Origin of the sequence: Nocardia sp. NPDC003269 (assembly GCF_042888005.1) — a bacterium.
Lineage (GTDB): Bacteria > Actinomycetota > Actinomycetes > Mycobacteriales > Mycobacteriaceae > Nocardia.
In genome coordinates this window covers 1344847-1799541 of the sequence record NZ_JBIAPA010000002.1, presented here as the reverse complement: position 1 = coordinate 1799541, position 454695 = coordinate 1344847, and the positions used below count along the sequence as shown (strand labels likewise).

Sequence of the window (454695 nt, the reverse complement as noted above, 5' to 3'; positions counted from 1 at the left end):
AGTGCCAACGATACCCGGACCGGAGGTGACCGTGACACAGCGTTCCACCAACCACCCGCCGCCGATCGGTATGCTCGGCGGCATGCGGTCCCGGGCAGTGCTGATGGCGTACGCGGTGCTCGCGTGCGTGCTGCCCGCGTTCGTGCTGCTGACGACGCCCGGCGGCGACACCGCCCGCATGCTGGCCTTCGGCGCGGTCGCCGCGGCCATGGTGTGCGCGCTGGTCGCGATCACCACGCACCGGCAGCTGCCGGTCCGGGTCGCCACCGCCGGTCCACCCCGCTCGGCCGAGCGCCGCCTGCGGGGTTCCTTTCTGCGCCAGAGCAATCCGGACGCCGCGGGCCGCCCACGTCCGCGAGCACCGGGGATCGATCACCACTGACGGGTAGCGCCGTGCGCGCCACCGGTCGGCTGCCGTGATCCCACCCCCTCTCGTGCGCGCTCGCGCACGCTGTCCGGACAGGTCGTTCCGTCATGCTCGATTTCGTGTACTTCCCGGTGTCCGCCGTGCTCTGGTGCTGGCACCGGCTCCTCGCCGTCCCCCTCGGTCCCGCCGACGGCCTCGCCTGGCTGCTGGCCGTGGTCGCCCTCGTCGTCACCGTCCGCGCGCTGCTGGTCGTCCCGGCACTGCGGCAGGCCCGCTCCCAGGCCGTGCAGCGGTCCCTGCGACCTCAGCTCGACAAGATCCGTGCCCAGCACCCCGGTGACCAGCGCGCGCAGGCCGAGAAGACCCGGGCGCTGCACCGCGACCACGGGGTGCGCCTGTTCGGCGGGTTCGTCCAGATGATCGCCCAGGCCCTGGTGTTCCTCGGCCTGTTCCATGTCCTGCGCTCGTTCGACCGCACCGGCGCCTACGCGGTCGGCCCGTTCGCCTCGACCGATGCCCCGCTGCCGCCCGCGGTGAACAGCGCGACGCCGAACTATCTGTTCGGGGTGCGCGAGGTGAACGCCTTCCTCGACGCCAGGGTCTTCGGCGCTCCGCTGTCGGCGACCCTGACCGGGGCGGGCGAGGTGTTCGTCTCGGTCGCCGCGCTCGCGATTCCGCTGGTGCTGATCACCGCGCTCGCCACCCACCTCACCGCCCGGCTGACCCCGCCCGCGACCGACGCCACGTCCGCGATCCTGCGCCGGTTGTCGCTGTGGGTGTTCCCCGTGGGCGCGCTGGTCAGCGGCGCGATCCTGCCCGTCGCCGTGCTCACCTACTTCGCCACGAACGCGGTGTGGACGTGTGGGCAGCAGTATCTGATCCGCCGCAGGCTCGACGCCGAGGCCGCCGCCGCGGCGGCGCTGTCGGCCGCGCGCGCGAAGGCGGCCGCACCGCGACCGGGGGTGAAGCCGACACGGCAGCGCCGCTGAGGCGCGTTACCCTCGGGCGGTGTCTGCGCATCCGGAGTCGGAACTGCTCGCCGTGTACGACGCCGCCGGTGCGGTGATCGGCGCGGCCGAGCGGGGCACGGTCTATCGCGAGGGGCTCTGGCACGCCAGCGCGGGCGTGCTGGTGCGCTCCACCGACGGCCACCGGATCTATGTCCACCGGCGCACCGACAGCAAACTCGTCTTCGCCGGCCTGCACGACTGCCTGGCCGGGGGCGTCGTCGACGCGGGCGAGGATCCGGCCGACACCGCCCGGCGCGAACTCCGCGAGGAACTCGGCATCACGCCGGGTGCCGACACGCCGATCACCTTGCGCGCCACCGCGTCCTGGGACGGCAGCTGGGCGGGCAGGCCGCTGCGCTGCCACCTGTTCGGCTACGAGATCCGCTCCGACGGCCCGGTCCGCCACCAGCCGTCCGAGATCGCGGACGGCTGGTGGTGGACCGACGCCGAACTCCGGGCCCACCTGGCCGATCCGGCCTGGCCGTTCGTCCCCGACACCCGGATCCTGCTCGGCGAGCTGCTGGCTCAGTAGACGATCACCTGCCAGGTCTGCATGCTGAACGGCAGGTCACAGGCGGTTTCCGAGTGGAAGCCGCCGAACGCGGGCTGCCCGTAGCGCTCGTAGCTGCTGAACCAGCTCCACCAGGCCCAGCAGGTGACCCGAACCTGGTGCCAGACCGGGTCGCCACACTGGGAGAAGGCGCCGGTGCCGGCGATGGGGTTCACCGAGCAGTGCCCCGGTGGTTGTGCCTGGACGGGCCCGGCGAGCAGAGTCGAGGCGCCGATGAGACCGGCGGCCGTGGCTCCCACAGCGATCTTGCGTAGAGACTTCATGACAACCTCCCACCGCGTGGAGTTCCCGCTGTCGAACCCGCCGGCATCCACGTTCGGTTCGATATCCGCCTCGGGACACCGCGTCCCGATGATGTGATCTACATCACTCGAACCGCGGTCGCCGTTACGCCCTCGTCCGAAGAGTTATCGCCGGGCAAGCCACGATCAGTCGAGCGACCGCAGCGATTCCTCGTCGCGGGCCACCACCGCGCCACCGTCGGCGGTGAGCACGATCGGACGCTGGATCAGCTTGGGGTGCTCGGCGAGTGCGGCCAGCCACCGGTCGACATCGGCGTCGGTCCGACCCCAGCCCGCCATGCCGAGATCCTTGGCGATCTGCTCACCGGTGCGGGTGATGTCCCACGGCCGCGCGCCGAGCCGGGCCAGCACCGCGCGCAGTTCCTCGACCGTCGGCGGATCGTCGAGGTAGCGCCGCACCGTGTACTCGACTCCGGCGGCGTCCAGGTGCGCGGTGGCGTTGCGACTCTTCGTGCAGCGGGGGTTGTGCCAGATCTCGGTCATACCCGCAGCGTAGTGGGCGGGCACGGACGCGAACTGCGGGCGCGGGCGCACCGGCCGATACTGGAGGGATGAGCGACACCGCGCCCTCCGAAAACCCGTACGGCACACCGACAACCACCGGTCCCGAACCGATCCGCCCCTCCCAGGGCCGGGTCAACGCCATCGTCCGCGGCCTGCTGAAGGTGCCGGTGCTGTCCGGCATCGTCGGCAAGCGGCTGGCGACCCTGCACGTCACCGGCCGCAAGTCCGGCACGGTCTACGACGTCCCGGTCGCCTACACCGTCCACGACGGCACGCTGCTGATCGGCACCGCCCTGCGCCCGTGGGTCAAGAACCTGCGCGGCGGCGCCGAGGTGCGCCTCTCGCGCGGCCGATCCCCCGAATCCTTCACCGCCACCGTGCATTCCGACGAGCAGGCGGTGCTGGACCTGTACACGGTGATCGCCCGCGACAACAAGCAGAACGCCAAGTTCAACGGCATCGGCTTCACCGCCGACGGCGAGCCGTCCAAGGCCGACATCTACCAGACCTGGCAGCAGGGCGGCGTGGTCGTCGAGCTGACCCCGCGCTGACCGCACGACGACGGCCCGGCGGACCCAACCGCCGGGCCGTCGTCGGGCCGGCCTACTTGCCGCCTTCGGTGGGCGTGACCTGGGTGGGCTGGAATCCGGCCCCGGTCACATCGACGCCGGCGGCCCGCAGCTGATCGAGGGCCTTGGTGACGTACTCGGTGGTGTAGGCGTCGGGGCCGGGATCCTTGGTCAGCACCGTCGCGCCCTCGGCGTTCCTGGTCTCCTTGGCGATGGTGACCGTGCGGTCCCAGGCCGCCTTGTCGACGGTGCCGATCCCGGCGGGCGAGGGCCAGATCAGCTTGTTCACCTCGTTGATCTGCCACTGCTGGTGCCCGGCGCCCAGCGTCGCGCCCGCGGCGACGGTGATGTCACGGCACTTGTCGAGGTTGTCCCGGCAGAACGCCCAGCCCTTCAGCGAGGCGACCAGGAACTTCACCGTCTGCTCCTGGTACTTCGGATCCTTCAGCTTCTCGGTGTTGGCCCACAGCGCGTCCTGCAACATCGCCACACCTTCGGCATTCCAGTCGATGGTGGTGAAATCCTCGGCGGTGTAGAGCTTTCCGGTGGCCGGGTTCTTCGTCTCGAGCAGCTGGGCGTACTCGTTGTAGGACATGGCCTGGGCGGCGGCGATGTCCTTGGCGAGGAACGCGTTCATGTCGAACTGCTGCTGGACCAGTTTCACGTCCTTGGCCGGGTCGATGCCCGCCTTGGTCATGCCGGCGAAGAGCTCGAATTCGTTGCCGTAGCCCCAGTTCCCGACGGTCTTGCCGCGCAGGGCGGCCGGTCCGGTGATGTTGTCGGCCTTGAACGAGACCTGCTTGGTGCCCGAACGCTGGAACACCTGCGCGATCTCGGTGATGCCGGCACCCGCCTCCCGCGAGGCCAGCGCCTTGGGCACCCAGGCCACCGCGTAGTCGGCCTGCCCCTGGGCGAGCACGGTCTGCGGGACGATGTCGGTGCCGCCGTCGAGGATCTCCACCGACAGCCCCTGCTCCCGGTAGAACCCCTGGTCGACGGCGGCCAGGTACCCGGCGAACTGGCCCTGTTTGAACCACTGCAACTGCAGTTTCACCTTGGTGAGACCGTCGGCGGTGGTCTCCGAGGCGGTGTCGGTGGTGCTGCAGCCGGTCAGCGCGGCGGCGGCGAGCGCGGCCAGCGCCAGACAACTGCGCAGCCGGAGTGCGGTCTTGCTCATGGATGGATCTCCCTCATCGGATCGTGGACAGCAGTGGGGTGCGGGGTCGGCGGGTGAGCTGTTCGAGGAGCAGGACGGCGGCGAGGAAGACCAGGCCGACGGCCATCGCGCCGACCACGTACGCCCAGGCCCGCGGATAGGCGGTATTGGCGGCGGCGGAGGTGATCCGGCTGCCGAGCCCGTTCTGCAGGCCGCCGAAGTATTCGGCGATGACGGCCGCGATGACCGCGCCGGGCGCGGCGATCCGCAGTCCGGTGAACAGGTGCGGCAGCGCGGCGGGCAGCCGCACGGTGCGGGTGATCTGCCAGTCGGTGGCGGCGTAGGAGGTCATCAGGTCGGCCTGCACCTTCGGCACCTGCCGCAGGCCGCGCGCGGTACTGACGAACACCGGGAAGAACACGACGATGGTGACGACGATCCGGCGGGGTGTCTCCGTGGTGGTCGAGTACATCGTGTTCAGCAGCGGCGCGAGCGCCACGATGGGCACGGCGGCCGCGGCGGCGGCCAGCGGGGTGAGCAGCCCGTCGACGATCCGGAACCGCACCGCGAGCACGGCCGCGGCGATCCCGAGCACCGTCCCGACCACGAACCCGACCAGCGCGTTGGCCCCGGTGGCCAGCGCGGCGTCCAGGATCCGGCCCGCGTTGTCGACGAACTGCTCGGCGATCGCGCTCGGCGCCGGCAGCAGGAACGACGGCACCCCCGCCGCGACGGTGAGCACCTGCCACAGCGCCAGCACGACGACACCCACCACGATCGGCGGCAGCCAGGTCCTCATGGCAGGTCCCGTCCGGCCACGGCCTGCTCCGTGTGCTCCCCGCGCAGCGCGGCACGCACGGCGGCCACCGCGGCGAAGAACTCCGCCGAGGACCGCACGTCGGCGTCGGTGTCGCGCCCCCACCCGCCGGTGGGCACGATGTCGCTGATCCGGCCGGGCCGCGCGGAGAGCACCACCACCCGGTCCGACAGGTACACCGCTTCGGGGATCGAGTGCGTCACGAACACCACCGCGGCGCCGGTCTCCCCCGCGATCCGCAGCAGCTCGCCCTGCATCCGCTCCCTGGTCATCTCGTCGAGCGCGCCGAACGGCTCGTCCATCAGCAGCAGCGCCGGAGTCCGGGCCAGGGCCCGCGCGATCGCGACGCGCTGCTGCATGCCGCCGGACAGCTCGGCCGGGTAGCGATCGGCGAACTCGGTGAGCCCCGCCATGGCGAGCAGTTCGGCGCTGCGGGCCCGGCGCTGCGCCTTGGGGACCCGGTGCAGTTCCAGCGGCAGTTCGACATTGGCGGCGACGGTGCGCCAGTCCAGCAGGCCCGCCTGCTGGAAGGCGATGCCGTAGTCCTGGTCGATCCTGGCCTGCCGGGCGGTCTTGCCGTGCACGGTCACGGTGCCGCCGGTCGGCGTCTCCAGATCGGCGATGATCCGCAGCAGGGTGGACTTGCCGCAGCCGGAAGGCCCGATGAGGGAGACGAATTCGCCCGGGGCGACGGTGAGGGAGACATCGGCGAGCGCGGTCACGGCACCGGCGGCGAAGGTCTTGCCGAGGTGGGTGAGTTCGACCGCCGGTGGCGGCGGGGCGCCGACTGCTGACGAGGTCATGCGATGCGTACTTCTTCCTGGACAACGAGAACTACGAGGAGGGATCGCCGGTGCCCGGCGGATGGTTGTAGCGGCGCACGGCCAGCTCGACGAGGCCGACCAGCCCCGTCAGCACCACCCCGAGCAGCGCCGCGGCGATGACCGCCGCGTAGAGCCGGGCGGCGTCGCCGGTGGCCTGCTGGGAGAACACGATGATCTGGCGGCCGATCCCGCCCGCGGTGCCGGTGGAGATCTCGGCGACGACCGCGCCGATCACGGCCGCGGCGGCGGCCAGCCGCAACGCGGGCATCAGCGACGGCACGGCGGCGGGAAAACGCAAGCGGGTCAGGGTCGCCCACCATCCCGCCGAACAGCTGCGCATCAGCTCCACCGAGGCCGCCGACGGCGCGTGCAGGCCGCGCAGCATGCCGATCGCGACCGGGAAGAACGCCAGGTAGGCGGCGATCACCACGATGCTCATCCACGGCCGCCACGGCTGCCCGCCGATGGCGAGCTTGCCGCCCCACGCGGCCACCAGCGGGGCCAGCGCGATCAGCGGAACGGTTTGCGAGAGCACGACATACGGCAGGATGCCGCGTTCGAGCGGGCCGAACCGCTGCATCGCGACCGCGAGCGCGATGCCGATCACCGTGCCGAGCAGCAGCGCGAGCAGGGCGAGCGTCAGGGTGAATCCGGCGGTGCGCAGCAGCGTCGTGCCGACGGTGCCGGTGCCGTCGGCCTCGCCGAGCACGGTCACCACCGACCACACGTGCGGCAGCGCGGCGTCGCCGGTGCGCGGCAGCACCCGCACTCCGCCGATGCGCACGCCGTCGGCCGGGACGAGCAGCTTCACCAGTTCCCAGATCACCGCGACCGACACGAACGCGGCGACCGCGTAGCCGATGCGCGCCGCGCGGGCCCGGTGCGCCGAGCGGGGCCGCAGCGGCGCGGGCGCGAGCACCGTCACCGGCGGTTCCGGCGCCACCGCGGTCATCCGGCGTCCCTGGTGGCTGTGACCGGCAGGTGCAGCCGGGGCAGCACCTGCTCGCCGTAGGCCTCGAGGGTGGCCGTCTTGGCGTCGTGCTGCAGGTAGACGGCGAACTGGTCGACGCCGAGCCGCTCCAGCTCCCACAGCCGTTCCAGCTGCTCGTCGGGCGTGCCGAGCAGGCAGAACCGGTCGACGATCTCGTCGGGCACGAACTCCGCGTGCGTATTGCCCGCCCGTCCGTGCTCGTTGTAGTCGTAGCCCTGCCTGCCCGCGATGTAGTCGGTGAGCGCGGCCGGGATATCGCCGCCCGCACCGTATCTCGCGACGATGTCGGCGACGTGGTTGCCGACCATGCCGCCGAACCAGCGACACTGCTCCCTGGCGTGGTCGAGCCCGGCCGGGGTCCCGTCGGTGACGTAGGCGGGTGCGGCGACGCAGATCGTGACCGAGCGGGGATCGCGGCCGGCGGCCTCGGCGGCGGCGCGCACCTTGGCGATGGTCCACGCGGTGATGTCGGGGTCGGCGAGCTGCAGGATGAAGCCGTCGGCCACCTGACCGGTCAATTCGAGGGCTTTGGGCCCGTACCCTGCCACCCACACCTCCAGCCGGGAGTCCGCGGCCCACGGGAACCGCACCTCGGTGTCGCCGACCCGGGCGGTGCGCCCGTTGGCGAGTTCGCGGATCACCTCTACCGAATTCCGCAGCGTCGCCAGGGTGGTCGGCTTGCCGCCGAGGGTGCGCACCGCCGAATCACCGCGCCCGATGCCGCAGATGGTGCGGTTGCCGAACATCTCGTTGAGCGTGGCGAAGGTCGACGCGGTGACCGTCTGGTCCCTGGTCGCCGGGTTGGTGACCATGGGACCGACGATCACCTTGCGGGTGGCGGCCAGGATCTGGCTGTAGATCACGTACGGCTCCTGCCACAGCAGGTGCGAGTCGAACGTCCAGACATGCGAGAACCCGTGTGTCTCGGCCACTCTGGCCAGCTCGATCACCCGCGACGCGGGTGGGGTGCACTGCAGGACGACACCGATGTCCATGGCACTCTCCGTTCGGATAGGGGTTCTTACAGGAGGTTCTGCGACAGCCCGCGCCGCACGAAACGGCCGTGCCCGGCGCGGCCGTGATAGGCGCCGCCGTCGACGATCACCCGGCCACGGGACAGGACGGTGTCGACGTGGCCGTCGATCTCGAAGCCCTCCCAGGCCGAGTGGTCCATGTTCATGTGATGGGTCTTGCCCAGGCCGATGCTGGTGTGCCCGTTCGGGTCGTAGATCACCACGTCGGCGTCGGCGCCCGGACTGATCACCCCCTTGCGCGGGTACATCCCGAACATCCGGGCCGGCGCGGTGCAGCAGACCTCCAGCCAGCGTTCCAGCGAGATCCGCCCGTCCTTGACGCCCTGGAACAGCAGGTCCATCCGATGCTCGACGCCACCGATCCCGTTGGGGATCTTGCTGAAATCGCCGACGCCGAGTTCCTTCTGGTCCTTCATGCAGAACGGGCAGTGGTCGGTGCTGACCGCGGTGACGTCACCGGTGCGGATGTAGCGCCACAGTTCGTCCTGATGGCCCTCGGCCCGCGACCGCAGCGGGGTCGAGCAGACCCACTTGGCGCCCTCGAAACCCGGTGCGCCCAGCTGTTCTTCGAGCGAGAGGTACAGGTACTGCGGACAGGTCTCGGCGAAGACGTTGCGGCCCGCGTCGCGCGCGGCGACGATCTGTTCCATCGCCTGCTTGGCCGAGACGTGCACCACGTACAGCGGCGCGCCGGTCAGCTGCGCCAGCATGATCGCCCGGTGGGTCGCCTCCTCCTCCATCTCCCACGGCCTGCTGGTCCCGTGGAAGTACGGCGCGGTGTCGCCGCGGGCCAGCGCCTGCTCCACCAGCACGTCGATGGCGATGCCGTTCTCGGCGTGCATCATCAGCAACGCGCCGAGGTCACCCGCGGTCTGCATGGCCCGCAGGATCTGCCCGTCGGTGGAGTAGAAGACGCCCGGATAGGCCATGAACAGCTTGAAGCTGGTGACGCCCTCGGCGACGAGTTCGCTCATCCCCTTGAGGGATTCGTCGTTGACGTCACCGATGATCTGGTGGAAGCCGTAGTCCACGGCGCAGTTGCCCGCCGCCTTCTCGTGCCATTCGGCCAGGGTGTCCTGCACCCGCTGCCCCGGCTTCTGCACCGCGAAATCGACGATGGTGGTGGTGCCGCCCCAGGCCGCGGCCCTCGTGCCGGTCTCGAAGGTGTCGCTGGCCTCGGTGCCGCCGAACGGCAGCTGCATATGGGTGTGGCCGTCGACGCCGCCGGGGATCACGTACTTGCCGGTCGCGTCGATGACGGTGGCGGCGGTGGCGGCCAGATCGGACCCGAGCGCGGTCGAGCCCGGATGCAGCACCGCGACGATGGTCTCGTCCTCGATCAGCACGTCGAGCAGCTGGGACCCGGTGGCGCTCACCACCGTCCCGCCGTGGATGAAGGTGCGCATCACGGCTCCACCAGCGATCCGTAGGCGTCGGGTCTGCGGTCGCGATAGAAGGCCCACCGATCGCGCACCACCTTGATCAGGTCCATGTCGAGATCACGGACGACCAATTCCGGCGCGGTGTCGGAGGCGACCTCGCCGACGAATTTCCCCTCGGGGTCGACGAAATAGCTCGTGCCGTAGAAATCGTCGTCGCCGTATTCGGCTTCGATCCCGACCCGGTTGATCGCGCCGATGTAATACTCGTTGGCCACCGCGGAGGCCGGCTGTTCGAGCTTCCACAGATAACTCGACAGTCCGCGCGAGGTCGCCGACGGGTTGAACACGATTTCCGCGCCCGCGAGTCCGAGCGCCCGCCACCCCTCCGGGAAATGGCGGTCGTAACAGATGTAGACCCCCACCTTGCCGACCGCGGTGTCGAACACCGGCCAGCCCAGATTGCCCGGCCGGAAGTAGAACTTCTCCCAGAATCCGCGCACCTGCGGAATGTGGTGTTTGCGGTATTTGCCCAGGTAACTACCGTCGGCGTCGATCACCGCCGCGGTGTTGTACAGCACGCCCGGCTGCTCTTGCTCGTACACCGGCAGCACCATCACCAGATTCAGTTCGGCGGCCAGGGCGGCGAACCGCTCGGTCGTCGGGCCGGGCACCGATTCGGCGTAGTCGTAGAACTTCGGGTCCTGCTGCTGGCAGAAATACGGTCCGTAGAACAACTCCTGGAAGCAGATCACCTGCGCGCCCTGCGCCGCCGCCTGCCGGGCGTAGTCCTCGTGGGCCTTGATCATGGATTCTTTGTCGCCGGTCCAGGTGGTCTGGACCAGGGCCGCTCTGACGATTCCCATGCTTTGTTATATTGCCCCCTCCGACGATCGCATTGTGTTACATCTGCGCGGAAACAGTTTCGTTGTCGTAAAACCTGGCGGTGTACCGGGGATAGGGTTTGTTACGGCCGCAGAATGGGGCCATGACCGACGTCTCGCCGACCGTGCTGCCCGCGGACTTCGCCGGGGACCTCGACGAGCGCAGCGCCGCCGGGATCGCCGCCGCCGTCGGCCGCCGGATCCGTTCCGGCGCACTGGCTCCCGGGACCCGGCTGCCGACCGTGCGCGAGGTCGCGCGGGAGCTGCGGGTCTCCCCCGCCACCGTCAATCAGGCGTGGCGAGCGCTGGCGGCCACCGGCGCGATCATCGCCAGGGGGCGGGCGGGCACCTTCGTCGGAGAGCTGCCCGCGGAGCCCGCCGGGCGCTACCAGCGGCTGCATTCGCCCTCCGACAACGCCTTTCGCGTCGATCTGTCCCGCGGCACCCCCGATCCGGCGCTGCTGCCCGACCTGGCCGCCGCGCTGCACGCCCTGTCCCGCGACACCGCGCCGGGCGATCTGTCGGCGCACTATCTCGGTGAGGCGGTGCTGCCCGCCCTCGCCGCGACGCTGCGGGCCGACTGGCCGTGGCCCTGCGAGCGGCTGGCCGTACTCGACGGCGCGCTCGACGCGGTCGACCGGCTGCTCGCCGCGCATGTCCGCTTCGGCGACCCGGTCATCGTGGAAGACCCCTGCTTTCCGCCGTTCCTCGATCTGCTGACCCGCCTCGGCGCCCGGCCGATCGCCGTGCGCCTCGACGAATCCGGTTTCCGCCCCGAGGAATTCGCGCGCGCCTTCGACGGCCCCGCGCCCAGGGCGGTGATCCTGCAACCACGCGCGCACAACCCCACCGGCGCCTCGCTCGACGCCGCCCGGGTCCGCGCGCTCGCGGCGCTGCTGGCCCCGCACCCCGCCCTGATCATCGAGGACGACCACTCCGCCGGCATCGCGACCAGTCCGCTGCGCTCGCTCGCCGCCCGCTTCCCCGACCGCGGCGTCTACATCCGCTCGTACTCCAAATCCCATGGCGCCGACCTGCGCCTCGCCGTGGCGGGCGGCCCCGCGGCGCTGCTTGACCCGGTGGTCGAGCGCCGCATGCTCGGCCCCGGTTGGTCCAGCCGCCTGCTCCAGCGCGTGCTGCTCACCATGCTGCACGACGCGGACGCCCGCGCCACCGTCACCCGCGCCCGCCGCGAGTACCGGCGCCGCGCCACCGCCCTGCGCCGCGCCCTGGCCGCCCACGGCGTCACCGTCACGCCCGGCGACGGCATCAACCTCTGGCTCCCCGTCCACGACGAGAACGCCGCCATGATCAGCCTCGCCGCCGCCGGCATCAAAGCCGCGCCCGGCGGCCCCTTCGAGGTCACCGCCCGCCCACCCACCGACCACCTCCGCCTCACCCTCGGCGCCCTGTCGTCCGCCGCCGATCTCCCCTGGCTGGCCGCCGAACTCGCCGCCGCCTCCACGGCCACCCCCACCTACCGCCGCATCCGCCGACCCTGACCACCCGACCGCGCCGAGCGAGTTCGGTGGTCCGCTCCCACAGCACGGCCGCGACTGGCAGGATGCGCGGTACATCGTCCGGCAGCACCCCATTCCGAGGAGACACCGTCCAGGTGAGCAGTCATTCGCAGGACCGTTCCGTCGTCGGCACCACCCGGCGAGCCGCCTTCGGCCTCGGCGCCGTCGTGGCAGCAGTGGTGGCGATCGCCCCCGTCGCCCAGGCCGTGCCCGCCCATCAGGGTTTCGTCCCCGGCTGCGCCCTGCTGGCCGCGCCCGGCGCGCCGAACGGCAAACAGTGGACCGCCGAACCCGCCCTCACGATCGACCCGGCGGCCGCCTACACCGCGACGCTCGACACCACCTGCGGCACCATCTCGATCGCACTCGACGCCGCCGCGGCGCCGCGCACGGTGAACTCCTTCGCGTTCCTGGCGAACGAGGGCTACTTCGACCACACCCGCTGTCACCGGCTGACCACCCAGGGCATCTACGTCCTGCAGTGCGGCGATCCCACCGCGACCGGCATGGGCGGCCCCGGCTACAAGTTCGGCGACGAGAACCTGGCCGGCGCGGTCTACCCGGCGGGCACCGTGGCCATGGCCAACGCGGGGCCCGGCACCAACGGCAGCCAGTTCTTCCTGGTCTACCGCGACACCCAGCTGCCGCCGAACTACACCCCGTTCGGCCGGATCACCGCGGGGATGGACGCGCTGAACACCATCGCGAACGCCGGCGTCGCCGGTGGCGGGGCCGACGGCACCCCGGTGGCCGATGTGGTGTTCAACGCGGTGACCACCGCACAGGGCTGATCAACGACCGAGGGCCGCGTCTCCGGGAGTGGGAGACGCGGCCCTCGTCGGACGGCTGTGATCAGCCGGCGCTGATCGAGCTGAACAGGTTCTGAATGGTCTGCAGGATGATCTCGGTCAGCAGATCAGCGGCGGAACCGGCCATGACAACACTCCTCGTTTACGGGTCCTCATCAGGTGTAACGAACATCTGAAGCGTGCCCTATCCACTCTGTGTCGCGTGGCGTTTTCGTGAAAAAAACTCACACTGTCCCGGTACGCGGGAAGGCCGCGCTCCCGAGGGAACGCGGCCTTCCGCTGATCGGCCCTACAGGTACTGACCGGTGTTCGACTCGGTGTCGATCGCGCGGCTGGCCGAGGCGTTCTTGCCGGTGACCAGCGTACGGATGTAGACGATCCGCTCGCCCTTCTTGCCCGAGATCCGAGCCCAGTCGTCCGGGTTGGTCGTGTTGGGCAGGTCCTCGTTCTCGGCGAACTCGTCGACGATCGAGTCGAAGAGGTGCTGAATCCGCAGACCCGGGTTGCCGGTGTCGAGCACGGCCTTGATCGCGTACTTCTTCGCCCGGTCGACGATGTTCTGGATCATCGCGCCCGAGTTGAAGTCCTTGAAGTACAGGACCTCCTTGTCACCGTTGGCGTAGGTGACCTCCAGGAACCGGTTGTCGTCGCTCTCGGCGTACATCCGCTCGACGACCTTCTCGATCATCGCCTCCACGCACGCGGCCTTGTCGCCGTCGAACTCGCGCAGATCGCTCTCGTGCAGCGGCAGCGTCTCGGTGAGGTACTTGGAGAAGATGTCCTGCGCCGACTCCGCGTCCGGCCGCTCGATCTTGATCTTCACGTCCAGGCGGCCCGGCCGCAGGATCGCGGGGTCGATCATGTCCTCGCGGTTGGACGCGCCGATCACGATGACGTTCTCGAGACCCTCGACACCGTCGATCTCCGAGAGCAGCTGCGGCACCACGGTGGTCTCCACATCGGAGGAGACACCCGAACCACGGGTCCGGAAGATCGAGTCCATCTCGTCGAAGAACACGATCACCGGGGTGCCCTCGGAGGCCTTCTCCCGCGCCCGCTGGAAGATGATCCGGATGTGGCGCTCGGTCTCACCGACGAACTTGTTGAGCAGCTCGGGGCCCTTGATGTTGAGGAAGAAGGACTTGGCCTCCTTGGCGTCCTCACCACGGGCTTCGGCGATCTTCTTGGCGAGCGAGTTGGCAACGGCCTTGGCGATCAACGTCTTACCGCACCCGGGCGGACCGTAGAGCAGCACACCCTTGGGCGGGCGCAGCGCGTACTCACGGAACAGATCCTTGTGCAGGAAGGGCAGTTCCACCGCGTCGCGGATCTGCTCGATCTGCCTGCCGAGGCCACCGATGTCGGTGTAGTCGACGTCGGGAACCTCTTCCAGCACAAGGTCTTCGACCTCGGCTTTGGGCACCCGCTCGAAGGCGAAGCCGGCCTTGGTGTCGACCAGCAGCGAATCACCGGGGCGCAGTTTGCGAATCGGGGAATCCGGGTCGTCGACGTCGTCGTACTCGGCGATCTTGGACAGCGGGCCGGACAGCCAGACCACGCGCTCCTCGTCGGCGTGGCCGACCACCAGGGCCCGCCTGCCGTCGTCGAGAATCTCGCGCAGCGTGCCGATTTCGCCGATGGCGTCGAAGTTCCCGGCCTCCACGACCGTGAGCGCTTCGTTGAGGCGCACGGTCTGGCCGTATTCGAGCGTCGCGACGTCGATGTTGGGCGAGCAGGTGAGGCGCATCTTGCGACCGGAGGTGAAGACGTCGACCGTCTGATCCTCGTAGGTGTGGATGACGATGCCGTAGCCGCTCGGCGGCTGACCCAGGCGATCGACTTCCTCACGCAGGGCGATCAGTTGCTGGCGCGCTTCCTTGAGCGTGTCCATCAACTTGCCGTTGCGGATGGTCAGCGAATCGATCCGTGCTTCCAATTCGCGTGCGCGATCCGGCGAGTCGGCGAGTTGTCTGCGAAGAGCAGCCGCCTCGGCGCGTACCGCCTCGAGCTCTCGCCAGGCCGCCGAATCCGAATTCTCGTTGGGGCTCATGATGCTGCTCCTCCCAGTCCCGGTCTTTCAACGCTACCGGGCGCGGTCCGTTCTCGCTTTCCGACATGGTTTCGTCGTGATCACATCTTGTACGGCAGGTACGACATCGGCCGCCGAATTCTGCGTGTTAGGCTCCCCTAACACTCCGATCCCGGGCAGCAGGCGAGTGCCCTCGCCCATCGAGCCGAAAGGTTGCCGAGCATGCTCCTTCCTACCCGCACGATCCGTGTCACCGTCGCTACCGCCGCTGCGGCGCTCGCCGTCACCGTCGGACTGACCGGTTGCGGCGGCTCCGACGATTCCTCGACGAAGGCCACCAGCAGCAGTACCAGTATCGCGGCCGCTCCGTCCAGCATTTCGGCAACTCCGTCCGGTGACAACGCCGCCGCCCCCACCGCCGATTCCCTGAAGGCGACGCTGATCAAGTTCTCGGATCCGGCGCTGTCCACCGACGAGAAGGCGAAGCTGATCGTCAACGGCGACGCGCGCAAGTCCAACATCGACCAGATGAACGGCATGCTCGCCGGCTACACCCTCACCTTCGCCGTCGACAACGTCGTGACCAGCGGAAACACCGCGACCGCCGATGTGACCATCACCTCGCCGCACGGCACGGCCCCGGCCTTCCCGGTCACCTGGGAGCAGGTCGACGGCACCTGGAAGATCTCCGACGCCAGCGGCTGCCTGCTGCTCGGCTTCGCCCAGGCCCCCTGCACGCCCGCCTGACGCCCGTCACGGCCCCGCGCTGTCCGGGTATCCAGCCGGGGCCGTTCGCTCGCTGTGAACTGCACAGAGAACCCGCGGTAGCCGGTTCCCGGTGACCTCCGTCCCTAGCGTGTCGCGAGACATGACCGTGTGGGCGAAGGGCTGGATGCGATGCCGGGTACGCGAGAGAAGCTGGAACGACTGCGGGAGTCGCTGGCGCAGGCCGCCGAACCCGCGGGCGCGGGCGGGGTCGCCAAGCGCGCCGCCAAGGGCATCCCGAGCGTCCGCGAACGGGTGCGTTCGCTGCTGGACCCCGGCAGCTTCCTCGAGATCGGCGCGCTGGCCCGCCAGCCGGGCAACCCGAACGCCCTCTACGGCGACGGGGTGGTCACCGGGCGCGGCCTGATCGACGGCAGGCCGGTGGTGGTCGTCGCCCACGATCAGACCGTGTACGGCGGCACGGCGGGCGAGGTGTTCGGCCGCAAGGTCGAGAACGCGCTGCGGTTCGCCTTCGACAAGGCCTGCCCGGTGGTCGCGATCAACGACTCCGGCGGCGCGCGGATCCAGGACGCGGTCGCCTCGCTGGCCTGGTTCGCCAAGATGAGCAGGCGCCAGGAGCGGCTGTCGGGGTTCGTGCCGCAGGTGTCGATCATGCTCGGCAAGTGCGCGGCGGGCGCGGTCTACGGGCCGGTCAACACCGATGTGCTCGTCGCCACCGAGAACTCCTACATGTTCGTCACCGGGCCCGAGGTGATCAAGGCGGTCACCGGCGAGGACGTCAGCATGGAGGAGCTCGGCGGCGCGCACAACCAGGTCCGCAACGGCACGATCCATCACGTCAGCGCCACCGAGCAGGAGGCCTTCGCCTGGGCCAGAGCGTATTTGAGCTTCCTGCCGTCGAGCTGCCTGGAGCAGCCGCCGATCGTCAATCCCGGGCTGGAGCCCGAGACCACCGTCAGCGACCGGGAACTCGACGCGATCATCCCCGACTCGGATCGCGAAGGCTACGACATGCACGAGATCCTGCTGCGGATCTTCGACGACGGCGACTTCCACGAGATCCGTTCGGGCACCGCCCAGAACCTGATCACCGGCTTCGCCAGGGTCGACGGCAGGCCGATCGGGGTCGTCGCCAATCAGCCGCTCGTCCTCGGCGGGGCGATCGACGCCAGATGCTCCGACAAGGCGACCCATTTCATCCGCCTGTGCAACGCGTTCGGGCTACCGTTGGTGTTCGTCGCCGACACGCCCGGCGTGCTGCCCGGCGTCGAGGAGGAACGCAACGGGGTGATCGTGCGTGGCGGGCGGGTCTTCCGCGCCATCATCGAGGCGACGGTGCCGATCGTCAATCTCGTCGTGCGCAAATCCTATGGCGGCGCCTACGGATTCATGGCCTGCAAGCAGATCGGCGCCGATGTCAGCTTCGCCTGGCCGACCGCGCGCATCGCGGTGATCGGCGCCGAGAGCGCGGTCGACCTGATCGGCCGCAAGCAACTCCAGCAGGTCCCCGAGGAGCAGCGCGCGACCGTCCGCGACGCCATGATCGACCACTACAACGCCACCGTCGCCACCCCGTGGGTGGCTGCCGAACGGGGCTATATCGACGCGGTCATCGAGCCGTCGCAGACCCGCCTCGAGATCCGGCACGCGCTGCGTCTGCTCCGGGAGAAGGAGCAGTCCGCGGAACCGAATCCGCGCAAGCACAGCCTGTTCCCGGTCTGAACCGCTCAGTCCGGCAGCCGCCGGACGTAGAGCTGCTGCGCGGCGCGGGCGACGAGGGTGCCGTTCGCGTCGACGATCTCGGCACTGTGCTCGGTGATCGATTTCGCGCCCGCCGCGGTCGCCTCGCGGATCTCGGCGACCTGGTCGCGCGAGAGCCCCATGGTGGCGGTGACGGTGCCGCGGCCGGGACGGAGGAATTCGATGGACCCGGTGATGTTCCAGATCCGGTAGCCGCGCCCGAGCTGGCCGTAGGCCATGATCGCGAAGAACGGGTCGGTCATCGAGTACAGGGTGCCGCCGAACGCGGCCCGGTTCGGGCTGTTGCGGTTCCACGGCCGGACCCGATAGTCGACGCGGACCGACGTCCAGTCGGCGGCAATGTGTTTCACCCGCACCCCGCCGAACAGGTAGGGCGGGAAGACGTTGAACACCGCGCGATACAGACGCGGGGAATCGCCGGGATACAGCATCCCGGCGGACGGGTCCTTCGTCGCGTACGGTTCGGTACTCGGCATGGGTTCCCTCCCTGACCCGGCCGCCGGGCCGGGTTCCGTGCCGCTCCCCGGGGAGCGGCTCACGATGTGGGCACGCGCGCGCCCACCTCGAAAGCTGCCCCGGATCCGGGGAGCCGAAACCTCGTCAGCCCTTCGACGGCCGCCGCTGCGGCTTGGGGGTGACCGTACCCTCGGCGAGGCGGCGCGCGCTCACCAGGAAGGCGGTGTGCCCCTGCATGCGGTGCTCGGGCCGCACGGCCAGTCCGACGACGTGCCAGCCACGCACCATCGACTCCCACGAGCGCGGTTCGGTCCAGCACTCCTGCTCGCGCAGCGCCTCGACGACCTTCGACAGCTGGGTCACCGTGGCGACGTAGACGACCAGCACACCGCCGGGGACCAGCGCCTTGGACACCGCGGGCAGCGCGTCCCAGGGGGCGAGCATGTCCAGGACCACCCGGTCGACCTGCTCACCTTCGTACTGGGCGACGTCGGCGACGGTCAGCGACCAGTTCGCCGGGCGCTCGCCGAAGAAGGTCTCGACATTGCGGATGGCGTGCTCGGCGTGATCGTCGCGGATCTCGTAGGAGATCACCTCGCCCTCGGGGCCGACCGCGCGCAGCAGCGAGCAGGTCAGCGCGCCGGAGCCGGCCCCCGCCTCGAGCACCCGCGCGCCGGGGAACACATCGCCCTCGTGGACGATCTGCGCCGCGTCCTTCGGGTAGATGACGGCCGCGCCGCGCGGCATCGACAGCACGTAGTCGACCAGCAGGGGGCGCAACGCCAGGTAGGGGGTGCCGTTGGTGGACTTCACGACGGTGCCCTCGTCGGTCCCGATGAGGTCGTCGTGCTTGATGCCGCCGCGGTGGGTGTGGAACTCCTTCCCCTCCTCCAGCACCACCGTGTAGAGGCGCCCCTTGGCATCGGTCAGCTGCACCCGGTCCCCGATGGTGAATGGACCGGTCCGTCTGGCCGTCATGTATCTCCGTTCTTCGAGTGAAGCCTCCAGCCTGCCAGGTCGGCGCGATCACCCACCGAACGGGGTGACACCGGGCGCTACTTCGCGGCCGCCAGCACCCGCTGCTGGTCACGGGCACCGGTGTGCGCGGCGTCCTGGGTCTTCGCCCAGACCTCGGCGACGTGGCGTCCGCTGGTCACCAGACAGACCCAGGCATCGGCGTGCTCCCCGCCGTCGGTCAGACGGTGCTGCCCTTGGTGGCCAGCGCGCCGACTCCCACCGTGCGGTACAGCGTCACCGCGGCCTGCTGGTCCTCGGCGAACAGCAGCGCGGCATGCTGCCGGTAGGCCCCGCGGCCGCTGCCGCTGTCACCGATCGACAACGCGAAGATCCCGTCCGGGTCGTACGGCAGCCGGGCGAGCTCGGCCTCGGGTGTCGCGGTGAACGAATCCAGCAGTGGCCGTTGCCGTTCCAGCGCCCGCGTGATGGTCGCCGCGTGCTCGGGCTGCGCACCGCCCATCACCCTGGTGAAAGCGCAGGACACCGTGGACGGGCCACTCACTGTCGGTCAGGGTGTTGCCACCGTTGGATCGCTCGCTGACGAAGCCCGCCAGCAACCCGTTGTCGTCGGCGACCTCGGCGATCGCATTGTGGTGCCCGGCGGAGATCTTCAACCGCGCCGAGGTGAGGACGTCGGAGCTACCGTGGCGCAGGTAGCGCGGGTCGATGTCGGTGGGTGCCGATACCCTGCGAAGTATGTCAGTGCCCGTGTCCGCGTCCCTCGCCGACGACACCGCCGACGGTCCGGCCCAGCGGTCGCGGCCGGCGCTGTCGCCTTCGCGGGCAAGCGATTTCAAGCAGTGCCCGCTCAAGTACCGGTTGCGGGCGATCGATCGGGTGCCGGAGCCGCCGACCCGGGCCGCGGTGCGGGGCACGGTGGTGCACGCGGTGCTCGAGGATTTGTTCGGGCTGCCCGCCGCCGAGCGGCACCCGGAGCGCGCGGCCGAGCTGGTGCCCGGCGCCTGGGATCGGGTGCGGGCCGACCGGGACGGGATCGACGAACTGGTCGCCGAGGGCGGACCCGAGGCGCTGTTCGCGGAGGTGCGGCGGCTGGTCGAGAGCTACTACGAGCTCGAGGATCCGACCCGGTTCGAGCCGGACTCGCGGGAGGAGCGGGTGGAGGTCGAGCTGGCCGGTGACATTCCGCTGCGCGGGTTCGTCGACCGGATCGACATCGCGCCCAACGGCCTGCTGCGGGTGGTCGACTACAAGACCGGGCGCGCCCCCGGCCCGCTGCACGAGGCCAGGGCGCTGTTCCAGCTCAAGTTCTACGCGCTGATGATCCTGCGCACCCGCGATATCGTGCCCGCCCAGCTGCGGCTGATCTACCTGGCCGACAAGGTGCTGCTCACCTACTCCCCCGACCGCGACGAGCTGGACCGCTTCGAACGGATCCTGACCGCGCTGTGGCAGGCGATCCTGGAGGCGGGCCGCACCGGCGATTTCCCGCCCAGCCGCTCCGCGATGTGCCGGTTCTGCGACTTCCAGCACCTCTGCCCGGAGTTCGGTGGCACCCCGCCGCCGTATCCGGGCTGGCCGCGGCAAGCGCCGGTCGAGCTGGGACTGCCCGACGCGCGCCCCGCCGAGGACGTCTGAGCCGTCGCCAGTCCGGCGACGGCCCGCGTCACCCTCACACCGCGAAGTCGCGGAACAGCAGCACCGACAGTCCGAGCCCGACCGCCAGGTTCACCACGACCGCCGAGCCGAAGACCGCGATCGGCCGCCAGCCCGCCTCGCGCAGTCCGCGCAGCGAGAACTCCAGGCCGATGGAGACGAAGGCGAGGATCAGGAACCAGGTGCGCAGGTCGTTGATGATCGCGATGTGCGCCGCACCGGTCTTCTTGTCGACCGACTGCAGGTACAGGGTGCCGATGATCGAGGCGGCGAGGAAGCCGAGCACGAACTTCGGGAACCTGGACCAGAATTCGCCGATGCTCGGCCGGGCCGCGCCCGGCGTGCGGTCGACCCGGAACGCGAACCAGGCGGTCAGCGCAATGGCGACGAGGCCGATCAGCGCGTTCTGCGTGGTCTTGACGATCGTGGCGATCTTCAGCGCGTCCTCCCCGGCGAGCGCGCCCGCCGCGGCCACCGCGGCGGTGGTGTCGATATTGCCGCCGATCCAGGCGCCCGCCACCGCGTCCGACAGGCCGAAGGCGTCGGCCAGCCAGGGCAGCAGGAAGATCGAGGGCAGCGCGAAGATGATCACCAGCGAGGCCGCGTAGGCGATCTGCTCGCGCCGCGCCTGCACCGCCCCGGCCGCCGCGATCGCGGCGCTCACCCCGCAGATCGACACCGCCGAGGACAGCAGCGCCCGCAGCTTGTCGTCGAGGCCGAGCTTGCCGCCGAACCACCAGGTGAAGCCGAACACGATGGTGATCAGCGCCAGCGCCTGGACGATCGACGGCGCGGCCGCCGTCACCAGGATCTTCAGGTTGATCGACGCGCCGAGCAGCACCACACCGGTCTTGATGAAGAACTCGGTCCGGAACCCGGCCGAAAGCCGTTCCCGCAGGCCGAGTTTGCCCAGCACCACATTGCCGAGCAGACCGATCGCGATCGCGTACACCGGGTATTCGACCGACTTGGCGATCCGCGTGAACGGCGTGTCGGCCGCCCACTGCGGCACCTGGGTGTCGAAGAACCGGGTCAGCGCGCCGAGCGCGAGCACGAGCAGGATCCCGGCCGCGATGTCGGTGCTCGTGGGACGCGGGTTGGCCTGCAGCGCGGCGGTCTCCGTCGTGGTCTTCGGCTCGCTCGTCACGGCACCAGCCACGCGGGGATCGCCCCGGCCAGGACGAGACCGATCAGAGCGAGACCGACGACCGTGGCCAGCCAGTCCTCGTTCCACCTGAATGCGCTACCCGGCCGCGGCTCGGGTTGTGTCTGGGACACGGTGACTCCTTGTGTTCCTCATCGAGAAACCGCAAGGTAGCAACGCCCGCCCCCGGCACACACCGATTGCGCTCACCCTGAACCGATCTCGCGCCGCGCCGCACGCACGGCCGGAGACGCGAAACGGCCCGGCGAACTGAGTACGCTCGCCGGGCCGTTCGGGACGAATCGGTCAGAACGCGCGGCAGGACCGGATGTCGGTGGCGAGGATGGCCTTGGCGCCGAGATCGGCGAGGCGGTCCATCAGGTCGTTGCCCTGCTTGCGCGGGACCAGGGCGCGCACCGCGACCCAGTCGGGGTCGGTGAGCGGGGAGACCGTCGGCGACTCCAGGCCCGGGGTGATGGCGACGGCCTCGTCGAGCAGCGACTTGGGGCAGTCGTAGTCCAGCATCAGGTACTGCTGGGCGAACACCACACCCTGGATGCGCGCGATGAGCTGGTTGCGGGCCCGGTCGTCCTGGTCGGAGCCGGTGCGCTCGATCAGCACGCCCTCGGAATCGCAGAGCGAGTCACCGAAGGCGACCAGGTTGTGCTGACGCAGGGTGCGGCCGGAGCCGACGACATCGGCGATCGCGTCGGCCACACCCAGCTGGATCGAGATCTCGACGGCGCCGTCGAGGCGGATGACCTCGGCCTCGATGCCGAAGCGGGCCAGGTCGGCGCGGACCAGGTTCGGGTACGAGGTGGCGATGCGCTTGCCCGCCAGATCCTCGACCTTCCAGTCCTCACCGGCCGGCGCGGCGTAGCGGAACGAGGAACGGCCGAAGCCGAGCGAGAGCCGCTCGCTGACCGGCGACCCGGAATCCAGGGCCAGGTCGCGGCCGGTGATGCCGAGGTCGAGCTCACCGGAGCCGACGTAGATGGCGATGTCCTTGGGCCGCAGGAAGAAGAATTCGACCTGGTTGGCGGGGTCGAGGACGGTCAGCTCACGGGAGTCGGTGCGTTTGCGGTAACCGGCCTCGCTCAGGATCGAGACGGCGGATTCCGACAGCGAGCCCTTGTTGGGAACTGCGACGCGCAACATGGGAAGGGGTCCTTTCGGGGAGCGGAAGTGGAGGTGTCGACCGGGACGGTTCAGCCGTCACAGATGTCGGTACACGTCCTCGAGCTTCAGCCCGCGACCCACCATCATCACCTGGACCCAGTACAGCAGCTGGGAGATCTCCTCGGCGAGCGCTTCGTCGCTCTCGTGCTCGGCGGCCAGCCAGATCTCACCGGCTTCCTCGAGCACCTTCTTACCCTGGAAATGAACGCCTGCGTCCAGCGCGGCCACGGTGCCCGACCCCTCGGGACGGGTCTGGGCACGATCCTGCAGCTCGGCGAACAGGGATTCGAAGTTCTTCACGATGAGTGATTGTTTCACACCGTGTACACCGGTTTTCCCGCGCACCGTGGCCACCGGCGGCCACGGTGCGCGGGTCACCGTCAGGACGGGTCGGCCAGCAGTTCGCGCAGGTCGGCGACCGCGGTGCGCAGGTGGTCGGCGAAGGCGTACATCTGGTCGGCCACCGACTTGGGGGTGGCCAGGTAGATGTTCCAGCGGTCCGGCAGCAGCACGTAGGCGATGCCGATGCAGGTGGGGCTGGTGGAGCCGAAACCGAAGTAGCGGATGTGCACCGACGGTGCCGAGCTGGTGCTCAGGTAGTCGTCGCGCATGATCGTCCAGCCGGGGCTGTCGAACAGCGCGATCCGCTCGTCGGCGACACCCAGCTCCGCGCCGCGGCGGCGCTGGATCCACTGCAGCTCCCACAGGTGCTGCTCGGGCGCCTGACCGGCCTGGCACTCCTTGGCCCGGCCGACGTGCGCGGACGCCGCCGTGCGGGCCGCGGCCAGCTTGTCCGCGCGGTCGGCGGAGTCGTCGACCATCGCGTCGACGAAGGCCACCATCTCCGGGGTCACCACGCGCATGGCCTCGGTGCGGCCGTTGCGGAACTGCCGGGTCGCGATGGACTCGTAGGTGGCGCCGGTCAGGCCCTTGCTGCGCCGGTGGGCGAGCTGGTAGGCCAGCTGGGCGAACGCGTCGGGCGAGATGCCGAGTTGCTTGGCCGCGCCGGTGCCGAAGTCGTCGAACGAGACCAGCGCGGTCGCGGTGTCGGCGGCGAAGCGGGCGAAGTCGGCGCCCGCCGCCGCGATGTCGGCGCGGGCGGCCGAATCGAGGACGAACTCGATCGGCTCGACCTGGGGCAGCCCCTGGGCCCGCGCGCCGCTGGTGGCGGCGTGGTCGGACGCGGTCCGTTCGAGCAGCGCGTCGACGAACGACAGCACGGTGGTGCCGTCGAGACCGCAGTGCTCGATGTTGATGCCGGCCTGGCCGTCGGCGAAGACGATGAACGACACCGACTTGTCGAAGTACCGGTTGGCGCTGTCACCGTGCAGCAGCTGATCGCAGGCGTGCAGTTCGTCGCGGGGCGTGAAGTCCTCCAGGCAGACCGCGAACAGCGCCGTCTCGACCTCGTCGAACGCCGCGACATTGGCCGCCTCGGCGCGCAGGGTGGCCCGGCTGCGCGCCCACTCCGCCCTGGCCTTGGTGGTCAGGTGCCCGATCGAGGTGTCGGTGGCCGCGGGCTTGGTGCCGCCCTTGATGACCGCGCGCAGCCCGTCGACCACGTCCTCGAACGCGTACGGCGCGCCGTCGGCACCGATCACGTCCATCCGGAAGATGTTGCCGCGGTAGAAGACCACGATGTGGCGCGCGTCCGAGGGACCCGGCCATTCCGGGCTGTAGGGCTTGCGCACGGTGTCCTGCTCCTCGCCCGGGATCCGGGTCTCGGAGAACAGGTACTCGTTCTGCCACATCGACAGCTGCTGCCCGCGCTGGGTGACCGGCGGGATCCGCTCGGCGTCCAGCGCCAGCTTGTAGTCCACGGCGGCGCCGATGATCGCGGCGGCCCGCTCGGCCTGGCCCGCCACGGTGGAGGCGGCCAGCGGCGTGTCGTCGCGGAACAGGAAGACGAAGTTGGCGTTCAGCGCGATCCGGTCGCGGCGGCCCAGGTACCGCGAGGGCCAGAACTCGTCGAGCCAGCTGCCGACCCCCGGTGTGGCGTCGTACTCGGCGAGCGCGGCGTGCAGGGTCCGCCCTGCCCCACCGGGCCGCAGCAGTTCGGCGACTGCGGCCTCGGTGGTGGCGAGTTCCTCGGCGCCGAGCAGCGGCTGACACCACTGCAGGAACCGCGCGCAACTGTCGTCCAGTGTCGGCAGCGGAACCCGGGGCAGGCTGTCTTCGGCGGCGAACGTCGGTTGGTTCAATCCAGATCCTCAGGTCTCGATGGGATGCGGGCGGGACACGAACAGGTTGGCGTAGAGCCAGCCTTCGGCTTCGTGGTCGGTGGTGTCGATTCCCTTGGCCGCCAACGCTTCCAGCACCTGTGCACGTTCCTGGGCCGAAGCGAAGCGCCGCTGCTGGAACATACCGGGACGCTGCTCGCTGCGATAGCCGAGCGCGGCGAGTTCCGCGGCGATGGGGCCGAAATCGAACATCCGCAACACGAAATGCGCCATCCACGGCCGCTTGCGGGGATCCGCCTGGGCGACCCTGGAGAGGGTTTTCTCGGTGATGTAGCCGACGCATCCGGTGGAGATCACCAGATCGGCGGAGGCGAGCACACGCCGCTGGGCCTCGGTCGGCTCGGTGGCCTCGAGGTCGGCGTGCACGTAGTCGTGCAGGAATCCGGCGGCGTGGGCGTAGGTCAGCGCCGGGCGTGCGGCGTCCATCCCGACGAAGCGTACGTCGGGCATCAGGTCGGCGCGTAACCGCTCCCGGTCCGCCGCGATCAGCCCGACCTTGTCGGTCTCGGCGTGGTCGCGATAGTGCCCGGCCAGCTCCTCGACCGTCGTGCCGGTCCGCAGCAGCGCCGCGTTCACCCCGTAGGAGCAGCCCAGGTCGAGCACCGTCGGGATCCGGTCCGGCCGCGCCGCCCGCAGCTGGCGCAACTGCTCCTGGAAATGCGGCTTGGCCAGCTCCGGGATCCGGTAGTCCAGCTCGTTCATCCGCGCGAAGTAAGCACGCGGATCGGGACTTTCGTAGATGTCGTCGAAGGATGCTTTGCCGGTGGTGTGCAACGGAACGGACATGGGCGGTTCCTCTCAGTCGAGCAGTCGGTCACCTCGGACGGCGTCGGCCGCGGCGGCCACATGGTCGGGCAGGACACGGCCGAACAGCTGCCTGGTGCGTTCGACAGTGCCGATCACCCCGGGCCGGTCCGTGTAGGCGAAGATCGCCGAATGTCGTTGTCCCGCACCGGCCACCTCGGTGACCCGGTGGAGCGAGAAGCGGCCCTTGAACAGCTGCAGATCGCCGGGGCGCAGTTCCAGGGCGCGGATGAACCGTTCGCCCTCGCCGGTGAGTACGGCGCGCACGTCGTCGAGATGCTCGGCGTGCGGATCGCGGATATTGGGGCAGTACTCGAAGACACCGCCGGCTTCGGGGCGGCGGGTCAGCATGCTGACGGTGAACTCGTTGGTGTCGAAATGCCAGGGGTGCGACATGCCCGGCTCGACCACGTTCAGGCACAGACCGGCCAGCGGGTCGGCGAATTCGTGCAGTTCGTCGAGTTCGAAACAGTCGGCGACGAAACGCTGGAAGATCGGGTCGGTGTAGAGGCGCTGGATCAGCGCGTCGGCGGGAATGCGGTCGCGGGCGACGAAGGCGTTGCCGCGGTCGAGCACGATCCGGGCGGGGTGGTCGGCGGGCAGATCGGTGTCGAGCGGGATGTTGTAGGCGTTGACCCGCTCCACCTTGTAGTGGGCGTGCGGGGCGATCCGCTCCCCCTCCGCGCGCAGCGTGTCCCACAGCTCCGGGCGGAGGAACTCGCGCAGGACGGTACAGCCGTCCTGCGCCAGTTCCGCGCGGGCGGCCTCGACCGCGGCGCGCCGGCCCGGACCACCGAGATCGGTGAGCGGATACCGTGCGATGTCGACGATTTCGTCAAGCCCCCGCGTCCCTGTCATGACTTCAGTTTGCGGTAACTTTCGCCGACACGCCCAGGGTTTCGGCAAATCCGGCCTATCCCGGGCAGATCACAGCGTCATGAAATCAACTGTGCGACAACAGTTTTCGAACAATCTCTGTCGATACCGGAATTATCACGGTAGGCTATTCGCCCTATCTCGCTGCGCTGCCGAAATGTTCGTCGCGCACCGCGAGCGCGGCCCCCAGATCAGCGGCCGACAAACCCACCAGTGACTCCCGGAATACCCGCCCCGGCGCCTCGGGAACCGCGATTTCGCACGGGATCACGATCAGGCCGCACCCGGCGCCCTGTGCCGCGAGTGCGCCGGTGGGCGAATCCTCGATCGCCACGCAGTCGGCCGGGTCGAGTCCGAGCAGGTCGGCGGCCTTGCGATAGATGGCCGGATCGGGTTTGCCGTGCGCCACCTCGTCACCGCAGACCGAGGTGTCGAAGAAGTCGCGGCCCAGCGTGTCGAGACCGTATTCGGTGAGCGAGCGCTTGGTGTTGGTCACCAGCGCGCAGCGCAGTCCCGCCGCGCGCACCATGGCGAGCGCGTCCTTGGCACCGGGCCGCCACGGGATCGGCCCGAGCATCAGCTCGGTGACCCGCCGTTCGAGGAACTCCCCCGCCTCGGCGAGGACCCGCGGCGTCGCCTCGACGCCGATGCCGTCGAACAGCATGCGCAGCGCGTTCGGGCCGGAGGCGCCGATCAGCGCGTGGCGGATCTCGTCGGTGAGCTCACGGCCGTGTTCGCGAGCCAGTTCGCGCACCGCGATGTCCCACAGCTTCTCCGAGTCGAGCAGCGTGCCGTCCATGTCCCACAGCACCGCGGCCGGTCGCGCGCTCACCTGTTTCTCGCCTCGTTCTCTTCCGCGTCGGATCGGGCCGGCGGACGCCGGGCCGCGTTCAGGGTAGCCGGTGCGGATCAGACACCGGATCCGGCGATCTGCAGGCTGTTGCCGGTGCCGCTCACCTGGATCCAGCGATTCTCCGATGTCACAGTGCCGTTGGTGAGGTGGTAGGTGAGCGAGACGACCGCCCGGTTCTCCCCGTTCGGCGTGATCGAGCCGACAGTCACCGACCGCACCGTCGACCAGAACGAGGAGTACTGGCCGTACCCACCGGTCTGTGCCTGATAGCCGGGGGCCAGCTGCGCCCAGGCGCCGCCGATATTGCCGGGCAGCATGCCGTAGTACCCGGCGATGAACTGGCCGATGCGGTCCGGGCTCGGCGGGCCGAACGGGGTGGTGGTGATCGTGGTGCTGGTCGGGCTCGGCGTGACGGTCGGCTTGCCCGAGGTGCTCGTGCCCGACGGAGCGGACGTGGCGCCGGGGGTCGTCGGACCCGTCTGGGCCGGGCCCGGCGGCGCGGACACGGTGACCGTCTCCTGCTCGGGGACGATGACGACGGTGCTGACCTTGCCGTCGACCACCGTGGTGACGGTGACCGGGTCCAGCGCCTGCTGCGTGGGGTCCGCGCCCCGGTCCCGTGTCACTACGAGCACGACCAGCATCACCGTGAACGCGGCGACGGCGGCGGCGAGCAGCAGGATGGCCCGGCTGTTGTTCGGCCCGTCGGTGCGCGCGGGCGGGGTCGGGCCGACCGGCGGCGGTCCGGACGGGGTCCCGGCCCGTTCGGTGCCGGTGCCCGGCGTGGCGTCCTGTGGCCGGTCCTGTCGCGCGCCTGCCGCCGCTGCCCCACTGTCCGGTCCTGACGGCGCCGCAGGCGAAACGCCCGCCGCTCCCCCCGTTCCCGTGGCGGGCGATCCGCCGGTGATCGCGGACTTCGCCGCCTTCGCCAGCGCCAGTCCGCCGCCGAGCAGACCCGCGGCGCCGGACTTCGCCGTCGTCGGCGTGGCAGGCTGGGGCAGCAACGTCGTGGCCGACTCGCTCAGCGGCAGCACCTTGGTCGCCGTGGCGGGCAGCGCCGGAACCCGGCCCGCCGCGACGTCTTCGAGCGCCTTGCGCGCCTGCGCCATGGTCGGCCGGTCCTCGGCCGACGCGGTCAGCAGCCACATCAGTACCGGACCGAGCGATCCCGCTCGCTTCGGTTCCGGCACCACGCCCCTGGCGACGGCGTGCAGCACCGCGAGCGGGTTGTCGCCCTCGCCGAACGGCGGGGCGCCCTCCACGGCGGCGTACAGGGTCGACCCCAGCGCGAACACGTCGGCGGCGGGCTTCGGGTCGTCGCCGCGGGCGATCTCGGGCGCCAGGTAGGCGGGCGTGCCGGCCAGGAAGCCGGTGGCGGTGACGGTGACGTCGCCGGTGGCGTGCGAGATCCCGAAGTCGGTGAGCTTGACGGTGCCGTCGTCGCCGACGAGCAGGTTGGCCGGCTTCACGTCGCGGTGCATGATCCCGGCGTCGTGCGCCGCCGACAGCGCGGCCGCGGCCTGGGCGCCGATCCCGGCCACCTCGAGCGGCGGCAGCGTCGCCCCGCCCGCCAGCTTCACCGCGAGGCTGGGCGCGTTCATGTACTCCATGACCAGCCAGGGCTGGCCGTCTTCCTCGGCGACGTCGAAGACGGTGATGGCGTTGGGGTGGTGCAGGCGGGCGGCGATGCGGCCCTCACGCATGGCGCGCAGCTTCGCTTCCAGCGCTTGCGATCCGGTGAGTCCCGGTGCGAGCAGCAACTGCTTCACCGCGACGGTGCGGCGCAGCCGGACGTCGGTGGCGCGCCACACGACCCCCATCGCGCCGGTGCCGATCGGGTCGGTGAGTCGATAGCGTCCCGCGATCAACCGATCCGATGTCATAACGTGTGCCCCTCCTGCAATACCGCCGAGTCGTCCAGCCCTCCGCGCCACAGCGGGATGAAACTTCCGAAAATCCTACGTGCTGAACTGCTTTGCCCTCGTCCCCGACGGCCCCGGTCCATGGACTCCCGGCCGCTTCGTGACCAGACTCACAACCGGCACAACGGCATCGGACCGGCCCCGCGGGGACCGGTCCGATCTGCCGTCGCCTGTCAGTGTCTCAGGCGTTGAAGTATTTCGCCTCCGGATGCAGCAGGACGAACGCGTCGGTCGACTGTTCCGGGTGCAGCTGCAGCTCCTCCGACAGCGTCACCCCGACCCGGCCCGCGTCGAGCAGGTCGACCAGCTTGGCCCGGTCTTCGAGCTCCGGGCAGGCGCCGTAGCCGAAGGAGTACCGCGCGCCGCGGTAACCGAGCTTGAAGTAGTCGAGGATGTCGGCCGGATCGTCGTCGGCGACCGACTGGCCCTCCAGCGTCAGTTCCTCGCGCACCCGGCGATGCCAGTACTCGGCCAGCGCCTCGGTGAGCTGCACGCCGATGCCGTGCACCTCGAGGTAGTCGCGGTAGTTGTCGGCCGCGAACAGCGCGTTGGCGAAGTCGGCGATCGGCTGGCCCATGGTGACCAGCTGGAACGGCAGCACGTCGACCTGGCCGGTCTCGCGCGCCCGCTCGCGGGAGCGGATGAAGTCGGCGATGCACAGGAAGCGGTCGCGCTGCTGGCGCGGGAAGGTGAACCGGTACCGCTCGGGCGCGTCGGCGTCGGGCTCGGTGAGCACGATGACGTCGTCGCCCTCCGACACCGCCGGGAAGTACCCGTACACCACCGCGGCGTGCTGCAACACGCCCTCGGTCGCCAGCCGGTCGAGCCAGGCCCGCAGCCGCGGGCGGCCCTCGGTCTCCACCAGTTCCTCGTAGGACGGCCCGTCGCCGCTGCGCTGACCGCGCAGGCCCCACTGGCCCAGGAACAGCGCCCGCTCGTCGAGCAGGCCCGAATACTCCTGCAGCGGCAGGCCCTTCACCACCCGGGTGCCCCAGAACGGCGGGGTCGGCACGGGCAGGTCGGCCGCGACGTCGGACCGCTCCGGGACCTCGATCGGCACCTCGGCGGCCTTGCGCTCGGCGGCGATCCGCTTGGAGCGCTCGTGGCGGGCCTTGCGCTCGGCGGCCTTCTCTTTGGCCGCGATCGCCTCGGGGCTGTCGGGATCGAGGCCACCGCCGCGCTTGACGGTCATGATCTCGTCCATCAGCCGCAGGCCCTCGAACGCGTCGCGGGCGTAGTGCACATCGCCCTCGTAGACGGCGGTGAGGTCGTTCTCCACGTAGGCGCGGGTCAGCGCGGCGCCGCCGAGCAGCACCGGGAACTGTTCGGCGACGCCCTTGGCGTTGAGCTCCTCGAGGTTCTCCTTCATCACCACGGTCGACTTCACCAGCAGCCCGGACATGCCGATCACGTCGGCCTTCTTGTCCTGCGCGGCGTCGAGGATGGTGGCGATCGGCTGCTTGATGCCGAGGTTGACCACCTCGTAGCCGTTGTTGGACAGGATGATGTCGACCAGGTTCTTGCCGATGTCGTGCACGTCGCCTTTGACGGTGGCGAGCACGATCCGGCCCTTGCCGGAGTCGTCGGTGGCCTCCATGTGCGGTTCCAGGTGCGCCACCGCGGTTTTCATCACCTCGGCCGACTGCAGCACGAACGGCAGCTGCATCTGGCCGGAACCGAACAGCTCACCGACGGTCTTCATGCCCGAGAGCAGGGTCTCGTTGATGATCTGCAACGGCGGCACCGTCTGCATCGCCTCGTCCAGGTCGACGTCGAGGCCGTTGCGCTCGCCGTCGACGATGCGCCGCTCGAGCCGGTCGAACAGCGGCAGCGCGGCCAGTTCCTCGGCCCGCGAGGCCTTCGACGACGCGGTCGAGACGCCCTCGAACAGCGCCATCAGCTTCTGCAGCGGGTCGTAGTCCTCGGTGCGGCGGTCGTAGATCAGATCCAGCGCGGTCTGGCGCTGCTCGTCGGGGATCCGGCTCATCGGCAGGATCTTGGACGCGTGCACGATCGCGGAATCCAGTCCGGCTTCGACACATTCGTGCATGAACACCGAGTTCAGCACCTGCCGGGCGGCGGGGTTCAGCCCGAAGGAGATGTTGGACAGACCGAGGGTGGTCTGCACTTCCGGGTGCTTGCGCTTGAGCTCACGGATGGCCTTGATGGTCTCCTCGCCGTCCTTGCGCGACTCCTCCTGGCCGGTGCCGAGGGTGAAGGTCAGCGTGTCGACGATGATGTCGGACTCCAGCAGACCCCAGTTGGTCGTGATGTCGTCGATCAGCCGCTCGGCGATCGCGACCTTGGTCTCGGCGGTGCGGGCCTGGCCCTCCTCGTCGATGGTCAGCGCGACCACCGCGGCGCCGTGCTCGGACACCAGCCGCATGATCTGCTGGAAGCGCGAATCCGGGCCCGCGCCGTCCTCGTAGTTCACCGAGTTCACCGCGCAGCGGCCGCCCAGGTGCTGCAGACCGGCCTGGAGCACCGGCGGCTCGGTGGAGTCGAGCATGATCGGCAGGGTCGAGGACGTGGCCAGGCGCGAGGCCAGCTCGTTCATGTCCTCGGTGCCGTCGCGGCCGACGTAGTCGACGCACAGGTCGAGCATGTGCGCGCCGTCGCGGGTCTGGTCCTTGGCGATCTCGAGGCAGCGCTGCCAGTCCTCGGCCAGCATCGCGTCGCGGAATGCCTTGGAGCCGTTGGCGTTCGTGCGCTCGCCGATCATCAGGATCGAGGCGTCCTGCTCGAACGGGACCGCGGTGTACATGCTCGACACGGCGGGCTCGTGCGCGGGCGTGCGGCGCTGCTCGATCGGCGGCAGCGTGGTCTCGACCGCGCGCACGGCCTCGGCGACCTGGCGGATGTGCTCGGGGGTGGTGCCACAGCAGCCACCCACCAGCGACAGGCCGAATTCGGAGACGAAGCCGCTCATCGCGACGGCCAGCTCCTCCGGGGTCAGCGGGTACTCCGCGCCGTTCGCGCCGAGCACCGGCAGGCCCGCGTTCGGCATCACCGAGACGGGGATCTGCGCGTGCCGCGACAGGTGCCGCAGGTGCTCGCTCATCTCGTCGGGGCCGGTCGCGCAGTTCAGGCCGATCATGTCGATGCCGAGCGGTTCCAGCGCGGTCAGCGCCGCGCCGATCTCGCTGCCGACCAGCATGGTGCCGGTGGTCTCCACGGTGACGTGGGTGATGATCGGGATCCGGCGGCCCGCGGCGAGCATGGCCCGCCTGCTGCCGGTGATCGCCGCCTTGACCTGCAGCAGGTCCTGGCAGGTCTCGATCAGGATGGCGTCGGCGCCGCCGTCGAGCATGCCGAGGGCGGCCTCGGTGTAGGCGTCGCGCAGCGAGACGAACGGGGCGTGGCCCAGCGTCGGCAGCTTGGTGCCCGGCCCCATCGAGCCGAGGACGTAGCGCGGGGTGCCGTCGGCGGACGGGCCCATCTCGTCGGCGACCTCGCGGGCCAGGCGCGTGCCGCGCTCGGACAGATCGCGGATCCGGTCGGCGATGTCGTAGTCGGCCAGGTTGGGCAGATTGCAGCCGAAGGTGTTGGTCTCCACCGCATCCGCGCCCGCTTCGAAGTACGCGCGGTGGATCGCGCGCAGCACGTCGGGACGGGTGTCGTTGAGGATCTCGTTGCATCCCTCGAGGCCGCGGAAATCGTCGAGCGTCAGATCCGCGGCCTGCAACATCGTGCCCATCGCACCGTCGCCGATGACGACACGCCGTCGGAGCGTGTCGAGGAGCGTGGTATCGAACCCGGTGGGCAAGGACGCAGACATGATTCAAGACTAATGGGCGCCCCCGACGCACAAGACCACTGCGGGTGATTCGAGTGGCGCCGGACACAGCCCGCACGGGAAACACGCAACAGCGCCGGTCACCGCAAAACAATTCGCCGAAGACACTAGGCTGACCGGGTGGATGCCAGTGAAACCCCCGAGACGGAACTGCCGACGTTGCGCAATCCCGTGCTGGTCGCGGCCTTCGAGGGCTGGAACGACGCCGGTGACGCCGCCAGTGGCGCGGTCGAACATCTGGAGTTGATCTGGGACGCCGAGCCGCTCGCCGAACTCGATTCCGAGGACTACTACGACTACCAGGTGAACCGCCCGACGGTGCGCCAGGTGGACGGGGTGACCAGGGAGATCCAGTGGCCCTCGACCATGCTGTCGGTGTGCTCGCCCCCCGGCAGCGACCGCGACGTCGTCCTGCTGCGCGGGATCGAGCCCAACATGCGCTGGCGCAGCTTCTGCAACGACCTGCTGGAGTTCATCGAGCAGCTCGGGGTGGAGACAGTGGTCATCCTCGGCGCGTTGCTGGCCGACACGCCGCACACGCGCCCGGTGCCGGTGACCGGTTCGGCCTACAGTCCCGAGGCCGCCGAGCGGTTCAGCCTGGAGCAGACCCGCTACGAGGGCCCGACCGGGATCACCGGGGTGCTGCAGGACCAGTGCGTCAAGGCCGGGGTGCCCGCGGTGTCGTTCTGGGCGGCGGTGCCGCACTATGTGTCGCAGCCGCCGAACCCGAAGGCCACGATCGCCCTGCTGCACCGGGTCGAGGACGTCCTCGACATCGAGGTTCCGCTCGGTGAGCTGCCCAAACAGGCCGAGGAATGGGAGGCCGCGGTCAACGAGATGACCGTCGGCGACGAGGAGATCAACGAGTACGTGCGCTCGCTCGAGGAGCGCGGCGACGCGGCGATCGACCTCAACGAGACGATGGCCAAGATCGACGGTGACGCCATCGCCGCGGAGTTCGAGAAATACCTGCGCAGGCGGGGCCCGGGCAGTTTCGGGCTCTGACCCGCGTTCACCGGGAATTCGCCACGCGAGCACCTCCCGGAAATCGGCGGCACGCCACCTAGACTTTTTCGCGTGCCGAACCACCCGATCGTCGCTCATCTCCGGGGATTCGACGACCGGATCGCGGTGCTCCACCGGCACCCGACGGCGCCCGCCGACACCCTGTGCCGGGTCACCTATGCCCAGCTCGCCGACCGCGTCGCGGCGTTCTCGGCGCGGCTCGGCCCGGCGCGCCGGCTCGTCGCGCTGACCGCGGGCAACGACCTCGACTCTCTCGTCGCCTACCTGGGCGCGCTCGACGCGGGCTGCGTGGTGCTGCTGACCGGCGAGCTCTCCGGTGAACTCGCCGGGATCTACGATCCGGACGTCGTCGTCGACCACGGCCGGATCGTCACCGAGCGCGCGGAACCGGCACACGAGCTGCATCCGGAGCTCGCTTTGCTGTTGAGCACGTCCGGGTCGACCGGCTCGCCGAAGCTGGTCCGGCTCTCGGCGGCGAACCTGCTCGCCAATGCCGACTCGATCGCCCGCTATCTCGAGATCGGGCCGCACGATCGCGCGGCGACCACGCTGCCGCTGTTCTACTGCTACGGGCTCTCGGTGGTGCACAGCCATCTGCTGCGCGGCGCGAGCCTGCTGCTCACCGAGCGGTCGGTCCTCGACCCCGAGTTCTGGGCGGAGTTCCGCGCGCACCGGGCGACCTCGTTCGCGGCGGTCCCGTACACGGTGGACCTGCTGGACCGGATCGGCTTCGCCGAGCTGTCGCTGCCCGATCTGCGGTACGTGACGCAGGCGGGCGGCAAGCTCGAACCCGCGCGGGTGCGGGCCTACGCGCGGCTCGGCGCGGCCGCGGGCTGGCGGTTCTTCGTGATGTACGGCCAGACCGAGGCGACCGCCCGGATGGCGTATCTGCCCCCTGACCTGGTGGCCGAGCACCCCGAATGCATCGGGATACCGGTGCCCGGTGGACATTTCACGCTCGAACCGGTCGACGACGGCGCCGCCGAGGAACTGGTCTATCACGGCCCGAACGTCATGCTCGGCTACGCGACCCACCCGGCCGAGCTCGCGCTGGGCCGCACCGTCACCGCCCTGCGCACCGGTGATCTGGCCCGGCGCACCGCCGACGGCCTGTACCAGGTGATCGGCAGACGCAGCCGCTTCGCCAAGCTGTTCGGTCTGCGGATCGATCTCGGCCGGATCGAATCCGAGCTGGCCGCCGCCGGTTTCGGCGCGGCCTGTACCGACGACGGCGCCCGGCTCATCGCGGCGGTGACCGGCCGGGGCCGGGACGATCCCACCGCGCTGATCGCGCGCGTCGCGGGTCTGCCCGCGGCGGCGGTGGCCGTGACGGCCGTCGACGAGCTGCCCCGGCTGGCCAACGGCAAGATCGACTACCCGGCGATTCGGGCGCTGCTCCCGGCCGAGCAGGACCCCGGCGACGATGTGCGGTCGATCTACGCCGACGCGCTGGCCCTGCCCGTCGAGCAGGTTTCGCGCGAGCAGAGCTTCGTGGAGCTGGGCGGCAATTCGCTCAGCTATGTCACCACCGCCGCGCGGCTGGAACGGGTCATCGGCAGGCTGCCCGCCGACTGGCCGCAGCAGTCGATCGACCGGCTCGAGCGAACACCGCGGGCGCGCGGTGGTCTCGGGCGGGCGCTGGACACCTCGACCGCGTTGCGCGCCATCGGCATCGTGCTGGTCCTCGGCTCGCACATCCAGCTGTTCGAGGTGTGGGGCGCGGCGCATGTGCTGCTCGCGGTGGCCGGCTACAACTTCGCGCGCTTCTCGGTGAGCTCGGCTCCCCCGGCGCGGCGGTTGCGGCACACCGCGCGGACCGTGGCGATGATCGCGGTGCCGACGGCGCTGTGGGTGCTGATCACGATGGTGTGGCAGCCCGGCTATTACAGCTGGCAGAATGTGTTGCTGCTCAACAAGATCCTCGGCCCGCGCAACGACACGGCGGGGCATCTGTGGTTCCTGGAGGTGCTGGTCTACTGCACGGTCGCGGCCGCGCTGCTGCTGCGGATCCCGTGGCTGGACCGCTGGGAGCGGCGGGGGCCGTTCTGGTTCGCCCTGGCCCTGCTCGGGCTCACGCTGGTACTGCGCTGGCACTCGTTCGGCCTCTACCCCGAGCGCGACATCCCGTTGTCACCGCTGGCCTGTTGGTACTTCGTTCTCGGCTGGGCCGGAGCGAAGGCGACGGCAGTCTGGCAGCGGCTGATCGTCAGCGCCGTGCTGCTGGCAAGTGTGCCCGGGTATTTCGGCGTCACCGATCGGGAACGCCTGGTGATGGCGGGCATCCTGCTGCTCGTGTGGTTGCCCGCGCTGCGCGTGCCCGCCGTCGTCGCCGTGGTGGCGGTGGCGGTGGCCGACAGCTCCCTGTTCGCGTACCTGCTGCACTGGCAGGTGTACCCGGCGTTCGGCGACCAGCGACTGCTCGCGTTGTTCGCCTCGCTCGCGGCCGGTGCGGCCGCTACCAGGATGGTGGTTCTGTGCCGGCGGAACCGGACACGGCTAGCGCTCCAGGGTCAATACCTGGGCGGCCGCCTCGTGCGCCAGCTTCGCGATCAGCAGGTCACGCGGAATCGTCTGGCCGGCAAGGTGATCGAGTGACGGAACCACCACGTGGTGGGCGTCGGCCCGCTTCAATTCCTGAGTGAGCTCGGCGAACGCCGCACCGTCACCCGCGGTCGATTCATGGAACGTCGCGGCGAAACACATCCCCGCGGTGCGCGCGAGGCTGCGTAGCGCATCCTCCAATTGGTCGCCCCGGCCCTCGGCCAGGTCGTCCCGCAAGTATCCATAGATCAACGCTTCCACCCGAACCTCCGTTGGATTGGGATCGCTGTTCTGTTGTCGGATCCCCCCGCGCGACGCCGTGCGCCGCGCGGGGGTACTGCGTTGCCCTGCAAGCTCTCCTGCAAAGCGGGTGTCCGGTCTGCGGGCCGAGCACCTACTTACAGCATGCGTATTCACGGCCCGGCGCAGCAGATGTCAAGCCGATGACATCTACATGCCCTATTCGGGACGCCGAACGTTAACTGGTGGGATACTACCGCCGTGACCGCAACTGATGATCGACCCGTCTGGGCTGTTCGGATGCGTTCGGAACGTGACGCGAGGGGTTGGTCGCAAGCCGATGCCGTCCGCGCGATGCGTGCCAAGTCCTCCCACAACCTGCCGACGGACAGTACCCTGCTGCGCAACTGGCGGCGCTGGGAGTCCGGGGAATCGCGCCCCGACGAGTTCTACGCGCCGATCATCGCGGCCGCGTTCGACACCGTCCCCGCCGCGTTCTTCCCCAAGTCCCGGCCCAACCGGGATGACGAGCTGTTATCGGCGACGGGTATGGACACCCTGGAGTTCATCGGCAGGCTCCGGATGTCCGACGTCAACAGCGCCACCCTGGACGCGGTGCGGATCACCGCCGAACGGCTCTGCTGCGAGTACGCCTACGCCGACCCACACGCGCTGCACGCCGAGGGCACGGCGTGGCTGCGCCGGATCACCTCGCTGCTCGACGGCAGGCTCACCCTGAGCCAGCATCGGGAGATCCTCGTGCTGGCGGGCTGGGTGGCGTTGCTGGTCGGTTGCGTCGATTACGACCTCGGCCGCCGGGCCGGCGCCGAGGCCACCCGGCGGGCCGCGGATTCGCTGGGCCGGGAGGCGGGCAACGTCGAGATCGCCGCGTGGGCGGCCGAGATGTCGGCCTGGTTCGCGCTCACCCAGGGCAATTTCCGGGGCGCGATCGACGTCTCGGAGAAGGCCATGCCGGGCACCGTGTCGATGAGTGTCGGGGTGCAGCTGGCCGCGCAGCGGGCCAAGGGCTGGGCTCGTCTCGGTGATCGCCGGGCCGTGCAGACCGCGCTCGACGAGGGCAGGGCGATCCTGTCGCGGATGGGTCATCCGGCCGATCTGGACAACCACTTCGTCGTCGACGCGACGAAGTTCGACTTCTACGCCATGGACTGCTGCCGCGTCGCGGGCCAGGACCGGCTGGCCGAGCGCTACGCCCAGCAGGTGATCAGCGACTCGACCCGGCCCGACGGCTCGGTCCGCAATCCGATGCGGGTCTCCGAGGCCCGGCTGACGCTGGCCGTGGTCGCCGTCCGCGACCGCGATCTCGAGCGCGCGGTGGAGGAGGGTGTCGCGGCGTTCACGGCGGGCAGGCGCTCGCTGCCGTCGCTGGCCTGGATCGCCGGCGAGGCGGCCAGGGAGATCATCGAGCGCTATCCCGGAGACCCGCGCACGCAGTCGTTCCTCGAGCAGCTGCGCTCGCTCAACGTCGGGTGAGCGGGGCCTACCAGACGGCGGGGGCACGCCGATCCGGGACGGGTCCCCCGGTGGCGGGAGCGGCCACCACTACCCTTTCTACGGTGACCGACCTCGCCGACGGCCTGCCCAGCGCCGTACCCGCCCTGTGGGACGAGCGGCTGCGGTTGTTCTCGTTCGCGACCGCGGAGAAGCGCGCCGACTACCTGCGGGTGCTGCGTGCCTTCGACAGCGCCAGGGCCGCCTACGTGGTGCTGCTGCACGCCGACGACGTCGCCGAGTGGATCGCCAGGGCCGAGACCGGCGCCAACGCCGGGCCCGCCGGGGTGCCGCTGCCCGCCGTCGAGATCGGCCCGCTGCTCGAACAGCTGCACCGCTGGGGCGTGCTGGAACGCAGCTACGACGGCACCCGCGCGGCCACTCTCGCGGAGTACCGCAACCGGCACTACGTCTACCAGTTCGCGCAGGCGGGCTTCCAGGCGTACCGGGCGGTGGCCGGCGTGCTGACGGCCAGGATGGACGACGCGTCGCTGTCGCGGCTGGTGCTGCCCGAGCTGCTCACCGACCTGCGCACCCTCGCGGCGGCCAATCGCGACGGCGACGCCGAGCGGGTCTACACCACGCTGCGCAGGCTCGACGCCGCGCTCACCGACATGGCCGCGCGCGCGGCGCACTTCTACCTGTCGCTGGGCGACCTGGTGCGCACCACCGAGATCACCCCGGAATCCTTTCTCGCGCACAAGGACGCACTGCTGGCGCACATGCGCGAGTTCAGCATGGACCTGGCCCGGTTCGCGCCCCGGCTGGCCGCGGCGATCGGCGAGGTGGAGGACACCGGCGTCGAGCAGCTGATCGGCCGCGCGGCGAGTTGCGACGAGCGGGTGCTGCTCAGCCCGGCCGAACGCGAGGCCGACTGGCGGTCGCGCTGGGACGGCCTGCGCACCTGGTTCGTGGCCGCGGGCAGCGGGGAGACGAACGAGTCGTGTGAGGCCGACCGGCTGCGCGAGGCGACGATGAGTGCGATCGCGGCGGTGCTGTCGCTGCTGCGCCGGGTCACCGAGACCCGCCGCGGCGGGGTGAGCCGGGAATCGGCGCTGCGGCATCTGGCCGCCTGGTTCGTCGACACCCCCACCACCGGCAGCGCGCACGCGCTCTACGACGCGGTGTTCGGCCTGGGCAGGCCCCGGCACCTGGCGCTGGAGCATCCCGACGCCGAGGTGATCCCGGCGGGCCGGTCCTGGTGGGAGGCACCGCCGCTGGAGATCTCGCGGACCCTCGCCGAGACCGGCCGCGCGCCCACCGCGGGCGCGCCCGCCCGGATCGCCCGCAACGACGCCGGCATCCGCAGGCTGCGCGAGGCCCAGCTGGCGGCCCAGCGCGAGCGGGCGGCAGCCGCAGCCTCGCTGGCCACCGGCGCCGTCCACGAGCGGGTACTGGACCAGCGCGAGACCGAGGTGCTGCTGCGCCTGCTCGACGCCGCGTCGACGGCGTGGGTGCCGGTCAGCGGACGGGTCGACGGCACAACGGGTTCCGACAACGGCGTGACCCTGACCGTGCGACCGTGCGACGGATCGACGGTCATCCGGACCGCCGTCGGCCTGCTGCACCTGAACAACCGCCGCCTCGAGGTCACCGCGACGACGCGACGGGGGACGCGAGGATGAGACAGCAGCGCCGCATCGACGCCCTCGCCCTGGACAGCTATCAGCGCGCCGCCCGCGTGATGCTCGCCAACCACCTGGTCACCCGGGTCTATCCCGACCGGATCGCGCTGCCGCTGATCCGGCGCTGGGCCACCGAACTGCGCGAGGACCTCGCCGAGCTGTTCGGCTACCGGCTCGAGGTCACCGAGACCACGGCCCGGCTCTATCCGGTACACGACCGGCTCGACGACACCCTGCCCGCGCGCAGCGTCAACGACCGGGTCTTCGATCGGCGGCGCTACGCCTATCTCGCCCTGGCCCTGGCGGCGCTCGGCCGGGCGGGCGATCAGATCACCCTGTCCGAATTGGCCGAGCACGTGGCCGATTACGCGAGCCGGATCGACGGCCTCGAGCTCTCCACCGACCGGGCCGCCGATCGGGACGCGTTCGTCGACGCGGTCGGCTGGCTCGGCGCGAGGGGCGCGCTGACCCTGGCCGACGGCGACGCGGGCGGCTGGGCCAGCGACCCGGAGGCGGGCGAGGCCCTCTACGACATCGACCGGCCGGTGGTGTTCGCGCTGTTCCGGCCGCCGCGCGCGCTCCAGCATCTGCACAGCGTGCGCGGCCTGCTGGCCGAGGACACCGAGCACGCGCCCGCCGAACAGGCCCGCCGGGTGCGTCGCGCCCTGGTGGAGCGTCCGGTCGTGTACCTCGAGGACCTCTCGCCCGCCGAGCGGGCCCTGCTCGGTCAGGACCGCGTGGTCGACGAGGTCGAGTACTGCACCGGCCTGCGGGCCGAGCGCCGCGCCGAAGGGGTCGCGCTCATCGACACCTCGGGCCGGCTCTCCGATACCCGCTTCCCCGGCACCGGCACGCTCGCCCAGGTGGCCCTGCTGCTCATCGGCGAGATCGCCGACGTGGTCCTCGACATCGACAATCCCGTCCCCGCGCGCCCGGCCCCGGCCGACGAGGACGCGCTGCTCGACCAGCTCGACGCGGCCATCCCCGCGGCTGGGGTGTTCGCCCCGCTGGCCGAGGACGCCGAAACACCGGACGCCCCAGCGGATTCCGGCGACGACGAGCTCGCCGAGACCGAACCGGTGACCTATCCGTTCCTCGACGACGCCTGGGTGCGCACCACGGTCACCGCGCTGACCGACCGTTACGGCGCGACCTTCGCCGCGCAGTGGCAGGCCGATGTCGGCGGGCTCACCACCGAGGTCGTCGCCCTGCTCGCCAAGCTGCGGCTGGTCCGGCCGGTCGAGGGCGGGCTGCTGATCCTGCCCGCGCTGGCCAGGTACCGGGGCGCGGTGGTCACCGTGCGGGTCCGCCAGGCCGAGGAATTGTTCGTCACCGCCGCCGACACCGACGGCAGCAGCACCGGAACGGGAGGGAACTGAGGAGATGTCGCTCATTCACGGCGGAGTGCGTTTCGTCCCGACCCGCGCGGGCATCGTCAATCTCTGGGACTACCGCGACCAGGAGTTCTGCTTCGCCGACGGCCGGCTCGTGCTGCGCGGGCCGAACGGATCGGGCAAGACCAAGGCACTCGAGGTGCTGTTCCCGTTCGTGCTCGACGGGCGGATCGAGCCGCGCAGGCTCAATCCCTTCGCCGGTGAAGAGCGCACCATGAAGTCGAATCTGCTGTATCGCAAGCAGGAATCGGCCTACTCGTACGTGTGGATGGAGTTCGCGCGCGGCAGCTGGGCGGACCCGGAGGTCGTCACCGTCGGAATCGGCATGCGCGCCACCCGGTCCTCGGACAAGGTGACGCGCTGGTACTTCGTCGCCGACGGGCGCGCCGGCGTCGACTTCTCCCTGATCGGTCCCGACGACCGGCCGCTGACCCGCAAGCAGCTCGCCGAGCAGATCGGCAGCGACGCCATCGTCGACCGGCCGGTGGAGTACCGGGCCGCGATCGACGCCCGGATGTTCGGGCTCGGCGTGCAGCGCTACGACCAGCTGATCAATCTGATCCTCACGCTGCGCAGGCCGCAGCTGGCCAAGAACCTCGATCCGCGCGGTCTCTCGCAGGCGCTCACCGACGGTCTGCGCCCGCTCGACGAGCAGCTGATCCTGGACGCGGCCCGGTCCTTCAGCGATATGGAGGAGGTCGGGCGCACCCTCGACGGGCTCGTCCAGGCCGACACCGCGACGCGCCGCTTCGTCGATGTGTACCGCAAATACCTTGCCGTGCAGGCGAAGACCGATGCCGACCAGGTCCGCACCCGCCTCGACGCGGTCACCAACGCCTCGACCGCCCTGTTCGCCGCCACCGCGCTGCGCACGCGGCGCGAGGCCGACCGCACCGAGGCCGAGACCAGGGCCGAAGAGGCCGACCGCGCCTACGAGCAGGCCATCGCCGACCGCGAGAACCTGCAACGCTCCAGCGCCTACGAGGGCAAACAGCAGCTCGACGACCTCGCCGACGCGGTCCGCAGGCTGGAGACCTCCGCCGCCGTGCACCGCGACAAGGCCGCCGAGGCGGGCCAGACCCTGCAGCGCCGCGCCGAGGAGGCCGAGCGGGCCGCCGAGGCGGTGCGCACCGCCGCCGCCGCGCTGGTCCGCGGCGAGGACGCCCTGCGCGCCGCCGCCGAGGAAGCGGGCATCGAGTGGACCGCGCCGGGCGCCGACGGCCGCGGCGATCAGATCACCGCCGCCGTCCGCGGGCACGCCGAGGAACGCGACGCCGACGTCCGCGCCGTGCGAAAAGCATTGAGCCGCTGGGAATCCCTGGCCGCCGACCGCACCCGCGCCCAGCGCCTGGCCGAACGCGCCGTGGAACTGCGCGACGCGGCGGCCGCCGAGGTGGCCCACGCCGAAGCCGCCGTCGCGCTGGCGCGCACCGAATCCGCTGCCGCCCTGCGTACCTGGTGGCAGGCCAATGCGGCCGTGCTCGCACCGATCGCCGCGGGCATGCCGACCGGGCCTCTCACCGACCCGAACGGCCAGTCGGTCGACGCCGACCTCCTCTCCGGCCGCGGCTCCGAAGACGTACCACGCATCGCTGATTCGGAGCGTCCCGGGCTGTTCGACGCCCTGGCATCGGCCGTCGCCGCGGCGGGCACCGAGGACGTCCCGTCCGTGCACGAGGTGCTGGCCGAGTACTGCGAGCCCCGGCAGGAACAGATCCGCACCCGCCGTCAGGAAGCCAAGGCGCGAGCGGCGGCAGCGACCGCACGCCGGGACACGCTGGTCGCCGAGCGCGCCGAGGTGGCCGCCGAACGGGACGACGCGCCTCCGCTGCACCCGACCGACGCCCGCGAGCCGAAAGACCTTCCCGGTGTGCCCTTCTGGCGCGCGGTGCGCTTCGCGGATGCGGTGACACCGGCCGAAGCCGCCGGCATCGAGGCCGCCCTCCAGGCCGCCGGCCTGCTCGATGCCTGGATCTGCGACCCGGCACTCGTCCCCGAAGTCGACGGGGTCCGCTATCTGCTCCCGCTGCCCGCCGCCGATCGCCCGGTGGGTCGCTCCCTCGCCGACATCCTCGTCGTCGAGGACGACTCCGACGATCTGGCTGTCCCGACGGGCATCGTTGCCGATGTGCTGGCCTCGATCGCACTCGCCGACGCACCGGCATCGGGACCGGCACCCACCTCGGCATCAGCGGCATCGGCCGCGGCTTCCGCTGGCACCGCGGCCGCCACCGACGCGACGGTGGGAGACCCCGCGACAACCGAGTCGCGATCCGGCCGGCTCCACCCGCTGGTCTCGGTGGCCCACGCGGCCCCCGTCACCATCGGCACCTCCGGCGCCTATCGTCACGGCCTCCAGGCCGGACGCCACACCAAGCCCGAAGCCGAATTCCTCGGCGCGACCGCTCGCGCCCGCCGCCGGGAACTGCGCCAGGCCGAACTCGACGCGGCGATCGAGGCCGCCACGGCCGAGGCCGACGCGGCGAAGGCCGAAGAAGCCACGGCCACGGCCGAATTGGCGAGTATCAGCGCGGCCGTCAAAGCCCTCCCCCGCCCGTCCGCCATCACCGCCGCCCTGCGCGCGGTCGCGGAAACAGCCGGTCTCATGCGGTCCCGCTCCGAGGCCGTCACCCAGACCGAGCGCGATCTGGACCAGGCGGTCGGCGAGGCCACCGCGATGGAGAAGAAGCTACGGGCCACCGCGCAGGCGCATCGCACCCCGACCGAGGCCCGCGAGCTCGACGCCCTCGCCGCCGCGATCCGGCACTTCGAGAACACCGGCACCGGCCTGCTGCGCCTGCGCGCCGAGCACGAGCGCGAACACGAGCGCGAACGCGAGGGCGCCGACCGGCACGACGAGGCGCGGGCGCTGGCCGAGGCCTTCGCCGAGGAAGCCGAGGCCGCCCGGCTCGGGTTCACCGAACAGCAGCGCAAGCTCGAGACACTGCGGGAAGCGCTGGGCGCCAGTGCGGCCGACATCGATCGGGAACTCGACGCCGCGCGCGCCGCCATCGAAGCGGCCAAGGCCGAGCAGCGGGCCGCGCGCAAGGCCGCCAATGCCGCGATCGAGGCGGTCGGCGACGCCGAGGCCGCCTACCGCACCGCCAACGAGGCGCTGGCCACCGCGCTCACCGAGGTGCTGGCGGAGGTGCGGTCGCTGGCGCCGTACGCCCGGCCCGACCTGCTGAGCCTGCTCGGCGCCTCCGTCGAGCACCGCTGGCCGAGCACCGATGCCGCGTGGTCGACCCCGGAGCAGTTGCAGTACCGGATCGTCGCGGCCGGACCGGAAACCGACCCGGTCGTCCTGCCCGACGAGGTCGCGGCCCTGTTCGCCGACCTGGACACCGCCACCACCCAGGTGCGGGCCACCGAGGCCGGGCGCAAGTCCACACGATCGGCGGTGACCAGCGCGCTGCAGGAGTTCGACGCCGCGCTCACCGCCTCGGGGCGCGACTACCGCCTGCACTGGGATGCCGCCGACGGGCTCACCGTGGTGGCCGTGCACGACGAGAACGGCCAGGCCGCGCTCGCCGACTTCGCCGCGCGCATCGACGCCGCGCGCCGCGATCAGGAACTGCTGCTCACCGACGCCGAACGCCGCATCCTGGAAGACGCGCTGCTGACCGGCCTGGCCCAGCAGATCCACGAACGCACCAGCGACGCACGCGAACTCATCACCCGGATGGGCGCGGAGATGAAGCAGCGCCGGATGTCCTCGGGCAACACCATCGGCGTGCACTGGATCCTGGCCGACGGCCTGTCCGAGGCCGCCCGCGCCATGTGCAAACTGCTCGACCGCGACACCGCCGCGCTGAGCCCGGAGGATCTGGGCGCGGTCCGTGCCCACTTCGCCGCCGAGATCCGGGCGGCCCGCACCGCCCATCCGGAGCGCTCCTATCCCGAGATCCTCGGCGCCACCCTCGATTACCGCACCTGGCGGGTGTTCTCGTTCACCCTGATCAACGGTGACGGCAGCGAGGACAAGCTGACCGTGGCCCGGCACAGCGCGCTCTCCGGCGGCGAGCAGTCGGTCTCGCTGCACCTGCCGCTGTTCGCGGCCGCGCACGTGATGCTCGACTCCGCCGACCCGCAGGCCCCGCGCCTGCTCGCGCTGGACGAGGCGTTCGCCGGTGTCGACGACAACGGCCGCAGCGAATTGCTCGGTCTCAGTGTGCAATTCGACCTCGACCTGTTCATGACCGGCTACGACCTGTGGATCACCTACGGTCACGTCCCCGGCTGCGCGCACTACGACCTGGCGCACTCCACCGCCGAGAACACCGTCAGCGCCACCCTGCTGGTGTGGGACAGCGGCGAACTGCTCGCCGAACACGACGGCGGTGACCTGACCACCGCACTCGGCTCCCCCAACCGCCGCCGGGTCCCCAACACCATCGAGGGCGGACTCACCCTCGAGGGCATGCCGGGCGAACCGGCGCCGGTGGGCTGACAGCCCGCCGCGCCAACCGGTCTTGACGCCACCACGCCGCACCGGCGGCGTGGTGGCCAGGCAATTGCCGGAAGTCCTAGACCGACCAGTTTTCTTACTCGGAATTAACCGAATCGAATTTCGCGGATTCGGTTGCTCGAAATCATCGGTGCTGCCAGGATTTTGCTCGTGACGGCGCAGGCCCCGGCCGGGTCGTCACGATCACGGTGCGGTCGATGCCGCACGTCGTCAGCAAGTCTTCAGGGGATCGTCGTGCGATATCGACAGAATCAACACCTCCCACCGGGGTCATACCGGCAGTTTTCCGGCAGCACCCAGGGCCGGGATGCCGTGCCCGGCGGCCCATCGCGGCCGCCGCGCGCGACGATGCGCTGAGTTCGCCGGAACTCGGCCGACCCAGCCCGATGAAGGTGCCGGACATATTCGCCGGAAATGGTCTGCGGCCATTGCTGGCTCGCCTGCGCCGGGGTCGCCGTTCCACCGATCCGGCGCCGACCTTCCCCTGCCCACCGCGGGATGTGACCACCATGCAGCTCCCCGTCCCCCTGCGGGACACCACCCGTCCACTCGCGGCCGCGCTCACCGATGCCGACGCGAGCCGGTTCACCGGCATCCTGCGTGTCACCGGCGAACCGGGCGGCGACATCCGCCTCGTCGACGGCCGGATCGTGGCCGTGAGTACCGGTGGCGCACCGGGTTTCGACGAGCTCGACCGTCGCGACGAGGAACAGCCGCTCGGCGCTGCCCGCACCCGGCTGCTGCGGATGACGGCGACCGTCGACGGGACGTTCGCGATCGCGGCGGGCTGGATCGATCGCTGCCACTGGATCGACGCGCACCCCCAGGTCTTCGCCGGCGACGATCCCGGCTACGACGCCGAGTGGCTGCTCGGCGAGACCGAGCGCAGGCTGGCCGCGCTCGCGCACGTCGGCTTCTCCCCGTACCGGAATCTGCTGGCGCTCACCGACTTCGGCCGCTCGATGCGCGCGGAGGGCGCCGAGCTGCTGCGCCTGGTCGACGGCACGCGGAGCTGCCGCGACCTGGCCTTCCTGCTCGGCCGTCCGCTCTATCCGGTGACCGTCGAGGTCGCGCGCCTGCTCGGCGGCGGCCAGCTGACGGTGCCGGCCCGGCACGCCGTCGACCAGCCACCCGCCACCGTCGGGGCGGGCATGGTCGATCCGGCCCTGCCGCGCCGCCGCCGCGGCGCCAGCGGCATCAACGACACCCTGCGGCCGCGTCCACCGCAGGCCGCTCCCCCGTCCACGACCGCCGTGGACGTACCCGACTCTTCGCCACGGCGGAGAACCGAGAGGATCCCATGAACACCAACGGCACCCCCGCCAGCATGAGCGAACGGCTGGCCGGCATGGTCAAGTCGCTGCGTGGCGAAGTTCCCGACTGCGTCGCGGCGGGCGTCATCGACATGTCGACCGGCATGCTGCTGTCGGTGGAGACCGTCGACAACCACCCGCCGGAGGTGCTCGACCTGCTCGCGGCCGCCACGCTGGACCTGTTCCAGGGCCGCAATGTGGTGATGATCGAGGACATCTGGAAGGAACGTCGCGGTATCCGCAGCGACGACCACTACTTCCAGGAGATCCTGGTCAACTCCAACAATCTCACCCACCTGTTCCTGCGCGCGGAGAGCCGCGACGATCTGGTGGTCGTCGTGGTGTGCCGCAAGACCGTCAATGTGGGCATGCTCTTCGCCCAGTCCCGCCGGGTGCTCAAGGACACCGGCCGGCTCTGAGCTCAGTCGAGCGCGTGCGCGAGCCGGGACGCGCAGCCGCGCAACCCCGCGCGCAATTCCGGTGATCCGTGTACCCGGAACGGCACGCCGAGGGTGATCAGCTGCGCGGCGAGCCATTCCGGATCGTCGTCGCGGGTCTCGGTGAACCGGCATCCGGTGGCGCCGTCGGCGACGATGCTGCCCGGCGCCGCGCCGAGCCTGCCCTCGACTCGGTGCGGTGGCGCCTCGATCGTCACGTCGACCTCGTAACTCGGTGTGGCCCAGTCGGTTCGGCGACCCGCGACGTACTCGGCGGCGTCGGCGGCGGGCAGCGCCCTGGCGACGACGCGGGCACCCGTCGGTTGCGGTCCCTCGATGCGGTCGGCGCGGAAGCTGCGCCAGGCGTCCCGGTCGAGGTCGTAGGCCACCAGGTACCAGCGTCGGCCCGCCGCCGCGACGCCGATCGGTTCGACGTGCCGCCGCGTCTCGGCGCCCGCCGCGTCCCGATAGCGCAGGCGCAGCCGTTCCCGGTTGCTCACCGCGGCGGCGAGCGTGGTGAGCACGTCCGGGTCGACCGTGGGGCCGCTGCCGGCGCCGACCGTCACCGCCGCGCCGACCACCCGCACCCGCCTGCGGAGTTTCGTCGGCAGCACCTGCTCGAGTTTGGTCAGCGCGCGCACCGACGCGTCCTCGATCCCGGTGACGGCCTGTCCGGCCGCGACCCGCAGGCCCACCGCGACGGCCACCGCTTCGTCCTCGTCGAGCACCAGCGGCGGCAACGCCGACCCGGCGGTGAGCCGGTAGCCGCCGGTCGCGCCCAGCGCCGCCACGACGGGATAGCCCAGCTCACGCAGCCGGTCGACATCGCGGCGGACCGTGCGGTCGGTGACGCCGAGCCGGTCGGCGAGTTCGCTGCCCGGCCACTCCCGGGGCAGCTGGAGCAGGGAGAGCAAACGGAGCAGCCGCGCGGCGGTATCGGTCATGTCCACATTCTGCCGCGCATCTAGGACCGAAACTGTCCTAGATGACTTCTAGCGTGGTGTGTACACCGACCGAGGAGATCAGATGACGACCATTCGCCCCTTCCACCTCGACATCCCGCAGACCGACCTCGACGACCTGCGGGAGCGCCTGCGCCGCACCCGCTGGGCCGCGCCGCTGCCGGGCGCGGGCTGGGAACGCGGCGTGCCGACCGACTACCTGCGCGAGCTGGCGCGGTACTGGGCCGAGGATTTCGATTGGCGCGCACAGGAATCCGCGCTCAACGAGTTCCCGCAGTTCGTCACCGAGATCGACGGCCTCGACGTGCATTTCCTGCACGTGCGCTCCCCCGAGCCGGACGCGGTGCCGCTGGTGCTCACCCACGGCTGGCCGAATTCGTTCGTCGAGTTCACCCGGACCATCGGCCCGCTGACCGATCCGCGGGCGCACCGCCTCGATCCGGCCCTGGCCTTCCATGTCGTGGTGCCGTCGGTGCCCGGGTTCGCCTTCTCGGCGGCACCGCGCGAGACCGGGATGAGCACGGCGCGGGTGGCCCGGATGTGGGCGACGCTGATGGACCGGCTCGGCTACGACCGCTACGGCGCCCAGGGCGGTGATCTCGGCGCCTATGTCGCGCCGGAGCTGGCGCTGGCCGCGCCGGAGCACGTGATCGGCGTCCACCTCGACGGCGGCATCGGCATGCCGACCGAGGCCGACGTGCCGAGCATGGCGCCGGAGGACCTGAGCCAGTGGGCGGAGATGCAGCAGTGGATGACCGGCGGCGTCGATCACCACACGCTGCTGCGCGCGGCGCCGCAGACCTTCGCGCTGGGCTGGAACGATTCCCCGGTGGCGCTGCTGGCCTGGCTGATGCAGAAGTTCCAGGAGTTCACCCCGATGGCCGACCTCGCCGAGGACGTCATCGACCGCGACCACCTGCTCACCAATGCCGCGATCTACTGGTTCACCCAGACCGCGGGCACCTCCTCGTGGCCGATGTACGACGGCCTGCGCGACGGCGGCTTCGGCTGGCCCCCCGGCCAGAACCTGGTGCCGACCGGCGTCTACGGCGGCGGTTCACCGCTGATGCGCAAACTGGCCGACCGCGACCACAAGATCACCCACTGGCCCTCGGGCAACCCGGGCAATCACTTCGTCGCCATGGAGGAACCGCTGGCCCACGTCACCGACATCCGGACCTTCTTCACCGACCTGCGCTGAACCGGGCCCGGCCGTTCGTCTCGTGGGCTACCGCATGCTGGCGTCCGGGACCCGGGGCGGGCACGCGGCGCCCGGCGCGGTGACCAGCTCGAAATGCCACCATTCGTTGTCGAAGGTGCGGCACAGGCCCCAGCGGTTGCCGTTGGCCTCGAGCCACTGTGCGCCCTGCTGCGGGCCGACGTCGACCGCGTGGCCGGAGACATGGGTCGACTCGGCGGGCGGCAGCACCCAGCGGCGCGCCTCGTCGGGGGTGCCGTAGGTGGCCAGGCCGTCCTGCCACAGCATTTCCTGCTGCTCGTGGGTGCGGTAGCCGGAGGTGATCGACAGCGGGACACCCTCGGCGTGCGCCTGCTGCTCGGCGAGGGTGTAGGCCAGGGCCAGCGCCGGGTCCAGGCCCTCGGTCCCGGCGGCCGACTGGAACTGTTCACGCTGGTCGGTCGGCTGGGCGCCGGCGATGCCGAGGCCGACGGCGGTCACGGCCGCGGCGGCTGTCATCGTCACCAGCATCCGGTCGGCCACCCGGCCGAGCACAGTAGTCATGCCGGGAGTCTATCGACCGGCCCGGGCCCGAGCCGACCGCCGGGGTCGGCCCCGGCCCGGGACTCGGGTTCATTTCCGCAGGTCGAACGATCTTCTCACGGTGTTCGAGTCAGCTCGTCGGCGGACTCCCGAGCCGACCGGATCGGCCACCGTCCCGGCGCCGCGGTGTAGGCGGGCAGCGCGTCGGACTGCCGGTGCCTGCCCGGGCCCGGCCGGATCACCCGATGCACCGCGAGCGCGGTCAGCAGGCCGATCAGCGTCAGCCCGACCCACACCAGCCGGTCGGCGCCTGCCGCGCGGGCGACGTCGAGGACCGCGCCGGTGCCCAGGTTGCCCGCCAGGATGGCCACCCCGACGATGGTGTTGTAGAACCCGTAGTGGGTCGCCACCAGCCTGTTGTCGCTCAGCGAGACCACGGTGTCCATCTCGAACGGGAAGACCGCCGCCGTCCCGACCGCCAGCACCGCCGCCGACAGCAGCAGGGCCCCGGCCGCGGCGGCCGTCCCGAACGACGCCACGCCGGGGACCAGCGCGAGCGGGACGAAGGCCGCGGCCAGCACCCCGACCCCGAGGACGAGACCGCGCCCGATCCCCCACCGCGCGCGCAACCACGCGGTGATCCGCACCTGCCCCGCGACGGCGACCACCCCGGACACCACGAACACCAGCGCGGTCAGCTCCTGCCCGCCCGCACCCGAGACGGTGCCCGCGTGCAGCGGCAATGCCAGATACACCTGGAACGACAGCACATACGTGCCGCCCATCGCCACCGCGAACGCCACGAAGCGCCGGTTGCCTGCGATGGCGCGCCAGTCGCTCCACACCGACGCCGTGGTGCTCACCCCGGAGCGCTGCGGCAGCGCGCACAGCTGCGCCACCGAGAGCACCGCGAACACGGTCGCCGCCGCGGCGGCGGTCCAGCGGAAATCCACACCGAGCAGGGCGATCCCGACGAGCGGGCCCGCCAGGATGCCCGCCTGGTAGAACACGTTGAACACCGCGAACGCCTCGACCCGACGCTCACCGGCCTCGGCGGCCAGGTAGGCGCGCACGGCCGGATTGAACAGGGCACCAGCGAATCCCGTGGCGGCGGAGGCGAGCAGCAGCATCGGCAGCGAGGTGGCGAAGATCAGCGCGGCGAATCCCGCGGTGCGCAGCACACATCCGGCCACGATGAGCGGTTTGTAGCCGAGCCGGTCGGCCAGCGTGCCGCCGATCAGGAACATCCCCTGCTGGGAGAAGTTCCGGACGCCGAGCACCAGCCCGACCGCCCACGCGGCCAGGCCGAGCGGGCCGGACAGGTACCCGGCCAGGTACGGCATCAGCATGTAGAAGCCGAGATTGATGCCGAACTGGTTGATCATGAGCAGTCGCGCCGGGGTGTCGAAACCGGCGAAGGTCCGCAGCGTCGTCATGCGCGCACCGGTCCCGGCCCGGCGGCGAGCGCGCCGGGATCGAGGACTGTCGTGCAGCGCGTCCAGGACTCGACCACCCGCTCGGCCGGGTGCGCGATCGTGGCGGGATCGGTGGCGGGCGGCCCCGTCAGCAGGCCGTGCTCGCGGCAGTAGCCGTCGTTGTAGACCGTGTCGAAGTAGCGATGCGGCCCGTCGGGGAAGACGGCGACGATCCTGGTCTCCGCGTCGGCGGTGCGGGCGGCCCAGCCCGCGACGAGGGCGACCGCGCCCACGCTCCACCCGCCGGTGGCGTAGTGCGTCGCGGCCAGGGTCCGGCACGCCCACACCGCTTCCGCCGGTGCGACCCAATGGATCTCGTCGAAGGCGCGGTAGTCGACATTGGCCGGGTGGATGTTCGAGCCGAGGCCACGCATCAGCCGCGGCCCGGCCGGCTGGCCGAAGATCGTGGAGGCCACCGTGTCGACGCCGATCAGGCGCAGTCCGGGGTATCGGCGGCGCAGTTCCCTGGCCACGCCCGCGGAATGCCCGCCCGTGCCCACCGCGCAGACCAGCACGTCGACCCGCCCGACCTGGTCGATGAGCTCGTGCGCGAGCCCGGCGTAGCCGTCGGCGGCATCGGGATTGCTGTACTGGTCCGGGCACCACGCGGTGGGCTCGGCGGCGAGCAGTTCGGCGACCCGGTCCCGGCGCGCCTGCTGCCAGCCGCCGGTGGGGTGGGCGCGGTCGACCAGGTCGACCTCGGCGCCGAAGGCGGTGAGCATGCGCGCGACGATCGGTTCCAGCCCGGGATCGGTGACCACGGTGACCGGGTGACCGTGCACCAGCCCGGCCAGCGCGAGCCCGAGTCCGAGCGTGCCGCTGCTGGATTCGACGATCCGCGCGCCGGGGACGAGATCACCGCGCTGCTCGGCCCTGCGCACCATGTGCAGGGCCGGGCGGTCCTTCATCCCGCCCGGGTTGAACCCTTCCAGCTTGGCCCAGAACCCCCGGTCGGCGGTGGCCAGCGGCGCCCCCACCCACATCACCGGGGTATTGCCGACGAGGCCCTGTGGGCGCTCGGCGATCGCGGCAACGGTCCGGTCGAGCACGTATTCCTGCATGTCTGTCGCTTCCTGTGTCGGCCGCCGGGGACGACGGCGCGGACGAGAACGGGCACGCGAACACCGGCCCTGCCATGGGTGTGGCGGGCCTGGCGCTGACCGATCAGCGTCGACAGATGCAGAACTGGGTGAGGATGTCGCGGCCCTGGCGGTACCGCAGGGGCGCGCGCGGCGGGGCGCGCGGGGCCGCGGCCGGATGACCGAGGCTCGCGAGGAGAACGACGACCAGCGCGCCGAGCAGACCGAGCAGCGGGAGCACGAGGCCGGTGTCGGGCGCCGCGGTACCGACCAGGCAGTGGTCGGGCAGCGGATGACCGGGAACGGCGAGCCCCGCCCCGTCGACGACCGCGGCGGCGACCACGTCGAGCGGCGCGTCCACGCGGTGGTGGTCGTCGTGATGCACCGTGGTGCAGTCGATCACGAGCGCGCACACGGCGGCCACGATCATGACGAACGCGCACAGCGCCCCCGCCCGGCGCGGCGAGCGACGGTCCGTCGGACGACCCACCGCGCCTCCTTCCGCTCGTCGCCGGTGACCTCCGCCGACCAAGCTACTACGTCATTGCGTAGACACAGGTCAGCGCCATGGAGCCAGGCGATTCGGTCGCGGTGGCGGCTACCGGTCCGCCCGCCAGCGGGCGATCGCGCGGCCGATCTCGGTGGCGGGCGGCTCGCCGTAGAGCCATTCGCGGGCCAGCCGATGCCAGTTGGCGCGCACCCGCAACTGGCCGAGGGTGGCGAAGGTGAACAGGTCGGCGCGGCGGGAGAAGACGTGTTCGGGCGGGAGCAGTTGCCTGCGCATGCCCTGGAATTCGACCGAGCGGGGGTCGACGGCGAGCAGGACGGCGCTGGTGGCCAGTTCGGGCGTGATGGTCACCTCCTCGTCGAGCAGGTGCCACCCGCAGGCCGCCCACACGTAGGCCAGGCACTCCTCGACGGTGACGCCGGCGTCCGGGTCGATGATGCCGCGCCCGACCCAGGCCGCGTACAGGTCCTCGGGCCGGTCCTCGGCGGCGGCCCGCAGGCAGGAGCGCTCGAAATCGACGTGCTCGGGGTCCATCCGGTTGTAGAGCCCGAAATCGACGAAGGCGAGCCTGCCGTCCTCGGCGAGCAGCACATTGCCCGGATGCGGATCGCCGCAGAACTCGTTGTCGGCGAACAGGGTGCCGAGGTAGAAGCGGTAGATCAGTTCGCCGTAGTGGTCCCGCTGGGCCGACGGCAGCGTCTGCAGGTGCGAGAACCCGTGGCCCGCCACGTATTCGGTCACCAGCACGTTGTGCGAGCAATACTCCTCGATCGCGTCGGGCACGGTGATGTAGGGATGGCCGCGGTAGCGCTGGGCGACCAGGTGCTGGGTCCTGGCCTCGCGCAGATAGTCCAGTTCGCTGCGCAGATTGGCGGCGATCTCCTCCAGCACCCCGGTGTCGGCCATGCTCGGCAGCACGGATCTGGCCATCTTGCTGAGGAACTCGAGGTTGCCGATATCGGCGTGCACGGCGCGCTCCACGCCGGGGTACTTCACCTTGACCGCGACCACGCGCCCGTCGCGCAGGGTCGCCCGGTGTACCTGGCCGATCGAGGCCGCGGCGATCGCGGTCTCGTCGAAGTCGGCGAAGATCCCCGACAGCGGGCCGAGGTCCTCCTCGATCACCGTGCGCATGGTGGGGAACGCGACGGCGGGCGCGCGATCACGCAGCGCCGCGAGCTGGCGGGTGAACTGCGCGCGGTGCGATTCGGGAACGAAGTCGAGGTCGAGCACCGACAGCATCTGCCCGAGCTTCATCGCCGAGCCCTTCATGCTGCCGAGCACCGCGACGATCTGCTGCGCGGTCTTCATCGCCGACCGCTCGGCCAGGACCTGCCTGGCCTCCTCGGTGCGCCCGATCATCGACAGCCGCGTCCCGACCCCGCGGACGGTCTGCTCGGCCGCCAGCCTGCCCAGCTTCCCGCCGCGCGCCACGCGTCCGGAGGGAACTCCGGAGGTCGCCATATCCACCCCCGTCGAGCCGGTCCAGCGCATGTCGCGTCACACTACACCGCACCGCGAGCGCGCAGGGCCGGACGAACGAAGACCCCGGATCGCACCGTGGCGAGGCCGGGGTCTTCGGGATCCGCGACCGCTTACACGCGTTCCTTGGAGCGGGTGCGCACGCGCAGGGCGATCGGCTTGGAGGTCTCGGCGAAGAAGTCGTTGCCCTTGTCGTCGACGACGATGAAGGCGGGGAAGTCCTCGACGTCGATCTTCCAGACGGCTTCCATGCCGAGCTCGGGGTACTCGAGCACCTCGACGTTCTTGATGCAGTCCAGGGCGAGGCGCGCGGCCGGGCCACCGATGGAGCCCAGGTAGAAGCCGCCGTGCTCGTTGCAGGCCTTGGTCACCTGGGCCGAGCGGTTGCCCTTGGCCAGCATCACCATGGAGCCGCCCGCGGCCTGGAACTGGTCGACGTAGGAGTCCATCCGGCCCGCGGTGGTGGGGCCGAAGGAGCCGGAGGCGTAGCCCTCGGGGGTCTTGGCCGGACCGGCGTAGTAGACCGCCATGTCCCTGAGGTACTGCGGCATCGGTTCGCCCGCGTCGAGGCGTTCCTTGATCTTGGCGTGCGCGATGTCGCGGGCCACGACCAGCGGACCGGTCAGCGAGAGCCGGGTCTTCACCGGGTACTTCGACAGCTCGGCGCGGATCTCGTCCATCGGGCGGTTGAGGTCGATCTTCACCACGTCGCCGCCGAGGATGTCCTCGGTCTGCTCCGGGAGGTACTGGGCCGGTTCGGTTTCCAGCTGCTCGAGGAAGATGCCGTCCTTGGTGATCTTGGCCAGCGCCTGGCGGTCGGCCGAGCAGGACACCGCGATGGCGACCGGGCAGGAGGCGCCGTGCCGGGGCAGGCGGACCACGCGCACGTCGTGGCAGAAGTACTTGCCGCCGAACTGCGCGCCGATGCCGAACTCGCGGGTGAGCTGGAAGACCTCTTCCTCGAGCTCGAGATCACGGAACGCGTGGCCGGTGATCGAACCCTCGGTGGGCAAGTTGTCCAGGTAGTGCGCGGAGGCGTACTTCGCTGTCTTCAAGGCGAATTCGGCGCTGGTGCCGCCGATGACCACGGCGAGGTGGTAGGGCGGGCAGGCCGCGGTGCCGAGCGAGCGGATCTTCTCGTCGAGGAACTCGAGCATGCGCTCGGGGTTCAGGACAGCCTTGGTCTCCTGGTACAGGAACGACTTGTTGGCCGAGCCGCCGCCCTTGGCCATGAACAGGAACTTGTAGACCGGGTTGTCGGGGGTGCCCTCGGTCGAGTACAGCTCGATCTGCGCGGGCAGGTTGGAGCCGGTGTTCTTCTCGTCCCACATGGTGATCGGGGCGAGCTGGGAGTAGCGCAGGTTCAGCCTGGAGTAGGCGTCGAACACGCCGCGGCTGATCCACTCCGCGTCGTCGACGCCGGTCAGCACGCCCTCGCTCTTCTTGCCCATCACGATCGCGGTGCCGGTGTCCTGACACATCGGCAGCACGCCGCCCGCGGAGATGTTGAGGTTCTTGAGCAGATCCAGCGCGACGAAGCGGTCGTTCCCCGAGGACTCGGGATCGTCGATGATCTTGCGCAGCTGGCGCAGGTGCGCGGGGCGCAGGTAGTGGCTGATGTCGTGGATCGCCGTCTCGGTGAGCAGCCGCAGCGCTTCGGGCTCGACCTGCAGGAAGGTGCGCCCGTTGTGCTCGACGGTGCTGACCCCCTCGGTGGTGAGCAAGCGGTACGGCGTGTCGTCGGCGCCGATCGGCAGCAGATCGGAATAGCGGAACTCCGGCGCGGTCACGAATCGCACTCCTCGGGTGGCTGGTCACAAAGCACTCGGAAGCCTATCGACCACCCGCGCCCACCTGCTGGTTAGGCAACCCTATGTGACGTAAGGCAAACGCCTGAACCAAGATCGAGGTTGCACGTTCAACCCAAACGGTGCTACCCATTCACCCGAACGGTGGCGGGGCGTGCACCGTTCCAATCCGAAGCCTGCACCGGAGAATCTGGAGCTCGATCGTGACCGATCCACAGTGGCTCGATGATGTCGAAATGCGCGCCTGGCTGGGCTACGTGCGGACCCGCGACCTGATCGCCGCGGCGATCGGACGTGACGCGGGCCGGGCGGCCGACCTCAGCTGGGTCGAGTACTCGGTGCTCGTGTACCTGGCCGACGCGCCGGGACAGCGCCTGACCTTCGCCGATCTGGCGGGCGCGCTGGAATGGTCGCAGAGCAGGCTCTCGCACCAGATCACCCGCATGCAGAAGCGCGGGCTGGTGATCAGGGAGACGATGCCGCACGACCAGCGCCGCACCGTCGCCCGGCTGACGACCGCGGGTGGGCAACTGCTCACCACGGCCGCGCCTGCGCACGTGCGCAGCGTGCGACGGCACATGATCGACGTGCTCGACCGCGGCCAGCTGGCCGCGCTGGCCGAGATCTACGACGTGCTGATCAACCACCATCGCAGCGCGGCAGGCGGATTCGATCCGACCGGACGGGGCAGCGCCGCCACCAGGGCCGCCGAGCCCGCCCCTGACCCGGCCTGAGCGCTACGACCCGGAGCTGCCGCCGGAGTCGGGACGGCTGGTGCCGAGTCCGCCGCGCTGGACCGTGCCGCCCGCCTCCGGCACGCCACGGTCGTAGACGCCGCTGCCGGACGGCCGGAGGAAGCTGCCCGCGGCGAGCGCCACGGCGGCCCCGATCGCGGGGTAGACCAGCGTATCGGTGTGCTGGTACCAGAAATTGGCGTAGCGGCTGTCGGTGGTGTCGCACTGCCCGTCGGCCACCCGGGTCGAGGAGGTGGTGTCCACGCAGATGCCCACCGCGGTCGGCTGCGCGGAGACGCTGGTGGTGGGCCGAGCCGAGGTCGTCGTGCTCGGCCGCGCGGTTGTGGTCGGCCGGACCGTGCTGGTCACCGGCGGTTTCACCGAGGTGGTCGCCGCGCGGTGCGCGGGCGCGTCGGTGCCGCAGCCCGCCGACACCAGCGCCATCGCGACCACGGCGGGCAGCGTGCAGGACACGCTGCGCGACTTCATGATTCGGGCACGCCGACCCTCGCCCGGTACTCCCCCACGCACGAATTCCCCCTCGATTCCGACGACTCGGCCGATCCTAACGGCGTACCGGGAACCCCGTCCCGTGAACGACAGCGGCGGCGGACCTCGCCGATCGCCGAGGTCCGCCGCCGGTGGTGCTCGCTACTGCTGGACGAGATCCGCTGTGGTGAGCGGTCGTTCGAGGTCGGCGGGCACGCCGAGGGCCCGTTCGAACCCGGCGGGCACGATGATGTCGCCGCGGTCGAGCTCGGCGATCGAGGTCTTGCGCAGGCCGAGCAGCGCCGAATCGATACCGCCGCGCAGGATGTCGAGCACGTTCTCCACGCCCGCCTGGCCGTTGGCGGCCAGGCCCCACAGGTAGGCGCGGCCGATCAGCACCGCGCGGGCGCCGAGGGCCACGGCCTTGACCACATCGCTGCCGCGGCGGATGCCACCGTCGAGGACGACCTCGATCTGGTCGCCGACCGCGTCCGCGAGCACCGGCAGCGCCCGGATGGCGGCCGGGGTGCCGTCGAGGTTGTTGCCGCCGTGGTTGGACACCGAGATGCCCGCCACACCCGCGTCGACCGCGCGCAGCGCGTCGTCGACCCGCATGACGCCCTTGAGCAGCACCGGGCCGTCCCAGTTCGCGCAGATCCAGGCGACGTCGTCCCAGTCGGGCGCCGGGGTCTGCATCCATTCGCCGTAGGCGCCGAAGAAGCCCGGCGCGGCGCCGCCACCGACGGCCATGTTGGGCGCGGTGAGGTCGGGAATCGAGCCGGAGCGCAGGTAGGTGGCGAGCCAGCGCGGGCGCGCCAGGGTCTGCGGCGCGAACTTCATCATCGTGCGCAGGTTCAGCGACTCCGGGATCACCGGGCTGCCCCAGTCGCGACCGTGCGAGAACGACCAGTCCAGGGTCAGGATGAGCCCGACCGCGCCGGCCGCCTTCGCCCTGGCCATCCGCTCCAGGATCTGGTCCTTGTTGCCACACCAGTACAGCTGGAACAGCGTCGACGGGTTGGCCGCGACCACCTCTTCGATCGGCTTGCTCGCGAACGAGCTCAGGCCCATGGCGATGCCGCGCGCGGCCGCCGCCCTGGCCACGGCGACCTCACCGTCGGGGTGCACCGCCTGCACGCCGGTGGGCGAGATCAGCACCGGCATCGAGACCTGCTGGCCGAGCACGGTGGTCGACTGGTCGCGCTCGCCGATCGGGCCCGCGCAATGCGGGGCGAAGCCGAGTTCGGTGAACGCGGTCTGGTTGTCCTCGATGGTCTGGCCGCGTTCGGAGCCCGCGATCAGCGCCCCGTACACCGATTTCGGCAGGCGCTTGCGGGCGCGGCGCTGCGCCTCGGCGACGGTCTCGAACCAGGGATTCATCGACGTGATCCTTCCTCAGGAACCTGGGGCCACCAGCGGCCCAGGTCTGCCAGCAGTGCGGTGGTTGCCGCGTTCAGCAGCGCGGCGCCTTCGCCTGCGCTCGACCCGGTGGGGTCACCGAGAATTCCGTTGGGGCTCACCGCCCGCACACCGCCGGCGCGCAGCAGCGGCAGCAGCTCGGCCAGCGGGCGCCGGTCCCCCGGTTCGGCCAGCTCGGCGCGCACCAGGTCGGGCGCCAGCGCGAGCTGGATCGAGGTCTCGGCGCGGCCCGCGTGCGGGTCGCCGCCGTACCCGGGCGAGAACAGGCGCACATCGCGCGACTCCGCGCGCAGCAGGGTGACCGCGCGCCGCAGCGCCTCGACATTGCCGCCGTGCCCGTTGACCAGCACGATCCGGTCGAAGGTGTCGGTGGCCGACCGGCACAGCTCCACGACGAGCAGTTCCAGCGCGGCTTGCCCGATCGACAGGGTGCCCGCGAAGCCCGCGTGCTCGCCGCTGGCGCCGTAGGGCACCGCCGGGGCGACCAGCACGTCGGACCGCTCGGCGGCCACCCGCGCGCAGACGGCGGCGGCGATGTCGGTATCGGTGGACAGGGGCAGGTGGGGGCCGTGTTGCTCGGTGGCACCGAGCGGGATGACCAGGATCACCCCCGCGGCGGCACATGTGCCCGCCTCGGGCCATGTGAGGTGGGCCACGAACATGATCCCGAGATTAACGACAGTCACTGACATAATCAAGAGCCCGGGATTCCCTACTCTGTATCCATGTCCGCCCCGTCTCCGCGCGCTCATCGCGGTCGCCCGCCGCGCACCACGCGCCGCGAACTCGAAGTCATCGCGATGAAGTTGTTCGCCGAGCACGGCTTCGACGACATCACCGTCGAGCGCATCGCGGCCGAGGCCGGCGTCAGCGAACGCACGTTCTTCCGGTATTTCCCCAGCAAGGGCGAGGTGCTCTGGCACCAGTTCGACAACGAGGTCGCCGACCTGCGCGACGCGTTCGCCGCGGTCCCCGACGACGAGCCGATGATGGCGGCGGTACGCCGAATTGTGGTGGCGGCCAACAGATATCGCGCCGAGGACATCCCCGAGCTGCGCACCAGGATGCGTCTGGTCTCCGGGGTGCCCGCGCTCTCGGCGGGCGCGGGCGCGCACTACGACGCCTGGGAACGCGCGGTCGGCGAGTTCGCCGCCCGCCGCCTCGGCACCACCGCCGGTGACCTGGTCCCGCTGGCCGTCGGCCGCACCACCCTCGCGGCCGCGCGGGCCGCGTTCGACGCCTGGCTCGAACGCGGCGACACCGATCTGACGAGCTATCTGGACCGCGCGCTGCGGGCGCTGGAACGAGGGTTCGCCCCGGAGTAGCCAGCGCCCGCCGAGCAACCCACACGTTTGGGCGGCATCCGGGATGGGGTATGAGTAGGCTCGAGCCAAGCGCGCGGTGCGCACCAGAGAAAGCCCGTCGAAAGGGGCAGGAGTTTCCATGTCCGAGGTGTCCATGAGTCTTTCGGCGGATTCGCTGCCGGCGCGCCCGGTAGACAACTTGCTGCCGCAACTGGTCGAGCACCTCCGGCAGAACCGCACCGGACTGCGCGAAGAGTGGGCACGCCGCATCACCGAGGCCGAGCTGCTGACGGCCATGACCCCGGAGGAGATCTTCTCCGAGGCCACGTCGATGTACGACAACTACGTCGAGGTGCTCGTCACCGGTAGCGTCGAGGCCCTGCAGGCCTACGCGCGCGACCTGTCCGAGCGCATCATTCCGCGAGGCGTCGAGACCGACGAGGTCCTCGGCATCGTGCTGCTGCTGCGCGACGTGCTGGCCCGCTCGCTGTTCGAGAAGTACCAGGCCGATTTCGACCTGCTCAACCAGGTCCTCGACGCCTACGAACCGGCCGCCAACCGCATCGCCAGCACCGTGGCCATCTCGTTCGTGCAGGAGCGCGAGCGCGTCATCCGCCAGCAGCAGGAAGCCATCCGCGAGCTGTCCACCCCGGTGCTCCAGGTGCGCGAGCAGCTGCTCATCCTGCCGATCATCGGTGTGCTCGACTCCCAGCGCGCCCGTCAGCTCACCGAGCAGCTGCTGCGCGCCATCCGCGCCAACCGCGCCAAGGTCGTCGTCATCGACATCACCGGTGTGCCCGCGATCGACTCCGTGGTGGCCAACCACCTCGTGCAGACCGTCGACGCCTCGGGCCTGATGGGCGCCAACGTCATCATCACCGGCCTGTCCTCGGAGATCGCGCTCACGCTGGTGACCATCGGCCTCGACCTGTCGAAGATGAACGCGGTCGGCGACCTGCAGGGCGGTATCGAAGAGGCCGAGCGCCTGCTCGGGTACGAGGTCTCCCGGGTCACCGAGCGCCTGAGCGAACGAGACGGACGCTGAGCTAGCCACCATGCCGGTACCCATTCTCAAACAGGGCACGTTCCTGATCGCTTCGGTGCAGTCGGCCCTGACCGACAGCGACACCGAGCGGCTCCAGGACGACCTCATGAAGCAGGTCAGCCGCTATCGGGCTACCGGCATCGTCGTCGACGTCACCGCGATCGACGTGATGGACTCCTTCGCCGCGCGCTCGCTGCGCACCATCGCGCACATGACCCAGCTGCGCGGGGCCGAAACCGTCATCGTCGGGCTCCAGCCCGAAGTCGCGTTCGCGATGGTCCAGCTGGGCCTGACCTTCGAGGACATGCACACCGCGCTGGACCTGGAGGAAGGCCTGGCCTGGCTGAACCGTCTGCCGAGCAGGCGACGAGACGGTCGTGACAGTGGCCGCTGAGCAGGTGGCCATCGCGGTCAAAGTCTCCGAAGACATCGTCACCGCACGCCAGGCCGGACACGAGCTGGCCGCGGCCCTGGGTTTCACCCTCACCGACCGGACCATGATCTCCACCGCGATCTCGGAGATCGCGCGCAACATCACCAGCTACGCGGGCAGCGGCGAGATCCGGTTGCTCGTCGACCTGCGCGACGGCCGACGTTCCCTCGTCGTACAGGCGGAAGACCAGGGACCGGGCATCCGCGATATCGCGCGCGCCCTGGAGGACGGCTATTCCACCGGCCGCGGACTCGGGCTCGGCCTGCCCGGCGCGCGCAGGCTGATGGACGGCCTCACCATCGATTCCGCCCCCGGCCGCGGGACGTTGATCGAGATGTGGAAGTGGGTACCCGACGGTGCATGAAGACGGGATCATCGGCCGCACGGAATGGTCGACGGCCGGTCGGGCACTGCCCGGGCAGGACGTCTCCGGCGATCGCGCGGTCATCCTCGACACCGGTGACGGCGGGGCGCTGTTCGGTGTCCTCGACGGCCTCGGGCACGGCGCGGCCGCGGCCGACGCGGCCGATCGCGCGATGGTCATCCTGTCCGAGAACCGCGGCGAACCGCTGGACGTGCTGATGGTGCTGTGTCATCGCGCGATGGTCGAAACCCGCGGCGCCGCGGTCTCGCTGGCACTGATGGGTCCGGGCGAGACCCTGCAGTGGCTCGGGGTCGGCAATGTCGAGTCGCGCCTGCTGACCCTCGGCCCGGCCGGTCCGGAGCTACGCGCGACGATGCTGCTCACCGGCGGCATCGTCGGCTACCGGCTGCCCTCGCACCTGCAACCCCAGACCCTGCCGATCCGGCCGGGTGACCTGCTGCTGATGGCCACCGACGGGATCGTCGCGGTGGGCCCGGAGTCGATCGATCTGGCCCGTCCGGCCACCCAGATCGCGGGCGACCTGCTCGCGCGCGACGCCAAGGACACCGACGACGCCCTGGTCCTCGCGGCCCGTTTCCGTGGAGCCTGTCCATGAGAGGTTGCCGATGAGCGCTGTCCTGGCCGCATTTCTCGACGACTACTCGGCTGCCCTGCGCCGTCACGTCGCCGCGCCCGGCCAGGCGGGCCTCACCGAGGGCTACGACCTCGGCAGGCGGGCCCTCGTCGAGGGCATCAGCCTGCTCGACCTCACCGAGAACCACTTCCGCGCGGTCGCCGCGTTCACCGACGAGGCGGCGGATTCGCGCAGCGCCGAGGTGGCGCTGGAGTTCCTGCTGCAGACGATGGCAGCGCTCGACATCGCCACCCGCGGCTATCTCGACGGCACCCGCCGCTACGAGCAACAGCGTTCGCGCGCCGAGGATCTCGCCGGCCGCGACGCGTTCCGCACCGCGCTGGTCGAGTCGCTGCAGGACGGGTTCTTCGTCGCCGACGACCACGGCACCATCGTCGAGGTGAACTCCGCCTTCGGCGTGCTCACCGGGTACGGCGCGGACGCGGTCCCCTACCCGGTGCCGCACCCGTGGGCCCTGCCGGATCGGGCGGGCTACCCCCAGATCGGTACGGAGGCATCCCGTTTCGTGATGCCGGTGCGGCATCGCGACGGTCGGGAACGCTGGCTGGCGGTGAGCGCGAGCTCGCTGGTGAAGCAGGAGGACAACGAGGAGATCTTCGTCGGCACCGTGCGCGACGTGACCGCCGAACACGACGCGCAGGCCCGTGATCAGGCGGCCTCGCGGCTGGCGACCGCCGTCGGCGCGGCCACCAGCATGGTGGAGGTGCTCGAGGTCGGGCTCGACGAGTTGCGCCGGACGATGGGCGCGCGGACCGCGCTGGTTGCGGTCTGGCCGAGCCGGACCGGGCAGCCGGACGTGTACTCCTGTGGCGAACCGCCCGCAGGCGCGCCGGAAAGCAGCGCGGGCGCACCGCAGTTCGTCGCCGCGCCGGTCGCGGGACCGACCGGCCGGGTCGTCCTCGACGAGGAGGTCCGCGCCCTGGTCGATCGGGCCCGCAGGCAGCCGGCCCGTGGCCTGTCCGCCATCACCGGCGAGGACGGCGGCGTGGACGCCGTGGTCGCGCCGCTCGGCGAGACCGGCGACGCGGCCCTGTGGGTGCGTTTCGGGGCGCCGCGCGCGATCAGCGCCGCGGACTGGGCACTGTATTCGCTGCTGGTCGGGCATCTCAGCGTCGCGCTGCAGCGCGCCCGCAACTTCGATCAGGCCCGCGCGACCTCGCTCACCCTGCAACGCGCGATGCTCGGCCCGATCGAGCTGCCGCCGCGGTTCTCGGTGCACTACGAGCCGGCGCTGCCACCGCTCGAGATCGGCGGCGACTGGTACGACGTGGTGCCGCTGCGCGACGGCACCATCGGCGTCGTGGTCGGCGACTGTGTCGGCCGTGGCCTCTCGGCCGCCGTCGTGATGGGCCAATTGCGCACGGCCGCACGGGCGTTGCTGCTGCGCGGCGCGGGCCCGGCGCAGCTGCTGGCCGAGCTCGACGCCGTCGCCGCCCGGATTCCCGGCGCCATGTGCACCACGGTGTGCGCGGCGGTGCTCGATCCCGAGCGCGGCATGGTCCGCTACTCCAACGCCGGTCACATGCCGCCCATCCTGGCGCCGCCCGGGGGCACCGGCCGGGTGCTCGACGGCGGAAGGGCGGTGCCGCTGGCCACTTTCGACACCCCGCGCAGGCCCGAGGCCACCACGGCGCTGCCGCCGGGCGCGACGCTGGTGCTGTTCACCGACGGCCTGGTCGAACAGCGCGGGTACGACATCGAAGAGGGCTTCGTCAAGATCGCCGGGGTGCTGAGCGAGACCGGCGCCGCGCTGCCCCGTGACGTCGCCGACGCCGTGCTGTCGCGGCTGTGTCCGCCCGCCGGCTACGACGACGACGTCGCCATGGTCGTCTACCGCCAGCCGCCGGAACCGCTGCACCTCGACATCCCCGCCGCCGCAGCGGAATTGACCGGGCTGCGGCGCAACCTCTACCGCTGGTTCGCCACCGCCGCGGTCCCGCACGATCTGGCCGCCGACCTCGTCGCCGCCGCCAACGAGGCGTGCAGCAACAGCGTCGAGCACGCCTACCGCGATGCCGAGCCCGGCCGGGTCACGCTCACCGCCACCTGTGAGGGCGACCGGGTGGTCATCGAGGTCACCGATTCGGGCCGCTGGATTCCCACCCCGACCGACCCCGGCTTCCGCGGGCGCGGTGTGGAGATGATGCGCGTGCTCACCGAGGACCTGGAATTCGGCCACGACGAGAAGGGCACCCGCGTGCGCATGTGGGTCACGCTCCCGTCGATCACCTTTCCCACCGCGAATCCGCTGCGTGGATCGACGCGACCAGCGGGGCAGCCGACCAACAATACATTCCGATAACGGCCCGCAGACGCGCCGCGTCGGAAGCTGTCGCGGTCACCCGGGCAATGACGGAGAACGACGGGGCCGACCGTTTTCCCCGACCCCGCCGAACCGTCCCGAATACCGGCCGTGACCTGCTGGTTCGAAACCCCTATAACGATTCTTCAGTGGGCCGATAAATCCTTGTCCACGCAAATCCCGGTTTGCTACGGTGTGGATGCATTTCCACACCGCGCCTGGTGTGATCCCGGATATTCCAGCGATCTTCCCGCAGTCCGGAGTACGGGCTCAGCGCCCATTCTGCACAACATCGATGAAGCCGCGCTCTGCGCCGCTTTGTGTTCTCCTGCGGGCCGATCATCCGACGGAAGGGAGAGATTCATGTTTTCCGGTTTTCTCGGTGACCTCCTCGACATCTTCATCACGCTGATCGAGACGCTGTCGGGCTAGCACAGCAGTGATCCCGGGACGCCCCCAACCTCGTCCCGGGATCAGCTGTGCGCCGCGAGTCCTACGTCCGCGCGGTCGTGTCGTAGGCCTCGACATCGAAGGTCTTCAGCATCCGCTCGAAGCGGAAGCTGAAGTCCGGCCAGAGCCGGGAGTGCCGCCCGAGCTCGTCGACGAACCAGCTGGTGCAGTCCCCCGCGTTCCACACGGTGCCGGCGAATTTCGTCTGTAGCTCCCGGTTGTACTCGGTCTGTGCCTGCGCGCGCACCTCCACCGTGCGCAGCCCCCGCGCGTCCATCGTCGTGATCGCGTCGACGATGTAGTTGATCTGCGATTCGATGGTGAACACCGCCGAGGTGTAGCTCAGTGCCGCGTTCGGGCCGATCATCAGGAACATGTTCGGGAAGTTCGCGATGGTGGTGCCCTTGTACACGCTGAGCCCGTCCGCGCCGAACACCTCCGCCAGCGTGCGCCCGTCCCGGCCGGTGATCAGGTCGTAGGTCGGCGAATCGGTGATCTCGAAACCGGTCGCCAGCACGATCGCGTCGACCTCGCGTTCGGTGCCGTCGTTCGCGACGATCGACTGCTCCCTGATCTCCTTGATCCCGTCGGTGACCACGTCGACGTTCGGGCGCGCCAAGGCCGGGTAGTACTCGTTGGAGATCAGCATCCGCTTGCAGCCGAGCCGGTAGTTCGGCGTCACCTTGCGGCGCAACGCCGCGTCCCGGATCACCCACCACAGCTTCAGCCGGGCACCGGCAGAAAAGATGTCGGCCAGCGGCGGGTACTTCGACTGCCAGAGCACGAACGACTCACGCAGCCAGTACACCCCGGCGCGGGCCAGCCGCTGCGACCCCGGAACGTGGCGGTACCAGAGGCGTTCGGGCAACGTGTAGCGATGACCGAGGCGCGGGAGCACCCACGGCGCGCTGCGCTGGTACACCTCGAGCCGGCCCACCCGCTCCGCGATCGACGGCACGATCTGGATGGCCGAGGCGCCGGTCCCGACGACCGCCACCCGCTTGCCGGTCAGGTCGACGTCGTGATCCCAGCGCGCGGAGTGGAACATCGCGCCGCGAAACGTGGTGATGCCCTTGATGTCGGGCGGCTTCGGCGCGCTGAGCGGACCCGCCGCCGACACCATGATGTCGGCGGTGAACGCGCCCAGGGCGGTCTGGATGTCCCAGCGCGCCGCCGCCGGGTTCCAGCGCGCGTCGGTCACCTCGCAGTCGAGCAGGATCGCCTCGCGCACCCCTTCCTGGTCGACCGTGTCCTGGACGTACCGCTGGATCTGCGGCTGGGTCGAGAACGAGTGCGTCCAGTCCGGATTCGGCGCGAACGAGTACGAATACAGCTGCGACGGCACGTCACAACCCGCGCCGGGATAGGTGTTGTCCCGCCAGGTGCCGCCGATGTCGCCCGCGCGCTCGAAGACGACGAAGTCGGTGATCCCGAGCCGGCGCAGCCGCATGGCCACGCCGAGCCCGGCGAACCCGGCCCCGATGATCGCCACCCGCACGTGGCGCCGAGGCGTGTCGGTCACCGCGTCGACGCCGTGGTGTCGTAGGCCTCGATGTCGAAGTGGCGCACCAGCTTCCGGTACCGGAAGCTGAAGTCCGGCCACAGCGCGGAGTTGTTGCCGTGCTTGTCGAGGAACCAGCTGGTGCAGCCACCGTTGACCCACACGGTGCGGGCCATCTTCGGCTCGAGCGCCTTGTTGTAGGCGCGCTGGGTGTCCACCTTCACCTCGAACGACTGCAGACCGCGCGCCCGCATGGTGGTGATCGCGTCGACGATGTAGTTGATCTGCGACTCGATGATGTAGATCAGCGAGGTGTAGTTCAGCCCGGAGTTGGCGCCGAGCATGAAGAACATGTTCGGGAAGTTGGCGACCGTGGTGCCCTTGTACATCTGGTAGCCCTCGGCGTCGGCCGCCTCCGACACCGTCCGGCCGTCGCGACCGGTGTACAGGTTGAACGTCGGCGAATCCGCCACGTGGAACCCGGTGGCCAGGACGATGGCGTCGACCTCGCGTTCGGTGCCGTCCTCGGTGACGATCGAGCGCGCACGCACCTCGGCGATGCCGTCGGTGACGAGATCCACGTTGTCGCGGTCGAGCGCGCCGTAGAACTTGTTCGAGACCAGCATCCGTTTGCAGCCGATGCGGTGCGTGGGCAGCACCTTGCGCCGCTTCTCCGGGTCGCGGATCTCGAGCCGCATCTTGACCCGCCCGACGGCCTCGAGCAGCAGGCCGGTCCACGGGTACTTCACCTGGGTGATCACGAACAGTTCGCGCGTGGTGTAGATCAGCGCGCGGATCAGCCGTTGCAGGCCGGGCACGTGCTTGAAGGCGAAGCGTTCCGGCGCCAGGTAGGGCCGGTTCAGCTGCGGCATCACCCAGGTCGCGGTGCGCTGGTACACATCCAGCCGTTCCACCTCGGGCGCGATCGACGGGACGATCTGCACCGCGGAGGACCCGGTGCCGATGACGGCGACCTTCTTGCCCGCCAGGCTCGCGTCGTGGTTCCACCGCGCCGAGTGGAAGATCTCGCCCTCGAAGCTCGAGATCCCCTTGATGTCGGGCAGATTCGGCTCGGCGAGCACACCCGCAGCCGACACGACGAAGTCGGCGGTGAAGCCGCCGTCGCTGGTGTCGACCTCCCACCGGCCGTCAGCGTCGATCCAGCGCGCCGCGGTCATCGCGCAGTCGAACTTGTGCTTGTCGCGCACCCCGTACCGGTCGGCCACCTCGCGCAGGTACCGCTCGATCTCAGCCTGCGGCGAGAACGACCGGGACCAGCCCGGATTCAACGCGAACGAGTACGAGTACAGGTGCGAGGGCACATCGCAGCCCGCGCCCGGATAGGTGTTGTCGCGCCAGGTGCCGCCCACATCGGGGCCGCGCTCGATGACCAGGTAGTCGGTCACCCCGTGCTGGCTGAGCCGGATCGCCGTGCCGAGCCCGGACAGGCCGCTCCCGACGATGAGGACCTGCACGTGCCTGCGGGTGGTGTCGCCGGCGGGCCGGTCGTACACGGTCGTGGAAGTGTCGTTACTGCTCATGGGGCGACCTCAGCGGGATTCGTAGATGCGTTTGTGGCCGGAGACGGCGGCGAGCCGGTACGGAAGGCGGGTCTCCTCCGGCATGGCGTGGTAGGCGCCGTCGCTGGGCGAGGTGGCCTCGTGCAGCTCGCGGTAGTGCTCGTAGCCGATCAGTTCGCGCGAGTCGATCGCGGCGCGGTTCGCCTCGGTGCGCAGGTGCTCGCGGTAGCCGGGTTGCACGGTGCCGCTGAAGAATTCGGCGACGCTGCCCGAGCCGTAGCTGATCATGGCCAGTGGCCGTCCGGTCAGGTCGTCGGCGTAGTCGAGCAGCGCGGCCAGGCCCAGGTAGAGCGAGGCGGTGTAGCTGTTGCCGACCGTGCGGTTGTAGCGGGTGGTGTCGCCGATGGCGGCCTCGATGTCGGCGGCGTCGGCGGTGTGGCCCTGGCTCTCCAGCAGGTGGCGGTGCGCCTTGTAGGCCATCTTGGTGAAGGGCTGGTGGTAGCAGAACGCGGCGAACTCCGACAGCTCGCGGCCGCCCTGGCGCCGGTAGTCGGTCCAGGCTTCCTGCGCGGCCTTCTGGTAGGCGTTGACCGAGGTCTTGCCGTCCACGATGGCGGCGCTGCGGTAGTTCGGGCGCCAGAAGTCCATGATGTCGGCGCTGTAGAGCCCGGAATGCGGATCCAGTTGCAGGATGGCCGGATTCGCGGTGATCAGCATCGCCACCGCGGCCGCGCCCTGGGTCGGCTCGCCCGGGGAGTCCAGGTCGTACTTGGCGATGTCGGCGGCGATGACCAGCACCCGCTGGGCCGGATCACGCGCGATCAGGCCCGCGGCGAACTGCAGGCCCGCGGTGCCGCCGTAGCAGGCCTGCTTGAGCTCGACCACGCGCGCGGCGTTGGGCAACCCGATCAGCGAATGCAGGTACAGCGCGGCGGCTTTGGACTGGTCGACACCGGTCTCGGTGGCCAGCAGCACGGTGCGGATGTTGTCGGTGCCGTGCCGCTCGAGGATGGGCTTGGCCGCGGCCGCGGCGATGGTGACGATGTCCTCGTCGGCCGCGGCGACACTCATCTTCTCCTGGCCGATGCCCAGGTAGAACTTGTCACGGTCGACGCCGAGCCGCTCGGCGAGCACGGCGTGGTCGAGGGCATAGTGGGTGGTCGCGAAGGACAGGTCGTGGATGCCGACCGAGGATGTGTTCATCGTTGTGTTCCGTTGCTCGTGGTGGACCGCTCGAATTGGGTGTGGGCGCGCATCAATTCACCGCGATTGGTCTGCGCGGCCATCAGCGACAGCTCGCCGCACAGCACGGTCGCCGCCGCGATGACGGCGAGTCTGCGGGCGTTCTCGCCGGGCTCCCGGTCTTCCCGGCAGCCCAGACGTTCGAGGTTCTCGTCCACGAAGCTCGCGTGCTTGCCGTTGCCGACGGTGCCGACGATGAGGTTGGGCAGCGTGCACGAGAAGTACAGGTCACCGTCGCGGTCCTCGGCGTGGGTGACGCCCTGGGAGCCCTCGACGATGTTCGCGGCGTCCTGCCCGGTGGCCAGGTAGAACGCCAGCAGCATGTTCGCGTAATGCGCGTTGGCGGACCGGATTCCACCCGCGAGCAGGGTGCCGATCAGGTTCTTGCGGATATTGAGTTCCACCACCTGCCGCGCGGTGGTGTGCAGGCGCTGCTGCACCACCTCGCGCGGGATCAGCAGTTCGGTCACCACGTTCTTGCCGCGGCCGAGGATGCCGTTGACCGCGGTGGCCTTCTTGTCGGTGCAGAAGTTGCCCGAGATGGAGCCGTAGCGCACGCCGGCGACCGTGGTCAGGATGTGGTCCATCAGGTGGTCGCTGGCCAGGGTGGCCATGTTGTGGCCCGACGCGTCGCCGGTGCTGAACTCGAACCGCAGGAACAGCAGGTTGCCGTTGATCTGGTGGTGCAGGTCGATCAGGCGGGCGAAGCGGCTGCTGCCGGTGACGACCTCCTGCAGCTCGGCGAAGCGGTCCTTCAGCTGCCGGACCGCGGTGAGCGCGGTGTAGGCGTCGTCGGCCTCGAGCAGGATCGAGCGGGTCATCCGCTCGTCGACGAGCGTGGAGACGATGCCGCGCTCGGTGAGGGTGGAGATCCGCGCGCCACGACCGACCGAGGGCCACAGAGGCGTTTCGTAGGTGGCCAGGGGCACGTCGACGGCATCGTCGACGACATTGCCCGTGATGCGCAAGGGCCCCACCCACTGCAGCGGGACCGCTGCGTACGACATGTCATTCATCGATGACTCCTCCTCGATCTTTCGATTCGCGCCACCAGTGACTCCGGTGGGCAAGGGACGCCGCGTCGATGCCGCGCAGTGCGCAGAACGCCGCCACGTCCCCGGTGATCAGCAGGTCGCAGCCGGCCAGGTCGGCCGGGGTGCGGGCGCCGAGCACGGTCAGGATCTGGCGCAACTGGTCGAGCCAGGTACGGATCTGCTCGACGAGCGCGTCGGTGTCCTGACGCACGACGGTGTCCAGGAAGGCGCCGGCGACCCCGGTCGCTGCGGCGCCGAGCGCGAGCGCCCTGGCGATGTCGAGCGGGGACCGGATACCACCGGACGCGGCGATATCGATGCCGTCGATCCCGGCGCAGTCGAGCAGGCAGGTGGGGGTGGACTGCCCCCAGCTCTCGATGAAGGCGAAGTCGGCGGCGGGGCGCCGCTCGTTCTCGATGCGGGCGAAGTTGGTGCCGCCCCGGCCGCCGACATCGGCCACCGAGACACCGGCATCGCGCAGCCAGGCCACGGTTTGCCTGCTGAGCCCGAAGCCCACCTCTTTCACGATCACCGGGACCGGGACGTGGGCGGTGATGTGCTCGATCTGCCGGGGCCACGCGCCGAAGGACCGATCGCCCTCGGGCATCACGACTTCCTGGACGGTGTTGAGGTGGATCTGCAGCGCGTCGGCCTCGAGCAGGTCGATCGCGCGACGCACCTGATCCAGCGAGGCGGTCGCGTTGACGTTGGCCATCACGAAGCCGTGCGGATTCTCCTCGCGCAGCACGCGATAGGTGCCCGCGACCTCGGGATCGCGGAAGTAGGCGCTCATCGACCCGGTGGCGATGGGCAGGCCGGTCTCGCGGGCGGCGATGGCCAGCTTGCGGTTGATCTCGCCGGTGTTGACGCTGCCGCCGGTCATCGCGTTGACGTAGAGCGGTGTGTCCCACTGCTTTCCGGCGATGTCGACGGCCAGCGAGACGTCCTGGCTGTCGATCCCGGCCAGCGCGTGATGGACGAAGGTGACCTCGTCGAAGTCGTTGGCGCCGGTGTCGGCGCGGCGCTGGTTCACCGCGTGGCGAACGTGGTCGTCCTTGCGATCGGCGATCATGCGGTCTCCCCTTCGAACGGGTGGGTCCGCAACGGCAGCGGCCGGATGCCGGCGGCGACCCAACGGTCGGTCAGTTCGGTGCTCGCGGCCGGGCGGGCGCGGTCGACCAGTGCGATCCCGCAGTCGCCGCCGCCCGCGCCGGACGGTTTGGCGGCCGCGCCGACGGCGGCGCCCGCCGCGCACAGCGCGCGCAGGCGCGGCGTCATGATGCCCAGCCCGGCGCTCGCGTCGAGGTCGAGCAGGAGTTCCCTGGCGTGGTCGATCTCGACGCCGACGCCGGCCGAGTCGTCGGCTTCGATCGCGGTGCGCAGGCGGGTCACGCACTCGTTGCTGCGCGCGTTGAAGACGGTGCGGTCGTTCTTCGCCCGGCTCGCCGCACCGACCAATGCCGGTGTGGAGGCGGGGTTTCCGGTCCAGCCGACCCGCAGATCGAGTCCGGTCGGGGTCGGCAGCGGGCGGATCGACAGGCCGGGCCAGGTGGCGCGCAGGGCGGCGTCGATGCCGTCGGCGGCGGCCGTCGCGGCGACCACCGCGCGGTCGGGCGAACCGTAGGCCAGCCAACCACCCCACGTGCTCACGGCGACATCGCCGCAGGACGCGCGGGGGTTGACCGCGATCGTGGCGAGCACGGCCAGCCGGTACCGGTCCATCGCGGTGAGTTCGAGCCCGTGGAAGCGGCCGAGGGCGGCGACGGTCGCGACCGTCACGGCCGCGCTCGACCCGAGGCCGTACTTGCGACCGTCGGCGTCACCGAGATCGGCGGACACCGTCAATGTGTAAGCGCTGGAATCGATTCCACGTTCGGCGCGGAGCCGGTCGAGGACCGACACCGCCGCGAAGACGTACGCGAACGCGGCGGGCACGGTGGCATCGGCCGTCGCCGGGACCAGACGGTCACCGTCGCGGCCGAGGGTGAGCGAGACACCGCCGTCCAGGTCCGAGTGCAGCGTCGTGGCCGTCCCGGCGGACACCCCGGTCACCGTGGCGGTCGCGTAGCGGTCGACGGCCGTGAGCACCGCGAGATGCCCCGGCTCGACGACGGCGTACTCCCCCGCGATGAAGAGTTTGCCCGGAGCGCGACAACTGATCACCGGTCGTCGCCCCCGATCAGCCGAGCGCCCGGACCGATGTGCGCGGTCCGGGTGGTGACGAAGTCACCGAGTCCCTCGAGGGTGGCCGCGACGACGGGCGCGTCGGCGCGGGTGCAGAGCACCTTCACATTCGGGCCCGCGTCGATCGTCGCGTAGGCGGTGATGCCGTCGGCGCGCAGCGCGAGCACCGCGTCCAGGATGGCCACCGAATGCGGTGACAGATAGCGGATCCCGGGTCGCGCGGTGAGCATGGTGGCGTGCATGCCGAGGGCATTGCGCTCGGCGATCTCCCCGATCGCCGGGAGATCCCGGCGCGCCACCGCGTCGCGCATCTGGGCGAGATCGAGGACCGAGGACTCGGCCCACGGGCGGTAGAACGGCGAGGTCTCGGTGGTCTGCCGCATGGCCACCCGGCTCGACACCGCCTTGGCGCCCGCCTCGACGACGCCGACGACCAGCGCCGGGTCGAGGTCGTCGCCGCCGATCGGCTCGGCGAAGGAGCTCAGATCGCCGGCCTCGCCGTCGCCCTCGCCCGCGTGCCACACGACGAAGCCGCCGAAGATCGAGCGCGAGGCCGATCCGGAACCGCGGCGGGCCAGCCGGGACAGGGCGCGACCGTCCAGGTCGAGGCCGTAGGCGGCGGCCGCGGCGGTGGCCAGCGCGGCGAACCCACTCGCCGAGGAGGCCAGGCCGGCGCCGGTGGGGCCGGCGTTGCCGGTCACCACCGCGGCGCGCTCGTCGCGGCCCGCCAGCGCGCGGACCAGGTCGAGGAAGGTCTCGACGCGGGTCAGGGCGGTGCCGGTGGCGGCGGCCTCGTTGAGCTCGACCGTGTCGGCCGGACCGTCGATCAGCCGCACCGAGGTGGTCGTCGGGAAGATGTCCAGCGTCATCGACAGGCTCCCCGTGACGGGGAGGAACAGCGTCTCGTCGCGCTTGCCCCAGTACTTGACCAGGGCGATGTTCGGGTACGCGACCGCGACGGCCTCGCCCTCACGGACGTGCTCGACCGGACCTGTGGCGGCGACGGGGACTGCGGAAGTGGGTGTCATCGGTGGGTTTCGCGTTCCGGTCTCGAGGCGGATAGGGACAGGGCGTCCGAGCGCAGGCTCGCGGTGGGGACCGTCCAGGTCCGCACCGCGCCCGCCCGGCGCAGCGCGGTGCCGACCGCGGGCGCGAGGTCGGTCGCGGTGAGGGCGAGGACGCAGCCGCCGAGGCCGGCGCCGGTGAGTTTGGCGCCGTACGCGCCCGCGTCCAGCGCCGCGGTCACCAGGGTGTCGATATGCGGTGTGCTGACCCCGAGTTCGGTGAGCAGACGCTGGAACGCGAGCATCGTCGTGCCCAGCGCGGCGGCGTGTCCGGCCGACAGGTCGGTCGCGGCCGCGGTGATCAGGTCCGTGGCTTCGGCCAGCAGCCGATCGGCCGCCGCACGGTCCCGGTCCAGGACCCGGCGCACGCCCGCGACGGCGTGCTGGGTCGACCCCGGCACCCCGGTGTCGGCGATCACCAGCGCGGCGTCCAGTCCGACCGTCATCGGCCGGGCCGTGCCCTCGTGGAACCAGATCGGCCCGCTCGCCAGCACGGCACTGGCGTCGATGCCGCTGGCCCGGCCGTGCGCGACCTGCTCGCCACACTGCACCAGCTCGTAGAGCGTGCCGGGAGCGACCGCGCGGCCGTACAGGTCGGCGACCGCGCGCACCGCGGCGCCCGCGCACGCGGCACTGGATCCCAGGCCGCGGGCGAGCGGAATGTCGCACTCGACAACGACATCGACGATGTCGTCGGCGAGTCCCCAGCGGCGCAGCGCTTCCTCCACCGCGACGCGCGGTCCGGACGCGGTCCCCGCGTCACCGGTGCGGAAACGGAAGTGGCCCGCGGCGAGAACATCGGCTTCGGTACCCGCGAACGCGGGCCGGGCGACGGCGCGCACCGGCAGCGCGGGCAGCGGGAACGCGATGGCGGGAGTGCCGTGGACGACGGTGTGCTCGCCGAGCAGGATCGCCTTGGCGTAGGAGTGGCCGACGCCGGCGACGGAACCCGGGTCGGTGGAGTTGTGTCTGATGCGCTCTCGAACAGGATGACCGTTCACGTCGATTCCTCTCCCGAACTCGGGCCGGACTCGCCCAGCACGTCACCCCGAGGGGAAACGCGCTGGGCGGCCTGCCGTTACGGCTGCCGAGTCGATCGGCCGAAGATGCGGAGCACGGACGGGAAGAACGCGGGGACCTGCGCGGCGTAGGCGCGGTAGGACGCACCGAAGCGCGCGATCAGATCGCGTTCCTCCAGGTAGGTGCCCAGCAGGATGTAGCAGGTCAGCCCGAGTGCCCACACCAGGTGCCCGACGGTGAACGTGCTCGCGAACCAGAACGAGATCAGCAGACCGGTCATCAGCGGATGGCGGACGAGCTTGTAGACCCCGTTCACCTGCAACCGGTCGACGGTCGCGTCCGGCACCTGGATGACGTACTCGCGGTAGGCCTGGCTGATGCCGAGCAGATGGAAGTGGTTCAGCAGCAACGTCGCCGCGTAGACGAGCACGAAACCGAGCCAGAACCCGGCGTCGAGCACCAGGCCCACCGTGCCATCGGCCGACCAGAGCTCGGCCGGGATCGGCTGCCACGCCAGCATGATCACCCACATGACCAGGCACACCATGACGATGTAGACCGAGCGTTCGAGGGCTTCGGGCACCCAGCGGGTGATGAACGCCTTGAACGCGGGCCGGGCCATGCCCGAGTGCTGCAGGCCGAACAGGGCCAGCAGCGCCACATCGATGACGAGCGCCGGGACGGTCGACAGGTGCGGGCCCTTGTCGATCGTCTTCGGCAGGAACCAGCCGCCGGCGAAGAGCAGCATCAGCGGCACGGTGATGCCGGCGACGCCGTAGACGGCGAAGGAGAAGAGGAACGGGACGAGCCGCGAACGGCTCGTCAGCACGTCCCGTGCCTGGGTGGGCGTCGGGGTGATCAGATCCATGCGAACCACGGCAGGTACCGATTACGCACGGTCCCCTCTTCGATGCGCCGCTCCAGCCGGGCCTTCCACTTGGTGCCGTAGCCCTCGTTGAGGAAGCCACCCGGCCAGAACAGCCGCCACCCCGACTGCGCGACCATCCAATACGGCACGATGACGCCGGGGTTGACATCACGCATGTAGTCGAGCTTGTCCGGGATCTGGCTCCAGTGGATACCGGGGTAACGGTGATGCACGCTGTGGTAGCCCTGGTTGAAGATCAGGAAGTTGAGGATGTTGCCCGCGTTGTTCAGCGAGGTGCTCGGGTCGTCCTCGAAGCCCTTGGCGGGCGCGTGGCTCAGCCAGGCGAAGTAGCCCGCGTTGACCTGGGTGATGAGGAACGGCACCCAGTAGAACAGGACGAACTTCTCCATGCCCGCGGCGTACCAGACGCCGCCGATCACGAGCGCGTACACCGCGATGTCGAACAGGAACTGGTGGCGGGTGCGGCGGCGGCGCGGCGCCGGATCGGCGGCGAAGATCATCCGCATGGTGTGGATCTTGACGATCACGCCGTAGCGGACCCAGTACCAGATGGCACCGATGCCCTTCTCCATGCCGGTGGTCGCGGTGACGTCGCCGGGGCCGTCGTTGAACCGGTGATGGTTGAGGACGTGCACCTCACGCATCTCGGCCGCGGTCAGATTGCCCGGCAGGCAGCACAGGATGTCGACGACCCGGTTCGGGAGCGACGATACGAACAGCGGCCGGTGGGTGTGCATGTGCATGACGCCGATGGTCAGCGACAGGTTCAGCAGCGCCAGCACGATGATCAGCGGCACGGCCACGTACCAGTTCGAGGCGAACGGCACGAACAGGCCGAAGGCCGTCATGCCCATCCACAGCGCGATGTGGACGAGCGGGCCGACATTGGAAGCGTGCTCGAGCTTGAGCACCCGTTTGCTGAACGGGGCCTGTTCGGGCGCGACGGGAGTTCCGGTGCTCATAGTCGAGCTCCTTCGCTAGTGGTGTCCAGGACGGTGAGCGCGGGTCTGGTGCGGATGCTCATGGGCGGCTCCCTTGGGTGCTGGTGTCGAGGGCAGCGAGTTGGAGTCTCGTGGCGAGCGCTTGCAGCGCTTCGGGTTCGTGCGGTGGCACCCGCTCCATCGCGCCGAAGGCGAGATGGTCGGCGATCATCATCGTGCGCACCTCGGCGTCGGGCAGTTCGCCGGTCAGCGGGGCTTCCGGCAGGGTCTGCACCAGCGCGAAGGTGGTGTCGACGATCAGCGGGACCAGCGAGGTCGGCATCGTGGCCGGATCACCGGCGCCGAGCACTTCGCGGGTGCCGCTGGCGCCCTCGGCGAAATCCGGTGAGGCGTCGAGCATCCGGTGGATCGCCAGGTCGGCGGTGTGCCGGACGCGGTCGATCATCCTGGTCCAGTACCGCGACGAGGACGCGGCCAGCAGCGCGGCGCCGACCTTGCGCCGGTACGGCGACGGCGCGTCGACGACCGAGCACAGGAACGCGGAGGTGGTGATGGTCATGTACGCCATCGCCGCGCGCGCACCGCGACTGGGCGTGCCGGGGCCCAGCCGCGCCAGCAGGGCGAACCCACCGAGCGCGGGTGCCAGCAGTTGCAGCATCACCATCCGCTTCAGTTCTTCGCGGTCGGCGACGCCGTAGATCTCGAACTCGTTGTCGCGCAGGTCGTTCGCCGATTGGGCGATCACCGCGACGCAGCCGGTCAGTTCGCGCAGATCCGCTTCCGAGAGCACATCCTCGGCGACCAGGGCGCACGCGTAGTGGGTGACCCGGCCGAGCACGCCCTCGCTGTAGGCCACGCGCGAGAGCGGTCCGTCGATATTGCGGGCCATCACCCCGGCGACGTCGGTGATCACCTCACCGACCCGCTTCTGGCCTTCGGCCGACAGCGCCGACAGCAGCGCCCTGATGTCACCGATGCGCTCGGCCAGCAGCCGGTCGACGGCCTCGCTGTCGCGGGCCTCGGCGGGCACCGTCGGCAGGGCGGGTGGCGGCGTGTCGGAGGTGCTGTTGAGGTAGTCGGCCGCGGCCAGCACGGCGCCGCTGGCGACCGCGCGGTCGCTGAGATCCTCGAAGGCGTCGAGCACGCGACACGCGAGCAGCGCGGCCGTCGCCTCCGCGCGCAGGTGCGCGGGCAGGAAACTCACCGAGATGCCGAGGTTGCGGCCCGCGGGGATCAGGGCCAGCCGGGCCAGTTCGTCCGGTGTGGCCGCGGCCCGCAGCGCGGCCATGTCGGGCGCGCGCCGCAGATGCCGCAGCCCGTAGGCCAGGGAGCCGATTCTGGTCTGTCTCATCGGTTGATCACCTGCTGCAAGAGTTCGCGGAGGTCGTCGCGGGCCGGCGACGACGGGAAGATGTCCAAGGCCGCGCTCGCGGTCTCGGTGGCCTGCAGCGCGACGGCACGCGCGGCCTGGGTGGCGCCGCTGTCGACCAGGTCGGCCTGCAGGGTCGCGCTGGCGGTCTCGGTCGACAGCCACATCTCCCTGGCGCCGGGACGCACCGCGAGCCACTCGATCACCGGCCAGGTCGGCACCCGCCGGTCCAGGTCGCCGCAGGCGTCCTTGCCCAGTTCGGGGCCGCCCTCGATGTCGCGGACGTCGTCCATGATCTGGAAGGCGAGCGCGAGCTGGTCGGCGTACTGCATCAGGGCTTGCAGGCGATCGTGATCGGCACCGCCCGCCGTGCCGCCGTAGGAGCACGAGAGCCGGAACAGCGTGCCGGTCTTCGCGCCGGCCACGAGTTCGTAGTGCCTGCGCAGCGCGGTCGCGTCCACCGCGGGCGGCAGGGTTTCGATGAGCTGGCCGAAGGACAGGTCGGAGAGCCGGTCGGCGTAGGTGACGCCCGGCGCCTCGCCGATGCCGCCGAACACGTTCTGATTCTCGGCCAGAACCTGGGCGACCACCTGCATGGCGGTGCCCGCCATGTGGAAGCCGGCCCTGGCGGCGATGCGCACCCCGAACGCGGCGGGCACCGAGGGCGCGCCGCGGCGCAACAGGGACCCGTCACAGATGTCGTCGTGCAGCAGCGAGGACTCGTGCAGCATCTCCATGGCGCAGGCCAGGTCGATCGCGGCGGGTCGCGGAGCGGCCGCGCCGTCGGGCAGCAGTCGCGCGCACGCGAGCACGAGGCGGGCCCGCACGCGTTTGCCGGGTGCGGCCAGAACGTGCCGGTAGATGTCGTCGAAATCGCCACCGGTGATGAGGATTTCCCGCAATCGGTCGGTGACCAGCGGAAGCAGCTCGACCGGGCCCACGGTCCTGACGTCGTCGGCGACGGTGGACGGCGTGCTGACCGACGGTCTGGGCAGGACCGCCACCTGATCACCCGAGTGCTCCGGGTGCACTGCCGGATGAGCATCCTGACGGTGCGCTGAGGGTAGCGCGGGATTGTCCATAGCGCTGAACTCCTTTGGTGATGGTCACGGTGGCGGTGAGGTTCACCCCGACTGGTGCACAGGGGTTCACGGGGGTTCAGGCGGTGGCATCGTCGGCGGTGACTTGTCACAACTACCGGGCCCGAGCTTCCCGATCGTCGGCTACCGACGGGTAGTTTTGTAGAGACCCCGCCGAATTGTCAAGCACTACAACAAGTTCCAGTTCGATATGTCGGAATCGATAGTGCCGCAAAGTAACTCGTGCGCATGAGCGCACCGAAGACGGTGGACGACCCCCGCTCGTCCGATCGGACTTGCGTCGTAAGCGTCAGTGCCCCAACAGATTTCGTGACCCTAGCCCATGCATGGCCGGGAACGTGTTGCGTGAACGTAAAAATCGTGGGCTGACGCGACGCTGCGGCAGAGATGATTCGGCGTGACGGCCCCCTTGTAGGGTCACGCCGACTACGAGACCGGTCCCTGGGATGCCGGGAACGGCCTGACCGGACCGTTCGCCGAGGACATCATCGTCCGGCGAGCGGCCACCGAGGGAGCACGCGAACACTGCTCGTGCGACGACTCTACGACCACACCGTCGATGCCGCGAATCGGGTCGAGCGCTTGGTGAGATCTCGCCGACTCGGAAGTCGAACTTTTGGGGCTTTTCCCAAACCACTCCATGCCCGGCTCGAGATATACAGGCGCACTTGACAATTCATCACCGAATGTCAAAGAGGAACATCCCCGATTTTCGGATCGATGCGGCCGTCGAGCCCGGGGTAGGATCGAAATCCCTGCTCACACAGGCGCCGTCGGCGCACACCAGGAACGGGGCAGCATGACCGGAGATCAGGTCGACACCGCCGACGACGACTGGCGCCGCGATCGCGCGGGGACGGCGGCCGCGGGGACGAATCCGACGGCACTGTGCCGTCTCACGACCGGATGGGCCGTGATCGGCGACACCCAGCACCTGCCCGGGTACTGCGTCCTGATCTACGACGGCGCGGCCGATCAGCTCACCGATCTGCCACGGCCGGAACGGATCGCGTTCATGGCCGACCTCGTCGTCCTGGGCGAGGCGGTCGAACGGGCTTGCCGCGCAGCCGATCCCGCGTTCCGGCGGATCAACTACGAGGTGCTCGGCAACACCTGGACGCACCTGCACGGGCACGTGCACGCGCGGTACGAGTGGGAGCCGGCCGACCTCCGCGCCGGACTGGTGTACCTGTACGGCGCCGAACGCACGGCGCCCGAGCATGCGCTCGACGCCCGGCACGACGACTTGCGCGCGGCGATCACCGCCGCCCTCGGCGAGATACTCGCCGAGGGGTGATCAGCGGGCGGCGGTACTGCTGCCGAGAACGAGCAGTTCCGGCAGCGGGTGGTCGACGATCGGGGCGGGCGGGCGGACCGCGGGGCCCCGGCGCAGCACCGAGCAGCGTCGGGCCAGAACGGCGCCGCAGGACAGGATCGTGGTGGTGATCAGATCCTCCGCCAGGGGCAGATCGTCCTCGCGGCAGGCGAAGACCGAGAAGCGCACGGCGCGTGGATCGTGGCGCGGATCCGACTGCAGGACCACCTCGGCCGGGCAGCTCGCCAGCAGCATGATCGCGGCGGCGAAGTCGGCGTACGGGTCCGCGGCGCCGATCTCCGCGCCGGCGGCGACCGCGGCGAACAGCGCGGGCAGGCTCGGCCGCTCGGGAACTTCCCGCGTGGCCTCGATGCGCGACCACCGGCGCACCGCAGGCTGATCGGCGATATCGGTGCGGGTGCGCCAGCGCCGGCGCCCGCACTCGAGCAGTCGCGTCGCGGCCGCCTGCCAGACGACGGCGTCGTCGATCCGGGCGACGATGCGCAAGCGGCGGCACTCCTCGACGACGTCCGGGGTACTGATCGGTTCGATCGCGGGGACGACAGCGCCCGCGGTGGGTCGGTACGTCTGCATGGCGATCTCCTACCGCGCTAAGGAACCCAACGAAGGCCGACCGGCCGGACCGCGTCGCCACGCCTGCCGGAACGCCCAGCACGCGGCGAGCACCGCGACCGCGACCACGCCGGCGAGCACCGCCAGCACCACCACCCCCGACCGCCCGACCCCGGCGTAGCGGGCGATCATCGCCGACGCGAGGATCGGCCCCGCGGTGGCGAGAACCGGGATCAACAAGATCAACCCGACCGTCACCAGCGTCGACGGCGACAGCGTGGATTTCACTGCGGAAAAGCTCTGCCGGGCACTCACCCTGTGCGGCCCCGACTGCCGCGCGACTGTAGCCATTTCCGCCCTCCGTTACCCGAATGGAACCCAGCGAGCCATGGGCCACTAAACGTACAGCCCGAATCCGGCATGTCGCGTAGTTCGTCACGAAACAGTGATAACCCGAAACCGGCCCTCACCCATCTATTGCGGAGATAGCCTGGTCAAGCCCATCTTTGCGATTAGCGGAAGATTTGCTATCGCTCCAGGATATTCAGATCGCATAACAATTCCGGGGACCACCGCGGGGCGAGTCACATCTTTCACTGGACAGTGCGCACACTGCGGAGAATGGCGTGGCGAGTTACCCGCCTGAGCCGAGACCTCTTATTCGGCGTCATTCGCCGCGGAACCGAAGCTGCCCTCCAGCCGGTTGCGTGATCCGGGGTGGATCAACCGGGCCGCACTGACCAGCCCGCCCGAGGACCAGGTGCGGCGGCGAATCAGCAGACACGGCTCGTCGCGATCGATGTCGAGCAGCGCGCACTCCTCGCGACTGGCCCGCACCGCCTCCACGACATGCTCGCCGCGGATCAGCGGAGCCACCTCACTGAGGTAGGTGTTCGGCGTGACGGTGGTGAAGTCCTGCGCCAGATAGTCGGGCGCCTGCGCCGGGTTGACGTAGCGGTCCTCCACCTGGATCGGGATGTCGTCCTCGCGGTGCACCAGCAGCGAGTGGAACACCCTGCCGCTCATGGCGTTCCCGAGCACCGGATGCCGGTCGCCCGCCTCCTCCGCGCGCACGAACACCACCTCGGTGCGATGCCGGTGACCGCGCCGGGTGATCTCGTCGGCGATATTCCTGACCTCGAACAGCGGCGAGGCGGCCTTGGTCGGCGCGACGAAGGTGCCCACGCCCATCACCCGGTTGAGCGCGCCGTCGGCGGTGAGGTCGCGCAGGGCGCGGTTGATCGTCATCCGGGACAGGCCCAGCGCGTTGACCAGCTGATTCTCCGAGGGGATCTGCTCACCCTCGGTCCAGCGCCCACCCTTGATCTGCGCCATGATCAGCTGCTTGACGCGTTCGTACGCCGCGAACTCGGTGCCCAGTTCGCCGTACAGCGCGGCCAGGTCCGCATCGACCACTTCGATCGCCACCACGGTATCCGTTCCCTCAGTTTGCCCAGAGAATACGTTGCGCCCGAACGACACAGCACGCTTGACAGCTACTTGTATATACAGGACTATACCACTAGTCTGGATTTCAGTGACCCAGGACACAGCCGTCATTTCCGAGGAGTGAACCGATGACCGACGCCGCCACCCAGCCCGAACCCGGCCCCCGGCCCGTGTCCGCCCCGCGCGGATCGCAGCTGCACACGCTGGGCTGGCAGCAGGAGGGCGCCCTGCGGATGCTGATGAACAACCTCGATCCCGAGGTCGCCGAGCGTCCCGACGACCTCGTCGTCTACGGCGGCACCGGCCGCGCGGTACGCAGCTGGGCGGCCTTCGACGCGATCGTGCGAACCCTCGAGACCCTCGCCGACGACGAGACGCTGCTGGTGCAGTCCGGCAAGCCGGTCGGCGTGTTCCGCACGAACGAGTGGGCGCCGCGCGTGCTGCTCGCCAACTCCAACCTGGTCGGCGACTGGGCGAACTGGGCGGACTTCCGCAAGCTCGAGCAGCTCGGCCTGATGATGTACGGCCAGATGACGGCCGGTTCGTGGATCTACATCGGCAGCCAGGGCATCCTCCAGGGCACCTACGAGACCTTCGGCGCGGTGGCGCGCAAGCGGTTCGGCGGCACCCTGGCAGGCACCATCACCCTCACCGCGGGCGTCGGCGGCATGGGTGGCGCGCAGCCGCTGGCGGTGACGATGAACGAGGGCGTCGCGCTCTGCGTCGACTGCGATCCGGCCCGCATCGATCGGCGCATCGCGCACGGGTACCTCGACACCAAGGCCGAGACCCTCCAGGATGCGCTCGCACTCGCGATCGCGGCCCGTGACGAGCGGCGCGCGCTGTCGATCGGCCTGGTCGGCAATGCGGCCGAGGTGTTCCCGCGGCTGCTGGCGATGGACGCGCCGATCGACATCGTGACCGACCAGACCTCGGCCCACGATCCGCTGTCGTACCTGCCGATCGGTGTCGCGCTCGAGGACTGGCACACCCTCGCGGCGAAGGACCCGGAGTGGTTCACCACCGAGGCACAGGCGTCGATGGCCAAGCACGTCGAGGCGATGGTCGGGTTCCTGGACAAGGGCGCCGAGGTGTTCGACTACGGCAACTCGATTCGCGACGAGGCCCGCAAGGGCGGCTACGACCGGGCCTTCGCGTTCCCCGGCTTCGTGCCCGCCTACATCCGGCCGCTGTTCGAAGAAGGCCTTGGTCCGTTCCGCTGGGCCGCGCTGTCGGGCGATCCGAAGGACATCGCCGCCACCGATCGCGCCATCATGGAGCTGTTCCCCGAGAACGAGCACCTGAAGCGCTGGATCACCATGGCCGGAGAGAAGGTGCAGTTCGAGGGCCTGCCCGCGCGGATCTGCTGGCTCGGCTACGGCGAGCGCCACCGCGCGGGCCTGAAGTTCAACGAGATGGTCGCCTCCGGTGAGCTGTCCGCGCCGCTGGCCATCGGCCGCGACCACCTCGACTCCGGCTCGGTGGCCTCCCCCTATCGCGAAACCGAGGCCATGGCCGACGGTTCCGACGCCGTCGCCGACTGGCCGCTGCTCAACGCCCTGCTCAACACCGCCTCCGGCGCCTCCTGGGTCTCGATCCACCACGGCGGCGGCGTCGGCATGGGCCGTTCGATCCACGCCGGCCAGGTGTGCATCGCTGACGGCACGCCCCTGGCCGCCCAGAAGCTCGAGCGGGTGCTCACCAACGACCCGGGCATGGGCGTCATCCGCCACGTCGACGCCGGCTACGAACACGCCGCCGACGTCGCCCGCGAGCGCGGGGTGCGTATTCCGATGCGGGAGAGCTGATCCGGCACACCGCCGCCCGCACCGTTCCCGGTGCGGCGGCGGTGTCGGCTCACTCCGGCTGCGTCGCCCGGAACTTCGCTTCCATCTCCGCGGCGAGGTCCGGCTGGTCGGCCTCCATCTTCTGGACGTAGGCAACCGCGTCGCCGACGGTCTTCAGGCTCGCCAGGTCTTCGTCGGGGATCTTGACGTTGTACTTGTCCTCGAGTTGGACCGCGATCTCGACCAGTGAGAGCGAGTCGATCTCCAGTTCTTCGACGAAGGACTTCTCCGGTGTCACCTCCTCGGCGTCGATACCGGTCACCTCCTCGACGATCTCGGCGATGCCTGCGACGATCTCTTCCTGCGTGGTAGCCACGAATCTCCTTGTCCGGTGGGTGATACCGGTACGGTAAAAGCTCCACCGGGGTGGAGGTTCAAGGGATTGTGACGGACGACACAGGCTTGCTGATCAGCATCGGGGAACTGGCTCGCAGCACCGGATTCCCGGTGCGCACGATCCGGTTCTATTGCGACGAGGGCATTCTCGAAGCTCGGCGCAGCCCGGGCGGACACCGGCTGTTCGAGGCCGACGGCGCGACCGAGCGGTTGCTGCTGATCCGGCGACTGCGCGCGTTCGGGCTCGGGTTGGAGTCGATCACCGGGGTGCTGCGCGGGGAACGATCGATCGACGAGGCCGTCGCCGCCGAAAGTGCGCGGGTCGAGCGCGAATTCCGGTCGGTGGCGTGGCGGCGGGCCTCCCTGCGGGCGGTCGGGTCGGCCGACCCCGCGCAGCGAGCCGACCGGCTGGCCCTCTTGGCCGCCGCCCAGGACGGCGGTGCCCTCCACGACGATCTCGTGCGGTTCTGGCGGCGGATCCTCGCCCCGATCGACCGGCACGAGGTCGACCGCTATGTGGGCTGGAATGTCCCCGAGCCGCCCGCCGACCCCACAGTCGACGAGGTTGTCGCCTATGCCGAACTGGCCGCCCTCGTGGCCGATCGCACGATGACCGGCGCAGTGCGACAATACCTCTGGTGGCACCAGCCGGACCTGATCCGCGACCCTCAGGGCCTGTACGCCGACGTGGCGGACGCCTTGACGGACGTGGTGGCCCGGGTCGCGAACAACGTCCGGCCACGACGCGGCAGCGAACTCGACCGTTTCGTCGAGGCCCACGCCGATGCCCGAGGACTCCGCGATTCCCCGGCCTTCCGCGAACATCTGCTGGCCGACACCCCCGACCACCGCATCGACCGCTACTGGACACTGACCGCCCAGCTCGTCGGCGACCGGGTCACCGTCGGCCGCGCGATCGACTGGGTGCGTGGCGCGCTGGTCGACTCGACGGGTGCGGCGGCCTGCTAGGCGTCGAGGGTGATCGGTTCGGCGGGTGGGCCTTTCAGCAGGAGGTCGGCCAGGCGGGTGGGTAGGTCACCGGGGACGACGCGGTCGGGGTTGGCGGCGAGGTCAGTCAGGGTCCACCAGCGGTGGCCGGTGACGGTGGCGCGTTCGACCTCGGTGAAACCGGAGGTGTCGATGTCGAAGGCGGGGACGCGGGCGAGGAAGTAGCGTTCGCGGCAGTCGTAAGTGGTGCCGCCCCAGGTGGCGTAGGCGCGGCGGCGCCAGACTTCGGGACCGACGACGAGGTCGGTGAGGCCGGTTTCCTCGTGTGCCTCTCGGGCCGCGGTCTGCTGCGGTGTCTCGCCGTCTTCGGTACCGCCGCCGATCGGATACCAGAAGGTGTGGCCGTCGGCTTCGTCGGTGCCGGAGAACAGCAGGAGCCGGTCGTGCTCGTCGAGCAGGACCAGCCGGATGGAGTGCCGGACAGTCGGTTCGCGGCGATCGGTCGTCGGAGGCACGGTGATTCCTGTTCTGTCGACGAGCGGGATCACCTCCAGCATGCCCGATCGCGAGCGAGCTATCGGCTCGCGGCGATCGGGGTGAGGTTCAGGGTCCAGTGCTGGCCGAGGACGTCGTGGCCGAAGCCGGGGTGGGGGTCTTCGGTGGTCAGGGTGAAGCCGGCGGATTCGTAGATGCGGCGGGCCGCGGACTGGGCGTCGGTGGTCCACAGGGTGATTCGCCGGTAGCCGGAGTCGGTCGCGAAGGCGATGACCGTGTGCACCAGGTCGGAGCCGAGGCCGAGGCCGCGGGCCGCGGGGGTGACCAGGAGGGTGCGTAGTTTCGCCACGCCGGGTTCGGTGCCGCGCACGCAGAAGACGCAGCCGGCGCGGCGGCCCGCTCGCGACCGCCATCGGGTCCAGTCCCCGGGTCCTGATGTTCCTGTTCGGCAACAAGGACGGCCTGGTCCGGGCCTTGCTCGCCCGGGCAAGGGCCGACGAACTGACCCTCCTCGACGCCCTGACCAGCCACCCCACTCCCCCGGACCTCGCCGCCGCGGTCGACCAGGTCTGGCGCTGGCTGTCCGCGCCCGCCCACCACCCGCTCCTGCGCCTGTGGACCGAGGCCTACGCCCGCTCCCTGGTCGACCCCGACGGCCCCTGGACCGGCTTCGCCCGCACCACCGTCGACGACTGGCTCGACCTCCTCGCCCGCTTCCAACCCCCGGCCCACCGGGACACCCCCACCGCCCGCACCACCCGCACCCTCGCCCTGTCAGTCCTGCGCGGCGCCCTCCTCGACCTCCTCGCCACCGGCGACGAACCTCGCGCGAGCGCCGCCGTCCAGCACCACATCACCACGCTCCGCAGCACCCCCGACTAGCGGTCTCACGGGCCAGTTCGGCGGCACCGCGCCCCGGCGAGGAGACGGCCGCGAGAAACGTCACGCTCGGTACCGCGCGGCGCCCTCGCCCACCGACCCGATCCGTCACAGTCACGTCGAGCCCGTTCCCGGCGAACGGGTTCGACGTCGCGGGCACGAATCACTGCGCACCGGAACAGCACTGGGGCCCTGCGAACCCGCAGGGCCCCAGTTCGTGAGCGGGTTCAGCCCAGGGGGCCGGTGACGGATTCGGCGGCGGTGAGGAGGGTGCCGGAGGTGGCGAGGTGGTAGGCGGCGTCGATTTCGGGGGCGAGGTAGCGGTCGGGGCCGGGGCCGGGGACCTGGGTGCGGAGGGCGTCGCGGACGGCGGCGGTGGCGGGGGCCGGGGTGAGGGGGGCGCGCAGGTCCAGGGCACGGGCGGCGGTGAGGGCCTCGATGGCGAGGACGCGGGTGAGGCCGTCGATGGCGCGGCGGAGTTTGCGGGCGGCCGACCAGCCCATGGAGACGTGGTCCTCCTGCATGGCCGAGGACGGGATCGAGTCGACCGAGGCGGGGGCCGCCAGGCGCTTGAGTTCGGAGACGATGGCGGCCTGGGTGTACTGGGCGATCATGTGACCGCTGTCGACGCCGGGATCATCGGCAAGGAACGGGGGCAGGCCGTGGTTGCGGGCCTTGTCCAGGAAGCGGTCGGTGCGGCGTTCGCTGATGCTGGCGACATCGGCCACGACGATCGCCAGGAAGTCCAGGACGTAGGCGACGGGGGCGCCGTGGAAGTTGCCGTTGGATTCGACGCGGCCGTCGAGGGTGACGACGGGATTGTCCACGGCACTGGCCAATTCGTAGCCGGCGACGCGTTCGGCGTGGGCCAGGGTGTCGCGCGCGCCACCGGCCACCTGCGGGGCGCAGCGCAGCGAGTAGGCGTCCTGGACCACCGTGCAGTCGGGGGTCGCGTGGCTGGCGACGATCGCCGAATCGGCCAGCAGGCGGGTCATATTGGCGGCGGCGACGGCCTGTCCTGGCTGGGGCCGCAGCGCTTGCAGATCGGCGGCGAAGACCTTGTCGGTGCCGAGCAGACCCTCCACGCTCATGGCCGCGGTGACATCGGCCAGGCGCAGCAGCTGGCGCAGGTCGTGGCAGGCGAGCACCAGCATGCCGAGCATGCCGTCGGTGCCGTTGATCAGCGCCAGCCCCTCCTTCTCCTCCAGCTCGACCGGCTCGATGCCCGCGGCGGCCAATGCCTCGGCGGCGGGGAGCAATTCGCCGTCGGCGTCGCGCACCGTGCCCTCGCCGAGGACGGCCAGTGCCACGTGCGCCAGCGGCGCGAGGTCGCCGGAACAGCCGAGGCTGCCGTACTCGTAGACCACCGGGGTGATCCCCGCCGACAGCAGCGCGGCGTAAGTCTCGGCGACCACCGGACGCACGCCGGTCCGGCCGGTGGCCAATGTCGACAGCCGCAGCAGCATCAGCGCGCGCACCACCTCCCGCTCCACCTCGGCACCCGACCCGGCCGCGTGCGAGCGAACCAGGCTGCGCTGCAACTGTTTACGCAGCTCCAGCGGGATGTGCCTGACGGCGAGGGCACCGAAGCCGGTGGACACGCCGTAGACCGGCTTGGGGTCGGCCGCCAGCGCCTCGATCCGCCTGCGGCTCGTGCCGATCGCGGCGAGTGCCTCCGCCGACAGCCGCACCGCGGCGCCGTCCCTGGCGACCCGCACCACGTCCAGGGGCGCCGCCGGCCCCGTGCCGACGACGACCGGTTCCACCGCGACCGGTGCGGTCCGGCCCGAGTCGATGCTCACTATGTTTTCTCCATTCCGAACGATGTGCGGGACCAGGTTTCTCAGGCGATGTCGGCGACGGGATCCGGCGCCGCGACCGGTTCGGGCGCCTCCGGCGCCGGGGCCGGACGGACCCAGAGCCGGTAGGCCACCCACAGCAGGACCAGCCAGACCGCGCCGACGACCAGCGCCACCCGGCTGTCGGCGTCGAAGGCGATCACCGCGATCACGAACACCAGGAAACCGATGGTGATCAGCTGGCCGTAGGGCCACAGCGGGACCGGGAACTTCAGCGCGGCGACCTCGGCGGCCGACATCCGCTGCCGCGAGCGGTACTGCGAGAACAGGATCATCAACCAGACGAAGATGGTCGCGAAGGTGGCGATCGAGGCGATCACCAGGAACACCTTGTCCGGGATCAGGTAGTTGAGCAGCACGCCGACCAGCAGGGTGACGGTCATGATGACCACCGTCATCCACGGCACGCCGTTGCGCGAGACCCGCCGCATGACCGCGGGCGCCTGACCGCGCTGGGCCATGCCGTACATCATCCGGCCCGCGCCGAAGATGTCGCTGTTGATGGCCGAGAGGGCCGCGGTGATCACCACGACGTTCAGCACGGCGGCCGCGGGGCCGAGGCCCAGGCTCTGGAAGATCTGCACGAACGGGCTGCCCTCGTCGCCGATGGTCTGCCACGGATTGATCGCCATGATCACCGCGAGGGTGAGGACGTAGAACAGGATGATCCGGACCGGCACCGTGTTGATCGCGCGCGGGATGGTGCGCTGCGGGTCCTCGGCCTCGCCCGCGGTGATGCCGATGATCTCGGTACCGCCGAAGGCGAACATGACGATCGCGAAGCAGGCGACGAAGCCGCCGAAGCCGGTCGGGAAGAAGCCGCCGTCGGCCCACAGGTTCTGCACGCCGCCGCTGGTGTCGTGGATGCCGAAGCCGAAGATCAGGATGGCGATGCCGCCGGCGATCATGGCCACGATGGCGACGATCTTGACCAGGCTGAACCAGAACTCGACCTCGCCGAACACCTTCACGCTGAGCAGGTTGATCGCGCCGATGAAGAAGATGATCGACAGCACCCAGATCCACCGGGGCACGTCGGGGAACCAGAAGCCCATGTAGACACCGAACGCGGTGACGTCGGCCAGACAGACGATGAGCATCTCGAAGGTGTAGGTCCAGCCGGTCACGAAGCCGGCCAGCGGGCCGAGGTGCTTGCTGGCGTACTCGCCGAACGAACCGGAGACCGGGTTGCTCACCGCCATCTCGCCGAGGGCGCGCAGCACGATGTAGATCGCGGCGCCGCCGATCAGGTAGGCGAGCAGCACCGACGGGCCCGCCCGGTGGATGGCCTCCGCCGAGCCGTAGAACAGGCCGGTGCCGATGGCCGAGCCGAGCGCGATGAAACGGATGTGACGCGCGGTGAGTCCGCGCGTCAGCACAGCAACGGGCTTGTTCAAACCATTCTCCCGGGATCGGAAAGGCGCACGGATCGGGTGATACCCGGCGGATTCGCCTGTGGGGCCGGTCACAACGACCGCTACATGTATAAACCTGTATATACAGCTCTGTCAACGCACGGCCGGTCGCCGGGCAGCCTAGCGCTTGACGTACCTGTCTATACAGGCATATACATATCGGACGTGATCCAGCGCACACGCGCCGGTCCCACGCTCGACGGCGTCACCGCAGAAAGACAGGCCGCTATGACCAGCTCCGGCAGTTCCGAGGACCTCCTCACCCCCGAACGCCGCACCATCGACGTCGTCCCCGACAGCGAACGGCACGGCACGCCGCGCAGTCAGTTCACCCTCTGGTTCGGGGCGAACATGCAGATCACGGCGGTCGTCGACGGCGCGCTGGCGGTGGTGTTCGGCGCCGACGCGCTGTGGGCGATCGTCGGGCTGCTGCTCGGCAACGTCTTCGGCGGCGTGGTGATGGCGCTGCACTCCGCGCAGGGCCCGCGGATGGGGTTGCCGCAGATGATCTCGAGCCGGGCGCAGTTCGGGGTCAAGGGCGCGGTCGTGCCGCTGGTGCTGGTGATCCTGATGTACCTGGGCTTCGCGGCGACCGGCACCGTGCTGGCCGGGCAGGCGGTGAACAACATGCTGCACGTGGACAACCCCGTGATCGGCATCGTGATCTTCGGCGCGCTGACGGCGTTCGTCGCGGTCACCGGATATCGGCTGATCCACGTCGTCGGGCGGATCGCGACCGTGATCGGGATCGTCGGCTTCACCTATCTGACGGTGCGGCTGTTCGCCGAGTACCCGGTCGGCGACTTCGTCGGGGTGATCGGCTTCGACATCGTCACCTTCCTGCTCGCCATCTCGCTCGGCGCGGGCTGGCAGCTGACCTTCGGCCCGTACGTCGCCGACTACTCCCGCTACCTGCCGCGCAGCACCAGCGAGCGCACCACCTTCTGGTCGACGTTCCTCGGCAGTGTGCTCGGCTCGCAGTGGGCGATGACCTTCGGCGCGCTGGTGGCCGCGGTCGCGGGCAAGGCCTTCCTCGCCGACCAGGTCGGGTTCCTCGGGCACCTGGCCGGGCCCGCCGTGCTCGCGTTCTGCGTGTACCTGGTGATCGTGGTGGGCAAGCTGACGGTCAACGTGCTCAACGCCTACGGCGGGTTCATGTCCATCCTGACCACCGTCACCGCGTTCGACGGGCGCTCGCAGATCTCCACCCGTGCCCGCACGCTCTACATCGTCGGGTTCGTCGGAGTGTCGATGGTGATCGCGATCGCCGCCAGCGCGGACTTCCTGAACAATTTCAAGAACTTCGTGCTCGTGCTGCTGATGGTGTTCACGCCGTGGAGCGCGATCAACCTGATCGACTACTACCTGATCTCGAAGGAACGGGTCGACCTGCCCGCGCTCTACGACCCGCACGGCCGCTACGGCGCCTGGAACGTGCCCGCGCTGGCCTGCTACGGCCTCGGCGTGGTGGCCCAGATCCCGTTCCTGGCGCAGAAGCTCTACACCGGTCCGATCACGGATCTGCTCGGCGGCGCCGACATCTCCTGGATCGTCGGCATCGTGTTCACCGCGGCGATCTACTACCCGGTCGCGCGCCGCACCGCCCACCCGCCCGCGCGGATGATCTACCCCGCGCACACCGACATGATCGACACCCGCACCTAGGAGGACTCCCCCAGTGCCCACCACCGCACTGACCGGCATCGGCGCCCTGGTCACCAACGACCCCGCCCTGGGTGACGGCCCGCTCGGCCTGCGCCGCGACGCCGCCGTCGTCTTCGACGACGCGACGGTGGTGTGGGTCGGCGACAGCGCCGCCGCGCCCGCCGCCGACACCGGCGTCGACCTCGGCGGGCGCGCCGTGCTGCCCGGCTTCGTCGAGACCCATTCCCACCTGGTGTTCGCGGGCGACCGAGCCGAGGAGTTCGCGGCCAGGATGGCCGGGCGCCCGTACGGCGCCGGCGGCATCCGCACCACCATCGCGGCCACCCGCGCGGCGACCGACGAGCAGCTCGCCGCGAACGTGGCGCGGCTGATGGACGAGTCGCTGCGCGCGGGCAGCACCACGGTCGAATGCAAGAGCGGCTACGGCCAGACCGTGGCCGACGAACTGCGCAGCGTGCGGATCGCGGGCCGGTTCACCGACGAGGTGACCCTGCTCGCCGCGCACGTGCCGCCGCCGGAGTACGCCGGCCTCGCCGACGACTACGTCGCGATGGTGTGCGCCGAGATGATCCCGGCATGCGCGCCGCACGCCCGGTGGATCGATGTGTTCTGCGAGCAGGGCGCGTTCGACCGCGACCAGGCGCACGCCGTGCTCTCGGCGGGCATCGCGCACGGCCTGGTGCCGCGGGTGCACGGCAACCAGCTGCACCAGGGTCCCGGGGTGCGGCTGGCGGTGGAACTCGGTGCCGCGTCGGTGGATCACGTGACGCATGTGACCGCCGCCGATATCGACGCCCTGGCGGGCAGCGAGACCGTGGCCACGCTGCTGCCGGGCGCCGACTTCTGCACCCGCAACAGCTATCCCGACGCGCGGGCCCTGCTCGACGCCGGCGTCACCGTGGCGCTGGGCGCGGACTGCAATCCCGGCACGAGCTACACGACGAGCCTGCCGTTCTGTATCGCGCTGGCCGTGCGTGACCTGCACATGACGCCCGACGAAGCCGTCTGGGCGGCGACCGCGGGCGGCGCGCGGGCGTTGCGCCGCACCGATGTCGGCGCGCTGACGCCCGGTGCGCGCGCCGACGCGATCGCGCTGGACGCGCCCTCCCACCTGCACCTGGCCTACCGCCCCGGTGTCCCGCTGATCGACCGGGTGTGGCGCGCGGGCGCGCTCGCCGCGACGAAATGAGGTCTGCCCGATGACATCCGCATGGACCGGCCGGATCGACGGCACCACGCCCGAGCACCTGCGCTGGCATCAGGCCGTGGCACCCTACGCGCCGGGCACCGACCCCGGTGCGTGCGTGTTCGTCGGCTTCGCCAGTGACGAAGGGGTGCGGCGCAACAAGGGCAGGACGGGCGCGGCCCGGGGCCCGGAGGCATTGCGCCGCGCGCTGTCGCCGATGGCCCTCGGCGCACCGCTGCGCGCCTACGACGCGGGCACCGTCGCGGTCACCGACGGCCGGCTCGAAGACGGCCAGCGCCTGCTCGGCGCGACGGTGTCGGACCTGCTGGACGCGGGCGCTTTCCCGGTCGTGCTCGGCGGCGGGCACGAGGTCGCCTACGGCACCTATCTCGGGGTGGCCGGCGCGGCGCGGCGCACACCCGGCACCGTCGTCGGAATCCTCAACCTGGACGCGCATTTCGACCTGCGCCCCGATCCCGTGCCCAGCTCGGGGACGCCGTTCCGGCAGATCCTCGACCAGGATCCCGACGTGCGGTACGCGGTGCTCGGGATCAGCCAGCCCAGCAACACCACGATCCTGTTCGACACCGCCGATCGGTTCGGTGTGCGGTACCTGCTCGACGACGACTGCGCGCCGGACCGCGCCGCCGCGTTCGTGGCGGAGTTCCTGGCGGGGATCGATCTGCTCTACCTGACCATCGATCTCGACGTCCTGCCCGCCGCGGTCGCACCGGGCGTCAGCGCGCCCGCCGCGTTCGGCGTGCCGCTGCCGACGATCCAGGCCGTCTGCGACCAGGTCACCGCCAGTGGCAAACTCGCCGTCGCCGATGTCGCCGAACTCAATCCGGACCTCGATATCGACCAGCGCACCGCGCGGACCGCGGCCCGGCTGCTGCACCGTCTGGTCACCCGGCACGTCCGCGGCTGAGATCGACGATCTTGCGCAATAAGGCTTGCCTACCCTAAAGTCTGCCGCGATCCGGTTCGCAACCTTCGCATCTCGGCGGTGGTGACGACCGCGCCGTCGTCCCGCACCCGCCCGCCGACCGATCCGCATGCACCACAGCGTCTTCCGCCTGCCCGACGGCCAGGTGCGCTCGGTCGTGCGCGATGAGGAATGCCCACCGTGTCCACTCCCGCTCTGCGCAGTCCGGCGCTGCGCAATCTCGCGCTCGTCGCGCTCGGTGCCGCCGCGCTGGCGCTGTGCGTCGTGCTGAGCCTCGCGCTCGGCTCGCGGTCGGTGCCCGTCGGCACCGTCGTCGACGCCATCCTCGGCCACGGCACCGATCGCGACGCGGCGGTGGTCACCGGAATGCGGTGGCCGCGCACGGTGGTCGGACTGGTGGTCGGGGCGGCGCTGGGGCTGGCGGGCGCCATCGTGCAGGGGGTCAGCCGCAACCCGCTGGCCGCGCCGACGACGCTCGGCATCAACGCGGGCGCGGCGCTCGCGGTGGTCACCGCCATCTACGCGCTGGGCCTGAGCCAGCCGGGACAGTACGTCTGGTTCGCCTTCGCCGGTGCCGCCGTCGCGGCGGCGACCACCCTCGCGCTCGGCCGCCGGGCCGGTGACCTGGACCCGATCCGGCTGGTGCTGGGCGGCACCGTCGTGCAGCTGGTGCTGGCCTCGTGGACCTCGGCGGTCCTGCTCTTCAGCGAGCGCACCCTCGACGAGGCCCGGTTCTGGCTGGTCGGTTCGATCGCGGGACGCGAACTGTCGGTGCTGGTTCCGCTGCTGCCGCTGTTCGCGGTCGGCGCCGTCGTCGGGCTGGCGATCACCGCCGGGCTCAACGCGCTGGCCCTCGGCGACGAGGCGGCCGAGGCGCTGGGCGTGCCGGTCACCCGGATCCGGGTCGCGGGCATGGTGGCCGTCGTCCTGCTCGCCGGGGCCGCGGTGGCCGTGGCGGGGCCGATCGCGTTCATCGGGCTCGCGGCGCCGCATCTGGTGCGCCTGGTCGCGGGCACCGACCACCGGGTGCTGGTGCCCGGCTGCCTGCTCGCCGGGCCGCTGTTGCTGCTGAGCGCCGACATCGTCGGCCGGATGATCATGCGCCCGACCGAGGTGGAAGTCGGCATCGTCACGGCATTCCTCGGCGCCCCGCTGCTGGCGGTCCTCGCGACGCGGAAGGTACGCCGATGACCACCCTGACGACCTCGACGACCACGCGGGTCCGGCTGCTCGCCGTGGTCCTGGCCGTCGCGCTGCTCGCGCTCGTGACCATCGCGCTGGCCACCGGCGAGGTGCCGATGGACGCGATCACCGCGCTGCGGGCCGCGGTCGGCCTCGGCGATCGCGGTGACGTGTACGTGGTGCAGGAGTTCCGGGCGCCCCGGATCGCGGCCGGGGTCGTCGCGGGCGCGGGCCTGGCCGTCGCGGGCGGCGTGCTGCAACGGCTGTTCCGCAATCCGCTCGCCTCCCCCGACGTGATCGGTGTGACCGGCGGCGCCTCGCTCGGCGCGGTGGTCGTGCTGGCCGCGGGCGCGAGTCAGTTCTCGATTCCGCTCGCCGCGCTGGCGGGCGGCATGGTGGCCGCGGTCGCCCTCGGCGCGATCGGCTGGCGCTCGCAGCTGTCCACGGCCCGGCTCGTGCTGGTCGGCCTGGCGATCCAAGCCGGGCTCGCCGCCGCGGTGAATCTGGTGATCGTGCGCTTCCCCCGGGAACTGGCCGGCTCGGCGATGCACTGGACCGCCGGGTCGCTCTACGGCCGGACCTGGCCGGAGGTCACCGGCGCGGCCCTCGGCTCCGTCGTCGTGCTGGTGGCGCTGGTCGTGCAGTACCGCACCCTGGCGGTGCTCGATCTCGGGGACGACTCGGCGGGCGGACTCGGGGTCGGCGTCTCCGGCGCGCGGCTGCGGCTGCTGTGCACCGCCGTGGCGCTGGCCGCGCTGGCGGTGGCCATCTCCGGGCCGATCGTGTTCGTCGCGCTGGCGGTGCCGCAGCTGGTGCGGCTGCTGTGCGGGCCGCCGACGGCGGCGACCCTCGCCGTCACCGGACTGGCGGGCGCGACCCTGCTCACCGCCGCCGACTTCGTCGCGCAGAACCTGCTGCCGGTGCGGGGACTGCCGGTCGGCGTCGTCACCACGACCGTCGGCGCACCGTGGCTGCTGTGGCTGCTCGTGCGCGACAGCAACCCGGCGAACCGGAGGAACGCATGACCGAGCGACCGAGCAACGAACTCGCCACCCGCGCACTGGCGCTGCGCTACGGCGAGCGCACCGTGATCGACGGGCTCGACCTGGTGCTGCCCGGGCACGCCGTCACCGCGATCGTCGGCCCCAACGCCTGCGGCAAGTCGACGCTGCTGCGCGGCCTGACCCGGTTGCTGCGTCCGGCGGGCGGCACCGTCACCCTCGACGGCGCCGACATCCACCGGATGTCGGCGCGCACCCTGGCCCTGCGGCTGGGCCTGCTCCCCCAGCAGCCGATCACCCCCGAGGCGATCACCGTCGAAGCGCTGGTGCGCCTGGGCCGCTACCCGCACCAGAAGGTGCTGCGGCCGTGGTCGGCGAGTGATCAGGCGGCGGTCGAGGAGGCCATGGCGCGCACCGGCACCACGGCGCTGCGCGACCTGCCCGTCGACCAGCTCTCCGGCGGCCAGCGCCAGCGTGCCTGGATCGCCCTGGCACTCGCCCAGGACACCGATCTGCTGCTGCTCGACGAGCCGACCACCTTCCTGGATCTGCGTCATCAACTCGACGTGCTCGATCTGGTCGCCGACCTCAACGCCGACGCGGGCCGCACGGTGATCATGGTGCTGCACGATCTCGGCCAGGCCGCCCGCTACGCCGACCACCTGGTGGTCCTGCGCGACGGCGCGCTGGCCGCGGCCGGGCCGCCCGCCGAGGTCCTCGACGCCGACCTCGTGCGCACCGTCTTCGACGTCGAGTGCCGGGTGATCCCCGATCCGGAAACCGGGACCCCCCTGGTGGTTCCGCTGGGCCGCGCCGCCCGCGCCCGCGTCTGACCTCCCGCCCCGGCGACCCCGTTCCGGGTCGCCCTGTCCCCCACCAGAAATGAGGACCGTCATGTCCCTTCGACGTCTCCGCGCCCGCGGAGTCCGCCGGGCAGGCACCGTGGCCGCGGGCGCGCTGCTCGCGCTCGGCACGCTCGTCGGCTGCGGCACCGACACCGCCCCCACCGGCGGCGCGAACACCGCCGCCGACGCCGCGAGCTTCCCGCGCACCCTCGACACCGTCATGGGCCAGGTGACCATCCCGCGGGTCCCGCAGCGCGTGGTCGTCCTCGACACCGCCGAACTCGACTCGACCACCCTGCTCGGGGTGACGCCGGTCGGCGCGGTCATCCCGCACACCAAGACCGCGGGCGGCTTCCCCGACTACCTGAAGGCGGGCCTGGACGGCGTCACCGATGTCGGCCCGCTGCTGGAGCCGAACCTCGAGCGCATCGCCTCGCTGAAGCCCGATCTGATCCTGTCCTCGAAGATCCGGCACGAGAAGATCTACGACAAGCTCAGCGGCATCGCGCCGACCGTGTTCACCGAGACCACCGGTGGCCCGTGGAAGGCCAACCTGGCCGTGCACGGCAAGGCCCTCGGCCTGGACCAGCCCGCCGCCGACGCGCTGCGCAAGTACGAGGCCCGCGCGCGGGCGCTGGGTGCGGCGATCACGGCGAAGAACAACGGGACCGCGCCGTCTGCCTCGGTGGTCCGCTTCCTGGCCGGCCCGACCCGGCTGTACCTGACGCAGTCGTTCAGCGGTGTCGTGCTGACCGATGTCGGCCTGAACCGCCCGGACAACCAGGTCTCGACCGACGCCAAGAAGACCATGCTCGAGGTGAGCCCGGAACAGATCGACGGCGCCGACGCCGACCTGATCTTCGTCGCCACCATCGACGACCCGGGCAAGACGCCGAAGAACGCCGTCACCAGCGGCCCGGTGTGGCGCGATCTGGCCGCGGTGAAGAACGGCAAGGTGTTCGAGGTGCCGGACGAGACCTGGATGTCGGGTATCGGCGTGCAGGCGGCCCAGCGGATGCTGGCCGACATCGCCCAGGCCACCGGCGTGCCGCTGCCCGCCGAGTGAGCGCGCGGGATCAGAAGTAGCGCACCCAGACGTAGATCCAGGCCATCGTCGTGCTGAGCAGGGTGACCAGGATGCCGTATCGGGTGAACTGCCAGAAGGAGATGCGCTGGCCTGCGCGGGCGGCGATGCCGAGGGCGACGACGTTCGCGCTGGCCGCGACGGCGGTGCCGTTGCCGCCGAAGTCGGCGCCGAGGGCGAAGGCCCACCACAGCGATCGCCCGGTCTCGGGGTCGGGGGCACCGGCGACGATGTCCTCGACCACCGGCGCCATGGTGGCGGTGTAGGGGATGTTGTCGACGAAAGCCCCGAGCAGCGCGGACCCGAAGACCAGGGCGGTGGCGGCCAGGAAATAGTCGTCACCGACCAGGTCGATGGCGGCGGCGCCGATCGCCGCGATCACGCCGGTGTGCACGAGCCCGGCGACCATGACGAACAGGCCCATGAAGAACACCAGCGTCGGCCATTCCACCTCGTGCAGGATCTCGCCGATGTCCAGGCCCGAGACCAGCACCATGGTGCCCGCGCCGACCAGCGCGATCACCGAGGGCGCGACGTGCACGACGCTGTGCAGGCAGAATCCGACGATCACCCCTGCCAGCACGATCAGCGATCGGACCAGCAGTTTCGGGTCGCGGATCGCGCGGCGTTCCCGCAGGGCCATCACCGCGTCGACCGAACCGGGATCGGTGCGCAGCGCGGAGCGGAACAGCAGCCGGGTGAGCGCGACGAACACCACGAAGGTGAGCACGACGATCGGCGCCATGTGCACCAGGAAGTCGTTGAAGCTCAGCCCGGCCCGGCTGGCGATGATGATGTTGGGCGGGTCGCCGATCAGTGTCGCCGCGCCACCGATGTTGGCGGCCAGGACCTCGGCGATGAGGAACGGCTGCGCGGCGATGCCGAGCCTGCGGCACACCACCAGCGTCACCGGCGCCACCAGCATGATGATGGTGACGTTGTCGAGGAACGGCGAGGCCACCGCGGTGATCAGCATGAGCATGACCATCAGCCGATACGGGTTGCCGCGCGAGCGCTTGGCCGACCAGATCGCCAGGTAGTCGAACAGCCCGGTCTGCTTGACCACCCCGACGATGATCATCATCCCGAGCAGCAGGAAGATGACGTTCCAGTCGATGCCCTCGTGCGGCGAGAAGAACACCTCCTCGCCGGGGATCAACCCGAACACCGCCATCAGCCCCGCCGCGATGAGCACGGTCTTGACCTTGTCGGCCTTCTCCGTGGCGATGAAGAAGAAGGCGACCACGAAGATCAGGACGGCGAGGGCGGCGGCCATGGGTCGCGCCTCAGTCGCCGGGGCCGACGACGGCCAGGCTGGTCAGCAGCCGCTCCAGCGTGATCGCCCCGCACAGGGTGCGCGAGCGGTCGACCACGGCCAGCAGCGGACTGTGCTTGCGCGCCATCAGGATCGCGATCTCGAGCAGGGTCGCGTCCGGGGTGACGGTCGCCGGGGTCACCGCGCCGTCGGGCAGGCAGTCACCGACGGTGAGGCTGCCGGGTTCCTGCCAGAACAGGTCGGCGTGCACCTCGTCGATCGTGCGGACCAGCGACGGATCGCTCTGGTACGAGCCGGGGATCACCAGGCGCAGCACCTGGGTGCCGGGCAGCACGGCGACGGGCCGATCGGCCGCGTCGACGACGATCAGACCGGGCAGCCGGTTGACCACCATCAGCCGCACCGCCCGCGCGACCGGGTCGCTGGGCCGCACGGTCGGCAGGTTCATCGCGATGTCCCTGGCACGCACGACGGATCAGTCCCGGTCCGTGCTCAGGTGGTCGAGGCGCCGTTCGAGCCGGGCGAGCCGGTCGCGGACCGAACTGCTGTGCAGCAGTTCGGCGACCTGGTCGGCCTCGTCGGGCGCCAGCGCGATATCGGCGGCGGGCTCGTCGCTGCCGGGGGCGTAGGTGAGCAGGTGCCGGGTGCCGGTCGGTTCCGTCAGCAACGCGAAGCGGGTGCCGCGCCGGGTGCGGAAGCTGTGCAGCACGCCGGTGCCGGGGATCGTCGTGCGATCGGTGTCCATCGGCGAGCGGGTCCTTCCTGACCTGGTGGAATACGTCCACCACCGAGTCTCGGGCGCCGGGCGGGCCGCCACCATCGGCCGTGACACCCATTTCCCGGCGCCGCGGTATCGACCAGCCGGGCCGGGAATGGGTGCCGGACCCCATGGACAACAGAGGAGGCGCGCCAGCATGCTGGGTCGTATGAGCCGTTCAGCAGCCCGAACTCCGGTGACGGCCCTGTTCTGGCGGGTGTGCCTGCTCAACGGGGTCGTCTTCACCCTCGGCACGCTGGTCCTGGCGTTCTCCCCCGCCACCGTGTCGGCGCGGGTCCGGCTCACCGAGATCCCGGTGCTGCTGATCGGGCTGGCGGTGATCCTCACCGCCAACGCCATCGCGCTGCGCCGGAGCTTCGCCCCGCTCGACGAACTCGTCGCCTCGATGCGCCGGGTCGATCCGCCGCACCGCAGCGACCGGCTGGACCGGCACGCGAGCGGCGACTTCCACCACCTGATCGAGACGTTCAACGCCATGCTCGACCGGCTCGAGGCCGAGCGTTCAGTCGCCGGGGCCACCGCGCTGGCCGCCCAGGAGGGCGAGCGTCAGCGCATCGCCCGTGAGCTGCACGACGAGATCGGGCAGAGCCTGACCGTGGCGCTGCTGCGGCTCAAACGGGTGCTCGACCGGGCGCCCGCGCAGCTGCGCGAGGAGGTCGAGGAGGCGCAGGAGACGGTGCGCGGGTGCCTGGACGAGGTCCGCGGGATCGCCTCGCGGCTGCGCCCCGACGTGCTAGAGGATCTGGGACTGCACAGCGCGATCAACGCGTTGTGTCACGAATTCACCCGCACCGCGGCCATTCCCGTGCACCGGCAGCTGGACCCGGACATCTCCCGGCTGGACCCGAACGTCGAGCTGGTCTGCTACCGGATCGCCCAGGAGAGCCTGACCAATGTGCTGCGGCACGCGGGCGCCGACGAGGTCCATCTGCGGCTGACCCCGCGCGCTGGCACCGTGCTGCTGAGGGTCTCCGACAACGGGCGCGGCGGCGTCGTCCAGGACGGGGCGGGCATCCGCGGCATGCGCGAGCGCGCCATGCTGATCGACGCGACGCTGACCATCACCTCCCCGGTCGCCGGGGGCACCGCGGTCGAACTCGCCATCCCCGTGCGGCGGAACGGAGCACCGACATGAGCGCGCCGACCAGGATCCTGCTCGCCGACGACCACGCCCTGGTCCGCAGCGGCCTGCGGATGATCCTGGACAACGAACCGGACCTGCGCGTGGTCGCGGAGGCGGCCAACGGGTTCGACGCGGTGACCGCGCTCGCGCAGGACGGGATCGACCTGGTGATCCTCGACATCGCCATGCCACGGATGACCGGCATCCAGGCCGCCCGCGAGATCGCCCGCACCCGGCCGGGCGTGCGGATCCTGATGCTGTCGATGTACGACAACGAGCAGTACTTCTTCGAATCGCTGAAGGCGGGCGCCTCCGGCTACGTGCTCAAGTCGGTGGCCGACCGCGACCTGATCGAGGCGTGCCGGGCCACCATGCGCGGCGAGTCCTTCCTCTACCCGGGCGCGGTCACCGCCCTGGTGCGCGACTATCTCCAGCTGGCCCGGCAGGGCGCGACGCTGCCGGACGCGATCCTGACCCCGCGCGAGGAGGAGGTGCTCAAGCTCATCGCCGAGGGGCACTCGGCCCGCGACATCGCGGCCACCCTGGTGATCAGCGCGAAGACCGTCGACCGGCACCGGGCCAACATCCTGCAGAAACTGGGGCTGCGCGACCGGCTCGAGCTCACCCGATACGCGATCCGGGCCGGGCTGATCGAGCCGTGAGAACGCCGACGGCCCCCGCGCCGGACAGACGCGAGGGCCGACGACAGCGCTCACTCGGTGACCGGGTCCGCCCGCAGCGTCTGCTTGCGCGAGACGGTGACCCGCATGACCGGCTCCACGATGCGCGCCGCGATCGGGCCGATGATCGCCATCAGCAGCACGTAGGTCGTCGCCAGCGCGGCGAACTCGTCGGGCACCGCGCCCGCGGCCACGGCCAGACCGGCGATGACGATCGAGAACTCACCGCGCGCGACCAGCGCGGTACCGGCCCGCGCCCGGCCCAGCTGCGAGGCGCCCGCGCGTTTGGCCGCCCACCAGCCGGTGGCGATCTTGGTCGCGGTCGTCACCACGGCCAGCAGCACCGCCCACCCGAGCACCGGCGGAATCGTCCGCGGATCGGTGCTCAGACCGAACAGCACGAAGAACATGGCCGCGAACAGATCGCGCAGCGGCTCGAGGATCTTGGTGGCGTCGTGCGCCGTGGAATCGGAGATCGCGATACCGAGCAGGAACGCCCCGACCGCCGCCGACACCTGCACCGCCGAGGCCACCCCGGCCACCAGCAGCGCCGAACCGAGCAACTTGAGCAGGAAGATCTCCCGATCCTCGCTGGCCACGATCGCCGAGACGTACTTGCCGTAGCGCAGCGCGACGACGAGCACCACCGTCACCGCGACCAGCGCGATCCCCACCGTGGTCAGGCCGGCCACGAACCCGACGCCGGCCAGCACCGCGGTCAGCACCGGCAGGTAGATCGCCATCGCCAGGTCCTCGAACACCAGGATCGACAGGATCGTCGGCGTCTCGCGGTTGCCCAGCCTGCCCAGGTCGTTGAGCACCTTGGCGACGATGCCGGACGAGGAGATGTAGGTGACGCCCGCCATCGCGATCGCCCCGGTCGGACCCAATCCGAGCATGAGCGCGACGATCACCCCCGGCGTCGCGTTGAGCACCAGATCGAGCAGACCCGCCGTCCACGATTTGCGCATGCCGGTGACGAGTTCACCGGCGGTGTACTCCAAACCGAGCAGCAGAAGCAGCAGGACGACACCGATCTCGCTGGCGAGGTGGATGAAGTCCTCCACCTCGTGCAACTCGATCAGGCCGCCGGTGCCGAAGACCAGACCACCGAGCAGATAGAGCGGAATCGGCGAGAGGCCGACCTTCGCCGCGATCCGCCCGAGTACCCCCAACCCGAAGAACACCGCCCCCAACTGGATCAATGCCAGCGCGGTTCCCGTGAGCTGCACCGCGCTCAGCCGTCGGAGAGAATCGCGGCGGCGGCGTCGAGCCCGGCGTTGGTGCCGACCACGACGACCATGTCCCCACCGACGAACCCGAACTCGGGTCCGGGCGAGGCGTGTACCTGACCCGCCCGCAGGACCGCGACGATCGAGGCGAGGGTCCTGGTCCGCATCTCGGTCTCGCCCAGTCGCCGTCCGGCGTAGGGCGAGTTCGGCGGCACCGGCAGCGACCGGGTGCTCACGCCGTCGAGTTCGCGGTGCTCCTCGCGCAGTTGCGCCACCAACTGGGGCGCACCGAGCAGGCTCGCCAGCGTGCGCGCCTCGGTCTCGGACAGGGGCACCTGCACGGTCGTGTCCGGGTCGCCGACCTTGGTGAAGATCAGGTCGGTTCCGCCGTCCCGGTGGTCGACGACACCGATCCGGCGGTCCACCTTCGTCAGCGAAAACTCTTTCCGGACACCGATTCCCGGCAGGGAAGTCACATCTACATTCATTGGATCACCTAACCTCAGCTAGGCAATACCTTACCTTCTCTTTACCATTCGCACGGGGGCTCAGCCCTGGTCGAGCAACCTTCCAGCGGCGTCGAGGCCCTCGTCGGTGCCGACCACGACCACCAGATCACCGGCGATGAAGGTGAAATCCGTTCCGGGCGAGGGGGTCACGTCACCGGCGCGCACCACCGCGACGACCGAGGCCTTCGTGCGGGTGCGCATCGCGGTGTCGCGCAACGGACGACCGTCGAACGGGCTGCCCCGGTCGATCGCGAACTGCCTGGTCGAGAGCTCACCGACGACAGGGACATCCCGGCTCTTCTGCACCACCTGCGGCGCCCCGAGCAGCCCGGCCAGGACACCGATCTCGGTGCCGGACAGCGGAATCGAGGTGGTGGTGTCGTAGTCACCCGGCCGCGAGACCACCAGGTCGACCGAACCGTCGCGGTGCTCGATCACGCCGATCCGCCGGCGCGCCTCGACCAGCGGAAAGTCCTTGCACACGCCGATCCCCGGGAGAGGCGTCACATCGATGTTCACGCCCTCACAGTACGACGACTTCCGAATAACACCAGCCCTACCCCGTTACCCGGCGTTCACCCCGTGAGCCAGTCGATGGCGATGGCCACCACGGCCGCGTTGAAGAAGAAGCTGAGCACGCTGTGCGCGGTGACCCGCCTGCGCATCGAGCGGTTCACCACGGTCACGTCCGACACCGCGAACGAGGTGCCGATGGTGAAGGAGAAATAGACGAACTCGGCCAGCTCCGGCACCGCGCACTCGGGGAAGTCCAGTCCGCCGCCCGGGAAGTACGCGCGGGCGTAGATCTGGGCGAACGCGCTGTGCAGCAGCAGCCACGACGTGAGCACCGTGGCCGCCGACACCGCCTGCCGCACCGGCTGGTCGTCGCCCGCGATCAGGATCATGCCCGCGGTCAGGCCGGACCCGCTGGCCACCAGCGCCATCGTCGTCGCGTACCAGCGCGGACCGATCCACCCGGTGGTGAGATCGTCGGCGGGCGAGTCGGGCAGCTGCCTGCTCAGCAGTAGCCAGCCGGCCGCGACGTAGGCCAGCGCCAGCACGTTCCACACCACCAGGACGCCGATCCCCGACCCGCTCCAGGACAGCAGGAGCAGCCAGATCAGCCCGAGCACGGTCACGCTCAGTTCCAGTACCCACAGCAGCGTGCGACTCATGCCTGCCAGCTCTACCACGCGCCACCGGTTCCCGGCGGCGACACGGCCGACCCGCACCGTGAGAGAATTCGGTCCGTTGACCGAATTCAAGGAGTCGAGATGGTGTATGTCGAGGCGTCGGTCCGGCGCACCCAGCTGGTGAGCGCGGCCCGCAGCGCCCTGGAGCGCCACGGTGTGGCCGGGACGTCGCTGCGCGCGGTCGCCACCGAGGCCGAGGTGCCGCTCGGCACCCTGCAGTACGTGTTCCCGTCGAAGGAGCAGCTGCTGCGCGCGGTGATCGAGGACGTCGTCGACGAGATCGCGGCGGTGCTGGCCGAGACCACCGATCTGGAGCACGGCCTGGCGCACGCGATCCGGTCCGGCTTCACCCAGTTCTGGGAGCGCCTGGTGGTCGACCGGTCGGGCCTGCAGCTCATGCAGTACGAACTGGTCACCTACGCCCTGCGCACACCCGGCCAGGAAGCCCTCGCGCGCTGGCAGTACGAGCGCTACGGCAGCGTCGTGGCCGACTGGTGCCAGCAGGCCGCCCACCGCGCGGGCGAGACCTGCGCCGTGCCGTTCGCCCGGCTCGCCAGGGTCATGCTGGCGACCGTGGACGGGCTGATCGTGCAGTACGTGGCCGACCCCCATCAGGCCAGGGCCAGGGCCGACCTCGACGTCGCCATCGACATGTTCATCGCGCTGACCGGCGCGCGGGAGAGCACCACGCCCATCGATTGAAATTTTCCGGTCGCTTGTATGAATTGGGGGTTGCATGCCCCTCTGCCCGGCAGTAACCTCTGTCACAACAGTCATACAACCGACCGACTTTTAATCGAGGGCAGAGAAATGCAGCAGGTCGATGTCGCCGTGATCGGCGCCGGACTCGCGGGCTTGAGCGCGGCGCGCACGCTGGTCGCCGCGGGCAAGACCGTCGCCGTGCTGGAGGCACGCGATCGCGTGGGCGGACGGACCATGGGCGGTGCGCTGCGCAACGGGGTTCCGGTGGAACTGGGCGGTCAGTGGATCGGCCCGACCCAGGACGTCGTCGCCGAACTGGTCGCCGAGCTGGGCCTGTCGACCTTCGCGACCTTCGACGAGGGCGCGGGGCTGACCGTCGTCGACGGCGCCGTCATCCGGTACACCGACGAGACGTTCGGCCTCCCGGACGAGACGGCCGCCGAAGTGGGCCGGTTGTGGGTGGAGCTGGAGACCCTCGCCGCCTCGATCACCACCGACACGCCGTGGGAGACCGACGGCGCCGACGAATTCGACCGGCAGACGCTCGACACCTGGCTGTGCGCGAACACCGAGGACACCCTCGCCCGGCGCTTCTTCCGGCTGCTGGTACCTGCGCTGTTCTCGGCGGAGTCGCCCGAGATGTCGCTGCTGCACTTCCTGTTCTACCTCCGGTCGGGCACCAGCCTCGCCACCCTGGTCGCGACCACCGGCGGCGCGCAGGAACGCCGGGTGACCGGCGGCACCCACCTGATCAGCGAGCGGATCGCCGCCGAGCTGGGCGACGCGGTCCGGCTCGGCACGGTCGTGCGGACGATCCGGCAGGACGCCGACGGCGTCGTCGTCGAGTACGAGGGCGGCAGCGTCACGGCCGATCGGGTGATCGTCGCGGTGCCGCCGACGCTGGCGGGCCGGCTGCGCTACGTGCCGCCGCTGCCCGCCCTGCGCGACGGGCTCACCCAGCAGATGCCCGCCGGTTCGGTGATCAAGTTCCAGGTCGGCTACGAGACGCCGTTCTGGCGGGCCGACGGGCTCAACGGGTTCGCGCTCAGCGTCGACGACGCGTTCGGGCTCGTGCTGGACAACTCGCCGCAGGACGGTTCCTGTGGCGTGCTGGTCGGCTTCATCGAGGGCGCGCACGCTCGCACCGCCGCGCTGCTGACCGCCGAAGAACGGCGCGCACTCGTCGTCTCGGCGCTGGTGAAGTACTTCGGCCCGCGGGCCGCCGAACCGTTCGACCTGGTCGAACAGGATTGGAACGCCGAGGAATTCACCCGCGGCTGTTACGGCGGCCGCCTCGGCGCCGGCGTCTGGACCCAGTACGGCAGGGCCCTGGCCGCACCGATCGACCGGATCCACTGGGCCGGCGCGGAGACCGCCACGGTCTGGAACGGCTACATGGACGGCGCCGTCCGCTCCGGCTATCGCGCGGCCGACGAAGTGCTCACCGCCCACTCCCGAAGCGAGGATCGCAGCGCATGACGAACGACAACAGCACCGCCGCGTCGACCGGCATCGACGAGATCGTCCGCAGGCTCGGTGCGGGCGAGAAGACCTGGGCCGCGCTCCCCCTGGTGGCGCGCCGCGACCTGCTCCTGGAGGTCGGTGAGGCCGCGGCGGCGCAGGCCGCGGAGTGGGTCCGCGTCGCCGCCGCCGTCAAGCAGCTCGACCCGTCCTCGCCGCTGGTCGGCGAGGAATGGATCAGCGGACCGTACGCCCTGATCGGCTACACCCAGGCCCTCCAGGAGACCCTGCGCCGGCTGGCCGAGGGCTCGGACGTCCTGGCGGGCTACCGCCTCGGGACCGCGCCCGGCGATCGGCGCACCGTCCGCGTGCTGCCGGGCGGCCTCGCCGACCAGCTGCTGCTCAACGGCTACCAGGCGGAGGTGTGGACCACGCCCGGCACCACCGAAACGCAGCTGCGCGCGGGCATCGGACTCGGGCAGCGCACGCCGGAAGCCACCGACGGGGTGGCCCTGGTACTGGGCGCGGGCAACATCTTCTCGATCGCGCCCCTGGACGTGCTGCACCAGCTCTTCGCCGAGAACCGCACCGCCGTCCTGAAACTCAATCCGACGACCGACGCGCTGGCGCCGGTGTTCCGGGCGATCTTCGCCCCGCTGATCGAGCGCGACCTGGTGGAGATCGTCACCGGCGGACCCGAGGTCGGTGCCGCCCTGGCGTATCACCCCGGCATCACCGCCGTGCACATGACCGGCAGCGAGGCGACCCACGACGCCGTCGTCTGGGGCACCGGCGCGGCCGGGGCGGCGGCGAAGGCCGCGGGCACCCCGATCCTCGACAAGCCGATGACCAGCGAACTCGGCGGTGTCGCCCCCATCATCGTCGTGCCGGGCGAATGGTCGGCGGCCGATCTGCGCTTCCAGGCCGAACACGTGGCCACCCAGCGCCTGCACAACAGCGGCAGCAACTGCATCGCCGGGCAGATCGTCCTGCTCAGCGCGGACTGGGCGCAGAAGGACGAATTCCTCGCCGCCCTGCGCCGGGCACTGGCGACCGCGCCCGCCCGGCCCGCCTGGTACCCGGGCAGCGCCGACCGGGTGCGCTCCGCGCGGGAGCTGCACCCCACCGCCGAAAAAGTCGGCGGCACACCGGAACGCACCCTGCTGACCGGGCTCGACCTCGGCGATCCCGACGAATCCGCCTTCACCGCCGAGTATTTCGGCCCGGTACTCGGGGTGGCGGAGCTGCCGGGGACCGGCGCCGCGTTCCTCGACGCCGCGGTCGCCGCCGCCAACCACCGGCTGCACGGCACCCTGGGCGCCAACATCATCGCGCACCCCGGCACCATCAGGGCCCTCGGCGACCGGCTGCACCGGGCGGTGGCCGCCCTGCGCTACGGCACCATCGGCATCAACGCGTGGACCGGCGTCGGCTATCTGACCCCGCGCGCCACCTGGGGCGCCTTCCCCGGGCACACCCTCGACGACGTGCGCAGCGGCATCGGGGTGGTCCACAACGCCCTGCTCCTCGGCGGCGCCGAACGCACCGTCGTGACCGGGCCGTTCCGCCCGGCGCCGCGCTCGCTGCTGCACGGGGAGCTGTCGCTGTCGCCGGTGCCGCCGTGGTTCGTCACGAACCGGACCGCCGCGACCACCGGCCGCCTGCTCACCGGCTTCGTCGCCCGGCCGCGGTGGCGCAAGCTGCCCGCGCTGTTCGCCTCGGCCCTGCGCGGGTGAACCGGCTAGCGCTGGTCGAACCGCCAGCGGGTGGCGCCGTGCGGATCGGTCAGCGCGACGCCCACCGCGGCGTGGGTGGTGAACCGGTACAGGTACCACGGCGCCGGGCCTGCGCTCTGGGCGCTGAACGGCGCGGTGATCGCGTCGCCGTCGCGTTCGGCGGGCCAGCCGGTGTCGCGGTAGGCGGCGGTGACCCGATCGATCTCGGCGTGGTCGACGGTGCGCGCCGCGGTGCCCTCGACGACGAGGTCGACGTCGTCGGGGAACCGGAACGACAGGGTGCACGCGGGATTCGCGGCCAGGTACCGCGACTTGTGCGTGCCGGGGCCACTGGTGAAGTAGAAGTACTCGCCGACCAGCGTCGCGCCGATCCCCGCCGAATGCGGCCTGCCGTCGGGGCCGACGGTGCCGAGGAACTGGGCGGTCTCGAGGGCGGCGAGACCCTGCTCGATGGCGGTGGCCACCCGGCTCCACGGCAATTGGTCGTTGCCGTAGATGTTCAGATCGGTGGCGTCGACGGGATCGGGCAGCATCGGCACTCCTTCGTCGTGGCCCGCCGGGGCCCGTGGAGGACACGCAACTGGTGCCCGAGTATAGGCGCGAGCCCGGTCACGCAGGTCCGCCCGAACACGAACGGCTTGCGTATTCGGGCGAAGTTGTGTGTTGTTGAGTCGTGACCAACTCATCCGGAGACGCGTATCCACTCACGGACACGATGACCACCACGACGGCGGTACAGGACGGCGTCACGGTGCTCACGGTGACCGGCGAGGTCGATCTGGCGACGGCGCCCGCGCTGGACGCCGCGATCGAGGCGATCCTGGCCGACCGCCCGGCGGCGCTGGTGATCGACCTGACCGCGGTCGGGTTCCTCGCGTCGGCGGGCATGGCGACCCTGGTCGCCGCGCACCAGCGGGCCGGGGAGAACACCTCGATCGCGGTCGTCGCCGACGGGCCCGCCACCAGTCGTCAGCTCAAGATGACGAGCCTGGATCAGGTGTTCGCCATGCACACCACGCTGGCCGCCGCCCTGGCGTCGTTCACGTCCTGACCACACGACAAACGCGCCGCCGCCCGGAGAATCCCTCCGGGCGGCGGCGCGTTTCGTCGTCTACGCGGTCAGCAGAGGCCGCGCAGCTGCTCGATCAGCTTGATCCGGCCCGCGGCGTCCTCGGCCAGCGGCGTGACATTGAGCGTGGTGACGCCCGCCGCCGCCATGGCCGCGATGCGCTCCTTGACGAAGCTCTCCGGCCCGATCAGCGACACGTCGCGGACGAGGTCGTCCGGCACGGCCTGCGCGGCGGCCTGCTTGTCACCGGCCAGGTACAGCTCCTGGATGCGGTCGGCGGCGGCGCCGTAGCCGTACTTGGTGGCCAGCGTGTGATAGAAGTTCTTGCCCTTGGCGCCCATGCCGCCGATGTAGAGCGCCAGGTGCGGCTTGATGAACTCCAGCAGCGGGGTGACGTTCTCCCCGATCGCCAGCGGCGGACCCGCGAAGATCTCCAGGTCGCCCAGCGCCGGGTCGCGCTTGGCCTTGCCCGCGGCCAGCGCGTCGCCCCAGACGTCCTGCGCCTTCTCCGGCAGGAAGAAGATCGGCTGCCAGCCCTCGGCGACCTCGGCGGCCAGCTCCACGTTCTTCGGGCCCAGCGCGGCCAGCAGCACCGGAATGCGCTCGCGCACCGGACGATTGATCAGCTTGAGCTCTTTGCCCAGGCCGGTGCCGCGGTCGGCGGGCAGCGGGATCTGGTAGTACTTGCCCTGGTAGTTGAGCTTCTCGCGGCGCCAGACCTGGCGGCAGATCTCGACGAGTTCGCGGGTGCGGCCGATGGGGGCGTCGTAGGGCACACCGTGGAAGCCCTCGATGACCTGCGGGCCGGACGCGCCGATGCCCAGGATGAAGCGCCCGTCGGAGACGAAGTCCAGGCCGGCCGCGGTCATCGCGGTGAGGCTGGGGGTCCGGGTGTAGAGCTGCAGGATGCCCGAGGCCAGCTGCACGCGCTCGGTGCGGGCCGCCAGGAAACCCAGGGCGCTGACCGCGTCGAACGAGTACGCCTCCGGCACGAAGACGATGTCGAGTCCGGCGCGCTCCAGGTCGGCGACCTCGGCCGCGACCTCCTTGAACCCGCCCGAGTAGTTGATGCTCAATCCGATCCGCATGCCACCCAACATAGCCCCGCCGTCCCCGGCCACCCCGACCGGTCGGTCTGTCGTCGCAGGTGCTGGTCGGGCGGGGTAGGCGGGCGGGCACCCGGTAGCGTTGACAACGATTCCCACGCAGTTCTCGCCGCATCGAAAGGCCACCTCGTCGTGTCGCAGCCCACCGCCTCGCCGCAGCAGCTCGCCCCCTCCTTCGGTGCGGTGACCCTGGAGCACTATCTGTCGGAGCTGGGCGCGAAGGTCCCCGCACCGGGTGGCGGCGCCGTCGCCGCGCTGCACGCCGCCCAGGCCGCGGCGCTGGTCGCGATGGTCGCGCGCTACACCACCCGGGCCAAGGACGCCGTGCACCAGCCGATCGTCGAGCGGATCATCGAGGCCGCCGACGCCGCGCGCGCCAGGTCGCTGGCGCTGGCCGACGCCGACGCCGCCGCCTTCACCGCGGTCGGCGCCGCCTACAAGCTGCCCAAGGACACCGACGCCGAGGTCGCCGCTCGTACCGAAGCGATCAACGCCGCGCTGGTCGAGGCGGCCCGGGTGCCCGCCGCCGTGGTCGACGAGGCCGACGAGATCCTCTCGCTGGCCGCCGAACTGCTGCCGATCGGCAACCCCAATGTGGTCACCGACATCGGCGCCGCCGCCGACGCGGCCCGCGCCGCGGCGATGAGCTCGCAGCTCAATATCGAGATCAATGTCGGCTCGCTGCCCGCCGCCCTTGGCGACGGCTTCGCCGCGGCGCTGCTGCGCGTCGACACGATCGCCGCGCGCGCCGACGCCCTGCACGCCGACGTGCTGCACGCCGTGCGCGGCTGACTCAGGCCGCGGTGAGCACGATCTTGCCGCGGACTCCACCGGCCTCGCCGAGCCGATGCGCGGCGGCGAGTTCGGTGAGCGGCAGGACCGTCGCGATGCGCACGTCGAGCTCGGCCCGGTCGACGGCGGCGGCCAGCTCGGTCAGCGCGGCCGTCGTCGGGTCGACGTGGAACCGGCTGACCCGCGAATCCGGGTGTGTCCGCGGGCCTTCCGCCGCGATCACCCGGCCACCGGGGCCGAGCACGCGCAGTGACCGGTCGGTGGTGTCGCCCCCGACCAGATCGAGCACCAGATCGACGGCCCCGACCGCGGTGGTGAAATCCGTCGTGCGGTAATCGATCGGCTCGTCGACGCCGAGTTCACGCAGGTACTCGTGATTGGCGGCCCGCGCGGTGCCAACGACCCGCGCACCGCGGCGCGCGGCGAGCTGCACCGCCAGATGCCCGACGCCACCGGCGGCCGCGTGCACCAGAACCCGCTCCCCCGGCCGCACCGAGGCCAGCGCCTGCCAGGCGGTGAGCCCGGCGACCGGCAGGGCCGCGGCGCGCACCGGATCGAGCGAGGACGGCACCGCCGCCAGCCGATCCTGGTGCGCCACCACGTATTCGGCGTTCGCCCCGCCGAACACCATGCCGAACACAGTGTCGCCCGGCACGAATCGCGTCGCGTCGTCGCCGCGCTCGACGACGACACCGGCGACGTCGAGACCGAGCACCAGCGGCGGCTCCCCGAGGGCGCGGATCAGGCCGCCGCGCAGCTTCCAGTCCGCGGCGTTCACGCTCGTGGCCACCACCCGGACCAGCACCTCCCCCGGCCCCGGCGCGGGGCGCGGCACCTCCACCCGTTCGAATACGTCCGGTCCACCGAAGCTGCGCTGCGTCATCTGCCACATGCGGGCAAGTCTGCGCCGAGTGGTATCTCCGCGGTAGTAGGCACCTTTCGGATACCGTGGTACCTCATGGATACCACCCGGGCGGCCGACGACCACGCGAGCTCGGTCGAGGCGTTCCTGCGCGACTGCCCGGCACGGCAGCTGCTGGCCGTCCTGGCCGACAAATGGGTACTGCTGGTGCTGGGCACCCTGCGCGCGGCGGACGGCCCGGTACGGTTCAACGAGCTGCGCCGACGCCTCGACGGCATCACCCAGAAGATGCTCACCAAAACCCTGCGCGACCTGGAACGCGACGGTCTGGTGCGGCGCGCGGTCTACCCGACGGTGCCGCCCCGGGTGGAGTACACGATCACCGCGCTCGGGGCCGACCTGGGCCGGATCAGTCACGCCATGGGCACCTGGGTGGTCGAGCACCAGCACGAGATCACCGCCGCCAGAGCCGAATTCGACGCCGCCCAGGCGATCGAGCCCGCGCCGCTACCGCGCCTCGGCACTGTCCACTGAACCGGTATCGATGTGGGATCGATTCCCCGGGGCGCTCACCTGCGCGAACACAAGCCGACACTCCGGCAGGCCCGTCGGCCGTTACCACTTCGATAGGTCTAGTTGATCATGGCGGCCTAGACTTGGAATCCGCCTACGAGTGACCGAAGGGGTGGCGTTTATGAAGAACGCACTTCGTTTCCTGTTCGTCGCGACCATGGCGGCACTGCTCGCCGCGTTCTGGTCCGGAGCCGCGTCCGCGGCCCTGATCGGAGGATCTCCGACCGCGACGGTCACCGCGATCTCCCCGGCGAACGGACAGGTCGTCGGCGTCGCCGCGCCGGTCACGTTCACCTTCGCGGCCCCGGTCACCGACCGGGCCGGCGCCGAACGCGCCGCCGCGATCCGCGCCACCGACGCGCTGCCCGGCACGTTCAGCTGGGTGGACAGCACCCACCTGCAATGGACACCGAGTACGCACCTGCCGACGAACTCACCGATCTCGGTCCGGTTCGGCGACCAGCGCACCGAGTTCCAGACCAACGGCGGCGTCTACGCCGAGGCGAATCTCTCGGCGCACACGTTCACCGTCAGCATCGGCGGACAGGTCGTCCGGAACATGCCCGCGTCCATGGGCAAGCCGGGCTTCGAGACCCCCACCGGCAACTTCACGGTGCTGGAGAAGTTCCGCTCGGTGGTGTTCGACTCGCGCACCATCGGCATCCCGCTCGACGACCCCGAGGGCTACATCATCGACGGCGAATGGGCCGAACGCCTCACCTGGGGTGGCGTGTTCGTGCACTCGGCGCCGTGGTCGGTGGACTCGCAGGGGTACGCCAACGTCAGCCACGGCTGCATCAACCTCTCCCCCGACGACGCGGCCTGGTACTACGAAAACGTCGGCATCGGTGACCCGGTCTACATTCACTGGTGAGTAATTCCCTCGTGGCATTCGGCGTTCCCACCGTCAGCGCAGTATCGTGCCCGTAACGAAATCGTTGCGAGACGAACCTGACGGCGACAGCCTGATGAAGGTGGGGCGATGGATCGACCGGATGCACACAGACCGACCGGGGCTCGGCAGCACGACCCGGGGTCGGCTGGTGATCCGTTCACCCCGCCCCCGCGGTGGCGGCCCCATCGCGATCCGAGTGCGCCGCGCCCCCGCCGGCTGACCGAGGACGCGGATCCGCAGCCCCGCACCGGAGCCCGGCATCGCGTCGAGGGCGGTCCGACGACACCGGCCGGTATCCCGGTCATCTCGCTGTCGGCTGCGCACGCCGCACCCGACCGGTCGTCCGGGCGCGTCGTACCGACCGACAGCTACGCCACCGACCGGCTACCCATCGTCGGCGGACCGTTCGATCCCGGTGCGCGCCATGCCCTTCCGGACGTGCCGTTCACCCCGCCGGAGCCCGACAACGGCCCGGCGACCGACCGGCTGCCGATCATCACCCCCGACACCCCGGCTCCCGACGGCGTCGACGCCCAGCCCGAATGGGTCACCGCCGCACCGGTTTCGCTACCACCGCGCCCGACGCCCGACTACGGCGGCGACGACGAGGTGTTCGCGCGGATGATCGATCGATCCCGGCGCAAGCGCGTGCCGCGCTGGGTCGGACCGCTCGCGGCCTCGGTGGCCGGTGCCGTGCTGATCGGCGGCGGCTACCTCCAGTTGCGCGGTCCCGTCCCGGAATCCGCGGCGGCCAGCAGCCCGATCGAGCCCGCGCCCGCCGGTGCGGTCCCGGTCGCCGGGACCTGCCCCGCCGAGCTCGTCGGCAGCAAGATCCAGGGCAACGGCCCCGGCGGCACCGACAGCGGCGTCGCGGCGATCCTGGCGTTCCAGCACGCGTATTACGTCGCGCGGTCCGGCGATCAGGCGCGGACCCTGGTGTCCGGCGACGCCGCACTCCCCTCCGGCGCCGACATCCAGGCGGGCATCGACACGATCCCGGTGGGCACCACGCACTGCCTGAGCATCACGCCCGCGGCGTTCGCAGGCCAGTACTTCGTGGTGATCACCGAATTCCGGCCGGACGCGGTGCCGATCATCTACAACCCGCAGCTGGTCGGCACCGCCAAGATCGGCACCAAGTACCTGATCACCTCGATCGGGCCGGTCCGCTAGACCCGATCGAGGACGCGAAAGCCGGTCAGGCGCGGGCCTTCTCGGCCGCCACGACCACGTGGCGCATCAGCAGCGCGGTGGTCACCGGGCCGACGCCGCCGGGGACCGGGCTCAGCCCCGCCGCCTTGCCGTCGACCGTGGCCGCGTCGACGTCGCCGACGATGCCGCCGTCGGCGGATTCGTTGGTGCCCACGTCGATCACCACGGCGCCGTCGCCGATGTGCTTGCCGGTGACCAGCCCGATCCGGCCCGCGGCAGCGACCACGATGTCGGCGGGGGTGGTGACCGCGGCCAGGTCGGCGGTGCGCGAGTGCGCGACGGTGACGGTGGCGTTCTCGGCCAGCAGCAGCTGCGCCAGCGGCTTGCCGACGATGTTGGACCGGCCGACGACCGTCACCACGCGGCCCTGCAGCGCGATGCCGTGATGCTTCAGCAGCTCGACCACGGCCTCGGAGGTCGCGGGGACGAAACCGTCCAGGCCGGAGGCGAGCAGGCCCAGCGACAGCGGGCTGACGCCGTCGACGTCCTTGCTCGCGGCGATCGAGGAGCTCACGTCGTCGAGGCTGACCCCGGCGGGCAGCGGGGTCTGCAGCATGATCGCGTCGGTGGCCGGATCGGCGCTGCGCGCGGCCAGCTCGGCGCGGATCGTCTCCGCGCTCGCGTCGGCACCGAGATCGATGCGCTCGCAGGCGATCCCGAGGCGCTCGGCGGCCTTGCGCAGGGAGTTCACGTACCAGGCGCTGGCCGGGTCGTCGTTGGCCACGATCAGCGCCAACGTCGGCGCGGTGCCCGCGGCGGTGAGCGCGGCGGCGCGCTCCTTCGTGTCGGCGTTGATGGCGGCGGCGAGTTCCTTGCCGGTCAGCGAAGCGGTATCCACGGTGCATCAGCTTATCCGCCGCTACCCGCGACCCCGACCACCGGGCGGCGACGCGCGGAACATCGTCGGGATCCGTGGTGGGCGCCGCACCCGGCCGTAGGGTGTCCGCAGCTCTGCCACAGCTCTGCCAGCACGTGCCGAACCGTTCGCGGGAAGGGTGTCGACTGTCGTGAAGATCTCGAGGCATTGGAAACAGCTGGCTGCCGCCGTCGCCGCGGCCGCCGCGATCACGAGCGCCGCCGTTCCCCCGGCCGGCGCCGAGGCCGACGTGACCGCGCTCTACAACTCCGCGCAGCGGCATTTCACCGACGGTGACGACAACGCGGGCCGCGCCGACCTGCGCGCGCTCATCGCCGCCGACCCGAACGACGTCGAGGCGCTGGCCCTGCAGGCGATCTGGTCGCACTACGCCGGTGACCACGCCGCGGTCGGCGAGGCGATGGCCCGCCTCGGCGCGATCGACGGCGGCATGGCGGCGGGCACCGGCAACGTGCTGCGCGCGGTGAGCGCGGCGGCCGCGACCCTGCCGAATCCGCTGCCCGCGCTGGTCGGCCCGCAGACCGGCATCGTCGTGCTCGGCTACGGCCTGCTGCCCGACGGCGCGCTGCGGCCCGAGCTGGAGAACCGGCTCACCGCGGCCTGGCTGCAGGCGGTCGCCGCGCCGTTCTCGCCGGTGGTCGTCACCGGCGGCAATCCGCAGAACGGGATCTCCGAGGCCGAGGCGATGCGCCGCTGGCTGGTGGGCCGAGGCCTGCCGAACGAGCGGATCCACGTCGAGGACCGGGCCGGGTCGACGGTGCAGAACGCGCTGTTCAGCACCCGCCTGCTGCGCGATCTCGGCGCGACCAGCGCCGTGGTGGTGACCTCGCCGAACCACATCCGCCGCGCGGTCGCCGATTTCCTGGTGGCGGGCACCAATGTCGTCGGCGCGATGACCTCGCTCGAACAGCTCGTCTCGCAGCTGCCGCCGCCGGCGCGGGCCGCGCAGCGCGGGATCTACCTGGACGCGACCCGCACGTTCGAGCTCGACAGCGCGCGCTGATCCGGGGGCGCGGAAAACCGGTTGTCGGGCACGCGACAATCGCTGCATGACTGTTTCCCCCCTCGACGACATCGTCGTCGTGCTGCGCTCGGCGGGCTGCGTGTTCGCCGAGGACGAGGCCGCGCTGCTGCTCGAGGCCGCCGACGGTGACGCCCGCCGCCTCGACGATCTCGTGGCGCGGCGGGTCGCGGGGACACCGCTCGAATACCTGCTGGGCTGGGTGGCCTTCCGCGGCCTGCGGGTCGGCGTGCGGCCGGGGGTCTTCGTGCCGCGCCGGCGCACCGCGTTCCTGGTCGAGCGGGCGGTCGCCGGGGTCGCGCCGGACGCGACGCGGGCGTGCGTGGTCGACCTGTGTTGCGGCTGTGGGGCGCTCGGGCTGTCCGCGGCCACCGAGCTCACCGCGCGCGGCTGCGAGGTCGAGCTCGTCGCCGCCGATATCGATCCGGTCGCGGTGGCCTGCGCCAGGGAGAATCTCGCGCCGCTGAGCGCGCCGGTGTTCGGCGGGGATCTGTTCGACGCGCTGCCCGCCGATCTGCGGGGACGCGTCGACGTACTGCTGGCGAACACGCCGTACGTGCCGACCGAGCGGGTGGCGGACATGCCGCCGGAGGCGCGTGAGCACGAACCGCTCGTCGCCCTGGACGGCGGGGCGGACGGGCTCGACGTCTTCCGCCGGGTCGCCGAGGGGGCCGCGAACTGGCTCGCGCCGGGCGGCACCGTGCTGGTGGAAACCTCGACGGGACAGGTCGATACCGCGTGCGCGGTGCTGACCGCGCACGGTCTAACCCCGCGCGTCGAGCACTCCGAGGAGTACTACGCCACAGTCGTTCTCGGCACCAGCGCGGCCTGACGGAGCACCCCGGCACCGCGCGGTATCTGCAGTCGATGCAATGAGGCGCACCGTGCACCGGAACGGTGATGCCCCCGCCCGACACTCGCGTCGGACGGGGGCATCGCGGTCCGACGGCTACTTGCGGCCGGTGAACTGATCCATCGAGTGGTACACGCCGACGGCGTTGAGGTAGAAGTCGCGCACCTTGATCGGCAGCAGGCCGGTCAGCGCGCGGTTCATCCGCGAGGTCCACGGCAGCACCACCAAGGCCCCACCGTTCTTCATCTCCCGCCACGAGGTCTCGACGACGTCGTTCTGCTCGAGCATCGGCGTGAACAGGATGCCCTTGGCGCCGTCGAACATGCCGGTGTTGATGTAGGTCGGGCAGACCGTGGTGACCTTCACGTGGTCGTGGCCCGCCTGCTCGAGCTCCAGGCGCACCGAGTCCGACCAGCCCAGCGCCGCCCACTTCGACGCCGCGTAGACAGCCATGCGCGGGTTGGCCACCAGACCGGCCGAGGACGCGATGTTGAGGATGCGCGCCTGCCCGGCACCGGCGACCATGCCCGGCAGGAACTCGAGGGTGACGTACATCGGGGCCAGCGAGTTGATCGCCATGGTCTTGTCGATGTCGGCGCGGTTCTCGGTTTCCCAGAAGTAGGTGTTGCCCCGCACGATCCCGGCGTTGTTGACCAGGATGTCGATCCCGCCGATCTCCTTGCGCACCGCCTCGGCGGCCTCGCGGATCGAATCCTGCGAGGACACGTCGACGACGTGCTGGTGCACCTTGCCGCCCAGGGCGGTCAGCTGCGCCGCGGTCTCGCGCAGCGTCAGCTCGTTGACGTCCCACAGCACGACCGCGTCGGCGCCCTCGCGGACCGCCGTCTCGGCGAACAGCCTGCCCAGGCCCATGGCGGCGCCGGTGACCAGCACCCGCTTGCCCGCGACCGAATCGAGTTTCATGAAATGCCTACCCCTGCTTCGTTTTCCGTACGCGTCACTTCTGGCGAAGTGTCTTCATGACGCCGAAGACCAGCGTCATGGTCTTGGCCCACATCTGCTCGGACATGCCCGGCAGCGGCGCGATCGGCAGCACCCGCTGGACCGCGATGGTCTGGGTGTCGACGTACTTCAGCAGTCCCTCGGGACCGTGGCGACGGCCCTGACCGGAGATGCCGAGACCACCGGACGGCGCGTCGACGCTGCCCCAGGCCGCGATGAAACCTTCGTTGACGTTCACCGAGCCGGCGTTGATCCGGGCGGCGACGGCCTTGCCGCGCTCGGCATCCTTGCTCCACACGCTGGCGTTGAGGCCGTAGGCGGTGTCGTTGGCGGCCTCGATGGCGGCCTCGTCGGAGTCGACCTTGTACACCGACACGACCGGACCGAAGGTCTCCTCGCGGTAGACCGTCATGCCGGGCGCCACATCGGCGAGCACGGTGGGCTCGTAGAAGTACGGACCCAGGTCGGGACGGGCACGGCCACCGGCGAGCACCTTGGCGCCCTTGGCGACGGCGTCGTCGACGTGCGCGGTGACGGTGTCGAGCTGACGCTGGAAGGTCAGCGAGCCCATGTCGCGGCTGTAGTCGAGCTCGCCGCCGAGGGACATGTTCTTGACGTTGCCGACGAACTCGGCGACGAACTGGTCGTAGACCGCGGCGTCGACGTAGATGCGCTCCATCGACTCGCACAGCTGGCCCGCCGAGGAGAAGCAGGCGCGCACGGCCAGCTTGGCCGCCTTGGAGACGTCGGCGTCGGCGAGCACGAGCAGCGGGTTCTTGCCGCCGAGCTCGAGCGAGTAGCCGATCAGGCGCTCACCGGCCTGCTGGGCGATGGTGCGGCCGGTGGCGCTGGAACCGGTGTAGTCGACGTAGTCGGCGCGGGCGATCACGTCGCCACCGATCTCGCGGCCACGGCCGAGGACGGCCTGCCAGAGCCCGCGCGGCAGGCCGGCGCGCTCGGCGGCGTCGATGGCCCACAGCGCCGACAGCGCGGTCTGGTTGTCCGGCCGGGCGATCACGGCGTTACCCGCGACCAGGGCGGGCAGGGCGTCGGAGGCCGACAGCGCGAGCGGGTAGTTCCACGGCGAGATCACCGCGACGACGCCCTTGGGCCGGTTGCGCACCTCGACCGAGGTGAGCACCGGCAGCACGCCGCGCGGCTTGCGGTCGGCGAGCAGCTTCGGCGCGACGGCGGCGTAGTAGCGCGAGTTCAGCGCGACATCGCCGACCTCGTCGAACGCGTGCGGGCGCGACTTGCCGGTCTCGGTCTGCACGATGTCGAGAATGGTGTCCTGCTCGGCCAGGACGATGTCGTGGAAGCGGCGCAGGATCTCCACCCGCTGCTTGACCGGCACCTTGGCCCAGTCGCGCTGCGCGTGGCGGGCCACGGCGAAGGCGCGGTCGATGTCCTCGATCGAGGACTGCGGCAGGTCACCGATCTTGTGTCCGGTGGCGGGAGCGAAGATCGGCACCGACGGCGCGCCACCCGCGACACCACGGTCGAACAGGGGCTTGACCAGCGCGGTCGGCAGCGCGGTTGGTTCGGCGGTCAGCTCGGGGGCTGTCGTCATTGTCGGCCCTTCTCCTCAACAGATGGGTCGCGCGGAGCGATCGCGCAGGTTCGGCTATTTGCTGAACACTAGTGTTAGATTAATGGTTCGAGCCGGTGCCGTGTCAAGCTTTCCGTGGACGTCTCGCGGTTGTGAGGAGGTGCGATGTCCGGTGATTCCGCCACGGTGCGCCGTGGGCGTCCACCGCAGACCCGGGAGCAGGCCGACGAGGTCCGCGCCCGGATCGTCGAGGCGACGGCCGCCGTGTTCGCCCGCAACGGGTCGCGCGGGCTCAGCGTCGCCCAGATCATCGAGCAGGCCGGGCTGGCCAGGCCGACCTTCTACCGCTACTTCGGCAATGCCGCCGAGCCGCTGCACGTGGTCCTCACCGCGTCCAACGACGGCCTGGTCGGCGCGATCCGCGACGCGCTGTCGGGCACCGACGAGCCGGTCCAGCTGGGCATCCGGCTGATCGACGCCTTCATCGACTGGGCGCGCGGCCACGGCCCGATGCTGCGGCCGCTCTTCGCCGAGCTGCACGACCCCGCCTCCCTGGTGTCGGCCTACCGCGAACGCGCCCTCGACGACATCCGCGCCCTGGTCCGCAAGACCTTCGTCGAGCTGGGCCGCCCGGTGCCCACGCCCCTGGACATGGACACGGCGCTGCACGTGTGCGAATACGTCGTCTATCGCCTCACGATGGGCACCGAGCCCGGCAGCGACCCCGATCCCGTGCTGGATTCCGAAGCGCGGATCACGATGATCCGCGTCCTGCTGGTCACCCTCGGCACCCGCGACGACCTCGCCTACGCCATGGAACTGCCCGGCCTGTTCCCCGAGCCCTGAGGCTCGTCCCGGCGGCCTCGCGCCCCGACCGACCTGCTCTCGGCCCCTGGGCTATCCGGCGGAAGCCGATTGCTCGCGCTCGGCGGTGGTAGCCGTCAGAACCAGCGCGAGCGCGAGCAGGGCCGCGCCGGTCCAGGCGACGGGTGTGAGTCGTTCGCCGAGGAGGACGACGGCGAGCAGGGTGGCGGTCAGGGGCTCGAGCAGGGTGAGGACCGCGGCGGTGGCGGCGCCCGCGGCGGGCAGGCCGTGGAAGAACAGGGCGTAGGCGACGGCGGTGGGTGCCAGACCGAGGACGGTGACGGCCAGCAGGTTCGCCGGGGTCGGGGTGATGGCGAGGCCGGTCGACGCGGCCGGGACGGCGAGAAGCGCCGCGCCGCCGAGGAATCCGTAACCGGTCGCGGTCACCGCGTCGAGACCGGGGACGGGGTGGGCGGTGACGAGGGTGACCGCGGCGAAGGCGGTGGCGGCGACCAGGGCCAGCACGACGCCCGCGACCATGCCCGACGCGTCCTCGGCCGGAACGCCGACCAGGATCGTCAGGCCGGTGATCGCCAGCGCGAGGATCGCGCCTCGCCCGCGGTCGAGCCGACGGCGGCCGGTCACGTGGTCGGCCAGCGTGACGACGACGGGGGCCGCGCCGATGGTGACCAGGGTCGCCAGCACGACCGAGGACGCGGCGATCGCGGCGAAATAGCAGGCCTGGAATATCGCGGCCAGCGCGCCGACGGCGCCGATCCGCCGCAAGGCCGCCCGCCCCCGCGGGACGCCACGGCACCCGAGCAGCGAGACGACGACCAGGATCGCGCCGCCGACGCCGAGCCGATAGGTGGCGACCGCGATCGGGGCGAGGCCGGTGCGCTGCTGGACGAGGGTGCCGAGCAGGCCGCCGGTACCCCACAGCACACCGGCGGCGACGAGCGGGAACAATCCACGCCGGGCGGGCGCGGACACGGAAAAGGAAACAGACATCAGGGAATTCGCTCCTGCGACAGAGGGATGAGGTCGCGGAAACGAGGTGCGAACAGCGGCCGTGCGGGCACACGCCATCGACGCCCGAGCGGTGAACGGCGCCGCGCCTACCCGGCGGGTGGCACGCGCCCTCGGGGCACCTCGCTCAGGAGGCGGGCGGCGGCGTGGAGCGGAAACGCTGATGCACGTGGTCATCGTACCCGGCGCGCTGCACACAGAATCTCCACATTTGACGACGCAACCCTCCACACCCGCTCGCTAGGGTCTGTCCATGGACATCAGTGGGGGCGGGACCGGAGCGCCCGCGCGGCGCATCCTCGTCGTGGACGACGAGGTGACGATCGCCGAGTCGGTCGCGGCGCGATTACGCGCGGAGGGCTTCACCGTGGAGGTGGCCCACGACGGTCCGGGCGCGGTGGCCGCGGCCGCCGCCGGGGAACCGGACCTGGTGGTGCTCGATGTGATGCTGCCCGGTTTCGACGGGCTCGAGGTGTGCCGGCGCATCCAGGCCGACCGGCACGTCCCGGTGCTCATGCTCACCGCCCGCACCGACGAGACCGACCAGCTCGTCGGCCTCGGGGTCGGCGCCGACGACTACCTGACCAAGCCGTTCTCGATGCGGGTGCTGGCCGCCCGCGTGCACGCCCTGCTGCGGCGGGTCGACCGGGCCGCCGAGCGCGGCGAGAGCGCCATCGTCGTCGGCGATCTGCGGATCGACCTCGACGAGCGGCGGGTCTGGCGGGGCGCGACCGAGGCCAAGCTGACCCCGCTGGAATTCGACCTGCTGGCCCGTCTCGCCCAGCGCCCACGCGCGGTCCTGGCCAGGGAGCGGCTGCTCGAGGACATCTGGGACTGGTCGGACGCCTCGGGCACCCGCGCGGTCGACAGCCACATCAAGGCCCTGCGCCGCAAGCTCGGCGCCGATCTGATCCGCACCGTGCACGGTGTCGGCTACGCCCTGGACGCGCGATGAGCGAGCTGTCCGCGGACGCCCCGCGCACCTTCCTCGACCGGGTGGCCGACCGGATGCCCCGGCCGCTGGATCCGCTGCGCTCGATCAAGATGAAGCTGGCCGTGCTCATGGTCTGTTCGGGCGCGGTCGCGTTCGCCTACTTCTGGTTGCGGATCGGCTGGCTGCCGACGTTCACCACGCTCACCGCCATGATCATCGCGCTGGTCACCTCGCAGTTCCTCGCGCACGGCATCACCCGTCCGCTGCGCGAGATGACCGCGGCCGCGCGGCGGATGGCGCACGGCGACTACAGCTTCCGGGTCAGGGCCAGTTCCCGCGACGAGGTGGGTCAGCTCGCGACCGCGTTCAATCAGATGGCGGCCGACCTGGCCGCGGCCGATCGCCAGCGCCGCGACCTGATCGCCAATGTCTCGCACGAACTGCGCACGCCGGTGACGGCCTTGCACGCCGTGCTGGAGAACATCGTCGACGGGGTGAGCGAACCCGATCCGGCGACGCTGCGGACCGCGCTGGCCCAGACCGAGCGCCTCGGCCTGCTCGTCTCCGAGCTGCTCGACCTGTCCAGCATCGAGGCGGGCGCGTTCACCCTCGATCGCGAAAACCTGCCGCTGGCACCGCTGCTGGCGGAGGTGATCGCCGAGGCCGAGGTGATGACGGCCGCGCTCGGCCGCGGTGTCCGCTTCACCACCTCGATCGTGCCCGCCGAGGCGACCGTGCGCGCCGACCGGGCCCGTCTGCACCAGGTGCTGTTCAACCTGCTCGACAACGCGGCCAGGCACGGGCCGGCGGGCGGCGAGGTCCGCGTGTCCGCGCGAGCCGTGCCCGGCGCGACCGTGCTCGAGATCCAGGACGACGGTCCCGGCATCCCGGAAGCCGACCGCGCCACCGTCTTCGACCGTTTCACCCGCGGCGGGCGCACCGACGGCGGCGGCACCGGCCTCGGCCTGGCCATCGCCCGCTGGGTGATCGACCTGCACGGCGGCACCATCGCCGTCGCCGACCCCGGCTCCCGAATCCGCGTCGTCCTGCCCACGGACTGACCCGACCACATCCCGACCCACCATCCCGGACACCACGTCCCGGGACGATCCCGCACACCCATCGGAGGGGACATGACCGACGAATCCGCCACCCCGCGAACACCGGACCAGCTCATGGCAGGCGCCACGGCGACCAAGACCGAACCCGCGGCCGGCGCCACGGCGACGAAGACCGAACCCGCGCCGGGTCCCGGCGCCTCGGCGCCACCGAAGGGCGACCCGCCGCCGTGGACCGAGGGCTGGCAGGCGGCGGCCGTCATGCCGCCGATGCCGAAAGCTCCCGCGCTGCCACCGCCCCCACTGCCGGTCTACCGGCGCCGGTTCCACGTCACCCGGCCGGCCGGCGTCCTACCCGCCGCCGCCGTCGCCGGAATCGTCGGCGCGACAGTCATTCCCCTCGACCGCCCCGGCCTCGGCTGGGTCCTCGCCGGTGGCGTCATCGCCGGCGCGCTGGGCATCGTCGACCACCGTGCCCGCACCCGCACCTCGACCGCGCCGAGCCCGGCCCCCGATACCGCGACACCGAACGATTCGGCCGCCGCACCGGCCCGCACTGCCGCACCGGACACAGCACCGAATTCGCCTGCCTCCATGGCGAATTCCCCGAGCAATCCAGCCCCGGCGAACGCGGACACCACCCCCGCGGTCTCGGAGTCGTCCCCGGCCGCTCCCGCACAGTCGGGCCCGCCCGATCCGGCGAACGGCGAATCCGCGCCGACCGCCACCGGCACCCCCGCGCCGGGTGACACGTCCGCCGCCCCGACAGCAACCGGTCGGTCGGCCATCGAGACCACACCGGGAGTGCCGACCTCGGGCCGCACCGGCACGCCGCCGACCCCGGCCGATGCCACTCCCGCACCGGACACGACATCGCCGCAGACCGTCCCCGACCGGTCCGCGACCGCTGCGAAGACCATCGAGCCCGGGTCGGGCACGTCAGCCGACAAGCCCGCCGCAACACCGGAGGGCGCAGCTGTCGCCACAGCAGAGACGCCCGGCCCTGCACAGCCGGGCCTGCCCGCTCCGGCGAACGGTGAATCCGCTCCGACCGCGACCGGCACCCCCGCGCCGGGTGACCAGTCCGCCGCCCCGGCAGCACCCGGTCGGTCTGCCACCGAGGCCATACCGGGAGTGCCGACCTCGGGCCGCACGGGCACGCAGGCGACCCCGGCCGACCTGGAGCCAGCTGGCACGACGCCGATCCCGACAGGTCACCCGGAGGCATCCGGTGCGACCCCGACCGCGACAGACCACCCGGAGCTATCCGATGCGACCCCGACCGCGACAGACCACTCGGACCCATCCGATGCCACCCCGACCGCGAACGTCGATTCCGCGGTAGCGGCCGGGCAGGCGGCGGGTGAGCCGTCGTCGAGTGCGCCGACATCGCCGAGCACGAGCTCCTCGGAGCCGGTCGACGCGACCAAGCCCTCGGCGGGTCCCCCGGAAGCGCCCCGTGCGGCTCCGATCGCCGCGACGGTGGCGCCGGCCGGGAGCTCTTCGGCGTTCGAACCCGTGATCGCCCGGCATCGGCTGTGGTGGACTGCCGCGGCGCTCGTGCTGCTCGGGGTCGGGACGTTCCGGGCGGCGGGATGGTTGTTCGTGCTGTGTGTGCTGGCGGCGGGTGTCGCGGGCTCGCTGGCGGTGCTGGGGCGCAGGACCGGTCGCGGGATCGCGCACGACATGGTGGCGGTGCCGCTGGCCTCGTTCGAGGCGGTGCCGTGGGCGTTCTCGGGGTTGCGGGACACGCGGCCGGCGGAGCTGTCGAATCTGCGGCGCTACGGTGCCTCGGTCGCGGTGACGGCCGCGCTGCTGGTGGTGTTCGTGCCGCTGCTCGGCGGCGCGGACGCGACCTTCGCCGAATTGCTCAGCGGGCTGGTGCCGTCGATCGACGCGGCCACGGCGTGGCAGTGGATCGTGCTGTTCGCGGTGATCGGGATGGGCGCGCTCGGCGGGTTGTATCTCCTCGCCGGACCGCTCGCGGCGGGCACCGAGACGCGCCCGATCCGGTTGTGGTCGCGCAGTGAATGGGTGCTTCCGGTCGGCGCGCTGACCGTGCTGTTCGCCGCGTTCCTCGGCGCCCAGTTCGTCGCCCTGTTCGGTGGTGACGACTACGTGCAGCGCACCGCCGGTCTCACCTACGCCGAGTACGCGCGCAGCGGCTTCTGGCAGCTCTCGGCGGTGAGCATCCTGACCCTGGCGGTGATCCTGGCGGTCCTGCACTGGGCGTCGCAGGAGACGGCCGCCGACCGGCGCTGGCTCCGGATCCTGCTCAGCGCGGTGAGCGTGCTGGCGCTGGTGATCGTCGGCTCGGCGCTCGCGCGGATGTGGACCTACCAGCAGGCCTACGGCTTCACGGTGCTGCGCCTGCTGGTGGAGGTGTGTGAGCTGTGGGTCGGCCTGGTCTATGTGCTCGTGCTGGTCGCGATCGCCCGGTTGCGCTGGCGCTGGGTGCCGCGCGCGGCGGTCGGCACCGCGCTGGCCACCCTCATCGCGCTCGCCGTGCTCGACCCGGAACAGTTTGTCGCCGAACGCAATATCGCCCGCTGGGAGGACGGAAAGCGGCTCGACTCCGAGTACCTGAGCACCCTGTCCCCGGACATCCTGCCCGCGCTGACCGAGCTGCCCGCCGGGCTCCGCGCCGACATCGAGGACCCGATCCGCGCCGATCTCGACGACGACCACTGGTGGTCGTGGAACCTGTCCCGCAGCTCGGCGCGCTGACGCTACGGCTGGGTGCTCCGGGACAGTCCGCTGGCCCGGAGCACCCGTCGTCCGATGGCGGCGCGAATGGATTCCTCGGTGCCGATGATCCGCACATGGGTGCGGGCGCGGGTGATCGCGGTGTAGAGCAGTTCCCTGGTGAGCAGCGTGGATTCCGGTTCGGGCAGGACGACCGAGACGGTGTCGTACTGGCTGCCCTGACTGCGGTGGATCGTCATCGCGAACACCGTGACCACGGCCGGGAACTGGGTCGGATGGACGAGATAGGGCTCGCTGCCGCGCTGCAGCGCCGCCCGCAGCGACCCGTCGGGCCGCCGGACGATGACACCGGTGTCACCGTTGTAGATGCGGGCCTCGTGATCGTTCGCGGTGACCAGCAGCGGCTGCCCGGGATACCAGACCGCCTGCGGCCCTTCGGGTCCCGCACCCCCAGCCGCGGCCCACTCCGCGGCCATCCGATCCCACCGCTCCACCCCGAACGGCCCCTGCCGGTGCGCGCAGAGCAGCCGATGCGATTCCAGTGCGGTCAGCGCGCCCACCGCGTCGCCGGCGTTCGCGGCCGCGGTGACGGCCAGTGCCGCACTGGTCACGTCGGCCCGCACCGCCGCGGTCTCGTCGGGCGCGCACAGCGACACGTCCGCGCCGCCCGCCCGCAGGATCGCCAGCGCGGCATCCGCGTCCCCCGCGCGCACCGCGACGGCCAGGTCCGCGATCCGGCCGCCGAAGCGCCGACCGCGCGTCAACCGCACGATGCCGCCTCGCAAACGGCGCTGTTCCAGCGTGCTCAGCGACTCCGGATCCGGTTGCGCCCCAGCATGATCGGCGACCTCCGTCGCATCCTCTCCCCCGGGGGCCGAATCGGATCGCAGCAGCTCCGGCAGCGCGGGGTTCGGCGCACCGCTGATCGGCCCCGCGACCAGATCCGCCAGCACCGCACCGGCATCGACGGAGGCGAGCTGGTCCGGGTCGCCGACCAGGACGAGACGGGTGTCGGGGCGCAGGGCCGAGAACAGGTGGCTCATCATCGTCAGGGAGACCATCGACGTCTCGTCGACGACGACCACGTCGTAGGGCAGCCGGTTGTGTTCGTGGTGGCGGAATCGCGTGGTGCGGCCGCGCTGCCAGCCGAGGAGGCGGTGCAGGGTGGCGGCGGTCAGTTCGGGAAGTCCCAGTTCGGCGGCTTGTTCGCGCACCGCTTCCTGCAGGCGCGCGGCGGCCTTGCCGGTCGGCGCGGCGAGCGCGATCCGCAGGGCGGGGAGTTTCGGGGTGGCGCGGCGGTGGGCGGTGAGCAGCGCGAGGATGCGGGCGATGGTGTGGGTCTTGCCCGTGCCGGGGCCGCCCGCGACGACCGTGGTCCAGTGGGTGGCGGCGAGCGCGGCGGCCAGCCGCTGCCGGTCGGGCCCGGCGCCGAGGGGGTCGGCGAACAGGCGGTCCAGTTCGGCGCGTACGAGGACGGAGTCGATCTCCGGGTGGTCGGCGCTGCGTTCGGTGAGTACCCGCCGCAGCGTCTGTTCCTGCTGGTAGTACCGGTCGAGGTAGAGCAGCGCGCCGCCCTCGGCGTCGGCTTCGACCAGACGCAACGGGCGCAGCGGTCCGGCCTGCCCACCGCGGATGAGCGGACTGCGGCGCAGCGCGGCGAGCACCCGATCGGTGTCGGGCCAGGGCAGCGTCGCCGGATCGACTCCCGCTGCGGTGTCCCGGCTTTCGTCGGCGTCGATGCCGATCTCGCGCATGCGGGCCAGTTCCAGGCACACCGAACCCGACCGCACCGCGCGCACGGCCAGCGCCGCCGCGAACAGCACGTCCTCGCTGTCCTCCCGGCCCATCCGCCCCAGCCGGACCGCGACATGCACATCGGCGGCGGACAGCACCCCCGCTTCGTTGAACACCCGCAGCAAGCCGGTGCCCCGCTGCGCCACCTGAATCGACGTCATCGACCGACCTCCCCCGAGCACACCCGGTCCACGGGTGGTGTCGCCCGTCGCCGAGCCGGCGACACAGCGACCGGACGACGCTGGCACCGCCCGCGGGCCCTCATCGTGGTCCCCCCGCGAGCAGATCCGACAGCGCGACAACCAGTTCCGCGGGCGGATGCCAGTCGAACACACCGTGGCCGGCCGGGGTGGCGGCACCGATCATGCCGCGCACGAACAGATACCGCGCGCCACCGAGATGCCGGGCCGGGTCGTAGCCGGGCAGCCGCCAGCGCAGGTAGCGGTGCAGCGCCACCGCGTACAGCAGGGCCTGGAGCGGGTAGTGCGAGCGGATCATCTCCGTGACCATGTGCTCGCGCCGGTAGTGCTCGACGGTGAGATCACCGGTGCCGAGCCGGTTCGTCTTGTAGTCGACGATCAGGTAGCGGTGCCCGCCCGCGTCGTCGGGTACGCGCAGCACGGCGTCGATGCTGCCGGTAAGGTAGCCGCGCAGCACCGTGTCGGGCAGCGCCGACAGATGGTCGGCGTACCCGGCCAGCACGTCGTCTCCGGGCAGGTGGAGCCGCAGCAGGACAGCGATGCCGTGCATCCCCGCCGATCGCGCCCCCGGGGTGTCGCCCCCACCGAGTGGCAGTTCGAATTCCAGCTCGCACAGGCGATCCCGGGTCGCGACGGCGGCGAGCGAGCCGAAATCGGCGGGGGTGCGCAGAACTTCGAGCAGCGCGGTGGCCAGCAGGTCGACGTCGAGTTCGGCCATGGTGTGCTCGACCGCCTCCGCGCAGCGGACGGCGACCTCGGCGGCGAGATCCGGCGCCGAGGTGTCGACGGCTTCCAGGATGCCGTGCACGAGGGTGCCGAACTCCGCGCCGTAGGGCAGCGCGTTCATCAGTGACGGCGCGCCGGTGCCGCCGGCGGGGGCGTCGAGCGGCGCCTCGGCCGGTTCGTCGTCGGGTCCCGGCCCGTCCTCGGGTTCCTCCTCGCCGACCCCCGCGAGATCGTGCGCGCCCGCGGTGAGCGCGGAATACGAGGTCCGCCGCCACTGCTGGTCGAGGACCCGGGTGAATCCCGCGACGGCCAGCTCACCGCTCGGCAGCTCGGTCCTGACCCGGCGCGGCTCGACATCGTCGGGCCGGTTCACCGCGGTCACCGAGATCACCTCGGCCGCGGGCGCCGCCCACTCCGTGAGGCGTTGCACCGCCGCGGTATCCGCCGGGATGTCGGCGCGGCGGGGCACCTGGGCCGAACCCGGGCGCCGCCCCAGGATCATCCGGTGCAGCGGCGCGGCCGCGGTGGTGACGGCGGGCGCCCACCAGACGACCACCTGGCACATGGCCCGGGTCAGCGCGACATAGAGCAGCCGCAGCTCCTCCCCCGATTCCTCGGCCTCGCAGCGCAATTGGCGCTCGCCGTAGCCCGGCGCCTCCTTGCCGCCGATATCGAGCACCCTGGTGCCGTTGTCGTCGTGGAACAGCAGCGTCGCCGGATACGGGTTCTTGGCGCTGTCCCACGCGAAAGGCAGGTACACGAGCGGGAATTCGAGCCCCTTGCTGGCGTGCACGGTGGCGATCTGCACGGCCGCGGCGTCCCGGTCGAGCCGCCTGCTGCGGCCGCTGACGCTGCCCGCCTCCGGATCCCGGACCCGATCGGCCAGCCAGCGGGTCAGCGCGGTCAGCCCGAGCCCTTCGGCGAGGGCCACCTCGTCGAGCAGTTGCGCGAGGTGACGCAGATCGGTGAGTTCGCGTTCGCCGTTCTCCACCGCGAGCAGTCGCGGCGCGAGATCGGTCTCGGTGGCGAGCTTGTCGAAGACGGCCGCGAACCCCGCGCGGGCGAACAGCCGCGCCGCCTCCCGCAGCTGGGTGGACACCCGGCCGACGAGATCGGCTCCTCCCGCGTCGATCTCGGCCACGGTGACGCCCAGGATCGGCGTGCAGGCGGCCAGCCGGACCCGGTCGCCGCGATGCGGTTGCTCCAGCGCGCGCAGCACCCACAGCCAGTCGGTGGCGGCCACGGTGGCGAAGACGCTGGTGCCGCCGGCCAGCACGGACGCGACCCCGACCCGGTCCAGCGCGGCCCGCACCACATCGATCTGGGTCCGGGTGCGCACCAGCACCGCGATGTCACCGGGCCCGATCGGCCTGCGCACCCGGCCGTCGCCGACCTCGGTGAGCGAATGATCCACGCCCCGTTCCGGTTTGGCCTCGATGGTGGCACCGGACTCGAGCAGTGTGACGATGTCGGCGGCCAGGTCGTCGGCCACCTTCGCCCGCTGCCTGCCGACCGAGGGGAACCCCGACCGGTTGCGCGGACCGGCACCGGTCCGCGGCAACACCCGCAGCCGCAGCGGGGTGATCACCGCCGGGTCGCCGTGCAGGCGGGTCGCCGGGCGGGTCGGTGTCACCGGGTAGACGCTGATCTCCGGGTGCCCCAGCTCCGCACCGCCGCACAGGTGGTCGAGCGCGCGCAGCAGTCCGGCGTCGCTGCGCCAGTTGCGGGTCAGTTCGCTGCGCCGTTCGGCCAGCGCGACCGCGTCCAGGTAGCTGAGCACCTCCGCGCCGCGGAAGGCGTAGATGGCCTGCTTCGGGTCGCCGACCAGGACCAGGGTGGCGTGTTCGTGGAAGGCCAGGCGCAGGATGTCCCATTGCAGCGGGTCGGTGTCCTGGAACTCGTCGACCAGCGCCACCCGATAGCGCTGCCGGATCCGCGCGCAGGCTCGTGGCCCGTGCTCCGGATCGGCGAGCACCTCGTGCAGCAGGACCAGCAGATCGTCGAAATCACGCAGTCCCGCACGGCGTTTGCGGCGCTCGGTCTCCGCGCGCACCGCCGTCGCGAAGGCCACCCGCTCGCCCGCGGCACCGTCGGTGCGCGGTGCGAGGTCGGCGTGGCGGTCGTGCACGGCGGCCAGCGCGAGGGTGTGCGCCTCGCGCAGCGTGAACGGCGCGCGGTCGCGGGCGTAGCGGGCCAGGTAGAGGTCGTCGGCGACGGTGGCGACCAGGTCGTCGACCGATTCCACCAGCCGCGCGCCCGGATCGTGTTCGCCCGCCAGCCCCAGCTCGTCGAGCATCCGCTGGCAGAACGAGTGGGTGGTGGCGATGGTGCCCGCGTCGAAATCGGCCAGGGCGGTGAGCAATCGGTGCCTGCGCAACCGCAGCGTCGCCGGATCGGTGTCGGCCAGCCCGCGCACCAGCTCGTCGGGGTGGGCGCGCGCGACGCCCGGATCGGCGAGCGCGGCCGCGACCGTCACGAAACGGTCCCTGGTGCGTTCCCGCAGTTCCTGGGTGGCGGCGCGGCTGAAGGTCACCAGCAGCAGCTCGGTGATGCCGACGCCCGCCTCGGCGACGTAGCGCACCGCGAGACCGACGATGGCGTGCGTCTTCCCGGTCCCCGCGCTCGCCTCGAGCACCGTGGTCCCCACCGGCAACGGCCCGGCCGCGTCGAAGGCGGCGGGCGCCGACATCGTCCCCGTCACGGTTGCCCCTGACTCTCGGCCGCCAGCAGCGGCGCCCACCAGCGACGCGCGATCGCGCCGAACCGCGTGCTCTCGGGCTCGCCCGCCCGGGCGGGGGCGGCGGCGAAGCGGTCGAAGCGCGGCGCGCGGCCCCACACGTAGCGCAGGTAGCGGTCGGTGTGGTCGCCGAACTTGTCGGGTCCGTTGGGGCCGCCGTCGAAGGCGTGCTCGGCGGCGAGCAGGGCGTCGGCGACACCGTCGCCCCGGAATCGGCGTTCGGCGTAGGCGGCGGTGGCGGCGGGCGCGACCGGGAGCGGTTCGCACAGCCCCTCGTCGCGCAGCCGGACCAGGTCGCGCAGGACCGCCAGCGCGGCGGGGGCCTCGGGCGCCACGATCACCGACCGGGCGACCGGCCTGCTGCGGAACTGACCGCGGCCGGTGCTGATCGCGCGCCACGACCGGTCCTCGGTCGCGGCAAGCGCCAGCAGCGAAACCCACGCGGCCAGGCGATGTTTCGGCGCCAGCCGGGAGTAGGTGGTGCGCACCAGGGTCTCGCCGCGGACCTCGGGCACGGTGCCGGCCAGGGTACGGCCGTTGCCGAGGTCGAGGGCGATGTCGACCGCGCGCGGGCTCGCCTCGTAGTCGGGCTGGGCGGTGCGCACGAGGGTGTCGACGGTGCCCTCCACCTCGTCGAGGACCGCGCCGCCGAACGCGAAGGGCGGCAGCGTGCCGCGCCGCCACTCGGCCGCGCGCAGGCCGGCGGGGTCGGCGCCGGTGAGCCGGGCCGACAGCATCCGCTCGCCCAGATCCCATTTCGCCAGGCCGTCGAGTTCGATGGGCAGCTGCTCGGCGATGTCCTCGGCTTCCTCGGGCACCCGCAGCCCGAGCCGCTGCCACAGGAACGCGCGCACCGGATGCTCGGCGAACGCGATCAGCTCCGCGAGCGCCACATCGGCCTGCGGGACCGGCGGCAGGGGCTCGGTCAGCAGTGGCGGACGCGGCCGCGCGGGCCGGGCGGCGGCGCGGGCGCCCGCCAGCGCGACGGTGTCGAAACTGCGCGGCCGCTCGGGCGCGAAATTGCGGCGATCGAAGGCTTGCAGGGGATGCCGGACGTGCACCGCGTCCAGCGCGTCCGGACCGACGTGCGCGGCGAGGACGTCGAGCAGCTCGGCCACCGGCACCGCGGGCGGGCGCGCGGCGCCGGTCACCGGGTCGGCGCCGGTGTGCAGGACGAGCAGCCGCTCGCCCGCCGCCATGATCGCGTCGAGCAGCAGCTGGCGGTCCTCACTGCGGGCATCGCGTTCGCCGACGAGCGGGTCGCGGGCCAGCAGGTCGTCCCCGTCGACGGTGCCGGGGCGCGGGAAGACGTCGTCGTCGAGGCCGAGCAGGATCACCACCCGGTGCGGCACCGACCGCATCGGGACCAGCGTGCACACCGTGAGCTCACCGGTGCGGAAGTTCGCCCGGCCGGGCCCACCCGCCAGGCGACCGGTCAGCAGCACCGCGACATCGGCCAGCCGCAGCGGCGTCTCGCCCGCGTGCTCGGTGGCGGCGACGATCTCGCGGCGCGCCTCGGTGCGGATCCAGGAGTGCGCGTCGGGTACGTCGGTGAGCAGGTCGACCGCGCGCAGCAGCACCGTCGTCCACTCGGCGGCAGGCCGGGGGCCGCGCAGATCGCGCAGGCAGACGGCGAGCCGGTCGACGAACTCGGCGAAGCGACCCGCCAGGTCGACGTCGTTGGAGTCGACGTCGTCGAGCGGCAGGGCCAGATCCAGCCAGTCGTCGCCGGACTCGTCGGCGGTGACCCCGAGCAGGATCCGGTCGACCGCGGCGTTCAGGGTGTTCTGCGCGAAGTCGGCCAGGCCGAACGCCTCGCGCTGGCGCTGCCCGATCCCCCACCGGGCACCGGACTCGGCGGCCCACTCGCGCAGCCGTTCGATGTCGTCGTCGTCGAAACCACAGCGCCTGCGGACGGTCTCGCTCGCCGCCAGGTCCAGCACCTGCGTCACCGTGACGCGACCGTCGGCGAGGTCGAGCAGCTCGATGACCACCGCGAGCATCGGGTTGGTGACCGCCCGGCCGCGGTCGGCCAGACGCACCCGCAGCTGGTGAGCCGGGTGCTCGCCCTCGACGGGCAGGTCGACGGCGCCGGCGCCGCGATGGCCGAAGGCCGCGCGGACCAGCGGCGCGTAGGCCTCCACATCCGGGCACATGATCAGCACGTCGCGCGGTTGCAGGTCGGGGTCGGCGGCGAAGGCGGTGAGCAGCAGATCCCGCAGCACCTCGACCTGACGGGCGGGGCCGTGACAGGCGTGCAGCTCGACGGTGCCATCGGCTGTCGCGCCCGGTGCGGGGACCCGGTCGGCGCGGATCGCGGCCTGCACGGTGCCGAGCAGGGTGGTGTCGGCGGGTTCGCCGGGGAGGTGGATCGTGCTGTGCAGCACCGGGTTCAGCCGCTGCTGGAGTTCCCGGACGTCCCTGGCCAGGCCCGACAGGAGCGGGTGGTGGACGAGATCGGCCGTGTCGTCGGCCGCGCGCGGAAGCACCGGCGCGCCCGCGCCACCCGCCGACAGCGCCGTCCACATCGCTGGACTCGGATGGGCCAGCCAGAGGTGGACGTCGCGGTGCTCGGCCAGCGCGATCAGTACCGCGAGTTGGTCGGCGGGCAACCGGGTGAGGCCGAAGACCGAGATCCGCTCCGGCAGGTCGACCGAATCCGGTTCGGCTCGCAGTCGCGCGCACGCCGCGGCGAGCCGTTCGGCCGGACTCGGCGAGCCGACGGCCGCGCGCAGTGCCCGCCACAGCAGCGGTTGCCAGGTGAGGTCGTCGGGGACCGGGCCACCGGCGCCGTCGGTGTCGGCGCCCGCGGCCCAGTCGAGGATCAGCTGCGGGCGTTGCGCGGCGTAGGAGTCGAACAGGGCGGCCAGGTGCGCCGCGGTGGCGTAGCGCCTGCCCACCCGATGCCCCGCGCCGGGCAGGCCGAGGTGCCGGGCGAGCACCGCCGCCCACGGCTCGCCTGCGACCTCGTCGATCACGCCGAGCAGAGTCCACACCAGCCGCTGCCCCACCCACGGATCGTCGGCGGGGGCGACCCCGCTCGCCGCGGACAGCACCTCCGCCACCAGCGCCGTCGGCGCGGGGAAGGCGATATTGGCGGCCACGCCGTCCCCGGCGCCCGCCACACCGAGCACGCCGGAGAGCCGCTGGGCCAGCCAGCGCTCCACCCCCTTCGCCGGGACCGCGACCACCTCGGTGGTGAACGGGTCGGCCGGCACGTCACCGAGCACCCGCCCCAGTCCGTCGGCCAGCGCGTCGGCGCGTTCGGCGCGATGGAGGTGCAACGGCATCCGTCGTTTATACGCCCAGCGACCGACCCGCAATCGTGCGGCCCCGCCGTCACCACCGCGCAGGGCAAGTGAAATAGGCCACACCGCAACGCGTTCCCGGCCGCGCCTGCGCCACCCTGGTTACCCGCCGTGGGATCGTCGACCTTCGGGTGGGACAGTTCGGCCGCAGGCGAAAGGCTGGTCCGGTTCATGATCGCGCAGGTGATTCCCCTGGTTCCCGGTGGCGGTTTCATCGTCCGTCGTGCGGGCGACCGCTGGGAGCTGATCAATTCCCGGCGCTACGGGCCGGATCAGGTGCTGCACACCTGGCCGCTGAATCAGCACGGCGAAGCGTTCGAGCACTGCCATCGGCTCAACGGCTGCACCATCGCGACCCCGCACGCCGCGCATCACTGAGCGGAAAACCGAAGCGGCGCAACGGCGCTGTAACACACTCGGGTGCGCACCTCAAGTAGTGCACAACGGCGCCAGGTGTGCGAATGTGGTCCCTCGTGCGTGACCGTTCCCCCGCCACCCGCGTCGTTCCCCGGGTCGCAGCAACCGCCTGTCTCCTCGCCGCCGCGGCCGTCCTCACTCCGGGCGTCCCCGTGCTGGCCCCGTCGGCCCATGCCGTGCCGCCTGCGCTCACGCAGGTGTCGCAGCCCGGCTTCGACAGCGATATGAGTTCGCGGATCGCGCGGGTGAACGCCTATCTAGCCGGGCGTCCCGGCGTCACCGGGTACGTGCTGCGCGACCGCCAGACCGGCGGCGTCTACGCCAACGAGCACGCCGAGAACCAGGTGTGGACCGCCTCGACGATCAAGCTGGCCATCGCCGCCGACCTGCTCAACCGGGCCAGGGTCGGTGCCATCGGCCTGTCCCCCGAGGACCGGACCAACATGGAGTCCATGCTGGCCACCTCCAACGATCACGCCGCCGACGTGCTGTGGAACAAGTACATCGGCTTCGACCGGATGGCCTACAACAACGCGTTCCGCGCCTACGGCATGGTCAGCCTGATCCCACAGCCGACCGCGTCGGCGATGTTCCCCGACTGGTCGTTCCAGAAGTGCACCGCCGCCGACCTGGACCGGCTGATGAACACCATCCTCGACACCATGCACCCCGACGACCTCGCCTACCTGCTGGACCGGATGCGCTCGGTCGACTCCAACCAGCACTGGGGCGTGTGGGGCGCGGGCGCGCGGATGCGGCCCGGTCTCAAGAACGGCTGGTCGGCCGAGGCCGACGGCTGGGTGGTCAACTCGGTAGGCGTCGCGGGCAACGGTGAGCGCTACACCCTGGCCATCATGAACGCCCTCGGCAGCGACGGCGGATACACCGAGGGCTCGGAGACCGACACCAAGGTCGCCGAACTCCTGCTTGCCGGTCGCTGACCTTCCCGGTCCCGTATTCTCGATCTTGTCCGACCGGTCCGCGTGCCACGGTGTCGCTCACCGCGGCACGCGGCTCCCGGTGAGCGAACGCACCACAGCAAGATCGGAACCGGGATCTCGTGGCGACGCTGCCTCCGGAGCCGACTACGGTTAACCCTGTCACCACCATTGCGGGGCCCACCCCAGTCTGTCGAGGAGCAGGACGATGAGCACTCAGTCTGTCGGGAACCAGCGGCACCGTGTGGTGGTGATCGGTTCCGGATTCGGCGGCTTGTTCGGCACCAGGCACCTGCGCAAGGCCGATGTCGACATCACCCTGATCTCCAAGACCTCCACCCACCTGTTCCAGCCGCTGCTGTACCAGGTGGCCACCGGCATCCTCTCGACCGGCGAGATCGCGCCCGCCACCCGGCTGGTGCTGCGCAAGCAGAAGAACGCGCAGGTGCTGCTCGGCGACGTCCACGACATCGACCTGGTCAACAACACGGTCACCTCGCGACTACTCAACCGCGACACCGTCACCCCCTTCGACAGCCTCATCGTCGCCACCGGCGCGCAGCAGTCGTACTTCGGCAACGACCACTTCGCCACCTTCGCGCCCGGCATGAAGACCATCGACGACGCGCTCGAGCTGCGCGCCCGCATCCTGGGCGCCTTCGAGCAGGCCGAGCTCGCGACCACGCAGGAGGAGCGCGACCGGCTGCTCACCTTCATCGTCGTCGGCGCGGGTCCGACCGGCGTGGAGCTGGCGGGCCAGATCGCCGAGCTCGCCGACCGCACGCTCGACGGCACCTTCCGCACCATCGACCCGCGCGACGCGCGCGTCATCCTGCTCGAGGGCGCGGGCGCGGTGCTCGGCCCGATGGGTCCCAAGCTGGGCGCCAAGGCGGCCAAGCGGCTCGAGAAGATGGGCGTGGAGATCCAGCTCAACGCCATGGTGACCGATGTCGACGCGCACGGCGTCGTCGTCAAGGACGCCGACGGCAGCACCCGCCGGATCGAATCCGCCTGCAAGGTGTGGTCGGCCGGTGTGCAGGCCAGCCCGCTGGGCAAGATGATCGCCGAGCGCTCCGAGGGCACCGAGGTCGACCGGGCCGGGCGCGTCATCGTGGAGCCGGACCTCACGGTCAAGGGCCACCCGAACATCTTCGTGGTCGGCGACCTCATGTCGGTGCCCGGCGTGCCCGGTCAGGCCCAGGGCGCGATCCAGGGCTCGACCTACGCCGCCAAGGCGATCAAGGCCGGGCTCAAGGGGCAGGCCCCCGAGGAGCGCGCGCCGTTCAAGTACTTCAACAAGGGCTCGATGGCGACGATCTCGCGTTTCGACGCCGTCTGCCAGATCGGCAAGATCGAGTTCAGCGGCTTCCTCGCCTGGCTGGCCTGGCTGGCGCTGCACCTGTACTACCTGGTCGGCTACCGCAGCCGGATCGTCACGGTGATCGGCTGGTTCGTCTCCTTCCTCGGCCGCAACCGCGGCCAGATGGCCGCCACCGAGCAGTGGGTCTTCGCGCGGTTGGCGATCGAGGAGGTCAAGTCCGACCGGGCCGACGCCAACGAGCTCGCGGCCGCGCTGGGCGCGCCGCCGGTCGGCAACAGCAAGCCCGCACAGGTGCGCGAGCAGCGCGAAGTCGGCTAGGTCCGTTCGTTCCGAAGGCCGGGTGGTGTCCGCACCGCCCGGCCTTCGGCGTATTCCGGGTTGCCATCGTTTCGGACCCATCCGTCGCCGAGCCGGGTCCGAATGCCGGACGTCATATGTGTGACCAATCCCCCGGACGAAAGGTGATCTATGGCGACGGGGAAACACAGGGCGCCGAGCCCGCAGCGACAGAAGGTGGGTTCGGTCGTCGCGGCTGGAGCGGTCCCCCTGGTCATGGCCCTGATCGGCACGGGCACCGCGAACGCCGATCCCGCGCAGACGGCGGTGACCCAGACCGAACATCCGGCCGGGCCGGAGTTCGACGCGGTGGCGCCCAACGCCACCCCGTACGTGGGCCAGCAGATGCCGGAGAACACGCGCAGTTCGCTGGCGTGGTCGCGGTCGGGCCCGGAGACCGACTACCTGTCCCCGGTGGGCACGCTGCACGCGCCGACCGCGGTCGCGCCGGTGCCGCCGATCCTGCCGCCGCCGGGACAGTTCCGCTTCGGTGACCAGCTGGTCCCGGTGCCGGACTTCGTCCCGGTCGACACGTCGATCCAGATCAACGACGCGGCGGCCAACACCGAGGCCAACCTCGCGACCTTCCTCGACTCGGTCGGCCTCGAGCGCAGCCGCTCGGACCGGATCGCCTCGGAGACCCTGGGCTCCGCCGCCCGTGGCGCGGCGGTCGGGTCGATGGTGGCCACCCCGTTCGCCATGATGGCGAGCACGGGCGGTGCGGTGGCCGGGCTCGTCGCCGGTATCCCGTTCGTCCCGATCGGTCTGGTCGCCGGTCCGATCCTCGGCGGGATGGCCGCCTACATGGCGGTGTCGGTGCCGTTCACGGTCGTCGGCGCCGGTGTCGGCGCGGCGGTGGGCGCGGCGGGCGGTTTCCTCGCGCCGCCGCGCGCGGCCGCGCCGGAAGCGATCGCCGACGACGCGGTGCTGGTCAGCGCCTGATCGTCGCTCGGTGTGCGAGGGGAGCCGGGTTCGCCCCGGCTCCCCTCGTCGTTCTAGACCGAGACCGGGTGCTCCGCGCCGACCGGACTGCCCGCGCGCAGGCGGGCGCCGGTCCGGGTCGCCAGCGATCCCCCCGCGGCCAGCGGCAACCGGACGGCGTCGAGACCGCCGGACCAGGCGGGCCGGTCGTCCGGGTAGCGCAGTTCACTGTCGAGCGCGCGCGCCGCGCTCAACCGGTCGTCGGTGGCCGTGCCCGCGCCGAGCGCGAGGCGATGCCGGATCAGCGGGAGGTCGTCGAGATCGGCGATCAGATCACCGCGCCACTCGCCGTCGTCCTCGCCGCTGCGTCCCAGCTGCACTCGCTCGCGCAGCCGCAGCCGCGCGTCGGCGGCCACCCGCACGGTCGTCGTCGTGTGATGGCGGGCGCCACCGGCGACGATCGTCGGTTCCGGATCGAAGTCCAGTTCCGCGCCGGCGCCGACCTCGAAGCTCCAGTGCCCCACCGACATCGGCGTGCGCGCGCTCGGCAGCGCGATCGTCGCCGCCACCGACCGGACGATCAACCGCGCGCCCGGCAGCACGACGATGCGGATATCGAGCTCGTCGCCACCGAGCGGGGTCGCGGCGGTGCCGATCAGGTGCACGGTGTCCGCGCCGGTGTACCGCCCGGCCAGTCCGCCGACCGCGTCGATGCGGGGCAGCCTGCCCGGGGCGGCGACGATGCTCAGCTCAGTGCGCAACGCCGGTGGCCGTGTCCTGTTCGGCGGCCGCGCGCAGCTGCTCGCGCACCCACGCCAGCACCGGCGTGGCGGCCGGATCGTCGGTCAGCGACACCAGGGCGGTGGGGCGACCCTCGCGCACCTTGGCGGCGTCGCGTTCCATCACGCCCAGATCGGCGCCGACCAGCGGAGCCAGGTCGGTCTTGTTCACCACCAGCAGGTCGGAGAAGGTGACGCCGGGGCCACCCTTGCGCGGCACCTTGTCGCCGCCCGCCACGTCGACGACGAAGATCTGCGCGTCGATCAGGCCGGAGGAGAACGTCGCGGTGAGGTTGTCGCCGCCGGATTCCACCAGGATCAGGTCCAGCGGCGGATTGGCCGCGACCAGGTCGTCGATGGCGTCGAGGTTGGCGGTGATGTCGTCGCGGATGGCGGTGTGCGGGCAGCCGCCGGTCTGCACGGCGGTGATCCGCTCGTCGGGCAGCACCGCGTGGCGGCGCAGGAAGTCGGCGTCCTCGGTGGTGTAGATGTCGTTGGTCAGCACCGCGAGCGACAGTTCGTCACGCAGCTGCCTGCACAGCGCCGCGACCAGCGCGGTCTTGCCGGAGCCGACGGGGCCGCCGATGCCGATCCGCACCGCCTCGCCCGGCGCGCGGTGCCGCTTGGGGCGGTCGTGGCTGTGATCGTGCGGTTCGCCGTCGATCAGATGGGGCGGCATGGGAACTCCTTCTCGGGGGACGGGGGTGTCGGGCGGCTACGAAGCGAACAGCGGCATATCGCGATCCAGGTGACGTTCGGCCAGCGCGTCCTGGAGCGGGTCGGACAGCGCGGCCGGGCCGGTGGCCGCCTCGGCGGCGATCCGGTCGCAGAGCGGGGCCAGCCGCATCGTGCCCGCGGCGATGGCGGCGGGATCGAGGGCCAGCAGGCGCTGCGCGGCGGTGGCCGCGCCGGTGAGCGTGGTGTAGACGACGACGCCGGCGAGTTGTTCGGGGCTCGCGCCGCAGGCGGCGCCGACCATCCCGAACACCGTCGACAGATGCGGCCGCACCCCGGCCCTGGCCCAGTCCTGTTCCGGCCACAGCTGTTTGGCCAGCCGCAACAGGCCACGCCCCTGCGCCCGCGAGGCCGCCCGCGCGGCGGGCGACGGCGTCCTGGCGTCGGCCTCCAGCTCGGCGCGTTCGGGAGTCAGCGTCGCCCCGCAGACGGCGGCCGCGAGCGAGGCGGCGACGAGCCCGGACGTGGCGATCCGCCTGCGCAGGTACAGCTCGACACTCGCGTTGTCGCGCAACAGCCCTGACGACACCGCCTCCTCGACGCCGCCGGAGTGCACGTGCCCGCCGATCGGCAGGCGCGAGTCGGCCAGGGCGAGCAATGTCGCCAGGCCCGCCGCACCCTCGTTTCGCATCCGCCGATCCTATGCAACAGACCTGGACATCCGCCCGGTGAGGGCGACCAGTGTCGCCGGTCACCCCGGCGGCCGGTCGTCGGTCAGCGGGCGGCGCGCGCCGAACGCCAGGCCAGCGCCGCCATCGCGATCAGCAGCAGCGCGCCGCCCGCGGTCGCGACATGCATGCCGCTGACGAAGGATTCGCGCGCCGCGTCGATCAGGCCCGCGTCGCCGTGCGCCTGGGCGATGGTCTCGCCGAGGGTGTCGCCGAAGTCGCCCCCCGACCGGAAGACCAGAGCGGCGACCGAACCGAGCAGGGCCAGGCCGAGCGCGTTGCCGAGCTCGAAGCTGGTCTCGGAGATGCCGACCGCCGACCCCGCCCGCTCGGCGGGCACGGCCGAGACCGCCACATCCGAGACCAGCGTGAACGAGATGCCGTAGCCGATACCGGCGATCACCGAACCGAGGACGTACCAGGGCAGTCCGCCGTCGACACCCACGCCGAGCAGCATCAGGTTGCCGACCGCCGACATCGCCAGCGCCAGGGTGAAGGTCGCCCGGACACCGAGCGCGCGCCCGACCCGGGCGCCGCTCATCGAGAACACGAACACCGCGATCGCCATCGGAATGCCGAGCAGCGCCGCCTGCAGCGGGTCCCGCCCGGTGACCGATTGCAGGTAGATGCTGGTCAGGTAGCTCATCGCGGCCAGCGACATCATGCCGACCAGGCTCGCGCCGATCGCGACCCGGAACAGCGGCCGGGTGAACAGGCTCAGGTCGAGCAGCGGCTCGCTCAGCCTGCGCTGCCTGCGGACGAAGGCCACCAGGACCAGCACGCCGAGCACCGCGATCCCCAGCGACGCGAGATCGAAGCCCTCGGCGGCGAGGTGCTTGATCCCGTAGACGACCGGCAGGATGCCACCGATCGAGAGCACCACGCTGGGCAGATCGAGCGGACCGAGCGCGGTCGAGCGGTGTTCGGGCAGCAGCATCGGCCCGAACACCAGCAGGATCGCCAGCACCGGGATGTTGATCAGGAAGACCGAGCCCCACCAGAAGTGGTGCAGCAGCAGCCCGCCGATGATCGGACCGACGGCCGAGCCGCCGGCGAAGAACGCCGTCCAGACACCGATCGCGGTCGCGCGCTGCCTGGCGTCGGGGAACAGGCTGGAGATCAGCGCGAGGCTCGACGGCAGCAGGGTCGCGCCGCCGATGCCCATCAGCACGCGCGCGGCGATGAGGACGGGGGCGCTGGGCGCGAACGCGGCGAGCACCGAGGCGAGACCGAAGATGGTGGCGCCGACGAGCAGGATGTTGCGGCGGCCGATCCGGTCGCCGAGGTTGCCCATCGTGATGAGCAGACCGGCCAGCATGAACCCGTAGATGTCGAGGATCCAGAGTTGCTGGGAGGCACTGGGATCCAGGTCGGCGGTGAGTGTCGGCATGGCGAGGAACAGCACCGAGATGTCCATCGACACCAGCAGCACCGGCAGCAGCAGCACGCCCAAGCCGAGCCATGCGCGGCGTCCACCGGCGACCGCGGTGGGCACCGCCGGGTCCAGCTTCGTCATTCCGACATCCTTCCAGGGGTTTGCGTACACCGTACGCGGGGAACGGGTACAGTGTACGCACCGAAAAGGAAAACGGAAAGCGAGTCATGGGATGACTGACGCGAAGCTCACACGCACCGCGATCGTCGACGCCGCGATCACCCTCGCCGACGCCGACGGACTCGACGCGGTGTCGATGCGCCGCATCGCCGATCGGCTCGACGTCGGCACCATGTCGCTGTATCGCCACGTGGCGAACAAGGACGAACTGATCGCGGCCATGACCGACGAGATCGCGGCCCGCCACCCCTACCCGGACCCGACCGGCCGGGGCTGGACCTGGCGCGACCGGGTGCGCATCGCCGCCGAGATCGATTGGCAGCTCTACCAGCAGCATCCGTGGGTCCTGCTGACCTTCGCGGTCCCCCGATACAGCTTCGGCCCGCAGGGCCTGACCAGCCTCGCCTGGCTGGTCGAGGGCCTGCGCGCGCTCGACGTCTCGGCCCGCGAGGCCACCACCATGGCGTTCACCGTCTGGAACTACATCTCCGGTGCGAGCCTGCCGGTGGTCGGCGGCGCGCTGCTGGCGGAGAAACGCACCGCCACCGACGACGCGAACGGCCTGCGCGACCTCCTCGACGGCACCCCGTCGTTCCCCGTGCCCCCCGCGCTCGCCGAACTGAACGGTGCCGGCGTGAGCGACCTGACCTCCGAGGACCTGCTGTTCCTCGGCCTCGACGCCCTCTGTGACGGTTTCGCCGCCCGCGTCGACCGCCGCGCCGCCGCGGACAGCTGACTAGCGCGCGAACCGATACGTCCCGATCGTCAGCTCCGCGCCGACGGTCCGGACCTCGGCCAAGCGCAGGGTTTTCGGCGCGCCGGTCGCGCCGAACAGCCGCTCACCCGCGCCGAGTACGCACGGAAAGGTCGTGAGGCGCAGCTCGTCGACGAGGTCGTGGTCGATCAGCGTGTGCACGAGCAGGCGGCTCGCGTACACCACGATGTCCCCGTCGACGGTCTCCCGCAGCCGCGCCACCGCGCGGACCGGATCGCCGTGCAATCGGGTCGCGACACCCCAGCCGAGGTCGTCGACGGTCGACCCGACGACGTACTTCGGCAACGCGCGCAGCCGGTCCGCCCAGTCGCCGGGCCTGCTCGCCCAGCGCCGCGCGAACCACTCGTAGCTGCGCCGCCCGAGCAGCAGCGCGGACGCGCTCCGCGCTTCCTCGTCTTCGATCTCCGCCCATGCTCTTCTGGTCGCGTCGTCCATCCGCTCGAACCAGCCGCCGCGCGCGAAGCCCTCCTCGCCGGTGGGGTCCCGCACGACGCCGTCGAGGGAGAGATTCTCGCTGACCACGATGTGTCCCATGACGTTCTCCTGTGTTGTCGGCTACCACTGAGGCAGACGCCACGAGAGCGCGGAACGGGGCGCGCCCCGTTCCGGCGGGCGCCGACGTCGGTACAGGATGATCACCACACGAGAGGCGGGACCGGTGCAGGCAGATCTGCTCGCGCGGGCACGGACGGGCGACGGCGCGGCGTTCCGCGCGCTGACCGAACCGCACCGCCGCGAACTGCTCGTGCACTGCTATCGCATGCTCGGCTCGTACCAGGACGCCGAGGACGCCCTCCAGGACATCCTGCTCGCGGCCTGGCGTGGACTCGGCGGCTTCGACGGTCGCGCCTCGCTGCGCACCTGGCTCTACCGCATCGCCACCAACCGCTGCCTGAGCGTGCTCCGTACGGCCGCCCGGCGCGGGGCGAAGGAGTGGGACATTCCCGGTGTCCGGCCGCCGGCACCGACCCGGCGCGGCGAGGTCGTCTGGCTCGAGCCGTTCCCGGACGCGCTCTGCGACACCGCGCCGCCGCCGGGTCCCGAGGTCCGCGTCGAGCAGGCCGAGTCGATGTCACTGGCGTTCGTGACCGCGCTGCAGGTCCTGCCGCCGCGTCAGCTGGCCGTGCTGGTGCTGCGCGATGTGCTCGGTTTCCCGGCGCGGGAGGTCGCCGACCTGCTCGACACCACGGTCGAGGCGGTCAAGAGCGCGCTCAAACGGGCGCGTGCGGGCGTGCCACGCCGACCGGACACCCCGGTCGCGGGCTCGCCGGCCGAGAACGCGGTGGTCGCGCGGTTCGTCCGCGCCTACGAGGCCGCCGATATCGATGCGGTGGTCGCGCTGCTCACCGACGACGTGTTCCTGTCGATGCCGCCGCTGCCGTTCGAGTACGAGGGTGCCGAGGCGGCCGGAGAGTTCCTCGGCGCGCTGTTCGGCGCGGGCCGCCGCTATGACCTGGTCCCGACCCGGGCGAACGGCCAGCCCGCCTTCGGCGCCTATCTGCGGTCGCCGTCGGGCCACAGTCAGGCCACCGGCCTGTACGTCCTCGGCCTCGCCGGTGACCGGATCAGCGCGCTGACCCGCTTCGAGAACACCGTCCTGCCCTGGTTCGGCCTGCCGCGCACCGTACCGGAACGCTGACTTGACCTCGAGCGCTGTTCAGGTTGAACAGTGGTGGCATGCACGCAATCCGATTGCACGAATTCGGTCCGGCCACCAACCTCCGCTACGAGTCCGTCCCCGATCCGGAGCCGGCGCCCGGTCAGGTGCGCATCGCGGTGGCGGCGAGCGGTGTCCACCTGGTCGACACCGCGCTGCGCCGCGGTGAACCCGGCCCGTTCCCGGTCCCGGCGCTGCCGACGGTGCCGGGTCGCGAGGTCGCGGGCACCGTCGACCGGGTCGGTGCCGGTGTCGACCCGGGCCTGCTCGGCACGCCCGTGGTCGCCCATCTGGGCGCCGCCCCCGGTGGCTACGCGGAGTTCGCGACGGCCGACGCCGACCGCCTGCTGACGATCCCCGACGGCGTCGATCCCAGTACGGCGGTGGCGATGCTCGGGACCGGTCGCACGACGCTGGGCATCCTGCTGTTCACCGAACTGGACGCCGAGAGCGTGGCGGTGATCCCCGCCGCGGCCGGCGGCATCGGCACCCTGCTCGTGCAGTACGCCGCGGCGGCGGGCGCGACCGTGGTCGGCCTGGCGGGCGGCCCGGACAAGGTGCGTGACGTCGCGGCGAACGGCGCCGATATCGCGGTCGACTACACGACCGCGGACTGGCAGGCGAAGGTGCGGGCCCAGCTGGGTGGCCGGACCGCGACCGACGTGTTCGACGGCGTCGGTGGTGACATCGGTACCGCCGCCGTCGAACTGCTGGGCCCCGGCGGCAGGCACCTGATCTTCGGCTGGTCCAGCGGCGCGCCGAGCGCCGTCGATCCGGACGCACTGGCCGCCCGGGGCATCACCTCCCGATCGGTGCTCGGTCCGGCGATGCTGGAACGCGCGGGCGGTGACCTGCTGCCGCTGTCCCAGCGGGCGCTGACCGCCGCGGCCGACGGGCTGTTCCGGCCCGCGATCACCGAGTTCCCCCTCGCGGCGGCCGCCAGGGCGCACGAATCCCTCGAAAACCGGTCGACCACAGGAAAAGTCGTGCTGATTCCCTGATTCACCGAATCCTTTCCCGGGGCTCGCCGAATGTCGTGCGGCGGTCTCGCGCGCGGTGGTGGAGACTGGAACCATGACCGACGCGCAGCCGTCCGCCGACCGTCGTCTCGCCGCCCAGGCGCTGGCGGCCGACGATCCGACCGGCTGGTTCGAACCGCTCTACGCCGAGGCCGCGGCGGGGACCTCGGTCGTTCCGTGGGACCGCGACGAACCCAATCCACTGCTGGTCGACTGGGTCACCACCACCTCGACGCCCCTGGGCGGCCGCGCCCTCGTCATCGGCTGCGGATACGGCGTCGACGCCGAATTCGTTGCCGCCCAGGGCATCCGGACCACCGCGTTCGACATCTCCCCTACCGCGATCCGCGGCGCCCGCACCCGCTTCCCGCAGTCCCCGGTCACCTACAAGGTCGCCGACCTGCTGCACCCGCCCGCCGCCTGGCTCGCCGCCTTCGACCTGGTGATCGAGTCGATCACCATCCAATCCCTGCCCCCCGCCGTCCGGGAAGCCTCGATCGCCGCCATCCGCGGCTTCCTCGCCCCCGGCGCCACCCTGCTGGTCATCGCCGACATCGCCACCGCCCCGGCCCCCGGCCCACCCTGGCCCCTGACCCCCGCCGACATGAACGCGATAGCGACCGCCGACCTCACCCCGATCCGCGTCGAACGCCTCCCCCGCCCCGACACCCCCGGCCGCCACCGCTGGCGGGCCGAATTCCATCGCCCGGCCGCCACGGACCACGGCACCCCGTGAATCACCCGACCTGCGCCGCAGGCGTTTCGGCGGGCCGACGCCACGCCGGGATCGTCAGGTAGGTCGCCGCGCGCAGCACCCATTCGACCGGACCGTAGGGGTGCCCCCGCAGCCACCACGCGCTCAGTACCAGCTGGGCGGCGAAGGTGAGCAGGCCGAGGCCGACGACGCCCAGCGGCGGGATGTCGTCGGCGAGGGCGAAGCCGTAACCGGTGTAGACGACCATGAGCACAATCGACTGGCCGATGTAGTTCGACGCCGCCATCCGGCCCGCCGGAGCCAGGAAACCGGCGAAGCGACCGGTGCGGGCCGACTGGGCGAGCCGCACCACGACGGCGACGTAGGCGAAGGTCATGGCGGGGCCGACGAGATATTGCAGGCCGTGGATCAGCGCGGGGGCGTTCCACCAGCCCATGACGTCGGCGAAGGTCAGCGCCGAGATCGGCAGGCCGAGGCCGAACCCGATCACCAGCGCGCGGCCCGACCAGCGGCGCAGCGTGTCCGGGTCCTCGAACAGGTTCCGCTTGCCCGCCGCCATCCCGAGCAGGAACATGGCCAGGCTCGGGACGCCCTGGGCGAACCAGATCAGCAGCAGGAACACCGGCGCGAGCGCGGTCTGCGCCGCGAACGTGCTCGCGAAGCTGCCGGTGTAGTCGGCGGCGAGTTTCGGCAGGTCGAAGAACTCGCCGAGGGCGAGAATGCTCGTCTCGCCGGGCAGGAAGCTCCACACCGACCACACCGTGTAGAGCACCACCCCGGTGATGACGGCGGTCCGCGGCCGCAGTTTCCGCAGCAGGATCAGATGCAGGCACAGGAACGCGTACAGGGTGAGGATGTCGCCGATCCACAGCAGGTACACGTGGACGAGCCCGATCGCCATGAGCGCGGCGCACCGGCGCAGCAATCGCCGGGCCGGGGCGGCGCCCGCGCGTTCGGCGGCCGCGATCTGCAGGGTGAACGAGTACCCGAACAGGAACGCGAACAGCAGATAGAACCGGCCGGTGAACAGCGCGTCGACGGTGGCGCGCACCAGCTGGTCGGCGGTGCCGTCGAACAGCGACACGGGCTTGTCGCGTGGCCCGGTCGCCGACCACAGCGTGGTCGCCACGATCAGATTGGTGATCAGGATGCCGAACAGGGCGAACCCGCGCAGGATGTCGACCTCGGCGATCCGCCGACCGGAAGATACTGCGGGCGAACGCGTTCCGAGTGCCTCAGCCATGGGGTGAGCGTAGGCGTCCGGGCGGGTCGGCCTCGTCCACCGAGCGGGCTATTTCCGCACGCGACCGGCGCCGCACCCGATCCACCCTGCGGCGTATTGACTTCCCGCACCGGACATGTCACACGGCCCACCTAGACTGCGGGCGTGTCGCACCCCACCCCGGCCGGCCCCGAACTGGCGGCCGCCGTCGAAGCCCTGCACGCCGACCTCGCCCGCTGGCTGGGCAGCGCCGCCCCGGTCGAGGTCTTCGACCGTTTCGCGGCCGCCCAGCACCCGGATTTCACCATGGTCACCACCACGGGCGCGGTGCTCGCCAGGGACGACCTGCTCACCGGCCTGCGCGGGGCCCGCGACGCGCAGCCCGGCCTGCGGATCGCGATCACCGAGCTCGAATGCCTGCTCGACGACGGCCACACGGTGGTGATCCGCTTCCTCGAACGCCACCTGCTCGGCGACGCCGCCATCGCCCGCCGAGTCACGGCGGTCCTGACCACCGGCGACCCGACCGGGCAGCCGCGCTGGCTGACCGTCCACGAGACGCCGCTGGCCTGAGCGGCTCGCCGCGACCGCGGTGCCACAATGGGACACGACCAGGCTCGTGCAGGGACTCGCAACCACCACGGAGGCGGACATGCAGGCAGTTGTGATCGACCGGTTCGGCGACCCGAAGGACGTGCTCACCGCGCAGGAGGTACCGCCACCGGAGCCGGGACCGGGCGAGGCGCGGATCGCGATGACGCTGTCCCCGATCCACAACCACGACCTGGCCATCATCCGCGGTGTCTACGGCTACCGGCCGCCGCTGCCCGCGATCCCCGGCACCGAGGCGGTCGGCGTCGTCGACGCGGTGGGTCCCGGCGCGGGTGGGGTGGCGGTGGGCACGCGGGTCGCCGTCGCGGGTGCTCGCGCGGCCTGGGCCGATTTCGTCGTCGTCCGGGCCGACCAGGTCGTCCCGATCCCGCCCGAGGTCCCCGACGAGACCGCCTGCCAGCTGCTGGCCATGCCGCTGAGCGCGCTGATGCTGCTCGACGATCTGCACGTGCAACCCGGCCAGTGGATCACCGTCAACGCCGCCAACGGCGCGGTCGGCCGCCTGCTCAACCTGTTCGCCCAGCAGCGCGGCGTGCGGGTGCTCAGCCTGGTGCGCGGACCGGACTCGGTGCGGGCGCTGGAGCAGTTCGGCTACGGCCCGGTGATCGACACCGAGACCGAGGGCTGGGCGGCCCGCGCGGCCGAGGTCACCAACGGCGAACCGATCGTGCGGGCGGTGGACCAGGTCAGCGGACCGGCCGCGGGCGCACTGATGTCGCTGCTGGCACCGCGCGGTGAGCTGATCTCCTTCGGCGCGCTGTCGGGTCAGCCGCTGATCATCGACACCGGCGCGGTCATCTTCAAACAGGCCGTGGTGAAAGGCTTCTGGGGCCAGCAGCGCGGCAGCGAGATCGATCGCGCCGACTACGTTCGCCTGATCACCGAACTCGTCGGCTTGGCCGCCGCGGGCACCCTGCGGCTGGACGTGCAGGCCGAGTTCCCGCTCGACCGGGCGGGCGAGGCGGCGGTCGAGTCCGAGACCCCCGGCCGCAACGGCAAGGTGGTGCTGCGCGCGGGCGCCCGCTGACCCCGCTATCCGCAAGTCCGATCCCACGATCGAAGCCCACGGCGCCACCAGCCCGTGGGCTTCGCCCGTTGTTACGGTCCGACTATGACGCGAGAAGACACCTCGCCGCGGAAGAAGACGATCAGCAACCCCTACATCCATCGCTTGCAGCGCAGGCACTTCCTGCTCTTCGATGTCGCGCCGATCGTGGGCACCGTTGCCGCGCTCGGCTTCCTGTTCGTGCGCCCGTTCGGCGGCATGGAACTCGCGCTGCTGTTCGGGATGTGGCTGCTGACCGGACTCGGCATCACCGTCGGCTATCACCGCCTGTTCACCCACCGCACCTTCCGCACCACGCCCACGGTCGCGGCCGTGCTGGCGGTGTTCGGATCGATGGCCGGTCAGGGTCCGGTGGTGTCGTGGGTCGCGCTGCACCGGCGCCACCACGAGTACAGCGACCGCGAGGGAGATCCGCACTCCCCCAACCTCTCCGGTGACGGCCTGCGTGGCGTGCTGCGCGGGCTGGCGCACTCGCACTTCCTGTGGATGCGCCGCCACGAGTACCCGAACATCGTCCACTACGCGCCCGACCTGATCAAGGACCGGTCGCTGGTGCGGGTGGCACGGCTCTACTACTGGTGGGTGGGGCTGGGCCTGCTGCTACCCACCGTGCTGGGTGGACTGCTCACGCTGAGCTGGACCGGTGCCGTCAGCGGTCTGCTGTGGGGCGGTTTCGTGCGGATCTTCCTGCTCGAGCACATCGTCTGGGCGATCAACTCGATCCTGCACATGGTCGGCACCCGGCCGTACCGGTCCAGGGAGAACAGCCGCAACGGCGGGGTGTTCGCGCTGATCACCCTCGGCGAGTCCTGGCACAACAATCATCACGCCTTCCCCGAGTCACCCTCGTTCGGATTGCACTGGTACCGGCTCGATCCCGGCTACTGGCTGATCTGGACGCTCGAAACCTTCGGTCTGGCCTGGGATCTGAAGATCCCGACTGCGGACCGCCTGGCCGCCAAACGCGCATGAGGAGCCGTCGTGGACACCAGTAGAGAAGCCATCGTCACGTGGTGCCAGGAGTATCTCGCGCAGCTGCTCGAGGTCCCGGCCGCCACCATCGACCCGCTCGCCGACTTCGACCGGCTCGGTGTCGATTCCGCGCTGGCGGTCGCCCTGCTCATCGAGGTGGAGGAGAAGTTCGGCGTGGACCTGTCGCCCGACGACCTCTACGAGAACCCGACCCTGGACGCGGTCGCCGGCCACCTGCACGAGCAGCTGACCGCGAACGCGGGCCGCCCGTGACCGAGGTGGCCGACGCCGCGCGCGCCGACGCGGCGGCCGCGGCCATCCGGCACCACTACGACATCGGCAACGCCTTCTACCGCCTGTGGCTCGACGAGTCGCTCAGTTACTCGTGCGCGATGCCCGAATCCCCCGGCGACACGCTCGAATCCGCGCAGGACCGTAAGCTCCACCACCACCTGAGCGCGGTCGGCGCCGACCAGGCGGAGTCGGTGCTCGACATCGGCTGCGGCTGGGGCGCGGTCCTCGCGCGCGGCAGCCGCACCCACGGTGTTCCCCGGCTGGTCGGGCTGACACTCAGCGACGAACAGGCCGAGCACGTCCGGTCGCTGGCCCTGCCCGGTGTCGAGGTGCGCACCGAGAGCTGGGTGCACTACCGGCCGGAGTCGACCTTCGACGGCATCATCTCGATCGGCGCGTTCGAGCATTTCGCGCGCCCCGACGACACGCCCGCCGCGAAGATCGCGGTGTACCGGGAGTTCTTCACCCGCTGCCGGGACTGGCTCACCGCCGACGGCACCCTGTCGCTACAGACGATCGCCTACGGCAACATGCGCCGCGAGCAGGCCAGCACGTTCATGCAGCAGGAGATCTTCCCCGACGCCGACCTGCCGACCCTCGCCGAGATCACCGCGGCCGCCGACGGGATCTTCGAGATCGCCACCCTCACCGACGATCGGCTCGACTACGCCTGGACCTGCGAGCAGTGGGCACGGCGCCTGCGCGAGCACCGGGCCGAGGCCGTCGCGCTGGTCGGCGCCGAGACGGTCGCCCGGTACGAGCGGTATCTGAAGCTGTCGGCGCTGGGCTTCCGGATGGGCAAGCTGGGCCTGCTGCGCATCGTCGCCCGTCCCTACCCCGACACCTTCTTCCAGCGCCGGAGCCGAGGATGACACTGTCCGCGGCCCGCCCGGCGATCCGGTTCAACCCGTTCAGCACCGAGTTCCGGCGCGATCCGTATCCGGTGTACCGGGCGCTGCGGGAAGCGCGGCCGGTGCACAAGACGCTCGGGATGTGGGTGCTGACCCGCCACGCCGACGCGCGCACCGTCCTGCACGACAAGTCGTTCAGCGCGGGCCTGATCCCCCGGCTGGTGACCGAGCAGGCCCGCAGGCTCGGTCAGCCGGAGGTCGCGCGGATCGAACGGCTCGGCCGGACCTCCCTGGTGTTCACCGACAATCCCGAGCACGCCCGGCTGCGCGGCCTGGTGAACAAGGTGTTCACCGCGCGCACCGTCGCGACCCTGGAACCCCTGGTGGCCGGGATCGCCGACCGGCTGCTGCGCCCGGCGGTCGCCGCGGGCGGGGCCGACGTGATCGCCGGGCTGGCCGGACCGCTCCCGGTCGCGGTGCTGTGCGAGTGGATGGCGTTGCCGCCCGCCCTGCACGCCTGGGTGGGTGGCTGGACGCACGACATCCGCTTTCTGCTCGAGCCCGGTCTGATGAAAGCCGAGGACCTGACCCGGGTGCGCACGGTCGTCGAGTTGTTCGCCGACGCGCTGGCCGAGGTGCTCGCCGAACGTCGCGCCGCGCCCGGTGACGACCTGATCAGCCGCTTGCTCGCGGCGCGCACCGCCAACGGTGACCACCTGACCGACGAGGAGCTGATCTTCGTCTGCATCATGTGTTTCGTCGCGGGCACCGAGACCACCAAGTCGCTCATCGGCACCGCCACCCTGGCCCTGCTGCGCCACCCCGACCAGGCCGCGATGGTGCGCCGGTCGCCCGACCGGCTGGGCGCCGCGGTCGCGGAGGCGCTGCGCTACGACGCGCCGTTGCAGCTGACCAAGCGGCTGGCGACCCGGGACGTGGCGATCGGCGGGGAGACGATCCGCGCCGGCGATCACGTCCTGGTGTGCCTGGGCGCGGCGAACCGGGACCCCGAGATCTTCCCGCGCCCCGACGAATTCGACATCACCCGCACGCCCGGCGATCACCTGGCCTTCGGGCACGGCATGCACGGCTGCCTCGGCGGCGCACTCGCCGAGCTCCAGACCAGGATCGCCCTGGACGCGCTGCTGCGCAGGCACCCGCGCCTGTCCGCACCGGAGGGCGACTTCGCCTGGCAGGAACACAGTTTCCTGCTCCGCGGACTCGACAGCCTGCCCGTGTCGTTCGGAGCGCGCGGATGAGCACGCCCCTGCTGCCCGAGGTCCTGCGCGAGCGCGCGCACGCCACCCCGGACCGCGTCGCCTACCGCTTCCTCGACGACACCGGCGCCGAGGCCGACCACCTCACCTACGCCGAGTTGCACGCCAGGGCCATGACGGTCGCCGCCCGGCTGCGCGCGGCGTGCGCGCCGGGCGAGCGGGCTCTGCTGGTCTTCCCGCCCGGACTCGACTTCCTCGCCGCCTATTTCGGCTGCCTGTACGCGCGGGTGATCGCGGTCCCGGTGAATCCGCCGCGCCGCGCGCACGTCCAGCACGCGACCGGCTCCATCGTGCGGGACTGCGCGCCCGCCGCCGTCCTCACCGTCACCGGAGCGCTCGAGCCGCTGCGCACCGCGCTGACCCCGCTGCTGCCGCAGGCGTACTGGCTGACCGTCGACACCATGGCGCGCGCCGAGTTCCCCGCCGAGCCGATCGAGCCCGGTGCGGTGGCGTTCCTGCAGTACACCTCCGGCTCCACCTCGGCGCCCAAGGGCGTCATGGTCTCGCACCGCAATCTGGCCGCCAACCAGGAGATGATCAAGCACGCCTTCGGGCACGACAGCGGATCGACGGTGGTCGGCTGGGCGCCGCTGTTCCACGACCAGGGGCTGATCGGCAATGTGCTGCAACCACTCTGGGTGGGCGCGACCAGCGTGCTGATGTCGCCTGCCGCCTTCGTCCGCAGGCCACTGCTGTGGCTGACGGCGATCAGCGAGTACCGCGCGCATTCCAGCGGCGGCCCGAACTTCGCCTTCGACGCGTGCGTCGCCAGGGCGGCGGCCGAGCCGCTGCCCGAGCTCGATCTCACCAGCTGGCAGGTCGCGTTCAACGGCGCCGAACCGATCCGGCCGACCACGCTGGCCCGCTTCGCCGAGACCTTCGCCCCGCACGGCTTCCGGGCCACCTCGCTCTACCCGTGCTACGGCCTGGCCGAGGCGACCCTGCTGGTCAGCGGCAGCGACAAGGGCCGCGGCCCGCGCACGCTGACCGTGGACACCGAGGCGCTCGGCGCGGGCCGCTACCAGCCCGCCCGGCCGGGCAAGGCGCGCACGCTGGTCAGTTCCGGCCGGGTCCTGCCCGGGGAACGCGTCCGCATCGTCGACACCACCACGCTGCGACCGTGCCCGGCCGGCCGGACCGGGGAGATCTGGGTGGCCGGTGACCATGTGGCGCAGGGCTATTGGCAGCGACCCGAGGCGACCGAGGAGCTGTTGCGGGCGCGCGCCGCCGACGATCCGCGCACCGGCTGGCTGCGCACCGGCGATGTCGGGCTGATGGTGGACGGCGAACTGTACGTCGTCGGCCGGACCAAGGACATGGTGATCATCCGGGGCCGCAACCACTATCCGCACGACATCGAGGACACCGTGCAGTCCGCGCACCCCGCGCTGCGGCACGGCGGATCGGCGGCCTTCGCCTACCCCGGTGCCGCGGGCGAGCGGCTGGTGGTCGTGCAGGAGCTGCGCCGCGACCGGCTCGACGCCGATCCCGCCGAGGTCATCGGGGCGATCCGCGCTGCGGTGATCCGGGAGCACGAACTCGCCGTCGGCGATCTGGTGCTGACGCTGCCGGACCAGCTGGCCAAGACGAGCAGTGGCAAGATCATGCGCACGGCGGCCCGTGCGCGGTACGCGGCAGCGGGATTCGAGGCGTGGCCGCACACCCCCGAGCAGAGGAGCCCGACCCGATGACGACCCAGGCCCCGAACCCCGATTTCGCCCAGCTGGTCCCCGCCGCGGTGCTGTCCATGCCCGCCGCCGCCCACCTGGGTTTCCATTTCGGGCGGATCGAACCCGGCGAAGTGGAGATCGTGCAGCCGCACCGTCGCGAACTCACCCAGCACGACGGCTATTTCCAGGGTGGCGTGCTCGGCTCGCTCGCCGATTTCGCGGCGGGGTCGGCGGCGGGCACGCTGCTGCCGGTCGGCTGGATCAATATGACCGTCGACTACACGGTGAAGATCCTCGCCCCGGCCAAGGGCGCGACGGTGATCGCGCGCGGCCGGGTGATCAAGCCCGGGGCGCTGCTCACGATCGCCGCGGCCGAGGTGTTCTCCGTCGAGGACACCGGCGAAACCCTGTGCGCGACAGCGCTGGTCACGATGCGCAACGTGCGCGTCGCCACACCATGACCGAGAGGCCGTGATCCCGATGCCCCTGGTCGACGTCGACGGTGTTTCCCTCGCCTACACCGACACCGGCACCCCGGCAGGCAGGCCCGGCGCGCCCACGGTCGTCTTCGGCCACGGATTGCTTTTCGGCGGCTGGATGTTCCGCGCCCAGCTGGAAGCGCTGCAACGCGACTACCGCTGCGTCACCCTCGACTGGCGCGGCCAGGGCAGCACGCCGCCCACCGCCGGCGGCTACGACATGGACACCCTCACCGCCGACGCCGTCGGCCTGCTCGGCGCCCTCGACACCGGCCCGGTGCACTGGGTCGGCCTGTCCATGGGCGGGTTCGTCGGCCTCCGCCTCGCCGCCCGCCACCCCGATCTCCTGCGCTCGCTCACCCTGCTCGACACCAGCGCCGACGCCGAAGATCCCACGAAGATCGCCGAATACCACCGCCTGGCCTGGGCCCTGCGCTGGTTCGGCCACCGCCCCGTCCTCGGCCGCGTCGCCCCGCACCTGTTCGGCCCCGCCTTCCTCGCCTCCCCCACCGGACAGGCCACCGTCCGCGAATGGTCGCGCCGCCTGGCCGCCACCCATCGCGTCGCCCTCCGCGCAGCCGTCCACGGCGTCACCGCCCGCCCCGCGATCGCCCCCGAACTCCCCTCGATCACCACCCCCACCCTGATCCTGGTCGGCGCCGACGACACCGCCACCCCACCCGCCTGCTCCGACCGCATCGCCGCCCTGATCCCGCACGCCTATCACCACGTCCTCCCCGCCTGCGGCCACTCCAGCTCCCTCGAACAACCGGATCTGGTCACCGATCACCTCCGCCGGTTCCTCACCGACGTCGACGCCCCGGCCGTGCCCTGACAACAATCACGAGCCGCCACACCACGATGCGACCCCGGCGAGGACCACGCCGGTGCTGCGGCCGAGGCAGCGGTTCGGCTCATCCGCTCGTCACCGACCCGCACACCGGCGACGAATTGTTCTCGGGCGAAGGATGTTTCACGGTCGGGGTCGGCTTGTCGGGGAGCTGACCCGCCACGATGGCGGCCAGCGCGAGACCGAAGCCGACGAGCTGGATCGGGCCCAGCCACTGGCCGAGCAGGACGGCCCCGAGAACGGCCGCGACCAACGGCGAGAGCAGCAGCAGGACCGCGACCGAGGTGACCGGCAGCGTGCCCAGGCCACGGAACCACACGGCGTAGGCAAGCAGTCCGCCGCACAGGCCCAGCCACAGGTAGCCGAGGGCCGCGGGCCCGTCGATCGCGGGTGGGGCGCCTTCGACCAGGGCTGTCACCGGGAGCAGGATCAGTCCGCCCGCCGTGAGCTGCCACCCGGCGAAGGCGGTGGGGCCGACGCCGGGTGGCCTGCCCCAGCGCGTGGCCAGCGTGAGCCCCAGCGCCATCGCGGCCGCGCTCGCCAATCCGGCCGCGACCCCGGCGACGTCCAGCGCCGCCTGCGGTCCGAGCACCACCAGCCCCACCCCGGCGACCCCGAGCACCCCCCACCCCAGCCGCCGCACCGACGGTCGCTCCCCCAGTACCGGCAGCGCCAGCACCGCGACGAGCAGCGGTTGCGCCGCCGCCAGGGTCGCCGCGACGCCACCGGGCAGGTGCTCGGCGGCCAGGAACAGCAGCGGGAACGGCACCCCGATGAGGAGCACCCCGAGCACCGCGACCTTCGCCCACCACGCGCCGTGCGGCAGGGTCCGGGTGAGCGCGAGCGCGATCAGCCCGGCGGGCAGGGCCCGCAGCACCCCGGCGAAGAGTGGGTGACCGGGCGGCAGGAGTTCGGTGGTCACCACATAGGTCGTGCCCCAGGCCGCGGGCGCGAGCGCGGTGATCGCGGTGCGCGACACCCGTCCCGTCCCGAGGCCGCCGGAATTCCGCTGAGCCACCGAATCTTTCACGGACTCCATCGAACCGCGCGACGATCAATGAATCCAATACATGTTTGTCACCGCACCGATCGTGATTCACGATAGCTGCATGGAGCTCCAGCAACTGCGCTACGTCCTCGCCGTGGCCGAGACCAACAGCTTCACCCGGGCCGCCGAGCAGTGCCTGGTCGTGCAATCGGCGCTGAGCCACCAGATCGCCCGGCTGGAGCGCGAAGTGGGCGCCAAGCTGTTCGAACGGACCAGCCGCCGGGTCCGGCTGACCCAGGCGGGCGCGGCCTTCCTGCCCGCGGCCCGCCAGTGTCTCGACGCCGCCGAGCGGGCGGCGGCCGAGGTGGCGGCGGCGGTCGGCGAGGTGCGGGGCAGGCTCGCGGTGGGGCTGATCCCGACCGTCGCCGCGGTCGACCTGCCCGCCGCGCTGGGCGAGTTCCGGGCCGCGTACCCGCACGTGCGGATCAGCCTGCGGGTCGGCGCCAGCGAGGATCTGGCCGCGCAGGTCGAGCAGGGCGTCCTCGACATCGCCTTCCTCGGCCTGCCGACCACGAGCAGGCCGCGCGGGGTCGCGGTCCACGAACTCGCGCGCGGCAAGCTGGTCGCGGTGGTCGCGCCGGGGCACCCGCTCGCCGGCGGACCGGCCGTCGACCTGCGCAGGCTCGCGACCGAGGTGTTCGTCGACCTGCCCGCGGGCACGGCGGGCCGGAACCAATCGGATCTGGCGTTCGCGGCGGCGGGCCTGACCCGCGACGTCGCCTTCGAGGTGACCACCGCGGACTACATCGCGCGCCTGGTCGGCGCGGATCTGTGCGTGGCGATGATGCCCGCCGCGCACGCCCCGCAGCTCACCGGCGTGTGCGTCGTCGAGGTCACCGACGCGCCGTCCCGCGTCGAGTACGTCGTGTGGAACCGGACCGGTCGCAGCCCGGCGGCGACGGCTTTCCTCGCGGCACTGGACATCCCGACGGCACAGCCCTGACGGATCACCGCCCCGCCGGACGGACCGGCGGGGCGGTGACCGGGCGGTGGATCAGGCCGGGGTGACCGCGACCGTCAGCGATTCCAGACCGCGGATGACGACGTTCGGCTTGAACGGCGGGTTCTCCGACCGCAATTCGAGCGTCCGGACCTTGCGCAGCAGCACGTCGAGCAGGATCTCCATCTCGAGCAGCGCCAGCGGGGCACCGAGGCAGTAGTGGATGCCCAGGCTGAACCCGAGATGCTTCTTGGCCGGGTTCATCGGGTCGGAGAAGCGGGTCATGTCGACCCGGTCGGGGTCAGCGTAGGCGGCCGGATCGTGGTTGGCCGAATTGATCAGCACCACCACGCCTTCGCCCTGCTCGAACTCGTGGCCCGCGACGGTGATCGGGCGGGTCGCGGCGCGCGTGGTGATCTGCACCGACGGGTCGAGGCGCAGCAGTTCGTCGGGGGCGACGGGCAGCAGTTCGGGCCGGTCACGCAGCAGCTGGATCTGATCGGGGTTGCGCAGCAGGCGCAGCATGCCGGTACCGATCAGATTGGCGGTGGTCTCGTGCCCGGCGACGAAGGTGGTGATGCAGGTGGCCAGCAGCTCCTGCTCGGTGAGCACGTCACCGCGGTCCTCGACCTGCGACAGCACGCTGAGCAGGTCGTCGCGCGGGTCGGCGCGGCGCTCGTTGAGCAGCTCCCGGAAATAGCCCATGAACCCGCGCGAAGCGGCGCTGCGGGCGGTCAGGCATTCCTCGGGCAGCGTGTAGTCGTGGTCGAAGCCGCGCGCCAGATCCTGCGACCACCGGTGCACCTGGTCGTAGGCCTCCTCGGGCACCCCGATCAGCTCGCAGGCGATGACCAGCGGCAGCGGGTAGGCGATCTTCTCGACGAGGTCGAATTCGCCCGCGGCCAGGGCGTCGTCGACGAGCTGCTCGCACAGCTGCTCGATCCGCGGCCGCAGCCGGGTCACCATGCGCGGGGTGAAGCCCTTGGTGACCAGGTTGCGCAGGCGGGTGTGGTCCGGCGGCTCCATCCACAGGAACGAGGTGGGCAATTCCTCGGCGGCGTTCTCCGGCGACACCGTCGGGTGCATCATCGCCGCTTCCTCGGCGTGGCTCCACGCGGTGGTGGACAGCACGGCCGCGCAGTCCTCGTAGCGGGTCAGCACGTGGTGGCCGAGCGGGGTCTGGTGGAGGGGGCCCGCCTCCCGCAGGACGCGGGCGGGGGCGTACGGATCGGCACGGCCGTCCGGCCCGAACAGCTGGACCAGCGCGGTCTGGACCGCCTGGGCGTCGATCGGGGAAGTCGTGGAGGTCATGGGTGGGTCTCCTGGTTCTCCGGTGGGTGGTCAGGGAAGGAGGATGCGGCGCAGCGTGCCCGGCGCGGTGAGCGCGGCGGGCGGGTCGACCAGGTGGGCGACCCGCAGGAAGGTCCTGGCCACGCGCGGATCGTGGTGCGCGACGTGCTGCACCCGGCTGACGAAGACATTGGTGAGCCGGGTCCGGACCGTGCGCCTGCCCTCGACGCCGGGATGCCGCAGATCCGAGCCGGCGGCCAGCTGCCAGGCCACCTCGACCGAACCAGCGGCGGCCGCGTAGTACCGCGCGGGCAGGTCGGCCTCACCGGCGGCGAGGCACTCGCGCAGCGCCTCGGCCTGCAGCGCGGCGACCGTCATGCCCTGGGCGTAGAGGGGATTGAAGGCGCACAGCGCGTCGCCGAGCACGAGCAACCCGTCGGGCGGGGCGCTCTGGCGGTCGAAGCGGCGTCGCACGGCGGTCCGGAACCGGTAGGGCACCGCCTCGCCGAGCGGCTCGGAGCCGAGGACGATGGTGTGGATGTCGGGGGCCGACAGCGAGGCCGCGTACTCACGGAACCCCGCGTCGTCGACGGGCGGGTGGTCACCGAGCATCCCGGCCAGGGTGACGTGCCACCGATCGCCCTCCACCCGGACCGCGCCGCCGCCGCGCCCGTTGGCGCCGGTCGAGACGATGACCGAGGCCTGTCCGCCGAGCTGACCGGGCCGGTGCCGGAAGAAGCGCGACGCGTAGCCGAGGTCGACGTCGAGCCGTTCCTCCTCGGGCGTCTCGGCACCGATCGCGGTGAGCCACTGCGTGATCCGCGATCCGCGACCGCCCGCGTCGACGACCAGGTCCGCGGCCAGGGTCTGCTCCCCCGCCGGTCCGAGGACGGTCACCGCGCGCACCCGCCGGGCATCGCCGACCAGGCCCTGCACCGTGGTACGGGTCAGCAGTTCGATGCCGCGCAGCCGCAGTGTCCGCCTGCGCAGCACGGTCTCGAGCAGGGAGCGGGTCGCGATCACCGAGGTGAGTCCGGTCGAGCCCGCCGCGAGCCGGGCACCGCCGACATACCACCGGGTGCCGACCAGCACCTCGGCGACGGTCGCGCCGTCCGAGACCGCCTGTTCGGTGAAGCCGGGGTAGAGCTCCTCCATGACGCGCCGGCCGCGGTCGAGCAGCCCGTGCAGGTGCCAGGCCTGCGGAACACCGCGGCGCACGGTCGCTTTCGCGTCCAGCTCGTCGCGTTCGACCAGGGTGACCCGCTCGTAGGTGTCGGCCAGCACACGCGCCGCCAGGAGCCCGGCGACCCCGGCGCCGATGACGATCGCGTGCCCGCGGCGCGCGGTCACAGCGTCACCGGGAGGTGCAGGATGCCGCGGTGGATCAGGCTGGGGCGGTACACGATCGGCGCGTCGGCCAGGGCCAGCTCGGGCGCGCGGTCCAGCAGGGTGAGGATCGCGGCTTCGGCCTCGAGCCGGGCCAGCGGCGCGCCGACACAGTAGTGGATGCCCAGGCTGAAGCCGAGGTGCTTGCGCGGCGGCCGGTTTCCGGTGAACCGGGTGATGTCGAAGGTGTCGGCGTCGCGGTAGACCCGCTCGTCGCGGTTGGCCGAGCCGGTGAGCACGACGACACCGTCGCCGCGGCGGAAGGTGTGCCCGCCCACCTCGGTGTCGTCGAGCGCGACCCGGATCGTGAACTGGGTCGGCGCGTCGTAGCGCAGCATCTCGTCGATCGCGGGACCGATCAGCTCGGGGTGCGCGCGCAGCAGCGCCAGCTGGCCGGGGTGGCGCAGCAGGGCGAGCAGGCCGTTGCCGATCAGGTTGATCGAGGTCTCCATGCCCGCGACGAGCAGCAGCAGCGACATCCCGATCACCTCGGGCTCGGTGGGGAAACCGCCGTCCTGGCTCGCCGTGACCAGTTCGCTGAGCAGGTCGGGGCCCGGCTGCTGCTTCTTCTCGGCGATGAGCCGCGCGAAGTGCCCCATGCAGGCGATCGCGGCGTCGGTGCGGGCGCTGATGTCGTCGGGGCCGAGCAGCGCGTCGGGGTCGCTGCCCCGCGCGATCGCCAGCTGCCAGGCGCGGAAGCTGGGTCCGTCGGCGGCGTCGGCGCCGAGCAGGCGCACCGCGACCATGGCCACGGCCAGCGGCACCGCCAGATCGTCGAGCACGTCGAGCTCACCGCGGTCGAGCGCGGCGTCGACCAGCCCGTCGACCACGCGGCCCGCCAGCGGTGCCAGCTCGCCGATCGTCGCGGGGGTGAACGCCTTCGCCACGAGCTTGCGGTAGCGGCCGTGCTCGGGCGGGTCCATCCGGACGAACGAGCCGGGGATGGCGGCGGCGGTGTCGCGGAACGGGCTGATCCCGGCCGCGTAGCCGTGGCCCCAGTCGGTGCCGGTGAGCACCTCGGCGCATTCCTCGTAGCGGGTCACCAGCGTCAGCGGGACATCGCCGAGGGCGAAGGGGAACAGCGGGGTCGCCTCCCGCACGCGGTGGTAGGCGGAGTACGGATCGGCGCGGTGCTCGGGGGCGAACGCGTCGAAGGTGAGGTCGGCGGGGACAGCGGTACTCATCGGCCCTCCAGGCTGATTCGCAGTTCGGACATGCCGCGCACGACCACGTTCGGGCGGTACGGCGGTTCGGCCAGCAGACGCATCCGCTCGACCCGGGTGGACACGGCGCGCAGCACGGCCTGCATCTCCAGGCGGGCCAGCGGCGCGCCGAGGCAGTAGTGCAGCCCGAGACCGAACGAGAGATGACGCTCGGGCCGCTGACCGGGCCGGTAGCGGCCGACATCGAACCGGTCGGCGTCCGGGAAGGCCTCGGGATCGCGCGCCGCCGACCCGATCAGCACGATCACCGCGTCACCGGGCGCGAAAGTCCTTCCGGCGAGCTCGATCTCGTGCCGCGCGGTCCGGGTGGTCAGGTGCACGGGCGGGTCGTAGCGCAGGACCTCGTCGACCGCGGGCCCGCACAGCGCCGGGTCCGCGCGCAGCCGCTGGAACTGGTCGGGGTGGCGGATCAGGGCGAGCAGGCCGTTGCCGATCAGGTTCACGGTGGTCTCGTGCCCGGCCACCACGAGGATCAGCAGGGTGCCGATCAGTTCGGTGCGGGTCAGCCGCACCCCGGCGTCCTCGGCCTGCACGAGGGCGGTGATCAGGTCGTCGCGCGGGTCGCGGCGGCGCTGGGCGATCAGGTCGCCGAAGAAGTCGGTGAACGCGTGCACGGCGGAGGTGCGGGCGGCCAGTTCGGCCGGGCTGAGCAGGGTGTCCGGGTCGAGGCCGCGGGCGATGTGCGCGGAGATCTCGCGGATGTGGGCGTGCGATTCGGCGGGGACACCGAGCAATTCGCAGATCAGCGTCAACGGCACCGGGTAGGCCAGCGCTTCCAGGGCGTCGGTCTCGCCCTCGGCCAGCATCGCGGTCAGCAGTCCGTCGACCAGGCGCTCGGCCCGCTCGTGCAGCCCCGCCACGGTGCGCGCGGTGAACGCCTTGCCGACCAGGCCGCGCAGCCGGGTGTGGTCCGGCGGCTCCATCCACAGGAAGGAGCCGGGCAGTTCCACCTCGCTGTCACCGTGCAGCAGCTGCGGCTCCTCCGCGTGACTCCAGCGCGGGTCGCTCAGGATGGCCTGGGCCTCCGCGTGCCGGGGCACGAAGTGGACCTCGTGCGGACCGGGGACGAACGGACCCGCGGCCCGCAGCGTCGTATAACTGCGATACGGGTTGTCACGGCAGTGCGGGGCGACGCTCTCCAGCACCGCGATCTGCACCGGGGTCGGGTCGTCGACCGCGACATGATCGGAAGTCACCGGCAGCTCCTACGGCGTCTGTGATGCGGGGATTTCGCCGCTCATCGTCACCGCCGGGGCGCCGTGAATTCGTGCGCTATTGCCTGCTCCGATCGGGCGATAGCCGAATATCTTTATCGGGCAGCGCAATTGGCCGATCGACGGTGATTATCGGCGCGCGTATTTCGGTATTCGTTCAACGCGATTTCATATGGCACTGTTGTCGTTTCCGGCATGAATTCCTCGCGTTCGGGCGAAACGCTCACCACGCTGCTGGCCGGCGTCGCCGCCGCGCATCCGCGGGTGCCCGCGACATTCTGGTCGGTGTCGGAACGGGTCGACTACGCCGAGCTGTCGCTGCGCGCGCAGACCGCGGCGACGGCACTGGTCCGGCGCGGGATCGGGCACGGCGAGCCGGTCGGCGTGCTGTGCCCCAACGCCCCGGAATTCCTGGTCTCGCTCTTCGGCATCGCCGCGGCGGGTGGGGCGGCCACGCCGCTGCCGCTGCCCGCCGGCGCCCGCGCCACGGCCGCCTACCCGGCCAAGCTCGCGGCGATCACCGCGGCCGCCGGGATGCGCACCGTGCTGGTGTCGCCGCGGTTCGCCTCGATGATCCCGCTGATCGGCGACATCGGCGTCGAGTTCGTCGACACCACCGACCTGGTCACCGACGTCCTCGCCGACCCGGACGCGCTGCCCGACCACGGCCCCGACGACCTGGCGATCGTGCAGTTCACCTCCGGCAGTACCGCGCTGCCCAAGGGCGTGCGGCTCACCCACGCCAATGTGGTGAGCGGGCTGGCCGCGATCCGCACCGGCATCGACCTCGGCCTCGCCGACCAGGGTGGCTTCTGGCTGCCGCTGTTCCACGACATGGGCCTGTTCGGCACCTTGTCGGCGGTGCTGCGCGGTATTCCCGCCCACGTCTGGTCGCCGCTGGCGTTCGTGAAGGACCCGGCGCGCTGGCTGAGCGAGTTCGCGGCGACCGGAACCACGATCACCGCCATGCCGAACTTCGGCTACGAGGCACTGCTCGGCGCCATCGCCCCCGAGCAGGTCGCCGACTACGACCTGAGCCACTGGCGGATCGCGTTCAACGGCGCCGAACCGATCGCGGAATCGGTGGTCACCGCGTTCTGCGAGCGGTTCGCGCCCGCCGGCTTCGCGCCGTCGACGATGTTCGGGGTGTACGGCATGGCCGAGGCCACCCTCGCCGTCGCCTTCCCGCCGCTGCTGCGCGCACCGCGCTTCGAGTGGGTCGACCGCGCCCGGCTCGCCGATGCCGCTGTCGCCGCACCGGTCTCGCGCACCGAGGACGGCGCGCGGGCGGTGGCCTCGGTCGGCTCCGCGGTCGCGGGGATCGCGATCCGGATCGTCGATCTCGGCACCGGCGCCGACCTGCCCGACGGCCGGGTCGGCGAGATCCTGATCCAGGGCGCGCCGGTCACCGGCGGCTACCTCACCGTCGACCCCGACGCGGTCGCCGACCGCTTCACCGACGGCTGGTTGCGCACCGGCGATCTCGGCTACCGCCGCGACGGCGAACTGTTCGTCACCGGACGCTGCAAGGACATGATCACCGTGCGCGGCGTGAACTACTACGCCCAGGACGTCGAGGCCGCGGTGCGCGATCTCGACGGCATCCACAAGGGCCGCTGCACCGCGGCCGTCGACCCCGACGGTGACGACGTGATCGCCCTGATCGCCGAGACCGAACGCACCGGCGCCGAGGCCGACGCGCTCGCCACGGCCATCGCCGCCGCCGTCACCGCCCAGCTCGGGCTCTCCGCCGTGCAGGTGCATCTCGTCGCGCCGCGCAGCATCCCCCGGACCAGCAGCGGCAAGCTCCAGCGGCTGGCCGCCCGCGACCTGATCGGCCGCCGATGACGCCGCGCCGCTCACCCCTGCGATCGAATGGGAGTGCCTAGTGCACAGCTTCGACATCTTCCGCCACTACGAACGTCTGCACTGGAAACTGAGCGACCTCGACCTGGCCGCCGTCGACCCGACCCTGGTCCGCCCGGAGTACATCACCCTCGCCAAGAGCGCGGCGATGGGCGAGTCCAACGTCATCGCGGCCGTGCACGGTTTCCTGAACGAGTTCGTCGACGACTACGACTTCTCCACCTTCGCGGTGGTGTGGGGCTACCAGGAAGTGCAGCACCACTACGCCTTCCGCTCCTGGCTGGGCGCCATCGGCGAGGACGTCGAGGACCGCGCGGTCGACGCGATGCGTGAGCCGTACGCGCCGGGCAGCACGCCCTCGGCGACGCTGGCCACCAACATCATCTCCGAGCTCACCGTCAACCACGTGTACCGCGCGGTGTCGAGCTGGGTGGCCGAGCCGGTGCTGAAGACGTTGCTGCTCAACGCCAGTCGCGACGAGGCCGGGCACGCGCGCGAGTTCATCCACTACACCACCGAGCGGCTGAAGAAGCGGCCCGAAGAGCTGCCCTCGGTGCTAGAGACGCTCTACGTCTACAGCTCCGAGGCCAAGATCAAGCACCCGGTGAGCACCTTCAAGGCGGGGATCGCCGAGCTCGGCGACCACGAGACCATCGACACCGGTTTCGAGCTGTTCCTCGAACAGGTCGCCGCCGAGGGCGAACTGGAGGTGCTGCACGACAAGGTGCGCCGCACCTTCGCCGGCATCACCGGCCTCGACCTGTCCAGCAACGCGAAGGTGCGCCGCGCCCTCGCCGACGCCATCGCCTGATGACCGGCGGCGAGCGGCCCGGCGCGGTCGAGGTGCCGTGGTCGGTGATCCCCGACTACCACTGCTTCGGCTGTTCCCCGCACAACGCGACCGGGTTGCGCCTGACCTTCGTCCCGCGCGCGGACGGCGCGCTGGTGGCCACGTTCCGGCTCGGGCGCGCGTTCGAGTCCTATCCCGGGGTGGTGCACGGCGGCCTGATCGGCGTCGTGTGCGACGAGGTGATGGGCAATCTGATCGTGCTGGCCCGCCACGTCCCCGCCTTCACCGTCTCCCAGCGCACCCGTTTCCTCACGCCCCTGCTGATCGACCGCGAATACCGCTGTGTGGCGACGCTGCCACCCGAGCGGGCCGCCGGGCCGATCCCCGCGCACGCCGAGATCCTCGACGCGAACGACGCGGTGTGCGCGACGTCGACGGCCACCTACCAGCCGTTCGACCTGCACGCCGTCCGCGACCAGCTCACCCTCGACGACGACGAAGTCACCCTGCTCGACCACGCCCTGTCCACGTCGAACACCCTCTCCCCGAACGGAGCCCGGCCATGACCACCACCTCTGCCGACACCATCCTGCGCACGGTCACCGAGATCGCGATCGCCGAGACCGGCCTGAGCGCCGCCGACCTCACCCCCGACGCCGACCTGCGCGCCATGGCGGGCGTGGACTCGGTGCGGGTGCTGCGGATGATCGCCCGCATCGAGCGCACCTTCGACATCGAGCTCGAGGACGCCGACGTCTTCGGGATGTCGACCCTGGCCGAGGTGACCGCGGTCGTCGAGCGGTCGGTGGCCGAGGCGTCCGCATGACTGTCGTCGCCGATACCAATCAGCACTACGATCTCGACCCCGACATCTTTGGGCAGTTCCTCGATCCGCTGCGCAAGTACAGCTCGGCGCTCTACGCATCCGACAGCGACACACTGGAACTGGCGCAGCGCAACAAGTTGCGTTTCGTCGCCGAGCGGCTCGGGCTGCGCGGCGGTGAGCAGCTGCTCGATGTGGGTTGCGGCTGGGGTTCGCTGATCCTGTACATGGCGAGCGAGCTGGGCTGCCGGACGCTCGGGATCAGCCCGGCGCCGCGTCAGCACGACTACATCGCCGAGCAGGCGGCGGCGCGCGGCGTCGCCGATCTGGTGAGCACCCGGGTCGGGCACTTCGAACAGCTGGACCTGCCCGCGCGCGGCTTCGACGCCGTGACGCTGCTGGGATCCATCGTGCACATGCCCGACCCCGACGAGGTGTTCCGCCGGGCGCGGGGCGTGCTGCGGCGCGGCGGCACGCTGTATGTGTCGGAGAGCTGCTTCCGTAACACCGCCACCCGCAGCGCTTTCGACGATCGCGACGGCACCGGCTTCGTCCGCGAGGACATCTTCGGCTTCGGCGAGCTGCGGCCGCTGTCGGAGCTGATCGCCGCCGCCGAGAACGCCGGCTTCTCGGTGATCTCGGTCGACGATCTGACCGACCAGTACCGGCGCACCATCGAGGACTGGATCGGCAATGTCGACGCCGCCGCCGAGCGCATCGACGCGCACGGCCCCGGCCTGGCCGCCAAGCTGCGCCACTATCTCGAGATCGCCAACGCGGGCTGGGGTTACACCACCAAGCACTACGCGCTGGTCTGCCGGAATGCCAGGTAGGACATGAGCACCACACCGGGGCTGTTGCCCGTGCGGGACCTGGTCGCCGCGGTGGACGGCTTTCTGGCCGCCTCCCCGGCGACCCGGGCCTGGGATGTGGAGACCGCCTTCGACTGGGCCGCCGCCGACGCGGGCAGGCTCACCGAGGGACAGCGCTCCGCGGTCCAGTTCGTCACCCTGATCGAGGACCACCTGCCCGGCTACTTCGACGTCTATCACCGGCACTTCCCGGTCGACGACACCGTGGATCTGCCGACCTTCGAACACAATCGGGAGCTGTACCACTTCACGGTGCGCTGGGCGCTCGAGGAGGACACCCACGCCAGGGCGCTGGCCCGCTACCAGCAGGCGGCGGGCATCGCCGACCGCGACACCCTGCGGTCGGACCTGGCGATCGAGGGCCACAAGCCGTTCGATCTGCCCTACGACCATCCGGTCCAGTTCTTCGCCTACGCCCTGGTGCAGGAGAAGGCGACGCAGATGTACTACCAGCAGCTGCGCGACGTGGTCACCGACCCGGTGCTGGCCGCGGTGCTGACCCGCTTGGCGCGCGACGAGGCGCGGCATTTCAGCTTCATGGCCGACGTGGTGACCCGGTATCTACGCCACGACGGCGACGCGGTGGTGGCGCCGATCCGCGATGTCGTCGCGAATTTCCGGATGCCGCTGTCGGATACGCTGCGCGGCTACTGGCGGTGGGCGCTGCGGATCGCCGATGTCGCCGACTACGACCACACCGCCGCCTACGAACACCTGGTGAAGGTGATCGACCGCGCGGTCGACGCCCGCACCGAACCGGTCGACGAGCTCATCGCGTTCGTCGAGGGCTGCCGCACCCTCGCCTGACCCGCGACGACACCGGCCCCCGCTCCCGATTGCCACGGAGCGGGGGCCGGTGTCGTCGGCTCAGTTGCCCTGGGCCAGCACCAGAATCGTGGTGGTGCCGTGGGCGATCAGCTTGCCCGCCGCGTCGGTGATGCGGCCTTCGGCGGTCGCGGTGCGCCTGCCGACGTGCACGGCGGTGGCGTCGCAGGTGAGCCTGCTGCCGTCGAGGGTCACCGCGCGGATGAAGTTCACCTTCAGCTCGAGCGTGGTGTAGGCGACGCCGTCACCGAGTTCGGTGAACACCGCGCTGCCCATGGCGGTGTCCATCAGCGTGGCCAGCACGCCGCCGTGCACCGTGAACATCGCGTTGATGGTCGCCGGATTCGGGTCCAGGTAGTACCGGGTACGGCCCTTCGACGCGCTCTCCAGCCGAATTCCCAGCGAATCGCCGACGCCCAGTTTCTCCTGCAGCCCGCGCTCGAATACCGCGGTCAATTCGGCGACCCGCCGTTCGGCGGTCGCGTCGATTTCGGTGGTGGTCATGGTTTTCCTCCCTGCGGACGATTCCTCCGCCATTCGATCAGCGCCCGGTGAATTCCGTCTTGCCACACGACATTCCATTTCGAGCTCCGATCGGCTGATCGGGATCACGCGCGGCCGATGCGCCGTCGCCCGGCCGCGCGTACCGTCGGGCAGATGGCCGACACCACCGCTGCCGCCCGCGTCGAGTCCATCGAGGCCGACTTCTTCGCCGACCCGCACGCGTACTACCGGCGCTGGCGCGCCGACGGCCCGGTCCATCGGGTCCGCTTCCCCGACGACGTCGTGCGCTGGGTGGTGATCGGCTACGCCGAGGCCCGGGTGGCCCTGGCCGATCCGCGGTTGCGCAAGGACATCGCCCGGATCGACACGATCGTGCACGCCAAGCGCGGATCGACCCCGAGTGATCCGAATGTGGTCGCGCTGCTGAGCCACATGCTGAGCACCGATCCGCCCGCGCACACCCGGCTGCGCAAACTGGTCAACAAGGCGTTCACCGCCAAGCGGGTCGCCGCGCTACGGCCGCGGATCGAGCAGATCACCGCCTCGCTGCTGGACGCGATGGCCGAGCGCGACCAGGTCGATCTGATGGACGAGTTCGCCAATCCGCTGCCGGTCACGGTGATCTGCGAGCTGCTCGGTGTCCCCTACGCCGACCGCGACGACTTCCAGACCTGGACCAGGGCGCTGGTCACCGTCGCAGGCGAAGGCGAGGACGACGAACGCCCGGCGGCCTCGGCGGCGATGGTCGCCTACCTGGCGAACCTGGTGCGCGCCAAGCAGACCGACCCTGCCGACGACCTGCTCTCGCAGCTGGTCCTGGCCGACGACGACGGCGACCGCCTCACCGATCGCGAACTGGTGTCGATGGCGTTCCTGCTGCTGGTCGCCGGACACGAGACCACCGTCAACCTCATCGGCAACGGCGTCAACGCACTGCTGCGCCGCCCCGAGCAGTGGCGGGCCCTGTGCGCCGACCCGGCGGGGGTGCCCGCCGCGATCGAGGAGTTCCTGCGCTTCGACGGCCCGGTCGACATGGCCACCGTCCGCTACACCGCCGAACCGATCACCTTGGGCAGCACCGAGATTCCGGCCGGTGAACTCGTCTACGTGGCACTGGCCGCCGCCAACCGCGACCCCGCCCGCTTCGCCGACGCCGACACCCTCGCCGTCGACGGCCAACCCACCGGCCACCTGGCCTTCGGCCACGGCATCCACTTCTGCGTCGGCGCGCCCCTGGCCCGCCTCGAAGCCGAGATCGCCTACACCGCCCTGCTGCGCCGTTTCCCCGACCTGCGCTTGGCCGATGCCGCGAACACCGGCCACTGGCAGACCAGCACCCTCATCCGCGGCCTCCTCGAACTCCCCGTCCGCGTGCGCTGAACCACCGCCCGGTCAGAACAGGCTGGTCTGGGCCGGTGCGGTCACGGCGGTGATGGTGGGGTCGAGTTCGATGCGGCGGCCGATGAGCCGGGAGTCGTTGACCAGGACCAGCTCACCGTCGCCCGCGTCGTCGGCGCAGGCGATGGTGTGGCCGTGGGCGGTGACGGCGTCGAGGACGTATTCGCCCGAGTCCTCGGTGAACTCGACGGCGTCCGCGTAGCGGCCGCGCGCGAGGATCGTGGCGTAGAAGTCCCGGCCGCCGGACCACGCGGTGTCGGTACGGGTGATGTCGTCGGGCAGGGTGCTCGCCGCGTGCGCGGCCGCGTCGGCGACGGCGGCTTCCAGCGCCGACCACGGGCGCAGCGGTTTGGTGAGGATGCGGGTCTTGGTGACGCCGGCGACCGCCTGTCGCAGCCCCGCCCGCTCCGAGACGACCCGCTCCAGCTCGCGCACGTGCAGCCCGTCCGGGGAGTCGGTGATGAAGCGGGCCATCAGCGCGCCCTGCTCGAACAGCCGCCGCTGGCGCCGCACCGCCGACGCGGTCCCGACCTTGGTCATCCCGTCACCGAAGTAGGCGATGTAGAGGTGATGGGGCTGCGCGACGTATCCGCGCACCTGCTCGGGCAGCGCCGTGAGCGGCCCCCGATGACTGTGCACCACCGACCAGCCCTCGGTGATCCGGCACTGCGCACACTGCTTGCCGCTCTCCACCCGAGCCCGGCTCGGGCACGCCTGCCGCCCCCGGCGCCCGGCGCCGAACCCGTGATATCCGAGACAGAACCGACCGCCGCCGGTGAGCCGGAAGGCCAACCGGGTCCCGATCCCCGGCAGTAGCTCGGTGCTGCCGTCCTCGCGGATCAGCTCGTAGAACCACCGGCCCTGCTCGTCCCAGTGCGTCCCGCAGTACAGGGCGGTAGAGGTCGCGGTCATCGGTCGAATCTACTGAACGCGCACAGCGTTCCGCCGACCGGACGACCAACGCGCGCCAATTCGGGATCGGCCGAGGACGGGAACTCAGAGGTCGAGGACCAGCACGTCGGAGGCGGCACGGGAGACGCACAGCATCATCGTCTTGCCGCTCTCGCGTTCTTCGGCCGTGAGCAGGGAGTCGCGGTGCTCCACCGCGCCGTCGAGGACGGGGGTCTCGCAGCTGCCGCAGGTTCCTTCGCGGCAGGAGGTGATGACCGCGACGCCCGCCGATTCCAGAACGTCGACGATGGAGCGGTCGGCGGCGACCCGCAGCGTCCGCCCGGATTGCGCCAGCTGGATCTCGAAGGCCCGGTCGGCACCGGTCGACTCGAGCTGCCGGGGGACGAAGCGTTCCGTCCGTACCGTGACGCTCTGCCGCTGTCCCTCCGCCTCGACCGCCGCGAGCAGCGGCTCCGGACCGCAGCAGTACACGGTCGCGCCGGGCCGCTCGGCCACGATGTCGGCTACCGGCAGCAGGCCGGACTCGTCCTGGGGCAGCAGCCGCACCGCCGGATACCGCGCGGTGAGCGCCTCGGCGAAGGCCATGTGGGTGCGCGAGCGCGCGCCGTAGTGCAGCGTCCAGCGCGCACCTGCGCGCTCGGCGGCGGCGATCATCGGCAGGATCGGGGTGATCCCGATGCCACCGGCGACGAAGGTGTACTCGGTGGACTCGGCCAGCTCGAAGTTGTTGCGGGGCACCGAGACCGACAGGGTCGTGCCGGGCAGCGCCGTCCGGAACAGATGCGCCGAACCGCCGCGGCCGTTCGGTTCGTGCAGGATCGCGATCCGCCACCGGTCCCGCTCGGCCGGGTCGCCGCACAGCGAGTACTGGCGGACACCGGCCGCCCCCGCCGCCACGTCGATGTGCGCGCCCGGCGCCCACGCGGGCAGTTCCCCGCCGTCGACCGCGGCCAGCACCAGGGCGAATACCGCGTCGGCTTCGTCGGTGCGCTCGATCACCCGCACGCTCACGTCGGTCATGGCCATCCCCTCGCCCGCATGGTTGTCGAGTCTCACCGTGCGCGAGATCCGGCACGGTCGCCCGAGCGGCGCGGCGAGTCGATTGGACCGATCGACATTCACTATCGCCCCGCCGCCGCACCGGTGGGCCGCCCGACACTGACGGCATGACTCCAGTGGCGGAACTGGTCGCCAAGACCAGGCAGTTCGTGCAAGACCACGTCATCCCGGTGGAACGCGAGGTCGTCGTCGGTGGCCGGGTCACCGACGACGCCCTGCGCCTCGACCTGCAGAAGAAGGCCAAGGAGGCCGGTGTCTTCGGCCCGCTCTCCGATCCCGCCTACGGCGGCCTCGGCCTGGACACCAGGGCCCAGGCCGAGGTGCTCGAGGCGGCGGGCGCCAGCCTGCTCGGCCCGCTCGCGGTCAACGCCTGGGCGCCCGACGACGGCAACATCCACCTGCTCGCCGAGGTCGCGAACCCCGAACAGCGCGAACGGTATCTGGCCCCGCTGGCCTCCGGCGAGGTCCGCTCCGCGATCGCCATGACCGAACCCGCGCCCGGCGCCGGCTCGGACCCACGCATGCTGGCCACCGTCGCCGAGGAGACCGATTCCGGCTGGGTCATCAACGGCCGCAAGCACTTCACCACCGGCGCGCAGGGCGCGGCGTTCACCATCTGTGTCGCTTCCACCACCGACGGCCCGACCATGTTCCTGGTCGACCAGGACAACCCCGGCCTGAAGGTCGGCCGCCGGATGCCGACGCTGGACCACACCAGCGCGCCCGGCGGGCACTGCGAGATCGAGTTCGCCGACTGTGAGGTCCCCGAGTCCGCGATCCTGGGCGCGGTGGGCCGCGGCCTGGACCTGGCCGCGGTCCGGCTGGCGCCCTCGCGGCTGGTGTTCTGCATGAACTGGCTCGGCCTGGCCGTGCGCGCCCAGCAGCTCACCGCCGAGCACATCAGCGGCCGGTACTCGTTCGGGGTGCCGATCGCCGACCACGGTCTGGCCCAGGGCCTCATCGCCGACAACGAGATCGACATCGCCGCCTCGCGCAGCCTGATCCGGTCCACCGCCGCCACTATCGACGAGCACGGCGCCGCCTCCGCGCAGGCCCGGCACGAGGCCTCGATCACCAAGACCTTCGTCTCCGAGGCGGTCTGGCGGGTGCTCGACCGCGCGGTGCAGCTGCACGGCGGTCTCGGTGTCTGCGAGGACCACCTGGTGGCCCGATTCCTGGTGGAAGCCAGGGCCTTCCGCATCTACGAGGGTCCGTCGGAGGTGCTGCGCTGGTCGATCGCGCGGCGCGTCCTGCGCGGACCGCGCTGAGAGGACATCCCCATGACCACCCGCAGCATCGCCGGATTCGGCGCCGCCTACCCCGCCCTCGACTTCGACGCCGTCGACTACGACTACCTGCGCGACGCCTCGCAGGCCCTGGTGCCGTTCGGCGCGCACGTCGGCACCAGGATCACCGAGATCTCCCCCGCCCGTTCGGTCGTCGAGATCCCGGCCGAACCGGTGATGTGCAACCACATGGGCACCGTGCACGCAGGCGCGCTGTTCACCGCCGCCGACATCGCGGGCGCCGCGGCCTTCGTCGGCGCGGCGGCGCACCGGCTGTTCACCGTCGACCGGCTGGTCCTGCGCGGCGGCACCGCCGCCTACCGCAAGCCCGCCCGTGGCCGCATCCGCGCCGTCGCCACCGTCGACGCCGACGGCCTGGCCGCCGTCCTGGCCGCGACCGAGTCCACCCGGTTCGAGCTGTCCGGCCGCGCCGAGCTGCTCGACGACAACGACGTGCTCACCGCCGAATTCACCTTCGACTACGTGTGCGATGTGCGCATCGCCGGAACGGACGCGTCATGACGACGACCACGCCCGACGCCACCACGATCGAGACCGCCGACGGTGTCCGCTTCACCGTGCGCTGGCTGGCCGCCGACGACCCCACCGCCCCGGTGGTGCTGATCCTGCCCGCCATGGCGATGAAGGCGCGCAACTACCAGTCGCTGGCCAAGGCACTGCACGCCACCGGCCTCTCGGTGGCGACCTGCGATCTGCGCGCGCACGGCGAGGCCGAGCCCGCGCTCGGTGAGCACACCGACTTCGGCTACCGCGAGATGCTCGAAATCGACCTGCCCGCCATCGTTTCCGCGGTCAACGGACGGTTCCCGCAGGCGCCGCTGCACCTGTTCGGGCACAGCCTGGGCGGTCAGCTCGCGCTGCTGTTCGCCGCCGCCGAACCCGAGCGCGTCGCCGGGGTCACCGTGATCGGCACCGGCACCGTGTTCTGGTGGGCGTTCGGCCCGCGCCGCTGGTTCGAGGCGCTGAGCCAGATCCAGTGGATCGGCCTGGTCTCGCGGGTCAAGGGGCACTGGCCCGGTGGCGTGCTGATCCCGGCGCCGATGCCGGGCGGGGTGATGGTCGACTGGTCGATCCACTCGCTCACCAGCTACTACCGCCCCAGCGGCAGCAAGCGCCGCTACAACACGCTGCTGGCGAACATGACCCTGCCGGTGCTGGCGATCTCGCTGTCGCAGGACGTGCTCGGCCCCAAGTCCAATGTCGACTTCCTGGTCTCGCGGATGCCGTCGGCCGCGGTCACCCAGTGGCACCTCGACGAGAACTCCACGGTCGCGCACCTGGACCACTTCACCTGGCTCAAGGACGCGCCCGCGATCGCGGCAGGCGTGTCGCAGTGGATCACCGCCGGCACCGCGCCGGCCTGAAGGAGAGACGTGGCACGACTGCAGATCGATGCGGTGTCGAAGAAGTTCGACACCGACTACGCGGTGCGCGAGGTGAGCCTCGACATCGCCGACGGTGAATTCATGGTCCTGCTCGGCCCCAGCGGCTGCGGCAAGTCCACCCTGCTGCGGATGATCGCCGGGCTGGAGGAGCCGAGCGAGGGCCGGATCCTGGTCGGCGGCAACGATGTCACCGACGCGGCGCCGCAGCGTCGCGACCTGGCGATGGTGTTCCAGAGCTACGCGCTCTACCCGCACCTGTCGGTGGCGAGGAACATCGGCTTCCCGCTGCGGGCCCGGCGCACGCCGCGCGCCGAGATCGCCCAGCGGGTCGCCGAGGTGTCTGCCACCCTGGAGCTGTCCGCGCTGCTCGACCGCAAGCCGGTCGCGCTCTCCGGCGGGCAACGCCAGCGCGTGGCGCTGGCCCGCGCCATGGTGCGCGACCCCGGCGCGTTCCTGATGGACGAGCCGCTGTCGAACCTGGACGCCAAGCTGCGCAGCGCGACCCGCGCCGAACTCATCGCCCTGCACCAGCGACTGGGCGCGACGTTCCTCTACGTCACCCACGACCAGGTCGAGGCGATGACGATGGCCTCGCGCATCGCGCTGCTCAACGAGGGCCGGGTCGAACAGTGCGGCACCCCCGCCGAGCTCTACGACCAGCCCCGCTCCACCTTCGTCGCCGGGTTCCTCGGATCACCGCCGATGAACCTGTTCCCCGCGGTCGTCCAGTCGCGCGGCGGTGCCCTGCGGGTGACGGCCGACGGTGTCGACGCCGCGCTCGACATCACCGACGAACTCGACACCGCCACCGCCGTGATCGCCGGCATCCGCCCCGAGCGCCTGCGCATCGACGCCACGGCGGGCGCCGTGCGCGGCCGGGTGCGCATGGTCGAGAACCTCGGCAGCGAGGAGCTGGTGCACCTCGACGCGGGCACGACCAGCCTGTGCGTGCGCGCGCCGCGCCCGGCCGGGGTGCACGTCGGCGAGGACATCGCCGTGCGGGTCGACCCCGCCGACATCCACCTGTTCGATCCCGACACCGGCCTGCGCCTGACCTGGCGAGCGCCGCAACCGGAGTCGACCCCCAGCCTGGACGCGGCTGCCGTGCCCGTCCCCTGAGTCACCGCACGAACCGTTGATGAGGAGAACCACCATGAAACGCACCCTGCCCATCCTGGGCGTGGTGTTCACCACCGCCGTCGCCCTGAGCGGCTGCGGTCTGGGCGGCACCGTGTCCTCGGACACCACGACGACCGCGCAGATTCCGGAGCTGACGCCCGACCAGCAGGTCTCGATCGTGTTCGAGTCCTACAACTACGGGCTCGCCGGCGCCTGGACCGACACGTTCAACGCGCTGATCGCCGACTTCGGCAAGAAGTACCCCAACATCAAGGTCACCGCGCAGAAGCCGCAGGGCAACAGCCCGAACCCGGCCACCGACACCATCTCCAGCATCCAGAACCAGATGGTCGCGGGCACCCCGCCCGACGTGGCCCAGCTCGGCTTCTCCGACCTGGACTTCACCGTGCACCAGCTGCAGGCCAAGCCGCTCGACACCCTGGTCGGCAAGCAGGAGGTGGCCCGCAACTTCGACGGCAAGCACGCCTACGCCCCGCGCGCCCGCGTCCTCGACGACTGGGACGGCCACACCTACGGCGTGCCCTTCGTCTTCTCCACCCCCGTGCTGTACCTGAACGCGTCGCTGTTCACCGAGGCCGGGCTGGATCCGGCCAAGCCGCCCGCCACCTGGGCCGACGTCGCGACCGCGTCGAAGCAGATCGTCGACCGCACCGGCAAGGGCGGCGTGTACATCGACTGCCTCACCAAGACCGCCAAGGACTGGTGCTTCCAGTCGCTGGTGCGGTCCAACGGCGGCCGGGTCATCTCCGAGGATCGCCGCACCCTCACCTACGCGGCCGCCCCGGTCGTCGAGGTGACCAAGATGGCGCAGGACCTGGTGACCACGGGCAGCATGCCCAAGCTGAACCAGAAGCAGGGCTACGAGGCCTTCGCGCGCGGCGAGATCGGCATGATCCTCGAGACCAGCGCCATCCAGGGCACCTTCGTCACCGGCGCCAAGGACAAGTGGGACCTGCAGTCGGCGCCGATGCCGTCCTTCGCGGGCAAGCCCACCGTGCCCACGAATTCCGGTGCGGGCCTGCACATCCTGTCCAACGATCCGGCCAAGCAGCGCGCCTCCTGGGAGCTGATCAAGTTCCTCACCAGCGAGGAGTCCTACATCAAGATCTCGCAGAACATCGGCTACCTGCCGCTGCGCACCGGACTGCTCGACCAGCCCGACGGCCTGAAGGACTGGGCCGCCAAGAACCCGCTGCTGAAGCCGAACGTCGCCCAGCTGGGTGCCATGGAGCCCTGGGTCTCCATGCCCGGCAACAACTACCTGCAGATGCGCGACGGCATGATGGACGCCGTCGAGGCCGTCGTGTTCCAGGGCAAGGACCCCCAGTCCACGCTGACCGCTGCGCAGGCAGAGGGCACCAAACTCCTGCCGGTCGCATGAGCGATCTGACCATCGTCCAGCTCACCGATACCCACCTGCGCCCGGCCGGTGAGCTCGTCCACGGTGTCGTCGACACCGACGCGAACCTCTCCCGGGTGCTCACCCACCTGCGCGAGGCCGGGCAGCACGTCGACGCCCTGGTGCTCTCGGGTGACCTGTCCGACAACGGGTCACCCGAGGCGTACCGGCGGCTGCGGGCGGCCGTCGAACCGGTCGCGGCCGAGATCGGCGCCGAGATCGTGTACGTCATGGGCAATCACGACGAACGCGCCGCCTTCGGCGAGGAGCTGCTGGATCTGGCTCCCGGCTCGGTGGACACCTCGCTGCCGCACGATCGCACCGTCGAGGTCGCCGGCCTGCGCATCATCGCGCTGGACAGCACCACGCCGATGCGGCACGAGGGCAGGCTCGAACTCGAGCAGCTGGCCTGGCTGAGTGTGCAGCTGCGCACGCCCGCCCCGCGGGGCACCGTGCTGGTGCTGCACCATCCGCCGCTGCCCTCCCCCGTCGCCACCGCCGACTTCCTCAAGCTCGAGGACGCCGACCGGCTGGCGGAGGTGCTCGAGGGGTCCGATGTCCGGATGATCCTGTGCGGGCACAACCATCTGACGGCCGCCGCGTCGGTCGCGGGCATCCCGGTGTGGATCGGGCCCGCGCTGTCGTACCGGATCGATCCGATGCCCCCGGCGGGCAGGCACCGCGGGTTCACCGGATTCGGCTACAGCCGGATCGATGTGGTCGGCTCGACGGTGCTGGCCACCGCGATCGAGGCGACCCCGGCCACCGCGGTCTACGACCGGCCGGAGGCCGAGGTGCTCGAGCAGCTCGCGGCGATCGCCGCGCGGACGCGGTGACATGTTCGTCATCGACGACAGGCAGGACCCGGCGCAGGCGGCGATCATCGCCCCTGCGGCGGGTCCGCGCCGGTTCACCCGGCGCAAGGCGCTGCGCCTGATCGCGCCCTACCTCTATCTGGCGCCCGCGGTGGTGCTGCTGGTGGTGTTCACCTACCAGCCGCTGGTGCAGGCGGTGCAGCTGTCCACGGTGTCGTGGAACCTGCTGCCGACCGCCCCGATGAAGGCGGTCGGCACCGCCAATTACTCCCGGCTGCTGGATCTTCCGGCGTTCTGGGGCTCGCTGGGCCGGACCGCGACGCTGATCCTTGGCCTGCTGCCGTTCACGGTGGTGCTGCCGGTGCTGATCGCGCTGGCCAGCCGGAAGGTGCAGGGCCGGGCCCGCACCGTCTATCAGGCGCTGGTCTTCGCGCCGTTCCTCGTCGCGCCGGTCGCGGCGGCGGCGGTGTGGCGCTGGCTGCTGCATCCCGGGTCCGGATTCGTCGACCAGCTGGTCGATTCCGGCCGCAACTGGGTCTACGACGCGTCCACAGCGCAGGCGGTGATCGTGCTGATCACCGGCTGGCAGCTGCTCGGTTTCGCGGTGCTGGTGGTGTGGGCCGGTCTGGCGGGCATCAGTGGCGACTACAGCGAGGCCGCGCAGGTCGACGGCGCGACGCCGGGACAGATCCGGCGCTGGATCACCCTGCCACTGCTGTCGCCGACGCTGCTGTTCCTGGTGCTCACGACCGTGCTGCTCAGCCCGACGCTGTCGTTCCCGCTCATCGACTCGATGACCCAGGGCGGGCCGTCGCAGGCCACGACCAACATCTACTACCTGCTCTGGGACTACGCGTTCCACAGCTTCGACGCCGGCCTGAGCGCGGCGGCGGGTGTGCTGTTGTTCGTCGGGTTCGGCGCACTGGCGGCCGTGCTGGTCTGGATCTCGGAAAAGGTTGCCGTTCATGATGATTGATCGTCTCCGTCAGGCGGGCAGCCACCTGCTGCTCGCCGGGACGGCGCTGGTGTGCGTGTTCCCCATCTACTGGTTGTTCGCCACCGCGCTGCGCAGGCCGCAGGACGTCACCTCGCTGTCGCCGCTGCCGTGGCCGCTGTCGATCGACAACTACCTCGACGCGGCGCACAAGGTCGATGTCACCGGACTGATCGTCAACACGTTCGTGGTGGCGATCCTGTCCGCGGCGGGCCAGCTGCTGATCGCGCTGCTGGCGTCGTACGCGTTCGCGATGTACACCTTCCCGCTGCAGCGGCTGATGTATCTGGCGTTCGTCGGCGTCTGGCTGGTGCCGTTCCAGGTCACCATGCTGCCCAACTACATCCTGCTCAACCGGTTGGGGCTGATCAACACGTTGATCGGCTGCGTGCTACCGACGCTGTGCTCGGCGCTGGCGGTCCTGCTGCTGCGTCAGCACATGAACGCGTTCCCGAAGGAGCTCGTCGCCGCCGCCAAGATCGACGGCCGGTCCTCCTGGGCGATCCTGTGGACGGTGGTGGTGCCGAACCTGCGTCCGGCCCTCGCCGCGCTGGGCATCCTGCTGTTCATCAACGCCTGGAACGAGTACTTCTGGCCCGCGGTCGTGCTGCGTCAGTCCAACGATGTGCTCCAGCTCGGTCTGCGCAGTTTCATGGGCACCGAGGGCGACCAGTGGGGGCCGATGATGGCGCTGGCGAGCCTGGCGTGCCTGCCGGTTCTGCTGCTGTACCTGGTGTTGCAGCGCCACATCGTCAACGCCTTCGTCCGGTCGGGTCTCAAGTGAGGCGGCGGAAGGGCGCGATCAGCTGGTCGAGGTAGCCGACCGGATAGTCGGGATGCGCTGCCATGCCGAGCTGTTCGGAGCTGAACCGGCGCTGCGGATCGTAGCTGTAGGTGCGCAGCAGGTGGTCCCAGAGCAGGGTGAACAGGCCGAAGTTGACGTCGCCGACCCCGGCCCATTTGAGGTGATGGAAGCGGTGTCCCTCGTTGAGGGCGAGCACGTATTTCAGCGGACCGACGCGGTAGTCGGCGTTGGAGTGCTGGAGCAGTAGCTGGACGGCCACGGCCAGGGCCAGCGCGGCGGCGACGTCGACCGGCAGGCCGAGCAGGATCAGCGGGGCCACACCGGCGGCCATCTCGGCGGTCTGGTGCAGCGGGTGCTTCATCAGGCCGTTGAGTCCGTAGAACCGGGTGACGCTGTGGTGCACGGCGTGGAAGCGCCACAGCACCCCGATCTTGTGACTGGCCAGGTGCACCAGGGTGATGCCCGCGTCCGCGATCAGGACGGCGAGGACCACCTGGAGCACGAACGGCCAACCACCCGGCCACACGCCCGGCGCGGGCACGATCGCGGCGAGCAGCGGGATCACCGCGACGCTCACCAGGATCAGCGTCTCGTTCACCACCGCGTGCACCCGGTCGCGGACGCTGTCGGCCTTGGTCCCGTTCCACTCCGGTTCGTATGGGATCACCCGTTCGACCGCGAACGAGGTCGCGATCGCCACTGCGAGCACGAGCAGCAACCAGGGTTTCGGGGCATGGGCGGCGGCGAGCGCGATGCCGATCCCGTTGACCCCCAACAGCATCAGCGGGACGTACCCGTAGCGGGCGAGGCGGCGTACAGCGAGGTTCATGCCCCTCAGCCTGGGCGCCGGTCCCCGGTCGGCGCTTGAACGATTCGGCTGCCGCCGGTGTCCCGGACCAGCGCGCCGGTCAGGGCCGACGGCGGCAGGCCGAAGATCTCCCGGCAGGTGCGGGTGAGGTGCGCGCTGTCGGCGAAACCGGTCGCGTGCGCGATCGTGGTCAGATCCCGCCCGGCCCGCGCGAGCTCGGCGGCGTTCATCAGCCGCAGCCACAGGATGTAGCGGCGCAGCGGCAGCCCGACCTGGGCGGTGAACAGGTGGGTGAGCCGGCTCGCCGACAGGCCGACGACGGCGGCGACCTCCCCGGTGCGCACCGGTCCGCGCGCCACCATCGCGGGCAGCGCGGCCACCGCGGCCACGACCGCCGGATGCCGCGGGCGGGCGGCGCCACCGCTCGCCGCAGCGAAGGTGGTCAGCAGGTCGTCGACGAAGGCCGCCGTCGAGGCGATCCGCCGGGCGGGGTCGCGCAGGGCGGGGCCGCCGCACCAGCCCGAGGTCGCGACCCGCAGCACCGCCCCGCGACCGGCCGGGGAATCGGGGTCGAGGAACACGACGATCCCGGTCGCACCGCCGGTGTCGATGCGGTGCTCGGTGTCGGGCGGGATCACGATCTCGGCCCCGGTGTGGGCCCGGCCGTCGCCGTCGACCACGGTCACCAGCCCGTCGGCCACGACGATCTGCACGGCGTGATGGGCGTGGCTCCGGGTCCCGCCGATCGTGCCGGTGAAGGCGAGTACGCCGGGACGGAGCACGGCCCCGGAACCGTGCCAGGCCACCTCGCTCGCGCCGCCGGGCACCCGTGGTGTCACTGCCGGTAGGTCGCCAGGAAGCGGCCGATGCGCTCGATGATGGCCTCGAGCTCGTCGGCGTGCGGCAGGGTGACGATGCGGAAGTGGTCGGGGCGCGGCCAGTTGAAACCGGTGCCCTGGACGATGTGCAGCTTCTCCTGCAGCAGCAGATCGAGGACGAACTTCTCGTCGTCGTGGATGCGGTACATGTCCAGGTCGATGCGCGGGAACGCGTAGAGCGCGCCCTTCGGCTTCACGCACGAGACACCGGGGATGGCGTTGAGGGCTTCCCAGGCGCGGTCGCGCTGCTCGCGCAGGCGGCCGCCGGGCAGGGTGAGGTCGTAGATGCTCTGATGCCCGCCGAGCGCGGCCTGGATCGCCTGCTGCGCCGGCACATTCGCGCACAGCCGCAGTCCGGCGAGCATGGTCAGGCCCTCGAGATAGCTCGCGGCGTGCTGGGTGGGCCCGGAGACCACCAGCCAGCCCGAACGCAGGCCGGCGGCGCGGTAGTTCTTCGACAGGCCCGAGAAGGTCAGGCACAGCAGGTCGGGGGCGAGCGAGGCGACGGCGGTGTGCTCGAGATCGTCGTAGTAGATCTTGTCGTAGATCTCGTCGGCGAACACGACCAGGTTGTGCCTGCGGGCGATCTCGAGGATCTCGCGCAGTACCTCCGGCGGATACACCGCGCCGGTGGGGTTGTTCGGGTTGATCAGCACGATGGCGCGGGTGCGGTCGGTGATCTTGGCGGTGATGTCGGCCAGGTCGGGGTACCAGTCGGCGCCCTCGTCGCACAGGTAGTGCACCGGGGTGCCGCCGTTGAGGGCGGTCGCGGCGGTCCACAGCGGGAAGTCCGGGGCGGGGACCAGGACCTCGTCGCCGTTCTCGAGCAGCGCGGTCATCGCCATCATGATCAGCTCGGAGACACCGTTGCCGAGGAAGACCTCCTCGACGCTCACGTCGTCGACGCCCAGGGTCTGGTAGTACTGCACCACCGCGCGCCGGGCCGAGAGCAGGCCCTTCGACGAGCTGTAGCCGGTGGAGGTGGGCAGCGTCCGGACCATGTCCTGCAACAGGTCCGGGGGCGCGTCGAAGCCGAAGAGCAGCGGGTTGCCGGTGTTGAGCTTGACGACGTGATGCCCCTCGGCCTCGAGCCGAGCCGCCTCCTCGGCGACCGGGCCGCGGATCTCGTACGACACTCCCGACAGCTTGCTGGACTGTTTGACCTGCATGAACATCCCTCCGAGGCGTGGTTGCCGCACACACTACTTGGTATTTCCAAGATTTCACTTGGTTTTTCCAAGCCCATGGTTAAGGTAGTACATGTGCCACGCCGAAGCTACGCCCACTACTGTTCGGTCAGCCGCGCCCTGGATCTCGTCGGCGACCGCTGGACCCTGCTCGTGGTCCGCGAACTGACCGCGGGCCCGCGCCGCTACAGCGATCTGCTCGCCGATCTCCCCGGGATCAGCACCGACATGCTGGCCACCCGGCTCAAGGACCTGGAGCGCGACGGCATCCTCGTCCATCATCGCAACGGGATGCGGTCCAGCTACGAGCTGACCGACTCGGGCCGCGCCCTGCGCCCGGTCCTCGACGCACTGTCCGCCTGGGGCGCTCCCCTGCTCGGCGATCGCGCCCCGACCGATGCCGTGCGCGCGCACTGGCTGGCGCTGCCGCTGGGCCACGCCGTCGCCGAGCTGGTCCCCGCGGGCACGGTCACCGTGCACATCGGCGAGACCGTGCTGCACTACGTGATCACCGCCGACGGCGTCACCCACCACGACGGTCCCGCGTCGGCCCCGGACCGCGAACTGCGGCTGGAGCTGGCCGAGGCCACCGAGATCGCCACCGGCGCCCGCTCGCTGACCGGCTGACGACGGTTCCGGTCAGTCGCCGGCGACCGAGAGTTCGGCGCAGGTCGCCGCATCCGGTGCGGTCTCGGCCAGGAAGACGGTCTGCGCGGTCATCCGGAAGCCGGACATCCGCTCCCGGAAGACCTCGATGGACTCCTCCGGGTGCACCGAGTCGATCACCGCGTGCGGCCCGAAGGCGTTGAACTGGTGGCTCACTCCGCGCGGGATCTGCATGTCCACAAACGAGCACGGCGGCACGACGAGGTTGTAGCGGGTCCGGTGCTGCCCCGGCGGCAGGTCGGGCAGGTCGTCGGTGAACTGGTCGGGCCGGAACGGGGTCACGCCCTCGACGTGGGTGACCTCGAACGGGGACAGGCTGCTGACCCGGATGTGGGTGCCGGGTCCGGTCATCATCCGCACGAAGCGCAGGCCGGTGTGCAGGTGCATCCGCGAGCAGATCCCCCGCTCGGTGACGTCGTAGAAGTCCATCAGGTACCGGTCGGCGAAGAAGCCGTCGAAGGGCTTCTCGATCATGTAGACGTCGCCCTCCTCGAAGGTCTGCGCGCGGACGATGCCGTCGGCGTCCGGCGTGGTCGCGGCGTGGACGGTCTTGGCCGTGCGGACGATCTCGGCGAAGGTCCGCACCACCACCAGCGCGACCTCGGCGGGCAGACTCGCCACCGGGGTCACCGTGTTGCGACCCGCGTCGGCGAAGTTCGCCACGTCGTGGATCTCGTTCTCGTCGTCCGCGGCGTGCTTGATCCTCGGTGCGGCCATACGGTGGTGACTCCTCGCGCTCAGGTGACCTCGAAGGCACGCAACCACAGTTCCAGCGACAGCACCAACCACAATTTGCCGCCCTGCCGGGGCAGCAGCGCGCCGTCGCCACGCAACCAGGCGCGGATGGTGTCCTCGCGGAAGAGCCCGCGCGCCCGGGCGGACCGGCCGAGCAGCAGCTCGTGCCCGAGATCGCGCAGCGGACCGGCCAGCCACTGCTGCACCGGTACCCGCATGCCGCTCTTGGGCCGGTCGACGATGGTGGCGGGCAGCAGGTCCCGGACGGCTTCCTTGAGAATCCATTTCTCGGTGGCGCCGGCGAGTTTGAGCCGCGGCGGCACCCGGAAGGCATGGTCGATGACGGCGCGGTCGAACAGCGGCGCCCTGCCCTCGACTCCCGCCGCGGCGGTGAGCCGTTCGACCTTGGTGAGGATGTGGTGGGCGCCCTTGGTGCGCAGGTTCGTGTGCAGCAGCTGGTTGAGCAGGCTCGTCATCGGCCCCGGGGTGAGCAGGGGCGTGAGCAGGTCGGTGAGCGGCGGGGCGCCGTCGAGTGCGGCGAGCGCGTCACTGCTGAGCAGGACCGGCAGGTCACCGAGACATTTGCGGTAGCTGTCGAGGTAGGCGGCGGCGCGGGCCACCGGGTCCGGATCGTCGCGGGTGAGTTCGAAGATCAGCATCGGCAGGTTCTTGGGGCCGCCGAAGACCGGGTCACCGCCCTCGCCGTTGAGGACCACGCGCGCGCCGTCGGCCGCGGCGGCCTCGGCCAGCAGCAGATTGGGAACGGTCAGCGGATCGCCGACGGGACAGTCGAGCAGGGCCACGGTGTCGGCGAGGCGGGCCGCGACGGTCTCTCCCGGCACGGTCAGCACCCGGTGCTCGGTGTGACAGTGCGCGGCGACCAGGCCGGAGTAGGCGAGTTCGTTGGGCGTGGTCCCGGTGAAGGCGATGGAGTAGGTCCGGACCGGGTGGTCGTGGCGCTTGGCGGCCAGCGCGGTGACCAGGCTGCTGTCGATTCCGCCGGAGAGCAGCACGCCGACCGGCTCACCCGCGGGCAGCCGCCGTGCGGTCGCGTCGTCGAGCAGGGCGCGCAGGGTCAGCGCGTGCTCGGCGGCGGGCAGGTCGTCGACGGATTCGGCGGGCTCCCAGTAGGCTTCCTCGACCGAGGTGCCGTCGGGGCGTAACCGGAGGCAGCGGCCGGGCAGCGCCTCGTGCACGTCGCGGAAGAAGGTGTCGCGGCCGGGCAGGTAGGCGAAGGTGAGGAAGGAGCGCACGGCGGGCAGGTGCAGTCCGGTGCGCAACGCCGGCCAGTTCGCCACCGCGCGAACAGATCCCGAGGCGGCCCACGCGTCGCCGGCGCGGGCGTAGAACAGGGTGCGGGTGCCCACGTGGTCGCGGACCAGGACCAGCTCGGGGCCGTCGGTGATCGCCAGCGCGAACATGCCGTCCGCCCTGGCGATGCCCGCGGTGCCGAACGTTGCGTACAGGCGCAGCAGCAGGTCGCCGTCGGCGCAGTCCGGTGGCGGCGCGTCGGCGCCGAGCGCGGTGCGCAGCGCCCGCGCGTTGAACAGGGTGACCGCGCCGACAGCCTGGTACTCCCCCGCGGTGAAATACCCTGCCGCCGCGCCGGATCCGGCGAGCAGGCCGAGGGCGCTGCCGGCGCTCACCGCGACCGGGTCGCCGCCGACGGCGCGGACGGCACCGGCCGGATCGGCGGGGGTCAGGAAGGCGCACCAGCGCGACATCAGTACTCCCTCATCCGAAGTCGCCGCCGTCGTCGCCGGAGTCGTCGCTCCAGGTGCCGTAGTCGTCGGAACCGCCGCCGCCGGAATCGCTCGACGAGGACGCCGCCGCCTGCCTGCGCAGTTCCTCTTCCTCGGCCGGGGAGAGGAACTCGGGCGGCATCACCAGCGCCCCGAGCAGCGCGCCACCGGCGACCGCGGCGAGGATGGTGCCGACCCGGCCGCCGAAGGAGGAGCGGTTCACGGTGAGGACGCCGTCGCCCCACAGGGTGCGGCCGTAGCCGGATTCCCGGCCGTAGAGCACCCGGCCGTCGGCGTAGGTCCGCTTCACCAGGGTGCGCCCCAGCGGTTCGTCGCGGCCGGAGCCGCCGCGGTCGTCCCGCCACGAGACAAAACCCGCTCCGCGCGTGCGCCATTCGCGGTGGCCGTCGGAGTAGTGCCGGTGCACGGTGCCGTCGGCGAGGAGTTCATCGGTGTAGGTGACGTGCTGTCGCACCGACATGGTCCGGTCCTTTCATGCGGTGGGCCAGGTGAGGAAGCCGGTGGTGCGCAGGCGATTCCACTGCGTGGCGGTGTCGCGGATCCGCACCTCGCGGACCAGCCGGTGCACGGTGCGCAGCAGGGCGGCGGGTCGCACGGCCGCGAGCTCGACGCCGCGGCCGTGGCGCAGCCAGTCCTGTTCCCACGGATCGACGACGGCGTCGATGGTGCGGGGCGCGGGTGCCGACCGGTGGGTGGCGTGCAGGGTGCCCGCCTGCCGGGGACGCAATCCCAGGGGAACCACCCGGACGCCGTCCGGGATCGGTGTCAGCACGCGCACGCGATCGGGAAAGGTCAGTCCGTGCGGGGTCGCGTCGTGGAGCAGGAACACCGCCGACCGCTCGACCAGCGTCAGCATGCCCGCCACGCGCGGGTCCAGCGGCAGTTCGCCGGCGCCGACCACCGGGCAGGCGGATTCCATCGGAATGCCGTTGGCGCGCAGCATCTGGGCGATCTCGGTGGATTCGCACACCAGCAGCCGGGGCAGGCCGTAGTCGAACAGGTCCGGTTCGGTGGTGTGCCGACCGGCGGGCCGAGCCCGGGGCGGTTCGGGGACGAGCAGGCCGGGTACCGGACCGTGCGCGGCCAGCGCGGCGCGAAAGTCCGGGTAGCGCACGGGAGCCGGGACGGTGAAGGTGGGGCGGCGGAGCCCGCGCGGCAGCGGCAGCAGGACGCGGCAGACCTCGTAGTAGAGCTGGCGCTCGGTGAATCGCACGTCGCCGGGCGCACCGGCCCGTCGCACCGCGATCCGCACCGCCCGGCGCAGGACCGCCGAGGTCACCGGGTCGGCCACGTCAGGAACCCCACCGCCGCGGCGCGCCGCCGATCCGGATCCAGCGCCCGCTCGACCCGATCCACCGCGCTGCCCAGCGCCGCGAGGAGGGCGGCGGGTGGCACCGACGCCAGGGGCGTCTGCCAGCCGTCGGCCAGCCAGGCGCGTTCCGCCGCCGTCAGTCGCTCGCCGCCGATCCGGGCCAGGTCGTCGGCGGTGGGCCTGCCCTCGCGCAACCGTATGGCCTTCGCCTTGCCGAGCACCGCGCGCGGCGCGAGCCCGACCGGGACCACCCGGGCGCCGAGGGCGGCGCGCGCGGCGGCGACGTAGGTGATGCCGGGGACGCTGGCGTCGTGCAGGACCAGCACGGGGACACCCGGCGGCAGCTGATCGATCCGGCCGACCGGCGCCATACCCCAGAGTCCGGCGACATTGTTGGCCGAAAGACAGGTCAGCACAGTGCTGTCCGGGCACAGCACCGCGAACCGCGGGCGGGCGGGCAAGGGCGGCAGCGGGGTCCGGCCATCGACCGAACCCGCGGGCGGCGCGCCGTAGACCTGGACCCACCGGGCGACCACGAACTGCTCGAATCGGGCGTAGGTGACCGGCATCGGCACCAGGGTGGTCGCCAGATACCGGGGCCGCAGCGCGGTCAGCAGGACGTTCACCCCCACCAGTGCGGCCACGCCCGCGCCGAGCGCGAGGGCCCAGTAGACGAGCCCGGTGACGGCCAGCGCGAAGATCACGATGCCGAGCGCGATCGAGACTCCCATCCGAATGCCGAAGAACGTCTCCCCCGGGTCGCGGAGGCGTCCCCGCGCCGCGGCGTACCAGAGTTGCGGCAGCGTGTAGCGCAGATTCCGGCCGTCCCCGAGCCGGTCGATCAGCCTGCGCATCCGGAGGTCGTGCAGCCGGAACGGGCTCTCCTTCGGTTCGAGCGCGAACAGCCGCCCGCATTTCGCGCAGGTACGCTTTCCGCGTTCGCGGTGCAGCACGTTCTTGCCGCAGTGCGGGCAGATCATCGCGCGTCGACCTGTCCGCCGCCTGGCCGCGCGGCCCGCTCGATCCTCACAGGTACGGCATACCGGATCCACCGGAATTCCGCGACCGCACCACACGAACCGCCGGTGACGTCCGGGCCAATTCGGGCGATGCCGCCGAAGGCCTACGTTCCCCGGCCGGATCGGTCCGGCCGTGCTCGCAGGGTTTCAGGCGGGCTCGAGCACCGGCCCGGCCTCGGTGGCGGTGGCCGCCGGTGCGTGGCCGGGGAGCCCGGTGGCGACGAGGGCGCCGAGCCCGAGCACCGCGACCACCAGGACCCACACGGCGGCGGCCGAGACGTGCGCCGCGAGCACGCCCGCCGCCAGCGCGCCGACACTGCCGCAGATCCGCAGGGCGAGCGACTGGACCGACAGGACGGTGGCGCGTTCCCCGGCCGTCGCGGCGCGATGGGTCAGCGTGTCCAGCAATGGTTCCGGCGCCCCGAGCGCGAGGTAGACGCCCACATAGCCGACGGCGACCACCAGCAGCATCGGGGTGCCCAGCGCGGCGACGGCGACCGCGGTCAGCACCAGCGCGAGGACCACCGTGCGCCGGACGGACCCGAGCAGCCGCGTCAGCGTGGGCGAGGCCGCCGCTCCGGCCGCCATCGCGAAGCCGCCGAGCGCGGTGAAGACCGCGAAGGCGCCGACGGCCCGGCCGTCCCCGCCGAGGCTCGCCGCGATCTGCAACGGCGCGAGCAGTTCGACCGCCGCCAGCACGACACCGATGACCCCGCACAGCACGGTGATGCGGCGCAGCACACCGACGCGGGCGCAGGTGCCGATGCCGACCCGCACCGTGCGCGGGATATCGGCGAGCACGGCCCGGAGATCGGCGCGCGGACGGCGGACGGTCTCCCCGACCCAGGCCAGCTGGACCACGATCCGGACCACGATGACGCCCGCGGCCGCGAGATAGGGCAGCGAGAGCGCGAGCACCGGCCCAGCCGACGGCAGCGGGACCAACGCCGCCAGCGCGCCACCGGCCAGCGCACCGACGGCGAGGGCGATCGACCCGGCGGTGCGGCCGTGCGCGAACGCGGAGGTGAGATCCGCGTCCTCGTCCACGGTGTGCACGGCGTCGACGTACCAGGCCTGTAGCGGCCCGGAGTCCAGCGCCCGGCCCGCGGCCTCGAGCAGGATCCCGGCCCCGAGGACGAGCACACCGGTGCCGATCCCGAGCGAGATCGTCGACACCAGGAACAGCAGGGAGGCGGCGATCAGCACCGGGCGCCTGCCGACGACGTCGGCGAGGCCGCCGGTCGGCAGTTCGAGGGCGGCGGCGGTCAGACCGTAGGCCGCGAGCAGGGCGCCCATCGTCGCCATGTCGATCCCGCGCGCGGCCAGCAGCAGGATGAGCACCGGCGCGCAGAGCCCGGTCGGCAGCCAGCCGAGGACGTTCAGCACCACGTAGCGACGGGTGAGGGTCGGGATGGTCGCGGTCACGCGATGGCCTCCGGGCGGGAGTCGAGGACGGTGGTCGGGAGCGCGCCGGGGCGCTTGCTGAAGCGGTTGCGGTGCCAGCGCACGTCGGTGACGGGGACGGCGAGCCGCAGTTCGGACAGGCGCGGGAGCAGGACCCCGAGGAGGACCTGCGCCTGCTTGCGGGCCAGGGTGGCGCCGGGGCAGTAGTGCGGGCCGTGTCCGAAGGCCAGATGCTTGGTGTCGGCGCGGGCCGGATCGAGGCGATCGGGATGGTCGAAGCGGTCCGGGTCGCGATTGGCGGCGACCAGATCCACCACGACGGCGCTGCCCGCCGGGATGACGACGTCACCGATCGGCACGTCGTCCAGGGCGAACCTGGTCCAGGTGCCCTGGGTGGGGGTGAGGTAGCGGAACAGCTCCTCGACGGCCGCCGGCAGCGATTCCGGCCGCCGGGCCAGCGCGCACTGGAGCCGGGGCGCCATCAGGAGGGTGAAGACGGACATGCTGACGAAGCTGACCGTCGTCTCGTAGCCGGCGACGATCATCAGCGCGGCCGTGCCGACGGCTTCGGCGTCCGAGAGCTTGCCCGCGGCTCTGGACGCGGCGAGCTCACTGCTCAGATCATCGGTGGGCTGCTCGGCCTTGGTGGCCAGCAGCGCGGCCAGGTAGGTGTCCAGGGCGGCGGTGCCCGGCTCGCTGACCTCGGGATCGGGCATGGTCGACGCCTCGGCCCACCCGAGCACTCGGTCACGGTCGTCGTCCGGGACCCCGAGCAGGTCGCAGATCACGGAGAACACCAGCGGAAGCACGAACTCGGCGACCTGGTCGCCGCCGCCGCGCGCGAGCAGCGCGTCGAGCAGGCCGGTGGCCCGCCCCCGCATGCGCTCGACGGGGTCGTCGTAGCGGCGCGGCGTGAGCGTGGGCGCCACCGCGCGCCGGAGCCGGGTGTGCCGCGCCCCGTCGCACATCTGCATGCTCGTGCTGTGGCGCTGCGTCGCCGCGGGCTGCGCGGCGATATCCGCGTGCCGGTCCGCGCCGTTGGCCGGATCATTCGACATCCGCCGGTCCGCGAGCAGCTGGAGCGCGGCGTCGTATCCCGTGACGAGATATCGGTTGTCCGCCAGCGCGCGGACAGATTCGATATGTCTGACGCTCAAAGGAATTCCTGCCTTCACGGTCTGGGGGCGAAGCCGAGTGCCTCGCCCCCGGCGACGGCCGAACGGACGATCAGTACCGGTAGGCGTAGATGTGAGAGGACCGATCGGCATCGTCAGCGGGGAGCGCGAAGAGTGCCTCGAGCGCGTCCAGCTCGCGAGCGATTTCGGTGTCGAGGAGTTCGATGGTGGTGTGCATTTCTTTGTTCCCTTTCTTCGTTTCCGTCGCCGTGTGCGTCGGTACATAAAGTCTCGGGAATTACCGCGCCTCCGAATAGAAACCCTGGGGTGCGGAATTCATCACCCCGCTCCTGACCTCGGAATTGCGGAATGCGTTAACCCGGCGGCGACCGGCCACGATCGCGCCGGTGGCCGCGCTGGTACCGACGCCCTACGATCGGAATCCGGAACAGGAAGGCCACGAATCAGCATGTCCGCTCCGCAGTCGACTGGCCCCGGTGATCGGCCCGAAACGGCCGTCGTCGCGCCCGCTCCCCCATCTCCCCGTCGCCCCGGTCCGGCCCTGCTCGTCGCCGGTGCGGTCACACTGGTGGTCGTTCTCGTTCTCGGGGTGGCGATCGGCGTGGTCATCGGCCGGAACAGCGCCCCGGCGGCCGTTCCGGTGGCGGCACCGCCGGAAGCCGCGAGCTACTCGACGGACACCGTGCGCGATGCGTGCGCGCTGGTGGACACCGCGCCGTTGATCCGGTGGGCGTCCGCGCCACGGCGCGCGCCCACCCACGAGGAGGTCGACAAGCCCGAGGGTCAGGGCTACGACACGCTGGATTGCCGTGTCTACTACGGGCATTCGATCGGCGCCGCGTCGCCCACGAACACCGCGGACCTCTGGATCAGAATCGAAACGACCGACGGCACCACCGCCGACGACCTGGCCGCCAGGAAGGTCGTCGGCGCCCGCCTGCTGGGCGAGTCCGAGTTGGCGGATCTGACGTCCGGGGAGTCCACAGGGATCGGCACCCACAGCTACTGGCGGCACGCCGCCGACAAATATGGTCCCAGCATCGACGACGAATACCTTTTCGACGTACTCGACGGAAATCTCTCGGTGCTGGTCGTACTCAGCCGTACCGGGCCACCGGAATCGCGCGTCGACAGAGCGGAATTCGACGCTGTCGCCCGGGCCCAGGTTCAGCGGATTCTCGACAATCTGCGGCGGAAATAGCGGCGAAATGCTCCGCCCCCGACGCTCCCGTGCGGCTCGCCGGGGGGCGGCATCGACCGCCCCGCTTGTCAGCGGGCGCCTGCGGTGGCCGGGGCCGTGAAGGTGCCGATGAGGGCGGTGTCGTGGGTGGCGGCGCGGAAGCGGGGGTGGTCGAGGATGTCGTGCAGGAAGTCGGTGGTGGTGGCGACACCGGTACCGGTGATGGTGGTCTCGGCGAGGGCGCGCCGCATCCGGGCGATGGCGGCGGGGCGGTCGGGCGCCCAGACGACGACCTTGGCGAGCAGCGAATCGTAGTGCGGGGGAATCGCATAGCCCGGCCGGACATGGGTGTCGACCCGCACGAACTGACCGCCGGGCAGCGCGCACTCGACGAGAGTGCCCGCCGCCGGGGCGAATTCGCGTTCCGGGTCCTCGGCGTTGATCCGGCACTCGATCGAGACCCCGCGCGGGCGCAGGTCGGCGGGCAGGGCCAGCGGTTCGCCCGCCGCGATGCGCAGCTGCTCGGCGACCAGGTCGACGCCGGTGACCATCTCGGTGACCGGATGCTCCACCTGCAACCGGCAGTTGACCTCCATGAAGTAGAACTGCTCGTCGGGGCCGAGCAGGAACTCCACGGTGCCGGCGCCGACGTAGCCCGCCGCCGCGCAGCCGCGCACGGCCGCGGCGCCGATCCGCTCGGCGAGCTCGGCGGACAGGCCGGGGGCCGGGGATTCCTCCACCAGTTTCTGGTGCCTGCGCTGCAGCGAGCAGTCGCGCAGGCCCAGGTGCGCGACGGTGCCGTGGGTGTCGGCGAGGATCTGCACCTCGACGTGCCTGGCCGATTCCAGATAGCGCTCCAGGTAGAGCCTGCCGTCGCCGAAGACCGCGGCGGCCGAGGCCCTGGTGTGCTGCCAGGCGGCGCCGAAATCGTCGCCGTCGCGCACCACCCGCATGCCGCGGCCACCGCCACCGGCGACGGCCTTGATGATCACCGGGTAGCCGATCTCCTCGGCCAGCGCCCTGGCCGCGTCGGCGTCGTCGATCGGATCGCGGCTGCCGGGCAGCAGCGGCAGACCCGCGTCGGCCATCAGCGCCCTGGCCGTGGACTTGTCGCCCAGCCGCGCCATGACGGCGGGCGGCGCGCCGATGAAGACGAAGCCCTCCGCCTCGCACACCTCGGCGAAATCCGGGTCCTCGGAGAGGAATCCGTAGCCGGGGTGGATGGCGTCGGCGCCGGTGGCGCGGGCCGCCTCGATGATCGCGGGGATCGACAGGTAGCTGCGTTTGGCCGGGGCCGGGCCGATCTGCACGCGCTCGTCGGCCAGTCGCACCGCCGCCGAATCCCGGTCGGCGGCCGAGTGCACCGCGACGGTCGCGATGCCGAGTTCCCGGCAGGTGCGGATCACCCGGACCGCGATCTCGCCGCGATTGGCGATCAGCACCTTGCGCAGCGCGCGGGTCATCGCAGCGCCTCGAACACGATCAGCGGCTGGCCGTGCTCCACGGCGTCACCGTTGTCGACAAGCAGTTCGACGACCACGCCCTCCTTGGTCGCGGTGACCGGGATCATCAGCTTCATCGCCTCGATGATGCCGACCTGCTGACCGGCCCGGACCGGGTCACCGGCCGAAACGAACGGCGCCGCACCGGGTTCCGGCGACCGGTAGAACACGCCGACGGTCTCGGCGGTCAGGGTGAAGGTGTTCGCGGCCGCGGCGGCATCGGCCCGCGCGGCCGGGGCGGGGGCGGGTGCCGCGGCGACCGGGGTCACGAGCGCGAGGCGGCCCGCGGTATCGGTGCCGCTGTCGTGGCCTGCGGCGGGCGCCGAGGCCGGGCGGTCGTCCCAGGTGATGCGCAACAGCACGGGGCCGTTGGCGACGGTCACCGAGGTCGGGGCCGACGCGGTGGCGCGCACGGACATCGCGTGCCGGGTGAGCACCGCGAGGCTGTGATCGGCGTCGGTGGCGCTCACCGCGCGCTGGGTGGATTCGCTGGTCGCGGACTCGGACATCGGGTCTCCTGGCTCTCGGTGCGGGCGAGTCGAAGGGTCGGGCCGGTCGGTGCCGACCGGGAAATGCAGGCCGTGCCGCAGCACCGACAGCGGGTTGCGGATCAGGAAGTCGGCCATCGGTTCTCCGAGCTCTCGGGCCGGGCCAGTCCGTAGGCCCGGAACCGGCTGTGGCGCTGGGCCAGCAGGTCGGCGGTCGGCCAGGCGCGCAGTTCGTGCACGGCCTGGCGCACCGCGCGCCGCAGCAGCGCGGCGGCGCCGACGGGATCGCGGTCGGCCCCGCCCTGCGGCTCGGGAACGACCGCGTCGGCGATGCCCAGTTCCAGCAGCGCGGCCGCCTCCACGCGCAGGGCCGCGGCCGCGCGGGGTGCGGCGGCCGGGTCCTTCCACAGGATGGCGGCGCAGCCTTCGGGGCTGATCACCGAGTAGACCGCGTTCTCGCACACCAGCACCCGGTCGGCCAGCGCGAGCGCGAGCGCTCCCCCGCTGCCGCCCTCGCCGGTGATCACGGTGACCACCGGAACGGGCAGGCCCGCCAGCAGTTTCAGCGATTCGGCGATGGCGACGGCCTGGCCCTGCTCCTCGGCCTCGATGCCGGGATAGGCGCCCGCGGTGTCGACCAGCGCGACGACCGGACGGCCGAGCTTGGCGGCCAGCCGCAGCACCCGGGCGGCCTTGCGGTACCCCGCCGGCGTCGGCATGCCGTAGTTGCGTTCGGTCAGTTCGGCGCCGGTGTGGCCCTTCTGGGTCCCGAGCACCACGACGGGCAGGCCGTCGAGCCGGGCCAGGCCCGCGATCATGGCCGGGCAGTCGGCCGACATCCGGTCGCCGTGCAGTTCGACGAAATCGTCGAAGGCCGACGCCAGGTAGTCCAGGGTGGTCGGCCTGCCGAGCTGGCGGGCCGCGCGCACGCAGTCCCAGGATCCGCGCGCGGCGAGCACGGCCGGGTCGGTGATGACGGCGTCGTCGTCTCCGGGTTCGGTGCGGCGCAGCGGGCGGGTGGTCATCGCGACCAGGCGCGACAGCCGGGCACGCAAGGCCGAACGGTGGCAGATCATGTCCACGATGCCGTGCTCGAGCAGGAACTCGGCGGTCTGGAAGCCCGCGGGCAGGGTCTGGCCGATGGTCTGCTGGATCACCCGCGGGCCCGCGAAGCCGAGGCGCGCACCGGGTTCGGCGATGATGATGTCGGTGGAGGTGGCGAAGGAGGCGGCCACGCCGCCGTAGGTCGGGTCGGTGATGATCGAGACGGTCAGCACGCCCGCGTCGTCGAGGCGGCGCAGCGCGCGGCTGGTCTTGGCCATCTGCATGAGCGCGAGAATGCCCTCCTGCATCCGCGCGCCACCGGAGGCGGTGACGATCACCAGCGGCGCGCGGTCGGCCAGCGCCGCCTCGGCGGCGGCGGTGACCGCCTCGCCGACCGCGCTGCCGAGACTGCCACCGAGGAAGCGGAAGTCCATGACCGCCAGCACGATCGGCGTCCCGTCGACGGTGCCGCGCACACAGCGGATCGCCTCGGGCAGACCGGTCGCCCGGCGCGCCTGCTCGGCCCGCTCCGGGTAGGGCTTGGTGTCGACGAAGCCGAGCGGGTCGGTGACGGTCGCCGCGGTGGCGATCGGCCGGGCCGAGTCCTCGTCCACGAGCTGGTCGATGCGCTGATCGGCGGTGAGCATGCCGTGGTCGTCGCATTCGGGGCAGACCCGTTCGGCGCGGTCGTAGCGTTTGACGTAGATCACCGCCTGGCACGCCGGGCACAGCATCCAGGCGGTGCCGGTGGTGGCGGTTCCGGTCTCGACGATGGTCATCGGTCCTCCAGCGGGCGTGGGACGTAGCGGGCACTGGCGGCGGGCAGCCGGACACCCGCGGTCCGCAGCTGGGCGACGCGGGTCAGGTAGGCGGCGCCGTACATGAGCTGGCCCGCGATATCGGCGACGGCGCGGTTCTCCGGCGCGGCCAGGTAGGTGCCCGCCGCCCAGGTGTTGAAGGCGCCCATCGCGGGTCCGCACCAGATCTGGTAGTCGGCGACCCGGTCGGCCTCGCCGCGGATGCTCCAGCCCGAGGACAGGCCGAGGTACCAGCGGAACACCAGCGCCATCTTCGCCTTCGGGTCCTGTTCGGCGCCGGCGAGCTGGGCCGGGTCGCGTTCGGTGAAGTACCGCACGCACTCCTGCCACACCTCGTCGAGCGGCCTGCGGAACAGCGTGGACTCGAGCTCGGCGCGCAGCGTCGCGGGCAGGGCGTCGAGGCCGTCGTAGGCGCGGTAGGTGTCGTAGAGCCGCTGGGCTCTGGCGGCGAACATGGTGCCGCGCCGCAGCACCTGGACCTGGACGCCGAGCTCGAACATGTCCGAGGACGGCGACATGGCGCAGTCGGCGAATTCGGCCCGCGCCAGCAGGGTCTTGGTGGCGCCGCACTGCGCCGCCTCGACGGCCGACTGGTTGACCGAGCCGGTCACCACGTAGGCCGCGCCGAGCCCGAAGGCCGCCGCGACGGCGTCGGGGGTGCCGATGCCGCCCGCGGCGCCGATGCGCACCCGGTCGGCCCCGACGACGGTGGCGGCCAGGCGATCCCGGGCCGCGATCAGTTCCGGCAGCAGGACCGTGAGCGGCCTGCGATCGGTGTGGCCGCCGGAATCGGCCTCGGCGGTGATGTCGTCGGCCATCGGCACCCGCTCGGCCAGGCGGGCCTGTTCGGCGGTGATCCGGCCCGCCGCGACGAGTTCGCGCAGCAGCCGGGCGGGCGCGGGCCGCAGGAACAGCTCGGCCACCTCGACCCGGGACACCTTGGCGATCACCCGGTGCCCGATCACGATGCCGCCCTGCCGGTCGACCGCGAGCCCGGCGGCGCGGTAGCGCACCACCTCGGCGGTGAGATCCATGAAGGCCGAGGCCTCCACGCAGCGCACGCCGTGGCGCAGGCAGGCGTCGATGATGGCGCGTTCCAGCGCGGGTTCGCTGGGACTGTGGATGAGGTTGCAGGCGAACGGCGCTCCACCCAGGTCCCCGGCCAGCTCGCCCAGCGCCGCGTCGACCGCGGCGGGCGGGACACCCGCCGCGCCGTAGGCGGCCAGATAGCCGTTGCGCGCCATGGCCTTCACCAGGGCGGGCGAGGCGATGCCGTTGGCCATCGCGCCCGCGGCGTAGGCCGCGCGGACACCGTGGGCCGCGCGGAACGCGCTGTCGCCGAGGCGTTCCGGCGGCAGCGGGGCGACGGCGGCGAGCACCTGGGCCCCGGCCGCCACGGCCTGGTCGGCGGTGGCGCCGACCCGGCCGTCGGCGCGGACGATCCAGACGGGGGCGTCCAGATCGAGCAGCAGCGCGGTGATCTCCGCGGCGGTGCTCGCCACCGCGGCGGTGCGCATCGTGGTCATCACGCTCCCCGATCGACGAGTTCGACGGCCAGATCGGTGACTTCGTAGATCCGCAGGCCCGGCTTCCACAGCGAGCCCTCGACCACCGCGGTCACGCCGTGCGGACCGCGGCGCAGCTCCTTGATGTGCGCTTCGAGTTCGACGGTGCCGTCGGTGGGCAGGAACTGGCCGCGGTAGCGCCAGCTGAACGCGATGTCGGCCGGGATGCGGAACACCGGGTCGGTCATGCCCGCGGTGTGGCCGGCGTCGACGAGCCATTCCTGGACGGCGTGGATCACCGACTCCACCCCGAGCGAGCCGGGGATGACCGGGTCGAGGTGGAAGTGGCGGGCGAAGAACCAGTCGTCGGGATCGATGGCGCGCAGCGAATGCAGGTATCCCGCACCGTGTTTGCCACCACCGTCGACGACCTCGACGCGGTCGATCAGGGTCAGGGCGCGACGCGAGCACAGCGGCGCGGACGGGTCGGCGCGGCGGGCGGCCACGTCGATCGTGCGGACCTGAGCCCCCGGGTTCTCGGCCAGCCAGGACGGGGCGGGACGGCCCGCGTCCAGGCCGGTCTGGTTGGCCAGGGCCTCGTCGCTGAAGTAGCCGAACATGGTCTCGCCGGCGTAGAACGGCTCGCCGTCGACGCTGAGCGTGTAATCGAAGGTCTGCAGCGAGGATCCGGGCAGGATCGTCGTCGACAGCATCCGCGAGGACTGCTCGATCGTGCGGTCGCGCAGGTCGACCTGCCGCAGCACGGTGGCCGTGCCGCCGAGATTGCGCAGGCTCAGGGTCACGCCCGGCTGGGTCAGGGTGGGCCCGGCGTAGTAGCCCATGAGCAGCGCGGCCTGGAGCGAGGTCTCCATGTAGACGAAGTGCGGCATGGAGTCGTTGGCCGTGTCGGCGTAGTACCAGGAGTCGGCGGGCGAGTCGTACTCGGTGGTGTAGGACGCGGCGTCGAGAGTGCCACGGGCACCGTCGAAATCGCGGACCCGGTCGACCAGGAGCAGGCCGCCGGTGGGCAGGCGGGTCGCGCGCACGCCGGTGTACTCCGCGAACTCCGGGCCCATCGCGATCGCCTGGTCACCGCGGGCCAGGTGCGTCATGTGGAACTCGTTGAGCAGCAGGCTCGGGACCGCCTGCCCGGGGCCGACGCCCGCACCCGCGGGCTCGGCCACGGTGACCTGCACGGCCACGCTCGGCTCGCCGCCGGCGAAGCTCGCGGTGGCGGCGACATGCGGGCGGGGCACGAGATCCAGGCCGGTGACGACGAGCTCCACCGTGCCCCGGTTCGCACCGGACACGGCCGGGGTCGCCCCGGTCAGCGTGCTGCCCGACAGGCCAAGGTGCATGCCGGTGAACAGGGCGAACACCTCGGCCGCCTGGCGCGCGGCCGCGCCGGGCGGCCCGTCGTAGCGGGCGACGACACGTCCGTCGCCGGTCCCGCCGTAGAGCTCGATCGACGCGATCTCGGTCAGTACCAGTGGTTCTCCGGCGGCCAGTCGTACCGCCTGCACGACGCCGTCACGCTGATGGCCGGGCCCGAAGACCTCGGCGACCGCACCCCGCGCCAGCAATTCCAGTGCCGCGCGGTCGAGCTGGGTCCGCCCAGTGCGCGCCAACGGCTTGAACGCGCCCTCCCTGGCGACGATCCCGGCGACAGCCGAGGTCATCGGCAGGTGGTCGCCGGCCGCTGCCTGCCCGTTGCCAGGGAACCGAGCCGGCTCGGCCGCCGAGCCGCTGGTGAGGGCGAGCTGCCGATCACCGACCGCGGTGTCGGCGGCCGTCCCCGTGGCGCGCTCCCACAGCGCCCGCTGGAGCGCGACCTGCGCGCCGAGCGCGGCGCGGTGGGCGGCGACGAGGCCGGTGCGCAGCTCGCCGATCGGGCCGAGGCCCGAATCGGTGACCGGCGCAGCGGAGTACCGCACGATCTCGGAGGTGGGCGCGGGCGGCGCTGCCTGCGCGGTGGGCGTCGGGGCCTGCGGGACCGGGCGGGCGTCTACCGCGCCGACCGGATCGAAGGCGATGCCGTCGAAATCGAGGACTGTCATCGGGTCCACTCCCTCACCGAGGTCTGGAACTTCTCCGTCAGATCGGGCGTCGTGAGGACGGTGACGTCCGAGAACCGCTGCAGCACTGTGCCGTCGGTGGCCAGCGCGGTCGCGTCGATGCGGGCTTCGAGCCGCCCGGCGCGCGGGTTGTCGACCACCAGGACGAACGGTTCGGTGGTCGGCAGCGGGTGGTGATAGTCGATCCGGCCGACACCCAGCGGCAGGCAGGCCGCGCCGAGCAGGCGGTGGCCGAGCACCGGCGGGCCCTGCAGGATCAGGTCGGCGGCGACCGGATCGTGCAGGCGACCCGCGTAGGCGCCGTCGGCGACCGGGCCGGTGGGCAGGAAGCACTCCAGCACGATCGCGGTGTCGCTCTCGGACCGGAGGGCGCGCAGGCCCTGCAACGCCGGTGCGTGGAACTGCACGGCGTCGGTGTAGATCCGCTGGGCATCGGCGCCGGGACCGGCCACGATCGCCTGGTTGCCCGCCGCCTCCGGTTCCGCCGCGAGCAGCAGGGTCGCCCGGAAGTGGGCGGCCTTGTCACCGAAGACGGTGGCGCGCACCGCGGTACGGCCGTCGACATCGGCGACCGGTTCGAGCTCGAGCTCCAGCGCGGTGACCGGATGATCGAATACCAGGCCCTTGAGCACCTGGTAGTCGCGGACCCCGATCACGGTGCGGCCCGGCCTGGTCCGCTCCGCGAGATTGATCATCGCGCCGAGCCCGAAGGTCGCGGGCAGCACGATGTGCTCCCCGATCCGGTGCGCGGCGATCACGGGTTCGTCGACCAGCCCGGTGACGTCGCGGCGGGCCCGCACCGGCACCGCCGGGCGTTCGCCCGTCGACAGCGCGGTGGCCGCGCCGACCAGCAGGACCGGTTCGGGCCTGCGCGCCGTGGTGAACTGCGTGGTGAACGCGGCGGCGCCGGCGGCGGGGGCCAGCAGCGGGATCCCACGCGCGCGGAAGTACTCGCGCAGGTCGTCGGTCACCATGCCGCCGTCCCAGGCGCCCCAGTCCAGCGCGGTGACGCGATGGCCGGGATGCCTGCGCCGCCAGCTCACCGCGAAGCGGCACAGCGCCTCGTTCGCGGCGGCGTAGTCGGCTTGCCCGGTGTTGCCGAACAGCCCGGCCACCGAGGTGAACAGCACCAGGTCCTTCGGCTCCCCTACCGCGGCCAGGACAGCGGCGAGGCCGCCGATCTTGGGGCGCAGTACCCGGCCGATCGACTCCGCCGTCTTGTCCGGGATCAAGGAGTCGGCCAGCACACCGGCCCCGTGCACGACGCCGGTGACGGTGTCGCGCCACGGCGCGAGCGCTGCGGCGAGCGCGTCCGCGTCGGTGGCATCGACGGCCAGGTATTCGGCGCGATCACCGAGCGTGTCCAGGGTGGACCGGATTTCGCGGATCGCGCGGATCTCCCCGCACGCCCGATCGATGTCCTTCGGCTTCACCCCGGTGCCCGCCAGCGCGCGCACCGCGGCGGGCTTGAGGTCGCCGTCGGCGATCCCCGTGGCCCAGGCCGGCTCGTCGGTGAGCTGGGTGCGGCCGAGCAGGACGAACCGCGCGGCGCTGTGCTCGGCGAGGGCGAGCACGCAGGTGGCGGTGACGCCCCTGGCCCCGCCGGTGACCAGCAGGACGTCGTCGGCGGTCAGCACCGACGGCGCGAACTCCGCCGCGGCGCTCACGATCTCGGTGGTGGTGGCGGCCCGGTGCCCGCTCGGCACCGGGGTGCGGCGGCGGCCGGAGCCGTCGACGCCCACCTCGACGGTGTCGATCGCCGCGTCGCACAGTTCCTCGAGCACGATCTGCGCCACCCGTCCCGGCGTCGCCGCGGGGGCGATGTCGAGCGCCCGGCAGAACACGCCGGGTTCCTCGGCGGCCAGGGTCTTCACCAGACCGCCGAGGCCGCCGAGCAGCGCGGGCACCGGCTCGGCGTCACCGAGCAGACCCAGGTGCCCGTCGAGCCGGGTGACGGTGACATAGCCCGCCCTGGCCGTCGCCCCGCGCAGCGCGGGCAGCACCCGGCCGCTGACCAGGATCGCCTCGGTCAGGATGCGTTCGGCCTGCGCCCATTCCGACGCCACGCCTGCCACGATCACGCACACGTCCGCCGGACCGGTCACGGCGTCGGCCGCGCCGACCCGCTGGACGGTCCAGCTGCGTTCGCGCAGTGCCTCTTCGATCGCCTCGCCGTCGGTTTCGGCGGAGTCGTCCAGGCAGACCACCAGTGCGCGACCCGCCGGGCGATACGGGTCGACCGCGAGATCGACCGGCGCCAGCTCGACGAGTTCGACGACGTGCCGCGGCGTTTCGGCCGCGGCCTCAGCTTTTGGGTGGACATCACCCCCGGCCAGCTCGGCCACGATCTGATCCAGTGAACGGAGGGTGCCGAGTTGCTCGGGTCCGAGGCTGGGCAGGTTCGGAAACCGTTCCTGCAGTGCGCCGATCACCTGGACCCGCTTGATCGAGTCCACGCCCAGATCCGCTTCCAGGTCCATGGTCGGATCGACCATCTCGACCGGGTAACCGGTTTTGTCGGCGACGACTTCCCGCAGCGCCTGCCGCAGGGTGTCGGCGGTGGCGGCACCGTCGGCCGGGGCGGCCTCGGCGCCGGCGGGCGCGGCGGTGGCGGGCGCGGCGGTGGCGGGCGCAGCGGTGGGGGCGCTGTCCGCGGTGGCGAGCAGGTCCGCGATCTGATCCAGCGTGCGCAGGGTGCCCAGCTGCTCGGGGCCGAGGCTGGGTAGCGACGGGAAGCGCTCCTGCAGCGCGCCGATCACCTGCACGCGCTTGATCGAGTCGACGCCGAGGTCTGCCTCGAGATCCATGGTGGGGTCGACCATCTCGACCGGGTAGCCGGTCTTGTCGGCCACGACCTCGCGCAGCGCGGCGCGCACGGCGTCACCGGTGATCGCACCGGCGGGCGCGGCGGCCTGCGGCGCGACCGCGGCGGGCTGGGCGGCCACCGCGGCGGGCTGGGGCGCGGCGGCCGGAACCGGCTGGGCAGCACCACCATTCGTCGCCGGAGCGGCCGGGGCGGCGTGCCCGTTGGTCGGCGCGGGAGCCGGAGCCGCGATCGCGGGCACGGCGGGCGCGGCGGTGATCGCCCGCGGGGCCGGGCGGGTGGCGGCCACGGTGCGGGTGCCGGAGACCGGCGCGCCGCCCTCGAGCTCGGCCAGCTGGGCGAGCACGTCGCTGGCCCGCGAGTGGCTTTCGCTGATGGCGATGCCGTGGTCCTTCACCGCCTCGATGGCGCGCAGGGTGTTCTCGTCGAGCGTGCCGTTGCTCAGCGCGCCCGCGAGGCCGCGGGCCAGGTCGAGCTGCCCGTCCAGGTACTGCCGGTGCGTGTCGAGGTGCTGCACCAGGGCGGTGTCGAGCGTGTCGGCCGTCCGGTACTCGGTCGGGCCGGGGGCGGGGATGGTCACGAGCTGTTCCTCCACGATCGGTGGCACCACAGGCTGGTGCGGGGACGCGGGCACCTCGAGGTGCACGCGGTAGCCGTCGGACAGGGCCGCGGCGTAGGCCTCGCGACGGCTGTCGGGCACGTATTCGGGGGCCGACAGGGTGACGGTCATGCGATTGCCCGCGGCGGCGGGCCGCTGGTCCTCGGTCGCGGCATAGCGGTTGATGCCGGTGATCTCGACGCCGAGGACGGCCAGGCGCACCGCGGCGCGCTTGAGGGCGACGTCGCCGTTACCGATGGGGCCGGTGTCGGTGGCGAAGGCGATCACGTCGTCGCCGAGGGTGCGGCGCACCAGCGAGGTGAGCACCTGCTTGGGGCCGCATTCGACGAAGACGGTGCAGCCGTCGGCGCGCATGGCGCGCAGCGCGTCGACGAACTCGACCGGCTGGCTGAGCTGGGCGGTGAGCGTCGCCCGGTTGGCGGCCACGTCGGCGCCGTAGGACGCGCCCGCGGTGTCGGCGTAGACCGGAGCGTCGGGCTCGGTGATGTCGACCTCGGCCACGGCGGCACCGAATTCGGTGACCGCGTGCGCGACGTAGGGCGTGTGGAACGCGGCGGCCACCGGCAGATCCCGGGTGGCCCAGCCCTTCTCGGCGCTGCGCGCGGTGAAGGCGGCGATCCCCGCGGGCCCACCGCCGACCACGATCTGGTCGGGGGCGTTGTGGTTGCAGATCCACACGTCGTCGAGATCGGCCAGCACCGCGGCGACGTCCTCGCGCGGTGCGTTGACGGCCACCATGGTGCCCGCCTCGGCGTCGTCGGCGACGGTCATCGCCTCGCCCCTGGCTCGGGCCAGGGCGAAGAAGTCCTCGGTGCTCAGCGCGCCCGAGGCCCACAGCGCGGTCAGTTCGCCGAAGCTGTGGCCGAGGTAGCCGTGCGCCCGCAGACCGAACTCGGTCAGCACGCGGAACTGGCCCGCGGCGAGCGCGCCGATCGCGGGCTGCGCGAATTCGGTACGGCGCAGGGCGGTTTCCTGGTCGGCGCGCGCCTGCTCGGTGAACGCGGGCGGCGGGAAGACCACCGCGCCGACGCGGCGCGCTGCACCGGCGAAGGCGGCGTTGGCGGCATCGAAGGCCGCGCCGACGGGCGGGTTGTTGAGCGCGGTGTCCAGGCCCATGTCCACGTACTGGCTGCCCTGGCCCGCGAACAGCACGCCGACCTTCGGTGCGGGCAGCGCGGCGGCGCGGAAGTAGACGCCCTCGGGGTGATCCCAGTGCGCCGCTTCGGGATTGCGCACCATCTCGTCGACGGCCAGCGCGCGCAGATCGGCGGCGGTGTCGGCGTCGACGGAGACGAAACCGATCCGGGCGTGGCCGGCGGGGATGTCGCCGCCGTCGGTGCCGGGGGTACTGCGCACCACGTCGATCAGGCCCGCCACGTCCGGCGCGTGCCACAGGTGGGCCCGCGGCACGCGGTGCAGCACCGGGCCGCGCTCGCCGTCGGCCTCCTCGAGCACGAGGTGGAAGTTGGTGCCGCCGAAGCCCATCGCCGAGGCGGCCGCCCGGCGCACCGGACGCTGCGGGTCACGCACCCACGGCCGGGTCCTGGTGTTGACGTAGAACGGGGTCGCCGTCGCGTCGACCTCGCTGTTGGGCGCGTCGACATTGATCGTCGAGGGCAGGACCTTCTGGTGCAGGGCGAGCGCGAGTTTCATCACGCCCGCGGTGCCCGCGGCGCCCTTGGTGTGCCCGATCTGCGACTTCACGCTGCCCAGCGCGGCGAACCCGGTCTCCGAACTGGCATCGGCGAGCAGGCCTTTGAGCGCGGTCAGCTCGGTCTTGTCGCCGACCGCGGTGCCGGTGGCGTGCGCCTCGATCAGCTCCACGTCGGCGGGCGAACACTCGGCGTCGGCGTAGGCGCGCTCCAGCGCCACCCGCTGACCGGCGGCGACCGGGGCGTAGATGCTCTTGGCCCGGCCGTCGCTGGAGGACCCGAGACCGCGGATCACCGCGTAGATCCGGTTGCCGTCACGGCGGGCGTCGGCGAGCCTGCGCAGCGCCAGCATGGTGATGCCCTCACCCAGCAGGGTGCCGTCGGCCTCGGCGGAGAACGGGCTGATCCGGCCGCTCGGCGACAGCGCGCCGACCTTGCTGAAGCACAGGTAGATGAAGATCGAGTTCTCGGTGTCGACGCCGCCGGTGATCATCATGTCGGCGCGACCGTCCTGCAGCTCGGCGATCGCGGTGCGGATGGCGGCCAGCGAGGCCGCGCACGCCGCGTCGACGGTGCAGTTGATGCCGCCCAGGCCGAGCCGGTTGGCCACCCGGCCCGCCACCACATTGGCGAGCAGACCGGGGAAGGAGTTCTCCTCCCACGGCGCGAAGGCGGCCACGAACCGGCGCGAGATCTCCGAGACGTCGCTGTCGGACAGGCCGACCGAACGGGCCGCCTCCTCGAGCACGGGGGTGGACAGGCGCGCGGCCAGCGGATGCATCAGCGGCACCGGGCCGGTGGTGCCGAGCACCACGCCGGTGCGCGCCGGGTCGTACCACTGCGAGCCGGTCGCGCCCGCGTCGACGAGCAGATCCCGCGCGACCCCCAGGCTCAGGGTCTGCATGGTGCTGGTGACCTCGAGCTGGTTCGGCGGCATGCCGAACTCCAGCGGGTCGAACTCCACGTCGGGCAGGAACGCGCCACGGCGCGAATAGGTCTTGTCCGGCACCGAGCGATCGGCGTCGTAGTAGTCGTCCAGGCTCCAGCGCGACGCGGGCACCTCGGAGGTGCAGTCGACGCCGTCGATGATGTTCTGCCAGTACTCGCGGTGGGTATGTGCCTTGGGCAGCAGACCCGACATCCCGACGATGGCGATCGGGTCGCGGGCCAGACGTCGTTCGTCCGTCACGTAATTTCCTCTCGAAAACGGGCAGTCGCGAAACTCAAGCGGCGACAGTGGTGGCGGTGGTCGACGAGATCAGTTCGGCCGCGGTGGCGGCGAAGAGGCGGTGACCCGCCGGACTGGGGTGCAGACCGTCGGCGGTCCACACCTCCGGCCGGGCCCAGTCGGGGTGCGCCGCGATATCCAGCAGCAGGGTGCCCGTGTCGGCGGTGACGCGGGCGAGTACCTCGTTGGCGACGGCGAACCGCTCGCGCAGCAGCGCGCGGAAGCCGTCGGGGACGGGCAGCCGGGCGGGGATGTCGGGGTAGGTCGCCGTGAACACGGTGGCCTTACCCGCCCGCAGGGTGGTGAAGATGGTGTGCAGGTTGTCGGCGAAACGGGCCTCGTCGTATGCGCTGACCAGGTCGTTCACACCGACAACCACACCGTAGAGGCCGGCCCGGGCGCTCGTCGCCGCCGCCAGCTGACCCGCGACGACATCACCGGTGGTGGCGCCGTGGGTGCCGAAGTTGCGAATCGTGGCGGGGCGCAGGCCGAGCTGGCCGCCCAGCCGCGACACCCAGCCCCGGTAGCCGCCCGCCGCGGCCGGGTCGCCCCGGCCTTCCACGAAGCTGTCGCCGAGCGCCGTCAGGCCGGCCGCGATCATGCCGAGACTCCGGTATTCACCACATGCCGGTCGGCGACGGGGAAGTTCACCTCTTCGTACAGCGCGGCCAGCTCCTCCTCGCCGAAGAACTTGTCCGGCGGGTACAGCCCGGCGATCAGACCGAAGAACTTCTTCGAGTAGTGCTCGCTGCGGCTCGCCGCGCGGAACACCGAGTCGTAGTACGGCGTCAGCGTGAGGTCGGAGATCGACTGGGTCAGCTCGTAGGTGCTGGCGCTCTGCGCGTCGCGCTCACGCTGGTACTCCGGCATGGTCTCCTCGAACGGACGTGCGCCCGAGAGGCTTTCGTGCACCAGGTCGGCCAGCAGCTGGCTGTACTTGAAGGCGTCGGTGATGCCCCAGCCGGTGAACGGGTCCTTGTGGTAGCCGGCGTCGCCGACCAGGGCCCAGCCGGGACCGAAGGACTGGCGCCGGTAGTTGTCCGGGTACAGCATCGGCCGGAACGGCTCGACCCGCTTGCCGGTGTCGCGCAGGCGCGCGCCGATCTCGGGGTCGACCTGGTCGACGATCTCCTGCAGGCCGGCGTCGGGATCGGTGCGGAAGTCGCGGAAGCGGTCGCGCTTGCGCATCACCGCGACCAGGGCCAGGCCGTCGTTGGTCGGCCAGGAGGCGAACTGCTGCTCACCGAAACCGGTGCGGTGGTGCATGCCCCAGTCGACGCCCTCGTAGTACGAGTAGTAGACGAAGCAGGCGGCGGGCGAGCCCTCGTAGGTGGCCGCGCCGACCTCCTTGGCGACGATCGAGTTCGAACCGTCCGCGCCGACAACCAGTTTCGCGCGGAACTCCTGCTCGGGGCCCTCGCCGACCCGGCCGCGGATGCCGGCGACCCGGTCACCGTCACGCAGCAGCCCGGTGACGGTGAAGCCCTCGATCAGCTCGGCGCCGGACTCCCCCGCCGCGTCGACCAGGATCTTGTCGAGCACGGTGCGGCGCGGGCAGTACACGGCGTCGATGCCGTCGGCCGCCGGGTCGGCCATGCCCGGGATCTCGATGTCGGTGTAGGTGAAGTTGAGGTGGCGGATCGGCGGGCAGCCGGTGGCCACGACGGTGTCGAGCAGACCCCAGGACTTCAGAAAGCCGAGGCCGGCCTGGTGGATGTAGTGCGTGGACGGGGTGTCGCTGGGAAAGGTCGCGCGATCCACGGCGAGCACCCGGTAACCCTGACGGGCCAGCAGCATGGCCAGGGGCGAGCCCGCGACCCGGGTTCCGACGACGATGACGTCATACATGATGTGATCACTTTCGGTGGTCGAATTCCGATTTCGAGTCTGTCGCCGGTGTATTGCGGAAACCACTGCGGGCCACCGCAATTCATCGGCCGATCGGTCCCGGCTATCGTCGGCGGGACGGCGGGGGGAATTTCGCGTCGCGTTACCCGCGCGACACGTACAGCTGATTTATGTCCGCGGAATAGGTGTCGGCGATCGCGGCTCTGCGCAATTTCAGCGACGAGGTGAGCAGGCCGGCGTCGACGGTGAAATCGCCGTCGACGACGCGGAATGCGCGAATGGATTCCGCGCGCGACACCAGGGAATTGGCGTCGTCGACGGCGGCCTGGATCTCGGTGGCGGGGTCGGTGTCGGGGTGGTCGATCTGCCACTTGGCGGCGCGGTCGGCGTCGAGGGTGACCAGCGCGGTCACGAACGGACGGCCGTCGCCGACGACCATGCAGTTGCTGACCAGCGGGTGCAGCCGGATCCGGTCCTCGAGCAGGGTCGGGGCGACGTTCTTGCCGCCCGAGGTCACCAGGATCTCCTTCTTGCGCCCGGTGATCCGCAGGTGACCGTCGTCGAGTTCGCCGATGTCGCCGGTGTGCAGCCAGCCCTCGTCGTCGACGGGCCGCTGATCGGCGGCCGCGCCCCAGTACCCCGGCGAGACGTGCGGGCCGCGGACCAGCACCTCACCGTCGTCACCGATGCCGACCTCGGTCCCGGGAATCGGGCGCCCGACGGTGCCGAGCCGGTTGGTCTCCGGCGCGCTGACGGTGACCGCGGTGGCCGCCTCGGTCAGGCCGTAGCAGTTCAGGATCACCACGCCGACCCCGGCGTAGAAGCCCGCGGTGGTGTCGTCGAGGGACGCGCCGCCGGAGATCACATGGCGCAACTGCCCACCGAAGGCGGCCGCCACGGCGTCGTCGGCCGGGGTCGGCGCCGACCCCTCGGCCAGCACCGCGAGTCCGCGTTCGACCGCCGCCGCCTCCTGCTCCTCGGTGAGCAGGGCGCGGGTGTGCTTGCGGATCTTCTCCAGCGCGTAGGGCACCAGCGCCAGGAAGGTGGGGCGCAGCCGGGACAGGGCGGGCACCAGGTCGGGCACGCCGGGCAGCAGGTGGGTGCGGCTGCCGCCGTAGAGGCAGGCGAACAGGATGGTCTGGCCGAACACGTGCGAGAGCGGCAGCGCCAGCGCGGTCGTACCGTCGAACAGCGTGCCGGTCTGGCGGGCGGTGTTCGCCGCGGTGACGTACATGTTGCGGTGGCTGATCATGCAGCCCTTGGCCAGGCCGGTGGTGCCGCTGGTGTAGACGATCATCGCCAGGTCACCTGCGCCGACCGCGGCGAGCCGCGCGTCGAGCTCGGGGTGCTCGGCGCCCAGGGTGGACCACGCGCCGAGTTCGTCGAAGGACCAGACCTCGCCGTCGGCGCCCGCCGAGGTCAGCCGGACCGCGTCGTCGGCGGTCTCGGCCGCGAAGAAGCGGCTGCCGCTGTCGCGCAGGATGTGTTCGATCTGGGCCGGCGAGGAGGTCGGGTACACCGGCACGATCACCGCGCCGATCGCGACGGCGGCGCAGTCGAGCAGCGCCCACTCCAGGCTCGTGCGGCCGAGCACGGCCACGCGGTCGCCCGCGGCCACCGCTCGGTCGAGCAGGGCCGAGGCGAGCGCGCGGACGCGGGTGTCGAGGTCGCCGGTGGTCAGCTGGGTTCCGTCGACGGCACACAGGGAATGGCGCGCGGGGTCACGCCGTGCCGCTTCGGAAACAATCTCATACAGACTGGAACTATCGGATGGAACGAATCCGTTCGCGGTGACAGACACTGTGTTCACGAATTGAATTCTTCACGGCGGCAACCATTCCCGTCGCCGCCGCCATCGCTGTTCCTACCGTGCGAGAGTCATGTCCTATCGACGGGTTCACGCCGACAATGCCCGGACATCATCTATCTGTGCCGATTCGATGCATTCCAGGAACAGCGACACGGCGGGGTTCGGCTCGTCGGCACGCCACACCGCGTGCAAATCCAGCGTCGGCACCGGATCGAACAATTTCACCGCCACCGAACTGCTGCCCGCCACACCCATTCCCATCGAAATCGCCCGCGGTAGCGAGGCGAACCCGACCAGTGGACGGACCGAGACCATGTGCGCGGTCGCGCCGGGGTCGTCGGCCGAATGCGTGACATTGAGCGAGATCCTGGTCTCGGCGGCCGAGCGCAGGATCGTGTCGTACATCGCGGGACACTGCTCGCGCGCGAACAGCACACAGTCCTGACTCTGTAATTCGGCGAACGGCACTCCCGGCCGGTCCGCCCACCGATGTCGGCGGCCGACGACGGCCACCAGTGGAACCCGGTGCAGCAGACGGCGATACCGGAAGTCCGCGGTACTGGGATGACCGTAGACCAGGGCCAGATCGAGTGATCCGTCGGCGAGGCCGGCCAGCTGGGGCCCGGTCCGCTTCTCCCACAGCGACACCACGATGTCGGGGTGTCGTTCGGTCATCCTGGTCAGCGCCTCCGGCAGCACGTGTCTGCTGGCGGGCAGGTTGTAGCCGATATTGAGACTGCCCGCGCGACCTTCGGCGGTCGCCTTGGCCGCCTGGGCGGCACGGTCGAGCTGGGCGACGATCTGGCGGGCCTGGAGTTCGAACTCCCGTCCCGCCGGGGTCAGCCGCACCTCATGGGAGTTGCGGGCGACCAGTTGGACGCCGAGCGATTTCTCCAGCTTCTGCAGCTGGGCACTGAGACTTGGTTGGGTCAGATGGAGGCGCTGCGCTGCGCGACCGAAATGCAACTCTTCGGCGATGGTGATGAACGAAACGAGGTGTCGGAATTCCATGACGCCGGGCTCCTTCCGAGTACCACCACGCTATCGAGGCCGGATAACCCGTGATGAATACCGATCGCCCAGAAGTCGCCGTGCGCGTTGCCGGTGGGTGAACCCGCCCCGGACACGGCGTGGCCGACCCGGCGCGCCGCGGACCGGCACCGAAACACCAGGCGCGCCAAGGCCTGCCACGGAACCGCTCACTCTACCGCGCCGCGGCGGCCTTGCGGAAGGTGCGCACCCGGCCCGCGCAGCGCTCAGGACTCCGGCCCGTTGACGACCGCGTAGGCGAAGCCGTCCCAGCCCTTCGAGCCGACCGTCTGCAGCACCGTCGCGTCCAGGCTCGGCTCGGCGGCGAGCAGTTCGACCAGCTCGCGGCTGGCGCGCACGTTGGGATCCTCGGACTGCTCGTCGGCCAGCCCGCCGCGGCGCACCACATTGTCGACGATGATCACCGAGCCGGGCCGGGTCAGCCGCAGCGCCCACTGCACGTAGTTGGCGTTGTTGATCTTGTCCGCGTCGATGAACACCAGGTCGAACGGCTCGGTCACGTCCTCGGCGACCTCGGGCAGCGTGTCCAGCGCGGCACCGACCCGGATGTCCACCCTGGCCCCGACCCCGGCCCGGTCCAGATTCTCCCGCGCGACCTTGGCGTGGCGCGGTTCGAACTCGAGGGTGACCACGGTGCCGTCGTCGCCGACCGCCCTGGCCAGCCATTCGGTGCTGTACCCGCCGAGGGTGCCGATCTCGAGGATCCGGCGCGCGCCCGCCGACCGGGCCAGCAGGTGCAGGAACTTGCCCTGCGGAGGCGAGACGTCGATCGCGGGCAGTCCGGCCTCGGCGTTCGCGGCGAGGGCGGGCGCGCCGTCGTCGCCCACCAGCGTGTCCACGATATAGCGATCGACACCGGCCCAGTCGTTGTCCGTCATGGGCGCCAGTGTGCCACCATCGGCAGCCCCCGGCGCGGACTCGAGCCCGCGGTGCGCCGGATGTCCCACTCCCGCAGGCCCGCTCGGCGACCGGACCGAATCACCGTCCACCGCTCGGCGCGCCGCCCGCCGTTGGGCCGACCCGGGGTTCCCGGCGTGCGGTAACAGTGTTACCGTTCGGTCGGCCGCTGCGACGTGACGTGCGTCATGATCTACCCCCGCCGCGGCTCAGGACACAGCCGCAGCGGTGCGGCGGTGGCATCGATGGGAGTGGTATGCAGCAAGCACGATCGCTGGCGCGCCGGGCGGCGGTGACCGCACTGGCCTGCCTGGCCGCGGTGGCGGGATCCGGGGTGGTCGGCACGCAGGTGGCGGCGGAGCCGGTCAGCGCGTTCTACGTGCCGCCCGCGGAGATCCCGCAGACCCCGGGCGCGATCGTGAAGACCCAGCCGATGACAATCCTGGCGACCCCGCCGACCGCGGCGGGCTGGCCGACCCAGGCCCAGCACGTGATGTACACCAGCCGGTTGCAGGACGGCTCCCCCGTCGCCGTCTCCGGCACCTACATCGAGCCGAAGAACCCGTGGCAGGGCGCGGGCCCGCGGCCGACCGTGGTCATCGGCCCCGGCACCTCCGGCCAGGGCGACCGGTGCGCGATGTCGGTGGCGTTCTCGACCGGCGTCTCGGTGACCGCCGACCCGCTGGGGCTCTCGGCGAACCAGGAGCTGCCGTCCTCGGCGGTGTGGAGCGCGCTCGGCGCGCGGGTGCTGATCACCGACTACATCGGCCTCGGCACCCCCGGCATCCACACCTACGCCAACCGGTTCGAAAGCGGCCACGCGATCCTCGACGGCGCCCGCGCCGCCAACGCGCTCGCCGGGGTCGGCCCCGAGACTCCGCTGGTGCTGTGGGGCTACTCGCAGGGCGGCGGTGCCACCGCCGCGGCCGCGGAGATGGCGCCCAGCTACGCGCCGGAGCTGAATCTCAAGGGGACCTGGGCCGGTGGACCGGTCGCCGACCTCTCGGCCATCCTGACCCGCATCGACGGCGCCCTGATCGGCGGCGCGATCGGCTTCGCGGTCAACGGCATGCTCGCCCGCTACCCCGAACTCCAGCAGGCCGTCGATCGGGTGACCAGCCCGCAGGGCCGGGCGAAGCTCGCGACCCTGAGCGACTCGTGCGTCGCCGACCTGATCACCTATCACCCGTTCATGAAGACGAATTCACTGACCGTGGACGGGCGTTCGCTCACCGAGCACCTCGCCGAGCTGCCCGAGGCCGCACCGGTGCTCGCGGAACTGCGCATCGGCAGCACCGCGCCCACCACTCCGGTGCTGATCACCAGCGGCCGCAACGACGACACCGTCCCCTACGGCCAGGCCCGCCGCCTCGCCGAGGACTGGTGCGGCCAGGGCGCCACGGTCACCTTCCGCACCAACGAACTGCCGCCGATCCTGCCCGGCACGACCATCCCGAACCACTTCGGTCCGGAACTGATCGACGGCTTCGGTCCCGACAACGCGGTGACCTACCTGCTCGACCGGCTTGCCGACAAGCCGGTCGGCGGCTGCTCGTTCGACTGAGCGCCGCACGGCACCGGGGGCCCGCAACGGCGCGGGCCCCCGGTGTCGTCTCCGGACTCAGAACAGGAAGTAGCGCTGGGCCATCGGCAGTTCGGTGGCCGGTTCCTCGGTCCACACCTCGCCGTCGACGCGGACGGTGAAGGTGTCGGGGTCGACCTCGATCCGCGGCATGGCGTCGTTGCGCGGCATGTCGGCCTTGGTGACCCGGCGGACGTTCTTGACCGGCGCCAGCTTCCGGCGCACGTCGAGCCGGTTCGCCAGGCCGTCGTCGATGGCCTGCTCGGAGACGAAGTGCAGCGAGGTGGCCGCCGCGGCGGGGGCCGCGGCACCGAACATCGGGCGTGGCAGCACCGGCTGCGGGGTGGGGATGGAGGCGTTGGCGTCGCCCATCGCGGCCCAGGCGATCATGCCGCCCTTGAGGACCGCGTGCGGGCGCACCCCGAAGAACGCGGGCTCCCACAGCACCAGATCAGCCAGCTTGCCGACCTCCACCGAGCCGATCTCGTCGTCGAGCCCGTGCGCGACCGCCGGGCAGATGGTGTATTTCGCGATGTAGCGCTGCACGCGGGCGTTGTCGGCCGCGCCGTCGCCGGACAGGGCGCCGCGGCGGCGTTTCATCACGTGCGCGGTCTGCCAGGTACGCATGACCACCTCGCCGATGCGGCCCATGGCCTGGGAGTCCGAGCCGATCATCGAGATGGCGCCCAGGTCGTGCAGCAGGTCCTCGGCGGCGATGGTGGACGGGCGGATCCGCGATTCGGCGAAGGCCAGGTCCTCGGGGATCGACGGGCTCAGGTGGTGACAGACCATGAGCATGTCGAGGTGCTCGTCGAGGGTGTTGACGGTGTGCGGCCGGGTCGGGTTGGTGGAACTGGGCAACACGTTGAGATACGAAGCGACGGTGATGATGTCGGGCGCGTGCCCGCCGCCCGCGCCCTCGGTGTGGTACGCGTGGATGCCACGCCCGGCGATGGCGGCCAGGGTGTCCTCGACGAATCCGGCTTCGTTCAGGGTGTCCGAGTGCAGCGCCACCTGCACGCCCGCCGCGTCGGCGACGGTGAGGCAGGCATCGATGGCGGCGGGCGTGGAGCCCCAGTCCTCGTGCAGCTTGAAACCCGAAGCGCCGGCGCGCAACTGCTCCCACATGGATTCCTGGCTGACCGTGTTGCCCTTGCCGAGCAGCACGATGTTCATCGGCCAGTGGTCCAGTGCCTCCAGCATCCGGGCCAGGTGCCAGGAGCCGGGGGTGACGGTGGTGGCCTTGGATCCCTCGGCCGGGCCGGTGCCGCCACCGATGAGCGTGGTGATGCCGCCGCCGAGCGCCTCGTCCAGCAGCTGCGGACAGATGAAGTGCACGTGACAGTCGATGGCGCCCGCGGTGAGGATGCGGCCGTTGCCCGCGATGATCTCCGTCGACGGGCCCACGACCAGGTCCGGGTGCACACCCGACATGGTGTCGGGGTTGCCCGCCTTGCCGATACCGCAGACGCGGCCGTCGCGGATGCCGACGTCGGCCTTGATGATGCCCCAGTGATCGATGATCACCACGCCGGTGATGACGGTGTCGGGAGCGCCGTCGGCGCGGGTGGCGCGGGACTGGCCCATCGATTCGCGCAGCACCTTGCCGCCGCCGAAGACGGCTTCCTCACCGGCGAGACCCGGTCCGCCGCTGCGGTCCTCGGTGATCTCGATGATCAGGTCGGTGTCGGCCAGCCGGATGCGGTCGCCGGTGGTCGGCCCGAACAGTTCGGCGTAGCGGGCGCGGCTCAGTTCGGTCATCGGTTCTCTCCCGAAGAGGTCGTGGACTCACGCATCGAGGCGGCCCGGCGGGTTCGCGCTGATCCCGTACACCTCGCGGGTGCCGGCGATCGGCACCAGCGAAACGCGTTGCGGCAGACCGGGTTCGAAGCGGACCGCGGTGCCTGCGGGGATGTCGAGGCGGTGGCCGTGCGCGGCCGCGCGGTCGAAGTCGAGGGCGGCGTTGGCCTGCGGGAAGTGCACGTGGCTGCCGACCTGGACGGGGCGGTCGCCGGTGTTGACGACGTCGAGTTCGACGCGCACGGCGCCGGCGTTGAGTTCGATCGTGCCCTCGGCACAGAGGTATTCACCGGGAATCATGGGCGTCGCCTATCCGATCGGGTGGTGCACGGTGACGAGTTTGGTGCCGTCGGGGAAGGTCGCCTCGACCTGCACGTCGTGGATCATCTCCGGAACGCCGACCATGACGTCGTCACGAGTGAGCACCGAGCGCCCCGAGGACATCAGCTCGGCCACGGTCCGCCCGTCCCTGGCGCCTTCGAGCACGTGATCGGTGATCAGCGCGACCGCCTCGGGGTGGTTGAGCTTGAGTCCCCGCGCCTGCCTGCGGCGGGCCAGTTCGGCCGCGTAGCTCAGCAGCAGCCGTTCCTGCTCGTGCGGCGACAGGCGCATCGGGTCTCCTCACGGATCGTGGTCAGGTGTCCGACATTCTGACACGCCCGACGCGCCCCTGCCCGTCCACCCGACACGATTCCCGACCACCCGGTCTCCTCCACGCGCGAACCCGCCGAGCCGGGCGGCAGCCCCGGCATTCATGCCTACGGGGGTCAGGCGGCGAGGTTCTGCAGGCGGACCTGACCGCGGGCGACGGTGCGGCCCTCGGCGTCGGTGATCACCACGACCCAGAGCTGCTGGCTGCGGCCCCGGTGGATGGGGGTGGCCTCGCCGGTGAGCACGCCCTCGCGGACCGCGCGCAGGAAGTCGGTGTTGTTGTTGACGCCGACGACCGAACCGCGCTCGCCGAACCAGACACCGGCGCCCACACTGGCCAGGGTCTCGATGACGGTGCAGTAGACGCCGCCGTTCTGGATGCCCGCGGGCTGGTGCAGCTGCGGACGCACCTCCCATTCGCCGCACACCCGGTCGGGGCCCACCTCCGTGTAGCGCAACCCGATCAGATCGGTGAAGGTGCCTTCGCTGGCCTTGGTCATCAGCTCCGGGGTGATCGCGGCCAGGGACAGGGTGTTGTCGGTCATACGCTCCGGTCTACACCATCGGATTCCGCGGCCGACACCCCGGGAGACGAAGCGGCGGACCCCGTCACAGGGACGGAGCCCGCCGCGGCAGGAATGAGGGGGTCGACCGCAGCCCTCGGGACCACCGGCTCATCCATACGCCGAGATGAGCATAGGTCAGGCTTACCTAAGTGGTCAAGCGCCTCGCCGATCCGTCTCATTCGTCTCACAAATCGTCTCATAATTTACTATTTTAGATACCGATACACCGTCGCGCGCGAGACGCCGAGCACGGCGGCAATCTCGGTGGCGCTGCGCTGCTCGACCTCGCTCATCCGGCGCGCGGCCGCGATGCGCTCCGCGTCGAGCGCGGCGGGCCGTCCGCGCGGCGCGACCGCCGGACGCACGGCCTCGGGATAGAGCAATTCGACCCCGGCCAGCACTTCCGCCCGCAGGTCGGCGGGCGATTCCTCGGCGAACAACACCACCGGGTCGCTGAGCGCGCCCAGCGCCTGCGCCGCCCGCACCCGCTCGGCCAGCTCCGGGCTCGGGCCCGCGACGAGCCGGTTCGCCGCCAGCATCGTGGTGCGGAACCGCTCGAAGATCGCGCCGGGCGCGGCGAGCGCCAGGTCGTTCACATTGAGCCGCAACAGATACCGGTACTCGAGGAACACCTCGAGCAGCCCTTCCAGGACCTGCCGCCTGGCCGTGCGCGGATCGGGATGGGCAGCGTCGGCGACCGCCCCGGCCATCGCGACGAGCAGCGGCTCGGCGAGCCCGGCGAGGATGTCGTACTTGCTCGGGAAGTGGTAGAGCACACCGGCTTTGGAGATGTTCAGCTGATCGGCGATCGCGCGGACCGTGGTGCGGTGGTACCCGTGCGCGCCGAACAGCTCCATGGCGACGGCCAGGATGCGCTCGCGGGTGCCCGGCGTCTGCTCGTCCGTCATCGGGACATCCTAGCGCCTTGACTGACCGGAGGTCAGGAATCTACCGTGAGGACTGACCACAGGTCAGTTCCCACGAGGAGAGTCGCCATGCCGACCAGTCCACGCATTCTCGTTTCCGGTGCCGGTATCGCCGGTCCCACCCTCGCCTGGTGGCTCGCCCGGCACGGCGTCACGCCCACCGTCGTCGAGCTCGCCCCCGCGCCGCGTCCCGGCGGCAACGGTGTCGACCTGCGCGGTGCCGCCGTGCGCATCGCCGACGCCATGGGCGTGCTGCCCGCGGTGCGCGAGCTCGCCACCGACATCCGGCAGCTCACCTTCGTCGACGCCGACGGCAGGCGGGTCGCGGGCATGCCGACCAGCACGTTCAACGGCCCCGACGACCTCGAGGTGATGCGCGGCGACCTCGCCCGCGTCCTCTACGAGGCCACCGCCGACGACGCCGACTACCGGTTCGGCGACGCCGTCGCCTCGATCACCCAGGACGAGGCGTCCGTCCAGGTCGAGTTCACGAACGGGACCAGCGCGAAGTTCGACCTGGTCATCGGCGCGGACGGACTGCACTCGCGGGTGCGCGAGCTCGCGGTGCGCCCGGAATCGGAGGCCGCCTATCCCCTGGGCCTGTGCTTCGCCACCGCCGCCGTCGACCCGGACTTCGGCACCGCGCGGGAGGTGACGCTGCACAACGCACCGGGCCGGGTCGCCGGGGTCTACCGGTCCGGCAGGCACGCGAGCGCCCAGGCGTTCTTCGCCTTCCGCGCCCCGCGCGAGCTCGCCGTGCCCCGGGACCAGCAGGCGCAGAAGGAGCTGTTGCGCAGCCACTTCGACACCGATGCCTGGCGGGTCGGCGCCCTGGTCGACGCGGCGACCGCCGATCCGGGCTTCTACCTCGACGCGATCACCCAGATCCGGATGCCCGGCTGGTCGCGCGGGCGGGTCGGCCTGGTCGGCGACGCCGGCTACTGCGCGACGCTGCTGTCCGGCGCGGGCGCGTCACTGGCCGTCGAGGGCGCGCACCGGCTGGCCACCGAGCTCGCCGTCGGCGACGGGCATCGGGCCGCGTTCGCCCGCTACGAGCGGGGCTTGCGGGCCACCGTGCGCGCCCGTCAGCGGTCGGTCGGGGCGAGTCGCGCGATGCTGATCCCCGGCTCGCGCACCGGCGTCCGGCTGCGCGATCAGTTCACCCGGCTGATGGTGTTGCCGCCGTTGGCCGCCCGGGTGTTCCGGCCGGAGCGCGCGCGGGCCGCGTGACGGCGCGCCGGAGACGGCCGCCTGGGCTTGCTCAACACGATCGCAATACTCCATGATCACACGTACCTCTATGTTTCCGAGGCTTGTGTCGATGTTGAAAGCTCATGTTCTGGGCGCACGACGGCCAGGGGTGGGCGCGGCGAGAGAGGCAAGATTTCGTGAGTAGTAGTCGTATCCCCCGCTGGGCCGCGCAGGCGGCCCTGTGCGCGGCCGTCGCCGGAGCCGCCGTCGCGGCGCCGGTGCAGGCCGAGCCGCTGTGGCCCGGCGGTCCCGATGTCCCCGGTGTTCCGGCGATCATTCCCGCGCCGCCGCCGGAGCCGGTGGTCGCGCCGTGCAGCGAGAAGGCGCGCGCCTGCCTGCAGCTGTCCACCAACAACGCCTGGCTGATGGACAACGGCAAGGTGACCTTCGGGCCGAGCCCGATGTCGCACGGCCGTCCCGGCTACGAGACCCCGCCCGGGGTCTTCAAGGTGGCGTTCAAGAAGCCGTTCCACTGGAGCACCCTGCACAACGCGCCGATGGAGTACGCGGTCTTCTTCAACGGCGACATCGCCTATCACATCGGGCCCACCGAGGAGCAGTCGCACGGCTGCATCCGGCTGACGCCCGAAGGCGCGAAGGCGCACTACGAGTGGCTGGAACCGGGCGACATCGTCGAAGTGGTTCCCTGAGCCGTCGTGACCCGAAGGGGAGGCCGGATCATCGGCCTCCCCTTTGTCATGCCATGGCGACGGTGAGCGCGTCGAAGAGCCAGAGGTGGGCCGCGCCGGAGGTCACCGTGTCGCCGGCGAGGGTGGCGGTGAGCTGCCAGTACCGGCGGACGTCGGCGGTGTCGGCGGTGTCGGCCAGCAGCCGGCGCCGGAAGGCCGGGGTGTCGGCCAGGCCGCGCGCGCCCGCGTGGATGTCGACGTAGTGATCGAGTTCGGCGCCGGGCGCGGGCGCGCGGCCCGCGGCGACCGCCGGTGCCGCGGTCAGGCAGGCGTCGGCCACGTCGAGGAGCAGGCGGCGCTCGTCGCGGACGCCCGGGGTGCCGCGATGGCGGATGGTGTCCGACATCGCCGCCGACAATGCCGGATTCGTCACGAGCGCAACGAGTTCCGCGTAGGCGAGCAGGTGCTCGGGTGGGGCGGCGGGAGTGGGTTCGGGGACGTTCATGTCGAGGAAGTCCTCGATCAGCGGGCGCGGCAGCGGTGCCAGCTGACGGCGCCAGAAGGTGCCGAGGGCAGTCCGTGCCGCCGTCGGATCCGCCACGGCTGCAAGCAGATCCAGCGCCGCGGGGGCGGCGTGCTCGACGGCGGCGAGAAGCGCGCGACGGTGGCTCAACGCCGCGAACTCGGCGTCGACGGCGGCACGTTCGGTGGCGATCACCTCCGCGATCGACCGGGTGCCCGAGAGAACGTCGGCGATGGCGGTCAGCCCGATGCCGAAGGTGCGCAACCGGCGCAGCAGTCGCAGGCGATCGACCGCGGCCCGGTCGAACACCCGATGCCCGGCCGCGGTGCGGCGCACCTCGAGCAGGCCCTCGTCGCAGTAGAACCGGATCGTGCGGACCGCGACGCCGGTCCGGGTCGCGAGTTCGCCGATCGTCATCGGTGTGCTGTCGGTCACAGTCACTGGCACCTCCACCTCGGTGGAGTTCCTACGGTACCGACGACACCCCAGCGAAGGAGGACCCATGACCACCCGAACTTCCCGTACCGACGACGCGATCTGGGCGGCGGTCGCCGTCGAACGCGCCACCCTCGCCGACCTGCTGGCCGACCTGCCCGAATCCGCATGGGACACCCCCTCGTTGTGCACGGGCTGGCGGATCCGAGATGTGGTGGCGCACCTCGTGCTGACCACCCGGGTGACGATCGGCTCGCTCGTGGTGAACCTGATCCGGGCCCGCGGGAATCTCGACCGGCTCATCCACGACACCGCCGTCCGCCTCGCCGACCGGATGTCGACCGCCGAACTGCTCGACGCGCTGCGGGCCACCGTCGACTCCCGGGTCACCCCGATCGGGACGACACCGACCGACCGGCTGATGGATCTGCTGGTGCACGGGCAGGACATCGCGGTCCCCCTCGGCGTCGACCGCGTGATGCCGACCGCGGCGGCACAGTGGTCCCTGGAACGCGTGTGGGCGATGGGCACCCCGTTCCACGCGCGCACCCGCCTGGCCGGATACGCCCTCACCGCAACGGATACCGGGTGGCACACGGGCACCGGCACACCGGTCACCGGGACTGCCGCCGAGCTGCTGATGATCGTCACCGGCCGGACATCACCGGATCACTGACGACGCGGCGATCCGCGGTACCGAACTACTCGGCACCGCGGATCGTTGGGTGTGGTGGCATGGTGGGCCGACGGTCGGCTCGACCACGAACGGGCCCGGCTACACCGCCACCACGTCCCGGTTGCTCGCGGCAGGATCATCCTCCACCGCACCAGAATCCGGCACGGACGTGGCACCTGCCGGGATCCGCCGCAGCAGCGCGACGGCCAGGACCGCACCGGCGGCAGATAACACGGCCGCGGTCCACGCGGCGGCGTTGAGGCCGTGGGTGAACGCCTCGCGCGCGGCGGCGACGACCGACTCGGCGACATCGGCGGGCAGGGAGTCGGCCGAACTCAGTGCCCCGGGCAGGGTTTCCGCGGCCTCACCCGTCGACTCCGACATCCCGGCGCGGTACACCGCGGCACCGACACTGCCGAGCAGTGCCACACCGAGCGCGACGCCCAGGTCGCTGGCCGTGCTGTTCACCGCCGAGGCGGCACCCGCCTTCTCCGCCGGGGCGGCGCCGATGACCAGGCCGGGGATCAGCGCCATGGCCGGGGCGATACCCGGGTACAGGACGTAGAAGCCGACGATGAGCAACGGCAGACCGGCGACGCTCTCGACCTGGGTCAGCACCAGGTAGCCGACCGTCGACACCGCCAGACCCGCGGCGATCAGGAACGCGGGCCGGACCCGACGGGCGAGCGCGGGAGTGACCGTGGAGACGATCACCAGGCCGATCGCGGCGGGCAGGATCCACAGCCCGGCCGCCAGCGGCGACTGGGCGGCGACCAGCTGCAGATACTGCGTGAACAGCAGGTACACCCCACCCAGGGCGATGGCCGCGAGCATGTACACGCCCAGCGATCCGCTGAAGGTCCGGTCGGCGAACAGCCGCACGTCGAGCAGCGGGTCGTCCAGGCGCAGCTGCCTGCGGACGAAGACCACCGCGAACAGCACCCCGGCGAGCAGGGTCGGCACCGACGTGACGGTGGGTCCGGCCTCGGCGAGCTTCTTCACGCCGTAGACGAACGGCAGCAGCGCGGCCAGCGACAGCGCGACGCTGATCGGATCGAGCCTGCCCGCCGCGGGCGCCCGGTACTCGGGCACCAGCACCGGCACCGCGAGCACGACCAGCAGCATCACCGGCACGCCGATCAGCATGGACGCGCCCCACCACAGCGAGGCCAGCATCAGTCCGCCGAGCAGCGGGCCGAGCGCCACCCCGGCCGACACCGACGCCGCCCACAGACCGATGGCGGTGGCGCGCTGGCGATCGTCGCGGAACATGGTGGTGATCAGCGACAGGGTCGCGGGCATGACGGCGGCCGCGCCCAGCCCCATCAGCGCCCGCGACGCGATGAGCAGTTCGGGACCGGGCGCGAAGGCCGCGAGCACCGAGGCGACGCCGAACAGCGCGGCGCCGGCCAGCAGCAGCCTGCGGCGGCCGAGCCGGTCACCCAGCGTGCCCATGGTGACCAGGAACCCGGCCATCACGAAGCCGTAGATGTCGTTGATCCACAACAGCTGTCCGCTGCTCGGTGCCAGATCGGCGGCGATATAGGGGGTGGCCAGGAACAGGACGGTCATGGTGAGGAACAGCAGCACCGTCGGCAGGAGCAGGACCGCAAGTCCCAGCCACTGGCGGGTGCCTGCCCGCTCGGGGATTTCGGTGAACGCGGACATCAGGAGGATTCCCTTCGAGGAGGAGGCGAACGAGACCCACCGTGCCGAGCGGCCCTTCGGGAACCCTTCGGATCGACTCCGGATCGCCTCGAGGACGCCGCGTCCGCCCCGCCGTTTAGGGTGGGTGACATGCGTTTCGGGGTGCTCGGGCCGGTGACGGTGTGGACCGACGACGGGCAGCCGGTCCGGGTGCCCGAGCTCAAAGTGCGGGTCCTGCTGGCCGCACTGCTGGTGGAGCCGGGCCGGATCGTGCCCGCCGACCGGCTCGTCGAGGACCTGTGGGGCGGCGCGGCACTGCCCACCCATCCGGCGGGGTCGTTGCAGACCCGCGCGTCCCAGCTGCGGCGGGTGCTCGGCGACGCCGAGGACGGCGGCCGCGACCTGCTGGTCTCGCGCTCCCCCGGCTATCTCCTCGACGTTCCCCCCGGCGCGGTCGACGCGCAGGTGTTCCAGGACCTGCTGCGCCGGGCGCGCGCCGCCGACGACGCCACCCGCGCGACCCTGCTGGCCGAGGCGCTGGCGCTGTGGCGCGGCCCCGCCCTGGCCGACCTCGCCGACCACGACTTCGCCCGGATCCCGGTGCTACGCCTCGAGGAACAGCGCCTGACCGCGACCGAGGACTACGCGCGAGCCAGGATCGCGCTCGGTGAGCACGAGCAGGTGGCCGACGAACTGGGCGCGCTCACCGAGGAACATCCGCTGCGGGAACGGCTGCGGGCCGCGCACATGCTCGCGCTGTACCGCTCGGGCCGCCACGGCGAGGCCCTGGACTCGTACCGGCGCCTGCGCGAGCACCTCGCCGAGGACCTCGGCCTGGATCCCAGTCCCGAGCTCACCGCGCTGCATCGTGCTGTGCTGGAACAGGATCCGGCGCTCGGCGCGCCGACCCGGCCGCCGCGGGCGACCCCGGTCACGCCCCGGCCCACGCTGCCGGTTCCCGCCACCGCGTTGATCGGGCGTGCGGACGATCGCGCCGGGATCGAGGCCCTGCTCCGGGCCGAACGACTCGTGACGCTCACCGGTCCGGGCGGCGTCGGCAAGACCCGCCTGGCGCTGGCGGTCGGCGCCGATCATCCGGCCCGCGACGGCGTGCTGTTCGTCGAGCTGGCCGGGCTGTGCCTCGGCGCCGAGCCGGACAGCGCGCTGACCGCCCTCACCGAGGTGGTCGCCGCGGCCTTCGAGGTGCGCGACGACTCCGCCGGGACCAGCCCGTTCCCGGTGCCCGACAACGGAACCCAGCTCGCCCGGCTCGCCGAGGCGGTGCGGGCCAAGCGGGCACTGCTGGTGCTGGACAACGGCGAGCACGTCGCCGACGCCGCCGCGGCACTGGTCGCGCGGCTGCTCGGCGCGGCCCCCGACCTGCGGGTGCTGGTGACCAGTCAGGTCCCGCTGAACATCGCGGGCGAGCACCTGTGGCCGGTCGCGCCGCTGCCGGTGCCCGCCGCGGAGGGAACCACGGTTGAGATCGAGAAGTCGCCTGCTGTCAGGCTTTTCACCGATCGGGCCCGCGCCACCACCCCCGGTTTCGCTGTCACCGACGCCAATGCCGCCGCGGTCGCGACCATCGTCGGCCATCTCGACGGCCTGCCGCTGGCGCTGGAGCTGGCGGCGACCCGGGTCCGCGCGCTGGGCGTGCACACCCTGGCCGAGCGGCTCGAGGACCGGTTCACGCTGCTCTCCGCCGGGTACCGGGATGCCCCCGATCGGCAGCGCACGCTGCGCGCGGTGATCGACTGGAGCTGGGAACTGCTCGACGAGCCCGAACGCGCGGTGCTGCGCAGGCTCGCGGCCCACGCCGACGGCGCCACCCTGGAATCGGCCGAGACCGTCTGCGCGGGTGGCGATGTCGACGGCGTCGACGTCGCGGAACTGCTCGCCCGCCTGGTCGACCGCTCGCTGGTCATCGCGCCCGCCGCCGACGCCAGGCCCCGCTACCGGCTGCTGAAGTCGGTCGCCGCCTACGGCGTCGACCGCCTGCGCGACAGCGGCGAGGAGACCGAGACCCGCCTGCGTCATCTCGCCTACTACCGCGCGCTGGCCGAACGCGCCGACGCGCACCTGCGCACCGGCGACCAGCGGCGGTGGCTGGCCCGGCTCGACGCCGAATCGGCCGACCTGCGCCGCGCGCTCGAGACCGCCAGGGCCGCAGGCAGATCCGACGACGCGCTCGGTCTGGTGAACGCGCTGGCCTGGTATTGGGTGCTGCGCGGGCGGCTCGCGGAGGGCATCCGGTCGATCGGCATCGCGCTGGCGATGCCGGGCGAACCCGGTTCGGCCGCACGGCGGATCGCGCTGCTGTGGCGCGGCGCGCTCGAGCTCGGGCGCGGCCGCACCGTCGAGACGCTGCCCGCCCTTGGCGAGCGGCCCGCGCCCGCGGAACTGCGGGCCCGCTGGTATCTCGCGCACGTGCACACCGGGTTCGCCGCGCACCACGACATGGACAGCGCCGCCGCGCTGCGCACCGCCTTCGCCGACGCCGGTCAGGACTGGGGTGTCGCGGCGGCCTCGGCGTCGCTGGCCAGGGACGCGTTCGCTCGCGGTGAGCTGACCGAGATGCGCGCGCACGCCGAACGCAGCCGGGATCTGTTCACGCGGGTCGGCGACCGCTGGGGCCAGGGCATCGCGGGCTTCCTGCTCGGCAATCACGCCGAGGTCGTCGGCGATCTCGACACCGCGCGCACCGAGCACCGGGCCGCGCTGACGACCGCCGAGGAGCTCGGGCTGTGGACCGAGGTGGGCGAGCGGCTCACCTCCCTGGGCCGGATCGCGCTGCTGCGCGGGGACTTCGAGCACAGTGCCGAACTGCACGAACGTGCGCGCCGGCTCGCCGTCGACCAGGGGCATCTGGTCGGGGAGGAATCCGCGGAACTCGGACTCGGCCTGGTCGCGCGGCGCCGCGGCGATCTCGCCGCCGCCCGCACGCACCTCGGCGCCTGGCTGGATTGGCATCTGCGCGCGGGCTCCCAGTTCGGCGCGGCACTGATCCTCGCCGAACTGGGCTTCACCGCCGAACTCGCGGGCGACGCCGCCGAGGCCGAACAGCTGCACCGGCGCGGCCTGGACGCGGCGCTGCGCACCGGCGATCCCCGCGCCCACGCGCTCGCTCTGGAGGGACTGGCCGGCGCCCGCGCGCTGGCGGGCGACGCCGAGCAGGCCGCTCAGCTACTCGGCGCGGCCGACGCCCTGCGCCGCGCCACCGGAGCGCCCCTGCCCGAGGCCGAACGGGGCGATGTCGACCGGATCGCGGCGCGCGTCCGCGCCGAGCTGGGCGCCGACGGACTGGCGGCCGCGGTCGCCCACGGCCGGACCGCCGACCCGGCGACCCTCGTCGAGGGAGCGACCTCGAGCCGATCCTGAGTCCGTCCGAAGTCCGCCCGGCCACGGTGGACCCATGAGTACCAACAGTCGCACCAGGTCGACAGTCCAGAGCTTCGCCGATATCAAGGCCGATTTCGACGCCATCGTCGGCTCGATCAACTACGCCACGATGACCACCGTCGACGCCGCCGGGCGCCCCCGGTCCCGGGTGCTGATCCCGGTCTGGGAAACCGGCGGCGAGGTGCCGACCGGGTGGCTCGGGACCTATCGCACGCCGGTGAAAGCCGCGCATATCGCGGGGAATCCGCATGTGACGTTCTCGTATTGGAGTCCGGCGCAGAACACCGTCGCCGTGGATACCGTCGCCGGCTGGACCGACGATCCGGACGAGCGCGCGCACGTGTGGGACCTGTACCGGCACGGGAGCCCGCCCGGCGTCGGCTATGACCCCGGCCAGTTCTGGCAGGGCCCGGACGACCCGGCGTTCCAGGTGCTCCGCCTGTCGCCGTGGCGGATTCAGGTGCTGCGTGGCCGCGATCTGGTCAGCGGGATTCCGGCCCGCATCTGGCGCGGTCCGCTCCAGGGGGATTGACGGCACCGACGGCGAACGCGGCCGTTCGCCGTCGGATCTGACGGGACTGGACGTCGGTACAGGTCACGGCGCGATCCGTTGTGACGGACACCAACACTCCCCGGTAGTTCCACCAGGAAGGATGTGGGGTCGAATTTCGCGAATCGGGCGATTTCCTTGCCGAGGGAAATGAGCGGGGCTACGTTAACCCACATCACAGCAGAGGAGATCTGATTGTGATCCACATCCCGGCCGACGGGTCCTCCATTTTCCGGCGGGATGCTCATCAATCATGCAAGGAGATTCACCATGGGTTCGCTGACCGAGATAATGATGGCCGCCATTGCGGGATTGGGTTCCATGGTCGAGGGTGATGGGCTCCTGGCGGTCTTCCTCGGCTCCGTCGAGGCATTCTTCCCGTAAAACGACCTCGCCCCGACACCCCCGTCCGGCTCACTGACGAGTCCGGCATCCATTTCACCGAAGGAAAATACACATGGGATCTCTCTACGAATTGATGCAGACCGGCGCGGGCAGCCTGAGCGACGCTGTTCTGCCTTTCATCCAGGCCCTGATCACCGTCAGCGGCGGCACGCCGACACCGGGTAAGTAACACTCGACTCGACAGCGCGGGGGCGGACCGTTCACGGTCCGCCCCCGCGACTCATATATAGCGAAACAGAATGATCGACCATCACTGTGCGGTGCGAAATAGGAGGACTCCCAGACCTGGCCGAACCCCCGAAAAGTGGGGTCTGGCGAACAAGGCGACGCGCGCGGACACCGCACAGCAGCCCACCTCCTCCGCCATGAACACCTCGCAGCCATCGACCCCCAGACGGCGGGCACCGTCACCCCGAGCGACATCGCCATCCGCCCAAGCCTCGGCACAGTCGCAGATCAGATGCATCAGATACGCGAATCCATCCCCCTTGACGGACTCGTCGCGAACAGTTGCGTTCGCGACAATTCCGGCCGTCGCTGTACCAGACACTCGCCGTAACCACAGGTCACAGGTACACCCGGCAGCTCTCGCGGCAATCGCCGAGCAGCTTCCAGAAGGAAAGAAAAAAATGAACGAATCAGAGTGAGTGAAACATCGGGTTGCCACACTTCTGACGCAGCGCTACGTTACCGGCATCATATCGACCACCGATCGTGATGACCGCCCGCGGAGAGGGGACCACCCTATTTCCGGGGGCATGACAACAGCGCAAGGAGATACTTCATGGGCTCGTTCGATGAGCTGCTACTCGGCGTACTGGGCGGAATGGCGTCCGCGAACCAGGGCGACCTTCTGCTCGAGACCTTCCTGGGCTCCGTCGAAGCGTTCTTCCCGTAATCCGATATCACCCGCAGGAGTAAGACATGGGTTCCCTCTACGAAATGTTCGCCACCGGCATGGCCAGTCTCGGCGACACCACCCTGCCCCTCGTCCAGGCGCTGATCTCCCTGAGCGGTGGCACGCCCATCGGCGGCTGACCCACCCCTGACCTCAGGTTTCTCGACAATCAAGCAAGGAGTTCGACCATGGGTTCGCTGACAGAGCTGATGATGGCCGCCATCGCGGGCTTGGGTTCCGCGGCCGAGGGCGACGGCCTGCTCGCCGTCTTCCTCGGTTCGGTAGAAGCCTTCTTCCCGTAGCCCGATCAACCGCCGCACCAGCGGGGGCCGGCCGTCGTCCGGCCCCCGCACCGCCCGAGAAGTCAGCAGGCCCGCATCACCATGAACAACGACATGCTCCGCGCCCTCCTGTCGGCCGCCTGTGTCGTGGCGCTCGCCGCGACACCCGTGTTCGCCGACACCGGGCAGGCCGCGGCCACCACCGGCGCCCGCCTGGTGAGCCGGACCCAGTCCGGCCAGGTCGCCGACATCAGCGTCTACTCCCCCGCCATGGACCGCACGATCGCGCTGCGCGTGCTGCGACCGGCCGACACCGCGACCCCGGCGCCGACGTTGTACCTGCTCAACGGCGCGGGCGGCGGCGAGGATTCGGCCAACTGGCCGGGGCAGACCGACGCGGGCGGGTTCTTCGCCGACAAGCACGTCAACGTCGTCATCCCGATGGAGGGCGCGTTCAGCTACTACACCGACTGGCTGCGCCCCGACGAGAAGCTCGGGAAGAACCTCGAGAACAACGGCCGCAACATGTGGACGACGTTCCTCACCCAGGAGCTGCCGCCCGTCGTCGACGCGACCTTCGGCACCACCGGCGTCAACTCGCTGGCGGGCATCTCGATGGCGGGCACCTCGGTCCTCGACCTCGCCATCCAGGCCCCCGACCTGTACCGCAGCGTGTCCGCCTACAGCGGCTGCGCGATGACCAGCGACCCGATCGGCCGTGGCTTCGTCTCGCTGGTGGTGCGGATGGGCGGCGGCGACGTGGAGAACATGTGGGGCCCGATCACCGACGCCGCCTGGCGCGAACACGACCCCTTCGTCCAGGCCCACCGCCTACCGGATATCCCGATGTACATTTCCGCCGGAACGGGTTTGCCCGGAATTCACGACACGCTGCAGAATCCGCGTGTTCATATCAACGGAAAGAATCCGACCTCCATTCTGACGAATCAAATGCTCGTCGGCGGCGGCATCGAAGCGGCGACCATGTATTGCACGGCGAATTTGGCCCAGCGCACCCAGCAGCTCGGCCGCACGAATATCACCTACAACCTCCGGCCGACCGGAACTCATTCGTGGGGCTATTGGGAAGACGACCTGCACGCGTCGTGGCCGATGATGGCGACGGCGCTGGGCCTGTGAGCGCCGAACTCCGGGTCGGCACCGAGCAGCTGCGCCCGCGCGACGCGGTGTTCGTCTACGACGAGACCGACCGGCACCTGTCGAACGTCGTCGGGGTGTACCTCGCCGACTCCGCGGGCCGGGCACCGCTGACCATCGGCGAGGTCCTGGACTGGGTGCGCGCGAGCATCGGGCACGCGGCGCTGTTCCACCGACGGCTGCACCGCGTGCCGATGGACCTGGATCTGCCGTACTGGGTGCCCGATCCGGCCCTGTCGGTGCGCGACCACGTCTCGCTGGAGCGGCCGGGGACCTGGGACGACGCGCGTGCCCGGATCGCCGAGATCACCGCCACGCGGATGGATCTGACGCGGCCACCGTGGCGCATCCATGTGCTCGACCGCGTCGACGGGGTCCCGGCGATGCCGGGCCCGACCACGATCGTGGTGCTCGCGTTCCATCACAGTGCCGGCGACGGCGTCGCCACCCGCGCGCTCGAGCAGCGGCTGTTCGGCGCCGACCCGGCGCCGGCGATCCGGCTCGACGAGCCGCGCCCACTGGTCCGGGCGATCCGCACGAGCGCCGCGCTCCCGCTGCGGCCCGCGCAGTTCGTCGGCGGATTGCGGCGCGCCCGCGCGGCGCAGGACGAACTCCGCGCGCTGGTCGACGCGGGCGCGGTGCACGAACCGGTGGCCGAACGCCCCGCGACCCGGTTCAACCGGGATATCCACGCGGAGATCACCTTTCACCTGATCGCGCTGCCGATGCCGGAGGTGCTCGCCGCGAAAGCCGCGGCGCCGCAGCGGGTCACGATCAACGACCTGATGCTGACGACGATCGCCGGCGCGCTGGCCGCCTATCTCGCCGAGCACGACGAGACGCCCGACGGCTCACTCGCCGCGATGGTGCCGATGTCGATGCGCGGTGTGGCCGGCTGGGATTCGGCGAACCAGCTCAGCCAGATGATCGTCGACCTGCACACCGACCTCGCCGATCCGCTGGCCCGGCTGGCCGCGGTGCGGCGGTCGGCGGGCTTGGCCAAGCAGCGGACCACCGACCCGGTGGTGCGGCGCGGTGACCGCCGGGTGGAGACCGCGCCCGCGCTGCTGCTGCGCGCGGCCGGATGGGCCAGGGCGCAACGGCGTTTCGACGACGCGGCGACGGTGCCGCTGTGCAACACCACCATCAGCAATGTGCCGCCGGTGACCGACAGCCTGGTCTTCTGCGGGCGGCCGATCCGCCGGGTGGTCGGCGCGCTGCCGATCCTCGACGGTGACGGCCTGCGGCACCTGATCACCTCGCAGGGTGACGACATCGTCATCGCGGTCACCACGAATCCGGCGATGATGCCGGACCCGGAGCACTACGGCGAACTCGTGCTGCGGTCGTTCCGTGAACTCGCCGCGGCGGTGCGCGCCGCGACCGGCCCCTAGCGTTGCAGGCAGCTGGTCCGGCGCACCGGCAGACCCCGGTCCTCGAGCGCGCCGAGCAGCAGCTGGCCGCGCCGGGCGCCCGCGGTGGCGTCGGTGCGGGCCAGGTCGGGCACGTAGGTCGCCGCGCCGATGACGGATTCGCCGACCAGCGACCAGAACCGGCGCGCGGGCAGGCCGGAGCAGCGGGTGAGCACGGACTGCAGCGGAATCAGCGAGGACGCGCACCGCTGGGCCAGCCAGACCGCCATCGCCGCCTCGCAGGGCAGGGCGACGGCGTCGCGCTCGTCGACTTCGGGGTCACCGGCGACGACGCGAATCGTGGTGTCGGACAATCCCGCCCAGTCGATGCCACCATCGTTGTCATGATGGATCCAGAGATTGTCCCGGCCGGGATCCCAGGCCCGGCCCGCCATCACGAACAGCGCCGTCACCCGGCCGACAACGGCGTGGATGAGCGCGGTCGCGACCACCTCGGCGGCGATGTCGTCGTTGATCATCTCGGCGGCGTGCCTGCGGTACATCAGCTCGACGCGGCCCTCGGACAGTCCGTTCGGCACATGCCACCAGCGGCGCTTTCCCTGACCGGCCATCGCCGCCACGGCATAGACCCGCGGATGTTCGGGTTGCAGCGATTGCAACCGGGCACACGCGCGATCGAACGCGGCGGTGCTGCGGGACGTGGCGGTGGTGACGGGCTCGGGCATCGAACCTCCTCGAACAGTGGGTTCCCGTGACGATGATGTCTCGGAACATAGGTTAGGCTTACCAGACTTCACAAGTCGTGTCCGGATTCGAGTCAGGAGAAGTTCGTCGCCGTGATCCACCCTGGCACCGTCAGACGTCGTCGTCTGACCGGGCTTCTTCTGCTCGTCTTGCTGCTCACCGTCGCGGTGGTGGCGAGCATCGCCATCGGTACCCGCTCGCTCGCACCGGCCACGGTGTTCGACGCCGTCACACACGCTCTCGGCTGCGACGGCGGCCCGTTCCGATGCCCGGCCCGCTCCACCGCCGAGGAAATCGTGCGTGAGCTACGTCTGCCGCGCACCGCGTTGGCCCTGGTCGCCGGGATGGCGCTGGGCATCGCGGGCGCGCTCATCCAGGGGTATACCCGGAATCCGCTCGCTGATGCCGGTTTGTTGGGACTGAATGCCGGCGCGGGATTCCTGGCCGCGCTCAGCATCTATCTGTTCGGCTTCACCGCGCCGAGCCAGTACATCTGGTTCGCCTTCGCCGGGTCCGCGATCGCGGGCATCATCGTGTTCGGGGTGTCCTCGATCGGCGGCGGCAAGGCGAGTCCGCTGAGCCTGGTGCTCGCGGGCGCGGCGGTCACCGCGTTCCTGCAGGCGATGACCAATGCCGTGATCGTGCTCGACAACGCCGCGCTCGACACCTACCGGTTCTGGGTGGTCGGCACGGTGAACGGGCGCGAAGGCGGAGTGTTCTGGCAGGTGCTGCCGTTTCTCGTGGTCGGGATGGCGATGGCGGTCGCGGCGGCGCCCAGCCTGAACCTGCTCGGCCTCGGGGACGACGTCGCCCGCGGGCTCGGCGTCGATGTCGGCCGGGCGCGGGCGTTCGGCCTGTTCGCGGTGGTGCTGCTCAGCGGCGCCGCCACCGCGGCCATCGGGCCGATCGCCTTCCTCGGGCTGGTGGTGCCGCATATCGCCCGCACGATCACCGGGCCCGACAACCGCTGGCTGATCCCCTATTCGGGACTCATCGGCGGATTGCTGCTGCTGGTCGCCGACATCGCGGGCCGGGTGGTCGCCCGGCCGGGCGAACTCCAGGTCGGCGTGATGCTCGCCGCGATCGGCGCGCCGTTCTTCATCGCGCTGGTGCGCCGCAAGAAGTTGGTGACGCTGTGAGCACACTCGAGACGGACACGCCCACCGACGCGGGCGCCGCGCTGCGCAAGGTGCGGCCCGCGCTGCGGATCGGGCCGGTGTCGCTGGTGTGGCGACCGGTGCTGCTCGGTGCCGTGCTGGCCCTCGCGGCGCTGGTCTTCGCGCTGTTCTGCCTGGATATCGCCGTCGGCGAGACCAACATCCCGCTGAGCCGGGTCCTCGACGTCCTCGGCGGCGGTGGCACCCGATCGCAGCGGTTCATCATCATCGAGTCGCGGCTGCCGCGGGCGCTGACGGCCGTGGTGGTCGGCGCTGCGCTCGGCCTGTCCGGCGCGCTCATGCAGTCGATCCTGCACAACCCGCTGGCCGGGCCCGATGTCCTCGGGATCACCACCGGTGCCAGTGTCGGCGCCGTCGCGGTGCTGGTCGGCAGCGGCGGCGCGACCACCGGACTGATCGCCACGGTCGGCGCGCCGCTGGCCGCGCTCACCGGCGGCCTGCTCACCGCGATCGTGATCTATCTGCTCGCCTGGGGTCGCGGCCGGGCCGGGGAACGCGGGGTCACCGGCTTCCGCCTGGTCCTCATCGGCATCGGCGTCAACGCGGTGCTGATGTCGGTGATCAGCTGGCTGCTCACCCGGGCCAGCCTCACCGACGCCGCGCGGGCCCAGCTGTGGCTCACCGGTTCGCTCAACGCCGCGGACCTGGCCAGGGTCGTGCCCGCGGTGCTCGCGCTGGCCGTGGTGACCGTGATCGCGCTGGTCTCGGCTCGGACGCTGGCCGCGCTGCGCCTCGGCGAGGAGTCGACCCGGGTGCTCGGCGTGCGGATCCAGGCCCAGCAGGCGCTGCTCATCGGCGCCGCGGTGGTCGCGGCGTCGGTGGCCACGGCGGCCGTCGGACCGGTCGGCTTCGTCGCGCTCGCGGCGCCGCAGATCGCCAGGATGGCACTGCGCACGCCGGGTGAACCGCTCATCGCCTCGGCGCTGACCGGCGCCGGGCTGGTCGCCGCGGCCGATATCATCTCGCGCACACTGCTTCCCGTCGAACTGCCCGTCGGCATCGTGACCGCCGCGCTCGGCGGGCCGTTCCTGCTCTACCTGCTCGTCCGCATGAACCGGAAGGCCACGCTCTGATGACCAGCCCCGCCCATCGCCTCGCCGCCGACGGCGTCTCCCTCGGCTACGGCGAGCGGGTGATCGTCGACGAGCTGAGCCTCGACATCGCGCCCGGCGTGGTCACCACGGTCATCGGGCCCAACGGCTGCGGCAAGTCGACGCTGCTCAAGTCGCTGGGCAGGCTGCTGCGCCCCCGCGACGGGCAGGTCGTGCTCGACGGCAAGGCCATCTCGACGATGAAGACCAAGGACGTCGCCCGGGTGATCGGCATGCTGCCGCAGACCCCGGTCGCCCCCGAGGGCCTCACCGTCGCGGATCTGGTCGCCCGCGGCAGGCACCCGCACCAGTCCTGGCTGCGGCAGTGGTCGGCCGACGACGAGACCGAGGTCGCCGCCGCGCTGGCCCAGACCGGCATCGCCGACCTGGCCGAGCGCACCCTCGACGAGCTCTCCGGCGGCCAGCGCCAGCGCGCCTGGATCTCGATGGCCCTGGCCCAGGGCACCGACATCCTGCTGCTCGACGAGCCGACCACCTACCTCGACCTCGCGCACTCGCTCGAGGTGCTCGATCTCGTCGACCGGCTGCACGCCGAGTACGGGCGCACCGTGGTCATGGTGCTGCACGATCTCAACCTCGCCATCCGCTACAGCGACGAGCTCGTGGTGATGTCGGCGGGGCGCATCGTGGCGCGGGGCAAGCCCGCCGACATCGTCACCGCCGAGCTGCTCGCCGAGGTGTTCGGGCTCGAGGCCACCGTCCTCACCGATCCCGTCTCCGGGCGGCCGATGATCGTCCCGATCGGCACCCGGCACGTGCACGGCGCCGACGGGTATGACGAATGACACACCAGCAAATCCCCCGTTACGACAATCTGTAGTACGCATCTTTGTCGTTGAGTCCGTAAAATTGTGGGATGGCAGGACTCGGCGAACTCGAAAAAGCGGTCATGGACCAGTTGTGGTCGGCCGACGAACCGCAGACGGTGCGGCAGGTCCACGAAGCACTGGCCGCACGGCGCGAGCTCGCGTACACGACAGTGATGACCGTGCTGCAGCGGCTGGCGAAGAAGGATCTGGTGGTGCAGCGGCGCGATGATCGCGCCCACCGATACGCACCGGTACACAGCCGCGACGAGCTCGTCGCGAGCCTGATGGTCGACGCGTTGCAGCAGGCCGACGCGGCGGGCAGCCGCGCCGCCGCGCTGGTGCACTTCGTGGAACAGGTGGGCAAGGACGAGGCCGATGCCCTCAGGGAGGCGCTCGCCAAGCTCGAATCCGACGAGAAGAGCAGCTAGACTCCCTGGCGGCTCTCACAACGACGTGAGCGCCCCTGGTCCCACAACGCAGTGAGCAGAGTCGATGAACGCAACCGCGGCAGTCTTCGCCGGTCTCGCCTTGCTTCTCGCAGGGCCGGTACCAGCGCTGCTCAGTCGCGCTACCTGGGTGCATCGATCGCCGCGCGCGGCCCTGGTGCTGTGGCAGGCCATCGCGCTGGCCGCCGTGCTCAGCGCCTTCGGTTCCGGGCTGGCCATCGCCAGCCTGCTGCTCGTCCCCGGCCCCGACGGTAGGCCGACCACCTCCCCCACCAAGGAGATCGACGCGCTCGGTCTGCCCCTGTGGACGATCTACGTGCTGGTCTTCGCGCTGACGCTGATGATCGGCGCCCGGCTCATCTTCTCCATCGTGCGCGTCGGCGTGCACACCCGTCGCCGCAGGTCCCGGCATCGCATGCTGGTCGATCTGCTGGATCAGAGCGGGCCGGTCCGTCGCGCCGCCGATATCCGCGTGCTCGCCGCGACCGAACCCATCGCCTACTGCCTGCCCGGCCTGCGGCAGCGCGTGGTGCTCAGCGAAGGCACGCTGACCAGCCTCGACGACGCCGAGGTCACCGCGATCGTCAGCCACGAACGCTCGCATCTGCGGGCCCGCCACGACCTGGTGCTCGAGGCGTTCACCGCGGTCCACGAGGCGTTCCCCCGGGTGGTCCGCAGCAAGGCCGCGCTCGGCTCGGTGAAACTGCTGATCGAACTGCTCGCCGACGACTCCGCGGTCAAGGTCACCGGCCCCAAGCCGCTGGCCCGCGCGCTGGTCGCGTGTGCGAAGTCGACCGCGCCGCAGGGCGCGCTGGCCGCGGGCGGACCGACCACGCTGATCCGCATCCAGCGGCTCGCGGGCCGCACCGGCGACGTGAGAGTCGCCACCGCCGCGTACCTCGGGTCGGCGGCCATCCTGGTCGTGCCGACGCTCGCCGTCGCGGTGCCGTGGTTGCAGGAGCTGAACCGGCTCTTCCGCGGCTGACCTGGCGATTCGCCGCTCTTTTCCGCGCCGGGACGGCTTCGGTCCCGGCCACCCGGGCGCCCGCCGGACCCCCTCGCACAATCATCGCTACAAACGGTCGTCTGACCAGCGCGTTTACCCACGTGCCACCGATCCCGCCTATCCTGGGAGATCGGTCCTTCCTGCTGGGCCGCACCCCGTGCACGCCGTCGGCGTATCCGGGTCATCGGCGCCGGTCATCTTCCAGCGCGATGCGCAGCCCAACGAAAGGCCATTTTGTCTTCCTCTTCGCGTCCCGACGCCACCTTCGCCGACCTCGGTCTGCCCGTCGCACTGGTGCAGACCCTGCGCAACGCGGGCATCGAGAAGCCCTTCCCCATCCAGGCCGCCACCATCGGCGACGCGCTCGCCGGCCGTGACGTGCTCGGCCGCGGCCCGACCGGCTCGGGCAAGACCCTCGCCTTCGGCCTGCCGATGCTGGCCCGTCTCACCGGCGCGTCCGCCAAGCCGGGCCGCCCGCGCGGCCTGGTGCTGGTCCCGACCCGCGAACTCGCCTCGCAGATCGAGCGCGCGCTCGACGAGGCCGCCCTCTCGCTCGGCCTGCGCGTGGCCTCCGTCGTCGGCGGTGCGCCGATCAAGCGCCAGGCCGACCGGCTCGCGCGCGGCGTCGACCTGCTCATCGCCACCCCCGGCCGCCTCGACGACCTGATCAAGCAGCGCGCCGCCGACCTGTCCGACGTGACGATCACCGCGCTCGACGAGGCCGACCACATGGCCGACATGGGCTTCCTGCCCCAGGTCACCCGGCTGCTCGACCGCACGCCGAAAGACGGTCAGCGCCTGCTGTTCTCGGCCACCCTCGACGGTGACGTGGACAAGCTGGTCAAGCGGTACATGCACCAGCCGGTCACCCATTCCACCGCGCCGCCGGAGGCGTCGGTGACCACCATGTCGCACCACCTGCTCTACGTGCGCGACAAGAACGTCAAGCGCTCGGTCGCCACCGAGATCGCCGCCCGCGAGGGCCTGACCATCATGTTCGTGCGCACCAAGCACGGCGCGGACCGGCTGGCCAAGCAGCTGCGCGGTGCCGGGGTCGCGGCGGGCTCGCTGCACGGCGGCAAGGCGCAGAACAACCGCACCCGCACGCTGGCGGCCTTCGCCGACGGCTCGGTGCCGGTACTGGTCACCACCGATGTCGCCGCGCGCGGCATCCACATCGACGGCGTCTCGCTGGTCGTGCACTTCGACCCGCCCGCCGAGCACAAGGCCTACCTGCACCGGGCCGGGCGCACCGCGCGCGCCGGTGAGGAGGGCGTCGTGGTCACCCTCGTCACCGACGAGGAGCGCAAGGACGTCGCCGCGATGACCCGCAAGGCCGGCGTGCAGACCGACGGCGTCGAGGTCCGCCCCGGCGACCGGAAGCTGGTGGAGATCACCGGCGCCCGCAAGCCCAGCGGCATCGCGCTGGCCGCGCCCGCCGCACCGGCCCAGGCCGCCGCGCCGAAGTCGGCGACCGGTGGCCGCTCGCGCCGTCCCCGCTCCGGTGGCGCACCGGCGGGCGAGGCAGCGCAGGGCCACAGCCGCGGCGCGGGCGCGCCGCGCCGGGAGCGTCCGGCGGGCGAGTCGCGCAGCCGCAAGCCCGCGGGCACCGGCGGACACGCCCGCAGCGGCGACACGCCGACGAATTCGCGTCGTCGAGCCGCGCGTCCGGCGGCTCCGGCCACCCGCCGCAACCGCACGGCAAACTGAATCACCGCGTGGCCGAACCGATTACGGTTCGGCCACGCTGCTGTTCGGGGCGCGCCGTTCCGGCGGCCTCGTCGACCCGGTGATCGGCACCGACGGCGTGTTCACACCGTCGTCCCGAGGGCGACTCGGCACGCGGCTGATCGACTCGGCCCGCGGTCACGCGGCTGATCGACGGCCTGTCGGTGCGGTCGTCGGGCCGGGCGCCTCCCGGCCTCACCGCGGTCCGGCTGCCACACTGACCTGGTGACGAACCGTTCGATCGCCGCGATCGTGTGCGCCGTCGTCGCCGCGATGCTGTTCGCGGTGTCGTCGGTGGCGCAGCAGCGGGCGGCGGCCGCCGTCCCCGGCGACGCGTCGCTGGTGGGCTCGCTGCTGCGGAACAAGCGGTGGTGGGCGGCGATCGTCGGCGATATCGGCGGGTACGGCATGCAGGTGCTCGCGCTCGCCTTCGGCGCGGTGCTGGTGGTCCAGCCGATCCTGGTCAGCTCGCTGGTCTTCGCGCTGCCGCTGTCCGCGCGCTTGAACCATCAGCGGATCACCGGGCGGGCCGCCGCGACGGCGCTGGTCCTGGTGACCGCGCTCGTCCTGTTCCTCGTCATCGGCGATCCGACCGCGGGCGAGCAGACCGCGCCGCTGCGAGAGTGGCTGGTGCCCTTGGCGATTCTGCTGGGCATCGTCGCGGTCGCGACGCTGGCGGGGTTCCTGGTGCGCAGGCCGGCCGAGCGGGCGCTGGCCCTCGGGCTCGCCGGCGGCGCGCTGTTCGGCCTGGCCGCCGCGCTCACCGACCGCGTGGTCACCCTGTTCGGTGACGGTCCGGGCAGCGTGCTCACCGGCTGGCAGACCTGGGCACTGGTCGGGGCCGGGCTGCTCGGCTTCTATCTCCAGCAGCGGGCCTACCAGGCCGGACCGCTGTCCGCCTCGCTCCCCGCGGCGGCGGTGGCCGAACCGCTGGCCGCCGCGTTCCTCGGCCTGACCGCCCTGAACGAGCAGCTGCGCACCGACGGCCTCGGCCTGGTGGCCGTCGTGACCTGCGTCGTCGTGATGTGCGTGGCCACCGTCGTGCTGTGCCGGTCGCAGGCGGCGCCGCTCGCGGGAGCGGCCGACACCGCGCACTGAGGTGCCGCCCACGACACACCTCACACGGCTATCATCGAACGAGTGCGATTTCTTCCGGGACCCCAGCCGCCGTACGACCTGACCTACGACGACATCTTCCTCGTCCCGAACCGGACGGATGTCGCGTCCCGGTTCGATGTGGACCTGGCCAGCGTCGACGGGTCCGGCACCACCATCCCCCTCGTGGTCGCGAACATGACCGCCGTCGCGGGCAAGCGGATGGCCGAGACCGTCGCCCGCCGAGGCGGACTCGTCGTGCTCCCCCAGGATCTGCCGATCCCCGCGGCCGCCGACACCATCGCGTTCGTGAAGAGCCGCTCACTCACCGCCGACACCCCCGTCACCCTCGACCCCGACCACTCGGTGTCCGACGCGGTGGCGCTGATGCACAAGCGCGCGCACGGCGCGGTCGTGATCGTCGAGGACGGCAAGCCGGTCGGGGTGGTCACCGAGGCCGCCTGCGCCGATGTCGACCGGTTCGCGCGGCTGCGCGAGGTGGCGTTCACCGATTTCGTGCAGGCCCCCGTCGACGAGTCGCCGCGCGAGATCTTCGACCGCCTCGCCGAGGCGCACGCCCAGCTCGCGGTGCTCACCCACACCGACGGCACGCTGGCCGGCGTGATGACCCGCACCGGCGCGATCCGGGCGGGCATCTACACCCCCGCGGTCGACGCGAACGGCAAGCTGCGGGTCGCCGCCGCAGTCGGCATCAACGGTGACGTGGCCGCCAAGGCGAAGGCGCTGGCCGAGGCGGGCGCGGACGTGCTCGTCATCGACACCGCGCACGGCCACCAGGCCAAGATGCTCGAATCGCTGCGCGCCGTCGCCGATCTCGGGCTCGGCGTGCCGCTGGCGGCGGGCAATGTCGTGTCCGCCGAGGGCACCCGCGACCTGGCCGCGGCGGGCGCGAACATCATCAAGGTCGGCGTCGGCCCCGGCGCCATGTGCACCACCCGCATGATGACCGGCGTCGGCCGCCCGCAGTTCTCCGCGGTGGCCGAATGCGCCGCGGCGGCCGCGGAACTCGGCGTGCACGTGTGGGCCGACGGTGGCGTGCGGCACCCGCGCGACGTCGCCCTGGCGCTGGCCGCGGGCGCGTCCAACGTGATGATCGGCTCCTGGTTCGCCGGCACCTACGAATCCCCCGGCGACCTGCGCGTCGACCGCGACGGCAATGCCTACAAGGAGAGCTTCGGCATGGCCTCCAAGCGGGCCGTGGCCGCCCGCACCGCCGCCGACAGCGGCTTCGACCGGGCCCGCAAGGCGCTGTTCGAGGAGGGCATCTCCAGCTCGCGGATGCGCCTTGACCCCGAGCGGCCCGGCGTCGAGGACCTCATCGACCACATCTGCTCGGGAGTGCGCAGCTCCTGCACCTACGCGGGCGCCCGCTCGCTGCCGGAGTTCCACGAGCGCGCCGTGCTCGGTGTGCAGTCCGCGGCCGGATTCGCGGAGGGACGCCCGCTGCCCAGCGGCTGGTGACCACCGACCGACAGCGGCCGATCGGGACTCCGGTTCCGGTCGGCCGCCGTCGCTTCGCCCCGCGCCGCTGACACATCATCGATGCGGACCGATTACTATGGAGTTGCCGATCTCGGCAGCGCTTTCTTCCCCACCCCGAAAGGATCCAGTTGTCACCCGCGTCCAAGGGCGCCACACAGGAGGGTTCCTCTACGGAGCCGGGTGACCAACCCGGCGTCCTCCTTTCCGCAGCGTCCGTTCGATCTCTCGATCTCCCCACGGCATCACCCGGGTGGTGCTGAGGATGTCCATCGTTCTGACCGTGCTCAGCCTGCTCGGCTTCATCGCTCTCACCCTCGGCACCGCGCTCTTCGTCGCCGCCGAGTTCTCCCTCACCGCACTGGAACGCAGCACCGTCGAGGCCGCGGCCCGCGAAGGTGACGTCCGCTCCCGGCTGGTCAAGCAGGCCCACCACACCCTGTCCTTCCAGCTCTCCGGCGCGCAGCTCGGCATCACCATCACCACCCTGATCACCGGCTTCATCGCCGAGCCCGTGCTGGCCCGGCTGCTCGATCCGCTGCTGGACGCGGCGGGCCTGAGCCCGAACGCCGCGCACGGCGTCGCCCTGGTGGTGGCGCTGGTCCTGGCGACCTCGCTGTCGATGATCTACGGCGAACTCGTGCCGAAGAACATCGCCATCGCCAAGCCGATGGCCACCGCCCGGCTCACGGCGGGCCCGATGATCTGGTTCTCGGCCATGTTCAAGTGGCTGATCCGGTTCCTCAACGGCGCCGCCAACTGGATCGTGCGCAGGCTGGGCATCGAACCCGCCGAAGAACTGCGCTCGGCTCGCTCACCGCAGGAACTCGGTTCGCTGGTGCGCACCTCCGCGCTGCGCGGCGCCCTGGATCAGCGCACCGCGCAGGTCATGGACCGTTCGCTGGAATTCGGTGAGCGCAGCGCCGAAGACCTGATGACACCCCGGGTGAAGGTCGAATCGCTCAACCGCGACGACACCATCGCCGACCTCATCGCCGCCTCCGCCCGCACCGGCTACTCCCGGTTCCCGGTCATCGACGGCGATCTGGACAACGCGCTCGGTGTCGTGCACGTCAAACAGGCGTTCACCCATCCGGCGCATCTGCGCAAGCAGATCCCGTTGAGCAAGCTGGCCGTCGCCGTGCCGATCGTGCCCGCGAGTCTCGACGGCGACGACGTGATGGAACGGGTCCGTGCCGACGGCATGCAGGTCGCGCTGGTCGTCGACGAGTACGGCGGCACCGCGGGCATGGTGACCATGGAGGACCTCATCGAGGAGATCCTCGGCGACGTGCGCGACGAGCACGACGAGGAGGAACGCGATGTCCGCCGGGTCTCCGACGGCTGGGACTGCTCGGGTCTGATGCGCATCGACGAGGTGTCGCGCGCGACCGGATACGAAGCGCCGGAAGGCGAATACGAAACGCTGGGCGGTCTGGTGCTGACCCAGCTCGGCCGGATCCCGGCCACCGGCGACGAGGTGGTGCTGCCCGAATCCCGCGGTTCCGGCGGCGGCTGGATCGCCCGGGTGGAACGGATGGACGGGCGGCGCATCGACCGGGTGCGCTTGATCCCGGTCGACGCGGCGCACCTGGCGGCACGGGAGCACAACCATGGGTGACCTGTTCGGAATCGTGCTCACCGTGGTCCTGCTGGCGGCCAACGCGTTCTTCGTCGCCGCCGAGTTCGCGCTCATCTCCGCACGCCGCGACCGGCTGGAAGCGCTTGTCGCGCAAGGCAAGAAGAACGCGAAGACGGTCATCGAGGCCGGTGAGAACCTGTCGATCATGCTGGCCGCGGCCCAGCTCGGCATCACCATCTGCTCGATCCTGCTCGGCCGGGTCGGCGAACCCGCGGTGGCGCATCTGCTCGAGGGCCCGTTCGAGTTGCTCGGGATGCCCGATCAGCTGCTGCACCCGATCTCGTTCACGCTCGCGCTGTCGCTGGTGGTGATCCTGCACATCCTGCTGGGCGAGATGGTGCCGAAGAACATCGCGCTGGCCGGGCCGGAACGCTCGGCCCTGCTGCTGGTGCCGATCCACCTGGTGTGGTTGCGGATCGCGCGCCCGCTCATCGCGCTGTACAACTACCTCGCCAACCTCTCGCTGCGCATGCTGCGGGTGGAACCGAAGGACGAGCTCGACGCGACGGTCTCCACGGTGGAGCTGGCCGAGATGATCGGCGAGTCCCGCTCGGAGGGGCTGCTCGACGAGGAGGAGCACCGCAGGCTCACCCAGGCGCTGGGGACCTCGGAGCGGATCGTCGGCGATGTGATGGTGCCGCTGGCGCAGGCGCGCTCGGTGCCGTTGCGCGGCAACGGCACCACCCTCGGCGACATCGAGGCCGCGGTCGGCGAGACCGGGTTCTCGCGCTATCCGGTGCGCGCCACCGACGGGTCGCTGGTCGGCTATCTGCACGTCAAGGACGTGCTGGACAAGGTCGCCGACGACACCGCCGGACCGGAGACGCAGATCCCGCGGACCGATATCCGCCCGCTGCCCACGGTCAGCTCCGGCACCACGCTGTACGAGGCGCTGGCCCGCCTGCGCCGCACCAACAGCCACCTGGGCCGGGTGGTGGACAGCCGGGGCAACACCGTCGGCGTCGTCGCGCTCGAGGATCTGATCGAGGAGTTCGTCGGCACCGTGCGCGACGGTACCCACCGCCTCGCCGAATGAGTTCCGTGACAACGGATCTCGCGCACAAGTAAATCAATCGGGACACGGCTCGACCACTCGGTCGGGCCGTGTCCCGTCTCACCACCGGACCTCGTACCCGCGCGTACCCTTGACTAATTGGTAACCCATGGGTTACCAATTAGGAGTGGATGTGTTCGAGGCTCTGGCCGACCCGGTACGCCGCGACCTGCTCGTGCGGCTCGCCGATTCCCCGGCGCGCGTCGTCGACCTCGCCGCGGACCACCCCATCAGCAGGCCCGCGATCAGCAAGCACCTGCGTGCCCTGACCGAGGCGGGCCTGGTCGAGGCCGAACCACACGGCCGCGAACGTCACTACCGCCTGGCCCCGGCGGGACTCAGCCCGCTGTGGACCTACCTGGAACAGCTGCGCCCGGCCCGCCCGCCGATCCCGGAGCACGCGCTCGACGGCCTGGACCTCGAGGTCCGCCGCACCACCCGCGAGCGCAGGGCCACCCCCGGCGCCGCTATCGACAAGGAGCAGACAGCATGACCATTCCCACCGCGACCGGCCACCGCCGCGACTACGCCGACGGCACCTACTGCGAATGGACGCGCACCTTCCGCGCCCCGATCGAGGACGTCTGGGCGGCCGTCACCGAACCGGAGCGCCTTGCGCGCTGGCTCGGCACCTGGACCGGCGACCCGGCCGACGGCGAGGTGAAGTTCCAGATGCTCTTCGAGGGCGAGATGCCCGCCGAACGCTTCCACATCGACGAATGCGACGCCCCGCGCCGACTGCGGATCACCACCTCCATGCCCTACGACGCCGAGAACCCCGAACACTGGCAACTGCGCCTCGACCTCACCGAGGAGGGCGGCGTCACCACCCTCACCTTCGCCCAGAACGTCCCCGACCCCACCATGGCCGAGGGCGTCGGTCCCGGCTGGGACTACTACCTCGACCGCCTGGTCGCCGCCGAGACCGACCGCGACCCGGCCACCGTCCTTTTCGACGACTATTTCCCGGCCCTGTCCGAGCACTACCGCAAGGAATTCGGCCTCACCGCCTGATCACCGGCTCCCGGGTCGCCGGCGTCTCCTGTCCGATCGCCGGGCAGGAGGCGGGCCAGCGCCGACGCCACGACGCGGTAGACGAACACCGCGGGCACGACGACCAGAAGCACCACCCGGAGCCCTACGGCGAGGGCGGCGAGGACCACGAAGCCCGGGCCGAGCCCGTCGGGTGAGCCGAAGCCCTGTCGCGCGGACAGGGCTGTCACCACTCCGTGCAGGGCGAGGTAGGCCACGAGCAGGACGGCCGCGATGCCGAGCAGCCGCAGGTCGGCGCGTCGCCTCATCGGGCCAGCTCCGGTCCGGAGGTGAGAAAGGCGAGCAGCAGGGCGTTGCCGATCACGCCGCCGGTCGCGAAGCGCGAACGGGTGCCGCTGTGCACGGGCAGACCGAAGAGGTCGGTGGTGCGATAGAGGCGGGTGAACAGGTCGCGGTGGCCGAAGGCCCGGGCCGGAGCGAGGGCGAAACCGGTGGCGGCCACCGACATGCCGAAGACCAGCGGACCGCTGTCCATGTCTCCCGAGCCGCTGTAGCCGTCACCGTATTCGTCGATGGCGCCGAAGCCGAGGACGCCGCGCTCCTGACGGAACGGTCCGCTCGCCAGTTCCGCGGCGAGCGCGCGGTCCGCGAATCCGGCGAAGTACGCCGCGAGTCCGGTTCCCGACGCGCGCGGGGCGTCGTGGGCTCGCCCGTCGACGCCCATGCGCTGGATCACCAGTCCGGTGGCCCGATCGAGCTGGACCGCGCGGACCCGCTCGGCCCAGTGCGCGATGACCGCGGTGTGGTCGGCGCCGGTCACCCGACCGTGGACGGCGATCGCGGCGGCGACAGCGGCCACATCGGTCGGGTAGGCCTCGCCGGGAAAGGTGTCGAGCAGCCCGGTCGGCGAGGCGAGCAGCCGCCGTTCGAGCGCGGCGATCACCGCGTCGTGCTGGACCGCGAGGTCGGCGGGAAACGCCGGATCGATCAGCCGGGCCAAGCCGAGCGCGAGGGCTGGATAGGACAGGTAGGCGTGGCCGTCGGCGCTGTAGCTCGGCCAGCCCGTCACGGCCGTGCCAGCCCGAGGTGAACTCCGCCCGCATCTGGGGCATACGAGCCGCCACCTCGAAAATGCTGACCGACCTGGCAACCAACAATCACTTACAGCTTCCAGCCAGCGCAGAGACCTTGGGCCTCGCCCTGTTCAGCCTGGTCCTCGGCCTTGGAATGCAACGGGCGGCCAATCCCTCGATTTCCACCGAAGTCGTCGCGGTCATCTTCGAGATACTGACCACCGGGCAAGCAGCAGGCACAGACCGGGCCGATTGAACACCGGGCTCGATCATGTACATTTCGCGGACTGCCGAGACCACACCGCACACAGATCTCGCTGCTGGTGACGGAGATACAGAACGAGCCGACCAGGCTCCGACATCCTGAAGCTGTCATGAAGTCGGCGAAGTACCACCAACACCGCGATCTCCTGGACCACCGGGCAATAACGGGCTCACCACCGAGCAATACGCCGCGCCGGGCAACGCATCGACGACGAGGTCCTGGCCGTCATCTCTCCCGCGCACAGCGCCAACATCAACTTCTTCGGCGCGATCGAGGTTGACGTCGATGCCGAACCGGCTCAGCTCGGGCACACCGGCTAGCGACCGCTCCGGGCGCGCGACACACTGGGTGCGCGACACACTGTTCGGAGCGAGTCGACCACACCAGAGTTCCCAGCCTGCCTGCGCCCTGAGCGAGGCCGGTGGAAACTCCCGCCGGCGAACGGGACACCCGACGAACGGCGAAATTGGAGGACCGGCGCCTCTCGCGGAATCACAGGGACAGTCCGAACGCCCTGGCCAGTTCAGGCACTGATTCCAGATCGCCCGCAACGGTCAGCGTGCCAGCGCAAAGGGCTGCTGCCAGCGACAACGTGCCCGCGTTGATGGCAACCAGGGTCGGTGCATCGGTAGCGATCGATGCCCGGGGCGCCGTGGCCGAGCCGGTATGGATGCTCATCTCCGTCCCCCGGATCTCGACGCGGTAGGCATGGTCGTCGATCCGCAGTTCGTAGACACCTGCTACTGCCTCAGAGGCCGCGGCGTCGAACCGAGCCTGCAGGCCGAGCGCCAGCAGATCGGGGGAGATGAATTGCTGTTCGGTGGGATCGCCGAGTCGAGCCAGTCCCCAGCGTGAAAGCTCGACGAGGACCGGTCGTAGCGCCTCGCCGTCGGAGGTGAGCTGGTACACCGTCGAGCCGGCGGGCGGGGGAAGCGTGGCTTTCTTGATCACCCCAGCCCCCTCGAGCTGCTTGAGCCGATCCGCGAGCAGCGCGGTTGCGATACCCGGTAAGCCGTCGACGAGGTCTTTGAAGCGCTGCGGACCGAGCATCAGGTTGCGCAGCACCAAAAGCGACCACCGCTCGCCGAGCAGGTCGAGAGCAACCGCAAGGCCGCAGTACTGGTTGTACGAACGTTTCGTCACACCAAGACTCTATCAAAACTAGACCTTGTACTTCATAATTCGACTGTGTTAACTTCTGAATTGATAGCGTGATCGGCTCGTCTGCGAGTCGGCCCAGCCACCTCCCACCTCGCTGTCTGGAGCGCTCGATGACAACCGCAACAGCAGGATCGTTTCCCGATGGCGCCACTTTCGCCGCGACCGCCGAACGCATCACCAACCACGCGTTGCTAGAGGAAGCGGTCACCCTCTTCCGCGAGGACGCGGTCGCCGAGTGGATCTTCGACGGCGCCTACGAACGTCACGAGGGAATCAGGGCAATCCGGTCGGCGCTGACCGTGATGACCTCGGTGTGGCGTCGAGAGCGCCTGCGCGTCCGCAAGACCGTCGAATGCGTCGGCCCCGACACGATCGTGCTGTCGTGGCGCGGCGGATTCCGCGGCGGCCAGCGCCAGTTCGGAACCGAGATCTGGACCCTGCGCGACGGCTTGGTCGCACACCACCAGATGTATGGCTACCTCGATGTCCGGCCCCGCACCTCGATACGGGCTGCGCTACGGCTGTGCGTGATTGCCCCGCGGATTGCACTTTCGACCGCGCGCAGCCAGTTCTGCCAGGCCACCCAACCGACACCGGGCCGCCCATGAACCCAGCAGATCCAGCCAACGCGGCCACCAAATCGCTCGATCGGTATGCCCGAACCAGTCCACCAACGAGGAGCCTCAGATGAACCACACCGATCACCACCACAGCGCCAACCTGGGAACGCCGCACCAGGTCGCACTCACTCCTGGCGCGATACGCTATTTCGACACCGGCGACGGGCCGCCGGTGGTGTTCGTGCACGGGTTCATGACCAACGCCAACACGTGGCGCAACATCGTGCCCGCGATCGCCGCCGCCGGGCACCGCTGCCTCGCTCCCGATCTTCCGCTCGGCGCCCACCGCATTCCCGTTCCCGACGCCGACCTCACACCGGTCGGCGTCGCCGACCTGCTCGCCGAGTTCCTCGACCGGCTCGACCTCACCGATGTCACCGTGGTCGCCAACGACTCCGGCGGAGTCATCACCCAGATCCTGCTCGTCCGTAATCCCGCTCGGGTCGCCCGGGTGGTCCTGGCCTCCGTGGATTGCTACGAGGCTTTCCCACCCGCCCGCTACCGCTGGTTGACCACGGCGATCAAGATCCCGGGAGCGACCCGCGCGGTCACCTCGATCCTGCGATGGCGACGCCTGCAGCGACTGCCCTTCACCTTCGGCCCGGCCACCAAACGACCAATCCCGCCTGAGGTTATGGACAGTTTCCTTCTTCCCAGCCGCCAGAGCGCAGCGATCCGCGCCGACCTGGCGCGATTCATCGTCCACGGCGTCAGCAACAGGTTCACCCTCGACGCTGCCGGCAAATTCGCCTCCGTCACCGCACCAGTCCTGATCGCCTGGGCCCGCGAAGACCAGCTTGTGCCGGCCGAGTACGCCGAACGCCTCGCCGACGATCTACCCAACTCGACCCTGAAATTCATCGACGACGCGCACATGCTCGTGCAGGAAGACCAACCGCAGGTACTCGCCGAGATGATCATCGAATTCACCCGGCATCACACCGCGCTGAAACAACGACGGGCCGGCGACTGACCCTCTTGACAACTGGCCATATACACCCGGACAGCACGTCGAGTTGTTATAAGAACTCAGTTACGAGGACTTCACGGTCCTCGATCAATCGCTCCATGCCAGACGAGGTTCCGCATCGAAAGGGGCGGCCCGAAGGAGCGACGGGAACCAACCGATAGACCAATTCCGCGACGAGGTCGGCGCATCGTTTTGTGATTGTTTTGAGGGAGATGAGCCTGTATCCAGGGTGATCTCCGGTGACGACAGCGGCCCCGCGCCGGATTCGCCGGAGGCGGGGCCGCAAGCGAAAAGTACTGCTATGAGCTACTTTTCACACATTCGACGGCACTACAGCTTCGCGCTATCAGACCCGGGCGGACGGGCCGGGGCCGATGCGTTACCCGGACGACCCCGCTGGAATCGTCACGAATGGACCTCGGGGTTAGGCAGCGTGGTGACCTCGATACCGGGAATCGTAGTGAGGAAGTCGGCACCGAAGGCTTGGGAGGGGGCCAGGGCACCGGTCGGTACGCCGCCGGCGAGCATGCGGCGCACAGCATGCAACATGCTGTGCGCGGTGAAGTCGTATGTGTTCGGCACACGAATCGCTGTCGACACCTGACGCCCATTATCATCACGCAGCTCGGCCCAGAGGTCACTGCGGGTTCGGGCGCGACGTCGCTCTGACGGTCCGGTCAGGAACTTGGCGATCGCCTGGTCGGTCGTACGGTAGATCCACCCGGTGCTCAGAGCTCGCTTGGTGATCGGAGCGAAGCGGGCGGCGACTCGGCCTGCGGGGATGTTGGTGAAGTTGATGATGTTCGGGATTCCGGTGGCACGGTAGCCGCTGCTCACGTCGCCGAGCGGGACGCTGATCACGGTTTGTGACCTTGCGTCGAGGCGCAGAGTTCGGACCTCATGGCCCACTCGGGCGGCGGCCAGTCGACCGTTCGTGCGGACCTGCCCACCGGCCCGCATGCCTTCGACCACGGAGCGGATTGTTCCGCCGCTGAAGCCGCCACGACTGATCAGAGCCGCCTCAGCGTGGGTGGCAGTCGGCAGCTCCGCATGAAGCCGCGCCAGAAGGTAGTCCGTCGGCACGACATCGAACCCGACCCCGGGAACAAGTGTGACGCCGGATGCCTTCGCCGCCTCGTGCTGGTCATACACTGCTTCGAACACGTCGATCTCGCCGGTCAGGTCGAGGTAGTGAACGCCGCGACGCAGGCAACCGGCAACCATCGGGGCAGAGGTACGGGAGAAGGGGCCCGCGCAGTGCGCGACTACGTCGACGTCTTGCAGCCCCGCGTCGATGGCGGCGGGGTCGTCGAGATCGAAAGCCCGGTACTCGAGGCCCAGATCGTTCGCCAGGCTTTCGACGGCCGCCCGGTTTCGTCCTGCCAGGATCGGTCGCTCTGCTGACGCGACCGCCAATCGGGCGACCAGCTCGCCGGTGTAGCCGTTGGCGCCGTAGATCAGCCAGCTCATGCCGTCACCGCCGGACGGTGAGCCTCGCGAACTCCGGCGAAGACGCCTCGTTCCACCGCGCCGAAGCCAGAACCTCGTAGCAGCGCACGCTCCACATCCCTCGTGATCGTCTCGGTGTGGCGCGCGGCGCGTTTGCCGACGGGTTTATCCGTTACCTTGCGACTCATGTAATGCAGACTATGCTCGCTATTGATCATGAGTCAATAGCTATTGAGCAGGGTTCAGTAGCCGCTACCACGGTGAGTGCCACAGAAGCCTCACCGACCTCACACCCACCGGCGACTCGCCACTGCGCGCTCCCCCGGATCGCCGGCAGGCAATGACCGCCCACCGGACACCGAGGAGATGCTCGCGAATCGGTAGCCGATCATCACCACCGTGACCGGCACCAACGCCGTCGAGGTGCGATCGCCGTGCAGCCCCAGGTCGTGGAACGGCGCTGCAGGCGTGGAGGCGCGACATGTCGCAGGGTCGCGGGTGGGCGTCGACCGCGATTCAGCCCCGGTCCGCACGCCGATGCAGGCGGCGGGAGGTAACGCGCGATTCGCGGTCCCGACTTGCCCCCGGAGGCGACCCCTCCGTTGCGATCTCCACGCAGTAGCGTTCCACTATGCCGGGCTCGGCGATACAACACAGGCCTGGAACGTGTTCTAATTTCGCTCGGTGAACAACAACAAACCGGTCGAGGAAGGGGCTCAGCGTGGGACGTGTATCGGGCAAGGTAGCGGTGATCAGCGGCGGGGCGCGCGGGATGGGCGCGGCGCACGCACGTGCTCTGGTATCGGAAGGCGCTGCGGTTGTGATTGCCGACCTGCTCGAAGACGAAGGCATCCAGCTCGCCGAGGATCTCGGCGATCGCGCAGCGTTTATGCGACTGGACGTGACCGATCCGGCCAACTGGCGTGAGGTTATCGAACAGAGCCAAACGAGATTCGGCCCGGTGACTGTGCTGGTCAACAACGCCGGCATCGTGAACGGCAACACCCTGACTGCGTTCGAACTGGTGGAGTGGCAACGGATCCTCGACATCAACCTCACCGGGACGTTCCTCGGGATGCAGGCGGCAGCGCAGTCAATGATCGATGCAGGCGGTGGATCGATGATCAACATCTCGTCGGTCGAGGGACTGCGCGGCAGCCCTGGGCTGCACGGCTACACGGCGACGAAGTTCGCAGTCCGAGGGCTGACGAAGTCGGTCGCGTTGGAGTTGGCGCCCCACCGGATCCGCGTCAACTCGGTGCATCCCGGCCTTATTCGGACCCCGATGACCGCGGGAATTCCGGAAGACTTTCTGCAGATCCCGCTGGGCCGAGGAGCAGATCCCGAAGAGGTGTCGGCCCTGATTCTCTTCCTCGCCAGCGACGAATCGTCGTACTCGACCGGCGCCGAGTTCGTCATCGACGGCGGCCTCACGACCGGCATACCGCACAAGACCTTTTCGTGAAACCCACCGAGCGTGAAACTCACGCTCGGTCGACTCGGTCAGGTCCTTTTTCAGATAATCGCATCGATCCATCGCTCTGCTCACCAGGGATTCTGTACCGGCTGAGCGCCGCGGAGCTGCGCGGTCCACGCGCCTTCCACGATCACGGGATCGGGCGCGCTACGGCGTCGGCACGTCGTCGATGCGCTGTGCTCAGGTGTCGTCGTGCGCGGCGGAGCGCCTGGGCAACACCGTGTAGGTCCGGGGGCAGGCTACCGCGACAAGGAACCATCCGCGCCGACCATCTGGGCGAGTTATCCGCCCAGGGTCTGCTTCGACGAGAAGCGCTGCGGGTCCGGGGCCGCCGGATTCACGATCGTTGAGGTTGCTTCAGGCTCGTACGGGCGGGCCGAAGGGGACGTGTCCGATTGCGCGCCCTGTGTCGTCGAGCAGTCTGCCGAGCCGTTTGCGGGTCCGGACAACGATCGTGCGGTCCTCGATTCGGGCTGCCGGCGACTGTGCGGCGAGTGCGGTCTCGAAATCGTGGAGACCGTCCAGTCCGGCGCATACGACCTTGACCATCAGGTTGGCGCCGCCGGTGATCGACGTGCACAAGCAGACGTCGGCTCGTTCGGCCAGGCGGCGACTGGCATGGTCGAGTTCGGCGTGTGGAATGACCAGCCGGTATATCGCGAGGGTCGACAGTCCGGCTGGGGCATAGGCGAAGTCACCACGCAGCATGACCACACCGCTGCGGATCAATCGCTGCAAGCGGCGCCGCGCCGCGTACTCGCTGGTTCCCGTTGCCGTGCCGAGCGCAATGTAGCTCATACGCGCGTCCGGTCCGAGCGCGTCGACCAACGTCTGGTCCTGCGGGGAGGGGCGATTCGCCGTGTGCGTACTGTAGGTCATCGAGACTGCGGGTTGCAGCGGTGTCAGTGCCGCGCTCTGTGCTGCGGACAGCACACCGACTCGCCAGCCTGCGCCCTTGCGGTAGCAGCGGGTCCCGACTCGGATCCGGGTGGAGTGCACTCCGTCGAGCCCGGCGACGAGGACCCGCAACCAGCGCGCGAGCGCGGGCAAGTCGGCCGACGCTACCGAGATGAGCAGGTCGTACTCGCCGGCAGTCTCGTCAACGGTGAAGACCCACGGTTCGGCAGAAACTGCGGACCCGATACGTTCGATGGCAGATGGGTGGCAGCGCAGCTCGACGAACGCCACGGTAGCGGCGGCGCCGGACTCGTAGGCGGTCACCCATACCAGACCGGCGTCACACAAGGCGGTCCATCGTCGGGCAGCAGTCGTCGGGTCCAGCCCGACAACTGGACCGATCCGCGACCACGGCGCGCGCGGTGCGCATTGAATCGCGTCGATCAACGCCAGATCGGTCTCACCGATGCCGGATTCCGGACCAGGATGTGTCATCCTGCCGCTTTCCTGCGATCTTCCGGATCCTGCCTGCACTAGCGAAACGATACCCATCGGCGCGCACAGCCCGCGCCGGATCTCCTACGCCGACCTGCCAGGAAGGACCATCGTGACATTTGCGCGGCCGCGGTCGACCCGACGACTCGTCGTCATCCTCGCGATCTCGACACTGTTGGCAGTCGCGCCGACGCCGATCGCCGACGCCGAAACGAACCCGACCATGTTGCCGGAATCGGTCGGCCACGCGGGGCGCTGGCTGATCGACGAGTCCGGTCGCGTATTGATTCCTCGTGGCATGAACCTGATCGACGTCGCACCTCCTTACGACCCGCTCGTGCGCGGTTTCGGCGACGCCGACGCGCAATTGATGGCCGACGCCGGATTCACCACGATGCGGATCGGACCACAGTGGGTCGCTGCCGAGCCAGAACCCGGCCGCTATGACGAGACCTATCTGGCCGGTTTCGTTGATCTCGTACACCTGCTGAACCGGCACGGGATGACTCCGCTGATCGACTTCCACCAGGACAACTACGGCCCCGCCGCGGGCGGTGAGGACGGCGCACCAGCGTGGGCCACGCTGACCGACGGGTTGTCGAAGTGCCTCGACCCTCTCGGCATCGTGCCGTGTCAGACGACCGCGGCCTGGGATCACTTCTGGGCCAACGCCCTGGGCCCCGGCGGGATCGGTCTGCAGGACCGCTACGCCGCCTACGTCGCTCATGTGGTGCGCACGCTGAACCAGGCCGATGTGCGGGTCCTCGGCTACGACATGATGAACGAGCCGCAGGCCGGCAGCCGACAGCGCAGCTGTCTGTCGCCTGCGGGATGCCCAGATCTCGACCGCACCCAGCTCGCGCCCATGTACCGGCGGGTGATCACAGCTGTACGCGCGGTCGATCCGACATCGATGCTGTTCTACGAGCCGCTCGCGTTGTCGAGTGCCGCGATCGAGTACGACATCCCCGACCTCGGCGACGATCACCTCGGGCTGTCCTTTCACACCTACTGCCCCACCTTCGCGGTCGGGCACGTGGTCGGCACGACGGTTCCCGGCCAACCGATCTGCCTACCGTTCGAAGACCGTGTCTTCGACAACGCCGAAAACCAGGCCCGACGAACCGGCGATGCCCTGCTGATGACCGAGTTCGGATCGTCGACCGAGCTCGCCCGGCAGACCAACATCGTCGAACTCGCCGACGAACGAATGGTCGGCTGGATGGAATGGACGTACTGGAACCCCATCAACCCGCGCGGCTACATGCTGGTCGGCAACCTCGGCGAACCCCGAACCGGCGACAACCTCGACCACGCCAAACTCGACGTGCTGACCCGTCCCTACCCACGCGCTGTCGCGGGAACACCGACGAGCTACCGCTACGACGTGTCGACCGGCATCTTCACCCTGTCATACACCACCACCCGCGCAGACGGCACCGGGCGGTTCTCCACTGGTACCGCCACCGAAATCGCCACGCCCGCAGGGCGATACCCCCACGGATACGACGTCACCATCACCGGCGGGACCATCGACTCCGCACCTGACGCCGGCGTCCTCCGGATCGCGACGGAGGCCGGAGCAACGGCAGTCGAGGTCACCGTGCGCCCCAAGCGTTGACCTGACCCCTGATCTGCGGGCAGCGCTGAAGGCCTGGCGAACTTGTCGGGACCCGCTGGGGGCGTCTCGACTCAACCGACCGGCAGTGGCACCGCACCGAACGAGTCGAGCATCATCGACATGACGCCGATCTCCTGGCGCTGCTCCTGCGCCATGGATCTCGCGGTTTCCTTGACCGGACCGGAGACCAGCAGTGCGTCGACAGCCTGCGCCATGGCGATGCCTCCTTGATGATGACGAATCATCAACTGCAGGAACAGCACTTCGGCGGCGCGCCCGCGTGCCTCCGCGAGCGTGCCCAGCTCGTCCCAGCTCGCCATACCTGGCATCAGGGCGGCACGGTCGGCCGCTGCAGTGCTGTGATGGCCGGTGTGGGAGCCGGCGTCGGAAGTCATCCAGGCCATCGGCTCTGTGCTGGTCGGCGCGGCACCGGCGAGTTGGAGCCAGCCCAGCATGGTCCCGATTTCGATGCGCTGTGCCGAGTCGATCTGCGCGGCCAGCCGCCGCACGACCGGGTCGACACCGGAGTCGAGCCGCTGGACGAGGAACAATGCCTGCTGATGGTGCTGATTCATGTCCTGGGCGAATCCGATCTCGGTGCCCGACAACGAGATTCCAGACGGCGCCGGATCGTCGACGAGCAGTGGGCGCAGTGCGGCGCCGACGACGAGCAGCAGCAACACCGAGACCGCGATCGTGGCCGCGTGAATACCGTGGCGGACCGAGCTGCGCATGGTCAGCCCTGGCCGATCGTGGAGTCCTGGTCGGCCGGTGGGGTGTAGACGTCGTTGTCGAGCTGCAGGGCCATGAACCCGTTGTCCGCGCAGGTGGTCCACAGTTGGGTCCCGCGCCATTCCGGCGGGGAGAAGCACCAGTCCGAGGACAGGTCACCGAAGGCCACCTGCAGGGTCCTGGGGTTGAGCAGAGCGGTGGGGTCGAACTGGCCTTCGAGGACGGACCGGGCAGCGGGAACGCCGGACGTTCCGGGGACGCCGATCAGCGAGGCGAGCGCGTGGGGCGAGTTGGTCAGTGCCAGGTTGCGCGCGGTTTGGGCGGGCGGGTTGTAGTAGGCGATCTCGCGGATGTTCGCGCGGTCGCGTACGTCGAAGACCCGGATGCCCGAAGAGACCCACGAGCAGGCCAGGGCGGTCGGGTTGTCGGGGCGGTCGGCGGCGCAGTAGTGCGATTCGTAGGCGAAGACCGATCCGCCCATCGAGGAGCCGACGGCGGTGTCGATGTTCTGAGGCAGGTTGATCTCGAGTTTGATCTTGGCGACGACGTCGGGCAACGCCTCGTCGGACATGTCGATCAGTTTCACCCCGCCGGAGCCGGCTTCATCGGTCGTGAACAGGTAGGGCCTCCCGTCGTAGGTGACCGGGATGCTGTGCTGGGTGGCCTGTCCGTCGGTCCAGAACAGGCGGCTCAGGTGGGGGACCTGCGGGTTGGGGTCGCGTCGCTGGATGGCGCTGATGTCGAGCACGGTGAAGCCACCGATCGTGGACAGATACAGGCGGTTGCCGTCGGGTCTGATGCCGAATCCATGCCCTACCAGGCCCGTCATGCCTTGCCAGATCACGCGGGGATTGGCCGGATCGGCGACGTCGACCGCGCTGAGCAGCCCGGGGCCGAAGCCGGAGGACCAGTAGGTGTTGCCGTCCGGGGAGAATCCGCCCTCGTGGGTCGTGATCGGCAGCGGCATCGCCAAGTTCGTGCCCGGCCCAGGGTTCAGCAGCCGCGGGTGCGCGCAGTCGGAGATGTCGTAGAGCGATAGGTAGGCCGCGCCCGTGATGAACGGAACTGCCGTCGCGGCGAGCAGTTTGCGCTCCCGGTTGACCTTCAGGCTCTCCCACGTCCCACCGAGCATCGCCGGTTCGGCCAAGGTGACCGTGGGGCGCGGGTTGGCAGGGTCGGAGACGTCGAGCACCTGCACGCCGCCGTCGCCGCCGAGCAGGTTGCCCGGAAAGAACGAACCGGTGTAGGAGCAGTGCTCGAAGGTGACCGAGGTGACCCCACCGCCACGACCGGCATAGCCACCGATCAGCGAGACATTGCAGCGATAACCCTGACGGCTGCGGCCGTTGTTGCGGTCGTCGACCGGAACGTCGCCCTGCAAGCCGGTCTCCGGGAGCGAACCGGGCCCGCACGTTGCGCGTGGCGGCGCTTCCCGACCGACGTCCAGAAACTCATGCAAGCCGTGCACGAGATCGGATTGGAGGTCCGCCGAAGCGGTCGCGCCCGGCAATGTCACGACCGCACACAGACTCGCGACCATAACCCCTGCTGGTTTCCACCACCGCCGACCAACCGACTTCGACATGCGACCGTGCCTCCCAGAAACCAAACCAGAACTCCAGCGTTCCCAACTGCGGCGCAAATGTAGCCTCGCTCACATTGCATAGCAAGTATGGGGTCAGTCACAGTCCGGGCGTGGCGGTGAACAGCGCCAGCGCCGCCGCGGTCAGGACCGGCGCCAACGCCGGTAGCGACGCCGCGCCCGGCCCGAGCAGACAGGCCCGGATTCGATCGTCGATGCCGCCGATCAGGACATCGAAGATCTCGTCCGGAGGCTCGGCGGCGACGACGCCTTCTGCGATCGCCCATCGGCACGCCGCGCGCATCCGCGAAGCGAAAATCGACTGCATCCGGGCGCGTTGCTCGGCGACCGCAGGGCCCGCGGCCAGGGTCTCCACGTGCAGCGCCCGCGCGGCGACCGGTTCGTCGGCGAGGATGGTCAGGTAGGCCTGCAAGGAGGTCCGCACCAAAGCGTGACTGTCGCGGACCTCGACGTCGGCGACAGCTGAAGCCATCCGGGACGCGACGATGTTCACCGCGATCTCGAACCCTTCGGCGAAGCACTCGTCCTTGGTGGCGTACATCGTGTAAAAGGTGCGTCGGGCGACCCGGGCGCGCGAGACGATGTCGCCGATGGTGGTCGGCCCATACCCCACTTCGCCGACCGCACTCACCGCAGCCAGCGCGAGTCGACCACGTTGGGATTTCGACACCTCCTCGCGAGAGAGCCCGCCCTGGCCGGCGGGCCCAGGCCGCAGGCGACCCGCACTGATGTCCGAACCCAGGATCATGGCTCCAACGTAATCCGTCCATTCCGAGCCAACCCGGAAGATGCCGGAATCACTGCGCCCGGACGCCTGCTCTCCTCGTGAAACCGACAATCTCGTTCACCGATCCCTGCCGACACCCGAGGGTGCCGCGATGAACCCGGTACACCACCAACGGAGCGCCGAACGACGGCCTTACGACCCCCGGCCTTCGCGCCGCACAACTGCAGTGTCTTGATTAACACTTCCCACACTCCATGGGCTGAATCACAAAAGCCATCTTGCTCTGGCAGCCAATTTGCATTCGTGGTTAACTCTTGGCAGTCGATAAATTCTTGATTCGACTCAGAATTCGGGCAAACATCGACGTACACCCGGACGGTTATTTCAACAGCACAACTCAGCTCATCAATTGAGCACTTCTCACCGAACCCGACACGCGCAGTTATTCCCGTATGCACGGGGTCTGCAGCTCGGAAGGAAACCCAGATGCGCGGAAAGTTATACTGGTGTTGCGCGGCAACAGTGGCAATCGCCACCTTTGCTGGAGGAACGGCGAATGCGGAGATTGCAGATCTGGCGCCGGGTAGCTCAGCAGCAGGATCTGGCAGCGCCGAGTTCGGCAACGGGAGTTCCTCGGCCGGCACCCTTGCCGGACTGCTTGGCACCGGCAGCGGGACAGTCGGAAATCTGGGAATAATTGTTCCAATGGTCGGCCCATATCTAGCACTGCTCGGCACCGGAAGTGCAGCAGCAGGTTCGGCCGCAAACTTCGGAGGCAACGCCGCAAAATATCTGGGAATACTCGCCGACTTCGGTGGCAGCGGAAGCTCTGGCACGGTAAGCGCGCCAATTCCTGGAACTAGCTAACTGCGATAACATGGCGAAAACAATAGTCAGCAACCTCCACAGTGCCGCTGCCGCTCGGCTGTGGCCACGCACCTCCAGCGCCTGGCCGGTTCGGTAGGCGGGCTATTGCGGTCCGCCTGCATCCGGATCAGCGGGCCTGCCCGGACGCGCACGTACCTCGCGTGTGGGGCGGTCCCTGTCCGCCGATCCACACCGACTTCGAGTACTACCGCGTCTTGCCGACCGGTCTCTGAGAAGGCCGAGTTGCGCGCTGGGGTCTTGTGAGCGGCGGCTAGTTCGGTGATGAAATCCCGTGGAAGGCTCAGCTCGTGGGTGTGATGCGCCATGACCCACTTCAGGGCAACCTTGCGGCGTCCTTCAGCGCTGCCGGCCGAGCGGAATTGCTCCGCCGCCGCCAATGCGGTCGCAAGCTCCGCCAGCCGTTCCTCAAGTTCGTCTACGAGGTCGATGCGATGTTGGTTGAGCAGACCTTGAGCCGCTCAACAACTCCGCCGAGTTTCCGGTGATCCACCCTCGAGAGTCGGTGCAAGAACGGGTAGCGAACCGGCCGCTGCCTGTCGATCTCTTCCAGACCATCGGCGAACGCAGCATCTTGGCTCGCCCTACGAACACCTGTCCTGGCCACGCCGAGAAGACCTGCTCACTGCGGATCGTTCATTCCCGACGACCTCGCTCGGCTGCGCGCGAACCTGGATCGGTGAGCGCGTGCCGCTGATGTGAGGTCCCCGGTCGAGGACCGGCCGGTTCGGCGACGCGGCCAGGTTTCTCATCCTTTTCGGGCGAGGCGGGATCTGGACGCGGCCGCCACGCTCGGAAGGACTGGTGCCCTGGCCCGCCGTGGCCGCCGCATGTCGACTCGAAGGAGTGCTCGATGGCCCCCGACTACACCGACCGGACCGATTTCGACAACGCTGATCGCGGGTGGATCGCGTCGCTGGATCCGTGCGTCATCACCGCCGACGACGGCCGGGTCGTGTGGGACATGGCCTCCTACGGATTCCTCGACGGCGAGTGTCCCGACACCGCCAACCGCAGTCTGTGGCGGCAGGGCCAGCTCTGTGCGCGCCACGGCCTCTACCAGGTCACCGACCGGGTGTATCAGATCCGCGGGTTCGACCTGTCGAACATGACCCTGATCGAAGGCGACACCGGGGTTATCGTGGTCGACCCGCTGGTGTCGGTGGAGGTCGCCGCGGCCGGGTTGAAGCTCTACCGCGAACATCGCGGCGACAAGCCGGTCACCGGCGTGATCTACACCCACAGCCACGTCGATCACTTCGGCGGTGTCGAAGGCGTTGTCTCGGTCGAGGACGTGACTTCCGGGTCGGTGCCGGTCATCGCCCCGCACGGGTTCCTCGAGCACGCGGTCTCGGAGAACGTCTACGCCGGCAACGCCATGAGCCGCCGCGGCGCCTACCACACCGGAGTGAACCTCGACCACGGCCCGACCGGGCAGATCGGCGACGGGCTGGGCATGACCAACTCCACCGGGCGGGTCTCGCTGATCCCCCCGACCCTCGATATCACCGAATCCGGGCAGGTCGAAACCGTCGACGGGGTGCGCATCGAGTTCCAGCTCACCCCCGGCACCGAAGCCCCCGCGGAGATGAACTTCCTGTTCCCGGACCTGCGCGCGTTGTGTCTGGCGGAGAACGCCACCCACAACCTGCACAACCTGATCACCCTGCGCGGTGCCCAGGTTCGTGACGCGCGCGCCTGGTCGCGCTACCTCGGTGAAGCCCTTCGCTTGTTCGGGTCGCGGTGTGATGTCGTGTTCGCCTCCCACCATTGGCCGACCTGGGACCGCGACAACATCACCACGTTCCTGACCGAACAGCGCGACCTCTACGGCTACCTGCACGATCAGAGCCTGCGGTTGATGAACCAGGGCCTGACCGGGGTCGAGATCGCCGAAGAGATCCAGATGCCCCCGGCCCTGGACGACGCCTTCCACACCCATGGCTACTACGGCACCGTCAGCCACAACGTCAAAGCCGTCTACCAGCGCTACCTGGGCTGGTTCGACGGTAACCCCGCCCGCCTGTGGCAGCACCCGCCCCAGGCCGCCTCCGAGCGCTATGTCGAGTGCATGGGCGGGGTCGACGCGGTGGTGGAGAAGGCCCGCCGGTATGCCGCCGACGGAGACCTGCGCTTCGCCGCCGAACTGCTCGACCGCGCGGTGTTCGCCGACCCCACCAGCACCCCAGCGAAGGAAGCCCTCGCCGACGTGCTCGAGAAGCTGGGGTTCGGCGCCGAGTGCGGCACCTGGCGCAACTTCTTCCTGACCGGCGCGATGGAACTGCGCCACGGGATCAAACCGCTACCGATCGATATCGGCGCCGGGATGGCGATGGCGCTGACCGTCGAACAACTCCTGGACTCGATCGCCGCACGCATCGACGGCCCCAAAGCCTGGAACACCACCTCACGCATCGACTGGAAGATCACCGACATCGGTGAACACCACCGCAGCGAACTGTCCAACGGCACCCTCATCCACTTCACCGACCCCACCGACGCCGACGGCGAAGCGGACCTCACCCTGACCCTGACCAAACCCCAGCTGCTCGGTCTGCTGGGCGGTCAGGGCCTCGACGGGATCGACCACACCGGCGACCTGCAACAGCTACAGGCACTGACCTCGGTGCTGGTCACCTACGACACCGAATTCCCCATCGTCACCCCCTGATCTGCACGCTTCGCGCCGGGCCCCGCAGCCGCTGCCGGGCCCGGCGCGAAGCGTGCGCCTAGTACGGGTGTCCCGCTGCGATGAATCGACAGCACCACAACATGTTCGGCACGTAGCGATGTAGGCAATGCGTTCTGATCATCACGCAGGCCACGAGGCCTCTTCGGCGATCCAGGTACATGGTTGAGCACAGCTGAACTCATCGCCCGCCTGAAGATCCCGGCGAAGACGCTCGCCAACTGGGCCTCCTCGGGCTTGGGGCCGCGATTCGCCCGGATGGGCCGCCACCGCCGGTATCGCCTCGGTGACGTCCGCGAGTGGGAAGACCGACGCCTGATCACCCGCCGCGACAGTCGCTGACCTCGCGTGCTCACCTCCGTATGCCGCTTCGATGGCGATGCCTTCACGGTCGACCATCCCCCGCCAGAGCAGATTCGACGTGCCGATGTCGGCATCTGCAGCGGGCCGCCGCACCGTCCTGTGCCAACCGACCTGGCTTACTCGCTGTTCCCCGCCTGCGGTCATCCAGCGCGAACTGATTCACAGCCGACTCGGGAGTTCTCATGCCGAATCCACCGCTCGCTATCGGTACGTACGTCGCGATCGCCGCAAAGCGACAACCCAACCGGCGCTGGCGAGCAAGTACACGCTACCGCGACGAGGACGGTGTTACGCGACCCGTCCAAGCGGGCGGCCCGACAAAGCCCAGCGCAATCTCGTCATTGAAACAGCGGTTGAAACAACGCAGCCAGCAAGGCAACCGAGGGCCTGACCTGAGCCCGGACACCAAACTGTCCGACCTGGCCGAGCTCTGGCTCGCCGAGCTCAGGTTCGAACGCCGGACTGCGCCCCAGACGATCGAGCAGTACAGCAGCCATATCTATCCGGCGATGAAGCGCACTCGGGACGGCACCGTCAAGATCGCCCTTCTCTGGGTGGCCTACGCATTCGTGAGGCCACAACCACCCGCCTGGACAACTATCTCAAGCAGGTGGCGCTGACCTCGCTGACAAAGGCCAGGGCCCACAAGGTCGTTCTGTCGGGGATGATGGGGCTGGTGGTTCGGCGCGATGTACTGCGCCACAACCCCGTAGACAACGTCGCCCGAATCCCGCGTACGGTCCAACGCCCACGAGCGGCTGACCTGCCAGCACTGCGCGCGCTTCGAGGGCAGCGATTCCCGGCACGCCGGCCCATGAACGCGGCCCTCGAAGATCCCGCATCGTGCTCGATGTCCCAGACGTTCTCCTGGGCACGGGAGTTCGGGTCGGCGAAGTCCTCGCGATTCGATGGCAGGATCTGGACCTCGACGCACAGCCGCCCCGGGTGACCATCTGCGGGACGCTGGTCCGAGTTACCCACGACGACGGGAAGCTGAGACCCATCCGTCAGGAGTGGACCAAGTCCCGCGCCGGCCACCGGTCCATCGTGCTGCCTCGATTCGTCGTGGAGACCTTGCGCCGCCGGGCAGAAGAAACGGTGGCGCTGGACCCGCGAGACCTGGTTTTCACCAGCCGCGGGGGCGGAATCTACGATCCTCACAACTTCCGTCGCAGCTGGCGCTCCGCCCGAGGCAGCCTGTTCGCCTGGGTCACCCCCCGAACCTTCAGAAAGTCGGTCGCGACGCTCATCGTGAACGAGCTCGGAGCCGGCCACGCCGCACGCCAGCTGGGCCACGCAGACCACGGCATCATCGCGCAACGCCACTACATCGATGCACCGAGCGAGGTCGATGACTACACAGACCTTCTCGACGACCACTGAGTTGAACTCGTGTCGAACTCGTGTCGAAAGTCGATTCTCGGCATTCCGTTACCGGCTGGGCGAGGTGCCTCACGGACCCACAGCGGGGTGGATCGATGGCTATTCAGCAGTGCGAGACAATGACTACGTGAGCACGCACGACGACCTCGACTACGCGCTCGACCTGCGGGTATTGCCGCGGGTCGAGTGGCAGTCAGCCGCGCGGGCACATGAGGAACGCCTCGACCGGCTGGTCGGACCCTACCTCGAACGGCGTGCGGCGGGCACCACGCATCCGGTCATCGATTTTCTGTTCACGTACTACGGCAACAAGCCCGCGCAGTTGCGGCGCTGGCATCCGGGCTTCGGCATCGCGCTGAGCGACGCGCGCGATTACGCGGGGGCCCGGGGCTATCACCAGGTCGGCGTCGATACCTATACCGCCGATCCGGCGTATCTGGCGAAACGACGCGACACGATCGCGTTCGTCGACCGGCTGCTGGGCGCGACCGCGCAGCGCCCCACGCACCTGTCGTGCTTCGGACTGCACGAGTGGGCGATGGTCTACCGCACCGACGACGTCCGCCATCAGCAGGTGCCGCTGCGTCTGGGGCACACGGGTACCGACGCGGTGGTCGAGTCGATGTCGTTGCGGTGCACCCACTTCGACGCGTTCCGCTTCTTCACCCCCGACGCCGTCGGCCGCAACGCCGAACCCCTCACCCGCGCCGACCAGGTGCAGCGGGAACAACCCGGCTGCCTGCACGCCAACATGGACCTCTACAAATGGAGCTTCAAGCTCGCTCCGCTGATTCCCTCCGATCTCCTGCTGGACTGCTTCGAACTCGCCTGCACCGCACGCGAACTCGATATGCGCGCCAGCCCGTACGATCTGCGCGCGTTCGGCTACGAGCCGGTGCGCATCGAAACACCCAGCGGCCGCGCCGACTATGTGCGGGCGCAGGCCGCCGTGGCCGAAGCGGCCGACCTCCTGCGCACCCGGCTGCGGCGCGCCTGCGCCGAGCTGTCGACCGCGCTGGAGACGCGCACGCCGCACTGATCGCCGCCGCCGCGTGGTCGGCGGCCGTCGCGCGCAATGCCGGTGTACTACATTCTTTCTCGGTCGCGGCGTGGCGTGGCGGGGACGGCGATCGAAGGAGTGGGACGTGCCGTTGGCAGCGGGGGCGGTATTCGCCGGATACACCATCGAGCGCATGCTGGGCGCGGGCGGCATGGGCGTCGTGTACCTGGCGCGGCATCCCCGGCTCGACCGCCGGGTCGCATTGAAGGTCATCAACGACTCGTTCGCCGCCGACCCGCACGCCAGAGCCGCCTTCGATCGCGAGGCCGCCGTGGCGGCGGGCCTCGATCACCCGAACATCGTGACGGTGCACGACCGCAGCGCCCCGGACGATGCCGCGCTGTGGCTGGCCATCCGCTATGTCGACGGTGGCGACGTGGCCGCGGTGATCGACGCCGCGCCGGGCGGCATCGCTGTCGACCGGGCGGTGCGGCTGCTCACCGACGCCGCCCACGCCCTCGATTTCGCGCACCGCAGCGGGGTGCTGCACCGCGACGTCAAACCGGCGAACCTGCTGGTCGAACACGATCCTCGGCATGGGGAACGCGCCCTGCTCACCGATTTCGGCATCGCCAGGTCGTTGGACGGCACCCAGACCCGATCGGGAGTGTCGGCGACCCTCGCCTATGTCGCACCGGAACGGTTCTCCGCCGAGCCGACCGACCATCGCGCCGACATCTACTCGCTCGGCTGCACCCTCTACGAGCTCCTCACCGGGAAGAAGCCGTTCGACGGCCGCGACGACTACGCGCTCATCGGGGCACATCTCAACGAGCAGCCCACGCCACCCCGCGACCGTCGCGGCGACCTCCCGGCCGGGTTGGACGCCGTCCTGACCACGGCATTGGCGAAGCGGCCCGCCGATCGATTCCCGACGTGCCTCGCCTTCGCGGACGCGGTGGCGCGGGCGGTGGCTCCGGCGGCGCCGACCGTGGTCCGTGGCGAGGCCCCGCCCACACCGCGGCCACCGGCCCGCACCGCGCGGCGCGGCACGGCGAGCACCGCCCGACCGGTCGCGACCACCCGGACGGCGCCCATCGTCGTCGCCCGGCCACGCCCCGGGCTCAGCGCTCCGGTGAACGCGGTCGCGTTCAGCCCCGACAGCGCCGTGCTCGCCACCACCGCCGACGGTCCGGACGGCGACGGTCACCTCCAGCTCTCCGACACCCGCACCGGTGCGCCGATCGGTGCGCTGCTGCGCGACACCGACATCCCGATCCAGGCACTGGCTTTCAGCCCGCAGGGCACGCTGCTCGCCGCCGGCGGCGACGGTGTTCAGCTGTGGGATCCGCGCGCCGGGCACGTCGTGCAGCGCCCGGTGCTGCACCGTCCCGACCTGGTCACCGCACTCGCGTTCGGACCCGACGACACCGTGCTCGCGATCGGAACCTGCCGTGGGCGCGTCGAGCTGTGGAACACCCGAACGGCGAGCCCGATCGGGCCGCCGATCACCGGGCGGATCACCGAAGTGAACTCCGTGGCGTTCGGTCCCGATGCCGCGCTGCTCGCGATCGGGGGCACCTCCCCGGTGTGGAAACGCAGGCCCGTGCAGGTGTGGCGACCGGCGATCGGCGAACCGGACAGCCGGGCCCTGCCCGGGCTCCCGTCGAAGGTCACCTCGGTGGCCTTCAGCCCCGACGGAGCGCTGCTCGCCGTCGGCGGCGGCGACGGCACCGTCTGCCTCCTCCACCTCGACCCCTCGGCCCGCGCAATCCAGCAGACCTGGATCCACTCGCACACCGACACGGTGCAGTCGGTGGCCTTCAGCCCGGACGGCGCGCTGCTGGCGGTCGGCGGCGACGACGCGCTGGTCCGGCTCTGGGACGTCCGGACGGTGCAGCCGTACCGCGCTCCCCTGCTGTGCCCGGCCGACACGCTCGCCTTCAGCCCCGACGGCACCCTCCTCGCGACCGGTGGCGCCGGGCCGACCCACCTGTGGCAGGTCGGCAACCTGCCGGACTGATCGGGTCAGCGCGCGGCCACGCCGCCCTGCTCGTCGTCCTCGGTGGGCTCGGTGACCAGGGCGAAGTCGCCGTCATGCTGTTCGGTGCCCTTGTCCACAGCGATCTCGACGAGTTCGATGCCACGGTCGGCGCGGACGATCAGCGGGTCTTCGCGCAGGTCCTTGTAGAGCGAGACGCACATCGCGGCCATCACCACCAGGAACGGCAGCGAGACCACGGTGGTGAGCGCTTGGAGACCGGTGAGCGCACCCCCGAGGTCGTCGGAATCAGCGATGACCAGCATGATCGCGGCGACGGCACCGGTCGCGGCGCCCCAGAAGATGACGATCGGGCGGGACGGTTCGATGCTGCCGCGTTCGGACAGGGTGCCCATCACGATCGAGGCCGCGTCGGCGCCGGAGACGAAGAAGATGCCAACGAGGATCATCACGACCACCGTGGTGACCGAGGTGAGCGGGTACTGGTCCAGCAGGTGGAACAGCGCGAAGTCCGAATCGACGGTGCCGTTGGGTTCGGTGAGATCGCCGTGCTCGGCCTGTTCGGCGATGCCGGCGCCGCCGAAGATCGCGAACCACAGCAGGCTGACCGCGCTCGGCACCAGCAGCACGCCGGTGACGAACTGGCGGATGGTGCGGCCGCGGCTGATCCGCGCGATGAACATGCCGACGAACGGGGTCCACGAGATCCACCAGGCCCAGTAGAAGATCGTCCAGCTCGACAGCCACTGCTGCATCGCCTCGTCACCGGCGCCGGTGCGCGAGGCCATCGTCGGCAGCATTTCCACGTAGTCGCCGATCGAGGTCGGCACCATGTTCAGGACGAACAGGGTCGGCCCGGCGACGAAGACGAACGCCGCGATCGCCAGCGCCAGCACCATATTGATGTTGGACAGCCACTGGATGCCGCGTTCCACCCCCGAGACCGCCGACAGCACGAACGCGACGGTCAGGCCGGAGATGATGGCGACCAGGCCGACCTTGCCGATGCCGTCGATCCAGCCGTTGAACTCCATGCCCGCACCGATCTGCAGGGCGCCGAGACCGAGCGAGGCCGCCGACCCGAACAGGGTCGCGAAGATCGCCATCATGTCGATGGCGCGCCCGCCGATCCCGTCGGCGTGGCGGCCGAGCAGCGGCCGGAACACCGCGGAGATCAACTGCGAGCGGCCTTTCCGGAAGGTGCCGTAGGCGATGGCCAGGCCCGCCACCGCGTAGATCGCCCACGGGTGCAGCGTCCAGTGGAACAGCGTGGTGGCCATGGCGACCTCGGCGGCCGCCGGGGAACCGGGTTCTGCGGTGTGCGGTGGCGGAGTCACGAAGTGCGACAACGGTTCCGCCACGCCCCAGAACATCAGGCCGATGCCCATGCCCGCGCTGAACATCATCGCGATCCAGGAGACGGTGCGGAATTCGGGCTTCTCGTCGTCGGCGCCGAGCGGGATCCGGCCGTAGCGGCTGACCGCCAGCCAGATCACGAAGACGACGAAGGTCGTGGCTACCAGGACGAACAACCAGCCGGTATTGGTGATGACCCATTTCTGCGCGGTGCCCGCCGCCGAGGCCAGGCTCTCGTCGTCGAGCACGCCCCAGGCGACGAAGGCGAGGGCGCCGATCGCGGTGGCGCAGAAGACGAACAGATCGATCCGGGACTTCCCCGGCGATCGACCGGCTATCGGGCTCCCGTCCGCGTCCACGTCACCGGACCTGCCTACGACATCGTTCGACATGGAATCCGAGTCCTTTCCGGTCGCGGAAGACGGCCCTGACAGACACGCAGTCGTAACGCAGGCAACCGTACAGCGTTCCTCCGCCCGGGTGGGGGACCCGACTCGCCGGTCGAGCGGCCGTTCGTCGAAATCGCCCCCGCGGTGGGGTCGCCCGACTTACCATCCAAAGCAGCGGACTGCTGTCTGAGTCAGTTCGGGTCGCGGGGCATGATCGGGAGGCAAGGATGCGCGCACGGTCGGGACGGTCGGTCCTGCGATTCACGGCGTCGGCCGCGGTCGCGGTGCTGGTGGCGATGGGGGTGCCCGCGGGTTCGGCGGACCCGTTCGCGGATCTCACCGGTGCGGTGCAGGAATTCCTCGATGTCGGACGAATATCGGTGCCGCGCGCCGACTGCGGGCCGGGCTCGCTGCCCGAGACGGGGATGCAGGGCGACGTGCCCGCCGGTGACCGAGACAGTGGGCGCAGCACGCAGGGGTACCGCTGCAATATGTCGATGGTCGGCAACTATCAGGGGCGCGGCGCGGGCATCACCTCGACCAGTTTCGAGCACTGCGCCTATATGGGCACGTTCTTCCCCGGCAACATGCTCAGCGAGCAGCAGGGCGTGCAGGTGCTCGACGTCTCCGATCCGGCGAATCCGCGGCGCACCGCGACGCTCACCGAACCCGCCATGCTGGCCGGGACCTGGGAGACGTTGAAGGTCAACACCACTCGCAAGTTGCTGGTCGGTACCGGCGTCCCGGTCGCGATCGGCGCGGGCTATCTGTCGGTCTACGACATCTCCGACTGCGCGCATCCGCGCCTGCTCAATCCGGGCACCGGCTCGAATCTGCTGATGCCACTACCGATCACGACGCACGAGGGCGGCTTCTCCCCCGACGGGCGCACCTACTGGGCCTCCGGGATCGCGCCGGGATTCCTCAGTGCGATCGACCTCACCGATCCCTCGCAGCCGCGGGTGGTCTGGCAGGGGCTGACCGGCATCGAGGCGCACGGCCTCGGCGTGAGCCCGGACGGGAACCGGCTCTACATCTCCGCGCTCGGAGGATTCACCGTGCTCGATGTGAGCGCGGTGCAGCGGCGCGACCCGAATCCGCAGGTGCCCCACCTGGGCCGGACGTTCTGGACCGACGGGTGGGCCACCCAGCACAGCGTGCCGGTGACCTACGACGGCGTCCCGCACGTCTTCACCGTCGACGAAGGGGGTTCCGGCGGCGTGAAGCTCATCGACGTATCCGTCGACGGCGACCCCAACATCAGGGCGAAGATCAAGCTGGAGATCAACCTCCCGCACAACATCGACGCCAATGTCGGGTCGTCCATGGGCGGTTCGGCGTTCTCCTACGAATCGCACTACTGCGCGGCCGATCGGCCCGACGATCCGACAGCGCTCGCGTGCGGGTGGATCTCCTCGGGAATCCGGGTGTTCGACGTGCGCGATCCGGACGCGATCCGCGAGATCGCGTATTTCAATCCACCCGCCAGGACCGGCCGCAACCTGGAGGTCTGGAACTCGCCGCACGCGCTGGCCTCGATCGTCGGCGTTCCGGTGATGAGCGCGCCCGCGGCGCTGCGGGCGATGGCCGAGGGGCTGTTCGATCCCGCGCAGGTGCTGACCTCGCGCGCGGGCGACATCGCCTTCGGTGACATGTCGAGCGACTGGTGCTTCTCGCCTCCGGAGTGGCGGGGCGATCAGCTCTATGTCGCCTGCTCCGACAACGGGTTCATGGTGTTGCAGCTCGACAACGCGGTGTATTCGCCGCCGGCGGATCAGCAGTCCACCGTGGGGTCGTGAGATGGGTCGCGCGCTGCGGGTCGCCGCGCTCGGCTCGGCCGCGGTGTTCCTGCTGGTGCTCGGCGCGGCCCTGCGGCCGCTGCTGATCGCCGAGAGCGCCACGCCCGCACCGGTGCTCGACGCGGTCGAGCTGGGTTTCGTCCAGGACATGACCGCCCACCATCAGCAGGCGCTGATCCTGGTCGAACGGCTCGACCCCGCCGCCGATCCGTCCGTGCGCAAGATGGCCGACCAGATCGCCGACGTCCAGCGGGTGGAGATCGGCACCCTGCTCGGCTGGACCCAGCTCGCCGACGCGGCACCGACCTCCGCGCGACCGATGGCCTGGATGGCGAATTCCGGCGGGCACCACCATGATTCGACGGCGCCGATGCCGGGGATGGCCACCACCGCCGACCTCGACGCCCTGTCCGCCGCGCGCGGCGCCGACGCCGAGACCCTGTTCCTGCAACTGATGTATCGCCACCACTCCGGGGGCGTCACCATGGCCCGCGCCGCCGACGCCCTGCTCACCTCCGGTCCGGTGAAACAGGCGGCCCGCGCCATGGCGCAGTCCCAGAGCCAGGAGATGGGCTACCTCGGGATGCTCCTGGACGCCCGGGGAGTCCGCCCCTGAACCACCCGGCGCCGTCGGCGTCGCGTCGCTACGATGCGCTCGGGCCCGGCCGCGGAACGCCCGGGTCGATGGCGGTCCGTCCGGCGGTGATGTGTCCGAATCCGCACGAGCGTGGCCCGGACCGGGTGAGCACAACGTCATCGTGGGGCAACTGCCCAGAAAATCGCAGGCAATGGCTGATGCGGACGATGTGTCGGATTGCCGGTGAATTGTGGGCGGAGGCTGGACGTGGTGGTGAGCGCGCGAGCGGGCGTGGTTGTTCCGGCCGTGGGATGTGGGCTGGCCGAGGTGCGGGCCCGGATCGCCGCGCGCCTGCTGCCGATCGGCGTGCGCGAGCTACCCGTGGCCGACGCGATCGGCGCCACCCTGGCCACCGCGCTGACGACCGGCGGCCCGCTCCCCCGGGTCGACAGCGCGGCGATGGACGGCTACGCCGTCGCGGGCCCTGGGCCGTGGTGGAGCCTCCACCAGCAGGTCAGGTACGCCGGACGCAGCTGCTCGGTGGTGCTCGCGCCCGGTGAGGCGGTGCGCATCGCCACCGGCGCCGCCACCCCGCTCGGCACCACCGCCACCCTGCGCGACGAACACGTGGTGACGACCACCGTCTCCGGCAAGCCGGTGGTCATGCGCGCGCCCGGCGCCCCCGTCCGCGACGACACCCGCCGCCAGGGCGAACACTGGAACAGCGGGGTCCAGCTGGCGAGCGCGGGCACGCGGGTCTCGGCCGCGCTGGCCTCCGCGGCGCTGAGCGCCGAAGCCGAGACCGTCACGGTGCGTGGTCCGCTGCGCGCCGACGTGGTGATGACCGGCGACGAGATCCGCGCGGTCGGCCCGCTCGGCGCGCACGAGACCAGGGACTCGCTCGGCCCGGTGCTGCCCCAGTTCCTGCGCTGCTGCGATATCGAGAGCACCGGGCTGTGGCATCTCGCCGACGGCGAAGACCTGCTGCGCTCCTGGCTGACCCTGAAATCCCACGCCGACCTCGTGGTGATGGTCGGGGCGACCGGGCGCGGCGCCGCCGACCACCTGCGCGCCCTGCTGGCCGACCTGGGCGCCCGGATCGTGGTCGAGCGCGCCGCCATCCGGCCGGGCGGCTCCACCCTGGTGGCCCAGCTCCCCGACGGCAGGGTGCTGCTCGGCCTGCCCGGCAACCCGTTCGCCGCGATCGCGGCCCTGCTCGCCATCGGCCCCGCCGTCGTCGACGCCCTCACCCAGCGCACCCCCGGACCCACCATGTGGGGCAGGCTCTCGGACGCGGGCGTACTCGAGGGCGCCTCGACCCGGCTGGTCCCCATCCAGCAGCAGACCGGCGGCGTGTGGCGCAGTACCGGTCCCGCGCACACCCCCCACCTGGCCGGGCTCATCGGCTGCCAGGCGCTCGCCGTCCTCCCGCCCGGCACCGGCCGGGGCACGCTGGTCGAACTGCTGCCGCTCCCCTACTGATTCCTAGTGCCAGCGGCCGTACCGGGGAAAGACCGCCCGCGCGGCCTCGTCGGCGACCTCGACGAGAATCCGCGCCAACCGGCTCGTCCCGGGCGCGCGCGCCCCACCGAGCCGGCCCGACAGGGACAGCGCGGCGACCGCGCCGGGCACCCGGCCCCGGATCGGCACCGCCACGCACGCCACCCCGACGACCGACTCCTCGCGATCGACGGCGACCCCCTGATGAGTCCGGACGCGATCGAGTTCCCGATGCAACTCGGCACGGGTGCCGATCGTGCGCGGTGTCCGCTGCGGCAGCCGCTCCCGGAAGGCCAGTTCCACGACGCTCGGGTCCAGCGTCGCGAGCAGCGCCTTCCCAACGGCGGTGCAGTGCGCGGGCATCCGGCCGCCGAGCCGGGTGGGGATGCTGTCGCAGGACCGGCCCGCCGCCTTGTCCAGGTAGAGCACTTCGGGCCCGTCGAGCACGCCGAGGTGCCCGACCATCCCGGTCCGCTGACACACCTCGTGCAGCAGCGGGCTCACCGCGTCCCTGATCTCGTTGTGCTCGACAGCGAGCCCGCCGACCTCGAGCGCCCGCGTCCCGAGCCGGTACCCGCCCGGCGCGTGCGCGAGCCAGCGCAGCCGGACCATCTGATCGATGATGCGGTGCACGCTCGAGCGCGGCAGTCCGGTCCGGTCGGACACGTCGAGCAGCGTGCGGACCGGATCCGGCCCGTCGAACGCGTCCAGGATCAAGGTCATCCGATCGATCATGGAGGACGGCGGCGGACCGCTCTGCTGCGCGGACCGGGGCTGGACGAGCACGTCGACCGTCATGGGTCACCTCATTTACCTAGCGATGGTGTCCCCCATCACAGTGCCGTCCCGGCGACGCGCGGGAATCGCGGAAACTACGGAGATCTCCCGTCGACTACGGATGTTTCCGGGCTCGCCGGGATCCGGTCCCACTCAGTGGCCTGCCGGGGCCGCCCAGCGGGATGGTCCGTCCCCGGTCACCGCGGAGATGCCACCGTCAGAGGGTGTTCCGGCTGACCCAGGCGGCGACCTGGGTGCGCGAGGTGAAGCCGAGTTTGGTGAGGATGTGGTCGACGTGGCTCTCGGCGGTACGGATCGAGATCACCAGCTCCTGCGCGATCCGGCGATTGCCGTAGCCCTTCGCGATCAGGCGCGCGACATCGCGTTCCCGCCGGGTCAGCACGTCGAGCCCGCCGGGCGCGGCCGCCGGGACCGGGGGCGGCGCGGTGTCCATCGCGTAGTCCACGGCGTCGTCGAGGCTCAGCGCGGCGCCCGCGTCGAAGCACGCGGCGAACTCCTGTTCCCCCAGCGCGGCGAGGACCTGATCGCGCACCCGCTGCCCGATGAGCTGGGTCATCGCGTGCGCCAGCCGTTGCGAACTGCCCTGGCGGACAGTCGATGCCGCCCCCATCAGGCGGGCGGCGCGCACCGGGTCGCCGTCGGCGGCGGCCGCCCAGGCCAGACCGTCCACGCTGGTGGCGAGCCACGCGCACCGATCGAAGAGCCGGAACAACTCGATCGACCGGCGCAGCGACGCGACGGCGCCGCGCTGGTCACCGTCGCGCCACTGCTGGGTGCCGACCGCCCAGTACGCGAGACCACCGAGCAGGTGCGAGCCGTGTTCGGTGGTCAGCGCCAGCAGCCGCTCGGCCATGGCACCGGCGAGTGGGTCGTCCAGGGCCAGCGCGCAGACGGCGGCGAACGCCAGGCTCTCCATCTCCACCCGGGGGTGCACGCACTCGTGCGCGCTCACCGACGCCGCCACCGAGATGTCGAGCGCGTCGCGCAGCTCGCCCGCGCCGAAGGCCAGGACCGCCCCCGCCATCGCGGCCTCGGCCCGCACGTCGGCCGACCCGGATTCGGCCGCGATCTCGGTCCCGGCCCTGGCGAACTCCGCCGCCGTCTCGGTGTCGGACAGCATCGCCGCCATCACCGAGCTCACGGTCAGTGCCCTGGCCCGGTCGACCGTGCGCTCGGTGTCCTTGGCCAGCGCCTCGGACAGCCAGCGATACCCCTCCAGGAGGAAATGACAGTGCTCCCAGAACGGCCACAGCTCGGTCGCGATCTCCAGCGCGCGCCGGGCACCGGCCGGATCGCCGAGTGAGAATTGCAGTGCCGCACGGAGATTCGCGTGCTCCCGGCTGAGGTCGCGGAACCAGTCGACGTCGGTGCCGCTCCAGTAGTCGGTGCGCCCGCGGCACGCGAGCCGGTAGTAGTACTCGCGGTGACCGACCCGGACCGCGTATTCGGCACCCCGGGCCCGCAACCGGTCACCGGCGAACTGCCGCAACGGCTCGAGCATCGAATACCGCCCCGCCCCGTCGACGCCGGGACCGTAGGCCAGCACCGACTTCTCCACCAGCCCGGTCAGCGCGGCCAGCAGCGCGTGCGGCGCGTCGAGCAGGCAGACCGCCTCGGCGGCGTCGAGGTCGAAGCCGCCGGCGAAGACCGACAGCTGCTCCCACAGCAGCTGCTCGTCGGGCGTGCACAGGTCATAGCTCCAGCGGATCGCCGAGGCCAGGGTCTGCTGGCGGTGCGGCGCGGTCCGCAATCCGGTGGTGAGCAGGCCCATCGCGTCGTCGAGGCGGGTGAGGACCTGCTCGGGGGTGAACATCCGCATCCGCAGCGCCGCCAGTTCCAGCGCGAGCGGGATGCCGTCGAGCCGCAGGCAGATGGCGGCGAGGGTCGCCGCGTTGGCCGGGGTCCGCCGGAAGGCCGGGTCCGCCGCGGTCGCGCGGTCGACGAGCAGCCGGGCCGCGGGACTGTCGAGGTCGCCGGAGGCGGGATCGGGCACCGACAGCGGCGCGACCGGCAGGACCTGTTCGCCCGGCACACCGAGCGGCTCACGGCTGGTGGCGAGGATGCGCAGTCCGGTCGTCGCGGGAATGATCCGGTCCGCGAGCGCCGCGCACGCGCCGATCACGTGCTCGCAGTTGTCGAGGATCAGCAGCAGGTCCCGGTCGGCCAGGAAATCGGTGAGGACGGCCAGCGGCGCGCTGGTGTCGTCGCGCAGGCCGAGCTCCCGTGCCACGGTCGAGGCGACCAGGTTCTGATCGCTGACGTGGGCCAGTTCGACCAGCCACACCCCGTCGGGGAAGGCGCGCTGCACGGTCTCGCCGACCCGCCTGCTCAGCCGGGTCTTGCCGACCCCACCCACCCCGGTCAGCGTGAGTAATCGGGTACCGGCGAGCAACTGCTTGGCCGCCGCGACATCGTCATCGCGGCCGACGAAGCTGGTCACTTCCGCCGGGAGGTTCCCGGACACACGCCTGCCCACGCCCGCTACTTTCGCACGCGCGCCGAGCCCGGTGGCGGCTTTCGGCACACTCGCGGGCAGGCGGTCCCCGACCTCAGCTGTGCTGCGGCGGCTGCCAGGGGCGACCGTACGGATCGTCCGGGCGCGGCGCGGGCGGCTGCTGCTGGGGTACGTTCGGCGGCGGGGTCGGCAGCGACGGGGGTTCTACCGGCGCAACGGTTTTCGGCCGCGGCGGCTCGAAACCCTCGACGGGGGTGCGGGCCGTGGCCTCCGCGGCGCGCACGGCCTGCTCGATCTTCGGGTCCGACGCCGTCTCGAACCAGTCGGCGACATCGGAGTCGTCCTCGATCTTGACCGGCGGATGCTCCTCGGCGGACGGCTCGTAGCGGAACACCCCGTCCTCGCCCTTGGTGGCGAAGTTCTGGGCGAAGCCCTCGAGCGCCTTGCCGAAATCGCTGGGCACCAGCCACACCTTGTTGGCGTCGCCGCGCGCCACCATCGGCAGCGTCTGCATGTACTGGTAGGCCAGCAGCTCCGGCGTCGGCTTGCCGTTCTTGATGGCCGCGAACACCTTCTCGATGGCCTTGGCCTGACCCTGCGCCTGCAGGTACGAGGCGGCCCGTTCACCCTGTGCGCGCAGGATGCGGCTCTGCCGCTCACCCTCGGCCGACAGGATCGCCGACTGCTTGCCGCCCTCGGCGGCCAGGATCTGGGCCTGCTTGGCGCCCTCGGCCGTCTTGATCTGCGATTCGCGGGTGCCCTCCGCGGTGAGGATCATCGCCCGCTTCTCGCGGTCGGCCTTCATCTGCTTCTCCATCGATTCCTGGATCGACGGCGGCGGATCGATGGACTTGAGCTCGACCCGGGCCACGCGCAGGCCCCAGCGGCCGGTCGCTTCGTCGAGGACGCCGCGCAGCTGGTTGTTGATCTGGTCGCGGGAGGTCAGCGTCTCCTCCAGTGTCATGCCGCCGACCACGTTGCGCAGCGTGGTGACGGTGAGCTGCTCGACCGCGGCGATGTAGTTGCTGATCTCGTAGACGGCCGCCTGCGGGCTGGTGACCTGGAAATACACCACCGAGTCGATCTGCAGGGTGAGGTTGTCCTGGGTGATCACCGGCTGCGGCGGGAAGGACACGACCCGCTCCCGCAGGTCCACCTTGGCGCGGACGCGGTCGGCGAACGGGACGAGGAAGGTGAGCTGACCGGACACGGTGCGCGAATAGCGCCCGAGCCGTTCGATCACCGCCGCCTCGGCCTGCGGTACGAGAGCGATCGATTTGAAGACCACCACCACGACCAGCAGGACGAGGACAGCGGCCACGATCAAGGCAACCATTACTAGGGACCCTTCCAGACGACGGCGGTCGCGCCGTCGATCTTCATCACGTAGACGGTCACGCCGGCGTCGTACACTTCGCTGGGATCCAGCGGGCGGGCGGTCCAGACCTCACCGCCGAGCTTCACCTGACCCGAATGCGCCGCGACCTGTTCGAGGACGAGCGCCGACTTTCCCGGCAGCGCATCGACATTCGTCGGAATCGGGGGCGGGGAACCGAACTTGCGCCGCAGCACCGGGCGCACCCCGAGGAACAGCACGCCCGCGACCGCGCCGAACACCAGCGCGTCGCCCCACAGGGGTAGGTCGGCCGCGGCGCTGACGCCGGCGGTACCCAGCGCGGCGACACCGAGCATGAGCAGCGTGAGATCCCCGGTGAGCATTTCCGCCGCCGCGAGGACGATGCCCGCGATCAGCCAGACTATTGCGGCCACCATCCCAGACTAGCCGCGATCACGGCTTTCCGGGCGGGCTCGCCGACCCTGGGCGCGATCATGGGGTTCAATCGCTTTCGCGCGCCGCTGCCGCCGTCACGGGGCCCGCGCCTCTAAGCTCGGCCGGGTGAGTGGGCGTGACATGTACGGCGGCGATATCTATTCCGGGCACCAGCGAACCAGGAAGACACCGGTGCCGAAGGTGAGCGCCGACCGCGATCTGGTCGTGGAGGACGCGGCGAGCGGATTCTGCGGCGCCGTAGTCGGTTTCGACCGCAGCTACGACGGCGACTTCGTGAAACTCGAGGACGGGCGCGGCGCCGTCCGGCTGTTCGCGCTGCGCGAGGCGGCGTTCCTGATCGACGGCAAACCGGTCACGCTGGTGCGGCCCACGGCGACCGCGCCTACGCAGCCGACCCGGTCGGCCTCCGGGTCGACGCGGGTCGAGGGACTGCGCGCCCGGGTGGCTCGGACCAGCCGGATCTGGGTGGAGGGCGTGCACGACGCGGCCCTCGTCGAGCGCGTGTGGGGCCACGACCTGCGGGTGGAGGGCGTCGTCGTCGAGCATCTGGAGGGCCTCGACAATCTCGGCGCGAAACTGACCGAGTTCGCGCCCGGCCCCGGCGCCCGGGTGGGCGTGCTCGTCGACCACCTCGTGACCGGCTCCAAGGAGACCCAGCTGACCACCGGGCTCGGCCCGCACGTGCTGGTGACCGGGCATCCGTTCATCGATGTGTGGCAGGCGGTGCGGCCCGCCGCGGTCGGGATCGAGGCCTGGCCGACGGTGCCACGCGGCGAGGACTGGAAGACCGGGATCTGCGCGCGCCTGGGCTGGGGAACACCGCAGGAGGGCTGGCGCCGCGTCTACGACGCGGTCGGCTCGTTCCGCGATCTGGAGGCGCCGCTGATCGGCGCCGTCGAACGGCTCATCGACTTCGTCACCGAGCCCGAGTAAGTCCACCCGCAGGTCAGACAGGCCCTCAGTGCCCGCACACGATTCCGGGCAAACCTTTATGCTCGATGATTATGTGCTCTCCCAGTGCCACGCTGACGCTGTGGGCCGGCTCCTGGCTGGCCGGTACCAGCGCGCCCGACGACCTCCTGGAGGCACTGCACGCCTGGGCGGCACGGCACACGCTGGCCGCGGGCGACCCGGTCACCGGCGGCCGCACGGACCTGCCGTGGACCTCGCGTGGCGAGGCCGCCGGCACCGGAGTCATGCCGCTGCTCAAGGTGATCCGCGAAGCGATGGCGCCCGAGGGCGCGCAGCTGCGCCTGGTGCTGCCCGCCCCCGGTGACGTGCGCGGCCTGCCGGTCGGCACCGCCTTCGCCGCCGACGCGATCGACGCCGAGGAGGGCCTGCTGCTCGGCGTGCCCGGCGAACAGGGCACCGGCCTGATCCCGCAGTGGGACGACGACGAGACGCTCCAGTGGACCGTGTACAGCGTCGACGTCCCGCACGTCAGCGGGCCCGACATGTCGCTCGGGGAAGCCGAATACACGATGCGCGAGGCCGTCCGCGACGCCGCCGACGCGCTGATGCAGCTGCACACCACCGCCGTCGGCACCGGCGACGCCGACCCGCGCGAACAGATCGAAGCGCAGCTGGCGGCGTACTCCCGGCACGCCTACCCCGACTCGATCCCGTTGCGCGCCAAGCGCATTCTCGACACCGCCGACCATGTGGCGGCGATCCTCACCGTCGCCCAGCACGAACCAGCCTCCGCGCCGACCTCGGCCAGCGCGATCGGCGCGCACGAGTCGCTGCTGCGGCCGCTGTGGAACACGATCAGGGAGGCCCGGCTGGTGGCGGTGCACGCCGCCGCCGGTCCGCCGCGCTAACCGCCGGTCAGCGCCGGTAGGGCTGCTGGTACTGCGGCTGGCCCTGGTAGGGCGCGTACTGCTGCGGATACGGCATCGGCTGCTGGGCCGGATACGGCTGCGGGTACTGCGCCTGCGGGTACTGCGGTGGATACGGCTGCGGGTATCCGTGCGGCTGCTGGTACTGCTGCTGCGGATACGGCTGGGGCGGGTACGGCTGCTGGTACTGCTGAGGCGGCAGTTGCTGCGGCGCACCGGCATTCGAGCCGCTGCTGAGCTTGCGGATCACCACGATCGCGACGATCACTACGACGATGATCAGGATCGTGATCCACAACCAATCGGGCAGGCCGATGCCGACGCTCGTTCCCCCGCCGCCGCGGCGGGCCAGCACCGCGTCCGGCGCGGACGCGAGCGTTGGTGTGGTCGCCGGCATTGCGGCATGAATCATCGGGCCTCCCCGTCTCGAACACCACCTTCCCTCGAAGGTCTGCGCGCAGATGCTAGCGCAGCGGCAGGCCGAAGTGGCAAGCGCCGGTTCGGAATCCGCGCGCCCCGTGCTCAGCGGCAATCGTGGGCGGGCGGGACGGCTCCGGGCGGGAAGAAATCGATCCGGTTGGCATCCGAGCGCGGCAGCAGGAAGGCCACCCCACCGTCCCGATTCCAGGACTCCGGGAGCAGCAGGTACTGATTCCCCGACTGCAGAACGAGTTTGAGACCGTCGTAGCGGAAGGGATAGGCGGCGTCGGACGCCGGGCACGTGAGTTCGGTGACGCCGGGCGCCGCCAGGCCGAGGCGTTTGTCCGCGTACACCGAGACACTCGGCTGATGCGCGAACTGCTCGACCTGCTCGATCGCCCGGCCGGTGCCGACCGCCGCCGAATAGTCGGCCACCGCCCAGAACAAGCCGACCCCCACCAGCACGAACACCGCGCCCCACTCCCCCGCCGTGAGCACATCGGCGGCCGGTTCGCCACCACCCTGATCATTGCGCCGCACCCGCACCGCGGCGACGACCAGCACGACACCGCCGACCAGACACAGCCCCGGCGCGCCGACGATCGACCGCAACGGCGACGAGACGACGATGCTGACCAGTCCGGCGACCACCAGCACGCTCCCGACGACCAGGGTCGCGAGCACCAGCAGCCGACGCTGCGCCGCGCTCATCCGCGGCACCACGAACTCCTGGAACACCCTGCGGCCCAGCAGATACACCAGGAACAGGCACGCCCCGGCCGCGAGCGGAATGAACAGCGAATCCTGACTTCGCATCAGATAGTCCTGCGTCGTCAGCCCGATCGTCGTCGAGTTCACCCCGAAGTAGTCGAAGAACCAGTAGGCGTGCGACCACCCGAAGAAGAACAGCAGTGCGGTCACCAGCGTGGTCGGCGCGGCGAAGTTCCGGATCATGGGCCCGAGACGGGACAGACCGGTCTCGCCGGGAGGCGCGGCGGGTGGGGTGCCCGGTGCCGGGGCGGCGGGTGGCGTGTCCGATCCCGGCGCGGTCGCTGCCGTCGCGGCGGTCAGTGCGTCCGATCCCGACCTGGTCGCCTGCGCCGTGGCGGTCGGTGCCGCCGCGGCCGGGGTGGGTCGCGGCGTGCCGTTGTGTGGATGGGTGGCGCCGGAACCGGTGGAGCCGGTGTTTGTGCTCATGTCGTCGTCCTTCGTCTCACCGGTCAACCGCCGGATGTTCCCGGCGGGGCATCGGTGCCGCTGGTGTCCGCGCCGCCGTTCGTGGTGTTGCCGTCGGAGCCGGTGTTTCCGGCGGTCCCGCCGCCGCCGGACGGTCCCGTCCGCGCTCCGCCCGTCGTTCCCTGACCGGGAACCGCTGTCTCGCTACCGGTCGAACCGTCACCGCCCCCGCTGCTTCCGCCCGTGGTCCCGCCGCTGCCCGAGGTTCCTTCGCCACCGGTCTCGCCGCCCGCGCCGCCGCCGGTCGTTCCGCTGCCGCCGGGTGTGCCCTCGCCACCCGTACCTCCACCCACGCCGCCGCCGGTCGTTCCGCTGCCGCCGGGTGTGCCCTCGCCACCCGTACCTCCACCCGCGCCGCCGGTCGTTCCGCCGCCGGGCGTGCCTTCGCCACCCGCGCCACTGCCGGTCGCGCCGCCGCTGCCTGCGGTGCCTCCAGCACCTGTGCCACCGCCGCCGGTCCCGGTGCCGCCGTTGTCGTCGGTGGTGGGGCACGGCTCGGTGCCGGACAGGTTCACCGTGAGTGTGGTGCCGGGCTCGGCGGTTCCGCCGGAGGGCGAGAGGCCGCTGAAGGTGCAGACGCGCTCGTCCGGCGTGGTCAGGGCGAAGGAGAGGGTGAGGCAGTTCGCGTCGTTTCCGGCGTCCTGGCAGGCTGCCGCCGACGCGGCTTCGATGCGCCCCTTCAGCTCCGGGGTGAACGGGCTGCCGATCTCGGTGAAGGACGGGATCTTGACCGGGGAGCCCTTGGCCTGGTTCCCGCTTCCGGGCTTCTTGGCGGGTGCCGGGCCGCCGCCCGCGGGCGGTCGCGCACCGGGGCCGACCGGGCCGCCCGGCGCGCTCCCGCCGCCACCGGCCTCGCCGATCGGTCCGCCCGGTGCCGCGCCGCTGTCGGGTCTGTTCCCCGGTGCCGCACCGGAATCGGGGCTGCCACCCGGCGCCGTCCCGGCAGAACCACCGTCGGATCCTGACCGGTCTCCCGGCTCCGTGGCCGACTGCTGATCGGCGGTCGCCGAGACACCGGGGTCCGCGGGCGCCGGTGCGAGCGAATCGGCGGCGGGACGCACGCAGCCCGCCGACAGGATCGCGACCGCCGCCACCGCGGCGAGTGCGAGCATCCGGTGGGTGCGCACAGCGGTCCGACGGGTGCCGGTCCGGTGGCCGCCGGGCGCCGGATCAGGTCGAACGGGATCGCATCGCATCGTCCTCTCCTGTCGTGCAGGTGGGACGAGGATGCGCCGGAGAGGCACGGGGCCACGCGCGTACCCGACTACGCGACTACGCGAGAGCGGTGTACGTGCGACGCGGCGTGGCGCAGGGCCGTGGTCGCGGTTCAGAAACCGCCGAGGGCTGCCTTCAGGTCGGGAACGTCGAGGACGACCAGCGTGTCGTCACGGACGACGGGACAGGTCTCGGTGGTGACGGTGTCGACGATGTGACGATTCCAGGAGATCGCGGCGTTCGCGACGGTGTCCTGCACCGTCCACAGTTTCATCGCGCCGGTGAACGCCACCCGGGCGACCTGGGGGCCCAGCGCCTTCCAGGTGCCCTTCTGGCCGTCGAGAATGCCACAGAGTTCGTCCACCGAGTCCTGGGCGATGGTGGGTTCGGTGGGAACCGGGCCCGCGTCCTCGTAACTGGAGTCGTTCCCGCAGCCGCTGAGGCCGGACGCGGTCACGGCCAAGAGGAGCAGGGCGACGGCGGGCCGTCCGCGGCGGGGCAGAGTCGAACGCATCGGAAGTCCTCCGATCAGTCGAGCACAACTCCGCAAAGCCTACTCCCCGGACCCGGTCGACCCGGCGAATGTTTATCCGGTTGTGTTCAGGGCCTGGCCGGGCGCGCCGCCGGGGCGCAGCAGCCGGGCGCGCACAGGGCGCCGTCGACGGTGCAGCCGTAGCCGGGCACCTCGCCGAGTTCACGCACCGGCCCCCCGGCGATCCGCTCCTGGACCAGTTCGACGACCATGCGCGAGAACCGCGGGTCGGTCCCCGGTGTCGCGGCGCGGGCGAAGGCCATGCCGAGCTCGGCCGCCTTCTGCGCGGCCTCGTTGTCGAGATCCCAGATCACCTCGAGGTGATCGGAGACGAAGCCGACCGGGCAGACCACGACGGCGTCGATCCCCTTGCCGTGCAGCACCTCCAGGTGATCGACGATGTCGGGTTCCAGCCACGGCACCTGCGGCGGGCCGGAGCGCGACTGCCACACCAGGTCGAAGTCGGCGAAACCGGTGGCGGCCGCGCACAATCGGGCCGCCTCGGCGACCTGCCTGCTGTAGAGGCGGCCGCCGTCGGCGGGTGGGCCCGCGGCGATATCGGCCGAGACCGGGATGGAGTGCGCGGTGAACACCAGGCGCGCACCGTCGCGGCGATCGGCCGGAATCCGGGCGAGGGCGGCGGTGATCGCGTCGGCGAACGCGGCGATCAGCAGCGGATGGTCGAAGTACTGGCGCAGCTTCACCAGTTCGGGCGCACCGTCGCCGACCGCGGCGCGGGCGCGGGCGATGTCCTCGTCGTACTGGCGGCACCCCGAGTAGCCACCCCACGCCGAGGTCGGGAAGACCAGGGCCGAGCGGACACCGTCGGCGGTCATCCGCGCGACGGTGTCCTCCACCTGCGGGTGCCAGTTGCGGTTGCCGAAATACACCGGCAGCTCGATCCCGGCGTCGGCGAGATCGGTTTCCACCGCGGCGATGATGTTGCGGTTGAGCGCGTTGATCGGCGAGACGCCACCGAAATGCAGGTAGTGCTGGGCGACTTCGTCGAGCCGCGCGCGCGGTACCCCGCGGCCCCGAGTGACGTTCTCCAGAAACGGGATCACGTCCTCGGGGCCCTCGGGGCCACCGAAGGACAGCAGCAGGAGGCCGTCGGTCATCAGTTGGCGGTGAAGCCCTCGGGGAACCACATGTTGTGGCTGGCGCCGCCGTCGACGTAGATGATCGAGCCGGTGGTGGCGGGCAGCCAGTCCGAGAGCAGCGCGACGATCGACTTGCCGACCGCGCGCGCGTCGGCGCCGTCCCAGCCGATCGGCGACGCGCCGTCCCAGTACTCGTCCAGCTGACGCAGCTGCTTGGCGTCGTCGGTGGCGGTACCGGCGATGGCCTTCGCCGCGAGGGTCTTCACCGGACCGGCGGCGATCAGGTTGGAGCGGATCTTCTTGGCGTAGCCCACTTCCCGGGCCACGTACCGGTTCACCGACTCCAGCGCGGCCTTGGAGACGCCCATCCAGTTGTAGTACGGCATCGCCACGCGCGGGTCGAAGTCCATACCGACGATGGAGCCGCCCTCGTTCATCACCGGCAGCACGGCGCGGGCCAGCGAGGCGTAGCTCCAGGCGGAGATCTCGAAGGACTTCGCCACGTCGGGGCCGGGGCCCTCCAGGAACGGCACCGCGTCCGGACCCATCAGGGTCTTGGGCGCGAAGGCGATCGAGTGCAGGACACCGTCGATGCCCTCGGGAGCCAGCTCGCGCAGGGCGTCGGCCAGCGCGCCCAGGTTCTCCTCGTTGGTGACGTCCAGCGGGATGGCGGGCGGCACCTCCTGCGGCAGGCGCTTGGCGATGCGGTCGATCAGCCGCAGCCGTTCCGGGATGCCGGTGATGATCACCTTCGCGCCCTGCTCCTGCGCGACCGCCGCCGCGCTGAACGCGATCGACGAATCGGTGATGATGCCGGTGACCAGGATGGTCTTGCCTTCGAGCAGTCCGCCCATGAGTTTTCGGTTCTCCTGAAATCTGGTGGTCGTTTCGTGCGCCACCGGATTGTCGGCGGCGCGGTGCGATCCGTTAGCGGGTCAGTGACCCATGCCCATGCCGCCGTCGACCGGGATGACGGCACCGGAGACGTAGCGGGAATCCTCGGAGGCGAGGAAGCTGACCACCGCGGCGATGTCCTCGGGCTGGCCGAGGCGCTGCAGCGGGATGAACTTCTTCGCCATCTCCTTCAGGTCGTCGGGCAGCTCTGCGGTCATGTCGGTCTCGATGAAACCGGGCGCGACCACGTTGGCGGTGATCGAACGCGAACCCAGCTCACGGGTCACCGAACGCGCCAGACCGATGACACCGGCCTTGGACGATGCGTAGTTGATCTGACCGGCCTGGCCGCTCATGCCGACGACCGAACCCAGGAAGATCATCCGGCCCCAGCGGCCACGCAGCATCGCGCGGTTGGCGCGCTTGGCACAGCGGAACGCGCCGGTCAGGTTGGCGTCGATGACCTTGGTGAACTGCTCTTCGGTCATGCGCATCAGCAGGGTGTCGTCGGTGATGCCCGCATTGGCCACCAGCACCTCGACCGGACCCTGGTGCTCCTCGACCTCGGTGAACGCCCGGTCGACCGACTCACTGTCGGTGACATCGCACTTCACTCCGAACAGACCTTCCGGCACCCCCGATCCGCGGTGCGTGACGGCGACCTTGTGGCCGTCGGCGAGCAGGCGCTGGGCGACCGCGAGACCGATTCCGCGGTTACCACCGGTCACCAGGACCGAGCGGGATGTGACGTTCGACATAGGGTCCAACCTATCTGTTCCGGTTCGTGTGCCCCGCGTCAGGGTCGCGGCACTGCGACGGCTCACAACGCGGGGCGAGGCGTGCTAGGGCAGGCGTTGACGATAGAGCAAACTGACCACGACGCCGGCGGCGACGAACAACATACCGAGCAGCAGCCACGGCCTGCTCGCGTCGCCACGGGTGGTCTCGTAGCCGATCTGTTCCTCGAGGGTGTCGTAGACGGCGCGCAGTTCGGCCAGAGAGGACGCGGTGTAGAACTCCCCGCCGGACAGCTTGGCGATCTCCTGGAGCGAGGCGTTGTCCACGGGCACCTTCACCCGCTGCGAGCCCTTGCCGTCGGAATCCGGGATCTCGACGGTGCCCCATTCGGTGCCGAAGGAGATCGTGGAGACCGGGATGTTCTTGTTCTTGGCCAGCCGGGCCGCGGTGAAGCCGTGCCGCGGGTTGTCGACGTCCTTGTCGTCGGGCACGGTCTGCTTGCCGTCCGACATCAGCACGATGCGGGCGGGCGGCGGGGTCTCGGCGCCGCCGAGGACGGCGGCCAGGGTGTCGATCGACTGCAGTGCGGTCAGGATGCCCTCGCCCGTCGCGGTGCGCTCGGCCAGCTTGATGTTGTCGATCGAATGCTTGACGGCCTCGCGGTTGGTCGTGGGCGACACCATCACCGACGCGGTACCGGCGAAAGTGACGAAACCGAGGTTGATGCCCGGCGTCAGGCCGTCGACGAATTCCTTACCGGCCTTCTGCGCGACCTGCAGCCGGTTCGGCTCCACGTCGGTCGCCTCCATCGACAGCGACACGTCCATCACCAGCACGACGGTCGCGCGGTTGCGCGGCACCTTCTGCACGGCGGTGGGTCCGGCGGCGGCGACGGTCAGCAGCACCAGGCCGGCGAGGATCAGCGCGATCGGCACGTGCCGCATCGGGCTGGGCCGCGACGGGGCGACCCGCTCGAGCACGGACATGTTGCCGAACTGCAGCATCCGCTTGTGCCGGGCCCGCTGGACCAGCACATAGCCGAGCACCAGCAGGGCGACGACGACCAGGAAACCGAGCCAGACGACGGCCGTGAAATGCGAAATACTCACTGGCGAGGCACCCGCCCGCTCGGGGCGCCGAGGCTGTGGCGCCGGGTGGACACGAACCGGACCACATCGGCGATCCAGTCCCGATCGGTCTGCAGCGACAGCACCGGCGCGCCGCAGCTGCGCAGCGCCTGCTGCACCTGCGCGCGCTGGGCCTGCGCGGCGGCCGCGAAATCGGCACGCAGCGTGGGGGTGACGCTGAACTCGCGGGTGCGACCCGATTCCGGATCGTGCAGCACCACGTCGCCACCGTCGGGCAGCGCGACATCGAGGGGGTCGAGCACCTCCACCGCGAGCAGATCGTGGCGCGCGGAGATCGCGCGCAGCGAGCGCTGCCAGTCGACATCGCCGAGGAAGTCGCTGATCACCACGGCCAGACCGCGTTTGCGCTGCGGACGGCGCAGCGACTCGATGCCGGCCTTGAGATCACCGCGCACACCGTCGCGGGCGTGCGGGGTGGTCGCGATGCCGCGCAGCATGGTCTGGGCGTGCAGGCGACCGCTACGCGCGGGGATGCGCACCAGGTCCTGGCCCGTGGCGACGACGGCGCCGATGCGATTGCCGCCGCCGGAGGTGAGATGCGTGATCGCCGCGGCCGCCGCGATCGCGAGATCGCGCTTCTGCACCCGGCCGGTGCCGAAGTCCAGACTCGACGACAGGTCGACGACGAGCCAGGTCTCGAGCTCGCGGTCGGCGATCATCTGCCGCACGTGCGGATGGGTGGTGCGGGCGGTGACCGACCAATCCATCTGCCGCACATCGTCACCCGGCTGGTACAGGCGCGCCTCGCCCGGTTCCGAGCCGGGACCGGGGATGAGGCCCTGGTGGTCGCCGTGCAGCACACCGTCGAGGCGGCGCCGCACCGTCAGTTCGAGCGTCTTGAGCGCGGCGGACAGCTTCGGGTCGGTCAGTTCACCGGCTCGGAACGACGGCGGCGCGTGGGACGACATGGGCACGCGGACAACGGGTTCCGGCGCACTCACTGGGGCGCGACGTGGCCGGCGGGCTGGGACTGCTGCCCGTTCACCGGCTGCGGCACGGGCTGTTGCTGGGCGGGCGGCTGGGGCACCGCGGGCTGCTGCGGCGCGGCCTGGCCACCGACGGCCTGGGGCGCGACCTGCGGCAGGCCGACTGTCTGCAGCACGCGCTTGATCACGTCTTCGGGGGTGACCTCGTCGGCGAGCGCGTCGTAGGACAGCACCAGACGGTGCCGCAGCACGTCCGGGATCACCTCGACGACGTCCTGCGGAACGACATAGTCCCGGCCGCGGATCAGGGCGACGGCGCGCGCGGCGGCGATGATGCCGAGGCTGGCACGCGGCGAGGCGCCGTAGGAGATCCAGCTGGCGACATCGGGCATGCCGAACTCGGCGGGGGTGCGGGTCGCGGTGATCACCCGGACCACGTAGTCGACCAGCGCGTGGTGCACGAAGACGTTGGCGGCCAGCTTCTGCAGCCGGATGATGTCCTCGGGCGCGAGGACCTGCTTGGGCTCCGGCGGGGTCACGCCCATCCGGTAGATGATCTCGCGCTCTTCCTCGACCGAGGGGTAGTCGACGACGACCTTGAACAGGAATCGGTCGCGCTGGGCCTCGGGCAGCGGGTACACGCCCTCGCTCTCGATCGGGTTCTGGGTCGCCATGACCAGGAACGGATCGGGCATCGGGTAGGTCTTGCCGCCGATCGACAGCTTGCGCTCGGCCATCACCTCGAGCAGCGCGGACTGCACCTTGGCCGGGGCGCGGTTGATCTCGTCGGCGAGGACGAAGTTCGCGACGACCGGGCCGAGCTCGGTGTCGAACTCCTCGCGGCCCTGGCGGTAGATGCGGGTACCGATGAGGTCGGTGGGCACCAGGTCGGGCGTGAACTGCACGCGCGAGAACGAGCCGCCGACGACCTTGGCGAAGGTTTCCACGGCGAGCGTCTTCGCGACACCGGGCACACCCTCGAGCAACACGTGGCCGCGCGACAGCACGCCGACGAGCAGCCGCTCGACCAGGCGATCCTGGCCGACGATGACCCGCTTGACCTCGTAGATCGCCTTCTCGAGAGTCTGGACGTCACGCTCCAGGGTGCTCGGCGTTGCCGTACCGGCGTCCTTCGCCAGCTTCGGCCCGCTCACACCTTCCGTCGAAGTCACCAACATCCCCGCTTTCGCTTTGGTCCTGTGCGTGCCGCCCCAACTATTCCAGGTAATCGCCCGGTATGCCGCAACCGGCCGGGAGTAGACCGGAATTCGTCATGACGGTGACGGGGCTCACGCGCGTCGGCCGATCGCGAGCCCGGGCGGCCTCACCGGCCGCTACCAGCGACGATACCTGCTCATTCGGTGACGATGCGGACCGCGTAGGGCATGATGCCGTCCTCGCGGACCGGCGAAATCTTCACGACGTCACCGGATTCGGGGGCCTCGATCATCTTGCCGTTGCCCAGGTAGAGCGCGACGTGCGCGCTGCCGCCCGGTCCCCAGAACAGCATGTCACCGCGTTCGCGGTCCTCGACGTCGACGCGGGTGCCCGCGTTGTACTGATAACCGCTGTAGTGCGGCAGGGAGACGCCGATACCGGCGAAGGCGTAGAGCATCAGGCCCGAGCAGTCGAAGCCGACCTTGTTGTAGTCGCCGTGCGCGTCGGCGGTGCCGCCGTCGCGGATGCCGAGGGTGGGTCCGTCCTCGTCCCCGCCACCCCAGGCGTAGGTGACGCCGAGTTGCGACATCGCCCGGTCGATCACCGTCTCGATCGCAGCCGACCCGGTGACCTGCGGTTTCGTCGGTTTGGGTTGGGTCTTGCGCGGCGCGGCCGGGGTCGATTCGAGCTCGGTGTGCGGGCGCTGGCCCTCGCCGAGTTTGGCGGCGCGGTCGCGGGCCGCCTGGTCGGCGGCCGCGCGCTGGGCGGCGGCGTTGGCGGCGGCGAGCAGCGCGGTCACCTCGGCCTTGCGCTGGTCGTCCCAGGCCAGGAACACCTCGCGCTGGCTCTGCAGGCCCGCGACGGTCTGCCGGGCGACGTCGAGCGCGGACTGCGCGGCGGCGCGATCGCGCTGGAGGTTGTCGCGGGTGACGGCCTGGCTGTCGTATTCGGATTTGGCGACGGCCACCGCGTTCTGGGCGACGTTCTTCTGCTGTTCGGCGGCATCGGCGGCGCTGTCGGCGTCGGCCTTGGCCTGCCGGGCGGCGGCGTTCTGGTTGGCCTGCGCGATCTGGGTGCGGCGGAGCTCGTCGAGGACCTGACGCTGGTTCTTCGAGACCATGCTCAGCACCTGCGCGCGATCCATCGCGGCGTCCGGCGTGGCGGAGGCCAGATAGGTGACGACCGAGCTGTTCACCGGCCGCACATAGGCCTGGGTCGCGAGCTGATCGAAATCCTGGCGGGCCACACCGACTTTCGCGCCCGCGTCGGCCAGCAGCGCCTGGGAATCGGTGACCGCGGCCGCGGCCGCGTCGGCGGCGTCGCGCGCGGTCTGCAGGTCGACCAGCGCCTGGTTGACCGCCTCGCGCTTGGCGGCGAGCACATCGTCGAGGGCCCGCAACTGCTGGTCGGCCGCGGCGACGCGATTGATCAGCCCGCCGATCTCGCCGACCCGCGCGTCGACCTGGGCGCCCGCGCCCGCGATCTCACCGTCGGAGGGATTCGGTGGCGGCGGTGGCACCGCCGCGACCGGTCCCGCACTCGCGAGGACGGCCAGCGCCATCAGCAATCCTGCCGCTACCCGTAATAGACCTGGTTCGTCCTGCCTGCCCGCACCGCGCACGGCACCTCCGAGTGACTCGACTCGACCTACGCCACCGGCGCATCAGCCCACCCATCGACCACAGGAGTCGACCAATGCCCCCTGTACCACTGCTTTCACGATCGCGATCACCGCAACCGTACGACACATAGTTCACAAAGGAAACATCAGCCACAGGATGACAGGGGTGTAATTTGCCGATTGCCCGGAGTTAGCCTCATCGGCGACAGGATTGCACGCCAAAAACAGACCAGAGGTCTGGAAATGTGACGAAAGGGAAACCTGTTACTCGGGGGATCCCGCACCGCGGGGCGCCGAGGCGACCGAATCCCGCGGGTCGGCATCGGGACCGCGACGGACCTTCACGAGGTACAAGCCGGCGATCACCAGTGCGGTGAGCACCAGCAGCACGGCCGTGATCAGCCCCCAGGACACGCCCTCGGGCTCCTCGAGCCGTCCGACGAAGGCCTGCAGGGCCTCCTCGGGGTGGTTGCCCTTGTACTTGGCGGCGTCCTCGGCCCACTCCAGCCGCACCCGGCTGATGCCGTCGCTGTAGGTGCCGACCCAGTCGTCGCTGAAGACCGCGACGGTGCCCTGCGTGCTTTTACCCACCTCGGTGGCCAGGTCACGTAGGCTCGAGTCGTGGCCGGGGTTACCGGGAACGACGACGACGCTCAGCGGGATCCCCTCGGATCGCGCCTCGGCGACGATCGCCGCCAGTTTCTCCTGGTTCACACCCTTGGGAGCGGCGACGTGATTGTCGGCGAGATCGGACCGGACACTGCTCAGCACGGTATTCGGCGGCAGTTCCGCGGCCATCGGCGCAAAGGTGTGCAAGACGGTCATCTTCCATCCGGTCTGTCGAGCCTCGGCCGCCTACGTCGCGACGGGCATCCAACACTGCAGGGTGAGCGTCAACGCGTCATTCCCCGACTCGCTCGACTGGCACAGTAGCCGACGGTGCGCGCGGACATGCTCGCACGGCACGCCCAACCGCCCCCGCGTATTTCATAGGACAAGCGTACTGTTAGGCTCGTACGGCGAGGAAACCGGCATCTCACGGCGCCGGAACCCCCTCCGAAGACGCGAGTCGCCGGCACAGCCCCGCCGGCGGCACACCCTCACACATGAGTGGAGCTGACGTGACGAAGATTGATACCTTCGGCGCCAAGGGCACGCTCGAGGTCGGAAGCAACTCCTACGAGATCTTCCGTCTCTCGGCTGTTCCCGGCACCGAGAAGCTGCCCTACGCCCTGAAGGTGCTGGCGGAGAACCTGCTGCGCACCGAGGACGGCGCCAACATCACCGCCGATCACATCCGCGCGATCGCGAACTGGGACCCCTCGGCGCAGCCGAGCGTCGAGATCCAGTTCACCCCCGCGCGCGTGATCATGCAGGACTTCACCGGCGTGCCCTGCATCGTCGACCTCGCCACCATGCGTGAGGCCGTCACCACCCTCGGCGGCGACCCGAGCAAGGTCAACCCGCTCTCCCCCGCCGACATGGTCATCGACCACTCGGTGATCCTGGACGTCTTCGGTCGCGCCGACGCGCTGGAGCGCAACGTCGAGCTCGAGTACGAGCGCAACGGCGAGCGCTACCAGTTCCTGCGCTGGGGCCAGGGCGCCTTCGACGACTTCAAGGTCGTCCCCCCGGGCATGGGCATCGTCCACCAGGTCAACATCGAGTACCTGGCCCCCACCGTCATGGTCCGCAACGGCCAGGCCTACCCCGACACCTGTGTGGGCACCGACTCGCACACCACCATGGTCAACGGCCTGGGCGTGCTGGGCTGGGGCGTGGGTGGCATCGAGGCCGAGGCCGCGATGCTGGGCCAGCCGGTCTCCATGCTGATCCCGCGCGTCGTCGGCTTCAAGCTGACCGGTGAGATCAAGCCGGGCGTCACCGCCACCGACGTGGTGCTCACCGTCACCGACATGCTGCGCAAGCACGGCGTCGTCGGCAAGTTCGTCGAGTTCTACGGTGCGGGCGTGTCCGAGGTGCCGCTGGCCAACCGCGCCACCCTGGGCAACATGAGCCCCGAGTTCGGCTCCACCGCGGCGATCTTCCCGATCGACGAGGAGACCATCAACTACCTGCGCCTGACCGGCCGCACCGACGAGCAGCTCGCGCTCGTCGAGGCGTACGCCAAGGAACAGGGCATGTGGCACAACGCCGACAACGAGCCCGCGTACTCGGAGTACCTGGAGCTGGACCTGGGCACCGTCGTGCCGTCCATCGCCGGTCCGAAGCGCCCGCAGGACCGCATCCTGCTCAGCGACTCCAAGGCCGCCTTCCGCTCCGACATCGTCAACTACGTCGGCGAGGGCGAGCTCACCGCGCTGGACGAGGCCGGCGAGGAGTCCTTCCCGGCGTCGGATTCGGTCGCCGTGTCCGCGAACGCCGCCGACGACACCTACACCCCGGCCCACTCGGCCGCCAAGGGTGCCAACGGCCGTCCGTCCAAGCCGGTCGAGGTGCGCTCCGAGGAGCGCGGTGACTTCGTCCTCGATCACGGCGCCGTCGTGGTCGCGGGTATCACCTCCTGCACCAACACCTCCAACCCGTCGGTCATGCTGGGCGCCGCCCTGCTCGCCCGCAACGCGGTGGAGAAGGGCCTGTCGACCAAGCCGTGGGTGAAGACCAACATGGCGCCGGGCTCGCAGGTCGTCTCCGACTACTACGAGAAGGCCGGCCTGTGGCCCTACCTGGAGAAGCTGGGCTTCTTCGTCGGTGGCTACGGCTGCACCACCTGCATCGGTAACACCGGCCCGCTGCCCGAGGAGATCTCGGCCGCGATCAACGACAACGACCTCTCGGTCACCGCCGTGCTGTCGGGTAACCGCAACTTCGAGGGTCGCATCTCCCCCGACGTGAAGATGAACTACCTGGCCTCCCCGCCGCTGGTCATCGCGTACGCGCTCGCGGGCACCATGGACTTCGACTTCGAGACCGACGCCCTCGGCCAGGACACCGACGGCAACGACGTCTTCCTGAAGGACATCTGGCCCTCGGCCCAGGAGATCGACGACACCATCAAGGCGTCGATCAGCCAGGACATGTTCCGCAACTCCTACGCCACCGTCTTCGACGGCGACGCCCGCTGGCAGGGCCTGGCCACCCCGGAGGGCGACACCTTCGCGTGGGACGAGAAGTCGACCTACGTCCGCAAGGCGCCGTACTTCGACGGCATGTCGATGGAGCCGAGCCCGGTCACCGACATCAAGGGCGCCCGCGTCCTGGCACTGCTGGGCGACTCGGTCACCACCGACCACATCTCCCCGGCCGGCCCCATCAAGCCCGGCACCCCCGCCGCGCAGTACCTCGACGCCAACGGTGTGGCCCGCAAGGACTACAACTCGCTGGGCTCGCGTCGTGGTAACCACGAGGTGATGATCCGCGGCACCTTCGCCAACATCCGGCTGCGCAACCAGCTGCTCGACGACGTCTCGGGTGGCTACACCCGCGACTTCACCCTCGAGGGCGGCCCGCAGGCGTTCATCTACGACGCCTCGCAGAACTACCAGGCCGCCGGCATCCCGCTGGTCGTGCTCGGTGGCAAGGAGTACGGTTCGGGCTCCTCGCGTGACTGGGCCGCCAAGGGCACCAGCCTGCTGGGCGTGAAGGCCGTCATCACCGAGTCGTTCGAGCGCATCCACCGCTCCAACCTCATCGGCATGGGCGTTGTGCCGCTGCAGTTCCCGGCCGGCCAGTCGGCCGCGTCGCTGGGCCTGACCGGCACCGAGACCTTCGACATCGAGGGCATCACCGCTCTCAACGAGGGTGTCACCCCGAAGACCGTCAAGGTCACCGCCACCGCGGAAGACGGCAAGGTCACCACGTTCGACGCGGTCGTCCGCATCGACACCCCCGGTGAGGCCGACTACTACCGCAACGGCGGCATCCTGCAGTACGTCCTGCGCAACATGATCCGCGGCTAACACCTCGGTGTCCGGTGGTGCAGTATCGAATGATGCTGCACCACACGGGCATCCGGTCACGGATGCCCTGTTCGCGACAGCCCCCGTCTCGGAATTCCGGGGCGGGGGTCCGTGTATTCCCCGTTGGAGGACTCATGCCCAAGGTCAGCGACGACCACCTCGCCGCCCGCCGCAGCCAGATCCTCGACGGCGCACGGCGCTGCTTCGCCGAATACGGCTACGACGGCGCCACGGTGCGCCGTCTGGAAGAGGCCATCGGCCTCTCGCGCGGCGCCATCTTCCACCACTTCCGCGACAAGGACGCGCTGTTCTTCGCCCTCGCCAAGGACGACGCCGAGCGCATGGCCGAGGTCGCGGCCAACCAGGGCATCGTGCAGGTCATGCGCGACATGCTCGCCCGCCCCGAGGAATTCAACTGGCTGGGCACCCGGCTCGAGATCGCCCGCCGGGTCCGCACCGACCCCGAATTCCGCGCGGGCTGGACCCAGCGCTCGGCCGAGCTCACCGCGGCCACCCTGGCCCGCCTGGAACGCCGCAAGGCCGCGGGCGCGCTGCGTGACGACGTCCCCACCGACGTCCTGCTCGGCTACCTCGACCTCGTGCTGGACGGCTTGATCGCCCGGATCGCCTCCGGCCACACCGACGACAACCTCTCCGCCGTCCTCGACCTCGTCGAAGCCTCCGTCCGCCGCCGCGACTGAGGCACGAAACCGACACCGGCACAGCAGCTTTCGAACCTCGCCATCCCCGATTGCGGCGCGCGGGAAACAGGGCGGCGACGGTTGCGCCACCCGGGATCGGCTAGTCGCCGAGGCTTCTCAGCATGATGCGGGCGATGCGATCCAGCGATTCCCGATCGGCGGGGTCGAGCACGGACAGCATGCGTGTCTCGTTCTCGGTGTGCGCGGCGACCACGACGTCGACGAGCGCGCGCCCCTCCTCGGTGAGCGCGACCCGCACCGCCCTGCGGTCGGCCCGATCGGCGATCCGGCGGACCAGCCCGGCCGCTTCCAGCCGGTCGATCCGCCCGGTCATTCCGGCGCGCGAGAGCATCAGGGTATCGGCGAGCACCGAGGGGTTGAGCTCGCACGGCGCGCCCGAACGACGTAGCGCCGCAAGCACGTCGAACTCGCCACGCTGCAGGCCGTGCGCGGTGAAGACGGCCTCGATGCGCGCCGTCGCCACGACCATCAGCCTGCCGAGCCGTCCGAAGACGGCCATCGCGGCCAGGTCGAGGTCGGGGCGTTCGCGGCGCCACTGGGCGGCGATGGCGTCGACGGCATCCGGATCATCCATGGACACGATTCTATTCGCTGCGATATAGTTTGGCAGCGAACTATCAACCAGCGAATGGAATGGCCATGACGAACGCTCGCGACATCGCCCTCTGCCTGCCCGAGGACGCGGAGACCCTCGGCACCGACGCCGTGCGAATGCGCCTGCTCACCGACGCCGACGCCAGCGACGGCACCGTCAGCACGCTGGAGGTCACCATGGTCCAGGGCGCCGACGGCGCGGCACCGCACTTCCACACCCGCTCCGACGAGCTGTTCTACGTCGCCGACGGCGAACTCCAGGTCCTCGCGGGCGACCGTATCCTCACCGTCGGCGCCGGCGGCTCCCTGGTGGTCCCCCGGCACATGCCGCACGCCTTCGGCGCCACTCCCGACAGCGGCGCCCGCATCCTCATCGCGCTGATGCCCGGCGTGCAGCGATTCGAGTACTTCCGCCTGCTCGACCGCCTGATCCGCGGCGAGGCGACACACGACGAATTCCTCGCCGCCCAGGACGAATTCGACAACCACTTCGTCGACGCCCCCGCCTGGCGGGCCGAACGCGCCGCGCAGCGCCGCTGACCGAACGGCCATACCGAACCTGCCGGTCTGTGTCACAGATTGCAGGCGTGGCGGGAACAATCGCGGCGAAGCCGCCGGTTATACGCCGTATGACATTCTCCGTACCGGTCCTCGTCCGCGGCTACGAGCTCGATACCCAGGGTCATCTCAACCACGCCGTCTACCACCAGTACGGCGAGCACGCCCGCTGGGAACTGATGCGGGCGGCGGGCATCCCGCAGGACAAGTTCCTCGCCACCGGGATCGGCGCGGTCGTGCTCGAGTCGACGATCAAGTACCGGCGCGAGCTGCGCGGCGGCGACGAGGTGACCGTGACGGCCGCCTGCGAGTGGGACGGCGGCAAGGTCTTCCGCTTCCAGCACCAGATCATCAAACTCGACGGCACCGTGTCCGCCGAGATCACCGTGGTGGCGGGCGCGATGGATCTGACCGCGCGCAAGCTGGTCCCCAACCCGGCCGAGCACTTCCGCGGGCTGGCCGAGTGCCCGGAGCTCCTCGGCCTCTGACACCTCCCGACACGGCCCGGATCGCCGGCAATCTCGCGGCGATGCGGGCCGTCGCCGTCTCCACCATCGTTTGCTGATCGATTGCCGGTGCGACGGGGCGATCCCCGGCTGTGTTGTCCGAAATTCTCTCCCCGCTAGGCGATCACGCGCCGCTCGGCGGTTTGCCCGGGGCTCCGCAAATCTCGCGAACCGGCTCGGCGCGACGCGCTCGCGCGCTATGATCCGTAGCACCTTCGGGGGTTCTGGCAAATCGCGAGCAGACGAGAAGATCGGAGTGAGTGCCCATGACCGACGCCATCCACCTCCCCGCTACCGCGTCGTCCCGAGATCGGGGCCCCGCCTTGCGCGGATTGCTGGTGGCCGAGTCCGATCGCGACATCTCGGTCCGGGTCGACGGTGGGACGTGGACCTTCGACCGGCGTGATGTCGTACGGCTCACCGAGGACCGCGCCGCCGCCGGGGAACGGCAGGTGCGGGTCGACATCCGGCCCGGCGCGACCGCCGATTTCACCCGCCGGATGCGGGTGGAGCTGGTCGACCGCCCGATCACGCTGGCGCCCGATCCGTCCGAGGCACTCGGTGACGATCTGCTGGCCCAGGCCACCCGCACCTGGGCGACCAAGCTGCGGATCGCGGAGCGCGGCGGCGTCACCGGCGCCACGTTCACCTTCCGCGACGGCCTCAACTGCGACAGCCTCGACTGAACGGCCCACGGTCATGGAACGCGCGACCGACGCGGTGCTCATCGTCTCCGAAACAGACGACCTGCACGCCGATGCGCTGGCCGCCACGTTGCGAGAACACCACGGGCTCGACCCGATCCGGCTCGATCTGCGCGACTTCCCCAGGGAGACAGGCAGTTTCCGGCTCGACAAGGCGGGCACCAACCGCGCGCTCGCCCATGTCCACGGGCTCGACGACGTGCGCGCGGTCTGGTGGCGCAGGCCGCATCCGTGCCAGGTGCCGCACGGCGTGCGCGCCGCCGACGACGAGTTCCGCCAGGCCGAGTGCGACGGGTTCCTGCAGGGCATGCTGTGGTCGATCCCGGCGTACTGGGTCAACGATCCGGCCGCCGAGCGCACCGCCAGCCGCAAGATCGTCCAGCTCGAGACCGCGCAGCGCGCCGGGTTCACCATCCCGGAGACGCTGATCACCAACGACCCGGACGAGGCCCGCAGTTTCGTCGAATCCCGTTCCGGCCCAGTGGTGTACAAGCGCACCGGCACCGGGCGCGGCGAGTTCTCCGAGACCAGGATCATCACCAGGCCGGAGCTGAGCAGGCTCGGCACGATCCGGTCGACCCCGACCACGTTCCAGGACTATGTCGAGGCCAGCTGCGATCTGCGGGTGGTGTGGGTCGACGGCATCGAGTGGTCGGTGCGCATCGATTCGCAGGCCGGCGTCGGCCGGGTCGATTCCCGGCTCGACACCTCGGTCGGCTTCGCCCGCGACCGGCTGCCCGCCCCGGTCAGCAAGTCGCTGGCCACCCTGATGGGCGCCCTCGGGCTGAGCTTCGGCGTCGTGGACCTGCGGCTGGGCACCGACGGGGAGTACTACTTCCTCGAGGTCAATCCGCAGGGGCAGTTCGCCTATCTCGAGATCAAGACGGGCCTGCCGCTGTTCGCCAGCCTGGCGAACCTGCTGGTGCGCGGGGACGGTGCCGTCCCCGGCTGGTGAGCGCGCCTCAGTCGGCCGGATTCTTGCGCCGGTTGGCGCCGCCGCGGCCGCGCAACTCGACGTGCGATTCGACCAGCACATTGTGAATGAAGCCGTACGAGCGGCCGGTGGCCCTGGCCAGTGAGCGGATGCTCGCACCCGCCTCGTACTGCTTCTTCAGCTGGGTCTGCAGCCGGTCGCGGGACTTGCCCGTGACCCGGGTGCCCTTTCCCAGCGCGGCCTTGCCGATCGTCGTCTTGCCCTTGGCCGACCTAGCGGCCTGTCTCGCACTGTCGCTCATGGCTTCCTCCGAGTCGCCGAGCAGCTGATTCCAGGCTAGACACTCCGGACTCGGTGATCAACGAAAACAGTGATGAAACTCACGCGAGTGCCGCGAGTTCCCTCCCGACACAGCGTTTCACGCGCGACACACCGCCGTCACGGCCTCGGCGCGACCGCCGCACGCCGCCGACGGCTCAGGCGAGGTCGATCAGCTCGGCGTATTCCTTCGACCAGTGGTCCTCGGTGCCGTCCGGCAGCAGGATGACGCGTTCGGGGTTGAGCGCCTCGGCCGCGCCCGGGTCGTGGGTCACCAGGACGACGGCACCCGCGTAGGTGCGCAGCGCCTCGAGCACCTGCTCGCGCGAGATCGGGTCGAGGTTGTTGGTCGGCTCGTCGAGCAGCAGCACGTTGGCCGCCGAGGACACCAGCCCGGCCAGCGCCAGCCGGGTCTTCTCACCGCCCGACAGCGTGCCCGCGGGCTGCTCGAGCTGCGGGCCGGTGAACATGAAGGCACCGAGCAGGCTGCGCAGCTCCTGCTCGCCCGCGTCCGGGGACGCGTGCCGGATGTTCTCCCACACCGTCGCCTGATCGTCGAGGGTGTCGTGCTCCTGGGCGAAGTAGCCGACCTTGAGGCCACGGCCCTGCTCGACACCGCCGGAGGTCGGCGTCTCGACGCCGGCCAGCAGCTTGAGCATGGTCGTCTTACCCGCGCCGTTGAGGCCGAGCACCACGACGCGGCTGCCCTTGTCGACGGCGAAGTTGACGCCGGTGAAGATCTCCAGCGACCCGTAGAGCTTGGTCAGGTTGTTCACCATGAGCGGGGTCTTGCTGCACGGCGCGGGCTCGGGGAAGCGGATGCGGGCGACCTTGTCGGCCACGCGCACGTCGTCGAGCTCGGCCATCAGCCGCTCGGCCCGGCGCACCATCTGGTGTGCCGCAGCAGCTTTGGTGGCCTTGGCGCCGAGCTTGGCGGCCTGCTGCCGCAGCGCGCTCGCCTTCTTCTCGGCGTTGGCGCGCTCGCGGACGCGTCGCTGTTCGTCGGTGGCGCGGGCGTCGAGGTACTTCTTCCAGCCCATGTTGTAGACGTCGGGCTCGCCGCGCACCGCGTCGAGGAACCACACCTTGTTGACCACGGCCTCGAGCAATTCGACATCGTGGCTGATCACGATGAGGCCGCCGTCGTGGTTCTGCAGGAACCCGCGCAGCCAGGTGATGGAGTCGGCGTCGAGGTGGTTGGTCGGCTCGTCGAGCAGCAGGATGCGATCGGAGCGACCGCCCGAACCGTCGGAGGCCGAGAACAGGATGCGGGCCAGCTCGATGCGGCGGCGCTGACCACCGGAGAGGGTGCGCAGCTGCTGGCCGAGGACCCGGTCGGGCAGGCCGAGGCTGTTGCAGATGCGGGCGGCCTCGCTCTCGGCGACGTACCCGCCGAGCGAGGAGAACTGATCCTCGAGGCGGCCGTACTTGCGGATCGCCTTCTCGCGTTCCTTCTCGTCGACCACCTCGGCCATCAGCGCCTGCTGCTTCTCCATGTCCCGGATCAGCGTGTCCAGGCCGCGCGCGGAGAGCACCCGGTCGCGGGCGATCACGTCGAGATCGCCTTCCTTGGGGTCCTGCGGCAGGTAGCCGATCTCGGTGGAGCGCGTGATCTTGCCCGCGTACGGCTCACCCTCCCCCGCGAGGATGCGCAGGGTGGTGGTCTTGCCGGCGCCGTTGCGGCCGACCAGTCCGATCCGGTCGCCGGACTGCACCCGCAGCGCCGGCCCGGGGGCCGCGAGCAGGGTGCGGACTCCGGCCCGGACCTCCAGGTCGGTCGCCGTGATCACAGGGCTTCTCCTCGTGTCGCACAGAATGGTGACGCCGAACCGACCCATCGTGCACCGTCGGCCTCGGCAAGAACCACCCATTTTACCGTCCGCCGACGCGGCGGCCGAACCGGCGCCGCCGGGTGTGAGCGTGGTTACTCTCGTCGCATGACTACCGATCTACTTGGCAGGACCGCCCTCGTCACCGGAGCGAGCCGCGGCATCGGCCTCGCCACCGCCGCCGAACTCCTGCGCCGGGGGGCCAACGTGCTGATCACCGCGCGCAAGCCCGAGCCGCTCGAGGCCGCGGCGACCGAGCTGCGCGCACTCGGGCACAAGGGGCAGGTGAGCGCGCTCGCGGGCAACGCGGGCGACGCCGATTCCCGCGCCGAGGCCGTGGCCAGGGCGGTCGCGGAGTTCGGTTCGCTGGACATCCTGGTCAACAACACCGGTATCAACCCGGTCTACGGCGCGCTGATGGACGCCGACCTGGGCGCGGTCGGCAAGATCTTCGACGTCAATGTGGTGGCCTCGCTCGGCTACGTCCAGCAGGCCTACCGGGCGTGGATGGCCGAGCACGGCGGCGCGATCGTCAATGTGGCCAGCGTGGCCGGGATCCGGTCCTCGGGCGTCATCTCCGCCTACGGCGCCTCCAAGTCGGCGCTGATCCGGCTCACCGAGGAGCTGGCCTGGCAGCTGGGCCCGAACATCCGCGTCAACGCGGTGGCGCCGGGCGTGGTGAAGACCAAGTTCGCCGACGCCCTGTACTCCGCCGACGAGGACCGCGCCGCCAGCGTGTATCCGCTCAAGCGCCTCGGCGTCCCGGAGGACGTGGCGAGGCTGATCGCGTTCCTGGTCTCCGACGAGGCCGCCTGGATCACCGGCGACTGCGTCCGGGTAGACGGCGGTCTGCTCGCCACCGGCGGTATCTGAACCACCCCCGCACACGCCGAGGGCGGCATCGGTGTCGCACGGATACCGATGCCGCCCAGCGGAACTACGACGCGGGGGTCAGTCCGTGGACTCCCGTCCGGCGGCGGCGAGGCCCTCCTCGGCGCGGGCCGCTTCGGCGCGCGCGAGCGGATCGTTGACCAGTGGTTCGGCCTCGGCCACCGGCCTGCCGGTGGTGACGCCCAGCGGATCACGCACGGGGACATCGTGACTCAGCGACCGGCCTGCGCCGCCCTCGTCCAGGCCCCACCGATCGTGCAGGCGGCGCAGGAATTCCGGCGCGTACCAGTTGGCGTCGCCGAGCACCTTCATCGCGGCGGGCAGCAGGAACCCGCGCACCAGGGTGGCGTCGACGATGACCGCCAGCGGCAGACCGATGCCGAAGGCCTTCATGAAGGTGATGTCGGAGGCCAGGAAGCCGAGGAACACCACCGAGATCAGGACCGCGGCGGCGGAGACGATGCGGCCGACCCGTTCCAGGCCGAGCGCGACGGCGGTGTCGTTCTTGCCGGTCCGGTCGTACTCCTCGCGGATGCGCGAGAGCAGGAACACCTGGTAGTCCATCGCCAGGCCGAACGCCGCGGCGAACAGCATCACCGGCACCGTCGCGGCCAGATCGCCGGTGACGGTGAAACCGAGCAGCCCGGACAGGTGCCCGTCCTGGAAGATCCACACCAGCGCGCCGAAGGTCGCGGTGAGACTCAGCGCGCTCAGCACCACCGCGAGCACCGGCAGCACCACGCTGCCGGTGAGCGCGAACAGCACGATCAGCATCACGATCACCACGAAGCCGAGCGCCCAGGGCAGCGCGTCCTCGATGGCACCGATGGAGTCGACATTCGCGGCGGGCACGCCGCCGACCAGCAGCTCGCTCGGAGTCTCGATGGCCCGCACCTGCCCGACCAGGTCCGCCAGCGCCGCGCTCTCGGTGGTGGCGGGCACGATCGACAGGTAGACGGCCCGATCCGCCCGGAACCGGGCGTTGGCCGCGGTGGGACCGGCGAGCAGACCGCCCTGGGCGTAGCTGCCGGTCGCGGTGTCGACCCGGCGCACGTGCGCCAGATCCGACATCTGCCGGGCGATGGCGTCCACGCCTGCCGCGCTGTACGCGCTCTCGGGCAGTACGGCGACGAGGGGGCTCTGATCGCTCTCGCCGAAGTCGGCCTGCACGATCTCGGTGACCTGGCGCGACGGCATCGACGCGGGCAGGCTCCGCTCGTCGGGGAAGCCGAGCTGCACGCCGAGGAACGGCGCGCCCAGAATCAACAGCAGCGCGGTCACGGCCAGGCCGATCGGGATCGGCCTGCGCATCACCGCGGTGGCCAGCTTGTGCCAGGCGCCCTCGCCGGGGGCCGGGCGCGGCGCCCGCAGGAACCACCAGCCCATCTGGCCCTTGTCGATGCGGGTGCCGAGCAGCAGCAGGGTGGCGGGCAGCACGGTCAGCGAGACCGTCGCGGCCAGCGCCGCGACGACGATGCCCGCGTACCCCATCGACCGGATGGCGAGCAGCGGGAAGAACAGCAGGCCCGCGAGCGCGACGGCGACGGTCAGCGCCGAGAACGCGACGGTGCGGCCCGCGGTGCGCAGGGTGGTCGCCACCGCACCGGCCGGCGTGCGGCCCTCGGACAGTTCGTCGCGATAGCGGTTGACGATCAGCAGGCTGTAGTCGATGGCGAGACCGAGACCGAGCAGCGTGGCCACATTGGTCGCGCTGACCGAGAGCGGGGTGAACAGGGTGAGCACCCACAGCGCGCCCATGGTCGTCACCACGGTGAGGAACGCGACCAGCAGCGGCAGGCTCGCGGCGACCAGCCCGCCGAAGACGAACAGCAGCGCGATCAGCGTGAGCGGGAAGGCGATCGCCTCACCCTTGGCGATGTCGGCCTTGCCCTGTTCGACGGTCTCGTGCATGAGCATGGCGAAGCCGCCCGCCCTGACCTGCAGCGTCCCGTGGGTGCCGCTGAGTTCGTCGGCGATCGCGGCGACGCGGTCGTCGATCTCGCGTTCGGTGCCGAGCACGCTGGCCACGATGAGGCCCTGCTTGCCGTCGACGCTGCGCAGCGCCGGCTGGTGGGTGGTCCAGTAGGAGGCCACGTCGGTGACGCCGGGCCGTTCCTGCAGGTTGGCCACCAGGGCCGTGGCGGCCGCGGTGGATTCGGGGTCCTCCACCGAGGACTCGGTCTCCACGAGCAGCAGCAGATTCGGCGGTGACTGCCCGAACTCGTCGCGCAGTACCGTCAGCGCCCGGCTGGATTCGCTGTCCGGGTCGGTGTATCCGCCGCCCTCCACCCGCTCGAACAGCGTGGCGCCGAGTGCGCCGAGCACCACCGCGAGCACCGCGAACACGCCGAGCACCCAGCGGCTGCGCCGCTTGGTGAATTCGAACACCGATATTCCCCTAACTAGTCACGCAACTGGGCGGCACGCACGTCGACGCGCGGGGCTGGGGGAACTCCCGGCCGGTCCGCCTCGTCGGCCCGAATCTGTTGGCGGGTCGGCGCGTTCGCTCGGCGATGGTAGCAACTTCGTGGCGGCGCCGCCGGGCCTCGGGCCGACCCCGCGGACGCTAGGCGGTTGCTCGTCCGCCGACTCCGGCCACCGAGGTCGCGAGCGTGCGGCGCAGACGCGGTGGGAGCGCGGCGAACAGCCCCCGCATCGCCGCCGCGGTACCGCGCAGATCGGCGTTCCCGGACAGGTACGCGCGCTGCATCGGGGCGGGGAGCGCGAAGAACGCCTCGAAGAAGATCGGCAGGTCGCGGGGCGGGAGCGCGAGCAGCGCGCGCAGCCCGGCCCGGCGCAGGACGGCGACGGCCCGCGCCTGTGCCGTCCAGGGCGTGCCGCCCATCGCGACGGTGTCGGCGGCGCGCAGCGCGGCCGCCACGCTGTAGCCGGTGGCGGGGTGGGTCATCCCGCCCGCCGCCCCGATCCGGCCCCGGCCGGGCGTACCGCCCTGCACCGGAAAACGCACCCGCTCGACCGGTTCCGTCCCGGCGAACGGGATGCCGCGGGCGCACAGCCGACGTTCCAGCCGCTCCCGCAGGACCGCGGGATCGAGCGCGGGTCTGCCCGCGAGGCAGGTCTCCTCGACCAGGATCGTGTCCGGGCCGAGCGGGACCGCGTAGAGGAACGACGGCGGATCGTCAGGGCCGGTGCCGTTGTCGCGGCGCCAGTCCATGAACAGCGTCGGCTGATCGGGGGCGAGGGTGTCGCGGCGCAGGATCATCCCGTAGGCGGTCTGTTCGGCCCGGCGCGGCGATCGGGCCAGGCCGCGCGCGTCGAGCACCCGGCCGGTCAGTGTCCGTCCGGCGGCCGTGCGCACGGTGCGCGCGTCCAGGTCGACGACCCGGTCGGCGATCACCCGCGCGCCGTCGAGGGTCAGCGAGCGCTGCAACGCCGCGGTGTCGAACACCTGGTACGCACGCTCGAGCCGGTGCTCCCCCACCGCCCAGGCCGTCGGCCGGTCGACGGTCGCGGCGACGACGGCCGGGTCCAGCCAGTCCGGGAGTTCGTCGGCCCAGGCCGCGTAGGTCGGCGTCCAGCCGCGCTCGGGGTGCGGGTCGATCACCGTCACCGACAGGCCGTGGGCCAGGGCGCGATGGGCCACCGCCCGGCCCGCCGGGCCGAGTCCGCAGATGATCACCTCGGCGTGCACCCGTCGATTGGATCAGACGCCACGATTTCAAGCACCGCCGCGTCACGGCCGGGCACCGGTTCGGCGGCGTCGGCTCGCCCCCGCGCGATCTATCGGCCATCATGGGGAAATGAGATCGATCTGGAAGGGCTCGATCGCATTCGGGCTGGTCAATGTCCCGGTCAAGGTCTACACCGCGACCGAGGACCACGATATTCGGTTCCATCAGGTCCACGCCAAGGACGGCGGCCGGATCAAATACGACCGTGTCTGCCAGGTGTGCGGCAATTCCGTCCAGTATTCCGACATCGACAAGGCCTACGTCTCCGCCGACGGCGACCAGGTCGTGCTCACCGACGCCGATTTCGCGAAACTCCCGGCGGCGGAGAAACACGAGATCCCGGTGCTGGAATTCGTGCCCTCCGAGCAGATCGATCCGGTGCTGTTCGACAAGAGTTACTACCTCGAACCGGATTCGGCCACGCCCAAGGCCTATCAGTTGCTGGCCGCCACGCTCGAACGCATCGACAAGACCGCGCTGGTGCACTTCACGCTGCGGCAGAAGACCAGGCTGGCGGCGCTGCGGGTGCGCGACGGCGTGCTCGTGCTGCAAACCCTGCTGTGGCCCGACGAGGTGCGCGCCGTCGACTTCCCCGCCCTCGACGACGCCCCCGCGCCGCGCCCGCAGGAATTGAAGATGGCCGAAACCCTGGTCGAGTCGATGTCGGGCGATTTCGATCCCACCGAATACACCGACGAATACCAGATCGAATTGCAGAAACTGCTCGACGAGGCGATCGCCAGCGGATCCGGCAAGGTCGAGACCGCCGCCTCGGCCGAACCCGCCGAACAACCCGATGCCGAGGTCGTCGATCTGGTCGCGGCGCTCCAGCGCAGCCTCGAGGCCAGCGGTCGCCGCGACGCCGACGCGGCACCCGCACCCGCGAAGAAGGCGGCGAAGAAAGCGCCGGCCAAGAAAGCCGCCCCACGCAAAGCCGCGGCGAAGAAATCCACGGACAGCAAGACCGCGGCGCGCAAGGGCGCATAGGGCAGACTGGCCCGCATGGACTCCTCGATCGCTGTCGTGCCGATGGGGCTGGGACATCTGCGGCAAGTCCTCGACCTCGGCCACCAGGTGTTCGACACGACCACCAAGCCCTACACCTCGTGGTCGCTCACGGCGGTCGCCGAGCATCTGGACAGCCCCGACAACGCCTGCTGGGTCGCCCTGGACTCCGATCGGGTCGTCGGCTTCGTGCTCGGCTCGATGGAATTCGAGCACCGCGACGACTGGGCCTATCTGGAATGGATCGCGGTCGCCCCCGACATGCAGGGGCACGGCATCGCCCGGCGGCTGGTGAACGTGTGCTCGGAAGCGCTGTTCGCGCGCGGCGCCCGCCACATCGTCACCGATGTCGAGGACCGCAACAGCGCCTCGGCCGCGCTGATGACCAGCACCGGCTTCGTGCCCGCCGCGACCGTCACCCTGCTCGTGCGCCCGAACCCCGACGAGGCGGGCGGCGAGCAGCCGCTGCCGCCGATGTCGGCCACCACCCGCCACGATCTCATCCGGCGCGGCCGGTTGTCGGTGGAGCACCCACGCCGCTGAGCGGAGCGCCGCCGCTAGGACGGATCGGCGGGCACCACGCCCGCCGCGAGCGCGTCGCTGACCATCCGGGCGACGATGCGCGCGAGTTCCGGTGCGCGCGCGGGATCCTCGTCGAGCACGACGATCCACGCGAACAGCGGACCGAGCAGTAGCGCCTGGGTGATCGCCGGATCGGGGCGCCGGGTCAGGTCGCCGCGGGCGATGGCGCGGTCGAGCAGCTCACCGATGACGGAGCGTTCCACCGCCAGGTAGGTGGTGGTGAAACGTTCCGTCAGCGTGGCATCGGCTCGGATATCGGCGAGCAGCCCCGTCATCACGTCGGAGCCGGAGCGACGGAGTTGCTCGCCGATCCGCTCGATCAGCGCGCCCAGGTCGCCCTCGAGGGTGCCGGTGTCGGTGGGCGGGGCCTCGTCCAGGTCGTGCAACACGACCGCGAACGTCATCTCCTGCTTGGTGGCGAAGCGGCGGTAGATCGTCGCCTTGCTCACCCCGGCCCGCGCCGCCACCGCGTCGACGGTGAGCGCCGCGTACCCGGACTCCGCCAGTACCCCGGTCACCGCCGCCGCGATCGCGGTATCGACCCGGCTCTCGCGGGGGCGTCCGCCCGCTGATTTCGACGTCCTCATGCTCGCAGCATACGAAACTCCGATTCTCGTATGCGGCGATCCCTCATCGCGGAACCTCGCCTCCAGCTCACGCAGCGTCGCCTGCGGATCGGCCGGGTCGTCGGTCCCGAGGATCCCGGCCGCGGACGGCGCAGAACTCGCATCGTCCGCAAAGTAGTCGCACGTCCAGGAGTTGCCGAGGGTTTCGCTCGAGGCAACGCAAACCGTTGTTTCGGCGTACGAACGGCGGCTTGGATGACCGGGTTCATCCTCAGCGAGCAATTCGGGAGCATCAAGTGAAATTCCGGCGGGTACTGGCGATCCCGGTCCTGGTAGCAACCGCGGCCCTCACCCTCACGGCGTGCGGTTCGGACGACGCGGACTCCGGCACCGTGGTGCGCATCGGCACCACCGACAGGGACAAGGCCTGGGACGTCTTCGAGCAGAAGGCCAAGGAGCAGGGCATCACCCTGAAGGTCACCAGCTTCTCCGACTACAAGCAGCCCAATGCCGCGTTGTCGCAGAAGCAGATCGACGTCAACCTGTTCCAGCACCTGCAGTTCCTCGGGCAGTACAACGTGGCGAGCTCGGACACGCTGACCCCGATCGGCGCGACCTACATCGTGCCGCTGGGCCTGTACTCCAAGAAGCACAAGGCGCTGGCCGACATCCCGGCCGGCGGTCAGATCGCGATCCCCAACGATCCGACCAACCAGGCCCGCGCGCTGTTCGTGCTGCAGGCCGCCGGGCTGCTGAAGCTGACCGGCACCTCCGCGCAGCCGACTCCCGCCGACATCGACAAGGGCGCCTCCAAGGTGACGGTGACCCCGGTCGACGCCGCGCAGACGGCGCTGTCGCTGGCCTCGGTCGACGGCTCGGTGATCAACAACACCTTCCTGGACCGCGCCGGGATCGATCCGCATTCGGCGCTCTACAAGGACGATCCGAAGAACCCGGCCGCCGAGCCGTACATCAACGTGATCGTGACGCGGGCCGAGGACAAGACCGACCCGACCTACCTGAAGCTGGTCGAGATCTGGAAGGACCCGGCCGTGGCCGCCGCGCACGCGGAGGTCACCAAGAACACCGCGGTCGCCGTGACCCGTCCGGGCCCCGAGCTCGAGCAGATCCTCGACCGGGTGCAGCAGGGCATCCGCGCGAACAAGTGAGCGCACCCGACGCCGCGGTCGAATTCCGTTCGGTCAGCAAGGTCTTCGGCAGCGGCGCCGAGCGGCACGTCGCGCTCGACGACATCGATCTGCGGATCGAGGCGGGCGAGATCTTCGGGGTGATCGGCTACTCCGGGGCGGGCAAGTCGACCCTGGTCCGGCTGATCAATGCCCTGGAGAAGCCCACCTCGGGCACGATCACCATCTCCGGCGCCCCGATCACCGGGGTGCCGGAGTCGGCGGTGCGCACCCTGCGCCGCGATATCGGCATGGTGTTCCAGCAGTTCAATCTGTTCCGCTCGCGCACGGCCGCGGGCAATATCGAATATCCGCTCAAGGTGGCGGGCTGGAAGCGCGCCGAACGCAAGGCGCGCGTCGCCGAGCTGCTCGACTTCGTCGGTCTCACCGAGAAGGCGCGCGCCTACCCCGATCAGCTCTCCGGCGGGCAGAAGCAGCGCGTCGGCATCGCCAGGGCGCTGGCGACCTCGCCGTCGCTGCTGCTCGCCGACGAGGCGACCTCGGCGCTGGACCCGGAGACCACCGCCGAGGTGCTGCGGCTGCTGAAGAAGATCAACGCCGAGCTCGGGGTGACCATCGTGGTGATCACCCACGAGATGGACGTGATCCGCGCGGTCGCCGACCGGGTGGCGGTGCTGGCCGAGGGCCGGATCGTCGAATTGTCGCCCACCTTCGACGTCTTCGCGGCGCCGCGGGCCGCGCCGACCCGGTCGTTCGTGGCCACCGTGCTGCACAACCGGCCCGACGCGGCCGAACTCGCGCGCCTGCGGGAGCTGCACGGCGGCAGGCTGGTCACCGTCGACGTCGACGACGACAGCGGGATCGGCGCCGCGCTGGCCGCCGCGACCGCCGCCGACGTGCGCTTCGAGATCGTCTACGGCGGGGTGAGCACGTTGCAGGACAAGACGTTCGGCAGCATCACGCTGGCGCTGCACGGCCCCGACGACGCGCTCGACCGCGTGGTCGCCGACCTGGAGCGGAAGGCGAGCTGATGGAGACCAACTGGGAGAAGCTGCGGCCCACGCTGTTCGAGGCGATCGGGACCACCGTCTATCTGGTCGGCGTGACCTTCGTCGTGGCCGGGGTGATCGGGCTGGCGCTGGGCACCGCGCTCTACACCACCCGCCGGGGCGGGCTGCTGGCGAACGCGCCGGTCTATCTGGTGCTCAATGTGCTGGTGAACGTGGTGCGCCCGATTCCGTTCATCATCCTGCTGGCGGCGCTGGGTCCGGTCACCCTCGAGGTCGTCGGCACCACGATCGGAACCGAGGCCGCGCTGTTCGTGATGATCGTCGCGGCGTCGTTCGGCATCGCCCGGATCGTGGAACAGAATCTGGTGACGGTCGATCCGGGCGTGATCGAGGCGGCGCGCGCGGTCGGCGCCGGTCCGCTGCGGATCATTCTCACGCTGCTGATTCCGGAAGCGCTCGGGCCGCTGATCCTCGGCTATACCTTCGTGGTCATCTCGATCGTGGACATCTCCGCCATGGCGGGCACGGTCGGCGGCGGCGGACTCGGCGATTTCGCGCTGGTCTACGGCTATCAGCAATTCGATTGGGAAGTCACGATCGTGGCGACGCTGATCATCATCGCCGGCGTGCAGGGTGTGCAGTTCTTCGGCAATTGGCTGGCCCGGAAGGTATTGCGGCGCTGAGAATACCGGTGGGGAAAGAGAACGGGGTGCGGACCGATTCGGTCCGCACCCCGTTGTCTGGATTCGTCAGACGTTCGCCGTGCAGGCGGACAGGATGACGCTCGCCGCGCGCGGCGAGGCCGAACCCGGGTCGGGGAACGGCGGCGCGCTGATTCCCAGCACGTCGACCGCCGAGCGCTCGGCCGCGGCCAGGGAGTGGTCCCAGGACCAGCCGAAGCGGTAGTCGGCGCCCTGCGCGACGGCACCGCAGGCATTGCGGAACTCGACGACGATCTGGCAGTCCCAGACGCCGCACTCGGCCAGCGCGGCCTGGCTCGCGGCCGCCCAGCTGCCGTAGTTGACCGCCGAGGCGACCACGGCCTCCTTCGACGACAACGCCAGCGCGCCGTAGAGATCACCGGCGGCGGCCTGGAAGCCACCGTCGCGCGAGACGGCGGTGTAGCCGGGCGCCTCGGCGATCGCCACGCCGCTCTCGGCCGCGGCGGCCGAGCCGGCGTTCACGACGGTGAACGCGGCCACCGCGGACATGGCGGCCACACCCAGGGCATATTTGCCCACAACAGACATCAGTGAATCTCCCCATCGAAAAATCGGCTTCGCGGTCGAAGCCGAACCAATCATGAACCGCCACACGGGTCATCGAGAAATAGCTTTCCCGAATTGCCCGCCCGGCCGGGTTCCGCGAATTCCGCCGCGCGCCGGCATGAGCACGACGCCAACCGAATTCGCCTACCGTGACGCCCGAATCCTCCCGGTCCGTCCGTCCGCCACAGACTAACAACCCCCACCGACAACCGGGGATCGCCGGCGGCTAGCCCGCCGCGGCGAGCACCTCGCGAGCGCGCATCAGGGCGAAACCGAGCAGGTTCAGCCCGCGCCAGCGCGCCGGGTCGGTGGTGCGCGCGTCGTCGGCGGCCAGGCCGATCCCCCAGATCCGGTCCACCGGGCTGGCTTCGACGAGAACGCGCGCGCCGGTGCCGAGCAGGTAGGCGCGCAGGGCGTCGTCCTGGCCGAACTTGGCCACGCTGCCCGCGACGACGATCTCGAATCGCGCACGCTCCCAGACGGTGTCGTCGAAGGCGCGGATCTGCCTGCCCAGCTTCTTGGCCACGCTCGGATGGTTCGCGTCGAGCACGCGAGCCGCCGTGCGCTCGTCGTCGAACAGCAGCGCCTTGCGCCACATCATGTAGTGCTCCGCGCTGCGGAACGCGGTGCCGTCGACGACGAATTCCGCGGGCCACCACTGGCTCAGGCAGCTCGCGCCTACGGTGCCGTCGGCGCGCGGGGTATGGCCCCAGAACGCCAGGTATTTCGGTGCCGCGCCCTGCTCGATCGCGTGACACAGCTGCTCGATGGTCTCGACGGTCATATCCCCTCCCGGGTTTTGGTCCACTGAACCATATACCGGAGAGGGGACACCGCGCCAACGGTTTCGGATCAGGCCAGGCGGGCTTCCACCGTCGGCCCGGAGTGGAAGCTGCGGGCGATCATGGCCGAGCGCAGCTGCCACAGCCCCGAGCCCTGGGCCGGATCCAGACCGGTGAGCTGCGCGATGCGGCGCAGGCGGTAGTCGACGGTGTTGGTGTGGATGTGCAGCAGGCGGGCCGTGCGCCTGCGGTTCATATTGTTGGCGATGTGCACCCGCAAGGTCTCGAAGAGCTCGGGGTGGCTGTCCAGCGGCGCGAGCAGCTCGCCGAGGCGGGCGCGGCCGGGGCCGGGACGGGTGAGCTGGTACTCCAGGGCCAGATCGCCGAAGCGGTACAGGCCGGGCTCGCAGTCGAGCCGTTCGACCATGTCCAGCAGCTCGTGCGCGCGCTCGGCGGCCGAGGGGATCTCCGCGGTGGCCGCCGGGACCAGCGCGCCGGTCACGTCGACATCGGCCGCGCGCGACAGCGCCGCGATCAGGGCGTCCAGGGCGCTGGAGTCCATCAGCTCGGCCGGGATGAGCAGGGTCCCACCGTCCACCGACAGCAGCGACAGCACCTGGTCGCCGCCGTGGTGCGCGAGCGCGGCCTGCACCCGGCGCAGCGCGCGCCGGGCCACCACCGCCCGGTTCACCCGCGGATCGGCGGCCTCGGAACGACGCCGGATCGACAGCGCCAGCACCGAATACGCCTCGGCGACGGCGATTCCGCACTCGCGCGCCATGGTGACCGTCGGCTGCCCGGCCAGCAGCGCCGAGGTGAGCGTGTGCACGGCCGTGTGATGCTCGCCCGCGACGTCGCGGTGCTCGCGGATGTAGGCGCGGGTCACGGTGGTGCACAGCTGATCCGAGATCGCCACCGCCCGGCGGAAGCCGTCGAGCAGGCTCGCCCGGTCGTCGTCGGCGACCGCGTCGAAGACGGCGTCGAAGCTGATCCGCACACCCTCGTGGAAGGCGTGGAGGATGGCGTCGATCGGCACGCCCTCGCGCGCCCAGCCCGCCGCGGCGACCGAGAGCCGGTTCAGCCGCTCGGTCTCGTCGCGGCCGTCGAGCATCCCGCCGACGATCTCCAGGCACAGGCGGGTGACCGCGGTGACGTCACCGGAGATCGCGTCGCCGGGTAGCGTCCGGCAGGTGGCCACGGTGTCGACGAAGTGGCTCACCAGCGTGCCCGTCAGCGTCCGGACATCGCGCAGCGGCTGCCACATCGGGGCTCCATCCACGGGGATCGTCATCATCGTCGACTCCTTCCACACCGCGTCGGCGCGGCCGGCGGTGGTTCAGCTGCCGTAGTGCGCGGCCCCGGTGATGGCCTACACTCCGGTTTCTCCATGATCATGACTCTAGGATGAGCAACTGCTCATCTTCTACTCCTCTTTCGACCGAGGTCTCCGAATGCCACCGCACGCCGACAAGCAGCGCAAACGCCCCAAGCAGGACCGGGCGAAGGAGACGCGCGCCCGCATTCTCGCGGTGTCCGCTCATCTTTTCGGCAGCCGCGGAATCGGCAACACCTCGACCAATCGGATCGCCGCCGAGGCGGGCATGAGCATCGGCACCCTGTACCGGTACTTCACCGACCGCGACGAGATCGTCAAGGAACTCACCGACAGCCTGTTCCTGCAGGTCGAGGACCGCTACAGCCGCCTGCTCACGGGCTCCGCCGACAAGACCCCGCGCGACGCCGTCGCCGAGGTGATCCGGATCGCGGTCGAGATCCTGATCGCCAACGGGCCGCTGGTGCGCGCCCTCGTCGCCGATCTGCACTTCTACGGCAGCGGCATCCCGGAATTCGAGCCGCGGCTGCGGATGATCATGAAGCTGTACCTGATCCAGATGCTCGGCCCGACCGAGAACCTCGACATCGACACCATGGCCTTCGTCGTCCTCAACGCCGGCTTCGCCACGGCGCTGCGCTCGGTCGAGATGGAGAACGACGGCCTCGATCGCGAGGTCGTCATCGACCACACCGCCGACATGATCGGCGCCTGGATCGCCTCGCTCACCCAGCCGGAGCCCGCCTAGGCCCACAGACCCCGAAGGGCCCGGATCCGTGTGGATCCGGGCCCTTCGGCGTGCGGTGATCAGCGGGCGTTGGCCGTGCAGATCGTCTCGACCACGTGGGCCCCGCTGAGCGCTGCCGAACCCGTGTTCGCGAGCAGCGCCTTCGGCTCCAGCTCGCCCAGGCTGGCGTAGGCCTCGGTCTCCGCCTCACGGCTGGTGGCACCCGTGCCGATGCCGATCGCGCCCCCGTCGCCCTCGACGATGACACCGCACCCGTTGGCCCAGGCGGCCCAGATGTGGCAGTCGGCGGCGTCGCAGAGGGCGAGCGCCTCGTCGGCGGCGGCCTCGGCCGTCGGCTTGTTCACGCTGTAGGCGAAGGCCCAGTCCGCGTCGCTGAACGAGATGGCGGCGTGCAGGCTCTCCGCGTTCGCCGCACCGGCGCCGAGGACCGAACCGGCCGCAAGGCCGAGCGCCGCGACGGCGAGACCGGCCTTACCCAAGAAACTCATCGAACAATTCTCCTCTGGAATCTGTCCCGGAAGTCCGGAACCTCCGGATTATTGCCGAACAACGGCGTACATCCAATAGCAGGGAGGAAAATCACAGCGCGACAAAGGAACACATCACCACGGCCCGACGAGGAATTCCAGCAGCGCCAGCCCGACGGCGCCCAGAAACGCGACGAACAATCCGGCCGCGCCGGCGATCAGATAATTGCGCCCGGTCGGTGCCGGATTCCCCCACGTCATGAGCAGACCACCCAGCGCACCGGCCACCGCGAGCACCACCGCGCCGCCGAGCACCAGGTAGAAGATGCTGCCGACCGCCGCCGTCGGGGCGCCGCCTATTCCGCTGGTATAGCCGACGAGCGGCACCGGAAATCGATAGACGGCGGCCGTCGTCGCGGCCGCCACCGGCGCGAGAACGACCGCGGCGAGACCGCCGACGAGCGCGTGCCTGCCGCGTTCGGCGGCACTGCTCCTGCTCGACTCGGCCATTCCTCCATAATCCTCGTCGCGGCCGCACCCGCAACCGGATATCGGTGCCCGGCGGCGAATCCGGCGGGGCCGCGGGAACCGGAAAGGCCCGGATTCCCAAGGAATCCGGGCCTTGTCGCGCAATTTCTAGACCGTGAAGCCGAGGGCGCGCAGCTGTTCGCGACCGTCCTCGGTGATCTTGTCCGGGCCCCACGGGGGCATCCAGACCCAGTTGATCTTCAGGTCCTCGACCAGGCCGCTGCGCACCAGGGCGTTGCGGGACTGGTCCTCGATGACGTCGGTCAGCGGACAGGCCGCCGAGGTCAGCGTCATATCGAGGGTGGCGATGTTGTCGTCGTCGACGGACATGCCGTAGACCAGGCCGAGGTCGACGACATTGATGCCCAGCTCGGGGTCGACGACGTCGCGCATGGCCTCCTCGAGATTCTCGAGGTGCTCGACCTGTTCGGGCGTCAGCTCCACCTCGGGAGCGGCGGCCTCGGTGGCTTCGACAGCCGGTGTCTCACTCATCACGCTTCCCCATTTCCCATGGCAGGCTTGACTTCTTCGGCCGAGGCGATCCGCACGACGGCGTCCTTGAACGCCATCCACCCCAGCAGTGCGCACTTCACCCGCGCCGGGTACTTGGCGACGCCGGCCAGGGCGATGCCGTCGCCGATCACGTCCTCGTCGCCCTCGACGGTGCCGCGACTGGAGATCATCTCGCTGTAGGACTCGACCACCTTCAGCGCCTGCTGCACCGGCAGCCCGATCACCTGATCGGTGAGGATCGAGGTGGCGGCCTGGCTGATCGAGCAGCCCTGCCCGTCGTAGGACACGTCGGCGACCTCGCCCGCGTCGTCGATGTGCACGCGCAGGGTCACCTCGTCACCGCAGGTCGGGTTCACGTGGTGCACTTCGGCACCGAACGGCTCCCGCAGCCCGCGGTGGTGCGGGTGCTTGTAGTGGTCCAGGATCACTTCCTGGTACATCTGCTCCATGCGCATGACTTATGCAACTCCGAAGAAGCTTTGAGCCTTCCGCACGGCCTGCACCAGCGCGTCCACCTCGTCGAGGGTGTTGTACACGGCGAACGACGCGCGCGCCGTCGCCGCGACACCGAACTTGCGGTGCAGCGGCCAGGCGCAGTGGTGCCCGACCCGGATGGCGACACCCTGGTCGTCGAGGATCTGGCCCACGTCGTGGGCGTGGATGCCGTCGACCACGAACGCCACCGCGCCACCGCGGTCCACGTTCTCGGTCGGCCCGATGATCCGCACGCCCTCGATCCCGCGCAGGCCGTCGAGCGCGGCGCCGGTGAGCGCGTGCTCGTGGGCCGCGATCGCGTCCATGCCGAGGTCTTCCAGGTAGCGGACCGCGGCGGCCAGCCCGACGACCTGCGAGGTCATCGGCGTGCCCGCCTCGAAGCGCTGCGGCGGCGGCGCGTAGGTGGTCTGCTCCATGGTGACGGTCTCGATCATCGACCCACCGGTGATGTACGGCGGGGTCTCCTCGAGCAGCGACCGCCGGCCGTACAGTCCGCCCACGCCCATCGGGCCCAGCATCTTGTGGCCGGAGAACGCGGCGAAGTCCACGCCGAGCTCACGGAAGTTCACCGCCATGTGCGGCACCGACTGGCAGGCATCGAGCACGACGAGCGCGCCGACTTCCTTGGCCCGGCGCACCAATTCGGCCACCGGGGCGACCGCGCCGGTCACATTGGACTGGTGGGTGAACGCGAGCACCTTGGTCGCGGGCGACAGTTCGAGCGAATCCAGGTCGATCCGGCCGTCGTCGGTGATGCCGTACCACTTGAGCGTGGCACCGGTGCGACGCGCGAGTTCCTGCCACGGCACGAGATTCGCGTGGTGCTCGAGTTCGGTGATCACGATCTCGTCGCCGGGACCCACCCGGTGGGGGAACCGGTCGTCGCCGAAAGCGTTGGCCACCAGGTTCAGCGACTCGGTCGCGTTCTTGGTGAACACGATCTCCCCGGCGTCGGCGCCGACGAAACGGGCGATGGCGACGCGGGCGTCCTCGTAGGAGTCGGTCGCCTCCTCCGCCAGCTGGTGCGCGCCGCGGTGCACGGCCGAGTTACGGGTGAGCAGGAAGTCGCGCTCGGCGTCCAGCACCTGCAGCGGACGCTGCGAGGTCGCCCCGGAATCCAAGTACACCAACGGTTTCCCGTCCCGGACCGTGCGGTTCAGGATCGGGAAGTCGGCCCGGATCCGGGCCACGTCGAGGGCCGGCACCGTCGCGGTCATCTCAGGCTCCAGCGGTCGCGGAGGTGAAGCGCACGTAGCCGTTCGCGTCGAGTTCCTCGGCCAGCTCGGAGCCACCCTCGGCGACGATCTTGCCGTTGACGAACACGTGCACGAAGTCGGGCTGGATGTAGCGCAGGATGCGGGTGTAGTGCGTGATCAGCAGCACGCCGCCGTTCTCGCGCTCCTTGTAGCGGTTGACGCCCTCGGAGACGATGCGCAGCGCGTCGACGTCGAGGCCGGAGTCGGTCTCGTCGAGGATCGCGATCTTCGGCTTGAGCAGGCCCAGCTGCAGGACCTCGTGGCGCTTCTTCTCGCCACCGGAGAAGCCCTCGTTGACGCTGCGGTCGGCGAAGGCGGCGTCGATCTCGAGCTCCTTCATCGACTCCTTCACCTCCTTGACCCAGGTACGCAGCTTGGGGGCCTCGCCACGCACGGCGGTGGCGGCGGTGCGCAGGAAGTTCGACATCGAGACACCGGGGACCTCGACCGGGTACTGCATGGCCAGGAACAGGCCGGCGCGAGCGCGCTCGTCGACCGACATCTCCAGCACGTCCTCACCGTCGAGGGTGATGGTGCCCTGGGTGACGGTGTACTTCGGGTGACCCGCGATCACGTAGGACAGCGTCGACTTGCCCGAGCCGTTGGGGCCCATGATGGCGTGCGTCTCGCCCGAGCGCACGGTCAGGTTCACCCCGTTGAGGATCTTCTTGGACTCACCCTCGGGGGTGGTGATCTCGGCGTGCAGGTCCTTGATTTCCAAGGTGGTCATCGAATTCGAATTCCTTCGTGGGAGGTAAGAGTGGGTCAGATACCGACAGTGGCGAGCTCGGCCTCGATGGCCGCCTCCAGCCGCTCCCGGACCTCGGGGACCGCGATCTTCTGGATGATCTCGTGGAAGAAGCCGCGCACCACCAGGCGGCGGGCGACGTCCTCCGGAATGCCGCGAGCGCGCAGGTAGAACAGCTGCTCGTCGTCGAAACGGCCGGTGGCACTGGCGTGTCCGGCACCGGCGATCTCGCCGGTCTCGATCTCCAGGTTCGGCACCGAGTCGGCGCGCGCGCCGTCGGTGAGCACCAGGTTGCGGTTGGCCTCGTAGGTGTCGGTGCCCTCGGCGGCCGCGCGGATCAGCACGTCGCCGACCCACACGGTGCGGGCATCGCCCTTGGCCGAGGCCGGATCACCCTGCAGCGCACCCTTGTACAGCACGTTGGACTTGCAGTTGGGCTCGGAGTGATCGACCAGCAGCCGCTGCTCGAAGTGCTCACCCGCGTCGGCGAAGTACAGGCCGAACAGCTCGGCCTCGCCACCGGGACCGGCGTAGCGCACGGTGCCGGTGAGCCGGACCAGGTCGCCGCCGAGGGTGGCCGCGAAGTGGCGCACGGTGGCGTCGCGACCCAGCTTCAGGTGATGCGCGGTGGCGTGCACGGCGTCTTCGTTCCATTCCTGGACGGCGACGACGGTCAGCTTGGCGCTGTCACCGAGCACGAATTCGACGTTCTCGGCGTAGGTTCCGCTGCCCCGCTGGTCCAGGACCACGGTGGCGACGGCGAAGTTGTCCAGGCGGATCTGCAGGTGACCGTAGGCGGTCTTGCCCTCGCCCGGACCGGTGACGGTCACGGTGACCGGCTCGGCCACTTCGGTTTCCGCGCCGATCGACACCACGGTCGCCGACTCGAAGCCCGAGTAGGCCTGGGCGGCGACGCGGTCGGCGGGGGTACCTGCCTGGCCGAGGCGGGCGTCGGTGCGGTCGACGGTCTCGACCGTGACCCCGGCGACCGGGGTGACCTCGACCGTGGCCTGTCCGTCGCGCACCGCAGTGCCGTCGTGCAGGCCGCGCAGCCGGCGCAGCGGGGTGAACCGCCACGCCTCGTCACGGCCCGACGGCACCTCGAACTGGTCCACGTCGAACGAGGTGAAGACCTCGCCCTTGTTGACCGCGGCGCCCGCGCCCGGATTCTGGGTCGGCGTCTCGAGCGACGACATCAGCCAACGGCCCCTTCCATCTGCAGCTCGATGAGCCGGTTCAGTTCCAACGCGTATTCCATCGGCAGTTCCTTGGCGATGGGCTCGACGAAGCCGCGCACCACCATCGCCATCGCCTCGTCCTCGGTCAGACCGCGGCTCATCAGGTAGAACAGCTGGTCCTCGGAGACCTTGGAGACGGTCGCCTCGTGGCCCATGGTCACGTCGTCCTCGCGGATGTCGACGTAGGGGTAGGTGTCGGACCGGCTGATCGTGTCGACCAGCAGCGCGTCACACTTCACGGTCGACTTGGAACCGTGGGCGCCCTTGTTGATCTGGACCAGGCCGCGGTACGACGCGCGACCACCGCCGCGCGCCACCGACTTCGACACGATGGTCGAGGAGGTGTGCGGGGCCAGGTGCAGCATCTTGGCACCGGTGTCCTGGTGCTGGCCGACACCGGCGAACGCGACCGAGAGCACCTCGCCGTGGGCGTGCTCGCCGGTCATCCAGACCGCCGGGTACTTCATGGTGACCTTGGAGCCGATGTTGCCGTCGACCCACTCCATGGTGGCGCCCGCCTCGGCCTTGGCCCGCTTGGTGACCAGGTTGTAGACGTTGTTGGACCAGTTCTGGATGGTCGTGTAGCGGCAGCGGCCGCCCTTCTTCACGATGATCTCGACGACCGCGGAGTGCAGCGAGTCGGACTTGTAGATCGGGGCGGTGCAACCCTCGACGTAGTGGACGTAGGCGTCCTCGTCGACGATGATCAGCGTCCGCTCGAACTGGCCCATGTTCTCGGTGTTGATCCGGAAGTAGGCCTGCAGCGGGATGTCGACGTGCACGCCCGGCGGCACGTAGATGAACGAGCCACCCGACCAGACGGCGGTGTTGAGCGCGGAGAACTTGTTGTCACCGGCGGGGATCACCGAGCCGAAGTACTCCTGGAAGATCTCCGGGTGCTCCTTGAGCGCGGTGTCGGTGTCGAGGAAGATGACGCCCTGCTTCTCCAGGTCCTCGCGGATGGAGTGGTAGACGACCTCGGACTCGTACTGCGCGGCGACACCGGAGACCAGCCGCTGCTTCTCCGCCTCGGGGATGCCCAGCTTGTCGTAGGTGTTCTTGATGTCCTCGGGCAGGTCTTCCCAGCTCTCGGCCTGCTTCTCCGACGAACGCACGAAGTACTTGATGTTGTCGAAGTCGATGCCGTCGAGGTTGGAACCCCAGTTCGGCATGGGCTTGCGATCGAAGATGCGCAGCGCCTTGAGGCGGATGTCGAGCATCCACTCCGGCTCGCTCTTCTTGGCCGAGATGTCGCGAACGACAGCCTCCGACAGGCCGCGTTGCGCACTGGCACCGGCCACATCCGAATCGGCCCAGCCGTAACCGTAGTTGCCCAGCGAGGCGATGGTCTCGTCCTGGGTCAGCGGTTGCACCTGGTCGGTGGTCGTCGTCATTCGGCACTCCTTCCGGAGTCGTTCGTTCGTCCCGCCGCGGGCTGTGCGGCGGATGGGGTGGAAGCTGTTTTCGGGAGCGCGACCAGCGGTACGTGGGTGGTGCAGGCGCAATCGCCGTTGGCGATGGTCGCAAGTCGCTGAACGTGGGTCCCCAGCAGGTCCCGGAAAGCGTCCAGTTCGGCGTCGCACAACTGCGGGAACTCCTCGGCCACGTGGGCCACCGGGCAGTGGTGCTGGCAGATCTGCACACCGGCGCCGACCTGGCGGGTGGTGGCGGCGAAACCGGCGTCGGCGAACGCTTCCGCGATCTCCTCGACCTTGGCCTCGATGACGGGCGCCGTGTGCTCGGCGACCGGCTCGATGCCGTCGACGATGACCCGAACCCGCTTGCGCGCGAACTCGGCGATGGCCGCCTCGCCGCCGATCTCGCCGAGCTGGCGGATCGCCGCGCCGGCCAGATCGTCGTAGGCGTGGCCGAGATTGCCCCGCCCCGCCGCCGTCAGCTGGTACTGCTTGGCCGGGCGGCCGCGGCCCTTCTGCTGCCACGGCGCCGACCGGCTCGCCCGCGCCTGGCCGGCGTCGATGAGCGCGTCCAGATGCCTGCGCACGCCCGCGGGCGCGAGCCCGAGCGCGGTGCCGATCGCGGTCGCGGTGATCGGGCCGTCCTCGAGCAGCAACTGGACGATCGCCGCCCTGGTGTGCCCTTCGTGCGCGGTCGCCGCTGGACCGGCGGACGACCGGGCGCCGGTCGTCTTACGACCGGTCCCGTCCACGTCTGTCCGCAAACCCACGGTTTTCACAACACCAGTGTGGCGGAATTACTTCCCTAAATCTAATAAGGGTCCCCTGACAAAGGGTGCCCTGACCTGCGAAGAAGATCGTCGGACACCGCGACCGCCCGGCAAAACCCCAGGTGCGGACGCCGCGGCCGCGTCGGCGGCCGCCGCCGGGGTGACCCATCGCACACGACCGGGGCCGCTGTCCGGCCCGCGGAATTACGCAACACCGATGTTGCGGCCCCGGTGGACGTCGCCGCGCGGTCGGCCCGCCCCGGCCCACGGGCCGTGGCACGATGACGAGGTGTCCAACCCGCCCGCACCGACGTGTGTCCGCCATCCCGACCGCCCCACCGGCCTCGCGTGCACCCGGTGCGGCAGGCCGGCCTGCCCCGAGTGCCTGCGGCCCGCCGCCGTCGGCCAGCACTGCGTGGATTGCGTGCGCCAGGGTCAGAGCGAGGTGCGCCAGGTGCGCACCGTCGGCGGCGCGACCGCGGGCGCGGCCGCCGTTCCGTACGTGACCTACGCGTTGATCGCGGTCAACGTCCTGGTCTATCTCGTCACGGCCGCCCAGGCGGGCAGCGCGATGGACAACTACCGCGGCTCGGCGCTGTTCCGGGAGTTCGTGCTGGTCCCGCTGCTGGTCGCCGACGGCGAGTGGTGGCGGCTGATCGGCTCGGGCTTCCTGCATTACGGCGCGATCCATCTGCTGGTCAACATGTTCGCGCTCTACGTCGTCGGCCGGGATCTGGAGCGGGTGCTCGGCCGGGTGCGGTTCGCGTGCGTGTACCTGATCTCGCTGCTCGGCGGTTCCGCCGCGGTGATGGCACTGTCCGATACCGTCGTCGCCACCGCGGGCGCCTCCGGCGCGGTGTACGGCCTGTTCGGCGCGGTCACCGTGACGCTGATCCGGCTGCGGCAGAGCCCGACGCCGATGCTGGTCGTCATCGGCGTCAACGTGCTGATCAGCTTCTCGCTGCCCGGCATCTCGCTGTGGGGTCACCTCGGCGGGCTGGCCGCCGGCACGCTCGCGGCGCTGGGCATCCTGTTCGTCCCGGAATGGCTGTCGGCCCGCACGCCCGAGGCCGCGCGCCGGATCGGCTGGGCGTCGCTGGGCGCGGTCGCGGTGGCGTGCCTGGCCGTCATCGTCGGGGCCACGCTGATGGTGCGCGCCGACATCCCTGGCCCACCGCCCCAGGTGTCGGCCCCCACCGCCGTGGCGCCGCAACCGCGCTAGCCGCCGTGATCGGCGCTGGTCGACGACGCGGCACCGACCGGAGCACCACCGGTCGCGGCGCGCCGCACTAGGCTCGCTCTCCGTGGCGGTACTGGAGGGCGCGGCGCGCAAGACACTGGCGTTCGGGAGGCGAGCTCTCGGGCTCGACGTGCCGACCCCTGATCACACCGTCGCGGTGCTGCACCGCGACGAGAACGAGGTCCCCGGCCTCGACCGGCGCGAGCGCGCGCAGCTGGACCGCATCCGGCTGATGGGCGCGACCGGCGCGGTCCTGATGGCGATCGCGGCGCTGGGCATCGGCGCGCAGCCGGTCCACCAGAACCCCGTCTCGGGCATGCGGGTCCTCGGCATCTTCGCCAGGGCGCACACCGGTTCGCTGGCGATGTGCATGTTCGGCACCGTGCTGGTGATCGGCGCGTGGCTGCTGCTCGGCCGGTTCGCGGTCGGCGGGCTGGCCGGGTCGCCGGTGCACCGGCTGACCCGGTCGCAGCTGGACCGCACGCTGCTGCTGTGGATCATCCCGCTCAGCGTGGCACCGCCGATGTTCAGCAACGACGTCTATTCCTATCTGGCGCAGAGCGAGATCGCCGCGCGCGGCATCGACCCGTATCTGGAGGGTCCGGTCGCCGGGCTCGGCATCGACAATGTCCTCACCAACAACGTGCCGACCATCTGGCGCGACACCCCCGCGCCGTACGGCCCGCTGTTCCTCTGGATCGGCCGCGGCATCGCGGAGCTGACCGGGGACAACATCATCGCCGGGGTGTGGGTGCACCGGTTGCTCGCGCTCGCGGGCGTGGCGCTGATCGTGTGGGCGCTGCCGCGGCTGTCGGTGCGCTGCGGTGTCGCGCCGGTGAGCGCGCTGTGGCTCGGCGCGGCCAACCCGCTGGTGCTGTTCCACCTGGTCGGCGGCGTGCACAACGACGCGCTGATGCTCGGCCTGATGCTCGCGGGCGTGGAGCTGATGCTGCGGGCGATCTACGGCAACGGCGGCACCCCCGATCGACTGAACGGCACCGGTCTCGCGCCCTTCGACGCGCGCGCCTATGGGCTGCTGATCGGTGGCGCGGTGGTGATCACCCTGTCGTCGTCGATCAAGTTCACCTCGATCATCGCGCTCGGCTTCGTCGGAATGGCGCTGGCCCGTCGCTGGGGCGGCGACCTGAAGGCGGTGGTCAAGGCCGCGCTGCTGCTCGGCGTGATCGCCGGGGTGACAACGCTGTTCGTGAGCTCGGTGAGCGGTCTGGGCTTCGGCTGGATCTTCACGCTCAACACCGCCAGCGCCGTGCGCAGCTGGATGTCGTTGCCGACCGTCATCGGCATCATCACCGGATTCGGCGGTGTCCTGCTCGGGCTCGGCGACCACACGACCGCGCTGCTGTCGATCACCCGGCCGATCGCGGCGGCGGTCGCGGCCTACATCACCGTGCGCATGCTGGTCGCCACCGGCACCGGCCGGCTGCATCCGGTCGGCGCCCTGGGCGTCGCGCTCGGTGCGATCGTGCTGCTGTTCCCGGTGGTCCAGCCCTGGTACCTGCTGTGGGCGATCGTGCCGCTGGCCGCCTGGGCCACCCAGCCGGTGTTCCGCGTGCCCGCCGTCGCGTTCTCCGCGGTCGTCTCGATGCTGGTGATGCCACGGGGGGCGGAGTTCCAGGTCTTCCAGATCATCGGCGCCGCACTGGCCGCCGCGGTCTGCTTCGCGTTGTTCTTCGCGCTCACCCGTCACTCCCTGCCCTGGCGGGCTCAGCCGGGGGTGTCGGCTCCGTCACAGGAGGGCACGGCTTACCGTGTGACATCGTGAGAAGTCGCTCCGGACCCGCTGTTGGCGTCGACGGCGTGGTCAAGCGCTACGGCGAGACCACCGCGGTCGACGGCCTGCGGTTCGAGGTCGAGCAGGCCCAGGTGTTCGCGCTGCTCGGCCCCAACGGCGCGGGCAAGACCACCACGGTGGAGATGTGCGAGGGCTTCGTGCGCCCCGACGCGGGCACGGTCCGCGTCCTCGGCCTCGACCCGATCGCCGATTCCGAGCAGCTGCGTCCCCGCATCGGCGTGATGCTCCAGGGCGGCGGCGCCTATCCGGGCGCGCGGGCCGGTGAGATGCTCGATCTGGTCGCCGCCTATTCGGCCGACCCGATCGATCCCGACTGGCTGCTGTCCACCCTCGGCCTGCAGGACAACCGCAGGACGCCGTATCGCCGCCTGTCCGGCGGCCAGCAGCAGCGGCTCGCGCTGGCCTGCGCGCTGGTCGGCAGGCCGGAGATCGTGTTCCTCGACGAGCCGACCGCCGGGCTCGACGCCCAGGCGCGCCTGATCGTGTGGGAGCTGATCGACGCCCTGCGCCGCGACGGCGTGAGCGTGGTGCTGACCACGCACATGATGGACGAGGCCGAGCAGCTCGCCGACCAGCTGGTGATCATCGACCACGGCGAGATCGTCGCGCAGGGCACGCCCGCCGAGGTCACCGCGCACGGCGCCGCGGGCCAGCTGCGCTTCTGCGCCCCGCCGAAGCTCGATATCGCGCTGCTGAAATCGGCACTGCCGGAAGGTTTCTCGCCACGGGAGACGACGCCGGGCACCTACCTGGTGGAGGGCGAGATCAACCCGCAGGTGCTGGCGACCGTCACCGCCTGGTGCGCCAGGATGGACGTGCTCGCCACCGACATCCGCATCGATCAGCGCCGCCTCGAGGACGTCTTCCTCGAACTGACCGGACGGGACCTGCGCGGATGACCGAGACCACCAGCCGGTTCCTGCCCGGCACCTTCGCTCCCGACCCGCGCCCCGCCACCCGGCGGACGATGCTGATCGCGCAGACCGGCCTCGAACTGAAGCTGCTGCTGCGCAACGGCGAACAGCTGCTGCTCACCATGTTCATCCCGATCACCCTGCTGATCGGCCTGACCCTGCTGCCGTTCGGCGAGCTCGGCGAGCACCGGGTGGACAAGGTGGTGCCGATGGTCATGATGACCGCGGTGATGTCGACCGCGTTCACCGGCCAGGCCATCGCCGTCGGCTTCGACCGCCGCTACGGCGCGCTCAAGCGGCTCGGCGCGACCCCGCTGCCCCGCTGGGGCGTGATCGCGGGCAAGTGCGCGGCGGTGCTGATCGTGGTCGTGCTGCAGGCGATCCTGCTCGGCGCGATCGGCGCCGCCCTGGGCTGGCGGCCCGGGATCGGCGGCCTCGCGCTCGGCGCGCTGGTGATCGCCCTCGGTACCGCGACGTTCGCGGCGATGGGCCTGCTGCTGGGCGGGACGCTCAAGGCCGAGGTCGTGCTGGCGCTGGCCAATATCCTCTGGTTCATCATGCTCGGCGTCGCCAGCCTGGTGCTCGTCGGCGACTCACTGCCCGATGCGCTCACCGTGCTGGTTCGGCTGGTGCCCTCCGGCGCGCTGGCGTTCGCCCTGGAATCGGCGCTGACGGGCGCGGTCGACTGGTTCGCGGTCGCGGTGCTCGCGGTGTGGGGCGTGCTGTGCGGCTGGCTCGCGACCCGCCTGTTCCGGTTCAGCTGAGTGATCAACGACGCACTGTAGTAGCCCTGGTATCGGTCGGGATTTCGCGGCCAGTACCATCGTGACGTGCTGTATCGCGCCTTCGTTGGCCTCGTCGACCGGCTGCCGCTCCCCTCGCTGCGGGTGCAGCGGCTCATCGCGCTCGCGGTGATCCTCAGCCAGGCCGGAATCTCGGTGACCGGCGCCGTCGTGCGCGTCACCGCGTCGGGCCTGGGCTGCCCGACCTGGCCGCAGTGCTTCCCCGGCAGCTTCACCCCGGTGGGTGTCTCGGAGGTGCCGGTCCTGCATCAGACCGTCGAGTTCGGCAACCGGATGCTCACCTTCGCGGTGACGCTGTGCGCCGCGCTGATCGTGCTCGCCGTGGTCCGGGCCCGGCGCCGGCGCGAGGTCCTCGTCTACGCGTGGCTGATGCCCGGCGGCACCGTCGTGCAGGCGATCATCGGCGGGATCACCGTGCGGACCGGCCTGCTGTGGTGGACGGTGGCCGTGCACCTGCTGGCCTCGATGGTGATGGTGTGGCTGGCGGTCGTGCTGTACGCCAAGATCGGCCAGCCCGACGACGGCATCGACACCGTCCAGGTGCCCGCTCCCCTGCGCTGGCTCACCGCGCTCAGCGGCGTCGCGCTGGCCGGGGTGCTGATCGCGGGCACGCTGGTCACCGCCGCGGGCCCGCACGCGGGCGACAAGAGCATCGACCGGCCGGTGGCCCGGCTCGAGGTCGAGATCGTCACGCTGGTGCACCTGCACTCGCAGCTGCTGGTGGGCTATCTGGCGCTGCTGATCGGCCTGGCCTTCGGCCTGTTCGCCGTCGGCATCACCCCCGCGATCCGGGTCCGCCTGTACGTGCTGCTCGGGCTGGTGCTGTCACAGTCGCTCGTCGGCATCGTCCAGTACTTCACCGATGTCCCCGCCGCGCTGGTCGCCATCCATGTCGGTGGCGCGGCCGCGTGCACGGCGGCCACCGCCGCGCTGTGGGCCTCGCTGCGGGTCCGCGAGCAGGTGTGCGCGCCAGCGCCGGTGTCGTCGGCCGCCGCGCACTGACCTTCCGCAACGACGACAGCCCGCGATCCGAGGATCGCGGGCTGTCGGGCGTTCGGGCCGGGATCAGGCGCCGGCGAAGAGCTTCCAGTTGCGCGCCTTCGGGAACTTGGTCTGGTGGGCGACCCAGCCAGCCATCTTCTTCCAGTGCGCCTTGGTCGGCGTGACGACGGAGACCAGCTCGCGGTTCCACTCGTCGGCCTCGGTCAGCCCGTCGACCCGCTCGACCAGGGCCTTCGCGGTCGCCAGGTCGGCCACCACGCGGTCGCCGAGAATGCCGTCGGCACCGACCAGCGTGATGCGCACACCCTGCTCGCCGATGTACTGCAGCACGGCCGTGCCCGAACCGCCGTGCTCGGCGACGAACTTGGCGACGGACTTCTCGACCTCGGCAGGCACCTTCACGGCGACGGGGGCGGCGGTGGTAGCACTCATGGGCCAGAGTTTACCGGCCGGTAGTCGCGAGTCCACCCCCGAGTGGCGTCGAACACGGGGTGTACAAAGGAGACTCATGCGCGCCATTCAGGTTTCCGAGCACGGTGGTCCCGAGGTCCTGCGGTACGTCGAGGTGGCCGATCCGCAGATCGGGCCCGGTCAGCTGCTGGTCGACACCCAGGGCGTCGGCGTCAACTACATCGATATCTACTTCCGCACCGGCCAGTACCCGCAGGCGACTCCGTACATTCCGGGCTCCGAGGGCACCGGTGTCGTCGCGGCGGTCGGCGCCGAGGTCACCGAGTTCGCCGTGGGCGACCGGGTCGCCTGGGCAGCGGCGCCGGGCAGCTACGCGGACAGGGTCGCCGTGGACGCGGCGGTGGCGGTGAGGGTGCCCGATGCCGTCGACCCCACCGTGGCGGCCGCCGCCCTGCTCCAGGGCATGACCGCGCACTACCTGATCGAATCGGTGTTCCGGCCCGAGCCGGGCGACCCGGTGCTGATCCACGCGGGCGCCGGCGGCGTCGGCCTGCTGCTCACCCAGATGGCCGCCGCCAAGGGCGCGCGGGTGATCACCACCGTCTCCACCGACGACAAGGAGAAGCTGTCCCGCGAGGCGGGCGCGGCGGAGGTCCTGCGCTACGGCGACGACCTGGCCGCGCGGGTCCGCGAGCTCACCGACGGCGACGGTGTCGCGGTGGTCTACGACGGTGTCGGCGCGAGCACGTTCGAAGCGAGCCTGGCCGCGCTGCGCGTGCGCGGCACTCTCGCCCTGTTCGGCGCCGCCAGCGGTGCGGTCCCGCCGTTCGACCCGCAGCGCCTCAACCCCGCCGGGTCGCTCTGGCTGACCCGCCCGTCCTTGGTCGCCTACACCCGCACCCGCACCGAATTCCTGTGGCGCGCGACGGATGTGTTCGACGCCATCGCGGCGGGCACGCTGACCTTCCGGATCGGCGCGACCTACCCGCTCGCGGACGCGGCCCAGGCCCACCGGGATCTCGCCGCGCGCAAGACCACCGGCTCCCTCGTCCTGCTGCCCTAGGGACGTCGGCTCACCTCGGGCTCCCGGCGGATCCATGCCCACTGCCGCATCCGCCGGGGACCCGCACACCCCGGCGGGGCGCGAGGTCAGTAGTCGCGACCGGTGAGCCCCCGGTAGACGAAGCGCGTGATCGACTCGATCGCCTCCTCGTCACCGATCGTCACCGAGCCGTCCGCCACCATCCGCAGCATCCCGTCGACCGCCGCGAACATCATCGCCAGACTGGCGTCCACGGTCCCCGGCAGCCGGAGCCCGCGCTCGGGGAAGTCGGCGATATGGTCGGCGATGTCGGCACGCTGCGCCGCCCCGAATCCCGCGATGACGCGGGCGAATTCGGGGCTCACCTGCGCCGCCTGCTCGATCGCCCGCAGCACCGCGGCGTGCTCGCGCGCGAAGGTCCAGTAGCCGCGCACGTGATAGCGGATCGCCGCCGGATCGGTGAAGTCCCCGTTGTGCTCGGGATCGGCCGCGCGCTCGTCGCCCGCCGCCGCGATATCGGCCAGCAGCGCCTGCAGCAGTTCCTCTTTGCTCGCGAAGTGGTTGTAGAACGACCCGGCCGCCCGGCCCGCGGTGGCGGTGATGTCGGTGATCTTCGCGTTGAGGTAGCCATGTTCGGCGAACACCTGCCGGGCCGCGTCCTTGAGCGCCTGCTCGGTCTCCGCGGATTTCTCGCGCCTGCCTGCCATCCGAGGCCACCTCCTTGACAAGCACCGTACCAACGCTGAAACTGAATTCATATTCACTGAATGTGAATTCAGTTCTTGTCGCAGGAGGCAGTTCGCATGACCGACCAGGTACTCGTCGCCGGTGCGGGCCCGACCGGGCTCACCCTCGCCATCGATCTCGCGCGGCGCGGCGTCGCCGTCCGGGTCGTCGACCGGGCGGCGTCGGCCTTCCAGGGCTCGCGCGGTGACGGCATCCAGCCGCGCACGCTCGAGGTGTTCGACGATCTCGGCGTCCTCGACGCGGTGCTGGCCGCCGGGCGCGACCTCCCGGTGATGCGCGCCTACTTCGGGGGCGAGTTCGCCGGTGAGCGACGGATGGCCGAGCCGGTCGCGCCGACCCCCGACGTGCCGTACCCGAACGCGTGGGTGCTCGGCCAGTCCGACACCGAGGCGATCCTGCGGGACCGGCTGGCCGAGCTGGGTGGCCAGATCGAATTCGGCACGGCGCTGGTCGAATTCACGCAGGACGCCACCGGCGTGACGGTGATCCTGGAACGCGACGGCCGCCGGGAGACGGTGCGCACGCGCTATCTGGTGGGTGCCGACGGCGGGGCGAGCACGGTCCGCAAGCGCCTGGGTATCGCGTTCGAGGGCAGCACCGACGATTCGATCAGGATGCTGCTCGGCGATGTCCGCGTCGACGCCCTCGACCACGAGTTCGGCTACTGGTTCGCCGCGGCGGCCGACCAGCCGATGACCGGATTCGCCCTGTCACCCCTGCCCGGCGGGCGCCGCTTCCAGTTCGCCGCCCCGCTCTCGCAGGACCAAGCCGCCGACCTGGCCACCCTCCAGGAGCTCGCCGACCGGCACGCGCCCGCGCTGGACCTGACCCTGACCGATCTGTCCTGGGTCACGGTGTGGCGCCCCAACATTCGCCTCGCCGCGCGGTTCCGGGACGGCCGGGTGCTGCTCGCGGGCGACGCCGCACACGTCCACCCGCCGACCGGCGGCCAGGGCCTCAATACCGGCGTCCAGGACGCCTACAACCTCGGTTGGAAGCTGGCCGCGGCCCTCGCGGGCGACCCGGCCCCGCTCGACACCTACGAACCGGAACGCCGCACCGTCGCCGCCCAGGTCCTCGGCCTGAGCACCGCGCTCCTCGACAAGCTCGTCGACGGCGACGAGGACGCGATGCGCCGCGGCCCCGAGACCCGCCAGCTCGGCATCTCCTACCGCTCCCCCGCCGAGCGGGGTCCGCTCGTCGCGGGCGACCGCGCGCCGGACGCCCCGCTCGTGGACGCCACCGGTCGTCGTATCCGGCTCTTCGATCTCTTCCGCGGCCCGCACGCCACCCTGCTGCGTTTCGCACCGGCCGACGCCGCGCCGCACCCCAGCACACCCGACACCGACCTCGCGCTGACCGCACTCCCGGCGAACGACGCGTCCGTCGGCGCTCCCCCGATGCGCACGGTCGAGATCCACCGCGCCGACGGCCCGCATCACCCCGCGGTCACCGAGCTCGCCTCCACCACCCTGGTCGACACGGACGGACACGCCTTCACCGCCTACGCGGCCACCCCCGGCACCCAGATCCTGATCCGCCCGGACGGCCATCTGGCCCGCCGCTGGTGAACGGAACCGATGCCGGACACAACGGCGGCCGGGCAGTGTCTGCCCGGCCGCCGTTCGTGTGCGGGATCTACAGCCCGATGAAGGAGCCCACCGTGTTCCAGCCGAGCACCGAGTCCACGGCCAGCCCGCAGAACACCACGGCCAGGTAGTTGTTCGACTGCAGGAACAGCCGCAGCGGCTTCACCGACTCACCGCGCCGCACGCCGGCGTAGAGCTGGTGGGCCATCAGCAGGAACCAGGCGCCCGCGACCAGCGCGACCGCGGTGTAGATGACACCGGTCGCCGGGACCAGGGCGAGCGTGGCCAGCACGGTCAGCCAGGTGTAGATGACGATCTGCTTGGTGACGACCTGCTCGGTCGCGACCACCGGCAGCATCGGCACGCCGGCCGCGCGGTAGTCCTCCTTGTAGCGCATCGCCAGCGCCCAGGTGTGCGGCGGCGTCCAGAAGAAGATGACGGCGAACAGCACGATCGCGGGCCAGCCGATGGTGCCGGTGACCGCGGACCAGCCGACCAGGGCGGGCATGCAGCCCGCGGCGCCGCCCCAGACCACGTTCTGCGAGGTCCGGCGCTTGAGGCCCTTGGTGTAGACGAAGACGTAGAACAGGATCGTCGCGACGACCAGCACGCCGCTGAGCAGGTTGGCCTGCCACCACAGCCACGCGAACGAGATCGCGCCGAGGGCGACACCGAAGACCAGCGCGTGCCTGGTCGGCACGGCGTCGCGGGCCAGCGGGCGCCGCGCGGTCCGTTTCATCACCTTGTCGATGTCGGCGTCGGCGACACAGTTGAGGGTGTTGGCGCTGGCCGCGCCCATCCAGCCACCGAACAGGGTGACCAGGATCAGCCGGATGTCGACGGTGCCACGATCGGCGAGCAGCATGGTCGGGATGGTGGCGACCAGCAACAGCTCGATGACGCGCGGCTTGGTGAGCGCGATGTAGGCGAGCGGCTTGCGCAGTACCTTGGAGACCAGGCCGTCGCCGGAGAGGCGATCGGCGAGCGCCGTCGAGGAATTGTGCGCACCGCTACTACCCGGCTGGGGATCGATCCGCACTGTTTCTCCTCGCACGCTGTGCTTCGCATCCGGCATTGGAACGAGCAGCGCGCGGCTGCGGCGCGGCCACTACTACAGACGATGGTAGACCCACGCCGATGCCGCTCCGCGCCAGGCCCCTGCCACCGTGGGCGCGGTCACCGCGCCGCTCGCGGCCCTCGCCCGGCCGCACGCGGTGGTGAACCGGCATCGACATGCAGGTGAACGGCACCGCGGACACGCCACCGTCCGGCGCGCCGATCGATGCCGCCCACACCGGGAGACGACGCCCGGGTCGGCACTAGACTCACAACCAGGGTTCGCGCCGGTCCCACCGAGCACCACCACTAGGGTATGGATGTACATCGGTACGCACCCCCGGCCGCGTGCGATCCGCATCAGACACCCATCGCCGCTGCCATGTATCGCCGTCGACGAAACCTAGGTCAGGAGAACCACGGTCGTGTCAGTCACAGACGACATTCGCGCCCTCACTCAGCGGAACTACCCCAGCGACTGGACGGACCTCGACACCAAGGCCGTCGATACCGCCCGCGTGCTCGCCGCCGACGCCGTGCAGAAGGCGGGCAACGGGCACCCCGGCACCGCGATGAGTCTCGCGCCGGTCGCCTACACCCTCTTCCAGCGCACCATGCGCCACGACCCGGCGGAGCCGCGCTGGGTCGGCCGCGACCGGTTCGTGCTCTCCTGTGGGCATTCCAGCCTCACCCTGTACGTGCAGCTGTACCTGGCCGGTTTCGGCCTGGAGCTGACCGACCTCGAGGACCTGCGCCAGTGGGGCTCGCTGACCCCGGGCCACCCCGAGTTCCGGCACACCGACGGCGTCGAGATCACCACCGGCCCGCTGGGCCAGGGCCTGGCCTCCGCGGTCGGCATGGCGATGGCCGCCCGCCGGGAGCGCGGCCTGTTCGATCCCGAGGCCGCGCCGGGCACCAGCCCGTTCGACCACTTCATCTACACCATCGCCTCCGACGGCGACCTGCAGGAGGGCGTCACCGCCGAGGCCTCCTCGATCGCGGGCACCCAGCAGCTGGGCAACCTCGTGGTGATCTACGACGACAACGAGATCTCCATCGAGGACGACACCGACATCGCCTTCACCGAGGACGTCGCCAAGCGCTACGAGGCCTACGGCTGGCACGTGCAGATCGTCGAGGGCGGCGAGGACGTCGTGGCGATCGAGGCGGCCATCGAGGCGGCCAAGGCCGAGACCGGCAAGCCGTCGATCATCATCCTGCGCACCATCATCGGCTTCCCCGCGCCGAACAAGATGAACACCGGCGGCGTGCACGGCGCGGCGCTGGGCGCCGACGAGGTCGCCGCGGTGAAGAAGGCGCTGGGCTTCGACCCGGAGAAGTCCTTCGACGTCGACCCGGCCGTCATCGAGCACACCCGCGGGGCGCTCGGCCGCGGTGCCGAGGCGAAGGCGAAGTGGCAGCAGGGTTTCGACGCGTGGGCCGAGGCCAACCCGTCGAACAAGGCGCTGTTCGACCGCCTGCAGACCCGCACCCTGCCCAAGGGCTGGGTCGAGGCGCTGCCGGCCTTCGAGACCGATCCCAAGGGCATGGCCACCCGCAAGGCGTCGGGCAAGTTCCTGGCCGCGGTCGCCGACGAGCTGCCGGAGCTGTGGGGCGGTTCGGCCGACCTGGCCGAGTCCAACAACACCACGATGCCCAACCAGCCGAGCTTCGGCCCGGAGTCGATCTCCACCGGCATGTGGAAGGCGCAGCCCTACGGCCGCACCCTGCACTTCGGCATCCGTGAGCACGCGATGGGCTCGATCCTCAACGGCATCGCGCTGCACGGCCCGACCCGTCCGTACGGCGGCACCTTCCTGGTGTTCTCCGACTACATGCGCCCGGCCGTACGCCTGGCCGCGCTGATGCGGGTGCCCGCCATCTACGTCTGGACCCACGACTCCATCGGTCTCGGCGAGGACGGCCCGACCCACCAGCCGATCGAGCACCTGGCCGCGCTGCGCGCGATCCCCGGCCTCAACGTGGTCCGCCCCGGCGACGCCAACGAGACCGTGCACGCCTGGCGCACCATCCTCGAGCGCGACTCCGACGAGCACACCTCGCATTTCCACACCTACGACGCCCCGCACCAGGACGGCCCGTCCGCGCTGGCGCTGACCCGCCAGGACATCCCGACGCTCGACGGCACCAGCTACGAGGGTGTCAAGAAGGGTGGCTACATCCTGGCCGAGGCCTCCACCGGCACTCCGCAGGTCATCCTCATTGGCACCGGTTCCGAGCTCCAGCTCGCCGTCGCCGCGCGCACTACGCTGGAGGAGCAGGGCATCCCGACCCGCGTGGTCTCGATGCCGTGCGTGGAATGGTTCGACGCGCAGGAGCAGGGTTACCGCGACGAGGTGCTGCCGCCTTCGGTGCGTGCCCGGGTGGCCGTCGAGGCCGGTATCGCGATGCCGTGGCACCGGTTCGTCGGTGACGCGGGTGAGGTCGTCGGGATCGAGCACTTCGGCGCCTCGGCCAACTTCAAGAAGCTGTACTCCGAGTTCGGTATCACCGCCGATGCCGTCGTCGCCGCCGCGCTGCGTTCGACCGACAAGGTGAAGGGGTAAAACCAATGGCACAGAACGAGAATCTCGCCGCGCTCTCGGCCGCGGGCGTCTCGGTGTGGCTCGACGACCTGTCCCGTGAGCGGATCGAGTCCGGCAATCTCGCCGACCTGATCGCGACCAGGAGCATCGTCGGCGTCACCACGAATCCGAGCATCTTCCAGGCGGCGCTGAGCCAGGGCCACGAGTACGACGGTCAGCTGAAGGAACTCGCGGCCCAGGGCGCCGACGCCGACGCCGCGATCCGCACCATGACCACCGACGACGTGCGCGCCGCCTGCGACGTGCTCGCCCCGGTGTTCGAGGCCAGCAACGGCGTCGACGGCCGGGTGTCGATCGAGGTCGACCCGCGCTTCGCCTTCGACGCGGACAAGACCGTCGCCCAGGCCATCGAGCTGTGGAAGATCGTCGACCGCAAGAACCTGTTCATCAAGATCCCGGCCACCGAGGCGGGCCTGCCCGCCATCACCTCGGTGATCGGCGAGGGCATCAGCGTCAACGTGACGCTGATCTTCTCGGTGCCGCGCTACCGCGCGGTGATGGGCGCCTACCTCGACGGTCTGCGCAACGCCAAGATCGGCGGCCACGACCTGGCCAAGATCCATTCCGTCGCTTCGTTCTTCGTCTCCCGCGTGGACACCGAGATCGACAAGCGGCTGGAGGCGATCGGCACCCCCGAGGCGCTCGCGCTGCGCGGCAAGGCCGGCGTCGCGAACGCCCGGCTCGCCTACGCCGAGTACCAGGACGTGTTCGACGGTGGGGCGCACACCTCCACCTACAACCACCTGGCCGCGCAGGGCGCCAACCGGCAGCGGCCGCTGTGGGCCTCGACCGGCGTGAAGAACCCGGACTACCCGGACACCCTCTACGTCACCGAGCTCGTCGGCCCGAACACCGTGAACACGTTGCCGGAGAAGACGTTGCAGGCCTTCGCCGATCACGGCGAGGTGCGCGGCGACACGCTCAGCGGGCTGGGTGTCGAGGCCGCGCAGGTCTTCGCCGACCTGAGCGCGGTCGGCATCGACTTGGACGACGTGTTCGACCTGCTCGAGCGCGAGGGCGTCGACAAGTTCGAACAGGCGTGGAACGAACTGCTGGAAGCCACCACCGGCGAACTGAACTCCGCGGCGGCGGGGGGCAACTGACCCGATGGCCGGCACAGCATCGAGCGATCGGGCGGCGGGGCTGTGGCACAACCCGCTGCGCGACGAACGAGATAAACGGGTTCCCTTCATCGCGGGACCCTGCTGCATGGTGATCTTCGGTGTCACCGGAGATCTGTCCCGCAAGAAGCTGATGCCGGCCATCTACGACCTCGCGAACCAGGGCCTGTTGCCGCCCGGGTTCGCACTGGTCGGCTTCGCCCGGCGCGACTACGCCCACGAGGACTTCGCCGCCGTCGTCCTCGACGCCGTGAAACAGCACGCGCGCACCCCCTTCCGCCAGGAGGTCTGGGACCACCTGGCGGAGGGCGTGCGTTTCGTCCAGGGCAGTTTCGACGACGACGCCGCCTTCGCGACGCTCGCCGACACCCTGCGGACCCTGGATGCGACCCGCGGCACGGGCGGCAACTACGCCTTCTACCTGTCGATTCCGCCGAATATGTTCCCGGTGGTGCTCGACCAGCTCTCCGAGCACAAGCTCGCCCAGCCCACCGGGACCGACGCCGACGGCTACCTGCCGTGGCGCCGGGTGGTGATCGAGAAGCCCTTCGGGCACGACCTGGCCAGCGCCAAGGAACTCAACGCGCTGGTCAATCGGGTGTTCCCGGAGGAGCAGGTCTTCCGCATCGATCACTATCTCGGCAAGGAGACGGTGCAGAACATCCTGGCGCTGCGCTTCGCCAACGAGCTGTTCGAGCCGATCTGGAACGCCAACTACGTCGACAGCGTGCAGATCACCATGGCCGAGGACATCGGTCTCGGCGGGCGCGCCGGGTACTACGACGGCATCGGCGCCGCCCGCGACGTCATCCAGAACCATCTGCTGCAGCTGCTGGCGCTCACCGCGATGGAGGAACCCACCTCCTTCGAGCCCCAGCAGCTGACCACCGAGAAGATCAAGGCGCTCTCGGCCACGAAACTCGTCGAGCCACTGGACGAGACGACCGCGCGCGGTCAGTACACCGAGGGCTGGCAGGGCAGCGAGCACGTGGTGGGCCTGCACGAGGAAGAGGGCTTCGACCCGCAGTCGCGCACGGAGACCTACGCCGCGATCACCGCGCACGTGGAGAACCGCCGCTGGGCGGGCGTCCCGTTCTACCTGCGCACCGGCAAGCGCCTCGGCCGCCGGGTCACCGAGATCGCGGTGATCTTCAAGCGCGCGCCGCACCTGCCCTTCGACCAGACGATGACCGAGGAGCTCGGCCAGAACGCGCTGGTCATCCGGGTGCAGCCGGACGAGGGCATCACCCTGCGCTTCGGTTCCAAGGTGCCGGGCTCCGGCATGGAAGTGCGCGACGTGAACATGGACTTCAGCTACGGCGAGGCGTTCACCGAGTCCTCGCCCGAGGCCTACGAGCGGCTGATCCTGGACGTGCTGCTCGGCGTGCCCTCGCTGTTCCCGGTGAACGCGGAGGTCGAATTGTCCTGGCGCATCCTCGATCCGGTGCTGGCGCACTGGGCCGCCGACGGCAAGCCCGAACCCTACGAGGCGGGCACCTGGGGTCCGGCCTCGGCCGACGAGATGCTCGCGCGCAGCGGGCGGGAGTGGCGGCGCCCGTGATCGTCGACATGCCCGACACCACCACGGTCGACGTGGCCAAGAAGATGGTGCAGCTGCGCGAGACCAACGGCGTCATCACCCAGGGCCGGGTGCTCACCCTGGTGGTCTGCACCCTGGACTCCTCCGAGGCCGAGGACGCGATCGACGCCGCCAACGACGCCAGCCGCGAACACCCCTGCCGGGTGATCGTGCTGGCCCGCGGTGACCGCGACGCCGACACCCGCCTCGACGCCCAGATCCGGGTCGGCGGCGACGCGGGCGCGGCCGAGGTGATCGTGCTGCGGTTGCAGGGTCCGCTGGTGAACCACGAGAGCAGCGTCGTCACCCCGTTCCTGCTGCCCGACACCCCCGTGGTGGCGTGGTGGCCGCGGGGCGCGCCGGAGTTCCCGTCGATGGACTCCGTGGGCAAGCTGGCCAAGCGCCGGATCACCGACGCCACCTTCGCGCCCGATCCGCAGGCCGCGATCAAGAAGCGGCGCTACTCCTACGCGGTGGGCGACACCGATCTCGCGTGGAGCCGGATCACCTACTGGCGGGCGCTGCTGGCGGCCGCGCTGGACGAGCCGCCGTTCGAGCCGGTCACCTCGGTGACCGTGTCGGGCCTGGCCAGTGAGCCCGCGCTGGACACCCTGGCGGGCTGGCTGGCCGCGCGGCTGAACTGTCCCGTCGTCCGCCGGACGGGCGAGCTGAAGGTGGAGCTGCACCGCCGCACGGATTCGATCGCCATCAGCAGGCCGCAACTGGGAAGAACCGCAACGCTGACCCGCACCGGCGAACCCGACCAGCGCATCGCGCTGGCGCGCCGGGAAACTCGCGACTGCCTCGCCGAGGAACTGCGCCGGCTCGACGCCGACGAGATCTACGCCGAGGCACTCGCCGGAATCGAGAAGGTGACCTATGAGTGAGCACATCGACGTGCACGACGAACTCGGCGCCGAATTCCCCGCCAACACCGTCGAAGTCCACGACGATCCCGACGGTCTCGCCGATGCCGCGGCCGAACGCTTCGTCGAGGTGATCGTAGCCGCGCAGGCCGAGCGCGGTACCGCCTCGGTGGTGCTCACGGGCGGCAGCGACGGCATCCGGCTGCTGGAGCGGGTCCGGCGCGACCCGGGCGACATCGACTGGTCGACCCTCTACGTCTACTGGGGCGACGAGCGTTTCGTGCCCGACGGCGACCCGGACCGCAACGAGCTGCAAGCCAGGCAGGCGCTGCTCGATTTCGTTCCGCTGAACCCCGCGCACGTGTTCCCGATCGCGCCGTCCGACGGCACCTACGGCTCCCCGGAGGCCGCGGCCGCCGCGTACGCGCAGATCGTGCACACCGAGCTCGACGAGCGCGGCGAGTTCGACCTGACCGTGCTCGGCATGGGGCCCGAGGGGCATATCAACTCGCTGTTCCCGCATTCCCCGGCGATCCGGGAGACCACGGATTACGTTGTCGCGGTTCATGACTGCCCGAAGCCGCCGCCCACCCGGGTGTCGCTGACGCTGCCCGCCGTGCACCGTTCCCGCCACGTCATGCTGGTGGTCAGCGGCGTCGGCAAGGCCGCCGCGGTCACCGCTGCCGTCAACGGGGCCTCCCCCGACGACGTGCCCTCCGCCGGCGCGGTCGGCATCGAATCGACCACCTGGGTCGTCGACGAGGCCGCCGCCGCGGACCTGCTCCTCGACGAGGAGTAATCGCGTCACCGAAGGGCCGGGTCCTACTGGGCCCGGCCCTTTCGTGTGGACACCCTGTCGGCCTGCGGTGCCGCATCGATATCGTCGGAGGTGTTCGACCGGCCGAAAGGGTGACCACCAGCATGATCCAGACCGAGACGGTGACGATTCCGGCCCATGTGCACGGCTATCCGCAGGTGGCGTTCGGCGGGTACGTCGCGGGCCTGCTGGCGCGCCGCTCCGGCGCCGACACGGTGTGCGTCGATTTCCGCCGCGCGGTCCCGATCGAGACCCCGATCGCGCTGCCCGCGGGCGCACCGGGTCACGCGACCCTGACCGACGCGGACGGCACCGTCCTCGCCACCGCCGCGCCCGCCGACCTCGGCATCACCGCACCGCCCGGCCCGTCCTGGTCCGCCGCCAAGCGGGCAGCCGACGCCGCGCTCGCCAGCCCGCACCGCCCGGTGACGGACTGCTTCGGCTGCGGTGTCGAGTGCTCCCCCGGCCACGGCCTGCGCCTGTTCCCCTGGCCGGTGCCGGACCGGCCGATGGTCGCCGCCGCCTGGACCCCCGATCTGAGCCTGGCCGACGCCACCGGCGAACTCCCACCGGAGATCGTCTGGTCCGCCCTCGACTGCCCCGGCGGCATCGCCGCGTGGACGTTCCAGAAGATGGCCCGCGGCGCCGTCACCGCGGCGCTCACCGCCACCCGCTTCCGTCCGGTCCCGGCCGGCGCGGAGTACATCGCCCACGCCTGGCCGATCCACGCCGAGGGTCGCAAATACACGGTGGGTGTCGCCCTCTCCACCCGCGACGGCGACCTCTGCGCGCTCGCGGAGGCGCTCTGGGTCGTCCCCCGCGAGCAGACACCACCGGCCGAGTAGCGCCCGCCGAGCAGGCACGCGCGCCGACCGGGCGGGCATCGCGGTCGCGGGGCCGATCGCGACATCCACCGAGTGTCCGGGCCCGAACGGCCGAGTTCGGCGGCCGGAGCGCCTAGCATCGGAGTCCTGGCAACGCCGGCGAACGGACGTCGACTCGACTCGAGCGAGGAGTGGTGACGATGCGCGATCTGCGAGGAGTGGGTGCGGCCGACGGAGCGCGGCCATGAGCGGGGCGGTCGATCTCGACGCGGCCTTCCGGACGGCGCTCACGGAGCTGACGGTCCCGCCACGCACCGACGGGCCACCCGCGATCGACGCGGCCGTCGGGCTGGAGATCTTCGAATCCCAGGTGACCAGCAGGCATCTCGATCTGACCGCCCGGCGGCTCGGCGCGGCACGGCAGGGGTACTACAGCATCGGGTCCTCGGGGCACGAGGGAAACGCGGCGGTGGCGGCGGCCCTGCGGGTCGACGATCCGGCCCTGCTGCACTACCGGTCCGGGGCCTTCTTCGTGCAGCGCTGCCGTCGGGTGACCGGCCTCGACCCGATCCGGGACGTGCTGCTCGGCGTCGTCGCGGCGGCCGCCGATCCCATCTCCGGCGGCAGGCACAAGGTGTTCGGCAGCAAGCAGGCCGCGATCATCCCGCAGACCTCGACCATCGCCTCGCACCTGCCCCGCGCGGTCGGCCTGGCCTTCGCCCTGGATCGGGCCGCCCGCCAGGGGATTCCGTGCCCGTGGCCCGCCGACGCGGTGGTGGTGTGCAGTTTCGGCGACGCCTCGGCCAACCACTCGACCGCGGCGGGGGCGATCAACGCCGCAGTGCACGCCTCACACCAGGGCGTGCCGATGCCGATCGTGTTCGTCTGCGAGGACAACGGGCTCGGCATCAGCGTACCGACGCCGCCGGACTGGATCGAGCGCGACTACGGGCCGCGGCCGGGCCTGACCTACCTCGCCACCGACGGCTGCGATCTGCCCGATGTCCTCGGCGCCGCGGACGACGCGGTGCATCTCGCCCGGACCTGGCGGGTGCCGGTCTTTCTGCACGTGCGCACGGTGCGGCTCGGTGGGCACGCGGGCTCCGATGTCGAGGGCGCCTATCGCGGCCCGGCCGAGATCGCCGCCGATCTGGCCCGCGATCCGCTGCTCGGCACCGCCCGCTACCTGCTGTCGGCGGGGATCGCCGACACCGCCGACCTGCTCGCCCGCTACGACCGGATCGGCGGCGCGGTACGCGACACGGCGGAGAAGGTGGTGCGCGAGCCCCGGCTGAGCTCGGCGGGCGCCGTCACCGCCCCGCTCGCGCCCGCCACCCCGGACGCGGTCCGTGCCGATGTCCTGCGCGACCACGTCGACACCACCGACCAGCCCCCGATGACCGTCGCCCAGGCGATCAACCACACCCTGGGCGACCTGCTCGCCCGCGACCGCGACGTGCTGGTCTTCGGCGAGGACGTGGGCCGCAAGGGCGGGGTCTACGGCGTCACCAAGGGGCTGCGCAAGCGGTTCGGCGCGCGCCGGGTCTTCGACACCCTGCTCGACGAACAGAGCATCCTCGGTACCGCGCTGGGCACCGCGCTCGCCGGGTTCGTGCCGATTCCGGAGATCCAGTACCTGGCGTATGTGCACAATGCCGCCGATCAGATCCGCGGCGAGGCGGCGACGCTGTCGTTCTTCTCCAACGGGCAGTACCGCAATCCGATGGTGGTGCGGATCGCCGGACTCGCGTATCAGAAGGGCTTCGGCGGTCACTTCCACAACGACGATTCCCTGGCGGCGCTACGGGACATCCCGGGGGTCGTGCTGGCCGTGCCCGCCCGCGCCGACGACGCGGCGGCCATGCTGCGGACGTGTGTGTCCGCCGCCAGGGTCGACGGCCGCGTGTGCCTGTTCGTGGAACCGATCGCCCTGTACCACACCAGGGATCTGCATCCGGGCGACGAATCCTGGCTCGCCACACCGACCTCCGACCACGTGCCGATCGGGCGCGCCCGCGTCTACGGCGAGGGCACCGACCTCACCCTGGTCACCTTCGGCAACGGGGTACCGATGAGCCTGCGCACCGCCGACCGGCTCGCCACCCAGAACATCCGGGTCCGCGTCGTCGACCTGCGCTGGCTCAACCCGCTCCCGATCGCCGACCTGCTGCACCACGCCGAGGCGAGCGGGCGGGTGCTCGTCGCCGACGAGACCCGCCGCGCGGGCGGGGTGTCGGAGTCGGTGTTCGCGGCACTCGTCGACGCGGGGTTCCAGGGCACGCTCGCCCGCGTCACCAGTGCGGACAGCTTCGTGCCCCTCGGCCCGGCGGCCGACACGGTGCTGCTCGGCGAGGAGGCCATCGAGGCGGCCGCGCAGCGGGTGGTGTGGTCGGTGGTCTAGCGACCTCGGCACAACTCAGGCGAACTTGATCTCCAGGCCGATGCCGAGGATCGCGATCAGCCAGACGAGGCCGACGAAGATGGTGATGCGGTCGAGGTTCTTCTCGACCACGGTGGAGCCGGACAGGCTCGACTGGACGCCGCCACCGAACAGGCTGGACAAGCCGCCACCCTTGGCGCGGTGCAGCAGCACCAGCAGCACCAACAGGACGCTGGTGATCACAAGGAGGATATCGAGGAACAGCGACATGGCGCCCATCCTATGGGGTCGACGGGCGGCAGGTCTAACCAGGCTCGACCGCGACCAGGTGGGACACCGTTTCCGCCCCGGCCGACCAGCCCGCGACCATCAGCTCGATCTCCTGATCGCGAGCGGTCAACCGGACCTGATGCTGGTGCATGTGCTCGGCCCAGGACCGCACCACGAACGCTTCGACGAACCGGTCGACGGTGCCGACGTCGCGGTAGAGCCGCCACTCCATCGCCCCGGTCCGCTGCCGGGACCGTCCGACCAGCGCCATCGACTCGGTGAACACCGCTACGTCCTCGGGCGGCACGTCGTAGCCGCGCATCACCAGGACCGGGCCGTCCTCCGGGTCGGGCTCGACGACGAGCTGCGGTTCCGGCCAGAACGCCGCCGGGGAGAGATCGATGTCCTCCACGTTGTGCCGGATCGGCCACCACACCGTGCTCACCGCGCAGCAGGCCAGCAGGACCGCCGCGATCAGCAGTGCCGTCACCGCGCCGTACGCGCCCGCGACCAGGCCCCACAGCAGCGAGCCGATGGCCTGCCCGCCCATGAAGACCAGCATGTACACCGACAGCCCGCGTGCCCGCACCCACGCGGGCAGCAGCAGCTGCATCGTCGAGTTCAACGTCGACATCGCCAGCAACCAGGCGAGACCGGCCCCGACCAGCAGGATCAGCACCAGCGGCACGTTCGGCACCAGCGCGGTCGCCACCGCGCCGAGCCCGAACAGCACCGCCGCCAAGGCGAGTCGCTGGGTCGGGGTGAACAGCACCCGCAACCGGGACAGGCCGAGCGCGCCGCACACCGCACCCAACCCGAGCGCGCCGAGCAGCAGGCCGTAGCCGTCGGAGGCCAGGCCGAGCCGGTCGTGCGCGATCACCGGCAGCAGCGACCACACCGCGCTCGCCGGCGCGATGAACAGGATCGCGCGGAACAGCACCCGCCGGATCGCGGGCGCCGCGCGGATGAACCGGGTGCCCGCCTGGAGCGCCGCGAGCGGGCGTTCGCTCGGCAGGGTGCGCGGCCGGGTCGGCCACTTGGACACCAGCAGCACCGCGACGATCCCGACGAACGACAGGGTGTTGAACCCGAAGACCACCGTCGGCCCGGCGATCGACACGATCACACCCGCGACCGCGGGCCCCACCGCGCGACCGATATTGATGCTCATACTGCCCAGCGCGGCCGCGGAGGTGATCTGGTCGCGCGGCACCAGCTCGGGCTGGATCGCCTGCCACGCGGGCGCGGTGAGCGCCTGTCCGCAGCCGAGCAGGAACAGCAGGGTCAGCAGGACCGCGGGCGTCGTGTGCCCGGTCGCGGTGAACACGGTGAGGGTGAGCGAGGCCAGTGCCATTCCGGTCTGCGCGCCGATCAGCAATCTGCGCCGGTCGACCAGGTCGGCGAGCACCCCGGACGGGATGGACAGCAGCATCACCGGCAGGGCCAGCGCGGTCTGCACGAACGACACCAGCGCCGCCGCGTTCGGCGCGTCGACCAGGATCCACTGCGCGCCGACGGTCTGCATCCAGGTGCCCAGATTCGACACCAGCTGCGCGATCCACAGCGCCCGGTACACCGGCGACCGCAACGGCGCCCACGTCGACACCGGTTCCGCCGTCACGCTGCTCACCCGCCGAGCATATCCCTGGCGAACGGCCGGGGACGGGCGCGCAACGGCGCGCGACCCGGTGTACTCGGGCAACGGATTCGCCGCACCGCGAGCCGTACGATGGGCGACATGTCGGCAACACTGATCCGTCTCGCCGCGCTCTGTGTGCTCGCCACCGCCGCGGCCACGGCCTGCTCCTCCTCGGAAGAACCGAAGGCCCCCGACGACTCGGCGACCCCGATGGGCCACACCTACATCTCCACCGAGGTCGACGGCGACAGCATCCCCGGCGGCGGTCCGATGACGCTGACCTTCGCCGACGGCCGGATCTCGGCGAACTCGGGCTGCAACACCAGCAGCGGCACCGTCGACCTGAGCAACCACATCCTGCACACCTCCCCGCTGGCGGGCACCCTGATGGCGTGCACCGGTGACCGGGGCCGCGCGGACGCCTGGCAGAACACCTTCCTGGAGTCCGACCCCACCTGGCGCCTCGACGGCGACAAGCTGACGCTGACCGGCAAGACGGTCACCGTCCACCTCACCGACAAGAAGATCGTCACCCCGGACAAGCCGCTGCTCGGCACCACCTGGGTGGTCACCACCCTGCTCACCCCACAGGGACAGGTCCGCTCCACCACCCTCGACGAGGTGAGCCCGAACCTGACGATCGGCGAGGGCGGCACGGTCACCGGGATGGCCGGCTGCAACCGGATGACCGGCACGGCGGGCATCGGCCCCGGCGACGCGGTGAACTTCGCCGTCGCCACCACCAAGATGATGTGTGCGCCGGAGGTCATGGAGGTCGAGAGCAGCGTGCTGACCGCCCTGGACGGCCGCACCACGGCCACCGTCGACGGCGACACCCTCACCCTGCGCAACGACAACGGCAGCGGCCTGGTCCTGCACGCGCAGTAGCGCCGAACGCCGAAAGGGCCGGAAACCAGTGCGGTTTCCGGCCCCTCGTCGCTGTCTACCCGATCAGGGCAGCGGTCCACCCGCGGCGATCGCCGACAGGGTGGCGAACTCGTCCGCCTTGAGCGAAGCACCGCCGACCAGGGCGCCGTCGATGTCGGGCTGACCGACCAGCTCGCCGACGTTCTTGGCGTTGACCGAACCGCCGTAGAGCACGCGGACACCCGCGGCGACCTCCGGCGAGGCCAGCTCGGCCAGCTCGGCCCGGATCGCGCCACAGACTTCCTGCGCGTCCGCCGCCGAGGCGACCTTGCCCGTGCCGATCGCCCAGACCGGCTCGTAGGCGATGACGACCTGCGAGATCTGCTCGGCCGTCAGGCCCTTCAGCGAACCACGCAGCTGCTCGAGGTTGTACTCGACGTGCGTGCCCGCCTCGCGGACGCCCAGACCCTCACCGATGCAGACGATCGGGGTGATCTCGTTCTTCAGCGCCTGCTTGGTCTTGGCCAGCACGGTGGCGTCGTCCTCGTTGTGGTACTGACGACGCTCCGAGTGCCCGACCACCGCGAAGGTGCAGCCCAGCTTGGCCAGCATCGACCCGCTGATCTCGCCGGTGTAGGCACCGGAATCGTGCACCGACACGTCCTGCGCGCCGTAGGTGAGCAGGAGCTTGTCGCCCTCGACCACCGACTGCACGCTGCGCAGGTCGGTGAACGGCGGGATCACCGACACGTCGACCTTGGCGAAGTACTTCTCCGGCAGCGCGAAGGCCACCTTCTGCACCAGTGCGATGGCCTCGAGGTGATTGAGGTTCATCTTCCAGTTGCCCGCGATGAGCGGTTTCCGTGCCATCGCTCAGCCCTCCAGCACCGAAATACCGGGCAGCTCTTTGCCTTCCAGGTATTCCAGGGACGCGCCACCACCGGTGGAGATGTGCGAGAAACCGTCGTCGGGCAGGCCGAGGGTGCGCACGGCGGCCGCCGAGTCGCCGCCGCCGACCACGGTGAACGCGCCCTTGCCGGTCGCGGTCACGATGGCCTCGGCCACCCCGCGGGTGCCCGCGGCGAACTTCTCGAACTCGAACACGCCCATCGGGCCGTTCCAGAACACCGTCTTCGCCTCGGTCAGCAGCGCGGCGAACCGGGCCACCGACTCGGGGCCGATGTCCAGGCCCATCCAGCCGTCGGGGATCTCGGTCGAGGCGACCGTCTTCGCGTCGGCGTCGGCGGCGAACTTGTCGGCCGCGACGATGTCGACCGGCAGGTGCAGCACGTCGCCGAAGCGCTCGAGCAGATCCTTGCAGGTGTCGATCATCTCTTCCTGCAGCAGCGAGGTGCCCACCGAAAGGCCCTGTGCGGCAAGGAAGGTGAAGCACATGCCGCCGCCGATCACCAGGGTGTCGACCTTGGGGGCCAGCGCCTCGATGACCGCGAGCTTGTCGGAGACCTTGGAGCCGCCGAGCACCACCGCGTACGGGCGGGCCGGGTCCTGGGTGAGCTTCTGGAGCACCTCGACCTCGGCTGCCACCAGCGTGCCCGCGTAGTGCGGCAGCTGCTGGGCGACGTCGTAGACCGAGGCCTGCTTGCGGTGCACCACGCCGAAACCGTCGGAGACGAATGCGCCGTCGTCACCGACCAGCTCGACGTAGGCCGCCGCCAGCTTCGCCCGCTCGGCGTCGTCCTTGCTGGTCTCGCGCGCGTCGAAACGCACGTTCTCCAGCAGCAGCACGTCGCCGTCGGTGAGGCCTTCGGACCGCGAGAGGGCGTCGTAGCCCACCACGTCACCGGCCAGCTGGACATTGCGGCCCAGCAGCTCGGCCAGCTTCACGGCCACCGGCGCCAGCGAGTACTTGGCGTCCGGCTCGCCCTTGGGACGGCCCAGGTGCGCCATCACGACCACCTTGGCGCCGGCCTCGACCAGCGCCTGGATGGTCGGCACCGAGGCGATGATGCGGCCCGGGTCGGTGATCTGACCGTTGTCGTCGAGGGGGACGTTCAGGTCGGAGCGCACGAGCACGCCCCGGCCTTCGACGCCCTCGGCCAGGAGATCCTGCAGTGTCTGAACAGTCATCGCGGTCAGAGCGACTTGCCGACGAGGCCGATGAGGTCGGCGAGGCGGTTGGAGTAGCCCCACTCGTTGTCGTACCAGGACACGACCTTGACCTCGTTGCCGATGACCTTGGTCAGCGGGGCGTCGTAGATCGAGGAGTGCGGGTCGGTGACGATGTCGCTCGACACGATCGGGTCCACGTTGTACTTGAGGATGCCCTGCAGCGGGCCCTCGGCGGCGGCCTTCATCGCGGCGTTGATCTCGTCGATGGTGGCCGGCTTGGCCAGGGTCGCGGTGAGGTCGGTGACCGAGCCCGTCGGGACCGGAACGCGCAGCGCGTAGCCGTCCAGCTTGCCCTGCAGCTCGGGGAGCACCAGGCCGATGGCCTTGGCGGCGCCGGTGCCGGTGGGCACGATGTTCAGGGCCGCGGCGCGGGCGCGACGCAGGTCCTTGTGCGGCGCGTCCTGCAGGTTCTGGTCCTGGGTGTACGCGTGGATGGTGGTCATCAGGCCCTGAACGATGCCGAACTCGTCGTTGAGGACCTTGGCGATCGGGCCGAGGCAGTTGGTGGTGCACGAGGCGTTGGAGATGATGTTCTGGCTGCCGTCGTACTTGTCGTCGTTGACGCCCATCACGATGGTGATGTCCTCGCCGGAGGCCGGCGCGGAGATGATGACCTTCTTGGCGCCCGCGGACAGGTGGCCCTTGGCCTTGGCGGCGTCGGTGAAGATGCCGGTGGACTCCACGACGATGTCGACGCCCAGGTCGCCCCACGGCAGCGCCGACGGGCCTTCCTTGATCGCCAGCGCCTTGATGCGCTGCTCGCCCACGACGATGACGTCACCGTCGACGGAGACCTCCTGCGGCAGCCGACCCAGGATCGAGTCGTACTTCAGCAGGGTCGCCAGGGTGTTGATGTCGGTGAGGTCGTTGACCGCGACGATCTCGATATCGGTCTTGCCGACAGCCTTCAGCGCCTCCACCGCACGGAAGAAGTTACGTCCGATACGACCGAAGCCGTTGATACCTACCCGGACAGTCACGTTATCGCTCCTCAGCTTTCAAGCGGATTCATTCCGACGGGAACCACAGTAGTAGCCGTCACCTGCTTCACGACAGCCACCTGTGATTTGTGAGGTTCCCGGCCCCCTGCCTGCGGGAACCACAGAATAAAGGGCAGAGCGATCATGCATGACCGCTCTGCCCTAAACGTCGGATTCGCCACAGCGCGCGGCGAATGCCGCGCTACGCGTCGTCGAGCAGCTCCGCCGTCACCGCCGACTCGGTGTCGGGAATGCCCAGGTCCTTGGCCCGCCGGTCGGCCATCGACAGCAGGCGCCGGATCCGGCCCGCCACCGCGTCTTTCGTCATCGGCGGCTCGGCCAGCTGACCCAGCTCCTCGAGCGAGGCCTGCCGGTGCTGGACCCGCAGCCTGCCCGCGGCGGCCAGATGGTCGGGCACGTCGTCGGCGAGGATCTCCAGCGCCCGCTCCACGCGCGCGGCCGCGGCCACGGCCGCCCTGGCCGAACGCCGCAGGTTGGCGTCGTCGAAATTGGCGAGCCGGTTCGCGGTGGCCCGCACCTCGCGGCGCATCCGGCGCTCTTCCCAGGTGAGCCGGGTGTCCTGCGCGCCCATCCGGGTGAGCAGGGCACCGATCGCCTCGCCGTCGCGCACCACGACCCGGTCGGTGCCACGCACCTCACGGGCCTTGGCGGTGATCCCGAGCCGCCGGGCGGCACCGACCAGCGCCAGCGCGGCCTCCGGCCCGGGGCAGCTCACCTCGAGCGCCGAGGACCGCCCCGGCTCGGTCAGCGAACCGTGCGCGAGAAACGCTCCACGCCAGGCCGCTTCGGCGTCGCCGATGCTGCCGCCGACCACCTGGGCGGGCAGGCCGCGGACCGGGCGTCCACGCACGTCGAGCAAACCGGTCTGGCGGGCCAGCGCCTCGCCCTCCTTCGACACCCGCACCACGTAGCGGGAGGTCTTGCGCAACCCACCCGCACCGAGCACGTGCACGTCGGAGCCGTACCCGTAGAGCTCGAAGATCTCCCGGCGCAGTCGTCGCGCGATGGACCCCATGTCCACCTCGGCCTCGACGATCACCCGGCCCCCGACGATGTGCAGACCACCCGCAAACCGCAGCAGGGCCGACAATTCCGCCTTGCGCGAGCTGACCTGCGACACCACGAGCCTGCTCAGCTCGTCCTTCACCTCGGCTGTCATCGCCACGAGACGCGCTCCTTTCCCACCGACCCGGAACGCACATCCGATCCCGTGTGCCGTCCCTCGACTCGAAGCCCTGCCAGTTGCGGCCGCGGCGCCCGGATCAGCTGATCCAGTGCGGCGGCAAGTTTTCCGGGATGATGCCGATCCGTTCCCGGTTCGGCGACATCGCTGAACGTTACCCGTGCACGCAACTGTTCGGCGGCTCTTGCCACATGTTCCCGCTGCCGCCCTTCGGGCACCGACGCCGAGTCGACGAGCACCTCGTCGACCGCGAAATCCGGTGCGTGCTGGGACAATACATGCAGGTGACGTTCGGCGGAAAAGCCGGCCGTCTCCCCCGGCTCCGCGGCCAGATTCAACACGAGCACCTTGCGCGCCCTGGTGTGCACCAGCGCGTCGTGCAGTTGCGGCACCAGCACATGCGGGATGACGCTGGTGAACCACGAACCCGGGCCCAGCACAACGACATCCGCGTGCTCGATGGCCGAGGTGGCCTCGGGGCTGGCAGGCGGATCGGACGGAATCAGCCGCACCCGCCGGACCTTACCCGGCGTGGTCGCCACCGCAACCTGACCGCGCACACTGCGCCCGATCCGCGGATCCGACTCCAGGCCCGACACTTCGGCCTCGATGTCGAGCGGGACCGGCGACATCGGCAACACCCGGCCGGTGATCCGCAGCAGTCTGCCCACCTCGTCGAGCGCGGCCACCGGATCACCGAGGACATCGGTGAGGCCGGCCAGGATCAGATTGCCCACCGAGTGACCGGCCAGCGCCCCGGTGCCACCGAAGCGGTGCTGCACCGTCGTGGTCCACACGCCGTCGGCGTCCTCCGACAGCGCGGCCAGCGCCATCCGCAGGTCACCCGGCGGCAGCATGCCCAGCTCACCGCGCAACCGGCCCGAGGACCCACCGTCGTCGGCGACCGTCACGACCGCGGTGATCCGCCTGGTCAGCCTGCGTACCGCCGTCAGGGTCGCGTAGAGCCCGTGTCCGCCGCCCAGCGCGACGACGGCTGGGTCGGCTTCCCATCCACTCATTCGCGCCCCAGATCCCGGTGCACGACGCGGACGACGTCCACGGCCGCGTGCCCGGTATCGGCGCCGATGCGCTCACCGAGCGCCTCGGCGATCGCGACGCTGCGATGTTTGCCGCCGGTGCACCCCACTGCCACCGTCATGTATCGCTTCCCCTCTTGCCGGTATCCGGTCGTGGTCAGGTCGACGAGATGGTGGCAGGTCTGCAGGTAGTCCTGCGCGCCGGGCCTCGACAACACGTAGTCGCTGACCACCGATTCCTGCCCCGTGTGTTCCCGCAGCTCGGGAATCCAGTGCGGGTTGGGCAGGAATCGAACATCCAACACCATGTCGGCGTCGAGTGGAACACCGTACTTGAACCCGAACGACTGCACGGTCAGTTGCAGCGCGGCGGGCGCGCCAGCGCCGTAGACCTCCTCCAGCTTGCGGTGCAGCTGGTGGATCGACAGCTCGGTGGTGTCGATGACGACATCGGCGGCCGCCTTCACCGCCGCGAGCCGGACCCGCTCGGCGGTCAGGCCCGCCGAGAGCGTGCCGTCGGGGCTGTCGCTCTGCAGCGGGTGCCTGCGGCGGGCGAAACCGAAGCGCCGGATCAGCACGTCGTCGGAGGCCTCGAGGAACAGCACTCTTGTCCGGATGCCCGCCGAGCGCAGCTGCTCGGTGACGCCGGAGAGGTCACCGGTGAAGAAGCGGCTGCGCACGTCCATGACCAGTGCCAGGCGCCGGACCGGTGGTTCGGCCGCGGCGCCGAGCTCGATCATCCGCCCGATCAGTTCGGGCGGCAGGTTGTCGGTGACGTACCAGCCGAGATCCTCCAATACGCGCGCGGCGGTGCCGCGGCCCGCGCCGGACAAGCCGGTCACGATGACCACTTCTACTGGTTGCTGTGGATCGGGGACCGCCCCGGCCTGTCCGGGTACCGCCCCCGCATTGTTGTTCGATTCGACGCGTGTCATGTCCTACCGGATCCGTTTCTGGGTGCCTTTCGATCATCCCGCACCGGTTCGGGTATCGGGCGCAGACACACAACGTACGGCACTCGCAATGTTGCGTCCTGCGATCCGCCCGTCCCGCGCTACGGGCTGTTCAGTGCTTCCAGCACTGCTTTCGCCGTGGAGACGCCGATGCCGGGCACCGATGTGATCTCGTCGACAGTCGCGTCCTTTATCCGGGCCACCGAGCCGAAGTGGGTGACCAGCGCGGTGCGCCTCGCCTCGCCGAGCCCCTTCACCGAGTCCAGCGCCGATGCCGTCATCCGGCGCGAGCGCTTGCTGCGGTGGAAGGTGATCGCGAAGCGGTGCGCCTCGTCTCGCACGCGTTGCAGCAGGTAGAGCGCTTCGCTGTTGCGCGGCATGATCACCGGGTCGGGCTCGCCAGGCACCCACACCTCCTCGAGCCGCTTGGCCAGGCCGATCACCGCGACATCGGTGATGCCGAGTTCGTCGAGCACCTCGGCGGCCGCGGCGACCTGCGGCGCGCCGCCGTCGACGACGTAGAGGTTGGGCGGGTAGGCGAAGCGGCGCGGCTTGCCGGTGGTCGGGTCCACCCCGGGACGCGAGGTCGGCTCGTCGGCCTCGTCGGGCTCGACGTCGACGACCTGCTGCCGGTCGCGGGCCAGGCGCGCGAAGCGACGGCGCGTCACCTCGGCGATACTGCCGACGTCGTCGGAGCGGCCGTCACCGGCCGCCTCCTTGATCGCGTAGTGCCGGTAGTCGGACTTGCGGGCCAAGCCGTCCTCGAAGACCACCAGCGAGGCGACCACATCGGTGCCCTGGACATGGCTGATGTCGACGCACTCGATCCGCAGCGGCGCGCTGTCGAGATCGAGGAAGTCCTGGATGTCCTGCAGGGCTTGGGATCTGGAGGTCAGATCGCCGGCGCGCTTGAGTTTGTGCTGGGCCAGGGCCTCGCCCGCGTTGCGCTGCACGGTCTCGGCCAGCGCCTTCTTGTCGCCGCGCTGCGGGATGCGCAGCGAGACCGCCGAGCCGCGCAGCCTGCTCAGCCAGTCCTGGATCTCGGTGGCGTCGGCGGGCAGTTCGGGGACCAGCACCTCGCGCGGGACGACCACCACGTCACGGTCGGCGTTCTGCTCGGCCATGGCGGCCTGCTCGCCGTAGAACTGGGTGAGGAACTGCTCGACCAGCGCCGCGAGTTCGGTGCCGGATTCGGCGACGTCGAGCGCGTCACCGGACTTGTCGACCACCCAGCCGCGCTGGCCGCGCACCCGCCCGTCGCGGACGTGGAAGATCTGGACGGCGGCTTCGAGTTCGTCGGTGGCGAAGGCGATCACGTCGGCGTCGGTGCCGCTGCCGAGCACGACCGCCTGCTTCTCCAGCGCCCGGCGCAGTGCCTGGACGTCGTCGCGCAGGCGGGCGGCGGTCTCGAAGTCGAGATCGTCGGCGGCCTCGTGCATGCGCCGTTCCAGCGCGCGCACCATCTTGTCGGTCCGGCCGGAGAGGAAGTCGCAGAAGTCGTCGACGATCTGGCGGTGCTCGTCCGCGGTGACCCGGCCGACGCACGGCGCCGAGCACTTGTCGATGTAGCCGAGCAGGCAGGGCCGCCCGATCTGGTTGTGCCGCTTGAAGACTCCGTTGGAGCAGGTGCGCGCGGGGAACACCCGCAGCAGCAGGTCGAGGGTCTCGCGGATCGCCCAGGCGTGCGCGTAGGGACCGAAGTAGCGGACGCCCTTCTTGCGCGCGCCGCGGTAGACGAACAGCCGCGGGTACTCCTCGTTCAGCGTCACCGCCAGCACCGGGTAGGTCTTGTCGTCGCGGTAGCGGACGTTGAACCGCGGATCGAATTCCTTGATCCAGTTGTATTCGAGCTGCAGCGCCTCGACCTCGGTGGACACCACGGTCCACTCGACGCTCGCGGCCGTGGTCACCATCTGCCTGGTCCGCGGGTGCAGCGAGTACACGTCGGCGAAGTACGAGTTCAACCGGCTGCGCAGGCTCTTGGCCTTGCCGACGTAGACGACCCGCCCGTGCGCGTCCCGGAACTTGTACACACCGGGTTCGACGGGAATGGTGCCCGGCGCCGGCCGGTACGTCGCGGGATCTGCCACCCATCCAGCCTAGCGAGCGCGTCCGACAGACCCACACCGCCGACCGGGTGCCACGGCGGTGCGCCGAGCCGGGAAACCCACCTGTGTAGCGTGGTCGGCGTGACGAACGCGCCCACCGCCCCCGCCCCCGCCGACGACGACCTGTTCGACGAGGCGACGCCGGCGGGCGTGATGCCGGGCAGCGTGCGCGGTGCCCGGTTGATCGCCGCCGTCGCGGCGCTGGTCGGCGTCGTGCTGATCGTGATCACCGTCGCGCTCGGGACGAACGGCTCGCTCGCCACCCTGCTGGCGGGCTACCTGCCGACCTTCGCGCTGGTGCCGCTGATCGTGCTGTTCGGGCGGGGCGGCGAGCTGATCAGGAAGGCCGCGGTCGGCGTCGCCGGAATCGCCGGCCTGGTCTCGTGCACCGGGATCCTCACCGGACTGCCCCCCGGCGCGGTCGGCATCGTCGCCAACGGGGCGATCGTCGCCCTGCTGCTGCGCCCCACCGCTCTCGCCTGGTTCACCCGCGAGCGCTGAGCCCGCTCCGCGTCGTTCAGGCGTCGAGCCGGACGCCGTGCGCGGCGAGCGCCTCGATCAGGGCGCGTGGGCGCTCGGCCGTCGGCAGCGGCTCGACGAGGGCGAACCGGGCGCCGAGCGCGGCGGCGCCGCCGTCGGCCTCGGCACTGTCGCCGATCATCAGCACCCGTTCCGGCTCGACGCCGAGGCGGTCGGTGGCATCGCGGAAGATCGCGGCGTCCGGCTTGACGGCGCCGATCTCGTAGGACAGGGTCATCGCGCCGACCAGGCCGTCCCAGCCGTGTTTCGCGAAGGCGGGGCGGATGTCGAAGGCGATATTGCTGACGATGCCGATCGGAATGCCCTGGGCGGACAGGGCTTCCAGCACGGTGCCGGTGTCGGGGTACGGGGTCCAGGCCAGCGGGTCGATGAGGCGGTCGTAGAGGCGCGCGGCGTGGGTGCCGGGGACGCCGGTGCCGCGCAGCACCTCGAGGTAGGCGTGCCGGTGCAGGGCCGGGTCGAGATCGCGGTGGTCCCAGGCGTGCTGGCCCGCGGCGTCGAAGGTCATGAACTGTTCGACGGGGGCCGTCATCCGGCGCAGCACTTCGGCTTTCGCCGCGACGTCGAACGGGGTGCCGTCGTCGCCGACCAGTTCGTCGGCCCAGGTCCGGTCGTCTTCCAGCCGGAAGACCGTGCCGGAGAAGTCGAACAGCACCGCGTCGATATCCATGTCGCCAGGGTAGCGAGGCCGCGGCCGGTCGCCGGGGGAAAACTGGTTCGTCTACCGAACATTCGCGCGGCCGTCACCGAGAAATAATCGGCGGGGCCGGGCCGCGCGGGGTTACGCTGCCAGGATGACGCCAAGGCGACAGACGTGGATCGGGGCCGCGGCGGCCGGAGTCCTCACGGTGGGTCTGCTGACGGGCTGCTCGTCCGGCGACACCGCGGCGGCCGAGTGCACGAGCACGCCGAACGGCACGCCCGTCTCGGCCGCTCCGGCGACGAACGCCCCGACCTCGCAGAACCTCAGCACCAACCCGGAGATCGCGTCGGGCTACCGCGCCGACATGACCGCGGTGCGCACCCGCACCTACGCGGTCTCCACCGCGAACCCGCTGGCCACCGAGGCCGCGTGCCGGGTGCTCCGGGCCGGCGGCACGGCCGCCGACGCGCTGGTCACCGCGCAGGCGGTGCTCGGGCTGGTCGAGCCGCAGGCCTCCGGCATCGGCGGCGGCGCCTTCCTGGTGCACTACGACGCGAAGTCACGCACCGTCGAGACCTACGACGGCCGCGAGACCGCGCCCGCCGCGGCGACCGAGAACTACCTGCGCTGGGTCAGCGACACCGACCGCACCGAACCCGCTCCGAACACCCGCGCCAGCGGTCGCTCCATCGGGGTGCCCGGCGTGCTGCGGCTGCTCGAACTCGCCCATCGCGAGCACGGGCTGACCGCGTGGAAGGAACTGTTCGATCCCGCGATCGGCCTGGCCGACAGCGGCTTCGAGATCAGTCCCCGGCTGGCGGGCCAGATCGCCGAGTCGGCCAAGGATCTGGCGGCCGACGAGGGTGCCCGCGGGTACTTCCTCGAAGCCGACGGCTCCCCCAAGAAGTCCGGCACCGTGCTGACCAATCCGGCCCTGTCCAAGACGCTGTCGGCGATCGCGGGCGACGGCGCGCAGGCGTTCTACAGCGGCGCCATCGCCCAGGACATCGTCGAGGCGGCGGGCAGCACCGCGGGCGGGCGCACGCCCAGCCTGCTGACCACCAGCGATCTGGCCGGCTACCAGGCCAAGAAGCGCACCGCGCTGTGCACCGGCTACCGCAAGTTCGAGCTGTGCGGCATGCCGGCGCCGTCCTCGGGCGGCAGCACGGTGGCCGCGACGCTCGGCATCCTGGCGAACTTCGACATCCCGTCGCTGCGTCCGCAGGACCTCGACGCCAACGGCGGGCGGCCCGACGCCCAGGCCGTGCACCTGATCTCCGAGGCCGAGCGGCTCGCCTACGCCGATCGCAACAAGTACGTCGCCGACCCGGATTTCGTTCCGCTGCCCGGCAATTCGGTGCTGTCGCTGGTGCACCCGCAGTACCTGAAGCAGCGGTCGACGCTGATCGACCCGCAGCGCAGCATGGGCACCGCCAAGCCGGGCGATCTCGGTCCGGTCCCGCTGGGCAACGGCCCGCAGCCGCCCGAGCACGGCACCAGCCACATCTCCGTCGTCGACAAGTACGGCAACGCCGCCGCCATGACCACCACGGTCGAGTCGGCCTTCGGGTCGTTCCACTTCGTCGACGGCTTCGTGCTCAACAACCAGCTCACCGACTTCGCCGCCGACCCGCTCGACCCGGACGGCACGCCGGTCGCCAATCGCCTGCAGCCGGGCAAGCGCCCGCGCAGCTCCATGGCACCCACCCTGGTCTTCGACCGCGACGACGCGGGCAACCGCGGCGACCTCGCCCTCGTCACCGGCTCCCCCGGCGGCTCGGTGATCATCCAGTTCGTGGTGAAGACCCTGATCAACACCCTGGACTGGGGCCTGGACCCGCAGCAGGCGGTCTCCGGCGTCTCCTTCGGCGCAGGCAACACCCCCGTCACCGGCGTCGGCGGCGAACACCCCGACATCGACGCCACCGACAACGGCGACCACGATCCCCTCGTCCAACGCCTGCGCCAGATGGGCCACCAGGTCTCGGTGGCCCCGCAATCGAGCGGCCTGAGCGCCCTGCAACGCGACGGCAAGGACGGCTGGATCGGCGGCGCCGACCCCCGCCGCGAAGGCGCCGTCCTCGGCGACACCCGCTAGCGTTCCAGTCCCATCGGATACAGCTCGACCTCGGCCACCCGCAGCGGTTCGGTCACCCGGAATCCGAACCGCTGGTAGATCGGCACGTTCGAGGCCCGGGTCGCGACCAGGAACGCGGGCGCGGTGACGGTGTCGAGTCGCCGCCGGATCAGGTCGGCCGCGTGCCCGCGGCCCTGTCGGTCCGGGCGGGTGCCGATGGTCGCGAGATACAGGTGTGGCTCGTGCGGCCGGGTGCCGTCGATGCCCCGCAGCGCGGGCAGCGCCTTTGGCAGGCTCCGGCCGAGGGCGCGCAGCAAGGTGATCCGCTTGGCGAGCGCCGACTCGACGCCGGGTGTCTCCCACATGGCGACGGCCGCAACAGACCCGTCCTCGTCGTGGGCGAGGTCGACCGCGCCCTGCCGCTGCCGAGAGGCCAGCCGCGATTCCCACAGCAGCGGCAACGCCTTCCGGCGCCGTGCCGGGTCCGGCCAGACGTAGCTCATCAACGGATCGTCGGCGAAGGCGGCGGCCAGGACCTGCGCGGGCGTCATGCCCGCGAGACTACCGAGACCGGTCAGTCCGGGGTGGACGTGTACTTGGCGCCGAGGTCGCGGAGGCGTTCGATGGCGTCGGCGGCGTGGGCCTTGTCGTTGGAGCGGATCGCCAGCATGGGGACGTAGTCGTCGTCGGCGAGTTCGAGGCGGGCCCAGGACTTGCGGTCGGGGAAGGACGCGCCGCGGATATAGGACCAGGGGTACTCGTGGTCGCCGAGGATGTTGCGGACCGAGACGCCCGCGGTGCCCGCGCGCACCCGGGGGCGGGTGAGCAGCAGGACCGCGCCCGCGCCGAGGACGCCGATCAGGATCATCGCGATTTGGTCGGCGAACCGGAAGTTCACGCCGGTCGAGCCGGTGCGCAGCAGCAGGCCGCCGAAGGTGAAGAACACCAGGATGACGATCGCGACGACCACCGCGGTCCGGATCGCCCGGCGCGGACGCACCTCGAACTCCCAGGCTTGCCCGGGCTCGGGGGCGCCGGCGCCGCGTCGCCAGGTCCGCACCACCGGCACGGTCACGCCGATCGCAGCGCGCGCAGCGTGAGCGCGGCGTCGAGGGCGGCGGCGCAGGCCTGCTCGCCCTTGTCCTCCGCCGAGCCGGGCAGCCCGGCGCGGTCGCGCGCCTGCTCCTCGTCGTTCGTGGTGAGCACACCGTTGGTGACGGGGGTGGCCGCGTCCAGCGAGACCCTGGTCAGACCGGCGGTCACCGCATCACAGACGTACTCGAAATGCGGTGTGCCACCGCGGATCACGACACCGAGCGCGACGACGGCGTCGTGCGTGCGGGCCAGTTCCTGGGCCACCACCGGCAGTTCCATCGCGCCGGCGCAGCGCACCACGGTCACCTGCTCGACGCCGGCTTCCTTCGCGACCCGCTGCGCGTTGGCGACGAGGGTGTCGCAGATCTCGGTGTGCCAGCGCGAGGCGACGATGCCGAGTTTGACGTCTTTGGCCTGGGCCAGCGCGAAGGACGGGACACCCGTGCCGCTCATCGTTGCCGCCTTTCGGGAGTGTGCGTGGTGATCACTGCGCGGTCTCGCCCAGATCCAGGTCGTCCAGGCCGATCAGATCGTGGCCCATCCGGTCCCGCTTGGTCCGCAGGTAGTGCAGGTTCTCGGCGTTGGCCCGCAGCGGCATCGGCACCCGCTCGGTGATCCGCAGGCCGTAGCCGTCGAGCCCGACGCGCTTGGCCGGGTTGTTGGTGAGCAGGCGCATCGACCGGATGCCCAGGTCGACCAGGATCTGCGCGCCGGTGCCGTAGTCGCGCGCGTCGGCGGGCAGGCCGAGGTCGAGGTTGGCGTCGACGGTGTCGCGGCCGGTGTCCTGCAGCTGGTAGGCCTGCAGCTTGTGCATCAGGCCGATGCCGCGACCCTCGTGCCCGCGCATGTAGAGGACCACGCCGCGACCCTCGGCGTCGACCATCTCGAGCGCGGCGTCCAGCTGCGGACCGCAGTCGCAGCGCAGCGAGCCGAAGACGTCGCCGGTCAGGCACTCGGAGTGCACTCGCACCAGCACGTCCTCGCCGTCGCCGATGTCGCCGCGCACCAGCGCGACGTGCTCGGCGTCGTCGAAGATGCTCTGGTAGCCGACCGCCTTGAAGTCACCGTGCGCGGTCGGGATCCGGGCCTCGGCCACCCGCACGACGTGCTTCTCGTGCTTGCGCCGCCAGGCGATCATGTCGGCGATCGAGATCATCGCCAGGTCGTGCTCGTCGGCGAAGACCCGCAGCTCGTCGGTGCGGGCCATGTGGCCGTCGTCCTTCTGGCTGACAATCTCGCAGATCACGCCCGCCGGGCGCAGACCGGCCATCCGGGCCAGGTCGACCGCGGCCTCGGTGTGGCCGGGGCGGCGCAGCACGCCGCCGTCCTTGGCGCGCAGCGGCACCACGTGACCGGGCCGGGTGAACTCGTCGGCCTTGGCCTGGGCGCTGGCCAGCAGGCGCATGGTGACCGCGCGGTCGGCGCCGGAGATGCCGGTGGTGATGCCCTCGCGCGCGTCGACCGAGACGGTGTAGGCGGTGCCGTGCTTGTCCTGGTTCATCGCGTAGGCGGGCGGCAGGCCGAGCCGGTCGCAGTCGTCGCCGGTCAGCGGCACGCAGATGTAGCCGGAGGTGTAGCGGATCATGAACGCGACCAGCTCCGGGGTGGCCTTCTCGGCCGCGAAGATGAGATCGCCCTCGTTCTCACGGTCCTCGTCGTCCACGACGACGACAGCCTTACCGGCCGCGATATCGGCGACCGCGCGCTCGATGCTGTCCAACCTGGTCACGTCTGCTTGCTCCGTAATCTTGGCGGCCGGGGCCGCGTGTTCCTCGGCCGCACGGCCTCGATTCGCATCGGATACCACAGTACGGCGTGCGATCGGGGGTTCCGATGACCGCATGCCGCCTGGTGGTCATCCGCGTTGGGCGAGTCGCTCCACGTACTTGGCGATCACGTCGACCTCGAGATTCACCGTGGTGCCGACCGGGGCGGTGCCCAGCACGGTCAGCGCCAACGTGGTCGGGATCAGCGACACCTCGAACCAGTCGCGCGTGCCGTCGGCGGCGGGCTCGTCGGCGATGCCGAGGCCGGAGACCGTGAGGGAGACGCCGTCCACGGTGATGGAGCCCTTCTCCACCACATAGCGCGCGATCGCGTCGGGCAGCGAGATCCGCACGACCTCCCAGTTCTCCGACGGGGTCCGCGAGAGCACAGTGCCGGTGCCGTCGACGTGGCCCTGCACGAGGTGACCGCCGAGGCGGCTGTTGAGCGCCGCGGCCCGCTCGAGGTTGACCCGGGAGCCGGTGACCAGGGCACCGATGCTCGACCGGTTCAGCGTCTCCGCCATGACGTCCACGGTGAAGCTGTCGCCGTCGACCACGTCGACCACGGTCAGGCAGACGCCGTTGACGGCGATCGAATCGCCGTGACCGGCATCGGAAGTCACCAGCTTGCCGCGGATCGTCAACCGGGCGGCGTCGGCCAGCTGTTCGGTGGCGACGATCTCGCCCAGCTCTTCGACGATCCCTGTGAACATGCCTGCACTCCCTTGTCGCGTCATCCGTACCCGTTGGGCCCAACAGCAGGTGCGTGGCCGCTATTCCCGGCGGTACCCGCTCGCGCACAGCCTAGTGGCGGGGCGAGTGAGCCCCGACGGGTCGGGGTCGAATCGGACCGCGAGCATGATCGAACCGACGGAAACGAGCGCCGCCGCATCGAACGGTCGGCAAACAGACATCGACATGACGCAACCCCACCGTTAATCATTCCGGTGGTAATCGTTCAATCGAATTTTCGGCGAACCGGTCGCGCCCATTCACTCGACGGCTCTAACCTGGCTTTACCCCGGAATTCCGAACTCGAAACACGGTGATTCGAATGCTTGCGCCGATGATGCCATTGACGCAATATTGTTACGTCACCGATTCTCGCCGTTCAACTGATGATCATGGGCAGGTCGGTGGCGCATCCGACCTGCGGCGAGGCCGTGGGGAGTTCGACCCAGGGATAGTCCACCACTCCAGGAAGTCAGACAACACTGTGGGTCACAACAGGTTCGAAAGATGTGGGGGTGCCGCGTGAGCACATTGGTCGATTCCACGCTGGAAATTCGGTGCGTCCGTTATCGGCGCGAACTCCATCTGCCCGCGACGATCGATCCGGATTCCCGTCGCATTCTGCTCCAGATCGGCGCGCATTACGGCGCGGTCACCATGCCGGGTGATCTCGGCGAGCGCGTGCAGGCCCGGTTGCGTGGCGCCGCGATCGCGGGCCCGGTCGTCGACCATCCGCGGGCCAGGCGCTGGACGTTCCTGACCGGCCCGTGCCGCCCCGACACCCTCACCACCACCGCGTCCGCCGAGTTGTTCCGCCTCTACGCGACGGTCGCGTGCAGCGGCAGCCAGATCGTGCTGCCCTCGCCCGACGACGAGCGCACCGGCTACCGCACCTGGGTGCAGGCACCGGAGGCCGCCGACAACCGGCCCCCGCTGCACGCCGTGATCGACGCCGCGCGCGCCCTCGGCACGCGCAAACTCCGCTCCCTGTAACCGAATTCGCGTCCTACAGCCAGGCCGACGTCGCCATGCTGCGCAGTGTCTGCACGGCGGCGCCGGGATCGGCGGTGTTGTAGACGGCCGAGCCGGCGACGAAACAATCGATGCCAGCCGCGGCGGCCTGTTCGATGGTGTCGGTATTGATGCCGCCGTCGATTTCCACGACGAGCCGCAACTCGCCCGCGTCGACGAGATTACGGACGATCCGCGCCTTCTCCAGGACGCTCGGGATGAACGACTGCCCGCCGAAGCCGGGTTCCACGCTCATCACGAGCAGGGTGTCGAATTCCTTCAGGATTTCCAGGTACGGCTCGATCGGGGTGTTCGGCTTCACCGAGAGCCCGGCCTTGGCGCCGGCGGCACGGATATCGCGGGCCACCGCGATCGGATCGTCGGTCGCCTCGGCGTGGAAGGTGACGTTGTAGGCGCCCGCCTCGGCGTAGCCCGGCGCCCAGCGACCCGGGTCGTCGATCATCAGGTGGCAGTCGAACGGGATGTCGGTCGCCTTGAGCAGGCTCTGCACGACCGGCAGGCCGAGTGTGAGGTTCGGCACGAAATGGCCGTCCATCACGTCGACGTGGAGCCAGTCGGATCCTTCGACAGCGGCGGCCTCGGCGGCCAAATTCGCGAAGTCCGCAGACAGGATGGACGGGGCGATCATCGGCACGGCCGGGCGGGTGAACGTCGGTGTGGACACAGCGCGCAAGTGTAGCGACCAAATGGTGATTGCCCTGCCGGGATGTGGGTAGCCTCCATAGGGTGACCAATTTTTCGGCGGAACAAGGGCTGTTCAGCGCCCCGGTGGAGATTCGCGTAGCAGCATCGCTGACCCAGCTGCCGATCCTGCGCGGGCTGGCCGAAACCCTGGTCCTACTCAGCGATTTCACCCTCGACGAGGTCGCCGACGTGCGCCTGGCCGTGGACGAGGTCTGCTCGACCCTCATCGCGATCGCCGCGCCCGATTCGGCGCTCACCTGCGAATTCGTCGTCGGTGACACCGAACTGCTGGTGCGCGTCGACGGTGTGGCCGCGGCCGAGGGCATGCCCGACCAGCGCAGTTTCGGCTGGCACGTGCTGCGCACGCTCAGCGACGAGGTGAGCGCCGACCAGCAGGGCTTCGACGCGGCCGTGTCCGGCTATCCGACGACGGTCCGATTCCGTCGGGTCCGGGGGAAGGCGTAGTGCACGGCGAGGACACCACCGAAGACCACAAGCCCGACCAGGAAACCCGCGCCGACACCACCACCGAACCGGAGAACCCCGCCGAGGACACCGTCGACGACACCGAGACCGAGGAGCCGGTCTCGGGCTACGACGACGTCAGCGCCCTGTTCGAGCGGCTCGCGGCGACCGCGCCCGGCAGCGTCGAGCACGCCGTGGCGCGCGACGCGCTGATCAACCGCTGCATCCCGCTGGCCGATCACATCGCCAGGAAATTCAGCGGCCGCGGCGAACCGTTCGACGATCTGTCGCAGGTGGCGCGGGTCGGCCTGGTGCACGCGGTGGACCGGTTCGACCTGAGCCGTGGCTCGAACTTCCTGTCGTTCGCGGTGCCGACGATCATGGGCGAGGTCCGGCGCTACTTCCGTGACAACACCTGGGCGATGCGAGTTCCGCGGCGGGTCAAGGAGACTCACCTACGCATCGGGGCCGCGGTCGACCAGCTCTCGCAACGGCTGGGCCGCTCCCCCACCGCGAAGGAGATCGCGGCCGAGCTCGATGTCGACCCCGACGAGGTCACCCAGGCCGTCATCGCGGGCAACGCGTATCAGCCCACCTCGATCGATGCCGCCTCGGTCGGTCGCGACAGCGACGCGTCCCTGCTCGACACCCTGGGCGAGGAGGAGTCGCAGTTTGACCGGGTCGAGGAGTACATCGCGGTGCGCCCGCTGCTGGCCGGGCTGCCCGAACGCGAACGCCGCATCCTGACGATGCGCTTCTTCGAGTCGATGACCCAGACCCAGATCGCCGCCCAGCTGGGGATCTCCCAGATGCACGTCTCGCGTATCCTCGCGAAAACCCTTGCCCGCCTGCGCGAACTGTCCGAACGGGACTGAGTTCCCCGTCGCGCCGGGACAACGACGTCCCCTACGCGCCCTGCCGCTCGCGCCGCATCCGGGCCGGCGCCCGCAACCACCAGGCACTGTCGATGAGTTCTGCGAGCTGTTCGGGATCGACCGCAGTGAGGTCGATCAGGATGAACGGATGCCCGTCGTAGTGCGGTGTCGTGTAGAACACCGGGTCACCGGAGGCCAGCAGCGCTTCCTTCTCGGCCGGTTCGCACAGCAGCGCCAGGCCGCCCTCGGCCTCGACCCGCAGGCGCGCGAAGCCCTTGCCTCCGACTTTCAGTCCCGGCGTGCGCCACCAGGTGCCTTCCTCCACACCCGGTAGCTCCGTCGCCACCGCCACCACTTGTTCCCACGTCATCGCCATGCACCGATTCTGCGCCCGATGCGGGGCGCGGCGATTGGACGAATGTCGCGTGTCGTCGACGGCCGAACCCACACGCAGGACCCTCCGTGGCCGGCGTCGCTGTCGCCGGCCACGGAGGGGGTCAGCCGAGCGGCTTGCGCAGGGCCGCGAGGAACATGGCGTCGGTGCCGTGGCGGTGCGGCCACAGCTGCGCCGACGGTCCGTCGCCGAGATCGCTGACACCGGGGAGGTACGCGCGGGTGTCCAGTTGCTCAGCACCGGAGCGGCGCACGAAATCGCCGACGACGCCGACGGTTTCGGACAGGTGCGGCGAGCAGGTGGAGTACACGACCACACCGCCGGGACGCAGCAGGTCCCAGGCGGCGGCGAGCAATTCGCGCTGCAGGGTCACCAGTTCCGGCACGTCGGCGGGGGTGCGCCGCCAGCGGGCCTCCGGGCGGCGGCGCAGTGCGCCGAGACCGGTGCACGGCGCGTCGACGAGGATGCGGTCGTACCCGGGGGTCAGACCGCTGTCGCGACCGTCGGCCACGTGCACCGTGACCGGCAGGCCGCGGGTCGACTTGCGGACCAGTTCGGCCCGGTGCTCGGCCGGTTCGACGGCGTCGACGGTGAACAGGTCGATCGCGGCCAGCGCGCCGAGCAGGGCCGCCTTGCCGCCCGGGCCCGCGCACAGGTCGAGCCAGCGCCCCTGATCGGGACCGTCCAGGGGTGCCCTGGTCAGGGCGAGGGCGACCAGCTGACTGCCCTCGTCCTGCACGGCCGCGATGCCGTCGCGGACCGGTTCCAGCTGACCGGGGTCGCCGCCGTCGAGGTACACCGCGTACGGCGACCAGCGACCCTCCTCACCGCCGGTGACCAGCGCGAGCTCCTCGGCGGTGATCTCCCCCGGCCGCGCGACCAGGTGCACGACCGGGCGCTCGTCGTCGGCGGCCAGCAGCGCGGCCAGCTCGCCCGCCTGCGCGCCGAGCGCGTCGGCGAAGGACTGGGCGATCCAGGTGGGATGGGCGTATTCGAAGGCGAGTCCGCCGACCGGATCGGCGGGCGCCAGCTCGGCCACCCACTCCTCGGCCGTCTTCTCCCCCGCCCGGCGCAGCACCGCGTTGACGAAACCGGCACGGCCCTGGCCGAATTCGGCACGGGCGAGGTCGACGGAGGTGTCGACGGCGGCATGCGCGCCCGTGCGGGTGCGCAGCAGCTGGTAGACGCCCAGGCGCAGGATGTCGAGGATCGGTCCGTCGATCTCGGCGACCGGACGGCCCGCACACGCCGCGATCACCGCGTCGAGCTGCCCCTGCGACCGGCTCGCGCCATAGGTGAGTTCGGTCGCGAACGCGGCATCGCGCCCGCTGATCTTGCGCTCGCGCAGCAGCTTCGGCAGCACCAGGTTGGCGTAGGCGTCCCGATCGCGCACCGCCCGCAGCACATCGAGGGCCACTTCGCGCGCCGGATCGACGGGTTCGCCGCGCCGCTTGCGCGGGCTCGGCACACTGGGATCCGGCCGATCCTCGCGCCTGCGCTCCGCACCGCGCCCGGCCTGGCTACCACCGCGCTCACTCGCCGGCCGTTTGCCACCGCGGCCGGAATCGCCCGACCGCGAACCACCGTCGCGCCCCGCTCCACCACGCGAATCCCCCGAGCCACCACGTGAATCTCCGACGCGGGCACCGCGATCCGCGGCAGGTCGGCCACCGGCCGCACCACCCCGACTCTGCGGACCGCCCGACCGCTCGTCACGCCCGCGCCGATCGCCGGCAGTGCCGCCACCGACCCGCGCACCCGAGCCACCACGCTCACCAGCGTCGGTGCGTCGGTCGTCGCCACGACTCCGACCGCCGAAGCCACCACCACGCGAATCGCTCGGCCCACGACCACGGTCGTCCCGCCGCCAGTCGCTCGTGCCACCACCCGCGCGCCGGTCACCGGTGGTGCCGCGGTCGTCCGAACGGTCCGAGCGTTGCGAGCTTCCGCCGCCGGCGCGGACGGTGCCGCCGCCCTTGGCCGCGCGGGCCGCCCAGCCGCCGTCGACGTCCTTGCCCGTGACCTTCTTCTCGTCACGTGGCGTCGTGCCGCGTGCGTCGGCTTCGCGGCGACGCCGGCGATCGGAGGCGCTCATCCGATCACCTGGCCCGGTGCCAGGCGCGCGCCGCGGGCCCAGTCGAGAGCGTTCATCATCTTCTTGCCGGGTGGCTGGACCTGACCGAGCCGGACCGCTGTGGTCGACGTGCCGACGAAGACGCCGGACTTGCGCACCTCGATCTCGTTCTCGGGCAAGGCTTCCTCCACCATCTCGACCGGGCCGAGCTTGAGGCGCAGTCCGTTCATCTCGGTCCACGCGCCGGGCGCCGGGGTGACGGCGCGAATCCGGCGGTGGATGGCCAGTGCGGGCTCGTCGAACCGGATCCGGCCCGCCTCCACGGTCACCTTCGGCGCGTACGACACACCGTCGGCGGATTGCGGAATCGCTTGCAGCGTCCCGTCTTCCACGCCGTCCATGGTCTTCTCCAGCAGGACGGCACCCGCCTCGGCCAGCCGGCCGAGCAGTTCGCCCGCGGTATCGGTGACGTTGATCTTCTCGGTCATCAGGCCGTACACCGGGCCGGTGTCGAGTCCGGCCTCGATGAGGAAGGTCGAGGCGCCGGTCATGTCGTCACCGGCGTCGATCGCCGCCTGCACCGGCGCGGCGCCACGCCAGGCGGGCAGCAGCGAGAAGTGCAGGTTGATCCAGCCGTGCGCGGGAATGTCGAGCACCTGCTGGGGCAGCAGCGCACCGTAGGCGACCACCGGGCAGCAGTCCGGCGCGAGCTCGGTCAGCGCCGCGACGAACTCCGGCTCGGATGGCTTGCGTGGCGTGAGCACCAGGATGCCGTGCTCGTCGGCGAGCTGACCCACCGGCGAGCGCAGCAGCTTGCGGCCGCGACCCGCGACGGCGTCGGGCCGGGTGACCACGGCGACCACCTCGTGCCGTTCGCTCTCGATCAGCCGCCGCAGCGACGGCACGGCGGGTTCGGGGGTGCCGGCGAAGACGACGCGCATCAGCGGCCACCGCCGACACCGCTGGACTCGCGCACGGTCACCCCGTTGCGGAACCAGTCGGATTCGCGGATGGTGCGCATCGCGTCCTTGCGGTCGGCGGGCTCGAGCTTGCTGACGAACAGCACGCCGTCGAGATGGTCGGTCTCGTGCTGCACACAGCGCGCGAGCAGTCCCTCGGCCTCGAATTCCACCGGCGCACCGGCACTGTCGACACCGGAGACCGCGACCCGCAGGGCCCGGCGCACGTCGTAGCGCACGCCGGGAATCGACAGGCAGCCCTCCGGCCCGACCTGCTCGTCGTCACCGATCGCCGACCACACCGGGTTCACCACGTGGCCCGCGGCGTCGCCGGTGTCGTAGACGAACACCCGCAGCCCGACGCCGATCTGCGGCGCCGCCATCCCGACCCCGCCGTCGTCGTGCATGGTCTCGGTGAGATCGGCGATGAGCTGACCGAGTTCGGCACCGAACTCGGTGACCACATCCGCACGGGAACGCAGAATCGGATCGCCGAACAGGCGAACGGGCTGAATGGTCACGCGGCGGCTCCCGGCTGGACGAAGTGCGGTCGTCCTATTCTAGTGACCGCCGCCGGTGCTCCCGTCCGGCGTGGTCGTCAGGAGTTCCCGGCGATGATCACCTGCGGGATGCCGGTGCCGAACGCGACCGGTGCGCACACCGGAGCGGGCGCGTGCGCCGGATCGAGCACCTGGAGCAGCAGTTGCTGCACGAACGGGTCGTAGACCATGTGGAAGTGACCGGTCAGGTCGTCGGCGCACAGATCCTGCAGGACGAGATTCTCCGCGCCCGCGCCGTGCAGCGCGATGTTGTCGAAGGGCTGGATCATCTCGTCCACGCGGCTGCCGACGGTGACGTAGCGGACCCCGGGCACGGTGTCGCCGCCCGCGTTGAGTTCGACCATGAGCGGTTCGCCCTGAGCCTGCTGGACCGCCGCCGTCGAGGTGACCTTGGCGAAGACGTCCATCATGCCGGGCACCGCCTGTCCCACCGGGACCAGGCCGTACATCACGCCGCCGTAGCTGGGCGAGGCGAGGCCGACCCAGGTGCCGACCTTCGCCGCGCCACCGAGCTTGTTGACATAGAAGCGGCTGACCGTGGCGCCCTGGGAGAAGCCGACCAGGTCGACCTTCGTCGCCCCGGTCGCGGCCAGCACGTCGTCGACGAACGCCCCCACCTGCGCGAAGCTGACCCGCATGTCCTCGGTGCCGTAGGTGTCGGCGCCCGGAGCGCCGCCGTAGTTCAGGGCGAACACGCACATGCCCGCGTCGACGAGCTGCGGACCGATACCCGCCCAATCGGAGTACGCGCTCGAGTCGGTACCGTGCACGAGGACCACCGGACGCGGATGCCCGGCGGTCGGCTTACAGCCGAAGTCGTTGAGCCCCTGCGGAACAGCGGACGGGTGGTCGTCGATGTAGCGTGCGGCGGCGAGGTGATCGCTCTGCCGCGGCCCCGGTTCGGTCGGGACGACGGCGGGCCGGTAGCCCGCGGGCTCCGCGGCGGCGAGCGGCGCCGCCCATCCGCCCAGCGCGGCGGCCAGGACCAGGCCTAGCGCGCCCGCGCGTCGTTTTTGTGCAGTTCCCCAAACCCACAACCGATTCCGCTGTTCCATATCCCAAACAAGTACTCCACTCGTTCGGGTTTCGCATCCTCAGAACCGGGTAATCTTTGCCCCTAATTTTTGGGGACACCGCGGCGTCACTTCTCGTCGGTGACGTCGCCCGCGGGCGCGATGTCGTCCTCGGCGAGGATGCGGTACAGCGCCCGCCGGGTCTCGGTGAGCACCTCGGCCGCCTTGGCCGCCTGCTCCGCCGTCCCGACCTGGGCGACCTGACCGACCGCGCCCATGACCTGTCCGACCAGGCCGCGCAGATCCAGCGCCTGGGCGCCGACATCCTGCTTGACCTCGGCCCACGGGTCACCGAGTTCCTCGGTATTGGCCTCGACGTAGGCCTTGCCCTCACCGGTGAGCTGGGCGGTCTTGCGACCGGCCACCTTCTCGATGAGCACCAGTCCCTCGTCCTCGAGCTGGGCCAGGGCCGGGTAGATGGACCCCGGGCTCGGACGCCAGATGTCGTCGCTGCGCTCGCGGATCTGCTGGATCAGCTCGTAGCCGTGCATGGGCCGCTCGGCGAGCAGCAGCAGCACCGCGGCACGCACGTCACCGCGCCTGCCCCGGCCGCCGCGGCCGCGTCCACGACCGAAGCCGGGTCCGAAACCCGGACCGAACCCGGGACCGAAGCCCGGTCCGAAATCGGGACCGTGCCCGTGTCGCCCACCCCGGCGGAACTGCCGCCGATCGGGACCGAATTCCGCGTGGCCGGGTCCACGACCGCGACCGAAGTGTCCGAATTCTCGATTCTCTGCGTTGTGCATGACAGCCTCCTCAGGCTCTCTCGTTGTTCTTGACACTATCGACGATATATCGGCAATGCATCGAATGCAAGGGGTATTCTGAATTCACCATGACGGAGCCGCGCCGGCCGATGCGCCTGGCCGAACTGGTCGCCTCGCTGTCGCTGGCCACCGACCTCGGTCTGGGCCAGCCACAGGAGCACGTCCTGCGCCAGACCGTGCTGGCCACCCGGCTCGCCGCGGCCGCGGGCCTGTCCGACGCCGATCGCGCTGCCGCGTACTACATTTCGCTGCTGGCCTGGGTCGGCTGCGTCGCCGATTCCCCCGAGATGGCGCGCTGGTTCGGCGACGACCTACGGATCAGGGCCGACAGCTACCAGATCGACAAGACCGGGCTGCCGATGCTCACCTTCCTGCTCGGCCACCTCGCCACGACCGGCTCCCCGCTCCACCGGATCTCGGTGACCAGCCGCTTCCTCGCCGGCGGCGTGCGCGACAGCATGGACTCCCTGCTCACCCACTGCCGGACCGCCGCCGACATCGCCGAGCGCCTGGACCTGCCCGCTGCGGTGCGCACCGCGCTGCCGCAGGCCTTCGAACGCTGGGACGGCCACGGCGTGCCCGCCGGCCTGCGCGGCGACGGGATCATCCCGGTGATGCGGGTGGTGCACATCGCCGACGACGCCGAGGTGCACGCCCGGATGGGCGGCGTCGAGGCCGCCGTGCGGATGTTGCGCTCGCGCAGCGGCACCGAGTTCGATCCGGAGCTGGTCGAGCTGTGCGTTCGCGACGACGGCGCGCTGCTCGACGGACTGGACCGGGTCGACGCCTGGCAACACGTCATCGACGGCTGCGCCGCGCTCGACCGCCCCGTTCCCGAGGCCGAACTCACCGAGGTGCTCACGGTGTTCGCCGACTACGCCGACGCGAAAGCCACCTGGTTCCTCGGCCATTCACGCGCCGTGGCCGAGCTGGCCGCGGCGGCGGCCCGCGAATACGGCCTGCCCGCCGAGCAGGCGACGACGCTGCGCCGGGCCGGGCTGGTGTGTCGGCTCGGCACCATCGGCGTCTCCACCGGCATCTGGAACAAACCGGGCCCGCTGACCCCGAGCGAACGCGAACGCGTGCGGATGGTGCCCTACCTCACCGAACGCATCCTGGCCCGCAGCCCGCACCTCGCGCAGCTCGCGGGACCGGCATCGATGGTCTACGAGCGGATGGACGGTTCCGGCTATCCGCGCGGGCTCACCGGCTCGATGCTGCCTCCGTCCGCGCGTCTGCTGGCCGCCGCGCAGATGGCGCGCGCCCTCGCCGAGGACCGCCCGCATCGCCCGGCCACCCACCCCGACGACCGGGCGCGCGTCCTGCGCGCCGAGGTGACCGCGGGCCGGCTCGACGGCGACGCCGTGGCGGCGGTGCTGGCCGCCGCCGACGGTCGCAGGCCGCGCAAGCGCGCCCAGGTCGCCGGGCTCACCGCGCGCGAACTCGATGTCCTCGCGCTGCTGGTGCGCGGCCGGTCCACCCGCGAGATCGCGCAGGTCCTCGGCATCAGCCCGCGCACCGCGGGCAGCCACGTCGAGCACATCTACACCAAGATCGGGGTGCACAGCCGGGGGTCGGCGGCGGTGTTCGCGATGCGCCACGGCCTGCTGCCGGACGAGGATCAGCCCGCGAAGATCGGGTGATCACCCGATGTCCGGCCGCCGCGCGCGGGGCGACACTTCCGGTATGACTACCTCCACCGCTCCCCGGCAGACGACCGACTCCCCGGTCGCCGACGCGTTTCTCGCCGCGCTCATCCGGCGCGACTTCACCGCCATGACCGCCTGCCTCGCCCCCGAGGTGCACCTGCGCGGGCTCATCCCACCCGGCCCGTTCGACGCAGTGGGCGCGGGCCCGACCATGGACCGGTTCCGCGGCTGGTTCGGCGGCCCGGACGACTTCACCGTCGTCGACGCCGGCCACGAACGGCGCGGTGACAAGCTCGCCCTGCACTGGCTGGTCCGGATGCGACCCACGCACGCTCCCGGCGCGGCCCGGATCGCCGAGCAACGCGTCTTCCTGACGACCGAGCGGGACCGGATCACCACGATCGATCTGCTGTGCTCGGGATGGCAGCCCGCCGGGTGAGTTCAGCCCTGCCCGGCCAGCCCGTCGATCCAGCGGGTCAGCCGCGCACCCTCGGTCACCATCAGGTCGGGGTCGCGGAAGGTGTTGGCGAGCAGGGAGATGCCCTGATACGACGCGACGAAGGCGATGGCGAGTTCGGCGGCGTCGGGCCGGCCCAGTTCGGTGAACTGGGCCCGCGCCCAGTCGATGAGCAGGCTCATCAGCCGCGCCGGTTCGCCGCCGAAGGCGTCGGGCCGCTTGTCCAGTTCGGCGGCCAGCGAACCGGTCGGGCAGCCGTAGCGCGCGGCGAGGTCGCGCTGGTCCACCCAGCTCGCGATCATCGCCTTGAGCCGTTCGGCGGGCCCGGGCAGCGGCTCGATCCGGGCGACGATCTCGGCCAGCACGCTCGCGTGGGTATCGATCACGGCGTGGACGAACTGATCCTTGGTCTTGAAGTAGTAGTAGACGTTGCCGACCGGCACGTCCGCCGCGGTGGCGATGTCGGCGATGGTCGTCTTCTCGACACCCTGCTCGTAGAAGACCCGCGCGGCCGCCTCGACGAGCCGCTCCCGCTTGCCGATCTTCGGCCGCACTCCCGCCACTGAGTCAGTCATGCAACTAACTATAGACAACCTCCGTCGAGCATTGCTACGGTGAGTTAGTCAGCCAACTAACTCAGGAGTTTTCATGATCGTCGTCACCGGAGCCACCGGCAATATCGGCCGCCAGCTGGTCGGACTGCTCGCCGAGGCGGGCGAGCGGGTCAGGGCCGTCTCCCGCGGCACCACCCCGGTCGACCTGCCCGCGGGCGTGGAACACGTCGTCGCCGACCTGGGCGACCTCGACAGCCTCTCCCCCGCACTCCAGGGCGCGGACGCCCTGTTCCTGCTGATCACCGGCGAGCAGCTGATGACCGGCCCCGAACCGGCCGACCTGCTGAAGGCCGCAGCCGCCGCCGGTATCCGCCGGGTGGTGTTCGTGTCCTCGCAGGGCGCGGTGACCCGGCCCGACTCCGCGGGATACGCGCGGACCATCGCGTTCGAGCTGGCGCTGGCCGAGTCCGACCTGGCCTGGACCGCGCTGCGCCCTGGCGCGTTCTTCTCCAACACCTACGCCTGGATCGAGCCGGTACGCACCGCGCGGACCGTCGCCGCGCCGTTCGGGGATGTCGGTCTGCCCGCGGTCGACCCGGGGGACATCGCGGCGGTCGCGGCCGTGGCCCTGCGCGAAGACGGGCACGCCGGGCGCGCCTACACCCTCACCGGCCCGGCCGTGGTGACTCCGCGCGACCAGGCGGCCGCGCTCGCCGTGGCCATCGACGATCCGATCGACTTCGTCGAACTCACCGCCGAGCAGGCGAAGGAGAACATGCTGCGGTTCATGCCGGCGGCGGTCGCCGACCACACGCTGACCATCCTCGGCACGCCGACCGTGGCGGAGCAGCAGGTCAGCGGTGATATCGAGCGGGTGCTCGGCCGTCCGGCGACCGCCTACGCGGAGTGGGCGCTGGGGCAGCGGGCGATGTTCCGCTGAGCGGAGTCCGCGGTACCGGGCTCAGCTCATGTCCGGTCGGCCAGACGATCCAGTACCGTCGGCAGACCGGGGCCCGCGAGCGCGTCGGCACCGGCGGCGCGGCCCGCCATCACCATGACCAGCGCGATCGTCGGACCGCTGACCAGCGGACCGGTGCCCGTGGCGAAGGGCCCGTCCGTTGCTTCCAGGCGCAGGCCCGCGATGGTGGTCTTGCTCGGCACGGTGAAATCGCGGCTCGCGTAGAAGTCGGCGACGGCCGTGGCGGCCGCCGTCGACGGGGTGGTGGACAGCCCGAGTGGTCGCCGGATGTCCTGGCCGTGCACGACGACCTCGCCGAGCCAGGCGGCGGTGTGCCCGGACGCCGCCGTCGTGCTGGTGACGACCGCCCGGAACCGGGCGAGGGTTTCGGCGGGGGTGGCTCCGCGATGCTCGGCGAGCCGCCGGGCATTGTGCAGATCGAAGTCGAAGCGGGCCCCGAGCACGCTGGCCAGCCAGCGCAGTCGCCCGATACTCGCCGCCGCGGTGAGGTGGGCGACGACCTGCTCGACCGTCCAGTCCCCGCACAGGGATGGCCGGGCCCACTGGTCGTCGTCCAAGAGCGCGAGGTCATCGGCGAGGGCCGCGCGTTCGGTGTGGGTCATCGCCCACAGTTCGTCGCGAGAGAAGGTTGTCGCCACGGGACCTCCAGGACGCGGTTCGGGGGACGCGCGGGCGCGCGCCGTCGTCAGTGCAGACGACGGCGACCGCGCGAATTCATCGGGCCCGGTGTCAGCCCTCGGCGGTCGCCGGCATCGGTTCACCACGGTGGGCGGGGACCGACCGGCGCCGGTCGTTGGCCACGGCGGTGATCACGCAGGTACCGAGCGGGCCTTCGCGGTCGTACATGGTGGCGGTGCTCACCGCGACCCCGGCGTTCCCGACGTGGTCGAGGGCCTGCATGCCGAGTTCCGGGCCCACCGGCAGCCGGGACAGGGTGAGGGTCATGTCGGCATTGATGTAGCCGACGCCGCGCGAACCCCAGTGGCAGACCAGGTTGGTGAGGTCACCGGTGGCGGCGGCCCGCTGGAACGGGGTGAACGGCTGCCCGGCCACCAGCGGGGGCAGGTTCTGCCAGGTGACCTTGCGCTCGGCGTCACGCGCCGCGCCGAAGTCGGCGATCCAGTCGGCGTCGCCGGACTTGAACAGCGGCAGAGCGCCCTGCGGATCGTCGCGGCGTTCCGTGGGGGCGGGCAGGGTCCGGGGCGGCTGCCAGACCGTTCCCGGCGGATCCTCGGTGGCGGCCAGGAAGGTCACCGTCGCCCTGGCTCGGGTCTGGTCCCGCTGGACGAGCCAGGAATCGACGACCTTGATGCGGTTACCGGCCCGCACCACCGCGCTGTGCAGCGTGATCGGGTCCCGGGTGACCTGCTGGAACAGGTCGACCGAGAGCCGCGCGGGGACGAAACCCGCACCCGGGCTGTGTTTCTCGGCCTCCAGCGCGAGCAGGCCGCACACCGCGACGCCGTGCAGCTGGTTCGGCGACCAGCGGCTGACCGCCAGATCGTTCGCCACGTAGGTCCCGTCGCGCGTCGTGAAGAATTCCACCACGATCCTCTCTGCTCGCCCGAGGCCATGGTAGGGCAGGGTGCGGCGGCGTCTGATCCGACAGGTGTCCGCGGGGTCGCGCCCGGCGATCCGGGCGCGCCGATCAGCCGATGTCGACCGGGTCGACCTGCACCCGCAGCGGGTCGTCGGATCGATGGGAGCTGCGGACCGCCTGCGCGGCGGTCAGGGCGCGGGCCAGGGGCGCCCCCGCGGTTCGGCCGACCCGCAGCAGCATGCGCTCGACCTCGGCGGGCGAGTCGCCGCCGGAGAACGGCTTGCGCGCGGTCGGCGGCAGCGGGACCGGGCCGAGCACCTCGGTGCCGTCGGGCAGCGCCGCCGCGTCGAGGAACTCCGCGATCGAGGCGGACGTCCCGTCGACGGCGGCCAGCCGCACCGCGGGCGGGAACCCCACCTCGGCGCGCGCCTCGAGTTCGGCCGCGGCGTGATGGACCGGATCCCAGCGGACCAGCGCCTGGACGGTGGGCAGGGCTGGTTCGGCCATCACGATGACCTGCCCGCGCGGGCGGACCAGGGCGGCGGCGCCCATCCACCGCCGCAGCGTGTCCTCGCTCGCGCGCAGGTCGGCCCGGCCGAGCAGGGCCCAGCCGTCGAGTAGCAGCGCCACCCCGTAGCCGCCGCGCACCAGCGGTTCGGCACCGACCGTGGCGACGACCACCTGGGCGCCGGGCTCGACGGTGTCGATGACTTCCCCGCCGCCCGAGCCCCGGATCGGCACGCCGGGAAACGCCCGGCCGAGTTCCTCGGCGGTGCGCGCCGCACCGATCACCATCGCCCGCAGCGCCCGCGCGCCGCAGGCCTGACAGCGGAAGGCCGCCTCGGTGATCCCGCACCACTTGCACTGCGGGCTCGCCGCCTGACCGTCGGTGGAGTGCGGCAGGGACAGCGGCCCGTTGCAGTGCCGACAGCGGGCGGGAGTCCGGCATTTCGCACAGGCCAGCGAGGGAACGTAGCCGCGCCGGGGCACCTGGACCAGGACAGCGGCGTTCTCCTTGATCGCCGCGCGGGCGGCCGCGAAGGCGACGCCGGGCATCCGGACCGCCCGTGCCAGCGCATCGCGTTCGAGAGCGAAATCGGTGTCGCCGGGCGCGCTGATCCGCGGCATCACCTCCCGCAGCACCTGACGTTCGGCGAGCAGGTCACGGGCCCAACCGGATTCGACAACTGCTTGGATCTCGGCGGTGCGGGCGAACCCGGCGGCGACGAACGCCGCACCCGTCTCGTGGGCGCGCAGCATGGCGACTTCCCGCGCGTGCGGGTACGGGGCGCGTGGCTCGGCGTAGGTGTCGTCGCCGTCGTCCCAGATCGCGATCAGCCCGAGATCACGCGCGGGCGCGAACACCGCGGCCCGCGTGCCTACCACAATCCGCGCCTGGCCACGCAGCACCGCCAGCCAGCGCCGGTAGCGCGCCGCGGGCCCCAGTCCGGCCGACAGTCCGACCGCCGAATCCCCCACCAGCCGAACGCATTCGGCGAGCAGCCGGTCCAGATCGCGCTGATCCGGCACCATCAGCACCGCACTGCGCCCACTCGCCACCACCGTCGCGGCGAGTTCGGCCAAGCGGGCCGCCCAGTCCTCCCCGGGCAGCGCCTGCCACGCGGCCCGCGCACCCCGGCGCTGCCGCAACGCGCCGACGAACGCCGCGCCGTGCACATAGCGGCTCCACGCCGAGGTATCGACGCTCGGTTCGGGCACCGCGTCGGCAACTCCACCGTCGGGACCGATCGCGGTCCGCCGCCACGCGGACTCGGCCCCCGCACCGGACGCGGAATCGACCACGGCCGTCCGCTGCACCGCCTCGGCCTGCGCACCGGACGCTGCACCCTCCGAACCGGCCACGGCCGTCCGCTGTACCGCCTCGGCCTGCGTGCCGGACGCTGCACCCTCCGAACCGGCCACGGCCGTCCGCTGTACCGCCTCGGCCTGCGTGCCGGACGCTGCACCCCCGGAACCGATCGCCGTCGGCAGCTGTTTCGCCTCGGCCTGCGCTGCCGACGCGGCATCGCCGGACGCGTGTGCGGCGTCCGCGGGTTCTGTTGCGGCAGTGGACTTCTTGGTGCCGCCGGCCTCGGTGCGGGCATGGCGGGGCGGGATGGCCAGGCGCAGGACGTCGGCGCGGGTGCCCGCGTAGCGGGCGGCGACCGCGGTGGCCAGGCGCAGGACCTCCGGGGTGAGGACGCGCTCCGGGGAGACGACGCGTTCGAGCTTCACCATCTTGCCGGTGTGCTCGCTGCGCGGGAGACGTTCAAGCAGGTATCCGTCGACGAGCCGCCCCGCGAAGCGGACCCGCACCCGCACGCCCGGCTGCGCGCTCTCGTCCAGTTCCGGGGGGACCAGATAGTCGAAGTCACGGTCCAGGTGCGCAGGCGACAGCAGCGGGAGCACCCGAGCGATCGGGTGTCCCGCTGCTGTCGTCGTCTCGTCCGCTGCCACGCGGGCGGTGGGTCTTACAGGCCGACGGCCGCGCGCAGCTTGTCGGCGCGGTCCGTGTGCTCCCAGGGCAGATCGACATCGGTACGACCGAAGTGTCCGTAGGCCGCGGTCGGCGCGTAGATCGGGCGCAGCAGGTCCAGGTCGCGGATGATCGCGCCCGGACGCAGGTCGAAGACCTCGGAGATGGCCGCCGAGATGCGGGCCGGGTCGACCTTCTCGGTGCCGAAGGTCTCGACGAACAGGCCGACCGGGGCCGACTTGCCGATCGCGTACGCGACCTGCACCTCGACGCGCTCGGCGAGCTCGGCGGCCACGACGTTCTTGGCGACCCAGCGCATGGCGTAGGCGGCCGAGCGGTCGACCTTCGACGGGTCCTTGCCGGAGAACGCGCCGCCACCGTGGCGGGCCATGCCGCCGTAGGTGTCGACGATGATCTTGCGGCCGGTCAGGCCCGCGTCGCCCATCGGGCCACCGAGCACGAACTTGCCGGTCGGGTTGACCAGCAGGCGGATGTCGGAGGTGTCCAGGGTCGGCAGGTTCAGATCGCCGATGACGGCGTCGACGACCTTCGTCCGGATATCGGGGGCCAGCAGGTTGTCCAGGTCGATATCGGCCGCGTGCTGGGTCGAGATGACCACGGTGTCGAGCCGGACCGGCTTGTCACCGTCGTATTCGATGGTGACCTGGGTCTTGCCGTCGGGACGCAGGTACGGCAGCACGCCGGACTTGCGGACCTCGGTGAGCTTGCGCGAGAGCCGGTGCGCGAGCGCGATCGGCAGCGGCATCAGCTCGGGGGTGTCGGTGGTGGCGTAGCCGAACATCAGGCCCTGGTCACCGGCGCCCTGACGCTCGATCTCGTCGTCGGACCCGCCGACGCGCGCCTCGTGCGAGGTGTCGACGCCCTGCGCGATATCGGGCGACTGGGCACCGATCGCGATGTTCACACCGCAGGAGTTGCCGTCGAAACCCTTTGCGGAGGAGTCGTATCCGATCTCGAGGACCTTTTCCCGGACGATCCGCGGGATGTCGGCGTAGGCGGAGGTGGTGACCTCGCCCGCGACATGGACCTGACCAGTGGTCACCAGAGTCTCCACCGCGACCCGGCTGCGCGGGTCAGCCGCGAGCAGCGCGTCGAGGATGGAATCGCTGATCGCGTCACAGATCTTGTCCGGATGCCCCTCCGTCACGGACTCACTGGTGAATAGCCGACTACCTGTCGTACGCACAGTTATTCCCTCTCCCTCAACGGGTTACTCGTGTCGGCTTGTGACGGTAACTTCTCGGTGCTACCGCACAACCCTTCTTCTCAGACTATTCCAAACCACCGACGAGGTGGCGCAGTGCACACAGACTGTCCCGGACTGTTCACCGAAGCGGCGAAGGCGCCCACGGACGGTGTCCGTACGCAGTACACTGCGCGACGATCATTGCAGCGCAACAGATCTCGCGAAGCTTTCGGCGACCGTACCCGGTCAGCGCAGCAGCGGGACGAGCGCGTCGAGCACCCGGCTGGCCAGCAACGCCTTGGAGCCGTGATCGAGGGCCTGTTCGGTGCCGTCGGCACCGAGCAACCAGCCGTCGTTGGTGTCGACCTCGAACGCCTTGCCCTCCCCGACCGCGTTGACCACGAGCAGATCGCAGCCCTTCCTGGCCAGTTTGGCGCGCGCGTGGGTGAGCACGTCACCGTTGTCGTCTCCGGTCTCGGCGGCGAAGCCGACGATCGCGGTGCCGGCGAGCCTGCCGTCGGTGCGGGCGTCGACCAAGCCGGCGAGGATGTCCTCGTTCTTGGTCAGCGGGATCACGTCGGGCTCGTCAGCGCCCTTCTTGATCTTCGCAGCGGCGACATGGGTCGGACGGAAATCGGCCACCGCGGCCGCCATGATCACCGCGTCCGCGCCGAGCGCGTGCTTGTCGACCGCGGTCTTGAGCTGGTCGGCGGTGGTGATGTGGACCAGGTCCACGGCGGCGGGCGGCGCGAGCTCGATGGTGTTGCCCGCGATCAGCGTCACCTGGGCACCGCGCTGGGCGGCGACCCTGGCCAGGGCGTAGCCCTGCTTGCCCGAGCTGCGGTTGCCGAGGAAACGCACCGGATCGAGCGGTTCCCTGGTGCCACCGGCGGTGATCACCACGCGGCGACCGGTGAGGTCGCGGGGCAGCGCGTCGGGACGTTCGAGCAGCAGCGAGGCCAGGCCGAAGATCTCCTCCGGCTCGGGCAGCCTGCCCGGACCGGTGTCGGTGCCGGTGAGCCGGCCCGACGCGGGTTCCATGACATTGGCGCCGTGCGCTCGCAGCGTCGCGACATTGGCCACCGTCGCCGGATGCTCCCACATCTCGGTGTGCATCGCGGGCGCGAACAGCACCGGACATCGAGCCGTCAGCAGGGTGGCGGTGAGCAGATCGTCGGCGCGGCCCTGAGCGGCGCGCGCCATCAGGTCCGCGGTGGCGGGGGCGATGACGACGAGATCGGCCTCCTGGCCGATCCGGACATGCGGCACCTCGGGCACATCGGCGAACACGCCGGTGTGCACCGGCTGGCCGGACAGTGCCTCGAAGGTCGCCTTACCGACGAACTGCAGGGCCGACTCGGTGGGGATGACCCGCACCTGATGGCCGGTCTCGGTGAACCGGCGAACGAGGGCACACGCCTTGTAGGCGGCGATGCCCCCGCCGACCCCGACGACGATCCGCATGGTCTCTACGCCTCCGGAAAAGAGATTGTCACTCGCCCTCGGTGTGCTCGAGCAGGTCCGAGTGGATTTCACGCATGGCGACCGACAGCGGCTTCTCCTGCAGGCCGGGCTCGACCAGCGGGCCGACGTACTCGAGGATGCCGTCACCGAGCTGGTTGTAGTAATCGTTGATCTGACGCGCGCGCTTGGCGGCGTAGATCACCAGGGCGTACTTGGACGACGTGCGCTCGAGCAGCTCGTCGATCGGCGGGTTGGTGAGGCCGATCGGGGTGTCGTACGCGGGCGCGGCTGCGATGTCCGTACTCACTAGGGGAGGCTCCTGCGGGGTTAGTGGGTCAAGAACTCGAATTTGTGCTAACGAATAACGATACCAACTGCTCGCAGGCGGTCGTCACCTCGCTGTTCACGATGACCGTGTCGAACTCGTCACAGGCCGCCAATTCGACCCGGGCGGTCTCGAGTCTGCGCTCGATCACCTCGGGCGTCTCGGTGCCGCGGGACCGCAGGCGCGAGACCAGTTCTTCCCAGCTCGGCGGCGCGAGAAACACCAGCAGCGCTTCCGGCATCGCCTGCCGGACCGAGCGCGCACCGGCCAGATCGACCTCGAGCAGAACGTGATGTCCGGCCGCCAGTGCTTCCCGCACCGGGGCCGCGGGGGTGCCCGATCGCTGCAACCCCCCGTGGATGTCCGCCCATTCGAGCAGTTCGTCCGCCGCGATCATGGCGTCGAACTCGGCTCGGGAAACGAAACGGTAGTCCCGGCCGTCGACCTCCCCGGGCCGGGGGGCCCGGGTCGTCGCCGACACGCTGAATACCAGTTCGGGCAGGCGTTCCCGCACGCACCGCACGACCGTGGACTTACCCACGGCCGAGGGGCCGACCAGTACAACCAGCCGACCCTTCCGCGTGTGTTCGACCACCTGAATCAGGCGTCGAAGTCGAAGCGAGCCAGCAGCGCCTTGCGCTGACGGTCGCCCAGGCCACGGAGCCGCCGGGTGGGGGCGATCTCCAGCTCGGTCATGATCTCGGCAGCCTTGACCTTGCCCACCTTCGGCAGAGCCTCGAGCAGCGCAGAGACCTTCATCTTGCCGAGAATCTCATCGGATTCGGCGTCGGTGAGGACCTGCTTCAGGTTGGTACCGCCACGCTTCAGGCGCTCCTTGAGCTCCGCCCGAGCACGGCGAGCGGCAGCCGCCTTCTCCAAAGCAGCGGCGCGCTGCTCGTCAGTCAGCTGGGGAAGGGCCACGGTTCCTCCGTCTCATCGTTCATTGCTAGATCTACCGCCGGTTACCCGGACGGTCTGTGCGACCGTACCCACGACGCCCGCCGATTGCGAACCCGACCCCCAGGTCAGGGCCGGATTACGGATGCCGTATGGGGCGCGCGGGCCCGATGCGGTGACCGGCGATTCTTCCGCCCCGATCGTACCGCCGAATTCAGAAAATGCACCCCCACCTGCGGTTATGCCGATTTGGGCGGTGTTAGCCATTCGGTTGCGCCCGCAGCGATCACGGGCCCCGCAAACCCGGTGGCGCGCGACCAGCGGGTTTCCGGAAAATCCCCGCGTGTCGCTGGATTTCACACCGCGTGTCGTCAAGATCGGGAACGAAATCGATCCAGAACGGCCCCCGTCGCGGTCGCGGTGACCTCGTCGACCCACCCCGGAATCGGCGCCGCCCGCGCGATGTAGTCGCGCACCAGACCGTACGGAATCGCCTTCACCGCGGCCTCCGCGACGGCGGTGGTCTCGGGGTCGGCGGCACCGAATTCGGTGACCACCGCGGCCAGCAGGGCGGCGTTCATGGCGTCGTTGACCGTGGCGATCTCGCGCTGGAGTTCTTCGGGACCGACTGCGAGCAGTTCGTCGCGATGGAACATCTTCATCGCCCTGGCCTCAGTCGGATGATCGCGGCAGTAGCGCACCAGGTAGGTCGCCGCGGCCAGCAGCGGCGACGGCCCGGCCAGCGCGTCGAGCAGCCCCTCATGGAAGCGTCGGATCGAGCGCAGCCAGAGCCGGGCGAGCAGTTCGTCACGTGAGGCGAATCGCACATAGATCGACCCCGTGTGCACGCCTGCGGCCCGACCGATCGCGGTGATCGCGGGCCGGGTGATCGCCGGATCGGCCAGCAGATCGCGGGCCGCGTCGAGCACCTGGTCGTCGGTGAAGAGCCGGGGTCTTGCCACCGCGTCAGCCTAGTGGCACAGTTTATGAATATGAATTCAAGAACTAGATTCCCCCTGGCCGGGGCGGCCTTGGTGTTCATCGCGACCGTGCACACGATCATGGGCGTCGCGCTGCTCGCGGCCGGCGATCAGGACGCCGAGCTGTCGTTCTGGTTCACCCTGTTCGGGGTGCTCGGCATCGGGCTCGGACTGGCCATGATCGAGCTGGAGCGCACTCGTGGTTTCGTCCCGGGGCCGGTGCTGCTCACGCTCGCCGTGACGACCGTTTCCGGGGTGGTGTACATGCCGCTGTCGGGCTTCCTCACCCTGCTGGTTCCGCTCGGTGTCGGCGCGCTGGGGTGGTGGCGCTCGCGCGCGGCTGTGTCCGAGCCCGCGGGGGCGTGACCGGGGCACGGCGGACGCGGGCAACCCGCCGCGTTCTCACTGCGGCCACCACCGATCCCGCACCGATTCCGCGCACGACAACGGAGCCGGAGTGATCGATCACCACTCCGGCTCCGGCACTTCGCGTTTCATGCCTGCAGGAAGGCGAACTCCTCCTGCAACCGGGCCGTCTTGTCGCACAGCGCCGTGACCGACGGGCCGGCGCTCAGTACCTCGCGCGACACGTTGGGTACCACCGCGGCCAGGTTCGCCGCGGGGACCAGGGCGCGGATGGAGTCCGCTCCTCCGCCCTGCGCGCCGACGCCGGGCATCAGGATGGGTCCGTTGAGGGCCGAGAGGTCCGGCGCCTCGGTGAGCGTCGCGCCGACGACCACGCCGACCGAGCCGAAACCGTGGCCCGCGTTGCGCGCCGCCGCCTCGTCGACCATGGTCTGGGCGATCGTGCGGCCGTCCGCGGCGGTGATCCGCTGCAGTTGCGCCCCTTCGGGATTCGACGTCGCCGCGAGGACGAACACGCCGCGGTGATTGTCGTGCGCCAGGCTCAGCGCCGGGTCGAGGGACCCGAAACCGAGGTACGGCGAGACCGTCACGGCGTCGGAGCCCAGCGGGCCGTCACCGAGCCAGGCGTGCGCGTAGGCGTCCATGGTGGAGCCGATGTCGCCGCGCTTGGCGTCGGCCAGCACCAGGGTGCCCGAGGCCCGCAGCACCTCGATGGTGCGCTCGAGCACCGCGAGACCGCCCGAACCGTAGGTCTCGAAGAACGCGACCTGCGGCTTCACCAGGGCGACGCGACCGTCGAAGGCCTCGACGCAGATCTCGGCGAAGGCCTCGAGCCCGTCGACGTCCTCGGTGAGCCCCCACGCCCGGAGCAGCCCGGGGTGGGGGTCGATGCCGACGCACAGCGGGCCGAATTCCCGCATGGCGTGCTGCAACCGGTGACCGAAGCTGTGCATGTCAGCCCCGCAGCACCGAGTGCAGCTGCTGCAGCGAGCGCACGCCGATGCCGCCGTTGATGCTCGCCTCGATGCCCTGTACCGCCGCCGCCGCGCCCTGCACGGTGGTGATGCACGGGATGTTCGCGCCCACCGCGGCGGTGCGGATCTCGTAGCCGTCCACGCGGGGGCCCGAGTTGCCGTACGGGGTGTTGAACACGATGTCGATCTCGCCGTCGCGGATCTGCTCGACGATCGAGGCCTCCGGCATGCCGGTCGCCGGGTCGGTGGCTTCCGGGTCGGAGTGCTTGCGCACCTGCTCGCACGGAATGCCGTTGCGGCGCAGGGTTTCCGCGGTGCCCTCGGTGGCGAGGATGCGGAAGCCCAGGTCGTGCAGGCGCTTGATCGGGAACACCATGGCGCGCTTGTCGCGGTTGGCGACGGAGACGAACACGGTGCCCTCGGTCGGCAGCGAGCCGTAGGCGGCGGCCTGGCTCTTGGCGAAAGCGGTGCCGAAGTCGGCGTCGATGCCCATGACCTCGCCGGTGGACTTCATCTCCGGGGAGAGCAGCGAGTCCACGCCGGAGCCGTCGGCGCGACGGAACCGGTGGAAGGGCAGCACGGCTTCCTTCACCGCGACCGGCGCGTCCAGCGGCACGTGGCCGCCGTCGCCCTCGGGCGGCAGCATGCCTTCCTTGCGCAGGTCGGCGATGGAGGCGCCGAGCATCACGCGTGCGCAGGCCTTGGCCAGCGGCACCGCGGTCGCCTTGGAGACGAACGGCACCGTGCGGCTCGCGCGCGGGTTGGCCTCGAGCACGTAGAGGATGTCGTCCTTGAGCGCGTACTGCACGTTGAGCAGGCCCTTGACGCCGATGCCCTTGGCCAGCGCGATGGTGGAGCGGCGCACGGCCTCGATGTCGCTGCGGCCCAGGGTGATCGGGGGCAGCGCGCAGGCGGAGTCACCGGAGTGGATACCGGCTTCCTCGATGTGCTCCATGACGCCGCCGAGGTAGACCTCCTCGCCGTCGCACAGGGCGTCGACGTCGATCTCGATGGCGTCTTCCAGGAAGCGGTCGACCAGCACCGGGTGCTCGGGGTTGAGCTCGGTGGCGCGGGAGATGTAGCCCTCGAGCGAGGTCTCGTCGTAGACGATCTCCATGCCGCGACCGCCGAGCACGTAGGACGGGCGCACCAGCACCGGGTAGCCGATCTCGGCGGCGATCTTCTTCGCCTGCTCGACCGTGGTCGCGGTGCCGTACTTGGGCGCGGGCAGGCCGGCGGCGACGAGCACGTCACCGAACTCGCCGCGGTCTTCGGCCAGGTCGATCGCGGCCGCGGAGGTACCGACGACCGGCACGCCGGCATCGGTGAGCCGCTGCGCCAGGCTCAGCGGGGTCTGGCCGCCGAGCTGCACGATCACACCGGCGACGGTGCCCGACTCGGTTTCCGCGTGGTACACCTCGAGGACGTCCTCGAAGGTGAGCGGCTCGAAGTAGAGACGATCGGCGGTGTCGTAGTCGGTGGAGACGGTCTCGGGGTTGCAGTTGACCATGACGGTCTCGTAGCCCGCGGCCGAGAGGGTCTGGGCCGCATGGACACACGAGTAGTCGAACTCGATGCCCTGACCGATGCGGTTGGGGCCCGAGCCGAGGATGATCACCTTGTCGCGCTCACGCTGCGGCGCGACCTCGGACTCCGCGCCGGGATCCAGCTCGTAGGAGCTGTAGTGGTACGGCGTCTTGGCCTCGAACTCGGCGGCACAGGTGTCGACGGTCTTGTAGACCGGGCGCACGCCGAGGCGGTGGCGCAGCGAGCGCACCCCGGCCTCGCCCGCGAGCTCGGGCCGCAGGGCGGCGAGCTGACGGTCGGACAGGCCGTAGTGCTTGGCGCGGCGCAGCAGGTCCTCGTCGAGCACCGGCGCGTCGAGGACTTCCTGGCGCAGCGTGACCAGTCCGGCGACCTCGGCGACGAACCACGGGTCGACACCGGAAGCCAGCGCGACCTCCTCGATGCTCGCGCCGTAGCGCAGGGCCCGCTCGACCTGGTAGATGCGGCCCTCGGTGGGCACGCGCAGGTCGGCGAGGATGGCCTCGATCGCCTCGCGCACCGACGCGGGATCGCTCGGGTCCTTCGGCGCCCACTGCCCGTCGTCGAGGGTCCAGAAGCTGGCGGCCTTGGTCTCGAGCGAGCGCAGCACCTTGCCGAGCGCCTCGGAGAAGTTGCGGCCCATCGACATCGCCTCGCCCACCGACTTCATGGTGGTGGTCAGCGTGGCGTCGGCGCCGGGGAACTTCTCGAACGCGAACCGCGGCGCCTTGACGACGACGTAGTCCAGGGTCGGCTCGAAGCAGGCCGGGGTCTCGCCGGTGATGTCGTTGACGATCTCGTCGAGGGTGTAGCCGATGGCCAGCTTGGCGGCGATCTTGGCGATCGGGAAGCCGGTGGCCTTCGAGGCCAGCGCCGAGGAGCGCGAGACGCGCGGGTTCATCTCGATGACGATCAGGCGACCGTCCTTCGGGTCGACCGCGAACTGGATGTTGCAGCCGCCGGTGTCGACGCCGACCTCGCGCAGGATGGCGATGCCGAGATCGCGCATCTTCTGGTACTCGCGGTCGGTGAGCGTCATGGCCGGGGCGACGGTGACCGAGTCACCGGTGTGCACGCCCATCGGGTCGACGTTCTCGATCGAGCAGACGATGACCACGTTGTCGCGGCCGTCGCGCATGAGCTCGAGCTCGAATTCCTTCCAGCCGAGGATGGACTCCTCGATCAGGACGTTCGCGGTCGGCGAGGCGGCGAGGCCGCCACCGGCGATGCGGTCGAGGTCCTCGTCGTTGTAGGCCATGCCGGAACCCAGGCCGCCCATGGTGAACGACGGGCGCACCACGACCGGGAAGCCGAGCTCGCCGACGGTCTCGCGGACCTCGTCCATGGTGTAACAGACCCGGCTGCGGGCACTTTCGCCGCCGACCTTGGCGACGATGTCCTTGAACTTCTGCCGGTCCTCACCACGCTGGATAGCCTCGAAGTCGGCGCCGATCAGCTCGACGTTGTACTTCTCCAGCACCCCGCGCTCGTGCAGCGCGACCGCGGTGTTGAGCGCGGTCTGCCCACCGAGGGTGGCCAGGATGGCGTCGGGACGCTCCTTGTCGATGACCTTCTCGACGAACTCCGGGGTGATCGGCTCCACGTAGGTGGAGTCGGCGAACTCGGGGTCGGTCATGATGGTCGCCGGGTTGGAGTTCACCAGCGATACGCGCAGTCCCTCGGACCGCAGCACCCGGCACGCCTGGGTACCCGAGTAGTCGAATTCGCACGCCTGGCCGATCACGATCGGGCCAGAGCCGATCACCAGGATGTGCTTCAGATCCTCGCGGCGAGGCATCAGGCTCCTTCCATGAGACCGGCGAAACGGTCGAACAGGTATGCGGCGTCGTGCGGGCCTGCGGCGGCCTCGGGGTGGTACTGCACCGAGAAGGCGCGACCGTCGATCAGTCGCACACCCTCGACGGTGCCGTCGTTGGCGCAGATGTGGGAGACCTCGGCCTTGCCGAAGGGGGTGTCGAACACCTCGCCCTTCTCGCCCTCGAGGGCGAAGCCGTGGTTCTGCGCGGTGATGGAGATGCGGCCGGTGCCCTCTTCGACGACCGGGATGTTGATGCCGCGGTGGCCGAACTTCATCTTGTAGGTGCTCCGCCCCAGCGCCCGGCCCAGGATCTGGTTGCCGAAGCAGATGCCGAACAGCGGGATCCCGCGCTCGAGCACACCCTGGGTCAGCGCGATCGCGCCGGTCTGGGTGGCCGGGTCGCCGGGGCCGTTCGAGAGGAACACGCCGTTGGGGTTCAGCGCCAGGATGTCGTCGAGGGAGGTGTTCGACGGCACCACGTGGGTGCGCACGCCGCGCTCGGCGAACATCCGCGGGGTGTTGGTCTTGATGCCCAGGTCGACCGCGACGACGGTGAAGCGGTGCTCGCCGACCGGCTCGATCGTGTACATGCCGTCGGTGCTGACCTCTTCGGCGAGGTCGGCGCCCAGCATGGAGGGCTGGCTGTTGACGCGGGCCAGCAGCTCGTCGTCACCGGCCAGGGCGGCGCCGGAGAAGATGCCCGCCTTCATCGAGCCGCGGGTGCGCAGGTGACGCACCACCGCGCGGGTGTCGATGCCGGCGATGCCGACCACGTTCTGCTTGTCGAGCTGGTCCTGCAGGGTGCCGGTGGCACGCCAGTTGGAGGAGATCGGCGAGGGGTCGCGCACGGCGTAGCCGGCGACCCAGATCTTGCCGGACTCGTCGTCCTCGTCGTTCCAGCCGGTGTTGCCGATCTGCGGGGCGGTGGCCACCACGATCTGGCGGTCGTAGCTGGGGTCGGTCAGGGTCTCCTGGTAGCCGGTCATCGCGGTGCAGAACACCGCCTCGCCCAGGGTCTGGCCCTCGGCGCCGAAGGCGGTACCGCGGAACACGCGGCCGTCCTCCAGCACGAGGGCTGCCTTCACTTTGCTCATTCGTCGTCTCCCGTCGTCGCCCTGGTCGCATCCGCGGTCCATGCCGGGTACACCGTCTTGTCGTCGCCCCGGAATCCGGTATCGATCTCGGTTCCGGTCGGCAGTGTCCAGCGAATTACCAGCACACCATTCTCTGTCATCACTTTGCCCGCGTGGCCGCGTTCGGTCCGCACGGCGACCACGGATTCCTGCGGAATCCAGATCACCGTCGCCCCGTCGCGTTCGAGCAGGATTCCGCGTTCGAACCGCGTCAGTTCCGCGGTCGCCCGGAATCCCAGGTCACCGACCGCGATCCGGTCCTGCCAGCTGGGCGCGAGGGTGCTGCCCAGGTAGAGGCCGGTGGTCGGTTCCAGTAGTTGCGCGCCCAGCTCGGCGGGCACGGTCGGCAGCTCGCCGATCCGGTCCCGCTGCCGGGTGGCCTTCTTCTGCCAGGCTCGGTACATCAGCCACAGGCACAGGAGGAACAGGGCCAGACACCCCAGTACCCACAGAGTTCTTTCCACGTTCCTGGCCTCCCTAGATCCCGACCGCCTTGCCCTCGCGGGCAGTTACCCGGCCGCGCAGCACGGTGGCTGACACCTTGGCCGGGAACGTCATGTCCTCGAACGGGGTGTTGTTCGAGATGCTCGCCAGTTCGGCGCCGTGCACCGTCCACTCGGCGTCGGGGTCGATCAGCGTGAGGTTGGCCGGTTCACCGACGGCGATCGGGCGGCCGTGGTCGTCGAGGCCGACGATCGCGGCGGGCTTCTCGCTCATCACCCGGGCGACGCCGCGCCAATCGAGCAGGCCGGGCTGGACCATCGTCTGCACGATGATCGACAGCGCCGTCTCCAGCCCCAGCATGCCGGGCCGGGCGGCCGCGAACTCGCAGCACTTGTCCTGCTCGGCGTGCGGGGCGTGGTCGGTGGCGACACAGTCGATGACACCCTCGGCCAGTGCCTGGCGCAGGGCCGCCACGTCGGCGGACTCGCGCAGCGGCGGGTTCACCTTGTTGACCGCGTCGTAGGTCTCCAAGCGCGAGTCGTCGAGCAGCAGGTGGTGCGGGGTGACCTCGGCGGTGATCGAGATGCCCTGGGACTTGGCCCATTTCACCAGTTCGACGGTGCCCGCGGTGGAGGCGTGGCAGATGTGCACGCGGGCCCCGGCGTCGCGGGCCAGCAGCGCGTCGCGCGCGACGATCGACTCCTCGGCGGCGCGCGGCCAGCCGGCCAGGCCGAGGCGGGCGGCGTTGGGGCCCTCGTGCGCGACGGCGCCCTTGGTCAGCCGCGGCTCCTCCGCGTGCTGGGCGATCAGCACGCCCAGCGAGTTCGCGTATTCCAGCGCGCGGCGCATGATCAGCGGGTCGTAGACGCAGTGGCCGTCGTCGGAGAACATCCGCACCTGGCCGACGCCCGCCGCCATGGTGCCCATCTCGGCGAGCTGCTTGCCCTCGAGCCCGACGGTGACCGCGCCGACCGGGAACACGTCGACCAGGCCCACCTCCTGGCCGCGCCGCCACACGTGATCGGTGATGACGTGCGAGTCGGCCACCGGGCTGGTGTTGGCCATCGCGAACACCGCGGTGTAGCCACCCAGTGCCGCCGCGGCCGAACCGGTTTCGATGGTCTCGGTGTCCTCGCGGCCGGGCTCGCGCAGGTGGGTGTGCAGGTCGACGAAGCCGGGCAGCAGGATCTGGCCGTCGCCGTCGATCACCTCCGCGCCCGCCGAAGCCTCGATGCCGGAACCGATCTCGGCGATGACGCTGTCGCGCACCAGCACGTCGACCGGCTCGCCCTCGCCGTAGGGCCGGACATTCTTGATCAGCAATTCACTCACGCCGCCACCTCCTGGGTGCCGACGAGTAGCCGGAACAACACGGCCATCCGCATGTGCACTCCGTTCGTCACCTGTTGCAGGACTGCCGCTTTCGGCGAGTCGGCGACCGCCGAGGCGATCTCCATGCCGCGCAGCATCGGACCGGGGTGCAGCACCACCGCGTCGTCGCCGAGCAGGCCCATCCGCCGTTCGGACAGTCCGTAGTTGATCGAGTACTCGCGGGCCGACGGGAAGAAGCCGCCGTTCATCCGCTCGGCCTGCACGCGCAGCATCATGACCGCGTCGGCACCGGGCAGTTCCGCGTCCAGCGAGGTCGCGACCCGGCACGGCCAGCTGTCCACGCCCACCGGCAGCAGCGTGCGCGGCGCGACCAGCACCACTTCGGCACCGAGGGTGTTGAGCAGCAAGACATTCGAGCGCGCGACCCGGCTGTGCAGGATGTCGCCGACCAGCACGATCCGCTTGCCCTCGATGTCGCCGAGACGCTGGCGCAGGGTCAGCGCGTCGAGCAGCGCCTGGGTGGGGTGCTGGTGGGTGCCGTCGCCCGCGTTGATGATCGAGGGGGCGGCGCGGTTCTCCTCGCGCGCCCACTGTTCCATCCAGCGCGCGATCTGGTGCGCGGCGCCGGAGGCCGGGTGGCGCACGATCAGCGCGTCGGCGCCCGCCGCGTGCAGGGTGAGCGCGGTGTCGCGCAGGGATTCGCCCTTGGAGACCGAGGAACTCGACGCGCTCACGTTGATCACGTCGGCGCTCATCCACTTGCCCGCGACCTCGAACGACACCCGGGTGCGGGTGGAGTTCTCGTAGAACACCGTCATCACGGTGCGGCCGCGCAGCGTCGGCAGCTTCTTCACCTCGCGGCCGAGCAGAGCCTGTTCGAAGCGCTCGGCTTCGTCGAGGAGTTCGGTGGCGGTGCCGCGATCCAGGTCGGCCACCGTCAACAAATGCTTCACTGCTGCGCCTCCTGGTGCAGGTACACACCGTCGTGTCCGTCGTGCTCGGTCAGCAGGACCGAGATGTCCTCGGCGCGCGAGGTCGGCACGTTCTTGCCGACGTAGTCGGCGCGGATCGGCAGTTCGCGGTGGCCGCGGTCGATGAGCACCGCGAGCTGGACCGCGCGGGGGCGGCCAAGGTCGCGCAGGCCGTCGAGGGCCGAGCGGACGGTGCGGCCGGAGAACAGCACGTCGTCGACGAGGACGACGAGGGCGTTCTCGATCCCGCCGTCGGGCACCGAGGTGCGCTCGAGCGGACGGTGCGGACGGCTGCGCAGGTCGTCGCGGTAGAGGGTGATGTCGAGCGAGCCGAGCGCGGGCCGCACGCCGGAGAATTCCTCGATCTTGGCGGCGAGCCGGTTGGCCAGCGTGGTGCCGCGGGTCGGGATGCCCATGAGAACCACCCGCGGTGCGTCGGCGTCGCCGGAATCCAGGGCGGTCTTCTCGATGATCTGATGCGCGATGCGCGCGACGGTCCGGTTCACGTCCGACGGCGACAACAGCTCGCGGCCGGCTGCCACCCACTCGGGAGTGTGCCGCTGCGATGTTTCGCCCGCGCCGGTTCTGGCCGCCCGTTCGGGCACAGCCATGCCGACCTCCTTCCCCGCCTCACCGGACGGTCCGTTAAAGGATGCCTAACTCGCGCTCCACCCTATCAGCGTCCCGACCGGCCTTTGACCAGGTAGGCCCACCTGTGAGCGCGACCACGACGCCGCACCCCACCCCACCACGTGCGGCCCCGATCACACCCCACCCGAAACCCCTGTGAGCGCTGCGGTTTCACCCCCCACCCGACCCGACTCCCCCACCATCACACGTGACGCCATTCACGAACCACCCGACCGGCCACCGTCGCCCGCTCGACCAGCCTCGGGCAGCGGCTGCCGTGATGAGCGCTTGTCGGCGTGAGGGGGGCCGACTAGACTGTGACGCGCACCACACCCGTTCGCCCGGATGTGGTGCCGATCTTCAGCGCACAGCGTGGCCTGATCGGAGCGCCGGGTCACGGCGATCTTCTTCGGCCGGCTCGTCGACGAGCCGGGTTCGATCGTCGCTCCCCTTCGGCTCGACCGCCCGAGCGGTGCGGACGAGCGATTCCGTGCACCCTTCCGCACGACCATTCGGCAAGGAGATGACGTCATGGCTGTTGCCGTCGAACTCGATTTCCCCGGCGCGACGCTGGAGCAGTACGACCAGGTGCTGGAGAAGATGGGCTTCACCCACGGGGGCACCGGCGGGCCCGGGATGATCTTCCATGTGGTGCGCAAGACCGACGACGGGTTCCATGTCACCGATGTGTGGGAGTCCGCCGCCCAGTTCCAGGAGTTCGCGGAGACCACGCTCCGGCCGCTCAGCCAGGAGGTCGGTCTGACCGCGGAGCCGGTCATCACGATCCACGAGGCCCACAACTTCCTGACGCGGGGCTGAACCGCTCGCCGACCGTGACGCGGGGTCACGGCCGGCGAGCGTGGCCCCTGGGCGCACCGGGATCGCGTCGAGCCGGTTCGGGCCGCTACGTCGCGAGCAAGGCCCGTTCCTCGACGACGATGCGGGTGCCGGCACCCAGCAGTTCGGCGGCGGTCAGGCCGAACAGGGCGTGGAAGGTGTCGCTGAAATGGGAGGGGCTGGCGAATCCGGCGGCGGCCGACGCGGTGGTGAGATCGGCGCCGTCGGCCACCGCCCGGCCGACGGCGAGCATCCGGGCCCACACCCGATAGCGGCGGAAGGTGGTGCCCGCCTGGGCGGAGAACAGGTGCAGCAGACGGGATTTCGACAGATGAACCGCGGCGGCGAGCTGATCGGCGGAGACGGCCGCGGCGGGGTCGGCGCACAGCAGCGCGGTCGCGGCGGCGATCCGGGGATCGAGGGCGGGGCTCGCGGTTCCGGACGCCAGGTCGAGGAGGTCGAGCGGCGCGGAGTCGGTGGCGGCGCGCCGGATCAGGGCGGATTCGTCCGCGTGGGCGACACCGAAACCGCCGATATCCTCGCGCATCCGGTGTCGGCAGGCCGCGGCGCGGGGTGAGCCGGGATCGAGGTAGCAGAACAGCATTCGGCCCTCGGCGACGATCCGGTGCGGCGTGCGCGGCGGCACCAGCACACTGCGGGCCGTCCGCGCACCGATTGCGTCGGCCTCGACCGTGAACGCCGCGTCGAGCCCGACGGCCAGGCAGGCCACCGACCCGGAGTGCCGGTCCAGCCGCAGCGACGGGCCACGGTAGATCGCGTGCCCGGCCCACAGCCACACCGTCGCCGGAGGTCGGCACGTTTCCGGAAGTGGTGCTGCGCCCATACCCGCCATGCTTGCACGAACAGTGTCGAAGGAGAGGTGGACGGATGGTCGGGGATATCGTCGGCGCGGCGTTGCTGGTGGTCGTGGGGCTGGTCCATGTCCTGCCCGGGGTGGTCGCGGTGGCGCCGGGACGGGTCGCGACGGCCTACGGCACCGAGGTGCCGAACCGGGATCTCGAGTTGCTGCTCCGGCATCGGGCCGTCCTGCTCGCGCTGGTCGGGATCGGGCTGATCATCGGCGCGTTCGTCCCGTCGGTCCGAGCGGTGACCATCGGGGCCGGAATCCTCAGCACCGCTTCGTTTCTCGTGCTCACCGCGACGATCGGCCCCGGGGCGCTCAATTCGCGAACGCTGCGGGTGGCCCGGGTCGATGTGGGTGCGCTCGCCGCACTGGTGGTCGCGGCGCTGGTCTTCGCGGTCACCGGCTGAGCTCGGGCGTCGAAAGGCGCGCGAACCGAAACCCAGACTCCGGGCTATCCGCCAGATCATCACTGTGACAGCTCGTTTCGCGGCGGACTCAGGCCCAGGTGGCCGTCTCGGGATCGACACCGTTGGCCTGGGCATTGGCGTCGATGACCGCACTCAGCCAGCTGGTCAGACCGGGCTCGATGGCGTCGTAGAACGCCGTGTACTCCGGGTCGCCGACATAGCGACGGCCCAGGCAGACATGCATCGCGTGCGTGCAGTCGAAGTAGACCGCGATCGACGCGCGATGCCGTTCGGCCAGTGCGCTCGCGCGCGCACTGCCGGGCGCGACACCGGCGCGGAGGGCATCGGCGAGGTCGGCGTGCAGGGCGGCGGTGTCCTCGGCGATCCGCTGCCAGTCCCGCGCCGACCGCTCCGCCGCGCGTTCGGCGTACTGGGTCCACTGCGGGGTGTCGCCCCATCGCTCGCGGGCCTGCGCCACCCAGGACGGCTGCCAGTCGCCGCCGAAGATCGCGACCTGGTCCTGCGGGCTGAGCCGGATGCCCGATTCCCTGGCCTCGATCATCCGGTCCATCGCCTCGGTGGTGCGCCGCAGCCGCCGCAGCCTGGCGTGCAGCGCGTCGCGTTGCTTGCGCAGGGTGGCCAGCGCGTCGGCGGCCGGCGCGTCCAGTAGCGCGCCGATCTCGTCCAGCGGCACCCCCAGCTCGCGGTAGACGACCACGCGCTGGGCGCGGACCAGATCGGCCGCCGTGTACAGGCGATAGCCGGCGCCGGTGCGGTCGGACGGGTGCACCAGCCCGACCGCGTCCCAGTGGTGCAGGGTGCGCGTCGTGACGCCGAGCAGTTCCGCCGCGACGCCGACGGTGAGCGGTTCGGACACGGCCTCCAGTGTGCCGTGCCCGGCGCCCGTCATCGCTCAGGCGCTTCGATGCCGATCGACCGGAGGTGCGCGGCCGCCGGGCTGTCCGGGTCCAGCGGCTGGGCGGCCGTCATGATCACGCGGAGGTTCTCCGGGGTGCGGACCTCGACTTCGACGGAGTTCCACGGCATGACCCGGGGCCCGGTCGTGCACCCGGGCGCCGCCGTCTCGCACGCGGCGACGATCCCCTCGATCTCACCGAGCACACACGAGAAACTCACCGTGGTGGCCGGCGCGTCGGCCGGGCGCTCCCCCGGCACCAGCAGGACGTCCTGAAATGCCCAGCGGCGCAGGTGCGTCAGCTGCCCCGGCACCGTGAACAGGTCGAAGAATCCGAGACCCCGCACCCAGAAGTCCACCGACGCGGTGAGATCCCCGGTCGGCACGGTGACGAACATCGGCATGCCGTAGAGACCGCGGAACAGTTCGGGCGCAACGGCATCCGGTCCGGGAACGGGAACCGGGCTCATCTCGAAAGCGGGAAAGGTGTTCATACCGGCATGGTCGACCCTGACGCTACGTGAGGGTCAAACCGCGAGCTGCCCGCGCCGGACCCGCTACAGCGGAGCGGGTGGCTCCGGGGTGGGCTGGCGGGCGGGGAGCGCGCTGATCGTCAGGGCCAGCATGACCAGGGCGATGCCGGTCAGTTCGAGGGCGGTCGGGCGCTGGGCCAGGGCGATGGCACCGACGACGGTGGCGGTGGCGGGCAGCAGCGCGAGCAACAGGGCGAAGCGAGCCCGGCCGACCGCGGTCAGGACGACCTGGTCCAGCGCGTACGGGACCGCGCTCGACAGCACGCCGACACCGAGACCGAACAGCCAGGTGCGGGGGTCGGCGAAGACCGACGGGTCGATCGCGAGCTGCGGGACCAGGACGAACGGCGCGAGCAGGGCCGCGGCGGCCGCCATGCCGACGGCGAGCGAGTCCAGGCCGTCGCCCGCGTCGGCCACCCGCTTGCCGACCAGGATGTAGCCCGCCCACAGCACCGCCGACGCCACCGCGAACGCCAGCCCGACCGGCTCGACGTCGAACTGCACCCCGGCCAGCAGCAGCACCCCGACGGCGACCAGCACGACCGCGAGCACATCCCTGGCCCGGCGCGAGCCGAGCGTGGCCACCGCCACCGGACCGAGGAATTCGATGGCGACGGCGGTGCCCAGCGGAATCCGCGCGATCGCCTCGTAGAACACGATGTTCATCGACACCGTGACGACGCCGAAACCGGCCGCCACGGCGACACCGCGCCGGGTCCACCGCGTGCGCCACGGTCGCCGCCAGGCCAGCAGCGCCAGCCCGGCCGCGGCGGCGCGCAACCACGCCACGGTCGCCGGTTCGGTGGTGTCGAACAGGAACACGCCCAGCGCGGCGCCGAGGTACTGCGAGGTCGCGCCGACGACGAACACCAGCGGCACCGACCAGCCGGGCAGGACGGGGCGGGTCGGCCGCTCGGTCGTCGAGATCGCATCCACTCCAGGAGTAATCCACAGCCGACCGCGGATTTCAACGCGTGACCGACCCCACTGTCACACCGTGACCGGCCGCGGCGTCTCATGGGGAAGACCGGCACCGACAGACAGGACCACCCATGAGCGAGGGACCCGACGCCGCCACCGCGGCCTTCGTGACGCACCGCAACCTGCTCTTCACGGTCGCCTACGAGATCCTGGGCTCGGCCGCCGACGCCGAGGACGTGCTGCAGGAGACCTGGCTGCGCTGGGCCGACGTGGATCAGGCCGAGATCCGCGATCCGCGCGCGTATCTCGTCCGGATCGCGACCCGGCAGGCACTGACCCGGCTGCGCACCCTCGGCAGGCGCAAGGAGACCTATGTCGGGCCGTGGCTGCCCGAACCGCTGCTCACCGCACCGGATGTCGCCGAGGACGTGGAGCTGGCCGACAGCGTCTCGATGGCGATGATGCTGGTGCTCGAGACGCTCGCCCCGATCGAACGGGCGGTGTTCGTCCTGCGCGAGGTCTTCGACCTGGCCTACGACGAGATCGCCGCCGCGGTGGACAAGAGCCCGGCCGCGGTGCGCCAGATCGCGCACCGGGCCAGGGCCCACGTCGCCGCGCGCAGGCCGCGCGGTCCGGTGTCCTCCGCGCAGAGCCGCGACGCGCTGGCGGCGTTCGCCCGCGCCGTCGAGACCGGTGACCTGCAGGGACTGCTCGATCTGCTCGCGCCGGAGGTGGTGCTGCTCGCCGACGGCGGCGGTGTGGTCAAGGCGGTCGTGCGCCCGATCGTCGGCGCCGACAAGGTCGCGCGGTTGATGGCGGGCGGCCTGCCCCGGTTTCCCGGTGCAGTGTCGACCGAGCCGACCCAGATCAACGGCGCGCCCGCCCTGATCGTGCGGCGCGACGGCACGGTCGACAGCGTCGTCACCGTCCGCCTCGACGACGGGGCGATCACCGGTCTGTATGTGGTGCGCAATCCCGAGAAGCTGTCGCGGATCGAGCGGGCGACCACCGTCGCCCGCTGATCCGCGACGGCGTGGTCAGGGCGTGCCAACCCAGGTGTCGAGCGCGGCGCGCAGGGCGGGCGCCGCGGCCTCGGCGGATTCGTCGACGCCCGCGGCCCAGGCGACGTAGGCGTCGGGCCGCAGCAGCAGCGCGTCGGCGGGCCGGTCCGCGGTCTCGGCGGTGACGATCACGATCCGCGGTTCCCGTGCCAGGGCGAGTTCGCGCAGCTCCGCGCGATCGGCGAGGTCGAGCAGGACCGGCCGCGCGGCGTGCAGCAGTTCGGCGACGCTCGTCGTGCCCTGCTCGGTGCGCAGCGGGAGGTCGGGCGCGAACGCACCGGCCAGCGGGTGCGGGTCGGCGCCGGGCACCGGATAGCGGACGTCACCGGCCGAGATCATGCCCGCCAGTTTGCGCAGCGCGGGCTCGTCGGCGAACAGCTCCTGGAACACCGCGCGCAGCGCGTCGGCGGCCTCGTCCTGGCCACGGCGCAGCGCGGCCTGGGCGCGGGTCTGCTGCAACGCCCGGCCCGCGGCGGCGTACCGCTCGTCGTGGTAGGTGTCGAGCAGACCGGGCGCGGCGGTGCCCTGGACGGTGGCGGCCAGCTTCCACGCCAGGTTGACCGAGTCGAGCATGCCGACATTGAGCGCCGTGCCGGTGGCGGGCAGCAGATGCGCGGCGTCGCCCGCGAGCAGGACCCGCCCGACCCGGTAGCGCTCGGCCCGGCGGGCCTGGAACTGGTAGCGCGACAATCGGACCGGTGCGCCCAGCGGCAACTCGGCACCGAGGACACGCGCGGCGCTGGCACCGAGTTCGGCCAGGGTCAGCGGGTCGTCGTTGTCGTATTCGGTGAACTCCTCCTCGGTGGTCTGGAAGAACATCACCCGCTCGTCGGCCCGCACCGGACCGATCGCGAAGACACCGCGCTCGGTCCGGGTGAAGCCGGGCTGGATCGGGCCGAAGCCGGGCACGTCGATGCCGCCGTCGTCGAGCACGGCGACCGAGTCCGGCAGCGCGACCACTCCGAGCCGGTTGACCTCGGGAAAGGTGTTGCCGGGGAACGGGATCGCGGCCAGTTCCCGGACCCGGCTGCGTCCGCCGTCGCACCCGGCCACGTACTGCGCGCGCACCCGGTACGGCCCGTCCGGCCCGGTGACTTCGACGGTCACCGCGTCGTCGTCCTGCGCGAGCGCGATCACCTCGTGCCCGCGGCGGATCTCCGCGCCCAGTTCGACAGCCCGCTCGGCGAGCAGCTCTTCGACCCGCGCCTGCGGAATGCCCATCGCGTCCATCGGCCCGTCCGCCAGCGGACCGAAGTCGACGTGCATGCCACCGAACGGGAAGATCGGGGCCGGGATCGGGCTGCCGACGGCGGTGAAGCGGTCGAGCAGGCCGCGGTAGCGCAGCATGTCCAGGATCCGGCCGCCCAGGCCGCTGGCCTTGTGCGCGGTGCCCGGCTCCGCGCGTCGTTCGAGCACCACGGGGCGCACCCCGGCCAGGGACAGTTCCCCGGCCAGCATCAACCCGGCAGGTCCGGCGCCGACCACGATCACGTCGGTCTTCATTTCACGCACTCGCGTCACTCCCATTTGTCGCCGGTCCGAATGTCGAGGTGAGATTGTGCAGGAGGACCGGGGTCTTGCCGCAAGCCCCCGGGTCGGCTATACCTTGGAAGGGGCGAAGAGCGATTCGGCCTCGCCCGCTCCGGCTTTCGCCGACTCCCCCGCCGCCGCTACGGCTCGTCGAGCAGGCACAGATAGCCGTCTAGCTGGGCCGCACCGGCGAGCAGGTGCCTGCCGCGCGCGGTCAGCCGATCCTGCCAATCCTCGAGGAAGACGCGCAACGCCTCGGTCCCGCCCGCCGCGCGCAGGGACTCGGCGAACTGCGCCACCTGGACCAGCCGGTAGCCGCCGCGCCGGAGCTGGCGCGCGATTTCGGCATCGCGCACCGCCGCTGCTCCGTAGATTCGATAACCCGTTCCCTGGTCGCGTTCGGGACGCAGGATGCCCGCGTCTTCCCACGTGCGCAGCGTCGCCGGATGCACACCGATCCGGCGCGCGAGCTCGCCGACGGTCAACGCGCGACCGGCGATCGGCGCGGGCTCGGCGGTCGACAGGCTCCCGAGGGCGGTGGCGACCTCGGTGCGGGTGGCGCGCTCGTCGAGCAGCGCGACATGGGCGACATCGAGGAGCCGGTACGCGGATTCGCGATCACCGCGATGGACGGCCCGCAGGATCGCGGCCGCCTGCTGATGCCCGTGCCCGCCGCGCAGCGCGAGGAAGGCCCGCAACGCCTGCGCGTGCCGGGCTGAATAGCGCCGGTATCCCGACGCGCTGCGCTCGGCCGCCGGGAGGATGCCCGCCTCGTCGTAATTGCGGATCGCCTGAGCGGACAATCCGTGTTCCCGGGCCAGATCGATCGGCCGCAAGCTCTACCTCCTTTGAGACTTTTCCCGGCTATCAGCAGGCAATATTCGAGAAAGTTTCACCCGAACCTTCAACGATACTGTCGAAGGCATGCCTACCGACCAAGGAGTGTTCATGCCTACCGTCACCACCCCACGCGACCTCGGCCGCGAGCTCGACGACTCGGCGAGCCTGGGCCGCGCCGTCGACGACCTGCTCGCCACCCGCGCCGAACCGCCGGTCCTGCTCGCCCTCGGCGAACCCACCCACGGGATCGCGGCATTTCCGTTGCTGCGCAACGAACTCCTGGCCCAGCTGGCCGAGCGGGGGTTCCGATCGATCGCGCTGGAATCCGATGTCTTCGCCGCCTCGATCGTCGACGACTACATCAACGGAGCGGCGACCGACCTCGAGACGGTCCTGGCGACCGGCTTCAGTCACCATTTCGGCGCCGTGCCCGGCAATCGCGAACTCGTCGAATGGCTGCGCGAGTACAACGCCGACCGCGCCCCCGCCGACCGCTTTCGCTTCCACGGCTTCGACGCGCCGACCGAGCAGACCGACGTGCCCAGCCCCCGAGTCGCGCTGACCACGGCCGGCGAGTATCTGCCCGAACCGCTGCGGCCGACGTCGATGCGCGAGCTCGAGGCGCTGCTCGGCGAGGATGCCGACTGGTCGAATCCGGCGGCCGTGTACGACCCGGCCGTCTCGATCGGCGATTCCGAGCGCGCCCGCGCGCTGCGCGTCGTCGCCGACGACATCGCGAGCGCGCTGCGGCGCGCGGCACCGTCGCTGCGGCCCGCCGACCCCGCCGGCTACGACCTCGCCCTCGCCTACGCGCGCACCGCACTCGGCCTGCTCCGCTACCACGCCGTCATGGCCACGCCCGGCCCCGATCGCATCGCGAACCTGCTCAGCGTCCGCGCGGAGATGATGGCCGACAACTTGCACGCGATCGTCGCCGCCGAGCAGGGACGCGGACCGACCCTGGTCTTCGCGCACAACGTGCACCTGCAACGCGCCGGATCCACCCTGACCATGGGCGGCGAGGACGCGCACTGGTCCGCGGCGGGCGCGCTGGTCGCGCTCACCCTGGGCGAGCGCTACACGTTCGTGGCGACCGACGCCAACCCGACCAGCGCACCGGGCACCCTCCAGTTCGAACTGGCCGCGGCCACCACCCGCCGCACGCTGTTCCCCGCCCCCGCCCTGCGCGCCGCGCTCCCGCCGTCGATCCGCGCGGGCGAGCCGATCGTGCCCGGTCACCTCCCGTTCGAACCGGACGGGCTCGCGGGCGCCGACGCGATCGTGTTCGTCGCCGACACCGACGGCACCCGACACGAATACTGGCACTGATCCGAACATACGTTCGAACGCGCGCTAGACTGTCGACATGTCGCTGCCCCTGCAAGGTTCACTGTTCGACGGTGAGGCGGTTGCGCTGGGTTCGATCGAGACGATCCGGCGCACCCAGCTCGACGCGACAGCCTGGGTGGACGTCCTGCCCGGCTGGCTGAGCGGCGCGAGCGTGGTGTTCGACCGGCTCGCGGAGCGGGTGCCGTGGCACGCCGAGCGCCGACCCATGTACGACCGGGTCGTCGACGTGCCACGCCTCGTGTCGTTCTTCGGCGAGCACGACCCGCTCCCCGACCGGATCCTCGTCGCCGCCAGGGACGCGTTGAGCGAGCACTACGCCGCCGAGCTCGGCGAACCCTTCCGCACGGCCGGGCTGTGCTTCTATCGCGACGGCCGCGACAGCGTGGCCTGGCACGGCGACACGATCGGGCGCGGCGCCACCCACGACACCATGGTCGCGATCGTCTCGGTCGGCGCGCCACGCGCCCTGCTGCTGCGCCCGCGCGGCGGCGGGGCCAGCGTGCGGTTCACCGCCGGGCACGGTGACCTGCTGGTGATGGGCGGCGCCTGCCAGCGCACCTGGGAGCACGCGGTACCCAAGACCACGCGCCCGGTCGGTCCACGCATCAGCATCCAGTTCCGCCCGCGCAACGTTCGCTGACGATCCAGCCGGAACCCGTGCCCGACACGGAGTTCCACGACTCCGCACAGACCGCCCCGGCCCCGCTACCGCACGATCCTCGCGATCGGGCATAACTCGGCGGTCGGGCTGACTGCCGAGCAGTTCACCCACCGGCCAGCCCTGGGCACCGTCACCGACTGTGCCGCAACCGGTTACGGCACGGTCAGCACCGAGTGCACGAGTTCCCGCACGCCCGCGCGCAACCGGTCGACCTCACCCGCCCTGGCCAGCTGCTGCGCGAGTTCCCCGCCGAGCGTCGACAGCAGCAACGCGCCGACCGTCTCCGCGTCGATATCCGGGCGCACCTCGTGCAACAGCGTGGTGATGTGCTCGGCCCAGAAGGCATGGAATTCCGCGCTGCGGGGATGCGGCGGCATGGCCTGGTAGGCGGCGATCAGCTCGACGTCGGCGGTGACCATGGTCGTCATCGCGTCGAAGAAGGCCAGTAGCCGGTCGGTCGCCGGGGCGCCGGGACCCAGCGGCGGCGGTCCGCTCGTCACCGCCGCCATCAACGCGATCGCCCCCTCGGCCACCAGCTCGTACAGCAGCCCGGCGCGGCTGCCGAAGCGGTGGAAGATGGTCCCCTTGCCGACGCCTGCGGCGGCCGCGACCCGGTCCATGGTCACCCCGGCCGCACCGTGTTCGGCCAGCAGCGCGGCGGTGGCGTCGAGGATCGCTCGACGGTTGCGCGCGGCGTCGGCGCGTTCGGTGGGGCGTGGGCCTGTCATCGCATCGCTTCCTCGGCATCGGCCGATCCGTTGACAAGTTGACCGCCGGTCCATATCGTTCGAATATCTGGACCGGCAGTCAACTTATGGAGTTCTGATGCAGGCAATCGTAATGACCGAGACCGGCGCCCCCGAGGTGCTGGTGCCGCGCGCGGTCGACGCACCGCGCCCGGGCGACGGGCAGGTCCTCGTCCGCGCCGAGGCGATCCCGGTGCTCTACCCGGAGACCAAGGTGCGGGCGGGCGAGTTCCCCGTCCCCGTCGCGCTGCCCGCGGTGTTCGGGTTCCAGGCGGCGGGCACGGTGACCGAGCTCGGCACCGGTGTGGACCCGGCGCTGCTCGGTGCCCGGGTCGTCGCCGCCACCAGCGGCGTCGGCGCCTACGCCGAACTCGTGGTGGCCGAGGCGGATTCGCTGACCGTCATCCCCGACGGCCTGCGCACCGACCTCGCCGCCGCCACCCAGATGCCCGGCTCGGTCGCGCTGGCCCTGGTCTCGACCGCGGCGCTCGCGCCGGGCGAGACCGTCCTGGTCGAAGCGGCCGCCACCGGCGTCGGCAGCGCGCTCACCCAGCTCTGCGCGGCGCGCGGGGTGCGGGTGATCGCCACCGCGGGCGGCGCCGAGAAGGCCCGGCTGGCCCGCGAGCACGGCGCCGCCGAGGTCGTCGACCACACCGCGCCCGACTGGGCCGATCAGCTCCGCGAACTGCTGGCGGGCGGCACCGTCGACGTCGTCTTCGACTCCATCGGCGGCGATTCCGTGACGCCGCTGCTCGACCTGATCACCCCGCGCACCGGCCGCGTCCTCAGCTACGGCTGGCTGGCCGGCGTCCCCACCCAGCTCACCGCCGTCGACCTGATCCTGCGCGGCCTCACCCTCACCGGCTGCGCGGGCCCCGCCTGGCTCGGCGAGGTGGCCCGCCGACGGGCGGACGCCCTCGACGCCGCCGCGCGGGGACAGTTGACCGTCGGCATCGACTCCGTTCTGCCGCTGACCGCGGCCGCCGACGCCCACCGCAAACTCGAGGACCGGAGCGCCCTCGGCACGGTCCTGTTGCGGCCGTAGTCCCGCCAGCCCGCGACCGGCCGCGCAGTGCGAGCTCTCGAAATCGGCCTCCGGGGCGGGCGATGAGGAGGGAGCCGGAGCCGGAGATCGGGCACTGGCCGTAGGATTCGGGGCATGGGGAGTCGAGTGGCGTTGCCTGTCCGTTCGTCGAATGCGCTGACCGCGCGATGGACCGCGACCTTCGCCGACGACGACGCCGTGGTGTCGGGGGCGGGCGCATGGGTACTGCTGGCGCTTCTGGCGGGGGCTGCCCAAGGGGCGGCTCGGGCGGAATTGGCGGCGGCGGTAGAGGTTTCGGCCGAGTCGGCGCATCAGGCCGGGCTGGAACTGCTGCGCTCGCTCGACTCCTCGGCCGACGTGGCGCTGGCGACCGGCGCCTGGGTGCGGCCGGGGATCGCGCTGCGGGACGAGTGGGTCCGCAGCATGCCCGAGGGCTCGGCGGGAACCCTGGTGGATCAGGCCGCGCTCGATGCCTGGGCAAGCGAGCGCACCGGCGGATTGATCGAGACGTTCCCGGTCACCGTCGACGCCTCGACGGTGTTCGCGCTGGCCACCGCGCTGGTCGCCCGGACCCGCTGGGTGACGCCGTTCCAGCTGATCCGCTGGACACCGGAATCCGGACCCTGGCGGGGACATCAGGGACCGGGGTTGTACCGCACCGGGCACGCCGACGGCAGCGTCTCGGTCCTCGGCACCGACGTGACCAGGGTGATCGTCACCGGCACCGGTGATCTCGACGTGCACCTGCTGATCGGTGCCGACGGGCCACGGCAGGCGTTGACCGCCGGGCTGGCCGCGCTCGACGGCGCGATCCCCGATGCGGTCGCGCCCACCGCCGACACGACAGCCCCGTGCCTGACGGTGCTGCGGCGCAAGATCTTCGGCGCGGGCGGTGACCGCGTCCAGGTGCAACTCCCGCCGTTCGAGGTCCGCGGCGCGCACGACCTCACCCGCCATGCCGCCCTGTTCGGCCTCGGCGCCGCGGGCAACGCGGAGTCCGGGCACTTCCCCGGGATCTCCGACACTCCGCTGGCGGTGAGCGCCGCCGGGCAGCACGTGATGGCCCGATTCGACGCCGAGGGCTTCGAGGCCGCCGCTGTCACCGCCGTGGCGATGCGCATGGGCAGCGTCCCCCAGGAGCAGTGGTCGACGATCACCGCCGTCCGCATCGACCGGCCGTTCGGCTTCCTCGCCGTACACCGGCCCACGGGAACGGCCGTTGTCGCAGGTCAGGTGACCCGCCCGCCACTGGAATGGGCGACCTCGTCCCCGTCCCGCCACACCCCGGGCGGCGCCCGGTGAGAGCGGTAATCGCCATTGCCGATTCTGTTGCTCGGCAACAGGATTCGGTTTCGATGTCGCTGGCGGAGGTCGTATCCTGGTAGGGGTCCGCAATCGGTTGCTCAGGGGGTCGTGGTGATCGTCGTTGTCGCGGACGAAACCGAACTCGAAGGCGCAGAAGAGGTCGTCGCGGCGGCGATCCGGGAATGGGCCGCGTCCGAGGTAGGGGGCGTGGCGATCTTCCGCTGCCATGTGCCGGAGAGCCGGGGCGGATCGGTCGAGGTCGACGCGCTGGTGTGTACGCCGCAGGGGGCCACCGTGGTGGAGGTGAAGGGGTTCACCGCGCGCCAGGACGGTGTGCTCGCCACCCCGCCCAACGGCCCCTGGACGGTCGACGGCGCGGAGGCCGCGCTCTATCACGCGGTGCGGGTGCCCAATCCGTTCGTCCAGGTGCGCAGGCAGGTCTTCGCCGCCAAGAACCTGCTGCAGCAGTCCGGGATCTTCGGCTGGGTGAACGCCGTGGTCGCGCTGGTCCCCCAGCCCGGCGCGCAGATCACCCTCGAGGAGGCCCGCATCGCGGACGGATACCGGGCGGTGCTGGTCGAACGCGACGATTCCTCGTCTCTGCGCGACTACTTCCACGCCGAGACCGGACGCACGGTCCGGCTCAACGTCAACGATGTGCGCCGCGTCTTCGCGGCCCTGAATCTCAGCCACCTGCTGCCGTCCCGGGTCGCGTTGGCGGACCAGGGTTTTCCGGCACGGCTGGAACCGTCGACCTCGACCAGGGCCGCACCGGCCGCCGCCGGACTCGGGCAGGCCGAGGAGGGCGAGACCGCCCCCGGCCGTGGCGCCTCCCGGGTGGGCACCCGAGTGGCGCAGGCGAGCACACCCGGGTTCCTCGCCGCGATCGATCGGCTCACGCATCGGTCACGGCCCTCCGCCGACACCGAGGAATCAGGTCCGGCGGCGCCGGAATCCGCCGACCAGGCGCCGAGCACCGTCTCCGCGACCTCGGACGGCACTGCGGCGCACAGCGAGGAGTCGAACGGTGCTGTCGCGCCGTTGGCGAGATTGGTGAGTATGGCTGCCACAGACGACGACTCGCAGACCGCGTCGACGCCGAGAACCGAGGTCTCGGCGGAGCTTCCCGAGGACACCCCGGGTGAGCCCGAGCAGGCCGCGAAGTCAGCCGCGTCTCCCGAAGCCGATCTCGCCGAGCACGCGGCAGATGCCGCCTCTGCACCCGACACGGAACCCGTGCGAGCGGCGCCGTCCGCACCCGGCTCCGGTACCGAGACCGCACCTCCGGACGACAACGGGCACGCTGTCGAGAACGCAGAGGAACAGCACCCTGCGGCAGCCGAGCCGACGCGGGCGCCTGCCCACGAGACCGGAGCGGCCGAGCCCACAACGGATGACATTGTCGCCCCCGATCCGGAAAACCCCGTGGCACCAGCGGCTTCCCTCACCGTCGGCACGCTGCCCGAGCGTACCGACGCCACGGCGGAGGAGCCCACCGACGACGAGGTCGTGACCGAGGTCCATGGACCGGACGGCTCCACGGACCAACCGGACGCCGGGGTCGAGGTTTCCGGCACCGCGGAACACGGATCTGCTCCGTCACCCGCCGAAACCGACGACGAGGTCGTGGCCGAAGTCCACGGACCGGACGGCTCCACGGACCAACCGGACACCGGAGTCGAGGCTTCCGGCAGCGCGGAAGGCAGATCTGCTCCGTCACCCGACGAAACGGCCACTGCCCCTGCGGAGCCGGACGAATCCGTCATTGGTACGGATGTCACCGCAGCGACACCGGCCTCCGGCGAGGATGCGGGAGCGGCTGTGTCGCTGGTGAAGTCGACCGATGACCGGTCCACCGAGTCTCCCCTGGCTTCACCGAGTGCCGCCGCGAGCAGCTTCGCCGCACCGGGCGATGACTCGGACGCCGAGGTCCCGCACGAAGTCGAGCCGACGATGGCCGATGACGATGACTGGCCGGAGGACGAGGATCCCGACGATCCGGCGTACGCGGCACCCGGATACGCCGTCGCGGCCGGTACCGCCGGGGCCGCCGCCACCGCCTGGTCGGCATCATCGGGCAGCCCCGATTCCGCCCACCACGGCAGCGCCGAGCGATTCGACGACACCGAGCACTGGAGCGACTGGGTCGATCAGGATCGGACCCCGGCCCGCCCGGCCGCCACGAACCGGTCGCGGGAGCAGCTCTCGAGCCGGTCCGGCGGGCCGTCGCTGCTCGAGCGATGGCGCAACACGCCGGTGCGCGAGCGACGCCCGCGCGAGCGACGCAGGCTGCGGATCGGGCCCGGCATCGGACTGCTGCTGTTCATCGCCCTGTTCGGGGCGGGCTTCTTCGCCATCACCGCCGTGCAGGCGAGCCGGTTCGAGATGGCGGACTACGACCGGATGTGCGACGACCGCAAGCCGTTCCCGAATGCCGCGGAGTACCAGCGCGACGGCGCGCGGCCGACCTACCTGTCGGGCGACCTGGCCACCATGGTCGCGACGAACAGCTCACCCGCCTGGCATCCGACCGACCCGGCCACGGTCCAGCTCATCGCCTGCATGCGCCAGACCAGCCTGGGCGATCTGGTCCAGACCTGCCAGCTCCCCGCGGCGCCGGGCTCCCCCATCGGCCGCACGGTCAATCTGTTCCGGGCGACCTACGAGATCACCGTCTACGAACTGCGCACCGGGCGGGAGGCCGGACGCGCGATCATGGTCGGCGAACGCTACTCGGCCGACCCCGCAAATACGGATCCCGATCGGTGCCGCGCCGTCGCCGACGCACCCGACGTCCTGGGCCGCAGGCTGGGCCAGCCGTCGACCGCGCAGGTCACCGGCTTCCTCGCGCCCCTGGTGCACGCCGACCGCTGAACCGGCTTGACCTCGAGCGCACTCGAGGTAGCAAGATCACCGATGTGCCCCGCGCACACCCGACACCGCGCCACCCAGCGTCGGTCGCGCCTCCGCCGGTTTCCCGTACACCCACCGGCGGAGGCCGTCGGGATCCGGCTCAGGCCACCGCCGCCTGCGTCGCGGGCTGGTCGCCGTCGGATTCCTGTGCCCTGGTCAGCTTGGCCTGCGCGCGCCGCAGATCCTCGGCGATGATCTGCAGGGCGGGCGGCGCGGCGAGCCCACGCGCGCGGATCAGGTCGCCCACGGTGACCAGCCGGCTCAGCGACGCCGCGACATAGCCCTGCAGGACGGCGATGCGGTCGGCGGGCACCGCCTGGATCGACTTGCTCACCAGCGATTCCAGGTCGCGTTGCGCCTTGAGGGTGTCGGAGGTGAGCACCGCGAACAGCCCCCACAGATCGTCGATCGGTTCGCCGGCGACCTGCGCGCGCAGCGCCTCGTAGGTCTCGTTGCGCCGTGCCGAGGCCTCCATGACATCGCGCAACGCGTCGGTGAGATGCGACCTGGTCGCCTCCGGAATGCGGTACACCTGTGTGGTTTCGGTGGTGCCGATCCGGTCGGCGACCCGGCTGACGATGGCCAGCGCGTCGTCGAGGTCGGTCAGCGCCACCCGCAGCAGCGGCGCCGTCGCGTGGAACCGCGGCTCCATCGCCTGCAGATCGTAGAACTCGTTGATCCGCTTGCTCGCCACCGCGATATCGCGGCTGAGCAGCGCGACGTTCTCGTGCAACCCCATCGCGTGCAGCCGCTGATCGACCGCGGAATCCAAGGCGGCCAGCACATTCGGATCCCGCGGTTCGTGGATGTGGTGCACCGCCGAGGCGATCCCCGACCGGGAGAACGCCTTGGTGAAGAAGATCGTGCTGATCGACAGCGAGAGGCCGAGCACGAAATCCGGCTGCACCTTGAAGATCTCGCGCACACTGCCCCGCGCCATGATCAGGATCGCGAAGACGACCGCCAGACCTAGTGCGGCCCAGAGCAATTGTGCCCGGGTCATGTGCCAGCTGCTCAGCGATGGATGCTCACTCACGGTCTCCCCCAGCCCGCCGATCCGACGGCGTTCGATGCTGGTTGCATTCTCCTGCACGCCATCGTGATCCGCATCGGAAGTGGCCCGGAAAACGGCGACAGCCGCGCATCCGGGCAGGATGCGCGGCTGTCGCCGGAAGGTGTCACGCCGAGACGGCGATCTCCCATTCGTAGATCGTCAGTTCCGACGCTCCGGTGGTGTGCACCGGATCGGCGTGCGCGAGAGCCGTTGCGGCGTCCAGGCTTTCGGCCAGGACGACGTAGGCGCCGCCGGTGCCGTCGGTGAACCGGCCACTCTCCTGCAGCTGTCCCTTGGCGAGCAGTTCCTGCAGGAACGCGCGGTGCGGTTCGACCACGGACTGGTCGAACGCGGGGGTGCGCATGACCATGACGAGGTACTTGTTCGTCACGACCGGTCCTCCGGCGCGGGACGCGCGGCCCTGGTGGCGGCCGCGGCGGCGCGCACCTGCGGCGCGACCTGCACGACCTGCCCCAGCACACCGTTCACGAACGACGGCGAGTCGTCGGTGGACAGCTCCTTGGCCAGCTCGACGGCCTCGTCGACCGCGACCACCGGGGGGACGTCGGTGGCGTGGAACAGCTCCCACACCGCGATCCGCAGGATCGCCCGGTCGACGGCGGGCAGGCGCGACAGTGTCCAGTCCTGCAGGTAGCCCTCGATGGTGCCGTCGACCCGGTCCAGGTCGTCGGCGACGCCCTCGACCAGGACCGAGGTGTAGGCGTGCACGGGAGCCACGCTCTGGTCACGAGTCGCCAGGTCGGCGCGTTCGGAGAGCAGGTCGGAGACGTCGACGTCGCGCGCCTCCGCCTCGAACAGCAGGTCCACGGCCCGGCGGCGCGCCTTGTGGCGTGCGCCGAGCTTCTTGAACGAGCCCTTTTTGTCTGCCGGGGAGTCCGTCACGATCAGGCGTTGACGCGGCCGAGGTAGTTGCCGTCGCGCGAGTCGATCTTCAGCTTGTCGCCGGTGTTGATGAACAGCGGGACCTGCACCTCGGCGCCGGTTTCCAGGGTGGCGGGCTTGGTGCCACCGGTGGAGCGGTCACCCTGCAGGCCGATGTCGGTGTGCTGCACGACCAGCTCGATGGTGACGGGGAGCTCGACGAACAGCGGCGCGTCCTCGTGCACGGCCACCTGCACGCCCATGTTCTCCAGCAGGAAGCGCGCACCCTGACCGATGGTGGCCTCCGGGATGGAGATCTGGTCGTAGGTGTCACCGTCCATGAAGATGTAGTCGGTGCCGTCGTGGTACAGGTAGGTCATGTCGCGACGGTCGACGGTCGCGGTCTCGACCTTGACGCCCGCGTTGAAGGTCTTGTCGACGACCTTGCCGGACACGACGTTCTTCAGCTTGGTCCGCACGAAAGCGGGGCCCTTACCCGGCTTGACGTGCTGGAACTCGACGATCTGCTGGAGCTGACCGTCGATTTTCAGCACAAGGCCGTTCTTGAAGTCGCTGGTGTCCGCCACTGTCCTCGGATCTCCTCGTTCGTTTACTGCGGTCTCTGGGGACCGGCGTCACTCGACGACGGTCAGGTCCTTGCTGGTGAGGGTGAGCAGGTCCGGGCCCGCCTCGCGTACCACGAGCGTGTCCTCGATCCGGACCCCGCCGCGGCCGGGAAGATACACACCAGGTTCGACGGTCACCGCCACGCCAGCAAGTAGTGTACCGGTACTCGTTTTCGCCACTCCGGGCGCTTCGTGGATCTGCAACCCGACCCCGTGCCCGAGGCCGTGCACGAACTGCGGACCGTAGCCCGCCTCCTCGATGACGACCCGGGCGGCGGCGTCGACCTCGGCGGTCCCCGCGCCCGGTTTCAGCGCCTCGCGTCCCGCCCGCTGGGAACGGGCCACCAGTTCGTAGATCTCGCGCTGCCAGTCCTCGGGCCTGCCGAGGACGAGGGTGCGGGTCATGTCGGAGTGGTAGCCGTCGACAACCGCGCCGAAGTCGAGTTTGACGAAGTCGCCGGTGGCCAGGACCGCGCCGGTCGGGCGGTGATGCGGCACGGCGGAGTTCACGCCGGTGGCGACGATCGTCTCGAACGAGATCGCTTCGGCGCCGTGCTCGAACATCGCCCACTCCAGGTCGCGGGCGACCTGGCGTTCGGTGCGGCCCGGCCGGATCAGGCCGCGGTCGAGCAGGCTGGCCAGACCCGCGTCGGCAGCCGCGCAGGCCGCGCGCAGCTGGGCGATCTCGTAGTCGTCCTTGACCATGCGCAGCTGCTCGACCAGCCCGTTGGTCGGTACCAGTTGCAGTCCGGTGCGCAAGGACTGGAACGAGGTGTGCTCGGCGACGGTGACCACGTGGCTCTCGAAGCCGATCCGGCCCAGCTGCCATTCGCCGGCCAGCTCGATGATCCGCCGCGCGGTGGCCCGGGAGATCTCGGCGCTCAGATCGGGGACCTGCACGGCCACCTGCGCGGAATAGCGGCCGTCGGTGCCGATGACGGTGCGGTCCTCGGCACCGCGCATATCCCAGGAGTGCACCAGGAGCACGGCATTGGAGCCGGTGAACCCGGTCAGGTAGCGGATATTGACCAGATCGGTGACCAGCAGCGCGTCGACGCCGTTCTCCACCAGCAGGCTCCGCAGAGCACCACGCCGTGCCGCGTGATCGGGACGCGGGGTATCAGCACACATGGGTCAACGCTACCGCTCGACGACCGACACGTCGGCACCGAACTCGGCACTTTTCCCGGCGTCGGCGCGTCCACCGCGCGCCCGACTGGACACCGCGTTGTCCACATCGCGCGGAGTTGTCCACATTCGCCGATCGGGCCTCGCCGGGGCGCGCGCCGCCGCGCACGATCGAACGCATGACCACTGCCGCGTTCTGCCTGCTCATCGCCTGGTGCTTGCTGCTGGGTGTCCTCGATATCCACGCCCGCCGGCTCCCCAACGCCCTCACCGGCGTCGGCGCGGCGGCGGTGTTCCTCTACGCGGGGTACACCGGGAACCTGGCGACGGCGCTCATCGGGGCCGCGTTGCTGACCATGCCGTATCTGGTGATCCATCTGCTCTCCCCGGCCGCGCTCGGCGCCGGTGACGTGAAACTGGCGGTGGGTCTCGGGGCCGCCGCCGCGCTCGCCGGACCGCCCGCGTGGGTGTGGGCGGCGATCGCCGCGCCCGCGCTCACAGCGGCGATCGCGGTGGGCATGCTCGGTGGGCACCGGCTGCGCGCGGCACTGGGTCGCGACACGGGCGGGCCGCGGTCGCGACGACCGGTGCCACACGGTCCGGCCATGTGCCTGGCCACCGTCACCGCGATGGCGCTGGCATGACCGGCAGCGCGACGCGCCGGGCCGATCACACACCTGGCGCCGGTACCCCGACACCGGTCGGGACCGGGTCGGTGCAGCACGATCGGGGCGGTGGCCGCCACCGCGCGGCCCGGCGCGGCGGCGACGTGCCGCTCATCACGTCGGCCCACGTGCCCGACCACGCGCGGCGACATGGGAAGATGGTCGGCGTGTTGCGCTGGATAACTGCCGGAGAATCCCATGGTCCCGCTCTCGTCGCCCTCCTGGAAGGGATGGTCGCCGGAGTCGAGGTGACATCGGACGACGTCTCCGCACAGCTCGCGCGCCGTCGGCTCGGTTACGGGCGCGGCGCCCGGATGAAGTTCGAGGCCGACAAGGTCACCCTGGTCGGTGGCGTGCGCCACGGCCGGACCATGGGTGGTCCGGTCGCGATCGAGGTCGCCAATTCCGAGTGGCCCAAGTGGACCGAGGTGATGTCGGCCGACCCGGTCGACGAGGAGGCGCTCGCTGGGATGGCGCGCAACGCGCCCCTGACCCGTCCGCGTCCCGGTCACGCCGACTACTCCGGCATGCTCAAGTACAACTTCGAGGACGCGCGTCCGGTGCTCGAACGGGCCAGTGCCCGCGAGACCGCGGCCCGCGTCGCGGCGGGCACGGTCGCCCGCAACTTCCTGCGTCAGGCCTTCGGTGTCGAGGTGATCTCGCACGTGGTGTCGATCGGCACCGCGGCCAACACCACCGGTGTCACCCCCGGTGCGCACGATCTCGACGCCATCGACGCCAGCCCGGTCCGCGCGTTCGACGCCGACGCCGAGGCGGCGATGATCGCCGAGATCGAGGCGGCCAAGAAGGACGGCGACACGCTCGGCGGCGTCGTCGAGGTGATCGTCGACGGTCTGCCGATCGGGCTCGGCTCGTTCATCAGCGGCGAGCAGCGGCTGGACTCGCGGCTGGCCGCCGCCCTCATGGGCATCCAGGCGATCAAAGGTGTCGAGGTGGGCGACGGTTTCGAGACCGCGCGCAGGCGCGGCAGCCAGGCCCACGACGAGATGCGCCCCGGCCCCGACGGCGTGCTGCGCTCGACCAACCGCGCGGGCGGTCTCGAAGGCGGCATGACCAACGGCGAGGCGCTGCGAGTGCGCGCCGCGATGAAGCCGATCTCGACCGTGCCGCGCGCGCTGTCGACCGTCGACATGTCCACCGGCGAGGAAGCCGTCGCCATCCACCAGCGCTCGGATGTGTGCGCGGTCCCCGCGGCCGCCGTGGTCGCGGAGTCGATGGTCGCGCTCGTGCTGGCGCAGGCGGCGCTGGAGAAGTTCGGCGGCGACTCGCTGACCGAGACCCTCGACAACATCACCAGCTACATCAAGCGGATCGGCAACCGCCCGCACGTGCCCGCGGACAGCCGCACGCCGTGACCGGGCAGGGACAGGAGGGGGCCGCGGAGGACAACGACGCGGGTCCCCCATCGACTGTCGGCACGAACGATCGCGCCGACCGAGTAGGCAGCCCCGTCAACGCCACCGACACCGCTGACGGCACCGGCACAGCCGGCGCGATTAGCGCTGCTGGCGCAATTGGCACTGCCGACACGACCAGCCCCGCTGGCACGACCGGCACTGCCGACACGACCAGCCCCGCTGGCACGACCGGCACTGCCGACGCGACTGGCGCTGCTGGCGCTGCTGGCGCTGCTGGCGCTGCTGGCGCTGCTGGCGAGACCAGTACCAGTGCCGCCAACCCGAACGGTGACGCCGACACAACCAGCGACCCCGAGGCGTCCCGAACCGCTGATGCGACCGCTGACGTCGAGTCGGCCGAGACTGCTGGCGCACCTGGTGACGTCGAGCCGACCGGGACCACTGGCGCATCCGGTGACGCCGAGCCGACCGAGACCACTGACGCGACTGGCGACGCGACCGGGACCGGGACCGCTGAGCAGACCGGCGCTGCCGATAGCGGGGCAGTGGCCGAACCTCGTGCGCGTGTGGTCCTGGTCGGGCCGCCGGGGTCGGGGAAGTCGACGATCGGGCGCAAGCTCGCGCGGGAGCTCGGGGTCGAGTTGTACGACACCGATGCCGGGATCGAGGCCGACACCGGGCGCGGGATTCCGGAGATCTTCGCGACCGACGGCGAGCCGGAGTTCCGCCGGATCGAGGAGCTGGTGGTGCGGCGGGCGGTGCTCGAGCACGATGGCGTCGTCTCCCTCGGTGGCGGGTCGGTGCTGTCGGCGCGGACTCGCGAGGTGTTGCGTTCCGCGACCGTGGTCTACCTGGAAATCAGTGTGGCCGAAGGACTTCGGCGTACCGGCTCCAGCAATGCGCGACCGCTGCTCAACGGAACCGATCCCGGTGCCAAGTACCGGGAGCTGATGCGGATCCGGCGCCCGCTCTACCGCGAGGTCGCCACGGTGCGCGTGCGGACCGACGGGCGCAGCCCGGGCCGGGTGGTGCGGATGATCCTCACCAAACTCGGCCTGGAATCGGTGCGCACCGATCTCGACGCCGAGCGCGCCACCGGCGGATCCGGTACCGCCGCTTCGGGTTCGGCCACCAGCAGGCCCGGGATCGGCAGCAACCGGTCAAGGGCGCGACGTCGGGCCAGGGCGCGCGCCGCGGCCGCGCGCCGGGCGACCGAGCAGGCCACGATCGACCGGACCGGTTCGGCGGCAACGCGATCCGGCTCCGACCCGGCACCCGGCGGTGACGCGGGCACACCGCAGGGCGAGGCGCGCACGACCGGCGCCCGCCGGTCCCGGCGCACCAGGTCCCGGCGCGGCGGGGTCCGCATCCGCTCGGCGGGCACGAACCGCGAGGCCGATGCCAGGTCGACCCGCGCGCCCGGCGGGGAACCCGCGGCCCAGTCCGGTGCGACGTCACCGGATCGCCCGGCGGGTCAGCGCACCGGCACTCCGCCGCCGACCGGGCAGCGGTCCGGAGCGGGCCAGCCCGGCGACGCGGACCGCGCGACCGCCCAGGGCGAGCGCACCCGGCGCAACCGGCCGCGCCGACGCGGCGGCCGGCGCAAGACCAACGACCAGAAAGAATCGGAGCAGCGCACGTGACAGAGCCGACCACCATCCAGGTCCGCACCGCCGACCCGTACCCGGTGATCATCGGACGCGGGCTGCTCGGCGATCTCGTCGAGGCGGTCACCGCGGGCAACGCCGTGCGGACCGTGGCGATCTTCCATCAGCCGCCCCTGGCCGAGACCGCCGAGGTCGTGCGGAAAGCGCTGGCCGACACCGGGATCGACGCGCACCGCATCGAGATCCCCGACGCCGAGGACGGCAAGGACCTGGCCGTCGCCGGGTTCTGCTGGGAGGTGCTCGGCCGGATCGGGCTGACCCGCAACGACGCCATCGTGAGCCTCGGCGGTGGCGCGGCCACCGACCTGGCCGGCTTCGTCGCCGCCACCTGGATGCGCGGGGTGCGCATCGTGCACGTGCCGACCACGCTGCTGGCGATGGTCGACGCCGCGGTCGGCGGCAAGACCGGCATCAACACCGAGGCGGGCAAGAACCTCGTCGGCAGCTTCCACGAGCCGAGCGCCGTCCTGGTCGACCTGGCCACCCTGGAGACGGTGCCGCGCAACGAGATCGTCGCGGGCATGGCCGAGATCATCAAGGCCGGTTTCATCGCCGACCCGGTGATCCTGGATCTCATCGAGGCCGACCCGGAGGCCGCGCTCGATCCCACCGGCGACGTGCTGCCGGAGCTGATCCGGCGCGCCATCCAGGTCAAGGCCGATGTCGTGGCGGCCGACCTCAAGGAGTCGAGCCTGCGCGAGATCCTCAACTACGGCCACACGCTGGGCCACGCCGTGGAGCGCCGCGAACGCTACCGCTGGCGCCACGGCGCCGCCGTCTCCGTCGGCCTGGTGTTCGCGGCCGAGCTGGGCAGGCTGGCCGGCCGTCTCGACGACGCCACCGCCGACCGGCACCGCACCATCCTGGAGAGCGTCGGACTGCCGGTCAGCTACGACGGTGACGCGCTCCCGCAGCTGATGGACGCCATGCAGACCGACAAGAAGACCCGCTCGGGCGTGCTGCGGTTCGTGGTGCTCGACGGGCTGGCCAAGCCGGGCAGGCTCGAGGGTCCCGATCCGTCGCTGCTGGCCGCGGCCTACTCGGCGATCGCGCGTGAGGCCTCCACCGGCGGCCCGATTCTGCTCTGACACGGCACTGTGCCCGGCGAGAGGTCCTCGCCGGGCACAGTATCGGTGGACTCAGACGACCGGCGCGAACTCCGGCTGGGTCTGGGGAGCGGTGGCGGTGGATTCGGGGGTGCGCCGCGCCCGTCGACGACCGAGGGCGACGCCCGCCATCGCGGGCAGGAACACCAGCAGCAGGATGAACGACGCCGCCGAGGTCAGTTCGAACAGCGCACCGGCTTCGCCGAGTTCGATGCCGGGCACCTGATCGAGGACCAGGCACACGGCCCCGCTCGCGAGGCCGGCGACGGCCCCGGCCGCCAGCCAGCGCACGGTGAGATCGGTGGCGGCGCCCGCCTGGCCGTCGCGCATTCCCCAGGCGACCACGACACCCACGATCACGGCGAGGCAGGCCACCCGCCAGATCGTGCCGTAGGTCGGCGCGAACGCCATCGCGACGGCGAGCAGCAACCGTAAGCCGACGACCAGCGCGCCCAGGACAGTGGCTCGTAACACCCAAGCGGTCATGAGCAACACCTTAACCGGAAAAAACTAGAACAGGTATCAATTCCACCGGATCGGGCGATTCCCGGAGACGCCGGGACGGTCAGTTCGACGGCACCCAGAGGTCGAACCTGCCGCTACCGTCGGTCCGCGCTTCACAACGCGCCCGATCGCTCCACAGCGGCGCGTCCTTCAGACAACTCGCCAGCGAGACGTTCGATGCCGACGCCACGCAGGTGAACCCCCAGGACGGTTGCGGCGAGGCACAACCCCCTTGCGCCGAGGCGGGACCCCCGACAACGATCGCCGAGGCGACAACCGACAGCACCATGACCACGATTCGACCGAACACAGCCAATCCCTCCCCTAGATTGCGTTGGGCACCAGGGTAATACGACGCTCAGGCCGACGGAAGGGTCTCGTCGAGCGCGGCCGCCATCGCGGCGCGCGGTGCGGGCTGCCCGGTGAACAGCTCGACCTGACCGTAGGCCTGGTTGAGCAGCATCTGCAGACCGCTGACGACGGTGTGCCCGGCCGCGGCCACCGCCGCGGCCAGCGGGGTCGGCCACGGGTTGTAGATCGCGTCGAGCACCACCGGGGCCGCCGCCACCCGGTCCGCGACCGCGGCGGCCGCGTCCGCGGGAATGGTGCTGACCACCGCACCCGCCGTCGCGCACACGGTGGCGAGGGCGTCGGCCTCGAAGTCGATCGTGGACACGGCCAGGCCCAGGCGTTCGGCGAGCTCCAGCGCGTCGCGGGCCCGTCCGGCATCGCGCGCGACCACCGTCACCGATTCCGCGCCCAGTTCCGCCAGCGCCAGCAGGGCGGGCCGGGCGGTGCCACCCGCGCCGAGCACCACACCCTCGCGCACCCGGTCGACGCCGCCACCGCGCAGCGCGCCGAGCACGCCGTCCACATCGGTGCAGTCGGCCAGCCAACCCGCCTCGGTGCGCACCAGCGTGTTCGCCGAGCCGACCAGGACCGCCCGGTCGGTGCGCGTGTCGGCGTGGGCGAGCGCGGCTTCCTTGCCCGGCATCGTCACCGAGAGTCCGACCCATTCCGGTCCGAGCCCGTCGACCAGACCCGGCAGCTGCTCGGCCGAGCACTCGACCCGCTCGTAGGTCCAGTCCAGCCCGAGTGCCCGGTAGGCGGCCAGGTGCAGCTGCGGCGACCGCGAGTGCGCGATCGGTTTGCCGAGCACCGCCGCCTTGCGCGGCTCAGCCACCGTAGGGCTTGGAGCTGTCGAGGATGCCGCTGCGCTGCGCCTGGGCGACCAGCCGCAGGTGTTCGGAGTAGCTCTCGGTGAACAGGGTGGTGCCCTCCTTGTCGACGGTGACGAAGTACAGCCACGCCCCCGGCTCGGGATTCTCCATGGCCCGCAACGCGTCCAGCGACGGGGCCGAGATCGGCGTGACGGGAAGGCCACGCATCGCGTAGGTGTTCCAGGCGGTTTCCCTGGCCCGGTCGGCGTTGGTGGTCGCCACCTCGGTGGTGTCCAGGGTGTAGTTGACCGTCGAGTCGAACTGCAGCATCTGGTCGGCCTTGAGCCGGTTCACGATCACCCTGGCCACTTTGCTCATGTCCTGCGGCTTCGCCTCGCGCTCCACCAGCGACGCGGACACCAGGGTCTGGTACGGCGTCAGGCCCGTGGTGGCGCCGGACTGCAGCAGCCCGGTCGACTCGTAGCGCTCCACGCTCGAGGTCACCAGCTGCCGCAGGATCTGCTGCGGGGTTCCGCTGGGATCGAAATCCCAGGTGCCCGCCGCGATCAGGCCCTCCAGCTGCCGGGACCGGTCCGGGGATTCCCGCACGCCCTTCATGGCCCAGTCGGGCACGCCGAGGGCGGCCAGGTCGGTGCTCGCGCCCGCCGCGTCGAGTTGTTCGTAGGTGACGCACTTCTGCTCGGCGCCGATGCAGCTGGCCTGGGCGACCTTGCGGTAGATGCCGTCGTAGCGGCCACCGGTGTTCGCGTCGTGCTTGTCGTGCAGCAGCCGCCCCTCGGAGACGGTGACGTTGCCGACGCGCGACTTCCCACCCACCAGTGTGGAGACGGCGGTGGCCGCCGGGCTGTTCACCCCGATCGCGTAGTACCCGGGCTGCACGTTGTTCATCCCCGAATTGCGCACGGCCGCTTCGTAGAAGGCCTCCCGGCTGGCGACCACTCCGCGCTCGTGCATGGCGCCGGCGATCTGCGACGCGGTGTCACCGGGATGCACCTGGACCACGACGAGGGCACCGGGCGGACCGGCGAAGTCCTCGGCCGGGGCGAACCGGCTCATCAGCTTGTAGCCGGCGAATCCGGCCGCGGAGACGATGAGCACGGCCAGCAGGGCGCCGACCACCCAGAGGTTGCGGCGGCGCCGTTTGCGCTCGGCGGCCTTACGCGAGGCGATTCGCGACCGCTTGCGGCCCGACGCCGCCTTGCCACGGCCCCCGGGCTGCTTGTCGCGACCGGACGGCGGCTTACCGCGGCCACGCTCGCCCTCGGGCCGTCCACCCGCGGCGCGGCCCGCCGGGGCGGCCCGCTGACCGACCCGGCGCGGCGGAGCCACCGGCTCGGGTTCGGGCTCGTCGTCGTAGTGCTCGTCCTCGTAGCGCGGGATGACGTTGGTGTCGTCATCGTCGTCCCAGCCCGCGGGACCGGCCTGCTGCGGCTCCTCGCGCGCCTCCCGGGCATCCAGACCCCAGTCGTCGCGGCGGGGATAGCGCCGATCAGCTTCCCGCGCCCGGTAGCGTTCCTCGGCCCTGGCCCATCGGTCGGTCATGCATCGTCTCCGACCACGCTCGCGTCTGCTGCGTCCTTCAACACCGAACTCCGCTCGTCCAACCATCCTTGCAGAATCGACACGGCTGCCGCCTGATCGATCACCTGCCGCTGGCCACGTGCGCGAACTCCGCTGTCGCGCAGCGCACGTGCAGCAGACACCGTAGTCAAACGTTCGTCGGAAAGGCGTATCGGAATCGGGTCGATCACCCGGCGCAACTCCCGGGCAAACCGACGCGCGATCCCCGCCGCCGTGCCGTTTTCACCGCGCAGGGTACGCGGCAGCCCGATGATCACCTCGACGGCTTCGTACTCCCGCACAATGTCGGCAATTCTCGCGATGTCGGCGGGCGGACCCGCCGCGCGCCCGCCGGACTTCGACGGCTTGGCGCGCGGCACGGTCTCCACCGGAGTGGCGAGGATTCCGTCGGGGTCGCTCGAGGCGACCCCGATCCGGACGCTGCCGACATCGATCGCGATCCGGCGGCCCCGACCGGGGTCGGTCGCCGGATCCGGTCGGTCGGCCGGTTCCTGGTCGGCTGGACCTGCGGTCGGTGGCATCAGCCGGCGAGTTCGGCCACCCGGGCACGGACCGCGGCCAGACCGGCCGGGATACCCGACGGATCCGAACCGGAGCCCTGCGCCATCTCCGGCTTGCCGCCGCCCCGGCCGGCGATGCTCGGGCCGAAGCTGGCCACCAGGTCACCCGCCTTGAAGCCGAGATCCTGGGCGGCCTTGTTGACCGACACCACGAACGGCGCCTTGCCGTCGGTGTTGCCGAGCAGCACGACCACCGCGGCGTCGCTGCCGAAGCGGCCGCGGATGTCGGTGGCCAGGGTGCGCAGATCGCCCGCGGCGACGCCCTCGGGCGCGGCGGCCGCGACCAGCAGGACCGAGCCGATCCGCTCGGCCTGCTCGACGAACGTGCCCGCCGAGGACAGCACCGCGGCGATCTTGGTGCGCTCGAGTTCCTTCTCGGCCACCTTGAGCCGCTCCACGAGCTGCTCGACGCGACCGGGCACCTCGTCCGACGGCACCTTCAGCGAGGACGCGACACCGGCCAGCAGCGCGCGCTCCTTGGCCAGGTACTTGTAGGAGTCCAGGCCGACGAACGCCTCGACGCGGCGCACGCCGGAACCGACCGAGGACTCACCGAGCACGGTGATCGGGCCGATCTGCGAGGAGTGCTCGACGTGCGTGCCACCGCACAGCTCCATCGAGAACGGGCCGCCGATCTCCACGACGCGCACCTCGTCGCCGTAGTTCTCGCCGAAGAGGGCCATCGCGCCCATCTCCTTGGCCTTGGGCAGGTCGGTGACGAAGGTGTTCACCGGGAAGTCGGCACCGACCGCGTCGTTGGAGACGGCCTCGATGTCGGCCTTCTGCTGCTCCGACAGCGCGCCCTGCCAGTTGAAGTCGAACCGCAGGTAGCCGGGCTTGTTCAGCGAACCCGCCTGCACCGCGTTGGGGCCGAGCACCTGGCGCAGCGCGGCGTGCACCATGTGCGTGCCGGAGTGGCCCTGGGTGGCGCCCCGGCGCCAGGCCGGATCGGCCTGCGCGAGCACGACATCGCCCTCGGTGATCTGGCCCTGCTCGACGGTGGCCTTGTGCACCCACAGCTTCTTGGCGATCTTCTGCACATCGTTGATGCGCAGCTTCAGGCCCGAGGCGGTGATGGTGCCGCGGTCGGCGATCTGACCGCCGGACTCGGCGTACATCGGGCTGCGGTCGAGGATGACCTCGACATCGGACCCGGCCTGCGCGGCGGGCACCCGCACGCCGTCGGCGATCAGGGCCAGCACGTTCGCCTCGGAGGTGAGCTCGTCGAAGCCGGTGAACTCGGTGGCGCCGCGGTCGACGAGTTCCTTGTAGACGGTCAGGTCGGCGTGCGCGTGCTTGCGGGCTTGGGCGTCGTCCTTGGCGCGCTTGCGCTGCTCGGCCATGAGCGAGCGGAAGCCCTCCTCGTCCACCGACAGGCCCGCCTCGGCGGCCATCTCGAGGGTGAGGTCGATCGGGAAGCCGTAGGTGTCGTGCAGCGCGAACGCGTCCGACCCGGTGATCTGCTTGCCGCCCTTGGACTTCACCGCGGTCGCGGCGTTGTCGAAGAGGGTCTCGCCGGTGTTGAGGGTCTTGAGGAAGGCCGTCTCCTCGCCCACCGCGACGGTCTCGATGCGGCCGAAGTCGGTGGCCAGCTCCGGGTAGGACGGCGACATCAGGTCGGAGACGACCTTCATCAGCTCGCCCATCACCGGCTTCTCGGCGCCGAGCAGGCGGGCCGAGCGCACGATGCGGCGCAGCAGGCGGCGCAGCACGTAGCCGCGGCCGTCGTTGCCGGGGTTCACGCCGTCGGCGATGAGCATCGCGGCGGTACGGGCGTGGTCGGCGATGACGCGGAAGCGCACGTCGTCGGTGTGCTCGACGCCGTAGGAGCGGCCGGTGAGCTGCTCGGCCTTGTCGATGATCGGGCGCATCAGGTCGGTCTCGTAGACGTTGTCCACGCCCTGGAGCAGGAACGCCACGCGCTCGACGCCCATGCCGGTGTCGATGTTCTGCTTGGGCAGCGGGCCGAGGATCTCGAAGTTGTCCTTGCCGATGCCGGCGCCGCGCTCGTTCTGCATGAACACGAGATTCCAGATCTCGATGTAGCGGTCCTCGTCGGCCTCGGGGCCGCCCTCGACGCCGTACTCGGGGCCGCGGTCGTAGTAGATCTCCGAGCACGGGCCACACGGGCCGGGGATGCCCATCGACCAGTAGTTGTCGGCCATGCCGCGGCGCTGGATGCGGTCGGCGGGCACGCCCATCTCGAGCCACATCCGCTCGGCCTCGTCGTCGTCGAGGTAGACGGTGACCCACAGGCGCTCCGGGTCGAAGCCATAGCCGCCGTCGGCGACGCTGCTGGTGAGCAGCGTCCAGGCCAGGGTGATGGCCTCGCGCTTGAAGTAGTCGCCGAAGCTGAAGTTGCCCGCCATCTGGAAGAAGGTGTTGTGGCGGGTGGTGATGCCGACGTTCTCGATGTCGAGGGTGCGCACGCACTTCTGCACGCTGGTCGCGGTGGCGTACGGCGGGGTCTGCTGACCGAGGAAGTACGGCACGAACTGGACCATGCCTGCGTTGACGAACAGCAGGTTGGGGTCGGCCAGGATCAGCGAGGCACTGGGCACCTCGGTGTGTCCGGCACGGACGAAATGGTCCAGGAAACGCCGTCTAATCTCGTGGGTCTGCACAGCTGTCCAGCTTACCGCCTGCATTCCGCGGGTTTTGCGCCGGAGTCGGTGGTCTCGGCGACAATCCGGACGTGACCAAGACCGAGCGGCTCTACGCCCTCGCCGAAGAGCTGCGCGCCTACAGTCCGCGGCCGCGCACCGCACGTCAGCTGGCCGCCCGCTTCGAGGTGTCGACCCGCACGATCGAACGCGACCTGGCCGCGCTGCAACAGTCCGGGCTGCCGATCCGGACGGTGCCCGGCCGCGCGGGCGGCTACGCCCTCGACCGGCACCGCACCCTGGCGCCGGTCAGCCTGACCGCGGCGGAGGCGACCGCGCTGGCCGTCGCGCTGCCCCGGCTGGCGGGCACCCCGTTCGCGGCGGCCGCGCTGTCGGCGGTGCACAAGGTGGTGGCGGTGCTGCCCGAGCAGGACCGGCTGCGGGCGACGGCGCTGGTCGACCGGGTGCGGTTCTTCCCGGTCGCGCCCGCGCCCGCCCTCTCCCCCGCGATGCTGGACGCCGTGGCGGGCCGACGCGTGCTGCGGCTCGACTACCTGGACCGGCTCGGGGTTCCCACCGAACGCGAGGTCGAGCCGTTGGCCTTCGTGGCGGGCAGCGAGCACTGGTTCCTCTACGCCTGGTGCCGGATGCGCTCGGGGCTGCGCGGATTCCGGCTCGATCGGGTGGTGCGCGCGCGGATGCTCGACGAGGCGGCGCCGGACCGGGGCATCGACCTGTCGACCGTTCCGACCGGCGACGGGCGGCTGATCGATGTGACGTCGATCACCGACACACCGTTGTCGCGGACGGACTGAAGTCTGGGAGGCACAGGCCGCCGCCGGGGCGGCCCTTCGCGAGGAGCAGCCCATGACCACCACCGCATCGACCACCGCCGACCGGCTCGCCGCCCGCTGGACCGAGCTGTGGAACACCGACCCGACCATCGCGCACGACGTACTCACCGACGACTTCCGGATTCGGTTCGCCGCCCCCACCCGGGACGTCACCGACGACCTGCGCGGCCCCACCGACCTGGCCGACTTCGTCACCGGCTTCCGGGCGCAGCGGCCGGACGTGCGCTTCGTCGTCGACTCGGCCGCGAGCGGGGCGCTCGACGCCGAGGGGTCCGGGACCTTCGCGGTCCGGTGGCATTCCGAGCGCTCGGGGAACCCCGAGCACGGCGGTATCGACCTGATGGAGGCCGTCGCGGGCAGGTTGCGCCGGATCTGGTCGGTCGGCGGGACGGCGCTGTTCGCCGTCGACTGAGCCGGCGGGCGCGCCGGGTCACCACGCGTCCGCCAGGGCGGCGCCGTTCGCCGTCGGCGGCTCCGCCGGGCTAGGTCCCCCGGACGATGCGGCGCAGCTTGGACACGCGGGGGCCCACTTCGCGCTCGAAGCCGTGATCGGTCGGCTCGTAGTAGTCGGTGCCGACCAGGTCGTCGGGTGGGTACTGCTGCGCGAGCACACCGTCGCGGGCGTCGTGCGGGAACTTGTAGCCCTTGGCGTTGCCGAGCGCGGCGGCACCGGCGTAGTGGCCGTCGCGCAGATGCGGGGGCACCGCACCCGCCTTGCCCGCGGCGATATCGGCCATGGCCGCGCCCAGCGCCGAGGTCACCGCGCCGGACTTGGGTGCGGTGGCGAGATGGATGGTGGCCTGGGCCAGGGCCAGTTTCGCCTCGGGCAGGCCGACCAGCTGCACCACCTGGGCGGCGGCGGTGGCGGTCTGCAGGGCCATCGGATCGGCCATCCCGATGTCCTCGCTGGCGTGGATCATCAGGCGGCGGGCGATGAAACGGGGGTCCTCACCCGCGGTGAGCATGCGGGCCAGATAGTGCAGGGCGGCGTCGACGTCGGAGCCGCGGATGGACTTGATGAAGGCGCTGATCACGTCGTAGTGCTGATCGCCCGCGCGGTCGTAGCGGACGGCGGCCTTGTCGACGCTGGCCTCCACCAGCGCCACGTCGACGACGCCGTCGAGCGACGATTCGGCCGAGGCCTCCAGCGCGGTCAGCGCGCGACGCGCGTCACCGCCGGCGATCCGGACGATGTGGTCGAGCGCGTCCTCGGCGACGGTGTACTGCCCGTCGAGCCCGCGCGGGTCGGCGATCGCGCGGTCGAGGACCTGGCGGATGTCGTCGGGCGTGAGCGACTGCAACTGCAACACCAGCGACCGCGACAGCAGTGGCGACACCACCGAGAACGACGGGTTCTCGGTGGTCGCGCCGACGAGCAGCACGATCCGGTTCTCGACCGCGGCCAGCAGCGCGTCCTGCTGGGTCTTGGAGAAGCGGTGCACCTCGTCGATGAACAGGACGGTCTGTTCGCCCACCGTCAACCTGCGCCGCGCCACGTCGATGACGGCGCGGACCTCTTTGACGCCCGCGGACAGCGCCGACAGCGCCTCGAAGCGGCGGCCGGTGGCCTGGGACAGCAGCGAGGCCAAGGTGGTCTTGCCGGTGCCCGGCGGGCCGTAGAGCAGGACCGAGGCCGCGCCGGAGCCCTCGACCAGGCGGCGCAGCGGTGAGCCCGGCCCGAGCAGGTGCTGCTGGCCGATCACCTCGTCGAGCGACAACGGCCGCATCCGGACCGCCAGTGGCGCACCGGAGTCGCGCCGGATCACCGCGTCGAGACCGTGCTCGGGCGTGGCGGGTTCTCCGGGCACGTCGAACAGGCTCTCGCTCACGTCTGGCAGGGTACCGAGGCGGTCGGACAGGTCCGCGGCGGCGGAGGCGACCCGACGCGAAATTGAACGATTGACCAACTTTACGAACAGGACTTGCGCGTCACCCCGTCGGTGGGATGAGATCGCTCCTCGTGGTCGAAAACAACGGCGTCATCACCTCCGCGACAGGGCAGTTCGCCCGGCGCACCCTGTTCACAGGCGGGACGGCGGCGGCCGCGGTGGTGGTACTGAGTACCGCGACGGCGCACGCGGCGGGCGCGGTGTTCCGCCACGGCGTCGCCTCCGGCGACCCGCTGCCCGGCGCGGTGATCCTGTGGACCCGGGTCAGCGTGGCCGACGACGCGGTCCCCGGCTCCGGCCTCGGCGCCCACGCGACCGTCCGCTGGGAGATCTCCGCGAACGAGTCCTTCGCCGGCATCGCCGCCTCGGGCACCGTGACCGCGACCGCCGACACCGACCACACCGTCAAGGTCGACGCGACCGGCCTGGCACCGGCCACCGACTACTACTACCGCTTCACCGCCCTCGGCGAGACCTCGCCGGTCGGCCGCACCCGCACCGCGCCCGCGGCCGACAGCGAGGTCGACCGCCTGCGCCTGGGCCTGGTCTCCTGCTCCAACTGGGAAGCCGGCTGGTTCGGGTCGTACCGGCACCTGGCCGCCCGCACCGACCTCGACGCGGTCGTACACCTGGGCGACTACATCTACGAGTACGCGCGCGGCAAGTACACCGGCCGCAACGGCGCGGTGCGCGCCCATGATCCGGTCAACGAGATCGTCAGCCTGGCCGACTACCGGACCCGGCACGGCCAGTACAAGACCGATCCCGATCTGCTGGCGCTGCACGCGTCGGTGCCGTTCATCTGCACCTGGGACGACCACGAGTCGGCCGACAACTCCTGGCGCGAGGGCTCGGAGAACCACGATCCCGCCGTGCACGGTCCGTGGAGCGCCCGCCGGGCCGCCTCCGCGCAGGCCTACCTGGAGTGGATGCCGGTGCGCGCCGCCCGTACCGGCACCGAGGTGCAGATCTATCGCCGGCTGCGATTCGGCACCCTGGCCGAGCTGTCGATGCTGGACCTGCGCAGCTACCGCGACCACGAGGCTGGCCCCGGCGCGGGCTGGCGGCAGGCCGACGACCCGGCCCGCACCATCACCGGCCGCGCCCAGATGGACTGGCTGACCGCGGGTCTGAGCTCCTCACCCGCCCAGTGGAAGCTGATCGGCAACTCGGTGATGGTCGCGCCGCTGGTGTTCCCGCCGCTCGAACCCGCCACCACCCAGGCGATCACCGAGGCGATCGGCGTGCCGCAGGGCGGCCTGACCGTCAACGGCGACCAGTGGGACGGCTACACCGCCGACCGGCGCACCCTGTTCCGCACCATCGCCGACAACACCGTGGGCGACGTCGTGTTCCTCACCGGCGACATCCACACCTCCTGGGCCGCGGACCTGCCGCTCGACGCCGCGAACTATCCGGGTGGGCCGACCGTGGGCGCGGAGTTCGTCGTCCCCTCGGTCACCTCGTCCAGCGTCGGCGACATGCTGAAAGTGCCGAACCGGACCGTCTCGGTGCCCGCCGAGGAGGCCATCAAGGCGGCCAACCATCACCTGCGCTACACCGAGCTCGACTCGCACGGCTTCGGTGTGCTGGAGGTGACCCCGACGCAGACGCAGATGGACTGGTTCTACGTCCTCGATGTCACCGACCCCGCGACCGGCCTGCGGCACGGCGCCTCGTTCGCGGTGCCCGCGGGCGGGCGGCTGGAACCCCGGGCCACTCCGGTGCACTGACCCGGAAATCGGCGCAGAATTCTTCGGACAGGCTGTCGATCGCGGCCTCGGTCGCTCGTCGGGTGAGTACGGCTACCCGACGAGCGGGCAGCCCGGATCCGAAGGAGCACCGTCATGAGCCAGTACCTGGTCCTGATCTACGGCGACGAAGCCACCTACGCCGCCATGTCCCCCGCCGAACTCGGTGACATGCTGACCGCGCACCGCGCCTTCCAGCAGCTCGCCGGTGACGCCAACCTCGGCGGCAACGCACTGCAGCCCACCGTCACCGCCACCTCTATCCGCCACGACGCCGGCGGCGAGGTCGTCATCACCGACGGACCCTTCGCCGAGGCGAAGGAAGCGCTCGGCGGCTACTACCTGATCGAGGCGCCGGATCTGGACGCCGCCATCGCGATCGCCGCGCAGGTGCCCGCGCCGACCGGTGGCGTCGAAGTGCGCCCGCTCCAGGTCTTCCCGCAGCCGTGACCACGACGGCGGCCGCGGCCGTCGAGCAGGCGCACCGTCGTGAGTGGGCCTTCGTGCTCGCCGCGACGGTGCGGCTGGTCCGCGATTTCGACCTGGCCGAGGAATGCGTCCAGGACGCCTACGCGACGGCCCTGACCGCCTGGGCGAGTGACGGCGTTCCGGCCAGACCGGGCGCCTGGCTGACCACGGTCGCCCGGCGCCGCGGCCTCGACCTGCTGCGCCGCGACAGCACCTTCCGCCGGGCACTGCCCGAGCTGGTCGTCGACGAACCGGCCGACGACACCGCCGACCTCGCGCTGGCCGCCCTGGCCGACCCGACGATCCCCGACGACCGGCTCCGGCTGATCAGCACCTGCTGCCACCCGGCGCTCGCGCCGCAGGCCCAGATCGCGTTGACGCTGCGGCTCGTCTGCGGCGTCACCACCGCCGAGGTGGCGCGCGCGTTCCTGGTCAGCGAGTCGACCATGGCGGCGCGGATCACCAGGGCCAAGAAGAAGATCGCCGTCGCCGGCATCCCGTACCGGGTGCCGTCGGTGCGGGAGCTGCCCCAGCGCCTCGACGCGATCTGCGCGGTCATCCACCTGCTGTTCACCACCGGCCACACCGCGCCTGCGGGTGACCGTCTGGTGCGTGCCGATCTCGTCGAACGCGCACTGCAACTCGCGCGGATGATGCGCGCGCTGGTCCCCGACGACCCGTCGGTCACCGGACTGCTGGCGCTGATCCTGCTCACCGACGCCCGCCGCGCCGCCCGGGTCGACGCGGCGGGCGAACTGTGCACGCTCGAATACCAGGACCGCGCCCGCTGGGACCGCGCGGCGATCACCGAGGGCATCGCGCTGGTGAAACAGGCACTGCCGCACGTGGATCGGTACACGGTGCAGGCCGCGATCGCCGCCGTGCACGACGAAGCACCCAGCTGGGCCGAGACCGACTGGGCCGAGATCATCGGCCTGTACCGGCTGTTGCTGCGGGTGTGGCCGTCACCGGTCGCCCGGCTCAACTACGCGATCGCCGTCGGCCTCGGCGGCGATCCGGAGCGGGCGCTCGCGCTGCTGGGGCCGCTCGGCGCGGAGCCCGCCCTGGCGACCTACGGCTACCTCGACGCGGCGCGGGCGGCCTTCCTGGCCGAGGTGGGCCGGGTCGAGGAGGCCGTCGCCGCCTACGAGGCGGCGCTGCTGCTCACCGACAACACGGTCGAGCGCGCGCATCTCCGTGGCAAGCTGGCCGCACTGACCACCTGAGCGAAGGCGCGGGCCCCGGCAGTGCGCCGCGACCGGAGCACGCCCCAGGCCGCCGCGGAGCCGACGGCTGATGCCGCGGGTGACTGTGCGCGGATCAGGCGCCCTCGGCCGCCAGCGCGCGCTTCCACTCGCGGAAACCTTCCTCGGTGCGGCCGCGCCGCCAGTACCCGGAGACCGACAGCCACTTCGGCGCCACCTGGCGTTCCTTGCGCAGGTAGGGACGCAACTGCCGCATGACGGACTCCGCCTCGCCGTGCACGAACGCCTGGACCTGCCCGGGCAGCCATTCGGCCGCGCGCACCGCCGCCACCAGCGGCGCGTGCTCTCCGGCGAGGTCGTCGGGGATCCGGTCCGAGGACACGCCGCGATGCACCCAGTGCAGGCGCAGGTCGGCGGGCGAGGTGAGCGCGATCTCGTCCTCCGGGCCGCCCACTTCGACGAACACCTGCGCGGGCGCGCCCGCGGGCAGTGCCTCGAGCGCGGCGGCGATGGCGGGCAACGCCGACTCGTCCCCGGCGAACAGGTACCACTCGGCCGCCGGATCGGGCGCGAACGCACCGCCGGGGCCGTTCAGCCGGAACCGCGCGCCCGGCTCGACCGAGCGCGCCCACGGACCCGCGATCCCCTCGTCGCCGTGCACCACGAAGTCGATGCTGATCTCGTTGCGCGCGGGATCGAAGGATCGCACGGTGTAGGTGCGCAGCACCGGCTGGCTCTCCGGGCCGAGCGTCGCGCGCACGGTATCGAGATCGAACGGCTCCGGGTACTCGACCCCGGGCGGCGGGAAGATCAGCTTCACGTAGGCGTCGGTGAAGACGTTCGGGGTGAATCCGTCGGCGGTGCCGACGATCCGCACCAGGTGCGGGGTCAACCACTGCTTGCGGACGACGGTGACGGTAACCGGTTTCGGCACTGCTGCTCCCAACTCCTCGGACCCTCGCCGACGGTACTCCCGTCGGCGAGGGAAGTGGGGAGCCTGCGCCGCGCGGCTACTCCGACCAGCGCTCTTCCAGCATCGCCGACACCTGCTCGGCGAAATCGCCGACCGCGTCGTCGCCGGTAACACGCGCGTCCTCGGCCAGCGCCGACCAGCGATTGATCAGCGCCTCCGAACGCGGCACGGACAGGCCGTGTTCGCGGGCGGTGGCGATGCGGGTGTGATCGGCGGGCAGGAACCAGTAGGTCGACAGCCACACCCAGATCAGCCGGGCCTCGAGGATCCGCTCGGCGAGCACGGTGTCGTCGGCCAGCGACGGCCACACGCCGACCACGGCCGAGCGCCAGGCCTCGACCATCTCCCTGGCACGGCTGCGCGAGAGCTCGAAATCGCACAGGCACCCCGGGAACGAGACCAGCGCGTAGGCGATGTCGAGGGTGGCGTCGCGGAAGCCGCCCCACTCGTAGTCGAGGAAGCGGGCGCCCTCGTCGTTCATGATCACGTTGTCGGGGCACAGATCCGACGGGCTGAACGCGCGGTAGCGGCCACCGGTGAACAGGCGATTGCCGTGCACGATCCGCTCGGCGATCTCCCCCGGCACCTCGATGCCCAGTTCGGTCTCGAGCAGACCCGGCACATCGGCGATCGCGGCGTGGGCCTGCTGGGCGATCCCGTCGACGCGATGCACCGAGTCGACCCGGCGCATCAGCGCGACGAAGTCGGGCTCGCGCCCCACGGTCGCGGCGTGCATCCGGCCCAGTGCCTGCGCGAACGCCATCAGCGCGTTGCGGGTGCCCGGCTCGGCGCGGGTCTGCAGCACCGAGGTGAGCAGCGCGTTGTCGCCCAGATCGGAGAGCACCAGCAGCCGGTCGGGCACGCTGTGCGCGATCAGGTAGGCGCCGGGGCGCTGTTCGCGGCTGAGCGCGGTGGTGAACTGGTAGGACACCGCCTCGCGCAGGAATGCCGCGTCGATGCTGGCGACTCCGGGCGCCAAGCCACCGGTGCGGCGGTCCTGTGCGGAGCCGCGCACCTGCTTCACGATCAGCGTGCGCGGCAACGAAAATGCGTTCTCCGCAACACGCACGCGTAGGACTGTCGTCCTACCACTGCCGCTGAGCTCCATCGGATCGCTCAGCTTCACCGGAGCACCCATTCGCTTTGTGAGCAACTGTTGTGCTGCGGACACGACGTCGGCGGCGCGTTCGGCCAATAGTGCGGTCATCGCCTCTCAAGCTACTCGTACCTGGTCACTTCTAGCGAGCGGTTACACAACCTTTCCGCGTCGCTCGGCGTGTTGGCACCGTGGTTGCGCGAGTGTCACTGTTCGCTTGACACACCCGACTGTCGTCGGGTTTTCTCATCGTCAACTGCAGTGCGCCACACCGCAAACCGGTTGAGTCGAAAGGTCTACCACAGTGACCGACACGCCGTACGCCGCATCGAGCGATTCACCCGGTGGGCCACCGGTTCCCGGAGGTGGCGGACAGTTCGCCGAGGGCACGGGCAGGCACGAGGCGCCGGGCCGGGCCGGTGCGGCGGGCCCCGGGCCGAGCAGGCACGGAATGGCCGGTGGCGCAGGCTATCCGCAATTCGAGGGTCCCGGCGCCGCGCAGTACGGCGAGGAGCCGCTCGAGCCTGCACCGCCGATTGCCGGACCGCCCCCCAGCGCACCGCAGTACGGGCCCGCGGGCACCGGACCCGGTTACCCCGCCCCCCAGGCGAAACCCGACAATCCCGGGTATGCGGCCGCACCCGCACCCGGCGTGTCGGCCACCGGTGGCGGGCAGACGCCGGGTTACTACCATTCGGGAGCACAGGCCCTCGATGTCGGCCGCTCGCTGAGCTACGGCTGGGACCGTTTCCGCGCCAATCCCGGGCCGTGGCTCGGGGTCACCGCGGTGGGCGTGCTCATCTATCTCGCATTCCTCGCGATCGTCCAGATCTTCGAGCCGACATCGCTGTTCACCGTGCTGTTCCTGTTCCTGGTGGTCCTGGTCGCGCTGTGGCTGCTGCAGGCGGTGATGATCCGCGGCGCGCTGTACGAAACGGACGGTTATCCACCGGCTTTCGGATCGTTCTTCCGATTCGTGAACGCGGGCAATGTCTTGTTGACGGCCCTGCTGGCCTTCGCCGCCACCCTGCTCGCCGCGTCGCTGTGCCTGCTGCCCGGCCTGGTCGTCGGATTCCTGTGCATGTTCTCCCTGCACTTCGTGATCGATCAGGACTACGGTCCGCTGGAAGCGATCAAGGCGAGCGCGCAGCTGGTGCTGGCCAACCTGTGGGCCGCGCTGCTGCTGGCCCTCACGGTCACCCTGGTGACCGTCGTCGGCGCGGCGGCGTGCGGGCTCGGCCTGTTCATCGCCGGCCCGGTCTGCGCGATCGCGGTGACCTACGCGTACCGCATGCTCACCGCGGGACCCGTCGCCCGGATCTGAGCCGGGAGCTCAGTGCCGCAGCGGGGTGCTCATCCCGATGGCCCGCTTGAATCGTTCGAACGGGCCGGGATCGTCCCCCGCGCGCGGCCGCAACTCGAGCACCAGGACACCGGCGACGACGATGCCCACCAGATTCACCGCGAGCTGACCGGCCGACTCGAACGCGCGATGCCACTGCCCGATCGTGGCGGCCACCACCGCGTACCCGGCGGCGGGCACCGTGGTGACCGAGATGAACACCCCGATCAGCGCCGCCGACTTGGCCGTCACCAGCGACAGCATGCCCGCCGCGCCGGCGAGCACGGCCACGACCAGGGAGAACGGCCCGACCTCGTAGATGAAGTCCACGTCGTGCGCGTCGATGACCCCCTCGGTGGTCACCCAGCCCAGCCGCTCCCACAGCAGGGTCGCGAACAGCGTGATCACCATCGCCACCGGGAAGGCCACGGCCAGCGCGATGACCGAGCGCCGGGCCAGCCGCCAGTTGCGGCGCACCAGGGCCACCGACAGCGCGGCCAGTGGCCCGAACTCCGGACCCACCACCATCGCGCCGACGATGGTGACCGGCGAGTTCGTCGCCACGCCGATGGAGGCCAGCAGGCAGGCGATGGTCAGGAACGCGACGAAGGTCGCGTTGAGCGAGGACTCCTCATGGGTCTCTTTGAGCAGTTGCTCCCAGACCACGGCATCGCTCGGGTCACCGGGCGCGGCGCGCACCGCCCGGTCGGCCGCGTCGGACAGCACGGCTTCGACGGGGCCGAGCGTGATGCCGCCGGTCTGCTCGATCCCGAGTGACTTGACGTCGGCGAGGACCTTGTTGGCGGCCTCGCGCGCCACGTCGGCCTGCACGAGATCACCGTGCGGGTCGACGGCGATCCCGCGCGCGACCGTCAGGTGGGTGACGCCCGCGTCGGCTTCCAGCGCCCGCACGAGCGCGTCGGTCTGCTCGGGCGGACTGATCACTCGCAGATGCAGCACCGGTGGCCCTTCTGATCAATACCGCCACGACGGCGGGGAACTGACCAGAAGGTACCGGGCTACCCTCGGTGACCGCTATTTCTCGGAGGCAACGGCTTTCGGCGCGTCGGCGGCGGCCTTGGCCTCGCCCTTGACCTCCGGCTTGGCGTCGATGCCGGCTTCCTTGCGCTGCTGCGCGGTGATCGGCGCCGGCGCGTCGGTGAGCGGGTCGACGCCGCCACCGGTCTTCGGGAAGGCGATCACCTCGCGGATCGAGTCCTCGCCGGCCAGCAGCGCGGTGATGCGGTCCCAGCCGAAGGCGATACCGCCGTGCGGCGGGGCGCCGTAGGCGAAGGCGTCGAGCAGGAAGCCGAACTTCTCCTGCGCCTCGTCGTGGCCGATACCCATCACCTTGAACACGCGTTCCTGCACGTCGCGACGGTGGATACGGATGGAACCGCCACCGATCTCGTTGCCGTTGCAGACGATGTCGTAGGCGTAGGCCAGCGCCGCGCCCGGGTCGGTGTCGAAGGTGTCGATCGACTCCGGCTTGGGCGAGGTGAAGGCGTGGTGCACGGCGGTCCAGGCCGAGTAGCCAAGGGCCACGTCACCGCTGGCGGTGGCGTCGGCGGTCGGCTCGAACATCGGCGCGTCGACGATCCAGACGAAGGCCCAGGCGTTCGGGTCGATGAGGTCGCACTTGCGGGCGATCTCGCCGCGCGCGGCGCCCAGCAGGGCCCGGCTCGACTTGGTGGTGCCCGCGGCGAAGAACACGCAGTCGCCCGGCTCGGCGCCGACCTGCTTGGCCAGCCCGTCGCGCTCGGCGTCGGTCAGGTTCTTGGCGACCGGGCCGCCCAGGGTGCCGTCCTCGTTGATCAGGATGTAGGCCAGGCCCTTGGCGCCGCGCTGCTTGGCCCACTCCTGCCAGGCGTCGAGCTGACGCCGCGGCTGGCTCGCGCCGCCCGGCATCACGACCGCGCCGACGTACTCGGACTGGAACACCCGGAACGGGGTGTCCTTGAAGTAGTCGGTGAGCTCGGTGATCTCGACACCGAAGCGCAGGTCCGGCTTGTCCGAGCCGAAGCGGCGCATCGCCTCGGCGTAGGTCATGTGCGGGATCGGGGTGGTGATGTCGTGGCCGACCAGCTTCCACAGCGCGACCAGGATGTCCTCGGCCAGCAGGATCACGTCCTCCTGGCGCACGAAGCTCATCTCGATGTCGAGCTGGGTGAACTCGGGCTGACGGTCGGCGCGGAAGTCCTCGTCGCGGTAGCAGCGCGCGATCTGGAAGTAGCGCTCGATGCCACCGACCATGAGCAGCTGCTTGAACAGCTGCGGGCTCTGCGGCAGGGCGTAGAAGCTGCCCGGCTGCAGGCGCGCCGGCACCAGGAAGTCGCGGGCACCCTCGGGCGTCGAGCGGGTCAGCGTGGGGGTCTCCACCTCGATGAACTCGTGGCTTGCCAGCACCTCGCGGGCGGCGGCGTTGACCTTGGAGCGCAGCCGGATGGCGTGCCCGGGGCCCTCGCGGCGCAGGTCGAGGTAGCGGTACTTGAGGCGGGCCTCGTCGCCGGGGGTCTCGTCGAGCTGGAACGGCAGCGGCGCGCTCTCGTTGAGCACGACCAGCTCCTTGGCGTCGACCTCGATCTGCCCGGTCGGCAGCTCGGGGTTCTCGTTGCCGTCGGGGCGCTGCTCCACCACACCGGTGACCTGCACGCAGTATTCCGCGCGGAGCTTGTGGGCCTGCTCGGCCGCCTCGCCCTCGCGGAAGACCACCTGCGAGACACCCGAGGCGTCGCGCAGATCGATGAAGGTCACACCACCGTGGTCACGACGCCGGGCCACCCAGCCGGTGAGGGTGACGGTCTGACCGGCGTGCTCGCTTCGCAGCGAACCAGCCAAGTGGGTGCGCAGCACGGTATTCCTTTCGACAGACTTCGTACGGACTCCCCGCCATCGTAGTGAGACACGATCCCCGAGAGGAAACCGATATCTCGGTCGCCGTGTCAAGCTTGTGACGCGTGCCCGCCGGCCGTGGGTCTTCCGGCGGTGAATCGTGCTGCAGGACAGCTGGAACACCGAGCGAAGGCGAGTACCGCGATGACCTTCAACGAAGGTATGGAGATCGATCCCGGCCGGGCCTCGTCCGGCGGCGGCCCCGGCATGGGCGGCAAGCTCGCCATCGGCGGCGGCGCGGGCGGTCTCATCCTGCTGGTGATCACGCTGCTCCTTGGCGGCGACCCCGGCTCGGTGCTCGGCAACTTCACCGGCGCGCAGGACACCCAGCAGAGCCAGCCGGGCACCGCGGGCACCCCGTCGCACTGCAAGACCGGCGCCGACGCGAACAAGTACGTCGACTGCCGGGTCGTCGCGACCGCGCAGAGCCTGGACGGGGTCTGGTCGCAGGAACTGCCAAGGCAGACCGGCAAGCGCTACATCGAGCCCAAGCTGGTGCTGTTCTCCGGCGCGGTGTCGACCGGCTGCGGCAACGCCACCAGCGACGTCGGCCCGTTCTACTGCCCGGCCGATCAGACCGCCTACTTCGACACCGCCTTCTTCCAGGAGCTCACCGACCGCTTCGGGGCCAGCGCGGGACCGCTGGCCCAGGAGTACGTGGTGGCCCACGAGGTCGGTCACCACATCCAGAACCAGCTCGGCGACATCGGCCGCGCCCAGCGCGACCCGCAGGGCGCCCAGTCCGGCGCGGTCCGCACCGAGCTGCAGGCCGACTGCTACGCCGGGATCTGGGCCCACTACGCGGACAAGCAGCCCGCGCCGGGCAGCAGCCAGCCGTTCCTGAAGCCGCTGTCGGACAACGACATCCGCGACGCGCTCTCGGCGGCCAACGCCGTCGGCGACGACCGGATCCAGCGCGCGGCCGGGCGCGGCGTCAACCCGGAGTCGTGGACGCACGGATCGTCCGAGCAGCGCCAGAAGTGGTTCCTCACCGGGTACAAGACCGGATCGGTCAAGTCGTGCGACACCTATTCCGCCGGTGACCTCAACAACCCGACCGGGCTACGCTGACCCCCAACGAGATACCGCCACATCGTCTTTCGAGGGGAAATATGCGCCTGACCATGACCGGACTGCTCGTCTGCGCGCTCGCACTGCCCGGTGCGAGCGCCGTCGCCCAGGCCGAGCCGGCGCCGCTACCGCTGGTCAGCGTGACCTCCATTCCGGACGGCTGGTCCCAGCGCACCGATCTGCGGCCGGTGCTGCAGGTCTTCGCCGACGGCAAGGCTGTGCACTCACCCGACGCGGTGAGCAAGGACCGCAAGCCCGAGACCGCCGCCAAGCGGGTCGACGGCACCGTGCCCGAGGACGTGCTCGCGGCGGCGCGCGAGGAGATCACCGCGCTGCGCGAGGTCGATTTCGGGATCCCGGCCGGTGAGGGCAAGGGCACCACGATCATCGATCTGATGCCGGCCGACATCGAGGGCGAGACCCACCTCGTCGTCTACTCCCCCGATTCCTCCGACGGCCTCAACGACGAGCAGAAGGCCGCGCGCCAGCGCTTCACCGATCTGTCCAAGAAGCTGATCGACGCCTTCAAGGAAAAGCGCTGAGCCCAGACCGAACGACAGTGCCCCCGGCCGAAGCCGGGGGCACCGTCGTTCGTCGCCGGGGATCCGGTGGCTAGAACCGGTCCTCGTCGGCGTCGCGTTCGTCCTCGTGCACCGCGCCGATGACCTCGGGCGTGGATTCGCCGAGCGGCCCGGTGAGGTCGTCGTTGCCGGTGCGGCTCTGGTAGGGCTGCACGGTCCGGCCGTGTTCCTCGTCGTTGTTACCCTTGCCGCCCGCACCCGCGGCGCCGCCGCCACCCATGAAGCCGGAACCGCTGGTGCCGGCGGTGGAGGTGGTGCCCAGGCCGGTGGAGCCGAGGGCGGTGGACATGACGCGACCGGCGGGCATGGCCGACCCCGGCACGGCGGTGGTCGCCTTGGGCGTGCCCGCGCTCGGGGTGCCGCCGGTGCTACCACTCGAACCGCCTCGCGCGGTGCCGAGGGCGCCCAGCGCGCCACCGGTGCTGCCACCGGAACCACCGGTGCTCAGGCCGGCGGTGGTGGTCGATCCGGGCGTGGTGGTGGTGCTGCCCGGCGTGGTGCTCGCGGCGGTGGTCGAGTCGTCGGAGGTGCCCGACAGCGCGTCCTCGGCCTGCGTCAGCAGCGGCTCGGCGATGTTCTCCGAGGCCGCCGACAGCACTTCCTCCGGCGAGGGCAGGCCGCTCTGGGCGACCAGGTTCTGCACCACGCCGTTGAGCTGTCCGGTGTAGCCGGCCAGTTCACCGCGGGTGGTGTTGACGACCGTGACCGCCGAGCCGAGATGCTCGGTGGCCAGACCGATGAGGGTGGCCTGTGTCGGCGGCAGCATGATCGTCGGCGCGAGCGCGGTGGCCTGGGCGGCGAAGGTGGTGGCGATCGCCGACAGCTGCGCGTTGCCCGACTGGACGACCGCGGCGGCCTGTTCGGTCAACGCGGAGATGTCGAAGCCGCGCTGGCTGGTCTCCTGGCCCTCGGTCTGCGCCTGCTGACTGGCGGTGGTCGCCGCGTCGGAGGCCTCGCCCTCCCACAGCTGCTGCACCGTCTTCAGACCGCCCTGGGCGACGCTCATCGCCGATTCGATCAGCGAGGAGGAGTTGCTCAGCAGGGTGGTCGGGTCGAGCGAGCCGAAGACACCGGTGCCGAAACTGCTCAGCAGCTGCAGGATCGGCTCGAACAGCGAGTCGATGCCCGGCAGCGCGGGAATGGAGACGCCGTTGAGCAGCGCGGAGACCGGATCCTCGGTGAGCGTGGTCGACGCCGCCGAGGCGGTGGAGTTCGCCGTGCTCGCGGTGCCGCCGGTGGCCGCGCTGGTGAGCGCGCTCTTGGCCTGGTCGAACGCGGTCTGCGCGGTGGCCAGCGCGGGCCCGGCGACCTGGTTGACGGCACTCTGCGCGCCGCTCAGCGCGGCGGAGGCGTCGGTCGAGATGCCGGACAGGATGTCCTGCGCGTCGACGGTGCCGCCGGTGCCGAGGCCGGACAGGCCGGAGAGCCCGGCCGGGGAGACCGCGGCGTTCTGCGCGTCGTCGGTGATCTTCTGCGCGAGGGTGAAGACGGGTTCCTCGACGGCCTCGAAGTCCTCGGGCAGCTGCACCAGCGGCACATCGAGGATCGCCTGGGCGGCGGCGCTGTAGTCGACCGGGACGGCGCCCAGCGCGGACTGCGTCGCGGCGTCGGCGGTGGCCAGCGCGGTGTCCGGAGTGATGACGCCCGCGTCGTCGGTGCTCAGCGGCCTCATGCCAGGCCCCCCATCCCCGCGGCCTGGCGGGCCAGATCGACGGCCAGCGAGACGTCCTCGGTGTTGTAGGTCACCGAGGACTTGAAGGCCGCGTCGGACAGCTTGGAGAACTTGGCCGACAGATCGTTGATGTCCTTGGCCTGCAGGGCCTGTGCGGCGGCGAACATCGCCAGGTAATCGGCGCCGATGAGCCCGAACACCGGCGTCATCGCCGCCACGTTGCCCGCCGCGTCGGTGATGCCCGCCGCCGCGATGTCCCCCGCCACGGTCGCGTTCGTCGTCGCGAAAGCGGCGACGGCATCGGTATCGACCGAGAGATCGGTCATGCGAATCCCCCCAACTCGTCGTGAAAATCCTGCTCTGCGAGCGCGATCGGCGGCCGCGGAACTCCCTACGCGCCCGCGCGAAGGCGCAGTGTGCGCCAAATATAACCGAACACCCCGACCTCGTTCGAGCCGTGTCGGCTCCGATCCACCCGATCCGCTTTCAAAACTAGAACATGTTCTATATCCTCGGCGGAATGAAGGTCGCAGTGACCGGCGCAGCCGGCTACCTCGGTACCAACCTGATCCCGCAGCTCCTCGAGCGTGGCCACGAAGTGGTGGCCATCGATCGCGCTGCGCCGACCACGTCCGATCCGGCCGTCACCTGGGTGTCCGGTGACGTGCTCGATCCGGCGTCGATGCGCGGCGCCCTCGACGGCGCCGAGGTGGTCTACCACCTGGTCGCGCTGATCACGCTGGCCGAGAAGAACGACCTGGCCTGGCGGGTCAACACCGAGGGCGTCCGGGTCACCGCGGAGGCGGCGCTCGAGGCCGGCGTGCGGCGGTTCGTGCACACCAGCTCGATCCACGCCTTCGACCAGTACCGCGCGGGTGGCCACATCGACGAGACCACCCTGCGCTCCACCGATCCGGGCCTGCCCGTCTACGACCGGTCCAAGTGGGCGGGCGAGCAGGCGCTGCGTCCGGTCATCGACCGCGGCCTCGACGCGGTGATCGTGAACCCGACCGGCGTCTACGGCCCCGCCGACCACCCGAAGAACCTGTCCCGCCTCAATCGCACCGCCGCGGAGGCGATGCGCGGCCGGATGCCGGTGATGATCGGCGGCGGTTTCGATCTGGTCGACGTGCGCGATGTGGCGCAGGGCCTGATCCTGGCGGGCGAGAAGGGCCGCACGGGCGAGAACTACCTGCTCGGCGGGTACATGACCCAGCTGATCGACCTGTGCCGGATGGCCGCGGCGCGCACCGGCGCCAAGGGCCCGCGGTTCGCGATTCCGGCCAAGGCGCTGGGCGCCGTGCTGCCGGTGGTCGAGCCGATCAGCAAGCGTCTCGGCTCCGACATCCTGTCCAAGGCGGCGCTCGGCGCGATCCTGTCGGCCCCGATCGTCGATCACGGCAAGGCCGAACGCGAGCTGGGCTACCACCCGCGCCCGACCGAGGAGACCGTCGCCGACCTGGTCGACTTCCTGCGCGCACCGCGCAGCGCGTAATCCGCGTGCCGGTCACCCCGGCGCCGTCACGGCCGCGCGGAGGATCTCCGCGGTGGCCTGCTGTCCGGCGGCGTTGGGGTGCACCGGGGTGGCGTTCGCCTGCGCTGGCAGCACGGGTTCGACCCAGCGGGTCGCGGGGTCCCGGCAGGCGTCGTGCCCGATGGCCGGGGTGTAGATGTCGACGTAGATCGCGCCGTTGGCCTCGGCCTGGCGCCGCAGCGCGGCATTGAGTTCTTGTTCGATGCCCCGCGCGTAGTCGACGTCGCCCGTACTCAGCGGCATCTGCGGGTAGCAGTGCCCCGCTTCCGGCAGCACCGCCGGGTAGCCGACGACATAGACCCGAGCGTGCGGTGCCAGCTCCCGGATCCGCCCGATCGCCACGCCCATCGCGGGCTCGCCCGCCGCGATGTCGTCGCTGAACCGCGAACCCTGGCTGTCGCGACACGGCGCCCCGACGGCACCGACGTTCCCCGCGTTCAGCGCCGAGCAGGTGAGCACCATGGTCTGGAACAGATTGCGGTCGTTGCCGCCCGCCTGATAGCTCACGACCCGCGTCCGCGCCGACAGCGCGTCGAATTGCGGTGGCTGATCGGCGTATTGGGCCGTGGTCATGTGCGCCGTCGCCGCCGAGGCGCAGCTGACATCGGTGAGTTCCCACCCGGTCGCCGCCGCCAGCCGGTGCGGATAGTTCTGCGCGGACCGCGTACACAGCGCCGGACTCCCCGGCACGGGATCGAGCAGACCCGGTGCGGCGGTATAGGAGTCACCGAGCGCGACATAGCTCACCGCGGGTGCCGAGCCGGCACCCGGAAACAGCAGGCCGAGCACGAGCTGAGCGACGACCGCACCGACCAACGGTCCTTCCATCGAACACTTCTCACCGAGTCACCCACATCGCGGATCGCCGGGCCGCACGGTCCGCCACCTGCGATTTTACGCCGGAACCGACCAACAGGACGGCCGCTGCCGACCGATCCGAACCGACCAGGCTTGACACCATCTCGAACACATGTTCGACTCAGGGCATGCGGTGGCAAGCGCAGGCACTCGATGCCGAGGACGGCGCCCTGCCCGGACTGACCCGGGCGGGGCTGGTGCGCACCGTCCGGACGCCCGAGTTCGACGGCATCACCTTCCACGAGGTGCTGTGCAAGAGCGCGCTGAACAAGATGCCGGAGAGTTCGTCACTGCCGTTCCGCTGGACGATCAACCCGATGCGGGGGTGTTCGCACGCCTGCCGCTACTGCTTCGCCCGGGGCAGTCACGAATACCTGGGGCTGGACGCGGGCGAGGACTTCGATTCGCAGATCGTGGTGAAGACGAATGTGGCGGCGGTGCTGCGCAAGGAGCTGACCCGGCGGTCCTGGCAGCGCGAGCCGGTGGCGCTGGGCACCAACACCGACCCGTACCAGCGGGCCGAGGGCCGCTACCGGCTGATGCCGGGCATCATCGGCGCCCTCGCCGATTCCGGGACGCCGTTCTCCATCCTCACCAAGGGGCCGCTGCTGCGCCGGGACCTGCCGCTGCTAACCGCGGCGTCGCGACGGGTGGCGGTCAGCGTGGCGGTCTCGATCGCGATCCTCGACCAGGACCTGCACCGCAGCCTGGAGCCGGGCACCCCGGCACCCCGCGCACGCCTGGATCTGGTCCGCGCCCTGGCCGACGCGGGCTTCGCCGTGCATGTCATGGTGGCGCCGGTCATCCCGTGCCTGACCGACAGCCGCGCCCACCTCGACGCCCTGTTCGCCGCGATCGCCGACGCGGGCGCCGACAGCGCCACGGCCTTCGCCATGCACCTGCGCGGCAGCACGCGCGGCTGGTTCCTCGGCTGGCTGGCCGCCGAACATCCGGCGCTGGTGCGCCGCTACCGTCAGCTCTACGGTCGCGGTGGCTCGGTCACGCCCGCCTACAGTTCCTGGCTGCGCGAGCGGGTCGACCCGCTGCTGGCCGCCTACGATCTGCGCCGACCACAGGGCCGGACCGTGCCGACCGGACCGGACCCGGTGCCGCCGAGCGAACAGCTCGCGCTGTTCGGGTGAGACCCGCGGTCAGTCCGCCTTGGCGAAGCCGAGATCGATGACCGCGTCGCGTTCGGCGATCAACTCGGCGACGCCCGCGTCGATCTTGGCCCGCGCGTAGTCGTCGAGATCGAGATCGTCGACGATGCGGTACCGCCCACCGGCGCAGGTGACCGGGAACGAGCACACGAGCCCCTCCGGGACGCCGTAGGAGCCGTCGGAGGGCACCGCCATCGAGGTCCAGTCGTCGGCGGGGGTGCCGAGAACCCAGTCGTGGATGTGGTCGATGGCGGCGCTGGCCGCGCTGGCGGCCGAGGACGCGCCGCGCGCCTTGATGATCGCGGTGCCGCGCTGCTGCACGGTCGGCACGAAGACCTCGCGCACCCACTCCGGCTCGACCAGTTCCGGTGCGGGCTTGCCCGCGACGGTGGCGTGCGTCAGGTCGGGGAACTGGGTCGCGGAGTGGTTGCCCCACACCGCCATCCGGGTGATGTCGGCCGCCGGGGCGCCGGTGCGCGCGGCCAGCTGGGCGATGGCGCGATTGTGGTCGAGGCGGGTCAGCGCGGTGAAGCGGTCGGCGGGCACGTCGGGGGCGTTGCGCATGGCGATGTAGGCGTTGGTATTCGCGGGATTACCGACGACCAGCACCCGCACGTCCGAGGCCGCGACCGCGTTGATCGCGGCGCCCTGACCGGTGAAGATCGGGCCGTTCGCGGCGAGCAGATCGCCGCGTTCCATCCCGGGGCCACGCGGTCGCGCGCCGACCAGCAGCGCCACGCTCGCGCCGTCGAATCCGGCCGAGGGATCGTCGGTGATCTCGATCGAGGACAGCAGCGGGAACGCGCCGTCCTCGAGCTCCATCGCGACACCTTCCAGCGCGCGCACCGCGGCGGGCACCTCGAGCAGCCGCAACCGCACCGGGGTGTCGTGCCCGAGCATGGCCCCCGCGGCGATCCGGAACAGCAGTCCGTAGGCGATCTGGCCCGCGCCACCGGTGACGCTGACGGTGACCGGAGTGCTACTGGCTGGGTTGCTCACGACCGACTCCTCGCGCTGGACGACTCTGGCGCCTCCCACGCTAATCAGTCAGGAGTCCCCGCACGGGGATCCGTGAGGCAGAACACCACGCGGCTCAGACGAGCTCGGCGACCTCGGCGTCGGTCAGCACCACAGGCGACACCGCGTCCTTGGCCCGGACCAGCCGCACACCGCGATACAGCGGCCGCTCCCCCAGCCCCGCATCGCGCGCCTCGGCCCGCAACTGCTGCACCAGGACCTCCGACACAGCCACGGCGGCGGCGAGTTCGCTGGCGGCCAGCGCGTCGGCGAGCTTGCGCAGGCCGAGCAGGTGCAGTTCGCGGCCGCTGCCGGAGTCGGTGTACATCGCCAGCGGCACCACCTGGATCTCGGCGCCCACGGTCACCTTCAGCACGATCCGGCTGAGCCTGCCCGGGTAGACCAGCAGCTGCACGCCGGTCGCGCCCGCGAGGTCGATCCGCCGCGCGCCGAAGAGCCGGTGCGCGTGGATCTCGGTGCCGCTCAACCACATCCGTCTACGCCGGAACGCGAACACATAGCCGAGGGTCGGCACCGCGACGACCAGTCCGAGGACAATCGCGAACGGCCAGCTCAACCAGATCGCGGACAGCAGCGTCACGCCGACGCCGACACCGATCGCGGCTAGCGCGAGCCTGCGCAGCATGGGCGCGAACATCTCGGGCGCGACCAGGTCGATGCCGACCGGTTCCGTCGCCGCCCGCCCGGACTCCCCGTCCACCATGTCCTCTCCACCCGGTCCGGCCGGTCCGATCCGAGGCGCGGTCAGACTACCGCGCCCCGGACCGCCGGGCTCAGTGGCCGAGCGCGGTGCGCAGCACGCCGACGACCTCGCCCAGCGGCACCTGCCGCTGCTCGCCGGTCGCCATCTCCTTGACCCCGATCGAGTTCTCCTCGAGATCGCGATCGCCCAGCACCAGGGTGAATGTCGCGCCGGAGCGGTCGGCGCCCTTCATCGCGCCCTTCATCCCGCGCCCGCCGTAGGCCAGGTCGACACTGATCCCCGCGCCGCGCAGCGCGCCGGCCAGCGCGACCAGCCGCGCCTTGGCGGCGTCACCGAGCGCGATGCCGTAGACCTGGCAGCGCGCCGGGTCGGCCGCGGTTTTGCCCTCGGCCGCCAGGGCCAGCACGGTCCGGTCGACGCCGATCCCGAAGCCGATGCCCGAGAGCGGCTGCCCGCCCAGCTCGGCCATCAGCCCGTCGTAGCGACCGCCGCCGCCGATGCCGGACTGCGCGCCCAGCTGGTCGTGCACGAATTCGAAGGTCGTCTTGGTGTAGTAGTCCAGGCCGCGGACCATGCGCGGGTTCACCACGTACGGCACGCCCAGCGCGTCGAGGTGGGCGAGCACCTGCTCGAAGTGGGTCTTCGCCGACTCGGACAGGTGATCGATCATCAACGGCGCGTTCGCGGTCAGCTCGCGCACCTCGGGCCGCTTGTCGTCGAGGACGCGCAGCGGGTTGATCTGGGCGCGGCGGCGGGTCTCCTCGTCGAGCGGCAGCCCGAGCAGGAACTCCTGCAGCAGTTCCCGGTACTGCGGGCGGCAGGTCTCGTCGCCCAGCGAGGTGATCTCGAGGCGGAACCCGTCCAGGCCGAGGCCGCGGAAGCCGGCGTCGGCGATGGCGATGACCTCCGCGTCCAGCGCGGGATCGTCGACACCGATCGCCTCGATGCCCACCTGCTGCAGCTGCCGGTACCGGCCGGCCTGCGGGCGCTCGTAGCGGAAGAACGGACCGGCGTAGCAGAGCTTGAGCGGCAGCTGACCGCTCTTGTCCAGACCGTGCTGGATCACCGCGCGCATCACGCCGGCGGTGCCTTCGGGGCGCAGGGTGAAGCTCTCGCCGTTGCGGTCGGCGAAGGTCCACATCTCCTTGCTGACCACGTCGGTCGACTCACCGACACCACGCGCGAACAGGGCGGTCTGTTCGAATACCGGCAGCTCGATGTGCCCGTACCCGGCGAGTCGGGCGGCGTGGATCAAGCCGTCGCGCACGGCGACGAACTCGGCCGAGCCGGGCGGCACGTAATCCGGGACCCCCTTCGGGGCGGTGAAGCTGCTGGTCTTGGTCACGATCATCCAGTTTTCCCCACGGGCGCCCCTCGAGTCCAACCGGTTACCCTCTAGACGAATCCGACAACACGGGAGGAACGCGGTAGTGCCGAGCAACGAACAGCGACGGGCGGCGGCCAAGCGCAAGCTGGAGCGCCAGCTGGAACGACGGGCCGAGCAGGAGAAGAAGCGCAAGCGCCTGGTGATCGCGGGCTCGGTACTCGGTGTGATCGTGGTCGCCGCCGCGGTGACCGGCGTGTACTTCCTCACCAAGGGCGGTGACGAGGCGGATTCCTCGGCCACCGCGAGCACCTCCGCCACCAGCAAGCGGGAACTGCCCCCCGCCGCCGACGCGCCCGCGGTCGCCGCCAAGCCGGCCACCGTCACCTGCGCCTACCCGGTCGGCGCCGAGCCCGCGAGCAAGCCGGTGGCGCCGCCGAGCACCACCACGGTCGCCTCCGGCCCCGACGCGCCGAAGACCAAGGTGTCCATCGACTCCACGCAGGGCCCGATCGGCCTCGAGCTCGACAGTGCCGAATCGCCGTGCACCGTCAACAGTTTCGTGAGCCTGGCGCAGCAGGGCTACTTCGACAAGACCAGCTGCCACCGCATCTCGGCCGAGGAGGGCTTCGAGATGCTGCAGTGCGGCGACCCGACCGCCAGCGGCATGGGCGGGCCCGGCTACAGCTTCGCCAACGAGTACCCGACCGATCAGTTCCCGACGACCGATCCGGACAACGATCCCGCGCTCAACAGCCCGATCAAGTACAAGCGTGGCGTGATCGCGATGGCCAACTCGGGCCTGACCCCCGAGGGCACCAACGGCAGCCAGTTCTTCCTGGTCTACGGCGACACCATCCTGCCGCCGAAGTACACGATCTTCGGCACCATCGACGAGGCCGGCCTGAAGACGCTGGAGAAGGTCGGCGCCGCGGGCGACGACGGCTCCATGTCGGCCGGTGGCGGCAAGCCGAAGATGCCGATCAGCTTCACCACCGTCAAGGTGGGCTGACACCCCCTCGCACCACCCGAAACGGGCCGGACGCCACCGCGGCGTCCGGCCCGTTTCCGGTTTTCCGGCCCCGACACCGCCAGAAGATCATCAGAGGCAAGGCAATCCTATTGTTCATCCGGCCGACCGCCTCGCCCACCGTATTTTCTCCCTCGCCACTCCATGTCCACCGAAACTTCTCGACACCTCCCTTGCGTGGCTCCGCCAGACATACAGTCGTGTCCTTCGCGCGGTAGGCTCAGTTGTCCACTTCCACAGCGGCATCGGGGAGCAGTCATGGCGGAACTCGACGACATCGGCAGCGAAACGGCGTCCATGATGCGCACCATGCTGCAGATGGCCACCCTGGTCGCCCTCAAGTCGCGGGAGCACGGCCAGAAAGAGGCCGAGGCCCGCGCCAAGGCGGTCGAGGCGAAGATGAAGGAAGCCCGCGAGCTGCAGGTTCGCGAGGCCCGTGATCTGAAGGCCAAGGACCCGCGCAATATCGAACTCGTGCAGATGATGTCGGTCGGCTCGAAGTCGGCCCAGCCGCGGGGGCTCACGCTGGAGAAGGACCCGTCCTCCCCGTTCGCGGCGAGTGCCACCGCGGCAGGCGGGAACGCACCCCAGGTGGGCTACGACACCGTCGAACGGCGCGCGGCCATCGCCGCCCATCTCGAACGAGCGGGCGTCGCACCGGAATTGACCGAAGTTCGCATGCTGGTCGAGATGGGGCAGGGTATCTCGCCGGAGGAAGCCATCCGGCGTACCAACGCGGGCGCTCGGCGCTCCGGAATCGAACGCGGAATCGACCCGCGCGGTCTCGAACGCGGCCGCTGACCCACGACCGCGAGCACCGCGTCGTCGGGGGCGACCGTAGGGCCCCCGACGATCAGCGTGGCTAGAACGGCTTGGTCTTGTCCATCGTCCGGTTCACGTCGGGATCGGTGAACTGCGCCCGGTCCGCGCCGACCTGATCCTCCAGCGGAAGCCGGTCGAGCATTCCCTTGTGGCCGTTGCGGACACTGCAGTACTTGAACGGCCCACGTGGATCGAACAACTTCGCCATGTGCGGGTCGGCGTGGTCGAGGAACCAGACACTGATGCCGGGACCGCCCTCCAGCCGGAAGTGCTCCCAGGCCTGCCACAGCGCGTGCAGCCGGACCGCGGCCTCGGGGTGGCGCCACCATTCCGTGCACCACACCGTGTCGCTGATATCGGTGACCTGCCTGCTGTACACCCTGCTGAGGTAGTCGTTCACGAAGTCGAACACGTTGGGATACCCGTTCACGATGTCCCGAGCACCCGAATTCTGGTCGCTCACAGGGGCTTGACCTCCTCGACGTCGCCGTACTGCTCCGGCGGAGTGGAATTCGACAGCACCGGCGTTCCGATCAGATCGTCGATGCGGGTCTTGCGGGTCGGATCGTTGTACTCGATCGACTGCTTGACCGCCTCGGCGTACTCCCCCTCCCACCAGGGCACGGTCCGGACCAGCACGGCGGGCTGACCCGAGGTGAACACCACCGCGCGACCGCGCGGCAACGTCGCCAGGCCCTGCGCGGTGAAGGTCACCGAGGAACTGAGCGAGCGCGAGTAGCTCTTGCTGCTGCCCGACTGCGACATCGACTGCGAGATGGAGTCGTACTCGCCGATCGCCTCGGATCGGTCACGCAGGAACGCCATGTCGTCGACACCGCTGCCGAGCACCTTGATGTTGGCCGCCGACCACAGCGCGCTCATCCCGGCGTCACCCCAGCAGCGCGCGCCCTGCGCCCAGGACTGCAGCACGGTCATCACGACGATGCCGCGCGAGCCGAAGTGGCTGTACTGCTTGGGCAGATCCTTCCAGCGCACCACATTGGCCGCCTCGTCGAGCACCGCCAGCAGCGGGATCGGCAGCCGGCCGCCGGACGACAGCGAGGCCTTGCGCATGGCCACATCGATGACGGCCTCGGTCAGCGCGCTGACCAGTGGCGCGGCCGACCCGCGGCCTTCCAGCGACAGGCAGTACAGCGTGCCGTTGCGCTCGATGAACTCGAGCTCGTCGAACTGCAACCGGTCGCCGTTGCCGCGGGTGATCCACGGGTGCACATTCGACATCTGCAGGCAGCGCACCATCTTCTTGGCCGTGCCGAAGATGCCGCTCTTGGTGCGCTGTTCGGCGTTGTACTGCATCGCCAGGCCCGAGGCGGTGAAGTCGTGCCCGGCGCCGCGCAGATGCTCGATCGGCTCACTGTTCTGCGGGTTGGTCACCCATTCCCACACCTGGGTGATCGGCTTGCCCGCGATCGCGGCGGCCAGGAACAACCCGGCGAGGAGGTCCTCGGCCTCGGGATCGAAGAAGCTGTCGGTGTTGTCGGCGCCGCCGCTCTCGGCGTCGGCGAAGTGGCCCGCCAGCCGGGCCGCCCGCATCTCGCAGCCCTCCTTGCGGTGATCGACCCAGGCCAGCGGATCCCAGAACCACACCGGCCGTTCGCCTGCCACGCCCTGCGGGTCGAACACGAAGGTCGCGCTGCCCTTGGCCTCGCGCACATTCCGGGTTGCGTCGACCACGTCGCGCTTGTTCGAGGTGGTCAGCACCGGGCCGATGGCCGACAGGATCGCCGGGATCACCCGCGAGGTGGACTTGCCCTGGCGTGGGCCCCAGATGTCGAGATGCAGATCCTCGTAGGAGCCGTAGAGCGGGGACCCGTCGGCGACGGCCACGCCGATCGGCACACCGGGCGCGTCGTTGCTGCCCAGCCGCACACCGAGATCGACCGCCTTCTGCCGCACCCCCGCCTCGGTGATCGAGGCGATGGCACTGCCGACGCCCATGTGGTCGGCCTTGTCGTCGATCGACAGCCTGCCCTTGACCGCGCGCTTCTTCATCTGCTTGCGGACCACCACGTAGGCGATGGCCGCGGCGATCACCAGCAGCACGATCACCGTGGACGCGCGCGGCCAGTGCAGTTTGCCGCGCGCCAGATCGGCGACCACCGCGATCGGGTTGGCCGGAATGTTCTGCGGCACCACCGACAGCGCGTTGCCCAGGTGCAGCGCGACGGCGAGGGTGATCAGCGTCGCAAAGCCGAACACGATCAGGATCAGCGTCGTGTCGGGTCCGACCGCGGCCGGATCCGTCACCTTCTTCTTCGCCACGTGTGCCTCCTTGTGGACCTTGTCGGATGGTGGTGGGTGCTCAGCGGAACGCGTCGAGGCGCCAGCCTTGCGGCGTCTGCACCACGGTCGCGATGACCGTGCCCGGTGGGAGGGCCTCGGACCGCCCGTTCGGGTAGACGACCGTCTGCTCGATGCCGATCTTGTACTGCGCCACCGCGGGATCCGCGCTCGCCGGCGCCTGCTCCCCGGAGGCGAAGGCGAATGCCTCGACGTGCGCCTTCGCCTTCGCCCAGTCCGCCCACTGCAGCGACGGTTTCGGCGTGTCGGTGGTTCCCGTCGAACTGTCCAGCATACGTATCATGCTGGGCCCCAGCCATTTCCGCGCGCGTTGCAGGGAATCGCCCGGTTGCTCGGTGGCCGGGTTCCAGGTGTAGATCTCCCGCAGGGCCACGACCGCGACCCCGTCGGCCGTGGTCGGGTCAACCGTGGCCGCGGCTTCGAGCAGCCGGGTGGTCGAGGTCGCCGAGTCCGGGCGCGCGGCATCGGGATCGCCGCCGCAAGCGGCGACCGGGAGCAGGACCGCCACGAGCATCACCGCCGGAATTGTGCGGATTCGTGTTCTCTCCCACCAGGTTATCCCCGGTGTCGAGGGACGTGTGGTCACAACACCCTCCTCGCCCGCGCGTCGCCCGGCACCGCCACCTCGGTGACGCCACCGCCGCCACCGCTGCTCGACGGCGGCACCGCCTGGATCACCTGACCGTCGCCCGCGTAGATCCCCACCTTCGACGGCCCCTTCGGCCCGAAACCGCTGAACACCAGGTCACCGGCGGACACCTTCGAGATCGGCACCTCACGGCCCGATTCCCACTGCTGTTCGGCGGTGCCCGGCAAGGTGATCGAGCCCGAGGACGCCGCGAACACCGCGGCGGCGGTCAGGCCCGGCGCGTCGAAACCGCCGCTGCTCGGGCCCTGGACGCCCCCGCCACCCCAGACGTACGGCATGCCCAGCCAGTCGTGCGCGGCCTCGACGATCTGCGCGCCGCCACCGCCCGGTTCGGGCGTGAACCGGCCCTGCGCGCCGGGCGCGCGGTACTGCGGCTCCATCGACAGGATGTTGGTGACGTACGGCCGGGTCTCGGAGTAGTGCGCCGCATACTGATTGGGCATCCCGCCCGAGGCGAGCACCGCGCCCTCACCGGCGTTGTACCCGGCCAGGGTGAGCGCGGGCAGGTCACCGGACACCTTGCCCGCGGCCATCCAGCCCGCGATCTTGTGCGCGATCGCGCACATGTAGCGGGCCTGGCCGATGATCGCGTCACCGTCGTCCCAGACGCTGGCCGTGCCGTTGCCGTCGGCATCGATGACGTACGGCTTGCCGTCGTCGGGATTGATACTGACCGCGGTGCCGGGCAGGAACTGCGCCAGGCCCTGCGCACCGGCGGGCGAGGTGAGCCCGCGCCGGAACCCCGACTCCTGCTTGGCCTGCGCGGCCAGCAGCGAGGACGAGATCTCCGGGCACACCGTGCCCGCCCTGCGGTACCAGATCTCCAGCTCCGCGGGCACCTTCCCGTCGGCGAGCGCGCCACCGGCGCTGCCGAAGCCGCGCACGCAGTTCGCGTCGGTCGAGAAGGCACGCGCGCCACCGACATCCGGGGTCGGCGCGCCGTCGAGCCACGGCATCGGGTCGATCTGGCGGCCGCCGGTGAAGCGGCCACCGGGGACGATCTCGAAATGCAGGTGCGGGCCGCTGGATTCGCCGGCCGAGCCGACCATCCCGATCGGCTGGCCCGCGGTCACGGTCTCCCCGGTGCGTACCTTCACGCCGCGGTCCCACATGTGGCCGTAGACGGCGGAGAAGGCGCGGCCGTTGGTGTCGACCGAGTCGACGACGATCCAGTTGCCGAAACCCGACGCCGGACCGGCGGCCACGACCCGGCCGTCGGACACCGAGTAGATCGTGGTCCCGTCGGCGGCGGCCATGTCGATGCCCTTGTGATCGCCGCCGCGCGAACCGAACACGTCGGAGATGGTGAAGGTGCCGACCTCGAGCGGCAGCGTCCGGCGCAGCGGACCGACGCCGGCGGCCAGCGACGGCGTGCCGGTGACGGCCGGATTCGATGTGGCGGTCGGCGTGGTGGACCCGGCGGCCCGGGAATCGCCGGTCGCCGCACCGCCCAGCGGCGGCAGTGTCGGTGCCGCCGAACCGCTCAGCACGCCGGTGGTCTCGCAGGTCTCGTCGGAGGAGGGCAGCACGATGACCAGCACGAGCGCGATCAGCCCGATGACCGAGCCCAGCGCCGACATCAGCATCGTGCGGGCATTCACCGGCCGCCTCCTGGCGTTCCGCGCCGGGCGCCGGGATCCGGGTCCGCCGCGGCGGTGATCACGTGCGGCGCCGGGTTTCGTTGAGCGTGTCGGCGAGCGTGCGGTTCATCTCGGCCGCGGCGGCGAGCTGCTGTTGCAGCAGCGCCACCTTGCGGCGCAGCGCGGTGGCGTCCATCCGCTCCAGGCTCGGGCCCTCGGCCGCGCGCACCCAGTTGCGCACCGAATTGGCGTGCACACCGATCTGTTCGGCGACGACCCGGCACGCCTCGGATTCGCTGCGCAGCTTGTCGGTCAGCGCGACGACCTGGGCGACCGCGGCGTCGCGCACCTCGGGCGAGACCCGGCGGTAGGACCGGTGCGGCATCATTGCGCGCCCCCGTCCGCCGAGGGATCGGGCGCTCCGCGCGGATTGTCGCCGAACTCGCTGAACCGCTGGTTCGTGTCGTGGATTCCGCTTTCCTTCTCCGACACCGTGAACTCCATGTGGAAGGGGATGCCGGGGCGGCGATCCTCACCGATTTTGAGCAGGAACTTGCCGGTACCGGGCGGCGACGGCCGTTGCTGACCGGGTTTGAGCGCCTCCCCCGTGAGGGCCTGGGGCGCCGACCAGCCGGTGACCATCTCCTGCTCGGCGGCGGTGAACGGCACCGTCGAGTCGAGCCTGCTGATCTCCTCGGCGGGCAGGGCGCCGAAGATCTTGGCGCGCGCGCGTTCCAGGAAGCCGATCGCCTTGGCGATGGCGGCGTCGGAACCGAGCGCCTGCAGGTCCTTGATGGTGTGGCTGATCATGATCAGCGCGGTGGCCAGGCCGCGCTGCAGGCGGGTCAGTTCGTCGACCCGGTCGACCATGAAGTCGCCGAGGCCGAGCACCTGCCACAGCTCGTCCATCACCACCTGGAAGTAGCGCTGCGGACCGAGTTTCGCGTCGGCCAGCACGTGCGCGGCCTCGACCGAGGCGAAGCCGTCGGCCCAGCAGGCCAGCATCACCGCGGCTTTGAGCTTCTTGTCGCCGGTGGGGATGTGCGAGACGTCGATGCACACCGCGACGGCGCCGGTGTCGATCGGCACGGTGGTCTGGCCGTTGAAGATCGCGCCGAACGGGCCCTGGGTGAGCGCGCGCAGCGAACGCCGCAAGTTCTTGATCGCGTTCTGGTACTCGTCCTCGTTGTCCGCGCCGGCGTCGAGCATGAGTTCCGCTCCGCCGCCGACGATCACCTCGAGCAGGTTCTCCATGATCGGCGGCTTGTCGGGGGCGTAGCCGCTGCCCGGCTGGTAGAGGATGCGCAGCGCGGTCGCGATCAGCGTCTCCTCGAAGTCGGCCACCCGCGCGCCGCGGACCAGTTCCACCAGGCCCGCGATGAGCGTCACCTGGCGGGCCCGCAGGTCCTGCAGCACCTGGCGTTGCAGCGCGGGGAACTCGCCGAGCCGGGGCACCACCGAGCCGAGCACACCCGCCGCGAGCGGGTTCAGCTTGCCGTGGCCGTAGCCGAGGTCGATCACCTGACCGCCGACGAGCTCGACCATCTTGCGGTAGTCGGGCTTCACGTCGGCCAGGATCAGCGGGGTGATGCCCTGGGCGATGCCGCCGAGCACGATCCGGCGCACCAGCGAGGACTTGCCGAAACCGTTGAGGCCGAGCACGAACAGGCTCGGCGCGGTGATGAAGCTGCCGCGCATGAACCAGTTCATCGGGTCGAAGCAGACCGGCGCGCCGGTGTGCAGGTGCGAGCCGAGCGGGGTGCCGATCAGCGGCGCGCCGGCGCCCACCGACCACGGCCACAGACCGGCGACCTGGGCGGTGGTGGCCCGGTACTCGACCGGGCGGCCGACGACGTTCATCTTGCCGCCGCCGGGACCCGAGTAGCCGCGATCGGTCAATTCCGCGGTGGTGCGGTCGAATCCGTCGTTGACGACCGCCTCGGTGCGCGCCTGCGCGTTGTTGCGGCGCAGGTCGTCGGTGTGGATGCGGAAGGTCGCCCAGGCCGCGCGCAGTCCCGACTGCTCGCGGGCGATCATCTCGTAGCGGGCGCGGGTGGCGTCGTCGAGCAGCGAGGGCCCGGACTGGCCGCGCCGGTCGGACCGGTTGCGCGACTTGGCCGCACGGCCGGTGCCCATCGCCCGGTCGGCGGCGTCGTCGGGCCGGTCGGCCCGCACCGGGCGCGGCGCCTTGGTGAAGGCGCTCGGCTCGGCCGGACGTGGCTTGCGGCGCGGATCCATCGCGCGTTCGTGGTCCAGCCGCGGCCCGTGGTCCTCGGCGCGCAGGCCACGGTCGATCCTGGCCTTGGCGGCGCGGTCGATGTCGGGACGCGGACCGCGCGGGCGGCGCTCCCCCGTCGCGGGTCGCTCGCCCCGGCCCGCGCGCGGCTCGTCGCGGCGGGCGCGTGGGTCGTCCTCGCGCGGCCTGCGGTTCTCGCCGGTGCGCGGCCTGCGGTGATCGTCGTCCGCGCGCGACGTGCGGTGGTCCTCGTCGTGCGGCGCGCGCTCGGCGGCGGGCCGACGCGGCTCGTCCGCGCGGGAGCGGCCGCCCGGTTCCCCGGTGCGTGGCCTGCCCTCGCGCGGACGGCGCTCGCGCTCGGCGTGCTCGTCGGCCACGGAGCTACCGCGCGCCGACTCCCGTTCGGCGCGTTCGGTGCGCTCCTCCAGGCCGAGCACCTCGTCGCTCACGCGCGACGCGCTCCCGGCCGGTCGTGGTTCGCGCTCCCCGCGGATCCGGGGCGGCCGATGAACGGGCCGTAGCGCGATGTCGTCGAAGTCGCGTCCCATGATCGCCTCACCCCGCCAATGCCTTCGGAATGGTCGCGTGCTCGGGCAGGATGACGCCGCAACCGAGGGAGGCCGCGAACGCCGCGGCCTGGTAGCGGTAGCAACGCCGGATCTTGAGCCGGGCCTGCGTCGAGAGGTCGCGGGTGATGGCCTCGATGCGCGGCAGGTCGCCGCGCAGCGGCTCGGTGATCGTCACCAGCGCGCCGAAGCGGGTCACACCGTGCCCGCGGGCCTGTTCCTCGCGAGCCTGCTGGGTCGCGCCGACCCGCAGTGTCGCGGCGGCCGAGACGACACCGCGTTCGCTCTGCTGCGCCACGAGCGCGTTCTTGAAGTCGTCGTCGACGATCTCGGCGGCGTCGGCGGCCGAGTGCGGCCGGTAGACGATCGCGATGCGCTTGCGCGGCACTTCGGGATTCGGCGCGAGCAGCCGCTGCAGCACCCGCTCGTCGACCGCGCCCTCCGGCGCCGCGTCCATCTCCCAGGTGACCGAGCGGCCACCGTCGTGGATCAGGTGATCCCACTTCTCGTCGTGCGAGACCGGACCCGCGTCGTCCCAGCCCAGGCCGTGCCCGCCGGGATCGGCGGCGGCGACCTCGAGATCGGCCTGCGCGGCCGGGTCGTAGCTGCGCCGGATGAAGGAGATGACCTCCTCCGCCGACATCGGCTGCGCCCGCACGCCCGCCTCGGCCAGCGCCGCGCAGATGCCGGGCAGCCTGCGCCCGATCTCCACGGCCTCCTCGGCCGGGTTCTTGCGCCGCTCGGCGGTGGTGGCCTTGAAGGTGATCGCCACGCGCGGCAGCAATTGCACCCGCTCCTGCGGCAATTCGGTAGCCAGCTCGTACATCACCTGCTGGGCCAGGTCCGGCGCCTCCGGGCGGGTGATCGTGGAGACCTCGTTGAGCAGCCGGTTGCCGGTCTCGGGCACGGTGTCGATCACCGGCACCACGGCGACGATGTCGCTGGTCTGGCCGACCGAGGCGAGGAAGGTGCCCCACGCGGCGACCCAGCGGTCGATCACCGGCTGGTCGACCGCCTCGTGGCCCTGCGGCCAGGCCCGCAGCACCACGGTGTACTGCGCGAAGGCGGGCAGGTGGATCATCCCGAAGTGGTAGCCGCCCGCGTCGATGCCCTCGTAGAGCTTCGACGGCGCGAGCAGCCCCGGCAGCTTGGTGACGCCGCCGGGGATCCGGGAGAACCGGCCGCCGCGGTACACGTGCTCGCCGTTCTTGCGCGAGCGCATCCAGTTGAACATCATCAATCCCGTCTCGTAGCCCGAACGGCCCCCCGTCCGCCACACCAGGGGCACCATCACCAGCGCGCCGAGGCCGCCGACGACGAAACCCCATTTGAACCCACCGACCATGGCGCTGATCAGGGCGGTGATCACCACGACGAAACCGATCACGGTCTCTTCCCAGCGCAGGCCGAAAAGGCCCGCGCTGCGCGGCTTCTGCCACAGCCCGTACGAGCGCCGCTCGTAGGTGTCGGTCGAGGTGGTGGTCATCGCGGGATCGTGCTCCTGCCGAGGTCGGGTGAACGATTCGCCCAGCGGTCACCGGCGAGGTCGCCCGCCGCCTGATCGGCGCGGGCCGCGCTGCCCGCCGCGGCGCGCGCGGCGACGACGTTGCGGGCCGCGCCCGAGGGTACCGAGCCCGAACTGGGCGCCGCCTGCGCCGGACCACCGCCGCGCGGTGACGGAGTCGGGGCCGGGCCGCGCGGCGCGCCGCCGCCCGCGCCACCGGCGCCGCCGGGCCGCGGGCCCGGGCCGCCGCTGCCGAAGTAGCCTGCCGAACCGGGCGCCGCCGCAGGCCGCGAGGCGACCGCCTTGGTGCCGATCGCGCCGAGCGCCATCGCGCCGACCGCGGTACCACCGGCCACCATCAGACCTGAACCGCCGGTGCCGACCGTGGCGACCGCGGGGGCCACCAGGCGCATCAGCGCGGGCAGCACGAACGCGACGCTGCACAGCAGCACCAGCGCGACCAGCATCCGCTGTGCCTGTTCGCCTTCCGGCAGCCCGCCCGAGGTGGTGGTCTCGTCGACGTGTCCCGCGGTGGTGAACGCGATCATGTACACGATCGCCGCCACCGGCTTGA

The 454695-nt window shown here is 70.8% G+C and carries 420 protein-coding genes and 2 pseudogenes (1 of these 422 only partly in view); 185 read left to right on the top strand and 237 right to left on the bottom strand.

Going from position 1 to position 454695, the window contains the following annotated elements; genetic code table 11:
* The first annotated feature begins 82 nt into the window (after positions 1–82).
* From ACFYWJ_RS18705 to ACFYWJ_RS18695, 3 genes are all read left to right on the top strand, one after another.
* Entirely contained in the window at positions 83–382 is a 300-nt protein-coding gene (locus ACFYWJ_RS18705) for a DUF6412 domain-containing protein (RefSeq protein ID WP_355275511.1), read from the top strand.
* A 92-nt stretch (positions 383–474) separates the two neighbouring features.
* Positions 475–1356: a membrane protein insertase YidC gene (yidC, locus tag ACFYWJ_RS18700; protein WP_355275513.1), complete on the top strand. Its 882-nt coding sequence runs from the start codon at positions 475–477 to the stop codon at positions 1354–1356.
* A 19-nt stretch (positions 1357–1375) separates the two neighbouring features.
* Positions 1376–1909: an NUDIX domain-containing protein gene (locus ACFYWJ_RS18695; RefSeq protein ID WP_355275515.1), complete on the top strand. Its 534-nt coding sequence runs from the start codon at positions 1376–1378 to the stop codon at positions 1907–1909.
* Here the strand turns inward: ACFYWJ_RS18695 and ACFYWJ_RS18690 are convergent.
* Positions 1903–2211 carry a hypothetical protein gene (locus tag ACFYWJ_RS18690; protein WP_355275517.1) on the bottom strand — a complete coding sequence of 103 codons (309 nt, stop codon included), beginning with the start codon at positions 2209–2211 and terminating at the stop codon, positions 1903–1905. The genes ACFYWJ_RS18695 and ACFYWJ_RS18690 overlap by 7 nt on opposite strands.
* 165 nt (positions 2212–2376) lie before the next feature.
* Positions 2377–2733 carry an arsenate reductase family protein gene (locus tag ACFYWJ_RS18685; protein ID WP_355275519.1) on the bottom strand — a complete coding sequence of 119 codons (357 nt, stop codon included), beginning with the start codon at positions 2731–2733 and terminating at the stop codon, positions 2377–2379.
* Between the two features lie 68 nt (positions 2734–2801).
* Between ACFYWJ_RS18685 and ACFYWJ_RS18680 the strand changes: the two genes are divergently transcribed.
* A complete protein-coding gene (locus tag ACFYWJ_RS18680; protein ID WP_355275521.1) occupies positions 2802–3305 on the top strand; it encodes a nitroreductase/quinone reductase family protein in 504 nt (167 codons plus the stop codon).
* Positions 3306–3357: 52 nt separating this feature from the next.
* On the opposite strand, the gene ACFYWJ_RS18675 is transcribed toward ACFYWJ_RS18680, so the two are convergent.
* From ACFYWJ_RS18675 to ACFYWJ_RS18645, 7 genes are read right to left on the bottom strand one after another with little or no spacing between them, the layout of a single operon-like run.
* Positions 3358–4500 carry an ABC transporter substrate-binding protein gene (locus ACFYWJ_RS18675; RefSeq protein WP_355275523.1) on the bottom strand — a complete coding sequence of 381 codons (1143 nt, stop codon included), beginning with the start codon at positions 4498–4500 and terminating at the stop codon, positions 3358–3360.
* Positions 4501–4513: 13 nt separating this feature from the next.
* Positions 4514–5278: an ABC transporter permease subunit gene (locus ACFYWJ_RS18670; protein WP_355275525.1), complete on the bottom strand. Its 765-nt coding sequence runs from the start codon at positions 5276–5278 to the stop codon at positions 4514–4516.
* Entirely contained in the window at positions 5275–6099 is an 825-nt protein-coding gene (locus tag ACFYWJ_RS18665) for an ABC transporter ATP-binding protein (protein ID WP_355275527.1), read from the bottom strand. The genes ACFYWJ_RS18670 and ACFYWJ_RS18665 overlap by 4 nt, the downstream gene beginning before the upstream one ends.
* A gap of 31 nt (positions 6100–6130) precedes the next feature.
* Positions 6131–7072, bottom strand: a complete 942-nt coding sequence (locus ACFYWJ_RS18660; RefSeq protein WP_355275529.1) for an ABC transporter permease subunit — start codon at positions 7070–7072, stop codon at positions 6131–6133.
* Positions 7069–8106, bottom strand: coding sequence for a TIGR03842 family LLM class F420-dependent oxidoreductase (locus ACFYWJ_RS18655; protein ID WP_355275531.1), 1038 nt, complete (start codon positions 8104–8106; stop codon positions 7069–7071). The genes ACFYWJ_RS18660 and ACFYWJ_RS18655 overlap by 4 nt, the downstream gene beginning before the upstream one ends.
* Before the next feature lie 26 nt (positions 8107–8132).
* Complete coding sequence (hydA, locus tag ACFYWJ_RS18650) at positions 8133–9551, bottom strand: dihydropyrimidinase (RefSeq protein WP_387162377.1); 1419 nt, start codon at positions 9549–9551, stop codon at positions 8133–8135.
* Positions 9551–10390 (bottom strand): nitrilase-related carbon-nitrogen hydrolase, encoded by an 840-nt coding sequence (locus tag ACFYWJ_RS18645; protein WP_355275535.1) that lies wholly within the window; start codon positions 10388–10390, stop codon positions 9551–9553. Before ACFYWJ_RS18645 ends, hydA begins: the two co-directional genes overlap by 1 nt.
* Before the next feature lie 122 nt (positions 10391–10512).
* On the opposite strand from ACFYWJ_RS18645, the gene ACFYWJ_RS18640 reads away from it, so the two are divergent.
* Together ACFYWJ_RS18640 and ACFYWJ_RS18635 are read left to right on the top strand one after the other, a co-directional pair.
* Positions 10513–11910 carry an aminotransferase class I/II-fold pyridoxal phosphate-dependent enzyme gene (locus ACFYWJ_RS18640; protein WP_355275537.1) on the top strand — a complete coding sequence of 466 codons (1398 nt, stop codon included), beginning with the start codon at positions 10513–10515 and terminating at the stop codon, positions 11908–11910.
* Between the two features lie 113 nt (positions 11911–12023).
* Positions 12024–12719 (top strand): peptidylprolyl isomerase, encoded by a 696-nt coding sequence (locus ACFYWJ_RS18635; RefSeq protein ID WP_355275539.1) that lies wholly within the window; start codon positions 12024–12026, stop codon positions 12717–12719.
* A 307-nt stretch (positions 12720–13026) separates the two neighbouring features.
* On the opposite strand, the gene arc is transcribed toward ACFYWJ_RS18635, so the two are convergent.
* Positions 13027–14787: a proteasome ATPase gene (gene arc / locus ACFYWJ_RS18630; protein WP_355275541.1), complete on the bottom strand. Its 1761-nt coding sequence runs from the start codon at positions 14785–14787 to the stop codon at positions 13027–13029.
* A gap of 201 nt (positions 14788–14988) precedes the next feature.
* On the opposite strand from arc, the gene ACFYWJ_RS18625 reads away from it, so the two are divergent.
* The gene (locus ACFYWJ_RS18625) at positions 14989–15513 is read left to right on the top strand and encodes a hypothetical protein (RefSeq protein WP_355275542.1); all 525 of its coding nucleotides are present in this window, start codon (positions 14989–14991) and stop codon (positions 15511–15513) included.
* 150 nt (positions 15514–15663) lie between these two features.
* Positions 15664–17214, top strand: a complete 1551-nt coding sequence (locus ACFYWJ_RS18620; protein ID WP_355275544.1) for an acyl-CoA carboxylase subunit beta — start codon at positions 15664–15666, stop codon at positions 17212–17214.
* A 5-nt stretch (positions 17215–17219) separates the two neighbouring features.
* Here the strand turns inward: ACFYWJ_RS18620 and ACFYWJ_RS18615 are convergent, their stop codons facing one another.
* The 3 genes from ACFYWJ_RS18615 to ACFYWJ_RS18605 form a co-directional block, all read right to left on the bottom strand.
* Positions 17220–17729 carry a DUF4442 domain-containing protein gene (locus ACFYWJ_RS18615; RefSeq protein WP_355275545.1) on the bottom strand — a complete coding sequence of 170 codons (510 nt, stop codon included), beginning with the start codon at positions 17727–17729 and terminating at the stop codon, positions 17220–17222.
* Between the two features lie 124 nt (positions 17730–17853).
* Positions 17854–18687: a tRNA (adenine-N1)-methyltransferase gene (locus ACFYWJ_RS18610; RefSeq protein ID WP_355275547.1), complete on the bottom strand. Its 834-nt coding sequence runs from the start codon at positions 18685–18687 to the stop codon at positions 17854–17856.
* A gap of 217 nt (positions 18688–18904) precedes the next feature.
* Entirely contained in the window at positions 18905–19228 is a 324-nt protein-coding gene (locus tag ACFYWJ_RS18605) for a hypothetical protein (protein WP_355275549.1), read from the bottom strand.
* A 194-nt stretch (positions 19229–19422) separates the two neighbouring features.
* Here ACFYWJ_RS18605 and ACFYWJ_RS18600 point away from each other — a divergent pair, with 194 nt between their 5' ends.
* Positions 19423–20322 carry a PD-(D/E)XK nuclease family protein gene (locus tag ACFYWJ_RS18600; protein ID WP_355275551.1) on the top strand — a complete coding sequence of 300 codons (900 nt, stop codon included), beginning with the start codon at positions 19423–19425 and terminating at the stop codon, positions 20320–20322.
* A 34-nt stretch (positions 20323–20356) separates the two neighbouring features.
* On the opposite strand, the gene ACFYWJ_RS18595 is transcribed toward ACFYWJ_RS18600, so the two are convergent.
* From ACFYWJ_RS18595 to metH, 10 genes are all read right to left on the bottom strand, one after another.
* Positions 20357–21448 carry a putative sulfate exporter family transporter gene (locus tag ACFYWJ_RS18595; RefSeq protein WP_355275997.1) on the bottom strand — a complete coding sequence of 364 codons (1092 nt, stop codon included), beginning with the start codon at positions 21446–21448 and terminating at the stop codon, positions 20357–20359.
* Between the two features lie 35 nt (positions 21449–21483).
* Positions 21484–21618 carry a hypothetical protein gene (locus tag ACFYWJ_RS18590; protein ID WP_355275553.1) on the bottom strand — a complete coding sequence of 45 codons (135 nt, stop codon included), beginning with the start codon at positions 21616–21618 and terminating at the stop codon, positions 21484–21486.
* Between the two features lie 172 nt (positions 21619–21790).
* Complete coding sequence (gene hisG, locus ACFYWJ_RS18585; RefSeq protein WP_355275555.1) at positions 21791–22642, bottom strand: ATP phosphoribosyltransferase; 852 nt, start codon at positions 22640–22642, stop codon at positions 21791–21793.
* A 57-nt stretch (positions 22643–22699) separates the two neighbouring features.
* Positions 22700–22963, bottom strand: coding sequence for a phosphoribosyl-ATP diphosphatase (locus ACFYWJ_RS18580; RefSeq protein WP_043652956.1), 264 nt, complete (start codon positions 22961–22963; stop codon positions 22700–22702).
* An 80-nt stretch (positions 22964–23043) separates the two neighbouring features.
* The gene (locus tag ACFYWJ_RS18575) at positions 23044–24864 is read right to left on the bottom strand and encodes a choline/carnitine O-acyltransferase (protein WP_355275557.1); all 1821 of its coding nucleotides are present in this window, start codon (positions 24862–24864) and stop codon (positions 23044–23046) included.
* Between the two features lie 9 nt (positions 24865–24873).
* On the bottom strand, positions 24874–25689 hold the full coding sequence (locus tag ACFYWJ_RS18570; RefSeq protein WP_218718345.1) for a class I SAM-dependent methyltransferase: 816 nt from the start codon (positions 25687–25689) through the stop codon (positions 24874–24876).
* Between the two features lie 12 nt (positions 25690–25701).
* Positions 25702–26565: an arpA protein gene (locus tag ACFYWJ_RS18565; RefSeq protein ID WP_355275558.1), complete on the bottom strand. Its 864-nt coding sequence runs from the start codon at positions 26563–26565 to the stop codon at positions 25702–25704.
* 154 nt (positions 26566–26719) lie between these two features.
* On the bottom strand, positions 26720–27415 hold the full coding sequence (locus ACFYWJ_RS18560) for an HAD family phosphatase (protein WP_355275560.1): 696 nt from the start codon (positions 27413–27415) through the stop codon (positions 26720–26722).
* A gap of 77 nt (positions 27416–27492) precedes the next feature.
* Entirely contained in the window at positions 27493–29319 is a 1827-nt protein-coding gene (locus ACFYWJ_RS18555) for a serine/threonine-protein kinase (RefSeq protein ID WP_355275562.1), read from the bottom strand.
* A gap of 220 nt (positions 29320–29539) precedes the next feature.
* Complete coding sequence (gene metH / locus ACFYWJ_RS18550) at positions 29540–33136, bottom strand: methionine synthase (protein WP_355275563.1); 3597 nt, start codon at positions 33134–33136, stop codon at positions 29540–29542.
* 138 nt (positions 33137–33274) lie between these two features.
* Here metH and ACFYWJ_RS18545 point away from each other — a divergent pair, with 138 nt between their 5' ends.
* Together ACFYWJ_RS18545 and ACFYWJ_RS18540 are read left to right on the top strand one after the other, a co-directional pair.
* Positions 33275–34159 (top strand): PAC2 family protein, encoded by an 885-nt coding sequence (locus ACFYWJ_RS18545; RefSeq protein ID WP_355275565.1) that lies wholly within the window; start codon positions 33275–33277, stop codon positions 34157–34159.
* 72 nt (positions 34160–34231) lie between these two features.
* Positions 34232–36775, top strand: a complete 2544-nt coding sequence (locus tag ACFYWJ_RS18540) for an AMP-binding protein (RefSeq protein WP_355275567.1) — start codon at positions 34232–34234, stop codon at positions 36773–36775.
* On the opposite strand, the gene ACFYWJ_RS18535 is transcribed toward ACFYWJ_RS18540, so the two are convergent.
* Positions 36677–36982, bottom strand: a complete 306-nt coding sequence (locus ACFYWJ_RS18535) for a hypothetical protein (protein ID WP_355275569.1) — start codon at positions 36980–36982, stop codon at positions 36677–36679. The genes ACFYWJ_RS18540 and ACFYWJ_RS18535 overlap by 99 nt on opposite strands.
* Before the next feature lie 333 nt (positions 36983–37315).
* Between ACFYWJ_RS18535 and ACFYWJ_RS18530 the strand changes: the two genes are divergently transcribed.
* The 6 genes from ACFYWJ_RS18530 to ACFYWJ_RS18505 all read left to right on the top strand — a co-directional run bounded on the left by ACFYWJ_RS18530 (position 37316) and on the right by ACFYWJ_RS18505 (position 47692).
* Entirely contained in the window at positions 37316–38455 is a 1140-nt protein-coding gene (locus ACFYWJ_RS18530) for an XRE family transcriptional regulator (RefSeq protein ID WP_355275570.1), read from the top strand.
* Between the two features lie 83 nt (positions 38456–38538).
* Entirely contained in the window at positions 38539–40098 is a 1560-nt protein-coding gene (locus tag ACFYWJ_RS18525) for a TIGR02677 family protein (RefSeq protein WP_387162394.1), read from the top strand.
* A complete protein-coding gene (locus ACFYWJ_RS18520) occupies positions 40095–41477 on the top strand; it encodes a DUF2398 family protein (protein ID WP_355275571.1) in 1383 nt (460 codons plus the stop codon). The genes ACFYWJ_RS18525 and ACFYWJ_RS18520 overlap by 4 nt, the downstream gene beginning before the upstream one ends.
* A gap of 4 nt (positions 41478–41481) precedes the next feature.
* Positions 41482–45942: an SbcC/MukB-like Walker B domain-containing protein gene (locus ACFYWJ_RS18515; protein ID WP_355275572.1), complete on the top strand. Its 4461-nt coding sequence runs from the start codon at positions 41482–41484 to the stop codon at positions 45940–45942.
* Between the two features lie 527 nt (positions 45943–46469).
* Positions 46470–47264, top strand: a complete 795-nt coding sequence (locus ACFYWJ_RS18510; protein ID WP_355275574.1) for a hypothetical protein — start codon at positions 46470–46472, stop codon at positions 47262–47264.
* Positions 47261–47692 (top strand): hypothetical protein, encoded by a 432-nt coding sequence (locus ACFYWJ_RS18505; protein WP_355275576.1) that lies wholly within the window; start codon positions 47261–47263, stop codon positions 47690–47692. The genes ACFYWJ_RS18510 and ACFYWJ_RS18505 overlap by 4 nt, the downstream gene beginning before the upstream one ends.
* Positions 47693–47694: 2 nt before the next feature.
* Here the strand turns inward: ACFYWJ_RS18505 and ACFYWJ_RS18500 are convergent, their stop codons facing one another.
* Complete coding sequence (locus tag ACFYWJ_RS18500; protein WP_355275578.1) at positions 47695–48654, bottom strand: transcriptional regulator; 960 nt, start codon at positions 48652–48654, stop codon at positions 47695–47697.
* An 82-nt stretch (positions 48655–48736) separates the two neighbouring features.
* Here ACFYWJ_RS18500 and ACFYWJ_RS18495 point away from each other — a divergent pair, with 82 nt between their 5' ends.
* The gene (locus tag ACFYWJ_RS18495) at positions 48737–49873 is read left to right on the top strand and encodes an epoxide hydrolase (RefSeq protein ID WP_355275580.1); all 1137 of its coding nucleotides are present in this window, start codon (positions 48737–48739) and stop codon (positions 49871–49873) included.
* 27 nt (positions 49874–49900) lie between these two features.
* Here ACFYWJ_RS18495 and ACFYWJ_RS18490 read toward each other — a convergent pair whose 3' ends face one another.
* The 6 genes from ACFYWJ_RS18490 to ACFYWJ_RS18465 all read right to left on the bottom strand — a co-directional run bounded on the left by ACFYWJ_RS18490 (position 49901) and on the right by ACFYWJ_RS18465 (position 56726).
* Positions 49901–50413 carry a M15 family metallopeptidase gene (locus tag ACFYWJ_RS18490; RefSeq protein WP_355275582.1) on the bottom strand — a complete coding sequence of 171 codons (513 nt, stop codon included), beginning with the start codon at positions 50411–50413 and terminating at the stop codon, positions 49901–49903.
* A 95-nt stretch (positions 50414–50508) separates the two neighbouring features.
* A complete protein-coding gene (locus tag ACFYWJ_RS18485; protein WP_355275584.1) occupies positions 50509–51828 on the bottom strand; it encodes an MFS transporter in 1320 nt (439 codons plus the stop codon).
* On the bottom strand, positions 51825–52928 hold the full coding sequence (locus ACFYWJ_RS18480; protein ID WP_355275586.1) for a PLP-dependent cysteine synthase family protein: 1104 nt from the start codon (positions 52926–52928) through the stop codon (positions 51825–51827). Before ACFYWJ_RS18480 ends, ACFYWJ_RS18485 begins: the two co-directional genes overlap by 4 nt.
* Positions 52929–53031: 103 nt before the next feature.
* On the bottom strand, positions 53032–53436 hold the full coding sequence (locus tag ACFYWJ_RS18475; RefSeq protein ID WP_355275588.1) for a hypothetical protein: 405 nt from the start codon (positions 53434–53436) through the stop codon (positions 53032–53034).
* Between the two features lie 108 nt (positions 53437–53544).
* Complete coding sequence (locus ACFYWJ_RS18470; RefSeq protein ID WP_355275589.1) at positions 53545–54918, bottom strand: AarF/ABC1/UbiB kinase family protein; 1374 nt, start codon at positions 54916–54918, stop codon at positions 53545–53547.
* 131 nt (positions 54919–55049) lie between these two features.
* Entirely contained in the window at positions 55050–56726 is a 1677-nt protein-coding gene (locus tag ACFYWJ_RS18465; RefSeq protein WP_355275591.1) for a fumarate hydratase, read from the bottom strand.
* Positions 56727–56947: 221 nt separating this feature from the next.
* On the opposite strand from ACFYWJ_RS18465, the gene ACFYWJ_RS18460 reads away from it, so the two are divergent.
* Positions 56948–57478 (top strand): MarR family winged helix-turn-helix transcriptional regulator, encoded by a 531-nt coding sequence (locus ACFYWJ_RS18460; protein ID WP_355275593.1) that lies wholly within the window; start codon positions 56948–56950, stop codon positions 57476–57478.
* 3 nt (positions 57479–57481) lie between these two features.
* Here the strand turns inward: ACFYWJ_RS18460 and ACFYWJ_RS18455 are convergent, their stop codons facing one another.
* The 3 genes from ACFYWJ_RS18455 to mftE all read right to left on the bottom strand — a co-directional run bounded on the left by ACFYWJ_RS18455 (position 57482) and on the right by mftE (position 60048).
* A complete protein-coding gene (locus ACFYWJ_RS18455) occupies positions 57482–57967 on the bottom strand; it encodes a hypothetical protein (protein WP_355275595.1) in 486 nt (161 codons plus the stop codon).
* Positions 57968–58129: 162 nt separating this feature from the next.
* Positions 58130–59347 carry a pre-mycofactocin synthase MftD gene (gene mftD / locus ACFYWJ_RS18450; protein ID WP_355275596.1) on the bottom strand — a complete coding sequence of 406 codons (1218 nt, stop codon included), beginning with the start codon at positions 59345–59347 and terminating at the stop codon, positions 58130–58132.
* Positions 59344–60048 carry a mycofactocin biosynthesis peptidyl-dipeptidase MftE gene (mftE, locus tag ACFYWJ_RS18445; protein WP_355275597.1) on the bottom strand — a complete coding sequence of 235 codons (705 nt, stop codon included), beginning with the start codon at positions 60046–60048 and terminating at the stop codon, positions 59344–59346. The genes mftD and mftE overlap by 4 nt, the downstream gene beginning before the upstream one ends.
* A gap of 63 nt (positions 60049–60111) precedes the next feature.
* Here mftE and mftR point away from each other — a divergent pair, with 63 nt between their 5' ends.
* The 6 genes from mftR to ACFYWJ_RS18415 all read left to right on the top strand — a co-directional run bounded on the left by mftR (position 60112) and on the right by ACFYWJ_RS18415 (position 65489).
* Positions 60112–60711 (top strand): mycofactocin system transcriptional regulator, encoded by a 600-nt coding sequence (gene mftR, locus ACFYWJ_RS18440; RefSeq protein ID WP_355275599.1) that lies wholly within the window; start codon positions 60112–60114, stop codon positions 60709–60711.
* Between the two features lie 118 nt (positions 60712–60829).
* The gene (locus tag ACFYWJ_RS18435) at positions 60830–61735 is read left to right on the top strand and encodes an STAS domain-containing protein (protein WP_218719715.1); all 906 of its coding nucleotides are present in this window, start codon (positions 60830–60832) and stop codon (positions 61733–61735) included.
* A 10-nt stretch (positions 61736–61745) separates the two neighbouring features.
* Positions 61746–62129: an STAS domain-containing protein gene (locus ACFYWJ_RS18430; RefSeq protein ID WP_218719716.1), complete on the top strand. Its 384-nt coding sequence runs from the start codon at positions 61746–61748 to the stop codon at positions 62127–62129.
* Positions 62119–62532, top strand: a complete 414-nt coding sequence (locus ACFYWJ_RS18425; RefSeq protein ID WP_355276000.1) for an ATP-binding protein — start codon at positions 62119–62121, stop codon at positions 62530–62532. Before ACFYWJ_RS18430 ends, ACFYWJ_RS18425 begins: the two co-directional genes overlap by 11 nt.
* Positions 62525–63148: a stage II sporulation protein M gene (locus tag ACFYWJ_RS18420; protein WP_355275602.1), complete on the top strand. Its 624-nt coding sequence runs from the start codon at positions 62525–62527 to the stop codon at positions 63146–63148. The genes ACFYWJ_RS18425 and ACFYWJ_RS18420 overlap by 8 nt, the downstream gene beginning before the upstream one ends.
* Positions 63149–63158: 10 nt before the next feature.
* Complete coding sequence (locus ACFYWJ_RS18415; RefSeq protein ID WP_355275603.1) at positions 63159–65489, top strand: SpoIIE family protein phosphatase; 2331 nt, start codon at positions 63159–63161, stop codon at positions 65487–65489.
* Between the two features lie 493 nt (positions 65490–65982).
* Here ACFYWJ_RS18415 and ACFYWJ_RS18410 read toward each other — a convergent pair whose 3' ends face one another.
* The 12 genes from ACFYWJ_RS18410 to ACFYWJ_RS18355 all read right to left on the bottom strand — a co-directional run bounded on the left by ACFYWJ_RS18410 (position 65983) and on the right by ACFYWJ_RS18355 (position 79707).
* Positions 65983–67461, bottom strand: a complete 1479-nt coding sequence (locus ACFYWJ_RS18410; protein ID WP_355275605.1) for an NAD(P)/FAD-dependent oxidoreductase — start codon at positions 67459–67461, stop codon at positions 65983–65985.
* Entirely contained in the window at positions 67458–68981 is a 1524-nt protein-coding gene (locus tag ACFYWJ_RS18405; protein ID WP_355275607.1) for an NAD(P)/FAD-dependent oxidoreductase, read from the bottom strand. Before ACFYWJ_RS18405 ends, ACFYWJ_RS18410 begins: the two co-directional genes overlap by 4 nt.
* 9 nt (positions 68982–68990) lie before the next feature.
* Positions 68991–70163, bottom strand: coding sequence for a hydroxymethylglutaryl-CoA synthase (locus tag ACFYWJ_RS18400; RefSeq protein ID WP_355275608.1), 1173 nt, complete (start codon positions 70161–70163; stop codon positions 68991–68993).
* Positions 70160–71218 (bottom strand): hydroxymethylglutaryl-CoA reductase, encoded by a 1059-nt coding sequence (locus tag ACFYWJ_RS18395; protein WP_355275610.1) that lies wholly within the window; start codon positions 71216–71218, stop codon positions 70160–70162. Before ACFYWJ_RS18395 ends, ACFYWJ_RS18400 begins: the two co-directional genes overlap by 4 nt.
* A complete protein-coding gene (fni, locus tag ACFYWJ_RS18390) occupies positions 71211–72308 on the bottom strand; it encodes a type 2 isopentenyl-diphosphate Delta-isomerase (protein ID WP_355275612.1) in 1098 nt (365 codons plus the stop codon). Before fni ends, ACFYWJ_RS18395 begins: the two co-directional genes overlap by 8 nt.
* Positions 72305–73399 carry a phosphomevalonate kinase gene (locus ACFYWJ_RS18385; protein WP_355275614.1) on the bottom strand — a complete coding sequence of 365 codons (1095 nt, stop codon included), beginning with the start codon at positions 73397–73399 and terminating at the stop codon, positions 72305–72307. The genes fni and ACFYWJ_RS18385 overlap by 4 nt, the downstream gene beginning before the upstream one ends.
* Positions 73396–74448, bottom strand: coding sequence for a diphosphomevalonate decarboxylase (gene mvaD, locus ACFYWJ_RS18380; protein WP_355275616.1), 1053 nt, complete (start codon positions 74446–74448; stop codon positions 73396–73398). Before mvaD ends, ACFYWJ_RS18385 begins: the two co-directional genes overlap by 4 nt.
* Complete coding sequence (gene mvk / locus ACFYWJ_RS18375; RefSeq protein ID WP_355275618.1) at positions 74445–75485, bottom strand: mevalonate kinase; 1041 nt, start codon at positions 75483–75485, stop codon at positions 74445–74447. Before mvk ends, mvaD begins: the two co-directional genes overlap by 4 nt.
* 77 nt (positions 75486–75562) lie before the next feature.
* Positions 75563–76372, bottom strand: a complete 810-nt coding sequence (locus ACFYWJ_RS18370; RefSeq protein WP_355275620.1) for an isoprenylcysteine carboxylmethyltransferase family protein — start codon at positions 76370–76372, stop codon at positions 75563–75565.
* Positions 76363–77355 (bottom strand): fatty acid desaturase, encoded by a 993-nt coding sequence (locus ACFYWJ_RS18365; protein WP_355275622.1) that lies wholly within the window; start codon positions 77353–77355, stop codon positions 76363–76365. The genes ACFYWJ_RS18370 and ACFYWJ_RS18365 overlap by 10 nt, the downstream gene beginning before the upstream one ends.
* Positions 77356–77413: 58 nt before the next feature.
* The gene (locus ACFYWJ_RS18360) at positions 77414–78685 is read right to left on the bottom strand and encodes a hypothetical protein (RefSeq protein ID WP_355275624.1); all 1272 of its coding nucleotides are present in this window, start codon (positions 78683–78685) and stop codon (positions 77414–77416) included.
* Positions 78682–79707, bottom strand: a complete 1026-nt coding sequence (locus tag ACFYWJ_RS18355) for a polyprenyl synthetase family protein (RefSeq protein WP_355275626.1) — start codon at positions 79705–79707, stop codon at positions 78682–78684. The genes ACFYWJ_RS18360 and ACFYWJ_RS18355 overlap by 4 nt, the downstream gene beginning before the upstream one ends.
* A gap of 895 nt (positions 79708–80602) precedes the next feature.
* Between ACFYWJ_RS18355 and ACFYWJ_RS18350 the strand changes: the two genes are divergently transcribed.
* Positions 80603–81100 (top strand): diadenosine tetraphosphate hydrolase, encoded by a 498-nt coding sequence (locus ACFYWJ_RS18350; protein WP_355275628.1) that lies wholly within the window; start codon positions 80603–80605, stop codon positions 81098–81100.
* On the opposite strand, the gene ACFYWJ_RS18345 is transcribed toward ACFYWJ_RS18350, so the two are convergent.
* The 3 genes from ACFYWJ_RS18345 to hutC all read right to left on the bottom strand — a co-directional run bounded on the left by ACFYWJ_RS18345 (position 81101) and on the right by hutC (position 83122).
* Entirely contained in the window at positions 81101–81712 is a 612-nt protein-coding gene (locus ACFYWJ_RS18345; RefSeq protein ID WP_355275630.1) for a hypothetical protein, read from the bottom strand.
* 9 nt (positions 81713–81721) lie between these two features.
* On the bottom strand, positions 81722–81979 hold the full coding sequence (locus tag ACFYWJ_RS18340; protein WP_355275632.1) for a hypothetical protein: 258 nt from the start codon (positions 81977–81979) through the stop codon (positions 81722–81724).
* Positions 81980–82348: 369 nt separating this feature from the next.
* Entirely contained in the window at positions 82349–83122 is a 774-nt protein-coding gene (hutC, locus tag ACFYWJ_RS18335; protein WP_355275634.1) for a histidine utilization repressor, read from the bottom strand.
* Positions 83123–83268: 146 nt separating this feature from the next.
* Between hutC and hutU the strand changes: the two genes are divergently transcribed.
* Complete coding sequence (gene hutU / locus ACFYWJ_RS18330) at positions 83269–84948, top strand: urocanate hydratase (RefSeq protein WP_355275635.1); 1680 nt, start codon at positions 83269–83271, stop codon at positions 84946–84948.
* 49 nt (positions 84949–84997) lie between these two features.
* Here hutU and acpM read toward each other — a convergent pair whose 3' ends face one another.
* Complete coding sequence (gene acpM / locus ACFYWJ_RS18325) at positions 84998–85303, bottom strand: meromycolate extension acyl carrier protein AcpM (protein ID WP_355275637.1); 306 nt, start codon at positions 85301–85303, stop codon at positions 84998–85000.
* A 68-nt stretch (positions 85304–85371) separates the two neighbouring features.
* On the opposite strand from acpM, the gene ACFYWJ_RS18320 reads away from it, so the two are divergent.
* Entirely contained in the window at positions 85372–86292 is a 921-nt protein-coding gene (locus ACFYWJ_RS18320; RefSeq protein ID WP_355275638.1) for a MerR family transcriptional regulator, read from the top strand.
* Here the strand turns inward: ACFYWJ_RS18320 and ACFYWJ_RS18315 are convergent.
* Entirely contained in the window at positions 86289–86786 is a 498-nt protein-coding gene (locus ACFYWJ_RS18315) for an NUDIX domain-containing protein (RefSeq protein ID WP_355275639.1), read from the bottom strand. The genes ACFYWJ_RS18320 and ACFYWJ_RS18315 overlap by 4 nt on opposite strands.
* A 59-nt stretch (positions 86787–86845) precedes the next feature.
* Positions 86846–87136, bottom strand: coding sequence for a GNAT family N-acetyltransferase (locus tag ACFYWJ_RS18310; protein WP_355275641.1), 291 nt, complete (start codon positions 87134–87136; stop codon positions 86846–86848).
* Between the two features lie 65 nt (positions 87137–87201).
* On the opposite strand from ACFYWJ_RS18310, the gene ACFYWJ_RS18305 reads away from it, so the two are divergent.
* Positions 87202–87648 (top strand): TetR family transcriptional regulator, encoded by a 447-nt coding sequence (locus tag ACFYWJ_RS18305; RefSeq protein ID WP_355275643.1) that lies wholly within the window; start codon positions 87202–87204, stop codon positions 87646–87648.
* Positions 87649–87872: 224 nt separating this feature from the next.
* Here ACFYWJ_RS18305 and hutH read toward each other — a convergent pair whose 3' ends face one another.
* Positions 87873–89447 carry a histidine ammonia-lyase gene (gene hutH, locus ACFYWJ_RS18300; protein WP_355275645.1) on the bottom strand — a complete coding sequence of 525 codons (1575 nt, stop codon included), beginning with the start codon at positions 89445–89447 and terminating at the stop codon, positions 87873–87875.
* A gap of 41 nt (positions 89448–89488) precedes the next feature.
* Entirely contained in the window at positions 89489–90901 is a 1413-nt protein-coding gene (locus tag ACFYWJ_RS18295) for an amino acid permease (RefSeq protein WP_355275647.1), read from the bottom strand.
* Between the two features lie 246 nt (positions 90902–91147).
* Here ACFYWJ_RS18295 and ACFYWJ_RS18290 point away from each other — a divergent pair, with 246 nt between their 5' ends.
* The 7 genes from ACFYWJ_RS18290 (at position 91148) to ACFYWJ_RS18260 (ending at position 98810) form a co-directional block, all read left to right on the top strand.
* Positions 91148–92584 carry a cytosine permease gene (locus ACFYWJ_RS18290; RefSeq protein ID WP_355276002.1) on the top strand — a complete coding sequence of 479 codons (1437 nt, stop codon included), beginning with the start codon at positions 91148–91150 and terminating at the stop codon, positions 92582–92584.
* 13 nt (positions 92585–92597) lie between these two features.
* On the top strand, positions 92598–93773 hold the full coding sequence (gene hutI, locus ACFYWJ_RS18285) for an imidazolonepropionase (protein WP_355275648.1): 1176 nt from the start codon (positions 92598–92600) through the stop codon (positions 93771–93773).
* Positions 93774–93783: 10 nt separating this feature from the next.
* Positions 93784–94698: a formimidoylglutamase gene (gene hutG, locus ACFYWJ_RS18280; RefSeq protein ID WP_355275650.1), complete on the top strand. Its 915-nt coding sequence runs from the start codon at positions 93784–93786 to the stop codon at positions 94696–94698.
* A 198-nt stretch (positions 94699–94896) separates the two neighbouring features.
* Positions 94897–95907, top strand: coding sequence for an iron ABC transporter permease (locus ACFYWJ_RS18275; RefSeq protein ID WP_355275652.1), 1011 nt, complete (start codon positions 94897–94899; stop codon positions 95905–95907).
* Positions 95904–96923 (top strand): iron ABC transporter permease, encoded by a 1020-nt coding sequence (locus ACFYWJ_RS18270; RefSeq protein WP_355275654.1) that lies wholly within the window; start codon positions 95904–95906, stop codon positions 96921–96923. The genes ACFYWJ_RS18275 and ACFYWJ_RS18270 overlap by 4 nt, the downstream gene beginning before the upstream one ends.
* Entirely contained in the window at positions 96920–97732 is an 813-nt protein-coding gene (locus ACFYWJ_RS18265; RefSeq protein ID WP_355275656.1) for an ABC transporter ATP-binding protein, read from the top strand. Before ACFYWJ_RS18270 ends, ACFYWJ_RS18265 begins: the two co-directional genes overlap by 4 nt.
* Before the next feature lie 61 nt (positions 97733–97793).
* Positions 97794–98810, top strand: coding sequence for an iron-siderophore ABC transporter substrate-binding protein (locus ACFYWJ_RS18260; RefSeq protein ID WP_355275657.1), 1017 nt, complete (start codon positions 97794–97796; stop codon positions 98808–98810).
* Between the two features lie 10 nt (positions 98811–98820).
* On the opposite strand, the gene ACFYWJ_RS18255 is transcribed toward ACFYWJ_RS18260, so the two are convergent.
* From ACFYWJ_RS18255 to ACFYWJ_RS18245, 3 genes are read right to left on the bottom strand one after another with little or no spacing between them, the layout of a single operon-like run.
* Positions 98821–100104, bottom strand: coding sequence for an ArsB/NhaD family transporter (locus ACFYWJ_RS18255; protein ID WP_355275659.1), 1284 nt, complete (start codon positions 100102–100104; stop codon positions 98821–98823).
* A 10-nt stretch (positions 100105–100114) separates the two neighbouring features.
* Complete coding sequence (locus tag ACFYWJ_RS18250; RefSeq protein WP_355275661.1) at positions 100115–100552, bottom strand: CBS domain-containing protein; 438 nt, start codon at positions 100550–100552, stop codon at positions 100115–100117.
* A 27-nt stretch (positions 100553–100579) separates the two neighbouring features.
* Entirely contained in the window at positions 100580–100849 is a 270-nt protein-coding gene (locus ACFYWJ_RS18245; RefSeq protein ID WP_355275663.1) for a hypothetical protein, read from the bottom strand.
* A 181-nt stretch (positions 100850–101030) separates the two neighbouring features.
* Between ACFYWJ_RS18245 and ACFYWJ_RS18240 the strand changes: the two genes are divergently transcribed.
* Positions 101031–102017, top strand: coding sequence for a histidine kinase (locus ACFYWJ_RS18240; protein WP_355275665.1), 987 nt, complete (start codon positions 101031–101033; stop codon positions 102015–102017).
* On the top strand, positions 102014–102667 hold the full coding sequence (locus ACFYWJ_RS18235) for a response regulator transcription factor (RefSeq protein ID WP_355275667.1): 654 nt from the start codon (positions 102014–102016) through the stop codon (positions 102665–102667). The genes ACFYWJ_RS18240 and ACFYWJ_RS18235 overlap by 4 nt, the downstream gene beginning before the upstream one ends.
* A 50-nt stretch (positions 102668–102717) precedes the next feature.
* Here ACFYWJ_RS18235 and ACFYWJ_RS18230 read toward each other — a convergent pair whose 3' ends face one another.
* Genes ACFYWJ_RS18230 through ACFYWJ_RS18215 form a run of 4 tightly spaced genes read right to left on the bottom strand, consistent with a single transcriptional unit; the run spans position 102718 to position 105601 of the window.
* The gene (locus ACFYWJ_RS18230) at positions 102718–103917 is read right to left on the bottom strand and encodes a cation:proton antiporter (RefSeq protein ID WP_355275669.1); all 1200 of its coding nucleotides are present in this window, start codon (positions 103915–103917) and stop codon (positions 102718–102720) included.
* Between the two features lie 5 nt (positions 103918–103922).
* Entirely contained in the window at positions 103923–104405 is a 483-nt protein-coding gene (locus ACFYWJ_RS18225; protein WP_355275671.1) for a TrkA C-terminal domain-containing protein, read from the bottom strand.
* A gap of 60 nt (positions 104406–104465) precedes the next feature.
* The gene (locus ACFYWJ_RS18220) at positions 104466–104945 is read right to left on the bottom strand and encodes a TrkA C-terminal domain-containing protein (protein ID WP_355275672.1); all 480 of its coding nucleotides are present in this window, start codon (positions 104943–104945) and stop codon (positions 104466–104468) included.
* Positions 104946–105001: 56 nt separating this feature from the next.
* A complete protein-coding gene (locus tag ACFYWJ_RS18215) occupies positions 105002–105601 on the bottom strand; it encodes a DUF1345 domain-containing protein (protein WP_355275674.1) in 600 nt (199 codons plus the stop codon).
* A gap of 99 nt (positions 105602–105700) precedes the next feature.
* Here ACFYWJ_RS18215 and ACFYWJ_RS18210 point away from each other — a divergent pair, with 99 nt between their 5' ends.
* Genes ACFYWJ_RS18210 through ACFYWJ_RS18200 form a run of 3 tightly spaced genes read left to right on the top strand, consistent with a single transcriptional unit; the run spans position 105701 to position 109518 of the window.
* Positions 105701–106321: a TetR/AcrR family transcriptional regulator gene (locus ACFYWJ_RS18210; RefSeq protein ID WP_355275676.1), complete on the top strand. Its 621-nt coding sequence runs from the start codon at positions 105701–105703 to the stop codon at positions 106319–106321.
* 18 nt (positions 106322–106339) lie between these two features.
* The gene (locus ACFYWJ_RS18205) at positions 106340–107800 is read left to right on the top strand and encodes a flavin monoamine oxidase family protein (protein WP_355275677.1); all 1461 of its coding nucleotides are present in this window, start codon (positions 106340–106342) and stop codon (positions 107798–107800) included.
* The gene (locus ACFYWJ_RS18200; protein WP_355275679.1) at positions 107797–109518 is read left to right on the top strand and encodes an aldehyde dehydrogenase family protein; all 1722 of its coding nucleotides are present in this window, start codon (positions 107797–107799) and stop codon (positions 109516–109518) included. The genes ACFYWJ_RS18205 and ACFYWJ_RS18200 overlap by 4 nt, the downstream gene beginning before the upstream one ends.
* 5 nt (positions 109519–109523) lie before the next feature.
* On the opposite strand, the gene ACFYWJ_RS18195 is transcribed toward ACFYWJ_RS18200, so the two are convergent.
* Entirely contained in the window at positions 109524–110051 is a 528-nt protein-coding gene (locus ACFYWJ_RS18195; protein WP_355275681.1) for a pyridoxamine 5'-phosphate oxidase family protein, read from the bottom strand.
* A gap of 182 nt (positions 110052–110233) precedes the next feature.
* Here ACFYWJ_RS18195 and ACFYWJ_RS18190 point away from each other — a divergent pair, with 182 nt between their 5' ends.
* On the top strand, positions 110234–110569 hold the full coding sequence (locus tag ACFYWJ_RS18190) for an STAS domain-containing protein (RefSeq protein ID WP_355275683.1): 336 nt from the start codon (positions 110234–110236) through the stop codon (positions 110567–110569).
* A gap of 68 nt (positions 110570–110637) precedes the next feature.
* Here ACFYWJ_RS18190 and ACFYWJ_RS18185 read toward each other — a convergent pair whose 3' ends face one another.
* Complete coding sequence (locus tag ACFYWJ_RS18185) at positions 110638–111675, bottom strand: LLM class F420-dependent oxidoreductase (protein WP_355275685.1); 1038 nt, start codon at positions 111673–111675, stop codon at positions 110638–110640.
* Positions 111676–111825: 150 nt separating this feature from the next.
* On the opposite strand from ACFYWJ_RS18185, the gene ACFYWJ_RS18180 reads away from it, so the two are divergent.
* Positions 111826–112485 carry a cyclodeaminase/cyclohydrolase family protein gene (locus ACFYWJ_RS18180; protein ID WP_355275687.1) on the top strand — a complete coding sequence of 220 codons (660 nt, stop codon included), beginning with the start codon at positions 111826–111828 and terminating at the stop codon, positions 112483–112485.
* Position 112486: 1 nt separating this feature from the next.
* Here ACFYWJ_RS18180 and ACFYWJ_RS18175 read toward each other — a convergent pair whose 3' ends face one another.
* Positions 112487–113377, bottom strand: coding sequence for an NADP-dependent oxidoreductase (locus ACFYWJ_RS18175; RefSeq protein WP_355275689.1), 891 nt, complete (start codon positions 113375–113377; stop codon positions 112487–112489).
* A gap of 66 nt (positions 113378–113443) precedes the next feature.
* Here ACFYWJ_RS18175 and ACFYWJ_RS18170 point away from each other — a divergent pair, with 66 nt between their 5' ends.
* The 3 genes from ACFYWJ_RS18170 (at position 113444) to ACFYWJ_RS18160 (ending at position 115988) form a co-directional block, all read left to right on the top strand.
* Positions 113444–113881: a helix-turn-helix domain-containing protein gene (locus ACFYWJ_RS18170; protein ID WP_355275691.1), complete on the top strand. Its 438-nt coding sequence runs from the start codon at positions 113444–113446 to the stop codon at positions 113879–113881.
* Positions 113882–114041: 160 nt separating this feature from the next.
* Positions 114042–114794, top strand: a complete 753-nt coding sequence (locus ACFYWJ_RS18165) for a L,D-transpeptidase (protein ID WP_355275693.1) — start codon at positions 114042–114044, stop codon at positions 114792–114794.
* A gap of 108 nt (positions 114795–114902) precedes the next feature.
* Complete coding sequence (locus ACFYWJ_RS18160; protein ID WP_355275695.1) at positions 114903–115988, top strand: hypothetical protein; 1086 nt, start codon at positions 114903–114905, stop codon at positions 115986–115988.
* Between the two features lie 25 nt (positions 115989–116013).
* On the opposite strand, the gene ACFYWJ_RS18155 is transcribed toward ACFYWJ_RS18160, so the two are convergent.
* The gene (locus ACFYWJ_RS18155) at positions 116014–116865 is read right to left on the bottom strand and encodes a bifunctional 5,10-methylenetetrahydrofolate dehydrogenase/5,10-methenyltetrahydrofolate cyclohydrolase (RefSeq protein ID WP_355275697.1); all 852 of its coding nucleotides are present in this window, start codon (positions 116863–116865) and stop codon (positions 116014–116016) included.
* Between the two features lie 169 nt (positions 116866–117034).
* On the opposite strand from ACFYWJ_RS18155, the gene ACFYWJ_RS18150 reads away from it, so the two are divergent.
* A complete protein-coding gene (locus ACFYWJ_RS18150) occupies positions 117035–117907 on the top strand; it encodes a YdcF family protein (RefSeq protein WP_355275698.1) in 873 nt (290 codons plus the stop codon).
* Positions 117908–117953: 46 nt separating this feature from the next.
* Complete coding sequence (locus tag ACFYWJ_RS18145) at positions 117954–118757, top strand: putative protein N(5)-glutamine methyltransferase (RefSeq protein ID WP_355275700.1); 804 nt, start codon at positions 117954–117956, stop codon at positions 118755–118757.
* Positions 118758–118874: 117 nt separating this feature from the next.
* Here the strand turns inward: ACFYWJ_RS18145 and ACFYWJ_RS18140 are convergent, their stop codons facing one another.
* Entirely contained in the window at positions 118875–119702 is an 828-nt protein-coding gene (locus ACFYWJ_RS18140) for an SDR family oxidoreductase (RefSeq protein WP_355275702.1), read from the bottom strand.
* A 34-nt stretch (positions 119703–119736) separates the two neighbouring features.
* Positions 119737–121311, bottom strand: a complete 1575-nt coding sequence (locus ACFYWJ_RS18135; RefSeq protein ID WP_355275704.1) for a succinic semialdehyde dehydrogenase — start codon at positions 121309–121311, stop codon at positions 119737–119739.
* Positions 121312–121455: 144 nt separating this feature from the next.
* Here ACFYWJ_RS18135 and ACFYWJ_RS18130 point away from each other — a divergent pair, with 144 nt between their 5' ends.
* On the top strand, positions 121456–122136 hold the full coding sequence (locus ACFYWJ_RS18130; protein ID WP_355275705.1) for a TetR/AcrR family transcriptional regulator: 681 nt from the start codon (positions 121456–121458) through the stop codon (positions 122134–122136).
* Positions 122137–122187: 51 nt separating this feature from the next.
* On the opposite strand, the gene ACFYWJ_RS18125 is transcribed toward ACFYWJ_RS18130, so the two are convergent.
* Positions 122188–123105: a DMT family transporter gene (locus tag ACFYWJ_RS18125; RefSeq protein ID WP_355275707.1), complete on the bottom strand. Its 918-nt coding sequence runs from the start codon at positions 123103–123105 to the stop codon at positions 122188–122190.
* 271 nt (positions 123106–123376) lie between these two features.
* Here ACFYWJ_RS18125 and ACFYWJ_RS18120 point away from each other — a divergent pair, with 271 nt between their 5' ends.
* The 3 genes from ACFYWJ_RS18120 to ACFYWJ_RS18110 all read left to right on the top strand — a co-directional run bounded on the left by ACFYWJ_RS18120 (position 123377) and on the right by ACFYWJ_RS18110 (position 127842).
* A complete protein-coding gene (locus ACFYWJ_RS18120; protein ID WP_355275708.1) occupies positions 123377–124078 on the top strand; it encodes a response regulator transcription factor in 702 nt (233 codons plus the stop codon).
* Positions 124075–125118 carry an ATP-binding protein gene (locus ACFYWJ_RS18115; protein WP_355275710.1) on the top strand — a complete coding sequence of 348 codons (1044 nt, stop codon included), beginning with the start codon at positions 124075–124077 and terminating at the stop codon, positions 125116–125118. Before ACFYWJ_RS18120 ends, ACFYWJ_RS18115 begins: the two co-directional genes overlap by 4 nt.
* Positions 125119–125190: 72 nt before the next feature.
* Entirely contained in the window at positions 125191–127842 is a 2652-nt protein-coding gene (locus ACFYWJ_RS18110) for a DUF4153 domain-containing protein (protein WP_355275711.1), read from the top strand.
* A gap of 2 nt (positions 127843–127844) precedes the next feature.
* Here the strand turns inward: ACFYWJ_RS18110 and recD are convergent, their stop codons facing one another.
* The 3 genes from recD to recC form a co-directional block, all read right to left on the bottom strand.
* Positions 127845–129776 (bottom strand): exodeoxyribonuclease V subunit alpha, encoded by a 1932-nt coding sequence (gene recD / locus ACFYWJ_RS18105; RefSeq protein WP_355275713.1) that lies wholly within the window; start codon positions 129774–129776, stop codon positions 127845–127847.
* A 100-nt stretch (positions 129777–129876) separates the two neighbouring features.
* The gene (locus ACFYWJ_RS18100) at positions 129877–133230 is read right to left on the bottom strand and encodes a UvrD-helicase domain-containing protein (protein WP_355276004.1); all 3354 of its coding nucleotides are present in this window, start codon (positions 133228–133230) and stop codon (positions 129877–129879) included.
* Between the two features lie 8 nt (positions 133231–133238).
* A complete protein-coding gene (recC, locus tag ACFYWJ_RS18095; protein WP_355275715.1) occupies positions 133239–136568 on the bottom strand; it encodes an exodeoxyribonuclease V subunit gamma in 3330 nt (1109 codons plus the stop codon).
* 129 nt (positions 136569–136697) lie between these two features.
* Here recC and ACFYWJ_RS18090 point away from each other — a divergent pair, with 129 nt between their 5' ends.
* The 4 genes from ACFYWJ_RS18090 to ACFYWJ_RS18075 all read left to right on the top strand — a co-directional run bounded on the left by ACFYWJ_RS18090 (position 136698) and on the right by ACFYWJ_RS18075 (position 140540).
* A complete protein-coding gene (locus ACFYWJ_RS18090; protein WP_355275717.1) occupies positions 136698–136964 on the top strand; it encodes a hypothetical protein in 267 nt (88 codons plus the stop codon).
* An 83-nt stretch (positions 136965–137047) separates the two neighbouring features.
* Positions 137048–137944 carry a tat pathway signal sequence gene (locus ACFYWJ_RS18085; protein WP_355275718.1) on the top strand — a complete coding sequence of 299 codons (897 nt, stop codon included), beginning with the start codon at positions 137048–137050 and terminating at the stop codon, positions 137942–137944.
* Positions 137945–138149: 205 nt separating this feature from the next.
* Positions 138150–139580: an NAD(P)/FAD-dependent oxidoreductase gene (locus ACFYWJ_RS18080; RefSeq protein WP_355275719.1), complete on the top strand. Its 1431-nt coding sequence runs from the start codon at positions 138150–138152 to the stop codon at positions 139578–139580.
* A gap of 150 nt (positions 139581–139730) precedes the next feature.
* Positions 139731–140540 carry a hypothetical protein gene (locus tag ACFYWJ_RS18075; protein ID WP_355275721.1) on the top strand — a complete coding sequence of 270 codons (810 nt, stop codon included), beginning with the start codon at positions 139731–139733 and terminating at the stop codon, positions 140538–140540.
* Between the two features lie 53 nt (positions 140541–140593).
* Here the strand turns inward: ACFYWJ_RS18075 and ACFYWJ_RS18070 are convergent, their stop codons facing one another.
* The 4 genes from ACFYWJ_RS18070 to ACFYWJ_RS18055 all read right to left on the bottom strand — a co-directional run bounded on the left by ACFYWJ_RS18070 (position 140594) and on the right by ACFYWJ_RS18055 (position 144217).
* Complete coding sequence (locus ACFYWJ_RS18070) at positions 140594–141280, bottom strand: urease accessory protein UreD (RefSeq protein WP_355275723.1); 687 nt, start codon at positions 141278–141280, stop codon at positions 140594–140596.
* Positions 141270–141977, bottom strand: a complete 708-nt coding sequence (gene ureG, locus ACFYWJ_RS18065; protein ID WP_355275724.1) for an urease accessory protein UreG — start codon at positions 141975–141977, stop codon at positions 141270–141272. The genes ACFYWJ_RS18070 and ureG overlap by 11 nt, the downstream gene beginning before the upstream one ends.
* 36 nt (positions 141978–142013) lie before the next feature.
* Positions 142014–142664: an urease accessory UreF family protein gene (locus ACFYWJ_RS18060; protein WP_355275726.1), complete on the bottom strand. Its 651-nt coding sequence runs from the start codon at positions 142662–142664 to the stop codon at positions 142014–142016.
* Positions 142665–142747: 83 nt separating this feature from the next.
* Positions 142748–144217: an MFS transporter gene (locus tag ACFYWJ_RS18055; RefSeq protein ID WP_355275728.1), complete on the bottom strand. Its 1470-nt coding sequence runs from the start codon at positions 144215–144217 to the stop codon at positions 142748–142750.
* Positions 144218–144308: 91 nt separating this feature from the next.
* Here ACFYWJ_RS18055 and ACFYWJ_RS18050 point away from each other — a divergent pair, with 91 nt between their 5' ends.
* On the top strand, positions 144309–144992 hold the full coding sequence (locus tag ACFYWJ_RS18050) for a TetR family transcriptional regulator (protein ID WP_355275730.1): 684 nt from the start codon (positions 144309–144311) through the stop codon (positions 144990–144992).
* Here ACFYWJ_RS18050 and ACFYWJ_RS18045 read toward each other — a convergent pair whose 3' ends face one another.
* Entirely contained in the window at positions 144993–145565 is a 573-nt protein-coding gene (locus ACFYWJ_RS18045; RefSeq protein ID WP_355275732.1) for a dihydrofolate reductase family protein, read from the bottom strand.
* Positions 145566–145662: 97 nt separating this feature from the next.
* Between ACFYWJ_RS18045 and ACFYWJ_RS18040 the strand changes: the two genes are divergently transcribed.
* From ACFYWJ_RS18040 to ACFYWJ_RS18030, 3 genes are all read left to right on the top strand, one after another.
* Positions 145663–146670: a sigma-70 family RNA polymerase sigma factor gene (locus tag ACFYWJ_RS18040; RefSeq protein WP_355275734.1), complete on the top strand. Its 1008-nt coding sequence runs from the start codon at positions 145663–145665 to the stop codon at positions 146668–146670.
* A 38-nt stretch (positions 146671–146708) separates the two neighbouring features.
* Positions 146709–147689 (top strand): zinc-binding dehydrogenase, encoded by a 981-nt coding sequence (locus tag ACFYWJ_RS18035; RefSeq protein ID WP_355275736.1) that lies wholly within the window; start codon positions 146709–146711, stop codon positions 147687–147689.
* Between the two features lie 73 nt (positions 147690–147762).
* Complete coding sequence (locus ACFYWJ_RS18030) at positions 147763–148443, top strand: methyltransferase domain-containing protein (protein WP_355275738.1); 681 nt, start codon at positions 147763–147765, stop codon at positions 148441–148443.
* 1 nt (position 148444) lies between these two features.
* On the opposite strand, the gene ACFYWJ_RS18025 is transcribed toward ACFYWJ_RS18030, so the two are convergent.
* A complete protein-coding gene (locus ACFYWJ_RS18025; RefSeq protein ID WP_355275740.1) occupies positions 148445–149665 on the bottom strand; it encodes a DUF418 domain-containing protein in 1221 nt (406 codons plus the stop codon).
* 144 nt (positions 149666–149809) lie between these two features.
* On the opposite strand from ACFYWJ_RS18025, the gene ACFYWJ_RS18020 reads away from it, so the two are divergent.
* The 9 genes from ACFYWJ_RS18020 (at position 149810) to ACFYWJ_RS17980 (ending at position 157700) form a co-directional block, all read left to right on the top strand.
* A complete protein-coding gene (locus ACFYWJ_RS18020; protein WP_355275742.1) occupies positions 149810–150217 on the top strand; it encodes a hypothetical protein in 408 nt (135 codons plus the stop codon).
* Positions 150218–150296: 79 nt separating this feature from the next.
* A complete protein-coding gene (locus ACFYWJ_RS18015; RefSeq protein ID WP_355275743.1) occupies positions 150297–151283 on the top strand; it encodes an alcohol dehydrogenase catalytic domain-containing protein in 987 nt (328 codons plus the stop codon).
* An 84-nt stretch (positions 151284–151367) separates the two neighbouring features.
* Positions 151368–152294 carry an acyl-CoA desaturase gene (locus ACFYWJ_RS18010; protein WP_355275745.1) on the top strand — a complete coding sequence of 309 codons (927 nt, stop codon included), beginning with the start codon at positions 151368–151370 and terminating at the stop codon, positions 152292–152294.
* Positions 152295–152303: 9 nt separating this feature from the next.
* Entirely contained in the window at positions 152304–152567 is a 264-nt protein-coding gene (locus tag ACFYWJ_RS18005) for an acyl carrier protein (RefSeq protein WP_355275747.1), read from the top strand.
* Positions 152564–153460 carry a class I SAM-dependent methyltransferase gene (locus ACFYWJ_RS18000; RefSeq protein WP_355275749.1) on the top strand — a complete coding sequence of 299 codons (897 nt, stop codon included), beginning with the start codon at positions 152564–152566 and terminating at the stop codon, positions 153458–153460. The genes ACFYWJ_RS18005 and ACFYWJ_RS18000 overlap by 4 nt, the downstream gene beginning before the upstream one ends.
* Complete coding sequence (locus ACFYWJ_RS17995) at positions 153457–154698, top strand: cytochrome P450 (RefSeq protein ID WP_355275751.1); 1242 nt, start codon at positions 153457–153459, stop codon at positions 154696–154698. Before ACFYWJ_RS18000 ends, ACFYWJ_RS17995 begins: the two co-directional genes overlap by 4 nt.
* Positions 154695–156407: a fatty acyl-AMP ligase gene (locus tag ACFYWJ_RS17990; RefSeq protein ID WP_355275752.1), complete on the top strand. Its 1713-nt coding sequence runs from the start codon at positions 154695–154697 to the stop codon at positions 156405–156407. Before ACFYWJ_RS17995 ends, ACFYWJ_RS17990 begins: the two co-directional genes overlap by 4 nt.
* Positions 156404–156847, top strand: coding sequence for a PaaI family thioesterase (locus ACFYWJ_RS17985; RefSeq protein WP_355275754.1), 444 nt, complete (start codon positions 156404–156406; stop codon positions 156845–156847). Before ACFYWJ_RS17990 ends, ACFYWJ_RS17985 begins: the two co-directional genes overlap by 4 nt.
* Before the next feature lie 19 nt (positions 156848–156866).
* A complete protein-coding gene (locus ACFYWJ_RS17980) occupies positions 156867–157700 on the top strand; it encodes an alpha/beta fold hydrolase (protein ID WP_355276006.1) in 834 nt (277 codons plus the stop codon).
* A gap of 79 nt (positions 157701–157779) precedes the next feature.
* Here the strand turns inward: ACFYWJ_RS17980 and ACFYWJ_RS17975 are convergent, their stop codons facing one another.
* On the bottom strand, positions 157780–158745 hold the full coding sequence (locus ACFYWJ_RS17975; protein ID WP_355275756.1) for an EamA family transporter: 966 nt from the start codon (positions 158743–158745) through the stop codon (positions 157780–157782).
* 79 nt (positions 158746–158824) lie between these two features.
* Between ACFYWJ_RS17975 and ACFYWJ_RS17970 the strand changes: the two genes are divergently transcribed.
* A complete protein-coding gene (locus ACFYWJ_RS17970; protein ID WP_355275758.1) occupies positions 158825–159706 on the top strand; it encodes a LysR family transcriptional regulator in 882 nt (293 codons plus the stop codon).
* A 51-nt stretch (positions 159707–159757) separates the two neighbouring features.
* Here ACFYWJ_RS17970 and ACFYWJ_RS17965 read toward each other — a convergent pair whose 3' ends face one another.
* The 4 genes from ACFYWJ_RS17965 to ACFYWJ_RS17950 are packed head-to-tail and all read right to left on the bottom strand — an operon-like array spanning position 159758 to position 164798.
* On the bottom strand, positions 159758–161014 hold the full coding sequence (locus ACFYWJ_RS17965) for a cytochrome P450 (RefSeq protein WP_355275759.1): 1257 nt from the start codon (positions 161012–161014) through the stop codon (positions 159758–159760).
* Between the two features lie 30 nt (positions 161015–161044).
* Positions 161045–162343: an FAD-dependent monooxygenase gene (locus ACFYWJ_RS17960; protein ID WP_355275761.1), complete on the bottom strand. Its 1299-nt coding sequence runs from the start codon at positions 162341–162343 to the stop codon at positions 161045–161047.
* Positions 162340–163563 carry a cytochrome P450 gene (locus ACFYWJ_RS17955; protein WP_355275763.1) on the bottom strand — a complete coding sequence of 408 codons (1224 nt, stop codon included), beginning with the start codon at positions 163561–163563 and terminating at the stop codon, positions 162340–162342. Before ACFYWJ_RS17955 ends, ACFYWJ_RS17960 begins: the two co-directional genes overlap by 4 nt.
* Positions 163560–164798: a cytochrome P450 gene (locus ACFYWJ_RS17950; RefSeq protein ID WP_355275765.1), complete on the bottom strand. Its 1239-nt coding sequence runs from the start codon at positions 164796–164798 to the stop codon at positions 163560–163562. Before ACFYWJ_RS17950 ends, ACFYWJ_RS17955 begins: the two co-directional genes overlap by 4 nt.
* A gap of 213 nt (positions 164799–165011) precedes the next feature.
* Between ACFYWJ_RS17950 and ACFYWJ_RS17945 the strand changes: the two genes are divergently transcribed.
* Genes ACFYWJ_RS17945 through ACFYWJ_RS17920 form a run of 6 tightly spaced genes read left to right on the top strand, consistent with a single transcriptional unit; the run spans position 165012 to position 169974 of the window.
* Complete coding sequence (locus ACFYWJ_RS17945; protein ID WP_355275767.1) at positions 165012–166664, top strand: AMP-binding protein; 1653 nt, start codon at positions 165012–165014, stop codon at positions 166662–166664.
* Between the two features lie 40 nt (positions 166665–166704).
* Positions 166705–167493, top strand: a complete 789-nt coding sequence (locus tag ACFYWJ_RS17940) for a ferritin-like domain-containing protein (RefSeq protein WP_355275769.1) — start codon at positions 166705–166707, stop codon at positions 167491–167493.
* The gene (locus tag ACFYWJ_RS17935; protein ID WP_355275770.1) at positions 167493–168038 is read left to right on the top strand and encodes a PaaI family thioesterase; all 546 of its coding nucleotides are present in this window, start codon (positions 167493–167495) and stop codon (positions 168036–168038) included. Before ACFYWJ_RS17940 ends, ACFYWJ_RS17935 begins: the two co-directional genes overlap by 1 nt.
* Positions 168035–168298, top strand: coding sequence for an acyl carrier protein (locus tag ACFYWJ_RS17930; RefSeq protein WP_355275772.1), 264 nt, complete (start codon positions 168035–168037; stop codon positions 168296–168298). Before ACFYWJ_RS17935 ends, ACFYWJ_RS17930 begins: the two co-directional genes overlap by 4 nt.
* The gene (locus ACFYWJ_RS17925; protein ID WP_355275774.1) at positions 168295–169128 is read left to right on the top strand and encodes a class I SAM-dependent methyltransferase; all 834 of its coding nucleotides are present in this window, start codon (positions 168295–168297) and stop codon (positions 169126–169128) included. The genes ACFYWJ_RS17930 and ACFYWJ_RS17925 overlap by 4 nt, the downstream gene beginning before the upstream one ends.
* A 3-nt stretch (positions 169129–169131) precedes the next feature.
* Complete coding sequence (locus ACFYWJ_RS17920) at positions 169132–169974, top strand: acyl-ACP desaturase (protein WP_355275776.1); 843 nt, start codon at positions 169132–169134, stop codon at positions 169972–169974.
* A gap of 60 nt (positions 169975–170034) precedes the next feature.
* Here the strand turns inward: ACFYWJ_RS17920 and ACFYWJ_RS17915 are convergent, their stop codons facing one another.
* Positions 170035–170496, bottom strand: coding sequence for a PaaI family thioesterase (locus ACFYWJ_RS17915; protein ID WP_355275778.1), 462 nt, complete (start codon positions 170494–170496; stop codon positions 170035–170037).
* Positions 170497–170649: 153 nt separating this feature from the next.
* On the opposite strand from ACFYWJ_RS17915, the gene ACFYWJ_RS17910 reads away from it, so the two are divergent.
* Positions 170650–171876 (top strand): cytochrome P450, encoded by a 1227-nt coding sequence (locus ACFYWJ_RS17910; RefSeq protein WP_355275780.1) that lies wholly within the window; start codon positions 170650–170652, stop codon positions 171874–171876.
* 12 nt (positions 171877–171888) lie between these two features.
* On the opposite strand, the gene ACFYWJ_RS17905 is transcribed toward ACFYWJ_RS17910, so the two are convergent.
* Positions 171889–172806: a hypothetical protein gene (locus ACFYWJ_RS17905; protein WP_355275782.1), complete on the bottom strand. Its 918-nt coding sequence runs from the start codon at positions 172804–172806 to the stop codon at positions 171889–171891.
* Between the two features lie 84 nt (positions 172807–172890).
* Positions 172891–173832, bottom strand: a complete 942-nt coding sequence (locus ACFYWJ_RS17900; protein WP_387162786.1) for a PDR/VanB family oxidoreductase — start codon at positions 173830–173832, stop codon at positions 172891–172893.
* A 140-nt stretch (positions 173833–173972) separates the two neighbouring features.
* Between ACFYWJ_RS17900 and ACFYWJ_RS17895 the strand changes: the two genes are divergently transcribed.
* Genes ACFYWJ_RS17895 through ACFYWJ_RS17860 form a run of 8 tightly spaced genes read left to right on the top strand, consistent with a single transcriptional unit; the run spans position 173973 to position 181689 of the window.
* A complete protein-coding gene (locus tag ACFYWJ_RS17895) occupies positions 173973–175133 on the top strand; it encodes an acyl-CoA dehydrogenase family protein (RefSeq protein ID WP_355275786.1) in 1161 nt (386 codons plus the stop codon).
* 12 nt (positions 175134–175145) lie between these two features.
* Entirely contained in the window at positions 175146–175673 is a 528-nt protein-coding gene (locus ACFYWJ_RS17890; protein WP_355275787.1) for a YiiD C-terminal domain-containing protein, read from the top strand.
* Complete coding sequence (locus tag ACFYWJ_RS17885; protein WP_355275789.1) at positions 175670–176536, top strand: alpha/beta fold hydrolase; 867 nt, start codon at positions 175670–175672, stop codon at positions 176534–176536. Before ACFYWJ_RS17890 ends, ACFYWJ_RS17885 begins: the two co-directional genes overlap by 4 nt.
* Before the next feature lie 9 nt (positions 176537–176545).
* Positions 176546–177676: an ABC transporter ATP-binding protein gene (locus ACFYWJ_RS17880; protein ID WP_355275791.1), complete on the top strand. Its 1131-nt coding sequence runs from the start codon at positions 176546–176548 to the stop codon at positions 177674–177676.
* A gap of 34 nt (positions 177677–177710) precedes the next feature.
* Positions 177711–179078, top strand: a complete 1368-nt coding sequence (locus ACFYWJ_RS17875) for an ABC transporter substrate-binding protein (protein ID WP_355275793.1) — start codon at positions 177711–177713, stop codon at positions 179076–179078.
* The gene (locus ACFYWJ_RS17870) at positions 179075–179932 is read left to right on the top strand and encodes a metallophosphoesterase (RefSeq protein ID WP_355275794.1); all 858 of its coding nucleotides are present in this window, start codon (positions 179075–179077) and stop codon (positions 179930–179932) included. Before ACFYWJ_RS17875 ends, ACFYWJ_RS17870 begins: the two co-directional genes overlap by 4 nt.
* A 1-nt stretch (position 179933) precedes the next feature.
* Positions 179934–180887 carry a sugar ABC transporter permease gene (locus tag ACFYWJ_RS17865; protein WP_355275796.1) on the top strand — a complete coding sequence of 318 codons (954 nt, stop codon included), beginning with the start codon at positions 179934–179936 and terminating at the stop codon, positions 180885–180887.
* Entirely contained in the window at positions 180877–181689 is an 813-nt protein-coding gene (locus ACFYWJ_RS17860) for a carbohydrate ABC transporter permease (protein WP_355275798.1), read from the top strand. The genes ACFYWJ_RS17865 and ACFYWJ_RS17860 overlap by 11 nt, the downstream gene beginning before the upstream one ends.
* Here the strand turns inward: ACFYWJ_RS17860 and ACFYWJ_RS17855 are convergent.
* The 3 genes from ACFYWJ_RS17855 to ACFYWJ_RS17845 are packed head-to-tail and all read right to left on the bottom strand — an operon-like array spanning position 181682 to position 184565.
* Entirely contained in the window at positions 181682–182539 is an 858-nt protein-coding gene (locus ACFYWJ_RS17855; RefSeq protein WP_355275800.1) for a sterol desaturase family protein, read from the bottom strand. The genes ACFYWJ_RS17860 and ACFYWJ_RS17855 overlap by 8 nt on opposite strands.
* Positions 182540–182544: 5 nt before the next feature.
* Entirely contained in the window at positions 182545–183357 is an 813-nt protein-coding gene (locus ACFYWJ_RS17850) for a helix-turn-helix transcriptional regulator (protein ID WP_355275802.1), read from the bottom strand.
* Positions 183354–184565 carry a pyridoxal phosphate-dependent aminotransferase gene (locus ACFYWJ_RS17845; RefSeq protein ID WP_355275804.1) on the bottom strand — a complete coding sequence of 404 codons (1212 nt, stop codon included), beginning with the start codon at positions 184563–184565 and terminating at the stop codon, positions 183354–183356. Before ACFYWJ_RS17845 ends, ACFYWJ_RS17850 begins: the two co-directional genes overlap by 4 nt.
* A gap of 93 nt (positions 184566–184658) precedes the next feature.
* On the opposite strand from ACFYWJ_RS17845, the gene ACFYWJ_RS17840 reads away from it, so the two are divergent.
* Complete coding sequence (locus tag ACFYWJ_RS17840) at positions 184659–185210, top strand: helix-turn-helix domain-containing protein (RefSeq protein ID WP_355275806.1); 552 nt, start codon at positions 184659–184661, stop codon at positions 185208–185210.
* A gap of 12 nt (positions 185211–185222) precedes the next feature.
* Here the strand turns inward: ACFYWJ_RS17840 and ACFYWJ_RS17835 are convergent, their stop codons facing one another.
* The 8 genes from ACFYWJ_RS17835 to ACFYWJ_RS17800 all read right to left on the bottom strand — a co-directional run bounded on the left by ACFYWJ_RS17835 (position 185223) and on the right by ACFYWJ_RS17800 (position 192835).
* The gene (locus ACFYWJ_RS17835; protein ID WP_355275808.1) at positions 185223–185966 is read right to left on the bottom strand and encodes a hypothetical protein; all 744 of its coding nucleotides are present in this window, start codon (positions 185964–185966) and stop codon (positions 185223–185225) included.
* 20 nt (positions 185967–185986) lie between these two features.
* On the bottom strand, positions 185987–187708 hold the full coding sequence (locus ACFYWJ_RS17830) for an asparagine synthase-related protein (RefSeq protein ID WP_355275811.1): 1722 nt from the start codon (positions 187706–187708) through the stop codon (positions 185987–185989).
* Between the two features lie 10 nt (positions 187709–187718).
* Entirely contained in the window at positions 187719–188207 is a 489-nt protein-coding gene (locus tag ACFYWJ_RS17825; protein ID WP_355275813.1) for a hypothetical protein, read from the bottom strand.
* Between the two features lie 12 nt (positions 188208–188219).
* Positions 188220–189038: a hypothetical protein gene (locus ACFYWJ_RS17820; RefSeq protein ID WP_355275815.1), complete on the bottom strand. Its 819-nt coding sequence runs from the start codon at positions 189036–189038 to the stop codon at positions 188220–188222.
* On the bottom strand, positions 189023–190039 hold the full coding sequence (locus tag ACFYWJ_RS17815) for a hypothetical protein (RefSeq protein ID WP_355275817.1): 1017 nt from the start codon (positions 190037–190039) through the stop codon (positions 189023–189025). The genes ACFYWJ_RS17820 and ACFYWJ_RS17815 overlap by 16 nt, the downstream gene beginning before the upstream one ends.
* A gap of 186 nt (positions 190040–190225) precedes the next feature.
* Positions 190226–191503, bottom strand: a complete 1278-nt coding sequence (locus tag ACFYWJ_RS17810; protein ID WP_355275818.1) for an MFS transporter — start codon at positions 191501–191503, stop codon at positions 190226–190228.
* Positions 191500–192639 (bottom strand): cytochrome P450, encoded by a 1140-nt coding sequence (locus tag ACFYWJ_RS17805; RefSeq protein WP_355275820.1) that lies wholly within the window; start codon positions 192637–192639, stop codon positions 191500–191502. Before ACFYWJ_RS17805 ends, ACFYWJ_RS17810 begins: the two co-directional genes overlap by 4 nt.
* A 70-nt stretch (positions 192640–192709) precedes the next feature.
* The gene (locus ACFYWJ_RS17800; RefSeq protein WP_355275822.1) at positions 192710–192835 is read right to left on the bottom strand and encodes a hypothetical protein; all 126 of its coding nucleotides are present in this window, start codon (positions 192833–192835) and stop codon (positions 192710–192712) included.
* Between the two features lie 372 nt (positions 192836–193207).
* Between ACFYWJ_RS17800 and ACFYWJ_RS17795 the strand changes: the two genes are divergently transcribed.
* The gene (locus ACFYWJ_RS17795; protein ID WP_355275824.1) at positions 193208–193819 is read left to right on the top strand and encodes a hypothetical protein; all 612 of its coding nucleotides are present in this window, start codon (positions 193208–193210) and stop codon (positions 193817–193819) included.
* A gap of 68 nt (positions 193820–193887) precedes the next feature.
* Here ACFYWJ_RS17795 and ACFYWJ_RS17790 read toward each other — a convergent pair whose 3' ends face one another.
* The 11 genes from ACFYWJ_RS17790 to ACFYWJ_RS17740 form a co-directional block, all read right to left on the bottom strand.
* The gene (locus tag ACFYWJ_RS17790) at positions 193888–195261 is read right to left on the bottom strand and encodes an acetyl-CoA carboxylase biotin carboxylase subunit (RefSeq protein WP_355275826.1); all 1374 of its coding nucleotides are present in this window, start codon (positions 195259–195261) and stop codon (positions 193888–193890) included.
* The gene (locus ACFYWJ_RS17785; protein WP_355275828.1) at positions 195258–195926 is read right to left on the bottom strand and encodes an acetyl-CoA carboxylase biotin carboxyl carrier protein subunit; all 669 of its coding nucleotides are present in this window, start codon (positions 195924–195926) and stop codon (positions 195258–195260) included. Before ACFYWJ_RS17785 ends, ACFYWJ_RS17790 begins: the two co-directional genes overlap by 4 nt.
* Positions 195911–197611, bottom strand: a complete 1701-nt coding sequence (gene accD / locus ACFYWJ_RS17780; protein ID WP_355275829.1) for an acetyl-CoA carboxylase, carboxyltransferase subunit beta — start codon at positions 197609–197611, stop codon at positions 195911–195913. Before accD ends, ACFYWJ_RS17785 begins: the two co-directional genes overlap by 16 nt.
* Positions 197608–199176, bottom strand: a complete 1569-nt coding sequence (locus ACFYWJ_RS17775) for a PfaD family polyunsaturated fatty acid/polyketide biosynthesis protein (protein ID WP_355275831.1) — start codon at positions 199174–199176, stop codon at positions 197608–197610. Before ACFYWJ_RS17775 ends, accD begins: the two co-directional genes overlap by 4 nt.
* Complete coding sequence (locus ACFYWJ_RS17770) at positions 199176–201212, bottom strand: beta-ketoacyl synthase (RefSeq protein WP_355275833.1); 2037 nt, start codon at positions 201210–201212, stop codon at positions 199176–199178. Before ACFYWJ_RS17770 ends, ACFYWJ_RS17775 begins: the two co-directional genes overlap by 1 nt.
* The gene (locus tag ACFYWJ_RS17765) at positions 201209–207514 is read right to left on the bottom strand and encodes a beta-ketoacyl synthase N-terminal-like domain-containing protein (RefSeq protein WP_355275835.1); all 6306 of its coding nucleotides are present in this window, start codon (positions 207512–207514) and stop codon (positions 201209–201211) included. Before ACFYWJ_RS17765 ends, ACFYWJ_RS17770 begins: the two co-directional genes overlap by 4 nt.
* Before the next feature lie 34 nt (positions 207515–207548).
* Entirely contained in the window at positions 207549–208154 is a 606-nt protein-coding gene (locus ACFYWJ_RS17760) for an SGNH/GDSL hydrolase family protein (protein ID WP_355275837.1), read from the bottom strand.
* On the bottom strand, positions 208151–209401 hold the full coding sequence (locus tag ACFYWJ_RS17755; RefSeq protein ID WP_355275839.1) for an NAD(P)/FAD-dependent oxidoreductase: 1251 nt from the start codon (positions 209399–209401) through the stop codon (positions 208151–208153). The genes ACFYWJ_RS17760 and ACFYWJ_RS17755 overlap by 4 nt, the downstream gene beginning before the upstream one ends.
* Positions 209402–209543: 142 nt before the next feature.
* A complete protein-coding gene (locus ACFYWJ_RS17750) occupies positions 209544–211211 on the bottom strand; it encodes an AMP-dependent synthetase/ligase (protein ID WP_355275841.1) in 1668 nt (555 codons plus the stop codon).
* An 87-nt stretch (positions 211212–211298) separates the two neighbouring features.
* Positions 211299–212222, bottom strand: coding sequence for a LysR substrate-binding domain-containing protein (locus tag ACFYWJ_RS17745; protein WP_355275843.1), 924 nt, complete (start codon positions 212220–212222; stop codon positions 211299–211301).
* Positions 212223–212467: 245 nt separating this feature from the next.
* Positions 212468–213139, bottom strand: coding sequence for an O-methyltransferase (locus ACFYWJ_RS17740; protein WP_355275845.1), 672 nt, complete (start codon positions 213137–213139; stop codon positions 212468–212470).
* A gap of 275 nt (positions 213140–213414) precedes the next feature.
* Between ACFYWJ_RS17740 and ACFYWJ_RS17735 the strand changes: the two genes are divergently transcribed.
* Positions 213415–214722 (top strand): lipase family protein, encoded by a 1308-nt coding sequence (locus tag ACFYWJ_RS17735; RefSeq protein ID WP_355275846.1) that lies wholly within the window; start codon positions 213415–213417, stop codon positions 214720–214722.
* A 57-nt stretch (positions 214723–214779) separates the two neighbouring features.
* On the opposite strand, the gene ACFYWJ_RS17730 is transcribed toward ACFYWJ_RS17735, so the two are convergent.
* From ACFYWJ_RS17730 to ACFYWJ_RS17710, 5 genes are all read right to left on the bottom strand, one after another.
* Entirely contained in the window at positions 214780–216501 is a 1722-nt protein-coding gene (locus ACFYWJ_RS17730; RefSeq protein WP_355275848.1) for an urease subunit alpha, read from the bottom strand.
* 27 nt (positions 216502–216528) lie between these two features.
* Positions 216529–216840: an urease subunit beta gene (locus tag ACFYWJ_RS17725; protein ID WP_355275850.1), complete on the bottom strand. Its 312-nt coding sequence runs from the start codon at positions 216838–216840 to the stop codon at positions 216529–216531.
* A 9-nt stretch (positions 216841–216849) separates the two neighbouring features.
* Positions 216850–217152, bottom strand: a complete 303-nt coding sequence (locus ACFYWJ_RS17720) for an urease subunit gamma (protein ID WP_355275852.1) — start codon at positions 217150–217152, stop codon at positions 216850–216852.
* Positions 217153–217307: 155 nt separating this feature from the next.
* Positions 217308–217736 carry a PaaI family thioesterase gene (locus ACFYWJ_RS17715; protein WP_355275854.1) on the bottom strand — a complete coding sequence of 143 codons (429 nt, stop codon included), beginning with the start codon at positions 217734–217736 and terminating at the stop codon, positions 217308–217310.
* Positions 217737–217963: 227 nt separating this feature from the next.
* Positions 217964–218665, bottom strand: a complete 702-nt coding sequence (locus ACFYWJ_RS17710; protein WP_355275855.1) for a TetR family transcriptional regulator — start codon at positions 218663–218665, stop codon at positions 217964–217966.
* A gap of 87 nt (positions 218666–218752) precedes the next feature.
* Between ACFYWJ_RS17710 and ACFYWJ_RS17705 the strand changes: the two genes are divergently transcribed.
* Positions 218753–219913 carry an FAD-dependent monooxygenase gene (locus ACFYWJ_RS17705; RefSeq protein WP_355275857.1) on the top strand — a complete coding sequence of 387 codons (1161 nt, stop codon included), beginning with the start codon at positions 218753–218755 and terminating at the stop codon, positions 219911–219913.
* A 158-nt stretch (positions 219914–220071) separates the two neighbouring features.
* Positions 220072–220584 carry a L,D-transpeptidase gene (locus tag ACFYWJ_RS17700; protein ID WP_355275859.1) on the top strand — a complete coding sequence of 171 codons (513 nt, stop codon included), beginning with the start codon at positions 220072–220074 and terminating at the stop codon, positions 220582–220584.
* Between the two features lie 46 nt (positions 220585–220630).
* On the opposite strand, the gene ACFYWJ_RS17695 is transcribed toward ACFYWJ_RS17700, so the two are convergent.
* Positions 220631–221521 (bottom strand): MerR family transcriptional regulator, encoded by an 891-nt coding sequence (locus ACFYWJ_RS17695; RefSeq protein WP_355275861.1) that lies wholly within the window; start codon positions 221519–221521, stop codon positions 220631–220633.
* A 67-nt stretch (positions 221522–221588) separates the two neighbouring features.
* Between ACFYWJ_RS17695 and ACFYWJ_RS17690 the strand changes: the two genes are divergently transcribed.
* Complete coding sequence (locus tag ACFYWJ_RS17690; RefSeq protein ID WP_355275863.1) at positions 221589–222197, top strand: maleylpyruvate isomerase family mycothiol-dependent enzyme; 609 nt, start codon at positions 221589–221591, stop codon at positions 222195–222197.
* 99 nt (positions 222198–222296) lie between these two features.
* On the opposite strand, the gene ACFYWJ_RS17685 is transcribed toward ACFYWJ_RS17690, so the two are convergent.
* Positions 222297–223865 (bottom strand): MFS transporter, encoded by a 1569-nt coding sequence (locus ACFYWJ_RS17685; protein ID WP_355275864.1) that lies wholly within the window; start codon positions 223863–223865, stop codon positions 222297–222299.
* A 129-nt stretch (positions 223866–223994) separates the two neighbouring features.
* On the opposite strand from ACFYWJ_RS17685, the gene ACFYWJ_RS17680 reads away from it, so the two are divergent.
* The 4 genes from ACFYWJ_RS17680 (at position 223995) to ACFYWJ_RS17665 (ending at position 231929) form a co-directional block, all read left to right on the top strand.
* On the top strand, positions 223995–227222 hold the full coding sequence (locus ACFYWJ_RS17680) for a BTAD domain-containing putative transcriptional regulator (protein WP_355275866.1): 3228 nt from the start codon (positions 223995–223997) through the stop codon (positions 227220–227222).
* A 34-nt stretch (positions 227223–227256) separates the two neighbouring features.
* Positions 227257–227775, top strand: a complete 519-nt coding sequence (locus ACFYWJ_RS17675; RefSeq protein ID WP_355275868.1) for a pyridoxamine 5'-phosphate oxidase family protein — start codon at positions 227257–227259, stop codon at positions 227773–227775.
* Between the two features lie 1716 nt (positions 227776–229491).
* The gene (locus ACFYWJ_RS17670) at positions 229492–230517 is read left to right on the top strand and encodes an alpha/beta hydrolase family protein (protein ID WP_355275870.1); all 1026 of its coding nucleotides are present in this window, start codon (positions 229492–229494) and stop codon (positions 230515–230517) included.
* A complete protein-coding gene (locus ACFYWJ_RS17665) occupies positions 230514–231929 on the top strand; it encodes a wax ester/triacylglycerol synthase domain-containing protein (protein ID WP_355275872.1) in 1416 nt (471 codons plus the stop codon). Before ACFYWJ_RS17670 ends, ACFYWJ_RS17665 begins: the two co-directional genes overlap by 4 nt.
* Here ACFYWJ_RS17665 and ACFYWJ_RS17660 read toward each other — a convergent pair.
* The gene (locus tag ACFYWJ_RS17660; RefSeq protein ID WP_355275874.1) at positions 231926–232633 is read right to left on the bottom strand and encodes a hypothetical protein; all 708 of its coding nucleotides are present in this window, start codon (positions 232631–232633) and stop codon (positions 231926–231928) included. The genes ACFYWJ_RS17665 and ACFYWJ_RS17660 overlap by 4 nt on opposite strands.
* Before the next feature lie 168 nt (positions 232634–232801).
* Between ACFYWJ_RS17660 and ACFYWJ_RS17655 the strand changes: the two genes are divergently transcribed.
* The 12 genes from ACFYWJ_RS17655 to ACFYWJ_RS17600 all read left to right on the top strand — a co-directional run bounded on the left by ACFYWJ_RS17655 (position 232802) and on the right by ACFYWJ_RS17600 (position 245236).
* Positions 232802–233791, top strand: a complete 990-nt coding sequence (locus ACFYWJ_RS17655; protein WP_355275876.1) for an iron ABC transporter permease — start codon at positions 232802–232804, stop codon at positions 233789–233791.
* A complete protein-coding gene (locus ACFYWJ_RS17650) occupies positions 233788–234903 on the top strand; it encodes an iron chelate uptake ABC transporter family permease subunit (protein WP_355275878.1) in 1116 nt (371 codons plus the stop codon). Before ACFYWJ_RS17655 ends, ACFYWJ_RS17650 begins: the two co-directional genes overlap by 4 nt.
* Positions 234903–235727 carry an ABC transporter ATP-binding protein gene (locus tag ACFYWJ_RS17645; protein WP_355275880.1) on the top strand — a complete coding sequence of 275 codons (825 nt, stop codon included), beginning with the start codon at positions 234903–234905 and terminating at the stop codon, positions 235725–235727. The genes ACFYWJ_RS17650 and ACFYWJ_RS17645 overlap by 1 nt, the downstream gene beginning before the upstream one ends.
* A gap of 71 nt (positions 235728–235798) precedes the next feature.
* Entirely contained in the window at positions 235799–236179 is a 381-nt protein-coding gene (locus tag ACFYWJ_RS17640) for a BlaI/MecI/CopY family transcriptional regulator (protein WP_019047691.1), read from the top strand.
* Positions 236180–236243: 64 nt separating this feature from the next.
* Positions 236244–237182, top strand: coding sequence for a M56 family metallopeptidase (locus ACFYWJ_RS17635; protein WP_355275882.1), 939 nt, complete (start codon positions 236244–236246; stop codon positions 237180–237182).
* A 255-nt stretch (positions 237183–237437) separates the two neighbouring features.
* The gene (locus ACFYWJ_RS17630; protein WP_387162476.1) at positions 237438–238913 is read left to right on the top strand and encodes a DEAD/DEAH box helicase; all 1476 of its coding nucleotides are present in this window, start codon (positions 237438–237440) and stop codon (positions 238911–238913) included.
* 243 nt (positions 238914–239156) lie between these two features.
* On the top strand, positions 239157–240029 hold the full coding sequence (locus ACFYWJ_RS17625) for a DMT family transporter (protein ID WP_355275884.1): 873 nt from the start codon (positions 239157–239159) through the stop codon (positions 240027–240029).
* A gap of 42 nt (positions 240030–240071) precedes the next feature.
* Positions 240072–241508 carry a GuaB1 family IMP dehydrogenase-related protein gene (locus ACFYWJ_RS17620; RefSeq protein WP_355275886.1) on the top strand — a complete coding sequence of 479 codons (1437 nt, stop codon included), beginning with the start codon at positions 240072–240074 and terminating at the stop codon, positions 241506–241508.
* Positions 241509–241791: 283 nt separating this feature from the next.
* Entirely contained in the window at positions 241792–243147 is a 1356-nt protein-coding gene (locus tag ACFYWJ_RS17615; protein WP_355275888.1) for a hemolysin family protein, read from the top strand.
* Positions 243140–244204, top strand: a complete 1065-nt coding sequence (locus tag ACFYWJ_RS17610) for a hemolysin family protein (RefSeq protein WP_355275890.1) — start codon at positions 243140–243142, stop codon at positions 244202–244204. The genes ACFYWJ_RS17615 and ACFYWJ_RS17610 overlap by 8 nt, the downstream gene beginning before the upstream one ends.
* A gap of 145 nt (positions 244205–244349) precedes the next feature.
* Positions 244350–244715 carry a metalloregulator ArsR/SmtB family transcription factor gene (locus ACFYWJ_RS17605; protein WP_355275892.1) on the top strand — a complete coding sequence of 122 codons (366 nt, stop codon included), beginning with the start codon at positions 244350–244352 and terminating at the stop codon, positions 244713–244715.
* Positions 244712–245236: an SRPBCC family protein gene (locus ACFYWJ_RS17600; RefSeq protein ID WP_355275894.1), complete on the top strand. Its 525-nt coding sequence runs from the start codon at positions 244712–244714 to the stop codon at positions 245234–245236. The genes ACFYWJ_RS17605 and ACFYWJ_RS17600 overlap by 4 nt, the downstream gene beginning before the upstream one ends.
* On the opposite strand, the gene ACFYWJ_RS17595 is transcribed toward ACFYWJ_RS17600, so the two are convergent.
* Positions 245206–245523: a hypothetical protein gene (locus ACFYWJ_RS17595; protein WP_355275896.1), complete on the bottom strand. Its 318-nt coding sequence runs from the start codon at positions 245521–245523 to the stop codon at positions 245206–245208. The two genes, ACFYWJ_RS17600 and ACFYWJ_RS17595, sit on opposite strands and share 31 nt — an antisense overlap.
* Positions 245520–246284: a hypothetical protein gene (locus tag ACFYWJ_RS17590; protein WP_355275898.1), complete on the bottom strand. Its 765-nt coding sequence runs from the start codon at positions 246282–246284 to the stop codon at positions 245520–245522. Before ACFYWJ_RS17590 ends, ACFYWJ_RS17595 begins: the two co-directional genes overlap by 4 nt.
* A gap of 62 nt (positions 246285–246346) precedes the next feature.
* Here ACFYWJ_RS17590 and ACFYWJ_RS17585 point away from each other — a divergent pair, with 62 nt between their 5' ends.
* Positions 246347–246544 carry a hypothetical protein gene (locus ACFYWJ_RS17585; RefSeq protein WP_355275900.1) on the top strand — a complete coding sequence of 66 codons (198 nt, stop codon included), beginning with the start codon at positions 246347–246349 and terminating at the stop codon, positions 246542–246544.
* Positions 246545–246681: 137 nt separating this feature from the next.
* Positions 246682–246873 (top strand): annotated as a pseudogene (locus tag ACFYWJ_RS17580) (hypothetical protein); the annotation flags it as partial.
* Between the two features lie 172 nt (positions 246874–247045).
* Here the strand turns inward: ACFYWJ_RS17580 and ACFYWJ_RS17575 are convergent.
* Positions 247046–247696, bottom strand: coding sequence for a helix-turn-helix domain-containing protein (locus ACFYWJ_RS17575; RefSeq protein WP_355275903.1), 651 nt, complete (start codon positions 247694–247696; stop codon positions 247046–247048).
* A gap of 68 nt (positions 247697–247764) precedes the next feature.
* On the opposite strand from ACFYWJ_RS17575, the gene ACFYWJ_RS17570 reads away from it, so the two are divergent.
* Together ACFYWJ_RS17570 and ACFYWJ_RS17565 are read left to right on the top strand one after the other, a co-directional pair.
* Positions 247765–248322: a hypothetical protein gene (locus ACFYWJ_RS17570; protein ID WP_355275905.1), complete on the top strand. Its 558-nt coding sequence runs from the start codon at positions 247765–247767 to the stop codon at positions 248320–248322.
* 79 nt (positions 248323–248401) lie between these two features.
* Positions 248402–249307, top strand: coding sequence for an alpha/beta hydrolase (locus tag ACFYWJ_RS17565; RefSeq protein ID WP_355275907.1), 906 nt, complete (start codon positions 248402–248404; stop codon positions 249305–249307).
* Between the two features lie 402 nt (positions 249308–249709).
* On the opposite strand, the gene ACFYWJ_RS17560 is transcribed toward ACFYWJ_RS17565, so the two are convergent.
* Together ACFYWJ_RS17560 and ACFYWJ_RS17555 are read right to left on the bottom strand one after the other, a co-directional pair.
* Positions 249710–250774 carry a saccharopine dehydrogenase NADP-binding domain-containing protein gene (locus ACFYWJ_RS17560; RefSeq protein ID WP_355275909.1) on the bottom strand — a complete coding sequence of 355 codons (1065 nt, stop codon included), beginning with the start codon at positions 250772–250774 and terminating at the stop codon, positions 249710–249712.
* Positions 250771–250941 (bottom strand): hypothetical protein, encoded by a 171-nt coding sequence (locus tag ACFYWJ_RS17555; RefSeq protein ID WP_355275911.1) that lies wholly within the window; start codon positions 250939–250941, stop codon positions 250771–250773. Before ACFYWJ_RS17555 ends, ACFYWJ_RS17560 begins: the two co-directional genes overlap by 4 nt.
* A gap of 533 nt (positions 250942–251474) precedes the next feature.
* On the opposite strand from ACFYWJ_RS17555, the gene ACFYWJ_RS17550 reads away from it, so the two are divergent.
* Positions 251475–252218: a glucose 1-dehydrogenase gene (locus ACFYWJ_RS17550; RefSeq protein WP_355275913.1), complete on the top strand. Its 744-nt coding sequence runs from the start codon at positions 251475–251477 to the stop codon at positions 252216–252218.
* A gap of 369 nt (positions 252219–252587) precedes the next feature.
* Here ACFYWJ_RS17550 and ACFYWJ_RS17545 read toward each other — a convergent pair whose 3' ends face one another.
* A complete protein-coding gene (locus tag ACFYWJ_RS17545) occupies positions 252588–253622 on the bottom strand; it encodes an Lrp/AsnC family transcriptional regulator (protein WP_355275915.1) in 1035 nt (344 codons plus the stop codon).
* Here ACFYWJ_RS17545 and ACFYWJ_RS17540 point away from each other — a divergent pair.
* Complete coding sequence (locus ACFYWJ_RS17540; RefSeq protein WP_355275917.1) at positions 253594–255243, top strand: cellulase family glycosylhydrolase; 1650 nt, start codon at positions 253594–253596, stop codon at positions 255241–255243. The genes ACFYWJ_RS17545 and ACFYWJ_RS17540 overlap by 29 nt on opposite strands.
* A gap of 71 nt (positions 255244–255314) precedes the next feature.
* Here the strand turns inward: ACFYWJ_RS17540 and ACFYWJ_RS17535 are convergent, their stop codons facing one another.
* From ACFYWJ_RS17535 to ACFYWJ_RS17525, 3 genes are all read right to left on the bottom strand, one after another.
* Positions 255315–255977: a DUF305 domain-containing protein gene (locus ACFYWJ_RS17535; RefSeq protein WP_355275919.1), complete on the bottom strand. Its 663-nt coding sequence runs from the start codon at positions 255975–255977 to the stop codon at positions 255315–255317.
* A 2-nt stretch (positions 255978–255979) separates the two neighbouring features.
* The gene (locus tag ACFYWJ_RS17530; RefSeq protein WP_355275921.1) at positions 255980–257560 is read right to left on the bottom strand and encodes a hypothetical protein; all 1581 of its coding nucleotides are present in this window, start codon (positions 257558–257560) and stop codon (positions 255980–255982) included.
* Between the two features lie 97 nt (positions 257561–257657).
* A complete protein-coding gene (locus tag ACFYWJ_RS17525; RefSeq protein WP_355275922.1) occupies positions 257658–258209 on the bottom strand; it encodes a TetR/AcrR family transcriptional regulator in 552 nt (183 codons plus the stop codon).
* Between the two features lie 1834 nt (positions 258210–260043).
* Here ACFYWJ_RS17525 and ACFYWJ_RS17520 point away from each other — a divergent pair.
* From ACFYWJ_RS17520 to ACFYWJ_RS17495, 6 genes are all read left to right on the top strand, one after another.
* A complete protein-coding gene (locus ACFYWJ_RS17520; protein WP_355275924.1) occupies positions 260044–261861 on the top strand; it encodes an alkyl sulfatase dimerization domain-containing protein in 1818 nt (605 codons plus the stop codon).
* 183 nt (positions 261862–262044) lie between these two features.
* Complete coding sequence (locus tag ACFYWJ_RS17515; protein WP_355275926.1) at positions 262045–262221, top strand: helix-turn-helix domain-containing protein; 177 nt, start codon at positions 262045–262047, stop codon at positions 262219–262221.
* 203 nt (positions 262222–262424) lie between these two features.
* Positions 262425–262862 (top strand): hypothetical protein, encoded by a 438-nt coding sequence (locus tag ACFYWJ_RS17510; protein ID WP_355275927.1) that lies wholly within the window; start codon positions 262425–262427, stop codon positions 262860–262862.
* Positions 262863–263085: 223 nt separating this feature from the next.
* Positions 263086–263625, top strand: a complete 540-nt coding sequence (locus ACFYWJ_RS17505; protein ID WP_355275928.1) for a tyrosine-type recombinase/integrase — start codon at positions 263086–263088, stop codon at positions 263623–263625.
* 163 nt (positions 263626–263788) lie between these two features.
* Positions 263789–264664, top strand: coding sequence for a 3-methyladenine DNA glycosylase (locus ACFYWJ_RS17500; RefSeq protein WP_355276010.1), 876 nt, complete (start codon positions 263789–263791; stop codon positions 264662–264664).
* Positions 264665–264770: 106 nt separating this feature from the next.
* Complete coding sequence (locus tag ACFYWJ_RS17495) at positions 264771–266648, top strand: serine/threonine-protein kinase (protein WP_355275930.1); 1878 nt, start codon at positions 264771–264773, stop codon at positions 266646–266648.
* A 5-nt stretch (positions 266649–266653) separates the two neighbouring features.
* Here ACFYWJ_RS17495 and ACFYWJ_RS17490 read toward each other — a convergent pair whose 3' ends face one another.
* A complete protein-coding gene (locus ACFYWJ_RS17490) occupies positions 266654–268375 on the bottom strand; it encodes a BCCT family transporter (protein WP_355275932.1) in 1722 nt (573 codons plus the stop codon).
* A gap of 224 nt (positions 268376–268599) precedes the next feature.
* Here ACFYWJ_RS17490 and ACFYWJ_RS17485 point away from each other — a divergent pair, with 224 nt between their 5' ends.
* The 3 genes from ACFYWJ_RS17485 to ACFYWJ_RS17475 all read left to right on the top strand — a co-directional run bounded on the left by ACFYWJ_RS17485 (position 268600) and on the right by ACFYWJ_RS17475 (position 272230).
* Entirely contained in the window at positions 268600–270171 is a 1572-nt protein-coding gene (locus tag ACFYWJ_RS17485) for a hypothetical protein (protein WP_355275934.1), read from the top strand.
* A gap of 1 nt (position 270172) precedes the next feature.
* Positions 270173–270787 (top strand): DUF305 domain-containing protein, encoded by a 615-nt coding sequence (locus ACFYWJ_RS17480; RefSeq protein ID WP_355275935.1) that lies wholly within the window; start codon positions 270173–270175, stop codon positions 270785–270787.
* A gap of 234 nt (positions 270788–271021) precedes the next feature.
* Positions 271022–272230, top strand: a complete 1209-nt coding sequence (locus ACFYWJ_RS17475) for a molybdopterin-binding protein (protein WP_355275937.1) — start codon at positions 271022–271024, stop codon at positions 272228–272230.
* Between the two features lie 3 nt (positions 272231–272233).
* Here ACFYWJ_RS17475 and ACFYWJ_RS17470 read toward each other — a convergent pair whose 3' ends face one another.
* The 4 genes from ACFYWJ_RS17470 to ACFYWJ_RS17455 form a co-directional block, all read right to left on the bottom strand.
* Positions 272234–273046 (bottom strand): IclR family transcriptional regulator, encoded by an 813-nt coding sequence (locus tag ACFYWJ_RS17470; RefSeq protein WP_355275939.1) that lies wholly within the window; start codon positions 273044–273046, stop codon positions 272234–272236.
* Positions 273047–273242: 196 nt separating this feature from the next.
* Entirely contained in the window at positions 273243–275522 is a 2280-nt protein-coding gene (locus ACFYWJ_RS17465) for a LuxR C-terminal-related transcriptional regulator (protein ID WP_355275941.1), read from the bottom strand.
* Between the two features lie 73 nt (positions 275523–275595).
* Complete coding sequence (locus ACFYWJ_RS17460; RefSeq protein ID WP_355275943.1) at positions 275596–276837, bottom strand: SPFH domain-containing protein; 1242 nt, start codon at positions 276835–276837, stop codon at positions 275596–275598.
* 2 nt (positions 276838–276839) lie between these two features.
* Complete coding sequence (locus ACFYWJ_RS17455; protein WP_355275945.1) at positions 276840–277271, bottom strand: NfeD family protein; 432 nt, start codon at positions 277269–277271, stop codon at positions 276840–276842.
* A gap of 142 nt (positions 277272–277413) precedes the next feature.
* Between ACFYWJ_RS17455 and ACFYWJ_RS17450 the strand changes: the two genes are divergently transcribed.
* A complete protein-coding gene (locus ACFYWJ_RS17450; protein ID WP_355276012.1) occupies positions 277414–278226 on the top strand; it encodes a DUF3097 domain-containing protein in 813 nt (270 codons plus the stop codon).
* A 71-nt stretch (positions 278227–278297) separates the two neighbouring features.
* Positions 278298–279113: a hypothetical protein gene (locus ACFYWJ_RS17445; RefSeq protein ID WP_355275947.1), complete on the top strand. Its 816-nt coding sequence runs from the start codon at positions 278298–278300 to the stop codon at positions 279111–279113.
* A gap of 7 nt (positions 279114–279120) precedes the next feature.
* Here the strand turns inward: ACFYWJ_RS17445 and ACFYWJ_RS17440 are convergent, their stop codons facing one another.
* The 12 genes from ACFYWJ_RS17440 to ACFYWJ_RS17385 all read right to left on the bottom strand — a co-directional run bounded on the left by ACFYWJ_RS17440 (position 279121) and on the right by ACFYWJ_RS17385 (position 290944).
* Positions 279121–279543: a hypothetical protein gene (locus ACFYWJ_RS17440; protein WP_355275949.1), complete on the bottom strand. Its 423-nt coding sequence runs from the start codon at positions 279541–279543 to the stop codon at positions 279121–279123.
* A gap of 110 nt (positions 279544–279653) precedes the next feature.
* Positions 279654–280748, bottom strand: a complete 1095-nt coding sequence (locus ACFYWJ_RS17435; RefSeq protein ID WP_355275951.1) for a hypothetical protein — start codon at positions 280746–280748, stop codon at positions 279654–279656.
* A gap of 23 nt (positions 280749–280771) precedes the next feature.
* The gene (locus ACFYWJ_RS17430) at positions 280772–281983 is read right to left on the bottom strand and encodes a hypothetical protein (protein ID WP_355275953.1); all 1212 of its coding nucleotides are present in this window, start codon (positions 281981–281983) and stop codon (positions 280772–280774) included.
* Between the two features lie 131 nt (positions 281984–282114).
* The gene (locus ACFYWJ_RS17425; protein WP_355275955.1) at positions 282115–282516 is read right to left on the bottom strand and encodes a hypothetical protein; all 402 of its coding nucleotides are present in this window, start codon (positions 282514–282516) and stop codon (positions 282115–282117) included.
* Between the two features lie 86 nt (positions 282517–282602).
* Positions 282603–283652, bottom strand: a complete 1050-nt coding sequence (locus tag ACFYWJ_RS17420) for a ferrochelatase (RefSeq protein ID WP_355275957.1) — start codon at positions 283650–283652, stop codon at positions 282603–282605.
* Positions 283652–284488: an NADH-dependent enoyl-ACP reductase InhA gene (gene inhA, locus ACFYWJ_RS17415; RefSeq protein ID WP_218716513.1), complete on the bottom strand. Its 837-nt coding sequence runs from the start codon at positions 284486–284488 to the stop codon at positions 283652–283654. Before inhA ends, ACFYWJ_RS17420 begins: the two co-directional genes overlap by 1 nt.
* A gap of 81 nt (positions 284489–284569) precedes the next feature.
* Positions 284570–285286, bottom strand: coding sequence for a 3-oxoacyl-ACP reductase FabG1 (gene fabG1 / locus ACFYWJ_RS17410; protein ID WP_355275959.1), 717 nt, complete (start codon positions 285284–285286; stop codon positions 284570–284572).
* An 84-nt stretch (positions 285287–285370) separates the two neighbouring features.
* Positions 285371–286375: a VWA domain-containing protein gene (locus ACFYWJ_RS17405; protein WP_218716512.1), complete on the bottom strand. Its 1005-nt coding sequence runs from the start codon at positions 286373–286375 to the stop codon at positions 285371–285373.
* Positions 286372–287322: a DUF58 domain-containing protein gene (locus tag ACFYWJ_RS17400; RefSeq protein WP_355276014.1), complete on the bottom strand. Its 951-nt coding sequence runs from the start codon at positions 287320–287322 to the stop codon at positions 286372–286374. The genes ACFYWJ_RS17405 and ACFYWJ_RS17400 overlap by 4 nt, the downstream gene beginning before the upstream one ends.
* Before the next feature lie 29 nt (positions 287323–287351).
* Positions 287352–288518 (bottom strand): MoxR family ATPase, encoded by a 1167-nt coding sequence (locus tag ACFYWJ_RS17395; protein ID WP_355275961.1) that lies wholly within the window; start codon positions 288516–288518, stop codon positions 287352–287354.
* A 176-nt stretch (positions 288519–288694) separates the two neighbouring features.
* Positions 288695–290059: an NlpC/P60 family protein gene (locus tag ACFYWJ_RS17390; RefSeq protein ID WP_355275963.1), complete on the bottom strand. Its 1365-nt coding sequence runs from the start codon at positions 290057–290059 to the stop codon at positions 288695–288697.
* Positions 290060–290383: 324 nt separating this feature from the next.
* Positions 290384–290944: a DUF6676 family protein gene (locus ACFYWJ_RS17385; RefSeq protein ID WP_355275965.1), complete on the bottom strand. Its 561-nt coding sequence runs from the start codon at positions 290942–290944 to the stop codon at positions 290384–290386.
* Positions 290945–291225: 281 nt separating this feature from the next.
* Here ACFYWJ_RS17385 and acnA point away from each other — a divergent pair, with 281 nt between their 5' ends.
* Positions 291226–294039, top strand: coding sequence for an aconitate hydratase AcnA (gene acnA, locus ACFYWJ_RS17380; RefSeq protein WP_387162506.1), 2814 nt, complete (start codon positions 291226–291228; stop codon positions 294037–294039).
* 134 nt (positions 294040–294173) lie between these two features.
* Positions 294174–294740 (top strand): TetR/AcrR family transcriptional regulator, encoded by a 567-nt coding sequence (locus tag ACFYWJ_RS17375; protein WP_019047713.1) that lies wholly within the window; start codon positions 294174–294176, stop codon positions 294738–294740.
* Between the two features lie 100 nt (positions 294741–294840).
* Here the strand turns inward: ACFYWJ_RS17375 and ACFYWJ_RS17370 are convergent, their stop codons facing one another.
* The gene (locus ACFYWJ_RS17370) at positions 294841–295335 is read right to left on the bottom strand and encodes a MarR family transcriptional regulator (protein WP_355275969.1); all 495 of its coding nucleotides are present in this window, start codon (positions 295333–295335) and stop codon (positions 294841–294843) included.
* A 65-nt stretch (positions 295336–295400) separates the two neighbouring features.
* Here ACFYWJ_RS17370 and ACFYWJ_RS17365 point away from each other — a divergent pair, with 65 nt between their 5' ends.
* The 4 genes from ACFYWJ_RS17365 (at position 295401) to ACFYWJ_RS17350 (ending at position 298078) form a co-directional block, all read left to right on the top strand.
* Positions 295401–295895: a cupin domain-containing protein gene (locus ACFYWJ_RS17365; protein WP_387162510.1), complete on the top strand. Its 495-nt coding sequence runs from the start codon at positions 295401–295403 to the stop codon at positions 295893–295895.
* An 89-nt stretch (positions 295896–295984) separates the two neighbouring features.
* The gene (locus tag ACFYWJ_RS17360) at positions 295985–296401 is read left to right on the top strand and encodes an acyl-CoA thioesterase (RefSeq protein WP_355275971.1); all 417 of its coding nucleotides are present in this window, start codon (positions 295985–295987) and stop codon (positions 296399–296401) included.
* Positions 296402–296685: 284 nt separating this feature from the next.
* Positions 296686–297105: a hypothetical protein gene (locus tag ACFYWJ_RS17355; RefSeq protein WP_355275973.1), complete on the top strand. Its 420-nt coding sequence runs from the start codon at positions 296686–296688 to the stop codon at positions 297103–297105.
* A gap of 13 nt (positions 297106–297118) precedes the next feature.
* Complete coding sequence (locus ACFYWJ_RS17350) at positions 297119–298078, top strand: MvdC/MvdD family ATP grasp protein (protein WP_355275975.1); 960 nt, start codon at positions 297119–297121, stop codon at positions 298076–298078.
* 7 nt (positions 298079–298085) lie between these two features.
* Here ACFYWJ_RS17350 and ACFYWJ_RS17345 read toward each other — a convergent pair whose 3' ends face one another.
* Positions 298086–298358, bottom strand: coding sequence for a helix-turn-helix domain-containing protein (locus tag ACFYWJ_RS17345; protein WP_355275977.1), 273 nt, complete (start codon positions 298356–298358; stop codon positions 298086–298088).
* 175 nt (positions 298359–298533) lie between these two features.
* Entirely contained in the window at positions 298534–300165 is a 1632-nt protein-coding gene (locus tag ACFYWJ_RS17340) for an ABC-F family ATP-binding cassette domain-containing protein (RefSeq protein WP_355275979.1), read from the bottom strand.
* Positions 300166–300312: 147 nt separating this feature from the next.
* Between ACFYWJ_RS17340 and ACFYWJ_RS17335 the strand changes: the two genes are divergently transcribed.
* On the top strand, positions 300313–301077 hold the full coding sequence (locus tag ACFYWJ_RS17335) for an SDR family oxidoreductase (RefSeq protein WP_355275981.1): 765 nt from the start codon (positions 300313–300315) through the stop codon (positions 301075–301077).
* 78 nt (positions 301078–301155) lie between these two features.
* On the opposite strand, the gene ACFYWJ_RS17330 is transcribed toward ACFYWJ_RS17335, so the two are convergent.
* Together ACFYWJ_RS17330 and ACFYWJ_RS17325 are read right to left on the bottom strand one after the other, a co-directional pair.
* Complete coding sequence (locus ACFYWJ_RS17330) at positions 301156–303483, bottom strand: MMPL family transporter (protein ID WP_355275983.1); 2328 nt, start codon at positions 303481–303483, stop codon at positions 301156–301158.
* Between the two features lie 178 nt (positions 303484–303661).
* Positions 303662–304747, bottom strand: a complete 1086-nt coding sequence (locus ACFYWJ_RS17325; protein WP_355275985.1) for a lycopene cyclase family protein — start codon at positions 304745–304747, stop codon at positions 303662–303664.
* Positions 304748–304856: 109 nt separating this feature from the next.
* Between ACFYWJ_RS17325 and ACFYWJ_RS17320 the strand changes: the two genes are divergently transcribed.
* Together ACFYWJ_RS17320 and ACFYWJ_RS17315 are read left to right on the top strand one after the other, a co-directional pair.
* Positions 304857–305774 carry a Ku protein gene (locus tag ACFYWJ_RS17320; RefSeq protein ID WP_355275987.1) on the top strand — a complete coding sequence of 306 codons (918 nt, stop codon included), beginning with the start codon at positions 304857–304859 and terminating at the stop codon, positions 305772–305774.
* A gap of 15 nt (positions 305775–305789) precedes the next feature.
* A complete protein-coding gene (locus ACFYWJ_RS17315) occupies positions 305790–306335 on the top strand; it encodes a GNAT family N-acetyltransferase (RefSeq protein WP_218718217.1) in 546 nt (181 codons plus the stop codon).
* A 14-nt stretch (positions 306336–306349) separates the two neighbouring features.
* On the opposite strand, the gene ACFYWJ_RS17310 is transcribed toward ACFYWJ_RS17315, so the two are convergent.
* On the bottom strand, positions 306350–306961 hold the full coding sequence (locus ACFYWJ_RS17310; protein WP_355275989.1) for a TetR/AcrR family transcriptional regulator: 612 nt from the start codon (positions 306959–306961) through the stop codon (positions 306350–306352).
* Between the two features lie 275 nt (positions 306962–307236).
* Between ACFYWJ_RS17310 and ACFYWJ_RS17305 the strand changes: the two genes are divergently transcribed.
* The 3 genes from ACFYWJ_RS17305 to ACFYWJ_RS17295 are packed head-to-tail and all read left to right on the top strand — an operon-like array spanning position 307237 to position 309781.
* A complete protein-coding gene (locus ACFYWJ_RS17305) occupies positions 307237–308109 on the top strand; it encodes a MetQ/NlpA family ABC transporter substrate-binding protein (RefSeq protein WP_387162519.1) in 873 nt (290 codons plus the stop codon).
* On the top strand, positions 308106–309119 hold the full coding sequence (locus tag ACFYWJ_RS17300; RefSeq protein ID WP_355275991.1) for a methionine ABC transporter ATP-binding protein: 1014 nt from the start codon (positions 308106–308108) through the stop codon (positions 309117–309119). The genes ACFYWJ_RS17305 and ACFYWJ_RS17300 overlap by 4 nt, the downstream gene beginning before the upstream one ends.
* A complete protein-coding gene (locus ACFYWJ_RS17295) occupies positions 309119–309781 on the top strand; it encodes a methionine ABC transporter permease (protein WP_355275993.1) in 663 nt (220 codons plus the stop codon). The genes ACFYWJ_RS17300 and ACFYWJ_RS17295 overlap by 1 nt, the downstream gene beginning before the upstream one ends.
* A gap of 66 nt (positions 309782–309847) precedes the next feature.
* On the opposite strand, the gene ACFYWJ_RS17290 is transcribed toward ACFYWJ_RS17295, so the two are convergent.
* The 3 genes from ACFYWJ_RS17290 to ACFYWJ_RS17280 form a co-directional block, all read right to left on the bottom strand.
* The gene (locus ACFYWJ_RS17290) at positions 309848–310348 is read right to left on the bottom strand and encodes a DUF4189 domain-containing protein (RefSeq protein ID WP_357345193.1); all 501 of its coding nucleotides are present in this window, start codon (positions 310346–310348) and stop codon (positions 309848–309850) included.
* A 244-nt stretch (positions 310349–310592) separates the two neighbouring features.
* On the bottom strand, positions 310593–311150 hold the full coding sequence (locus ACFYWJ_RS17285; protein WP_355281255.1) for an NADAR family protein: 558 nt from the start codon (positions 311148–311150) through the stop codon (positions 310593–310595).
* 68 nt (positions 311151–311218) lie between these two features.
* Complete coding sequence (locus ACFYWJ_RS17280) at positions 311219–312442, bottom strand: helix-turn-helix domain-containing protein (RefSeq protein WP_355281256.1); 1224 nt, start codon at positions 312440–312442, stop codon at positions 311219–311221.
* 157 nt (positions 312443–312599) lie between these two features.
* Between ACFYWJ_RS17280 and ACFYWJ_RS17275 the strand changes: the two genes are divergently transcribed.
* On the top strand, positions 312600–313229 hold the full coding sequence (locus ACFYWJ_RS17275; protein WP_355281258.1) for a TetR/AcrR family transcriptional regulator: 630 nt from the start codon (positions 312600–312602) through the stop codon (positions 313227–313229).
* 59 nt (positions 313230–313288) lie between these two features.
* Here the strand turns inward: ACFYWJ_RS17275 and ACFYWJ_RS17270 are convergent, their stop codons facing one another.
* The 9 genes from ACFYWJ_RS17270 to ACFYWJ_RS17230 form a co-directional block, all read right to left on the bottom strand.
* On the bottom strand, positions 313289–313717 hold the full coding sequence (locus tag ACFYWJ_RS17270; protein WP_355281260.1) for a DUF4189 domain-containing protein: 429 nt from the start codon (positions 313715–313717) through the stop codon (positions 313289–313291).
* A 114-nt stretch (positions 313718–313831) separates the two neighbouring features.
* Positions 313832–314206 carry a hypothetical protein gene (locus ACFYWJ_RS17265; RefSeq protein ID WP_355281261.1) on the bottom strand — a complete coding sequence of 125 codons (375 nt, stop codon included), beginning with the start codon at positions 314204–314206 and terminating at the stop codon, positions 313832–313834.
* Between the two features lie 126 nt (positions 314207–314332).
* A complete protein-coding gene (locus ACFYWJ_RS17260; RefSeq protein ID WP_355281263.1) occupies positions 314333–314716 on the bottom strand; it encodes a metal-sulfur cluster assembly factor in 384 nt (127 codons plus the stop codon).
* Complete coding sequence (gene sufU / locus ACFYWJ_RS17255; RefSeq protein ID WP_355281265.1) at positions 314716–315192, bottom strand: Fe-S cluster assembly sulfur transfer protein SufU; 477 nt, start codon at positions 315190–315192, stop codon at positions 314716–314718. The genes ACFYWJ_RS17260 and sufU overlap by 1 nt, the downstream gene beginning before the upstream one ends.
* Before the next feature lie 3 nt (positions 315193–315195).
* Positions 315196–316449 carry a cysteine desulfurase gene (locus tag ACFYWJ_RS17250; protein ID WP_355281267.1) on the bottom strand — a complete coding sequence of 418 codons (1254 nt, stop codon included), beginning with the start codon at positions 316447–316449 and terminating at the stop codon, positions 315196–315198.
* Position 316450: 1 nt separating this feature from the next.
* On the bottom strand, positions 316451–317218 hold the full coding sequence (gene sufC, locus ACFYWJ_RS17245) for a Fe-S cluster assembly ATPase SufC (RefSeq protein ID WP_355281269.1): 768 nt from the start codon (positions 317216–317218) through the stop codon (positions 316451–316453).
* 35 nt (positions 317219–317253) lie between these two features.
* Complete coding sequence (gene sufD, locus ACFYWJ_RS17240) at positions 317254–318432, bottom strand: Fe-S cluster assembly protein SufD (RefSeq protein ID WP_355281270.1); 1179 nt, start codon at positions 318430–318432, stop codon at positions 317254–317256.
* A complete protein-coding gene (sufB, locus tag ACFYWJ_RS17235) occupies positions 318432–319868 on the bottom strand; it encodes a Fe-S cluster assembly protein SufB (RefSeq protein WP_218718234.1) in 1437 nt (478 codons plus the stop codon). The genes sufD and sufB overlap by 1 nt, the downstream gene beginning before the upstream one ends.
* Positions 319865–320659 carry a helix-turn-helix transcriptional regulator gene (locus tag ACFYWJ_RS17230; protein ID WP_387162531.1) on the bottom strand — a complete coding sequence of 265 codons (795 nt, stop codon included), beginning with the start codon at positions 320657–320659 and terminating at the stop codon, positions 319865–319867. The genes sufB and ACFYWJ_RS17230 overlap by 4 nt, the downstream gene beginning before the upstream one ends.
* A gap of 424 nt (positions 320660–321083) precedes the next feature.
* Here ACFYWJ_RS17230 and ACFYWJ_RS17225 point away from each other — a divergent pair, with 424 nt between their 5' ends.
* The 5 genes from ACFYWJ_RS17225 to ACFYWJ_RS17205 all read left to right on the top strand — a co-directional run bounded on the left by ACFYWJ_RS17225 (position 321084) and on the right by ACFYWJ_RS17205 (position 326431).
* Positions 321084–321881: a rhomboid family intramembrane serine protease gene (locus tag ACFYWJ_RS17225; protein WP_387162790.1), complete on the top strand. Its 798-nt coding sequence runs from the start codon at positions 321084–321086 to the stop codon at positions 321879–321881.
* A gap of 82 nt (positions 321882–321963) precedes the next feature.
* Positions 321964–323682: a polyprenol phosphomannose-dependent alpha 1,6 mannosyltransferase MptB gene (gene mptB / locus ACFYWJ_RS17220; protein WP_355281273.1), complete on the top strand. Its 1719-nt coding sequence runs from the start codon at positions 321964–321966 to the stop codon at positions 323680–323682.
* Positions 323679–324611: an ABC transporter ATP-binding protein gene (locus ACFYWJ_RS17215; RefSeq protein ID WP_355281274.1), complete on the top strand. Its 933-nt coding sequence runs from the start codon at positions 323679–323681 to the stop codon at positions 324609–324611. Before mptB ends, ACFYWJ_RS17215 begins: the two co-directional genes overlap by 4 nt.
* On the top strand, positions 324608–325390 hold the full coding sequence (locus ACFYWJ_RS17210; RefSeq protein ID WP_355281276.1) for an ABC transporter permease: 783 nt from the start codon (positions 324608–324610) through the stop codon (positions 325388–325390). Before ACFYWJ_RS17215 ends, ACFYWJ_RS17210 begins: the two co-directional genes overlap by 4 nt.
* 66 nt (positions 325391–325456) lie before the next feature.
* Entirely contained in the window at positions 325457–326431 is a 975-nt protein-coding gene (locus ACFYWJ_RS17205; RefSeq protein WP_355281278.1) for a heme A synthase, read from the top strand.
* A gap of 63 nt (positions 326432–326494) precedes the next feature.
* Here ACFYWJ_RS17205 and ACFYWJ_RS17200 read toward each other — a convergent pair whose 3' ends face one another.
* A complete protein-coding gene (locus tag ACFYWJ_RS17200; protein WP_355281280.1) occupies positions 326495–326863 on the bottom strand; it encodes a hypothetical protein in 369 nt (122 codons plus the stop codon).
* Between the two features lie 76 nt (positions 326864–326939).
* Here ACFYWJ_RS17200 and ACFYWJ_RS17195 point away from each other — a divergent pair, with 76 nt between their 5' ends.
* Positions 326940–327905 carry a quinone oxidoreductase gene (locus ACFYWJ_RS17195; RefSeq protein ID WP_355281281.1) on the top strand — a complete coding sequence of 322 codons (966 nt, stop codon included), beginning with the start codon at positions 326940–326942 and terminating at the stop codon, positions 327903–327905.
* An 86-nt stretch (positions 327906–327991) separates the two neighbouring features.
* Here the strand turns inward: ACFYWJ_RS17195 and ACFYWJ_RS17190 are convergent, their stop codons facing one another.
* Positions 327992–328591 (bottom strand): TetR/AcrR family transcriptional regulator, encoded by a 600-nt coding sequence (locus ACFYWJ_RS17190; RefSeq protein WP_355281283.1) that lies wholly within the window; start codon positions 328589–328591, stop codon positions 327992–327994.
* Between the two features lie 96 nt (positions 328592–328687).
* On the opposite strand from ACFYWJ_RS17190, the gene ACFYWJ_RS17185 reads away from it, so the two are divergent.
* Positions 328688–330202, top strand: coding sequence for an FAD-dependent monooxygenase (locus tag ACFYWJ_RS17185; protein ID WP_355281285.1), 1515 nt, complete (start codon positions 328688–328690; stop codon positions 330200–330202).
* A 67-nt stretch (positions 330203–330269) separates the two neighbouring features.
* Here ACFYWJ_RS17185 and ACFYWJ_RS17180 read toward each other — a convergent pair whose 3' ends face one another.
* On the bottom strand, positions 330270–331259 hold the full coding sequence (locus tag ACFYWJ_RS17180; protein ID WP_357345164.1) for a heme o synthase: 990 nt from the start codon (positions 331257–331259) through the stop codon (positions 330270–330272).
* A gap of 442 nt (positions 331260–331701) precedes the next feature.
* Between ACFYWJ_RS17180 and tkt the strand changes: the two genes are divergently transcribed.
* The 7 genes from tkt to ACFYWJ_RS17145 all read left to right on the top strand — a co-directional run bounded on the left by tkt (position 331702) and on the right by ACFYWJ_RS17145 (position 341490).
* On the top strand, positions 331702–333843 hold the full coding sequence (gene tkt / locus ACFYWJ_RS17175; protein ID WP_355281287.1) for a transketolase: 2142 nt from the start codon (positions 331702–331704) through the stop codon (positions 333841–333843).
* A gap of 5 nt (positions 333844–333848) precedes the next feature.
* Positions 333849–334985, top strand: coding sequence for a transaldolase (gene tal, locus ACFYWJ_RS17170; RefSeq protein WP_355281289.1), 1137 nt, complete (start codon positions 333849–333851; stop codon positions 334983–334985).
* A gap of 4 nt (positions 334986–334989) precedes the next feature.
* Positions 334990–336564 (top strand): glucose-6-phosphate dehydrogenase, encoded by a 1575-nt coding sequence (gene zwf, locus ACFYWJ_RS17165; protein WP_355281290.1) that lies wholly within the window; start codon positions 334990–334992, stop codon positions 336562–336564.
* Positions 336561–337469: a glucose-6-phosphate dehydrogenase assembly protein OpcA gene (opcA, locus tag ACFYWJ_RS17160; RefSeq protein ID WP_355281291.1), complete on the top strand. Its 909-nt coding sequence runs from the start codon at positions 336561–336563 to the stop codon at positions 337467–337469. The genes zwf and opcA overlap by 4 nt, the downstream gene beginning before the upstream one ends.
* Positions 337462–338247, top strand: coding sequence for a 6-phosphogluconolactonase (gene pgl, locus ACFYWJ_RS17155; RefSeq protein ID WP_355281293.1), 786 nt, complete (start codon positions 337462–337464; stop codon positions 338245–338247). Before opcA ends, pgl begins: the two co-directional genes overlap by 8 nt.
* Before the next feature lie 122 nt (positions 338248–338369).
* Positions 338370–339110, top strand: coding sequence for a PaaI family thioesterase (locus tag ACFYWJ_RS17150; RefSeq protein ID WP_355281295.1), 741 nt, complete (start codon positions 338370–338372; stop codon positions 339108–339110).
* A gap of 223 nt (positions 339111–339333) precedes the next feature.
* A complete protein-coding gene (locus ACFYWJ_RS17145) occupies positions 339334–341490 on the top strand; it encodes a thiamine pyrophosphate-dependent enzyme (protein ID WP_355281297.1) in 2157 nt (718 codons plus the stop codon).
* Positions 341491–341505: 15 nt separating this feature from the next.
* Here ACFYWJ_RS17145 and secG read toward each other — a convergent pair whose 3' ends face one another.
* The gene (secG, locus tag ACFYWJ_RS17140; RefSeq protein WP_218718250.1) at positions 341506–341739 is read right to left on the bottom strand and encodes a preprotein translocase subunit SecG; all 234 of its coding nucleotides are present in this window, start codon (positions 341737–341739) and stop codon (positions 341506–341508) included.
* Positions 341740–341773: 34 nt separating this feature from the next.
* Entirely contained in the window at positions 341774–343360 is a 1587-nt protein-coding gene (locus tag ACFYWJ_RS17135) for an MFS transporter (protein WP_378830512.1), read from the bottom strand.
* A gap of 117 nt (positions 343361–343477) precedes the next feature.
* Between ACFYWJ_RS17135 and ACFYWJ_RS17130 the strand changes: the two genes are divergently transcribed.
* Complete coding sequence (locus ACFYWJ_RS17130) at positions 343478–344266, top strand: META domain-containing protein (RefSeq protein WP_355281301.1); 789 nt, start codon at positions 343478–343480, stop codon at positions 344264–344266.
* Between the two features lie 63 nt (positions 344267–344329).
* On the opposite strand, the gene tpiA is transcribed toward ACFYWJ_RS17130, so the two are convergent.
* From tpiA to uvrC, 7 genes are all read right to left on the bottom strand, one after another.
* Positions 344330–345115: a triose-phosphate isomerase gene (gene tpiA / locus ACFYWJ_RS17125; protein ID WP_355281303.1), complete on the bottom strand. Its 786-nt coding sequence runs from the start codon at positions 345113–345115 to the stop codon at positions 344330–344332.
* Between the two features lie 3 nt (positions 345116–345118).
* Positions 345119–346333: a phosphoglycerate kinase gene (locus ACFYWJ_RS17120; protein ID WP_316575305.1), complete on the bottom strand. Its 1215-nt coding sequence runs from the start codon at positions 346331–346333 to the stop codon at positions 345119–345121.
* Between the two features lie 5 nt (positions 346334–346338).
* Complete coding sequence (gene gap / locus ACFYWJ_RS17115; RefSeq protein ID WP_355281305.1) at positions 346339–347355, bottom strand: type I glyceraldehyde-3-phosphate dehydrogenase; 1017 nt, start codon at positions 347353–347355, stop codon at positions 346339–346341.
* 202 nt (positions 347356–347557) lie between these two features.
* Positions 347558–348541: a DNA-binding protein WhiA gene (whiA, locus tag ACFYWJ_RS17110; RefSeq protein WP_019047780.1), complete on the bottom strand. Its 984-nt coding sequence runs from the start codon at positions 348539–348541 to the stop codon at positions 347558–347560.
* The gene (yvcK, locus tag ACFYWJ_RS17105; protein ID WP_355281307.1) at positions 348532–349578 is read right to left on the bottom strand and encodes a uridine diphosphate-N-acetylglucosamine-binding protein YvcK; all 1047 of its coding nucleotides are present in this window, start codon (positions 349576–349578) and stop codon (positions 348532–348534) included. The genes whiA and yvcK overlap by 10 nt, the downstream gene beginning before the upstream one ends.
* Positions 349575–350531 (bottom strand): RNase adapter RapZ, encoded by a 957-nt coding sequence (rapZ, locus tag ACFYWJ_RS17100; RefSeq protein ID WP_355281309.1) that lies wholly within the window; start codon positions 350529–350531, stop codon positions 349575–349577. The genes yvcK and rapZ overlap by 4 nt, the downstream gene beginning before the upstream one ends.
* Before the next feature lie 119 nt (positions 350532–350650).
* Positions 350651–352639 (bottom strand): excinuclease ABC subunit UvrC, encoded by a 1989-nt coding sequence (gene uvrC / locus ACFYWJ_RS17095; protein ID WP_355281310.1) that lies wholly within the window; start codon positions 352637–352639, stop codon positions 350651–350653.
* A 99-nt stretch (positions 352640–352738) separates the two neighbouring features.
* On the opposite strand from uvrC, the gene ACFYWJ_RS17090 reads away from it, so the two are divergent.
* Complete coding sequence (locus tag ACFYWJ_RS17090) at positions 352739–353158, top strand: hypothetical protein (protein WP_355281311.1); 420 nt, start codon at positions 352739–352741, stop codon at positions 353156–353158.
* Between the two features lie 16 nt (positions 353159–353174).
* On the opposite strand, the gene ACFYWJ_RS17085 is transcribed toward ACFYWJ_RS17090, so the two are convergent.
* Positions 353175–353867 (bottom strand): HAD-IA family hydrolase, encoded by a 693-nt coding sequence (locus ACFYWJ_RS17085; protein WP_355281313.1) that lies wholly within the window; start codon positions 353865–353867, stop codon positions 353175–353177.
* 124 nt (positions 353868–353991) lie between these two features.
* Here ACFYWJ_RS17085 and ACFYWJ_RS17080 point away from each other — a divergent pair, with 124 nt between their 5' ends.
* The gene (locus ACFYWJ_RS17080) at positions 353992–355938 is read left to right on the top strand and encodes a gamma-glutamyltransferase family protein (RefSeq protein WP_355281314.1); all 1947 of its coding nucleotides are present in this window, start codon (positions 353992–353994) and stop codon (positions 355936–355938) included.
* Here ACFYWJ_RS17080 and ACFYWJ_RS17075 read toward each other — a convergent pair.
* From ACFYWJ_RS17075 to ACFYWJ_RS17055, 5 genes are all read right to left on the bottom strand, one after another.
* Positions 355935–356468 carry a GNAT family N-acetyltransferase gene (locus tag ACFYWJ_RS17075; protein WP_355281316.1) on the bottom strand — a complete coding sequence of 178 codons (534 nt, stop codon included), beginning with the start codon at positions 356466–356468 and terminating at the stop codon, positions 355935–355937. The genes ACFYWJ_RS17080 and ACFYWJ_RS17075 overlap by 4 nt on opposite strands.
* A 23-nt stretch (positions 356469–356491) precedes the next feature.
* Positions 356492–356977, bottom strand: coding sequence for a PH domain-containing protein (locus ACFYWJ_RS17070; RefSeq protein ID WP_387162549.1), 486 nt, complete (start codon positions 356975–356977; stop codon positions 356492–356494).
* Positions 356978–356988: 11 nt separating this feature from the next.
* The gene (ribH, locus tag ACFYWJ_RS17065) at positions 356989–357465 is read right to left on the bottom strand and encodes a 6,7-dimethyl-8-ribityllumazine synthase (RefSeq protein WP_355281318.1); all 477 of its coding nucleotides are present in this window, start codon (positions 357463–357465) and stop codon (positions 356989–356991) included.
* Positions 357466–357496: 31 nt separating this feature from the next.
* Positions 357497–358741, bottom strand: coding sequence for a bifunctional 3,4-dihydroxy-2-butanone-4-phosphate synthase/GTP cyclohydrolase II (locus ACFYWJ_RS17060; RefSeq protein WP_355281319.1), 1245 nt, complete (start codon positions 358739–358741; stop codon positions 357497–357499).
* 126 nt (positions 358742–358867) lie between these two features.
* Positions 358868–359491: a riboflavin synthase gene (locus tag ACFYWJ_RS17055; RefSeq protein ID WP_355281321.1), complete on the bottom strand. Its 624-nt coding sequence runs from the start codon at positions 359489–359491 to the stop codon at positions 358868–358870.
* 541 nt (positions 359492–360032) lie between these two features.
* Between ACFYWJ_RS17055 and ACFYWJ_RS17050 the strand changes: the two genes are divergently transcribed.
* The gene (locus ACFYWJ_RS17050; protein WP_355281323.1) at positions 360033–360503 is read left to right on the top strand and encodes a hypothetical protein; all 471 of its coding nucleotides are present in this window, start codon (positions 360033–360035) and stop codon (positions 360501–360503) included.
* A gap of 13 nt (positions 360504–360516) precedes the next feature.
* Here the strand turns inward: ACFYWJ_RS17050 and rpe are convergent, their stop codons facing one another.
* Positions 360517–361170, bottom strand: coding sequence for a ribulose-phosphate 3-epimerase (gene rpe, locus ACFYWJ_RS17045; RefSeq protein WP_355281522.1), 654 nt, complete (start codon positions 361168–361170; stop codon positions 360517–360519).
* Positions 361171–361268: 98 nt separating this feature from the next.
* On the opposite strand from rpe, the gene ACFYWJ_RS17040 reads away from it, so the two are divergent.
* Positions 361269–361691 carry an anti-sigma factor gene (locus tag ACFYWJ_RS17040; RefSeq protein ID WP_355281324.1) on the top strand — a complete coding sequence of 141 codons (423 nt, stop codon included), beginning with the start codon at positions 361269–361271 and terminating at the stop codon, positions 361689–361691.
* On the top strand, positions 361691–362566 hold the full coding sequence (locus tag ACFYWJ_RS17035; protein WP_355281326.1) for an RNA polymerase sigma factor SigF: 876 nt from the start codon (positions 361691–361693) through the stop codon (positions 362564–362566). The genes ACFYWJ_RS17040 and ACFYWJ_RS17035 overlap by 1 nt, the downstream gene beginning before the upstream one ends.
* A 31-nt stretch (positions 362567–362597) precedes the next feature.
* Here ACFYWJ_RS17035 and ACFYWJ_RS17030 read toward each other — a convergent pair whose 3' ends face one another.
* From ACFYWJ_RS17030 to ACFYWJ_RS17005, 6 genes are all read right to left on the bottom strand, one after another.
* Entirely contained in the window at positions 362598–362942 is a 345-nt protein-coding gene (locus ACFYWJ_RS17030) for an MmcQ/YjbR family DNA-binding protein (RefSeq protein ID WP_355281328.1), read from the bottom strand.
* 121 nt (positions 362943–363063) lie between these two features.
* A complete protein-coding gene (locus ACFYWJ_RS17025) occupies positions 363064–364428 on the bottom strand; it encodes a transcription antitermination factor NusB (RefSeq protein ID WP_355281525.1) in 1365 nt (454 codons plus the stop codon).
* Positions 364429–365051: 623 nt separating this feature from the next.
* The gene (gene fmt, locus ACFYWJ_RS17020; RefSeq protein ID WP_355281329.1) at positions 365052–365975 is read right to left on the bottom strand and encodes a methionyl-tRNA formyltransferase; all 924 of its coding nucleotides are present in this window, start codon (positions 365973–365975) and stop codon (positions 365052–365054) included.
* On the bottom strand, positions 365975–366514 hold the full coding sequence (def, locus tag ACFYWJ_RS17015) for a peptide deformylase (protein ID WP_355281331.1): 540 nt from the start codon (positions 366512–366514) through the stop codon (positions 365975–365977). The genes fmt and def overlap by 1 nt, the downstream gene beginning before the upstream one ends.
* Before the next feature lie 77 nt (positions 366515–366591).
* The gene (locus ACFYWJ_RS17010; protein ID WP_355281332.1) at positions 366592–367608 is read right to left on the bottom strand and encodes an alpha/beta fold hydrolase; all 1017 of its coding nucleotides are present in this window, start codon (positions 367606–367608) and stop codon (positions 366592–366594) included.
* Between the two features lie 86 nt (positions 367609–367694).
* A complete protein-coding gene (locus ACFYWJ_RS17005; RefSeq protein WP_355281333.1) occupies positions 367695–368372 on the bottom strand; it encodes a PadR family transcriptional regulator in 678 nt (225 codons plus the stop codon).
* 89 nt (positions 368373–368461) lie between these two features.
* On the opposite strand from ACFYWJ_RS17005, the gene ACFYWJ_RS17000 reads away from it, so the two are divergent.
* A complete protein-coding gene (locus ACFYWJ_RS17000; protein ID WP_355281335.1) occupies positions 368462–370036 on the top strand; it encodes an HD domain-containing phosphohydrolase in 1575 nt (524 codons plus the stop codon).
* Positions 370037–370079: 43 nt separating this feature from the next.
* Positions 370080–370481: a nuclear transport factor 2 family protein gene (locus ACFYWJ_RS16995; RefSeq protein ID WP_355281337.1), complete on the top strand. Its 402-nt coding sequence runs from the start codon at positions 370080–370082 to the stop codon at positions 370479–370481.
* A gap of 2 nt (positions 370482–370483) precedes the next feature.
* Here ACFYWJ_RS16995 and ACFYWJ_RS16990 read toward each other — a convergent pair whose 3' ends face one another.
* Positions 370484–371074, bottom strand: coding sequence for a TetR/AcrR family transcriptional regulator (locus ACFYWJ_RS16990; RefSeq protein ID WP_355281338.1), 591 nt, complete (start codon positions 371072–371074; stop codon positions 370484–370486).
* 73 nt (positions 371075–371147) lie between these two features.
* On the opposite strand from ACFYWJ_RS16990, the gene ACFYWJ_RS16985 reads away from it, so the two are divergent.
* Positions 371148–371993 (top strand): NAD(P)H-binding protein, encoded by an 846-nt coding sequence (locus ACFYWJ_RS16985; RefSeq protein WP_355281340.1) that lies wholly within the window; start codon positions 371148–371150, stop codon positions 371991–371993.
* A 26-nt stretch (positions 371994–372019) separates the two neighbouring features.
* On the opposite strand, the gene ACFYWJ_RS16980 is transcribed toward ACFYWJ_RS16985, so the two are convergent.
* The 9 genes from ACFYWJ_RS16980 to ACFYWJ_RS16940 all read right to left on the bottom strand — a co-directional run bounded on the left by ACFYWJ_RS16980 (position 372020) and on the right by ACFYWJ_RS16940 (position 380903).
* Positions 372020–372670 (bottom strand): maleylpyruvate isomerase family mycothiol-dependent enzyme, encoded by a 651-nt coding sequence (locus tag ACFYWJ_RS16980; protein ID WP_387162560.1) that lies wholly within the window; start codon positions 372668–372670, stop codon positions 372020–372022.
* Between the two features lie 91 nt (positions 372671–372761).
* Complete coding sequence (locus ACFYWJ_RS16975; protein WP_355281342.1) at positions 372762–373577, bottom strand: acyl-CoA thioesterase domain-containing protein; 816 nt, start codon at positions 373575–373577, stop codon at positions 372762–372764.
* A 103-nt stretch (positions 373578–373680) separates the two neighbouring features.
* Entirely contained in the window at positions 373681–376029 is a 2349-nt protein-coding gene (locus ACFYWJ_RS16970) for a primosomal protein N' (protein WP_355281344.1), read from the bottom strand.
* A 14-nt stretch (positions 376030–376043) separates the two neighbouring features.
* Positions 376044–377255, bottom strand: a complete 1212-nt coding sequence (metK, locus tag ACFYWJ_RS16965) for a methionine adenosyltransferase (RefSeq protein WP_355281347.1) — start codon at positions 377253–377255, stop codon at positions 376044–376046.
* Between the two features lie 246 nt (positions 377256–377501).
* A complete protein-coding gene (gene coaBC / locus ACFYWJ_RS16960; protein WP_218721690.1) occupies positions 377502–378719 on the bottom strand; it encodes a bifunctional phosphopantothenoylcysteine decarboxylase/phosphopantothenate--cysteine ligase CoaBC in 1218 nt (405 codons plus the stop codon).
* 28 nt (positions 378720–378747) lie between these two features.
* Positions 378748–379068: a DNA-directed RNA polymerase subunit omega gene (gene rpoZ / locus ACFYWJ_RS16955; protein ID WP_373867119.1), complete on the bottom strand. Its 321-nt coding sequence runs from the start codon at positions 379066–379068 to the stop codon at positions 378748–378750.
* Entirely contained in the window at positions 379055–379639 is a 585-nt protein-coding gene (gmk, locus tag ACFYWJ_RS16950) for a guanylate kinase (protein WP_280344195.1), read from the bottom strand. The genes rpoZ and gmk overlap by 14 nt, the downstream gene beginning before the upstream one ends.
* Before the next feature lie 5 nt (positions 379640–379644).
* Positions 379645–379965 carry an integration host factor, actinobacterial type gene (gene mihF / locus ACFYWJ_RS16945; RefSeq protein ID WP_043653536.1) on the bottom strand — a complete coding sequence of 107 codons (321 nt, stop codon included), beginning with the start codon at positions 379963–379965 and terminating at the stop codon, positions 379645–379647.
* Positions 379966–380312: 347 nt separating this feature from the next.
* A complete protein-coding gene (locus ACFYWJ_RS16940) occupies positions 380313–380903 on the bottom strand; it encodes a TetR/AcrR family transcriptional regulator (protein ID WP_355281352.1) in 591 nt (196 codons plus the stop codon).
* Positions 380904–380933: 30 nt separating this feature from the next.
* On the opposite strand from ACFYWJ_RS16940, the gene ACFYWJ_RS16935 reads away from it, so the two are divergent.
* Positions 380934–381287: a DUF6463 family protein gene (locus tag ACFYWJ_RS16935; protein ID WP_355281355.1), complete on the top strand. Its 354-nt coding sequence runs from the start codon at positions 380934–380936 to the stop codon at positions 381285–381287.
* A gap of 128 nt (positions 381288–381415) precedes the next feature.
* Here ACFYWJ_RS16935 and pyrF read toward each other — a convergent pair whose 3' ends face one another.
* Genes pyrF through pyrR form a run of 7 tightly spaced genes read right to left on the bottom strand, consistent with a single transcriptional unit; the run spans position 381416 to position 390116 of the window.
* The gene (gene pyrF, locus ACFYWJ_RS16930) at positions 381416–382240 is read right to left on the bottom strand and encodes an orotidine-5'-phosphate decarboxylase (protein WP_355281358.1); all 825 of its coding nucleotides are present in this window, start codon (positions 382238–382240) and stop codon (positions 381416–381418) included.
* Between the two features lies 1 nt (position 382241).
* Complete coding sequence (gene carB / locus ACFYWJ_RS16925; RefSeq protein ID WP_355281361.1) at positions 382242–385604, bottom strand: carbamoyl-phosphate synthase large subunit; 3363 nt, start codon at positions 385602–385604, stop codon at positions 382242–382244.
* Positions 385604–386719, bottom strand: coding sequence for a glutamine-hydrolyzing carbamoyl-phosphate synthase small subunit (gene carA, locus ACFYWJ_RS16920; RefSeq protein ID WP_355281364.1), 1116 nt, complete (start codon positions 386717–386719; stop codon positions 385604–385606). Before carA ends, carB begins: the two co-directional genes overlap by 1 nt.
* Positions 386716–387222, bottom strand: a complete 507-nt coding sequence (locus ACFYWJ_RS16915; protein WP_355281367.1) for a transporter — start codon at positions 387220–387222, stop codon at positions 386716–386718. The genes carA and ACFYWJ_RS16915 overlap by 4 nt, the downstream gene beginning before the upstream one ends.
* 13 nt (positions 387223–387235) lie before the next feature.
* The gene (locus ACFYWJ_RS16910) at positions 387236–388534 is read right to left on the bottom strand and encodes a dihydroorotase (RefSeq protein ID WP_355281370.1); all 1299 of its coding nucleotides are present in this window, start codon (positions 388532–388534) and stop codon (positions 387236–387238) included.
* Positions 388531–389487, bottom strand: a complete 957-nt coding sequence (locus tag ACFYWJ_RS16905) for an aspartate carbamoyltransferase catalytic subunit (RefSeq protein ID WP_280347981.1) — start codon at positions 389485–389487, stop codon at positions 388531–388533. Before ACFYWJ_RS16905 ends, ACFYWJ_RS16910 begins: the two co-directional genes overlap by 4 nt.
* Positions 389484–390116 carry a bifunctional pyr operon transcriptional regulator/uracil phosphoribosyltransferase PyrR gene (gene pyrR, locus ACFYWJ_RS16900; protein ID WP_355281373.1) on the bottom strand — a complete coding sequence of 211 codons (633 nt, stop codon included), beginning with the start codon at positions 390114–390116 and terminating at the stop codon, positions 389484–389486. The genes ACFYWJ_RS16905 and pyrR overlap by 4 nt, the downstream gene beginning before the upstream one ends.
* 550 nt (positions 390117–390666) lie before the next feature.
* On the opposite strand from pyrR, the gene ACFYWJ_RS16895 reads away from it, so the two are divergent.
* A complete protein-coding gene (locus ACFYWJ_RS16895; protein WP_355281375.1) occupies positions 390667–390954 on the top strand; it encodes a hypothetical protein in 288 nt (95 codons plus the stop codon).
* Between the two features lie 85 nt (positions 390955–391039).
* On the opposite strand, the gene ACFYWJ_RS16890 is transcribed toward ACFYWJ_RS16895, so the two are convergent.
* Positions 391040–391816 (bottom strand): AraC family transcriptional regulator, encoded by a 777-nt coding sequence (locus ACFYWJ_RS16890; RefSeq protein WP_355281378.1) that lies wholly within the window; start codon positions 391814–391816, stop codon positions 391040–391042.
* A 44-nt stretch (positions 391817–391860) separates the two neighbouring features.
* Between ACFYWJ_RS16890 and ACFYWJ_RS16885 the strand changes: the two genes are divergently transcribed.
* Complete coding sequence (locus ACFYWJ_RS16885) at positions 391861–392244, top strand: hypothetical protein (protein ID WP_355281380.1); 384 nt, start codon at positions 391861–391863, stop codon at positions 392242–392244.
* A gap of 88 nt (positions 392245–392332) precedes the next feature.
* Here ACFYWJ_RS16885 and ACFYWJ_RS16880 read toward each other — a convergent pair whose 3' ends face one another.
* From ACFYWJ_RS16880 to ACFYWJ_RS16870, 3 genes are all read right to left on the bottom strand, one after another.
* A complete protein-coding gene (locus tag ACFYWJ_RS16880) occupies positions 392333–393121 on the bottom strand; it encodes a MerR family transcriptional regulator (protein ID WP_355281383.1) in 789 nt (262 codons plus the stop codon).
* Between the two features lie 29 nt (positions 393122–393150).
* Positions 393151–393654: a VOC family protein gene (locus ACFYWJ_RS16875; RefSeq protein WP_355281386.1), complete on the bottom strand. Its 504-nt coding sequence runs from the start codon at positions 393652–393654 to the stop codon at positions 393151–393153.
* A gap of 63 nt (positions 393655–393717) precedes the next feature.
* Positions 393718–394629: an EamA family transporter gene (locus ACFYWJ_RS16870; RefSeq protein ID WP_355281389.1), complete on the bottom strand. Its 912-nt coding sequence runs from the start codon at positions 394627–394629 to the stop codon at positions 393718–393720.
* A 116-nt stretch (positions 394630–394745) separates the two neighbouring features.
* On the opposite strand from ACFYWJ_RS16870, the gene ACFYWJ_RS16865 reads away from it, so the two are divergent.
* On the top strand, positions 394746–395636 hold the full coding sequence (locus ACFYWJ_RS16865) for an RNA polymerase sigma-70 factor (protein WP_355281392.1): 891 nt from the start codon (positions 394746–394748) through the stop codon (positions 395634–395636).
* 15 nt (positions 395637–395651) lie between these two features.
* Here the strand turns inward: ACFYWJ_RS16865 and ACFYWJ_RS16860 are convergent, their stop codons facing one another.
* Both ACFYWJ_RS16860 and ACFYWJ_RS16855 read right to left on the bottom strand, forming a co-directional pair.
* Positions 395652–397178, bottom strand: a complete 1527-nt coding sequence (locus ACFYWJ_RS16860) for an FAD-dependent monooxygenase (RefSeq protein WP_355281531.1) — start codon at positions 397176–397178, stop codon at positions 395652–395654.
* A 167-nt stretch (positions 397179–397345) separates the two neighbouring features.
* The gene (locus ACFYWJ_RS16855; RefSeq protein ID WP_355281395.1) at positions 397346–398041 is read right to left on the bottom strand and encodes a MerR family transcriptional regulator; all 696 of its coding nucleotides are present in this window, start codon (positions 398039–398041) and stop codon (positions 397346–397348) included.
* A gap of 112 nt (positions 398042–398153) precedes the next feature.
* Between ACFYWJ_RS16855 and ACFYWJ_RS16850 the strand changes: the two genes are divergently transcribed.
* Complete coding sequence (locus ACFYWJ_RS16850; RefSeq protein WP_355281397.1) at positions 398154–399374, top strand: erythromycin esterase family protein; 1221 nt, start codon at positions 398154–398156, stop codon at positions 399372–399374.
* A gap of 37 nt (positions 399375–399411) precedes the next feature.
* Positions 399412–400035, top strand: coding sequence for an alpha-ketoglutarate-dependent dioxygenase AlkB (locus ACFYWJ_RS16845; protein ID WP_355281400.1), 624 nt, complete (start codon positions 399412–399414; stop codon positions 400033–400035).
* Positions 400036–400208: 173 nt separating this feature from the next.
* Here ACFYWJ_RS16845 and ACFYWJ_RS16840 read toward each other — a convergent pair whose 3' ends face one another.
* Positions 400209–400784, bottom strand: coding sequence for a helix-turn-helix domain-containing protein (locus tag ACFYWJ_RS16840; protein WP_355281403.1), 576 nt, complete (start codon positions 400782–400784; stop codon positions 400209–400211).
* A 97-nt stretch (positions 400785–400881) separates the two neighbouring features.
* Here ACFYWJ_RS16840 and ACFYWJ_RS16835 point away from each other — a divergent pair, with 97 nt between their 5' ends.
* From ACFYWJ_RS16835 to ACFYWJ_RS16825, 3 genes are all read left to right on the top strand, one after another.
* Positions 400882–401847, top strand: coding sequence for a zinc-binding dehydrogenase (locus ACFYWJ_RS16835; RefSeq protein ID WP_355281406.1), 966 nt, complete (start codon positions 400882–400884; stop codon positions 401845–401847).
* A 114-nt stretch (positions 401848–401961) separates the two neighbouring features.
* Entirely contained in the window at positions 401962–403149 is a 1188-nt protein-coding gene (locus ACFYWJ_RS16830; protein WP_355281408.1) for a serpin family protein, read from the top strand.
* A gap of 114 nt (positions 403150–403263) precedes the next feature.
* Positions 403264–406026 carry an NERD domain-containing protein gene (locus tag ACFYWJ_RS16825; RefSeq protein ID WP_355281411.1) on the top strand — a complete coding sequence of 921 codons (2763 nt, stop codon included), beginning with the start codon at positions 403264–403266 and terminating at the stop codon, positions 406024–406026.
* Between the two features lie 139 nt (positions 406027–406165).
* Here ACFYWJ_RS16825 and ACFYWJ_RS16820 read toward each other — a convergent pair whose 3' ends face one another.
* From ACFYWJ_RS16820 to ACFYWJ_RS16800, 5 genes are all read right to left on the bottom strand, one after another.
* Positions 406166–407101, bottom strand: a complete 936-nt coding sequence (locus ACFYWJ_RS16820) for a hypothetical protein (protein ID WP_355281414.1) — start codon at positions 407099–407101, stop codon at positions 406166–406168.
* Between the two features lie 142 nt (positions 407102–407243).
* Positions 407244–407510 carry a YciI family protein gene (locus tag ACFYWJ_RS16815; protein WP_355281416.1) on the bottom strand — a complete coding sequence of 89 codons (267 nt, stop codon included), beginning with the start codon at positions 407508–407510 and terminating at the stop codon, positions 407244–407246.
* Positions 407507–408022 carry a transcription antitermination factor NusB gene (gene nusB / locus ACFYWJ_RS16810; RefSeq protein ID WP_355281420.1) on the bottom strand — a complete coding sequence of 172 codons (516 nt, stop codon included), beginning with the start codon at positions 408020–408022 and terminating at the stop codon, positions 407507–407509. The genes ACFYWJ_RS16815 and nusB overlap by 4 nt, the downstream gene beginning before the upstream one ends.
* 2 nt (positions 408023–408024) lie before the next feature.
* A complete protein-coding gene (efp, locus tag ACFYWJ_RS16805) occupies positions 408025–408588 on the bottom strand; it encodes an elongation factor P (RefSeq protein WP_355281422.1) in 564 nt (187 codons plus the stop codon).
* Between the two features lie 48 nt (positions 408589–408636).
* Complete coding sequence (locus tag ACFYWJ_RS16800) at positions 408637–409758, bottom strand: aminopeptidase P family protein (RefSeq protein ID WP_355281425.1); 1122 nt, start codon at positions 409756–409758, stop codon at positions 408637–408639.
* Between the two features lie 176 nt (positions 409759–409934).
* Here ACFYWJ_RS16800 and ACFYWJ_RS16795 point away from each other — a divergent pair, with 176 nt between their 5' ends.
* The 4 genes and pseudogenes from ACFYWJ_RS16795 (at position 409935) to aroB (ending at position 414554) form a co-directional block, all read left to right on the top strand.
* Positions 409935–410399: an A24 family peptidase gene (locus ACFYWJ_RS16795; protein ID WP_355281428.1), complete on the top strand. Its 465-nt coding sequence runs from the start codon at positions 409935–409937 to the stop codon at positions 410397–410399.
* A gap of 188 nt (positions 410400–410587) precedes the next feature.
* The gene (gene aroC / locus ACFYWJ_RS16790) at positions 410588–411796 is read left to right on the top strand and encodes a chorismate synthase (RefSeq protein WP_355281533.1); all 1209 of its coding nucleotides are present in this window, start codon (positions 410588–410590) and stop codon (positions 411794–411796) included.
* Between the two features lie 548 nt (positions 411797–412344).
* Positions 412345–413025: pseudogene (locus ACFYWJ_RS16785) on the top strand (shikimate kinase); the annotation flags it as partial.
* A gap of 413 nt (positions 413026–413438) precedes the next feature.
* Entirely contained in the window at positions 413439–414554 is a 1116-nt protein-coding gene (aroB, locus tag ACFYWJ_RS16780; RefSeq protein WP_218717161.1) for a 3-dehydroquinate synthase, read from the top strand.
* 51 nt (positions 414555–414605) lie between these two features.
* Here the strand turns inward: aroB and ACFYWJ_RS16775 are convergent, their stop codons facing one another.
* The 5 genes from ACFYWJ_RS16775 to alaS form a co-directional block, all read right to left on the bottom strand.
* Positions 414606–415058: a B-4DMT family transporter gene (locus tag ACFYWJ_RS16775; RefSeq protein ID WP_355281430.1), complete on the bottom strand. Its 453-nt coding sequence runs from the start codon at positions 415056–415058 to the stop codon at positions 414606–414608.
* A gap of 376 nt (positions 415059–415434) precedes the next feature.
* Positions 415435–416259, bottom strand: coding sequence for a shikimate dehydrogenase (locus tag ACFYWJ_RS16770; RefSeq protein WP_355281432.1), 825 nt, complete (start codon positions 416257–416259; stop codon positions 415435–415437).
* Positions 416252–417799: an endolytic transglycosylase MltG gene (gene mltG / locus ACFYWJ_RS16765; protein ID WP_355281435.1), complete on the bottom strand. Its 1548-nt coding sequence runs from the start codon at positions 417797–417799 to the stop codon at positions 416252–416254. The genes ACFYWJ_RS16770 and mltG overlap by 8 nt, the downstream gene beginning before the upstream one ends.
* Entirely contained in the window at positions 417796–418359 is a 564-nt protein-coding gene (ruvX, locus tag ACFYWJ_RS16760) for a Holliday junction resolvase RuvX (RefSeq protein ID WP_355281438.1), read from the bottom strand. Before ruvX ends, mltG begins: the two co-directional genes overlap by 4 nt.
* Positions 418359–421022, bottom strand: a complete 2664-nt coding sequence (gene alaS, locus ACFYWJ_RS16755; RefSeq protein ID WP_355281441.1) for an alanine--tRNA ligase — start codon at positions 421020–421022, stop codon at positions 418359–418361. Before alaS ends, ruvX begins: the two co-directional genes overlap by 1 nt.
* 71 nt (positions 421023–421093) lie before the next feature.
* Here alaS and ACFYWJ_RS16750 point away from each other — a divergent pair, with 71 nt between their 5' ends.
* Together ACFYWJ_RS16750 and ACFYWJ_RS16745 are read left to right on the top strand one after the other, a co-directional pair.
* Positions 421094–421816, top strand: coding sequence for a WYL domain-containing protein (locus ACFYWJ_RS16750; RefSeq protein WP_355281443.1), 723 nt, complete (start codon positions 421094–421096; stop codon positions 421814–421816).
* 52 nt (positions 421817–421868) lie between these two features.
* A complete protein-coding gene (locus ACFYWJ_RS16745; RefSeq protein ID WP_355281446.1) occupies positions 421869–422267 on the top strand; it encodes a hypothetical protein in 399 nt (132 codons plus the stop codon).
* A 70-nt stretch (positions 422268–422337) separates the two neighbouring features.
* Here the strand turns inward: ACFYWJ_RS16745 and ACFYWJ_RS16740 are convergent, their stop codons facing one another.
* A complete protein-coding gene (locus ACFYWJ_RS16740) occupies positions 422338–423714 on the bottom strand; it encodes a replication-associated recombination protein A (protein ID WP_387162796.1) in 1377 nt (458 codons plus the stop codon).
* An 86-nt stretch (positions 423715–423800) separates the two neighbouring features.
* Here ACFYWJ_RS16740 and ACFYWJ_RS16735 point away from each other — a divergent pair, with 86 nt between their 5' ends.
* The 3 genes from ACFYWJ_RS16735 (at position 423801) to ACFYWJ_RS16725 (ending at position 427189) form a co-directional block, all read left to right on the top strand.
* Positions 423801–425477, top strand: a complete 1677-nt coding sequence (locus ACFYWJ_RS16735) for an alkaline phosphatase D family protein (protein ID WP_355281448.1) — start codon at positions 423801–423803, stop codon at positions 425475–425477.
* Positions 425478–425591: 114 nt separating this feature from the next.
* Positions 425592–425945, top strand: coding sequence for a YciI family protein (locus ACFYWJ_RS16730; protein ID WP_355281451.1), 354 nt, complete (start codon positions 425592–425594; stop codon positions 425943–425945).
* Positions 425942–427189 carry a DUF6596 domain-containing protein gene (locus ACFYWJ_RS16725; RefSeq protein ID WP_355281454.1) on the top strand — a complete coding sequence of 416 codons (1248 nt, stop codon included), beginning with the start codon at positions 425942–425944 and terminating at the stop codon, positions 427187–427189. The genes ACFYWJ_RS16730 and ACFYWJ_RS16725 overlap by 4 nt, the downstream gene beginning before the upstream one ends.
* 94 nt (positions 427190–427283) lie before the next feature.
* Here ACFYWJ_RS16725 and ACFYWJ_RS16720 read toward each other — a convergent pair whose 3' ends face one another.
* Positions 427284–428102 (bottom strand): siderophore-interacting protein, encoded by an 819-nt coding sequence (locus tag ACFYWJ_RS16720; protein ID WP_355281457.1) that lies wholly within the window; start codon positions 428100–428102, stop codon positions 427284–427286.
* Between the two features lie 76 nt (positions 428103–428178).
* Entirely contained in the window at positions 428179–429348 is a 1170-nt protein-coding gene (locus tag ACFYWJ_RS16715; RefSeq protein ID WP_355281459.1) for a kinase, read from the bottom strand.
* Between the two features lie 193 nt (positions 429349–429541).
* On the opposite strand from ACFYWJ_RS16715, the gene ACFYWJ_RS16710 reads away from it, so the two are divergent.
* The gene (locus ACFYWJ_RS16710; RefSeq protein WP_355281462.1) at positions 429542–430561 is read left to right on the top strand and encodes a hypothetical protein; all 1020 of its coding nucleotides are present in this window, start codon (positions 429542–429544) and stop codon (positions 430559–430561) included.
* A 9-nt stretch (positions 430562–430570) separates the two neighbouring features.
* Here the strand turns inward: ACFYWJ_RS16710 and ACFYWJ_RS16705 are convergent, their stop codons facing one another.
* Together ACFYWJ_RS16705 and aspS are read right to left on the bottom strand one after the other, a co-directional pair.
* Entirely contained in the window at positions 430571–431539 is a 969-nt protein-coding gene (locus ACFYWJ_RS16705; RefSeq protein WP_355281465.1) for a DUF389 domain-containing protein, read from the bottom strand.
* Positions 431540–431614: 75 nt separating this feature from the next.
* Positions 431615–433432, bottom strand: a complete 1818-nt coding sequence (gene aspS, locus ACFYWJ_RS16700; RefSeq protein ID WP_355281468.1) for an aspartate--tRNA ligase — start codon at positions 433430–433432, stop codon at positions 431615–431617.
* Positions 433433–433615: 183 nt separating this feature from the next.
* Between aspS and ACFYWJ_RS16695 the strand changes: the two genes are divergently transcribed.
* Entirely contained in the window at positions 433616–434542 is a 927-nt protein-coding gene (locus ACFYWJ_RS16695; protein ID WP_355281471.1) for a neutral zinc metallopeptidase, read from the top strand.
* 53 nt (positions 434543–434595) lie between these two features.
* On the top strand, positions 434596–435084 hold the full coding sequence (locus tag ACFYWJ_RS16690) for a hypothetical protein (protein WP_355281473.1): 489 nt from the start codon (positions 434596–434598) through the stop codon (positions 435082–435084).
* A gap of 70 nt (positions 435085–435154) precedes the next feature.
* On the opposite strand, the gene ACFYWJ_RS16685 is transcribed toward ACFYWJ_RS16690, so the two are convergent.
* On the bottom strand, positions 435155–436795 hold the full coding sequence (locus ACFYWJ_RS16685) for a hypothetical protein (RefSeq protein WP_355281476.1): 1641 nt from the start codon (positions 436793–436795) through the stop codon (positions 435155–435157).
* Complete coding sequence (locus ACFYWJ_RS16680) at positions 436792–437121, bottom strand: type VII secretion target (RefSeq protein WP_355281479.1); 330 nt, start codon at positions 437119–437121, stop codon at positions 436792–436794. Before ACFYWJ_RS16680 ends, ACFYWJ_RS16685 begins: the two co-directional genes overlap by 4 nt.
* Before the next feature lie 194 nt (positions 437122–437315).
* On the opposite strand from ACFYWJ_RS16680, the gene ACFYWJ_RS16675 reads away from it, so the two are divergent.
* Positions 437316–438290: an NAD-dependent epimerase/dehydratase family protein gene (locus ACFYWJ_RS16675; protein ID WP_355281482.1), complete on the top strand. Its 975-nt coding sequence runs from the start codon at positions 437316–437318 to the stop codon at positions 438288–438290.
* 12 nt (positions 438291–438302) lie between these two features.
* Here the strand turns inward: ACFYWJ_RS16675 and ACFYWJ_RS16670 are convergent, their stop codons facing one another.
* Complete coding sequence (locus ACFYWJ_RS16670) at positions 438303–439157, bottom strand: SGNH/GDSL hydrolase family protein (protein ID WP_355281484.1); 855 nt, start codon at positions 439155–439157, stop codon at positions 438303–438305.
* A 158-nt stretch (positions 439158–439315) separates the two neighbouring features.
* Here ACFYWJ_RS16670 and ACFYWJ_RS16665 point away from each other — a divergent pair, with 158 nt between their 5' ends.
* Positions 439316–440329 carry an Rv2578c family radical SAM protein gene (locus ACFYWJ_RS16665; RefSeq protein ID WP_355281487.1) on the top strand — a complete coding sequence of 338 codons (1014 nt, stop codon included), beginning with the start codon at positions 439316–439318 and terminating at the stop codon, positions 440327–440329.
* A gap of 9 nt (positions 440330–440338) precedes the next feature.
* Here ACFYWJ_RS16665 and ACFYWJ_RS16660 read toward each other — a convergent pair whose 3' ends face one another.
* From ACFYWJ_RS16660 to hisS, 3 genes are all read right to left on the bottom strand, one after another.
* Positions 440339–441346: a malate dehydrogenase gene (locus ACFYWJ_RS16660; RefSeq protein ID WP_355281490.1), complete on the bottom strand. Its 1008-nt coding sequence runs from the start codon at positions 441344–441346 to the stop codon at positions 440339–440341.
* A 94-nt stretch (positions 441347–441440) separates the two neighbouring features.
* Positions 441441–442088 carry a hypothetical protein gene (locus ACFYWJ_RS16655; protein ID WP_355281493.1) on the bottom strand — a complete coding sequence of 216 codons (648 nt, stop codon included), beginning with the start codon at positions 442086–442088 and terminating at the stop codon, positions 441441–441443.
* Positions 442089–442158: 70 nt separating this feature from the next.
* A complete protein-coding gene (gene hisS / locus ACFYWJ_RS16650) occupies positions 442159–443433 on the bottom strand; it encodes a histidine--tRNA ligase (RefSeq protein WP_355281538.1) in 1275 nt (424 codons plus the stop codon).
* An 85-nt stretch (positions 443434–443518) separates the two neighbouring features.
* Here hisS and ACFYWJ_RS16645 point away from each other — a divergent pair, with 85 nt between their 5' ends.
* Positions 443519–444424 (top strand): peptidylprolyl isomerase, encoded by a 906-nt coding sequence (locus ACFYWJ_RS16645; RefSeq protein WP_355281496.1) that lies wholly within the window; start codon positions 443519–443521, stop codon positions 444422–444424.
* A 276-nt stretch (positions 444425–444700) separates the two neighbouring features.
* On the top strand, positions 444701–445243 hold the full coding sequence (locus ACFYWJ_RS16640; RefSeq protein WP_355281498.1) for a hypothetical protein: 543 nt from the start codon (positions 444701–444703) through the stop codon (positions 445241–445243).
* A 61-nt stretch (positions 445244–445304) separates the two neighbouring features.
* On the opposite strand, the gene ACFYWJ_RS16635 is transcribed toward ACFYWJ_RS16640, so the two are convergent.
* The 8 genes from ACFYWJ_RS16635 to ACFYWJ_RS16600 form a co-directional block, all read right to left on the bottom strand.
* Positions 445305–445727, bottom strand: coding sequence for a DUF4913 domain-containing protein (locus tag ACFYWJ_RS16635; RefSeq protein WP_355281501.1), 423 nt, complete (start codon positions 445725–445727; stop codon positions 445305–445307).
* Entirely contained in the window at positions 445724–447547 is a 1824-nt protein-coding gene (locus ACFYWJ_RS16630) for a TraM recognition domain-containing protein (RefSeq protein ID WP_355281504.1), read from the bottom strand. The genes ACFYWJ_RS16635 and ACFYWJ_RS16630 overlap by 4 nt, the downstream gene beginning before the upstream one ends.
* Positions 447548–447587: 40 nt before the next feature.
* On the bottom strand, positions 447588–448100 hold the full coding sequence (locus ACFYWJ_RS16625; RefSeq protein ID WP_355281540.1) for a hypothetical protein: 513 nt from the start codon (positions 448098–448100) through the stop codon (positions 447588–447590).
* A 68-nt stretch (positions 448101–448168) separates the two neighbouring features.
* Positions 448169–449836, bottom strand: coding sequence for a peptidoglycan DD-metalloendopeptidase family protein (locus tag ACFYWJ_RS16620; protein ID WP_355281507.1), 1668 nt, complete (start codon positions 449834–449836; stop codon positions 448169–448171).
* A gap of 58 nt (positions 449837–449894) precedes the next feature.
* Positions 449895–450203: a transposase gene (locus tag ACFYWJ_RS16615; protein WP_218717193.1), complete on the bottom strand. Its 309-nt coding sequence runs from the start codon at positions 450201–450203 to the stop codon at positions 449895–449897.
* Positions 450200–452500, bottom strand: a complete 2301-nt coding sequence (locus tag ACFYWJ_RS16610; protein WP_387162600.1) for a hypothetical protein — start codon at positions 452498–452500, stop codon at positions 450200–450202. Before ACFYWJ_RS16610 ends, ACFYWJ_RS16615 begins: the two co-directional genes overlap by 4 nt.
* 106 nt (positions 452501–452606) lie before the next feature.
* Entirely contained in the window at positions 452607–454103 is a 1497-nt protein-coding gene (locus ACFYWJ_RS16605) for an SCO6880 family protein (protein ID WP_355277207.1), read from the bottom strand.
* On the bottom strand, positions 454100–454695 hold the end of the coding sequence (locus ACFYWJ_RS16600; RefSeq protein WP_355277210.1) for a hypothetical protein. Its footprint extends 823 nt past the window's final position; 596 of the gene's 1419 nt are visible here — the last part of the coding sequence; its start codon lies off the right edge, out of view — the gene reads right to left on this strand; the stop codon is at positions 454100–454102. Before ACFYWJ_RS16600 ends, ACFYWJ_RS16605 begins: the two co-directional genes overlap by 4 nt.

Excerpts from the sequence above, each read along its gene's own strand:
- ACFYWJ_RS18705 (WP_355275511.1), top strand. The coding sequence starts at position 83 with ATGCGGTCCCGGGCAGTGCTGATGGCGTACGCGGTGCTCGCGTGCGTG.
- yidC (WP_355275513.1), top strand. The coding sequence starts at position 475 with ATGCTCGATTTCGTGTACTTCCCGGTGTCCGCCGTGCTCTGGTGCTGG.
- ACFYWJ_RS18690 (WP_355275517.1), bottom strand. The coding sequence starts at position 2,211 with ATGAAGTCTCTACGCAAGATCGCTGTGGGAGCCACGGCCGCCGGTCTC.
- ACFYWJ_RS18685 (WP_355275519.1), bottom strand. The coding sequence starts at position 2,733 with ATGACCGAGATCTGGCACAACCCCCGCTGCACGAAGAGTCGCAACGCC.
- ACFYWJ_RS18680 (WP_355275521.1), top strand. The coding sequence starts at position 2,802 with ATGAGCGACACCGCGCCCTCCGAAAACCCGTACGGCACACCGACAACC.
- ACFYWJ_RS18675 (WP_355275523.1), bottom strand. The coding sequence starts at position 4,500 with ATGAGCAAGACCGCACTCCGGCTGCGCAGTTGTCTGGCGCTGGCCGCG.
- ACFYWJ_RS18670 (WP_355275525.1), bottom strand. The coding sequence starts at position 5,278 with ATGAGGACCTGGCTGCCGCCGATCGTGGTGGGTGTCGTCGTGCTGGCG.
- ACFYWJ_RS18665 (WP_355275527.1), bottom strand. The coding sequence starts at position 6,099 with ATGACCTCGTCAGCAGTCGGCGCCCCGCCGCCACCGGCGGTCGAACTC.
- ACFYWJ_RS18660 (WP_355275529.1), bottom strand. The coding sequence starts at position 7,072 with ATGACCGCGGTGGCGCCGGAACCGCCGGTGACGGTGCTCGCGCCCGCG.
- ACFYWJ_RS18655 (WP_355275531.1), bottom strand. The coding sequence starts at position 8,106 with ATGGACATCGGTGTCGTCCTGCAGTGCACCCCACCCGCGTCGCGGGTG.
- hydA (WP_387162377.1), bottom strand. The coding sequence starts at position 9,551 with ATGCGCACCTTCATCCACGGCGGGACGGTGGTGAGCGCCACCGGGTCC.
- ACFYWJ_RS18645 (WP_355275535.1), bottom strand. The coding sequence starts at position 10,390 with ATGGGAATCGTCAGAGCGGCCCTGGTCCAGACCACCTGGACCGGCGAC.
- ACFYWJ_RS18640 (WP_355275537.1), top strand. The coding sequence starts at position 10,513 with ATGACCGACGTCTCGCCGACCGTGCTGCCCGCGGACTTCGCCGGGGAC.
- arc (WP_355275541.1), bottom strand. The coding sequence starts at position 14,787 with ATGAGCCCCAACGAGAATTCGGATTCGGCGGCCTGGCGAGAGCTCGAG.
- ACFYWJ_RS18625 (WP_355275542.1), top strand. The coding sequence starts at position 14,989 with ATGCTCCTTCCTACCCGCACGATCCGTGTCACCGTCGCTACCGCCGCT.
- ACFYWJ_RS18620 (WP_355275544.1), top strand. The coding sequence starts at position 15,664 with ATGCCGGGTACGCGAGAGAAGCTGGAACGACTGCGGGAGTCGCTGGCG.
- ACFYWJ_RS18615 (WP_355275545.1), bottom strand. The coding sequence starts at position 17,729 with ATGCCGAGTACCGAACCGTACGCGACGAAGGACCCGTCCGCCGGGATG.
- ACFYWJ_RS18610 (WP_355275547.1), bottom strand. The coding sequence starts at position 18,687 with ATGACGGCCAGACGGACCGGTCCATTCACCATCGGGGACCGGGTGCAG.
- ACFYWJ_RS18600 (WP_355275551.1), top strand. The coding sequence starts at position 19,423 with ATGTCAGTGCCCGTGTCCGCGTCCCTCGCCGACGACACCGCCGACGGT.
- hisG (WP_355275555.1), bottom strand. The coding sequence starts at position 22,642 with ATGTTGCGCGTCGCAGTTCCCAACAAGGGCTCGCTGTCGGAATCCGCC.
- ACFYWJ_RS18570 (WP_218718345.1), bottom strand. The coding sequence starts at position 25,689 with ATGTCCGTTCCGTTGCACACCACCGGCAAAGCATCCTTCGACGACATC.
- ACFYWJ_RS18565 (WP_355275558.1), bottom strand. The coding sequence starts at position 26,565 with ATGACAGGGACGCGGGGGCTTGACGAAATCGTCGACATCGCACGGTAT.
- ACFYWJ_RS18555 (WP_355275562.1), bottom strand. The coding sequence starts at position 29,319 with ATGACATCGGATCGGTTGATCGCGGGACGCTATCGACTCACCGACCCG.
- metH (WP_355275563.1), bottom strand. The coding sequence starts at position 33,136 with ATGTCTGCGTCCTTGCCCACCGGGTTCGATACCACGCTCCTCGACACG.
- ACFYWJ_RS18530 (WP_355275570.1), top strand. The coding sequence starts at position 37,316 with ATGCGTGCCAAGTCCTCCCACAACCTGCCGACGGACAGTACCCTGCTG.
- ACFYWJ_RS18520 (WP_355275571.1), top strand. The coding sequence starts at position 40,095 with ATGAGACAGCAGCGCCGCATCGACGCCCTCGCCCTGGACAGCTATCAG.
- ACFYWJ_RS18515 (WP_355275572.1), top strand. The coding sequence starts at position 41,482 with ATGTCGCTCATTCACGGCGGAGTGCGTTTCGTCCCGACCCGCGCGGGC.
- ACFYWJ_RS18510 (WP_355275574.1), top strand. The coding sequence starts at position 46,470 with ATGCAGCTCCCCGTCCCCCTGCGGGACACCACCCGTCCACTCGCGGCC.
- ACFYWJ_RS18505 (WP_355275576.1), top strand. The coding sequence starts at position 47,261 with ATGAACACCAACGGCACCCCCGCCAGCATGAGCGAACGGCTGGCCGGC.
- ACFYWJ_RS18500 (WP_355275578.1), bottom strand. The coding sequence starts at position 48,654 with ATGACCGATACCGCCGCGCGGCTGCTCCGTTTGCTCTCCCTGCTCCAG.
- ACFYWJ_RS18495 (WP_355275580.1), top strand. The coding sequence starts at position 48,737 with ATGACGACCATTCGCCCCTTCCACCTCGACATCCCGCAGACCGACCTC.
- ACFYWJ_RS18490 (WP_355275582.1), bottom strand. The coding sequence starts at position 50,413 with ATGACTACTGTGCTCGGCCGGGTGGCCGACCGGATGCTGGTGACGATG.
- ACFYWJ_RS18485 (WP_355275584.1), bottom strand. The coding sequence starts at position 51,828 with ATGACGACGCTGCGGACCTTCGCCGGTTTCGACACCCCGGCGCGACTG.
- ACFYWJ_RS18480 (WP_355275586.1), bottom strand. The coding sequence starts at position 52,928 with ATGCAGGAATACGTGCTCGACCGGACCGTTGCCGCGATCGCCGAGCGC.
- ACFYWJ_RS18470 (WP_355275589.1), bottom strand. The coding sequence starts at position 54,918 with ATGGCGACCTCCGGAGTTCCCTCCGGACGCGTGGCGCGCGGCGGGAAG.
- ACFYWJ_RS18455 (WP_355275595.1), bottom strand. The coding sequence starts at position 57,967 with ATGAAGTCGCGCAGCGTGTCCTGCACGCTGCCCGCCGTGGTCGCGATG.
- mftD (WP_355275596.1), bottom strand. The coding sequence starts at position 59,347 with ATGAATCCCTGGTTCGAGACCGTCGCCGAGGCGCAGCGCCGCGCCCGC.
- mftE (WP_355275597.1), bottom strand. The coding sequence starts at position 60,048 with ATGTTCGTGGCCCACCTCACATGGCCCGAGGCGGGCACATGTGCCGCC.
- mftR (WP_355275599.1), top strand. The coding sequence starts at position 60,112 with ATGTCCGCCCCGTCTCCGCGCGCTCATCGCGGTCGCCCGCCGCGCACC.
- ACFYWJ_RS18435 (WP_218719715.1), top strand. The coding sequence starts at position 60,830 with ATGTCCGAGGTGTCCATGAGTCTTTCGGCGGATTCGCTGCCGGCGCGC.
- ACFYWJ_RS18430 (WP_218719716.1), top strand. The coding sequence starts at position 61,746 with ATGCCGGTACCCATTCTCAAACAGGGCACGTTCCTGATCGCTTCGGTG.
- ACFYWJ_RS18415 (WP_355275603.1), top strand. The coding sequence starts at position 63,159 with ATGAGCGCTGTCCTGGCCGCATTTCTCGACGACTACTCGGCTGCCCTG.
- ACFYWJ_RS18405 (WP_355275607.1), bottom strand. The coding sequence starts at position 68,981 with ATGAGCAGTAACGACACTTCCACGACCGTGTACGACCGGCCCGCCGGC.
- ACFYWJ_RS18400 (WP_355275608.1), bottom strand. The coding sequence starts at position 70,163 with ATGAACACATCCTCGGTCGGCATCCACGACCTGTCCTTCGCGACCACC.
- ACFYWJ_RS18395 (WP_355275610.1), bottom strand. The coding sequence starts at position 71,218 with ATGAATGACATGTCGTACGCAGCGGTCCCGCTGCAGTGGGTGGGGCCC.
- fni (WP_355275612.1), bottom strand. The coding sequence starts at position 72,308 with ATGATCGCCGATCGCAAGGACGACCACGTTCGCCACGCGGTGAACCAG.
- mvaD (WP_355275616.1), bottom strand. The coding sequence starts at position 74,448 with ATGACACCCACTTCCGCAGTCCCCGTCGCCGCCACAGGTCCGGTCGAG.
- ACFYWJ_RS18370 (WP_355275620.1), bottom strand. The coding sequence starts at position 76,372 with ATGGATCTGATCACCCCGACGCCCACCCAGGCACGGGACGTGCTGACG.
- ACFYWJ_RS18365 (WP_355275622.1), bottom strand. The coding sequence starts at position 77,355 with ATGAGCACCGGAACTCCCGTCGCGCCCGAACAGGCCCCGTTCAGCAAA.
- ACFYWJ_RS18360 (WP_355275624.1), bottom strand. The coding sequence starts at position 78,685 with ATGAGACAGACCAGAATCGGCTCCCTGGCCTACGGGCTGCGGCATCTG.
- ACFYWJ_RS18350 (WP_355275628.1), top strand. The coding sequence starts at position 80,603 with ATGACCGGAGATCAGGTCGACACCGCCGACGACGACTGGCGCCGCGAT.
- ACFYWJ_RS18345 (WP_355275630.1), bottom strand. The coding sequence starts at position 81,712 with ATGCAGACGTACCGACCCACCGCGGGCGCTGTCGTCCCCGCGATCGAA.
- hutU (WP_355275635.1), top strand. The coding sequence starts at position 83,269 with ATGACCGACGCCGCCACCCAGCCCGAACCCGGCCCCCGGCCCGTGTCC.
- ACFYWJ_RS18305 (WP_355275643.1), top strand. The coding sequence starts at position 87,202 with ATGTTCCTGTTCGGCAACAAGGACGGCCTGGTCCGGGCCTTGCTCGCC.
- ACFYWJ_RS18290 (WP_355276002.1), top strand. The coding sequence starts at position 91,148 with ATGACCAGCTCCGGCAGTTCCGAGGACCTCCTCACCCCCGAACGCCGC.
- hutG (WP_355275650.1), top strand. The coding sequence starts at position 93,784 with ATGACATCCGCATGGACCGGCCGGATCGACGGCACCACGCCCGAGCAC.
- ACFYWJ_RS18270 (WP_355275654.1), top strand. The coding sequence starts at position 95,904 with ATGACCACCCTGACGACCTCGACGACCACGCGGGTCCGGCTGCTCGCC.
- ACFYWJ_RS18265 (WP_355275656.1), top strand. The coding sequence starts at position 96,920 with ATGACCGAGCGACCGAGCAACGAACTCGCCACCCGCGCACTGGCGCTG.
- ACFYWJ_RS18260 (WP_355275657.1), top strand. The coding sequence starts at position 97,794 with ATGTCCCTTCGACGTCTCCGCGCCCGCGGAGTCCGCCGGGCAGGCACC.
- ACFYWJ_RS18255 (WP_355275659.1), bottom strand. The coding sequence starts at position 100,104 with ATGGCCGCCGCCCTCGCCGTCCTGATCTTCGTGGTCGCCTTCTTCTTC.
- ACFYWJ_RS18250 (WP_355275661.1), bottom strand. The coding sequence starts at position 100,552 with ATGAACCTGCCGACCGTGCGGCCCAGCGACCCGGTCGCGCGGGCGGTG.
- ACFYWJ_RS18245 (WP_355275663.1), bottom strand. The coding sequence starts at position 100,849 with ATGGACACCGATCGCACGACGATCCCCGGCACCGGCGTGCTGCACAGC.
- ACFYWJ_RS18240 (WP_355275665.1), top strand. The coding sequence starts at position 101,031 with ATGAGCCGTTCAGCAGCCCGAACTCCGGTGACGGCCCTGTTCTGGCGG.
- ACFYWJ_RS18235 (WP_355275667.1), top strand. The coding sequence starts at position 102,014 with ATGAGCGCGCCGACCAGGATCCTGCTCGCCGACGACCACGCCCTGGTC.
- ACFYWJ_RS18225 (WP_355275671.1), bottom strand. The coding sequence starts at position 104,405 with ATGAATGTAGATGTGACTTCCCTGCCGGGAATCGGTGTCCGGAAAGAG.
- ACFYWJ_RS18215 (WP_355275674.1), bottom strand. The coding sequence starts at position 105,601 with ATGAGTCGCACGCTGCTGTGGGTACTGGAACTGAGCGTGACCGTGCTC.
- ACFYWJ_RS18210 (WP_355275676.1), top strand. The coding sequence starts at position 105,701 with ATGGTGTATGTCGAGGCGTCGGTCCGGCGCACCCAGCTGGTGAGCGCG.
- ACFYWJ_RS18205 (WP_355275677.1), top strand. The coding sequence starts at position 106,340 with ATGAATTGGGGGTTGCATGCCCCTCTGCCCGGCAGTAACCTCTGTCAC.
- ACFYWJ_RS18200 (WP_355275679.1), top strand. The coding sequence starts at position 107,797 with ATGACGAACGACAACAGCACCGCCGCGTCGACCGGCATCGACGAGATC.
- ACFYWJ_RS18195 (WP_355275681.1), bottom strand. The coding sequence starts at position 110,051 with ATGCTGCCCGATCCCGTCGACGCCACCGATCTGAACATCTACGGCAAC.
- ACFYWJ_RS18190 (WP_355275683.1), top strand. The coding sequence starts at position 110,234 with ATGACCACCACGACGGCGGTACAGGACGGCGTCACGGTGCTCACGGTG.
- ACFYWJ_RS18185 (WP_355275685.1), bottom strand. The coding sequence starts at position 111,675 with ATGCGGATCGGATTGAGCATCAACTACTCGGGCGGGTTCAAGGAGGTC.
- ACFYWJ_RS18175 (WP_355275689.1), bottom strand. The coding sequence starts at position 113,377 with ATGTGGCAGATGACGCAGCGCAGCTTCGGTGGACCGGACGTATTCGAA.
- ACFYWJ_RS18170 (WP_355275691.1), top strand. The coding sequence starts at position 113,444 with ATGGATACCACCCGGGCGGCCGACGACCACGCGAGCTCGGTCGAGGCG.
- ACFYWJ_RS18165 (WP_355275693.1), top strand. The coding sequence starts at position 114,042 with ATGAAGAACGCACTTCGTTTCCTGTTCGTCGCGACCATGGCGGCACTG.
- ACFYWJ_RS18160 (WP_355275695.1), top strand. The coding sequence starts at position 114,903 with ATGGATCGACCGGATGCACACAGACCGACCGGGGCTCGGCAGCACGAC.
- ACFYWJ_RS18145 (WP_355275700.1), top strand. The coding sequence starts at position 117,954 with ATGACTGTTTCCCCCCTCGACGACATCGTCGTCGTGCTGCGCTCGGCG.
- ACFYWJ_RS18140 (WP_355275702.1), bottom strand. The coding sequence starts at position 119,702 with ATGAAACTCGATTCGGTCGCGGGCAAGCGGGTGCTGGTCACCGGCGCC.
- ACFYWJ_RS18135 (WP_355275704.1), bottom strand. The coding sequence starts at position 121,311 with ATGACGACAGCCCCCGAGCTGACCGCCGAACCAACCGCGCTGCCGACC.
- ACFYWJ_RS18130 (WP_355275705.1), top strand. The coding sequence starts at position 121,456 with ATGTCCGGTGATTCCGCCACGGTGCGCCGTGGGCGTCCACCGCAGACC.
- ACFYWJ_RS18125 (WP_355275707.1), bottom strand. The coding sequence starts at position 123,105 with ATGTCTGTTTCCTTTTCCGTGTCCGCGCCCGCCCGGCGTGGATTGTTC.
- ACFYWJ_RS18120 (WP_355275708.1), top strand. The coding sequence starts at position 123,377 with ATGGACATCAGTGGGGGCGGGACCGGAGCGCCCGCGCGGCGCATCCTC.
- ACFYWJ_RS18115 (WP_355275710.1), top strand. The coding sequence starts at position 124,075 with ATGAGCGAGCTGTCCGCGGACGCCCCGCGCACCTTCCTCGACCGGGTG.
- ACFYWJ_RS18110 (WP_355275711.1), top strand. The coding sequence starts at position 125,191 with ATGACCGACGAATCCGCCACCCCGCGAACACCGGACCAGCTCATGGCA.
- recD (WP_355275713.1), bottom strand. The coding sequence starts at position 129,776 with ATGACGTCGATTCAGGTGGCGCAGCGGGGCACCGGCTTGCTGCGGGTG.
- ACFYWJ_RS18100 (WP_355276004.1), bottom strand. The coding sequence starts at position 133,230 with ATGTCGGCGCCCGCCGCCTTCGACGCGGCCGGGCCGTTGCCGGTGGGG.
- recC (WP_355275715.1), bottom strand. The coding sequence starts at position 136,568 with ATGCCGTTGCACCTCCATCGCGCCGAACGCGCCGACGCGCTGGCCGAC.
- ACFYWJ_RS18085 (WP_355275718.1), top strand. The coding sequence starts at position 137,048 with ATGTGGTCCCTCGTGCGTGACCGTTCCCCCGCCACCCGCGTCGTTCCC.
- ACFYWJ_RS18080 (WP_355275719.1), top strand. The coding sequence starts at position 138,150 with ATGAGCACTCAGTCTGTCGGGAACCAGCGGCACCGTGTGGTGGTGATC.
- ACFYWJ_RS18075 (WP_355275721.1), top strand. The coding sequence starts at position 139,731 with ATGGCGACGGGGAAACACAGGGCGCCGAGCCCGCAGCGACAGAAGGTG.
- ureG (WP_355275724.1), bottom strand. The coding sequence starts at position 141,977 with ATGCCGCCCCATCTGATCGACGGCGAACCGCACGATCACAGCCACGAC.
- ACFYWJ_RS18060 (WP_355275726.1), bottom strand. The coding sequence starts at position 142,664 with ATGCGAAACGAGGGTGCGGCGGGCCTGGCGACATTGCTCGCCCTGGCC.
- ACFYWJ_RS18055 (WP_355275728.1), bottom strand. The coding sequence starts at position 144,217 with ATGACGAAGCTGGACCCGGCGGTGCCCACCGCGGTCGCCGGTGGACGC.
- ACFYWJ_RS18050 (WP_355275730.1), top strand. The coding sequence starts at position 144,309 with ATGACTGACGCGAAGCTCACACGCACCGCGATCGTCGACGCCGCGATC.
- ACFYWJ_RS18045 (WP_355275732.1), bottom strand. The coding sequence starts at position 145,565 with ATGGGACACATCGTGGTCAGCGAGAATCTCTCCCTCGACGGCGTCGTG.
- ACFYWJ_RS18040 (WP_355275734.1), top strand. The coding sequence starts at position 145,663 with ATGATCACCACACGAGAGGCGGGACCGGTGCAGGCAGATCTGCTCGCG.
- ACFYWJ_RS18035 (WP_355275736.1), top strand. The coding sequence starts at position 146,709 with ATGCACGCAATCCGATTGCACGAATTCGGTCCGGCCACCAACCTCCGC.
- ACFYWJ_RS18030 (WP_355275738.1), top strand. The coding sequence starts at position 147,763 with ATGACCGACGCGCAGCCGTCCGCCGACCGTCGTCTCGCCGCCCAGGCG.
- ACFYWJ_RS18025 (WP_355275740.1), bottom strand. The coding sequence starts at position 149,665 with ATGGCTGAGGCACTCGGAACGCGTTCGCCCGCAGTATCTTCCGGTCGG.
- ACFYWJ_RS18015 (WP_355275743.1), top strand. The coding sequence starts at position 150,297 with ATGCAGGCAGTTGTGATCGACCGGTTCGGCGACCCGAAGGACGTGCTC.
- ACFYWJ_RS18010 (WP_355275745.1), top strand. The coding sequence starts at position 151,368 with ATGACGCGAGAAGACACCTCGCCGCGGAAGAAGACGATCAGCAACCCC.
- ACFYWJ_RS17995 (WP_355275751.1), top strand. The coding sequence starts at position 153,457 with ATGACACTGTCCGCGGCCCGCCCGGCGATCCGGTTCAACCCGTTCAGC.
- ACFYWJ_RS17990 (WP_355275752.1), top strand. The coding sequence starts at position 154,695 with ATGAGCACGCCCCTGCTGCCCGAGGTCCTGCGCGAGCGCGCGCACGCC.
- ACFYWJ_RS17985 (WP_355275754.1), top strand. The coding sequence starts at position 156,404 with ATGACGACCCAGGCCCCGAACCCCGATTTCGCCCAGCTGGTCCCCGCC.
- ACFYWJ_RS17980 (WP_355276006.1), top strand. The coding sequence starts at position 156,867 with ATGCCCCTGGTCGACGTCGACGGTGTTTCCCTCGCCTACACCGACACC.
- ACFYWJ_RS17970 (WP_355275758.1), top strand. The coding sequence starts at position 158,825 with ATGGAGCTCCAGCAACTGCGCTACGTCCTCGCCGTGGCCGAGACCAAC.
- ACFYWJ_RS17965 (WP_355275759.1), bottom strand. The coding sequence starts at position 161,014 with ATGACCTCCACGACTTCCCCGATCGACGCCCAGGCGGTCCAGACCGCG.
- ACFYWJ_RS17955 (WP_355275763.1), bottom strand. The coding sequence starts at position 163,563 with ATGAGTACCGCTGTCCCCGCCGACCTCACCTTCGACGCGTTCGCCCCC.
- ACFYWJ_RS17945 (WP_355275767.1), top strand. The coding sequence starts at position 165,012 with ATGAATTCCTCGCGTTCGGGCGAAACGCTCACCACGCTGCTGGCCGGC.
- ACFYWJ_RS17935 (WP_355275770.1), top strand. The coding sequence starts at position 167,493 with ATGACCGGCGGCGAGCGGCCCGGCGCGGTCGAGGTGCCGTGGTCGGTG.
- ACFYWJ_RS17930 (WP_355275772.1), top strand. The coding sequence starts at position 168,035 with ATGACCACCACCTCTGCCGACACCATCCTGCGCACGGTCACCGAGATC.
- ACFYWJ_RS17925 (WP_355275774.1), top strand. The coding sequence starts at position 168,295 with ATGACTGTCGTCGCCGATACCAATCAGCACTACGATCTCGACCCCGAC.
- ACFYWJ_RS17920 (WP_355275776.1), top strand. The coding sequence starts at position 169,132 with ATGAGCACCACACCGGGGCTGTTGCCCGTGCGGGACCTGGTCGCCGCG.
- ACFYWJ_RS17915 (WP_355275778.1), bottom strand. The coding sequence starts at position 170,496 with ATGACCACCACCGAAATCGACGCGACCGCCGAACGGCGGGTCGCCGAA.
- ACFYWJ_RS17910 (WP_355275780.1), top strand. The coding sequence starts at position 170,650 with ATGGCCGACACCACCGCTGCCGCCCGCGTCGAGTCCATCGAGGCCGAC.
- ACFYWJ_RS17905 (WP_355275782.1), bottom strand. The coding sequence starts at position 172,806 with ATGACCGCGACCTCTACCGCCCTGTACTGCGGGACGCACTGGGACGAG.
- ACFYWJ_RS17900 (WP_387162786.1), bottom strand. The coding sequence starts at position 173,832 with ATGGCCATGACCGACGTGAGCGTGCGGGTGATCGAGCGCACCGACGAA.
- ACFYWJ_RS17895 (WP_355275786.1), top strand. The coding sequence starts at position 173,973 with ATGACTCCAGTGGCGGAACTGGTCGCCAAGACCAGGCAGTTCGTGCAA.
- ACFYWJ_RS17890 (WP_355275787.1), top strand. The coding sequence starts at position 175,146 with ATGACCACCCGCAGCATCGCCGGATTCGGCGCCGCCTACCCCGCCCTC.
- ACFYWJ_RS17885 (WP_355275789.1), top strand. The coding sequence starts at position 175,670 with ATGACGACGACCACGCCCGACGCCACCACGATCGAGACCGCCGACGGT.
- ACFYWJ_RS17875 (WP_355275793.1), top strand. The coding sequence starts at position 177,711 with ATGAAACGCACCCTGCCCATCCTGGGCGTGGTGTTCACCACCGCCGTC.
- ACFYWJ_RS17870 (WP_355275794.1), top strand. The coding sequence starts at position 179,075 with ATGAGCGATCTGACCATCGTCCAGCTCACCGATACCCACCTGCGCCCG.
- ACFYWJ_RS17865 (WP_355275796.1), top strand. The coding sequence starts at position 179,934 with ATGTTCGTCATCGACGACAGGCAGGACCCGGCGCAGGCGGCGATCATC.
- ACFYWJ_RS17860 (WP_355275798.1), top strand. The coding sequence starts at position 180,877 with ATGATGATTGATCGTCTCCGTCAGGCGGGCAGCCACCTGCTGCTCGCC.
- ACFYWJ_RS17855 (WP_355275800.1), bottom strand. The coding sequence starts at position 182,539 with ATGAACCTCGCTGTACGCCGCCTCGCCCGCTACGGGTACGTCCCGCTG.
- ACFYWJ_RS17845 (WP_355275804.1), bottom strand. The coding sequence starts at position 184,565 with ATGCAGGTCAAACAGTCCAGCAAGCTGTCGGGAGTGTCGTACGAGATC.
- ACFYWJ_RS17835 (WP_355275808.1), bottom strand. The coding sequence starts at position 185,966 with ATGGCCGCACCGAGGATCAAGCACGCCGCGGACGACGAGAACGAGATC.
- ACFYWJ_RS17830 (WP_355275811.1), bottom strand. The coding sequence starts at position 187,708 with ATGTCGCGCTGGTGCGCCTTCCTGACCCCCGCCGATCCGGCCGGTGCC.
- ACFYWJ_RS17825 (WP_355275813.1), bottom strand. The coding sequence starts at position 188,207 with ATGTCGGTGCGACAGCACGTCACCTACACCGATGAACTCCTCGCCGAC.
- ACFYWJ_RS17815 (WP_355275817.1), bottom strand. The coding sequence starts at position 190,039 with ATGATCTGCCCGCACTGCGGCAAGAACGTGCTGCACCGCGAACGCGGA.
- ACFYWJ_RS17800 (WP_355275822.1), bottom strand. The coding sequence starts at position 192,835 with ATGCACACCACCATCGAACTCCTCGACACCGAAATCGCTCGCGAGCTG.
- ACFYWJ_RS17790 (WP_355275826.1), bottom strand. The coding sequence starts at position 195,261 with ATGACCCGCGCGCTGCGCAAGGTGCTGATCGCCAATCGCGGCGAGATC.
- ACFYWJ_RS17785 (WP_355275828.1), bottom strand. The coding sequence starts at position 195,926 with ATGGCCGACTTCCTGATCCGCAACCCGCTGTCGGTGCTGCGGCACGGC.
- accD (WP_355275829.1), bottom strand. The coding sequence starts at position 197,611 with ATGACCATCGTCGAGACCGGAACCGCCACCACCGGCACCGCCTGGATG.
- ACFYWJ_RS17775 (WP_355275831.1), bottom strand. The coding sequence starts at position 199,176 with ATGACCACGATGCGCACCGCCGCGGTGGCGAGCACCGCCGCGGAGATC.
- ACFYWJ_RS17770 (WP_355275833.1), bottom strand. The coding sequence starts at position 201,212 with ATGACAGTCCTCGATTTCGACGGCATCGCCTTCGATCCGGTCGGCGCG.
- ACFYWJ_RS17760 (WP_355275837.1), bottom strand. The coding sequence starts at position 208,154 with ATGATCGCGGCCGGCCTGACGGCGCTCGGCGACAGCTTCGTGGAAGGC.
- ACFYWJ_RS17755 (WP_355275839.1), bottom strand. The coding sequence starts at position 209,401 with ATGTATGACGTCATCGTCGTCGGAACCCGGGTCGCGGGCTCGCCCCTG.
- ACFYWJ_RS17745 (WP_355275843.1), bottom strand. The coding sequence starts at position 212,222 with ATGGAATTCCGACACCTCGTTTCGTTCATCACCATCGCCGAAGAGTTG.
- ACFYWJ_RS17740 (WP_355275845.1), bottom strand. The coding sequence starts at position 213,139 with ATGACGGACAACGACTGGGCCGGTGTCGATCGCTATATCGTGGACACG.
- ACFYWJ_RS17735 (WP_355275846.1), top strand. The coding sequence starts at position 213,415 with ATGCAGCAAGCACGATCGCTGGCGCGCCGGGCGGCGGTGACCGCACTG.
- ACFYWJ_RS17730 (WP_355275848.1), bottom strand. The coding sequence starts at position 216,501 with ATGACCGAACTGAGCCGCGCCCGCTACGCCGAACTGTTCGGGCCGACC.
- ACFYWJ_RS17725 (WP_355275850.1), bottom strand. The coding sequence starts at position 216,840 with ATGATTCCCGGTGAATACCTCTGTGCCGAGGGCACGATCGAACTCAAC.
- ACFYWJ_RS17720 (WP_355275852.1), bottom strand. The coding sequence starts at position 217,152 with ATGCGCCTGTCGCCGCACGAGCAGGAACGGCTGCTGCTGAGCTACGCG.
- ACFYWJ_RS17715 (WP_355275854.1), bottom strand. The coding sequence starts at position 217,736 with ATGACCGACAACACCCTGTCCCTGGCCGCGATCACCCCGGAGCTGATG.
- ACFYWJ_RS17710 (WP_355275855.1), bottom strand. The coding sequence starts at position 218,665 with ATGACGGACGAGCAGACGCCGGGCACCCGCGAGCGCATCCTGGCCGTC.
- ACFYWJ_RS17705 (WP_355275857.1), top strand. The coding sequence starts at position 218,753 with ATGCCGACCAGTCCACGCATTCTCGTTTCCGGTGCCGGTATCGCCGGT.
- ACFYWJ_RS17690 (WP_355275863.1), top strand. The coding sequence starts at position 221,589 with ATGACCACCCGAACTTCCCGTACCGACGACGCGATCTGGGCGGCGGTC.
- ACFYWJ_RS17685 (WP_355275864.1), bottom strand. The coding sequence starts at position 223,865 with ATGTCCGCGTTCACCGAAATCCCCGAGCGGGCAGGCACCCGCCAGTGG.
- ACFYWJ_RS17680 (WP_355275866.1), top strand. The coding sequence starts at position 223,995 with ATGCGTTTCGGGGTGCTCGGGCCGGTGACGGTGTGGACCGACGACGGG.
- ACFYWJ_RS17675 (WP_355275868.1), top strand. The coding sequence starts at position 227,257 with ATGAGTACCAACAGTCGCACCAGGTCGACAGTCCAGAGCTTCGCCGAT.
- ACFYWJ_RS17670 (WP_355275870.1), top strand. The coding sequence starts at position 229,492 with ATGCTCCGCGCCCTCCTGTCGGCCGCCTGTGTCGTGGCGCTCGCCGCG.
- ACFYWJ_RS17660 (WP_355275874.1), bottom strand. The coding sequence starts at position 232,633 with ATGCCCGAGCCCGTCACCACCGCCACGTCCCGCAGCACCGCCGCGTTC.
- ACFYWJ_RS17645 (WP_355275880.1), top strand. The coding sequence starts at position 234,903 with ATGACCAGCCCCGCCCATCGCCTCGCCGCCGACGGCGTCTCCCTCGGC.
- ACFYWJ_RS17640 (WP_019047691.1), top strand. The coding sequence starts at position 235,799 with ATGGCAGGACTCGGCGAACTCGAAAAAGCGGTCATGGACCAGTTGTGG.
- ACFYWJ_RS17635 (WP_355275882.1), top strand. The coding sequence starts at position 236,244 with ATGAACGCAACCGCGGCAGTCTTCGCCGGTCTCGCCTTGCTTCTCGCA.
- ACFYWJ_RS17615 (WP_355275888.1), top strand. The coding sequence starts at position 241,792 with ATGTCCATCGTTCTGACCGTGCTCAGCCTGCTCGGCTTCATCGCTCTC.
- ACFYWJ_RS17610 (WP_355275890.1), top strand. The coding sequence starts at position 243,140 with ATGGGTGACCTGTTCGGAATCGTGCTCACCGTGGTCCTGCTGGCGGCC.
- ACFYWJ_RS17600 (WP_355275894.1), top strand. The coding sequence starts at position 244,712 with ATGACCATTCCCACCGCGACCGGCCACCGCCGCGACTACGCCGACGGC.
- ACFYWJ_RS17595 (WP_355275896.1), bottom strand. The coding sequence starts at position 245,523 with ATGAGGCGACGCGCCGACCTGCGGCTGCTCGGCATCGCGGCCGTCCTG.
- ACFYWJ_RS17585 (WP_355275900.1), top strand. The coding sequence starts at position 246,347 with ATGCTGACCGACCTGGCAACCAACAATCACTTACAGCTTCCAGCCAGC.
- ACFYWJ_RS17565 (WP_355275907.1), top strand. The coding sequence starts at position 248,402 with ATGAACCACACCGATCACCACCACAGCGCCAACCTGGGAACGCCGCAC.
- ACFYWJ_RS17560 (WP_355275909.1), bottom strand. The coding sequence starts at position 250,774 with ATGAGCTGGCTGATCTACGGCGCCAACGGCTACACCGGCGAGCTGGTC.
- ACFYWJ_RS17555 (WP_355275911.1), bottom strand. The coding sequence starts at position 250,941 with ATGAGTCGCAAGGTAACGGATAAACCCGTCGGCAAACGCGCCGCGCGC.
- ACFYWJ_RS17540 (WP_355275917.1), top strand. The coding sequence starts at position 253,594 with ATGCCGGATTCCGGACCAGGATGTGTCATCCTGCCGCTTTCCTGCGAT.
- ACFYWJ_RS17545 (WP_355275915.1), bottom strand. The coding sequence starts at position 253,622 with ATGACACATCCTGGTCCGGAATCCGGCATCGGTGAGACCGATCTGGCG.
- ACFYWJ_RS17535 (WP_355275919.1), bottom strand. The coding sequence starts at position 255,977 with ATGCGCAGCTCGGTCCGCCACGGTATTCACGCGGCCACGATCGCGGTC.
- ACFYWJ_RS17530 (WP_355275921.1), bottom strand. The coding sequence starts at position 257,560 with ATGTCGAAGTCGGTTGGTCGGCGGTGGTGGAAACCAGCAGGGGTTATG.
- ACFYWJ_RS17520 (WP_355275924.1), top strand. The coding sequence starts at position 260,044 with ATGGCCCCCGACTACACCGACCGGACCGATTTCGACAACGCTGATCGC.
- ACFYWJ_RS17510 (WP_355275927.1), top strand. The coding sequence starts at position 262,425 with ATGCCGAATCCACCGCTCGCTATCGGTACGTACGTCGCGATCGCCGCA.
- ACFYWJ_RS17490 (WP_355275932.1), bottom strand. The coding sequence starts at position 268,375 with ATGTCGAACGATGTCGTAGGCAGGTCCGGTGACGTGGACGCGGACGGG.
- ACFYWJ_RS17485 (WP_355275934.1), top strand. The coding sequence starts at position 268,600 with ATGCGCGCACGGTCGGGACGGTCGGTCCTGCGATTCACGGCGTCGGCC.
- ACFYWJ_RS17480 (WP_355275935.1), top strand. The coding sequence starts at position 270,173 with ATGGGTCGCGCGCTGCGGGTCGCCGCGCTCGGCTCGGCCGCGGTGTTC.
- ACFYWJ_RS17470 (WP_355275939.1), bottom strand. The coding sequence starts at position 273,046 with ATGACGGTCGACGTGCTCGTCCAGCCCCGGTCCGCGCAGCAGAGCGGT.
- ACFYWJ_RS17460 (WP_355275943.1), bottom strand. The coding sequence starts at position 276,837 with ATGGTTGCCTTGATCGTGGCCGCTGTCCTCGTCCTGCTGGTCGTGGTG.
- ACFYWJ_RS17450 (WP_355276012.1), top strand. The coding sequence starts at position 277,414 with ATGTACGGCGGCGATATCTATTCCGGGCACCAGCGAACCAGGAAGACA.
- ACFYWJ_RS17445 (WP_355275947.1), top strand. The coding sequence starts at position 278,298 with ATGTGCTCTCCCAGTGCCACGCTGACGCTGTGGGCCGGCTCCTGGCTG.
- ACFYWJ_RS17440 (WP_355275949.1), bottom strand. The coding sequence starts at position 279,543 with ATGATTCATGCCGCAATGCCGGCGACCACACCAACGCTCGCGTCCGCG.
- ACFYWJ_RS17435 (WP_355275951.1), bottom strand. The coding sequence starts at position 280,748 with ATGAGCACAAACACCGGCTCCACCGGTTCCGGCGCCACCCATCCACAC.
- ACFYWJ_RS17430 (WP_355275953.1), bottom strand. The coding sequence starts at position 281,983 with ATGCGATGCGATCCCGTTCGACCTGATCCGGCGCCCGGCGGCCACCGG.
- ACFYWJ_RS17425 (WP_355275955.1), bottom strand. The coding sequence starts at position 282,516 with ATGCGTTCGACTCTGCCCCGCCGCGGACGGCCCGCCGTCGCCCTGCTC.
- ACFYWJ_RS17420 (WP_355275957.1), bottom strand. The coding sequence starts at position 283,652 with ATGACCGACGGCCTCCTGCTGCTGTCCTTCGGTGGCCCCGAGGGCCCC.
- inhA (WP_218716513.1), bottom strand. The coding sequence starts at position 284,488 with ATGGGCGGACTGCTCGAAGGCAAGACCATCCTGGTCACCGGCATCATC.
- fabG1 (WP_355275959.1), bottom strand. The coding sequence starts at position 285,286 with ATGTCGAACGTCACATCCCGCTCGGTCCTGGTGACCGGTGGTAACCGC.
- ACFYWJ_RS17400 (WP_355276014.1), bottom strand. The coding sequence starts at position 287,322 with ATGTCGTCCCACGCGCCGCCGTCGTTCCGAGCCGGTGAACTGACCGAC.
- ACFYWJ_RS17395 (WP_355275961.1), bottom strand. The coding sequence starts at position 288,518 with ATGTTGGTGACTTCGACGGAAGGTGTGAGCGGGCCGAAGCTGGCGAAG.
- ACFYWJ_RS17390 (WP_355275963.1), bottom strand. The coding sequence starts at position 290,059 with ATGGCGCTGGCCGTCCTCGCGAGTGCGGGACCGGTCGCGGCGGTGCCA.
- ACFYWJ_RS17385 (WP_355275965.1), bottom strand. The coding sequence starts at position 290,944 with ATGACCGTCTTGCACACCTTTGCGCCGATGGCCGCGGAACTGCCGCCG.
- acnA (WP_387162506.1), top strand. The coding sequence starts at position 291,226 with ATGAGTGGAGCTGACGTGACGAAGATTGATACCTTCGGCGCCAAGGGC.
- ACFYWJ_RS17375 (WP_019047713.1), top strand. The coding sequence starts at position 294,174 with ATGCCCAAGGTCAGCGACGACCACCTCGCCGCCCGCCGCAGCCAGATC.
- ACFYWJ_RS17370 (WP_355275969.1), bottom strand. The coding sequence starts at position 295,335 with ATGGATGATCCGGATGCCGTCGACGCCATCGCCGCCCAGTGGCGCCGC.
- ACFYWJ_RS17365 (WP_387162510.1), top strand. The coding sequence starts at position 295,401 with ATGACGAACGCTCGCGACATCGCCCTCTGCCTGCCCGAGGACGCGGAG.
- ACFYWJ_RS17360 (WP_355275971.1), top strand. The coding sequence starts at position 295,985 with ATGACATTCTCCGTACCGGTCCTCGTCCGCGGCTACGAGCTCGATACC.
- ACFYWJ_RS17355 (WP_355275973.1), top strand. The coding sequence starts at position 296,686 with ATGACCGACGCCATCCACCTCCCCGCTACCGCGTCGTCCCGAGATCGG.
- ACFYWJ_RS17350 (WP_355275975.1), top strand. The coding sequence starts at position 297,119 with ATGGAACGCGCGACCGACGCGGTGCTCATCGTCTCCGAAACAGACGAC.
- ACFYWJ_RS17345 (WP_355275977.1), bottom strand. The coding sequence starts at position 298,358 with ATGAGCGACAGTGCGAGACAGGCCGCTAGGTCGGCCAAGGGCAAGACG.
- ACFYWJ_RS17335 (WP_355275981.1), top strand. The coding sequence starts at position 300,313 with ATGACTACCGATCTACTTGGCAGGACCGCCCTCGTCACCGGAGCGAGC.
- ACFYWJ_RS17320 (WP_355275987.1), top strand. The coding sequence starts at position 304,857 with ATGAGATCGATCTGGAAGGGCTCGATCGCATTCGGGCTGGTCAATGTC.
- ACFYWJ_RS17315 (WP_218718217.1), top strand. The coding sequence starts at position 305,790 with ATGGACTCCTCGATCGCTGTCGTGCCGATGGGGCTGGGACATCTGCGG.
- ACFYWJ_RS17310 (WP_355275989.1), bottom strand. The coding sequence starts at position 306,961 with ATGAGGACGTCGAAATCAGCGGGCGGACGCCCCCGCGAGAGCCGGGTC.
- ACFYWJ_RS17295 (WP_355275993.1), top strand. The coding sequence starts at position 309,119 with ATGGAGACCAACTGGGAGAAGCTGCGGCCCACGCTGTTCGAGGCGATC.
- ACFYWJ_RS17290 (WP_357345193.1), bottom strand. The coding sequence starts at position 310,348 with ATGTCTGTTGTGGGCAAATATGCCCTGGGTGTGGCCGCCATGTCCGCG.
- ACFYWJ_RS17285 (WP_355281255.1), bottom strand. The coding sequence starts at position 311,150 with ATGACCGTCGAGACCATCGAGCAGCTGTGTCACGCGATCGAGCAGGGC.
- ACFYWJ_RS17280 (WP_355281256.1), bottom strand. The coding sequence starts at position 312,442 with ATGATGACGATCCCCGTGGATGGAGCCCCGATGTGGCAGCCGCTGCGC.
- ACFYWJ_RS17275 (WP_355281258.1), top strand. The coding sequence starts at position 312,600 with ATGCCACCGCACGCCGACAAGCAGCGCAAACGCCCCAAGCAGGACCGG.
- ACFYWJ_RS17270 (WP_355281260.1), bottom strand. The coding sequence starts at position 313,717 with ATGAGTTTCTTGGGTAAGGCCGGTCTCGCCGTCGCGGCGCTCGGCCTT.
- ACFYWJ_RS17265 (WP_355281261.1), bottom strand. The coding sequence starts at position 314,206 with ATGGCCGAGTCGAGCAGGAGCAGTGCCGCCGAACGCGGCAGGCACGCG.
- ACFYWJ_RS17260 (WP_355281263.1), bottom strand. The coding sequence starts at position 314,716 with ATGAGTGAGACACCGGCTGTCGAAGCCACCGAGGCCGCCGCTCCCGAG.
- sufU (WP_355281265.1), bottom strand. The coding sequence starts at position 315,192 with ATGCGCATGGAGCAGATGTACCAGGAAGTGATCCTGGACCACTACAAG.
- ACFYWJ_RS17250 (WP_355281267.1), bottom strand. The coding sequence starts at position 316,449 with ATGACCGCGACGGTGCCGGCCCTCGACGTGGCCCGGATCCGGGCCGAC.
- sufC (WP_355281269.1), bottom strand. The coding sequence starts at position 317,218 with ATGACCACCTTGGAAATCAAGGACCTGCACGCCGAGATCACCACCCCC.
- sufD (WP_355281270.1), bottom strand. The coding sequence starts at position 318,432 with ATGTCGTCGCTCGAGACGCCGACCCAGAATCCGGGCGCGGGCGCCGCG.
- sufB (WP_218718234.1), bottom strand. The coding sequence starts at position 319,868 with ATGACGACGACCACCGACCAGGTGCAACCGCTGACCCAGGACGAGACC.
- ACFYWJ_RS17210 (WP_355281276.1), top strand. The coding sequence starts at position 324,608 with ATGACCGAGACCACCAGCCGGTTCCTGCCCGGCACCTTCGCTCCCGAC.
- ACFYWJ_RS17200 (WP_355281280.1), bottom strand. The coding sequence starts at position 326,863 with ATGAGTGCTACCACCGCCGCCCCCGTCGCCGTGAAGGTGCCTGCCGAG.
- ACFYWJ_RS17195 (WP_355281281.1), top strand. The coding sequence starts at position 326,940 with ATGCGCGCCATTCAGGTTTCCGAGCACGGTGGTCCCGAGGTCCTGCGG.
- ACFYWJ_RS17190 (WP_355281283.1), bottom strand. The coding sequence starts at position 328,591 with ATGGCAGGCAGGCGCGAGAAATCCGCGGAGACCGAGCAGGCGCTCAAG.
- ACFYWJ_RS17185 (WP_355281285.1), top strand. The coding sequence starts at position 328,688 with ATGACCGACCAGGTACTCGTCGCCGGTGCGGGCCCGACCGGGCTCACC.
- tal (WP_355281289.1), top strand. The coding sequence starts at position 333,849 with ATGGCACAGAACGAGAATCTCGCCGCGCTCTCGGCCGCGGGCGTCTCG.
- zwf (WP_355281290.1), top strand. The coding sequence starts at position 334,990 with ATGGCCGGCACAGCATCGAGCGATCGGGCGGCGGGGCTGTGGCACAAC.
- pgl (WP_355281293.1), top strand. The coding sequence starts at position 337,462 with ATGAGTGAGCACATCGACGTGCACGACGAACTCGGCGCCGAATTCCCC.
- ACFYWJ_RS17150 (WP_355281295.1), top strand. The coding sequence starts at position 338,370 with ATGATCCAGACCGAGACGGTGACGATTCCGGCCCATGTGCACGGCTAT.
- ACFYWJ_RS17145 (WP_355281297.1), top strand. The coding sequence starts at position 339,334 with ATGAGCGGGGCGGTCGATCTCGACGCGGCCTTCCGGACGGCGCTCACG.
- secG (WP_218718250.1), bottom strand. The coding sequence starts at position 341,739 with ATGTCGCTGTTCCTCGATATCCTCCTTGTGATCACCAGCGTCCTGTTG.
- ACFYWJ_RS17130 (WP_355281301.1), top strand. The coding sequence starts at position 343,478 with ATGTCGGCAACACTGATCCGTCTCGCCGCGCTCTGTGTGCTCGCCACC.
- tpiA (WP_355281303.1), bottom strand. The coding sequence starts at position 345,115 with ATGGCACGGAAACCGCTCATCGCGGGCAACTGGAAGATGAACCTCAAT.
- ACFYWJ_RS17120 (WP_316575305.1), bottom strand. The coding sequence starts at position 346,333 with ATGACTGTTCAGACACTGCAGGATCTCCTGGCCGAGGGCGTCGAAGGC.
- yvcK (WP_355281307.1), bottom strand. The coding sequence starts at position 349,578 with ATGAGTGGATGGGAAGCCGACCCAGCCGTCGTCGCGCTGGGCGGCGGA.
- rapZ (WP_355281309.1), bottom strand. The coding sequence starts at position 350,531 with ATGACACGCGTCGAATCGAACAACAATGCGGGGGCGGTACCCGGACAG.
- ACFYWJ_RS17085 (WP_355281313.1), bottom strand. The coding sequence starts at position 353,867 with ATGGATATCGACGCGGTGCTGTTCGACTTCTCCGGCACGGTCTTCCGG.
- ACFYWJ_RS17080 (WP_355281314.1), top strand. The coding sequence starts at position 353,992 with ATGACGCCAAGGCGACAGACGTGGATCGGGGCCGCGGCGGCCGGAGTC.
- ACFYWJ_RS17075 (WP_355281316.1), bottom strand. The coding sequence starts at position 356,468 with ATGACGCCCGCGCAGGTCCTGGCCGCCGCCTTCGCCGACGATCCGTTG.
- ribH (WP_355281318.1), bottom strand. The coding sequence starts at position 357,465 with ATGAGCGGCACGGGTGTCCCGTCCTTCGCGCTGGCCCAGGCCAAAGAC.
- ACFYWJ_RS17055 (WP_355281321.1), bottom strand. The coding sequence starts at position 359,491 with ATGTTCACAGGGATCGTCGAAGAGCTGGGCGAGATCGTCGCCACCGAA.
- rpe (WP_355281522.1), bottom strand. The coding sequence starts at position 361,170 with ATGATCGCCCCGTCCATCCTGTCTGCGGACTTCGCGAATTTGGCCGCC.
- ACFYWJ_RS17030 (WP_355281328.1), bottom strand. The coding sequence starts at position 362,942 with ATGGCGATGACGTGGGAACAAGTGGTGGCGGTGGCGACGGAGCTACCG.
- fmt (WP_355281329.1), bottom strand. The coding sequence starts at position 365,975 with ATGCGCGTCGTCTTCGCCGGCACCCCCGAACCCGCCGTGCCGTCGCTG.
- ACFYWJ_RS17010 (WP_355281332.1), bottom strand. The coding sequence starts at position 367,608 with ATGGAACAGCGGAATCGGTTGTGGGTTTGGGGAACTGCACAAAAACGA.
- ACFYWJ_RS17005 (WP_355281333.1), bottom strand. The coding sequence starts at position 368,372 with ATGCACAACGCAGAGAATCGAGAATTCGGACACTTCGGTCGCGGTCGT.
- ACFYWJ_RS17000 (WP_355281335.1), top strand. The coding sequence starts at position 368,462 with ATGACGGAGCCGCGCCGGCCGATGCGCCTGGCCGAACTGGTCGCCTCG.
- ACFYWJ_RS16995 (WP_355281337.1), top strand. The coding sequence starts at position 370,080 with ATGACTACCTCCACCGCTCCCCGGCAGACGACCGACTCCCCGGTCGCC.
- ACFYWJ_RS16990 (WP_355281338.1), bottom strand. The coding sequence starts at position 371,074 with ATGACTGACTCAGTGGCGGGAGTGCGGCCGAAGATCGGCAAGCGGGAG.
- ACFYWJ_RS16985 (WP_355281340.1), top strand. The coding sequence starts at position 371,148 with ATGATCGTCGTCACCGGAGCCACCGGCAATATCGGCCGCCAGCTGGTC.
- coaBC (WP_218721690.1), bottom strand. The coding sequence starts at position 378,719 with ATGCGGATCGTCGTCGGGGTCGGCGGGGGCATCGCCGCCTACAAGGCG.
- ACFYWJ_RS16935 (WP_355281355.1), top strand. The coding sequence starts at position 380,934 with ATGAATTCAAGAACTAGATTCCCCCTGGCCGGGGCGGCCTTGGTGTTC.
- pyrF (WP_355281358.1), bottom strand. The coding sequence starts at position 382,240 with ATGCACAGCTTCGGTCACCGGTTGCAGCACGCCATGCGGGAATTCGGC.
- carB (WP_355281361.1), bottom strand. The coding sequence starts at position 385,604 with ATGCCTCGCCGCGAGGATCTGAAGCACATCCTGGTGATCGGCTCTGGC.
- carA (WP_355281364.1), bottom strand. The coding sequence starts at position 386,719 with ATGAGCAAAGTGAAGGCAGCCCTCGTGCTGGAGGACGGCCGCGTGTTC.
- pyrR (WP_355281373.1), bottom strand. The coding sequence starts at position 390,116 with ATGGCTGTGCCCGAACGGGCGGCCAGAACCGGCGCGGGCGAAACATCG.
- ACFYWJ_RS16895 (WP_355281375.1), top strand. The coding sequence starts at position 390,667 with ATGGCTGTTGCCGTCGAACTCGATTTCCCCGGCGCGACGCTGGAGCAG.
- ACFYWJ_RS16890 (WP_355281378.1), bottom strand. The coding sequence starts at position 391,816 with ATGGGCGCAGCACCACTTCCGGAAACGTGCCGACCTCCGGCGACGGTG.
- ACFYWJ_RS16885 (WP_355281380.1), top strand. The coding sequence starts at position 391,861 with ATGGTCGGGGATATCGTCGGCGCGGCGTTGCTGGTGGTCGTGGGGCTG.
- ACFYWJ_RS16875 (WP_355281386.1), bottom strand. The coding sequence starts at position 393,654 with ATGAACACCTTTCCCGCTTTCGAGATGAGCCCGGTTCCCGTTCCCGGA.
- ACFYWJ_RS16865 (WP_355281392.1), top strand. The coding sequence starts at position 394,746 with ATGAGCGAGGGACCCGACGCCGCCACCGCGGCCTTCGTGACGCACCGC.
- ACFYWJ_RS16860 (WP_355281531.1), bottom strand. The coding sequence starts at position 397,178 with ATGAAGACCGACGTGATCGTGGTCGGCGCCGGACCTGCCGGGTTGATG.
- ACFYWJ_RS16850 (WP_355281397.1), top strand. The coding sequence starts at position 398,154 with ATGCCTACCGTCACCACCCCACGCGACCTCGGCCGCGAGCTCGACGAC.
- ACFYWJ_RS16845 (WP_355281400.1), top strand. The coding sequence starts at position 399,412 with ATGTCGCTGCCCCTGCAAGGTTCACTGTTCGACGGTGAGGCGGTTGCG.
- ACFYWJ_RS16840 (WP_355281403.1), bottom strand. The coding sequence starts at position 400,784 with ATGACAGGCCCACGCCCCACCGAACGCGCCGACGCCGCGCGCAACCGT.
- ACFYWJ_RS16835 (WP_355281406.1), top strand. The coding sequence starts at position 400,882 with ATGCAGGCAATCGTAATGACCGAGACCGGCGCCCCCGAGGTGCTGGTG.
- ACFYWJ_RS16830 (WP_355281408.1), top strand. The coding sequence starts at position 401,962 with ATGGGGAGTCGAGTGGCGTTGCCTGTCCGTTCGTCGAATGCGCTGACC.
- ACFYWJ_RS16800 (WP_355281425.1), bottom strand. The coding sequence starts at position 409,758 with ATGTGTGCTGATACCCCGCGTCCCGATCACGCGGCACGGCGTGGTGCT.
- ACFYWJ_RS16795 (WP_355281428.1), top strand. The coding sequence starts at position 409,935 with ATGACCACTGCCGCGTTCTGCCTGCTCATCGCCTGGTGCTTGCTGCTG.
- ACFYWJ_RS16775 (WP_355281430.1), bottom strand. The coding sequence starts at position 415,058 with ATGACCGCTTGGGTGTTACGAGCCACTGTCCTGGGCGCGCTGGTCGTC.
- mltG (WP_355281435.1), bottom strand. The coding sequence starts at position 417,799 with ATGACCGACCGATGGGCCAGGGCCGAGGAACGCTACCGGGCGCGGGAA.
- ruvX (WP_355281438.1), bottom strand. The coding sequence starts at position 418,359 with ATGCCACCGACCGCAGGTCCAGCCGACCAGGAACCGGCCGACCGACCG.
- ACFYWJ_RS16745 (WP_355281446.1), top strand. The coding sequence starts at position 421,869 with ATGACCACCACCGCATCGACCACCGCCGACCGGCTCGCCGCCCGCTGG.
- ACFYWJ_RS16735 (WP_355281448.1), top strand. The coding sequence starts at position 423,801 with ATGAGATCGCTCCTCGTGGTCGAAAACAACGGCGTCATCACCTCCGCG.
- ACFYWJ_RS16730 (WP_355281451.1), top strand. The coding sequence starts at position 425,592 with ATGAGCCAGTACCTGGTCCTGATCTACGGCGACGAAGCCACCTACGCC.
- ACFYWJ_RS16715 (WP_355281459.1), bottom strand. The coding sequence starts at position 429,348 with ATGACCGCACTATTGGCCGAACGCGCCGCCGACGTCGTGTCCGCAGCA.
- ACFYWJ_RS16695 (WP_355281471.1), top strand. The coding sequence starts at position 433,616 with ATGACCTTCAACGAAGGTATGGAGATCGATCCCGGCCGGGCCTCGTCC.
- ACFYWJ_RS16690 (WP_355281473.1), top strand. The coding sequence starts at position 434,596 with ATGACCGGACTGCTCGTCTGCGCGCTCGCACTGCCCGGTGCGAGCGCC.
- ACFYWJ_RS16685 (WP_355281476.1), bottom strand. The coding sequence starts at position 436,795 with ATGAGGCCGCTGAGCACCGACGACGCGGGCGTCATCACTCCGGACACC.
- ACFYWJ_RS16680 (WP_355281479.1), bottom strand. The coding sequence starts at position 437,121 with ATGACCGATCTCTCGGTCGATACCGATGCCGTCGCCGCTTTCGCGACG.
- ACFYWJ_RS16675 (WP_355281482.1), top strand. The coding sequence starts at position 437,316 with ATGAAGGTCGCAGTGACCGGCGCAGCCGGCTACCTCGGTACCAACCTG.
- ACFYWJ_RS16670 (WP_355281484.1), bottom strand. The coding sequence starts at position 439,157 with ATGGAAGGACCGTTGGTCGGTGCGGTCGTCGCTCAGCTCGTGCTCGGC.
- ACFYWJ_RS16665 (WP_355281487.1), top strand. The coding sequence starts at position 439,316 with ATGCGGTGGCAAGCGCAGGCACTCGATGCCGAGGACGGCGCCCTGCCC.
- ACFYWJ_RS16655 (WP_355281493.1), bottom strand. The coding sequence starts at position 442,088 with ATGGTGGACGGGGAGTCCGGGCGGGCGGCGACGGAACCGGTCGGCATC.
- ACFYWJ_RS16640 (WP_355281498.1), top strand. The coding sequence starts at position 444,701 with ATGGCGGAACTCGACGACATCGGCAGCGAAACGGCGTCCATGATGCGC.
- ACFYWJ_RS16625 (WP_355281540.1), bottom strand. The coding sequence starts at position 448,100 with ATGCTCGTGGCGGTCCTGCTCCCGGTCGCCGCTTGCGGCGGCGATCCC.
- ACFYWJ_RS16615 (WP_218717193.1), bottom strand. The coding sequence starts at position 450,203 with ATGATGCCGCACCGGTCCTACCGCCGGGTCTCGCCCGAGGTGCGCGAC.
- ACFYWJ_RS16605 (WP_355277207.1), bottom strand. The coding sequence starts at position 454,103 with ATGACCACCACCTCGACCGACACCTACGAGCGGCGCTCGTACGGGCTG.